We start from the raw sequence: 461,373 nt of genomic DNA, 5'->3' as shown, positions 1-461,373 counted from the left end.
GTCCAAATATCTAAGATAGTAGTTGAATTTAGCTTTTCTGAATTTCTACTATACATTTCAAGATTAATTCCCATATAATTTAAAAGTGCAAATTCATCACTTAATGAAATAACTTTAAAAGCGGTTTCTTTGCTCTTTCCATCTCCATAGTCAGCAATAGCTCTCATTAATATTTCAGCTTGATTTTTTAATAGTTTTAATCTTTCTTCATTTTCATTATTCTCATTATAACATATAATTAGATTTAAAATCACCGTAAGATTAACCGGATCATTTTTTAGTAATTCTTCTCCTAAAATAACTGCTTTAGTATATTTTTTAGCTGCTATTTGTTTCATGAATTTTAAGTAATTGTTTTTTCCTTCCAAAAACTTAGTATAATATGAAGAATATAGTTTACCATAATAAAGATAATACGATTTAACTTTCTCATTATGGAAGGCAGACGTATTATTTAAGAATTCAGATATTAATTGATCATAATAATAGGACGAATTCCTATCCGTTACATTATCTTTTATCGTTTCAAAATTTATTGATTGTGAAAATGACAAATTAAATACCAATAAGATTAAAATAGAATAGAAAGGTTTCATATAATTTGAGTATTAGTTAGTATAAAAATGAAATATAAATATAATAAGATTGTTACAAAGTTATTTTATAAGGATATAATGTTATTATTTAAAATGAACGGATACTTAAAATTCATACTAGTTAAATTATTTTTTATTAGTAAAAGAGCATATAAAATGGTAGCTTGTCGGCACTAACTGATGTTTGGTATTTAAAATAATAAATAATTTATATGGTAAGATCTTTCACATGTTTTAAATAGGTTTCTAATGAAATCATTATTAAAATCTTTAAATTGTTTTTATAATAGTTAGTTTAAATTTTATTTTTTCAATTTACTAAATAAAATTTAAATTTCAATTATATGAATTAAGATGTTGGCTTATGATATATGCTTCACTCCAACATGCTTGAAAATTAAATCCCCCCGTTAATGCATCAATATTTAAAACTTCACCCGCAAAATATAAATTAGGTATTAATTTAGATTGCATAGTGCGAAAATCAATTTCTTTTAAATCTACTCCTCCGGCTGTTACAAATTCATCTTTATGCGTATTTTTTCCATTAATGGATAATTGCGTATTGGTAAGTGATTCTGCTATTTTATTAATATCTTTTTTACTTAAATCGGCTAGATTTTTATCGTTAATTTGCAGATGTCCTAAAAGATTATTCCAAAATCGATGAGTTAAATGGTATAGTTTTACACTATAAATCGATTTTTTGGGATGATTTTCTTTTTCTTGAATTAATACCTCTTTTACCTTATCAAAAGTTTCAGAAATCCAATTTACCCGTACAACAAATTTATAATTAAGTGTATATAATTCCCGGGCACTCCATGCAGATAATTTTAATACGGCAGGTCCACTTATACCCCAATGCGTGATAAGTAAAGATCCAAATTCCTTAGATTTTAATAAAGGAATATGTATTTCTGCTTCTGGAAAAGTAATTCCTTGTAAATTGCGAATCAGTGGATCATCACATAAAAAGGTAAATAAGCTAGGGACAGGAGGAATGATGGTATGACCTAATTGATTTAGGATTTTCCACATTTTTAATGAACTTCCTGTTGCAACTACTAGGGCATCAGCATAATAAGTGGAATGGGTTGTAATTATTTCAAATTGATCATTTATTTTTTTTAGGTTAATTACCGTTGAATTGTAATTAATTACAATATTTTTTTTGCTTGCTTGCTCAATAAATGTATCTATAATGGTTTGAGAAGAATTAGATTCGGGAAATACTCTATTATCGTTTTCAATTTTTAAATTAACGCCTTTTTGAGCAAACCATTCAAAAGTATCAGATGGTTGAAAATGATTGAATACACTTAAAAGTTCTTTGGATCCTCTAGGATAGAATTTTACCAGTTTTTTAGGTATAAAACAAGCATTAGTAACATTACATCTTCCTCCTCCCGATATCTTTAATTTTTGAAGGGGACTTTTAGCTTGTTCTAATATAATTGTTTTCCATTTTTTGGAATTAATGTTGGATGCTAAAAAAAATCCGGAAGCTCCGCCTCCTATAATGATAAGCTTTTTCACTTACGATTAATTATGTTATATACGAAAATTTTGAGGTAGATATATTTATAATAAAGGTTGGAATATGTTCCAACCTTTTTGATAATTATTTTTTAAATAAACGTTTTATTCGAGTAAATAATGAATTGTCATAGTTTTCATCTTCTTCAAAATACCCGTATCCATACCCATATCCGTACCCGTAGCCATAACCATATCCTCTCGGATTAATATAATCATTGAAAATAATACCGATATGATTTACTTCATCATTATTGTATTTATCGTTAATACCTTTAAGTAGTTGTTTATATGTATAATTACATCTTGCTACATATATTCTTGCATCAGAAAGAGACATAAGATCATACGCATCGATAACTAAACCAACCGGTGGAGAGTCTATAATGATATAATCATACATAGTTCTTAATTTTTTAATCAGTCCTTCATTTTCCATACTAATTAATAATTCACCCGGATTTGGAGGTATAGGTCCTGCCGGAATAATGTCTAAATTTTCATATTCTGTTTTTTTAAGAATTTCATCTAAAGAATTGGTACCGGAAAGATAAGCTGATAATCCAATTTTATTACTAATATTAAAATCATCGAAAATTCTAGGTTTTCTTAAATCCATACCTACCAATACCGTTTTTTTACCGCTTAAAGCTAAAACAGACGCTAAATTAATTGCTATGAAGGTTTTTCCTTCACTACCTATTGAAGACGTTATTAAAATAACTTTTCCACCTTTAATCTCTTTTTCATTATATAAAAACCTTAAATTGGATCTAATAGCTCGAAAACTTTCAGATATGCTTGATTTTGGTCTTGCCAAAACAGCTAAATTATTCTCGGTATTTTTGGGTCCTATAGTACCAATAATTGGAATTTTAGTAACCGATTTCAAATCTGAAATTAATTTTATTTTGTTATCTAATAATTCAATAATAAAAAGCAAAATAAATGGAATAAATAATGATATTCCTATAAATTTATATTTATTCTGTTGAATGTTAGGAGTAATGGGGGCTTGTCCGGTATTTTTTGCTTTATCTAATACAGTAATATCTGAAATTGTAGTGGCTTTTCTCATTTCTGCCTCAGATAATTTATCCAAGAGTGTATTATAAATTCCATCATTTAGTAAATAACCTCTCTGAGCATTTATGAACATTCGTTCTTTTTCAGGTAAAGATTCAATATCAAGTTCTAAATTACTAATTTGACTAGTAACATTTTTTAATTTGCTATAAAGATCTTTAGATGAACTTTCAAGTATTTTTATTACATTATTCTTTGCATTATCAATTTTATAGTTTATTTCATTAATGGGTTCAGAATTTTCTCTATAAATTAATAATAAATCTCTCTTTTCAAGTTCTAAAGTTTGAACTTTATCAATTAGTCCATCTAAATTTGTATCCGATAATCCCAATATTTCACCGTTACTATAGAAATTTTTATTTAATATCGATTTTTTTAATTGATTAAAAGCATCAATTTTCGATTTTAATTCTTCTCTATTAAGATCTAATGCTTGGATTTTTGATAATAATACATTAGTACTTACATCACTATTAGAAAATATTTTATTATCAACCTGGACTTTTTGAAATATTACTGTCGCACTATCTAATTTCTTTTTAGTAATTATAAGTTGTTTTTTAATAAACTCAATGGTATTTAAATTAACTTTATTTTTATCTTCAAGTCTTCTTTTAATAATTTCTTCAACAGATTTATTTAAAAAATTAATAGTTCCATTAAGACTGAGACCTTTCTTAGTAATAATCATGATGGAAGGAAGATCTTGATCAAAATCTATGGAAACTAATGATTTTATTTTAGATACAGAAGAATTGATGGATGAAAGATAAAAATAATAACTAAGGTCTTTAAAATTATCACCGAATCTTCCTCCATAATCCTTGTTTTTTACGACTTTAAATTTTAAATTATTAGTTTTAACCCAAGTATTAATAGGAACTATAATTTCTTTAACGTATTTATCTTTACGTAAAAAATAACTTTCATTTGTGTAAAGGAAACAAGTATCATTTAGATTATCTGGAAAAGTTAGTTTGAATTTATTATTTGGAAGTATATCTACTTTAACATCATAATATAATGCTTGTGCATAACTTGTATCTACTGTAATTTTAAAAGGTACATCTACATAATCGATTTCAGTGGTTTTTATATTACCTTTCAAATAATAATTTATATATAGATTTAGCGACTTAACTAAATTTTCGTTATGTGTTCTAGAAGTCAATAATTTTTTATAGTATATACCCTGTGTAGCTCCGGAATTTCCTCCCCATATAAAATTTATGGATTGATTAGGAGCTAAAACGCTCGAAGTACCAGAAGATATGCTAACAGTTGTAGATGATTGATAAAATCTATCGGAAAAGCGATTGACTAAAAAAGCAATGGTCCACCCAATGATGAAGGCTACTAGAAACCAATACCAGTTTTTAATCAATCTTCGGATAAACCTTTCTAAACTAAAAAAATTTTTTTCTAAAAAATCAGAGCTTTTGTTTTTCTGATTATTATTTTGATGTTCAGAGGTATTCATAAATTTCAATTAGTAATTTATTATAAAGTTTTAAAAAATAAATATGTTGTAATTGCCTGAATACCTACAGATAGAAATTGGGTCACATCTCCAATAGTAGTACCACCACCTAATCCAGATATTTTTTCTTTTAATGGATCGATAATAATTTGATCTCCAGATTGCAAATAAAAATAGGGCGAATTGAGAATATCATCATGAGTTATATCAAGAACTATATTCTTTTTTCCCTCAGGATATTCTCTAATAATTCTTATATGTCTTCTATCAGCATATCTAGTTAAGTCGCCGGATTTAGCTATTGCTTGTAGTAAATCCACTCGGTTTGATAATTCTATTTTTTCACCTGGAGTATTTATTTCCCCTACCATATAATATTTGATAGCACCAATATTCATCCTTACTTCTGCTTTGCCTTCATTATAAAGCACTTTATTTAATTTATCTTGAACTAGATCTGTAATTTCTTTTAAAGTTAAACCATATACATAAAATTCACCTAAACCATATATTGATATGTAGCCATTGGCATCCACAATTAATCCACTCGATCTTAATCTACTATCTCCAGTGTTAGTTGCTCCTTTAAATACAGAAGTATTCTCTTCGGATAAAAACAAGGAAGCATTTTTATCGGAGGTAATAAGAGTCATTGCTAGTATATCATCTTTTTTTACCCTGTAGTTTTCATATATTACCGGAACCAATCCATATTCATTAAAACGTAAATTTTCACTTGGTTGGAGGTATTTTAAGTCTTTTACTCCAATACAAGAACATAAAAATAAAGCGAAAAAAATAAGAAAAATAATTTGATTTAATTTCATATAATAACTTAAGTTACAAAAATAATTATTTTTTTAATATTTGTATAAGATTTGATATTTCTGTTTTAATATTACTCGAATTATAATTATTTAAATCTATTTTTTTATAAATAGATATATCTTTTTCAATTTCTTCATAAGGTAAATATAATTCTTCCTCAAATTTTTCAAATTTAGGTATGATATTTAGATAAGATATTTCTGGTGTATAATTAAGCTGCAATTTTTGTAATAAATTGTATAAAAGTATAGTGATATTATAGGGATCTCCCATATCTAAGACATAAATACCAGAAATATTTTTAGAATCAGCAATTTCAATTAATCCTTTTGATGCTTGATATTTTGAAATAAAATATCGTTTCATGTTTTTATTAGTTATGGTGATAGGTAAATTGTTTTCAATTTGATATTTAAATATAGTAAAAACAGAGCCACTACTGTTAAAAACATTTCCAAAACGAATAATTTTAATTTTAACACGATTATTTATTTCATTTTGAAAAATATTTTTTAATAAATATAATTCTGCTAATCTTTTAGATATTCCCATATTATTAACGGGATTGACGGCTTTATCAGTTGAAATGAAAATAAATTGCTCAGAATTAGAATTTTTTAAAACAATTTCTAATAAATTTAATGTTGCGTTTAAATTTACAGATAATGATTCTTCACAATTATTCTCTAAGATGTCTATATGTTTGTATGCCGCTGTGTGATAAATAATTTGAATTGGGAATAATGTGAATATTTTTTTTAAAAGTGTTTTATTTCGAATATCTCCTAAAATTAGATACAAATTATTATTTTCTATCGCTTTTCTAAATTTTAATTTAAGTTTAAAAATAGCATATTCTGAATGATCTAATACTATAATTTTTTTTATATTTTGTTCGAGTAATCGCTCAATCAATATACTCCCTATGGATCCTCCTCCTCCTGTTATAAATATAATTTTATCATTTAAAAATGATGATTCTTTAAAAGAATAGTCAATTTTTTTATCAAATAAACTTTCAAATGAAATATCTTGATCTTGAATTTTGATTGTATCTTCTATTTTTGACATCTTAACTACTTAAAACCATTATTTATTAATTCTACAATTTTATCTAAGTCATTACTATTTAAATTATCACCAGATGGAAGACAAAGACCGTTTGAAAATAATTTATTTTCTAAATTTTTATTTCCATAATATAAAAAATTTTTAAAAGCTTTTTGTTTATTTAATGGATTCCAAACGTATCTGGATTCAATATTATTTTTACTTAGTAAATTTTTGATTTTTTTATTTATAGAAGGGGGGAAAATAAATACACTTAACCATCTATTAGTGAAATTATTTTTTAACTCTTTTTGATAATCAAAATTAATTTTATTTTCAAAATTTGAGAAGTAATAATTAAAAATTTCTCTTCTACGATTTACTTTTTTTTCCAATTTATCAAATTGTTTGCTACCCAAAGCTGCAAGAATATTACTTGTTGAATAGTTATATCCAATTTCATTGTGTTTATAATAATCAACTTTTTCCTTTGCTTGAAAAGCTAATTTTTCTGCATATTTATAACTTTTTTTATTGGGTAATATGAGAGCTCCTCCTTGTGAAGTAGTTATAATTTTATTTCCATTGAAAGATAAAATTCCATAGTTGCCAATCGAGCCTAAAGGCTTATTATGGTAAAATGAACCTAATGCCTCTGCTGCATCTTCTATAATAATGATGTTATTATTTTTACAGATATCAATAATATCTTTCATTTGTGCTGGCATTCCGTAAATATGAGCAATAATTAGAACTTTGGGTTTTATGCCTTTTCTTTTTAAATCATTTATTGCGGAGTGAAGAAATCCAGGAGAAATATTCCATGTTTCTTTTTCGGAACCGATAAACACAGGAAAAGCTTTTTCATATAAAATAGGAAAAGCTGTAGCGGCAAATGTGAAATTTGAACATAATACAAAATCCCCTTCTTGAACACCTGATAATTTCAGTGCTAAATGAATGGAAGATGTTCCACTATTTGTTAATAAAACACCTTTTTTAAAATATCGTGATAATTTATTTGAAAAATCTTTTACATAGGAGCCATATGGAGAAATCCAACCGCTATTTAAAGCATCTATAACACTATTTATTTCTGATTGATCTATATGTGGAGGAGATAAATATATTTTCGTATTATGAATCACTTTTTATAAGATTTATTTTTTTATATAATAATGGAAGAAATGAAAAGATAATACCTAAAGAAAGAATAATTGCAAGTAGTAAATTAACTTCAATATGCCTTAAAAAATATGCGACTAAGATAACAATAGCATTTTCAAATATCATTATAATTGAAACTTGTTTATGTGATAAACCCAAACGCAAATATCTGTGATGCATGTGATTTTTATCAGCTTTAAAAGGAGAATGACCTTTAAATAACCTAATTACAAATACACCTAAAGTATCAATAATAGGTATAATTAATATAGCAATTACAATTGCAGGAGCAGTTTGTATCCAATAAACAGGAGCACCATAAGGATATTGTAACAAAAAAAGATTAAGGAATTTAATTCCCATAAATGAAAGCAAAAATCCTATAATCATAGATCCTGTATCTCCCATAAATATCTTATACTTCTTTGAAAAATTAAATCGGATAAAAGCTAAAAGGCTTCCTATAATTGTTAAAGATAAAACTATCATAGGATGATTGATTGCACCTAATCTCCAAAAAGTTACTATAAATGCACCACATACTAATATTGCAATGCCCGAGGCTAAACCGTCTATTCCATCAATCAGATTAAAAGCATTAATTAGAAATATAAAGACTATAACTGTAAATAAAATACTAAACCAATAAGGAAGTAAATTTATACCAAAAATACCAAAAAAATGACCTATTCTAACATTAGAACCAACTGAAATCATCAGTGCCGTTACAATTTGAGCATAAAATTTTTTGTTCGGAGAAACGACTAGTATGTCGTCCATCAATCCTATAAAGAAAAGAACGATTATAGCAGAAAATAAAAATATATAGGAAGAAAATAGTTCGTAAGCACAGATGGATGACATAATGGTAACAGAATAGAAAATAGAAATTCCACCTAAATTGGGAGTTTTTATTATATGAGAGCTTCTTTCCTTTGGAGTAGCCATAAGATTTTTTTTATAAGAAACTCTTATAATTTTTGGGATTGACACATAAGTTAATAAGAAAGATCCTAAAAATCCTATAATACACTTTAGATAGAAACTGTCAATACCTAAAAAATCTTTAATACTTCTTATATCAAATCCTTCCATATTATTAAGTCATTTCGTGACTTACAAAATCGCGTAATTCTTAAAGTAAAAACAAAGATATATTTAAATAATTAATATATCGAAAGTTTTTAAATAGAATTTTATAGTTTTTTATTCCTAATCAAATTTATTATAATTTCCGACATATTTTATTTTAAAAATGAATTAAAAATATTTATATGATAACAATATAATTTAAATAATAAAGTTTAATTATTAATTATATATTTAAAACGTTTATTGTATGGTAATTGTGTAATAATTTTTATTAATAATATAAAATTTGTTAATAAAAATATTAATTTAAATATAAAATCAAAAATAAATAAAAATGTATATTTGTCAGAACAATATTAAATAATCAAGTAAAATGAGGAAAATTTATTGGCTTTTTATTTTTTTATTTTCAATAATGAAAGCCCAGGTCAAGGTAATTGATCTTAGTACAGGCCGTAATGACGACGGCTCTGTTATGCCAATTGAAATCGAAGATCCGGATTGGAAATGTATTCGTCCGGATGGATCAGAACACGTTGCTCGTACAAGGCATACCTATTCAGGTTGGTATTATCCGCAATTCAAAGATAATACTTATAATGAGCGATGGATTACGGGAGCTCCGGGAGATCCCGGCGAAGGGTATTTTATTTATAAAAGTAAATCTTTTGTGGTACCTAAAGGAAATAAAGCTGATTTAGAAGTTCGTTCATTAGCTTATATGAGGCAATGGACATATTTAGTTAAGGAAAATACTAATAGCACGGAAACAGAGACGTTACTAACTCAAACTACGTGGATGAATGATGGAGCTAAAGGGTGGTTTAATTCGAGAAGTCCATTAGCAGAGGCAGAATTAAAACCGGGAACATATCACATAAAAGTTAAAGTTTATGTCAACAGCAGTAGAGCAAGACAATCTCTAAACGTTGCCTCAAAAGTATATATATCTCCATCAAATGAAAAAGATTATACTTTGGCTCCAAACAGTTATATTTTCGATATCGACAAAGCGAATAAAGAAAATCTAGGTGGTCTTTCAATTCCTGTAAAAAAAGCTTTTGCAGTTTGGGAAAATAATAAGTTTTTAGATAAACCTATACCACAAGGAAAATTATTTGCAGATTTACAATGGCAGGATGTGTATGGATTAGTTGAAAAAATTGAAGTTATAAATTCATCAGATTCTGATAGGGAAAATGCAAAAATAAATGTTAATATAGATAAAAGGAAAGGAAAAGGAAATGCTATAGTAGCACTCCATGTTGGTCCTAATGGTAATAGTTCAGATCCTATATACTGGAGTTGGCATATTTGGGTAACAGACGATCCTACTAAAAATGCTCGCACTAATAATAATAATCCTAATGGACAAACAAGAATGGTTTCCACTTTTATGGACCGAAACTTAGGTGCATTATCCGCAAGCTTTTTAGGAAATGATTGGACACGTTCAGGGGGACTTATGTATCAATGGGGAAGAAAAGATCCATACCCGGTATTTTTATATTTAGATGGTTATGCTCCCGAAATACATTTAGGTGAAAAAGGTTTTGTAAATAGATGGAATTATGGTAATCATATGATAATGGAAAGGCCATATGAGACAGATGTTAATAAAAATATTCAAGCTAGTATTCATAATCCGATTAAATTTTTTTATCCATTGGAAAAAGAATACACTCAAAAATGGAACGAGAGAAACAAAAAATTTTTAACTACAAGAAGTAATGTTAGTTGGTTGTCCAATAACATTTCTGTTAGTAATAACGAATCTACCTTAGATTTATGGGGTGATAATTCAAAAGGTGCACGAAACTCAGCAGGTTGGGTGGTTGCTCAAGCTCAAAAAACACCATTTGATCCATGTCCATCCGGATGGAAAGTTCCGTCTTATGCTAGCCGTACTAGCTATGACAGATATAATTCAAGTCCATGGGGAAAATATCCAACTATTGGATATAGAAAAGATGGTACAAATAGATGGAATGAGCCTTTTGGTCAAAAATTAGACTTAATAAAATACAAATTTACTAATGGTTACGAGGATGATACGATGTTGCCCGTTGATAAGTATCCTGGAATTAAAATTTATCCCAGTTTAGGATATGACTTTAGTGATGTTCCGGGTAATGATATAGGTACATTTCCACTAGCAGGTCATTATGTAGGATATTATGGATATAATCCTGTTAGAGGTCTCGTATTCCAAGATCAAAACAGTGAAATAGCTCTTTGGGGGGCAACTTTAGAACAATATGGTTATGCAAAAAAATTTTCCTTAACAGCAAATGATTTTGAAAAGGGGACTGGACAATACTTACTTGATCCGGAAGGATCTGGAGGTGGAGCTACATATTTATTAAATGCTGTAAGATGTATTAAACAAGATAGGGCTGATACATTTTTGTTTGATACAGAATATCTTAAGGGAAAAACCTATTACAGTGAAGGGATGGATAATCCTAATACATTTTTGTTAACTCAATCAAATCGTATTCAAGAAATTAATATTCCTGTAAATAAAGCTTTCTCAATATATAATACCTATTTAACTGATGGTGAATGGCCTCAAGGCGAATTATCATCTAATGTATATTGGACTACTAATAAAGATTTAATAAAAACTATATCTTTATATAATACAACAGGAAATAAAGAAAATTCTCAAATAAAAGTCCAAATAAATCCTAATCAATCAGGAAATGCTATTATTTCAGTACATGCAGGAAACAATAGAAATTCCAAAGATCAAGTATTATGGAGTTGGCATATTTGGGTTACTAAAAATGAAGTAAAAATAAATACTTACACAACGGAAAAACGATTTAGTGATACTAAAGAAAAATTAATTGATTATAAAAGATTCTTAGTATATGAAACAACATCCGGTTATAAACCTTCAACTTCAGAATTTATGGATCGTGATTTGGGAGCATTAGATGCTAATATTACTAAAACGGATTTCGTGGGAATGCACTACCAATGGGGAAGAAAAGATCCAATTCCAAACTTTAAAAGAAATTCTAAAGAAAATTATACTCTTTATATAGGAAACACAGTAAACGGAAGACAAGATTATACTCCTATGACATCCGATCAATACGATAATAGTGATTATATAGGACGTAAAGAATTTGGTTCAACAAAAGAAGCATTGCTCTTTACAACCCGAAATCCTTTATCTTTTATCGTTGATTCTAAAAATACTTGGACTCCCTATGCTTTATTAAATAATGGAAATGAACTTTGGGGTAAAGCAAAAGAGAAATCTCCTTTTGATCCATGTCCTGGAGGATGGAGAGTTCCTGAAGGTGGAAATATACCACCTGCATCTCCTTGGTATAAAGAAGGTACTTATTATTTTATGTATGATGCTTTCTATGAGAAAGAATATAAAGAACTAGGAGGCAAAAATATTTCCTTATACATAGATAAAGAAAAAATAATAAACGGATCAGGTTTTATATTTGATAGACCGGATTATAAATTAGGAATGTATCCTGCAGCAGGTTTTAGAGTGGTTATAGATAATCGAAAATCATCAATTGAAAATTTTGGTATTGAATCCTCCTTGTGGACAGCATCCATAGCTAATTGGATACAATCCGCATATTCAAATGCACATCTTTTTTATGCTAATAATTCTAATTTAAATATATTAGGATTTAATAATATTGGTCAAGGTCGTTCTGTTCGTTGTGTAAAAGATACACGAAGTGTAAATACTTTTCATAAAGCAGTAAATAATGTTAATGAGATTTTTACTGTAAATGATAATGAAAACTTAGACGATTCTTACATTCAAATATATCCTAATCCAAATACAGGTTTATTTTCAATCAATTTGAAAGATATTGCTGAAGGAACAATACAAATACTAAACATTAATAATAGTGTTGTTTATTCTAAACAATTTAATTCATCAGATATTGAAGTAAATATTCAAGGACAACCTTCAGGAATATATATTGTAAAAATTCAATCAGGCTCAAAAATTATCACTAAAAAAATTATAAAAAATTAAAATTTCTTATTGCTAATAATAAACTCTCTAATATTTTATATTAGAGAGTTTTTTTATTGAAATTTTACGAAATTTGCTAAACCATCTTAATTGATCATTTTGAAATACTTGATATAAATCTTTTCTATTTTTAAATATATAAATAATAGAATATATTTTATATGATGATTGAAAATTTATATTAGTTTATATTTTTTTAAGCCATTTATAACCCAATGAGTTGTATAATATAGTGATTTATATAATGGTAATTTTAAAAACTTATAATAAACTAAAAATTGAAGTTTTAGCATTAGCCATTTATTTCTAGAATATGAATTTTGGCGTATTCTATAAATTACCAAAGGTAAGTTTAGAGCACGAAATTTACCTATGACTTTTGAAAGATTTAAAATCATAGCATAATCTTCTCTTTTATGAACATCAGGAAAATATATTTTACCTGTTTTATTTGAATCATAAATTAATGTTGATATAAATACCGGACAGTTAAATAATAAACGTTTATATGAGACCATATCTTCCGCGACAAAATCAGCAAGACAAGGGTTTAAATTTTCGTCAACTCTTTTATATGAAGTATATACAGCTTTTTCATTATTTTGTTTTAGAAAATTAATTCTTTTTTCAAGAGCATTAGGAAGCCATAAATCATCACTATCTATAAAAGCTATATATCTTCCGCATGCATTTTTTACACCGTAATTGCGAGCTATTGCAGCACCCTGATTTTTTTCTAAAACAATAAGTTTTATTCTACTATCAGTATATTTTTTAATTATTTCAACAGAATTATCAGTGCTACAATCATCAATAATTATCCACTCCCAATCAGTATAAGTTTGTTTTAAAACAGATTCAATCGTATCGCCAATAAAATTTGCCGAATTAAAATTAGCTGTAATTATAGATACAGAAGTAAGATTATTCATAATTTAAGGATTAACAGTTAATTGCATGCTTACAATTAATTTAAGATATAAGAAGCATTTTTTATAAATTAAAACATCCAATTAATAAATTAGGATTTTATATATTTTTTTAATATTATTTTTAATAATCATATTAATTATCATTAGCAAATTCTTGAGGTATAAACTTTTTAATATTTATATTTTCATTAAATATATTAGACATTTTATCAAAGCCTAAATGGACAGAATTAGGCCACATTCTCCAACTCATTAAATAAAAATAAAGTATAAAAAAGTAATAGTAAAAGTATTTGTAACTTTTATTACAATATTTAACAATCATAGCTATTAAAATAGACCAAAAATCACCATATGCCGCTGGAAGTCTTATTGAAAAAATTGAATTTTCACGTAAAGAATAATAAATAAAATAGTGAGTGATGATTAGATTTCTAATCATCATATAATTTTTATCGGAGGTAGTTTTGCATATATAATTGTCATTGAGTAAAAGTATGACTAAAAAAATAAGTTTTACAAAATCATTTAGCCCCCATCCGGTTCCTTCTAAACTTCTATAAGAATAGAAGCCCCCGGTTGCTTCTGAAATAATGTCAGAAGAGATATTTGAGAATAAGTTTTCAAAAATTAAATACGGTTTAAATGGCGATATAAGTACAGCGAAAACAATGATTAATATACAGTTAAATGTTGATAATTTAAATTTAGCAATCCAATAAGCAGGAATAAATATTAATGTAGTTTTATGAAAATAATATCCAATAAAAATACACAATAAAAATTTTACTAATTTTCTTTTTTCAATATATTGATAGGAAAATAAACACAATGCTATTGATGCAGCTTGTCTAATATGTCCACAATCACTAAAAAAGTAATTGGGCATAAAGAAATACATTAACGATAGCATCGGATAGGGAGAATATTTGTAATAGGTATACGTTTTTAATGAGATTGATATTAAAGCATATATAAATAATAATAAAAAAAATGGCATTTTAAAATATCCCAAAATTTTTGATATTAATGCATATGTTACTTCAATATCCGCATTAAAAATTTTATTCCATGTAATATATTTATTAATATTTAAATATATTCGATAATAGGGCCAATAGTCTGCACCTTGAGCCACACGTATTCCTGCAAGAAAAATAAGAAGTGAGCAAATAATTATATAAGGTACTTTAATCGTTGCCTTTAGGCCATTATTCGATATTTCTAAATATGAAAAAAATGTAATTATAAAGAGAATAATATAATATACAGGATGAAGCATTAATTCATAGTTTTATTAATTGTAATAAATAAAATACTATTTTTTTAAGGTTTAGTGAAAATAGATAATTTTTACCGAATCGTTTATATTGAAAAATTTGCCATTTAGATATGTTTTCAATTTTTAATATTTTTTTTAGTTTATCAAACATTTGTTTTTTAACACCATTATCATTTACAAATGCATAATAAGCTAAAAAAGAATAAAATCCTTGGAATATAATAAATTTTTTCCATTCATCTATATTTTTCTTATAATTGCTTTTAAAAAAATCCTGTTTAACCATTTCAATGGCATCCAACATATTAATTCCTTTAATTGTAAAATTTCTTGTTATAGAACCATTTCTAATAAGGTAATAATAGAAAAATTTATTAGTTTTTGCTACTGTTTTTGCTTTTAAAAATAAACGAGGTATCGTAGCAACATCTTCAAAATGCAAATTTGATGGAAAAGATATTTCATTAAATAATTCTCTTTTAAAAATCTTGTTGCATGCAAAACAAGACATTTCTCCAAAAATTGTGAAATCTTCTGAGAGGTCTATTTTTTCAGGCAATTGATGTGACTGAGGTAATTTTTTTATAATGTTCCCATATATATCTACATTTTGTAAACTGCATACAACTATTTCCGCAGAATGTTTAATTGCTAAATTATACATATCATTCATCATGTTTTCATCAATCCAATCATCGCTATCGACAAAGGCTATAAAATCACCTGAGGAATTTCTGATCCCATTATTTCTGGCTTCGCTTAATCCTTTATTTTTTTGAATTATTGATTTTATATTGTGATATTTTAATACATATTCATCAATAATTAATTGCGATTTATCGGTAGATCCATCATTAATAATAACGATTTCTATTTCTTTACATGTTTGATGAATTAATGAATCTAAGCATCTACGAAGATATGCTTCAACATTATAAACGGGAACAATTATAGATATTTTATAATTCATGAATTATCAAAAACGATCCAAAGGTAGTATATTTAAAATTATTATATAAAATAGATTTGGTCAAAAAAGGGTGTTATGATAGCATATTCATAAGTAAATATTACTTTATTCCATAATATTTCATATCATGCCAAAATTCCACATAAGACTTTTCAACTACATTTGGATATAATATTTCTATTGGAAATAATAGTTTAAGAGGAGCAAAACTCATAGCCATTCGGTGGTCATTGTATGTTTCAATTTTTTGATTTTCATTAAAAATATTGACTTTATGAAGCTTAAAAGAATTATCAGTAATTTCAACACTTCCTCCACATTTTTCGATTTCATTTTTAAGAGCGATTAATCGATCAGTTTCCTTTATTTTCAGAGTTTCAAGACCAGTTATTTTGATTGGTATTTGCAGTCCAAAAGCAGTTAATGCAACAGTTTGGGCAATATCCGGACAATCATTCATTTCTAATTCGATATATTTTGGATAATCAAAATGGTCGATTTTAAATAAGGTTATTTCATCGTTTGCAAATAAAGTTTTTATACCAAAATATTTTTGATAAATATCAACAATTCTTCGATCTGCTTGTAAAGAATCTTGAAATAAATATTTAATATTTATTCTAAAATTATTACTTAATGCACAAACTGCATAATGATATGAAGCGGATGACCAATCACTTTCAATTATAAAATCTTGTTTTTTAATTTCATTAATTGGGAGTATTGAAATTTTATTTTCATATAGAGTAGCAGAAATTCCTATTTTATTTAAAATCTGCAGAGTCATAGTTATATAAGGTTTAGAAGTAATTTTACCTTCTAAATTTATAATTAAACCGTTTTTAAGTTTTGCTCCAATTAAACATAAGGCAGTTATATATTGGCTGCTAATATTAGCAGGTAAATTAATAGTATCACATATAATTCTTTTTCCCATAATTCTTAAAGGAGGATATCCTTCATTTTCAAGATAGGAAATATGAGACCCTAAAAAATTTAATGCATCTACTAAAATCTTTATAGGTCTTTCTTTCATCCTGTCTGAACCGGTAAGTATAACGGTTTTATTTTTTTGAATTGCAAAATAAGCAGTTAAGAATCTCATTGCTGTACCCGCATGATGTATATCAATCAGTGGTTCTTTAGAAGCTAAAGCTTCTACCATCTTTTGGCTGTCTTGACTTTTAGATAAATTTTGTAAACGAAGTGGATCGTTGTATAATGAATTTAATAATAATACACGATTGGTGATACTTTTTGATCCAGATAGATTGATAGTTACTTCTTTCATTTTAATTTTTTATTATTAACATGTCTTTCACTATCACGACGAGTAGTTGCAACCAACTTTTTTTGAAAGGCATTTTCCAAATCAATTCCTGTTTGATTAGCTAAACAGGCTACAACGAAAATTACATCCGCTAACTCTTCACCTAAATCTTTATTTTTATCTGATTCTTTTTCTGATTGATCCCCATATCTTCTTGTTATAATTCTAGCAACTTCACCTACTTCCTCGGTTAATTGTGCCATATTTGTCAATTCACTAAAATATCTAACACCATATTTTTTTATCCATTCATCGACCTGTAATTGTATATCTTTTAAGCTCATTTTGATAAACTTATTAAAGTTAAGTTATTAATTATAAATAATATATATATCTTAAAAATTAAAATTATAAGTATTGGTATGTAATTAATAAATACATTGAATATTTAATTAATTATGTCTTTTATTTTAATAAAGTAAAGTATATAAAGATTAATAAACATTATATCTTTACCTTTGAATTAAGAGTTTTTAATTATTGATATTAAGTTTTTCTAAATCTTATTTCATTTAACTAAATTAGACAACTTTTTATTAAAACTTATTTATTATCCTATATAATATTGGTTTTATATCTAATGCAAACTTTTTTGAAAATTTTTCAGCTCCATTTGCATTTAGATGTAATGAATTAAAAAAATATTTTTTTTGGTAACTCATTGTATCATTTGAATAGTTAATAAATGGTATATTATATTTTTTGGAAATGTTTGTATATATTTCCATAACTTCAGCTCTGTTTTTAATGAATTTTTGTCCTTCAATATATTCAGGTGTGTATACAAATAATACATAAATATTTTTTTGAATTAACTCAGTAAGAATTTTTTCAAATAAATGTATCCCTTTTTTATTTATTGAAACTTCTAAATGTCCTTTAGAAAATAAAGCATTATCAAAATCACTATTCCAATTTAAATCACGGGGTAGATATCCTTTAATTCTTTTTTCGGGTTTTATAATATTTTCATTATTAATAATCCTAGATATTTCTTCATTTAATGAGTCAGAATTTTCAAACTTCTGCTGTGAAATATTTTGGATAAAAGATAGAAATTTAATACGCCCTAATTCTAAAGCCTTATTAGAATAAAATGAGTCAACATATCTCAATAATGGAATTTTATAATCAAAATAGCTAAAATGAGGAAATTTGTAAACAGAAAGTTGCTCTTCAATTTCTTTATGTTTAGGCCAAAACATATAGGGAGAAAATTGATCGGGTTGATATATACCTATTGGATCACTAAATAATAAATCATCTAAAGAATAAATAACTACTTTTGGTTTTTTGTTATATTTTAAAAACTCAATATGCCTTAAATTTTGTAGCCATATATGTTGTCCGGCCATTCCGAGATTATAAGCAGTTGTATGAAATTCGTCTTCTAAGATTACTGGATTAATATGATTAAGAGCTCTAGAAGAACCATAAATTACTATATCTGAATTAATCCTACCATTATAAATATCTTCCCATACTGAAAAGTCACCAGCACCAGATGCTCTAATTTTTTTTGATATAATAAAGTCACTTAAATAAGCCAAAAATATTATGGGTAGGAGGAAAGCTAAAATTCTATAAATAAACTTCTTCATGTATTTACTAAAACTGAAAATATATAAACTCTTGAGAATTTTTTTGACCAAAAACAAGCATTAAAATAATAAGAATGTAGTAAAAACTCCAACGAATACAAGTTTTTGATTTATAAAATAATTTTTCAATAGCATAATTATTTTCTCTTCCTTTCCATTCAACTAAAATTAAAAGTAAAAGTAGAGGAAATAAACTTAGATTAAAAATACTTAAATCAGGTAAATGAATTGAATTAAACATTTTGTTAATATAAGAAAATGCCTGACTTAAAGATTCTGATCTAAAGAAAATCCAAGCAAATGAAGCTAATAGAAATGTATAAACAATCTGAAAAAACTCCTTGAAATTAGGTAAAATTTTTCCTTTGGCTACAATATCCATATTATTTCTGTTAGTTTTAAAAATAATGGAAGGCAAAATAAAAAGAGCATTTAATCCTCCCCATAAAATGAAAGTCCAATTCGCTCCATGCCAAAAACCGCTCACTAAAAATATTATAAAAGTGTTTCTAATTCTCTTAATTGTTCCTCCTTTACTTCCACCTAGAGGAATATACAGATAATCTTTAAACCAAGAAGATAAGGATATATGCCAACGTCTCCAAAATTCAGCAATACTTCTAGAAAAATAAGGATAATTAAAATTTTTAATCAGTTTTATTCCCAAAAGTTTACCTGAGCCCAAAGCTATATCAGAATATCCTGAAAAATCTCCATAAATTTGAAAAGAAAATAGAATGGCACCTAAAAAAAGAGTCCCGCCCGATTGACTTTCATAGGAATTAAAAATTAAATTAACTGCTTTAGCACAATTGTCTGCAATTACTATCTTTTTAAATAACCCCCATAAAATTTGTTTTAAACCGCTTACCGCTAGTTCATAATTGAATTTTCTTGGTTTTTCAATTTGAGGAAGTAGATGAGTAGCCCTTTCAATAGGCCCGGCAACCAAGAGAGGAAAAAAGCTAACAAATAAAGCGTATTCAATCCAATTATGGGAAGGTTTGATTTTTTTATTATAAATATCAAATACATAAGACAAGCCATGAAAAGTATAAAAAGAAATGCCGACCGGTAGAATTATGTTTAAAGTTGAATAATGAGCAGTAAAACCCAATTTTTGAATTAAATCAGCAAAAGATTCAATAAAAAAGTTATAATATTTGAAAAAACCTAGAAAACCTAAATTTATGGATACACTTATAATTAACCAAATTTTTTTCTTTATCTGAGTATTAGAATTATATATTTTTAAACCACTTATATAATCAAGAATGGTTGAAAAGGCAAGTAAAAATAAAAATTTCCAATCCCAGCAAGAATAAAAAAAATAGCTTGAAATTAAAAGGAATAAATTTTGGAGTTTTAAATTTTTATTTAAAATAAGCCAATAAATAATAAAGATGATAGGTAGGAAAATTGCGTATTCAAATGAGTTGAAAAACATTTCTCAGTATTTATACCGACAAAAATACGAAAACATAATTAGACATTGGCAATAACGGCTTTTAATTAATTAGTAAGAATATTAATTGCCAAAATATTAAATTTGTATTAATGGAATGGAATCAAGAAATACATATTTTTCAAGAATATTTATTATTAGAAAAAGGCCTTTCTCAAAACACACAATTAGCTTATATAAGGGATATTAAAAAACTAATAAAATTTACCGAACATGATACGTCCATTACCCCATATACTATAGACAGATTTTTAATTCAAGATTTTATTTATGATTTTGCAAAAAAATCTTCCTCAGCAAAATCTCAAGCACGAGTAATATCATCATTAAAATCATTTTTTAAATTTTTACAAATTGAAGAAAAAAGGCAAGATAATCCGGCAGAATTGCTCGAAAGTCCTAAAATTGGCCTGTATCTTCCCGATGTGCTAAGTCATGAAGAAGTAGTAACTATAATACAGTCTATAGATTTATCCCAATCAGAAGGAGAGAGGAACCGTACCATTATTGAAACATTATATGGATGTGGCCTTCGTGTTTCAGAATTAATTAATTTACGACTCTCCGATTTATATTTGGATGAAAATTTTATTAGAGTTATCGGAAAAGGTAATAAACAAAGATTAGTTCCTGTATCGGATTGGACGATTAAATATATTAATCTTTATAAAGACTCAATTCGTATCCATTTAAACCCTAAACCTAAATGTGAAGATATACTTTTTTTAAATAGAAGAGGAGGACAGCTAACACGTGAAATGATTTTTATAATAATAAAAAATATTGCGGAAAAGGCTGGAATCAAAAAGAAAGTTTCCCCCCATACATTCAGGCATTCTTTTGCAACGGTGTTACTGAAAAATGGTGCCGATTTACGTTCAATTCAGCAAATGCTTGGACATGAAAGTATTACCACAACAGAAATATATACCCATCTAGATAGTCAACAACTAAGAGATACCATTGAAAAATATCATCCATTTTCAATTAAAAAGGGCTAATATTTTAAGTTAAATAATATATACACTTTAAAAGTATAATGAATTTAGATAAATATAAAAACGAAGCGTTAAAAAAAGCTTCAGAACACAAAAAATATTTAGAAAAACTAAAAAATAAGAAGCCTAAAAAATTGGATCAAGAATTAATCGAAATTCATGATAAAGTTTTCTCACATATAGATTGCCTACAATGTGCTAATTGTTGCAAAACAACAGGACCTTTGTTTTTGGAAAAAGACATTGAAAGAATATCTAAATATTTACGAATGAAACCGATTGATTTTATAGATCAATATTTATATAAAGATGAAGATAACGATTGGATTTTTAAACAATTGCCTTGCCCATTTTTGGACAGCTCCAATTATTGTTCCATCTATGAAGTACGTCCAAAAGCATGTAAAGAATACCCCCATACGGATCGTAAAAAATTCTATCAGATAAATAAATTAACCTTAAAAAATACAGTCATATGTCCTGCTGCTTACGAAGTAGTGGAGCTGTTGATGAAAACTATACGAATATAGAATTACTTGTTTTTTTGTGAATCAATTATTTTTTTATTTTGTAACCATTCCACTATTTTAGCCCCAAGCCATGAGAATGGAAAAAATATAAAAAACATACTTATTATATACCAGGTGGGATGTCCCTTAAATGTAAAAACAGAAATAATAGCTGTTAGTAAAAGTATAAATCCGATCAACATAGCATAAGCAGTTTTTGCTGTTTTTACTAATAAAGCGCAAACTATTCCACCTAATAGAGAACCAATCCCGGAAGAAATTAATAAAGCTATAAAAAATTCGCCTTTAGCAGTACGAACAATGGATCTCCAATATTCTATAGGAAGACCTTTATAATTGTAAGGTATCCAATAAGAATTTATCATAACAGAAAGAGTAATTACTGTAATGGCTACTAAAAGCCCGGATATAACTGCAAGAGTATTTCTTATCATTTCGTTTTATAATTCTGTAGCAATAACTGAAATTTCAATTAAAACATTTTTGGGTAAGGCTGAGACTTGTACACATTCACGGGCCGGATACGCATCGGAAAAATATGAAGCATATATTTCATTAACCGCGGCAAAATCAGATAAATTTTGAAGAAAGATGGTAGTTTTAACCAAATTATTCCAATTTAAATTAGCTTCATTAAGAATTGCTTCAATATTTTTCATAACCTGATGAGTTTGATCATTAATGGAAGTAGGAATTTCTCCGGTTTGCGGATTTACCGGTATTTGTCCGGAAACAAATAAAAAGTTATTAACCTTAATCGCTTGAGAATAAGATCCAATAGCTGCAGGAGCTTTTTTAGTATTAATTATTTTTTTAATCATGAATTAAATATACAAATTTTTTAAAAACTTGCATTGTCATTGAAATTTTTAGCCTCGTATTTTACCGCATCTTTTAATATGGCTGCTTTTACTCCTATATAAAAACTCCATGTCTTGTTATAACTTGAAGATATGGGAACCCAATTAAAATTAATATTAAAACTTCTCAAATCTCTCATAAATCCTAGTCGAGTGTATCCGAATTCTTTACTTTCCAAATCGTAATTAGTAGATGCAGTAATCTTCCAATACGGAGAAGGGGAGATTTCTCCCGAAAGATTTACCGTAGCAGAAACATTAGTATTTCTATTATATTCTTTCGTAGAAGCATAATTCAATCCTACGTCCAATTTCCAAGGCATATCGAAATGGGCGTAATTTTCATCATCAAAGTAGTATTTTTCATATCTAACTGTTCCTTGCTTCTTATATTTAATTACTTTTTTTTCACCGAATAATGATTTATCCAAAGAAAAATTCAATCCCATCGTGTAACTGGCAATAGTGAAATATCCAAACTTATCAATAGCATGACCTACTGTTGATTCGGGAGTATCAAATACTATTTTATAAGGATTTACCCTCATGGCATAATTAACACGTAATTTAGAATTAAATAAAGAGGAAGAACCCGAAGCATTAATAGGACTCCATTTCAAAGAATCTGCAGCAAAATTATAAGATGTATTGATATTTAAAGATTCGAATATTTTTATCTTTTTAAAACCGCTGGATTCTTTTTTATTTCTAACCTTCATTTCAAGATTGTTAGCAAGGGAAATATTTATGGCACTGTTTTCATAATTGGAAGGATTACCCATGACATTTCCTTCAAAATAAGAATATTTTACTTTTTTTCCATCTTTATCTGTGTACGTACCGTAATATCCCCAAGAATCTTTAGAGAAGTCAGGCATAAAACCATAGCTGACCGTAGGAGATATCATATGACGGATTGCCTGAATCATACTTCCTTTTTTAAAGTTGGCGATACCATACAAAGTCGTTGTTAAATTAAGGGACCCGTCAAAAGTTCGGAAAGTTTTAAATCCATCTTTATTAAACGTTTCAACCTTATCCGTAGAAGCATTATAGTCCCTTCTTATAGTCTTTGTAGTCCAGATTTCTCGATAATTACCATTGATACCTAATTGAAAATAATTAAAAAGCGTGGAAGTAGTACCAAAACTGGTGGAATTTTTCATTCCGTTATTAGAGTTTTTAAACATTTTTGACGTAAACATATCGTCAGTAGTCGTATTCAATGAATTTTGAAGATTCATTTTATAATCCATATAGATATTGTGCCAAATGGTTTTCTTAGGTCCTGATTTAGGTTTAAAAGGATAAATTTGAGGCATCGTAACCGTTACATTAGGAAGTACCATGGTTACATCGCCGGTTGAAATATTTTGCGAAGCGGAGGTATTAAGTGAAATAGTTAAGGGATTATTATTAAATCTTTTAACCAAAGAAATTGATGATGAAGTCTGATTGTTATTTACATTACCATGTAAAGCATTTTGATTATATATGCTGTTGTTGTAGTAATTCTGACTCATAAAATTTACCGATGCGTTAAAGGACAAATTTGGATTGGCTTTGGCATCTTGTAAATGAGACCAGGTAATACGATAATTTTCAATTTCTGAATAATCATCCAGTCCTTTGGTACTGTTTATATTTTTTTCATAAATAAAATTTAAATTACCTGAATATTTGTAACGATTCAAATACCTTAATCGATTATCGATCATCCAGCTTCCTTTAGTATAAAATCCAAAACGGCTTTCTAAGTCCAAATATTCACCAATGGGAACATAAATTCCCCATCTTTCCAAATAAAATCCTTTATTTTGCCGTTCACCGAACGTTCCGATTAAAATCCCAGCCTGTCGATTGCTGCCGGTAGAAGGCAAATATAAAAAGGGTAAAATGAATGGAGTCGGGACTTGCTCAATATACATCGTGGTAGGTCCTGCAATGATGGTTTTTTGATTTTTACCGGTAATAACTTTCATTTTATTAGTCGATAAACCATAATCAGGAATAGAATCTTTTTTTGCTTTAAAATATTCATCCGTAGTCATAAATCCCCCCCTCATATAATATTCTTCATCATTCATTCTTTTGGCTTTCTTAGCAATAATTGCCATTTCATCTTCTTCCGTTCGAATATTAAAAGCCGTACCCTGTTTGGTATTCATATTAAATTGGGCTTCTGTATATTCATACTCTTTTCCTCCCTGAATAAATTTTATATTATCAATAATTCTTCCTAAACTGTCCACTTTTCCACGAGCTAAAATGTCTCCGGTATTCCAATCCATAACAATATAATCTGCCTTAATGGTCATATCCTGATAGCTGACCTGTGCATTATGGATCAGATAGGTTAATTTTTTTGAGAAAACATTACGAATTTCATCCCCTTTAGTGTCCACAATATTTTCAAGCTTTTCTTTATTAACTGATATAGAATCAGTAGGGATTTTTACAGTGTCAGAAAGGGTTTTAACTCTTTTTTCCTGTGCTAAGAGAATGTTAAAAATTAGAAAAAATAAATAAAGTATATTATATTTGAAACTTGAATTGATCAAAGCATATAAATTCAGAAAAAATTTTGCTGTCAAAATTAATCAAAAAAAAGAATTAATGAGAGTTTTAACAATATTTAACTTAAAAAATATACTACTAATAACTTTAATTTTTTTCACCGGCTCTTTATCTTCTCAAAAAAAAGATTTTACCTTAGTTTTGGATGCAGGACATGGCGGGCATGATAATGGTGCCAGAGGAGCTTTTGCCAATGAAAAAGATGTTAATCTTTCATTGGTTTTAAAAGTTGGAGCCATGATTGAAAATAACAATAAAGATGTAGAAGTTATTTATACTCGAAAGACAGATGAATTTATTCCATTAATGACCCGCGCAGATATTGCCAATAAAGGAAAAGCCAACTTATTTATTTCCATCCACTGCAATTCAAGCCCTAAAAGTGCACCGTACGGTACGGAAACCTTTGTTCTGGGAGCTCATCGAAATAGAGATAATTTTGATGTTGCAAAAAGGGAAAATGAGGTTATTTATATGGAAAAAGATTATCAAACGACTTATGAAGGATTTAACCCCTCATCACCCGAATCGGTAATAGGCCTCACATTGATGCAAAACATATACTTAGAAAACAGTTTAAAAATGGCCAGCTATGTGGAAAATAATTTTAAAAAAGAAAATCGATTTTCCAGAGGAGTAAAACAAGCCGGTTTTTTGGTTTTAGTTCAAACAGCCATGCCTTCAGTATTAATTGAAACCGGTTTCATCTCTAACCCTCAAGAAGGACAATATTTAGCTTCAGAAGATGGACAAAATACTATAGCTAAAGATATATACGAAGCTTTTTTAAGCTATAAAAAAGAATACGATAAAAAATCAGAGAAAAAAGCGGAGGAAAAAATTCAACAAGTTGTTGAAAATCCAGTGGACAGTAACTTATCACTAAAGGTACAATTCTTAGCATCATTCAACAGATACAGTCCTAATTCCTTGCAACTTAGAGGTATGAAAAATGTTGAAATTGTTAAATCAAACGGTAAGTATATATATTATGCAGGAAGTACCAATTTACGTTCTGAAAGTGAAACGACATTAAAAATTGCTAAAGAAGCAGGGTTTACAGATGCTTCTATAGTTGAATTTAATGAAAAAGAAGTGCTAACCGGTCTATACTATACCATTGAATTATTTGTATCACCTAAAAAATACAGAGAAAGAGATGCTATTTTCAAAGGATTAAATAATGTAATAAGACAAAAAACGGATAACAATTTGTACATTTATACCAGCGGAAAAGTGAGCAATTACGATTCAGCCAAAAAATTATTGGAAATCTATAAAAAAATAGGATTTTCAGATGCTATCATTTCGAAAACTTTATCGTAATTTGAATTAGTATCTTAAATAAGATATAAATTTTTTAACTCATAAATTCATGACATGAGTTAAAAAATATCCATTATAAAAAATGTTTAAAGTTTTCCAATAGATTCTTCCGTTTATTGAGCTTATTGATAACTATTTAAATTTATAACTTTGATCAGGTTTCTTAAAAACCAAGACTTGTCAAATGGTTCATTCAACCCATTTTTTAAATAAAGCTCGGTTCCGATTATCCTTATTTTACTAATTGCACAATCAAAAAGATAGTATAAAGTATTTGAATCATTTGTTAAAATATTCATACGTATATTGTGTTTAAAACTAGTAAAATTAAGGGTCACTAAAACAGATAATTTATCGTCATGGTAATGATCTTAATTTTATTTTTTTGGATTATAAAATTCAATCCCATAAAAAAATTACTTTTGTAATATGAAAGTAAATCCTATTTTATCTATAGTTGTTCCGGTTTTTAATTCAGGAATATATTTGAAGGAAACTATTAAAAGTATTGAAGAGGTAAATTTTTCATGTCCTTATGAAGTAATATTAGTAAATGACGGATCAACAGATTCGGAGACTTTAAAAATATTGGAAGATTACAATGAAAAATATACAATTATAACTCAAGAAAATGGAGGAGTAGCCAGGGCAAGAAACAAGGGTATTGAAAATGCAAAAGGTCAATATATATTACCTTTCGATTCGGACGATATAATGAATGGCAATTATTATGATCAAGCCCTACACAAGATGGTTCAAGATCCAACTATTGACATTCTCTATGGAGATTATATAATTTTCGGAAGTGAAAACAGGTACAATAAATCAGGAAAATATAATCGTTTACGCTTAATAAATAGCGGATGTTTTTTACCCAATTCAAGTATCTATAAAAAAAAGGTATGGGAGGATAATGGAGGCTATGATGTAACTTTGTCGTATGCAGAAGATTGGGATTTCTGGTCAAGATCTGCAGTAAAAAATTATAGCTTTTATTATTTCAATCAACCCTTATACAAATATAGAAGAATTCATGACGGAAAATCATTAAGTCAAAGCAAAGTAACCAATTATAATGAAGCCATTGAAACTTTAAAAAGTAAAATTCCGGCTTCTGTATTTAATCAAGAAACCATAAGTGATTATGTGGTACAATCCGTTAGAGAAAATAGAAAATTAAAGATAAAACTCTTTTTACGCATTTTTTTTCCAAAAATATTTAATTATCTAAAAAAGAAAAACTTATTTCCAAATGGGATAGTAGTAGAATAGAATGGCTTTTATTATCAATAATAAAAGCCATGAAAGAGAAATTTTGACCTAAATAGCATCAGTATGCACCGTTTTTACGGCTCTACCTGATGGATCAGGGTTATTTTTAAATGCTTCATCCCATTCTAAAGCTACGGCAGAACTACAGGCTACAGAAGGTACAGAAGGAACCGTTTGTGCTGCTGCCTGAGAAGGGAAATGTTCTTCAAATATGCTTCTGAACCAATATTCTTCTTTTGACATTGGTGGATTAATTGGAAAGCGTTCGGATGCTCTTTCCATTTGTTTATCAGAAACTTTTTTATCAGCCGTTTCTTTTAATGTATCAATCCAGGAATAACCCACTCCGTCTGAAAATTGTTCTTTTTGTCTCCAAGCAACTTCTTCAGGTAAATAATCTTCAAATGCCTCTCTTAAAATATGCTTTTCAATTTTTCCGTTTCCGCACATTTTATCTTTAGGATTTAAAGTCATGGCAATATCCATGAACTCTCTGTCCAAGAAAGGAACCCGTCCTTCAACGCCCCAAGCCATTAAGGATTTATTGGCACGAAGACAGTCGTATAGGTGGAGTTTATCTAATTTTCTGACGGTTTCTTCATGAAATGCTTGAGCATCAGGTGCTTTGTGGAAATATAAATATCCGCCGAAAAGTTCATCGGATCCTTCTCCCGATAATACCATTTTTACTCCCATGGATTTTATATATCTGGCTAACAGATACATGGGGGTAGAAGCCCGAACCGTTGTAACATCGTAGGTTTCAATATGATAAATGACATCATTGATCGCATCTAAAGCTTCTTCAATGGTAAAATGAATTTCATGATGTACGGTGCCGATATGGTCTGCCACTTTTCTGGCTGCCAACAAATCCGGAGCACCTTTTAGTCCGACAGCAAAGGAATGCAGTTGAGGCCACCAAGCATCCGAATTATTGTTATCTTCCACTCGTTTACTTGCATATTTTTTTGCAATAGCTGAAATAATGGATGAGTCTAATCCACCGGATAGAAGAACACCGTAAGGAACATCAGACATCAACTGTCTGTGTACAGAATCTTCTAATCCTTTTCTTAATTTTTGAATGTCAGAAATGCTGTTTTTCACAGAATCAAAATTCATCCAATCTCTATGATACCAAGTTTTTATTTCTCCGTCCAGACTATATAAGTATTTTCCGGGTTCAAATTCTTTGATATCCGGACAAACTCCTTCCAACGATTTGAGTTCACTGGCTACATAAAATTGCCCTTTTTCATCATATCCCATATATAAAGGAATAATTCCCATATGATCCCTTCCAACTAAATAAGCATCTTTTTCTTGATCATATAAAACGAAGGCATAAATTCCTGTAATATCTTCAAATAATTTAACCCCTTTTTCTTTATATAAAGCTAAAATAACTTCACAGTCAGATAAAGTTTGGAAATCGTATTTTCCTTCAAATTTCTTTCTAATTTCTTTATGATTGTAAATTTCACCGTTTACGGCTAATATCAATTTTTTATCGCTGCTATATAAGGGTTGACCACCGGAAGCAATATCAACGATGGATAATCTTTCATGAGCAAGGATTGCATTTTTATCGCAATGGATTCCGGACCAATCCGGACCTCTATGACGAATTTTTTTTGCCATTTTTAAAGCCTGAGGTCTTAATGTTTCAACGGCTTCTTTTAAATCGAAAATTCCTACAAATCCACACATTTTTTTTGTTTATTAATTTTTGTAAAATTAAAGTAAATTAGCTTAAATGTAAATATAATTTGTAATTTTTATTTTTAAAATAAATTTATTTATTGGTTTTAATTTATTTTATAAACTTTTTGATGGTAAAACACAAAAATAAGTTTAGATTGAGAATGTGAAATGTTTGAAATAATAAACTGTAAAAATTTTTTTCAGAAAGATGTAAGAGGTTCTTATTTTTATCAACTATTTCAAAATAATACGCTCTCCTTGTTTAGGAAATATATAATTGATAGAATATGGATTATTGTCTACTAATTGTTCCTTAATTATTTGTTCATGATTTCCTTTGGGTTTGATATGGGTAACAATAATTGTAAGTTTTTTCATATTTTTTTTTCCTACTAATTGAGCTAATTTTTTCATTTCTTCATTTAGTAAGTTGGGCGTTAAATGACCAAACAATAATTCTTCAGGTTGAGAATTAGGAAAAGAAACTTCAATCAGAAAGGTTTTTAATTTTCCTGATTTAATTTTAGGAGACATAAGGTTCCATATCTTATTGAGTTTATCGGATTTTTCAATTCTGTCTGCTCCGGTATCGCCAAAATATAAAACTGCTTGGGTATTATTTTCCACTAAAATGGCGGAACTTTTAAGTGGTTTTACATGACTTAATTCATAAACCGTACCCGTTAAATGAGTATTAAGAATAGGGAATGCTTTTCCTATTTCTGTGTATACATATTGATATTTATTTAGAATTGGACTTTCGCCTTCATTGGCAAAATTGATCCAGGCAGCATTGGTAAAATATTTATTTTTTAAAACTTCTATGGTTTCCTTACTTGCATAAATTGGCTTGGAGGAATCTTCGGGAGAGTTAATCAACATTCCTGATAAATGGTCTAAATGGCCATGAGATATAAAATATCCTTTGATGTTATCTTTTAATACATTTTCAATTGTAGTATTGGTAAAGGTTCCTTTTTCAATTGCCTTATTAATACCACTATAAATAGTTCCGGCATCCAAAGCTAAATAATTGGTTGTTTTTTCTTCAGCAATTAGATAAGAAGAAAGATTACTTTCATTACTTCCTCCGTAAACTCCTAATGGAATGATCTCTAAATTCTGAGCCGAGGTAATTATAGATACCGCAAGACATATTTTTAGAAAATATTTTTTCATGATCCAACTTTTTTAAATCAAATTAAAATTGAAATATTTTTTCATAAGACTTGTGCATCTTTCCATTAATGTTAATATCAACGTATGTTAAGAAAATGAAATTCAGTAATTGCTTAAATTAAAGTAAAAAAATATATTGGATCATTTATATTTGGAAGTTAACTAATATAACTTTAAAAAATTGGTAAATCTTCGTAAAGCAATAGCTCTGTGACTTATCATATTTTTTTCTTTAGGTGAAAATTCTGCAAAACTTTTCAAATATCCGTCAGGAATGAATATCGGATCATATCCGAATCCACCGTCACCCTTGATTTCAGTAGTAATAGTTCCAAAAATTTTACCTTCAAAATATTTAACCTCTTCATTGTTTACCCAACAGATTACGCTTATAAAATAAGCTTTTCTATTGGTATTATTTTGCATACTTTTTAGCACTTTAGAAATATTATCATCAAAAGATCCGGTGCCTGCATAACGCGCAGAATAGATTCCGGGTTCTCCATTTAATGCTTCAACTACTAATCCGCTGTCATCAGCAAAACATGGTATATGAGTTAAATCATATCCGAATTTAGCTTTAATAAAAGCATTTTCACGGAAAGTGGTCCCTGTTTCTTCAATTTCGCCTTCAAAATTATAATCAGCAAAGGTTTTAAGTTGAAAATTTTCGGGTAAAATTTCAATTATTTCAGCTTTTTTATGTTCGTTTTGTGTAGCTAATAGGATTTCCATGATTGATTTTTTGTTAATTTCATATAAATGCATCCAAATATAGCTATTATAATAATACCAACAATGAACAGAGTAAAATTACTAAAACCAAATTCGGGTGATTCCAATGATTTATATCGTATAAAAAATATAAAACCTATCGTATTATTAATGCAATGAAGTAGTGTGCAGGTAAGTAGGGAACCTGTTTTATAGAAAGTAATTCCCAAGACAATTCCGGCTAAAATTCCACCAACTGCTTGCCAAGGAAATATATGGATTCCTCCAAAAATTAAGGCTGATATTAATATAGCTTTTTGTGGTTTAATTTGATTATTGAGCATTCCCTTTAAAATAAATCCCCTAAAAAATAATTCTTCAAAAATTGGAGCAACGATACATACCGATATAAAGGTAATTATAGGATAATTACCGGCATTACCCAATAAGGCATACGACATGGTTTTATACATTTTTTCGAATATTCCGCCTTGAGTAGGTATTAATCCGGTTAAAAATTCTGAAACTAGATATTGTCCAAAAAATAACAAAAGGGCAATTGGGAAGAGTTTACTATTCTTTAGAGAGTAACTTATTGTAAAACGTTCTTTTCTGGGTTTCAATCCCACAAAATAATAGACTAAATAAACAATTAGATAATTTCCAATAGTTAAAATCGGGGTAAAAACGTAGGGATTGGTATGTAGTTTTTTAGCTAGAATTGAAAATAGAGGACTTAGTACTAAAGCTCCCAAAAAAAATAAGATAAGAGCTAAAAGTATGTCGTACCATTTTAATTTAAGATAATTATTCATTGTGATAAGGTTTTCCTTGTAAAATACTGAAGCCGCGATATAATTGCTCAACAAAAAACAAACGCACCATCTGATGCGTAAATGTCATTTTGGATAAAGCTAGTTTTTGCGGATTTAGATTATAAATTTTGTCAGAAAATCCATAAGCTCCTCCGATACAAAAAACTAAATGTTTAACAGAATTATTCATTTGCTTTTCCAGAAATGAAGAAAATTCAGTCGAAGTAAACTCTTTGCCTTTTTCATCTAAAATTATGAGTGTATCTCCCGAATCCAAAAAAGAAAGAATGGACTCTGCTTCCGCATTTTTTAATTCATTTTCTGATAGATTTTTGGAATTTTTTACATCCGGCAATTCTTTACGTTCAAATTTTATGAAAGCGGGTAAGCGTTTTTCTAAATTTTCCATTAGAAATACTAATTCTTTAGAATTTGTTTTGCCAATCGATAATAATGTAATTTTCATGCCACATTAATAACTACAAAAATAGAAGATTATTTATAAATAAAGTCTTCATTTTGTTAAGCCTGTATTTAATAAAAAAATTTAGTAATAATATACTTACCCATTTCTAAATAATATAAGTTCTAAACATTTAAAATTAAATTTAGTTTATGAATACTCTTTTGTAATATATTTTTCTTGATTGAGATAATAACTTTCATTTTTAAATAGATTGCGTCCTTAATTTGGAAGAGTAAGCCAGTATTTTCCCCGTTTAGAGAATTTAGATATAAATCCCAATTGTAGTGGTTAATAGTTTTATAGAAGGTTCTTATATCAGTTTTATTAAAAAGTAATATTCTTTAAAGGTTTCTATATAACGTATTGAGTATTATTTTTTAATTACAAACTTATCCCATTCATTTTATAATAATTTTGAGAACTATACTCTCCTTATCATATAGTTTTTTATCTTTGTTAACATAATTAACATATAAACATTATAAAGATGAAAATTAATATTGTTGCGGGTATTCTTGCTGCCTCAATAATTTTGGGGTCTTGTGAATCAAAACATTCAGAGCAAACCGAAAAAATTAGTGAAGAAGATTTTAATTATAAAGTCGATCGTTTTGCCGATATTGAAGTTTTAAGATATCGAATACCTGAATGGGATAAGTTGTCTTTAAATGAAAAAAAATTGGTCTATTATCTTTCTCAAGCCGGATTAGCAGGTAGAGATATCCTTTGGGACCAAAACTATAAATATAATTTGAAAATAAGAAAAGCATTAGAATCCATCTATCAAAATTATAAAGGAGATAAAACCTCAAAAGATTGGAACAATTTTGAAGTATATTTAAAAAGGGTTTGGTTTTCAAATGGGATTCATCATCATTATTCTAATGATAAAATTATGCCTGAATTTACCCAAGCATATTTTGAGGAGCTAATGAAAGAAACTCAAACTTCATTGGATTCTCAGATCGTTTCCATTTTATTCAATGAAAAAGATTCTAAAAAAGTAAATCTAGATGAATCCAAAGGGTTAATTTCAGGATCTGCAGTAAATTTTTATGGAGAAGGAATTACCGAAAAGGAAGTGGAGAAATATTATTCAGCTAAAAAAAGTCCGGATGCTTCTCGTCCCTTATCTTTTGGTTTAAACTCCCAATTAGTTAAAGACAGTAAAGGTACTTTAGAAGAAAAGATTTGGAAAAGCGGGGGAATGTACGGTTCAGCTATTGATCAAATAATCTATTGGTTGGATAAGGCTGTTACCGTAGCTGAAAATAAAGAACAGGGAGATGCTTTAAAACTTTTAATTGAATATTACAAAACAGGAGATTTAAAAACTTGGGATGATTATAACATAGCATGGCTTAAAGCAACTAAAGGAAATATAGATTATATAAACGGATTTGTAGAGGTGTATAATGATCCGCTTGGTCACAAAGGATCCTATGAGAATATTGTTCAAATCAAAGATTTTGACATGTCGGCAAAAATGGAAGTTATATCCAAAAATGCACAATGGTTTGAAGATCATTCTCCTTTAATGACGGAACATAAAAAGAAAAATGTAGTAGGGATATCGTATAAAACAGTTAATGTAGCATCGGAAGCGGGAGATTCTTCACCCAGTACTCCGATTGGAGTAAATTTACCTAATGCGGATTGGATCCGTGCGGAATATGGCTCAAAGTCGGTTTCTTTAGGAAATATTATAGACGCTTATAATTTAGCCGGAGGAAGTGAAAAGTTAAAGGAATTTGCATACAGCCAAGAAGAAATAGAATTATCAGAAAAATACGGAGAATTAGCAGATAAACTGCATACAGCTTTACATGAAGTTGTGGGTCATGCTTCTGGACAAATTAATCAAGGAGTCGGAACCCCTAAAGAAACTTTAAAAAGTTATGCATCTACAATGGAAGAGGGAAGAGCAGATTTAGTAGGATTGTATTATTTATATGATCCGGAATTACAAAAGCTTGGATTAGTAGATGACTGGAAAAAAGTAGGAATGACAGCCTATAATGATTATATACGAAACGGATTAATGACTCAATTAGTTAGAATTGAACCGGGAAGAGATATAGAAGAAGCACATATGAGAAATCGTCAATGGGTAAGTGCGTGGGCGTATGAAAAAGGTAAAAAAGATAATGTAATTGAAAAAGTGGTTAAAGATGGTAAAACCTATTTTAAAATTAATGATTATGAAAAGCTTCACAATTTATTTGGAGAATTATTGAAAGAAACTCAAAGAATTAAATCTGAAGGAGATTATAATGCTGCAAAAAATTTAGTGGAAACGTATGGAGTAAAAGTGGATAAAGAATTACATGCAGAAGTTTTAAAAAGAAACTCTAAATTTAATACCGCAGCTTATAAAGGTTTCATCAATCCTATTTTAGTTCCTAAAACTAATGAACAAGGAGAAATAACTGATATTGAAGTTACTTATCCGGAATCATTTGCAGTAGAAATGTTGTTCTACTCTAAAAATTATGGATTCCTTCCTCTTGAAAACTAAAAATTAAAATATTTACAATATAAAACGACTTTACTTACAGTCTTTAAGTAAAGTCGTTTTATTTTATGGTAAACTTTATTTTATACACTTATTTATAAAATAGAAATCCTATTTAATCTTCAGGCAAATTATTTATAAAGTTTTTCAATTAATAAGTATAATATTCGGATTAGAGATAAAATATTTTTAAAATAATTTATCCTGAAATAAATCTCATTCTTAGATTTGCTAAATATATCTCTTTAAGTTCAATAAAAAACTCAGATAAATTGGTATTTATGAAACTTTGTAGAACACGATAAAATTAACAATTATTATATAATATAATGAAAACAGTTTTTTAATGACAAGTGTACTTTTGCTAGTATTGGCTTATGGTCAAAAAAAAGATGATAAGTTTGAAGAAAAGCCCATACTAATCAAAGAACAGGGGGAATTTTCTTCAGGAGGTAAAATTAGTAAGAGTGAAGGAGTATTTGATCCTAATAAGCCCTGGTTCGAGCCACAAGGAGGACAAACAAGACATTGTGATCATGCCGATGTATGGTATCAAATTCCTGTTCATCCTAAACATACGTCCATGGTTTTTCTACATGGGTATGGGCAATCCAGACGAAGCTGGCAAACGACAGCAGACGGGCGAGAGGGATTTTCCAATATATTTTTAAGAAAGGGGTATAGTATATACCTGGTAGATCAACCCGGAAGGGGAGAAGCAGGACAAACATGTAAGCCCCTAGCTATTTCAACAGCACCTGATGATCAAACCTGGTTTACACAATTTCGGATAGGAAAATATCCAAATTATTATGAGGGAGTAAAATTTCCAAAAGATAGTATATCAATCGATCAATTTTTTAGAATGATGACACCCAATACAGGCAGCATAGATGAGGAAACTCTTGTAAACTCATTATCAGAAGTATTGAATAAATCGGGAGATGCTATTCTTTTTACACATTCAGCCGGAGGATTGCCCGGATGGAAAACAGCTATACAGAATGAAAAGGTAAAATCAATTATTGCCATTGAACCGGGTGCGTTTAGTTTTCCCGAAGGGAAAGTTCCTGTAGGAAATAGGGGAGGGAGTATACCCATGGATCAATTTATGAAATTAACCCGTATACCTATACTCATATATTATGGAGATTTTATTCCCAAAGAAAAAACTACTACTTATTCGCAAAATTTTTGGAGAGAAGTACTGATTTCTGCTAAAGAATGGGCGAAATTAGTTAATGAAAACGGTGGAGATGTCACTGTTATTCATTTGCCGGACATTGGAATAAATGGAAATACCCATTTTATTATGTCAGACCTAAATAATATTGAAATTGCGGATCATATTCAAAAGTGGTTAAAAGAAAAAAAATTGAATTAATGCTTTGCTATAGTAATTAGTATAATAGGGTAGATATTCATGCAAACAACTCTTATAATAATTAAATTCTAAACAAAATAAGATCTTTAGAGATCTATATTAAGAGTCTTCATATATAAAATACTAATAAATAAAAAAGGAGATTAATAGGAATTAATATGAAAATTAAGTATAAATTTAGCGATCCGGACGGGACTCGAACCCGCGACCACCTGCGTGACAGGCAGGTATTCTAACCAACTGAACTACCGGATCAGGGTAGATTGCATAGTGTGCAATAAAAAAATAAAGAAATTTATGTTTCTTAGCGATCCGGACGGGACTCGAACCCGCGACCACCTGCGTGACAGGCAGGTATTCTAACCAACTGAACTACCGGATCTTTTCTGAAGACTTATTTTTAATAATTTCAGTGGTGCAAAGATAAACTCATTTTTCAATTTCACAAACTTTTTTGATTGAAAAATTCATATTTTTTGCTACAAATAACGATTTTTAAAGTAATTAATCTCATTTAATACTATTAAATCTATGAATTTCAATAAAATAATAAATGAAATAAACACTGATTTTATTAAAATTTTATTCTTTATCGATTAATAGATACTGAATCAATCATCTAATGTATCTAAATTAATTACGTATTGATTGTTTAATTGTGATTGATACTATTTTAGGTTTAACTTGTCGCAAACAAACTTAATTGTAAATAACAAGTATTATTTAGAAATAAAAATCATTAAATCAATTTCTGTCCAAGTTTTACCTTCATGCAGATCAAAACAAGCTCTATGCAAGCTGGTATATGCTCTTTCAGAATTAAAATCTTTTAATACGTCGATTGAACCATGAATCATCATCATTTTTTTGTCAAGTTTATATGAAAATTCTTTGGTTATTGTTTTTCCATTTAAAGTTAAGGAGATCTTCACCTTATTGTTTTCAAATTTCCCAAATGATCCATAAATTTCAGGAGAGGATAATCTTTTAAAAAAAAATAAAGTTAAGTTTCCATCTCTTGAAGTGTCACCGGTAGAAACCGTTGTTCCATCAATATAAAATTTTGCTCCTTCCAATGATTCATCCAACGGTTTATCTTCTTTCGTGTTGATTAAAGAAATATTTTTAAAACTACCACTTACAGGTACTTTTTTGGGAGTTTTATAAGCCGTCCATACTAATTCTTTTTTGAAACTGGATTCTTTTCCTTGAGGTTTAATTTGTTGTGTTGTAGTTTCAGTGCTTTTTACGTCAGAAGTCGAGGTAGATTTATTACTCTTATTATCTCCGCAAGAAAACAAAATTAGTGGAACGGATAAAATTAAACTAATATATTTATTATATAACATCTTAAAAGTTTTAATTGTTAGTAAAAAATTATTTAATAAATCAAATAATTAGTTTTAAATAATTAGTTACTTTTTTATAACTGTTTTCGTAGGATGCAATGAATCTTGGGTAAGATTTTTTTTCGTTAAGGAATCTTTTGTAGATTCACTTTTTAAAGAATCAATAACAATAGAAGATTTTTTTAGGATATCATTTGATTGAGATTGTGAATTTACATTTTGTTCAATATCGGCAGGAATAATATTTTTATTACCGCTTGAATATTTATCACATGAAATCAATCCACAAGTAAGGATTGCTATAACATAAAAATTTTTTTTCATAAACATTTAATTTTATCAAATATAAAAAAAATAGCAATTACGGTCTATTTTATTTATAAAAATAAAGAGTAGTATTCTGCGATATAATTTATAAACAATACCTGTAAAAACACTTTAAAAAAATATGTTTTTTTTTACATAAACTATATGATTGATTTTATAAAATAAAAATTTGAACTTTTAAATGATTACTTTTGTAAATAAAATAGTTAAATGAAAAAAATATATGTAGTACTATTCAGCCTTGCCTTACTAGTTTCCTGTAAAGAAAAAAATACTGGTAAAGAGCAGAGTTCAAAACAAACTCATGAAACTACTGTAGATCATTCCGAAATTGAAGTAAGTAATCAAGAAACTAAAATAATCAAGTCTGATTTTTCAAAAATTCAAAGTTTATTAAATACGAAGAGTGATACTATATATATTACCAATTACTGGGCAACGTGGTGTCCTCCATGTGTTAAAGAAATACCTGATTTTGTGGCTCTTCAAGAGAAATACGCCCATGAAAAAATAAAATTTATCTTTGTAAGCATCGATCAAATAGATACCCAAAGTACATTACAATCATTTGTACAAAAAAATAAAATGAAAAACGTATACAATATATCCTCTAAAGATATGAGAGACCATATTGGTACGATTAGTCCTGATCTAGAAGGGGGTATACCGGTAACAGTTATACAAAAAGGAAATAAAAAAGAAGGATTTTTAGGAAATCTTTCCAAAGAATTCATTTTAAGTAAAATTGAAGAATATTCAAAATAATTATAAGAATAAAAGAAAATATCTATGCCGTTAATTAAAAGTATATCCGGAATTCGAGGGACAATAGGGGGTAAAATAGGAGAAAATCTTACACCGATTGATACCGTAAAATTTGCTTCGGCTTATGGAACTTGGTTAAAAAGAAAAATAAATAAAGAAAAAATTAAAGTAGTACTTGGGAGAGATGCACGGATTTCCGGTCAAATGATCTCCGAGTTAGTTTCATCCACTTTACAGGGAGTGGGAATAGATGTTGTTGATTTAGGACTTTCGACAACTCCTACGGTGGAAATTATGGTTCCATATTTACAAGCAGACGGAGGAATTATTCTAACGGCAAGTCATAATCCTAAACAATGGAATGCGTTAAAACTATTGAATGCTAAAGGTGAATTTATATCCGATAAAGAAGGTAAAGAATTATTAAACATAGCTGATACGGAAGATTTTGATTTTGTTGAAGTAGATTATTTAGGATCGTATCTAAAAGAAGACAAAGCAATAGAGCATCATATAAACAAAATATTGGAACTGCCTTTAGTGAACGTTGATTTAATAAAAAAAGCAGGATTTAAGGTGGTGGTTGATGCCGTAAATTCTACAGGAGGTATATCGGTTCTTCCCTTATTAGAAAAATTAGGAGTTGAAGTAATCGAAATGTATTGTACACCCAACGGCCATTTTCCTCATAATCCTGAACCGTTGGAAGGTAATTTAGGCGAAATAATGAAAAGAGTTCCTAAAGAACAAGCAGATTTAGGAATAGTTGTGGATCCGGATGTAGATCGCTTAGCATTTATATGCGAAGATGGAACCATGTTTGGAGAAGAATATACATTAGTTGCTGTTGCAGATTATGTTTTAAGTAAAACTCCTTCAGCTACGGTTTCTAATTTATCATCCTCACGGGCATTACGAGATATTTCAGAAAAATACAATCAAGAATATCATGCTTCCGCAGTTGGAGAAGTTAATGTAGTAACAAAGATGAAGGATATCAACGCGCGTATCGGAGGCGAAGGTAATGGAGGTATTATATATCCGGAATTACACTATGGTCGTGATTCACTAGTTGGAATTGCCCTTTTTCTATCCTATCTTGCTGAAAGAAAGATTACAATAAAACAACTTAGAAATACGTATCCTTCCTATTTTATGGGAAAGAAAAAAATTGATTTAAGTCCGGAAATTAATACAGATGTTATTTTACAAAAATTAACCGAAAAATATAAAAATGAAGATATAAAAACTTATGATGGATTGAAAATCGATTTTTCCGATAATTGGGTACACTTAAGAAAATCAAATACAGAACCTATCATCCGTATATATACTGAAGCTCCTACGCAACAAGAAGCCGATCAATTGGCAGATAGGTTTATAGAAGAAATAAAGCAGGTATCTAACTAAAATAATTATTATACAGGTGATTAAAAATTATACTTGAAATCAATTTTTAAATAAAATAGACTAAACAGACTGTTTAATTTATTCTGATTTATATATTTTTTTAATCAATTAAAATCATTTAATCTGCTTTATTTGAGTATAGTAAAATATTTTTGATTCATAAAAATTAAATTTGATTGAAATGAAAGTTAGCTATCTTAATAAAAATTAGATAAAAAAAGATTCTATGAAAAAAATTTTTTTATTTTCGTTTACCATATTTTTATACTTTTTAGCTAACTTTTATACTTTTTATCATATATATTCCTTACTATCTGAACAATCAATTTTTGTAAAAAGCATTTTTTTCTTACTGGTATTTTTTCTTCCCTCATCTTTTATATTGTTTTTACTTTTCTCAAAAAAATTACCATTACCATCCGCAACGATTTTATATAAAATTTCTACTAGTTGGCCGGTTGTTCTTTTATACTCCTTTTTACTTTTTCTTGTTTATGATGGATTGCTATTATTAAATAATTTTGGTGAATTTATACCTGAAAATTTCTTTAATAACAATTATGGTATTATCTTGATTCTATGTTTAGTGGTTTGTATAGGTTTCTATGGATATAGAAATTACTTTAATAAAAAGAGAATTTATTTAAAATTAACAACCAATAAAAAGTTAATTAAACCTTTAAGAATTGTAATGATAAGCGACCTTCATTTGGGTTATGCCATTCAGGGAAATGAATTGAAAAGCTGGATTAATAAAATTAATAAAGAAAAACCTGACTTAGTTCTTATAGTAGGAGATATCATTGACACTAATGTTAAGCCTTTACAGCATTTTTTATTGGAAAAGCACTTTAAAAATATAAAATCCCGTTTAGGTATTTACAGTTGCTTAGGAAATCATGAATATATAAGTGGAATTACTGAAAGTATAGATTTTATTAAAAATGCCGGTATTCATTTACTAAGAGACTCTTCAATTTTAATTGAAAATAGTTTTTATATTGTGGGAAGAGATGATCGTACCAATAGCTTTAGAAAGCCTCTTAATGAATTAATTAAAGATTTTGATTCCTCTAAACCTATAATCGTTTTAGATCATCAGCCCTATCATCTGGAAGAATCCGAGCTTAATCAAGTAGACGTACAATTTTCAGGACATACCCATCAAGGACAAGTTTGGCCGATTTCTTTAATTACTAAATCCATATTCGAGAAATCTCACGGTTATCTAAAAAAGGGAAATACTCATATCTATGTAAGTGCAGGAATCGGAATTTGGGGAGGAAGATTCAGAATAGGAACCAATTCTGAATATGTGGTAGTAGATTTTTTACAAGATTCAACCCAAAATTAATTTTAAATTTAAGTGTTATTTTTAAAGTTTTAAACAATAGAACGTCCTTTTCCCGTTCATTATATTATTATTTATATAATGCTTTAAAATAACACACTTTAGTAAATCTCACTTGAACTAGTTAATTTTTAAAATATTTATTATGAATAAAAAAATAGCTGTTATTTGTTATGACCATCCCACAAGGAAAATACAAGAAGTATTGTTGCGATTAAAAGGGAAAGGATATCATGAAGTTGATGTATATGCAATACCATTTGTTCCCAGAAAACCTATACAAGCACTTATTACACATCGTCCCTCCGAATTACTTCTTACCCTGGAAAATGAACAGTTAGCTAAAAATTTAGACTATACTTATATAAAAAAAGAAATAGGAGAGTTGGATAACTGTTTTACAGAAAATTCGTATCATTCTATCTTAATAGCGGGAGCGGGTTTATTGCCCGAACAATTAGTTTCCAACCATAAAATTATAAATTCTCATCCGGGATACCTTCCCTTTGTTCGGGGTTTAGATGCTCTGAAATGGGCGGTATATGAAGATTTACCGATAGGAGTTACGGTTCATTATGTAAACAAAGAAGCAGATGCGGGGCTTTTAATTATTCAAGAAAAAATAGAAATAGCTACAGAAGATACGTTTCATACCCTATGCTTTAAACTTTGGAATTTAGAAATGCAACTGTTGGTTGATTCTATTGAAAAGGTCGATACCATTAAAGATTTTATTTCCTTACCAACGGATGTGACAGAGCCTCATCGAAGAATGCCTCGAGTTAAAGAAGAAAAATTATATTTAAAATTTGAAGAATATAAAGATAAAAATATAAAATAAGCAGGCTTAAAAAAGCCTGCATCACTAAATAGAATTTAACATGTTATTGAATTTAAATTAAATGAGTTTACAAATTTAATTGGTGAATTTATACATATACTTATAATTAGTCTTTAAATTTTCTGATTCTATTCTTTTTTATCTTATAATTCATTCATAATTAAAATTCTAAACCATTCAAAATATTCAATAATATTTTAATTAATTTTTATAGCAACAATCGCAGTAAATTACTGATTGTGATCTTGAAAAATATATATTTAGATTTCTAAAAAATATAAATCCGAATTCTTTTAAAAAATATCTTAGAAAGTTAGATAGATATACTAAGCTAGTTAATTTTACCATTGAAAATGGAATTATAAATGTGCTGAAAGTTACAATTGGCAATAAGTTAGAATGACTAATACTACTTTTTTCAGTTGAGAACAATATACTTTTAAAAAAATAAGCCAAATTATTTTTCATAATAGATTTATTTATGCTTTTATTAAACACTAATTTCGTGCCAAAATTTATATAATAATAAAGTAAATATTTAAAATATATTCCGAATACTGTATAAATAAATATTATATTTAAGTGGTAATGTGCGTTTTTGTAATACTATATAAAATAAAAAAACCTTCTGAATTATAATTCAGAAGGTTTTTTATATCTAAAGTTTCGTTTAAAAACTTATACTTTAATCTCTACTTCAACACCGCTAGGAAGCTCTAATTTCATTAATGCATCAACAGTTTTAGAAGAAGAACTGTAGATATCCATTAATCTTTTATGAGAGTTTAATTGGAATTGTTCACGAGATTTTTTGTTAACGTGTGGAGAACGCAATACGGTAAAAATTCTCTTATGAGTAGGTAATGGAATAGGACCATTAACTACAGCACCGGTTGCTTTCACGGTTTTTACGATTTTTTCAGCTGATTTATCAACTAAATTATAATCGTAAGATTTAAGTTTTATTCTTATTTTTTGACTCATTGTTTTAAAAATTAAACGTTTGTACCCTTAGCTTTAGCAATTACTTCATCAGCTATATTCTGAGGAGCTGCTTCATAGTGGTCAAATTCCATAGTTGAAGTAGCACGTCCTGAAGATAAAGTTCTTAAGGAAGTTACGTATCCGAACATTTCAGATAATGGAACAAATGCTTTAATAACTTTGGCATTATTTCTATCATCCATTCCGCTTACTGTTGCTCTACGACGGTTTAAGTCTCCTACAATGTCCCCCATATATTCTTCCGGAGTTAAAACTTCCAATTTCATAATAGGCTCCATAATAACCGGTTTTGCTTTCTTAGCTGCTTCTTTGAATCCAAGTTTAGCTGCCAATTCGAAAGATAACTGGTCAGAGTCAACCGCATGGTAAGATCCGTCTTTCAATGTGATCTTCATACCGTCAATCTCATATCCTGCTAAAGGACCATTTTTCATAGCTTCTTTGAAACCTTTTTCAACAGATGGTATAAATTCTCTAGGAATGTTACCACCTTTGATTTCGTTTACGAATTCTAATCCGGTTTTTCCTTCATCAGCAGGTCCGATTTGGAATACAATATCAGCAAATTTACCACGACCACCGGTTTGTTTTTTGTAAACTTCTCTGTGATCAGCAGATCCCATTAAAGCTTCTTTATACTCAACCTGAGGTTGTCCTTGGTTTACTTCAACTTTAAATTCTCTTCTTAAACGGTCTACAATGATGTCAAGGTGAAGCTCACCCATTCCTGAAATTACAGTTTGTCCTGAAGCTTCATCTGTTTTTACTTGGAAAGTTGGATCTTCTTCCGCTAATTTTGATAAAGCCATACCCAATTTATCAACATCCGCTTTAGTTTTAGGTTCTACAGCGATACCGATAACCGGATCAGGGAATACCATGCTTTCCAAAATAATCGGAGATTTTTCATCACAAAGTGTATCTCCTGTTTTAATATCTTTAAATCCAACTGCTGCACCAATATCTCCGGCTTCGATATATTCGATAGGATTTTGTTTATTGGCATGCATTTGATAGATTCTGGAAATTCTTTCTTTATCACCGGATCGAGTGTTTAATACATAAGATCCGGCATCTAAATGACCGGAATAAGCTCTAAAGAAAGCTAAACGACCAACATAAGGATCGGTAGCAATTTTAAACGCTAAAGCTGCAAACGGTTCTTTTGCATCCGGTTTTCTTGCAATCGGTTCATCAGTTTTAGGATCTGTACCTTCAATAGCTTCTTTATCCAGTGGAGAAGGAAGATAACGGCAAACAGCATCTAACATAAACTGAACCCCTTTATTTTTGAAAGATGATCCGCAAACCATAGGTATAATGCTGATATCTATAGTTGCTTTACGAAGCGCTTCGTGGATTTCTTCTTCCGAAATTGAATCCGGATCTTCAAAGAATTTTTCCATTAAAGTTTCATCGTATTCAGCAACTGCTTCGATAAGGTTTTGGCGATATTCCATTACCTCCTCTTTCATATCTTCAGGGATATCTACAATATCAAAAGTAGAACCGAAGTTATCATTATGCCATACAATAGCACGGTTTTTAACTAAGTCAACTACCCCTTTGAAATCTTCTTCAGATCCGATAGGTAATACGATAGGAACCGCATTAGATCCTAACATTTCTTTAACCTGACGGCACACATTAAGGAAGTCAGAACCTTGTCTGTCCATTTTGTTTACAAATCCCATTCTAGGAACTTTGTAATTATCCGCAAGTCTCCAGTTAGTTTCAGATTGAGGCTCAACACCGTCAACCGCACTAAATAAGAAAACTAATCCGTCTAATACCCTTAATGAACGGTTCACCTCAACAGTAAAGTCAACGTGTCCCGGAGTGTCGATAATATTAAAGTGGTAAGACTGTGTATCCGGTAGTTTTTTACCGTCATCAGTTAATGGGAAATTCCAATTACATGTAGTAGCTGCAGAAGTAATAGTGATTCCTCTTTCAGCTTCTTGAACCATCCAGTCCATCGTTGAAGCTCCGTCATGAACTTCTCCGATTTTATGGTTTACTCCGGTATAAAATAAAATTCTTTCCGTTGTAGTTGTCTTTCCTGCATCAATGTGAGCAGCAATACCTATATTACGTGTATATTTTAAATCTCTAGACATATTTTCTTTAGAATTTGAAATGTGAGAATGCTTTATTAGCTTCAGCCATACGATGCGTATCGGTTTTCTTTTTAACTGCAGCACCTTCCTCTTTAGCAGCGGCAATAATTTCAGCAGCTAACTTTTGAGACATGGACTTTTCATTTCTATCTCTTGAATATTTTATTAACCATTTCATCGCCATAGAAATTTTTCTATCCGGACGAATAGGCATTGGAATCTGGAAGTTAGCTCCCCCAACTCTTCTGCTACGTACTTCAACGTGAGGCATTACGTTTTCTAAAGCATCTTTCCAAATTTCCAGAGATGTTTTTTCCTGATTTTCTTTTTTAGTTTCTACGATTTCCAACGCATCGTAAAAAATTTTAAAAGCTATGCTTTTTTTACCGTCTTTCATTAAGTTATTAACGAAACGAGTTACTAACTGATCGTTAAACTTAGGATCCGGTAAAAGCGGACGTTTTTTTGCTTTCGTTTTTCTCATTTTACCTGAATAATTTCGTTATTACTTATTTTTTCTCTTTAGGTCGTTTAGCTCCGTATTTACTTCTTCTTTGTAAACGTCCTTGAACACCAGCTGTGTCTAAAGCACCTCTGACAATGTGATAACGAACACCAGGTAAATCTTTTACCCTTCCGCCTCTCACCAATACTATCGAGTGCTCTTGCAGATTATGTCCTTCTCCCGGGATGTACGCATTGACCTCTTTACCGTTAGTTAAACGAACTCTGGCTACTTTTCTAAGTGCTGAATTCGGTTTCTTAGGTGTAGTGGTATATACACGAGTACATACTCCACGTCTTTGTGGACAAGAATCTAAAGCAGCCGATTTACTCTTCTTGGTAAGTGTGGCTCTTCCTTTTCTTACTAATTGTTGAATAGTTGGCATTTATGCTCTTTTAATTTTTAAGTTTGCAAATGTAGTGCTTTTTATTTATAAATGCAAATAATAATACGCCCATAATCCACTGATTCATATGATTATTTATTTAAAAGTTTATCTTTTTAAATGATAATTGTTTAATCTAAATTTAAAAAAAATCATGAATTGAATGAATTTTTCGTCAAGTATCTGAATTTAAGTTTTTAACTTTGAAACTGCTTAAAATTATATAAATACAAATAAATGAACGTGAACTACTTAAAATCGCTATTTTTTGTGGCGTTTGCAGCAGCTTCTTATGGAGTATTGGCAACTTTTGTTCGTCTGTCTTATAACAACGGCTATACTACTGCGGAGGTTACCTTTTCTCAAGCGGTCCTCGGCTTGCTAGGTCTTATCATACTTCATGGTTTTAGTAAAAATAAACAGGTAAGTAAAGAAAAAAAATATACTTTAAAAGATAAAGTATATTTAGTTTTGTCTGGAACATCTTTTGGTCTTACCAGCACCTTTTATTATTTAGCTGTTCATTACGGAATCCCTGTATCCATATGCATAGTTTTACTTATGCAGGCGGTATGGATGGGTGCATTAGTGGATTTTATTGTAAATCGTAAGAAACCTACACTTGTTGAAATTGTAGCCATTATAACCATTCTTTTGGGTACTTTATTAGCAACCAATCTTATTAATGAATCTCACGTTCATTTGAATGCAACAGGTGTAATTTTTGGAATTTTAGCAGCACTATCCTATACTTTTTCTATGTTTACGTCCAATAAAGTAGCCTTATCTATGCCCTCTACTTTGCGGTCTGTTTATCTGCTAGTAGGAGCCACCCTTATGGTTTCATTAATTTGGGCTCATGCGCTGATAACTGAACCGTTCCATTTTTCAATATTCTATAAATGGGGTATTATATTAGCTGTTTTCGGAACTATTCTTCCTCCCTTTTTATTTACCAAAGGTATGCCGGTGGTGGGAATCGGAATAGGAAGTATAATTGCTTCCTTGGAACTTCCGGTTTCTGTTATGATGGCTAAATTTGTGCTTAGCGAAAAAGTAACTTCCCTGCAATGGGTGGGCATTGTACTTATCCTTATCGCTATTGTTTTACTTAATTTAACTTTTATACTTCCTAAAAGATTAAAAAAATAAAAAATTCAAAAAAAATACTAATAAGATAAAAATAAGGAACTTTTTAACTTACAATAATTTTCATGTAAAAAATATTTTTTATCGCTTGCTTTTCGCCTTTATGCGTCCCGGTAAATATTGTTTCTCATTGATATTTTAAATAACTTGCAAGACAATGAAACAGGATACATTAAAACATAAAGGAAAGAGAAATAAACTAATTAATTTACTTAAGCAAAAAGGAATAAATGATGAAATTGTATTAAATGCCCTAAATAAAATTCCTCGTCATCTCTTTATAGATTCAATATTTGAAGATCTGGCTTATGAAGACCGAGCTTTTCCAATATTATCCAATCAAACGATTTCCCATCCATTTACAGTAGCTTTTCAAACTCAATTATTACACGTTCAGAAAGGAGAAAAAGTTTTAGAAATCGGAACAGGTTCCGGATATCAAACTTCTGTTTTAGTAGCTCTAGGAGCACAAGTCTTTACCATTGAAAGACAAAAAGAATTATTTGAATTCTCCAAAAGAATCCTTAAAAAAATTAATTTCACTCCTAAACATCAAATTTTTGGCGATGGATATTTAGGTCTTCCTTCTTTTGCTCCTTTTGATAAAATTATAGTGACAGCGGGGGTTCCTACCATGCCTAAAAAGTTATTGGAGCAATTAGCAGTTGGAGGGGTCATGGTTATTCCTATAGGAGAAAAAGAGCAAAAAATGTATACCGTTCTAAAATTAGATGAAAATACATTTGAGACTATGGAGTTTGGAGATTATCAATTTGTTCCCATGTTAGAAAATAGAGTGATTGAATAAAAAATCGATTGGTTACTACTAATAATTTTAAACCGTATCTATTTTACTAAAAAGCATTATGTTTTAATAATTTAAAAAAATATCATCTACTTTAATTTTCTAATTAACAATTGATCTAAAAAAAATCATTTTCAAGATAATCACCAAGAAGTATAAATTTCATAAGAAACGTATAGATAACTTTAGATAGCTTGATTCTCTAAAATGTATTATACAAAAAAGAGTATCTTTGTTTTACTAAATTTCTAAATATGGTCCATTATTTATTAAGAGAACCTAAGTCAGCTACCGAGACGCCTTCATTAATACTTTTACTGCATGGGTATGGAAGTAATGAGCAAGATTTGTTCAGTTTTGCAGAAGAATTACCCGATGATGCCTACGTGATTAGTTTACGAGCCATACGAGAAATTAGCATGGGTGGATATGCCTGGTACGATTTAGATTTTACTTCAGGAGCCAAAATGATTAATTCCGACCAGGCCATTGAATCGCAAAAAATTATTATGAAATTTTTGGATCAAATCCAAACTAAATATCCTTTCGATACTAATTCCATAACCTTGTTAGGTTTTAGTCAAGGAGCAATCCTTTCCTTTTCATTAGCATTACATCATCCTAAAAGGTTTAAAAAAATAGCCTGTTTAAGTGGATATCCGGACCCGGAATTATTGAAAGACGTAAACATGGGGGATGATTTTTCACAATTGGAATTTTTCTTTTCACATGGAAAAGAAGATCCTATTATTCCCATTCAATGGTCTCGTCAATTCAAATCAATATGTGAAGAATTAGATTTAGATTATGAATATCATGAATACAATGAAGGTCATGGCATAAATTCTGAAAACTATTATGATCTTTTAAATTTTTTGCAATAAGATGAAAATTGGAATTGTTTGTTATCCTACGTTCGGTGGGAGCGGGATAGTTGCCACCCAATTAGGAATGGAGATGGCCGCATTAGGTAATGAAGCTCATTTTATAAGCTATAGCATTCCGGCAAAGCTGGATGTCACTTTGCCTAATGTATATTTTCATCAAGTTTGCGTTAAACAATATCCTTTATTTGAATATCAACCCTTTTCCTTAGCATTGTCTACAATCATTGTAAATGTTGCAGAAACTTACGGATTAGATTTGCTGCATGTGCATTATGCTATACCTCATGCCTATGCAGCCTATTTTGCCAAGCAAATTTTAAAAGAGAAGGGTGTTGACTTACCGGTAATCACTACCTTACACGGTACAGATATTACTTTGGTAGGAAGTCATCCCATTTATAAATCCGGTGTCGAATTTTCGATCAATAAATCCGATTATATAACCTCAGTTTCCCAAAGTTTAAAACAAGATACTTTTGAGGCATTTACTATTAAAAAAGACATTGAAGTAATTCCGAATTTTATTGATAATTCTGTTAAAATATCAAGCCCGTGTATCCGAAAGAATTTTGCTGCTGAAGATGAAAAATTACTTATCCATGTATCTAACTTGAGAAAAATTAAACGCATTGATGATGTAATGTCGATTTTCAATCTGGTACAAAAAGAAGTTAAATCGAAACTTTTGATTGTTGGAGAAGGACCGGAGACAGAAACCATTGAGCATTTAACTAAAGTGTATCATTTGGAGGATAAAATAAAAACGTTAGGTAAAATGGTAGATGTATCTTCAATTTTAAGTATTGCAGATCTATTTTTATTACCTTCTGAACAAGAAAGTTTCGGATTGGCAGCTTTAGAAGCTATGGCCTGTGGTATACCTGTTATTTCAAGTAATGCCGGGGGAATTACAGAAGTTAATAAAGACGGTTTTTCAGGATTTGTATCACCTGTTGGTGACGTTCCTTCCATGGCAAAGAATGCCATTAGGCTGCTGAAAGATGAAAAAATGCTTTCACTTTTCAAAAAACAAGCGAAAGACCAAGCTTTACTTTTTGATAATTCTAAGATAATTCCTATATATAAAGAATTGTATGACCGAGCATTGTGCAATCATAACTAAATAGTTAAATTTACATACTTATCAACCCAATCAGCTGAAAAAAATAACATTTATATTCGGGTCTTTAATCCATGAAGAATTCGCTAATTTATGTAAACAGATGAAACCTATAAAATAATTACCTGAAAGGCTGCTGTATTGTTCTTCGATGGACTCAAAATCATCAAAACCGGAAAATTGGTCGTGATATCTCACATAAACTTTATAAATTTTAGTATCTACTAATTGTAATTGTTTATTTAGATGAATATATTTTTTGTTTTCATATCTGTAATCATATGTTAAAGCTGAAATATCAGAAAGTACGGCAGATCCGGTGGGTTTATCTCCGGCACCTTTACCAATCATCAGTTGCTTTTCAGAAAAAGCACTTTCTAAAACCACTCCATTATATTCATAATTTACATGAGCTAATGTATTTTCTTTTTCTATAAAAGTAGGAGCACAAAAACCCGTAATTTCATTATTATTTTTATTGCATCTTGCTATTAACTTGATTGTTAAATTTCTTTGACGAGCAAATTCCAAGTCGAAATCACTAATTCTTGATATTCCAAAATTAAATATAGATTCCGGCTTAGTAATAAGTCCAAAAGCATGAAAAAGAATAATACACAATTTATATTTAGGATCAATTCCCTCAACATCTAAGGTAGGATCTGATTCTGCGAATCCTTTGTCTTGAGCTTCTTTTAAAACCACAGGATAAGAAAGTTTTTCATGGATCATTTTGGTTAAAATGAAATTGGTAGAACCATTAAAAATTCCCGAAACCGATGTTAACAAATCATTGTCATAATATTCTTCTAAATTTCTGATAATGGGAATACTGGCACAAACAGAGGCTTCATAGAGTAGGGGAACTTGGTATTCTTTTTCCAACTTTAGAAGTTCAGGTAAATGTTCGGCAATCATCTTTTTATTTGCCGAAACTACAGCTTTTCCGTTTTTCATGGCCTCTGAAACAATATCAAAAGCAGCATCAGCGTCATCTATTAATTCGACAATAACTTCAATTTCAGGGTCCGATAATAACTCGTATTTATCGGTAGTAAAATACTTTTTATCGATTGATCTCGGTTTATCGGGATGTTTAATACATATTTTTTTAATATTTGCATCTACACTTTCGGCTTCTTCTAACACTTTATACAATCCCGTTCCCACACATCCAAACCCAAAAATTCCTAATTTAAGTTTATTTCTTATCATTTAATTATTCAATTTATAAAATTAACCGTTAATCTAAAGCTTGTTTGATATCATTAATCAGGTCATCTACATTTTCAATTCCTACCGATAAACGAATTAAAGAATCTTGAATTCCTGTTTCTTTACGAACTTCAAGAGGGGTTGATTTATGGGTCATGGTGGCAGGATGGCTACCCAAACTCCTAACATCGCCTAAATTTTCAGCTAAAAGAAAAATTTTGGTACGTGTTAAAAAATCTTTTGCCGTTTCTAAAGTATCGTCTTTTAAACTAAAAGATACCATTCCGCCAAACCCTTTTTGTTGTTTGGCCGCAATATGATGATTGGGATGATTTTTTAATCCGGGATAATATACTTTATCTACTTTGAAATGTGTAGTTAAAAATTCAGCAATTTTTTGAGCATTTTGTGAATGTTTTTCCATACGCAGAGATAGAGTTTGAATTCCGCGTAAGGTTAACCAACTATCAAAAGGCGAGAGTACGCCCCCTGAGGTATTTTGTAAATATTTTAATTCTTCGGCTATTTTAGGATCTTTCACAACTATAAATCCGGATAAAACATCTCCATGTCCTGAAAGATATTTAGTTCCACTGTGTACAACAATATCTGCTCCTAAACGTATCGGTTGTTGTAAAGCAGGAGATAAAAAAGTATTATCTACAATTAATAGTGCTCCCACTTGCTTGGAAATTTTAGCGATTTCTTCAATGTCGGATATTTTTAAAGTAGGATTTGTAGGGGTTTCCAGCCAAATGAAGCGAGTTTTATTTGAAACTGCTTGTAAGACATTTTGAATATCAGTAGTATCAATAAATTTAGAGGTTACACCAAATTTATTATAAACTGTAGTAACTATTCGATAAGTACCTCCATAAACATCATTTACAGCAATAATTTCATCCCCTTGTTTTAATAACTTTAAAACACAATCCGTTGCAGCCAATCCCGATGAAAAAGCAAATCCGGCAATACCACCCTCTAATTCAGCAATGGCTTGTTCTACAACTTTACGTGTAGGATTAGCCGTTCTTGTATAAGCAAATCCTTTATTCACATCCGGTTCTTCCTGAACATAAGAAGAGGTTTGGTAAATAGGAGTAGAGATAGCTCCGGTAAGTACATCAGGAGTAGAAATATGTACTAATTTTGTTTCTAATTTCATGACTAGGTTGTTTTTTCTAATTAATAAATGCCTTAAAATTCATTAATCATCATAAAACAACTTATACAAGATTCCCATTTAATTTAAATTCTAAATTATGAATTAGCTTCTTTTTGTAGGTCGAAAGAAGCTCGTATTATTTGTATTTGTATGTAAGCTGTTTCGACTTATCTTTCCTTTACGGTTGGATGCAGCACCTACTCATATAAGAGGGTTGCTAAGGTATCATAGGGCCAATTCCCTCCACCTTTCTTGATAAGTAATTTTATTAATGATCGTTAAATATATTACAAAGATAAGTTTTATTTTTTAATTTCCAATAAAAAACGATTTTATTATAATATTTATAAAGGTATTGTATCTTTAATAATCATTATAATATAAGATATAAAGTATGCTAGATATAAATCAATTTACCTACAGAAGCATTTAAATAACCGTCGAAATTAATTCTAAGTTTAAAAAAATACATTTTTTTGCAATGGTAAATATTTTATACTAGGGCATGATTTATAGTAAGATCAATAATAATATTATACAATGTAAATGATATTTTAACAACCCATTCATTAGATACTGATTTTATTTATTGGTAAGCTTTTTTAATACATTTTCAATCATTTGCATTCGACTGTCTAATTTTTGTGACGCAGCATCTAATGTAAACCCTTCTTCCAATAATTCTTTTATTAGAATCATTTTTTTAATATTTTCATAATTGTATCTTCTGTTTTTTCCTTCCTGTTCTGTAAGACTTTTGATAATTCCTTTATCTTCCCAATACCTAATTTGTCGGGTAGGAATTCCGGTTATTTGAGAAACTTCGCCAATGCCCACAATTAATTGCTCTAAAAACTTAAAATCGAAAGATAAATGATTGGTTTCATTCATTTTGTAAATTATTTACATTATTTGAAGTAAATATACATAATAAAAGTTAAATTTGTAATTGTAAATAATTTGCATAAAATGTAAATATTTAACAATAAACTATAATTAAAATTTAAATATTATGCTCATAGACAAAAATGTTATTATAACCGGCGCTACAGAAGGAATAGGCTTGGGCATTGCTCGTGCTTTCGCTCAACAAAGAGCAAATCTTGTTCTAATTGCCAGAGATCCTCAAAAATTAAACAAAATCAAAGAAGAATTTTCGTCGTATCACGTAACTGTTTCTCTGATTTCTGCGGATTTAACGGAAATTGAAAAATTATTTTCAGTTGGTAAACTAATTTTAGAAAAAGTAAAGACAGTTGATGTGTTAATTAATAATGCAGGAATCGGTCGTTTTAATCCTTTTGAAGAAACATCTGAAGATTTATTAGATAAACACATTAATCTTAATATGAAAGCACCTTATATACTGACTCAAAATTTGTATCAATCTTTGAAAAAATCCAAAGGAAATATAATTAATATTTCATCTTATTTTTCACACAGAATGTTACCGGGAAGAGAATCTACTGCTTACTCCATGACTAAGGGCGGTATAGATTCATTTACTAAATCATTGGCTTTTGAGGCAGGAAAAGATGGAATTCGGGTTAATGCTATTGCTCCGGGAAGTATCGATACGCCGCTTCTACGATATAATTTAGAACAGCTAAGCGAAGAAGGGAAAACAAATTTTCATACAATGATTAAATCTATATATCCGATGGGTAGTATTGGAACGGTAGAAGATATTGGGGCGGCTGCTGTTTTCCTGGCATCCGATCAAGCCCAATGGATTACCGGAACGATCTTATCAGTTGATGGCGGGTTAACAACTAATTAGTTAATAAAAGATAGCATAAAGAAATATAAAAAAACCAATCCCAAAACGGATTGGTTTTTTCAAGTCTATTTATAGTACAATATTGACAATTCGTTTAGGCACTACAATAACCTTTTTTGGTTGTTTGCCGTCAAGATAATTCGGTGTTTTTTCATGAGCCATTACTGCTTCTTCAATTTCTTTAGGAGTAGCGGAAATAGGCATTTCAATTTTAAAACGTACTTTTCCATTAAAACTAACCGGATATTCATGTATTTCGGAAACAAGATATTCAGCGTTAAATTCAGGGAATGCTTGAAATTCAATGCTGTTTTCATGTCCTAATTTTTCCCATAGCTCTTCTGCTATATGTGGAGCATAAGGAGAGATTAAAATGCACAAAGATTCTAAAATTTCTCTTTTATAACATTTTATTTTTACCAAATCATTGGTAGCAATCATAAAAGAACTTATGGATGTATTGAAAGAAAAGTTATCCAAATCCTCTTTAACTTTTTTTATTAATTGATGAATTATTTTTTGTTCTTCTTTAGTAGGTTTTTCATCTGATACAAAGAAAGTTTCTCCTTCACCGGAATGATACAGTTTCCAGAATTTTTTTAAGAATCCATGAACTCCGCTAAGTCCTTGAGTATTCCAAGGTTTAGCCTGTTCAATAGGTCCTAAAAACATCTCATACATACGTAAGCTGTCTGCTCCGTATTCATCACAAACATCATCCGGATTAATAACATTGTAGTAAGATTTTGACATCTTTTCTACTTCTCTCCCGCATATAAATTTACCTTCTTCAAGAATAAACTCTGCATTTTTGAATTCATCTCTCCAATTTCTTAATTTTTCTAAATCAACTTCATCTGTAGCTCCTTTAAGAAGTTTTACATCAATATGCAGTGGAGTGGTATCTTGTGCTTCATGTAATAAATTGTAAGAGATGAAGTTATTAGTTCCGTTAATTCGGTATATATAAGCACTTTGACCTAAAATCATCCCTTGATTAATTAATTTTTGGAACGGTTCTTCTTCGGCACAGTATCCATAATCTTTTAAAAATTTATTCCAAAAACGTGAATACAATAAATGTCCCGTAGCATGTTCACTTCCTCCAATATATAAATTTACATTTTCCCAATAATTTATTTTTTTAGTATCCGCAAAGCAAGAATGGTTAGTTGGATCTGTGTATCTTAGAAAATACCAGGAACTTCCGGCCCAACCGGGCATTGTATTCAAATCTAAAGGAAAAATAGTGGTATGATTAATACGGTCGTTACTTACAACTTGTTCATTTTCAGTATCCCAAGCCCATTGTGTAGCACGTCCCAACGGAGGATCTCCGTCTTCAGTGGGCAAATATTTTTCAACCTCCGGAAGAAGTAAAGGTAATGCAGATTCCGGTAAAGCATAGGGAATATTATTTTTATAATATATAGGAATAGGTTCCCCCCAATATCGTTGACGAGAAAAAACGGCATCTCGTAATCGATAGTTGGTGGTTCCGTGCCCGATTTTCATTTTTTCAATTTCTGCAATAATTTTAGCTTGAGCATCTTTAATAGTCAATCCGTCTAAAATTTGGGAATTGATACAGATTCCTTCTTTAGAAGAAAAAGCTTCTTCTTGAACATCGGTTCCTCCTTTAATTACTTCAACAATCGGAAGTCCAAAATGTTTAGCAAATCGATGATCACGCTCATCATGAGCAGGAACAGCCATTATGGCACCTGTTCCGTATCCATATAATACGTAATCTGCAATATAAACAGGAATTTTTTTATGAGTAAAAGGATTTATAGCATAAGCTCCGGTAAATTGTCCTGAAACAGTTTTAGCATCTGCTATTCGCTCCCTTTCCGATCGTTTGGTGCTTTGATCTTTATATTGGTTTACGGCTTCGTAATAAGTTCCGGTAGTAATTTGATCTACAAGAGGATGTTCAGGAGCCATAACCATATAAGTTGCACCAAATATTGTATCCGGACGAGTGGTGAAAATTGTAACGGTTGCTTCGGAATCAGCAACAGCGAAATTGATTTCTGCTCCTAAAGATTTACCGATCCAATTACGTTGACTTTCTTTGATTGATTCGCTCCAATCGATAGTTTCCAATCCGGAAAGAAGTCTTTCAGCATAAGCCGTGATCCGCATGGACCATTGCATCATACTTTTTTGATAAACAGGATATCCTCCTCGTTCAGAAACTCCATTTACTACTTCATCATTTGCCAGAACCGTACCTAAGGCCGGACACCAGTTAACGGTTGTTTCTGCTCGATATGCCAATCGATAATTTAAAAGGATATGTTGTTTTTTTTCATCTGAAAAACGGTTCCATTCTTCAGCCGAAAATATTTCGATTGGTGAGGTACAGGCATTTATTTTAGCATTACCTTCTTTTGAAAAAATATCTACTAATTCAGTAATAGGACGAGCCTCTTGCGAAGCAGTATTGTAATATGAGTTAAAAAGTTGGATGAAAATCCATTGGGTCCATTTATAATAGCCGGGATCAGATGTTCTCACTTCACGATTCCAGTCAAAAGAAAATCCCAATTTTTTCAATTGATTGTTATATCCAGCAATAACATTGTCTTTATTATCTATACCCCCGTTAATATTAACTTCTGTGGTTATCGCCGGATGTTGGCCTGTTTGAATAGCATATTGTTCAGCAGGTAGCCCGAAACTGTCATAACCAATGGGATGAAGTACATTAAAACCCTGATGGCGTTTAAACCTTGCATAAATATCAGAGGCAATATAACCCAGTGGATGACCTACATGTAAACCTGCTCCCGAAGGATACGGAAACATATCCAACACATAAAACTTGGGTTTATCTGTATGGTTTGAAGCAGCAAAAGTTTGTTGCTCTTTCCATTTTTTTTGCCATTTTTTTTCGATTTCCTGAAAATTATATTGCATGGGTAAAATTGAATTAATTTTTTGCAAAGGTAATGATTTATTCAATTTTTAAAATTGAATTTCAGCTTAAAGCATGCGTATTATTTACAATAGTAAAAGAGGATATATGATATGAAATATATATAATAATTCTTACAAACTTACTTACGCTTCAATATTATAAAATTTCTTAGACTGTAAAATTTATCGGAACTGTCCCATGCAACTGTTTTCAATTTATTTTCCATTTCCGGCCATACTTCATTATTTTTTAAAGTTTCAATCATAATCTCTCGGCTGTTTACATTAGCATAATAGATGCGAAGCCAATATAAATCTTCCTCTAGATTTTCCTCTTGAATTTGTTCCTCTATGATTTTAAATAAATTCTCGGGAATATTGAAATCGCCTTTGCACCCAAAATTACCGATATATACTTTCCATTTTTTGCCTTTGATTTCCCATTCTTCAATTCCAATTTGATCATCATTAGTAATTTGCCAAAAAGCAGATAAAAACACATGAAATGAATTAGCTACAAAATTTTGAAAAGCATTTTGTATGGCACTAATTTTATTTTTACCAATACCTAAGTAGCTTTCCGAGATAGTTTTTTTACTGGCTAAAAGTAAGGTTATATCTAAACGTATACCGGCTCCGTTTTCATATTCTTTAAAATCAAATGTTTCAGCACGCATGGCAGGAAGTTGTTCATCAACCAAAAGCCAGTCTTTATATTCAATGCTGGGTAGGTCATGAGCAAGAAGCATATTAGCGAGAATTTCTTGAGGTGACATAGATTATTTTTCTTCAAAATTACATAATATCTTTTTTAGATTATTTAATCAGTTTTCTTTACGATAGTATGAATCAATATAATAATGTGAAGCATAATAAGATGTATGAAGAGTCAAAATTGTAATAATTTTTGAAGTGGATATCTTTAAGAAATGAATTGCAATGATATTTTAATTAACATTAATTATTATCCATGACCAATTATAACTATAAATAAATCAAATATTTCAATACATAAAAAAATAATTGTCAATTTACTATTTTTTATATTTAAATAATAGACAAGATTAGCATTTTAACAAAATAAAGGTATAATTAATAGTTATTTGTAAATATTAATCAATTTTTTTTTCAAATATTATACTTATTAGAAATAAAATAATACATTTGAAATGTAAACTTTTAATTAACAAACTATGAGGAAATTATACTTTTTATTAATTATTGGTATTAATTCAATGTTCACCTCAGCTCAAAATAATAAAGTTGTTGGGCCGGGAGGTGTACCTGGGGCTGTTTTATGGATGAAAACAGTCCCAGAAACCAGAAATTTAAATGGAAGATATCTTTGGAAAGATTTTTCGGGTGATTCTTTACGACTTAATTATTATGATACAGGAAATGAATACATTGTAGAATGGAATCCTTTTGGAAGGTCTTATAATTTTAACCCTTCTATACTTTTAATTAATCCTTCTTATAGTAAAGATGTTCAAATAAGGAGCGCCAATTTATCAACTGCTACGATTTTAGGAACTTTTGCAGAAAATAATATTTATGGTGAAAATTTTGAGCAGCCGAGTTATATTTTCGCTCTGAATGGAGTTGCAGGAAAGGGTATTGTTTTGAATAAAGATAAAATTATTCATAGCAATGAAAGTCAGAAAGGAATGTTAGATTATGGTTCGGAAAATGGGCATGATTTAATGTACCATCCACAAGAAAATGCGTTAGGGGGGATAACATCGTATAAGGAAAAATCGATGCGCTCGTTTACATATTTTCGTACAAATAAAAGGGCAACGAATGTTTGGGGGGAGAAAATGAATTCTAATTTATCTCTTGGTGAAAAATTTTATTGGTTTAATAAATTTAATAATTCAACATACGATACTAATTTATTTGATCCAAATACCGTTTATACAGCATATATTCCTGAATTAATAATTTATGACAGGGTACTTAATCCTTTAGAAAAAATTAAATCGGAAACCTATTTGGCTTTAAAATATGGTTTTATGTTAGAAAATTCCATGATAGGAAGCAATAATCAATTATTATGGGATAAAGATCAACAAAAAAAATTTAATCACAGGGTTACAGGTATCTATAGAGATGATCTAAGTGGGTTATATCAAAGAAAAAGTTCCACATCTTATGAAGAAAGTCCTTATTTAAGTTATAGCTTGGAAGGGGATTCTTTTGATGCAGCCAATAATTACAATCAGTCTAATAGAAATAAGCTGTTAGTAATTGAAAAATTTCCGGCTAATTCCATGGTTGATTCCGAATTCATGATTTGGGGAGATAATAACGAGGATTTAAAAACTTCAGAAATTGAAAGTTTTGCAGGTTTAAATATAATGAATCGTCGATGGTTAATGAAAACCAACATGGATAAAAGTGAGAATGATATTACTTGGCATGTTTCCGATAACTTAGAGGCTATTAAGGATAAATACAAATTTTCTCAGATAAAAATGATTAATTCTAATAATTCTCAACCTGAGATATTGTATAGTGAAAAACCATTATCGGGTTACGAAGGACATGCATCTTTTATCTTAGGTAATCCTTACGGAGGAATAATGTTAAAATTTGGAACTAAAAATATTACAGATCAACAAAATGAAAGTTCCGATTATGGATTATATATAGATCATAAAGGTGATGTATTTACCGTTATCAGAGGTATTGTTAAAGATAAAATAAAAGTTAAATTAAATGTAGGGGACCGGGTTCAAATTGATAAATCTAAAGATGATTTTATTATTCGATTTAATGGATATGCTCCACCTATTCCTGGTTTAATTTCACCGAATATACCTATAAATGAAGAAGATATTGAAAATGATTTTTATACTAGTGTAGTAATGTATCCATGGAAATATGAATCGCGAGTTAAAGATTTTAGAACTGGAGGTTTTATAAATAATGGCACTAAGATAGAATTAGGATATATAAAATATAGGGCTGAAGAATTTGAAGGATATAATGATGGTAAAACCTATCTTTTAATTGATAGATCAGGTAAAGGAGATTTTAAAATAGAAAATACTGATTTATATCAGTCGGATGATTTTGATCCATACAGAAAAAAAATAATTTTTAATAATGTATTTTTCGATACTGATTCAAACGGAAGTGATGTATTTACATTCGGTTACAGACCAAATAATATAATTGCAAATATAAATAAATCCAATCCGACCTGTGATGCGTCTTCAATTACTAAAAATGATGGAACTATTCAAGTTAATATATTGAGAGGAGATGAAGGATTTGAATATGAATTAGTCGATCAAAAAGATAATGAAATAAAAAAAGCAGGAGTTTTTTTTGGTAACGAATTAAATATAAATGAACTTTCATCCGGACAATATACTTTAAAATTAAAGGAATTGGGAGGTTTTAATTTGATTTCAGATTCTACTGCGGTGGAAGCAAAAGCATATAGTATTCAAAATATAGATTGGGATAGAGGCGGATTCTTTGAAACGATTTTGAAAGGAAATGATCAAAATTTTCAAATGGGATTATCATTACATCCAAGAGACAATGCTGTCGCTAATGTTAACATAAGAGCGGGCTTTGAAATTAATCAAGGGCGAATTTATATTATTAATGAACATACAAAAAGTAATACTCCGTTAGATAATATAATTGTTAAAGAAGGAGATAGAATTCAAATTTATAAAGATTTTAATGAAAAGGTGTCGCCATATAAAGTTTATTATAAAATAAATGGTCAAACTTTTTATACGCAATATCTTTCCTTTTATCATTTTTTTGCTTTTAAAGTCAATAATAATGATGGAAGAATATATAATATAAGAAATACAGACGGATTTACAGAATCTCTACCTACCTATTGGAATTTCCTAAGTGTCCATCCTTATCCTAAATCAGTCAATTTATCAAAAACGATACTCGAACATACTATCACTCTCGACGAAAATTGTTTAAATAAGCCAGAAAATAATCGAGTCTATCAAATAACATCCAATGTAGATGATGACAATCATGTTCAATTTTATTATAAAGATTTCAATAATAAATCAGAGATAACAGGAAAAATTAGTCTAAAAAATCCTTCTAAAATAATGATTTCTGTATTTGATTATAACGGAAACATGATTTATAATAAAAATAATAATGAAATTTCTAAGGAGCATATTGTAGATATCTCAGGTCTTCCAAAAGGAGTATATGTAGTAAAAATATTTACTGAAGAAGGAGAATTTACTAAACATATTTCAATCAACTAATTATCATACATAAATACATAATTAAAAATTTTGTACTATGAAATTAAATTCAAAGCAAGCCAGGTTTGTTTCATTAGTGTTACTTACCACCATGGCATTACAAAGCTTTTCCCCATATATCCCTATTTTAGAACATAAAAAATATAAAACCAGGGAAAAACGCGTTACTTACACAAAAAATATTAAAATTGATCAAATAAGTGCAGACTCTAACAAGTCTGAAGAGCACGAATTAAATTATTTAAAAATTCGCAAAGAAAATCAAATAGATAAATCTAATACTTCTCTTTCTACTCTTTATAGTTCGAAAACTAAAGAAGGGATAATTGGAATATTGGATGATAAAAATTTTGATAATCCTGAAGATAACATATTTACGGTCTATATAGATCAGAAACCATTACAAAATCAGAAGGCATACTTAATTTATGAATTATACGGGGTTTCCGATAAAAATGGAATTTCAAAGAGTATTAATGATCGAATAAGCAGAGGGGGATACTTGGTAAAAAAACATTATAATTGGACTAAGCAAAAAGAACCTATAAATTCTAACTGGTTACAACAAGGAGAAAATTATATTCAATTTTCAATACCTAAAGATGCTACTTATGGTTACAAAATTAAAAATTTAAAAATTGAAATTGAAAAACAGGGATCTATTTTAGAACCTCTCCAATGGGAAGCTATATACTATAAAGGAGGGGACACCTATGTAAAAGGATATTTTCCGGAAGAAAAAAATCGTAAAATACAGATCAATGGTGTTCAGACTACCACTTATCAAGGTGAATTTGAAGCAATTCTTTCTGGAAATGTAAATACCATAGAATTAGTATCTGAAGGTAAAACATATGTAAAAGAATCAACCATATTATCCGGTAAGCCAGATTTTACCAATTTATTACAATCAGCTTTGGATCAAAAACAAATTTGGTTTAAAAAAGATAAGGAAACTAATGAAATTAATCTTTTAGGAGCTGAATTACTGGCAAAAGGTATAAATCTTGATTCGGATAAAAAAATAAGTATTCAAGGCCTTCGCGATGTGGATATGCCGGCATTGGACATGGGCATGAAAAATGTCACTGCAAAAGCAGATGGATATAAATTTTTACCACACGGAGAACATTTTAAAGAAGGAGCTACCATCAAGTTAGCCTATGATCGAACCAAAATTCCAAACGGTTATACTGAAAAAGATATACACACATATTATTTTGACTTAGAGAGCCGTCATTGGGTCGCTTTAGAAAGAGACAGTGTAGATACTAAAAATCAGGTAATCATATCCCGAACTACTCATTTCACCGATATGATTAATGGAGTAATACAAGCGCCTGAATCTCCTGAAACAAACGGTTTTACCCCTACAACTATGAGCGATATCAAAGTTGCCGATCCCTTGTCAAAGGTGAATTTAATAAGTGCACCGAGTGCTAATAATCGTGGATCCGCAGCATTAAGTTATACCTTTGAAATGCCACCTGCTCGTAATGGAATGAGTCCATCCTTAGGTATCCAATATAATAGTGATGGAGGAAGCGGATGGTTAGGCGAAGGCTGGGATATGAATATTCCTAGTATAACAGTAGATACTCGTTGGGGAGTACCGAGATACGATACCTCAAAAGAAACCGAAACCTATACGATGGATGGGACCCAGTTGGTAACCCTAGGAGCCGATGGAAATACGTCCATAGCCCACAGAGGAGAAAAAATAGCCAGAAAATCAGACCGCTTATTTTATTCCAGAAAAGAAGGGAGCTTTGCTACCATTCAAAGGAAAGGAACTAATCCGGGAAATTATACCTGGGAAGTAACCAACAGAAAAGGGGTTAAATATACTTACGGAGGAAATGGAGGAATACTTAAAGGAACTGTTACCGATATATCAGGAAAGAGCAAAGACGTAATTACGGAATGGAAAGTTTCCAGAGTAGAAGAACTACACGGAGATTGGATTGAATATATTTATGAACAAGTGGAAGAACCGGTAAAAGGAGGTTTGAAATCCAAAGCTTTATATCTTAAAGAAGTACATGCCGGTAACAAAGGACAAAATCCGCATACAGTGGTTAAATTCACCTCTGCTAAAACTAAGCAAAAAGAAACAAACTCAGCTCGATATGGATTTTTTACCTCTTCTAATCGTTTACTTACCCATGTTGAGATAGACTTTGAAGACAGCAAATTAAGAGAATATGAATTAAAATATAAATCCGGAGCATTTTATACAGATCTTTTAGACCAGATAACGCACAAAGACGATAAAGGAAAAGAATTTACCTCCAATCGTTTTGATTATTATGATGATGTTAAATCACAAGAGGGGTACATACCTTTTAACCAGCAAGAAGAAGTTTGGGCAAGATCTGGCGAAAAGATAAATCAAAGTAAAACTACCTCTTATGGAGGATCTTTCTATACCGGAGTAGGAATTTTTAATGGAGATGCCATATTTAACAGTGGAACCTTGGGAGGCAGCTACAGTTATAGCAATAGTGTAACCGAAGGTAAATCGACTTTTATAGATATCAACGGTGATGGTTTAACGGATAAAGTATATCAAAAAAATGGAGTATTATATTATGAGCCTCATTTGTTAACACCTATAAAAGGGGAAAAATTTGGTAAGCCTATTGCTATAAAAGGTATAAATAAATTTTCTAAAACAAAGTCAACCAGTTCCAATGGAGGTGGCTCTGCCCGAGCAGGAATTGGTTTAGCCTCTGCAACTGTAGGTATCAGCGGAGGGACAACTAATACAACTACAACCGTCTATTTTGCAGACGTAAATAGTGATGGGTTAATTGATCTAGTATCCAACGGTAAGGTGTATTTCAATCATATTACCCGAGATAGTGATGGTAATTTGATTCCTTCCTTTACATTAGAAAGTTCATTAACTCCAAGCCCGATTATGGGAGGAGGAACTATAGATAGTTCCGACACTGCAGTAGATCCACAGGAACAAAAAGATCTTATTTATAATTCTCCACTTTATGATGTAGTAAAAGTATGGGAAGCACCTTTTGACGGCAAGATAAAAATTGAAGGAAATGTACAGCTTCAAGCGCCAACGGGAGATTATGACACCGAAGAATATGAAAAAGCCGATGGGGTAAGAGTTGCCATTCAGTATAAAGGAAAAGAAAAATGGAATAAGAGTATAAATAAAGGTGATTTTACTAATTATCCTGCCAATGTAAAATTATCCGAGACTGTAAAAAAAGGAGATAAAATCTATTTCAGAGTTCAATCAGGAAACCAGGAAATGTCTAATGGAAGCTTTGATCAAGTACAATGGAATCCCGTTATAACCTATGAACAAACTACCATTGTTGAAGCAGACTTAAACAGTATAAATCCTGACGGGCAAAAAATGTATCGTTTTCCATCCTCAGAATCCCACATAGCTTCACAGGATGTAGCAACCAGTGTCGGTGATTATAAAAAAGCCGTAATATTTGGAACTTTTGAAAAACCGATCACATCTGATGACGTTACGGTAAAAGTTATTCAAACCAATGACAGTCGTTCCGAGGAAATTATAGTTTATGAAAAAACATTTAATTGGAACGAAACTCATCAAGGAAATTTGGAAATACCTGTACCCGAAAACAAAAATTGGACAAACTTTTATTTTGCTTTGAGTTCACCCAGTCAAGTGAATTGGAAAAAAATTAGTTGGAAACCACAGATAAAATTAGATGACAGTCAAGAGGCAGATCCGGGAAGTGTTAATTATAGCATTTACCATCAAAAATGGGAAGGAAGTTACTATCCTTTAGTTTTTGAAAATGCCGGCCAAACTAAAAAAATATCACTTACATTTCAAGCGCTGGCAAATGATCCTATGAATTCTTATCTTTTGAATGGAGAACTGGCCATTACCATCAAGAAAAAAACAGGATTATTGGGAAGATATAAAATCAGAGTTGAGAATGGAATTGTCGTTACCCCACCTCTCATGGATTTGGAAGTAGCAGCCAATGAGTCTTTAACTGAAAATATTTGGGTGGAAGCTTTCACCAAAGATGCAACGATCATCAAAAATTTGAAAGCTTTAACTTTTACTTTGCAACCCGAAAACGGATTGTCGTCTAATGGATATGCAAATATTTTTGTAAAAGATTCAGACAAAGGTTTCGGACCAATGTATCGCGGTTGGGGGCAATTTATTTACAATGCCAATGCCGGACGTTATGCACGTCCTATAGATGAAAAGGAATTACAATTGCCGCAGAATGAAAATGCTGATATGGATCCTCGTACCATGATTTTTATTCCGATGGGATTAGATAATGAAACCAAGAGTTATTGGACAGGAGCCGATCGATATGTATATATAAAAGAAGGAATTCTAAGTGCTTCTCGTTTAGGAGAAAAAGAGGTTAAACTTACCAATCCATTGGAAGGATTAAGCAGTAAATCTCCATCTTCCGGTAGCTGTATACAGGGGTCTTCAGCATTGGGGGTCAAATTAACCAGCAAGTCAAAAAACACGACTAAACAAGCAGGAGCGTCATTTGGTATTGGAGTAAACTATAATGATTCCGAGGGTAGTGATGAGACAACAGTATCTTTTTCAGATATGAACGGAGACGGATATCCGGATATTATAACCAAAAATAAGATACAATTTACCAATACCCGTGGGGGATTTGACGGAGAAGTGATTGATTCACGTAACGGATTTGAAGGCAATCATCGTAGTACCAGTAGTAGTCAAGCAAATGTTTTCGGATCTATTCCGATTACAGCTTCTTCAATTGATACTAAACTAACTTTAGGCGCAAAGAAAAACTCTATAGATATTAAATCGGCTCAATTGGGTATAGGGTCTTTAAGTCTTTCCGTAGATAGTCCACCAAAAATGAAAGAAAAGGTTGAACATACTTTAATGGATATTAATGGAGACGGTTTGCCGGATAAAGTTTATAAGAATGGTAAAGTACGTTTTAATCTAGGTTATAGTTTCAGTCCGGAAGTTGATTGGGATATAAACGATATACAAACCGGAAAATCTGAAACATTCACTGGTGGTGCGGATATGCCTATAAAATCTTTTGATAAAGCTTCATCCAGTTTTTCAGGGGGAGTTAATGTAACAACTGTAACCAATACATCCAACTTTAAGTTAATGGATGTAAACAGTGACGGTTTAGTAGATAAAGTGCGCATTAACGAGGGAAAAACATGGGTATCACTAAATAAAGGAGCCTCTTTTGCTCCGGAACAAGAGTGGAAAGAGATGAATCGTATAAATAAAAATTCTTCCGTCAGTATTTCAACCAATGTTTCCTATACCGTGAATATAGTCATCCCACTATTTGTGGCTCCACCAATAAAGTTATCTTTAAATCCGGGAGTAAACTCTTCCAATTCCACCAGTCACACAACCTTCGAAATCAAAGATGTCGATGGGGATGGATATCCGGATATGGTATGGACAGATAATTCGGGAAGTATAAAAGTGAAGCGCTCAACCATTGGAAGAACCAATAAATTGAGCAAAGTATCCAATTCCATAGGGGGAAAATTCATGCTTGATTATAACCGTTCCGAAGCTACTTATGAACATCCGGGAGGAAAATGGGTGTTATCATCTGTAGAAATTGACGATGGAATTCATGATGATGGAGCCAATAACCGTATGGAATATCGTTATCTGGAAGGAAAACAAGACAGACATGAAAGAGAATTTTTAGGCTTTGGAAAAGTAGAAAAAATAAGTATAAATACCGAAAACAACAATCAAGTATATAGAAAAACCATTGATGAATATGATGTTACGAATTACTATACTTCAGGTAATTTATTAAAAACAACTATTACCGATGCTCAAGGGAAAAAATATGCCCAAACTGAAAACAAATATTATCAATACGAAGTAAAACAAAAGGATAGAAACAACTATAGCATTTCTTCCAACATAGTATGTTCTGATGATCAAGCGTCGTTTACTCCCCTACAATATACCCGCAATACAGTGTTTGAAGGTAAAGATCAAGGGATAGTAACCAATGAAACCTGGTATTCGTATGACTTGGCAGATCAATACGGAGAACTTTCCAACTACCGATACAGTGATAGCGGAAATTTAGGCGAAAACGGAGCAGGAAGCTATAACTATCAAACATCCGTTTCCTATACCTCTAATCCTAATAAGAACATTTTCGGATTACCGGTAAAAGTTCAAGTCAAAGGATCAGGCGGAAGTGTTCAAAGAGAAGTAACGGCAGAGTATGATCTAAACTATTCAAATCATCTTACCCGAGTTCGTCAAAAACTCAATGATAAAGAAGAATCGGTAACTGATATAACTTACGACAAGTACGGAAATATTACCCAAAAAACTTTACCAGCCAATACTAAAGGCCAAAGAATGTGGTATAAATATCGATACGATAAAGATTACCATATGTATGTAGAGCGTATTGATAATGCCTATGGATATACCAGTTTATTGGAAAATTATGATTATCGCTATGGAATACCATTATCCAGCAAAGATATCAACGGATATTTTACAGAAACCACAATAGATAATCTGGGAAGAATTGAGACCATAACCGGACCTAATGAATTGGAATTGGATTTACCTTATACTATAAAATATAAGTATAATCCGTCAGTAGTTTTAAATTCAGATGGAGACATTGAAAACCCTGCTTATGCAATAACTTATCATTACAATCCGCAACACCCAACAGAGGATATAAAAACGTTAAGTTTTGTTGACGGAGCAGGAAGAACCTTGCAGGTAAAAAAAGACGGAGTGATAACCAAGACCGATGCAAACGGAAGTAATCCTCAGGACGAAAAGGTACTTATAGTAAGTGGAAGAAATATCCTTGATCCATTCGGACGAGTAGTAAAAAGCTACTATCCGATTACCGAATCGCCGGAACATGCCATAGAATTTAATCGAAACTTCGATAAAGTAAACCCAAGTGTAAGCAACTATGACCTGTTAGACCGTACCGTAGCAAATATCCTTCCGGATTCCAGTACTCAAACCACCGAGTATACAATAAATCCGACTGAAAGACAGCAAGTAACCATCTTTACGGATGCTATGGGAGGAAAACAGAAAACCTATGCCAACGGATCGGGTCTTACCGTTAAGACCGAACAACTATCCGGCCCATCAGGAATAATTACTACCCGTTATACTTACGATGGCATCAATCAATTATTAGAAGTCATCGATACCGAGGGACAAATCACTCAATCGAAGTATGACTTAGCCGGAAGAAGAATTCATTTATCACATCCAAGTGCAGGAATTACCCAATTAAGTTATGATGCCTTAGGAAATGTAATAACTCGTCAGACTTCCAACTTAGAAAAAACAAATCAAAAAATAGAATACGAATATGATTATACCCGATTAAAATCAATACATTATCCGGAACATCCACAAAATAACGTTACCTATTACTATGGAGATAAAAATTCAAAATATAATCGTATAGGAAAAGTGATGTTGCAAGAAGATGCAACCGGAGCTCAGGAATTTAAATATGGAACCTTAGGAGAAATCACCGAAGTACGGCGTACGGTTATAATACCTAATCAAGCAATCGCTACCTACGTAACCCAAACCAAGTACGACAGCTGGAATAAACTAGAGCAGATCATCTATCCGGATCAAGAAAAAGTAGATTATATCTATAATACGGCAGGGTTGTTAACCGGAATAAAAGGAAGCAAAGCTTATAGCTATGACTATGTAAACAAAATAGGCTATGATAAATTCGAACAAAGAAATTATCTTAAATATTGCAACGGCTCAGAAACCACTTATACCTATGATCCGGAAAGAAGAAGACTTAGTGATTTACAAGTTTGGGTATCACCGAAAACGCAAGGTGGAGGTGTAAGAACTCAGATCATTAGTAACAAATATACGTATGACGCTGTTAGTAATGTATTAAGCGTATCCAACCAAGCCCCACTACCGCAGGACAACAAAAAGACTATGGGAGGACAAATGCAACATGAATATGCATATGACGGACTTTACCGCTTAGTACAAGCACAAGGGACCTACACAGGTGCGGATAACAAAACGGCCGCATATAGCTTGCAAATGGGCTACGATAACTTACATAATATCGTAAGCAAAAACCAACAAGTAAGTCAACAAGGCATAATGATTGAAGGCGGATTAAAAGCAGGTTATGACTTATCGTATACCTACGATTCAACGAAAAAGAATCAAATAAAAACCGTTCAAGACATAAATTACAGAGAAGAAGAAAGTCAAGAAGAAGAAAAACGCCAAGAGCACAAGAATTACCACTATGATTTAAACGGAAATCTAACCTATGTAAATGTAGAATTAGAGAAGAAGGATTTAAGAAAAACCAGCCAAACGCAAGAAAGGAAATTACGCTGGGATGAAGAAAACCGATTAATGTCCATAGATGATAATGGGTATGTAAGTAACTATGTGTACGATGCTTCAGGAGAACGAGTAATCAAAACAAGCGGCGAAAGCGAGCAAGTGTATATCAATTCCTTATTCTCAGGCGGCAATACCGAAACACAAGGATTCACGGCCTATATTAACCCTTATTTAGTAGTAAGTCCTAATGGAAAATATACCAAACATTACTACGCAGGAAGCCAACGAATAGTAAGTAAGTTGGGAGATATAGAAAGCTTTGGAGCAGATCCGAGAAGAATAGAGTATGCAGGATCAAGCGTACCCGGAGTAACGATCAACTGGAAAGCGAAATACCAAAGAAGCATTGAAGACTTAAAAGGGAACTATGCGTACTTTGAAGTACCGTATAACGGAAAAGACAATGACGATTACGTAAACGGGGAAGGCTTCTGTTGTTCTCAGAATACAGCCTTAAGAGCAGGGATAGGAATCGGCAATGTGAATTATGAGAAAATGCAGTATTATTATCACCCGGATCATTTGGGCAGCTCAAGTTATATCACTAACTTAGACGGCGAAATAGTACAGCATGTAGAATATGTACCGTTTGGAGAAGTATTTATAGAAGAAAGAAATAACAGCTGGAATACCCCATATTTGTTTAATGGAAAAGAGCTAGATGAAGAAACAGGACTGTATTATTATGGCGCAAGATACTATAATCCAAGGGAATCTGTTTGGTTAAGTGCGGATCCGTTAAGTGGATATAATCCGAATAATGAAACTGAGCATTATATAGATGGTCAGCATAATGGAGGAGTTTATAATTCATTTAACCTAAATACCAATATTTATTGTTATCATAATCCAGTTAAGTTAGTAGATCCTAATGGGAAGCAGACGGAATTTTGGGATACCCAAGAGCCGACCATGGCAGAATATATAGTAAGTTCGACAGTAGGCTTTATAGGAGATGCCAGAGCAGGAGTAATGAATTTAGCTTCGCGAATACTAGGGGTAGAAAGCCGATATAGAGGAGATGGCGGTATAGGAGTAGTAAAATTACCTGAGGGTTCCACTACCAGCATTGTAGAAGATATATTAGATGCAACAGTAGGAATAGTAACAGCCAGATTTGGAGTATCAGGAGGAGTATTAGCTCAGGAGGTAAAAGGAGGTGTAAACGAAGGTAAAAATATAGTAAAGGATATTTCTAAAACCAGTAGAGAAGCTAGGAGGGATGTTATGAGAAAAGAAGGGATACCAACCAGCCAACAGCCAGTGTCTCAATCTAAAAATTCAGCAGGAAGAGAATATACTTATGAAGTTTCAAAATCATATGGAGGTGTACAAAAAAAATCTGTACAACAGCAAACAATGGATAGAAGTCATCCAGGAGAAAAACATTGGGAAGGCGGATATGTTAAATTAGATTCAAGAACAGGTGAAATTCGAATGAATAATTATGGAAGACCTAAGTTGGATAGTAATAAATCTAAAGTTGATTATTAGCAAATGGAAGATAAAGAGACATTAGAACAGAAGAAAAGGAGAATTTATGGTCGACAGTATTTAAAATATTATTTGGAGGAATTAAGTAATATTTTAACTAGAAATATTGACTCAAAAGATCTGTTATCAATTATTGCTACCGATAAAATTGCTCAGCATAAAAGAGGTGAGTTAATAAATAAACATATAATTTCGTTTAGTAATAAAGAAAAATTAAGAAAAATATTAACTGAATATGTGAATAGTAAAAATTTTTATTTATTTATATCTCATAGTTTAGATTGCGGTACTCTTGAAATTAATTTATTTACAGATTTTAATTTTGATTTTAATTTTAAAGATTTAAGTTCTCAAATTATTACTTTGCTTAGTATTGATTTTAAGGAAGAAATTATTTTAGATTATTATGAAGAAGATAATATAAAATATTTAGAAGTGGAAATTTTTAAATCATGATGTTAAATTAATTGTTAAAAATCTTATATAGAAACAACCCCGCAACTTGCGGGGTTTTTAATATAAATTAAAATACCAGAAAGAAAATGAAGAAAATCTTTTAACAAAAAGATAAAAAAATATTTTATATCAAAAAAAAGTATTTTTATCATTATGATGATCATTAGAAAGAATCCCTATTATTCACTATTTCTGAGGAAGAATCACACGGCTTTAGACGAAGGAAACGCACGCAGAGCTGAGTTGGATGAGTATTATTATGGAGCAAGATACTATAATCCGCGAGAAAGCATCTTTTTAAGTGTAGATCCCTTATATGATAAAACAATGTTAATATATCAGTATACCTATCAGAACCCAATAAAGTATACAGATCCAACAGGAATGAAAACAGAAGGAGTAGATCCAGAGAATGAGACAGTATTACCAGAAATAGTAGTAGAAGGAAAAAGAAGACCGTCCAACAATGTAGTTACCAAGCAACAGCAGGAAAAAGAAAGACGCTCAAGAGAAGCCTATCAACGATATTTGGATGCCTATGGCGGAAAACCCTTAATGCATACAGATGATGTAAAGAACTGGACTTTAGGAGCATTATGCGTGATTTTCGGACCGGTTGCGGCTTATGAAGGCATAGCAGCAGGAGTCTTTAGTTTATCCGGAGGAGCAACAACTACAGCCGTTTTAGGTATAGTAGGCACAGATGCTGCCGTACAAACGACGGCAAACATGACTACAAACGGCGGAGATTTGACCAAAGCTATAGGAGATGTCAACCTTACCCAGAGTGGCTTAGCGGGCCTGGGAATGAATTATGTTGGAAATGCCTTGCTATCTTCAACAACACAAATAACTGTTGGAAACCCTACTAAAACAATATTCAATGGAACAGTGAGTAAAGGAGATTTTGTAACACAGGCAACCTTAGGCGTAATAGGAGGATCTGCAGCTACAGGAATCAGTGGTTCACAATTATTTAAAGGAACTGTAATCGGGACATACATGCAAACCAGCGTACGCTTTGGTCAAACAGCAGGAAGCAAGGCCGCAACCGTACTTATGAATGCCCCGGATTATGGAGTCAATGTAATTCAAAATAAATTGGATTAGAAAATAACCCTAATGAATAAGTTTATAGAAACTTTACGCTATTATTGGACTCGAGACTCAAAATGGAATTATTTATTTATTATAATACCTTTTATATTGCTGTATATGCATATAAGTTACAAACATAATCCTGTAGAATATGGCAATTACACGATAGGATATATAGATCGGATCTATTGGCCTATAGTAAATCATAAAAAAGTAAGTTATGAATATACCGTAAATGATAAAGTATATTCAAGTAGTAGTATATATAGGGATAGTGCAGATCCCAAGGTAGGACATTATTATTTGGTCCAATTTTCATTGGAGGATAATAGTTATTCAAAAATATACCAGGATATTCCTGTTCCGGATAGCATAAAGCAAGCTCCGCCGGGAGGCTGGAAAGAACGTCCCGAATGGGCAAAAGGTAAATAGAAATCAAAAACCTCGCATTATGCGAGGTTTTTTGATTAAATTATTAATTTTTCAAATTAACAAAAGATAGCTATATTAGTGGAAAATAATTAGATAAATAAACATATATTTACTAATATGAAGCAAAGTATTTTGATGTGATATAAAGAGTTTGGTTAAGTGCAGATCCATTAAGCGGATATAATCCGAATAATGAAACCGAGCATTATATAGACGGTCAGCATAATGGAGGAGTGTATAACTCGTTTAACCTTAATACGTATGGATATTGTTATCAAAATCCGGTTAAGCTGGTTGATCCTAATGGAAAGCAGGCAATAGCAGGAGCACTAATAGGAGCAATAGTAGATTATGGAGTTCAAGTAGGGGTAAATTATATAGAAGGAAAAAGAGGAATAGAAGCATGGACCGATATAGATTATAAATCCATAGCAGTATCCGCAGGAGCGGGGGCCTTAAGTGCAGGAATAGCTATAGCAGCAAAAGCCAAAAATGTAGGAAAAGTTGGAACAGCCATTATAGAATTAGCTACAGATACAGGAATAAGTGTTGCTAGTCAGGCTATTAATGAAGGTGAAGTTAGTGCAGGAGAAACAGTTGCAGATGTTGCAATCGGACAAGGAGTAGGAAAAGTAACAGGAAAATTATTAAAGAATACAAAAACAGCTAAATCTTTACAAGTTCAAGTAAATACTCAAAAGAATATTGCCAGAGGAAAATCTAATACAGTACCAAAATCTAAAGCAGATGTTAAAGGCGCACAAAAAAAGTTAGATAGATATATTAATAATAGAGCAATGGGAGCATCTACAGCGGCATCTGAATTAGGTAGTGAGATAATTAAACAATCTAATTCAAAAGATAAAGATAAGGTTAATAATTAATAAAAAAGTATTATACGAATTATGCGTTTTTTAGAGAATAACTTTACATATATAGTAATTACTGTTTGTTTTATTTTTTTACTTTTTGAATTACCAATAGAAAAATGGTATGTTATTTTGATAATGATAGCTGTTATTTTGTTTTTAGGTTGTTTATTTGCATTTATACAGGATTTTATTTATAAAATAATAAGATATTTTACCAAAAATAAAAAATAGATTTTTGTATTATTAAATATCGTAAAAAGTATACCATATTTACGGATAAATAGAACTACAAATAAATATCAAAGAAAAGTGGAACTTTTAAGTTCCGCTTTTTGTATTAAGGAGTATTATTTTGGTATATAACATTATATGAGGAAATCCATTTTTACGTAGTGGATAAGAGCAAGGTGATTGTAAAAGCATATATAATAATCAAGAAGTTGTTTTACGAGAACACCGGATGATTCATAGTCAAGATAAGAGAAGAATTAACAACATTACAGAGGTAATTTAGAAAAGAAAATTTTGTATGATATAAAAAGATAAATAATTTTTAAAAAATTAAGTATTAAAAGCTAATTTAGCTAACTGAGCTATTTAAAAAAATGTATTATTACGGAGCAAGATACTATAATCCAAGAGAGAGTATATGGTTAAGTGCGGACCCATTAAGCGGATATAATCCGAATAATGAAACCGAGCATTATATAGACGGTCAGCATAATGGAGGAGTTTATAATTCATTTAATCTAAATACCAATATTTATTGTTATCATAATCCGGTTAAGTTAGTAGATCCCAACGGAAAACAAGCATATTTCCAAGGAATGTTTAATCAATCGTATATGAATGCATTATCAGCGCAATCTCAGTATCAGCAATCACAGGGTAATAATAGTTCAACTTCAAAAGAAACATCTTCTTTGAGTTCTTCAATTCGTAATACAATTTTCACGAATACATCAAGTATTTCATATGAAAAAAGTCTTTTTTATGAAAATATTTTAATGTCAGCAACGATGAATACAACGACAACAAAAGGAAGTCCAGGAATTTTTAATTCAGATGTTAAATTTACAAGTGGAAAATCAACGTCATATGAAAACCAGGCAGATTTAGGAATACTTAAAAGTAATGTAGGATTTAGCAAAAGTGATATTTCTGCAAGTGTTGGTGTGTCATTGTTAGGAACTTATGATGTTTCTGTTGGGGTGAAATTAACACCAGATATATTAAATTCTGAAATTAATATTGGGATTTCAGAAAATATAAATAGAGATAATACCAGTACAGGATTAAATATAGGTATAAAACCTGCAGGAGCTCTCATATTAATAGGTACAGCCAGAAGTGGAAATTTAACTCCACCTCCAATTTTGCAACCAGCAGTAAATTAATTTAGGAGATTGTGAAAAATATAAATTTATTTAGAAAGGTTTTAAGAGGATTTATCTTATTGGGTTTAATTTATGTTGTTTATAGTTTTATATATTATTTTTGGTCTGCCAGCAAATTAGTTGATATGCACGATATTAAAATATACAAAATAGGTAAAATATTAAATATACCAGAAGATAGGATAAAGTACTTCAGTGAATATAATTTCAAGGATAAATTTTTTTCATCAGAAGGTATGGTAGATGATAAATATTATTTTATAGTAGTTAGGATAGGAAATTTAAAAGATAAATACAGGCCTATTTCTGATGTTATTCATATTTCATCTAAACCATTTTCTACAATTAATCAGGAAAATATCTTTACAAGAAATGATTTTATTAATAAACCTTCAAAAAGTATTCATAATCCTTATCTTTTATCTTTTAATACTCATACATTTCCAGTAGAGTTAGGTACTATATTGGTTTATACTAAACAGAATATGAAAGTATATAACAGTATAAATAATGATAATTTATTAGAATTAAATACTGATTCAAATGAAATTTCATTTAGTTTTAATAATACATTAGAGGAAGATATGACATTTAAGTCCTATAGAAATCAGAATGTCAATATATTGATATATAAGGATAATAATGATGTATATCTAATGATTTTATCTTCAAGAATTGATGTTATAGATGGAGAAATATTTCCAACATCACCTACTTTATCAACTATTTCGGAATTAACAAGTAAAAATTAAATTTAAATTTATTTTGGATAACAAAAAAGAGGAGCATTTGCTCCTCTTTTTTATTGAAGTTTACTTATTTCTCATATCCCATAATACCAGTTCATCGAGGGGATAAGAGCCAGGTGATTGTAAAAGCATAGAAACATATTTCAAAGTTTGTTTTTCGGAGCTATGAGGAAGATTCATAGCCAAGATAAAAAAAATTAGTAACGTTACAGAGGTAGTTTAGAGAAATGAGAATTTTGTATGATTCAAAAGATAAATTAATTTCAGAAATAATGATAAAAAAGCTAATTTAGCTAATTGAGTTATTTAAAAAAATGTATTATTACGGAGCAAGATACTATAATCCAAGAGAGAGTGTATGGTTAAGTGCGGACCCATTAAGCGGATATAATCCGAATAATGAAACCGAGCATTATATAGATGGTCAACATAATGGAGGAGTTTATAATTCATTTAACCTAAATACCAATATTTATTGTTATCATAATCCGGTTAAGTTAGTAGATCCCAATGGGAAGCAGGCTTCATCAGTTTATGGTTTAGATTCAGCGGAATTATTAAATTCATCAAATTTTAATACTTCTACTTCAAAAATGACAGGAGCTTTCTATGGATCGGGTAGAACGTTAAATTATTTAGGAAATAATAATGTTTCAACTAGAGCAAAATTGGGTGCAGCAGTAAAAGGAACTAATGTAACAATAGGTACTTCAAAAGCTTCATTATATTTTAGAGATAAGAGTTGGGCTAATAAACCTTCAGGAATTTCGGCTGCCACAGCAAAAAAAATTAATGAAATAGTAGGCTCTCCAATAACACATCATAAAATAGGGCCAGCGATGGGAAGACTCACTCCTGTGTTAGGAAGAGGATTAGTAGTAGGAGGAGTAGGAATGTCAATATATAATATTTCAATATCAGATAATAAACCAATTGCCACAATAAGAGAATCAGGAATTTGGGGCGGGGCTATAGCTGGAGCGGAATCAGGAGCAACTTTTGGTGGAGTTATTGGAGGTCCAATAGGAGCAGCTGCAGGTGGAATAGGAGGTGGAATATTAGGAGGAATATTAGGAGAGTCAGCTGTTAATAGTCTTCTCGAACCTATAACCCCATGTGGATCATGTATTAGGCCAAGTGATAATTATTTGGAAAGCGGAATGAGGATAGACGGGGGCTTACGAGCTATTCAAGATAGAATTAATCAAAATGAACAAATTTCACAGTAAATAATGTTTTTAAAATGGAACTTACATTATATAATTTAATAGAAGTTATATCTGCGGATTTATGTATCGAGACGAGAAAGATTAATAAAAATACTGTGATTTCAAAATATACTGATGGATATCCAGCTGAAGATTTATTAAATAAGATTGAAAAAGATTTTAATGTTTCATTTGAAAGTTTTGATTTTTATAAATATTTTCATAGTGAAATTGAAATAACAAAGAGTATATCTTTTTTAAATTTATTGAGATTAAGAAAGATTAGAGAGATTAAAAAATTAACAGTAGGAGAGTTATATGAATATATGAAGAATAATAAAAAACAAGAATAAATTGTAAAAAACCTGCAAATAGCGGGTTTTTTTAATTTTAACTATTAATCATATCCAAAAATACTAATTCGTCTTAGGAGAATAGAACCTGAATAATTACAAAAGTATTATAATATCCCAGAATTTTTTATTGAACCTTTTGGTGCTCTATTGTTAAATAATAGTAAATTTATCAAGGATACAAAAAAAGGTGAGAAAAAAAATAACATTGCAAGATAAAAAAGATAAATAAATTTTAAATTAAGTATTAAAAGCTAATTTAGCTAACTGAGTTATTTGAAAAAAAGTATTATTACGGAGCAAGATACTATAATCCAAGAGAAAGTGTATGGTTAAGTGCGGATCCGTTAAGTGGATATAATCCGAATAATGAAACCGAGCATTATATAGATGGTCAACATAATGGAGGAGTTTATAACTCGTTTAATCATAATGCCTATGGGTATTGTTATCAGAATCCTGTTCTATTAGTATATCCCAACGGAAAGCAAGCTATAGCAGGAGCAGTAATTGGAGCAATAGTAGATTATGGATTGCAAGTAGGGGTAAATTATATAGAAGGAAAAAGAGGAATAGAAGCATGGACCGATATAGATTATAAATCCATAGCAGTATCCGCAGGAGCGGGGGCCTTAAGTGCAGGAATAGCTATAGCAGCAAAAGCCAAAAATGTAGGAAAAGTTGGAACAGCCATTATAGAATTAGCTACAGATACAGGAATAAGTGTTGCTAGTCAGGCTATTAATGAAGGTGAAGTTAGTGCTGGAGAAACAGTTGTAGATGTTGCAATCGGACAAATAGCAGGGCAAGTAGCAGGAAAATTATTAAAGAAAACAAAAACAGCTAAATCTTTACAAATTGAAGTAAATACTCAAAAGAATATTGCCAGAGGAAAATCTAATACAGTACCAAAATCTAAAGCAGATGTTAAAGGCGCACAGAAAAAGTTAGATGTCTATGGAGCTAAAAGAACAACCTCAGCTTCAACAATAGCATCTGGAGTAGGTACTGAGACAATAAAACAAATGGAGAATAATAATGAGCATAAAAAAGAATAATTTTCGAAAAAAATTTGTAAAACTAGTGAAAAATAATCCTAGTACATTTATAACTATTATATTGTGGATAATTATAAGTATAAAATATATTTATGAGAACAAGTGGGAAATTCCAATTATATTATTTTTAGTAGGAATTATGTTAGGATGTGTTTATGGAGGATTATTTCGAATTTTATATTTTTTTAAAAATAAAAAATAGTTTTTATTAAAAAATAATTAAATAAAAAGAGGGGTATTTACTCCTCTTTTTTACTGAAGTTTACTTATTTCTCATATACTACAATTCCAGTTCATCGTGGGGATAAGAGCCAGGTGATTATAAAAGCATAGAAACGTGTTTCAAAATTTGTTTTTCGGAACTATGGGGAAGATTCATAGCCAAGATAAAAAAGAATTAGCAACATAAAAGAGGTAGTTTAGAGAAATGATAATTGTAAGTGATAAAAAAGATAAATAAATTTTAAAATTAAGTATTAAAAAGCTAATTTAGCTAACTGAGCAATTTGAAGAAAGAAAGTAATTTAATGAAACAAGATACTATAATCCAAGAGAAAGTGTATGGTTAAGTACTGATCCATTAAGCGGATATAATCCGATTATGGAAGTAGAACACTACATAGACGGGCAACACAACGAAGGAGTGTATAACTCGTTTAACCTTAATACGTATGGATATTGTTATCAAAGTCCAGTTATACTGATTGATCCAAATGGAAAACAAGTAGGGACAAGAATTTTACTAGTAACACCAGAGCCCACAATGGCAACTAAAGCAGCTGGAGTTGTAGTAGCAGTTCATGGAGCTGATGTAGCTAGTTCCGGATTAAAACAAGTTTGGACAGGAGAAGAAGAAAGTTCACTTACTAGTCAAGGCTTACAAGCCGCAGGAATGTCAAAGCAAAATGCAGAACTTGTAGATGCAAGTATTAGTATAGTAGGTTCAGCTGGTGCAGGTACTATTAGTAATGCTTCTAAAACGAGTGCAGTTTCAAAATCGTTATCTGGGACTAGTACGTCAGCTATTAGATTGAATCATATATTTGGAAAGGAAGAGCATGCTCTAGATGGAATTGTAAAGCAATATGGTTCTCAAGAAAAAGCTTATCATGCTGTGCAGAAAGCAGCTAATGAAGCATTAAAATCTGGTAAATTAACGCCAAATGCAAAAGGAGTTTTACCAACAGGAGATTCAGGAAATATAATACAGGTTGGAAAAACTAATGTAAGACTTATTGGGGGATTGGTAAAAGATGGTAAAGTAGTACTTTCATCCTTTAGTAGAAAAGGGCTTAAATAGTATTTAATTGATATGGAAAATTTGAATGAACTTGAAGTTTTAATTTTAAATAAACTATCATTGAGATATCCAGCTATTTCGTATCATATTCCTTTCTTGAGAGTATCTAGTAGGGAGTTTACAGGAGTAGGAATGTATGTTAATTTTTGTTATATTGAAACGAATCAGAATATACCAATTATTGAAATAGATAATGGTTCAATAAGTACAAATGAGCTTATAATGACTAAAGGATTAAAGAATGGATTGGGGTATGAAGTAGATATATTAGATGGTTTTATCAATTTTATAGAGTTTGTTTCTAATGGAGAGGAGTGGGATGGAAGTTTTAAAGAATACAGATTTGAACCTTTTTAAATAAAAGCTAATATGTAGTAAATAAAAACTTTTCTTTCACTTTTTTAGATTGCAACTAAAAAGTTATAAATATTAACTTAGATAAAAAAGCCTGATGTTGTATCAGGCTTTTTTTGTTTAAAGTTCTTTGTAATTAGGTCTAGCAGTTTCTATTCAGTTTCAGGATTGAGAGAACGCATAAGGTTAAGGATGTTAAAAATGTCCCACTTGAAGTGTTCCGAGATATTAGGATAAGAGATATCCATCATTAGGGCGGTTTGCGTTTGTTTACATAGTGATTTGAGAATAAAACCTAGTTCCTGATAAGATTCTAAAAAGGGGAGATTTTAAAGATAAGATAAAAACTCTTTAAGGTTTAGGTTTTCATTTGAAGACTTGTTTTATGTTGTCATGATAAAAAAGTGTTAATTTAACGAAAAAATCAGGTCGCTGACAAGGAATTCTACTAGGTAGAAAATTACAAGTTTGGGTATCACCGAAAACGCAAGGTGGAGGTGTAAGAAATCAGATCATTAATAACAAATATACCTATGATGCTGTTAGCAATGTATTGAGCGTATCCAACCAAGCCCCGCTACCTCAAGACAACCAAAAGACTATGGGGGGACAAATGCAGCATGACTATGCCTATGATGGACTTTACCGCTTAGTACAAGCACAAGGAAGTTACACAGGAGCGGATAATAAAACGGCCGCATATAGCTTGCAAATGGGCTACGATAACTTACATAATATCGTAAGCAAAAACCAACAAGTAAGTCAACAAGGCATAATGATTGAAAGCGGATTAAAAGCAGGTTATGACTTATCGTATACCTACAATTCAACGAAAAAGAATCAAATAAAAACCGTTCAAGACATAAATTACAGAGAAGAAGAAAGTAAAGAAGAAGAAAAACGCCAAGAGCACAAGAATTACCACTATGATTTAAACGGAAATCTAACCTATGTAAATGTAGAATTAGAGAAGAAAGATTTAAGAAAAACAAGCCAAACGCAGGAAAGGAAATTACGCTGGGATGAAGAAAACCGATTAATGTCCATAGATGATAATGGCTATGTAAGTAACTATGTGTACGATGCTTCAGGAGAACGAGTAATTAAAACAAGCGGCGAGAGCGAACAAGTGTATATCAATTCCTTATTCTCAGGCGGCAATACCGAAACACAAGGATTCACGGCCTATATTAACCCTTACTTAGTAGTAAGTTCTAATGGAAAATATACCAAACATTACTATGCAGGAAACCAACGAATAGTAAGTAAGCTGGGAGATATAGAAAGCTTTGGCGCAGATCCGAGAAGAATAGAATATGCGGGATCAAGCGTACCCGGAGTAACGATTAACTGGAAATCGAAATACCAAAGAAGCATTGAAGACTTAAAAGGGAACTATGCGTACTTTGAAGTACCGTATAACGGAAAAGACAATGATGATTACGTTAACGGGGAAGGCTTCTGTTGTTCTCAGAATACAGCCTTAAGAGCAGGTATAGGAATCGGAAATGTGAACTATGAGAAAATGCAGTATTATTATCACCCGGATCATTTGGGCAGCTCAAGTTATATCACTAACTTAGACGGCGAAATAGTACAGCATGTAGAATATGTACCGTTTGGAGAAGTATTTATAGAGGAGAGAAATAACAGTTGGAATACCCCTTACTTGTTCAATGGAAAAGAGTTGGATGAAGAAACAGGACTGTATTATTATGGAGCAAGATACTATAATCCTAGGGAAAGTATATGGTTAAGTGCGGATCCGTTAAGTGGATATAATCCGAATAATGAAACTGAGCATTATATAGATGGTCAGCATAATGGAGGAGTGTATAACTCGTTTAACCTTAATACGTATGGCTATTGTTATCAAAATCCGGTCCTATTAGTAGATCCTAATGGAAAGCAATCAGTAGGAGCCGCAGTAGGAAAAGTTGTAGGAAGAAAATTTTTAGGAGAAAAAGTAGGAGGAATAGTAGGAGGGATAGTAGATATTCCAACCACAGTATTAGGAGCAGTATTGCATTCAACAAGCTTAAATGAAGGTGAATCAAAATGGTTAGAGGAAAAAACTAAACGAGATTTAGAACAGCATGGAATTAGATTATTGTCGGAAGGAGATACTAAATCCGGAAATGATAAAGTAGAATCAAAAAATAATGAGTCTCAAAAAAATTCAACAAGAGGAAGTAATAATAGAAAACCAGCAGATGATGCAGAAGGAGATCATACTGTAATAAGTGAAAGAGGAAATACTACATATAAACGCAATGATAATAATCCAAATAAAAATTCTAAAGGAGTAGGTTTTGAGAAACAGAAAAGTGTTGACTATAAAGGTAAGCCACATAGAGATTCTAATGGAAATCAAATACCTACCCCTCATGTTCATGAAGGAAAGGATATAAGACCTGCTGTTCCTGGAAAAGATATGCCAAAGAAATTAAACCCCTAAAAATTATGGAAAAAGATATGTTAGTATGGTTAGAAGAATGGTATGCATCTCAATGTGATGGATATTGGGAGCATAATTATGGAGTTAAAATTGAAACTTTTGACAATCCAGGATGGGGATTGAAGATAGAGTTGGAAGATACAGGGATTAATATTGATGATAAATCTTGGGTTAAGATAGAGATTTCAGAAACTGAATGGATAGGTTATAAAATTGAAAATGGAATTTTTGACGCTTTTGGCGGAGCACATAAGCTAAATTTATTAATTAAAATATTTAAGTTGTTAGTAGATAATGGAGATATAGATGAGATGAAAGTTAGAGAGTATTTACAGGATAGTAAGCCAGATATTTTTAATTAATAGTAATATTAAAATAACCCAAACCCAGCTCCAAGCGGGGTTTGGGTTTTTATTTACTCTTTATTTAATAAATGGAGTAGTTCTAGTTCATCCTCAAGAATGAGCGTGCGCTTAAGTTGGAAGGGATTGTAAGTTAACCCAAACCAAGTACGACAGCTGGAATAAACTAGAGCAGATCATCTATCCGGATCAAGAAAAAGTAGATTATATCTATAATACGGCAGGGTTGTTAACCGTAATAAAAGGAAGCAAAGCTTATAGCTATGACTATGTAAATAAAATAGGCTATGATAAATTCGAACAAAGAAATTATCTAAAATATTGCAACGGCTCGGAAACCACTTATACGTATGATCCAGAAAGAAGAAGACTTAGCGATTTACAAGTTTGGGTATCACCGAAAACGCAAAGGTCAGGAGTAAGAACTCAGATTATTAATAACAAATATACCTATGACGCTGTTAGCAATGTACTAAGCGTATCCAACCAAGCCCCACTACCGCAGGACAACCAAAAGACTATGGGGGGACAAATGCAGCATGACTATGCCTACGACGGACTTTACCGCTTAGTACAAGCACAAGGAAGTTACACAGGAGCGGATAACAAAACGGCCGCATACAGCTTGCAAATGGGTTACGATAACTTACATAATATCGTAAGCAAAAACCAACAAGTAAGTCAACAAGGCATAATGATTGAAGGCGGATTAAAAGCAGGCTATAACTTATCGTATACCTATGATTCAACGAAAAAGAATCAAATAAAAACCGTTCAAGACATCAATTACAGAGAAGAAGAAAGCAAAGAAGAAGAAAAACGCCAAGAGCACAAGAATTACCACTATGATTTAAACGGAAATCTAACCTATGTAAATGTAGATTTAGAGAAGAAAGATTTAAGAAAAACCAGCCAAACCCAAGAAAGGAAATTACGCTGGGATGAAGAAAACCGATTAATGTCCATAGATGATAATGGATATGTAAGTAACTATGTATATGATGCTTCAGGAGAACGAGTAATTAAAACAAGCGGCGAGAGCGAACAAGTGTATATCAATTCCTTATTCTCAGGCGGCAATACCGAAACACAAGGATTCACGGCCTATATTAACCCTTACTTAGTAGTAAGTCCTAATGGAAAATATACCAAACATTACTATGCAGGAAGCCAACGAATAGTAAGTAAGTTGGGAGATATAGAAAGCTTAGGCGCAGATCCGAGAAGAATAGAGTATGCAGGATCAAGCGTACCCGGAGTAACGATCAACTGGAAAGCGAAATACCAAAGAAGCATTGAAGACTTAAAAGAGAACTATGCGTACTTTGAAGTACCGTATAATGGAAAGGACAATGAAGATTACGTTAACGGGGAAGGCTTCTGTTGTTCTCAGAATACAGCCTTAAGAGCAGGTATAGGAATCGGAAATGTGAACTATGAGAAAATGCAGTATTATTATCACCCGGATCATTTGGGCAGCTCAAGTTATATCACTAACTTAGACGGCGAAATAGTACAACATGTAGAATATGTACCGTTTGGAGAAGTGTTTATAGAGGAGAGAAACAACAGTTGGAATACCCCTTATTTGTTCAATGGAAAAGAGTTGGATGAAGAGACAGGACTGTATTATTATGGCGCAAGATACTATAATCCAAGAGAGAGTGTATGGTTAAGTGTAGATCCTTTGGCAGAAAAGTATCCGAATGTATCGCCGTATGCGTACACATTCCAGAACCCGATTAAGTATATAGATCCTCGAGGCTTAGAAGGAGAAGGAATTGATCCTGAGGATCCGACTGACCTACCTGAAGTTGTAATTACGGGAAAACGAAGTAATTGGTTTAATAGAAATATTTGGAAGCCATTAAATGGTATCTTAAGAAATATAGGTAGTAGTGGCTCTAGGAATGATTATATTTCAAGTACTAAATCACAATCTCAAATAATGTCAATACCAAAAAATATATTTTTATCTGCTTCTATAAATAATACAACAACATTTGGAAATTCAAAAGTGATAAATATAGATAATAAAGTGAATTTTAATATATCTGATAACACTAAAGAAATTTCGCAAGATTATCAGTTAGATTTAAATATAATAAAAGGTAATATAGAAGTTACAAAAAAAAGTTTAGGAGCAGGAGTTGGCGTTTCTCTTTTAGGTCGTTTAGATTTTAATATTGGAATTAATCTAAATGCAGATATTAAGAATAGTGAAATTTATTTCAGTGGAAGTGAGAATATAAATAAGGACAATAATTCCAATGGTTTTAGTGTAGGAATTAAACCAGTTAGTATAATTATAGGAACTATAAATAATGGTTTAAGAAGAATATTACCTCCTACCTTACTGGAACCTTCACTTTGTACTCCAATTTTTGGGCCTATTAATCAAGAACTCGAAATTCATTAATTTAAAATTTCTAATATATAAAGGATGATTACCCAAAGGACTTATATTAACATATTTAAGATAATAATCTTTTTAATAATAGTTTATATATTATATTTTTTTATCTCTGTATGTTTATCTAAAAGTAAGCTAATATCTAAAGAAAATCATGGAGAATTTAAACTATCATCTCTTTTAACTATAAAAGAAAATAGGATAGAGTATGAATCTTTATTATATAAAGAAGATAAATTTTTTGGAGCTAGAGGGGTAATAGATAGTTTTTACTACTTTTCTATAATAAAAATTGGAAAGGTAGATAATAAAGATTTAAATGATATAATAAAATTTAGAACTACCGAAATTCCTAGAAGAAATAAATGGTTTAATTATGATATTATATCACCAGATCCTACTAGTATAAACGTGAATTTTAATCCATTTTTTAATATTTATGTTTTACCTTTGGCTAATAAAGTTGATTTCATTGAGATATATGTAAATGGAAAGGTTTTAACGCATTATTTCAATAATAATTATATAGAATATCAAGTTAATTCATCTAATATAGATTTAACTTTTAACAATTTAGATAAAAATGATTTTGGTTATATTGGATTCAAAGAGTTATCTAGTATAGTATTTATAAAAGATCAATTGAATTTATATATAATGAATATATCACCAATTATTAAACTTGAAGAAGATGGGAGTTATAGATTTAAATCTCCTTATAAAAGTTTAAAAGAAATATTGCAAGAATAATTATATAATTATTTTAAAATTCTAACAAAAACCCACTACTATGTGGGTTTTTATTTTTAGATAATATTATTCTTACAGGTAAGCAGTCTAATAATTACAATAGTGCTTAAAGTGTCCCATTAATATTGCCCTATGAGTTCAGGATATAATTGTCAAAATAATAGAAGATTTAGCAAGATTACAAAAGGAGTTGAGAAAAAAGATATTCTTGTATGACAAAAAAGATAAATAAATTTTAAAATTAATTATAAATAAGTTAATTTAGTCATTAAAGCTATTTAAAAGAGAAAGTAATTTAATGACAATAGATACTAAATCCAAGAGAGTCAATCTTCTTAAGTGTAGATCCCTTATATGATAAAACAATGTTAATATATCAGTATACCTATCAGAACCCAATAAAGTATACAGATCCAACAGGAATGAAAACAGAAGGAGTAGATCCAGAAAATGAGACAGTATTACCAGAAATAGTAGTAGTAGGAAAAAGAAGACCGTCCAACAATAAAGTTACCAAGCAACAGCAGGAAAAAGAAAGACGCTCAAGAGAAGCCTATCAACGATATTTGGATGCCTATGGCGGAAAACCCTTAATGCATACAGATGATGTAAAAAACTGGAGGTTAGGAGCATTATGCGTGATTTTCGGACCGGTTGCGGCTTTTGAAGGCATAGCAGCATGAGTCTTTAGTTTATCCGGAGGAGCAACAACTACAGCCGTTTTGGGTAGAGTAGGCACAGATGCAGCTGTACAAACGGCGGCAAACATGACTACAAACGGAGGAGATTTGACTAAAGCTATAGGAGACGTCAACCTTACCCAGAGTGGATTAGCGGGATTGGGTATGAATTACGTTGGAAATGCCTTGCTTTCTTCAACAACACAAATAACTATTGGAAACCCTACTAAAACAATATTCAATGGAACAATGAGTAAAGGAGATTTTGTAACTCAGGCAACCTCAGGCGTAATAGGAGGAGCTGCAGCTACAGGAATCAGCGGTTCACAATTATTTAAAGGAACCGTAATTGGGACATATATGCAAACCAGCGTACGCTTTGGTCAAACAGCAGGAAGCAGAGCCGCAACTGTACTTATGAATGCCCCGGATTATGGAGTCAATGTAATTCAAAATAAATTGGATTAGAAAATAACCCTAATGAATAAGTTTATAGAAACTTTACGCTATTATTTAGTTGAAAAGGAATCAAAATGGAATTATTTACTTATTATAATACCTTTTATGGGAGTTTTAATATATAATCATATTAAAGTTAGTCCACTTAAATATGGCAATTACACGATAGGATATATAGATCGGATCTATTGGCCTATAGTAAACCATAAAAAAGTAAGCTATGAATATATCGTAAACGGTAAAGAATATTCTAAAAGTAGTATTTATAATAGTGACAAAAGACCTAAAAAAGGACATCGATATTTAGTTCAATTTTCATTGGAGGATAATAATGTATCAGATATATTCCAGGATATTCCTGTACCGGATAGCATAAAGCAAGCTCCGCCGGGAGGTTGGAAAGAACGTCCCGAATGGGCAAAAGGTAAATAAAAATCAAAAACCTCGCATTATGCGAGGTTTTTTGATTAAATTATTGATTTTTCAAATTAACAAAAGATAGCTATATTAGTGGAAAATAATTAGATAAATAAACATATATTTACTATTATGAAGCAAAGTATTTTGATGTGAGATAAAGTGTATGGTTAAGTGCGGATCCATTAAGCGGATATAATCCGAATAATGAAACCGAGCATTATATAGATGGTCAACATAATGGAGGAGTTTATAATTCATTTAACCTTAATACGTATGGATATTGTTATCAAAATCCGGTTCTATTAGTAGATCCTAATGGAAAGCAATCAGTAGGAGCCGCAGTAGGAAAAGTTGTAGGAAGAAAATTTTTAGGAGAAAAAGTAGGAGGAATAATAGGAGGAATAGTAGATATTCCAACCACAGTATTAGGAGCAGTGTTGCATTCAACAGCATTGAATCAGGGAGAACAAGAAGCATTAAACGAAATCCATGAACAAACTTTAAAAGAAAGAGGGATAACTCTTCTAAAAAGTGAGGATAAAGGAGAGAGTGATACAAGAAGTAGTGATTTAGGAAAGTTAAAAGAAGGATCAGAGGGACAGAAAACGGCGAAGAAATTACAGAAATATGGTGAAGATGGAAACTTACCTACGCCTAAAAAAGATGATGATCAGTTTAAAAGACAAAATGGAGAAGTAGTTCACAAAAAAACTGGAGCGATTTATCGCAGGTCTAATACAACTCATAGAGGAAAAGAAGGAGAGTTTAAAATATGGCCAAAAGGAACTAAAGATTTTGGTAATACAAGTAAGACTACTGGAAAGAGAGTTACAACGGATCAGAATGGTAAAATTATAGGACATTAAAAGCTAAATGATGATGAATAAGAAAAATAAAGAAATAGAAGAAAAATATTTTGAAGAGATTTTTTATCCTATTAAGAAGTTATGGAAAGAAAGTTATTATTTGCCCGACAATAAGAATACAGATAAATCTATAGAAGTAATTTGGAATGACTATGAAAAAGTTGAAATTATTGTAGATAACAAAGATAAAAGTAAATATACTGAATGGGAAGGAATGTTAACATTTACAATGTATAGAACTTTGAAGCGTATGGGCTTAAAAAATTTAAGAGAAGGCAAGGAATATCTAAATATAGAAGATATCGCGATAGAGGAGTTTGAGAGAGATTATTTAAGTAATTTGAAGGAAGAAGGTAATGAAGAGTATTTAGCGAAGTATAAAGGTTTAAAATCACGTTTGAATTAACGTAAAAATAGATCAACATTAACAAGACCCCGCAACTTGCGGGGTTTTACTTTTAAGTTTACATTTAATCTGACCCCATAACTCCAGTTCATTTTAGGAAAATAAGAGCTATCCTACTTAAAAAGATTGCAACTCTATCTCTTTAAAATAAAATTATTTAAAATAAAAACTTATTTACATTCTAAATAAAATTGTATATGTAAAAATACTAAAAATGAAGAGATATTTTTTACAAATATATCAATATAGGTGTATAATTAACATTTTAATTACAATTAAAGATTTATCTAAATCAATAAATTTTTCTTTGATGAAGAATTTAAATATATAGTAAGTTTAAATATGTTAAATACATTATAATAAAATTAGAATAGTTTTTATTCTATAATAAATAATTTAATTTGTAATTATTGTTATAATAAAATAATTAATATATTTGCTTATAATAAATTATTAATAAATTAAACATGTAATTATTATGTCTTCATTTTTAGCAAAATTGGATATGGATGGTGAAAAATATACCGTTTTAAAATGTTCGTATAAATTTAAAAAGCCAGTTGATACTATGACTAAGCCATCAGGGGAAGTAAAAGGGGGAAAAATCCATATGACTGTAGAAACCCGAGGAAATATGGAGCTACTTGAATGGATTATTGCTCCTGAAAAGGAAAAAAATGGAATGATAACTTTCTTTCGTAGAGATGCTCTAAGTCGCCTATTCGGGATAGAGTTTAAAAAAGCACAATGTATTAAATTTAAGGAAGAGTTTAATTCTACGGATGGAAAGCCAATGAACATAAATTTTACTATAGTTGCTAGAAGTTTAAAGTTCAATCATTTAGAATTTAATAATGATTGGACCATTTAAAATTTTATCATTTTCCATAATCAATTAATTTATGAAAAATAAAATAAACAATACATATTTCTATCGTAGAAGTGCATTTGGAAAATCTTCTAATCCCTTTGCTCTAGTTAGTATTAATGGATATGAAATTTCAAAAAAATATTCTATATCTGTGAAAATTCATCAAAAGATGCTGATGCATACAGAATATGTTCTTACAATACCTAGTGAAGCTTTTAATGATAAAAATAGTTATCCTATGGAAAATTCGCAAAAATTGTTGGGAACAGATATTACTATCAAAATACTTCAGCATGGAGAAACGATGTCATTATTTACGGGACAAGTAACAAGCATCGAATATAAAAGAGCCAATAAATATCCTCTCATTATTATATACGGAAAATCTTATACGATATTACTAGATGCTTTTCCAGGGAACCGAACATATCAGAATATGAATCTAGAATCTATTTTGAATGAAGTAAAGAAGGAATATACCGGGAATAAAATAGATTTTATTATTGCTCCTGAAAAACAGGAGATTATTCCTTATACCGTATCTTATAATGAAACAGCTTATGAATTTATGCAAAGACTGGCTAAAAGATACGGTGAATATTTTTTTTGGAATGGATCTCAATTAGTATTTGGTAGAGGGTTTCAATATTCTACACAATTGAAAGAGGGTAGAGATTTTTTAGAATATAGTATTAAAGCTTATACTCAGAAGCAATATTTAAGCTATAATAATTATTATCCTCAAATAGCGGATCAACAATCTTTAAAAAGCTCTGATGTAAATGAAGTGTCATTAAAGCATATTGTTAATCCTTTTCAAAATAATTCTGTAGAAGCTTCGCTAAATATTTTTCAGGAACCCGAGAATTCTTCTTATTTTGATGGTCTTTCAGAAGAAGAAAGTTACTTTCAATTACAAAAAATAAAAGCTCATCAAGATTCCCTTCAAAATTTAGTAACAGTTGAGGCTAAAACAACAAATCCCCGTTTGCGTTTAGGTGATATAGCTCAATTACTTGCAAGTATCAGAGATATAAACATAAAATCCTTTAAAGAAGAGGGAGTGCCTATTGAGAGCTACCTTATACAGGAAATAAACATTAACTATAGTGATAAAGGATATCGAAATAGTTTTAATGGAATACCAAGAGAACAAAAGACAGCTCCATATTGGGATATAAATGCTTTTCCAAATTCTCCTGATCAAATTGCTGTGGTTGTTGATAACAATGATCCCTTACAAATGAATCGTGTTAAATTGAAATTTCCATGGCAAAAAGTTGGAGAAACTACGCCATGGATTCGATTATTGCAGGGTTATTCTGGACCTGATAGAGGGATGCATATCATTCCAGAGCAAGGAGAAGAAGTAATGGTTAGTTTCCGAGGAGGGAATGCTGAAGTGCCTGTTGTTACAGGCTCGCTTTATAATGGTAAACATAAATCGGGTTACCACACATCTGATAATAGAATTAAAGCTTTTAAGACTCGAGACGGAGAAAAGTTGGAGATGGAAGGATTAAAAAATATTGTTCTTTCAGATATTAAAGGAAATAAATTTCATATTGATATTGAAAAAAATACGATTAATATAAAGGCCTTAGATATAATTAATTTAGAGGCTCAATACATAAATATGAAGGCTGAAAAAGATATTACAGTAAAAGTCGGTAATAATATGAAAACTAATGTTTATGGAAATTACGATTTAGATACTGGTAAAAATACGATTATTGCTAGTAATAATAATACTTATATTTCAGCCAGGAGAGATATGGATATTTATGGAGGTAAAAAAGTGATTGGGTTTTCAAGTGGAATAACAGAATGGGGTGCGGCTTCTCAAATGCACATACATGGGGCGAACTCCAAAATTACTGCACTCAATAAATTAGAATATAAGTCGCCTTATATAGATGAATTGCCTCAAACTGAGAATTTTTTATATAATAAAGAACCTCAAATTGTGGATATGTACTGGACTTATGGAGATGATTATAAACTTTTAGCTGATAAATCCAGATTTTATGTAGACATGAATTTACATGTGCAAACTAGAAATTATAGCGAAGGTGAAAAAATAGATGTTGTAATAAAAAATGAAGATGAAACACCTCTAACAGATAATTTACAAGAATTAACCCTATCCGGTATTGTTGACAACAATAATGAAGTTATTTTTAAAAATGTATTGGAACCATACACATTAAATTTAAATAATGAAGAGGATGATAATACTGCTGATTTAGAACAAGAACATGAAAAAAAAACAAAAGAAACTGAGTTTAGTAAATGGGAACAAGAACAGTGCGATAAATATCAAAAAAAACAAAACAGAAAAGGATTTTTAGGTTTTCTTTATGAATAATAAATTTATAATAATATAGTCATGGCAAATTTAATAGGTCAGGCAGGCAAATGCTCATCAACCCCTGTACAATGTAATAGACCCAAATGGGTTGATATGGAAACAAACTATCCTAAAAATGGAGTAGATACTGATAAACTATATATTAAAATAGGAGGAAATTTTTCTAAATTTAATAGTATAGATGAAATTAAAAAGAGTTACTTGGCTAATTCTTGTGCAATAAGAATGAGTAGAGGATTAAATCTTAGTGGCTTTAAATTACCCTCAAGCAATAAGGGATTTGGAGAAAAAGGAGGTGTAATGAAAGGGGGCGATGGATATTATTATTGGTTGAGAGTTAAAGAATTAAATAATTATTTAGCCCAAAAATTTGGTAAGCCTGAGTTCGATAAAACTCTTGCTCCTGTATCTATAGATAATATAGATAAAAAAGAAATTTGGAAGGACTCTGATGAATGGGTTAAAATAAAAGAAATGAAAGGAATAATATCTTTTGATGTTTCCGGTTGGGGTGATGCTTCCGGACATTTCACTCTTTGGGATGGTGATAAACTATTTTATGCAAGTAATGATCGTGGAAATTTAAAAAATTTAATAGATTGCTATTTTTGGATGCACTATGTAGATAAAAATAAAAATAAAATAATTCAAACAAATAGAATACGGATATGGGAATTAAAATAAAAATATTAATAATTGTTTTAACACTATCAAATGTATCATTTGGTCAAAATAAGAAAGAAATACACATTATTAAAAAATATGCCATGTATAAATGCTTAATGAATAATTATTCTCAAGCAGATTCAACATTTAAGAGTCATGATTATACCGCTTCGTACGTGTTTCAGATTGAGAGGGTTGATTATAATTTATTAGATAAAATAGATAAATATGTAATAGATAACACCTCCTCTTTTTATAAAGATGGTATTAGTGAAAATTTAGAAGATGAGAAAGCTAATTATATATGTTGGAAATGTATTGATTTTTTTGAATCTAAAAAGCTTGAAAAGTACATAAAAAAAATTACGAATTACAAATAAAACCTGATTATAGTAATATTATTATTGGAACTAAAGTAAAAAAATAAATATATAACTTTTTCTTTTGTTAGTTTCTACTATATCATTATTTTCTCAAAATAGGATTATTACAAATGCAATGAGTAGTTTGCCTTATCTTCATGTGTAAATAATAATGATATGAAAGTAGATAGTACTTTACGTTCGTTTGATGTATCTAATACATACCTTATGCAGAAAGATATTCTATTTATCTAAACATATAAAAAGTTTACAGAGTTTATTAATATAAATACCTCAATATATTATAAACAGTTAACCTATGGGAGTTATGATATTCCAAAAACAAATATGATTATTTATTTTGTTTGGAATTTTCTAATTCTAATAAATTAGAAAAATATTAATAAAATTATTAAAAGAAAAAGATTGAGAGGAAGTATTAAATTTAAAATTTTTAAAATAAAAATTCGAATAGATATTTAAAGATTAACATAATTTATCATAATATGTACGAACATCCTTGATAAGAATAAAATAAAGTGAATACCTATGAGCCATCCGATTGTACAAAATACCAAACTTAAATGCGATAAAGGCACAAAAGAAACGCCCTTTCAAATAACCAGCCAGACATTTTCTCAAATCAATGGTAAACTCATAGCTACTGAAGAAGATAAGCAGGCAAACACCAATATTATCCCTTTTGGGTTATGTAAATTAAAACCGACTTCGGGGGGATATTTACCTTGTATTCCGGCTTTAATTAAATGGCAGAATACCTCACCGTTTTCAATTGAAGGGAAAAAGAAACTTACAACCGATTCCTATTGCAAATGTTCAACGGGTGGTACAATAAAACCTATTAAAGATTTAAATAGTATGTTTGTTAAATTAATAAAAAAAACGGGAAACAATAAAACTCAAAATTATACTCCTGAAATACAAAAAAATTTAAAAAGTAAAATTGAACCAGGATATTATTATGAAAAAAATGGAAATTACTTAGGTTATCATTCTGGAAAAAATGATGATATAATACATGTAGCAAAATCAGTACAAAAGGATAAATCAAATAAAATTATCAGTGTTGAAAGTTCTGTAAATTTAACAGAAAAATATGCAATTACACATTCTCAGGTATTAGACAGGGCTAATTGGATCTACGCCGAAGGAGGATATAAAATTCCTGAGTTTTATGCATATTCTATTGAAAATGCCTATCAATCCGTACGCATCGCAAACAAACAAGAAGACAAGTTATATCATCAGCTTCTTAGAGATACAAGTGGTAGACTCAATAAAGATAATTACTTTTCCGGTAAGTATGCTAATAATATAGGTAAAAGATTTTGGGATAGTAGAAAAAATCCTTCAACGTTTGATCAAGATATGAAAAATACAATAGCATCCGTAATAAAATCAAAAATGCATCCGGAAAAAGATCCTACAGGAGGAACTAATGCTTGGTTAGGGTACAAAAATGGCAAGCACAAAGGTGAATATTTTATCTATTCTCTAGGACGACGTCATTTCTTTTTAAAATATGGAGAGAGTAAATTAACAGAGGATGAAAAAGAGTATGAAATAGAACCTTAATTAAGATCATAAGAAAAATAGATAAAATTTATGGAATGTTTAATCATTTTAGTTAGGATTCATCATACGCTAAAAGCATAATGTATGTGATCAAATGAAATAAAAGATCAATAAATATCAATACTATTAATAAACATTAAGTGTTCAGCAAATGATTGAAGTTCTGCAAAATATAGTAATTTATGTTTTTAATAGTAGGTTATAGAATATTATAAAAGGAATAAGTTATATTGATATAAATCTTTCAAATGCTTTAATTAATATATTTTAAGGATAAACTGATTTAAGAATTTTATTTGATTGGTAATATGGAAAATTAATTTAGGGAAAAATTAATTAGCTATAATATTAAATAGTAACCGGATAAAGTTTAATTAAGATTAAAAAATTGTATGGGACAAATTAATGTCATAAAAAAAGATTTATAGTAATTTATTAATAATAAAAATAAAGTAGTTATTAAAAGCATTTTTAAAAAATTTAATAAAGTTTAAATTTCAACGACCATTTTTAAATTTGCAAATTATACTATTTAATTAGATAAATTCATTTTATCCTTTAAAGCTTGTATTTCGTCTCTATATTGAGCAGCCGTTAAGAAATCTAAATTTTTAGCAGCTTTTTCCATTTCTTTTTGTTTTTTAGAGATAATTTTTTCTAAATCTTCTGATTTATATTGAGGTTCATCCTCTGCCACTTTTTTAATTTCATGTCTTGGAGCATACGATTTCACTTCATTATCCAAGTTATTGATGGAAATATTGGTTATTTTTTTATTTAATGGTTGAGGAGTAATATGATGTTCTAAATTATATTGATTTTGAATTTCCCTTCTTCTAGCTGTTTCATCGATCGTTTTTTTCATACTATCCGTCATTTTATCCGCATACATAATAACCTTACCGTGAATATTACGAGCGGCTCTACCCGCGGTTTGCGTTAGAGAACGATGCGATCGTAAAAACCCTTCTTTATCGGCGTCAAGTACAGCAACTAAAGAAACTTCGGGAAGATCTAATCCTTCACGTAATAAATTGACACCAACTAAAACATCGAATTTACCAATACGTAAATCCTGCATAATTTCAACACGTTCCAATGTATCAATATCTGAATGAATAAATCGAGTTCTAATCCCAAATTTCGTAAGATATTTAGTTAATTCCTCCGCCATACGTTTTGTTAGCGTAGTAACTAATATCCTTTCATCCTCTTCAATTCTTTTTTGAATTTCAGCCATCAGATCATCAATTTGATTTAAAGAAGGTCTCACTTCAATTACAGGGTCCAGTAATCCGGTCGGGCGAATAATTTGTTCAATGTATATACCTTCACTTTTCTGCAATTCATAATCAGCAGGAGTAGCGCTAACATAAATGACCTGATTCTGCATCATTTCAAATTCCTCAAATTTTAAAGGACGGTTGTCTAGTGCGGCAGGAAGTCTGAAACCATGTTCTACCAACGTTTCTTTTCTGCTTCGGTCTCCTCCGTACATGGCATGAACCTGAGGTAAAGTAACGTGACTTTCATCAATTACCATTAAATAATCTTCAGGAAAATAGTCTAATAAACAGAAAGGTCGGGTTCCGGGGAGACGACCATCGAGGTATCGAGAATAATTTTCTATTCCCGAACAATATCCTAACTCTTTAATCATTTCCAGGTCAAATTCAGTTCGTTCTTTTAAACGGTGAGCTTCCAGATTTTTACCTACTTCATTATAATAGTCGACCTGCTTACCTAAATCAATTTGTATGTTTCGTATAGCATTATTTAATGTTTCCGGAGAAGTCACAAATAGGTTAGCCGGATATATATTGATACTTTCAATAGAATCAATTACATTATTAGAAACATAATCAACATTTTCAATACGTTCAATCTCATTTCCGAAAAATTGAATTCGTATTCCTGTATCTGAATAAGCAGGAAAAACATCGATTACATCTCCTTTGACTCTAAAATTTCCTCTTCCAAAATTGATTTCAGAGCGAGAATATAAAGCATTCACTAAAGATTGCAGTAATTTTGTTTTTGAAATAGCTTGACCTACTTTTAATGATACCATGCTACTTTTAAATTCCACCGGATTTCCAATACCATATAGACAAGAAACAGAAGAAACCACCAATACATCTCGTCTGCCGGAAAGCAGGGCAGAAGTAGCGCTTAAACGTAATTTTTCAAGATTTTCATTAATGGACAAATCTTTCTCTATATACGTATTGGTAGTAGGCATAAATGCTTCAGGCTGATAATAATCGTAATATGAAACAAAATATTCTACTGCATTATTTGGAAAGAATTCTTTAAATTCCATATAAAGTTGGGCAGCCAACGTTTTATTATGCGCCAGGATGATAGTCGGACGTTGAATTTTTTCAACCACATTGGCAATAGTGAAGGTTTTACCCGAACCGGTTACTCCTAATAGAGTTTGAAACTTTTCATTTTTTAATATTCCTTTGGAAAGTGATTCAATAGCCTGAGGCTGATCGCCTGTAGGCTTAAATTGAGAAACTACTTGAAATTTCATATATTAAAAATATAAATGTAATAAAATATATATTGATAGTACTCTTTTTACTTAAAAGGTTTTTTTACTGTATAAAAACAAATATGTTCAGGCATTAATTATCATTTGAAACCTAGGTTTCAAAAAATATGTTACATTAAATTAAGTAATGTTTTATTTACTTAAATAAGGAAGATAATAAATTTAAAGTTTGAAACTTAAATTTATAAATAATAATCAATTAAATGATGTTAAAATATTATAAAATAATGATAACTTTAAACAAGTTGCGAGATAGTTTATTTTCGTTTAACGAGTTCATCTCTTAATTTCGCTGCAGTCTCATAATCTTCATTTTCTATAGCTTTAGAAATTAAATCATTAATCTCTGAATCGGTTAAATGGGCGAATGAATCTTCAATATCATTGATATTCAATTGATTTTCAATGGTATCTAACGCCTTTTCAAAAGTTGATTCAGTAGCTAATTCATCTTCATTCATTTCCGTATATACCCCTGCTTTTTCCAGGATTTCTTTAGTGGCATACACGGGAGCTTCAAAACGCACGGCTAACGCAATGGCATCAGAAGTGCGAGAATCTATTTCAATTTCCTCATCGGTATCTCTGTTTTGAAATAAAATATTGGAATAAAATACTCCTTCTTTCAATTTATATATAAAAACAGCTTTTACAACAATATGAAAACTTTTTGCAAAGGTAGTAAATAAATCATGTGTAATTGGTCGAGGAGGAGTAATATCTTTCTCTAATGCTAAAGCAATGGATTGTGCTTCAAAGCTTCCTATAATTACAGGAATTTTCCTTTTACCAAAATCTTCTTCTAAAATAAGAGCATAAGCTCCGGTTTGAGTTTGGCTGTATGAAATACCTCTAATATGTAGTCGAATTAAATCCATAAATTATATATTATTCAATGAAAACATAGTAAATACTGAAATAACAATGCAATTTACGATTTTTTTTTAGAATTTTTTAATAGATATTTATTTTAGGGGTATAAAGAAACTTTTATTTATATAAATTAATAAAATTTTTTTTTGTTGATAAATTAATTTCTAATAGTATTAAAAATATCAACAATTTTAAGATGTATGCAGCTTCCAAAAAATTTCTTTGCCAATTTAGAAAAAGTAGGCGTTAAATCGGAAACATAAAATTCATACAAAGGGTTTTTAAATTGTGAAGTCAATTTTTTATTTTCTAGGTCTTGTTTAATGTAATTGGCAACGATCAGTGGAGAATCAATAACCTGAATTTTATTTAAATAGAAATTTTTAACTTCATTAATAATGATAGGATAATGAGTACACCCTAAAATTAAAGAATCTATATTTTGTAGCTTTTTATTAGTTAAATACGTTTTAAGAACTATAGAAGATATTTCATGATTATTAAAACCTTCTTCAATTACCGGAACCAGCAGGGGAGCAGCTAGTTCATGAACATTTATATGTGGATTCAGTTTTTGAATGCTTTTTTTATAAATATGAGAAGATATGGTAGATTTGGTGGCTAATACACCTACATTTTGATTAAAAGTGAAGGCTACTTTTTCAGCTACGGGTGAAATAACATCATATACCGGCACATTTTTTTCATTTGCCAAAGCAATTACTTCTTTCAAAGCGTTGGCAGTGGCAGTATTACAAGCAATAACAATAGCTTTACAATTATTTTCGAGTAAAAATTTAGTTATTTTTATCGAATATTCGGTTATAACTTCTTTAGATTTATCTCCATAAGGCAAATGCTTTGAATCTCCGTAATAAATTAGACTTTCATGAGGTAACAATCGTTTTATTTCCTTCGCAATAGTAAGTCCTCCCATTCCGGAGTCAAAAATACCAATAGGTCGATCTTCTTCTTTCATTGATGCAAAAATAAGTGTTTATAAGTTATTAATCAATGAAAAAAAATTGGGCAATAATTCCATCCGTAAAAAATAAAGATTCCGGATGAATAGTTACTATTTGATTGGATATTCTTACTTTTTTAGTTGCTTCAAGTTTCTTTAGTTCTTTATAAAAGTGTTTCATCAAAGAAGATGAAAATTCTTTCTCCAATTCATCGATATTGATTCCCCAGAGGGTACGAAGTCCCAACATGATTTTTTCATTAAAACGATCTTTTTCACTAATTACCTCTTCCTCATAATTGAGTATATTCTTTTCGATTGCTTTAAGGTATTTTATATTATGGGAAATATTCCAGCTTCTTTTATCTTTTCCATTATAAGAGTGGGCGGAAGGCCCTATTCCCAAATAAGGTTTATTTTTCCAATAGGAAGTATTATGTTGAGAAAAAAACGTTTCTTTTCCAAAATTTGAAAATTCATATTGGATATACTTATGCTCAATTAATTTATTTCTAAGCATTTCAAATTGAATCGCTTGTTTTTCCTCATCAATAGGTGGAAGTTTATTTTTTCTGATTTGTGCGTCAAAAGCGGTTTTTGGTTCAACTGTAAGCGCATAGGATGAAATATGAGGAATTCCTAGAGAGATAGCTTTCTCAAGAGTATACATCCATCTTTCATGGGTAGTAGTTTGTGCTCCATAAATCAAATCTATCGTAATATTGTTAAAACCAATATCTTGAGCGGATCGAATAGATTGAATTGCTTCGTATGCATTGTGGTTTCGATTCATAAATTTGATATCCTCATCAATAAAAGATTGAATCCCTACACTTAGACGATTTACAAGAGTTTGATTTTTGAGGAAGTGAAGATATTCTACAGATAAATCATCCGGATTTGCTTCAAAAGTAATTTCCTTAGTTTCAGATATATTGTAATGTTCCTTGATTATAGTAAATAAGTATTCAAGTTCTTTATAATTAAGGATTGAAGGAGTTCCACCACCAAAATATATGGTCTTAATGGGGGTAATCAATTCATTCTTTCTTAAAATCAATTCTTTACCTATAGCTTGTATCAATTGTGATTTATAGTTGAATTGAGTTGAAAAATGAAAATTACAATAATTACATTTTTTTACACAAAAAGGAATATGAATATAAAGTCCCGACATAGTAAAATTATTGCAAAGATATTATAACTCAAGGAAATGTTGAATCATTTTAATTAATTTAACTTGGATTTATAAATGATTTTTAAGCGAATCATTACGTCCTAATACCTAATAAATAGTTTAATCTAGATTAAATTCAGTTGTAAAAAGTAGAAAGCTAAAAAAATGTGTATTATCAATGAATGAATTTTATTGATATCGTAAGCTAAAAAGGTAAATGTGCCTTACAAGTATTTTAATAGGGAATAAGTAACGCAAAGTCAATATGCAAGTAAGAACTAAAATAAAGTAAAAAAAAGCTCAAATTTAATTTTAAATTTGAGCTTTATATATTTTATAAATTTATTGTAAAAAATCATCCAAAGCTTTTGCCATTGATGGACTTTCTTTGGTTGGTGCAAAGAAGTTAACAGTTAATCCTGCTTCTTCAGCAGCTTGTTTGGTGGAATGACCAAATATACCGATACTTATCGAATCTTGTTTAAAATCTTTATAATTATCAAATAAGGATTTGATACCGGAAGGACTAAAAAATACTAAAGCATCGTAGTCTTTAATATCTTTAATTTGTGAAGCCACATCGCTACTTACTGTACGGAAAAGTATAGCTCGGGTATAATCTACTCCTGATTTGTCTAATGCATCAGGGATATCCTGGTTAAGCACATCAGAAGTTGGTAAAAGATATTTTTCATTAGGGTTCTTCTTCAAAAGAGGAATCATATCTTCCGCCTCTTTCTCTCCAAAATAGATTTTTCTTTTTCGGTATACAATATATCTTTGAAGATATAAAGCAATAGCCTCAGATTGACAAACATATTTCATGGAATCAGGTACCGTAAATCGCATTTCATCGGCCAGTCTAAAAAAATGATCGATCGCATTGCGGCTGGTAAATATGATTGCGGTAAAATTAGAAAAATCGATTTTTTGTAATCTAACATCTTTTGCATCAGCGCCTTGCACATGGATAAAAGGACAAAAATCAATTTTTATTTTATGCTTTTTTTCAATGTCAAAATATGGTGAACTATCGCCAGCGGGCTTTGATAGAGAGATTAAAACGGATTTTATTTTCATAATAAATTAAAATTTATCTCCTAAAAACACTAATTTTAAAACATATAGTGCCGGTAAGATTTCGAAAGCGCAAAGGTACAAAAATTCATAATAACCAGGAAGTTTTATTTGATTTTTAATGAAGAACATCAGCCAAATCCATTCTGTAACCAGTAAAAATGATAGCGTTCCTACCACAAGATAAGGGGCATATTGAACCGAAATATCTGTATAATATATTGTAAAACAAAGTAGTATTGTAATAAACAATTTGATAAACAAAAAGATAAATCGATTATTATAATTAATCTGATATTCTTTGTTTTTTCCTAATATCAAAAGAAAGCCGTTTCCTAACGTATAAGAAGATACTTGATATATGGTTAAAATTACAAATAATGAGATTAATTTTAAAGCTTCCGTATTATAAAAAGGAATTACTACCGTAAAAAAAGGAAGAAGAGTTAAAGCTAAAATAACCGTATAAACAAAACTACATATAGCAACATACAAAGTAAAATTTTCATTTTCGGTAGGTATAGACCTAAAACGGAAAATGGGTTCATCTTTAGGAATTAATAAAAATCTCGAAATAATCAATAATAGTAAAGATCCTAAGAGAATAAAATTTACCAGATTGTCCCCTAAAGGTATTTTTGTTATTTCCAAAATTTAGATGATTTACTCTATAAATTAATCTTCATCAATAAAACGTTTGGTAATAGGAGAATAAGAGTCAATACGACGATCTCTTAAAAAAGGCCAATGCACTCGGTAACTGTCAGATTGTTCGGTTTCAATTTCCACGACCATAACCTCTTCATTTTCATGAGAAGCTTGTTGTAAAATAGTGCCGAACGGATTAGAAACAAAAGATCCACCCCAAAATTTCATCGCGCCGTCTTGTTCATATCCCACACGATTAACACTTACTGTATGCACTCCGTTGGCAATTGCATGACTTCTCTGAATGGTCTGCCATGCATTATATTGTTCGATGTTGGTGTCTTCATCTTGAGTAGAAGCCCAACCAATAGCTGTAGGATAAAATAGAATTTCAGCACCCAATAAAGCCGTAATACGAGAAGCTTCGGGATACCATTGATCCCAACAAATTAATACTCCAATTTTAGCATATTTGGTTTGAAAAACCTTGTATCCTAAGTCACCCGGAGTAAAATAAAATTTTTCATAATATGCAGGATCATCAGGAATATGCATTTTGCGATATTTTCCCAAATATTGACCATCGGCATCAATAATTGCAGTAGTATTATGGTATAATCCTTTAGCTCTTTTCTCAAAAAGTGAAGCAACAATAACTACATTTAATTCAGCTGCTACTTTTCCCAATCGGTCCGTAGTGGGGCCGGGAATAGTTTCAGCTATTTTAAAATTATCGTAATTTTCAACATCACAAAAATACAGGGATGTAAATAACTCTTGAAGACAAACTATTTGAGCACCTTGTGAAGCTGCTTTTTTAATTCCTTCAATTGCTTTCTCTATGTTATTCTCAATATTATTGGAACAGCTGGATTGTACCAATCCGATTTTTACTTTTGCCATTACTTAAAAATATATTTTCAAGGTTTTTTCACTTACAAAAATAAGTTATATTTTATAAATTATAGTGCTCAAATGGCATCAATTTGAGAATTAAACTCGTTGGCAAAAGTTTTAACCTGTTTCCAATCTGTGTATTCAATTACGGTTGAAGAGTCAGTAGGACCTTTAGTCATTGTCATAATAAGCTGAATCATGAGCCTGTCGAAAGTTGAATAGGCAGGATAATTTAATAAGCCACCAAATAAACCTATAAGGTTTGGCTTCCATTTAATTTTATTTAAAAATTTTTTAGCGTATGGATTATTTTCAACCAATCTTCTTTCTTTATTTCTTGCTATTAAACTTATTGAGAAAAAAGCATTCGGCATTGAACTTAGTTCTTGAGAATGAGTATTGATATATTTTTTTACTTTATTTCTGTGGAATCCATACCGAATACTAGCCCCGATAATTACACCATTAAAGTTAGAAAGAGAGGGAATTGGATCATTAATTGATACTATAGTTACCGTCGCCTTTAAATTAGCAGCAATGAACTTGGAAATTTTAATGGTATGACCATCGGTAGTAGAATATATAATCAAAACTTTTTTTTCTTTTGATGACATATGACAATAAAGTTTTTAGTGACTGCAAAATTACTCATAATAAATGTAATAGCCGATATGTATGAATAAAGCTTTCATGAATAAGAAGTGTTAAAAATTACAAAATTAAATTTCAGATAAATATATTTAGTAACTTTGTTAAAAGTTAAAGGTAATGACTCAAATAGCCAGAGATAAACAAGAAATTTTAAATACTATTTCGCATGGAATGGGAATTGTATTGGGTATTGTCGGACTAATATTTCTATTAGTAAAAAATAATAATAGTAGTATATACAGTACCTTAAGCATTTGGACGTTTGGTCTTTCGCTCATCATCTTATATACCTCTTCAACCATCTATCATTTTTTTGTGAATGAAAATTGGAAAAAAAAAGCACGCGTTTTAGATCACATGAGCATATTTTTGCTGATTGCAGGAACGTATACACCGATTTGCCTGATCACATTGGAAAAAAGTTCGGGATGGACGCTTTTTACTATCGTTTGGACCATAGCAGCTTTAGGTATTATCATGAAAATTTTTTTGACCGGTAAGGTTGATAAGTTATCTTTACTTCTTTATTTGATTATGGGTTGGCTTTTGGTATTCGACATAAAGAATATCGCAAATTCTATGACTTCTCAGGCTTTGCTTTTTTTAGTTCTGGGAGGAGTTTTGTACACTCTGGGAACTATATTTTATGCAAGGGATAAGATGCCTTATGCTCATTTTATATGGCATTTATTTGTCTTGGGAGGAAGCGCTTCCCATTACGCCATGGTATACTATATTATATAAATTTTTAATGAAAATAGTTGGATTAACAGGAGGAATGGGGGTAGGAAAATCGACGGTAGCCAAAATATTTGAAGATTTTGGTTTTCCGGTGTTTAATTCCGATACAAGAGCAAAGGAACTAATGGTTGAAAACGATGAGCTCAAAAGGAATATAATTTCACTTTTAGGGCAAGAGGCTTATGAAGGTGACACTTTAAACCGAAAATATATAGCAAAAAAAATCTTTACCGATAAAGAACTTCTTAAAAAGCAGAATCTTTTAGTTCATACTGCTTTGCAACACGACTTTCAGTTATGGAAAAGTAAACAGAATGCCCTATTTGGAATCAAAGAAGCAGCCATTTTATTTGAAAGTGGTTCTTACAAGGATTGCGATTTTACGATAGCTGTTACTTCTCCCGATTCTCTACGGATGCAAAGAATACTATCCAGAGATCATTTATCCGAAACTGAAGTTAAAGAACGTATTCAACATCAATGGCCTCAGAGTAAAATTGTAAAATTATCCACCTTTCATATAAATAATGATTCGGATTATGAAAATTTAAAGAATCAGGTCATTCAAACCGTCAATATCTTAAAAATCAAATGCAAACAGACTAGCTAGTTCGCACGATTTTAGCCATATAAAACCCATCAAAACCACAAACGGATGGCATCAATTTTTTCTCTTCAATCAACTGATAATTGGAGTTTTCTTTCAAAAAGTTTTTTACTTGTAAAGAATTTTCAGATGGTAAAATGGAACAAGTTGCATAAACTAAGATTCCGTCTTTTCTAACAAGTTTGGAATGGTTTTGCAAGATTTGTCTTTGTTCCTCTCTAACACGGCTAATAAACTCTTCATTTAATTTCCATTTAGCATCCGGATTACGTCTCAACACACCCAAACCGGAACACGGAGCGTCAATGAGTACTCTATCTGCGCTATTTTCAAGTCTTTTTAATGTTTTAGAATCTTCAATAACTTTAGTTTGTATATTGTGAGCACCATTTCTGCGAGCTCTTTGTTTTAACGTTTGCAATTTCCATTCATGAATATCCATGGCAATAATTTGGCCTTTGTTTTCCATTAAAGCAGCAAGTTGTAATGTTTTACCACCGGCTCCTGCACATGAATCGATAACTCTCATCCCGGGTTTTACGTCAACAAATTCTCCAACTCTTTGTGAAGACGCATCTTGAATTTCAAATAAACCGTCTTTAAAAGCTTGTGTTTTAAAAATATTTTTCTTCTCTTCCATTATAAGAGCATTTTTGTATCCCCTGATAAAATCAACGGTTATATTTTCTTCACTCAAAACGTCTTTAAGTTCTTCAGCTGTGATTTTAAGAGTATTAGCTCTTAAGATGGTTTGTGCCGGAACATTTAAAGCTTTTATTTCTTGGCTCCATGAATCGCCCAATTCTGATTCCAACACTTTTTGCATCCATTCAGGAATAGAATATTTAATGGCTAGAGTGGGAAAGGGAAGTTTAAAACGATCCTTAATCTTTTTTATATATACTTTTTCGAATTCAGGAAAAGGTTGAAGCTCAATTTTACTACGGAGTAAATACGTGGCGATTATATTATCTATTGATTCGGGAGATAGCTTCTTATTTGCAAAAAATTCCAATTGGTTTTTCCAGCGTATTATCTCATAAAATGATTCAGAAACAAAGCCACGGTCTTTGCTGCCCCATTTTTTATTGAATTTCAGAGTTCTTTCCAGCACCTTGTCCGCGTATTTATTGGGCTCGAAAAAACTTTCTTCTAAGGCTTTATGTAAACCTATTATTAAATTTCTGTGTAACTTTATCTTTGGAATCATTTCGTATGAAAATATTTGCAAATATATAGGTTAATTATAACATGTATCAATAGTTAAGCTAATGCTTAGCACAATAAAAAATACATTTGTATTATAACAGTAATTACTTAACTACAAAATAAATAAAACTATGAAGGTATATTTCATTCCGGGATTAGGAGCAAAATGTCAATGTTTCAAGTTCATTAAGCTACCTGAAGGATTTGAAAAAATATATGTTGAATGGCATCTTCCTGAAAAAAATGATAGTTTATCTACTTATGTCCGAAAGATGTCAGAAAAAATAGATCAATCCGAACCTTTTATATTAGTCGGTTATTCTTTTGGAGGCGTCATTGTTCAAGAAATGAATAAGTTTATGAAACCGGAAAAAACCATACTGATAGCAAGTATGAAAGATAAAATCCAAATTCCTGAATTATTCAAAATCTTAAAGAAAATTAAATTCGCAAAATGGTTTCCCATGAAATTTTTTACCGGAAAGAAAATGCTTTCATATACATTTATGAGATCCGTCTATTTTAATACGATACCATTCAAAAAACAAAAAAGAAATCAAATTAAGTTAGACGAATTTATGGTAGATTTAAATTCAGAGTATTTTAAATGGTCCATTGATCAAATTGTAAATTGGTTACCCGAAAAAGAATGCAAAAAAATATATCAAATTCACGGAACAAATGATCTTATTTTTCCATTTAAGAAGATACATACCAGTTATGCTACCACCCAACAACCCCATCTTGAAATCGTAGAAAAAGGATCCCATCTTTTAGTATTGGAATTACCAAAAAAAGTGAATAAAGCATTAGAAAATATAATATTAAATGAATAAATAATAAAAATTGATGAAAAAAAATTTAAAACATTAGTAATACGTAAAATATTTCTTTTTTTAGTAAGTTTGTACAATATATAAATGTTTATTTAGATTCTAATTTAATAATTGCTAATGAGATCATTTCGACTTTTTTTATTTTTAATGCTATCATTTTTTCTAACTAAAGTAAAATTATATGGTCAACAAAGTATCCCTTTTGATCAACAATATCTTTTGTCGGATAAAGTGTTGATTAATCCGTCGTATACAGGATCTACTGATGATATTGTATTAAAAGCTACGTATCATCAACAATTTAGCAATTTTAATGAAAGTCCGAATACCCAAACCATCAGTACCCATTTCAATGCTTTTGACAGGGTAGGATTGGGAGCTTACTTTTTTAGGGACGAAAACGGTCCGATTACACTAACAGGAGCTAATATTTCTGGAGCCTATCATATTCCTTTAACAGATGAAGAGAACAGATCGGAAAGTCAGTTTTCATTCGGTACTTCGTTCAGTTTTTTTTCACAATCATTTGAATATTCCAAATTGAGACCCGAAGATGCGAATGATCCTCTATTATATGGTGATAAATCTGTATTTTTGCCTTACCTGAATTTAGGGATGTCTGTAGCCTATGAAGGTTTCTTTGCAGGAGTTTCTGTACAAGACATACCTTTAGGAAAAAACAAACCGGTGGTAAACTCCATTGAACCTTCACCTTCTTGGTATTATTTGAATTTAGGCTATAATTGGGAATTGGTGGAATCCTTTTTTTTAGAGCCCTCATTTATGATGAGCTTAAATACAAATTCCGAAAGAATGATGGATTTAAATTTGAAAGCTAAATATAAAGATGATTTCAATGCTTTTGCTTTAGGAGTTAGTTATAGAACAGCCAAAGATTCTCAAGTTAGCGGCGGTCTTTCCGTAACACCATTTTTACAAGCAGAATTAGGCAGATTAAATTTTACTTTTGGATATAATTTTGGAATTACAGACGTATTCAAAAAAGGAGGTGATGGATTAATGGTAGGTTTAGGATATAATATAGATAACTTTATAAATCCGCAAGGATTTCGTTACAGATAGAAGAATTTTTGAAAAGATGACAGAATACGTAGTTTTAGTGAATGAGAAAGATGAGATAGTAGGTGAAATGGAAAAGCAAGAAGCCCATATAAAAGGTGAATTGCATCGAGCATTTTCAATATTTATTTTCAATAAAAAAAAGGAACTTTTAATTCAACAAAGAGCAAAAATAAAATATCATTCCTCTTTGAAATGGACCAATACTTGTTGCAGCCATCCTAGAATTGGTGAAAGTTATATGGATGGAGCGCATCGGAGACTTAAAGAAGAATTAGGATTTGATTGTGAATTGCACAAAAAGTTCGATTTTATTTATAAAGCAGAGGTAGGGGACGGGCTTATTGAACATGAATATGATTATGTTTTCATAGGCCAATACGACGGAGAAATAGTTATCAATCCTTTGGAAGTAGAATCGATAAAGTGGATAAACTTAACCGATTTAAAAAAAGATATTGATTTACATCCCTCTAATTACACTGAATGGTTTAAGATTATATTCGACAAATATGAAAAATATATTGAACATTTCACCGGTTAATTTTTAAACATTAAATCCGATGGTATCTCAAATAGAAATTGTGCTGAAAGAACGAGCCAGAGGCTTTCATTTAATCACGAATGAAATAATCAATAAATTACCGCCCCTTCCTCTGGTCGGAATACTCCATCTTTTTATTAAGCATACATCTGCAGGCTTAGCCATCAATGAAAATGCCGATCCCGATGTCAGATTCGATTTAGAAAATATTTTTAATCATCTAGTTAAAGAAGGAGAACCTTACTATACCCATATTTATGAAGGGGAAGATGATATGCCTTCCCATGCTAAATCCATACTTTCAGGAACGAGTGTATCGATACCAATAACCAATGGAAAACTTAATCTAGGAACTTGGCAGGGTTTATATTTATGTGAATTTAGAAATAGAGGAGGAAATAGAAAACTAGTTGCTACTATACTAAGTTAATTCTGCCTTTTTTAACCCCTTTTTTAATTTTTAATTATTCAATACTTTACTGGATTTGGCTATTGCTTTTTAAAGAAAGATTAGCTTGATATAAATACATCAAATATAATCCAAAACTTAAAGGAAATAACAAGCTGATCCAGGACAAAATACAAGAATAATAAGGAATTGAACCTTTATCTAAATAAATGTAAAATCCCTGTATAAATAATAAACCTTCCGAAATAAAGAAGAAAAGTAAGAAAAAGAAAGTACCGATCTGTATAAGATTATTTCTGCAGTTAATCCATTGACTTTGTATCAAGAGTAAAACAACAGCTAAAGTTGTATACATTCCAAGAACTTCCAAATGAATAAATCCTATACGTAAATTTTTAATTTCATGAGATAATTGAGCCATTTCCGGTACTAAAAGAAACAGTTGGAGAACGTTTTTTGCAACAAAGGAAATTACAAAACAACCATATAAAAGAGATAGGATATAATCATTTGCCTTACTAATTTTTACAATAAAAGGATGAATATACTTTAGATACAATACTAAAGCGGCAATGTTACAAAGAATCCCTAAAGAGTATACAAAATAAATATAAATCGAATGAAAATACCACCTAAGAGGTAAGCCAAATGTTAAAAGTATACCTCCTAAAATCAAAATATAAAAATACCTGGCAATTTTAGGCGGAATCCTTAAAGATTTTATTGAAACCAAACGTAATAATAAAGCCAAAGAGCCCAATAAAAACCAACCGTTGATTTGGAAATGTAGATAAAATTGTATGCAAATAGAATACAATACAGAGTTCTTACCTAATGTTCCCATTGTAATCCCCAGTCCCCAAATTCCAAAAGAAGATATGAGCATACAAGTTAATGCAGATCTAAGAAAAATAGAATTCAAATCATTCTCAAGAGAAAGATTCTTAAAAGTTATAAAGCAGAAATAATAAGAACATAAAATATGTATAACGGAAAACAAAATAGAAAACAAGCCATAACCTTGAATCGGAAAGCTCAATAACATTCCCAAAATAGTTAATTGAGTAATCCAAAATAAGGAAGAATAGGAGGATAAATTTTTTTTATTTTGAGGGATAAAATACAAATAGATTAATACATAATATATTTGATACAATCCTCCCAACATAGCAATATGAGAATGAGTATGTAAAAAATTACTATACGGAAAACGTATCTCATAGTATTGAAATATCCTAAGTAAAAATCCCAGAACTCCGGCAACAAATACATTTAAAAAGCTTACAAAAATCCACTTTTTAATCATCGTTTCTATTCTCAGTTCAAAGAAGATTCCAATTGTATAGCTTTTGGAAACAAAATATTATTTTCCAAATGAATATGTTTGTGTAAATTTTGCTCAAATTCATCCAGCATAGCAAAAGATACACGATATGTATTGCAAGCCTCCATGGGAGGAGTATAATTTTGAGTTAATTCGCTAATTCTTTTAAATCGTTCACCTTCAATGTCATGATCGTGCTTCATCATCTCAATAGGATTTTGGACAGTACCAAAATGAGGAGTTACAAAGGGTAAATTTTTATTTTTAGCTTCATTCAATTGACGAATAAAAGGAAATAAAATTCTTTCCTCCTTTTGTATATGTGCTTGTAAATCGTTTACAGAGGCTTCAAATAAATGATAAACTTCCACTAATTCGGGATGCCTAAAACCATGAACTTTCTGTACTTTATTTAAAAACTTTAACAATGAGGGGCTTTTTTCACGAATATATTGATGATGGATTTTTTCAATATAATCTGCCAATAAATCCAGCGGCCAAGATTTAAAATCAATGTTTTCCTCGCGAACAGCTATTGCTTCATTGAGTTGATCGGTTAATTCTTTGATATCAATTGATTTTTTATCACAAGCTTGTTCGATGGTTCTGTCTCCTTTACAACAAAAATCGATACCGTATTTTGAGAAAACGGAAGCTGTTTGATAATTTTCAGCTACAATTTCTCCAATAGTTGCATTCCAATTATGTTCCATATTATAATTAATTTGTTATTTTTAAAAAAGTTAAACCGGAAATTACATCCGTAATCATATCTTCAATACTGATTGATTGGAGAGTATCCTGTAATTGATTCCGAATAGCCTTAAATTTATGGTGAGCAGGGCAAGGGTGATTCTCCGAGCATTTGGGTAATCCCAATGCACATCCCGTAAAAATTGAATCTCCATCAATAGCCGATACAATGTCGTATATTTTAATTTCCGATAAAGAATCAATAGGAATACTAAACCCACCCGAAGGTCCTTTATGGGAAATAATTATATGATGCCTAACTAAAGTTTGTAAGATTTTAGCGGTAAACGCCTCCGGAGAATTAATTTCTGCAGAAATATCTTTCAAACCCGGTTTATTTCCTTTAAAAGATTGGGCACCAACAAATATCGTCGCTCTAATTGCATATTCACAGCTCTTCGAAAACAATTTCAAGATATTTAAATTGTGCCAAAGGTATAAAAAAAATAATAAAGGACAAAAATATCTTTTATTGTATAGAAAATTATCAATATTTATATGGGATAAAAATGCTTGATTTACAGAATAATAAATTAAATTAAGGTAAATTTTTATATGTAAATTGTAAAATAAGTATAAAATATTAATACCTATATCTTAAAAAAACATAATAAAATTAAATGGTATATTAAGTTAAGAAATTGAAAATGAATCAGTTATTTATAATCTTTTTAAATATTGAAGATAATAGGATATAAAAGTCTTATTATAATTTTTAAATTTGTATATTTGTAGAAATAAAACTATGTTTAATTTCTGCATTAGAAAATAATGTTTTCAAAAACAAGTGAATACGCAATTAAAATTATGATATATCTAAGTGCTAACAGTACAATAGATAATTTGCGTCAAGTCAAAGAGGTAAGTGAAGCATTAGGCACTCCCGGGCCATTTACTGCTAAAATTTTGCAGCAATTGGTTAAAGCGGGTTTATTGTTTTCAATGAAAGGTAAAAATGGCGGGTTCACTTTAAGCAGAGAACTGGGGGAAATCAAGATTTCTGATATAGTTATAGCGGTAGACGGAGAAAAATCTATAAATCGATGCCTTTTAGGTTTAAAAGATTGTTCTTCAGAATACCCTTGTCCTTTACATCATAAATTTTATAAAATTAAGGACGATTTTAAAAAATATGTTTTGGATTCAACCTTAGAAGTCTAACAATTAACTATTATACAACTATTAACTATTATTAAACTACTTTATTAAATGAGCACTAAATTACTTCAATCTCACAAAATACTTTTTTTAAATACATTAGCCTTTACGGTTTGCTTTGCCTGTTGGACACTCAATGGTGTTTTAGTAACTTACTTAGTAGATAAAGGCATATTTGATTTTTCTGTGGTAGAAACGGGATGGCTGTTGGGAATTCCTGTTTTAACAGGGTCACTTTTACGACTACCTATCGGAATTTTAACGGATAAATTCGGCGGTAAATATGTATTTGCAGGTTTACTTTTGTTTTGTTCCATTCCTTTATTTTTACTGCCTATGGCCAAATCCTTTTGGGTATTTGCTTTATTAAGCTTTTTGTTTGGATTTGTAGGAACAAGCTTTGCTATAGGAGTAGGGTATACCTCTGTTTGGTATCCTAAAGAATGGCAAGGAAGAGCCCTGGGGATTTTTGGAATGGGAAATGCAGGAGCAGCTTTAACCACTTTTTTTGCACCGACTCTTTTAAACTATTTTTCAAAAAATGATCCCGATAACGGATGGAAAATGCTTCCGATAACTTATGCAACAGTGTTGTTGGTTATAGGAATTTTATTCCTACTATTTGCCAAAAATAAAAAACCGGCCGGAGATGCCAGAAATTTGAATCAAATGTTATCTCCATTAAAAAAAGGGAGAGTATGGCGTTTCGGTTTGTATTATTTATTAGTATTCGGTTTTTTTGTAGCTTATTCTCAATGGTTGGTTCCCAATTTCATGAACGTTTATGGAACGTCTCTAGTAGTAGCAGGAATGTTTGCTTCTTACTTTAGTCTTCCTTCAGGAGTAATAAGAGCCTTTGGGGGATATCTTTCAGATAAATTTGGAGCAAGGAAAGTTATGTATTGGGTATTAGGCTCTTCTGTCGCATTAAGTTTCTTATTAATGTTCCCTAAAATGGATATTTATACGGATGGACAAGGAGTTTCTGCAGCCAAAAAAGGAATAGTAACTAAAGTTACGGCAAATAGCGTAACTGTTGATACTAAAGAATATGTAATTAAAGAAAAAGAAGATAGAGCAGATAAGAAAAAAGATATATTTCCAACTAAAGAATCTTGGCAAGAAATTGTTGTAAAAGAAAACCAGCAGGTTAATAAAAAAGATTTATTAGCTAAAGGAATTACTGAAATCAGTTTTGATGCAAATATGTGGGTTTATTTAGTATTGGTAATATGTATAGGAATTTCTTGGGGAATAGGAAAAGCAGCTGTTTACAAACATATACCTGAATATTTTCCTAATGAAGTTGGAGTGGTAGGAGGCATGGTAGGCCTTATCGGTGGACTGGGAGGATTCATCGGACCAATTATTTTTGGATATTTTCTTAATTATACAGGATTGTGGACCAGTTCTTGGATATTAATATTTATTATTTCATTAACCTGTCTAATTTGTATGCACAGAGTTATATTAAAAATGACTCGTGAGAAAATGCCTGAAATTTATAATGATATAGAAAAAAAATAAAAGAATCAAATTATAACTTAAAATAAATTCAAATATGGGTACATGGCTAAAAGAATGGAAGCCTGAAGACAATAATTTTTGGGAATCTACAGGTAAGAAAATAGCTTGGAGAACATTGACAATAACTACAATATCCCTAACACTATCATTTATCGTATGGTATTTAATGAGTGGTATTGTAACTAAACTTCCGGGTATTGGTTTTAACTTTACTGAAAAAGAGCTATTCTGGTTAGCTTCACTTCCCGGATTAGCAGCCGGAACTTTACGTATTGTCCATACTTTCTTAATCCCAATTTACGGGACAAGACATACCGTTACATTTTCTACCTTAATAAAATTAATACCGGTAATCGGTATAGCTTTAGCAGTAATGAATCCCGAAACTCCATTTTGGGTATTTGCTGTATTGGCTTTTACAATGGGATTCGGAGGTGGAGACTTTTCATCTTTTATGCCTTCAACCAATATGTTTTTCCCGGCTCGTTTAAAAGGAACAGCTTTAGGAGTACAAGCAGGTATTGGTAATTTTGGAGTAAGTATCGTACAATTTTTAACTCCGGCTTTACTGGGAGTAGCCATTGTTGGAGCTCCGGAAATTTTAAAAACTACCGATCCAATTACTCATGAAGTAACGACTAAACCGATTTATCTACAAAGCCCGGCTTTAATATATGCACCAATACTAATAATAATGACTTTAGTTTGTTGGTTTGGCTTACGAAGCATCCCTTTAAAATCATCATTTAAAGAACAATTAGGGATTTTCAAAATCAAACATACTTGGTTTTGTACAATTACCTATTTTATGACATTCGGAACTTTCTCCGGACTTGCAGCAGCATTTCCGTTAATGATAAAATCATTATATGGAGACTTTCCGGGAGCTCCGGATCCGTTAAAATATGCATTTTATGGTCCATTAATCGGTTCTGCCAGTAGAGTAGCTTTTGGATTCGTTGCAGATAGAGTAGGAGGAGCCGTATTAACAACAATTACAGGTCTAGGATTTGCCGGTTGTATTGCAGTTATGATTACTATGGGATTGGTAGCACCGACTTCCATAGATCAATTTCCTTTATTCTTAGCTATGATGTTAACCATATTCTTTTTCTCTGGAATGGGAAATGCGGGAACTTTTAGACAATTTCCTATCATTTTCAAAGATAACCCGGTACATTCTGCAGGAGTAATAGGGTGGACAGCAGCTATCGCAGCCTACGGACCGTTTATATTTTCAATGATTATTGGAGCTGAATTACAATCATCTAAAGCTTCAGGATTGAAAAGTGTAAATTCTTTTTTTTGGGGAATACTTATATTTTCACTTTTAGCAACTGCTATAAATTGGTATTACTATCAAAGAAAAGGAGCTGAAAGACCAAGCTAAATAAATCATAAAAATTATGTTTAAATCATTTAGTACACTTAATAAACCGGCATTGTTAAAAGCAACTATTGCTACACTCTTAATTATTGCCTTAGTTTTTATAGGTTCGCGCAATCTTCAAAATTTTGACGCCGCATTAATAGCCTATTTATTTGGAGCTGTCTTTTGTGTATTTGGAGTAACCTATCGTTATTCCATTTGGTTACAACGTCCGCCAACTAAAATGTATTGGAGACGTTCTTGGCAGTTTTTTTTCAGTAAGCATTTTATCGCTTATGCAATAAGAGGGCTTAAATTATTTTGTCAAAATATACTTTTTCAAAAATTTATATACCCGAGAGGTCGAACCCGATGGATAGGACATTTTATGTTAGCCACCGGTTGTTTGATCGCATTTTGTATAACTTTTCCGCTAACTTTCGGTTGGATACATTTTACCTTAGAATCAGGTTCAATGTCCACCTATGAAGCTCATATGTTTGGTTTTAAAGTAATGGATTTTCAATTAGGATCTTTCTTTGCTTTTTTAGTATTTCATGCCTTGGTTTGGTGTTCAATTCTAGTTATCATCGGTTCAATTATGATGATGAAAAGAAGGCTTACAAACGGAGGCTTAATAGCTACGCAAACATTTGACGGAGATTGGTTACCGCTTCTTTTGTTGATAGCCATATCATTAACAGGAATAGGAATTGTTTTCGACTATACCTATTTGGACGGAAAAACCAATCAATTCATGTCAGTTTCTCACGCGGTTACTGTGATATTATTTTTAGTATGGATGCCGTTTGGAAAATTTTTCCACATATTTCAACGTCCGGCGCAACTAGGTGCCAATATATATAAAACAGAAGGTATAAGACAAGGTATGGCGGTGTGTCCTCACACCAAAGAGGAATTTGCTACCAAAATGCACGTTAATGACCTTAAAACTGTTACCAAAGAATTGGGATTTGACTTTACCTTAGAAGACGGTAGCAGTCATTTAGACTATAGCCCGGAAGGAAAACGATCAGCCCTTGCAATCGCTCACCTCAAAGCTAGAAAAGAATCCGGTAGTTTCTTCGGATAAAAAATAGAAACTATAGTAATTATAATGATAAAATAAAATTAATTATATGGCTAAATTACCTGTAGATGGAGATAAAATTATAGAGCAATTTGGACCTCATAAAAATTATACACCAAAAGAAGGTTTCAAAGGAATTTCAGATCCAGATAAACTTGTAAAAACACATTGTTGTTTTTGCGGAATGCAATGTGGTATTCAGCTAAAAGTAAAAGATAATAAAGTAATCGGATTCGAACCTTGGAAAGAGTTTCCTTTTAATGAAGGAAGACTTTGTCCGAAAGGAGTTCAGCGTTATCTACAAGATAATCATCCGGATCGATTACTTCATCCGATGCAAAGGGTTGAAAACGAAGGTTTTAAACCTATTTCTTGGGATGATTCATTTGACAAGATAATTTCAGAAATTCATAGAATTCAAGGGGAATATGGAAACAATGCCTTTGCTATGCTTTCAGGAGTTTCGCTAACCAATGAAAAGAGTTACATGATCGGTAAATTTGCTCGTGTAGCTTTAAAAACAGCTAATTTAGACTACAACGGAAGACTTTGTATGGTTAGTGCCGGTGCAGGAAATAAAAAAGCATTCGGAATGGACCGATCTTCCAACAGTTGGGCAGATTTGAAACATGCGGAAGTTATCATGGTAGCCGGAGCAAATGTGAGTGAAACGTTTCCTACTTTAACTTATCGACTTTGGGAAGCCAGAGATAACGGTGCAAAGTTAGTGGTAGTCGATCCAAGAGTCACCCCGTTTGCTAGAACTGCAGACTTACATTTAGATTTACGTCCGGGTACAGACTCTGCTTTATACGGAGCTATACTTAAAATCTTATTTGACAACGATTGGGTAGACCATGAATTTATAGAAAAACACACTTCAGGTTTAGAAGAAACTTTACAGTCAATTCAAGATCATACGGTAGAATGGGCTGAAGAGGTAACCGGTGTTTCAGCAGATAAAATACGCAAAGCAGCCGAAATATGGGGTAAAGCCAAAACCAGCTTCTTATTACATGCCAGAGGAATCGAGCAACATTCCAAAGGGGTAGATAATGTAGTTGGATGCATTAATTTAGTGTTGGCAACCGGAAGACTTGGAAAACCTTATTGTGGTTATGGTACCATAACAGGTCAAGGAAACGGACAAGGAGGTAGAGAGCACGGACACAAATGTGATCAACTTCCTGGAAACAGAGATATTGAAAATCCTGAAGACAGAAAAGTAGTTTCCGAAATATGGGGTATCGATGAAAAAGATTTACCGCACAAAGGATACAGTGCTTGGGAAATTATTGAGGCAATCCATAGAGGAGAAATCAAAGGACTTATATCCATTTGCTTTAATCCTTTAGTTTCTTTACCTAATAATAATTACGTACGTTCTGCCTTAGAAAAATTAGAATTCTATGTAGCCATAGACTTCTTTTTAAGTGAAACCGCACGTTATGCCGATTTAGTTTTGGCAGGATCCCTGCAGGAAGAAGAAGAAGGTACGGTTACCACAGCAGAAGGAAGGGTAGTTCGTGTGCGTCAATGTGTAACCCCTCCGGGAGATGCCAGAACCGATACCAGTATTATTTTGGAATTAGCCAGAAGGTTAGGAGTAGAATCTTATTTCCCGTATAAAAACAGCGAAGAAATTTTCAATGAATTGAGAATAGCTTCCAGAAACAGTAGAGCTGATTATTATGGAATAACTTACGATCGAATTGAAAAAGAAATGGGAGTTTTTTGGCCTTGTCCCGAAATAGGACATCCGGGTACTCCTAGGCTTTGGGAAGATTATAAATTTAAAACACCTGATGGAAAAGCACATTTCAATCCGGCCCCTTATCGCTTATCTTCAGAAATGACCGATGAAGAATATCCGATTATTTTAACTACAGGACGGGTTGTTTCTCAATATCTAAGCGGTACGCAAACCAGAAGGATCGGAAAATTGGTAGACCAATATCCTGAACCTTTATTAGAAATACATCCTAATCTTGCACAAAAATACGGTATACAAGATAGTGATTTAATTCGAGTAGTAACTCGAAGAGGAGAAATGATAGTTCCTGCCAATGTTGTAGAAACCATCAGAGAAGATACCGTATTTATACCGTATCACTGGGGAGGAAAACATTCGGTGAATCAATTAACAATATCAACTTTAGATGCTGTTTCCAAAATGCCCGAATTTAAAGTATGTGCATGTAAATTAATTAATACAGGTAAAAAATTATCAAAAGAAGAAGAATCCAAAGCATTCCAAAGTTCAATTGGATAAATTAGAAAATATGGTAAGTACAGAATATAATAAAAATGTAGGCTTTTTCGTGGACATGCAAAGGTGCATTGGATGTCATGCATGTGAAATGGCGTGTGCTGAGTGTGAAACTAACGGACAGGACAGTATGATCAATATCCATTATGTTGATCGTAAACATACCATACAAACCACTGTACAGGTTTGTATGCATTGCGATGATCCCGTTTGTGCTAATGTTTGTCCGGCTGATGCCATAACCAAAGATACTTTCGGTGTGGTACATTCAGCAAATACTTCCCGTTGTATCGGATGTTCTAACTGCGTAATGGCTTGTCCATTCGGAGTACCTAAAAAAATGGAAGAAGCAGAACTAATGATGAAATGTAATATGTGTTACGACCGTACCAGTGCAGGACTAAAACCTATGTGCGCTACGGTTTGTCCAAGTGGAGCACTATTCTATGGAACTTTAGAAGAAATAGAAGCAAAACGTCCGAACAGTACACCGGTGAATAAGTTTATTTTTGGTAAACAAGAAGTAGTTACCAAAGTAAATATTATGATGCCAAAAGGAAGTACCGAGTTAAAAGTTCACTAATAATATTGAAGAAAATGTCAAAAAAAGATAAAGAGAAACCCATTTGGAAAACAGATTTTCCTATAAAGCAGGATGAAGCAACGCATGTTTCAAGAAGAGAATTTGCAAAGTTTTTATGCCTACTATCCGGTGGATTGGCTATAGGAAACGGTGCAATAGCTGCTAAATCTTTATTATTTCCTAAAAAAAGGCTGGATGAAGAATATTTTGTTTGTAACTCAACAGAAGTTCCTATTGGAAAGATGAAAGCCTTTGTAATTAATGAAAACCATAAAGTATCCTATATACTTATACATTTAGGTGAAGATAAATGGAGATGTTTTGAACAAAAATGCACTCATTTATCTTGTGCGGTATTATATGATCACGATCAAAATAAAATCGTTTGTCCTTGTCATAAAGGGTTTTTTAATCCTGAAACAGGAGAAGTACTGCAAGGTCCGCCGCCAAGACCCTTACCACAACTGTCTGTTGTAATAAGAGATGGAAAAGTATACGTAACAGATAAAGATAAAGCCTAAGAATATGAATAATTTCAAAGAAGTTCAAAATTCAGCAAATTCTAATAAAATTAATACATTAATGTCTGCAATTATTGTTATATTAATATTAATTTTAACCTTGCAGGTATGGATGATGTATGGAGCATTGAACAATGCGTTAGATGATAACCAGGCGTTTGCATGGGCAACATTTGGAGGTTCGGTTTTTCTTTTCTTCTCGGCTGTCTTTTTACTAAGATATTTACCGGAACCACCTAAAAATCTAAAAAAAGATCCGAATAATAAATATGAATAAACTAGTTGATAGTTATAATCGAATTCATAATTATTTGAGAATTTCTCTTACAGACAGTTGTAATTTCCGTTGCATTTACTGCATGCCCAATGAAAAAATGCAGTGTTTGCCTTACGGAAAATTAATGAGTCCGGAAGAAATTTTCAGCATAGCTAAAACGTTTACTAATTATCAAATAAATAAAATACGTCTTACCGGAGGAGAACCTTTGGTAAGACGTGATTTTGAAGAAATAGTTAAAAGGTTGTCTACTTTACCGGTAGAATTGAATTTAACAACCAACGGGGTGCTTTTACATAAGTATGCGGATTTATTAAAAGAGATAGGATTGCATACAGTAAATATCAGCATTGACAGTTTACAAGAAGAAAAATTTAAATTCCTTACAAAGCGTAATGCATTCTCTCAAGTTTGGGATAACATTCTACTTTTCGTAAACCGAGGTTTTCAGGTTAAGCTCAACACGGTACTTATGAAAAATGTTAATGATGACGAAATAAAAGATTTCATCTCGTTAACCAAAAATTTTCCAATACAAGTTCGTTTTATAGAATTTATGCCCTTTAATGGAAATCAATGGGAAAAAAATAAGGTTATTACTATGGACGAAATGTTGGATGAAATAGATTCTCATTTTATTTATGAGAAAATTCAGGATCACAACCACGATACAACCAAAAAATTTAAAGTTAAAGGATATGAAGGAACTTTTGCCTTTATAACAACCATGAGTCAACCTTTTTGTCAAGGATGTAATAGAATGAGAATTACTGCTGACGGAAAGATGAAAAATTGTCTCTTTGGAAAAGATGAATTTGATATTTTAGGAACCTTACGAAAAGGTGAAGATATTGAACCGCTCATACAATCTTTTCTAAAAAACAAACATAAAAAGATGGGAGGTCAATTTGAAAATTTTATAAAATTAAATCCCGAATATCTTAAAAACAGGAGTATGATTAAAATTGGCGGTTAACTTTTCTTTTCGATATGCTAAAAAAAACCTATTGAAACATGAATGAATTTATAACAGTATCTGAGGCGAGAACCCTTATTTCCAATGAAATATCTACTCAGTGTCCCATTCGTGAGAAGAATTTGAGCGATTCTTTGCATTCGTATATAGCTAAACCGATATATGCACCCATAGACGTACCGAATTTTACCAATTCAGCGATGGACGGATACGCTTTTTGTTATCAAGATTGGGTGGATAAAGACGAAATAACGGTTAAATACGTCATACAAGCGGGACAAACTGAATTGCCAACTCTAAAAAGAGGAGAAGCAGCTCGAATATTTACCGGAGCAATGATTCCGATCGGTGCAGATATAGTAGTCATGCAAGAAAAAGCAACCGTTGAAAATAATAAATTAATAGTTCAAAAAGGAGAATTTCAAAAAGGAGATAATATACGCCCCCTAGGTTCTCAAACAAAAAAGGGGGAATTAGTGGCAGCAGAAAACACATTGATTACACCGGGTGTTATAGGTATGTTAGCAGGTTTTGGAATTGAAAAGGTACACGTTTTTTCTTCACCTAAAATTGGGATTATTGTTACAGGGAATGAATTAGTTACGGCAGGAACACCTTTAAAAAAAGGACAAATATATGAGAGTAACTCAATTACGCTGCAATCTGCTTTAAAAGAAATGGATATTTCAGTTGAATTTATAGTAAAAGTTTCTGATGATAAAGAAAAAACATTTCATGAAATCCAAACAAGAACAGCAGAAGTTGATGTATTATTGCTTACAGGAGGTATTTCTGTAGGAGATTATGACTATGTAAAAGAAAGCTTAGAAAGAGCAGAGATACACCAACTTTTTTATAAAATTCAGCAAAAACCGGGTAAACCTTTGTATTTTGGTAAAAAAAATCAACATTATGTATTTGCCTTACCCGGTAATCCCGCATCCGTTTTAACGTGTTTTTATCAATATGTTCGTCCTTTCATAAAAGGATTGAAAGGGGAAAATCATATTTTTAATTCCTATGAAGATGCCCAGTTGCTAAATGACTTTAACAAAAAAAATAAACTCACTAATTTTTTAAAAGGGCATTTAAAAAATGGAGAGGTAAACATAACATCCTCTCAAGAATCCTATAAAATGAACTCATTCAGTAGCGCGAATTGTATAGTAGAAATATCGGGAGAGGAAAGAATGATCCGTCAAGGGGAAAAAGTTACAGTATGGAGAATTTAAAAATAGAAGGATTTATTTGGTTAGAAACCACCCACGGCTTAAAAATAGGCAGGGGACGGGCCGAACTATTGAACAGTATTGAGGAAACCGGATCTATAGCCGCTGCGGCCAGAGAAATCGGTATACCTTATAGAAAAGCATGGGGAATGGTAAGAGAAATGAACGAATATTCCAATACACCACTGGTTTTTAAAAATCTGGGAGGTAAAAATGGGGGAGGTGCTTTCTTGACTAAAGAAGGGAAAAAAATTGTGGAAGAATATAAAAAAATAAACGGACAGTTTAATTTGTTTAAAACCAAAACTTTATAACAATGGAAGCTTATATCCTTGCAGGAGGAAAAAGTACTCGCATGGGAGAAGATAAAGGTTTGAAAAAACTAAACGGAATTCCTATAATACAATACAGCATTGAAGTTTTATCCCAATGTTTTCCATCGGTTAAAATTAATACGGATAAAGAAGAATATAAACAATTCGGTTTAAAATTGGTTGGAGATAAGATTAAAAATAAAGGACCATTGGGAGGAATTCATGCAGCATTAGATCACTCAAAAAAAGATGTATTTGTTGTAAGTTGTGATATGCCTTTTATTACCCCCGAAGCAATTAATTATCTAGTTAACAACCTCAGTACTAATTTAGCCACCATAGCAAGTTATAACGGAAGAATTCAACCATTGTTTGGAATATATACCTATGATGCACTACAATTTATAGAAGATAAACTAGCCCATAACCAATTAAAATTAAAGGAATTTATTATAGAATCCGAATCTAAAGTAATCGACCTAACTGAGATAATTAAAAAAGATATCTTTTCAAATATAAATACCCAAGAAGAATTTAAGAAAATCGAAAAAAATTTTAAAACAATATGAATATTAAAATTTTCGGGAAATTAACCGATATTTTTCAGAATGAAAAATATCAACTTAATGATAAAGTTAATACTGTTTCAGAACTTAAAGAAATATTGGAAACTTATTTTCCTGAATTAAAATCATTAAATTATTTGATTATTGTTAATAACCAAAATGCAAAAGAAACAGACCCGATACCGGAAGGTGCAGAAATAGCTTTACTTCCGCCATATTCCGGAGGATAAAAATTTAATTTAATCAATCGATGGATTTTAAAAGATATAACAGACAAATAATTTTGTCCGGATTTGGTGTGGAAGCCCAGATTAAACTTTGTAAGTCTCGTGTATTGGTGGTGGGAGCAGGAGGATTGGGTTGCCCCGTGCTTCAATATTTAGCTTCAGCCGGAGTTGGACAATTGGGAATTGTTGATTATGATACTGTTGAATTAACCAATTTACATAGACAAATTTTATTCAAAGAAGGCGATATAGGAAAGTTTAAATCGGAAGCAGCAAAAGAAAGGCTTGAAGAAATGAACTCAACTATTAAAATTATCTCTTTCAAGGAAAAGGTTACTTCAAAAAACGTATGTAAACTTATAGATTCCTATGAAATCGTTGTAGATTGTACAGATAATTTTCAGGTACGGTACCTTCTTAATGATATTTGTACCTTAAAAAATATTCCCTTAGTATATGGAGCCATTTATCAATATGAAGGTCAAGTTTCTGTATTCAATGTGGAAAAAGATAAAATGAAAACCAATTACAGAGATTTGTTTCCTGATCCACCCAAACCTTCAGAAGTTCCAACCTGCAATGAGACAGGAGTTTTGGGCACTCTGACGGGTATAATTGGCACTATTCAAGCCCAAGAAGTTATAAAATTAATTACAGGTATCGGAGAACCTTTAGTACATAAATTAATGATATTTAACATCTTGTATTATAGTACTCGAATTATTAATTTTGCCGAGTCGGAAAAAAATTCAACTCCAAAAAATGAAGATGAATTTAAAGCAATCGATTATGAATGTAGTTGTGGAATTTTTTCATCCGATAATGAAATTGAAAATCTTACCCGGTTGGAAGAAGTACTTTCCAATGAAAAATCGATACTGGTTGATGTAAGAAATGAAAATGAACTACCCAAAATTTCCGGTTTCGACCATATACAAATTCCGTTGTCTGTGATTGAAGAAAATATACCTATTCTTGAAAAATATGATACAATTGTATTTGTTTGTAAAACGGGAATACGCAGCAACCGAGCTGTCGAGATAGCCAAAGAATTGTTTCCCAATAAAGCTGTATGGCATATTCGAAACGGAATTGACACGATTTTTTAAATAGAAAATTATATGAAAAAAATGTATCCATTTTTAGAGGGAGCTATACCCGCAGAATTTATTTCTGAAAGTATTCAAAGCCATACTCATAAAAAAGATATTGGAGGACATAGTATTTTTTTAGGACAAGTTAGAGCAGATATAATTGAAGGAAAGGAAGTTGAAGGAATAGAATTTACCGCCTATCAAGAAATGGCCGTTGAAAAACTTTCACAACTACGGGAAGAAATATTTTCTAAATATGATTTGTTGTGCATGCATGTATATCATAGCCTCGGTTTGGTAAAAAAAGGCGGAATTTGTCTTTTTGTTTTTACATCATCTAAACATAGAAAACCTGCTATGCTGGCTTGTGACGAATTAGTTGAGAGAATAAAAAAAGAACTTCCCATTTGGGGTAAAGAAATATTTAGCGATAACAGCTACCAATGGAAAGAAAACAAACAATAAAACCATGAAAAAACCTTTAATTAGCTCTTTACATGCAGGTAAAATACAACGCTTGGCTAACACAGAATATCAAAGCGCCATTAACAAAAAAAAAGTTACCGACTCGCAAAAGGTATCCAAATTGGGATTAATTAATGATGAACAGAGTGATAAGATCAATCATGGAGGAGAAGAAAAAGCGGTACATCAATATGCCTTTGAAAATTATGAATATTGGAAAACGTCTTTGCCTGAACTTCCTTTATTAGAAAAATCAGGAGCATTCGGCGAAAATATTTCCTCATTAGGAATGACGGAAGAGACGGTCATGATCGGAGATATTTATAAAATCGGCAGCTGTGTGTTAGAAGTTAGTCAAGCCAGACAACCGTGTTGGAAATTAAACTATCATTTTCAATGCAGTGATATGTCGCTTAGAGTACAAGAAAGTTTAAAAACAGGATGGTATTATCGTGTATTGGAAGAAGGAAGTTTAAAAGAAGGAGATACTATTGAGCTAATAGATCGGCCATATCCCGAGTATAGTTTAACCTATTTATTAACTATTTTATATAAAAAAGAAAATTGTTTAGATAAGGAAATTTTAAACAAATTATTAAAGATAAAATCATTAGCACTAAGTTGGAAAAAAATATTTAGCAATCGTTTAGAAAATGGAACCATTGAAAATTGGGAAAAACGATTGTTTAAATAGAGAAAATTAATTATTAACTAAAATTAAATTTATGAAACACAAAAAAATTTGTTATTTGTTGTTTTTTAGTTTAGGGAGTTTAAGTCTCTTAACTGCACAGAAAATTAAAATTGACGGAGAACTGAGAACCAGAGGAGAATTAAGAAGTGGTTTTCGTAAGCCTTTGGCAGATTCTTTAGATGCTGCTTATGTGAATAATTTAAGGGTACGATTGGGTGCTACTTATTCTGAAAAAGATTATAAAGTTAAAATTACTTTACAAGATACGGAAACGTACGGATCAAATGGAATAAATAAAACCGGAAATAATTTAGGAGTATACGAAGCTTGGGCAGAATATTTCTTTACCCCTGAATTTTCAGGAGTTTTAGGACGTCAAATTTTAGAATATGACGACAAGCGTCTTTTTTCATCCGGTAATTGGAGCAATACCCCTAATGCACATGACCTTTTAAAATTAAAATACGAAACTTCTAAATTTAAAGCACATGTCGGAGGAGGTTGGAACAATGCGGCAGATGTCCTTTATGAATCTGTGTATGACAAAAGTTATAAATCATTATTCTATACTTGGTTATATAAACCAATTGGAAAATTTACAGCTTCTGCCATATGGGTTAATGAAGGATTCCAAAAAGGAGAAGTTCCTGAAGAAGTAAAAACTTCTATCTTTAGAAATACAGTAGGAGCTAACTTTGGATTAGATGATCGCAGCATTCCTTTTTCATTTTATGCAACCGGATATTACCAGTTTGGATATGATAGATCTGACAGTAAATTAGATGCTTCTTTATTAGCTTTGAAAACTAAGTATAGATTCTCCGATTTCATTTCAGCTAACGTAGGGGTTGATTATTATTCAGGTTCCAAATCCACGTTATCAAAATCTAAAGATCACACGTTTAATAAACTTTATGGAGCTAACCATTCTTTTAATGGATCTATGGAGTATTGGGCAACCTTACCTAAGCAAGGGTTACTTGATTTATACGGTGGAGTGTCTGTAAAAGCTAATTCAAAACTTAGTTTTGACGGAGGATTCCATACTTTTTCAACTGCTGAAAAAATGGATAACCGAAATAACAAAGGCATAGGATCTGAAATAGATTTATTGGCAGATTATACAGTTTCTCAAACATTATCTTTACAAGCAGGTTGGAGTACTTATATGAAAAACAAAGGAACAAGAATACTAAAAGATCAATTGGGGGTTGATACCAAGTTTCCACAATGGGCTTATATCATGATTACTTTCAAACCGGTATTCTTTTCAACCAAAGCAGAAAAATAATTTAAAAAAATAAAAAAGTGGTAAATATAACGCATAAAAGTAATTCTTTACGAAAAGCCATAGCTCAAGCGGTGGTTAAGGTGGGATCTCAACAAACTATTCAAACTATTAAGGATAACAAAGTTCCCAAAGGAAATATTTTTGAAATGGCAAAAGTTGCCGGATTATTTGCGGCAAAGAAAACAAGTGACATGATTCCTGATTGTCATCCGCTGCCCATAGAATATACTTCCATAACCTATGAAATGAAAGAGTTAGAGATTTATATTTATGCTGAAATACATACCATTTATAAGACAGGAGTTGAAGTGGAAGCTATGCATGCGGCATCGGTAGTTGCCCTAACGATGTATGATATGCTTAAACCCATTGATAAGAATGTCGAAATCCAACAAATTAAATTACTGGAAAAAAGAGGTGGAAAATCAGATAAAAGAAATTCATTTGATTTACCATTAACTGCATCCATATTGGTTTGTTCTGACAGCATTTCTAAGGGTGATAAAAAAGACCGTGCTGGTAAAGTAATTATGGAAAAACTTCAAACCATAGGAGTAGATGTTTCAGATTATGAAATTATTCCGGACGAAAAAGAGGATATACAAACCAAAATTAGAGAATATCACCGGAAAGGAGTAAATTTAATTTTAGTAACCGGCGGTACCGGATTATCTAAGAGGGATGTTACGCCTGAAGCGGTTCAACCTTTACTGGAAAGAGAAATTCCGGGAGTGGCTGAAGCGATAAGAAGCTATGGGCAAAATAGAACGCCTTTAGCCATGTTATCCAGAAGCATAGCCGGATTAATCGGAAATACCTTAGTAATTACTATGCCGGGTTCAACCAAAGGAGCAGAAGAATCTATGGATGCAGTTTTTCCTTCGATACTGCATATTTTCAAAATAATTGAAGGAGCACAACACTAAAAATTTTATATAATCATGAAACGTAAGCTAGTTTTTTTGCCGATATTACTATTTTTATTCGGCTTAATATCTTGTACAAAAGAACGTAAAGCTACTATTGCCGCTGCTGCTAATTTAAGATATGTACTGGAAGAAATTAAAGAACAATATCTTAAAGATTACCCGGGCGCAGATCTCCAAATTACTTATGGATCTTCAGGAACTCTAACCCAACAAATTATTAATGGAGCCCCTTTTGATCTCTTTATGTCTGCAGATACTAAATTTCCCGGCAAATTAGAAGATCGAGGGTTAACTTCTGCATCGGCAGTTAACTATTGTTACGGAAGAGTAGCCATGTGGAGTTCTACATTGAATTTATCGCAAGGATTGTCAGCCGTTTTGTTACCGGAAGTTAAAAAAATAGCCATTGCTAATCCGGACAATGCTCCCTATGGTTTAAATTCTGTTAATGCACTTAAAAAGGAGGATTTATACGATAAAATAAGTAAACGTATTGTATGGGGAGAAAATATTAATCAGACGGCTCAATATGCATTTTCAGGAAATGCAGAAATAGGGTTTATTGCTTTATCGCTGGCCTTAGCACCCGAAATGAAAAATAAGGGGCACTATTATGTATTACCGGAAGATATATGTCCACCGATAGCACAAGCTGCCGTACTTATAAACGGGTGGGAAAAAAACGGTGAAGCTTCTCGTTTCTTGGATTATATCATCAGTTCCAAATGTGACAATATTTGGAAAAAATACGGATACGGTTTAGCAAAAAAAGATTAATTAATTGAGCGAAGATTTTATAAACACTCTTTGGCTTACAGGTAAGTTGGCAACTCTATCAACCCTTTTCTTATTGTTTATAGGGTTGCCGGTTGCCTACCTGTTGGCATATACGCATTTCAAAATAAAACCCCTGGTAGAAGCTTTGATCTGTATGCCTTTAGTTCTTCCTCCCACGGTACTGGGTTATTATTTATTGGTAGCCTTTAGTCCTCAAAACATACCGGGCGCTTTTTTAGAGAAACATTTTAATACCAGATTAGCTTTTACTTTTGAAGGCATAATTATAGCAAGTATTATAGCAGGTTTGCCCTTTATGATACAATCACTTCAAAATGGATTTTCGTCTCTTCCTGTAAGTTACAGAGAAGCTGCCTATACTTTAGGAAAATCCAAAACAACTACATTTTTCAAAGTTTTATTACCTAATATAAAGCCTTCTCTTATCACCGGTGTAGCATTAACTTTTGCGCATTGCATAGGAGAATTTGGAATTGTGCTAATGGTTGGAGGAAATATCCCCGGAGAAACTCGTATAGCTTCTATTGCCATATACGATCAGGTACAAGCATTAGATTATAAGACCGCAAATCAATATTCATTTATTTTATTTTTAATTTCATTTATATTGCTTACTCTCATTTATAGCATTAATAAAGGTTTTAAAATTAAAACTATATAATTTTCTTAATGATATATATTGATATTGAATATAGAATTTTAACCTCGGAAGGAAGTCGTATTCTATCTGTGCAAACTGAACTTCCCGAAAACCAATTAATATGTATTTCCGGGCCTTCGGGAATAGGAAAAACTACACTTCTTAGAATGATTGCCGGTTTAACAAAACCCGATCGGGGAATAATTCAAGTAGGAGATTGCATTTTCTACGATTCTTTAAATAACATAAATTTAAGTCCGCAAAAAAGAAATATAGGTTTCATGTTTCAAGATTATGCTTTATTTCCCAATATGACGGTGGAAGAAAATATATCTTTTGCACAAAATAAAGTAAAAGATAAAGCATGGGTGGATACTCTAATTAAGTCTTATGGATTAGATGCTTTACGAAATCAGAAACCTGATAAACTTTCAGGAGGACAAAAACAAAGAACTGCTCTTGCTAGAACTTTGGCTAAAAAAGCGGATCTATTACTTCTGGATGAACCTTTGTCTTCTATAGATTCGACGATGAGGATAAAACTTCAAAATGAAATTTTAAAGACACATGCTGTTTTTGGTTCTACTACCTTAGTAGTTTCTCACGATCAGGACGAAGTTAACAAAATGGCTCAGTGTGTTTTATATATGGAATACGATCAAATTCGACTAATCAAGAATTCTTAGAATTATACTATATTTTATTTTATCTTATCTTTCTTGTATAAAATACATGTATTTTTATTAAAATTCGTATATTTTTTTAGAAATTTGTATCTTTGTGTGCACTAAATAAATTTTTCATAATATAATTGAAAAATTAAAACTAACTTCTAGATAAATGAAACTATTAATTTTTCTTTCTTCTTTGCCGGGATTTTTAACAATTACTTTTATCATTTTAAAACTTTTAAATATTATAGAATGGTCTTGGTTGATAGTTTTTTCGCCTTTATGGTTTACTTTTTTATCTAGTATGATTTTTATTTTATTATTAATTTTTCATGTAAAAATTTATAAAAGATATCTTGAAAATTTTTTTAAATTAAAATGATTATTAGGTAAAATAATATAACACTAAAAACGATTTATTAAACGTAAACAATTGTCTGTCTGTACTTAATAGAGGCAAAAAATATAGTACATTACCGGTATGGAAATAATTACTGATTGAAAAACAAAATTACTAGGTTTATAGTAAACCTGTTTTATTTTTTTTTCAAATAACTTCTTAAAATTCTTCTCGCATCTTTGTTATCCGATTTAGGCATAATAAACGTTAACGGATTTTTTCGAGATCTTTTCGGGCAGAATCCGAATCCTTTATAAATTCCGTTTTCAATTAAAACTAATCCCTTTTCATCCTTTGTTCTTCCCGGAAGTTTTAATAATACGGTTTCTTGTGGAAAAGAATTTTTTTCTAAATATTGATGCACACGCTTGTTATAATCATCTACGGGTTCTTCATTAACGCAGGCGCCTAAACACTCGTGTAGCGTATATTGGAAACATTGGGCCTTGGATTTATACAATCCGTTTATTTTTTGGCAAAGTTTATAAGTTTCCGTAATGCGGAATAAATCTTCTTTTCCTTGCTTTAAGCTCAAGTAAGAATTAATTTCCTGTGATCGGTTATCTATCTTTTTCAATTGTAAAGATATATACCCTTCTTGAGTTATTTCGGGATATAAACCATAATAAAAAATGCTGTGCCTTTGCGCTCTATTATAAATAGGTTTGTGGTGTTTTATTTCCTCAGATTCCATAAGCAGCGCAATTAATTCGCTTCCTGTAGGTTCATACCTGACTTTGGAAGCAAAGTTTTGTATTTTTACTGATTTACGGTCGGTACAAGTAAAATGTTGACTTAATCTTTTTTTGATATTATTGCTTTTTCCGATATAAATCAATCGTTCTTCATGGGTATAAATATAATATACTCCCGGAACGGTGGGTAAATCGGTAACCATCTTTTTTAAATCCTCACGCATATTCACTCTGTTTTTTATAAAATTATCATCGGATGATATTTAGCCGGATATTCCTTATACCTTAACTTGTATAAGTTCCCTCATATCGGTAGAGAAACGTTTAGAAAGTCGGGTCTGCTTCATCTTCCAAGTCCTTTTAATATCTTGACAACCCAATTTCAGTTTATCTTCATGGTATTTATGGTTCAACTTATCCATAATCTTCATAATAGGTTGGTGTTTCAGGTAATAATCCTCATCAAACAAAGAAATTTGTCTTTCCGATTCAGGGATTAGACCAGAAACAATAACTCCTGCTTTTTTGTATTGGTACCCCTTTTTATATATGGTTTCCAATGCCTTTTGAGCGCATTTACTTAACTCAATAGCTGAATTGTGGGGATTAGACAGCGTTAAAGTAACAGCGGGGTGATGTTGAATTAAATCGCCTCTATAGAAATTTGTATGCAGGAATACAGTCACATAATTACAACAACTTTGTTGTGCGCGTAATTTTTCTGAACATTTCACGGCAAAGGTAGCTACTCTTTCTTTTAAATCTTCTAGTTTGTCGGTCATGTAATCGAAGGTGCGGGTAGTGGCAATGGACTTTTTACGAGCCGGCAAATCTATATCCAGCTGAGGAATTCCTTTTAATTCATTAATCATGCGGATTCCTACTATTCCCATTTCTTTACGTATAAATGTTTCCGGAAGATTAACCAATTCATAGGCTTTACGAATACCTTTTGCCTGAAATCGTTTGTTTAATCTTCTTCCAATTCCCCATATATCTTCAATATGCAACCATTTGAGTGCTTTTTCAATTTTTTCGGGAGAATCAATAACATATACATTATGGGTTTGCTCAGGGTATTTTTTGGCTATCCTGTTAGCTACTTTGGCAAGTGTTTTAGTAGGAGCAATTCCTATGCTGGTGGGAATGCCTACACCTTTATGTATATATTTTCTTAAGTCTAAACAATGTTCCCGCAAATTTAATTGCATATAGCCGTTAAAGTTCATAAATGCTTCATCGATAGAATATATTTCAACTTCTTTGCAATAACGCCCGATGATATTCATTACACGGTTACTTAAATCACCATATAGGGGAAAATTGGCGGAATAGAGGAATATTTGATTTTCTTCAAATACTTTTTCATATTTAAATGCAGGAGCTCCCATAGGGATGCCGAGAGCCTTTGCCTCATTGGAACGGGCAATTACGCAGCCATCGTTATTTGAAAGCACACAAACAGGTTTACCTGTTAAAGAGGGATTACTCACTCTTTCGCAAGAAGCATAAAAGTTATTACAATCTAATAAAGCGTACATGCTATGAAAATTTTATAATAGTATGGGTAAGTATTCCCCAAATAATAAAATCTTGATCAGGAGTAACCCGGATCGGTTCGTATTCCTTGTTTTCCGGCAGGAGAATAATTTCTTTTACTATTCCTTTTTCCTTTACTACTTTTAGTCTTTTTAATGTAAATTCCCCGTCTATATAACATACGGCAATATTGCCGTTTTTAGGTTCCAATGCTTTATCCACGATAATAAGATCTCCGTTATAAATCCTCATATCTTTCATAGAATCCCCATTTACTCGTGCCAAGAAAGTGGTTTCGGGATCTCTTATTAATTCGTCGTTCAAATTAATTCGTTCCAAATGAAAATCATCTGCTGCCGAAGGAAATCCGGCTTTGATGTCTCCTGCAAACCATAAAGATAAATTATCTTTTCGCTTCATAAATGCAAATTTATTATGAATTATGTTGAAAAAGAAGCGATAAAATAGCAATTTGATTGATATTTAGATAATATCAATGATATATCCTTAATAAAATAAAGGCATATTTATGAGGTGCTAACTGTTTCAACCATCATTTATATACCGAAAGGATATAGGGATCGGATATTTACTGTTTAATTGATGGATTTCATGAATATATGCATTAAACTTTTATATGTAATTGAAAATAAATCAATTAGGTTGTAAAATATTTTTTAATAAATTTTACCGTACGATTTATATTAAGTTCCAATCCGAAAATAAAGTAAGTAAATGTAAAGTAGTTGCAGCTCCGGCATGTTGTCGAATCGATACCAATCTTTTATTTAAATAACTTTCACTGTTGGGATATACCTTTTCTGTCTTGAATTTAACTGAAATTTCAGGTACATTCATACCAACCGATAATAGGCGCACTAATTCCAGGTCGTTGTTTGTGAACTCAAATAATCCGCCTTTTTGAGATTTGTTGGAATACAGGTATATTTTATTTTCATAAACATCTTCTATAGCTTTCTTTAATTCTTTTGCACTTTCTGCGCTTTTCGTTATAAAAGCATCTATATTATATTTTTCAAAAAAAGAATTAATAATAGGCTGTCTGTCTTCAATGGAAAAAACAATAATTTTAAGATCGGGAAATTCCTCTTTGGCTACTTTAATAAGTTCTTCCCCTGATGTAATGGCATGTTCTTGATTAGGGTCAAATGTTAAGTCTGTAATTAATAGTCCATAAGGTAAATTATTAGAAAAAGACTTTCGAATTTTAGAAATGGCATCATCACAATAATTTGCTTGGTCAATATGAGGAATATTTAGTTCTTCAACTATCTTTTTAACAGCAAAATTATCGTTAGAGAAATTCTCTGCAATAAGAATCTTTTCAAACATAATAAAACTTTTTAGCGTTGTGTTGTTGTCTTTGTATTGCCTGCAAAAATAAGATTATTATTTTAAAATTCAGGGATAAAATTTTACACTTTTTTAGTAGAGATTAAAAACGAAATAAGGAAAAGGGTTTTGAGGATATCATAACAGTAATAGAAGTTAAGTCATGTTTTTTAAAGATTAAGTAACTTATATATAATTATCGGTGATTTTTTTCTAATTTTATTGAAATGATGTATATAAAAATGGCAAGGCTATAAAATAGTTTTTATATACTCTTGCCATTTATGAAATTTTTTTAAAGCTTCTGGTTATTTTACTAAGAAATTACTTATTTGGTCAATCAATTGAATATGAATATTTGCACGCTCATTCGTATCAAATTGACAAGTAGGAACTTGATCCGGTCTGTCTTTTTGAAATAGTTCAATTGCATTGTTTCTGCAGATAGCCATAAAACTGTAATGGGTAGCTTTATTCAAAGGTATGTGCTTAGTTGTTTTTGACGGTAAATATTTAGTTAAATAACCGGTTTCTAATTTTGCCGGTATTCTTTCTACAAATGGTCCGGCGGAATACACTAAAACCGGAATTTTTATTTCCGATAAGCTGGACGGAATAAACATGCGGCCAAATCCTATATCTAAAATTACAGCTTTTTTGATACGGGAATCCTTCATGTCCTTGTCTAATTTTAAAAAATCTGATGTTTCATCTAAGTCTTTCATTTGCTCATTAAAAACATCACATGCCAACATGATAGGATATTTACGGCATTCTTTTTTGAAAACTTTAGCAGAAGATTTACCACCAATAGCTTCTACTGCAGTCCATCCTCCATAAGAGTGCCCGATAATAGAGATATTATTAGCATCTATATGATCCGAAAATTGTTTAGTTTCCAATAAATAACTGATCGTACGGCGAATATCTTCCGGACGGGCTAACATATTTCGAGCAAGTTGCGGATCCATATCTTGCAAGGTAGTTCCGGGATGATTAGGCATTGCCACAATAAATCCCCTTTTACTTAAAGCTGCAGCTAACCAAACATGATTATCCCAAGACCCATTCAGTCCATGGGAAAAAATAACCAAAGGAAAGTTTTTATCGGATATTTTCGCATCATAAATTACACTTTCGCCAATGATATATTCATTGTCTCCAATTCTTGCCATGGGATGTTTTGCTGAAGTAGGATATACTAAAGCAATTTGAAGCGGTCGTGAATTATCATTTAAATTTAATTCACGAAATCCTGCATTATAACTATTATTATTATTTGAGATTGATTGGGCAGAAAAATTGATAATAATAAATAATAGACATAAGAAGCTTAAGGTAATTTTATTTTTCATTTTCATTTTTATATATTAAATTATATTTATTCAATAATATTTATCGTAATTATTTTAATCGTATCCGGTTAGTATAATATAATTACTCCTAACCAGGCAGTATAGTAATTATGCTTAATTATAAAAATTGGTTTTTATTAGAAAAAAAATCTATAAATAAGGTAATCCAAATTTTATCAGGTTAGATAAAATAAGTTTACTGATTAATTTATGAACATTCTTTTTTAAAGTCATAATCATTCATATAAATCATTTTAAAATTAAATTATTTATACACAATAATACTTATAAATTTTAAAATAATTTTTTAAAATTAATAAAAATATATAAGTTAAACTCCTGATAATTGTCATTTTTGTGTTTATTTATATATTATTGTTATTGTGTTTTTTGATTGAATCGGTACGAAATATTTTACTCGTATTCAGTAAATATTTTTTATTATTTAATTATAAAAAAAATAATTTTATTAAACTAAAAAATAAATTTTTATATTATAAATTCGAGTGAATAAGTGTAAATAACCATATTTTTATATTTTAAAATGTATAAATAACTTATATATATTGAAAAAATGTAAAACAAATAAAATATTGTATATTTATTTTCATATATTTGAAATGAAAAAATGAAACATTTTAATAAGTTAAAAAAAATAAAATGAATTACGAGAATAAACAGCATCTATTGGATGACATAAATAAAACTGCTAAGCTATTTATTGATGAATTCAGTGAATTATCCGAATCAGATAAAGATAAATTAATAGATGGAGTGGATCGAACTCCAAGTCAAATGATTGCTTATCAATTAGGATGGATGGATCTTGTCAAGTCTTGGGATGATCTTGAACTCGCTGGACAAACCCCAACATTACCAGCAGAAGGCTACAAATGGAATCAGTTAGGCACATTATATCAACACTTTTATAAGATTTATGAGGATTATTCATTACAAGAACTGATTAAATTATTTAATGAGAAACTTGTTATCTGGAATAATTGGATTAACTCATTAGATGATAGTACACTTTTCATAAAAGACTCGCGTAATTGGACTAAACCTTTTCCTCCAGCATGGACTGTTGCACGATTTATCCATATTAATTCTGTTGCACCATTTAAATCCTTTAGAACTAAAATTAGAAAATGGAAAAAATTAAATTCAAATCAGTAAAATCATAACATTTATTCCCAAAAAGATAAGGAACTGTATGGCTTTTTCAGAACAAGAAAAGAAACACCTTTTAGAACTAAAATAAGTTGGTGATAAAATCATAGAAAGATTACAACAGATGGGATTCGATTCATTTGAAAAGTTGCGTAGTACTACCTTAGATGAAATACTGAGTATTTATACTAATATAAAATATAATTTAATGATATTAATATCAAAAAGTAAGTATTTAAATTCTAAAAGAAAGGCATGTTAGCCGGTATAGGTTAATTCGATTAATTCAATTAAAAATTTAATCAAAAGCGTTGGCAATAATTATTTATAAATAAAAAGCATACATCAGGATAATAGAAATGATATATGATCAGTCATGAATTTAATATATCCTGCTTGAAATATGAAAAATTAAGTAAAACGATTATAATATTGATTTGCACATATCAGATAGAATATAGGTCATTTCAATAAGAATTATAAAAAATAGAAATTAAAATAGAAATTAAGTAGGTGCTAATCTTTTAAGAATAGATAATCCTAAATATAGGGAACGCAGTAGTGAATGAAACTAATTCATTTAAAAAAAAATAATTACGGAAAAATTTTCCTATTATTGACTAGGATTAGATTGAATGTGTTTTTATAGCAAAAAACTGGTTCGTTTGTTAATTCATATATGGCTTAAAATAAAAAAATGATACAATGATATGAGATAAAAAATAAATAATCAATAAGAGAATCTGCTAACCACTCGAAATTCAATCAAACTAAATTTAAACTATTAAAAAGTAATACTTAAGAATAAAACTCAAAAATTAGGTGAATTTTTGAAAGGATTGCTATACAAAATGATCATATTTGGGGCAACACCACAAATAGGTGAAAAATGGAATTCTTTATTTCCATTAGAGATAGTTGCGTATGTTGAAAAAGGAGTAAAGATATTTTCAAATAAATATTTTTTATTAATAAGAATGTAAAGAATTTATCGCTAAAAGATTCTAACATTTAAATAATAAAAAAATGAACCCAATAAAGCCTATTTCAAGACAAATAAAGGGAGTATATACACCAAAAAAATAAATGCCATCCATCTCTCAGTAAACGTAGATGCTACTAATCTCGTTGAGTATAGAAATAACAATACAAGAAAAAAAATTTCTTATACTGCTTATATGATATATATTGTATCAGAGGTATTAAAAAATTTTCCGGAACTAAATATAGCTGTCAAACGCTCCAAATTTTTTCCGAAAGTGGTACAATACGAAACCATAAATGCAAAATTTATGTTAGACAAAGAAATCAATGGGCAAAAGAAAAATATATCTTTTGTAATTAAAGATTCGGATGAAAAAAAACCTGAAGAAATTCAAGAAATTATAGATAAATGCAAATTTTCTGACTATAATACTTCCATCTTTTTTAAAGAAACCAGATTAATAGAAGCTCAACCCCAATATTTGAGACGCTTAATTTCATTTTTAATTTATAAAAATTTGGCTAAAAGACACCGCATCCAGGGAAGTTTTATGATCACTTCGCTAAAAGATAAAGATTTAATTACAGATGCCCTATTTTTGAATTCATCAATGAGTATAAGTTTAGATAAGTTAAAAAATATTCCGATTGTAAAAAATAATGAAAAGTTTTATAAAGTTATTATGAATTTAACCATGACATTTGAAGAACATGTACTTAATAGTACTTTAGCATCCAATTTTTTAAGTGAAATAAAAAATAAAATTGAAAATTTTAAATAACTTTTAATTAAACATTTGATCTACACGTCAACAAAAAAGAAAAAGTAACAAATTAGAGAAAAATTGTAATCAGGCTTAAAAATTATAGTTGTCTATTGGTAAACTATTTCTACAAATTTACTTGAAACTTTTTTCTTATAAAGAAAGATTCAAATTTAGACCTTACAATAAATCTAATAAGGAGTTGACTTAAACGATTTATTTAGACGCCGATCCATCCCTCATTAATAAATGAAAAACCGGTACTATAGAAGATTTCGTAATCTAAACGAATTAATCATATATCCAATATTGAATTTTAATCCGTAATGATGATATCATGAACTATATTTAACAAAAAAGAGTAAACAAGGAATAAATTAATGTTTAACGTTTATAATGAATATAAAATAAATACTTTTTAAGTATATCTTTTACAATAAACCGTTCATAATTGGAAACTATTTAAATTATTTATGAATGGTATTTTAATAAAAAATAAAATAAAAAATATTTTATTTGGTTTAAAAATATCTTTATATTTATCCTGTATATATATTTATATATCTATAAACAAACTAACTAAAACATTCCTGTCATGAATCCAATTATGCCGGATGAAGGAGAATCCTTCAAACTATTAACTCAAAAAGAAATAGAAGAAGCTAAACAACAAAAAGGAGTTATAGCTGCCTATGGAGGAAGTAAACAACAACTCTATGGAAATTCACATCTTGTTCATATAGAAGTACAAATAAACGGAAATCCGTTTTTTTCAAATACCTGTATACATTTGAAGCTAATTCAGAAAATCAATGTAGATCATGAATTTACTCTAACCGCTGATCCCGGAGAATTCGATGAATCCAATGCCTATTTGCTTCAGAATTCAAAAAAATATCTGGGAAGTCGCATAACTTTTAGTTTCATACAATTTGGAAAAATTGTCTCCGTATGGACAGGACTTATATCAAGCATATCCTCCAATAAAAAAGACGGGATAAAGAAGATTATCATTCGAGGAAAAACCCCGGCTTTTCTAATGGAAAATGGAATTCATTGCCGAAGTTTTGAAAATCAAACCTTAGAAGAGATTATACGAGAAGTTTCCCAAGACTATCCAAAAGATATAGTTTCGTTTGATTGCAATCCCAACCTTAAAAACAAATTACCCTATACCGTTCAATACAATCAAAATGATTTTCAATTTATAAAAAATCTCGCCGTAAGATATGGAGAATACTTTTATTATAACGGAGAAAAATTTCAATTTTCCTCGTGGGGCAGCCGCATAGTTGAATTGACCGAGGGCGAAGATATATATGACTATGAACTTAAACTGGAAACCAAACCTCAAAAATTCTCTTATGCCGTTTATGATCCCATACAAGGAAAAGATTACACGGTAAACTCTGAAAGAGAAAACCTCCAAAAGTCCACAAATCCCTTTCAACAATCAGCCTTTAACTCCAGTCAAAATTTGTTTACCAAAGCACCTACCGCACATTACCATCATAGTCTTTTACACAAAGGACAGGTTGAAATAGAAGAGGCGATTATCAAACAAAAGGTAAAACAACAAAATTTGGTTTATATAAAAGCAACTTCTAACAATCCCGAACTACGGATAGGAGATATTGCGAAAATAAATATTTGGATGCCCGGGCATGAGATTTTCAAAACGGGTAAAACCCCCATTGAATCCTACCGAATAACAGAAATAACTCACGAATTTTCAGATGGAGAAGGATATACCAATACCTTTATCGGGTTACCCAAAGAGGTAACCGTTCCTGCGTATTGTGATGAATACGAATATCCGAAAGCTCCCCTGCAACATGCCGTCGTTACAGATAATAAAGATCCCTTGCGAATGGGAAGAGTGCGCGTACAATTTGTTTGGCAGAAACCCGACAATCAGCAAACCCCTTGGATTCAAGTAATCCAACCCCATGCCGGATCAGGAAAAGGCTGTTTTATGAATCCCGAAATAGGAGAAACCGTATTGATAGCCTTTCAAGGCGGCAATGCCGAAGCGCCTATCGTAGTAGGAACAGCATACAACGGAGGAGAAATTGCGACCTATTACACAGCCGAAAATGACATTAAAGTCATACAAACAAGAAGCGGAACCCAAATACTGTTTAATGATGCAGAGGGTAGCATTTTAATAACCGATCCCGGAAAAAGCAGCTGGTTTATGGACGGAAAAGGAAATATTTCCGTAAATGCCCCTAATAATATGAATTTTAACGTAGGAAATGATTTTACGGTTACCATAGGGAATAATTTTCATGTACAAGTAGGAAATGACAATCATTTGGAAGTAGGGAATGAGCTCAAACATATTTCTCATTCTTATACACAAAGGGTATTCGAAAATAAAAAAATTACGGTTAACGGAGAATTAACCGAAACAACAGCTACTTCCACCTATAAAATAGTAGGAGGGGATCTTTGGATACAAAGTTCAGGAACAGCAACAATTTTAGGGGCCATTGATGCAAGAATAAATAAAGGATAAAAACAAGGTGATTCGAATAACAACAATATATAAATTCCTACTCATGCTTTCATTTATATTCAACAGCTGTCAGGATAAAAATAAAAAAACTATGAAAGAAGAATTTGATTGGAAGGAAACTGTTTCCTGTCCCTCAGGTTATCCTGTAGATGTGTTTATGGGGGGATTAGAATTAACAACAGGAGGCTATACTAGTTTATATTCGGGAGTGGTAGATAATGCAGAATGGGGGAATGCGGGAAGAAGTATGAGCAGCGGAGTAAAGCCGTTACCCAAACGTCTTAATGTAATATGGATCTCATTTGCCGAAAAAACCTTTTACCATGTAGATGCCGAGTTAGATTATGAAAAAATAGCCGGTCTTTTTAGAAAGGGATATTTAACTCCTTCATATAATAAAGAGCACCCACAACCCTATAAACGGACCTATGAAACGATCAATGTAGGCTTTGCTCCGGGAGGAGTAGCCGTGGTTTGGGTGGCAGGCATTGTAAGACAAATTGAAATTGGCAGATACCAGGGAATAAAAACAGAAATACCCAAAGAACAAGTCGAAAAATTAAAAGATGAACCGGAATACAGTATGCTTCGTCCGGAATATCAAGAATCCATAATGAAAAATCCGGGGATTATTCCTCAAGAAGTGCAAGAGGCTAATAAAAACAAACCCATTCCTTATGGGCTATGGGATACGTACAGGAAAAAATATAATTGGAAATTTAACTTTGATTTTCCAAATTCAGATGAAATAACCAATAGAGTTACCTGTTTTTATTTTAATGGGGAAATGGAAGTTTTATTTGGAGATTATCCGATAAAATCATATCAAATACCGGAAGAGTTGAGATGGAAAAAATCTGAAAAAAAAGCAATACCCAAGAAAATGTCATTTACGTGGATAAATAAAGATAAAATCATAAAATCGGGAGAAATAATATTTAACGAAGCCCAGATATTTAAGGCTTTTGAAGAACTAACTCAGGGAAATACGGAAGAATCAATACAATTAACCGTACGAATTATCCATACCGGAGATGATGCCTCGGTATGGTTGGAAGGAAACGGAAAAAGCATCGGATTGTATGAAAGTGAAGTAGATATATAATGGTAAACCATTTATATATAAATAATTAACAATGAAACAAAAAATAAAAAATTATTTCCTGGTGACCATGCTACAACTGCTTTCTGTGGTGGTAAGCTGTCAGGATAAAAACAAAAAAACTATGAAAGAAGAATTTGAATGGAAGGAATCTGTCTCCTGTCCTTTAGGTTATCCGGTAGACGTATTTATGGGAGGACTTGAATTAACTGATGGAGGATATGCCAGCCTCTTTTCTGGCTTACATACAGGACGAGAGGGTTGGGGGAGTTTAGGAAGAATTATGGGGAGTGGTATTAAACCTCTTCCCAAGCGGCTTAATGTGATATGGATTTCTTTTGCCGAGAAAACCTTTTACCATGTGGATGCCGAATTGGATTATGAAAAAATAGCCCGACTTTTTAGAAAAGGATACTATATTCCATCCTATAATAATGAACATCCTGAACCATTTAAAGAGAATTATAAGACCATTAATGTAGGCTTAGCCCCGGGAGGAGTAGCCGTAGTTTGGATAGCAGGTATAGTAAGGCAAATTGAAATTGGCAGATACCAGGGAGTTAAAACGGAGATTCCCAAAGAGCAAGTCGAAAAATTAAAAGATGAACCGGTCTATAGTATGCTACGTCCGGAATATCAAGAATCGGTAATAAAAAATCCGGGGATCATTCCCCAAGAAGTGCAAGATGCTAATAAAAACAAGCCCATTCCTTACGAGTTATGGGATACGTACAGGAAAAAATATAATTGGGAATTTAACTTTGATTTTCCGAATTCAGACGAAATAACCAATAGAGTAACCTGTTTTTATTTTAATGGGGAAATGGAAGTTTTATTTGGAGATTATCCGATAAAATTATATCAAATACCGGAAGAGTTGAGATGGAACAAATCAGAAAAAAAAGCAATACCTAAGAAAATGTCATTTACGTGGATAAATAAAGATAAAATCATAAAATCGGGAGAAATAATATTTAATGAAGCCCAGATATTTAAGGCTTTTGAAGAACTAACTCAGGGAAATACGGAAGAAACAATAAAATTAACCGTACGAATTATCCATACAGGAGATGATGCCTCGGTATGGTTGGAAGGAAACGGAAAAAGCATCGGATTGTATGAAAGTGAAGTAGATATATAATGGGAAAAACCTTTGTATTTAACAGTGGAGAGGCCCGATCTAGACCGGGAGAGCTTCAACTAACCTATGGATTGTTTTTTGACGGAACACTTAATAACCGAGAAAATACCCGAATATGGAAAAAAGTGCGGGGAATAGACGGATATGGAAATCCCACCGAGGAAGAAATACAAATATTTGAGCAAAATGCACAGGAAAAAAAATTTTTAAGCAGAAAACGAGTAGATAAAGAAAACACCAGTTATTTAAATGATTTTACCAATGTGGGTAGAAAATCCATGAGTTGTTATGATGATTATACCATTTATGTGGAAGGTATTGGAACGGAAGATAAAAAATCAGATACGTTAAGCGGATATGCCTATGGAAGAGGAGAAACGGGAATTCCTGGAAAGGTGATCAAAGGATGTGATTTCCTAGCTGAAAAAGTAAAGCTAATAAAAGATTCATATAAAGATCCTAGTAAAATATCTGAAATTTTAGTTACCGTAGATGTCTTTGGCTTTAGCCGAGGAGCTGCCGCCGCACGCTATTTTGCATACAACATTCAAAAATTAGCGTATTCAGCGAAAGTAAAAAACGGTAAATATTATGATCATGAAGGAAAAGAAGTGCCACAAGCTTGGGTAAAAAATGGAAAACTGCCTCGAATGGGTAATTTAGGAACAGCCTTATTAAAAATGGGATTTGGTCATGAACTGATCGACAATACCTTCATTCATTTGCGTTTTTTAGGAATCTACGATACAGTAGTTTCTTACGATCCGGATGCCTTGCTTTTACCGAATTTCAAAAGTAAAATACATAAATTACATTTAGATGAATTAGGAAGACCACAAAAAATCGTTCATTTTACCTCGTTGGACGAGCATCGGGAATATTTTCCACTTACCCGCATTAAGCCTGGGAACAATCGCATAGAACGCAATTTCCCGGGAGTTCACAGTGATATAGGAGGCAGCTATTCCAACTATACCGAAACCGGCAGCGAAAACCTGTTAATCGAAAAAAGGCCAAAATATGAATTGGAAAAGCTGATAGACTATCGAGCAGAACTGATCCAAGGCGGATGGTACACTCCGGAACAATTAAAAATAGAACCTAAAATGGTAACCAAGCACAGCCATTACAGCTTAAAAGGCGAACGGAACCTAAGGAAAGAATACAGCTATATCTTTCTACACCTGATGCGGGAAGAATCAGAACCCTATATGGGGAAGTATTATATGCCCGGCGAAATGGAGAAATACAGTCTTTCGGGAAACAAGATCCTGGAACAGGCCAAAGAGTATCTACAGCTTTATACCATGAAATGGAATGAAGACTGGGTATTGAAAAGCGAAAAAGAAGAAAAAAAACTCAACCAAGCCACTTCAACAAAAGAAATCAAGGAAAATCACTTGAATCAAGCAGACAAGAAGATACTAACAGAAGAAAAAACAGAAACTAACCACCAACCAATCGAAAAAGAATTAGAAGAAATATACGTCACCGATTCCGATCGATTGCTAAAGAAAATAAGAAACTACTACTTGCATTGGTCTTCCCGTTGGGGAGAATTGGGCAATACGCCCAATAAAAGCAGAAAAAGAGAATATTATAATGCCGATGGAACCGTTGACACCAATTGAAATAAAAATGCAGCCGGGAAAAACATACTACTACCGACTCACTACAAGTTTTATGGATCAAATGAATCATGGAAAAGGTAAGGAAAAACTTTGGACCAGAAATATCGGAGTCTTATTTACCGGAAAAACCCGTGAACACTTTCACTTTCAAATTCTGTGTTTTCGCACGGAAGTAAAGTTGGAAAAAGCCATACCCCAATATAATTTGCTTCGGGAAATCTCCTATCTTTTTAACGATATACGTATTTGTGTTAATGAGAAAGGAGAAGCCGTTAAGCTTAAAAATCTAAAAAAAATACAGGAACGTTGGAACACAGAGCGGAGAAAATTGGAAGCTTATCATAGTGGCTCTTCTATTGAATTGTACTTTGATTTTTTAAGCCGTTTACTTCAAGATGAATTAAGAATGATCGGCTACTTGTTAAGTTATGAAATGTACGGTATGTTTTTTAACGGAAGCCGTATCGGGAATTTAAAAAATGAAAATGATACGAAGTATCCAAGAAAAGTAAAACATCCACATTGGAATAAAGTTTTTGCGGAAGAATGGAATGAAGTGAAAAAAAGGGAAGGAGACATAAAAAAATGCTTCCACGTAAAAGGAAAACCATGGCAGACAGAAGAGACAAACACGACTTTATATGAAGGCAGCTATCTCTATTCTTCGGGGCTATTGCATGAGGGATCTTTGGATATAATTTATGAAAATCAACTTAAAAAATACAGAATAGTATGGATTGGTTAAAAAAACTCTTTTCGAACAATAAAGCAAACCATTTTCCCACACCACAAGATGCGTCTCGAAGTAGTAAAAAAGCTTGGGACAAGGAGTTTGAAAAACTTCCAATTATGGGAAAAACAGCTACTTCCGAGGATAAACAATGGAATGAAATTAGCCAAATGGAAGAAGAAAATGCCCGGATACTCGAATTAGATAATACAGAAAGAGAAAAAGAAAGGCAGAAAATATGGGATGAATTAATCGTTATTGATGGAGCAGAGCTGGAATGTCCGCTATGTACCAATCCCAAAGGAATACTTAAAGTAAATTTAGATACACCCACTACACAAGAAAAGAAAACAGCAACCATAGAAGAGAAAAGTTCCTTGAGTCTTGTTTTTCGGGGAAACTGTAAAAAAAGCCCGAACCGTTCTTTTCCTTGTCAAGTATCCATGATAACGGGAGATTGGAAAAACACAGGAAGTATGAAAGTCCAAGATCGGCCGCCTTTATTGCTCAAAAGCACGATTCCTTGCCATTATGGCGGAGTAGATATAAAAATTATCGACAGCGGTCAAATCAATAAACCCGAACTCAACATGGAAGGAGCCCCCATACCGATTCCCAAAAAGAAAATAAAAATAAAAGCCCTTCAAGATCAATATACAGTAGTGTTGAAAAAGGACGGAACTTTATTCGGCCCAAGATTTCCCAATCTGGAATTTGAAATTACCGACGGAGCACCCGGGGAACCAATTGATATTCAGGTGGCAAAGGTTGATCCTTCTTTATTAACAAATACGGTAGGAATATCCGACAGTTGGGATAAAAATAAATTATCTGTGGAAAGGATTTCTGTGAAAACGTTCAGCAGCTATTCTCATGAAGAAAACCCTTTGACTTTAGATGCTTCGGGTAAGGCTTATTACACAATGCCGTTAGAGTGGTGGAGAGATTTAGCCAGACAGCCGTTACACGAATTTTCAACCATGAAAATTTATTTTAAAGTTTTATCATTTTCAGACCCCTCAAAGGTAAATGAAGAAAGTATAGTTCATTTTGTGGAGGTTAGTAATAATTTAATTGAAATACGAACTATACAAAATGTTTATACAGAAAACGCTTTGGGTTTGCCTGTAAAAGATTTTTCGGCAGAATTTGTGGTTAAAGAAGCAGGTACCACCGAAATGTATACTTGGGTTCAAAGGAAAAAAGGTGGAATGGGAATATGGGATGTAAACAAACGGATGACCCGACCGATTATTGAAGAGCATGATCAAAAGCAAATATGCCATTATCCGGAATGGACTTTAGACAGAATTAATTTAAATCCGAGATATGCCGATGGGGTATATCCAATTTCAAACGGAGGAAAAACGGCAACTATAAAAAAACAATCATCTTCACAATCGGTAAATTCTAAGTTTCCTTGGGCATATACACATATTGATTTTGATACAAGAATCCATCTAAATTTTGATGTTCCTGATGCGATCAACGTTATTCGTTTGCCGGATAATACTATCAAAGGAGCGATTCCCACGCCGGAGCCGCTGCCATTAGCAAATATTTTTTGGAATGCCCGAATCTTACAAAGTTGGAATTCCGCTCAAGCTAAAACCATTGTTTCTCATCCTGCTGTATTTATTGGTCCTTAAGAGGATTAAATGTTGAAAAAACTAGTCTTTAAAAAGTACTATGCAGCTAATTTGAACGTTATTTTAAGAAACAATTTAACTAATTAACAAAAAAATGAGTCATCGAAAATCTGATAAAATTTCCATCATACTAAACAAGAAAGAAGATATATTTACCCAAATAGAAGCTATTAAACAATCGGAACAATCAGATTTTAAAAATTTTAATATAACTGAAAAAAAAATATTTAGAAGACAACCGGCTGCAATTCCTGAATTACTTAATTATGATTGAGTTGAATATTAATCTTCTTTAATCGAAAGTTTTAAAAATTCTAGGTTCGAACTTTTTGATTATAATATAGAAGACAACATTCTACGGTTTGTTCTTTGAATGAAGCGGCTAACCGATGGGTAAGTTGGAGTCGTGAAAGAGACAGTCGCATCGAGCAAAAATTGGAAATTATTGACAGTTAAATAAATTAAAACTCGAAAGTAGATTTTTAATCTACTTTCGAGTTTTTTTGATTTTGCATCTTAGTATTATAGATTCTATACAATTCTTTTTATTTTTTACGAGTCGTAATGATTTAATTTTAATTTTTTTATTTTTAATTTTTTTACAAAACTCTGAAAATGTAATTATTTCATTATTATGAATTACCGGAAATTCATAATTATTACACGTATATTTTCCAAAGTCTTCCATGGTTTTCGTTTGTTTTGAAACATCCAGTAATAATAATTCGAATTGATTTTCAGAAATTGAGGGAGCTGAAGTATTTTCTGTTTTAGTTTTGCTCTTTTTAGAAGAACTATCCATGGGTTGAAAGGGAATGGATTCTAAAAACTCTTCAAATGGATCTTTTTGGATTTTACCTGGAGGTAATGTATATACAATCTTATTTTTATTTTTAAAATTTTCTTTGTACGTTTTATACATTTCGGCGGTTAATTTTTTAGGTATCACGATAATATCTTTACTTGCAATATGCGTCATATCCCCGTTGATCACCAAGGTCAATCTTTTTTTTCCGGGTAAGCTATAACTGTATACAGGATACTCCTGTGTAGAGTCCATTTGACCTGATTCTCCAAATGACCATTCCCAAGAAAAAGCTTCTCCAATATATTCATAATAGATATCGAGGGGTTCATCTACTCTAACTACACTTGGAACAACAATTTTAGGAATTTTTAAGGAATCTGTGATCCTATCACCGGGATTAATTTCAATTGTTTTTTGCAATTTACAAGTGCCATTAACGTGTAAAGTCACAATGTAAGTTCCGGGATTCTCATAGGTATGCACGGGATATTGATCCTTTTTTTTCTCAGTATAATCTCCAAAATCCCAAACCCAATTTTTGGCACCGGGGGTAAGATCTTTAAATTTAATAGATTCACCAACTTGATTATTTACAGCTATAATTTCAAAATTAATTTGATTACATTCCTTTTGCTTAGAATATTTATAGTATAAAAGTAAGAGACCAATTAAAATACATGTTGAAAAAACTAAAAATATCCGTAAATCTACTTTATGTACATAATAAGTTACAGTATTTCTTAATTTATAATTCATAGTAGTTAAAAATAATAGTAAGTATTGCAGCGAACTAAGGTAAAATTAAATATATATATAAAATATAAATAAGTGTATTTAATAAATTATAAATATATATAATAAATTATTTTATGTCAAAAATAAAAAATAAAAATTTAAAATTATTTTCAACCCATGTAATTTTATAAAATAAAATTTAACTAATTGGATAAGAAGAAGAGTAACTCGATTTAATCGCGCTAAAATATATAAAGCAAATGTATGATATGAAATATAAATTTAATTTAGTTAAAATATAAAAAATATTAAATCGATTTTTCATTTTGTTTATAAATCTTAATCATCGTTATTATTTAAATTATAATTATAACTATGTTTTAAAATCTAATTTATTATTTTAATAATTAAATTTAATTAATAACTAAAAATAGTGTTTAAATTGATTTTTCTTTTATTGATTAGTGATTAAAGGTATGTGTAAATATTTCTACAATTTGAATTTGATCATCAATTTTTTCCATCTCAATTTTGAAAATAAACTTTACCAAAATTATCTTAAATAAATTAACTTTTTATCAGACTCTTAATTTATTATCTAATTATGTAAAATCAATTGAGGACAACAATAATTATACATAAATTAGTTCCCTGTTTAATTTAAGTTAAATTGTTCAGAGTGTGTAAAACCTTATATTAATCAAATAAAAAAGAGTCGGATGGTTTATTATTTTCTTTTTCATTTGAATCATCAAGATAAATATTGTTTTTTTTAGCATATTCTTTCCAAATTTCTTTTTCTTTTATTATCCATTCTTCCTTAGTATATTTTTTTCCTTCATAAATTTTATAGTTATTTTTTTCATTATAAGATTTGCTGACTTCTTTATCAATTTTATTTGAATCGATCTTCACTTCGCCGGTGTGTATACCTCTAAGGAGCATTTCTTTAGGTGAAAAAAATACTTCTTGTCCATATTTCCACTCATCAATTATTTCTTCTTGACAATATTCATTTAGAAAACAAACGCCATTTCCTATTTTTATCATAGGCTTTGTTTGATAGATATCTAACCCTAGACCATATTCACCCCATTCTTCAAAATAGGCGGGTGCTTGTTTATCATATTCATTTTCATCATAATCATGATCGATTTCATTTGGATCTCCATCAACTAATTTAACTAATTCCGGAATAAATTTATATCCGGTTTCTTTCCATAAATAAATACCTTTCATTGTGTTGGATGGTAAAGCTTCCCTTTCTTTTTTATTGGTTGGCGTATAAAATTCGGCATCAAGTATTTCAATGACGCAGTGTACTTTTTTTCCAATGTAGTTTTGAATAGGTATGCCGCGTCGTTCTTTAATAATATAAGACTTTCCCGATTCGGATATGGCAATAATCTGATGGGCAAATATTTTACCGTCTTTTTCTAAAGTAGGAATAGCTTTTTTAATAGTTAGGGCTAAAGTATTATATACGGGGGATTCGATACTCATTTTTTAATAATTAAATATCACTGGTTACATATTCGGCATCAGTTAAATGCAATCCTTTTAACTGATTCAAATAGAATAATTCAATTATTTGTTCGGTTATTAATACCGTATAGGGTAATTCAGGGATTCGAAATATGGGACAAGTTATTTTTTGTGGATCAATACAGAGAAAATCATATTCCATAATCTGACCGCCGGGTAGAGCAGTGTATTCTGAATTTTCTTTATCCAAGCAATCGGTAGTATGAATGATATTAAGCAAATAAAAATCGCTGTCGTCACTACGCAGTTTTAAAATTTCCACCGTTTCATCTAATAATGGTAAAAGGAGTTCATAAACTCGTTGGTTAACAATATAGACCCCTATATCCATGATATCATAAAAATCCATATCAATTTTAGGTTCTTTTTTTAAAACCATAAATTCTTCCCATTCTTCTTTTACAGATAGGAAATTGGTAATTTTTTCTTCGGCAAGGAGCAAGAATTTATCCTGCTCCTCTTGTAAAGGAAATTCTAATTGGGTTGCGTTATTTCCATCAATACTTAGCTCGTATATTATCATTTGTTTAAAAAATCATATAATATACTCTTAAAAGATTCCTTCATATTCTTCAATATTTATAAATTCAACACCGGTTGGATTTAGTTTTTTTATCTCATCAATTACTGATTTATGATATAAATAAATTCCTGGGTCTTCTAATAATCTCCATCCTAAACGTTTATTTAACGGTATTTTTTTTAAAACTTCTCTATCTAAGACATATCCATTTATATAGTACATATCGCATTCTTCATCGTATTCGTAATCAGATTTTTCTTTATCTAAGGCTTCGTAGGTATTATCATCAACGTATATGCAGTAATAATCTTCAATATAGCCACCTTTTTGGTCTGATAACTCTATAGGAACAATACGCACTCCTTCCATGTTCATAGCTAACATCACATCTGCTATTTTTTTAGTAACAAAATCTTTAGCGCCTGTTAAATAATCGGCTAATATAGGACGACGAGGCAAAGGATCACCTAATTGAGCTTCAATTATTTCACCATTTTCATCCAAAAGATCAATCATTGGATACGCTTGGTCTTCTTTGCTTTCCATAAAATAATATTCAAAATCTTTCATATTTTATTATTTTTCATCTTTTATAAATCCTTGAAATGGATCTATATTTTCTTTTTCTTGATAAAAATTACAGGTAGTAAGATTCCGATGATTATTTTTTTGTGAATCAATACAGAGAAAATTATATTCCATAATCTGACCGCCGGGTAGGGCAGTGTATTCTGAATTTTCTTTATCCAAGCAATCAGTAGAAAGGATGATATTAAGCAAATAATAATCGCTGTCGTCACTACATATTAAAATTTCCATCGTTTCATTTAATAATGGATAAGTTCATATATTCGTTGGTAAATAATATAGATACCTATATCCATGATATCATAAAAATCCATATCAACTTTAGGTTCTTTTTTTAAAACTATTCATTTATATAGTACATATTGCATTCTTCATCGTATTTATAATCTGATTTCTCTTTATCTAAGGCTTCATAGGTATTATCATCAACGTATATGCAGTAATAATCTTCAATATAGCCACCTTTTTGGTCTTATAACTCTATAGGAACTATACGTACACCTTCCATATTCATAACATACATCACATCTGCTATTTTATAGTAACAAAGGCCATAAACCTTTGTTATAAGATATATTTATTCATCAATGCTTAAATATGCCAATCTTCTACTTTAATAAATTTTAAGCCAGTTGGTTCAACAGACATTAATGCTTCAACAACTGACTTGTGATAAAGCATTAAAGTTTGATCTTCTTCCAATTTAAAAATTAATCTTTTTTCTAAAGGGATATTTCTTAAAATATTTAAATCAAGTTTAAAGTTATCTATAAAATAGCAATCATCTCCTTCTTCAAACTTAGAATTTAATTTATCCATTGATTTAATAATATTATAAATATGTATATAATAATAATCCTCATACATATCACCTTTATTACTTGTGATAATAGCTGGAATTATTTGTATCCCAAATATGTTCATTGAAGATAATATTTTTTTTAACTTATCTGATATCACTGATTCTGGTTGTGAAAAATAATCACCTATTAATGGTTTTTTAAAATATGGTTCACTAAATGTAAATTCCATTACTGCTGGTTTTGGAATTTTTTCATTTTCGTAATCATATATATATTCTTCCGTATGCTCCGAATCAGGATCACACATAATTAAAGGATATGAATGACTTGAATCACGTTCTAGTACATAATATTCGAATTTATCGTTGGTATTACTCATATTAGTTTATTCAATTTCTTTTAATGGCATTATATATTTTTCATCTCTTTCTTTGAAAAATTTAGTATTTACTGATAAAGGATTTTTATATTTTTTATGTTTACAGTCATATTTATATATTTCTTTAAGTTTATTTTTATTATTATACAATTTGGTCTCATTTTCTCGAATTGTCATATTTAATTCTGGATTTATTTTAAATAAATAGTTTCTTTTATATCTTTTTTTTGGTAAGGAGTTAGAATCTAAACAACCACATCTCCCTTTTTGATAATCAAATCCATCAGAAGTGAGTGTCCATTGAAAGGATCTTAAAAGTTTAAATATTTTTTGGCTTGCTTGATCCATGTTATTTATAAATTTTTTAGCTTCTTCTCTAAGTTTATTTATATTACATAAATTTTCAAATTTAACGCGTCGAATTACATTTACTAACATTTTTCTAGTACTATTTACATAATTGACATCCGTTAATTCTTGTTCTTTATCTGTGACTGATACAATTAGTTCATTTTTATCATCATTATTTAATACAAATGTGGCATTGTGGCTACCTTTATGTAATGGGACATTGAAAGAACACGCAACTTTCATTATTTTAGGTAGTAGAACTCCATTTTTAAAATGATTAATATTATATCCTAATAAGTAAACGTATTTTTGAATTCTTCTATCTTTAAAATTGGCAGAACAAATTAAATGATGAGCCTCAATGCCATATCTATTAGTTATATTATTTAATTTAACATCTAACATAGTTTTTGATACTATATTTTTATCTTTAGATTCTAAATCTGAAAGATAAAAAAAAGGATGTTCATAAAAGTGATCTTTTTTATAAACTTTTTTTATTATATTCCATCCTAAATCACTACCGCTACCATTATATATTCCTACTTTGTTTAATAATGCATGATTTTGGCTATTAAGATCTTTTTTACACTTAGGACATTTTAATGGTTCTTTTTGTATATTACTGTTCATACTATTGACCAGTTTTTTTTATAGTGATTCTTCCGAAACCTCTTGGACAAATAAGAAAGGAGCTTCCAATAACAACTTCTTTACCTTTTATCGTTTTTTTGGAATACGTACCTTTCCACGGTCCGTTTGGTACAAATGTGCAAAGACATCCCGGAGGAGGAACGGCTTTATAAGGTTTACAAGTACCAAATGTTGCAACCGGGGGTATCAAATTGGCATTCGTACAATCATATTCTGTGGCTGCACATTTGTTTTTTATCAATACGGTATTATTTGAAGTTACATTTAATTTAGCTGATACATCTCCCATAGAGCATTTTATAGTTGCTCCGTCTACAACAAATTCATCATTTTTTCCCATAATTTTAATGATTTTAGTTTTCTTTTATTTTTGAACCTTTGATCACGGCTTTGCTTTTACCTTCTACAAAAGCCTCTTTACTTGTCATCATGGTTTTCTTTTTACCGTTAATTTCTATATTATTATCTGACATCATTTGCACTTTCTTTTTTGCCTGTATATGAGCATTTCCTTGTGCATTTAGTTTCATGGATGAACTATTACCGGAAAATAGATCAAGATTTTTCCCACCTTTTGCTGAAAGGCACTTTCCTGCAATAAATTGGGTATCTTTAGCAGAGGATAGCACAGATGTTCCGGCAGAAAATAAAGTAGTAGTCACACCGGATTCCCCGGTAATCGTTGCTCCTGCGCTGAAGTTTATAGCTCGTTTTGCTAAAATATTGATATCGGTTGCCACTAAATTTATTGTGGAATTGGCCGAAACATTGATTGAGTTAGTAGCAGTATCAATCTCAAATATATTATTTTCTTTATCAAATATTTGTATTTTCTCTTTATCATCGGTATCGTCTACTTTTATGGTATTTCCTGATCGGGTTTTAAAAACTTTTAAATAGTTTTTGGGAGTATGTACCCCGCTCAATTGCTTTCCATTATATAAAGATCCGGTAACAATAGGCATTTCGGCATTATTGCCTCGAAATGATATTTGTACTTCATGTCCGATTTCAGGGATTACATGAAAACCTTGTTCATTCCCCCCATGTCCTTGTAATAAGCGGATCCATGGAGTTGTTTCATTATTGTATTTTTGCCAATAAAAACGAACTTTTATACGGTTTTGCTTTAAAGGATCATTGTTGTCTACCACTACCGCACTCTGATCTTCTGCCTGCGGATAAGCTTGGATGTCCCAATAGGGAGCAACTTGCTGTTCTATAGGGATACCTGTAAATTGATTTTTATATCCTTTGGCAGTGTAAATATGGTCAATTTGAGTAATTAAATAACTTTCTATAGGGGTTCCCGAATTTATTTGTTGCCCATATTCAGGAATATGTGCTAACATTTTGGCTATATCTCCCAAACGTAGTCGGGCATGGGTAGTATTGGCGGTCACCTGTACCAGATTTTCCAATGATTTTTGATGTGCTGTCAGTTTTTGTTCCTGGATTAGACTTTGTTCTTCCGATAGAGTATCATAATATACCGATGTAGGTATTTTCGTATAAACTCTATGTGCCTCATTTACGGCTTTTTCTTGTAAGAGATTTACATGAGAACTAGCCGATTTGCTTTGCTCGGATTGTACTTCTGCAGTTTGAGGATTGTAATTTTCATATATTAAATGTTGAGGAGCTACTCCTACTTCTATATTGTATTCCAAATAATCTCTTCCTTCTTTCAATTCAATCTTTTTTTGATTGCCACGACCGAAAACAAGTTGTGCTCCATTCCAGAATAAATATTCTCCATATCGTCTAGCCAGCCTTTGAATAAATTCATAAAGGGTTTCGTTGTAACTGATGGTATAAGGGATTATTTCTGTTTTATTGGGCTGGCAAATAAAATCTACTTTGGAGCCGGTATATTCTTTGAAAGCCTCCTGTAAAATGTCTTTAATTGTTTTATTATGATACGTACGACAAGCTTTTTGACTGTCAAGAAGTGCACTATAGGATTTTCCGCTTATAACGATAAAAGGATATTTATTATTTTTTCGATAATTTACATGGGTTATAAATCCTGAAAAAAGACTCTCATTTGCACCTTTTCTTCGAAATTGTATGGTTATCTCTTTTCCTAAAAGTTTGATAGAATTTTTAAGAGGATACGTAATTTTATCGCTAAAAGCTTCACTGGGGCAATGTAGCTCAAAAGTTGTATGCTCCAGCATCGATTGATGTATATGAATGGTAAGACCATGCTTTTTGGATATTTCTGTACCGTTAATAGTAACTAAGGCAAAAGTTGAGTTAGATTCTCCGTATCCGCTTCGATGATAAGTCGTCATTAATTTATGGTTTTAGTAATTAACTATAATATTATATAAAATAAAAATTTACATTGTCCAATCGTTTTGATATTCCAAGTGATTAAATGCAAGGGAACGGGCTACCAACGTAAAAGTGATACGCATGGGTTGATTATCATCAGCATTAAATTTTTCCTTAAATTTTATACAATACGCTTTTTTGAATTTTACTTCCATTAATTTACTTATGGCATCTCTACGAAAAAAAGTAATTGTACCATCTTTTTCTTTATCTGGAGCTATTATCCATTCTAAAAGTCCGGTATTACCACGGCTTTCAATGGTTAATTTAATTTTACCGCCGGTTACTTCTCCTGAAGGTTTAGTAGTAGAATCGGTTGGTTTTTTAAAGTCGTAATCGCACTTTAAAACGGTATATGTTTCACCGTCGAGAGTTAATTTTGCTAAAAATGAAGACATACTAAATGAATTATGATTTACTAATTTATCTGCAAATTAGTTATTTTTTTTCAATAATAATATCAAATATGATAAAATTTATGTTTTAAAATATATTATATATATATTTATATGTCTTTTAGATCTAAGATAAAAGTGTGTATTAAATTATATTTATTTGTTATAAATATGATGAATTCATTGTAATTAAAAATCTAATTTTATTTAAAAAAATAAAATTTTTATAAAATTTATTTAAAAAAATAATTTTATCCTGGATTGTTTTTATAAATTTATACTATATAAAATATTAACTAATTAAAATTAACTATTTATGGATTTATCTGTTGGAGCAAAATTAATTGGGACTTTTAAAGATCAAATATTAAATTTAGGTAACAATATAAAAGATGAATATCTTTTTATATATAAAAATGGACTTATAGATTATATAAATAATTTTTATGAAAAATATTCATCAATTAAAACATTTATTTATAGAGATGAAAAAGTTAATTTTTATGATATTTATTATCCGATAAAAATTCAAAATAAAAAGAATTCGATTGAGATAAACAATTTTAATGAAATATTTGAAAATTATCAATATTTAACAATAATAGGTAATGCCGGAAGCGGTAAAAGTATGTTAATAAAACATATTTTTCTATCATCTGTAGGAAATTGTAAACGTATACCGATAATTATAGAACTTCGAAATCTAAATAATTGTAATGAAACAATTGAAGAATATATTACTAGAATTATATCACAAAATAAAATATCTCCTAACTATAAAATTACAGAAAGAATTTTAAAAGAAGGTAATTTCATTTTTTTATTAGATGGTTATGATGAAATTTATTCAGAAAATAAAAATAAAATTACAACAGATATTGAAAATTTTGTAGACAGATATAATAAAAATGTATTTATCGTTACCTCAAGACCGGGGGCCAATGCAGAATCTCTAACAAGATTTGATAATTTTGAAGTACAATCTTTAAAAGGGGGAGACATACATGAATTTATAAAAATGCAACTAAGATTACAAGAAAATGATGAGTTAGAAAGAAAAATTATGTATGAAATTAATAAACATGAAAATGATGAGTATAGAGAATATTTATCCAGTCCTTTGTTATTATCAATGTTTATTTTCACATTTAATAATTATCCGGAACTCCCTAAACAAAAAAGTAAATTTTATTGGAATGTTTTTGATACGTTGTGTAGTAAGCATGATTCTTTTACTAAAGCAGGGGGATGGCAACATGAACGAAAGTCCGGTTTAAAAAATGATGAATTAGAAACAATTTTAAAGTGGTTTTCTTATGTTTCTTTATTTGAAGGAAAATATAATTTTGATGAAGAATATTTAAGTAATTTATTAAAAAAAATTAGTACTAAACTGAGTATACATATTGATTTTGATAATGTTCTGTACGATCTAACCACCTCTATTTCAATTTTAATACAAGATGGAATAGAATATACTTTTCCTCATAAATCTTTGCAAGAATATTTTGCAGCATCTTTAATAATATCTCTTAATAATGATCAAAAAATTAAAATATATAAAGAAAGATTCTCAAAATTTTTTGATTTTAGTAGTGGAGGTAATGAAAACTTTTATAAATTATGTTATGAATTAGATAAAATTAATTTTTTGAAATTTTTTTTAATACCTCAATTAAAATTAGCTTTTCCTGAAAATAAAAATGATAAAAATGAAATATTTAATATAATTTGTGATAAGATTTGTTTAGATTTTCTATTTATTAGAAACGAATATGAAAAAATTGAATCTGGATTAATCCATTTTTCATCTACAAAATATAGTGATTTATTTTGCATCACACCTGAAATTGATAAAATAATGTTAAAATTCCCCGATATATTACAAGAAAATTTCATAACATTTGTGAAAAGATATTCTCACAATGAGAAACAACTTAAATATTTTGAAAACAATGCTTTTAGTATAAAACTTGAAAATATTAATCACATGGATCAGCAAGTTGTTGACTTTATAAAATTACATGGAATTATAGATGTAATATATAATTGTTATAATGAAATTTGGATCTATATTAAAAAATTAGAATTAGAAATAGAAAAAGACGAAAAAGGAATTTCAGAATTACTTGACATTTTATAATATTTCATCTAAAAACATTTAAATTTTTTTAAATATATAAAAATAGAATAATTAAAAAGCCTTAGATAAAAAACTAATCAATGAATAATAAAACAAAAAAATCCTTACAATTTTGTAAGGATTTTAATTTTAAAGTGGTCCCACTTGGGCTCGAACCAAGGACCCTCTGATTATGAGTCAGATGCTCTAACCAACTGAGCTATGGGACCGCTGCTGCTTTGCGTTTGCAAATATAGTTATTTAATTTATTACTGCAAATTTTAAATACAAAAAATAAAGGCTATTTATACAATAAATAGCCTTTGTACTTTAGTATCAGGTAAATAAAAAATTATTTTCCTAAATAAGATTTTAAAATTTTACTTCTACTGGTATGTTTTAATCGGCGAATAGCTTTTTCTTTTATTTGTCTAACCCTTTCACGAGTCAGGTCAAAAGTTTCACCAATTTCTTCTAAGGTCATCGGATGTTGACCGCTTAAACCGAAATATAAACGGATTAAATCGGCTTCTCTTTGAGTTAAGGTAGAAAGAGATCTTTCAATTTCAATCTGAAGAGATTCCAACATCAATTCTTTATCAGGACTTGGAGATTCACCCGAACGTAAAACGTCGTATAAATTAGAATCTTCCCCTTCCACTAAAGGAGCATCCATAGATAAGTGGCGACCTGAATTTTTCATGGATTCTTTAATATCGTCCTCACTCATATCCAATACCTCACTTAATTCGGCAGCAGAGGGAGCCCTTTCATGCTCTTGTTCGAGATGGGCATATGCTTTATTAATCTTATTAATAGAACCGATTTTGTTTAAGGGCAGACGTACAATTCTGGATTGCTCTGCTAATGCTTGAAGTATGGATTGACGAATCCACCAAACAGCATAAGAAATGAATTTGAAACCTCGGGTTTCATCAAAGCGTTTAGCCGCTTTAATTAATCCTAAATTTCCTTCATTAATTAAGTCAGGTAAACTAAGTCCTTGATTTTGGTATTGCTTAGCCACAGAAACAACAAACCTCAGGTTTGCTTTAGTTAATTTTTCCAAAGCCACCCTGTCACCCGCTTTAATACGCTGTGCCAAATCAACTTCTTCATCAGCAGTAATTAGATCCACTTTTCCAATTTCTTGTAAATACTTGTCAAGAGAGGCTGTTTCTCTGTTCGTTACCTGCTTAGTAATCTTTAATTGTCTCATTTAATAGTAACTCTTTTTATCTTAAACAAAAGTAGATGAACTGTTTACTCACCTACAAATTATACTTACTTATTTATATATACGAAAATTACTTGTAAAAGGTTACAATACCTGCATTAATTTGTGAATATTTCGAATAATCTTGTTAAATTGCAAAGAATAATTTAACATTATCTTAAATGATAACCTTAATTCAACTGCAATATGTATTAACTGTTGCCGAATATAAAAATTTTACGATAGCAGCAGAAAAAGCTTTCGTAAGTCAGCCTACTTTGAGTATGCAAATACAAAAGCTTGAAAAAACGTTACGAGTTGAGCTTTTCGACAGAACAACTAATCCTATAAAAATAACTCCTATAGGAAAGAAAATTGTAGAACAGGCCAAAATAATTTTATCTGAAGCTAATAAATTATCACAAATTGTAGAAGAAGATAAAAAAAGTATGAACGGAACGGTTGTCATTGGTATTATACCAACAATAACCCCCACCTTAGTTCCACTTTTCTATAAAACTTTCAGGAGTAAATACCCGGAATCCGACTTGGTTATTAAAGAAATGAAAACTGAGGACATTTTAAAAGGCATCAAAGAAGGCTATTTGGATTTTGGAATTGCAAGTACACCTTTACATGACAATCAAATTATTGAAAAACCAATTTACAAAGAGCCATTAGTAGCTTACGTTTCTCCGCAAGATGCGAAAATGTATAAAGAAACAGTTTTAGATGTTGATAAATTAGACTTTAATTATCTTTTAATGTTGGAAGAAGGTCATTGCTTCCGAGATGTAGTGTTGGATCTTTGCAAGCATAGAGAAGCCATTAATTCTAATATAAAATTAGAAGGAGGAAGTTTTACTACACTGATTAACTTAGTAAATGAAGGTTTCGGATTTACCATTTTACCTTTATTAGAATCTGAAAATTTATCGGAAGAAGAAAAGAAAAATATAAGATATTTTTCATCTTCACCCTCCAGGGAAATATCATTAATTTATTCAACCAATCAAATTAGAACGACTTTTGCAGAGAAATTTGTGGATTTAATTAAAAGTATTTTAAGAGGGAAATTGTTTTTAGAAGATAAAATAGAACATAAGCCCCAATTAAAAGTAATTTAATATTTATTCGGAAATAAGTTATCTATAAGTTTCAGCATTATTTAAAAATGTTTTATCATTTAGAAGAAAAAAAATATAGAACTTATATTACTTAGAAGAAATAGATTTTAAATAAACCTTGTATACTTTATTATTATATAAAAATATTTAGTAAAAAATTATGATTGAAACAGATATTTTGATAATAGGAGCAGGTCCTACAGGACTTTTTGCTGTGTTTGAAGCGGGATTATTAAAATTAAGATGTCATATTATTGATGCGCTTCCAAACATTGGAGGGCAATTAACAGAACTCTATCCTAAAAAACCGATCTTTGATATTCCGGGATATCCTTCCATTCAGGCAGGAGAATTAGTTAAAAATTTACGTGAGCAAATCAAGCAATTTCAACCCGGTTTTACTCTCAATGAAACAGCTAAATCCATTGATAAACAAGCAGACGGAACTTTTATTGTTACTACAGATAAAGGTACCCGGCATCATGCTAAAGCTGTGGCGATTGCAGCCGGATTAGGGAGTTTTGAACCTAGAAAACCTTTGATAGATAATATTGCCGATTATGAAGAAAAAGGAGTTGAATACTTTGTAAAAGATCCCGAAAAATATAAGGATAAAAAAATAGTAATTGCAGGAGGAGGAGATTCGGCGTTGGATTGGACCATTGTTTTAGCAGATATCGCTAAAGAAGTTACATTAGTACATCGTAGAAATGAATTTAGAGGCGCTCTGGATTCCGTTGAGAAAGTTCAATCATTAAAAAATCAAGGAAAAGTAAATTTAATCACTCCTGCCGAAATTGTAGGAATCAAGGGGAACGGTAAGGTAGAATCCTTAGTTATTGAAAAGGAAGGGCAAACCTTTGATAAAGAAGTGGATTATTTTATTCCTTTATTTGGACTTATTCCTAAATTAGGACCTATTGCCGATTGGGGATTGGAAATTGAAAAAAATGCTATCAAGGTAAATAATGCGTTGGATTACCAAACCAATATTGAGGGGATTTATGCCATTGGAGATATCAACATATATCCGGGAAAATTAAAATTAATTCTTTGCGGTTTTCACGAGGCCACCTTGATGTGTCAAAGTATTTACAGTAAAATATATCCCGACAGAAAGTATGTTTTAAAATATACTACCGTTGGAGGTGTACAAGGATTTGACGGAACAGTAAAAGAAGCAGAAAAACCGGTTGTTAAATCAATTCAATAATTTTAACAAATTATATGTCAGAAGTAACCATCAATATCACCGATAGGGAAGGAAATAAGCATACGGTTTCAGCGCCGACGGATATGTCCATGAATATCATGGAATTAATACGAGCTTACGAATTAGTACCCGAAGGAACGATTGGAATTTGTGGAGGTATGGCGATGTGTGCATCATGCCAAATCTATATTTTAAGTAACAATATTCCTTTACCGGAAAAAGGAGATGAGGAAGAGGCTATGCTTTCAGAAGCATTTCATGTAAAAGAAAATAGCCGCTTAGGATGTCAAATTCCAATTACCAATGATCTAAATGGATTAGAAATTCAAATCGCTCCTTTTAGCTAATTTACATTATAAGGTAAATAATAAACGTGGAAAAAATTCTGAAATTGAAGCCCTTTTTAGATGAAAAGGTAGAACAATATAATACACTCAATTTTATTGAAACAGATCCCATTCAAATCCCTCATCAATTTAGTAAAAAAGAAGATATTGAAATTTCAGGTTTTCTAACAGCAATTATAGCTTGGGGAAACAGGAAGTCTATAATTAAAAATGCAGAAAAAATAATGCATTTTTTAGACCATGCACCCCATGATTTTATCTTAAATCATACTTTACAAGATTTAAAAAAGATTGAAGGAAGTATACACAGAACTTTTAATTCACACGATTTAGTGTTTTTTATCAAATCTCTGCAAAATATTTATAAAAATCACGGAGGACTTGAAAAAGTTTTTTCTGCAGAAAAAGAAGAAGAAGACACTTTCTTAGTAATAGAACGATTTAGAAAACGATTTTTCGAAATAGAACATTTACAGCGAACCCAAAAACATATAAGCAGTCCGGCCAAAAATTCATCAGCTAAGAGAATTAATATGTTTCTTCGATGGATGGTACGAAACGATCCCAATAAAGTTGATTTTGGATTATGGAATTCCATTTCTCCATCCCAATTGGTTTGTCCACTGGATGTACATTCCGGTAATGTGGCAAGATATTTAAACTTGTTGTCCAGAACTCAAAATGATTGGAAATCGGTTTCCCATCTCATGAAAAACCTAAAAATGCTGGATGCCGACGATCCCGTTAAATATGATTTTGCCTTATTCGGACTGGGAGTTTTCGAAAAATTTTCAAGTTAAGTGGATAAAGAAATTATTGTAATGGCTGCAAGCGCAAGTACCAATCCCAAATAATTAAGTTTATTCATTTTTTCCTTAAAAACTAATATTCCGACTAAGCTGCCCAATACAATTACTCCTAAATTCATCGAAGCAAAAACAAGAGAAGGATTATCTTTAAAAGTTTGATGAGCTTTTAAATAAAAATATACATTTCCGAAATTAAAAATACCTAAAGCAATTCCCCATAAAATTTCTTTAAAAGTAAACCGTATTTTTTGCGCGAAAGTAATAATACAACCAACTATAAAAGAACCAATGAATATAAAAAAGGTGGAAGTCGTAAACGAAAAATTTTGATTTACCGCTATTAACTTATATAAGATGTTAATAATTCCTAATCCGAAAAATATAAGAATAAGGAGATACAATTTAGTATAAGGAAAAGTTTGATCTCCTTTTTTAGCGTAAAATATAAAGAGTATTGAGATAAATCCAATCAATAATCCCAAGATTTTAAGAGAATTGATAGACTCATTAAAAAATAAAAAAGAAGCGCTCACTGTTAATAGTAAAGACATTCTTTGTGCTATGTCCGTTCGTGCAATTCCCGTATATTTAATAGATTCAGCAATCAATAAAAAAACTACAGGCATTAAAATACTCATCAGAAAATAAATGAACCACGGAGCCGATGAATAATTTAAAGAAGGTAGATCGGGTTTGAAAAGTATATAGCAAAAAATTGCTGAAAATAAATAATTGTACGTAATGACTAAAGAAACCCCTTTGGATTTCTTATTATATAGTTTTAATAGGATTGAAACAACTATATTGAAAAAAATACTAATTATAATTTCTTTCATAATTTTTTAAATAGTTAACAAAAATACAATTACAAATTCTAATTTTTTTGAGAAGCAAACTACAATTAATAAAATTTATTAGTAATCATGTAAACTTATCAAACATGAATAATGTACAACTAATATTTCGTATGGAAGAAAAACGAAAAAGCAAATTATTATATTTCATTCTCTTTTGTAGTTTTTTACAAAAAAACTTCTCATATAAGCATAAAAAATTCTCTTAAAATGCAAAATACTTTATGACATTTAATAAAAAAATTTTAGATTTACATACTTTTAGAAAACATATTTATGAGTTTACAAGATTTAGACCAGAATTGGATTAAACAATTCGAAAAGCCTTTAGTAATAGCAGGGCCGTGCAGTGCAGAAAGCGAAAAGCAAGTTATTGAAATAGCTGAGCGAATGGATCGGAATTATATGCAGGTGTTTCGTGCCGGTATTTGGAAACCTCGTACTAAACCCGGAAGCTTTGAAGGGGTAGGGGCTATAGGTCTTAATTGGCTTAAAAGGGTAAAAGATGAATTTAATATGCCTATAGCTACGGAAGTAGCGAATGCTTCTCATGCTAAATTAGCTTTGGAATTTGATGTGGATTACCTTTGGATCGGAGCTCGTTCAACCGTAAACCCTTTTACCATACAAGAAATAGCAGAATCTTTACGAGATACAGATAAAATCGTTTTAGTTAAAAATCCTGTTAATCCTGATTTAGATTTATGGATCGGGGCATTGGAAAGATTGGCAGCTCAAGGAATTAAAAATTTAGGGGTTATTCATAGAGGTTTTTCTTCACACAATAAATCAAAATATAGAAATAACCCTCAATGGCAGATAGCCTTAGAACTTAAAGACCGATTCCCCAATATTCCTATTTTAGGAGATCCCTCACATATAACAGGAAGAAGAGATTTAATTGCAGAAGTAGCTCAACAAGCTTTTAACTTAGAATATAACGGATTAATGGTTGAAGTCCATAATAATCCGGATGAAGCTTGGAGTGATGCCAAACAACAAATTACGCCTGAAGCCTTGAAGGATATTTTGGTAGATATTACTTTACGAAAAAAGAATGATAATTCAGATGATTTTTCAGCCAAATTAAACCGATATAGAGGAGAAATAGATGAGTTGGATAACCAATTGTTAGGATTATTAGCTGCCAGAATGGATGTTGCAAAAAAAATCGGAAATCTTAAAAAAGAACATAATGTGGCTATATTTCAACCCGATCGATGGAATGTGTTAAAAAACTTAGCCATTCGCAATGGAGAAAGAATGGGATTATCAGAAGATTTTTTAGAACATCTTTTAGTTTCCATTCATAAAGAATCCGTTGAATTGCAGAATAAAATTATGGAAGAATAATCATAAGTTTTAGATAGTAATAAAAATGCATCAATTTAGGATGCATTTTTTTATATTTTTGAGTTATGAATGAAGCAATCGTACTAAAATCTACAGGAAGTTGGTATTTGGTAAAAGACATAACAACGGGAAAAGTTTATAATGCTCGAATTCGCGGAAAATTCAAAAAAGATAAAATTAGAAATACTAATCCTTTAGCTGTAGGAGATCGCATACAATACGAATTAGAAGATCATGATATTGCTTGGATAACGAAAATTTATCCTCGAAAAAATTATATTATTCGCAAATCGGTTAATTTATCTAAAGAAACACATATTATAGCATCCAATATAGATTTGGCTTGTATAGTTTTTACCCTAAAACATCCTCAAACCTCTTTAGGTTTTCTAAACAGATGCTTAATCACTTGTGAAGCCTATCAGATTCCTGTTTTGATTGTGTTTAATAAAATCGATTTGTTATCCGAAACGGAGTTAGAAGAATTGCAAGAGATTGAAAATATATATCAAAATATTGGATATTCAACCTTACGAATTTCTGCTTTAACCAATTTTCATATAGAAGAGTTGAAAAATAAAATAAAAGATAAAACTTCTGTATTTATAGGACATTCAGGAAGTGGAAAATCTTCTACCATTAATGCTTTACAAGAAAATTTAAATTTAAAAGTAGCGACTATATCAAATTATAATGAAAAAGGGAAACATACCACCACATTTGCGCAAATGTATGAATGGGATTTTGGAGGCGCAATAATTGATATACCCGGTATTAAAGAATTTGAATTAGTAGACATTCATAAAGAAGAATTACAAGATTATTTTCCCGAAATTTTAAGCGAAAAGGTTTATTGCAAGTATAATAATTGCTTACATATCAATGAACCGCAATGTGCCGTTATTGAGGCAGTCAAGGAAGGTAGAATATCAGAAAAAAGATACTCACATTATTTAAAGTTAATGCATGAATTATAATAATACGTGTGTTTACATTTTAGTTAACTGGGAATTTATAACATAAAATAAAAAAGTCGGATTTTTATAAAATCCGACTTTTTTAATACATTACATCTTTGGTTTAGTTAACACCTCCACCTAAAGCTTTGTAAAGGTTAATTGAAGCTTGTAATTGTTGGAGTTTATCATTTACTTGACTTAGTCTTGCATTTAATAAGTCTCTTTCAGCATTTAAAACTTCTGTATAATTAGCATCGCTGTATATTAATAATTGTTTAGTATAATCAACAGATTTAACTAAAGAATTTATCTGTAAACTTCTGTCGTAGTCTTTACTTTTAGCTTTTTCATAAGCAAATAAAGCATTAGAAACTTCAACACTTGAATTTAAAACCGAATTTTTGAAATTAAGCAAGGCTTCTTCTTGTTGAGCTTGTCTTATTCTCAGTTGGCTTCTTAATTTTCCTTGATTAAAAATAGGTTGTGTTAAACCTCCTACCACACTTGCAAAAAGACTGGAGTGATCAAAGAAATTATCTAAATTCTTTAAGGTAGAATACCCTGCATTACCGGTAATTGTTAAAGAAGGATATAAAGATGCTTTCGCAACATTGGTATCTTCAAATGCAGCACGATACGCAAGTTCATACATCATTACATCAGGTCTTTTTGACAATAATTGAGCAGGCACTCCATAGTCAAATTGACTAGGAACTGTTTGTTGTGCCATTGAAGATCTTTGTATAGGTCCGGGAGTTCTTCCCAATAAATAACAGATGTTGTTTTCCAAAGCTTTGATATTATTTTCCAAATCAGGAACACTCACTTGAGTAGAGTATAATAAAGCTCTGCTTTGTTCAACAGCTGCACCGGTTACTATGTTAGCTTCTTTTAGATCTTCCATAGTTTTCACATTATCTTCTAATAATTTAATGGTGTTTAGCGTTATTTTCAATTGTTCATCTTGAGCAATTAGAGAATAATAATTATTTGCAATATTTGCCACTAAAGAAGTTTGAACTAAACGTCTATATGCATCACTTTGAAGATAAGAAGCCAAAGCTGATCTTTTGGCACTTGAAATTTTTCCCCAAATGTCAAGCTCCCAGCTTGCAGATGCTCCCAATTGGAAAACTTCTGAATGAGTTTTAACTCCGTTTCCTTGAACAGTATTTAATTTACTGTTAGAGTAAGAAGCGTCTGCAGACAAACTAGGTAAATAACCTAGTTTGGCAGAACGAAGCGCAGCTTCAGTTTGTTTTATTCTCGTAACAGCAATTTTTAAATCATAACTGTTTTGAATACCTTCATTAATCAAGCTTTGCAAATTTGGATCTTTGAAGTAATCACTCCAAGGAATATCTGCAATAGTAGTACTATCTTTAACAGGCATATCCCTGTACAATTGATTATCGGTTATCTGAGGTTTCTCATATTTAGCGGTAATACATGAACTAAGTACTACGGAAACTAATAATAGGGTTGTATATTGAATTGGTCGAATTTTCATTCTTAATTCTTTTATTTTGTTATACTTATTCATCATCATCATCATCGTTATCGTTTTGTTCTCTTAAAACCACTGAAGGTTTATGCGTTGCCTTTTCCTGTAAAGATTGGAATACAGCAAACAGCATAGGAGTAACTACTAATCCAATTACAGTACCAATTAACATACCACCAATAGCAGCTGTACCGATTGAACGGTTACCAACAGCCCCTGCACCGGTTGCTACCATTAACGGGAATAATCCGAAAATAAATGCAAAGGAGGTCATTAATATAGGTCTTAAACGGGCAACGGCACCTTCAACGGCAGCATCAATGATACTCATTCCATGCTCTCTACGTTGAACTGCATACTCTACGATCAAAATAGAGTTTTTCGCTAATAAACCGATAAGCATAATTAAACTGATCTGTAAATAAATATTGTTTGTAATTCCGAATAATTTAGCGAATAAGAAAGCCCCTGCTAAACCTATAGGTAAAGAAATGATAATAGCTAAAGGTAAAATGTAGCTTTCATATAAAGCTGATAATAAGAAATATACGAAAATCAAACACAATAAGAATATATAAACAGTTTGTGAACCACTGTTGTTCACTTGCTCTCTGGTCATTCCTGAATATTCGAAAGAATATCCTTGAGGAAGCGTTTGTTTAGCAACTTCTTCAATAGCTCTAACCGCATCACCGGCACTATATCCTGCATTGGGTTGTCCATTTACAGGTATGGATTGGTAAAGGTTAAATCTTTGTAGAGATTGCGGACCGTACACTCTAGTCAAGGTAATAAATCCGGCAATTGGTGCCATTTCACCACTATTGGTCCTTACATACATTCCATTAAGATCTTCCACATTTTTTCTGTATTTAGGATCTGCCTGGATCATAACCTTATATTGTTTACCGAATTCATTGTAATTAGAAGCATATACACCACCAATGTATCCTTGTAACGCACCTAAAATGTCTGTTACGGCTAAACCTGCTTGTTTAACTTTAGCAACATTTACATTAATTTGGTATTGCGGAAAGTTCGGGTTGAATGAAGTAGTTGCATACATGATTTCAGGTCGTTGATTTAACGCTCCTAAGAACTTACCGCTGATTTCAGAGAATTTACGGATATCACCTCCGGTTTTATCTTGAATTTGGAATTCAAATCCGTTACTGATACCGAAACCTTGAAGGGTAGGAGTTCCGAAGAAGATAATCTTACCACCTTGTATTCCTGCTGTTCTAATGAACAGTTGTTTTACTACATCGTTTATTTGGATTTTAGGACGCTCTTTCCACGGTTTTAATTTTACTAATATTACGGAGTAGTTTCCTCCCGCACCACTAATAAAGCTCATACCGTTAATTTGAGCAACATTGGATACTCCTTCAATTCCTTTCGCAACTTCAAATACTTGTTTAGCAATAGCTGTTGATTGCTCAAGTGTTGAAGCCGGAGGGAGACTTATATCCCCGATGATAAATCCACTATCTTCTTGAGGCACAAAGTCGGTAGGAGTTGTTTTCATCAGAAAATACAAAATTCCGCAGAAAACTATAATAATTGCAAATGCAGACCATTTAGCTTTAGACGTCCAAATTAAAACTTTTTTATATCTGTTGGTTAAACTTTCAAAAGCTCCGTTGAATCCGTCTTTTAATTTTTTAACAACAGAATTTTGTTTTTTGTCATCATGAGGTTTTAATAATAATGCACATAATGCAGGACTCAACGTAAGCGCATTGATCGCAGAAAGTACAATAGAAACCGCTAAGGTTAACCCGAATTGTTTATAGAAAACTCCTGAAGTTCCACCAATAAAACTAACCGGAATAAACACTGCAGACATTACCAATGTGATAGCTACAATTGCTCCCGCTATTTCGTCCATCGCATGTAAAGAAGCTTTTTTGGCATCTTTCATTCCGTCTTCCAATTTAGCATGGACGGCCTCGACGACCACAATCGCGTCATCCACCACGATACCAATTGCCAGAATTAAAGCGAATAAGGTTAAAATGTTAATGGTAAATCCAAATATTAACAAGAAAAAGAATGTACCTACGATAGCCACGATAACTGAAATTGCAGGAATCAAAGTAGATCGTAAATCTTGTAAGAATACCAAAACAACGATAAATACTAATACGAATGCTTCAAATAAGGTATGAATAACTTTTTCAATGGAAGCATTAAGGAAATCGTTCGCATTCATCATATATACAGTTTCTACTCCCGGAGGATAAGAACTTTTTGCATTATCTAAAACTTTTTCAACTTCGTTGATAATTTGTTGTGCATTAGAACCTGCAGTTTGCGCAATACTGATAATTACAGATGGATTTCCGTCGATGGTAGAAGTAATTTGATAGTTTTCAGAACCAACTTCCACTCTTGCAATATCTTTTAATCGTAAAACATCTCCATTTGGAAGAGATTTTAAAACCATATCACCGAATTGTTCAGTACTTACTAAACGACCGGTGTATTTTAACGTATAGGTAAATGTTTGTGCACTATTTTCACCTAATGCACCGGGAGCTGCTTCTAAGTTTTGCTCTGCTAATAAAGCATTTACGTCAGCAGGAGTAATACCGTACGTTGCCATTACGTCAGGTTTCAACCATATACGCATGGAATAGGTATTAGCACCTCTCGCTTGAGCATCACCCACTCCAGAGATTCTTTTTATCTGAGGTAATATGTTAATGTTGGCATAGTTTTGTAAAAATTTTTGATCGTAGTTTTTACTTTTACTAACTAAACCGATAAACAAGATATTACTACTTTGTGTTTTTTGTACAATCACCCCGTTTTTGGTTACTTCCGATGGAAGTAAACTGTTGGCACGAGCTGCCAAGTTTTGAACGTTAACGGCAGCAATATCAGGGTTCGCATCTTGTTTAAAATAGACTGTAATGGTAGCACTACCGTCATTGGTTGCACTCGATGTTATATAAGTCATGTTTTCAACTCCATTGATTTGTTCTTCCAATGGAATGATAACACTTTTCATGACCACGTCGGCATTTGCTCCCGGATAGTTTGTAGTTACCTGTACCGTTGGCGGAGCAATTTCGGGATATTGGGCAACCGGTAGAGAAACTACCCCTAAAATACCCAGAATCACAATTATAATGGATATAACTGTGGAAAGAACGGGTCTTTCTATGAATGTTTTAAGCATTGTTTTATTTCTTTTTTATTATTTAAAGTTATAATACTTCTTTTTACGTTAAGAAAATTAAAGTTGAGGTTTGATCTCCATTCCCTCTTTTAAATTCTGGATTCCGTTAACAACTATTTTATCGTTTTCGTTTAATCCTGAATTTACGATAAAGGATTGTCCATCCGGTGTTGGAGTAACTTTGATGGTTACTTGTTTCACTTTATTATCTTTTTGAACTACGAAAACAAAGGTTTGACCTTGAATTTCAAAAGTTGCTTTTTGCGGGATAACCAAAGCATTTTCAACAGTTGTACTGATTCGTATGGATCCGGTTGAACCACTTCTTAAAATACCTTGCGGATTAGGAAAACTAGATCTGAAATTTGCAGAACCTGTAGAAGTGTTTACAATACCGTTGATAGTTTCAATTTTACCTTTTTCATTGTATTCGGTACCGTCAGCTAAAATTAAAGTAACCGGTTCGGATTTTTTAATTTTTTCTGCTTGAGTTGCTCCCGGTGTATTTTTAAGGAAATCCAATAATTGTTTTTCGTTTAAAGAAAAATATACATATACATTGGAAGTATTCGCCACAGTGGTTAAGGTAGTGGTACTATTAACTAAACTACCTAAACGAAAAGGTATGGAACCTACAATTCCATTAACCGGACTGGTAAGAACGGTATAAGATAAATTGGTATTCGCAATAGCTAAAGCAGTTTGTGCTTGATTTAAAGCGGCACGTTTAGTCTGTAAAGCATATTGCGCGGATTCTAATTGATATTTACTTACAATACCTTTTTCAACCAAAGGGGTAATTTTAGTTACATCCATAACTGCATTGTCAACTTGGGCTTTTGCTGTTTTAATGGCAGCTTCTGCATTTAATACATTTTGTTTGTATTGTGGTGCATCCAATGTAAATAAAACTTGTCCTTTTTTAACTACAGAACCTTCGTCAACATTAATTGTTTTTATGAATCCTTCAACCATAGGTCGAATTTCAATATCTTCTTCCCCTTTTATAGTTGCCGGATAATCTGTTTCCAACACAGCAGTTTGTGGAGTAACAACTTTTACGGGGTAGGGTAGCACTTGATTGGCTTGCCCGCCCATAGCAGCCATACCTGCTGCATTTTTCTTATCACCGCCACAAGACACATACAATGTGGATGTTGCAGCAGTGAATAGCAAAGCTATAATTTGTATTTTTCTGAGTTTCATATTTATGATTTTTCTAAATTATTGATATTATTAAATTCGTATTCTTTACAACAAGTTTTTTTAATTTCATCAGTATAGATATCGTCATCTAAAAGAGTTACCAAATTTTGTTGAAATTGGTTTTGTTGATCTTTTAATGAACTAAAAAATGATGTATTGAATTTTTTTATAATCTTAGTTGCATCTTTAATAATTGATTTTCCATCTTCTGTTAATGAAATTAGTTTAGTTCTCGAATCTTTTTTGTTAAATTTTCTTTTAATCCATCCTTTCTTTTGTAATGTTCGTAAAACGGTAGAAGTAGTCATGGGATCAATACCTGCTTTATCTGAAAGGCCTTTTTGAGTTACTTCGGTCTGGTTAGTTTCTCCCCATAAAATAGATAAAAGCAAAACTAATTGGCTATGTGTCAAATCTAAGTGTTCAAAGTTTTTTTTAAATTCTCTTTGCCAAAGATTATTTACTTTCCAAAGCAGAAATCCTGTTTTGTCGCTATCTGTAATATTTAGGAGAAATCCCTTATAATTAGTTTGCATAATTTTTCTTTAACAAAAATTGAAAGTGCAAATATAATATGTATACTTACTAAAATACAAATTAATGTTTGTTAAATTTATAAGTTTCCATATAATAAGTGTGCTTATTAATCGTGTTTTACAATATCAAATACTAAGCCAAAATGTATTTGACCTAAATATTTGACGGTGCAAATATATAGTTATTTTAACAATATGAATAAATTTTTAACTTAAATTTTTAAAGACATTCGTAAAATTTTTCAAAATAATTAAGTTAGTTTAAAGGGAAGCTAGATTTTTAAAAAGCTAGTTTTAGCTATTAATTATCATTGGCCATATGCACGGTAAGCTGAGGGAATGGTATATTAATTTTGGCATGTGTAAATTTCTCATAAATGTTTTCATTGAGAAAGAAATAAACTGGCCAATAGTTGGATGATTCAACCCAAACCCTAATTACAAAGTCAATAGAACTGTCATTTAATTTTAATAATCCAATGAAAGGTTCAGGAGACTTTAATATGGAAGTATTAGATCTGATAATTTCATTAAGAATGTCTTTGACATCTTGAAGTGAAGTTCCATAATCGACCCCTATGGTTATATCTATTCTTCTTTGTGGTTGCGTAGAAAAATTAAGTATGGATCCTGTGGATAATGGTCCGTTAGGGATATAGATGGTTTTATTATCACCGGTCGTTAAAACTGTATATAATATACCAATGGATTGCACCACTCCTTCTTGATTTTGAGCTAAGATATGATCTCCAATTTTTATAGGTTTGTTAAAAAGAATCATGACTCCTCCGGCAAAATTTCCAAGATTGTCTTTCATTGCCATACCAATAGCCAAACCGGCAGAAGCAATTAATGCTGCAAAGGAGGTGGTTTGTATTCCTAAAATGCCAATTATGGACATAACCAACAAAATGGTTAATGTAATATTACATAAACTTCCCAAAAATGACTTTACGGAAGGATCTATTTTTCTCCTTTCTAAAAATTTATGAAATAATTTTTCAATCCATTTTATTAAAAACCTTCCCAGGTAATAAACCACTAAGCAGGTAACAATTTTTATTCCCAGATCATAAACCAAATCAAGTAATTTATTTAGCAATTTTTCAATAGCTGTGGGATTGATTATTTCGTTGGAAATTGATTGATGATTTAATTGGTACAAATTCATTTTTAATTTATTTATTATCTATTAATTATACATTATTATATATATAAGCAAAAATAATACTATTTTATAATTAAATCTTCGAGTTATTAAGATATTAGAAAAAATAGTTTATCCGTCTGAAATTTTTATTTGTTGAATGTTTCACTTTTTTTTGATAAATTATAATTTACTGGTTAATTTAATAGAACTTTATTTATTTTGGTAAATAATTACTAAAATACATATAATATATTATAAAAAATTGATACGTATAAAATAAAAATTAATAATTATAAATTAATATAAATTATAGATATAACGTAGTGAATATAAAGTAATTTGAAAAGTTAAATAGAAATAAGATTATAAAATTAAAATTTTTGCAGTACTTAAAATTATCTAAATTTGTAAAATAGTTATGGAAAGCAATAGACAAAAGAAAATAAATCAATTATTACAAAAAGAGTTAGCTGAAATTTTTAGAAAACAATCAGCGGAGATGAATTCTAAAATACTAATATCTGTTACCGAAGTAAAAGTGTCTTCAGATTTAGGAGTGGCTAAAGTCTATTTAAGTATTTATCCGCAAGAGTACAGAGAGGCCTTAATGAAGGAAATACAAATTCTTAATCCAAAAATTAGAAAAATTTTAGGTGATAGAATTGCTAAACAGGTAAGGCAAGTTCCCGAATTGATATTTTATCTTGATGTAACCTTAGATACAGTTGAAAAGATAGAGAAAGCTTTAAAAGGCAAAGATGAAAATCCTATTTTGTAATTTGTGAAAAATCTATCCTGGTACATAGCCTTCAGGTATTTTATATCCAAAAAGAGCACTCAAGCTGTAAGTATCATTATGTATACTTCTTTAACAGCCATAGCGATTGCTACCTGTGCAATGTTTGTTATCCTTTCGGTGTTTAGTGGATTAGAGAGTTTTAATATTAAACTTTTTAGTGATGTAAATCCCGATCTAAGAGTTTTACCTGCAACAGGTAAAACCTTGCCTGATGTTGAACGGGTTGAAAAAATTCTTTCTTCTCATTCAGAAGTTAAAGCATTTACGAAAGTCATAGAAGAGAAAGTATATGTTTTGTTTTATGAAAAGGATGAAATAGCATATCTTAAAGGGGTGGATGAAAATTTTTTGAAAGTTGTAAAAATCGATACTTGTTTTCAAGCGGGTAAATTTCCTAACACATCTTCCGATAATGAAGCAGCTTTTGGTAATGCTTTAGCCTATCGTCTGGGTGTTCCTATTGATAAAGAATATTACGCTTCTTTATATATGCCTAAGCCGGGGAAAAAATTGATATCTAATACGGATGATGCATTTAAAAAAGCAACGGTGCATATGACAGGGGTATTTGCTTTAAATGATCAATATGAAAATTATATTTTTGTACCCATACAGTTATCACGCAATCTTTTGAATTTACCTCCTAATAGTGCTTTTTCTATTGAATTAAAAGTTAAGAACAATGTAAAATCCTTGCAAAAGCAATTAAAAGACGAACTGGGAAAGAACTATATCATTCAAAATAGACAAGAGCAAGATGCTTCTTTTTTAAAAATGATGAAAGTGGAGCAATTGTTTATTTATTTGATATTTATTTTAGTAATTATAATTGCCTCATTTAATTTAGCGGGGGCTATTATTATTATTATATTGGATAAGAAATATCAATCCAAATCGCTGATTGCTCTGGGATATAGCATTTCAGGATTAAAAAAATTATTTTTTACCATTGGTATTATCATAACCATGTTTGGAGTTGTTATAGGTATAGTACTAGGAACCTTTTTGACCTGGTTACAATCTAATTTCGGACTAGTAATGGCAAATCCTTTTATGCCATTTCCGGTTAAATTCGATCTTACTAACTATCTTATTGTATTGATTACTGTATTATTTATAGGATTTTCTGTATCATTTTTATCGTCGAGAAAATTAAATTTTTAAAATGTTTTTTTATTTAAATAATTAATTTAATATTGTTCATTGAAAGAAATTGAAGTTCATTTTTTCTATATTTGTATAAAATAAAATATGAATTAACAAACATAAATAAATCATTTATATATTTTATTGAACTAGCTATTTTTAACCGTTATTTATAAAATTATGAAAAAAGTAAAAAAGGCCGTTATTCCGGCTGCTGGTTTAGGTACCAGGTTTTTACCAGCTACAAAAGCATTGGCTAAAGAAATGCTTCCTATTGTAGATAAACCTACTATCCAATTTATAGTAGAAGAGGCTATAAACTCCGGTATTGAAGATATCTTAATTGTAACCGGCAAAGGAAAACGACCTATAGAAGATCATTTTGATTCCAATCCTGAATTAGAAGCTAATCTTAGAGAAAAGCATAAAACGGAATTATTAAAACTCGTTGAAGAAACGACTGATATAAATTTACATTTTATTAGACAGTCTCATCCTAGAGGATTAGGACATGCTGTATTACAAGCAAAAGCATTTGTAGGTAATGAGCCTTTTGTGGTAATGTTAGGAGATGATATAATGGAAGATAAAATACCATTAACAAAGCAATTAATTATGGATTTTGAAAAAACCTATGCTTCTACCATTGCAGTAATGAAAGTTCCCCATGAGGAAACTTCAAAATATGGAATTATCGCTCCTGAAAGAGAAATTGAAAAAGGGTTGTATAATGTGCTCAACTTTGTAGAGAAACCCAAGCCGGAAGATGCTCCCAGTGATCTGGCAATTATCGGTAGATATTTATTGACCCCTGAGATATTTAGTATTTTGGAAAATCAAGCTCCCGGAGCCGGTGGTGAAATTCAATTAACAGACGCAATTGATACACTAAATAAAATTCAAAGAGTCTTTGCTCGTAATTTTTGCGGTACCCGTTATGATGTAGGAGATAAATTCGGTTTTATGAAAACTAATATTCAATATGGTTTAGTCCATCCACAAATAAAAGCTAGTTTACATGACTACATTATTGAATTGGGCAAAGAATTAGAAAAAAAACAAATTGCAGAAAAAGAAAAAATAGCTGTAGTCACTAAAAAATAATAAAATAAAAAATCTTTCAACTTCATGAAAGATTTTTTTTATTTATATTTGCATCCAAATAATTTATACAATCTAAAGTGAAATTTCTTCATTTCAATAAAATACGAATTATCTATCTTTTATTTTCGATAGTATTCGTATTTAAGATATTTTCTATACATGAATATATTCACTTAGAACAACATAAAATAAACAAAATTAGTCATGATCATTGCCAACAATGTCATACTATTTTTCATTTAGGAAAATATCAATTATTTGATGTAGCGGAAGATTCAATATTTGTACTACCTCATCACTCTGAAATAATTAATCACCCTGAAGATATTTATACCTTTATATTTTATAAAAATATAAATAAATCTAATTATTTCAACAAGCCACCTCCTAAATTTTCATAAAAATAATAATATGATGCGGATTTTTTAATAAAAATTAAAAAAAAAGATCCGTATTTATATCTTTTTTTAAAGGATATAACTTTTTTCAATTAAGTCATACCTTATATTATTTGTTTTATGAAAAAGACAATATACGTTTTTTTTACATTTTTTATTTTATTGAATATAAAATCGTATGCTCAATGTACCTTGCATATTAAAGGTAAACTTACCGATTTACATTCCACTCGTGGAATAAAAAACGGTTCTATTCAGCTCATAGCAACTAATGGAAAAGAATCCATAACAATAACTGATTTATCCGGAGAATATACTATTTCCAATGTTTGTCCAGGAGTGTATCGACTTATCTTTTCACATCCTGACTATACTACTCAAACGTTAGATATAACAGTAAAGAATAATTTAAATCAAGATATTTCATTAGAACATAATGAAAAAGAATTACAACAAATAGTAACTGTTGGAAAATCTTTAGGAAAAACTAAAACTTCAACAGAAAATAAATTAACCAAAAATCAAATTAATGAATTTTCGGATACTAACTTAGCTAGTGCATTAGCTTCGATTGCAGGAGTGAGTATATTAAAAACGGGAAATAATATAGCTAAACCAATTATTCATGGATTGCATAGCAGCCGAGTGCCCATATTTAATCATGCCATAAGACAGGAAGATCAACAATGGGGTGTTGAACATGCTCCGGATATTGACCTTAATGTTGCCAATTCCATTTCAATCATTAAAGGAGCGGGAGCATTACAATATGCGGGCGATGCTACTGGGGGTATCGTATTGGTTGAACCAAAAAAATTATATACAAAAGATACTCTTACGGGAAGTCTTATAACTTCCTATGTTTCCAACGGCAAAGGAGGAAATACTACAGCCCAAATTGAAAAAGGATGGAAAAAAGGATGGGCTATGCGCTTACAAGGTACTTATAAAAGATCCGGAGATCTATCAGCGCCTGATTATATTATGTCTAATACGGGGCTTAAAGAAAATGATTTTTCAATTCAAGTAGGTAAAAATCAAAGAAATTACGGCATTGAATTATTCTATAGTTATTTCGGTTCAGACACTGGGATTTTAAAAGCAGCGCATGTAGGTAACCTGGAAAATCTTTTAAATGCCATCAATAATAAACAACCCTTAGTTATTGATGATTTTACGATGAAAATTGATGCGCCCAAACAGAAAATTCAGCATAATTTATTTAAATTCAATACTCATTATAATTTTAATTTTGGTAAATTAAGTTTAGTGTACGGATATCAATTTAATAATCGGAAAGAATATGATATCAGAAGAAGCGAACTTGCCGACAAGGCGTCTCTCAATTTGGATTTAACTACACATACTCTCAATTTAGATTACGAATCGATTGCCCATACTAAGCTTAAAACAAAATTAGGAAGCGGCTATTCTTATCAAGAAAATTTTCCAAATACTGGTACCGGCGTAAGTCCATTAATCCCATTTTATGAAAAAAATAATTATTCCTTCTATTGGATTGAATATTTTAGTATTAGTAAAAAATTACTAATTGAAGGAGGAATACGATTTGATCATCAAAAAATAGATGCTTTAAAATTTTATAAAAAAAGCCGATGGGTATCTTTGGGTTACGATAAAAAATATTCAAAAAAAATACTTAAAGATACCGGTCTTAATTATTTGGTAAATCCGATTCTTACCTATAACGGTTTTGCATCTACTTTAGGCTTAAAATTAAAGTTGGGAAAGTTTGATGAAATTACATTCAATTATTCATTAAGCAGTCGAGCACCCAACCCAAGTGAATTATTTAGCGACGGATTGCATCATTCAGCCGCAGCTATTGAATTGGGAGACTTAGACTTAAAAAATGAGAAGTCTAATAAGTTCATGACAACCTATAAAGGGCTTGGATTGGATAATAAGCTAACTTTTGAATTAACGGCTTATTATAATTATATAAATGATTTTATAAACTCAATTCCTGTAAGTGCTGAATATACGATTAGAGGAGCATTTCCGGTTTGGCAATATAAACAAACCAATGCTAAAATTTACGGTATCGATGTAATGGCTGATTATCAAATATTGGGACCATTGAAATTTTCCACTAATTTTTCTTATTTGAGAGGAAATGATATAAAAAATAAAACGTCCTTAATTTCCATGCCTCCTTTGCAATGGATCAATTCAATAGAATATAAAAATAAAAAATGGAGAAATTATTTTGCAAAACTTACTTCCACTTCGGTGTTTAAGCAAACGCACTTTCCTAATTATAATTTTGAAATTGACATAGTGAAAAATGGAGCAGTGGTTTCGGAAACATTAGATATTAGTTCTCCTCCTGCTGCTTATCAGCTATTTGATTTTATTACCGGTTTTTCATTCGATATCACAACCATACACACGATGAATATTTCATTAGGTGTAAAAAATATTTTTGACACCGCATACAGAGATTATATGAATCGGTTGCGTTATTATACGGACGAAAGCGGAAGAAGCTTTTTATTAAAAATACAATTTAACTTTTAAAAATATACAATACATATATGAAAATTAAAAATTTAATTTTTTGGTTACCGTTAACTTTACTTTTAGTTACTATTTTTTCTTGTTCTTCCCATGACAGAGATGACATTTTAAATTCCCTACCGGAACACGATCACGATGAAATGTCAAAGGTGATATTGCAATTTAGAAATAGTTCAGACCCAAATTTAATTCGAGAATATGTTTACGAAGTACCGGAAGGAAGCACCGAAATACCGATTACGGATATTAGCTTACCCACAGGAACGTATAATGTTGAAATAAAATTTTATTCACAACATGAAAATCATTTACACGATTTGACCGATGAAATTTTTATTGAAGATGCCGATGATCATTTTGTATTATATCAGAAGGTTGATTCTAAAGGGTTAAGCATTACCTATGCTGATTATGATAATATTGATACATTAGGCAGAAAGTTAGGACATCATACAGTGTGGACCGTAGAAGATCAAGCTTTTTCAACGGTGTATATTTATTTACTGCATCAACCGGCAAAGAAAGATCCTGAAGCCACTTCTGCAGCATTATTAGGTGGTGAAATTGATTTAGAAGCTCATTTTAATGTTAATTTACAAAATAATTAATAAAAAATTGTATAATCTATAATAAAACTCATACAACTTTTGTTTATATTATAAATTAATCTTAATAAGTTAATCAAATTACTTATTAAGTATATTTTATATATACTATAAAATTATAGTAAATAGAAAAACTAACGTTGTATGAAAATTAACTGTTTATTATTGGCAATATCGTGTTTATCTATAAGTAAAATCAATGCACAAATTAATGCATGCTGGAAGTATATATCTGTAAAAAATTATTACAGTTTGGGTATACATTATAATGGATCTTTATGGGGCTGGGGAAAAAATGATAAACGACAATTAGGAGATGGCTCCGACCAAAATAAGTCTCTCCCAACCGAAGTGGATCTTTCCAAAAAATGGAAATTGGTGTATTCCGGTTACAATCATTCATTAGGTATAAAGTCAGATGGTTCCCTATGGGGATGGGGATTGAATGATAATGGTCAGTTAGGTCAAGGAACTAACTATACCAAAATTTATCCGGTTCAAATTGATCATTCCAATTGGAAAAGTGTTTCCGCTGGAGAATATCACTCATTAGCTATAAAAGAAAACGGTACTTTATGGGCATGGGGAAGCAATGAAGAAGGTCAGTTAGGAGATGGCACCACCGACGATAAAAATAAACCGATTAAAATAGGAAATGCAAGATGGAAATCTATAACGGCCGGTTTTAATTATAGTATGGGAATACAGGAAGACGGGACATTGTGGGGGTGGGGTAATAATGAAGACGGGCAGTTAGGGACTGACCAATTTAAATACTCGAATATTCCTGTTCGAATTGGTTACAGTAAATGGAAATACATTACGTCCGGATTTGACTATACTTTAGGAATTCAAGCAGATGGTAGCCTTTGGGCTTGGGGATACAATGAATTTGGCCAATTAGGTGATAAATCCAATCGGGATAAAGATTTTCCTGTTCGTATCGGTCATTCTAAATGGAAAATGGTTGCTGCAGGAGAATACCATTCCTTAGGCATACAAGAAGACGGTTCACTTTGGGGATGGGGAAAGAATAATAGCGGACAAGTAGGAGACGGAACCCAAGTTAATAAAAATCTCCCCGTATTATTGGATCATTCCCAATGGAAAACAGTTTCCGCCGGTTTTGAACATAGTATAGGCATCCAAGAAGATGGGAGCTTATGGGGATGGGGGAGGAATGATTACGGAGAACTTGGATTTGGAATTGAATTTAGCAGAAATATTCCTACGCAAATATCCACATGTGCTGTAAAACATTGATTAATAAAAATCTCTCACATATTCCAATACTTCTTGCATCTTCTCCTTTATTTCCCCGGATGGACCTTGGAAATTGTTATTCATAAAGCTAAAAATCAATACTTTTCCCGAATTGGTTTCTAAATATCCGCTCAGGTTTGATACTCCTTTCATTCCTCCTGTTTTTGCAAATATATACGGCGGATTCCCTTTATAATTATTTTTTAAAGTTCCACTAACTCCTCCTGCCGGAAATAAAGAAATTAATCTTTTATACGGGATTTCTTCATAGAGCTTAGTTAGAACATAAACCATATCTTTAGGAGTAAAATTATTATATCTGGAAAGTCCGGATCCATCAACCCATCTGGGTTTTTGTGGCAAATCTTTTAAGTAAGATGATAACATAAGATTTATTGCAGAGGAGCTGTTTAATTTATCTGAAATGGAAAGACTTCCCATCAGAAGAATTTGTTCAGCTAAAAAGTTATCACTTACAACCATCATTCTCCTGTATAAACTGTCGCCGGGTATGCTATATAAATAGGAAGGTTTTTCAATAGGAAATTTTTGGGTTAAGTAAACGGATTTATTTAGTTCTCTTTCCAGTAGTATTTTAGTTAACGAATCGGAAGTAATAAAGGGTATCTCCATTTTTTTATTATCGGAGTAATGAAACTTATTTTTTCTTAAATCTCTTACAATTTCTTTATAATCCAATTGTACATCATTTATAAAATAAGAGGGATATACTTGAGTTGGTGAAGAAATAGTTACTAAATTTCCGTACATAGGAAAAGAAGTGCGTTCGGGTGAAAAATATTCTTTATAATCTTCCCAAGACCAACCGGGGCCGTAAATAGTATCATCAAAATTTTTTGTAAATAAAGCTATAGTTTCTTTTCGATTTTTTAAAAATTCAATTACTTTATTTTGTTTAAAATAGGGTTCCAATAGGGTTGGATCTCCTGTTCCACAAATATAAAGCGTGTCATTTTTGGAAACATATTTTAGGGAAGGTATAGAATCAGAAATTAATTTCAATCCGGTATATAAGGTAAAAATTTTTACATTGGATGCCGGAATAAAATACTTATTACCATTATAATTAAAAATTTCCTTTTTTTGCACAGGATCATATAAATAAAAACCGGCCCACTGTTTTGTATAAAAATCAGAATCAAAATGTTTAATTAAAAATGTTTTTTGTGAATAAAGAGATATACTTATCAAAATATAATAAACTATAAAAAATATTTTTTTCATATGATAACTAATTTATAGCATTTCATTCAAATGTACTGCTATGAAATCTTATAATCTAATTTTTTATCTTAAATTTAAAATTTTTAAAATTTAAGCTAATCAATCTATGAATATCGAAGAATTTAGAGAATATTGTTTACAATTTTCAGATGTGGAAGAATGTTTGCCTTTTGATGAAAAAACTTTAGTTTTTAAAGTAAAGGGTAAGATGTTTGCATTGACAAATCTATATGATCCGGATTTTAAGATAATTTTAAAGTGTGAGGCAGAATATTCATTGGAGTTAAGAGAAAATTATTCGGAAATACAACCCGGATATCACATGAATAAAAAGTATTGGAATACAGTTTTTATGAATGGAAATTTAACGGATGATTTTATAAAAAATCTTATTAAACTATCTTATACAGAGGTGCTTAAAAAAATAACTAAAAAGAGATGAACAAAATTTTAAAATTTTGGTTACTCAAAAATCTTATTATATCTTAGCATAATGATAATTACCAATTATATTTCAAATGATGTATTAACTCTTTATGAAAATGACAGCGTTGGAAGAGCAGAGCAATTGATGATTGATCTGGGAGTTAGCCATTATCCTGTTATAAGTAAAGGAAGGGTAAAAGGAAATATAGGTTTAAATATCATTAGAGATTTAGATAAATCAGAATCATTAAAAGATCATCTTTTAGATTTAGAACAGTTCTATCTACTTGATAGTGCTATACTTTTTGATTCCTTACGAGTTTTTAGCGAAAATGAAACTAATATAATCCCAATCTTATCTTACCAAGAAAAATTTTTGGGAGTAGTATTAGAAGAAACAGTTATTGATGAATTGGCCTCCTTTCAGTTTACTACCGAATATGGAGTTTATATGATCATTACGACTCCTATAAAAAAATATTCTTCCAGTGAAATATCGAATATAGTAGAAAGCAATAATGGAAGAATATTAGGGATGTTATTAGTCAATACCGATGAAGACTCAACTCAAATAGTACTTAAGATTAGTGCAGAAAATATAAGTTCCATTGGTGATACTTTCGAGAGATTTGGATATCAAATTTCCAACAAATACTTTGAAGATTCCAAGCAAGAGCTTTTAAAAGAGAGATTTGATCAATTGCAAAAATTTATGGAAGTATAAATTAATTATAATTCAATGATAGTAGGTGTATATGGAAAAGTAGTTCACAAAGAAGATTATGAACTTTATTCGGCTTTTTTTCAACAATTAGAAAAAAAAGGTATAACCATTTATGTATATGAATCCTACGTAAAGGAATTAGAAGAAATGTTAGGATTAAAAAATCCCGGCTTTATTCCATTCACCAAAAAGAAAGGGCTTCCTAAAGAAACCAAATTATTATTTACTTTTGGCGGAGACGGAACTATTTTGTCTACTGTTGCTTATATTAAAGGATCTAATATTCCGATTGTGGGAATCAATACAGGAAGATTAGGATTTTTAGCCACATTTCAGAAAAATGAATTTTTAAAGGAATTGCCCCATATTTTAGATGGTAATTGCACTATAAGTGAACGTTCCGTATTAGAAGTGAAAAGTAATTTTCATAAATTTTTGCCTTATGCCATAAATGAAGCTGCGGTAATGCGTAAGGATACAACCTCAATGATAACCATCGATGCCTATGTAGATAATATATTTCTGAATACCTTTTGGGCAGATGGTTTAATTATATCCACACCTACCGGTTCAACGGGCTATTCTTTAAGTTGTGGAGGCCCCATCATTTATCCTAAAGCCGATATAGTAGTTATTACCCCAATTTGTCCGCACAATTTAAATGTAAGACCATTAATTTTAAAAGATGATGTAGAAATACGGTTGAAAGTTCATAGTAGATCGGAAAAATATTCTTTGTGTCTGGATTCACGATATAATACGGTAGGAATAGACGATGAAATAATCATAAAAAAAGCACCATTTAAAATAAAAATAGTCAAGTATAATAATTACTCTTATTTTAAAAATCTTCGGGAAAAATTAAAATGGGGAACTGATTCGAGGAATTAAAAAACTTGTTTTTTCAATTCAAAATAAAATTGTGTGTTTATAACTTCTTAATATCTTTTGAAATTCTCTTGGGTCAAATATGTTAAATATTTATAATTTTAAATACATAGTAAGTGCCTAAAACAAAAGAATTAATTAATTGAAAGAAAGTTAATTATAAAAATCATAAGATTATAAAATTTGAATATAAGAGTTTGTATATGTTAAAAATTATACACGAGACCGGCTCTTATAAAGAATTTTCTGTCTTTTAAAAATAAAGTAAAAATTATTAAAAAAAGAAAAATAAATTAAGGATTATGTCAATATTTGATAGAAGAATTAATTACAAGCCTTTTGAATACCCTGAAATTTTACAATTTACAGAGGCAATTAATCATGCCTATTGGGTACACTCAGAAGTAGATTTTACTGCCGATATACAGGATTTTCATTCGCATTTAGAAGACAGAGAGCGAAATTCAATCAAAAACAGTTTATTAGCAATTGCCCAAATTGAGGTCGCAGTTAAAAGTTTTTGGGGAAATATATATCAGCATTTTCCAAAGCCGGAATTCAATGGATTAGGAAGTACTTTTGCGGAATGTGAATTTAGACATTCAGAAGCTTACTCAAGATTGTTGGAGGTTTTGGGATATAATAATGAATTCGAAAAGTTGTTGGAAATTCCTGTTATCAGGGAAAGAGTGGAATACTTAGATAATGCATTAAAATATGCTAAATCCGATGACCGAAAAAAATACGTAGTATCACTTATTTTATTTACTATTCTTATCGAAAATGTATCTTTATTCAGTCAATTTGCCATAATCTTATCATTTACAAGATTTAAAGGTCTGATGAAAAATGTTAGCAATATCATTGGTTGGACTTCGGTAGATGAGCAAATTCATGCCAATGCGGGAATCTATTTAGTTAATAAAATTAAAGAAGAATATCCCGACTTTTTTGATGAAGATACCATTAAGCACATTCAAGATACCGTTAAGAATTCAATCATCATTGAAGGTAAAATATTAGATTGGATATTTGAGAAGGGAGAAGTAAACTCAATTGAAAAAGAAAATCTCCTAAACTTCATGAAATTCAGGGTAGATGAAAGCTTACAACAAATAGGAATGGAACGGTTATATCATGTTACGCCTGAGCAATACAAACCTATGGCATGGTTTGAAGAGGAAGTATTTGCCAATAGTTTGGACGACTTTTTTGCGAAAAGACCTACCGAATATACCAAATATGATAAAAGTATAACTGAAAACGATTTATTTTAAATGGGAGATTTTTATTTAATTAAAGCCAATTTTATATATCTTGATTTTAATGCAACCATCGAAAGAGAAATTGCTACCAAATTAGAAGACAGAGATCGTCATATAGAAATATGGGAGGAGTTAGTAGAAATAATTTCAGGATATCTTCGAACATTTTCTTTATCTGAAATATATGAAATGCCTTTTATTGATGAAGAAGGAAAAGATAACGGGTATTTTTTAAGAAGAATGGCAGTAAATAATGAAACCGGATTAAAAGGTAAATTAGAATTAATGGTTAAAAGATTAGATTAATATATATTATGAGCGAAAAACTTTGGTGGAAAAATTCGGAAAGTGAACAAATATTAAATAGGGGGTATCTTCTAAAGGGAGAGACGGTTGAAGGAGCAATTGATCGTATTACTTCCGCTGCCGCTCAACGATTATACAAACCTGAACTAAAAGAAGCTTTTCAGGAAATGATTGAAAGGGGCTGGATGAGTTTAAGCTCACCCATATGGGCAAATATGGGAACAGAAAGAGGATTGCCTATATCATGTTTCAATGTTCATATTCCTGACAGTATAGAAGGAATAACTCATAAATTAGGAGAAGTAATCATGCAGACCAAAATTGGCGGAGGTACTTCCGGTTATTTTGGAGCTTTAAGAGAAAGAGGATCAGCGGTTTCGGATAATGGCAAAAGTAGTGGAGCGGTAAGTTTTATGAAATTATTTGATACTGCCATGGATACCATATCTCAAGGGGGAGTGAGAAGGGGGGCTTTTGCAGCTTATTTGGATATTGATCATCCCGATATTGAAGAATTTTTATCCATACGCGATATAGGAAATCCGATTCAAAATTTATTTTTCGGTATATGCGTTCCTGATTATTGGATGCAGGAAATGATTGACGGAGATATTGATAAAAGAAAAATTTGGGCTAAAGTTTTAGAAAGTCGTCAACAAAAAGGTTTACCTTATATATTCTTTACTGATAATATTAATAAAAATAAACCACAGGTATACAAAGATAAAGGAATGGTTATTCATGCTTCTAATCTTTGTTCAGAAATTATGCTTCCTTCCACAGAAGAAGAATCTTTTATATGTTGTCTTTCATCCATGAACTTGGAATTATATGATGAATGGAAAGACACGGAAGCAGTAAAATTAGCCGTATTCTTTTTGGATGCCGTTTTACAGGAATTTATTGTAAAAACAGAAGGTAATTATTACTTGTCACCCGCAAATAAATTTGCTAAAAAGCACAGAGCACTAGGCTTGGGAGTTTTAGGATGGCATTCTTATTTGCAAAAAAACATGATTCCTTTTGAAGGAATGGTTGCTAAACAAAAAACCGTTGAGATTTTTAAATATCTGCAGGATAAATCCAATAAAGCAACTGAAGATTTAGCCAGAATTTACGGAGAACCAGAATTATTAAAAGGTTATGGAAGAAGAAATTCTACTTTATTGGCTATTGCGCCAACCACTTCATCTTCTGCGATCTTAGGTCAAACATCGCCGGGGATAGAGCCGTTTAGTTCCAATTATTACAAAGCGGGTCTTTCTAAAGGTAATTTCATGCGTAAAAATAAGTATTTGGATATGCTTCTTACGGAGAAAAATATTAATAATGAAGACACTTGGAGAAGTATTATGCTAAATGGTGGAAGTGTACAGCATTTAAAAGATTTATCATACGAAGAAAAACAAGTTTTCAAAACTTTTAAAGAGATCAGTCAATTGGAAATTGTTCAACAAGCCTCTATAAGACAAAAATATGTGGACCAATCCCAGTCTTTGAATTTAAATATACCTGCAGAACTTCCGGTAAAAGAGGTAAACCGATTATTAATAGAAGCTTGGAAATTAGGTATTAAAACTCTTTATTATCAAAGAAGTCAAAGTGTGGCTAAAGAGTTGGTGGTTAATTTGGTTAATTGCAGCAGCTGTGAATCGTAGTAATTATAACTATCTTATATCCTATAAAAAGACTATTTTTAAATAGTCTTTTTTCGTTTAAATGTTTATCAATCGGTGTAAATGTATTTTAAATAGCTTATATTTGTACCGAATGTTCTTTTTAATACTGGTTGTAGCCTAAAATAATGAAAGATTTTTATACTATATTAGAAGTCGATCCGACTGCATCGCGTAAGGAAATTAAAAAATCTTATAGAAGATTAGCTCTAAAATATCATCCTGACAGGAATTTAAATAATAAAGATAATGAAAAGCTTTTTATAGATATTAACGAAGCATATCATATTTTATCTAATGAAGAATTTCGTAAAAATTATGACGTAAGATACAGAAAAAAAATATCTTCTTATTCTCAACCCATTACACCTTATATTTTTTTAAAAAAGTTTCAGGATATTCGTAAATTTATTTATGATAGAGGCATTAATAAAATAAGTAAAAATGCGTTATATTCAGGATTGGAAAAATTATTGTCTGATGAAAATATTAACTTCTTACTTTTAAAAAGTGATAAAGAAGTTCGTAAGCAGATTATAATTGAAAATTTAAAATGTATAAAGTTTTTACCATCTTTAGATAAAGAAAAAATCATAATCAAGCTTTTAAAATTAGCCGATAATGATCATAGTCTTGTAGCTCTTATTAGTTTCACTACTAATCAGACGGAAAACAAGTATTTTTTTACCTCTATTTTTTCAAAGTTTACTTATAAAATAAAACAAATGTTTGTTCCATAAATTAATGGATTCAAACAATAGGCTAAAACAGACGTTATCGTTTGAAATTGTAATCTTAAAGCCAAAAAAATTAGATATATTGTAAGATACTAAAATAATTATAATGAAAAAAATTGTATTCGTTTTCACTCTACTAATGATTTTAAACAGCGGAGAGCTGTTTTCACAAAATAAAACCAATAGGATAACAACTACTAAATTAAAAAAGAAAAGCCTTATTTTAGGTCCCAAATCTGCGGCTAAAATTAAAGAATTATTTTTTACTGCTAAAGGATTTAAATTACCGCAAAAAATAGAGGCAATCAATACTATAGCTACTTATACGGGTGCAGAACCCATCGAAGGTTCAGGAAACATTTATACTTGGGATTTCACGAATGGTTTTCAAATTAGTGCAATATCAGAGGGTGGCGGGCGATTAGGAAGTAATGATAAAATTTCATTGGTTAGTTTTAATTATGGAGGAATCAATTCAGTGGAATTATCGAATTCAATTGTCTTACATCAATCTTCTCTAAGTTCCATTGAAAAAATATATGCTAAGCGTTTAATAAAATTTAAAAATACGAAACAACCTACATATAAAGTAGTGACAGATAAAATTTATACTACTTTTTACTTTAATGAAAAAAATATTTTAATAAGTTTATCTATCTCAAATTATGATTTAGAATTTTAAATATTTATTTCAAAAAATCGACAAAATTTATTGAGAATGAAATAATCAAGTAATATTAAACTTACTTGATTATTTATATAGATTATTGTTTAATTAAATATTCTTCGGTATCGTATTGACCTGTATTGTCAAGATAGTACAGTTTTTTTTCAAAAGCTTTAAATTTAAAACCAAACTTATCTAAAGCTATCGTTGAATTTTTTCTATCCCAATTGAAATTACCTTGTTCATAAATAATTGATCCTTTAGAATCTTCGTCAGTAAAAAGTTGAATTTTTAACTTATATGTATTACTCTGATCTAAAGTCAGAACCACAAATTCGCAATCATCACATGAAATACTTCCTTGATAAGTACCGATAAATTTCTTAGGTAAAGTATCCCTAATTGAAGAAGATACTGATAAAGAATCAGTTTGGTTAGAAGATTTTATTGTTTGTTTCTTATCGCAACTGCTCAAAAGGCAACTAAATATAATTAGCAGTATATAATATTGTATTGAATGAATGTTCACAAGCTACAATTAATTTTTTTAAATATATTTCAACTTTAAAATTTTGTATTAGGATCAAATTTTTCCAAATATTCAGAAACCTTTTTAGCAAAAGCACCTCCTAAAGCTCCATCTATGACCCTGTGATCATAGGTATGTGAGATAATCATCATATGGCGTATACCTATCATGTCTCCTTGTGGAGTTTCAATAACTGCCGGTTTTTTAACAATCGATCCAACAGCCATAATAGCAACTTGAGGTTGGTTGATGATCGGCGTTCCTGCAAGGTTTCCAAAACTTCCAATATTACTCAAAGTATACGTTCCACAATTGGTATCTTCCGGTTTTAGCTGATTATTTCTTGCACGATTTGCTAAATCATTTATTGATCTTGCAAGCCCGGATAAACTCAACTGATCTGCATTTTTTATAACTGGAACAATTAAATTGCCATTAGGAACAGCAGTTGCTATACCTATATTAATATTTTTCCTTTTTATAATTCTATCCCCATCTACGGAGATATTAATCATAGGAAAATCTTTTATTGCTTTAACAATTGCCTGAATAAACATAGGCATAAAAGTGAGCTTAACTCCTTCATTTTTGAAGAAAGAATCTTTATTTTTATTTCTCCAAAGCACTATATTGGTAACATCTGCTTCAACAAATGAAGTAACATGGGCTGAAATTTGTCTGCTTTGCAGCATATTTTTAGAAATAAGCTTACGCATACGGTCCATTTCTATGATTTCGTCACCATCCGATATGGAAGGAGAAGAATTTAATATAGAGGTTTCAGATGTATTTTCTGATACTTTAGGGCTATTATGAACCGGTTCCAGTATAGGTGATACTTTTATGGTAGCGGAAAGATTTCTACTTTTTAAATAGGAAAGGATATCTTCTTTTGTAATTCTACCGTTTAATCCCGTACCTTTTAGTAAATCTAATTCCGATTGAGAAATATTTTCTTTTTTACAAATAGATCTAATTAAGGGTGAATAATACGTACTTTTAGAAGCATTACTATTATGTAGTTCAGAGTTAGAAACCAAAGGTTTTTCTAATTCAGCTGTTATATTAGGTACATTTATAGATGTATTGATTGTTAGAGTATCATCCTGATTTAAAGATATTTCGGTTTTAGAAACAGCAGATGATTTTTCATCAATATCTTCAATTTCTAATATAGCAAAAGCTTCTCCAATTTTGCAAATGTCATTTACTTCTTTAAGCTTTTTTAGTAGTTTTCCCGAAATGGAGGAAGGAACATCTGAATCGACCTTATCTGTCGCAATTTCAACAATAGTTTCGTCTTCTTCTACATAATCTCCTTCATTTTTTGCCCATCCGGTAATAGTAGCTTCCATTATACCTTCTCCCATAGGAGGTAATATAAGTTTATATTCAGCCATAATTAATAATTAGAAAGACAAAACTAGGAAAAAAATATGGAATGAGATTAAATTTTTTAGGTTGTACTAAGATACACTATTAAATTATTAAAAAAACCAAATTTCATTGATTAAATTGATGAAAAATTGTATAGTTTTGAATTACTAACTATTCAATTCTTATTATGAATTATAAATTAAGTATAAAATTGCTATTGCTTAGATTATTATTCTTAATTTTTTGTTATCAGCTTTGTAGAACAATATTCTATCTATTCAATTTACATTGTTTTGAAAATATAGGATTATCGGAATTTTTAGGAGGCTTACGATTTGATCTAGCGGCAATTTTTTTAAGTAATATATTAATAATTGTATTAAGTACGATTCCGGGAAACTTCAAATATAAACTTATTTATCAAAAAAGTTTAAAAATACTATTTTTTTTAATCAATGCCTTTTTTATAGGTTTAAATTTCATTGATATAAAATATTATATATATACTAATAAAAGAAGTACCTATTCATTGATTACTGCTTCCGGTATGGAAGGAGACATACTCAGACTAATTCCTGTATTCCTAACTCAATATTGGTATATGTTTTTAGGATATTTATTGGCTATGTTTTGTTTTTGGAAATTTATTCCTGAAATTTCATATAGACAAGAAAAAGAAAACGGATGGAAAGGTATTTTCGTAAGCTCATTAGTTTTTTTATTATTTATCGGCTTAATTATATTATTAGGAAGAGGAGGAATCCAAAGAGCTCCAATTAAAACGGTTGATGCTATCAATTATACCGATTATCCCCAAAATACCGCAGTGGTATTAAACACAACTTTTACAATTTTTAAAACTTTAAATAAAAAAGATAATTTAAAAAAGAAGAATTATTTTACCCCTCTACAATTAAAAACTTTTTATCAACCAATTATAGATATCAATTCTTATGGAATTTTTAATAAAAAGAATTTAGTAATTCTTATTTTGGAAAGTTTTGGAAAAGAAAATATTAATCAACAATTCGAAGGAAGGAAATTAACTCCGTTTTTAGATTCTTTATTTACAGAGGGCAGGTATTATACCAATGCTTTTGCTAACGGATTAAAATCTATAGATGCTGTACCTTCAATAATTACATCTATACCTTGTCTTATGGAAGTTTCTTATATATCTTCACCATATTCCTTTAATCATATCGATGGTTTTAATGCTGTTTTAAAAAAAGAAGGATATAGTACTTCTTTTTTTCACGGTGCATTTAATGGAAGTCAAAATTTTAATGAATTCGCCCTTATTTCCGGCTATGATCATTATTATGGTAAAAATGAATACACGGAAAAAGGTGGATATGATGGAGTATGGGGGATTTTTGATGAAGAATTTTTACAGTTTGCATTAAAAAAATTTAATACATTTAAACAACCTTTCTTTTCAACTATTTTCACCATTTCATCACATTCTCCTTATACCATTCCTGAACAATATAAAAATAAATTTCCTAAAGGAAACAGAGATATACACGAAAGTATCGCTTATTCCGATTTTGCTTTAAGAAAATTTTTTGAGAATGCTAAAAAACAAGAATGGTATACTAACACGGTCTTTGTTATAACTCCCGATCATACAAGTAGAGGAGGGGCTAAACCTGAATACTTTTCAACAGAAATTGGTAATTATTCAATACCCATATTACTATTTGACCCTTCTAATTCTAAATTAAAGGGAAAAGAAAATAAATTAATGGGTCAAATTGATATTTATCCTGAAGTTTTGAGTTATCTGAATTATAAAGGACAAATTTTTTCATTTGGCAATCCCGTTGAAAGTGAAGATCGAGTGGTTGCCAATTTTAATGAGGGTGTTTATAGATTTTTAATCAATCAGTATTTTGTGGCTTTTGATGGTGAAAAGATTTTACGTGTATATGATTATACAAAAGACAGTTTATTACAACATTCAATTTCAAATTATCCTAAAGAAAACTTTGAATTTAAAATAAAATCGTATATTCAACAATATAATAACAGGCTGATAGATAATGAATTATCTTTACTTAACTCAAAGGATTAAATCGACTACAAATCCCTCATGATTTCTAACATTAAACACCATATTATTATCTAAAAGCAAATATTGACCTTTAACACCTTTTAGAATTCCTTCAAATTCAAAAACCTTTTTAAGGTTTACCGAATTTACTTTATGTGGGTATGAGATCACAGGATATTGAAAATTAAAAATTTCGTTATCCTCTAAAATATAATTTTCTAATTGATCGGGTATAAATGTTTTAAGCTCATTTTTCACAATTGATAAATCTATATAGGGAACTGATTCTCTCAACATTTTCCTATAATTGGTTTTATCTGAAACGTGCTTTTTAAGAATGGATTCAATGACTCCTGCTTCATATCTATTTTCAGTTTCTGCTAATTTTATGGCATACTCAGCACCTTGATCGATCCATCGATAAGGTAATTGTGATTTTCTAGTGACACCTACCTTAACTCCTCCGGAATTAGCTAAGTAAACTATATGAGGCTGAAGTTGAGCTTGAGATTCAACACTTAAATCTCTGTCTTCCTTTCCTAAATGGGCTTTTGATAACTCGGGCCTTAGGATCCAATCTCCTGCATAGGGAGACGTAAAATAACATTCCTTACAATATCCCATGACAAATATTTCTTTATCTAAACCACATCCCAGACATTTATAATGGTCAAATCGAATTTTTATTTTTTTATCTAATAGTTGATTTATAATAATAATTTCATCATTAAAATTTAGATAATATTGAATAGGAGAATTATATTCGGTTATCATTTTGGTTAGTTGTCCGGTTAGATGCATAAAGAATAATTTATTTACATTTAGTCAGTATTGTAATCTTGAATATTACAAATGTATTAAATATGCATTTATATAATAGTTTAATATTAGGTTTATATTAAAATATAATTTTTAAATATATGAGTTTAATTTACTTTAAGATAATAAATTAATAATAACAAACGTTATACGGCGTATAGGGAAAATTTATATTAGTTAAAAAAAAATCTAAAAAAATAGTTGTTATTGCAGGTTTTTTATATCTTTACCTAATATTTATTTTGCTCAAAAAGTTAATTAATCGTATAATACATACTTAAATATTATGAAAAAAAGTTTATTGAATTTTCATTTGATCTTCTTAGGGTTATTTCCATTATTTCTTATTACAAGTTGTGGAACATCAAAAAAAGCTATAGTTTATAATGATGAAGTTGAGATTAATCAACACGAAGATGTAATAGATAGTTTAGAAATAATTGAGAATGGTAATGAAGATAAAATAATTGAAGTTAAAGAAACATTAAATATTAGAAAACCTAAAGGTAAATTAGATAAAATTTTAGTCTATTTAGGCGATGAAAATGTTGTGAAATGGAGATTAGTAAGGTTGAATTCTCAAAATGTTGAAGATTTATATGAGAATGTTCCCTTGATGAGATTTGATGAACCTTGGAAACAAATTTACGGAACAACAGGTTGTAATAAATTTACAGCATATTATACTTGGGAAAATACTATTTTTAACATTTCAAGATTAACTTCTACTGAATTGCCTTGTGATTTTGATGAATCACAATTTCTAAATGCTATGCAAAGTATTGATGAAATAAGAGAAGAAGATTCTATTTTATCATTTTATAATGATGGTCAAGAAATTTTGGTTTTTGAAAGATATAATCAGTAAAATTTGATTAAAAAAATATTATAATAGCTTCGTGTTAAAATACATGAAGCTTTTTTTATATTTTCATTTTGTAAACAGAAACGTCTGTTGTTCTACGGTTAATTCGTGTTAAAACTTCTTTGAATTTTTTAAAATCTCTACAGGTAAAAACTACTTCATTACGTATTATTTTTTCTGTACTTAAAATAGATCCATTTAAGATTTGATTTTTTATTTCAAAATTAAATTTTAAAGGAAAATCATAATTGTTTTTAATTTTTAAATCTTTTGATTCGTATAAAACCAATGCTTCAGCACCTAATGGGTATATTCTTTGTTCTTTAGTGAAATGATCTACAGATGAAGGATGTCTCTCAAGTATTGCTAATCCACTTACTAGTGCTAGATGGTAAATAATACTGCTGTATATCTCGTATAGTAAGATTGAGTCAGAATTTTCTGAAATGTGAGCTGGATTTCCTAAAATTTTCCAAAAAGAAAATACCTGTTTGGGTTTTACTACTACATTAGACAATTTATTTTGTATCCATAAAATCTGACTAGCTAATTGTTCTACAGAAACAAAAAGATGATCTATAATCCTATATGATAAGAGAATTTTATAAGGATAAATATTTAAATCTTTTTTTTGTTGTTTTGCATAATTAATAATTGAAAAATATTCTTTAAAGATTTTAATTGGGTTTATCATAAAAGTTATTAATCATATAATTAGAAGTAAAAAGACATCACTAAATTTAATTAAAAATAATTAATGATTAAATTTGCAAAACTAAAAAATTATGAGAATAAATTATTCTACAAGAATATATATAATTTGTCCTGCAAATATCTCAACCGGAGGGCCTGAAGCATTACATCAATTAAGCCATAAATTAAGAACTGTTTTTAAATTAGATGCTAAAATGTATTATATACATAAAAAGTCTAATGAAAATCCCAAACCGCAAGTTTATAATATCTACGATACATCAGAGATTGAAACTATTGATGATCATCCTAATAATATTATTATCATTCCAGAATCTCTTACTAATTATATTTTTAAGTTTAAAAAAAGTAAGAAGATTATTTGGTGGTTGAGTGTTGATTTCTATTCAATTTGTATGAAGAATAGGCACAGAGGATTAAAATTTTATATTTCAAAATATTTTAAAGGTCAATTAGAAGAGCAGGAGTACCATTTGGAAAATCTTCCAGATGTGTATCATTGGGCGCAATCTTACCGATCCTATATATATCTTGTCGAAAACCATATACCAGAAAATAAGATATCTTTTGTATGTGATTATGTTAATCCACTTTTTTTAGCAGAAAGTAATCGAATTAAAAATTTAGTAAATAAAGAAAATATAATAATCTATAATCCTAAAAAAAATAATAAAGATTTAAAATCCATACAAAAGAAAAGCTCGAAGTATACATGGATAGCCATAAAGAATATGACACCCGATCAAGTGGTTGAAACCATGAAAAAAGCAAAAGTATATATAGATTTTGGATACAATCCCGGAAGAGACAAAATGTTAAGAGAATCATCTGTAATGAAATGTATTATTATTTCAGGTATGGGTGGATCTTCAAAATATCAACAAGATTTGAATATTTCAATTGGATATAAGTTTAAATATACAAAAAATGAACTTTCAAAAATTATTGATAAAATAGAATATTCTATAACCAATTATGAGCAAGCAATTTTGGAATTTAATGAGTACAGAAACGAAGTTCTAAATGAAGAATTAGAATTTGAAAATCAATTACAATTATTTTTTAATATAAATCCGGCTAAGAAATGATATCAGTTATAATTCCCATCTATAACGTAGAAAAATATTTAAGTAGATGTTTAGATTCTGTAATAAATCAAACGTATTCAGATTTGGAAATACTATTAATTAATGATGGATCTACAGATTCTAGCGGATTTATTTGTGATGAATATGCAAAAAATGATTCCAGAATTGTTGTTATTCATCAGGAAAATAAAGGTCCCTCACATGCAAGAAATAAAGGATTAGACAAAGCAAAAGGAGAATATATTAGTTTTATTGATCCTGATGATTTTATCTCTTTAAATTTTTTTGAAATATTACTTAATCAGTTAATTGAAACAGATAGCGATATTTGCATATGTAATTTCCAAAGTTTTTCTAATACAATACAATTTAAAAGTTCCGATTTAATAAATACATATAAAAAAGTATATAATGGGAGTATTTTTATTACTGAATTTAAATATACTAAAGATACTGTTCTTTATGTGGTATTGTGGAATAAACTATATAAAAAATGTTTATTCGATAATTTAAGAATGCCAGAAGATGTAAAAATTTGTGAGGATGAATATATATGGTATAAGTGTATGTATAATGCTGAAAAAATTTGCGAAATAGATACAATATTATATTATTATTATAAAAGAGAAAATAGCACAACCAATAGATTATATAAAGAATTTTCATTTAAAAAAGAAATAGCATTTTTAGAGGCCTTAGAAGATCGCATTAATTTTTGTGAAAAAGAGGGTTTAAATTATTTTATGAAAGATACAATTTTATACCGAAATAAAATTTTAAGAAAGATTTATATTTCTACTCCTAAAAATAATGTTCCAGAATATATTAAAATAGAATTAGAAAAAAATATAAGAAAAATTTCTTATCTGAAAAGAATTAAAATATATTTGAAGAAAATTTTTAGCTAATAACATGTTCACTTATTCAATCATAATTCCACATAAAAATATACCTCATTTACTAAAAAGATGTTTAGATTCTATACCATTTAGGAATGATATTCAAACCATTATAGTTGATGACAATAGTGATCCTACAATTGTTAACTTTGATAAATTTCCAGGATACGATAAAGATAATATTGAAATTTATTTAACTAAAGAAAATAAAGGAGCTGGTTATGCTAGAAATATAGGTTTATCCAAAGCGAAAGGAAAATGGATATTATTTGCTGATGCAGATGATTTTTTTAATACAAATTTTTTAACTGAAACAGATAAATATGTTGATACTGATAATGATTTAATATATTTTTTAGCTACTAGTGTCTATAGTGATACATTGAATAAAGCTTTTAGAAATAAATATTTGCTTTCCACTCGTAAAAAATATTATAAAAAACTTATCAAAAATGAGGTAGAAGCAAAGAATGAATTAGTATATAAAAATTGGGAAGCTTGGGCTAAAATGTTTAATCGAAGTTTTATTGAAAAAAATAAATTATTTTTTGAAGAAGAGAAAATAGGTGAAGATGCTTTATTTGTAATTAAAGCAGGTGAATTATCAAGAAAATATTATGTAAGTGATTTTCCAATTTATTGTATTACTTACAGAAAAGATAGTTTATGTTTTAAAATGATCTCTGAAGATGATTTTGATCATAATTTTTTAGCTAAAGTTCGTATAAATAAATATTTAGAAAGCGTAGATAAGAATTCGTTTAAAATAGATTTATATCATGATATTATATTGTCATATCGTTTTGGAAGGAGAAAAAAAATGATAAATATATATAAAATTGCGAAAGAAAATGGTAATAAAATCCGAATTAAAGCTATATTAAAATATTTTTTAATTTCACTAAAAAAAAAATTTTAATATAAAAAAAATCATAATAGTTATTTAATATAAAATATTTCATTTAGATATAATAATTGAAGTATTTCATATAAGTTCTTTTAATAAAATTTTGTTATGTTATTTAGTTTTTAAACATTTTGTTATAATATTAAATTAATATATTTTTTGCAATACTATTTTAACCAAATTTTAATTATATTTTATACTAGAATAAAGCATTTTTTAAATTTTTTACAAGCTATTTACATACAATTTGTTCTTTAAAAGTTAGAATATAAATATTTTATTAATTTATATTAACTTATTTAAGTTATATTAGCTTAATATTTTTTTAAAAAAATATTAAGCTGATATTTTTTAAATTATAACTTTTAAACACTATTGCTTAACTAATAACAAAATGATTTAGATAATTGATTTTTGGATAAAATAAGGATAAATAATTGATTTTCATTTTACAGCAAAAGTTATGCACTATAAAGTATATCTAATTAACATAATTATATTTAATATCGATAATAATTAAATGAATACTATCTTAATACATTTCAAAGTTTACTGTTTTTTAGGATTTATTCCATATATTTCATTATAATTAGCGGTGATATTTCCTTTAGTTATAGTAATTTTACAAGTATTTTGATCTATTCTAAATAATGAGACGTAATCATTCAAGTATTGTATATGCGCTATTTCACCTTTTCTATTTCCACCTATTGTAATTTTTTTATTCCAATAAATGGTAAATAATTTAATAATTAATTGAGTTGTTCCAGTAATCTCAACACTATCAACTAAATATACTTTTTCTTCCTCATCCCCGTATTCGCTTGCAAAATATCCTATTATATCGGTATGAGGTATAAGATTAAATTTAACTTTTAAATATTCGTTTTTAGAAGAAACAACAGGTATATATTTTTGACTTATATAATTTTCTTTAACTATGTAATCATTTGTGGGGGTTAAATTCATATAATCCTCTTGCAAAAAAAAGCTGAATTTAAAATTAATAAAATTATAGTCTATTCCTCTAAATAAGGTAAAAAATCTATTTTTTGACATACCATATAAAGATTGTCGAAATTTATCATATAATTTAGGAGTAGGTTCATTTTTTTTTAATTGAATTTTTAATAAACTATCTTTTTCTTTTTTTAATTTCTCTTCTTCCATGAATTTTATTTTTTGAATACTATCTTTAATTTTATAAATGCTATCTTGCTTTTTTTTCAATATTTGCTTTTTGATTTCATGGGCATTCCAAACACTATCTATAAATTGTTTTTCCTTTTTTAAACGTTTTTCATTTTTAGATTTTTCAATTTTATCTTGTCTGATTTGTTTAGCATATAATATTGGGAATAATATCAAACTTTTGATTTGTGCAGAAGTAAATAAAGGAATTAAAATTAATAATAAGGTAGGCAGTATTTTTATTTTCATAATTATTTTTTTTCAAATATATAAATATGAATAAAAATGCGATAAATATTAATTTTTATTTAGAAATTAATAATTTATATTTATTATTAAATTATGATAATAATTAGATTATTTTAATTTATAAACATGTTATATTTTATTATGTATGACATTAAAAATGTTATTTTTAAAAATATTCAATTATTCAAAATAATTAAAAAAAAAATATAAAATGCCATTATTAATTAAAATTGACAATTTATAAGCAAAATGTAAATAATATGATGAATATCTATAATAAAACAAAATAATAACAACCTAAATGAATTAGTTTTATTACTTAAAATTATATATGGTAAAATTTTGATTTACGAGTATTATAACTATTTAAAACTAAGAAAATGTATTTATTATTTGAGTTAATTTCTATAAATATTTAATTAATTTTTCAGTCAGAAATTTTCTATGAAAATTGGAAATTTTTGATGAGGGAACATGTACAGTATTGCTTTTCCAACTTTTAAATTCGGTTAAAATGAATTGTTTTAGATGATCGTGATCGTTATAAGTAAAATGTTTACCGGATTCGGTTTCAATTAAAATTTTCTCAACATCAGCATTTTGTGGTCCTATAGATAAAATGGTTTTACCTGTTGCTAAATATTCAAATAATTTACCCGGAATGATACCTTTGGATTTTACATTATTAAAATTGGTTAATAGCAATAAATTAGAATTATTCATTTCTTTAATCGATTCAACATGAGGTAAATATCCTATATTGACCCAATTATTTTTTAAAGCCGAATTATTTAACTCTTCTATAATTGAATCAGAAATTTTTCCCACTAATTTTAAACGGAATTGAGAGGCAAATGCTGGATTCTCTAAAATTAATTCTATTAATACTTTCCAAAAATTAGTGGGATTTCGCAGCGTCTCGAGCATCCCTACATACGAAATGGTGAATAAAGAAGTTGGTTCATCTGCTCTATTTACTTCTGAATCAAAACCATTAGTAATACATTCAACATTTTTAGCTCCTAATTTTTTAAAATTTTCTTTATCTGAATAACTGGTTGAAAGAATCAGATCGGCATTTTGAAAAACTTTTTTTTCCATTTCCTTATGTTTTTGATCTGATCTTTGAGTTAGTTTTAGTTGAGAGTAATAGGAAATTTGAGTCCAAGGATCTCTAAAATCAGCGATCCATTTGATTTTGTCTTTTTTTATTTGCTTTAATCCTAATCCTATTAAATGCATACTATGAGGAGGTCCGGTTGTTACTAAAGTATCTATATCGTACTCATTCATATATTTTTCAAGAAACTTAATAGATGGTTTAATCCAAAACATACGAGCATCGGGAATAAAAAAATTTCCTCTTATGAATACGGAAACCCTGGATAAAATGCCTTGTTTTTTAGAAGTTTCAAATTGACCGGCTTTAAAATCTTTATTTTTCTTGGTGAGTTTCTCAGCTAAACGGAACGGTTCCCATATAGGTTTTTTGATAATTTTTATTTTTGGATTTATTTCATTAACCAAGCTTGGGTCTAAAATAGGATAGGAGGGATTTTCGGGAATATAAACATGAGGTTCAATACCGAATTCCGGCAGATATTTTGTAAATTTTAACCATCTTTGTACCCCTGGGCCTCCGGCCGGAGGCCAATAATAGGAAATGATCAAGACCTTTTTACACATGTTTTACAAAGGTTTTGAAATCTCAGAGGGTTTACTTCTTTTTTTGTAGTCATAGATCAATAATATACTGCTTATGATTACAAAAAGAAGACAAGTGCCCAGAGTTATATATTTTCCTTTTTGAATTACGGGAGGATTAAAGGAAAAATTTATAGTATGTTTTCCAGCAGGTATTTTTAAGGCACGTAACGTATAATCAGCTCTATAAATAGGAACTTCTTTTCCATCAATTGAAGCCTTCCAACCATGTGGATAATAAATTTCCGAAAAAACTCCTAATTTTTCCTCTTTACTATTAGAAATATAGGTTAAATTATTTGGTAAATATTCTTTTAATTCTATAGAAGACAAACTATCAGAGGAAGATTGAATAGTAAGGTCTTTTTTATATTTTGAATTTATGACTGCTTTTCTTTTGTTATCAATCTTTCCCAATGCTAATAATTCCTCATCGGCATTGTTGGCAAAAACAATTTCACTTACAAACCAAGCATTTCCATTATTATTAGGATTAGGAATAGGTCTGATTATAGAATCGGCAGTGATGATGTACTTGGTATTTAGCATATCAAGTATAGGTAAATTTAAGCTGTCCGATAAATAAAAATCTATTAAATCTTGATATCTCCTTAATTTAGCTCCATGATATCCACCAATCGATTGATGAAAATAAGAGGTATTAGTTTCATTAAACGGACTTAATAACAAATTGAATACTCTGTAATGAGCATGATCGTTTTGTTTAATTATATCTAATGCATGGTTAATAGGTGCTGCATTGACAATACGAGCCAAGGTTGGATCGGTTTCGGCTTTTTCTAATTGACTTTCTGTTACTTGAGTAGGAAAAGGATTTTTATAAAATTGTTTGTCCACAAAATTATCATCATTTAAATAACGTTTATCCACTCCCCATAAATCAACTAAAGATAATGCGGCAATAGCTAAAACCGCATAACTTGATTTAAAGGACTTAATTTGCGCTGCCCAAAGAAGTACAGAACAAACTAAAACGAAGAAAAAAGTTCGTAAAATATCTGATTGGAAAAGGGCAAAACGATCTTTTCTAATAGCTTCAAGTATTTCAGATTTTATAGCATTACCTTCTAAAGAAGTATGAAAGCTAAATATTTGTAATCCTAATACATACAGAAGTAATAAAATAACCAATATAAAACCGGAACTTATATATAAAATTTTAGTTTTGTAAACTTGGGTAAGAGATTCATCCATAAAATATGAATACGTACCCAATAAAGCTAATAAAGGAATAGTAAATTCAGCAATCACGAGAGCGGAAGAAACAGCTCGAAATTTATTATATAATGGGAAATACTGAATCATAAAATCAGTAAAGATCCCAAAATTTTTACCCCAAGCTAAAAAGAAACTTAGAACGGTTGCTGCAACCAACCACCATTTATATCTGCCTTTATAATAAAATAAAGCTAAAAAGGCTAAAAATATGACTACAGATCCTTGATAAGCAGGGCCTACGGTACCCGGTTGCTCTCCCCAATAAGAGCCATTAAAAGCACGTTGAAATTGAGTATATTCTTCTTGTGATCTAATATTTTCCTGTAAAGATGATTCAAGATTAGAGGTTTTAAATCCTTTTTCATTGTTACCACCTCCCATAAAATTAGGAACAAATAAATTTGCCGTCTCTAAAATGCCGTAGCTCCAATGAGTAATATAATCTGTATCTAATCCCTGATTAGGGGAAACGTTATTTTTACTTATAGTTAAATCTGACTTTCCTCGCGTAGTTTCCTTTGAATATTCATAAGTTGATAGTAAACGGGTAGAATTCATTCCCAGCGCCAGTAAAATTGCCAGAATAAAAAAGCCAGAAGAAATACCAAAAGTTTTTAAAGTTTTCTTTTTAAAGCTGTTAATAAGTTCAATCAAACCAAAAATTTCTAAAGCTAAAAACAGATAATACGTCATTTGTGGATGATTGGCTGCAATTTGTAACGATAAAAATAAAGTGGTAAGAATAAATCCGGTAACATATTTTTTTTGATACAGTAAATATACACCTGCAATAAATGGCGCAAAATAGGCTATCGTATGAATTTTAGCATTATGTCCGGCTCCTATTATGATAAAAAAATAGGTTGAAAAAGAGAACATAATACTTCCCAGCAAAGCATATTTCCAATTTTTTAACCATACCATACCTAACAAGTAAAAACCGGATAACAATAAAAATAAATAACTGGCGGGAGTAGGAAAAGTTCTTAATAAACGATCGATACTCTTAATTATATCTGAAGGATAATTAGCTCCCATTTGGTAGGTGGGCATTCCCCCAAACATGGAATTGCTCCAATAAGTGTCTTCTCCATGAATAGATCGATACTCTTCTAATTCATGCGCGCCGCCTTTATAATGGATGATATCAGGTTGAGAAATATATTTACCTGATAATAATGGACTAAAATACATAAAGGAGAGGATGACAAAAAAAAGCAAACATCCTACAACCGGCAAAAAATAACTATTTTTTTTCATTGTCTTTAGTTTCTACTTCTTCGTAATCAACTGTTTCTGCATCCCATTTAATACTCTTATTCTGAGAAGAATTTTTTCTTTGGTTATTAAATTGATGGGGCTTGGACCTGGAATATTTCTTATTTGCACGGGTACCCGAGAAAATTTTATTTAAAATATTAAAAACAAAATAAGCAACTGTGGCAAAAAATATAAATTCAATTAATCTTCCCATCGATAAATATATAAAATAATTAGTAACCTATCAATTAATATACGTGTTATTTACAGATTTTTGCACCACCTTTTCAGTTTCATCACCTTTACTGGCTGATTTGGTTTCTGTAACAGTCATAGTAAAATTGGCATTGGAAATCCAACCGGATTTATTATTTATGATAATTTTTCCATTTTGAGTGCCCTTTACAGACAATTTATAAGTTATCCCTTCTACCACTTTAGAATCTGTTTTAGAAGGTAAAGTTCCCTGAATACGAACTTCAGTTAAACTGTCACCCACTTTTACTAACTGATTATACCCTTGGTCTTTCAATTCTGGATGAGTATTCCATTTCTCTCCAATTTTTAATCCTTTTGAAGGAAATTTCATAATGGATCCTTCAAATTGTGCTTTAAAAGTTTCAGGATTCAGACCCAATTTAAAAGCATTAATAAAATCTTCTAGTTCTTTTCCTTTCAATTCGGATTTTAAGGTTGATTTTGCTTTTTCATAAATGGCGTCCATACCCTTTATGTTTGAAGCATTTCCGTAAATATCCATCGTTAATGTAAAAGTAACATTGCTGATTGCTCTGTATATTTTCCACAATTTTGCTTGATCGGGATTTTCCGGTTTTTTACCGTTGGTATCAAATACCACTACTTTACCATCCGCTTTAGTAATAACTTTTTTGCCCCCCATGGATACTTGTAAGGTATATATACCATTTTTGATATCTAATACCGTAAAGCTTATTGGATCTATGGATTCTTGCGAAACAGATTGACTTTTATCTCTAAAAGATACTGTTTGCTTATTAATTTCTCTGGAATTAAAAGAATAGGTTTTACCTTTTTCAAGAATATATCTAAGATGATAAAGGCTATCCGCATCTTGATAGATACCGGTTATAATTTCAGGACTACTTTTTTCTTGTTTATTAGTATCATTACTCGGTAAAGTTGATTCCGCGTTCAAAGATATTCCTGAACGGTTTGTTTCATCTTTTTTTGAAATGGAAGTATCTGGTAATTGTTTGGATTTTTCTTCATTTTTGCATGATAAAAGACCACCACCCAATAAAATAGATATAAACAAATAAGATACGACTGACAATTTTTTCATTACGTCAAAATTTTCTGCAATTTACTAAAGATTATTAGTAAACAAATGATAAAGCTCGGAAAAACCTAAGTTTTTTCTCAGTTGTTTACAATAATTTTGAAAATTATATATTTTGAAAATTCTATCAGGCTAATTAATTTGTATTTTAGCGTTAAATATTATTTATTCGAGGATTTTTGAAAAATCGTTTAGAACTTAAGACATACAAAGACCAAGAGCTTTTAGATAAATATCGGGAAACTCTAAATATCGAATATTTTGGTGTATTATATAGCAGGTATATTCCTTTACAATATGGTCTTTGCCTTAAATATTTAAAAGATGATTATAAAGCCCAAGATGCAGTAATGCAACTGTTTGAAAATTTACTTCCTAAAATTTTAAATTATAAAATAGATTATTTCAGATCATGGTTGTATAAGGTGTCAAAAAATTATTGTTTACAACAATTAAGAAGAGAAGGTATAGAAATAAATATAGATCATGCTATGGAAAATGTGCAATCTGAGGATGTTTGGGACTTATTGGATGAAAATAATGATGATAAAAAATATCAAATGTTAGACGATTGTATATCTAGGCTACCTCAACCTCAAAAGACATCCATTGAAATGTTTTTTTTCAAAGATAAATCGTATATGGATATTTGTGATGCTACTCAATACAGCTTGAAAAGTGTTAAAAGTTATATACAGAACGGTAAAAGAAATTTAAAGCTTTGCTTAGAAAAAAATCCTAAATGAAAAAATTACTTAACTATATAGGAGGCAAAAAAAGAGGTAAAGATGCTAGAGATATTGAAAGGCAATCCATGAAGGATGACTTTTTAAGAGAAGCTTTAGAGGGTTATGAAGAAGTTCAAGGAGACCCAAATAAGGATATTAAAAAGCTTGAAAGAAAAATTATAGATAAAACGAATCCTCGAAAGAATATATTTCCAATTTATGTCGAAGCTGCCGGATTAGTTCTTCTAGTCAGTATAAGTATACTATATAAATTAACAAACGGTCAAAGAAAGGAAAGAAATTTAATCGCTTATGAAAAATCAGGAAGTAACGACAAGAATACGAATATTCCCTTTGCAATCAATGAATACAACAATAGTTCAAACAATGAAAAGAAGGATTTTTCCGATACTTTCAAAGTAAAATCACAAAATAAAAGTAAACCTTTGACTATCGTATCTAATCATACATTGAAACAAAAAATTGATCCTAAAGAATTTATTCGAAATATAGAACCGGAATCAATCGAAGAAGATACCGATACCTTTGAAAATAAATTTATTGCACACCGGGATATAAGCGCTGAACTCAGTCAAGAAAAAGTTGAGGAACCGTTATTATCTTTGAAAACAATGAATAGAGATTCCTCTCTTGAACCGGTAAAAAAACTCAACAAAACTGATCGAGAAATAAATCAGACTTATTTAAGAGATTCTTTAGTAAGTGACTCACAATCTAATGGTATTACCCATATAAGTTTAGAATCTGAGCCTACTATAGGAAGGGAAAATTTCAATGTCTATATCTATGAAAACCTGTCGGTTAAAAAAGAAAAATGCGATTCTAAAGAAGTTAAGATAGTTATTGGATTTACTGTAAGTAAAGAAGGCAGACCAAAGAAATTACACATTCTTCAATCCAATTGCGATAAATTAGCCAATAGAATCATTAAATTAATAAAATCGGGAAGCAATTGGACTGAAGGAGAAGGAATATATCGTTTTGTAAGATAACTTGATTATTTACTAAAATTAATTGGAGTTTCTAAATTTTTATAACTACTTAAATCGGCTTTTAAAGATCCAACGGCTAATTCAGCTTTAATTTGAATTGGAACATGATTTGAGTCATCGGTTACCCACATGGTTACACTTTCTTTCTCTTTAAAAACTCTTCCTGCAAGGACGTAGGGTCTGATTTTTAAACATTTTACTTTTCCAAAACTAGATGAGATTGTTTCTCTATTCAAAATTTTAAGTTTAAAATTTAAAGTTTCACCGTCCATAAATATATTAAGACTGATATAATCTCCCGCTGTATAATTATCGGTATTCATATGCCTTAAATAATAAAATGCCGATAACATATCGTGCATTTCTCCCGTATAATTATAGGTTTTGGAAGTATTGGATTTATTATTGGTATAAGTAATATTTTTATTCGTATGATCAATGACCATCGTTTGATCTCTTACATAAGAACCTTCGCGAATTTTACGGATAAATTTAGAAGAAAGCAAAGTGGATTTATCTATATAAGTTTCATATAGGTCTTCCACTTTAAAAAATAATTTTACCGCTCCGGTAGAATATCCTTTACCAACAACATGATAGTGAGTTTTCTCATTAAAAGTTACCACATTTGTGGTAAAAGTAGCATATCCGGCATTTAAAAAACCATAATGAATCCTGTACTTTAAATATTCCCCGTCTTTAAATTGAGTAGGAGAGGGCGTTGAATAATCCGCTGATATAAATATAAAAAAGAATAAGAACGTAACTACTATCGTAAATAATTTTTTCATTCCAAATTTTTGGTTATTAGTTATAGCTCATAACATTTATTAAATAAAAGTAATTAATATAAAAATAGATTAAAATATCATAATTCTATCAAACTTATTGCCAAAAATTAAATAACAAAAGAGCAGGATTAAACTTTTATTCGCTTATACTTATTACTTCTTCAATTTCGGGTACATGTTTTTTTATAGTTGATTCAATTCCTAATTTTAATGTACTTTGATTAATTGAACAATCAGAGCATGCGCCGGTAAAACTTACAAAAACCTTATTATCTTTGATTTCTATAAGTTTAACATCGCCGCCATCGGACATTAAAAAAGGACGAATTTCTTCTAATGCTTGATTTATTCTGTCTGTTAATGTATTCATTTGCATGTAAAATAATAAAATTAATTGTTGGAACATCCTGCCATTGTTGTAATTCTTACCGCTTCTGAAGGTGGTAAATCTTCATTTCTTTTAACCAGGCTGCTTATCATATTTTTAGCCAAGTTCATATAAATTCCGGATACCATTTCATATTCTTGTAATACGGCCGGCCTTCCGTAATCAGAAGCCTCTCTGATGGATTGTATGATAGGAATTTCACCGAGGAAAGGAAGGTCCATAGACTCAGCTAATTTTTTAACACCTTTTTTTCCGAAAATATAATATTTATTATTTGGTAATTCTTTTGGCGTAAAATAAGCCATATTCTCAATTAAACCCAGAACAGGTACATTAATTTCCGGCATTTGGAACATAGCAACCCCCTTTTTTACATCCGTCAGGGCCACATGTTGCGGTGTACTAACTATAACGGATCCGGTTACGGGAACTTCCTGAACGATCGATAGATGTATATCTCCGGTTCCCGGAGGAAGGTCTATAAGAAGGAAATCCAATTCGCCCCAATTGGCATCATGAAGTAATTGGTGGATCGCTTTGGAAGCCATAGCTCCTCTCCAAATAACCGCCTGGTTGGCTCCTGCAAAAAATCCTAAAGAAAGAAGCTTTACTCCGTAACTTTCCACAGGTATAATTTTATTATTATCTGATAAAGGCTTTTCATTGGTAACATCAAACATGGTAGGAACCGAAGGTCCGTATATATCAGCGTCCAATAAGCCCACTTTAAATCCCATTTTAACTAAGGCTGTTGCCAAGTTGGATGCAACGGTAGATTTTCCGACACCGCCTTTTCCTGAAGCAACTGCTATTATATTTTTAATACCCGGAATAGCATTTCCTCTGGAATCCTTTTTTTCCGGTACTTCTACTGAAATATTCAATTTAAGCTGTACATCTTTTCCAAACTTTTGTTCAAAAGCTGTATGCATAGCTGTTTCCATTCTTTTCTTTTCATGTAGGGCAGGTGAATGAGAAAGCATATCGATTATAACGGTATCACCCATTATTTGTACATTCCTGACTAAGTCATCAACCTCTATTTCCTTCAAAAAGTTTTTAATTTCTTCTTTACTTGCCATCTTGTATTTTCTTAAAATAAAAAAGTATAATTCCTTTTTATTGTCTGTACAAATGTATTAATCTTTATGGATTTATGTATACTTTTTACTAAAGAAAATCTATAGTTGAATAGTTTAAATGAATCAAAGTATATTAAATTTTTAAACTTGCCTGGTGAAGGGTATTCTGATTTAATTTGAGTTTAAGCTAAGATAAAAAACTTATGTTGAATGAAAATTTAATTTTTAATAAAAATTAATAGTTAGAAAAAAATGTAACTTTACCGAGGATAACCCATTCACTATGGAACTGAGAAGCGTACACGTTACAAGATACATTACCCCGTTGAGAGAAGGAGGTTCCTTACCTGCCTTGGCAGAAGCTGATGACGGTTTTAATTATGTAATTAAATTCAGGGGAGCAGGACACGGTACTAAGGCTTTAATATCTGAGTTAATTGGAGGGGAAATTGCAAGATTGTTAGGATTGAACATTCCTGAAATAGTATTTATTTACTTAGACGAAGCGTTTGGTCGCACGGAGGCTGATGAAGAAATACAAGATTTACTTAAAGCAAGTAGAGGTTTGAATTTAGGTTTACATTTTTTGTCAGGAGCGTTAACTTATGATCCGGTGGTTACAAAGGTTGATTCCTATCTAGCCTCAAAAATTGTATGGTTAGATGCGTTTTTAACTAATATTGACAGAACGATTAAAAATACGAATATGCTTATTTGGCATAAAGAATTATGGCTAATTGATATGGGAGCTTCCTTATATTTTCATCATTCTTGGATAAACTGGGAACGATTATCGGTTACACCTTTTTCCGAAATTAAAAACCATGTGTTATTACCTTTTGCTTCGCACCTTGAAGAAATAGATCAACAGTGCAAAGAACTAATAAGTTTAGAAAAAATCGGTGAAATAATAAATTTAATACCCGATGATTGGTTAGATTGGAGAAGTTCAGAAGAATCCATACGGGATATAAAAAATATTTATCAAGAATTCCTTTCTAACAGATTAAATAATTCACAACTATTTATAAAAGAAGCTAATAATGCAAGAAAAACGATTATATGAATATTCCGTCATACGATTGGTGCCGAAAGTTGAAAGAGAAGAATTTATAAATGTGGGAATTATTTTGTTTTCAAAAGAAGCTAAATTTATTAAAGTCGAATATAGAGTTGATCAAGAAAAAATAAAATGTTTTAGTAAAGATAATACTTTTGATATTGATTGTATCATAAATGCGTTGGAAGCATTTAAAAAAATTAGTATAGGAGATTCTACAGGACGAGGCATAGCTGCTATGGGAATTGCAGAAAGATTTCGTTGGCTAACTTCTGAAAGAAGTACTATGATTCAAACATCCAGACCACATCCCGGGTTTTCTTCGGATCTTAATCAAACATTTTTAAAATTATTTAATGAATTGGTATTATAATACAAATTACTTGTTAACACAAAGATCATTTTCATTTAAAATTATATGTAATTTTTACACTAAAATTTAGTAATCATAGTAAGATAATTAGTTCTAATACGAATAATTGTTCCTTAGCTTTTTTTATTGTATTATATAATATTATATCATATTATCAATTAAATTTATTATTACTTTATCCATGTATAAGATTTATTTTTTAAAAAATTATATAGAATCTTTATGGAATTTAGTAATTTAAGCATCTTTATTGTAATAAATTAAGATTAGATATTTTATAATTTGAAATAAAATCATATGAAATCGATTTTTTTATTTTTAAGTTTTTGGATAATTCAAATAGGTATGGCACAAGTTATCAATTATGATAAAGAATGGAAGGAAATTGATATAGAAATGAAGAATGGAGAGTTTAAATCTTTACTACCTAAAGTTAATCAACTATACATTCAGGCAAAAAAAGAAAATAATTCTTCGGAAATTATTAATTCCTTGATATATCAATATCGAATCTTATCTCAAACTCAAGAGGATAAAGATAATGATCCGTACAAACTTGTAATCCAAAATTTTGAAAAGGAAATGAATTCTTTTAAAGGGATTACTTTATCCTTAACAAAATCGATGTTAGCAAAAATTTATGAAGATTATTCAATTAGAACTCGTTGGGAAAGAAGAAATATTACAGAAACTGAATTTCATTCCAATGATATTAGCGATTGGTCCAAGCAACAACTCATGCAAAAGAGTTTTTCCTTGTATAAAGAATCCATTAAAAATGATCAATTACTTAAGAAAGAAAAAACATTACATTGGAAAAACATTTTAAATTCAGATGAAAATATAGAATTATATCCTACTTTATACGATATTTTAGTGTTTCGATATATCAATGCATTAGAAAAAAACGACTTACCAAGCGAGTTTATTGTAACGCAGAATACAAAAGATACCAAGGGGTCTTTGGATAAAAAGAATAAAGAAGAAGAAATTAACGATCTTTATAAAGATTTATACGAATTTCACAAAAATGATTTGGATAAATCAGCTTTTCTAAACGGTAAATTAAAACAAATTGAAAATACTATTCATTCTTCTGAAACTTTGGAGAAAAAAGCAGCTTTAGTAGAGAATTTAGCAAATTCTTATCCGACTCAAAAATTTTCCGCGTTTTTATATTACAAAGCTGCGAGTATGAATATGAATACAAACAAAGAAAAAGCATATTCAATTTGTAAAAATGTTACCTATTCTGAAAATAACCCGTGGTCTATAAATTGTAAAAATCTTATCGAAGAAATTCAAAAAATATCCCTCAATGCCTCATTGGATGAAGTTCAATTACCAAATGAAAACATCCCGTTGATAATAGAAGCTACTAATATCAATAAAGTTTATTATCGAATTTTTCAGCTAAATACGGATAATAATACGATGTTAAATTCGACTAATTCAGAATTTATATCCAATGGAATTTATTCCATGGTAAATAAAAAACAGATCAGAAATGGTGTGTTGGAATGGAAATCGTTTTCAGATTTTAAGACTCATTCTACGTTAATTAAATTGGAAGGTTTTTCCGATGGAAATTATATGTTGGAATTGTCAACTAATTCATCATTTATACCCAATAAAGAATTAAATTCAGAGTTCAATGGAACCTTATACTTTATGGTCCATGATTGGAGTATTGTTAAATTAGGAAGATACGCAAATCCATTATTTCAATTATTAAATCGTAAAACGGGAAAGGTCTATCCAACTAAATCTATAACCGTATACAAAAAACAAAATAATAATATAGATTCAAAAAATTTACTTGAGCCCTATACCATTACAACCAACTCACACGGACTTTTTGATTTATCTAAACTTAGCTCAAAATTTGGAGATACTTATATATATATTCCTTCTTCACATTCCTATATGAAACTTCCTTCAAGCATATACAATGATGAAAGTGATGTAATTAAAAATGATATTCAAAAGATGAGTGCTTTTTTTACGGACAGATCCATCTATAGACCCGGACAAAAAGTTTTTTTTAAAGTAATACTTTATACTAAAGATAAGGATAAAACCTTAGTAGTAAAACAGCAAAAAGTGACTCTATCATTAAATAATGCGAATGGACAAGAAATTTCAACATTAAATTTAACTACAAATGATTACGGAAGTATATTTGGAGAGTTTATTCTGCCTCAAGAAGGTTTGACAGGAAATTATTATATATCTTCCAATTTTAGTAATGATACTCATTATTTTTCAGTAGAAGAATACAAAAGACCTAAATTTGAAATCACATTTGATGATATTTCAGGAAATTATAAACTAGATGAACAGGTGGAAAGTAAAGGTAAAGCGTTATCATATAACGGATCGCCTGTTTCAGATGCAAAAGTTATTTACAGGGTTGAAAGAAAAGGTTTAGTACCTTTATATAGGATGTATTATCCCATGCCTTATACGGATCAATCCGAAATAATAGCACATGGAGAAGTAAGTACAGATAAAGAGGGAGCTTTTACAATTTCCTATCTCGCAAAGACTAAAGATGTTAAAAAGGATAATGAATATAGATATTATACCTATATTTTAACCGTAGATGTTACAGATAATACCGGAGATACCCAAACTAAAAAAACTAAAATTATATTGGGAGATATCCCTCTGCAACTATCCTTACATACACCGGATGTATCCACTCAAAAAGATTTTACAAAACTAATCATACAATCAACTAATTTAAATGAGGTAAAAGTATATGCTCAAGGGATTATTAACCTATATAAATTAGAAGGTCCATCCAGAATACTTCTTCCAAATAAATTAGCAATCGTTCCTGAATATCAATTATACGATAAAGAATCATTTGAACGTTATTTTCCACATTTACCTTATGCTAAAGATGAGCAGGATCCGTCGGCGTGGAAAAAAGAAAAAATAAATACCTATAAATTTGATACTCAAATATCAGATACTCTTAATCTTTCTTCTCGATTATCTAAAGGATTTTATTTAGTGGAAGCTAAAACTGTATTGGGTACTGATACCGTTAAAACACAAAGAATTATTGAAATAAAAGATGATAAAACATTAAAATCATCAGAACATGAATATTTTAGTGTGAATGCCTCTCAATCATCATATCAGGTAGGTGAAAAAATTGAACTCAACTTTTTTTCTGATTTAAAAAATTCAACAGCCGTTTTACATTTGGAAAGTAACGGGAAATGGATAATTCACAAAGAAATACCTTTAGTTAAAGGTAGGGGAACTTATTCCTTTATGGCAACTAAGGATTTTATTAGTAATGGGCTATTTGTTTTAACCTATTTGGTTAATGAGAATGGATATCAAGTAAAAAGCTTTCAAATCGAGGTTGTTGAAAAACCTAAAGACTTAAAAATTAAAACTGATGTATTTAGAAATAAGCTAATTCCTGGACAAAAAGAAACCTGGACTTTGACTATTAGCGGGAATGATAAAGATAAAATTGCTGCAGAAGTACTGGCTACAATGTACGACGAGTCTTTAGATCAATTTGCTCCAACTACTTACACATTCACTCCTTGGAAGTATTATACGTATGGGGTATTATATCAATCGGCTTCTACCATTGGTTATAATCTAATTTCAAATAGATTATCAGAAAAGTTACCTAATTTAATTTATAAAAATCCAAAAAAAGTTGATTTGAAGGATATATCCATAGGTACTTTATACGATGGGGAAGTGGTAGCTACTTCTGCAATTGCCATTCCTAAAAACGCTGATTATATGCAATCCGATTCAAATTTGGAAAATAAACTTATAGGAAGAAATAGTATACAAAAGATAATAAATCAAGATGCAGATTTAGAAAAGAATCTTTCTCAATTGAAATATCGTACAAATTTAGAAGAAACCGCATTCTTTTATCCTAATCTTTATACTGACGAGAAAGGTAATGTTACATTTTCATTTACCTCACCTGAGGCTTTAACTCAATGGAAACTTCTTATTTTAGCTCACACCAAAGATTTACATACGGGAACAGCCGAATTTCATACACAAACTCAAAAAGATCTCATGGTAGTGCCTAATCTTCCCAGATATTTAAGAGAAGGGGACGAACTAACGATACGTACAAAAATTAATAACTTAAGCGGAAAAAATATAACCGGAAATGCCCGGCTTTTTCTATTTGATGCATTTACTCAAAAATCGGTAGATGATATATTTAATAATTTATCCCCTGTTATACCTTTCAAAGCAGAACTTTCTAAAAATACCGAAGTAAGTTGGAAAATTAAAGTTCCAAAAAATATTCAAGCCGTCAGTTTACGCATAGTTGCAAATGCAGGTAATTTTTCAGATGGAGAAGAAAGTGTACTTCCCATACTTTCCGATAGGGTATTAATCACCGAATCTGTACCTATCAACATAAAAGAAAATGAAACAAAAGAATATCATTTAGATAAGCTTAGTACTCATTCTTCAAAGTCCTTATCTCCATTAAGTTTAAATCTGGAGGTTGCTAGTAACCCTGTATGGCTGGCTATATTTACCATTCCTTATTTAAAGGAATATCCCTATGAAAATTCGGAGCAAGTGTTTAGTCGTTTATATGGGAATGTATTGGCCTCTTTTATAGTAAATACCGTTCCGAATATTAAAAATGTATTAAATGATTGGAATTCTAAAGGGATCAACATATCCAATTTAGAAAAGAATCAAGAATTGAAAAATATACTATTAGAAGAAACCCCTTGGATACGTACCGGTGAAAATGAAACCGAAGAGAAAAAGAGAATCTCTTTGCTGTTTGATTTAAACCAAATGGCTCAAGAAAATGCGAAAGTTCTAGAGAAACTCAAAAACTTACAGAACCCTGATGGCGGTTTTGCTTGGTTTGAAGGAGGAAATTCCAATGCATATATAACTGATAATATTATTGCCGGAATAGGTCAACTCAGAAGAATGTTGGGCATTCAGTATTCAACGTATATACCGAATGATCTGGAACAGGTGATTAAAAAAGCTATTGCATATTCCGATCAAAACGCATTGGATTATATCCATAAAAATCAAATGGAAAAAACAGGAGAGGAGGGCGATTTACTACAGTATTATTATGTAAGAAGTTTTTGGAAAGATCGTTATCCATTACCGTTAGAAACAGAAAACTACAGTAAAGAGATTAACAGAAATTTTACAAAATATTTTAAAAAGTTAGATACACAAAATAAAGCGATGTTGGCCGTCACTTTGCATAGATTTGGATATACAACATCAGCGCAAACTGTGCTTCATAATTTGAAAGAAACATCGGTGAAATCAGAAACTACAGGTATGTATTGGAAAGATAATCTAGCCGGATGGTCCAGATACCAAACACCGATCGAATCTCAAACTAAAATTATAGAAGCCTTTGCAGAGGTGACTCCCCGAGATATTAATTCTGTAGAAGAAATGAAAATTTGGCTGCTAGGTAATAAACAGACTAATTCTTGGGGCTCTACGAAAGCTACAACTAATGCTTTGTATGCTTTATTGAATTTTGGAAAAGATTGGTCTGAAAGAGAAAAAAATGTGACCATTTTTAGCGGAAACAAGCAAATTTATCCATCAGTCGATGCTTCTTTAACTCAAACTACAGGATATTTTAAAAAAACATGGAATTCTGAGCAAATGAAATCGGAAATAGGAGATATAAAAATTGAAAAAACTTCTCCCGGTATAGCTTGGGGAGGATTATATTATCAATATATTGAAGATTTAGATAAAATAAATGATGCAGGAAATGCTATTAAAATTCAGAAAAAATTATTTAAAAAAACGGTATCTGATCAAGGTTTTATATTACAGGAAATTACGAGTAAAAATTATATATCCATTGGTGATGTAATTACTATAAGACTGATACTAAAAGCAGATCGTGATATGGATTTTATTCATATCAAAGATATGAGAGCATCAGGGTTTGAACCTGTGAATATTTTTTCTTCGTATAAATATCAAAACGGATTAAGTTATTATGAAAGTACCCGCGATTCATCTACTAATTTTTTCTTTGAACATATAAGAAAAGGAACATATGTGTTTGAATATGAGGTAAGAGCTACTAATAAAGGAGAATTTTCGAATGGGTTTACTTCAGTGCAATCCGTGTATGCGCCTGAAATGTCCGCTCATAGTGGTGTAGATTATATAACAATAAACTAATTTAAAATGATTGAATTTTAATTTAAACTTAAAAAAATATAAAAAACACATAAACCATTATGTGTTTTTTATATTTGTAACGAAAAATAGAATCTATGAAAAAGTATTTTAACCTAATCGTTATATATCAATTTTGTTTTGTTTTTTCACAAAGTTATAGTTCATTTACATTTGATTTAAAAGATGGAGATTTACTGTTTCAAGAATCCTATGCTAAAAATATGGATAGCGCGATTAAACAGGTTACTTCAGGAATAGATAATTATAATTTCACCCATGTTGGAATGGTATATAAAGATTCTATAACAAATTCATTTTATGTAATTGAAGCAACTCATCCCAAAGTAAAAATTACACCGCTGGAAGAATTTTTAATTTCAAAAAAATATGAAAATAAACCACCCATTTCTGTTGTTGGGAGATTGAAAGCACCCTATCAAAAGTTAATTCCACAAGCGATAAAAGAAGCTCAAAAATTAATAGGTAAAGAATACGATGATGCTTTTGATTTAACTAATGATCAATACTATTGTTCAGAGCTTATATATAAAATTTTGTATATATCCAATGGTAATAAAGAAGTATTTCCTTTAAATGTAATGACATTTAAATCCTCCGAGACAGGAAAATTTATTCCGTATTGGGAAAGTCATTTTCAAAAATTAGGAATTCCTATTCCGGAAGGAGAATTAGGAATTAATCCGGGAGCTATGTCTAAATCTGATGTCATTAATATCGTTTATTATTATAAGCCCTAGATATCAATATGATGTTTACATACATCATTTATAAGTTCTCATTTGTAAAAAATTAATTTAACAAATAAATTAAATTTCTCTTAAAATTATTTCAATTTCCTTTCTTCAGCTAAACTATTTATCATTCATACAGTTTTAAAAATCTTCATTTACCTTTGAGTAGTTTATTTAATTGGTATCAAAAATTTATAGATTTTTTGATTGTTTAATATATTATTAAAAAAATTATTTATATACTATCCAATATTCTCAATGTTCACCCAACTAAGATAGAATAAAATTTAAAAATCTAATCTAGTTTTTAAAATTTAGTAATATATTATAATAAGATATATAATTTTTTCCATATTAAATAATTCTTCACTTTCATTTCATGTATTTATGTTAATTTTTTTAATAGATATCTATATTTATTAATTAGTTAAACTATTTTACTTGTTTTATATAATATAACTTTCACAAAATTTACATAAATACTATATAAAAATATATTTTATTATTGTTTGTTTTTAGTGTTATAACAAATTATTTATAATATTTAAAATTAAATTTAAATAAAATAAATATAAATTAATAATTATTGTATATTTGTATAAATTATATAGTAATTATTGTATATAAATATAATTTATTTTTTATTTTATATATTTAAATGCTTTAATTATTTGTGAAATTTAATTTTATAGAATAATTAATTTATGAAACACTTTTTACACTTTATTATTTGTTTTCTAATTTTTCAAAACAATAGTATATCACAAACTTTAGATTATACCTCTACTAGCAATCAAATACCGGAAAAAGAATACCAGGCTTTGATAGATATCTATAATCAATTGAATGGCTCCAATTGGGATGGATTTGAAAATTGGAAAAGATGGAACATTACAGAGAATAATTTACATGAGATACCATGGAGTGGAGTAACGGTAGAGAATGGACATGTTACCAAACTTAGTTTAGAGTATTTTAATAATGTAAAAGGTAAGCTGCCGGTAAGTATAAAAAACTTGGAATATTTAAGTTTTTTAGATTTATCATTACATAATGATGAAAAAGATTTTTGGGGAACCGATTGGAATGTAATATCCGGATTAAAAAATTTAGATAGCTTAGACTTAAAAGGATGCAAAATAGAAGGTCCAATACCTGAAAGTTGGGGAGAATTAAAAAATTTAAAATATCTTAATATAATTAATTCTAATGTATCCCAATTAAATTCCACCATAGGAAATATGGAAAATTTAATTAAATTAGAATGTTATGGAAATCAAATACAAGAATTACCCCCATCAATTTCTAAAACTAAGTTGGAATATCTAGATCTTGCATCTAATCAATTAAAAAAAGTACCCAAAGAACTGGAAAAAATAAAAAGTTTAAAGACAGTACTATTATCTAACAATAGTATCTCAGAAGTAGAGGGCTTTTTACCAGACAGCTTAGAGTACTATGATTTAACAAATCAAACCGTTACCTTACCCTTATTAACATATAAAGGGGAAGATGTAGAAATAAGCTTACCCCAAATATTTTTATATAATAGATTAAAAAACGACTTCAGTCAAAAACCATTACTTCGTATTTATTCAAGAAGTAGTCAAATAGGAGAATACCTGCCGATATCAGAAAAAGGAGTAGTTACGATTCCTAAGAATTTATTATCCACTATTATTAAAAAAGGAGATGATCTATATTTATATCAAGAAACGTATACACAAAAAAATACCTATATGGGAGGCAATGATCTATGGTTTTCCCAATTAAATTTAGAATTACCGAAAGTACCAGAAAAAGAGTATCAAGCCTTAGTAGATATTTATAACCAATTGAACGGTTCCAATTGGGGTGGATACCAATGGAAAAAATGGAATATAGCAGAGAATAATTTACATGAGATAAAATGGGATGGAGTAACAGTAGAGAATGGTCATATAACTGAGTTAAGCTTATATTTTTTTTATAATATAAAAGGCAAATTACCGGAAAGTATAAAAAATTTAGAGTATTTAAAAATTTTAGACTTATCATCATATAGTTATCATTTAGAAAAAGATTTTCGGGGAACCGATTGGAATGTAATATCCGGATTAAAAAATTTAGATAGCTTAGACTTAACAGGATGCAAAATAGAAGGTCCAATACCTGAAAGTTGGGGAGAATTAAAAAAATTAAAATATCTTAATATAAGTTTTTCCAATGTATCCCAATTAAATTCCACCATAGGAAATATGGAAAATTTAATTGAATTAAAATGCTATAAAAATCAAATACAAGAATTACCCCCATCAATCTCTAAATGTAAGTTGGAATATTTAGATCTTTCATATAATAATTTCAAAAAAGTACCCAAAGAACTGGAAGAGATCAAAAGCTTAAAGACAGTAGAATTTTATAGTAATCAAATTTCAACCATAGAGGGTTTTTTACCTTATAGCATAACGGATTATAATTTAAGAAATCAAACCATTACTTTACCTCTAATCACATATAAAGGAGAAGATATAGAAATAAGCTTACCCCAACTATTTTTATATAACAGAACCAAAAACGATTTCAGTCAAAAACCTACCATGATACTCTATTTAAGAGGAGAAAGTGTAAGCGAAAATTTACCAATATCGCAAAAAGGAGTAGTTACGATTCCTAAGAATTTATTATCAACAATTAAAAAAGGAGACGACCTTTATTTGTACCAAGATATTTATTATCATAATAATACTTACATGGGAGGTAATTATCTACGCTTCACCCAAATAGATTTAGAATTACCGAAAGTACCGGAAAAAGAATACCAGGCCTTGGTAGATATTTATAACCAATTGAACGGTTCCAATTGGGATGGATACCAATGGAAAAAATGGAATATAGCAGAGAATAATTTACATGAGATAAAATGGGATGGGGTAACGGTAGAGAATGGTCATATAACTGAGTTAAGCTTCTTTTTTTTTAATAATGTAAAAGGCAAATTACCGGAAAGTATAAAAAATTTAGAGTATTTAAAAATTTTAAACTTATCATCATATAGATATTATATATATAGAGATTTCCGGGGAACCGATTGGAATGTAATATCCGAATTAAAAAATTTAAAATATCTTAATATAAGTTTTTCCAATGTATCCCAATTAATTTCCACCATAGGAAATTTGTCTAATTTGACAACCTTAGAAGTTGAAGGAAATCAAATACAAGACATACCAAAATCAATGATTCAAGATCATTTTGAAATTTCAAAAATAAATTTTAAAAATCAAACTATTAAAATTTCAGAATTAGAAACAGGCACAGATGAATTGATTATCAAACTTCCGCAAATTTGCGTTTTCTCCATAAGCAATGGATCTTCAAACCTTAATGGAAAATATATTTTTAATATATATATAAATGATGATAGAAAGGGTTCAACTTATTCTATAAACGGAATGTTATATTTTAAGGACATAGCTTCGTGGGGAGTAAAAAATGGAGATAAGGTAAGAATTGAACAAACGGAAGGATATGCACAAGGCACAAACATATATTATGACAAATTATCTTTCGGAAGACAGGTGGAAGCTACTGAATTTGAAATTTTAAAAAAGTTTCATTCTTCTACCTTAGGAGTTTTATGGAAAAATAAATGGGATGTGTCGAAAAATAATCTTCATTTAGAAAATTGGTATGGTGTAGGAATTAAAGACGGACATATAATATCCATTTCTTTACCGAATAATTTATTGAAGGGAACTATTCCTGAGGAAATTTCAGGATTGAAATATCTTGAGGTTCTAAATTTAAACTCTAATGAAATTGAAGGAGAATTACCCATATCTTTAGGTAATTTAAAAAAATTAAAGATTTTAAATGTTTTAAGTAATAAAATATCCGGAAACATACCCGCCTCATTGTCGGAATCTAAAGAACTAAAAAAATTGATTTTATCAAATAATAACTTCTCCGGGACTGTTCCATCTTTAGTGCTAAATGAATTAAAAGAATTAAATGAGCTTGATTTATCGAATAACTCTTTTACTAGTATTGATCAATCCTTAACTTTTAACAATGCAGATATAAGAAATCAAGAGAGCAGCAAAGATGAATATTTAGAATTAAAAGATGATAAAATTATAGTTAAATTAGATAAAATTAATTTATACGATACTAAAAATTCTGATTTCAAAGCTAAAAATACATTTTATCTACAGGCTAATAATTTAAATATATCCAAAAGCACAGCTAAAGATAGTTTGGTAGTTTTCTCAAATATAAATATATCAGAAATACCCGATAAGGCGTCCATTGCCATTTGGCAATCAGACGGTTCTGCATCAGGCTCACATAAACGATATAAAGGTATTCATCAACTGATCTTTGAAGAAGAATATCGTGCATTGGTGAAGCTATATCAAACAACAAATGGAAAGCAATGGAAAGAAAAATGGGATATTTCTACAAATAATTTACATATAAAATCTTGGAAAGGGATAATTCATAATGGAGGACATATCATTGAAATAAATCTTTCAGACAACAATTTAAACGGAATAATTCCGAAAGAAATAGCAGATTTACCTAAACTTAAATCGATAAATCTTTCTTCCAACTGTATAAGTGGTATTGAAAAAATAATTCCATCAAATGTAACAGTAATTTTGGATCATCAAAATATTGATTTGGGGAATTTACCATTATCTGATCAAACTGTGATAAAAGATACAAGCATAAATCGATACGATCATAAATCACAAAAATTTATTAGTCAAAGTTATTCGATCACTATTGGTGATTTCAGTAAGAATATTACTATACCAGAGAAAGGTATAAAATTAGTAGATTTAATACAACGATGGAATATTCCAAATAAAGAAGAGATAATTTTAAAACAGATAACAGGCACTACAAAATATAGTAATCTCATCTATTCATTGACTTTTAAAGATGGAGATTCAAATATGGATGGAGTAGTTAATGTTCTTGACATACAAACAATTTTAAATTATTTGCAATCTATTTCTCCTAAATATTTTAATTATTCAGCTTCTGATATAAATAAGGATTCTGAAATAAATTTACTGGATGTATTATTATTAGTAAAACAAATTCAGGACAATAATTTAGAGAAAAATCCTCAAGTTCAGAATGAAGTAACTTCTCGGACCTTGACTAATAATTTAAGTATTGAAAACAACATTTTATATTTGGAAAATTTAGATCAAACGGTTTCAGCTTTTGATATACGATTAAAAGGTGGATTAAATGAAAATATAATATCCTTACTAAATCCACAAGATTTTACTTTACATGTTTCTAAAAATCAAGAACTAATTAGTATACTAGGCTTTAGCAATAAAGATGGATTAAAAGTTGGAAAACATCCCATAGCTCAAATTCCTTTAGGTAGTAAAATAGTATCTGGACTACTGTCCAATGAAAAGGCCGAAGAAATTGTGTTCCAAATTAATGATAAATTATTAAATATTGAGGATACTAATGAAGCTAATGATTTATCGAATAAAGTAACTAATTCTCCTAATCCTTTTTCAGAGAAAACTTTTATAAAATATTATCTTCCGGATAAAGCAATAGATGTTCAATTAACTTTATATGATCTTCGAGGAAGGGTAGTAAAGGTTGTAAAAAATTTACCGGTAAATCAAGGAAATTGTGAGTATACTTTATATAAAGGCAACTTAACGCCGGGTATATATATCTATTTATTAGAACAAAAATTTAGAAATTATAAGAGAACATATAAAAGAAAAATCTTAGTAACCGATTAATAAAAATTATGATTATGAAACTAAAAACGCTATTTAAAATCGTTTTTACATTTTGCATAACTATGTTATCAGCTCAGAATAGTTTACAAATTCCGAGCATATCAGCAAGTATAGGTGAGAAAACGAAAATAAATATTGATTTAACTAATAGTGATTCTATCATTGGTGTAGAATTTACATTAGTAGTTCCGAAAGGTTTAATCGTATATGATAAAGAAAGTATTTTGAATCAAGATCGTAAAGAAGAAGATCATGTACTGTTTACTAATTTGGATAAAGATGGAAATTATCATTTCATGGTATTTTCCTATACTAATAAAGCCTTTAAAGGAAATAGAGGTACTCTTATTGAAATTCCTATTGAAATACCAATTACCTATAAAGACGGGCAATCTTTTGATATTTTAATAAAAAATGTTATAGTTAGCTCAACTAAAATGCAGAATGTAGGTTCTAACCATCAAGGAGGAAAATTGCTAATTAAAAAAGATTTTTCTCCCGATTTAGAAGTTTCTGAAGTTACAACTTTAGGGTCAGAAGCTGTACCCGATAAAACACTTACAGCTTCGTGGAAAGTTAGAAATATAGGAAAAAAAATTGCTGTAGGAGGTTGGACAGAACAAGTGTATCTTGTTTCGGAGATAACCGATCAAAAATATTTATTAGGTTCAATTTTTTATAAAAATGATTTAAATCAAAATGATAATATTATAAGGCAAGGAGAATTCAAATTACCTAAAATTATCGGTTTTGATGGAAATTGTAAATTAGAAGTAAATATTATAGCTGAATCATCTGTAAAAGAACCTGATTCAGATAAAGAAAACAATAAAGCACTTTCTGCTAATTCTATATTTTTAAATAAAGTATTATTTATTGAAACTGATAAAAATAAAATTATTGAAAATTCTGAAGATAAAATTAAAATATTGTTAAGCCGAAGCGGAGATATATCAAAAGATCAAACTTTTACTATTCAAAGCTCTATAGAAAATCAGTTTTTACTTCCACAATCCGTAACAATTAAAAATGGGGCATCTACAGCAGTTATCTATGCGAAACCAATTGATAATTCGAAGATTGACGGTGATAGAACAGTAAGGATTACATTTTCAGGGAATGATTATAAAGAGACTTTTTTTGATATAACAATTATAGATGATGAAATACCATCATTTAATATAACCGCTTCTTCTAATAATCTAAATCCGGGAGATAAAAGTAAAATTACCTTGCATTTCATGCAAGTTCCTTCTACTGATATTAAAATTAATTTAGAAACAGATTACAGTAAAAGATTAAAAATCCCCAATGAACTGCTTGTAAAAGCAGGGATAAAAGAAGTTACATTTGAAGTTGAAGCAATTGAAACCAAAGTTCCAGAAGCCGAACTTTCAGCTAAAATTACCGCGCGAGCTGTCGGCTATAAACAGGAGAGTATTGATATAAAATTAAATAAAGCTAACATTCCAACCTTTGAATTTATCATATCACCATCTACAATTTCTGAAGGAGACGGAAATAATGCAACAACAGCGATAATACGAAGATTAGATAATACGGAAAGTAATGTAACACTTCTGTTAAAAACGGATATTGCGGATGCTTTACTAATTCCTTCAAAAATAGTTTTTACACCCGGGCAAACTCAAAAAAAATTTTCTATAGGAGTAGTTGATAATTCTATTGTAGATAGTACAAGGGTAGTTACAGTTATTGCATCCCTATATTTTCCAGGTTGTGGATGTAGTGGTTCATCTAGTGGAATAGCGGGGACAGAATATAAAAGTAAAATAACAATTTTAGATAATGATGGCTTATCCTTACTAGTTAAAGTAAATCCGTCTACAGTAAAAGCAGGAATTAAAAAAGCGGCAAAAATTATTATATCTCGAAATACGTTTAGAAATGAAGATCTTATTAAATCTCTTTTAGTAAAACTTTCATCTGATTCGCCAACAATTTTGGAAATTCCTCCAGCGGTTGAAATACCTTCAGGAAAACAGTCTGTTGAAGTAACAATTAATTCTTTAATAGACCCATCGATTAAAGGAGATCAAACTATTAGGATTCAAGCAGAAGCACAGGATTACAATTCCGGATTCGGTTGGATACTCGTTACAGATCAAAATAAGCCCGATGCAATTATAAACTCAATTATTGCCCCGGAAACAGTAGAGGGAGGGCAAGTTACAGAGATTATAACAGAAATTAAAAATCAGGGATTTGCTTCTATCCCTAAAGGAATGAAAATAGAATATTATTTATCGAAGAGTTCAAATGTAAAAGACGTAAAACCTTTTGATGAAACGATAATTGCAGATGAGATTAAACCCGGTAAAAGTATAGATTTTAAACATACAATTCAATTACCGTATCGGGCAGGTTCATTTAACTTAGTGGTAGTTCTTAACTCGGATAAGAATATAGAAGAATTAACGTATACTAACAATGAATCCTATAAAGAAATAGAGCTAAAATCTTCTTACACGGCAGATATACAGGTAGATAAAAAAATTTATAAACCCGGAGAAATTATAACAATGAAAGGTTCGGCAAAATATATAAATGGAAGTTTAGCCGATAATAAGCCTGTTGAAATAAGCATAAATAACGGAGGTTTTGTAAGATCGTTTACTATAATAACCAATGCCACTGGAAATTTTGCCTATGATTTTGTTCCTCTTCAAGGAGAAAATGGATTTTATGAAATAGCCGCCGGCTATCCGGGAATGAAAGTAAAGCCACAAGATGAATTTAATTTGTTAGGAGTAGAGTGGGTTAATAAACCGTCGGACTATTTGAAATGGGAGGTCACCGAAGGACAAAGATTGGAAGGAGAATTTAAATTGAAAAATAATACTCGAACAACACTTACTAATATACAGGTGAAATTACCTGCTGATGCGGATTTTAAACTTGAAACTCAAACACTAAATTTAAATGCCGGTGAAGAGGGTGTTTTAAAATACACCCTAATTCCTAATGCAGCATCGTCTATAAGAAAATATTATGAAATAAGAGCGGACTTTATTTCAGATGAAGGTGCTAAAACTCTTTTTACTGCTTGGTATTATTGTCATGCAGAAAAAGCTAAGCTATTAGTTGATCCTATAAATATCAATACGAGTATGGTTAAGGGTAAATCAAGATTATATGAGGTTAAAGTTATAAATGTTGGTTCAACCGAAGCAAAAAATTTAAAAATAGATCTTCCTAAATTAGAATGGCTGAAATTAAAATCCCCGGATAAAATAGATAAATTAGGAGTTTCAGATACATTAAAAATAGTATTAGAGTTAAAACCAACAGATAAGCAACAAATTAATGTTCCGTTGACAGGATCAATCGCCCTAAACCTTTCTAATGGCTCGGGTAAGAACATACCTTTTAAAATTGAAACTGTTTCAGAAGATAAAGGATCTTTGCAAATAGATGTTGTTGATGAGTATACGTACAATACAGAAAAAGCACCGCATGTACAAGGAGCAAAAGTAATACTTCGTCATCCGTATACCGGAGTAATTGTTGCACAAGGAATTACCGATAGTACCGGAATATTTTCTGCTGAAAATATACCGGAAGGCTGGTATTCAATTACAGTTACAGCATATAAACATGATTCATATCAAAATAACTTTGAGATAGATCCCGGAAAAACGAATAGAAAATCGGTGTTTTTATCTTATCAAGCCGTATCGTATCAATGGAATGTAAAACCTACGGAAATAGAAGATCAATACGAGATGGATTTAGATGTTACTTTTGAAACCAATGTTCCAAAACCCGTTCTAGTTGTTGATATTGATCAATCTTTAATAAAATTGGAAAATGGTCAAAGTATGATGAGTTACGTAACTGTTACAAATCATGGATTAATCAATGCTTTAGATGCTAAAATATCAATTAGTCAAATTAATGGGTATAAGTTAACACCGCTTGTAGATAGATTAGATATTATACAAGCTAAAAGTTCAGTAATTATTCCGGTTTTAATTGAAAAAATTCCGGAATCTAAATTTTCTTTTCTTCCGTGTTTTGCTATTTTTGATATAATGGCTCTTTTCCCATGTGGTCCAAGTTTATTTGATATAGTTGCTTCAGGAAGTTTTAGAGTATTTGGAGATTGTGATTTCAAAAGTACTCCTGTTTTTCCTATTCGACCAGGAATTGATGTAACTGTTCCATCTTCATTACCTAATTATATTAGTAATCTACCTGATTTATGTAATTATACATGTTTAATAGGGATATTGAACACATATTTTTCATGTACTATAGGAAGATATGTTCCGATAGGTTGCGCAGTATCAATTGCAACTTCAAGTGATTTAATAGATTTAGCTGCTGCTATAGGTGGATGCGTAACTTCAGGTAAGATAAGTTGTGCAGTTGGAATATTATCGACATTAAAAGCATGCATTTATGAATTATTAAATAAAAATAAAACCTATAATTATTCCTATGATTTAGAAAAATTGACATTTTTTTATGAAGATTTTGAAGCTTTCGATAAAGCAAATAAAGCTCAGGATAAAAGAATAAAAGAAATATTTAATGAAGAAAATTGGCGAGAGAATTATGATTTTAATCAATTATTATTAGAAGTAGCTAATTTTATTGATAATGATAAGAAATTTAGTATTAATGATATTGCAAGAATTAAATCAAATCTAATTAATACATATTTTACAGATATTTATATAGATAAATTTTGTGATAGATGGAATTCTTCTATAGATGCTTGGAATATAGGAATTTTATCTCCAAATAAAGAGTATTCAAATATAATAAGTAAAGACAGTTTAGTTCAATATAAACATGAAATAGAAAATTTTAATAAATATGTAAACAACAGAGGTTATGATTCAGCAGAAAAAATGCTTCAAGATGACTTAGATTTTTTTGAAGAATTAAATAATGAATTACAAGAATCTAATAATTCATCAGTATGCGCAACAATCACTGTTCGTTTTTCACAAAAAATGACCATGACCCGAGAAGCATTTGAAGGTACTTTAGAAATAAATAACAGCTCTTCTAGAGAAATAAAAGGTATCAATTTAAATTTAGTTATCACCGATGAAAATAACAAAGATGTAACTCATTTATTCCAAATTAATAAGGACGAATTTTTAAACGGATCCGGAATAGTAGGAGCTAATTCAAATGGTATAGGAACAGTTATCTATATTCCGACCAAAGAAGCAGCACCTACCGTTTCAAAATCTTATTCGTTTGGTGGTACCTTATCTTATTTGGATCCGGAGACCGGAGAAAAAGTATCAGCAAAATTATTTCCGGTAACCTTAGAGGTAAATCCAAGTCCCGACTTAGTATTGCATTATTTTATGCAACGAGATATTATCGGAGACGATCCATTAACGGAAAAAGTAGAGCCAATGGTGCCGGCAGAAATGTCTTTATTAATTAAAAATGAAGGGAATGGAACCGCAAAAAATGTTCAAGTGCAATCCATGCAACCGGAAATAATCGAAAATAGAAAAGGTTTATTGATTGATTTTGAAATGATTGGTAATAGAATGAACAATCAACCGAAGCAATTAGGATTGTTAAATATCGATTTCGGTTCTATTGCACCGCAAAAAGTTATGGTTGGTCAATGGTGGTTTACCAGCACTTTATTAGGACATTTTGTAAAATATGATATTAAGGTAAAACATTTAAATAGTTATGGAAATAAAGATTTAAGTTTGATCAAGGAATATCATATACATGAATTAATTAAAAGCGTAAAAGCATACGGCAAAGGTCAAGATGATATTTCTGATTTCTTGGTAAATGATATTCCAGATTTAAATGATACGCCGGATATGATTTATTATTCTAACGGTGAAAGTGAGGAAGTATCTCAAGTTTCTGTCGCTAAAGTAACTAACGAAATATCACCATCGCAAGTTACTACACAGTTAAGCATTACACCTTCTTTCATAGGTTGGAATTATGGAAATATTACCGATCCGGGTAAAGATTTGTATAAGTTGATTAAAGTTATTCGTAATTCAGATAATTTAGAATTACCTATTGAAAATTTCTGGCAAACTTTTGTTACCTTAAGAGACGGAAAAGATCCTAAATATGAAAATAAGCTTCATTTCGTAGATAAAGTAGAGGGAACTACTACCTATACACTATATTATACGCCCATAGACACGAATGTTCCGAAAGTAGTGTCCTTTGCGAATATTCCTGAGCAAACCACTACACAACCCGTTGAGTATGTGGAAGTACATTTTAACAAACCTATACAGAAACAAACATTTACTTATCAGAATCTACGTCTAATACATCAAGGAGCAGAAATTAAATTATCACAAGATAATGTTAAAATAGGTATAACAAATGATTCTGTATTTGTTGTGGATTTAAAAGCATTAACTCGTTCTTCAGGATATTATGAATTAACGGTTCAATGTGCCGGAATTAAAGATCTTAAAGGAAATGAAGGAACAGAAGGAAAATCAGTTTCTTGGACTCAGGTCATCGGAGAATTGGGAATTATGCAGTTTACCTCAGATCAACTTAATTCACAACCTTTAAACAGTATAGAAATCATTTTCAATAAAAAAATAGCTTCGACGCAATTTAATAAAGAAAAAATTTCTTTAAATGGAAAATCTATGGAAAACATTACCATAACTAATGTAGCAGGAGGTATAAAATATAATATAAGCGGTTTGAATGAATATAATGTCGAAAACGGTAATTATGAATTAGAGGTAAATTTACCGGAAATGGTAGCAGAAGATGGATCAAAAGGTTTGATAGTACAAAAATTCTCATGGAAAGTAGATAAAAATCTTCCGGAAGTTGATCAATTTGAGCTTCAATATCAAGGTGCTGTACATGCGCAAAATGTAACGGATGTTCTTATAACCCTTAACAAACCGATCACTTCTGAATTTTTGCCTGAATGGGTTCAGTTAATTAAAGGTTCAGAAAATCAAAAAGCTTTAATTACGGTAACTAAACAAGATGAAATACATTATTTAATTTCAGGATTAGGTAATTATACTCAGTCAGAAGGATCTTATAAGCTACTAGTAAATCAAGAAGGATTTATAGATGAATTTGGAAATTATGGTACCGGTTCTGTAAATAAAAATTGGACGGTTCGTTTCGAAAAACCTCTGTCAGTAATTAATATGCACTTAACACCCGATAGAGGTATATCATCAATAGATAATATTACTTCCGGAGATGATGTTATGTTGCAGATGGAAACCGTTGAAGATCATAGAAAAGTTATTATATATATGGGTACTATATCCGATGAAACAATAATTAAAGAAATAGTTCAAGATAATAAAGGATTGATAGAGATACCCGTAGGTAACTTTAAAGGCAAAAATAAATTCAAAGCGATAGTTTACGACTCATATGGAAATGCTAGTAGTCCTGTAGTATTAGATACTTACATTGACGGAAAAGAATTATCAGCTAATTTCTTGCAAATTACTAAAAGATCGGATTCATGTACTGAGATAGAACATATCAAATTAAATTTTACAGAAGATATAGTGAAATCGGATTTAAATGTTGATGCTTTAGTGATTGTATCAGCAGGGATAAAAATATCAGGTAAAGATTTAAAAATAAATTCAATATCTGACAGAGAGTTTGAAATTTCGAATTTGGAAAGTCTAAAAAATAACGGTGATATAAGTTTAGGCGTTAATTTGAATTATCTCCATAAAAAAATTAGCGGATTGCAAGGAAACGGTATAGCTTCTATACAATTAGGTGAAATCCAATACTTTGAATCAGAAATTTCCGGTTCTGAAACCTCAACAGTTAATGCGGTTGAAAACTATGTAGCCGCTTCAGACATGAATTCATATAAATGGACAGTTACCGGAGGTGAGATTGTTAATGAAAATAAAAACGTACTATCAGTAAAATGGAAGGAAAAAGGAGATCAAACTATTACGTTGGAATATCAAACACCAACATTCTGCAACAAGTCAACATCAATAAAAGTAAAAGTAGATAATTCTTTATCCATTGATGAAATTGAAATAACTGATACTAAAACGTTAAAATTAGTACCGGTTCCTAACAAAGGAATTTTTACCTTGTTGATGAAAAGTAAAGAAGGAAATTTCAATTTGTCAATATATGATTTAAGCGGACGAAAAATTTATAGTGAAGAAAAAATAAAAGTAACTGATAACTTTAAGAAACTAATTAATATAAGTCCAATTCAGAGTGGAGTATATTATCTGATTTTACATAACAGTAAAGAAGCATATAAACTTAAATTTACAGTAGAATAATTGATTTAATCTCACAAAAAAGCCCTTTTTTTAAAAGGGCTTTTTTTATAGATTATAAATTATAAAAAAATTAAATATAGATAAAATTATGTGACATATAAAAATGTAAACTTATTGTAATGTTTAACATATTTTTTATAAATGTATTTCCAGTACAAATTTTGTATAATAAAACTATAACTTTACCGAATACAATGTATATATTGAGAGGTTTGTAAAATTATTTTGTGATTTACATAAAAAATGACAGAAAGAAAAGTTTCAAAATATTTACCATGGATAGCTGCAATGGCTATATTTATGCAATTTCTGGATTCAACCATATTAAATACAGCCCTTCCTTCCATAGCAAAAGACTTACATAAATCTCCCCTCGAAATGCAATCGGTATTGATAGCTTATGTATTAACGTTAGCATTACTAATTCCTTTAAGCGGTTGGCTTTCAGATAAATTCGGATCTAAAAATATATTTATTTTAGCTATTGCTGTTTTTACCATAGGATCTTTCTTATGTGTAGTTTCTGTATCTCTGAAAATGTTGGTTTGTATGAGAATTGTGCAAGCCATAGGAGGATCTATGATGGTTCCCGTTTCAAGATTAACGTTGATCTATTCCTATCCTAAACATCAACTTTTGAAAGTTATAAATTTTATTACTATTCCCGGATTAATAGGACCGGTTATTGGTCCAACTTTAGGAGGCTGGTTAGTTGAAATTGCTAGTTGGCATTGGATATTTTTAATTAATATCCCTATAGGTATCATAGGAATTTTAGTTGCCTGGAAAGCCTTTCCAAACTATAAAAAAAATACAGGCAAATTTGATTTTTTCGGATTTATTTTATTCAGTTTAGGTTTAGTATTGCTTTCGTTAAGTTTAGAATTTGCCGGAGAAGGAATGACCGATATAATTAATGTTCTGATTTTATTACTCATAGGTATTAGCTTATTAAGTGTATATGTGATATATTCAAAAAAAATAGTTCGGCCTATTATCGATTTAAACTTATTTAAAATTAGGACATTAAAAATAGGAATCATAGGAAATTTGATCACTCGATTAGGTATTGGAGGCGTTCCGTTGATGCTTCCACTTATGTTACAAGTCGGATTCGGTAAATCACCCACAGTATCAGGAATGATGCTTATATTTTCTGCTATTTCAACCATTTTTGCTAAATCTTGGGTAATCCCGTTGGTAAAGAAATTTGGATATAGAAATTTATTAATCTCGAATACGATAATTTTAGGTTTATCGATTTCATTATTTTCATTTCCGGATAAAAATACTTCATTGTTTTGGTTGATTCCTATTTTAGTTTTATATGGCTTTTTTAATTCCATTCAAATGACCTCAATGAATAGCATTTCTCTGGCTGATTTAACACCCGCTAATGCAAGTGGAGGTAATACGATACTTTCAGTTACACAACAGTTATCCGTGAGTTTTGGAATATCCTTAAGTTCTCTAATTTTAAGGGGATTCAATCAATCGGAAATATTTACCGAAGTAAGTTCAAGCTTTAAAGCAACCCTATTCATTTTGGGTGTTATAACCATACTTTCATCCTTCACATTTAAATATCTAAATCCCGAAGATGGAGCTGAGATGTCAGGTATAAAAAAATTTAAGTAATTGAACAGTAAAAATTAAAAAAAAACTTATTCATTTTATTTTTGATAGCATTATTTAATATTGTAATAAATTAATTAAATTTTATATTATTATTAATATATGTTAAATAAATATAATTCATGATAGGATTAATATTTAAATTTTTTTGATATTTATGGATGCAAATGTTTTATATACCCAACTTTTAGCTTAATTTGTTTTTTTTAAAAAAACCATGATTATATAAAAATTGGCATAAATATATAAGGTAAATTTGAGGTTATACATATTTGTGTATTTTTGCATTAATAAACATTTTTGTATGAAAAAAGTATTTTTAGGTGTAATGGTATGTATACCTATTTTTTTTATGGCACAAAAAAAAACAATTTATTCGCAAAGTGGAATGAGAGTTGAACCCTCTTTAGTTGATGAGAAAGTGGGAGATAGTGTTACTAAAATAAATACCGTTTTTCATTTCAAGAATGATACAAAAAATTACTTCATTAAAATTTTAAATCTAGACGGTAAAACATATGCACAGGGAATAAGTGAGTTTATTAAACTAGATTTTAACAGCAGAAAAGGGGGCGATTTACACCGTAAAGTACAAAAATTAACCAACATCAAGATTGAAGACGGTAATTTTATTTCAGATCAGGTCAAAGCAACTTTTATATTTTTAAAAGAAAAGGATAAATCTCACAACGAAGGTAATTCGAAAATTAAATTAATGGTTTGTACCAAAGATAAAATCGGAAACAGGAATTGTCGTATTAATGATGATGAAGTTATCTTAACCCCTCAAGAATTTCCCGGAAAATATCCGCAAACTGCTTTTACTCGTTTAGGTATTGAAGATTTAAAAGATAAAAAACCGAAAGAGTTGGAATTGATGAAAAATGAAATTTTTGCTAGATATGGATATCGTTTTTCAAATTCGGATGATGTAAAATATTTTTACAAACAAGATTGGTATGAACCGATTGTTGATAATAAAAATATTGAATTAAATGATTTGGAATCCGATAATGTAGCTATGATTGATTTATTCAAAAAATTAATTACTTATAAAGATATTAATAAGAAAGCGTACAGTCATATTATTCCCTTAGAAACTACCAGTAACACTTTATATGATCAAAAGGCTCTAAAAAGTATTCAATATATTGTTAAAGACAGTCTTTACGGTAAAAAATGTAAATTAACAGAATTCAATAAACAGGGTATTGCTTTGTTTCAGCACGATTGTGTGGACAAGAAAGATGTGTATGTAAATTATTTTTATAACGATTTTCTTATACAGCACATAGATGATTTAAATGATACCTTTTATTATTATAATGAAAATGGTTTACCTTATAAATCTGTGAAACTCGACTATGCTAATCAAACTACCGAAGAAGCCTATTTTGATTATGATGCAAATGAAAATATAACTAAAAAGAATATTTATCAAAATAATGATTTTAACAGCTCCGTTTTATATGAATACGATGAGGAAGGAAATCTTAAAAAAGAATATTATAAAGATGATGATGGATCAGAACATATGGTTACAGAATATATTTATGATGACGAAAATTTAATGACGGGATATATTAAGGATAAAGACCTTCATTGTGATTATACTTATAACAAATTTAATGATGTAATTGTCGAAACCAAATGTTATAAAATAGTTGATGATATAGAAAACATCAAACAACGAACGGATGTTAAGGTATTAGTGACTAACAGGGGCAAAGACAATCGATTGCTTTCGGTAATATTTAATGAAAAAGACAGCAGAAATTCATCATTAAATATGATTGAAGTTAAATATATCAACTAGCCGTTTACTGCTATTTAATTATAAGGTATAATTATACTATTAATTATATCTTATAATTGGCTTTATAAAAATAAAAAATATCTGATTATTAAACAGCTACTTCTGCTTTAATATGAGGATGAGGATCATAGCCATCTATGGAAAAATCTTCGTATTGAAAACTGAAAATATCCTTTCTATCAGGATTGAGATGCAATGTTGGAAGCGGTCGAGGTTCACGCGTTAATTGAAGATTTACCTGATCAATATGGTTATTATAAATGTGAACGTCTCCGAAGGTATGTATAAATTCTCCCACTTTTAAATTACATACTTGAGCCACCATATGTAACAGCAGACAATAAGAGGCAATATTAAAAGGAACGCCAAGAAAAACATCTGCACTTCTTTGATACAATTGTAAAGATAACTTTCCGTCAGCCACATAAAATTGAAAAAGTGCATGACAAGGTGCAAGGGCCATTTGAGGAATATCTGCTACATTCCATGCTGAGACAATAATTCTACGAGAATCCGGATTATTTTTAATTTGATCGATGATTTCCGAGATCTGGTCGATATGTTTTCCATTCGGAGCCCCCCAGCTTCTCCATTGATGCCCGTAAACAGGACCTAAATCACCATTTTTATCTGCCCACTCATTCCATATACGAACTTTATGATCGTTTAAATACTTAATATTGGTATCTCCTTTTAAAAACCAAAGTAATTCGTAAATGATGGATCGTAAATGGAGCTTTTTAGTCGTAACAAGAGGAAATCCTTTTTGTAAATCAAATCGCATTTGATATCCGAAAGTACTGATTGTACCCGTTCCAGTTCGATCTTGTTTACGAGTTCCTTTATTTAATATATGTTGTAAAAGTTCTAAATAAACCTGCATGGAAAATGAATTTAAATTATATTTTTTTTCTTAATCTTGCTACAGGAATATTGAGTTGATCTCTATATTTAGCAATAGTTCTTCTTGCTATATTATATCCTTTATCATTAAGTATTTTCATCAGGTTATCATCGGTTAGAGGTTTTTTAGTGTCCTCATTTTCAATGACTTCTTGTAAGATGGTTTTAATTTCCCGTGTGGAAACTTCATCGCCCTCTGAATTGGTAAGACTTTCAGAAAATAAATCTTTTATAAGCAAAGTTCCATACGGAGTATTCACATATTTACTGTTGGCAACCCTTGAGATAGTGGATATATCTAAACCGGTGATTTCGGCAATATCTTTCAAAATCATTGGTTTAATTTGTTCTTCATCTCCCGTCAAAAAATATTCCTTTTGATAATCCATAATTGATTTCATGGTAACATACAAGGTTTGTTGACGTTGTTTAACTGCATCGATAAACCATTTAGCAGAATCTAACTTTTGTTTAACAAACATTACCGCATCTTTTTGCTCTCTTGATTTGTGTTCGGTATTTTTATATGTATCCAACATTTCAGAATATTCTCTCGAAATTTTTAATTCAGGAGCATTCCTACCATTGAGCGTCAATTCCAAATCTCCGTTTACAATTCTAATTGTAAAATCAGGAATAATTTGTTCCGTATTTTTTGAATTGTTAGTAAAAGCCTTTCCCGGTTTAGGGTTCAAGCGTTCAATTTCATTAACCGCGCATTTAAGCTTTTCTTCAGAAATGGAAAATTTTTGCTGTATTTTGCTGTAATGCTTTTTTGTAAAAGCATCAAACATTTCATTAATAATCTTGTAAGCCAGTTCCGTGGATTCTGAAGGATTTTTTGCTCTGAGTTGCAATAACAGACATTCTCTGAGGTCTCTGGCTCCAATACCGGTAGGATCTAATCTTTGAATATAATTAGTTAACAGTTTTTCAATAGTCGGAACATCAGTATAAATTCCTTGGGTAAAAGCCAAATCATCCACGATGGATGATAAATCTCTTCGTAAATAGCCATCATCGTCTAGATTTCCGACAATAAAATCGGCTATTTCTTCTTCATTTTCCGTTAATCTAAATGTGTGTAATTGAGAGCATATATGTTCTTGAAATGATTCATATTGAGCATAGGGTAACTCTTTATCATCATCGTCATCGCTGTAATTATTGGATTGTACCCGATAGCTGGGAACTTCATCATCACTTAGATAATCATCGATATTTATATCCGGAGCTTCAATAATCTCATTGTCTGCGGAATCATCATATTCTTTTTCGGAATCAAAGGAATCAGCAGAATCATAATAATCTTCATTAGAATTATCTTCCAAGGCAGGATTTTCTTCGATTTCTTGTTTTACTACTTCCTCAAATGCAAGGGTGGGAAGCTGAACTAGTTTCATTAGCTGAATTTGCTGAGGAGATAGTTTTAAAAGTTGTTTTAGTCTTAAATCCTGTTTTAACATAAAATAGTTTCTTTATAAAAGTAGATTAAGTAAGGTTTATAAATTCAAATTTACATTATTAATATGTAAGATACAAATAAAGGCATAATTTTTGTAATGAATTTTTTTTTGCTAAAGTCTTAAATTTTTCAATTTATATTAAATTAAAACTTCAGAATATTTTTTTTGGTGATTTTATTTTTTTTAAAGCAATTTTTACTAGTTATTATATAGTAAACATATAATAAAAATATCATTATCTAAGAGGTGATTTAATTAAATTTTTTAGAAATTGCTTTTCATTTAATGGATTTTAGACTAGTAATGAATATATTTTATTCATCAATTCTATAAGAAAATAGTAGAAGAGTTGATAAAATATAAATTTTAAGATGGTAATAAATAATAATAAAAAAGATGCTTACATATATAAGCATCTTTAAAATAATTATTAATCAATTTTAAAATTCAGCGTTTTTAGGGGTTCTAGGAAAAGGTATAACGTCTCTAATATTACTCATACCTGTAACAAATAAAACGAGGCGTTCTAACCCAAGTCCAAATCCTGAATGAGGTACTGTACCGAATTTACGTGTATCTAAATACCACCATAATTCCTTTTCGTCAACATTCATATCTTTCATTTTTTGTTTTAAAATATCAATTCTTTCTTCTCTTTGTGATCCTCCAATAATTTCACCAATACCCGGAAAGAGAACGTCCATAGCACGTACGGTTTTATGATCGTCATTTAAACGCATGTAGAAAGCTTTTATTTTTGCCGGATAATCATATAACACTACCGGACTTTTAAAATGTTTTTCAACTAAATATCTTTCATGTTCAGATTGTAAATCTGCTCCCCATTCATCAATAAGATATTTGAATTTTTTCTTTTGATTCGGTTTCGAATGTTTAAGAATATCAATAGCTTCCGTATAGCTAAGTCTGATAAATTTATTATTTAATACGAAATCTAATTTTTCAAGTAAAGTTTGATCCGATTTTTCTTCTTTCGGTTTTTGTTTTTGTTCTTCTTCAAATCGTTTGTTTAGAAATTCCAAATCTTCTTTACAATTATCAACAGCATATTGGATGCAATATTTTAGAAAATCTTCTGCAAGATCCATATCTTGATCCAAATCATAAAAAGCAACTTCCGGTTCAACCATCCAAAATTCTGCTAAATGTCGAGTAGTATTTGAATTTTCAGCCCGAAAAGTAGGACCGAATGTATAAACTTTTCCTAGACCCATAGCAGCAGTTTCTGCTTCCAATTGTCCTGAAACGGTCAGATTTGTCTTTTTTCCAAAGAAATCTTGAGAAAAATCTGTGTTTCCCTCGTCATTTTTAGGAAGATTATCTAAATTGAAATTGGTAACGGTAAACATTTCTCCCGCGCCTTCAGCATCTGATCCGGTAATTATAGGAGTATTGATATAGCAAAATCCATTTTTATTAAAATATTGGTGAATGGCAAAACTTAAAGCATTTCTAACCCTCATTACCGCAGCAAAGGTATTGGTGCGAAAACGAAGATGTGCTTGCTCTCTCAATTTTTCCAATGAATGTCTTTTAGGCTGTAAGATAGTTTCCTGAACATCTTCAGGATTAGCATATCCGTAAATTTTTATTGTATTGGCTACAACTTCAATCTCTTGTCCCGCTCCTTTGCTTTCAGTAACTTTTCCTTCAACATAAAGAGAAGATGCTGTTGTAATTTGTTTTAAAGTTTCAGTATCAAAATCGTTGTAATTGATTATTATTTGAATATTATTTTGCCCCGAACCATCATTAAGAGCAATAAATTGATTGGAACGAAAAGATCGCACCCATCCTCTAATTACTACTTCTTCCTGTAAAGCTTTTTTTCCTTTAGCTAACAATTCTTTAATACTGTAATCGTTCATTTAATATATTTTAATCGGTAAGCAAATATAAATAAATTTCAACGTATTTTATGGTATTACTCTATCCAAATATACATAAGGTTGACTACTACACTGTTTAAAGATAAGTAAATTTAATCGTACTTATACTTATTCATATTTGGTAAAGGATAGTCGCCGAATAGAGGTGCTAATCGAATAGCCGAATAGATCATATTTGAATATTTATTTCCAATGGCTATAATAGTAACTTTCTCATCCACAAGATGAATAAATATGGCATTGCTTCCATGCCACCATCCGGTATGATAAATTAATTTTTTTCCGTTTTTAAATACCATTAATCGCATACCCAATCCGTAGTTTTTAATGTTCGGTATTTCATTACTGTACGGAGTGTACATTTGATCTAATAAGTCTTTACGTAAAAAGTTTGGAGCATACATGGCCTGACTTAATCGGAACAGATCTTCAGGAGTAGTATAAACGTTTTTATCTCCGTAAACTAAATCCAGGTGATTTAATTTATAGGGTCTGCCGTCAGGATAGTAGGATAGATTAGCTTTTTTTAAATCCTTTTCTTGAAGTATATACGAATGTTTCATTCCCAAAGGGGTAAATATCATTGTATTTATGACTTCCGGAAAAGACATGTTGGTTGTTTTCTCAACGATTAAGGCTAACAGAGCAAAATTAGAATTTGAGTATGAAAAATGAGTATTCGGTTTATATTGTAGTAATGGAGTATGAGTTGAAAATAAATCTAAAACATCTTCATTGGACATTTTCTTTCTTTTATCCCAAGTGTTAATCAAATCAACCAAATGAGTATATTCCGGAAGACCGCTTCGATGTGTCAATAAATCATGTATGGTTATATCCGAATAGGGGAAATCGGTAAGTATGGTATTTACTTTCTGATCTAAATTTATCTTGTGAGCTTCAACTAATTTCAATACAGCTAAAGAAGTTAAAATTTTGCTTACCGAAGCCACGTGCAGAGAGGTTTGGGCTGAAATTAATGTTTTATCTTCCCAATTGGAATATCCATTATATTTTTCTAACAGTATGGAGTTGCCTCTAGCGACTAAAATACCACCGCTTAAATTTTTTGATTTCCAGACATGAGTGAAATATTTATTCAACTGATATACAATGGTATCGTCTTCCGGAGAATAATTATCCTTTTTAGTAAATATAGAATCAAAATTTATATTGTAATATCCGGGAATTGAAGGTTTTTTATTCTGAACACTTTTATTTACTTCGTAATTTGATTTTTTGCAATTGGTAAAGGTTGTATTAAAAAGGCTTATTAATGATATAATATATATAATTTTTTTATACATTTTTTAATGAATGTTTGAATAATTAGTTCTTCTAAAATGATTTTGCAAGTTAAATTTAATAATCTTAATTATTTCTTAAATAAAATATAAAATGTTATAAAATTAAGTTATATTAAATTGGCAATCTAGATACTTTCTGCCAGCATGCAAATATTTCCTTGTAAAGAACGTGTAAAAATTAAATACTTAGTTCCGCCATCAACAAGCTTATATTTTTTCTTAATTTCTTCAGGTTTTAACGGATAATTTCTACTGATTATATTAAATTGTTTTTGAATAGTTTTTTTAGGATTAAAATTTTTGTCAATAAGTATGAAAGTACGTCCCGGAAAATTTTCAATTTTGTTTTCTGAAGTGTACATATGGGAATTGGAATGTAATTTATCAATAGTAAATTTAATACCTAATTGTTTAAAGGCTCCTGATTTTAATAGGGATGAATTGGGTATATATAGGTACGATTTCGGAATGGAATAGGAGGGAACTGGAGATATTTTTTCCTCTTGCCAAAAATAACAATAATCAGGCTGTCCTGATTCCAGATTGATACAATGTACATAAGGATTGGAGAGGTTTAACTTATCCTCAGGATTCAATTGCACTATTAATTCTTTGGTTTCATTTTTAACTGATACAATATAAATTTTTGAAATCGGTAATTGATCAATTGCTCTTTGAATATCTAGAAGAGGAGAAAGCTTAATAAAAATGGATTTTGAAAATTTGAATAATGTATCTTTTAGGTTTAAAATATTGGGGAATAGATCTTTTAAATCGATTTTTTTATTTTTATTTTCATCACGTCTGGATGGATCTAAATAAACAAAATCGAAATGTGTAGAATTAGTAGAAATAAATTCCTCGGCGGTTTTGTTAATAAAATTCACATTTTTTTTACCAAGTACTGTAAAATTATGTTTTACTATTTCAAGCAAATCAAGATTCGGCTCGACATAATAAAATTCATTAGTTTGTTCCGATAAAAAAAAACTATCAATACCCGTACCACCTGTTAAATCAATACCCTTTTTACCGTTTATAATTGATTGTTTGAATGAAGCCGTACTTTGAGATGAAGCTTGTTCAAGGTTAATATGCGGAGGGTATATGATCTCATTATTCTCATAAAGAAATGGAAATTTTTTTTGAGAAATTTTCTTTCCTTGAATTTGTTGAATTAATTCAAGAGAAGAGATCCCCGTAAAAGGAGATTTTTTTAACCTTAATTCCGATATATTAGAATTTAGGTGGTTAGTTATATATTCTTGAACTTCTTTATGTAGTAAATGAGTATTTATCACAATTCTTGAATGCTATATATTAGTTACAAAATTACATGATTGTAAATAATTTAAATATTGATTTATATAAAGTACTTTATTTAATTTTAAAATAGATTTTTTACCAAAAGATATTAATAGAATCTTTACAAGATTGAAAGTTTTTTAACTACAAATTTTTTGTAATGGCTTGTACAATTTTAAAACGGTTGAAGAAGCTTTTCATAACGACTCTTAATACCGTATAACCGGGAATTGCGAAAGTAACACCTATAGCACCAAATAAAATACCGAAGATTAGCATAACTAAAAAAATTTCCAATGGATGAGATTTGACACTTTTAGCATAAATTAAAGGTTGAAATATCGCATTATCAATTAATTGGGCAATTAAATATAAAATACTGATCCAAAATATGGTAGGTATAATTTGAGTATTAAAGTCCATACCTAAGGAAAACATACTGCTCATGCTGAGCAAATTGATAATAAAAAAACCAAGCAAAGGTCCTAAATAAGGTATAAGGTTACAAAACGCACAAAACATAGCTATTATTACCATATCTTTAATGTTAAAACCGCCCAAAATAGCTAAATAAAGTAAAAACATAGAACATATTTGTAAACACAATCCAAGAAAATACCTGGTTAATAAATCTTTAATATTAGAGAGCACCTGAATGACTTTTTTTATGTCATTGGTTGGAGCTGCACCAATGATCATTCTGTTAAATAAGTCTTTTTCTCTTAAAAAGAAAAAAGTAATAAATGTTACAGAAAATATGGAAATACCTAATTCTGCTAAAAGCGAAAATCCACTTTGCAGCGTATCCATATGTATTTTAAAATTAAACTTTGAAGTAAATAATTGTGCATAATTATCTTCAAATAAATAGATATGCTTGCTTCGTAAGGCTTCATCAATTAATTTTACTTGTTCTGTTATTGAATTTTGTAATTTATCTGTATCCAACAAAGATAAATTTCCGGCTTGTTCGATGGCTAAAGGAATTACAAAGCTTAAAAAAGTAAGAAGAGTACCCACCATAATTAATAGAGTGATACAAGCAGAAATGGTATTAGATATTCGAACTTTTTCACTTAGAAAATTCATTAAAGGTCTTCCCATTAAAGAAAAGGCAAATGCAACAAAAATATAACCTAAGACAAATCGAATTTTCCATAATAAAAAAAATAAAAGAACTGTGAGTGCAATAACGGATACAGCGCTAATTATACCTTTACTAATATCTTTGTAATTCATACATTATAAATATCTTTTACCTTATTAATCTTATTCTTACTATTTATATTATACTAAATTTTTTAATGATTATAAAAACATAAGTTGTTTTAAAGCTTATTAATTAAATTAATAAAGTTATAACGAAATAAATGTTAAAATATGCATTTTAAATGTATTTATTTTAAAAATCTAAAAAAATATGTAACTTTTTAATTAATGTAAGATTTAAGGGTTAGATTTTGGCGTTATAGAATCATCTTTCGTTACCATTATGAAAATATCTTCATTATTTTTTTTAAAAAAATAATTTTCTCGAGCATATTTTTCTCGAGCATCTTTATTATTTTTTAAATTTTTATACTGAATATTTTCAGAATCTAATTTACTTTTATAATATTCTTTTTCGTGTTTTAATTTGGAAATTTCATTATTTAATTCTTTATGAGTTAAATAAGAATTTGTATCAAAAAAAAGCATCCAAATAATAAATAAAATGGAAAGAATTAAGTAAATACTGGAATACCAATGTTTACCGAAGATAGATTTTTTATCTGACGATTTATTGCCTTTTTTTTCCATTCTTTAGTTAGAACGATTTTTTAAAGTATTTTGGATCACCGTACTTAATACATCAATTGCAACAGTATTTTTTTTCATTGTCGGAATTATAATGTCAGCATAAGCCATAGAAGGCTGTATAAATTCTTCATGCATAGGTTTTAAAGTTGATTGATACCTACTCAATACTTCTTCCAAATCTCTGCCTCTTTCTTGAATATCTCTTCTGATTCTTCTAATTAATCTTTCGTCAGAATCAACATTGACATATACTTTAACATCAAATTCTTTTCTTAATTCAGGATTTGTCAATACTAATATTCCTTCGACAATAAGGATTTCCTTAGGTTGAATAATCGTAACATCTTCCGTTCTGGAATGGGTTATAAAAGAATAAAGAGGCTCTTCAATAGCTTGCCCCGCTTTTAACTTTTTTACATGGTCGATTAATAAATCAAAATCAATAGCTCTCGGATGATCGTAATTTAACAGTTCACGCTCATCAAATGACAACTCAGGATTGTAATGATAATAATTGTCTTGAGTGAGTACATTTACACTGTTGGAATCCAATTGATTAAGGATGTTGTTTACAACGGTTGTTTTTCCGGAACCAGTTCCTCCGGCAATACCTATGGTTAACATTTATTTTATTATATTTTTGAGTTTATTTTTTTAAGCAGAAAATAGTGTACCAAAATTTAGCTAAAGTAAATATTAAAGTTCTTTAAGCATACCTTTAAAATCGGATAATGTAGCGTAATTTTTGGTTTTCATAATTTCTTTTAATTCAGAAGATAATTTAGAAAAAATTTTAGTATCGTCTTTCATTAACTGTGTACCAACCTGAACCATGGAAGCCCCGCATAAGATGTGTTCAAAAACATCTCTACCGGTTTCAACCCCTCCACATCCGATAATAGAAATATCTTTTCTTAATAATTTATAAAACATTCTAACATTAGCTAAAGCGGTAGGTTTTACATAAGCTCCTCCAATTCCTCCAAATCCTCCTTTAGGTTTTATAACAACGGATTCATCTTCAATATACAAGGCATTTCCGATACTATTGATGCAGGTTACGAATTGAATCGGGTATTTATTTAAAATTTCGGCAACCATTTCAAAATGTACCATATCAAAGTATGGAGGAAGCTTAACCCCTAAAGGTTTTGTATAAAATGAAAATACCTTATTCAAAACTTCTTCAGTTCTTTCAAAATCATAACCCGTTTGTGGTTTTCCCGGTATATTTGGGCAAGATAAATTTAATTCAACCAAACCTTGAAAATCAGACTTTTCAATTTGGTTCAACATTTCTATATTATCTTCTAACGTTAAACCGGCAACTGAAAAAAATAAGTTATCATTTCCTTCTTTGTGTTCATTAAGAACATAATCAAGATAAAATTCAAAACCTAAATTTGGTAATCCCATTGAATTAATGCTTCCTAATTTTAAATCAACATATCTAGGAGACGGGTTCCCTTCTCTAGGAGATAGGGTACAACTTTTAGTTATCCAAGTTCCTGATCCTGAGTTTTTCATGTTCGATAACTCTTCTAACGTCATACATTTTACACCCGATGCATTCATCAAACAGTTACTGAATTTTTTATTGGAAATGGTTGTTTCTAAAGATATCATTACTATATTTTTTGCAAATATCAGAATATTTATGGTGAATAGAAAGTTATTTACTATTCACTCTTTAAAAAAGTTATTAATTGCTTTATAATAGATGCTTAGAATATTTTATTTATAACTAATATAATCTTTATGATCATAATATAATTAATATAGTTTGTTTAAATTATTACTTTTAGATTATAAATTTATGATAAAAGGTATAATTTTTGTAATTATTGAGATTAATAAAAAATAATTTTTATTTTAATCATTTTTTTACTAAATATTGATTTACAAATAAGAATATATTTCATAAATTAATAAATATTTAAAATTATTGGTTTAATAAAAAATAAAAGATAAAAAAATTTTATTTATGGAAGATCAAAATTCAAATTTGCAATATGAAAATTCAGCTGCTTCGAAATTTCCAACTGACAAAAAAAACGATAGCTTGCCTAATAATCATATGGTATTAGCGGTTACTTCTACCATACTTAATATTTTTTCTTTTAGTTTAGTAGGAATTATATTTGGAGTTTTATCTATAATATTTGCTAATGAGGTAAAAACTATTTACTATTCCGGAGATCATTTCGGAGCAATGCTAAAATCAAAAGACACTCGAATTTTATCAATAGTTTCTTTAATTATCTTTTTTTTCAATGTATTAATATACATTTTACTTATTCTCTTTATTATATTTTTTGGAAATATATTTTATTACCAAGAATGGTTTAGGAATGGTTAATTTTTTCTTAAACCACTTATAATATTAAAAATAAATTGATAACTATTTCTGTAATTTATGTTAATCAAAATACTTCGAAATAGAGGTTTAGTGTGGTTTAGCTTACTAACTCTTATTACTTTCTTATGTACCTATTATTATGTTATAAATCCCAATAAAACAAATTTAGCGTTACCATGTCTTTTTAAATTATTAACCGGACTAAATTGTACGGGTTGTGGCGGGCAAAGAGCTTTTCATTTTTTATTACATGGAGAATTTTTACAAGCGTCACGTTATAATATTCTAATATATTTTCTACCTTTTCTTTTATATGTATTATTTGCATCAATTCAGATGTATATTTTTAATAGTAAAAAGTATGTTATCAAATTTATATTTTCAAATGAAATTGGAATACTGATTTTAGTGTTTCTAATTATTTTTACTGTTTTAAGAAATATCCCTTATGAACCATTTATATATTTAGCTCCTCCTAAATAAAGACAATTTAATATAATAGGATAAAAATATAAAAATAAGATAATCCTTTTTTAGTATTTTGTTACTTTGTACCTTTGTTAAAGATTGCATACTGCATTTTTTAAACAAAAAACATAATATTAAATGAGTAGATATACTATAACTACAGCACTTCCCTATGCAAATGGCCCTTTACATATAGGTCATTTAGCAGGAGTATATATACCTGCGGACGTGTATGCCCGATTTTTAAGAAGAAATGATCATGATGTTATATTAATAGGAGGGTCAGATGAACACGGAATTCCAATTACGATAAGAGCAAAAAAAGAAGGTGTTACTCCTCAAGATGTGGTAGATAGGTATCATGAATTAATGAAACAGACATTTACGGAATTGGGAATTTCGTATGATAACTATTCGCGTACAACGGCTCCTATACACATTAAAACAGCTCAAGAATTTTTTTTAAAATTATACGAGGATGGAAAATTCATTGAAGAAGAAACAGAACAATATTTTGATGAAAAAGCAAATGAATTTTTAGCAGATCGATATATTGTAGGAACCTGTCCTAAATGTGGTAATACAAACGCATATGGAGATCAATGCGAAAAATGTGGTTCCACATTAAGTCCGGATGAATTAATCAATCCCCATTCCATGTTAAGTGGTGAAAAGCCTATTTTAAAAAAGACGAAGCATTGGTATTTACCCCTTAACGAATATCAAGAATTTATTTCCGATTGGATATTAAAAGGTCATAAAAAAGATTGGAAACCCAATGTATACGGTCAAGTGAAATCATGGTTGGAAGAGGGACTTAAACCTCGTGCCATGACTCGAGATTTAGACTGGGGAGTACCCGTGCCTTTAGAAGGAGAAAAAGGTAAAGTTCTATATGTTTGGTTTGATGCACCGATAGGGTATATTTCATCTACCAAAGAATGGGCGGAAAGAACAGGAAAAGATTGGAAACCTTATTGGCAAGATAAAGAAACTAAGTTGGTTCATTTTATTGCAAAAGATAATATTGTTTTTCATTGCATAATTTTTCCGGCTATGTTGAAAGCTCATGGGGATTATATATTACCGGACAATGTACCGGCTAATGAGTTTTTAAATTTAGAAAACGATAAAATATCAACTTCAAGAAATTGGGCGGTTTGGGCGCATGAATATCTTGCCGATTTTCCGGGAAAACAAGATTCATTACGATATACTTTAATAGCAAATGCCCCTGAAACAAAAGATAATAATTTTACTTGGAAAGATTTTCAAACTAAAAATAATTCAGAATTAGTAGGAATTTTTGGTAATTTTATAAATAGGGTATCCGTCCTAATTAATAAATATTATGATGGAGAAATACCCGAAGTTGGAAATAACTTTCATTCCGAAGAATTAGAATATCTTTCTAAAATATCCAAAGAAATATCAACTTATTTATCTAACTACGAATTTAGGAACGGTTTAAGTTCTTTAATGAATTTAGCTCGTTTAGGTAATAAATTTTTACAAGAGCAAGAGCCGTGGAAAAAAATTAAAGATGAACCGGAAAAAGTAAAAGAAACTTTATACGTATCAGCTCAAATTGCTGCTTATCTAGGGGAATTATCTGAGCCATTTATACCTTTTTCTTCGCAAAAAATAATGAATGGATTAAATCTAACTTATCATTCATGGAAAGATCTTAAATCAAGTAAAATCTTGTTACCTTCCGGAAGTAAAATAAATCTTATACCCCTTCTTTTCGATAAAATTGAAGATAAACAAATTGATTATCAAATTGAAAAATTAGAAAATTCAAAAAAACAGAATGCTTCTCTAAATAATAACCGGGCCGAACCTCAAAAAGATAATATCACATTTGATGAATTTGAAAAGATTGATTTAAGAATAGGTACCATATTGGAAGCCAAAAAGGTTGAAAAAGCTGATAAATTATTGCAATTTAAAATAGATACAGGAATAGATGTTCGAAATATTGTATCGGGAATTTCAGAAAGCTTTACTCCTGAAGAATTAGTTGGTAAGCAGGTTACCGTACTTGTTAATTTAGCTCCTAGAAAAATACGCGGCATTGAAAGTCAAGGGATGTTACTTTTATCAAAGAATATAGATGGAAAATTTTCATTTATAACGCCTGATGATGCCATTGAAAATGGTGTATCTGTAAAATAATTTCCGAATATTTAAATAATATAAAAACCCCTTTGTTTTTGGGGTTTTTATTTTATTAATTTATATTATTTAAATATAATAAATAATATTTATTTTATTGTTAAAAAGGGCAGTGGTATAATTTTTGTATTTTTATTAAAAATTTTAACACTAAAAAATATGGAATGTTTATTTAATTCAATTTCTGAATTTATTAGTCCGGAAATTGTGTCCAATATTTCTAAAATTTTAAATGAAAAGGAATCAAACATTATTCAAGCCCTTCATACTACAACAGCAAGTTTACTTGAATTAATTTTAGAAAAAGGAGAGCAAAAAAAACTTGAATTTATATTTAAAGGTATAGGTACAATGAATATATTATTTAGTGTTTCAAATTTATTTTTGGATCCAACGAATTTAAAGAAGCATTGTGCAAGTTCTAAGTTTTTAATTTTTTTACTTAAAGATCGATTAGAAGAATATTATTCGTTAATTGCCTCTTCCTCTCAAATATCTATAGTAAATTCCAAAAATATAGTGAATAAATTAGGTTTATTAATATCCGCCTTCCTAGGTGAAAAAATAATTTCTAATATAAGTTATGTTACTATTTTAAATCAACTGCAAGATGAAAGGAATGACTTTCAGATATATATACCTTTTGAAATGTCAGAGATTTTAGATGAATTTAATGTTAAGGCTTATCTAGAACAAAAATTTTGGATATCGTTTTTTTGATGATAGCAATTAATTTAATAAACCAATTTTTTGACTTTTCTAAATAATCAATAAATTATATATATTAAATAAGTTTACATTATCTTACCGATTATTTATATTGCTAATTAAATAATACATTTGATATATAAAGAATATTTATGCATCATACCATTGCATTTTACAATGTTGAAAATTTATATGAATCCGGAAATAATAAAAATATTGGCGATTTACCTTTTCAAGGTAGTCGTTCCTGGAACATTTCAAGATATAAAAATAAATTAGCTAAAATAGCCAAAACCATTAGTCGTATAGGAGAAGAAGAAACTCAAAAGTTACCAACGTTTTTTGGTTTATGTGAAATTGAAAATAAAAAGGTGATAGATGAACTTCTTGAAGAATTTCCTTTTAAAGCTAATTATGGTTATGTTCATAAAGATTCATTGGATGAAAGAGGTATAGATACTGCTTTTTTTTACAATAAAGAATTCTTTACTATTGAAGATTCAGAATTTATAAGAATTCCAATATTTAATAGTGATGGTAGTAGAGATTATACAAGAGATATTACGTATGCAAAGGGAAAACTTGAAAATATAACCATTCATTTTTTTGTATTGCATTTACCCTCTAAACGAGAAAATAATATTAATGTATCTAAACGTATTCATATACTTCACGAATTAAGAAAAAAAATTAATGAAATTTTTGATAAGGATATCTTAGCAAATATTATTATAATGGGTGATTTTAATGAAGATCCAACCACCACCTATTTATATCAACAACTTTGGAATAAAAAAACGATACAAGAATTAAAAGAACGCGAATTGTATAATCCCTTTGAGAATTTATATAAAAGAGATTTATACAGTACTTTTCATGAAGGAAAAGGGATGCTTTTTGATCAAATTATTTTTTCCAAATCTTTTTTCGACGAAAACAGCAAGCTCAGATATTCAAATTCTAATGTATTCAATGCTCCATTTCTACAAAATCCGGATAGGGAAAAATTAGGTAAGCCTTGGCGGACCTATACAGGAAGTAGATATTTAGGGGGATATAGTGATCACTTTCCCGTATATGCTATTATTGAAAATATAAAATAAAAATAAGATTTTATATTTTATACTTTGAAATATTTCTTTTTCAACATATAGATAATATCTTTTTGAGTAATGAATATTTCATCAATAAGGGTATCTGACTCATTCATTACCGGTTTATCTTTAGGAAAATCATTCGAATCTAATAACATAGATCCATTACCTGTGAGCAGCCAAGTAGGATTTAATTCCGGAAACGTATGTAAAATTTTTTCAATAGTATCTGTATGTAAACCCGACTTGTTCCTTCTAGCCCTTCCGATAAGTCCAACAGATAAATTTGCTAACTTAGTTAGTTTGTTATCATTTAGGTTTTTATAAACCATAAAATCTAGTAATCTGTCAATAGTAGTTTTATGTTTATTTTCCATAATTTAACGAATAAAATAATGAATATATAAAAAATAAGGTATGTTTATTAATAGTACAAAATTAAAAAAAAAGTTTTATATTGATAATTTTCAAGATTAAATATTTATATTTACAATTAAAATAGTTGTGTAACTGCTTCAATATATGATACAAAAAGATTTTTTAGAGAACATTATCGCAATTTTTAAACAGAATGATAAATTTGAATATGTTGACTTTAAAGTTGATATAAATCAAAATACTATTAAAATTATATATCTAATAGAACCCAAATATTATATTTTATTTAAAGATGAAAATTATTTCATTGAAAAAAAAGATAACGAAAAATACACTATTTCAGGAAAAGCAGTTCCCGGCAGATTTTCAATGCATGAAGATTTCATTATAGATTCAATTGCTAACGTATATATAAAAATAGAAAAATGGTTGGAAGTTATTTGGAATGAAATTTCATTAGCTTCACCATTAGGTCTTTTGGCAGAAGAACAAGAACAAATAGATAAAATTTGTGAAAAATTTGATGAATATGATGATTATTTCAATACGGAAGAAATTATAAGAATTAAACAAAATCTTAAACTCCTTAGAAAAAAGCTTGAAGAAGAAATAACATCTATTGTTGATGACGAAGAGATTAGCAGATTGGAAATTCAAAAAATGAATAAGAATTTTGATACATTGGAACAAATACTACCTTCACTAAAAAAGAAAGGGTGGGTGAGAAGCTTGACCGGAAGAGTATTCCATAATATGAAAAGGTTATTGGATCTTAGACAAAAATTAATATTGGATTCCTACAATAAGCATAAAGAAGAATAGAAAGTTAACTTATCTATTAGTAATTTTTATAATGCTATTATAAATTTCTATATGGAAAAAAATCTATTAAATAAAGATTCAAGGATAAAATATATAGTTAAAATTTTCTAAAATTTTATGCATATAATTTTATAATAATTTTAACATTGCTCATTTTTTGTCTCTTTTTGTTGTATAATTGTCTAATAATCAAATAAATATTTTTTTTTCAGTATTGAAAATATATAGTTTTTTGTCAATAATTGATTAAATGAATTTAAGCGGTTTTGGATATTAGAAAAAAATCTATAACTTTGTAATCAAATAAATGAGGCTAAGGAAAATAAAGATTAATGTAAAGAAATTAAAAATTATTAAGTAGAATATAACATAATATAAAGATATAAACACTAAAAACTAAAAATTATTAATTTAACACTAAAGCTTAACACACTTTAACACTAATAACTTTATTAGAATTAATTAATTAACGCTTTTAACACTAAAATTATTAATTAACACTAAGACTTAACACACACACTTTAACACTAAAAGCTTAGAAGAATTATTAATTAATTAACACTAAAACTCAATTTTGAAATTGAAAGATCATAATTGATTGAGTATTTATTAGAAAAGTCATCTTTTTAAAACAAAAAGGTGACTTTTTGCTTTGCAATATACATATAATAAATTAAATGATATATATTTTTTTTTAAAATTTATAAAAAAACAGACTATTAAAATAGCCTGTTTAAATATATTATTAAGAATGAGATTAATACATTATATCATTATATATACTTCAATGTTTTAACTTATTTTTTAGCTCCCTTTTCTTCTGATTCTTTTTTCAGTATTTCATCAAACTTTTCTAAAGTAACAGTTTTTTCTTTTTTCTGAATTTTTGAATCAAAAATTTTGAATAATTCTTGTTGAATTAAGTTACCGGACGATTGACGAACATGTTCTTCATTTTTCATTGCATTCGCAACATATTTGTCTAACTCCGAATCAGGAATATCTACATATCCATACATTGCAAATTGTTGTTTCATTTGATTTTTAGTGAATTCAACCAAATCATTATATTGTACGCTTACCTGATTATCTGAAAGAATTTGACCTTCAATTAATTGATAACGTAAAGCTTTTGCAGATTTTTCATATTCTACATCCGCTTCTTCATCGGTCATTGGTTCTTTGGACTTGCTTTTAATGAATTTTTTCAAAAATTCTGTCGGTAAATCGAATTGTATAGTATCTAATAACCATTCAACAGAATCATTCATGAATTTAGTATCAGATTCCTTTTTATAATAATTTTCGATTTCTTCTTTAATTTTAGCTCTTAATTCTTCTTCGCTCTTAATTTTATCTTTACCGTAAACTTTATCAAAAAGATCTTGATTTAATTCCGCTTTTGTTCTAATAGAAGTTTTTTCAACAGTAATTTTTAAATTGGCATTAAAGTGATGAGCATCTTCATGGGAAAGCCCAAAGAAATGTTGAAGTTGATGTACATCATTAAATAAATCTTGAGCCTTGATAGTAATTAAATCACCCTTTTTCTTACCTAAAAAAGAATCTTTATTCTTTAAATCGTCTACCATAAAAGTTATAGTAGTATTTACACCACCTTCTACAGGATTTCCGTCAGCATCAATTTCTTCTACTTCTCCTACAAAATTTCCACCTTCTTCAATAGCGTCGGCGTCTACAACTTCTCCAAATTGAGTTTGCATTCTAGCAACAGTATCATCAATCTCTTTTTCAGTAGCCTCAATTTTATAATAAGGGATTTTAGCTTTAGAAAGATCAACTTTGAATTCAGGAGCTAATCCTAATTCAAATTCAAAGGTCATATCTTGAGCATTGGTATCCAATTCATTATTTTCTTTGGGCAAAGGTTGCCCTAAAATGGATAATTTATTTTCAGAAATGAAGTTACTTAAAGCATCATTTAAAACTTTGTTGATTTCTTCAAAAGTTACCGCACCTTCATATTGTTTTTTAACAATACTCATCGGAGCTTTTCCTTTTCTGAAGCCAGGCATATTCAGCTTTTTACGATAATCATTAAGTGATTTCTCAACGTTGGGTTTATAATCTTCCGGCTTAATGGTGATTTTAACAATAGTATTTAAATCATCTATTTTGTTTTGTGTAACGTTCATTTATATTCTAATTTATAAGCGGGCAAATTTACAAAAACTATTTAAAAAATGGAAATATTTTAATACTAAGGATAAAACAGAAATAATATTTAATTCTCAATAAATCTGTCATTTATCAAAATTATACTTCCTAGATTTTATGTATTTTTTTAAGTAATTAATAAAAAATGTTTAATATGTTATTGTTTACTATTGTATAAATAAATAATTCATCAAGATAAACATGAATATTAAATTATACAGTTTTATAAATGGTTTAAACAAAATTGATTTAGATAAATAAAAAAAATCTGATCAATCACTTAATTTTAAAAAAGAAAATATAGTTTTACTATCAAAATATACAATTAGTTAATTAAATACCGGTCCATAGACTAATTTCATAAAGTTTTTAATGTATATAAAAATTGTGTATGATGTTGATATGATTTATATTTGCTATTCATAATAATAATCAAGCTTTGAAAAAAAGTAAACGATTACATACCTCCAATCCATCATTATCTACTACAGTAAATTTTTTATTTGAAGATAAAAAAGCTTCTTATATTATAAATAATGAAAAAAAAATTATACATTATGAAAATTTAGTGAACCAAGTAGATAAAGAAACCCTAACACATAAACTCTTAAAAAATAATTTTTTTAATACCAAGTGTAATTTTTTAGACATTACACTATTAAATGACAAATTTACCCTTATTCCCAATGAATTTTTTGAAGAAAGAACTGCAGAAAAGTTTTTAAATCTTAATGTTCCGCATTTAGAAAATTTAGGAATACGATTTAATTTAATCCCCAATTTTGATTTAGTTTTAGTTTTTTATTATCCCGAAATAATTGAAATTCTTTTTACCTCTTATTCAGAAAAAATAAGAATTTCTCATACGGGATTTAAATTTTTATCAAAAATTAACAAAAACCTTTACAGTAATGGTTTTTTTATACACATTTACGATCATTATTTTGAGATATCCATCATAGAAAATCAAAAATTAATATTATATAATATATATCCATACAAAAAAGTTGAGGATATAGAATATTTTTTGAAACTTATTGCAAACACTTTATCCCAAGATCTTTCAACCCATATATTATATTATTACCATATACCGCACCATCTGAATGCAATAAAAAAATTAGAAAAGCTTTTTCAAAAGGTAGTACCCGGTGATGAAAACACTTTTAAAAGAGAAAATTATACACTATTAGATATATGATACGAATTATATCAGGAAAATTAAAGGGAAAGAAGATTTCAGCCCCCAAACATTTTGATGTTAGACCCACAACTGATTTTGCGAAAGAAGCATTATTTAGCATTATTTCCAACAGATATATGATATCGGATATTTCAATGCTCGATTTATTTTCCGGGATTGGTTCAATAGATTATGAATTTGCTTCGCGTGGTTGTAAAGATATAACCTCGGTAGAATTGAACGGAAAGCATGTTAAATTTATTCAAGATACCATTAAACTCTTAGGAATAAATGAAGTAAATGTGATAAAACAAAATGTTTTTAGTTTTTTAGAAAAACAAAGCTATAAAAAATATGATCTCATATTTGCAGATCCCCCTTTCGATTTAGAAGATAAACAATACGAAAATTTAATAAAATCTGTATTTGAGAATCATTTTTTATCCGATCAAGGAGAATTTATTTTAGAACATAATACAAGAAAAGATTTTTCCGAATTTCCAAATTTTACCGAATCCAGAAAATACGGTAATGTTCGATTTTCTTTTTTTAGTTTATCTCAAGAATAACCAGAGTAATACATGTTTATACGAATTATCTTAATTATAGAAGATATAAGTTTTATAATTAAAAATAATTTTAAAAATTCATAAAGGATAAATTTGTTTCAATTTCTTTTCTAATCATTTAAAATTTTAAAATGATCTCGTTCTTCTAAAAAATTATACTGAGATCTCAATTTCTTTATTTCATCTAGTGAAATAGTGTGACTATAAATTGCATTACGGTTATTTGTTAAATTTAACTTTTTACCAACGGGTGTGTAAATAGACGAATGACCAATATAATTGAGCCCGGTTGGTTCAGAACCGATTCTGTTTACTCCGCAAACATAACATAAATTTTCAATGGCACGAGCTTTCAATAATGTATCCCAAGTATCTATACGTGAATCCGGCCAATTAGCAACATTTATCAATAAATCATAATACTCCGTATTTCTGAACCAAACCGGAAAACGCAGATCAAAGCAAATTATTGGACAAATTTTCCATCCTCTATAGGAAAAAACAACGCGCTTATTTCCCGATGTATAAGATTGATTTTCTCCTCCGTATGAAAATAAATGTCGCTTATCATAATACGTTACTATTTTTCCTTCAGCAACAAAGATAAATCGGTTATAAAAATTGCCATTATCTTCAATTACTAGACTTCCGCAAATAGCGGTGTGTTTTTTTATAGAAATTTCAATCATCCACTCTATTGTTCTACCGTCCATTTTTTCAGCGATTGTAGTAGGATTAAGACTGAAACCGGAATTAAACATTTCAGGTAAAATAATAAGATCCGATGAAGTTAAATCTTCTAAAAGTAATGATAAAAAAGAAAGATTTTCAGAACAATTTTCCCACTGAGGAGAATATTCGATTAAATTGACAAATAAATCGTTCGTAATCATACTATAAATTTTACAAAAACGTATCTTTTTAAATACTAATAAATACTTTAACCCAATTTATAAAATATATTTAACATTAATATTTAAGAATCAAATTAGTAATATTAAAAAATAGTCTAAGCATAACCTAAAAAATTTATTGATCCTATATTCAATTACCGCGAAAATTTAATATCTAACTGCATGGATTTTTAGATTTTATTCTTTTATAATACAAATCTACGAATTTATTAATTTTTAAAGATAAATTTAAGTTGTAAGTTGTGAATTAAATTAATAACTTTGAATAAATTTTATTAGTATGAGCACAAAAATTGATTATATCCCTTATAAAGTAAAGGATATCTCACTGGCCGATTGGGGAAGAATGGAAATAGAATTAGCTGAAGCAGAAATGCCCGGATTAATGGCCTTACGTAAAGAATATAAAGACGAACAGCCTTTGAAAGGCGCAAGGATAGCCGGTTGTCTTCATATGACTATACAAACCGCTGTTTTAATTGAAACTTTGCAAGCATTAGGAGCTGAAGTTTCTTGGAGCTCATGTAATATTTTTTCTACTCAAGATCACGCAGCAGCTGCTATAGCAGCTAAAGGAACCTCTGTATATGCTTGGAAGGGAATGAATGAAGACGAGTTTAACTGGTGTATTGAACAAACTCTTTTCTTTGGTGAGGATAAAAAGCCGTTAAACATGATTTTAGATGATGGAGGAGATTTAACAAATATGGTTTTAGATAAATATACCGAGTTAGTACCGGGAATTAAAGGTTTATCAGAAGAAACTACTACAGGGGTACATCGTTTGCATGAAAGAGTAAAAAACGGTACGTTGTTATTACCGGCCATCAATATAAATGATTCCGTGACCAAGTCTAAATTTGATAATAAATACGGATGTAAAGAATCTGCTGTTGATGCAGTACGCAGGGCAACAGATTTAATGATTGCGGGAAAAGTAGTTGTAGTTGCAGGATATGGTGATGTAGGAAAAGGTTCAGCAGCTTCATTTAGAGGAGCAGGAGCCAGGGTTATAGTTACTGAAATCGACCCTATATGTGCCTTACAAGCCGCAATGGATGGTTATGAAGTTAAAAAGATGGATTATGCCATTACCAAAGCTGATATTGTAATTACTTGTACTGGAAATTGCGATATTATTCAAAGTAAGCATTTCGAGAAAATGAAAGATAAAACCGTAGTTTGTAATATAGGACATTTCGATAATGAAATTGATATGGCCTGGTTAAATGCCAACTATGGATCTACAAAGGTTACTATTAAGCCGCAAGTAGATAAATATACGATTAATGGTAAAGATATTATTGTTCTTGCCGAAGGTCGATTAGTAAATTTAGGTTGTGCAACCGGTCATCCAAGTTTTGTGATGAGTAATTCTTTTAGCAATCAAACGCTGGCTCAAATAGAATTATGGCACAATTCAAATAACTATGAAAATAAAGTTTATACCTTGCCTAAACATTTAGACGAAAAAGTTGCCATGCTTCACCTGGCTAAAATAGGGGTTGAATTGGATACTCTTTCAGAAAAACAGGCAAAATATATTGGAGTTCCTGTTAAAGGACCATTTAAATCGGATGAATATAGATATTAATAAATTCATTACTACACTAATTATGATCCGGAATTTTTCCGGATTTTTTTTTTGCTTTTACTAATTATGTTTAGGGTTTATTTAAAGCATTATTTTAAATTGAACAAGTGCTTATCAAGCATTAAAATTTGGATAAATATTAAATTCTTTAATAAGAATACTATTTAATTGGGTATTTAACATTTTTAATTAAACTTTTTAAATGAATCATCCTTTAGACATATCAATTAGAAATACTAACTTTTATGAAGTAAAAAGATTAAAATGAGATAAATAATAAAATTATTAATCTACAAGATTCATTTAATTTTTTGCATAAAAATTTAAAAGCTATACTTTTGCATTAAAAATTATAAGGATGTTAATATTAGTTATTAATGCAGGAAGTTCTTCTATTAAATATCAATTGCTTAACATGGATTCAAACTCCGTTATTGCTAAAGGATTGGTAGAAAGAATAGGTACGACTGGCGGAATTATTACACACAAATATCTGAAAAACGGCATTTCAGATAAAAAACAAATTCATCAAGAATTTCCTACACATGTTGAAGGAATGAAACTTATTGTTGAATTGTTAACAGCAAAAGATGTTGGAGTTATTAATGATCCATCAGAAATAAAAGGAGTAGGACACCGAATTGTACAAGGCGGGGGGAAATTTAACGTTCCGGTTTTAATTACTGATGAAGTAAAAAACGAAATTGATGAAATGAGTGCATTAGCACCCTTACATAATCCTGCTAACTTGTTAGGTATTGAAGTTGCGCAAAAATTTTTCCCAAATACCCCTCAAGTAGCTGTATTTGATACAGCATTCCATCTTACTATGCCACCTAAAGCATACAGATATGCAATTCCGAACCATTTTTACACAGATCACAAGATAAGATCTTACGGAGCGCATGGAACAAGTCATAAATACGTAAGAAGGCAGGCCGTAAATTACTTAAATAATCAAGAAGCTAAAATCATAACTATTCATTTAGGAAATGGATCAAGCATTACCGCTATTAATGAAAAAGGGGAGAGTATTGATACCTCAATGGGCTTTACCCCGCTTAATGGTTTAGTTATGGGTACTAGAAGTGGAGATATAGATCCATCCGTTCTTTTTTACATGGTTAGAGAATGCGGATTAAAATTCGAGGAATTGGATGATCTGCTAAATAAAAAATCTGGAATGTTAGGTCTTACCGGAAAAAGCGATGCAAGAGATGTTGACGAGATGTATTTAAACGGTGATCCAAACGCTATTTTGTGTTTAGACTTGTATTCTTATAGAGTTAAAAAATATATTGGAGCGTATATAGCCGCTTTAAATGGTGTGGATGCGATTGCTTTTACAGCCGGAATTGGTGAAAATGATGCGCAATTACGTTCATTAATTTGTAAAGACTTAGATTACTTAGGTATTAAATTGGATGAAAATAAGAATGTTGAATTGAGCGGTCCGGAAAAGGTAGAAGAAGTTCAGGCTTCCGATTCAAAGGTTAAAATAATGATAATACCTACTAATGAAGAATTAGAAATAGCTAATGAAACTTTGAACATTTTAAAGAAAATGTAACAGGTAATAGTAGATGTAAGATAAAAAATAAAAGCTGCAAATTATTGCAGCTTTTATTTTTTATTAAGTATAAATAACTTACCAATTTTGTATAAACAACTTCCACATTTTGTTGTTGAGGAAGAGTTATAGTAGAAATAGATATTATTTTATAAAGAAATATTGAAAATAATTACGTATTCTTGATACTTGTTTTTTTAACATTATATAAATTGTGAGTACGCAATTGAAAGAAATCAAAATTAAATGTATTTAAGATTTTATTCCTAATAATTGATTTTTCTTAGCTTTAAATTCCTCATTAGTGATAATACCTTTTTCTAGAAGTTCAGCAAATTTAGAAATTTCATCTGCGCCACTTTTAAATTCGTTTATTGGGTGGGATAAATTATTTTTGTTTTTAGCATTGTTCATTGCTGTATCAAAGATACCTATAAGTTTTGTTGCGACACTTGATTTATATGATACAAGTACTTCAATAGATTTAGTATTAGAATTTAGCTTGATTTTACTCCCAGTTAATCCATTAGAAAAACTATCTATCGAATCCAAATCTATCAAATTAAAACTTTCCATTCTTACATTAAAAAGAATTTTACTATATACAAAAACTCTTTTGTCAGTAAATACAAAAATACCTGGAAATCTTTTCTTTTTTGAACCTGTATATATTTTAGCATTTGTAGGAGCTATATATAATACAGTTTCATCGGAACGTAATTGCTCAACAGCTCTATTAATTTTTTTTTTGTTAAATAAAGTACTTATTCTGTACTCATTAATTATTTTTTCAACATCTTTTCTCATAAAGTTAGTTTTAATAATTTTTATGTTATATCATTGTAGATTCGTAATTAACACATCCAAATAAGTAAAATTATAACTTTAATTAGTATTTAAAGCATCAAAGATAGATATTTAAGAATGAGATATATTTTTTTAATTTTTTAATATAGAACAACCTTGAAGTTTGAATATTACTTTAAATTTTAGATTTAATAAAATAAAAAGCACTAAAATAACAACTTTAATTTCTGGAGAACATTTTATGTAGCCCACAAACTTATTTTAAATAAACAACTTCCACATTTTGTTGTTGAGGAAGAGTTTTAGATTTCACCTCATCAGGAGCTATCTGACCATTTATTTTACCTTTATTTTCTGCAATACCAAAAGTTAACCAATATGGAAGGATACATACTAAAAAAGTAAGACACCAAAAACCTATAAAGGCAATTAATAAAAATAAAATAAATCCAATAAACTTCACAAATGGCCAAGCACCTATATAAAGCAATGTTACCATAATACAATTATTATATATTGTTTTGCTCAAATGTAATAATTAATTTTAATCAAAACAAAAAATAATTCAGGTTATTATAGCTCAACTTATCAAAAAATTATTTTGAAAGATGAATTGCTCTGTTAGTATCAAGTATGGCCTTATTATTTTTATAATCAATCCATTTTTGCCCCTGTCTTTTTCTCATAAAATTATCGTAATTCCTTTTAATGAAAATATTCAATACAGCATTAGCAAAATTTGCAGGTCTTTTAGCCAAAGATCGTAAACTCATTGAAAAACTCGGAGTTAAATATTGCATATAGTGCCACCAACCCTCAGGCATGTATAGCATTTCACCATGAGATAAATGAGCCTTATATGGAGTTACGTATTTTAATCCGGGCCATTTATCAAAATCCGGATTATCAAAATCTATGTCTTCTCTGCAAATTGTAGCATATGGTATCTTATACATATACTTCGTATCTTGAGGCTTCATCAATATGCATTGTTTTTCACCTGCAAAATGAAAATGTAAAATATTGGCTAAATCTATATCAAAATGCATAAAAACATTGGAACCCGCACCTCCGAAAAACAACATAGGTAAATTTTTAAATAAATTTAGACCTAAATCCGGAAACTTAAAATCGTCTTGCATGGCCGGTACTTGTTTCAGTATATTAAATAAGAATATTCTTAAATCAGTCGGGCCTTTTTGAAGTAAATCAATATAGTCGGACATTTTCATTCTGGCATCCGGTTCATTTACTTTTTTATCAGCACTAACCGGATCATTATTATACAGAGGGACAATTTTATTACCTGCAACTTTTTTAATGTAGTCAAAATTCCATTTTTTATAAGCAGGCCAATCTTCAGTCAGTTTTTCAATTACTACCGGTTTTTGTGGTTTATAATATTGATTAAAAAAATCTTCTTTGGATATTTTTTCAACTCGGTCAATAGGTTTATAAGCAAACATAGGTTAAGGTTTATAGTTTTTTATAGTATCATGAATTCATAAGATCTTCTAATTCTTCAATTTCGATAGGTATATTTCTCATTAAATTGTGAGGATTTCCATTCGATTGAATCACTACATTATCTTCTATTCTAATCCCGAATCCTTCCTCCGGAATATAAATACCCGGTTCAACGGTAAACACCATATTAGGTACAAATGATTCCGTCAGTATACCATAATCGTGTGTATCAAGGCCCAAATGATGAGAATTTCCGTGCATAAAATATTTCTTATAAGCGGGCCATTTCGGGTCTTGATTTCTAACTTCTTCTGTTGTTAAAAGATTTAATTTTAACAATTCTTCCGTCATTATATTACCCACTTCTTCATGGTAACTGTACCAATTATTACCCGTAATTAAAAGCTTAGTAGATTCATTTTTAACATTTAGTACCGATTGGTATACTTCTTTTTGTCGGGGTGTAAATTTTCCGTTCACGGGAAGAGTACGTGTCATATCCGAAGAATAATTAGCATATTCGGCCCCTACGTCCAGCAAAACAACATCCCCGTCTTTACATTCTTTATTGTTTAATATATAATGCAAAACATTGCTGTTTTTTCCGGAAGCTATAATAGGTGTATAAGCCCAGCCTTTAGAACGGTTTTTAATAAACTCATAAATTAACTCCGCTTCAATTTCATATTCCCAAACTCCCGGTTTAATAAATGGAAGAATCCTTCTAAACCCTTTTTCCGTTATATCACAAGCTTGTTGAATAGCGTTTATTTCTTCAGGTTCTTTAATTGAGCGTAGATGTTGTAAGATGGGATTGCTTCGTAAATAACAATGACCTCTGTATTTATTTTGTAATTTTTTTATGAATCTGTCTTCTCGGGTTTCAACAACTTTTTCGGCTCTGTAATGTTCGTTAATATTTATATATATATTATCCATTTGAACAATAACCATTTCAAGAATTTTATCAAAATCTTGTAACCAGTACACATTTTTAATTCCTGAAACCTCTGTTGCTTGCTCTTTAGAATATTTTTCTCCTTCCCAAATGGCAATATGTTCATTAGTTTCCCGTAAAAAAAGCATTTCTCTATGTTCCTCTAAATAAGCATAGGGACATAATACTAAAATAGATTCTTCTTGATCTATTCCCGAAAGATAAAATAAATCTCGTTGCTGTTGAAAAGGAAGAGTACTGTCTGCACTGATAGGATAAATATCATTACTGTTGAATATTGCAACTGATTTTGGAGCCATTCTTTGGACAAATTTTTTTCTATTTTTGATAAATAAATCTTTGTCTAAAGCATTATATCTGGTATTCATTTAACTATTTTTTATTTATCAAAAATAACAATAATACTTCAACTCTTTATAATTTTAGAAAAGTTAAAAAAGCTTTTTTTGATAATTTACTTTATTGTTATATAGATAAATTTATTATTTCAAAAGAGCATATAAATGCATTATTAATAAAAACTGAAGGGCTATTTTTCTAAATAGTATCAATAATCATTGAATAACCTAATTGTTAATTATTAAAAGTTAAATTAGGTTTTTCTTTTTTACATGTATTTAAAGACAAAAATTGCAGGTTTTTTTTATAAAAAAAACGAAATTTGTTCAATAAAAATTCCTCTTAATAAGATAAGATATGAATAACAACACTATTAAGAAATTGAAACCCGAGTCTATATGGAATCATTTTGCAGATTTGAACTCCGTACCAAGACCTTCTAAAAAAGAAGAAAAAGTTATCAAATTTATTAAAGACTTTGGAGCATCTTTACATTTAGAAACTATTGAAGATACCTGTGGAAATGTAGTAATAAAAAAACCGGCAACCCTGGGATATGAAAATAGAAAAAAGGTGGTTTTACAATCCCATTTGGACATGGTTTGCCAAAAAAATAATGATGTTGATTTTGATTTTGAAACTCAAGGAATACAAATGAATTATGAAGGAGATTGGGTTCATGCATTAGGAACAACCTTAGGGGCAGACAACGGAATAGGTGTTGCTGCCATAATGAGTGTTTTATCTTCAAAAGATATTGAACATCCGGCTATAGAAGCTTTATTTACTATTGACGAAGAAACCGGTTTAACCGGAGCATTTGAATTAAGTAAAGATATATTATCAGGAGATATTTTGCTTAATTTGGATACAGAAGAAGATGATGAAATTGACATAGGTTGTGCGGGAGGAATTGATGTTACTGCTAAAGCAAATTATGAAGAAAAAGAAATCAATAAAAATTCTAAAACTTACCAAATTAATTTGTCCGGTTTACATGGAGGTCATTCCGGAATGGAAATTCATAAAGGTTTAGGTAATTCTAATAAGTTATTAAACCGTTTTTTTTATGATTTTTTAAAATTTAATATTCAATTGATTTCTTTTGATGGAGGAGGCTTGAGAAATGCTATACCCAGGGAAGCTTCTGCAATATTTTCAATATCCTCTGAATTTGAAAGCAAATTACAAGAACAATTTAATCATCTATATTCAGAGATCAAATCAGAATTTAGTAGTATAGATAGTAATCTGACTATTCATCTTTCTCAGATAGACCATGTAGAAAAAGGATTAAGCGTTGAAGACAGTAAAAAATTTATCTCAAGTCTACAAGCTGCTCCTAACGGAGTATTTCGAATGAGTCCGGATATCGAAGGATTAGTAGAAGCCTCAAATAATATTGCAAGAGTAAAATTGGAAAAAGGAAAGGCTGAAATACAATGTTTAACGCGATCATCAGTTGAAAGTTCTAAAATGTGGGTGGCAACGTCACTTGAAGCTGCATTACAGTTAGGAGGAATGAAAGTTGAATTAACCGGTTCATATCCCGGATGGAAGCCAAATCCCTCTTCAGAAATATTAAAACTGGCGGAAAGTATTTATGAAAAAAAATACGGGGAGAAACCTTCTGTTAAGGCTTGTCATGCAGGGTTGGAATGTGGAATTATTGGTGAAAAATATCCATCAATGGATATGATTTCATTCGGGCCAACTATTAAAGGTGCCCACTCTCCTAAAGAAAGAGTTAGTATATCATCGGTTCAAAAATTTTGGGATTTCTTACTGGAAATTCTTAAAAACATTCCGGTAAAATAAAATTTCTTTTATGAGTTTGTTAATAAGAAGAAGTGATTTTTTGCAGATTTACCATCATTAAATAAATTAATTTTAATAAACCCATATTTTAATATATGGTAATAAAATGTCAATTACTTTTTAAGTAAAATAGCAGCTATTAATAATAATCAATTAATTTTGCAAAAAGAGTTGCTTTTTTTAAGTAATTTCTATAAAATAATAAAACTATTATAAATTAAACTATATATGTCAACATATGTTGTTGTCGGCTTACAATGGGGCGACGAAGGAAAAGGAAAAATTACAGACGTTTTAGCGGAAAAATCAGATTATGTAGTACGCTATCAAGGAGGAAATAATGCAGGACATACAGTATACGTAGGAGAAGATAAATTTGTATTACATCTTTTGCCTTCCGGAGTTCTTCAATGTAAAGGAAAATGTATCATAGGAAATGGGGTGGTAGTAAATCCTGAAGCTTTTTTCAATGAAATAGAACAAATTGAAAAAAGAGGTTTAAATACCGATCATGTTTTTATCAGCAGCAGGGCTCATATCATTATGCCGTATCATATTTTACTTGATACCTATAGAGAAGAATTTGCAGGAAGTTCTCAAATTGGAACAACCAAAAGAGGGATAGGACCTTGTTATGAAGATAAAATTTCAAGAACAGGAATCAGAGCCATTGATTTATTAAATCCTGAAGTTTTAAAAACTAAAATAAAGGAAAATCTTAACGTTAAAAATGTTTTATTTGAAAAGCTGTTTAACAAAGAACCATTAAAATTTGATGATATTTACACAAAATATCTTGAATTTGGAAAAAAACTTAAAAATCGCATTATAGATTCAGAATACGAAATAAATCATGCAATAAAAGAAGATAAAAATGTTCTGTTTGAAGGTGCTCAGGCACTTATGTTAGATATAGATTTCGGAACCTATCCTTATGTAACTTCGTCGTCTCCAACTACCGGAGGTACAACCGTAGGAGCAGGGGTTCCACCAACCAGTTTAAAAAATTTAATAGGAGTATCTAAAGCTTATTGTACAAGAGTTGGTAACGGGGCTTTTCCTACAGAATTGGAAAACGAAACAGGAGAACTTATACGTAAAATAGGTAATGAATATGGGGCATCAACCGGACGCCCACGTCGTTGCGGTTGGTTAGACTTAGTAGCCTTACGCTATTCATGTATGATTAATGGGATTACGCATTTAGTAATAACCAAATTGGATGTATTAAGTGATTTTGATAAAATTAAAGTGGGAACCGCCTATAAAACGTCTGAAGGTACTATAACTGATATTTTTCCGTCTACTATTGAAGAATTAGCAAACTATGAAGTTATTTATCAAGATTTAGACGGTTGGAAAGAAGATATTTCAAAAGTTACTTCTTATGATGAATTACCTATTTTAGCTAAAAAATATTTAGAATTTATTGAAAATTTTCTTGGAGTTCAAATATATTTAGTTTCTGTAGGACCTGAAAGATCGCAAAATATAATTAAAACTAATTTAAAATAATTCTTATTTTTCAAGTACTCCGTTCAAGCCATTATAAATAAAATTTAAATAATATATTGAACATTGTATTTTATTGAAGAATTAATAATTGAATCATAAATATATTCACATAACATACTAAAAAGGAGAATGAAATCTAATATTATTGATATCATTCTCCTTTTTATATTATTTACTTATCTTATTTATATTGTTATTTATTCTATATCAAATATTATATTAAAAAAAGAATTATAGCAGTAAAAATCATTATTATATATTATAAAGTTTTATAAATGATTTTTTTTATATAAAAAATATAATTTGAATATTTATATATTCTTAATTTTTCATTTCAAAATGCTAACTATATGATAAATATTATTCTATTTTATGAAAATAAATTGCAATTTATGATAAATTATTGTTTATATTGCAAAGTATTTGAGAGAGTAATTCAGTATCCGTAGGGTTTACTATAAAACATTACTATTAAAAGCGAGTTTTTATATAAAATGTTTCGAACGGTTTATATTGCTTTTTAATGTAATATTGATTACTATTATGAAAAAAACTAATATTATATGCGCTTATGAGAGAAAAATTTTTACTTATTATTCTATTGATTTCTAATATTTATATTGCTCAAGAAACTGAAAATAACATTTCGATTGATTCAACCAATATAAAAAGTATAAATCAAGTAGAACGTTTAAAAAATTCAATACCGTCCTATAATTTATCAAAAATTGAAAATTTGATTTCAAAAATATCATCAATCAATGGTACTGAATCAAATGAATATAATGATAGGTACTTATCGGAAAAAGATTTTGATAAATTGACAATAAAAGAAAAATTTACCTATACTATGGTTTATCCCGAAATTAAATCTTCAAGCGAAGATATGGATTCCCTAGCGATCTATGAGGAAAATAAAATTTTCGGAAAGCTGCCTACTTCGGTTAATGATCCCAGATGGAGTGCAAGACAAAAAAAATTTTTAAAACAATATCGAAAAAATATTCAAGAATTTATACGTGAAACCTCTTTAAAAAATCAATATATGGGTCTCAACTTTAAAAAAGCTTTATTGGAAATTAATGCTATTGAGTCCATACCATTTCTTGTTGATTTTTATAATTCAACAGATAAAAATGATAAAGATTTATTAACGGTGTTAATGCTATTAGTTAAAAAAGGAAAATATTATCCATTTGTTCGATCCAATGTGTATCGCCAATTATATAATGACGATGTAAATTCTCAAGTCAGCTGCATAGACTATTCGGATATAAATGAGGAATATATATTAAAAACGGCCAATAATTTTTATTTACAAGCGCCAAAAATTAAATAGATTTAATTTTTATATAAAATAATAAAACAGGAAGTATATTCCTGTTTTTTTTATTTTAAAAGTTAAAAATTTATTCTACGATAAGTTTACCTCTCATTGTCGCACTATGCGCGGGAAATGTACATAAATATTCATAAGTTCCTTTTTCATTAATTGTAAAGGTTATCGTATCTTGTTCACCTCCTCCTAACAATTTGGTATGGGCAACAATTGAAGGATCATTTTTAGGAATATAATCATCAGCCGCATCCTTAGCTGCTCGATTTGCAAAATCATTAAAATTGGTACCCGGTTTTATAATTACTATATTATGTCCCATATCTTTAACACTAGCTTTGCCCACATGTTTAAGTGTAAGGGTAATGGGTTTTCCTGCTTTTGCTTTTAATTCGTGTATATTAAATTGCATTGCATCATCTCCCTCTACTATAAAAGTATTTTCAGGAAGATTAGCAATCTCTTCCTCTTTGGATTTTTGAATATCTTCTTTTGTCATAGAGGCAGCTGCAGATAAAGGATCAATTTTATGTGATGAATCCTTTTTATTACAAGAAGTATAAATATTTAATGAGGTTATTAAAAATAGTGCTAATAGAATAATCTTTTTTTTCATAAATTCTTAAAATTTTAGGGTTGACTAAAAGTGTTCAGATTTTAAGGATAAGTAAATGTAAAAGAGTATAAAATTAGTTTCTTCAAAATTAATAATTTTTTATTAGAATAAAATTAAAAATTAGCTATTTATAATTAAAATATCGATAAAAATCAATATTTATACAAAAATGATATAATAAATAAAATTAGTTGATTATTAATTGTTGCATGTATCCAATTATTTTAAAGTTTTATTTTTTTTTATATTGATATATTAATATGTAAGAATATTATAAAATAGTAATACATTTTTGTATATTTTTTGATATTATTAATAAACATTATTTTAAATTATAAAAAATCAAACATGAATCTACAAAATATACTGAAACGTTTACCGATTAAGATAACTAGTTATAAGCCTATTTCGGGCGGAGACACAAATAAATCATACGTTTTACAATCTGAGGAGGGAAATTTTTTTATGAAAACTAATAGTACAAAAGAATTTCCCGGAATGCTTAGAGAGGAAGCAAAAGGACTAAAATCTATAGAGGAAACCCATACGTTAAGAACCCCTAAGATTATTAAAATAGATGATAGTGGCAATGAGCAATATTTGATTCTAGAATTAATTTCCAAAGGGGAAGCCAATGAAGAAATATGGGAAAATTTTGGAAAATCTCTTGCATCGATGCATAAAATTCCTCAACCGTTTTTTGGATTCAGTAGCGATAATTATGTGGGACGTTTACCTCAAAAAAATACTAAAGCGTCTACATGGGGTGAATTCTATGCTCAATATCATTTACAACCCTTAATAAAAAAATTGACTGATATGAATGCTTTAACTAATCAAGAAGTACGAGCGGCAGAAAATTTTTATCAACAAATTGATGATATTTTTCCTAAAGAAACTCCTTCACTAGTCCATGGAGATTTATGGAGTGGCAACTTCTTAATATCAGATACTGGTAATCCGGTGGTTTTAGATCCGGCCGTTTATTATGGACATAGAGAAATGGATTTGGGCATGACCCGCCTGTTTGGAGGATTTTCCGTCGATTTTTATGAAGGTTACAATTCTAAATACCCATTAGAAAAAGGATGGGAAGAACGTATACCCTTTACCCAATTATACCCTTTGCTGGTTCATTCTATTTTATTCGGCAATTATTATTTAGATGAAGTTAAAAGTATTTTAAGTGATTTTTAGATTATTAGAATCTCAAATGCTAACAATATTGCGTAATTAAGAAGCTTCACTTTTATTTCTTTTGTAAACCAAAGAAGAAACCAATATACTGGCTTCATATAGTAAATATAAAGGACAAGAGGCTACGAGCATTGAAGGAATATCACCGGGGGTGATAAATCCGGCAATTATTAAAATAATAACCAAGGCATGTCTTCTGTATTTTTTTAAGAAATTTGGAGTTAAGATACCGATACTGGTAAGAACATATACAATAATAGGCAATAAAAAAATCAAGCCCATTCCTAAAACGGTTTGTAATAAAATTCGTATATAACTGGACAGATCAATGTTAACTTTTATGGTTTCGGAAATATTAAAAAAATAACCAAAGTGCATCGTCAGGGGAGTAACAAAAAAATAACCGAAACAACATCCGAGAATAAAGAGAAAATAAGTTGATATGAAAAAAGTCAAAGAATTTTTCTTTTCATTTGGTTTTAGTCCGGGAGAAATAAATTTCCATAATTCATAAATAACATAAGGAAATACCAATATAAAGCCTCCAACAATAGACACATAAAAGGCTGTATTTAATTGCTCAAAAATTTTACGCACTTGGATGGGAAATTCGTCGGGCATGTCAAATACATCACTAGAACCAAAGATCCGACCGAAAAAATTCATAAGTTTAAAAGTCAAAAAATTCTTATGAATCGGACCGAATATAATATGATCCATTACAAAATGAATTTTATATCCAACGAAACATGCCCCTAAACATATAGCCACTAAAGATCGTAAAATATGCTTTCTTAATACGCCAATATGAGCAAGAAACGGCATATTCGCATTATCATTCTCTTTTTTTTGAGCCATTGAATTTTTTTAGTTAAAAAAGATACTAATTTAAATAAAATTATTTAAATCCATTATCTAATAGAGTATGCAGGTCTATAATACCTACATAATTTTCTCCATCAAGTACAACTAATTGACCTATTTGATAATTTTTAAGCTCCTCAAAAGCAACACTGGCTAATTCATTTTTTTGAATGGTTTTAGGTGTAACAGACATTATATCTTTAGCTGTAATTTGGTTGTAATCCACATTTTTAGCTAATGTTCTTCTTACGTCTCCATCGGTAATTACTCCTTTAACCTTATGATCCTCAATAACAACAGTGATACCATAAGATGAATACGTTAAGGAATTGATAATTTCTTTAAGATGAGCAGATAGTTGAACTTCTGGCCTTCGGTCAGGTTTTACCAATTGTTCCACTTTTAGAAGCAGTTTTTTACCTAAAGCACCTCCCGGATGATATTTTGCAAAATCGGATGAAGTGAAATTTTTAGCCTGAAGTAAGGCGACTGCAAGAGCATCCCCCATAGCTAATTGTACTATAGTGGAAGTGGTGGGTGCCAGATTATTAGGATCGGCTTCTTTTTCCACTTGAGTATCTAAAACCACGTCAGCAAGTTCTGCCAATAAGCAATTTTTATTAGAGGTCATGGCTATTAATACCGAAGAATATTCTTTAAGAAAAGGAGCTACTTCTTGAATTTCTGAGGAAGTACCGCTGTTAGAAATGCAGATGACCACATCATTTTTAGAAATAATACCTAAATCGCCATGCTTTGCCTCGGCGGCGTGTAAAAATTGTGATGGTGTACCGGTAGAATTAAAGGTGGCTACTAATTTATTGGCTATATGTGCACTTTTTCCGACTCCGCACAAAACAAGTTTACCCTTAGAATCAAGTATATAACGTACCGCTTTAACAAAATCATCACCTAAACGATTATATAAGGATTGTAATTCGGTTGTTTCAAATAAAATAGTATCTTTGCCTGCTTTTAAAATCATTTGATCATCCAAAATAAATAATTTTTTTTGTTTAAGAAATTTGTTGTATATTTAATTTAATAAACAGCAAATTTAATAAAAAACTAAAGTTTAAGAATGAAATCTTTGGAAAAAGACTTGCCTAAATTATTAAAAAAATTTTTTGGTTTTAATTCATTTAAGGGGCCGCAAGAAGAAGTAATTACGAATTTGTTGAGCGGCAACGATGTATTTGTATTGATGCCTACAGGTGGCGGAAAGTCCTTGTGTTACCAGTTACCTGCCTTATTATTAGAGGGTACAGCGATTGTTGTCTCTCCCTTAATAGCCTTAATGAAAAATCAGGTTGACGCTGTCAGAGGTATATCCTCAAGTGAAGGAATAGCACATGTCCTTAATTCTTCATTAAATAAAACAGAAATAAAAAGAGTTAAAGATGATATATTATCAGGGACAACCAAATTGCTTTATGTAGCTCCCGAATCTTTAACCAAAGAAGAATATATAGAGTTCTTAAAAACTATAAAATTATCATTTTTTGCGATTGATGAAGCGCATTGTATTTCTGAATGGGGACATGATTTTCGTCCTGAATATAGAAATTTACGATTCATAATTGAAAAAATCGGTAAAACACCTATAATAGCCCTAACGGCTACAGCAACGCCAAAGGTTCAGGATGATATCCAAAAGACCTTAGGAATGACGGATGCTAAAATTTTCAAATCTTCTTTTAATAGGCCGAATTTATATTATGAAATCAGACCTAAAATAAATCCTGAAAAACAAATCATAAAATATATAAAAGACAATCCGGGTAAATCCGGAATTATCTATTGTTTAAGCAGAAAAAAGGTAGAAGAATTAGCTGAATTATTAAAAGTCAATGGAATAAACGCTTTGCCTTATCATGCCGGATTAGACAGTAAATCCAGAGCAGCCCATCAAGACAAATTCTTAATGGAAGAAACGGATGTAATTTGTGCAACCATAGCTTTCGGAATGGGTATTGATAAGCCGGACGTGCGTTTTGTGATTCATTATGATATACCCAAAAGTTTAGAAAGTTATTATCAAGAAACCGGAAGAGCAGGAAGGGATGGAGGAGAAGGTTATTGTCTTGCTTTCTACGATTATAAAGATGTTGAGAAATTAGAAAAGTTTCTAGCTTCAAAGCCTGTTTCCGAAAGAGAAGTAGGCTTACAACTTTTACAAGAAGTGGTAGGTTATGCGGAAACATCCATGTCCAGACGAAAATATTTACTTCATTATTTTGGAGAAGATTTTGACGAAAAAAATGGCTTGGGAGCAAAAATGGATGATAATTCCATGAATCCGAAAACAACGGTAAATGTTGCGGAAGAAATGAAACAAATCCTTACCGTAGTTGAAAAAACGAAAGAAAAATTAAAATTAAAAGATCTTGTCAATGTAGCTGTTGGAAAAGAAACAGCCATTACCAAATCCTATAAGTTGGGATTTGAAGATTATTTTGGTTTTGGTAAAAATAAATCGGATAATTTCTGGAAATCCATCATCAGACAGGCCATTGTACATAATTTTCTTACTAAAGATATAGAAACTTACGGATTATTAAAATTATCTGAATTAGGCAAAACATTTATTAATGATCCCAAAGAAATTTTAATAGCCGAGGATGTTGATTTTGAAAAGGAAATGGAAACTCCGATCGTCACCCCTCAAGCGGCGGGTAGCAATGCATTAGATAAAAAATTATTTGATGATTTAAAAGATATCAGAAAAAGAGTTGCCAAGAAAAATGCAATTCCTCCGTTTGCTGTTTTTCAAGATCCTAGCTTGGAAGATATGGCTTTACATTATCCGACCACCCTTTCAGAACTTTCCAATGTGTTTGGTGTAGGAGAGGGTAAAGCAAAGAAATTTGGAAAAGATTTCGTTGAATATATTGCCAAATATGTTGAAGAAAATGAAATTGAACGTCCTGATGATTTAGTCATTAAGCAAGTAGCCAATAAATCGTCCCATAAAGTATTCATAATTCAAAGTACGGATAGGAAATTGGATTTTGAAGATATTGCAAAAGCAAAAGATTTAACAATCAATGATTTACTTAATGAAATGGAAAGTATTGTTTATCAAGGAACTAAACTAAACATTGGTTACTATGTAGATGAATTATTGGATGAAGAGCAACAAGACGAAATAATAGATTTTTTGATGGAGTCTGAAAGTGATAAAATGTCCGTCTTGTTGGATGAATTTGGAGAAGATTATTCAGAAGATGAATTACGAATTATGAGGATTAAATTTATTAGCGAAGTTGCTAACTAAATTTAGTTGGATAAATAGTACAATTATTCACCCTATAAACTATAAATAGTAAATAATTTATTAAAATTATTTACTATTTTTTTTTAAATTTTAGAGAGTATAATTTTAATCGTATAAAGACGGAAATCTTTTAAAATAAACCGTGAATATTAGCCTCTACTTTATCAATAATTTTTCCTAAATCTTCCTTATTGTCAACAAAATCCATATTATCAACATCGATGATCAATAATTTTCCTTCAGTATAATTTGAAATCCACTCTTCATATTTTTCATTTAATCTTTGAAGATAATCAATGCTAATGGACGTTTCGTATTCTCTTCCTCTTTTTTGAATTTGATTTACTAAAGTAGGAACGGTGGCGCGAAGATAGATCAGAAGATCCGGAGCTTGGATATACTCTTTCATTAAATTAAAAAGATTCAAATAATTGTCATAATCTCGAGTTTGCATCAACCCCATTTCATGAAGATTTGAAGCAAAAATATATACATCTTCATAAATAGTTCTATCCTGGATTGTATTTTTCTTATTTTCTCTAATTTCTTTTATTTGTTTAAAACGAGAACTTAAGAAATAGATTTGCAAATTAAATGACCATTTTGCCATATCGTAATAAAAATCGTCTAGATATGGGTTTTGTTCGGTGTCTTCAAATTGTGCAATCCAGTTGTAATTATTTGATAATAATTTAGTTAATGTAGTTTTTCCTGCGCCGATATTTCCGGTTATAGCAATATGCATTCTTAATAAATTTATTTTTTAGTTTCTAATGTGTAAAGGTACATAACCTTAGATTTCCATAGAAATAAATGTTTATTTAAAATATAATATTTTTCACCTAAATTCGGCAAGGGTATTTGAACGGGTTTGTTTTCAAAATCATAGATATATAAATAACCTTTATGTATCCAATAAAAATTTTGTTCCATCCATCCATAGTCTTCCATTTCAGGTATTACATATGTATAAACATTTTGATTATTTTGCTTACAAATTATGTATTGATAAGCGTCGTTGGATTCGTTGTTACTTTTTAAAAGAAGAAATTTTGATTGTTTAGAACTGTAGATATCCTTTAGAACAAAATTATCTGAAAGTTCTTTAGACAAAGTATTTGAAAAAAGTATTGTATTTTTTGATCTGTAATCGTATTGAATAAAGCTTTGAGAGTTCAACTCATCAAAATATAATAAAGAATGATTGTCTTGAACATAAATTAAGTCAGGATTTATAAGTTGATCGCTTAAAATAGAAACATTATCCTGAGTATTGATCAGCTTATCGTCATAAAATTCAAGAACTTGGTTCATCTTATCAAAAGTTACTAAAAATAAAGGATTTACGATAAACAGCTTTTTGGATGTATTAAAATTTTTAAGTATAAATGTTTTTTGTGAAATTGGATCGTATTTTAATAAAGTGTTATCTTTTTGAGAAACGAAATATAATGAATTGAAGATATCTGCTTGTTGAAAATTAAACGATTCAGGAACTTCAATTTTAATACTATCTTGTAAAACCAATTGTTGTCCCAATGAAATGTTGATAGATAGTAGTAAAACCAGCAAATTGATGAATCGTGACATTGAAATTTCAATAAATATAAAGTAAAAGTAAAAAAATAATTTTACTTGTTTGATTCCAAAAAATCTTCTCAAAGAAAATAATTTTCAATAATTGGATAGGGATTTTCAGCTATAGATTATCAACCATTAACAAAGCGTAGCTATAATATATAACGTGGATGAATTTTATAGATCCTTAAGAAAATAAGCTATTAATTTTTTAAATTTGCGATACTTAAATGATTCCATGAAATATACAGAATACCATTTCAACGTAAAACCATTAGAACCTTGGAGAGACATTTTAATCGCGTTTTTATCAGAGTTGCCTTTTGAAAGTTTTGTAGAAACCGAACAGGGTTTTTTAACTTATATTAAGGTTGAAGAAGAAGATGAGCAATTAATTAAGGAATTACCTATTATGTCTTCTCCTGAAGTTGAAATATCTTACGAAAAAAAATTATCTCCCGATATCAATTGGAATGAAGAATGGGAAAAAAATTTTCCACCGGTAGTCATTGAAGATCAAATTTATTTACATGCAGATTTTCATCCTGTCAGAAACGATCTTCCTTTTTCCATTAAAATTGATCCGAAGATGTCTTTTGGTACGGGGCATCATGAAACCACTTATAACATGCTTCATGCAATGTTGACAATGAATTTTGAAGGTAAAGATGTTTTAGATATGGGCAGTGGAACCGGAGTGTTGGCAATTTTTGCAAAAAAGAGGGGAGCCCATTATGTTGAAGCAATAGATATTGATGAATGGTCATACGGTAATGCTCTGGAAAATTCTAAAAAAAATGAAGTAGATATAGATATTAAATTGGGAGATGCCGAATTATTAGGAAATCACTCATTTGATATAATTCTAGCCAATATCAATAAAAATATTTTATTGAAAGATATGTCAAAATACGTTGAAAATCTGCGTCCTAATGGATACGTTTTGGTAAGTGGTATCTTTGAACATGATTTTGATGACATTATTGCAGAAGCTACCGGGAATGGCTTAAAATTTGTTCAGAAATTAAGTAAAAATAATTGGATTTCAATATTATTAAACAAAATATGATTTACAATAATCAACCCCATTGGAAAGAGCAGGAGAGTGTTGATACGTTGGTAAAAGAAGCTGCTCCTCATGTAATTGTTTTGCATAACGATGATTTTAATACGTTTGACTATGTCATCGATTGCTTAATAGAGATATGTGAACATACTTTAGAACAAGCCCAACAATGTACTTTTTTAGTTCATTACAAAGGAAAATGTGAAGTTAAAACCGGATCTTTAGAAAAACTAACTCCGATCCATCAAGCATTATTGAAAAAAGGGCTTTCTTCACAAATTGTCTAAATTATATAAACATTCTTATATTTTTTTATTTTATTTACTTTAATTTCTTAGTAAAAGAAGTAAATAAATAAATAAAAATACTTTATTATTTTTACTTAATTTAGTTACAGGAAAAAATACGTTGATGAAAATATTAGTAGCTATAAGTAGCGTACCGGATACTACATCCAAAATTAATTTTACGAATGATCAAAAAGAATTCGATACTAATGGAATTCAATATATAATTAATCCTCAAGATGAATATTGCTTAAGCAAAGCATTATATTTTCAAGAAAAACAGGGAGCTGAAGTAACCATTATTACAGTTGGAGATACTACTGTTGAGCCGGTAATGCGTAAGGCCTTGGCAATCGGTGCTAATAATGCCATTCGGGTTAATATTCGACCTACGGACAGTGAATTAGTGGCTAAAGAAATTGCAGCCGTAGCAAAAGAGGGAGCTTATGATTTGGTACTTTTAGGTAAAGAATCGATTGATTATAACGGAGGATTGGTTCCGGGTTTAGTGGCCGCTGAATTAGATTACCCATTTGTTAATGCCGTTACCGGTTTGGAAGTTGAAGGAAAAACCATACAGGTGGTACGGGAAATTGATAATGGAAAAGAAACAATTTCAATTGAATTACCTGCTGCTTTAGCAGGTCAAGAAGGTTTTGTTCCTGAAAATCAATTAAAAATTCCTAATATAAGAGGTATTATGACTGCTAAAAATAAACCCTTTACGGTTGTTGAACCTAAATTTTCCGGAAATAAGGTTATCATTGCAGAATTTGAAAAGCCAAAGACTAGATCTCAAGTGGTTTATGTAGATAAAAATAACTTAGATGAATTGGTTCGCTTGCTTCATGAAGAAGCGAAAGTAATTTAAGTATAAACTTACAATCAATTTTGTAATACAAACGTTGAAATAAATGATTTACGCATATATAGAAAACTCTAAAGGAAAATATAAAAAAGAGGCCTACGAATTAATAACATACGCTAAAATTTTAGCAGATGAAATTGGAGATTCAGTAACGGCACTAACTATAAATTCTGAGGATTCTTCAGAACAATTATACAAATTTGGAGCAACTAAAGTTATAAATATTCAAGATGATTCTTTTCAATCTTTTAATCCAAAAGTGTACGCTTCGGTTTTATCAAAAATAATTGACGGTAACTATATTCTTTTTACACATACTAATGAAAGTGTATCTATAGCTCCTTATATTGTCAAAGAAAAATCTGCGGCTTATATTACACAAGCCATTTCGAAGCCGCTGTCCGTAACACCGTTTAAAGTTAAAAGATCTGTTTTTTCAGGAAAAGGAATTGCTATCGTTGAAACTCAAGAACCTACTATAGTTTTAACCCTTTCCGTTAATTCTGTGGGAGCAAAAGAAAATCCCGTTGCCGGTACAGAAGAAAAAATTACGGTAACTACGATTGCAGATCCAACATATCAAGTAAAACAACAAGAAGTAGCTACAGGGAAGTTAGATGTTAAAGTGGCTGAATTGGTAGTTGGAGCGGGTAGAGGATTGAAAGGACCGGAAAACTGGGGAATAATTGAAGATTTAGCAAATGTACTTGGAGCAGCTACAGCTTGTACTAAACCGGTAGCCGATTTAGGATGGAGACCTCATGCTGAACATGTAGGACAAACAGGGAAAACTATTTCTCCTAAACTATATATAGCAATCGGTATTTCGGGATCTATTCAACATGTCGCCGGGATTACTAAAAGTAAAACCATAGTCGTTATAAACAACGATCCTCAAGCACCTTTTTTTAAAACGGCCGATTATGGTATAGTTGGTGATTTATTCGAAGTTGTACCGGAATTGACCAAAAAATTGAAAGCTTTTAAAGATGCTCATTAATTGATCGTCTTTACTCTATACTATAATTATATAGAATCAGTTTAATTACAAAGCTGATTCTTTTTATTTATACTTATTTATCAGTGAGTTTTACTTTTTAATTTTGCTTTATAAAACTGACTGTCTGCTATATAGATTTTTTTCTCTAAATAACAATAAATTTGACCTTCTGAATTGGTAATGTTCATTTGCTTTTTTATAAATATTTCTTTATCATTTTTAACCATTTCTTTTATCTTTTCTATTTCTTCTTTTTGAAATTCAAATACAGCTATGGCTTTTTTATTAATCGGCCTTATGTAATCAACATAAGCAGATTTATCCCAAACGATATAATTAGTTCCCAGAATATGTATGAGCTGCAACATATAGATAGGATCCGTAGCTGAAAGTATGCTTCCGCCAAACATAGTTCCCGAATAGTTTCGGTTTTTGTACGTAAGAGGAATTTCGACTATTATTTTATGTACATCATCTGAAACATATTTGATATTTCCTGTTGTCCTAATGTAAAGAGGAGAAATGTTAAAAAAATATTTATAAATTGTTGAGGGTTTAAACAAAGTAGTAAGGAGCTTATATATTTTTTTGTACATACCAATTGATGTCTTTAACCCTATAAAAATAGAGTTAAAAAATTATTTATACAAATTGATTGAAAAAGGGTACATTATTGAGGAAAATAAGGCTTGCCAATTTTAGGTGTAATCTTTTTCTCGTTGTTTTTTCTTGATTTGTAGATAAGAATATTTTTATCGAAAATATTTAAAATCTGGAAGTAATTATTATGATCGTAATAAAACTTTAAATTATGATTTAAATAAGCATACAATATAAAATCATTGATTTCATTTTTTTTCAAACCTAATTCTACAAAGTAAGCATCTCCAAAATAGTCTCTAACATTTTTGATTATGGTTGACTGTTCTTCAAAAATTGATAAACGCTCTTTACGTTTACCCTCTCCGGATATAAAATCCAAAATACCTTCAATACCAAATTTCATGGAAGATAACTTTGCAGCTTCGGAATCAACATCCGTACTTCCATCCATTTTTTGTGATGGATTTAAACTGCCTAATTTTTTTAAAATCTCGTTGGTTTTATTCATCATTGGAATTCGTTTGACATCCAATTCAAGGCTTCCAAAAGTTTTAAAAGGAGTAACATAAATATCCTCTAATTGCTTTTCTTTAAGATCTAATTGAATTTTCATTTGCAAATGATCAAACATGTCTTGGGTAACCAAAATAGTTCTTTTTTCGATATTGAATGATTGAAAAGTAATGGCATCTCCAATAAGTGCAGGAATAGAAAAATTACCGGTTATATCGGTTAACGTTGTGTAATTGGTTGAAAGATTTTTAACATAAATACCGGAAACCATTTCATGATACTTATCAAGAATATATACTTTTCCTTTAATTTGTTTTCTATCTTGAGAAAAGATGATTATGGTAAATAAAAGTAAAAAATAAGTATAGAAAAGTTTCATGTATTAAAATTACCTAACAAAAATACATTAAATACAACAATTATCTATCAACTCATTAAAAATTAATTATTATTATTGAAAAAATTATATATTTTATTTTTTACCCGTCAAAAAAGATTTAATATTTGTAGATAGTATTTCTTTTATCGGAATAAATTTAAATACACTATTGGCAACGAAAAATATGCATAAAATGAGTAGGGGCTTAGTAATTAAATTAAATAAATTATTGGAAAAATCGGGTATATAATTTACAAGTAAAACACCCATTATTCCGGTTACTATTATATACGTATACTCTTTTGAAAACGGTTGTATGCCGAACTTACGGTAATTAAAGCCTAATTTTATTAAATTAAACAATGTTAAAGATAGGGCCGTTGCTAAAGCAATACCTTCGATTCCTAATTTGAAATACGAAATAAAAATAATATTTGAAATAATTGTAAAAATCGCTAAAAACAGCATTGCATAAATATTAAATCTAAAATACTTTGAATAAGAAATAATATTACTGTTAAAACCGGTTGCCAAATCAAATAAGGTGGCTGCTCCTAGAATGTAAATAATAACTTTTGCATCCGATAATTCTTTTCCGTTTTTCATGAATAAGAATAGATAGTCTATTCCGACTAAAATGCAAGACAACAAGACCGTACCAAATAAGAATAAAAATTTGGACACTTTTTTATAGAAATCATTTAGTTCATCTAATTTATTATTTTCCAGCTTTTCAACAATTATAGGACCCGATATGGTGAAAATACCCATCAATGGAACGGTAAGAAAACCCACAATAGACGTTAAAATAGAGTAGATACCGTTTTGTTTAAAATCCAAAAGTTCGGGAATCATCAGGTTGTCAATTTGTAGAGCCAATCTATTTCCAATACTTCCAAGAACTGAAAATATACAGAAATTTAATAAGTTAAGTCTAAAATTTTTTTCTTTCAATATATCTAATGATCCGCTCTTATGGTCTTTGTTTAATTTTACAAAATAATATACCAGTCCAATCATAGCAATCACAAAAAATGATACGAATATATAAAGAGCATTTTCTTGTGATAATCCTATATATACACAGGAGATAAAAGCCGTAAGAGCTCCCAGTTTAGGAAAAAAATTTTCAAAAATTCCGGGAACTGTTATTCTTTTTAAATTAGAAATATATTTTGAAAACAATTGAGTTAACGCAAGTGACAAAGCGACCGGCAAAACATACTGTTTCATTTTCCAGGAATCAGATTCTTGAATACTTGTAATCACTCGAGTCATTATCCAATATACTAATGAGATAAAAATAAAATTGAGACACACAAATTTAATTGAAGCATAAAGAAAGTCGACCTGTTGATTTTTTGCTTTAAGTTTTTGATGGAATTTTATGTTTGCATAACTAAGTCCAAAAAGGATGAAGGGACAGATCAGTTCAGCAGATGGCTGAATGAACCTTAATTTACCCAAAAATTCAGGATTGGAAGGATAGATAAAAATGGTTGAAAATGTACCCAGTAAAAAACTTAGATAACTAATTAGACTGTATTTTATCCCTTGACGTGCTACTATTCCCATTTAATATATGCTAAATAAGTTTTCCTTTTGTTGTTTACGATTCAATCGGATCTTTTTAGAGAAAAGCAAATGTATATAGTGAATCCCTAATTTATAAAATAATACGGATGTATTTTTAGTAGAGAGCATTTTAAAATAATATTTAGGTATTCCCAAAACATTAATAAAAGCTTCAAAATATGCTTTGTAAAGATTATTATTTGGATTTAAAAGTATACAATCCAATTTTATTTTTGATAATCTTTGTATTTTACTAAAATCTGTTGTTTTACCTCTATCATGATTAGCTTTAGCTGTAGTAACAATTCCTATTTTTAAGCCGAAATAAATAACTCGATTACAATAATTTTTATCTTCTCCGTAATGGGTGAAATAAGGATTAAAAACTCCCGTCTTTTCCAAGCATTTTTCACTAATTAACCAAAAAGCGGCATTAACGAAATTAGTTTCTAAAATAACTTGATTTTTCTTTTTACTTTTCGCTAAATATTCCTTAAAATTAAAATCCATTTCAGAGAAATCATGATTATAATGTATGGGACTTAGTATACCATACTTTGGATTTTTAATGGAAACATCAGCTAAATATTGTAGACAATTTTTGTCTATCCAAGCATCTTGATTGATAAGAAAATAATGGGTATAGTTTTTTTCTTTATATAGTTTTTTTAAAAGGATATTGTTAGCTTGTCCAAACCCTACATTACGGCCACTTTCCATATAAGTTACAGCGGGATAATTTTCGACAATTTTTAAAGTACTATCGGTCGATCCATTGTCTATAAGGTAAATATCTGTGTGTATGCTAGATGCCAATAAAGAATCCAAACATTTTTTTATCCATTTTTCCCCATTATATGTAACAATTACACTTACAATGTTGTACATTTACATGATATAAAACCTATTACAAATATATAAATAATAAAATAGTAGAAACCTTATGATTACTAGAGTTGATGTTTTAAATTATTTAATAAAAGTTTATGATGTTAAAAACTATTTGGAAATCGGTGTAAACAGAGGAAAATGTTTTTTTAATATCAAAGGAGCAAAACAAAGAATTGCAGTGGATCCTTATTTTAATTTTAGCTTTATCAAAAAAATCAGATATTTAGTTAAAAATCCGCATAATTTTAAAAACAAATATTTTGAGATGACCAGTGATCGTTTCTTTGACATGCATCATAAATTTCTTAAAAATAATCCGATAAATCTAACCTTTATCGATGGATTACATACTTTCAGTCAATCTCTCAAAGATACGCTAAATTCGCTTAAGTATTTGTCTGATCAAGGAATTATTATCTTACATGATTGTAATCCTCAAGATAAAATTGCAGCCTTTCCTGCGAGTAATATTGAAGATGCAAGAATTAAATTTTCATCTCATAAAAGTTGGAAAAATATTTGGAACGGCGATGTATGGAAAACGATCGTTTTTCTTAGAAAAAATCATCCTGAATTAACAGTAAGTGTTTTAGATACCGATCATGGATTAGGAGTAGTCAAAAAAATTCCGACACAAGAAGTTTTACCTACTGTTTTTGATTCAATATCAAATGAAGATATTCCACAATTGGAATACTCTTTTTTGGCTTCACATAGAAAAGAACTTTTAAATCTAGTACCCATTGAAATTTTTTTAGGAAAGGAATAATAATTTTTCATATAAAATAGTATAAAAGGAAAGTTGAAAAGTTTACCTTTTGAATTTTTTAATCATTTCATTCCATCGAAATTTGCGAATGAAATTCATTTCTTCTTGAGTGATCACTCGTTCTTTTTTTTCTTTTTCTAAAGAAATAAAAGTTTTAAATGAAATTATAAAATGTCGTAAAGATTTTTCTTTCCATGAAGATTTTGAACAGGATATAAAGGCTAATTTTTTGGATAGTCCGATATTGTAAAAATATTCACCCAATTTTCGAGATTTAGTTTCTTGATAAACGTGTGCAGTTGGTTTTAAGTGTTTTACGAAAAGATTCTTTAAGACTTTAACTTCCCAATGATGCATACGGGCAAGTAATATATCCAGATTGTCCCAACCCAATGTCATACGAAGGCCACCAATATCACTAAAACATTCTTTTCTATAAGTTTTTATAGGACCGCGTACGTGATTTTTATTTGAAATATTTTCATAAACCCATTGATTCCCTTTTTTTATGTAAACCAATCCACCGATAATGCCAATTTTTGGATTGTTATGTAATTCATTTACAATGAGTTCAAAATAATTATCAGGGAGAATTATATCGGCGTCCAGTTTAACTAAAACATCATACTGTTTCCAATTAGCTGAATTTAATCCGGCATAAAACGTTTTAACGACTTTTGCACCTGGAATATGTTCAGAGCTATTAATTAAATTAATAAGGCGGAAAGTAGGTTTATCTTTAATAAATTCTTCAATAATTTCCTTTGAATTATCCGTTGAAGAATCATTGACTAAAATCCAATCAATATTTTTATAGGATTGTTCATAGAAAGATTGTAAACATTTCAATATATGTTTAGACTCATTAAATACCGGTATTACAACTAAAATTTTCAAATAGTATGTTCTTTTAATATGATTTTAATTTACTATAACATTTTCATTCTAACTTTTCAAAACATATTTTTCAAGTTTATCGGCAATAGCTCGATCATTAGACAAACGAGGAAGTTTATTTTGACCTCCTAACTTACCGATTTCTTTCATATACTCATTAAATCCTCCTTTTTTGATAGTTGAAATTTTTAAAGGTCTTAAGATAGCACCCGTAATAAGATCATTATAGTAGGAATTTCTTTTTCTAAGAGCCTGATCTAAATTTGATTCAAATTCATTAATGTTGATGGGCGGTTTTTCAAATTCTATGAACCATTCATGATAGGGCAGTCCTTCTGCTGGATTTACCTGAGGTGCAAGAGTAAATTCTTGAACAATACATCCCGTTACTTCCATAGTTTCTTTAATTGCTTCTTCTACTTCGAAAGAAATGACATGTTCACCAAATGCAGAAGTAAAATGTTTAGTTCTTCCGGTGACAAGAATTTTATACGGATCTTTACTGATAAATCGGACTAAATCACCTATTTCATAAGCCCACAATCCGGCATTCGTTGTCAATAGTATAGCATAATCCGTATTCAATTCCACCTGTTCCAGAGTAAGACGTCTCGGATTATTTTTACCAATATCTTCTGAAGGAATAAATTCATAAAAAATACCATGATTCAACATAAGCAATAATCCTTCATGGTCTACATCATCCTGAAAGGCTATAAATCCTTCCGAAGCCGGATAGGTTTGGATAATATCCAACTTTTTACCAATTAATTCATTTATTTTATCTTCATACGGCTTATAATTTACACCCCCCGTTACTAAAAGCTGTAAATTGGGAAAAATTTTACTTATGGATTTACCCGATTTTGCAATCAATCTTTCAAAATACATAACCAGCCATGGAGGAATGCCGCTGATTAAAGTCATATTCTTATCAACAGTTTCCTCTACAATTTTATCAACTTTAGTTTCCCAATCTTCAATGCAATTGGTTTTCCATGAAGGCATACGATTGTATTGAAGATATTTCGGAACAAAATGGGCGGAAATTCCTGACAGCCTTCCCGTCATGATCCCATTATTATTTTCCAAAACAGGACTTCCTTGTAAAAAAATCATTTTACCATTGATAAAATTGGGATTTTTTCTTTTATATATATAGTGAAGTAAAGCACTTTTAGCTCCTTCTATATGAAAGGGCATGGATTCTTTAGTAATAGGAATGTATTTAGTGCCTGAGGTGGTACCTGAGGTTTTTGCAAAATAAAGGGGCTTATTAGGCCATAAAATATTATCTTGTCCCGATTTAATTTTTTCTATATAAGGTTTTAACGTTTCATAATTCTGAACAGGAACATTTTTTTGAAAATCTGAAATAGAACTTATTTTAGAAAAAGAGTAATCAACGCCAAAATTTGTATTTTGAGATTCTTTAATGAGTTTTTCAAACCAATAGTTTTGTGTTTCCACCGGATTGTCAATCCATTTTTGCTCTTTTTTATGGTGAAGGGATGCCCACCCTTGTGCCAGTTTCTTTTTTAAAAAACCCATGGTAACTAGTAAGAATTTATCACGTAACAAATATCGTAATTTAATTTTAGTATGTTAAAATCTAAAGAATAATAAAACTTATAATTTTTTATAAATAACTTTCTAACAATTAATATAAAAAGAGAATAAAATATAAAATGAAAACTTTTAAAATTAATATTATTAGTATATTCGCAAACAAGAATTAAGGTAAAATGAAGTTAAATTACAATAAATTGAATAACCTTACCGGATGGGGTGTTTTTATTATAGCAGCAATAACTTATTTATTAACTATTGAACCCAATTTCAGTTTTTGGGATTGTGGTGAATATATATCTTCAGCGGTTAAGCTGGAAGTTACTCATTCACCGGGAGCCGTATTTTTTCAAATATTGGGTGCCGTTTGGGCGATCTTGGCCTTTGGCGATCCCACCAAATATTCCATAGTTATAAATGCTATGTCTGCTATTATGAGTGCATTTGCCATATTATTTTTATTCTGGACAATTACTCATATGGTTCGTAAAACTCTGTTTTTACATACCGAACCCAAAGAATTTACTTCCTATCAGATCGCTACCATCTTATTAAGCGGGGCAGTAGGGGCGTTAACTTTTACTTTTACCGATACTTTTTGGTTTTCAGCAGTTGAAGGAGAAGTTTATGCGGCGGCTTCCTGTTTTACCGCTTTGCTGTTGTGGCTTATGTGCAAGTGGGAAAATGATTTATCTGATTCCCGATCCAATAAGTGGCTTATTTTAATTTCTCTACTTATCGGTCTGTCTGTTGGAATCCATTTAATGGTAATACTAGTGGTTCCTACGTTAGGATATATTTATTATGCAAAAAAATATACCTTTACTTGGAAAAGTTTTATATGGGCCAATATTGCTATTGGCGGTGTATTTTTAGCCGTTTTTAAAATTATATTTCCTTTTACGATGTCTTTCTTCGGAAAATGTGAAATATTTTTTGTAAATAATCTTCAAATGCCATTTAATACAGGTTCAATAGTGGCATTCATACTTTTAATTGTTGCTTTTTATTTTGCCTTACGATATACATCCAATCATGGATATAAAACAGGAAATACCATTATTTTATCGATTTTGTTTATGCTTATCGGTTTTTCAAGTTGGGTGGTACTTCCCATACGTGCTAAAGCAAATCCTCCAATAAATTTAAATGATCCCGACAATGCAATAGGTATGTTGGATTATTATAACAGGGCTCAATACGGTGATTGGCCGGTGTTTTACGGAGCTAATTATACTGCATATTTAGATCCTAACGGAATTATTGGAACCGAGGATAATGGTCCTATTTATGAAAAGGATGAAAATTCAGGAAGGTATATTGAAACAGGCAGAAGAATTAATTATAAGTATAATCCGGAGCAAGTCAGTATATTTCCCCGAATGTATAATCCGGATCCTAGTGTTATTGAAAATTACGGATTAATGGAAGGATACCCCGATTTTACTTTAAATTCGAAATATATTGGTAATCCTGAAGCACAAAAGGTTTTTGATGAGTTAGTGAGGAAAAAGAAATCCGGAGAAATATCTGTTCGTGATTATCAAATGGCTAAACAAAATGAACTAATTAATGTTAAAAAACCAACTTTAGGCCAAAACTTGGATTTTATGATGACCTATCAAATGGGATATATGTTTATACGATATTTTCTATGGAATTTTGCCGGTCGTCAAAATGATTTACAAGGTAATTATGAATCCACCAAAGGAAATTGGATCAGCGGTATTAAATTTTTAGATAATTTACGTTTGGGAGACCAAGACAAATTACCTCAAGCATATGTGAACAAAGCTACCAATAAATATTATTTTTTACCATTATTGTTAGGTTTAGTAGGATTCTTTTTTCAACTAAACAGAGATCCGGGTAGAAACTTTTCTTTAATAGCTTTATTTTTATTAGCCAGCGTGGGTATTATCTTATACACCAGCATAAAAGCATTTGAACCCAGGGAACGTGATTATGCGTTAGTGACTTCCTTTTACACTTTTGCTATTTGGATAGGGATGGGAGTGACAGCAATTATGTTTTTATTAAATAAACTTAAACAAAGGCAAATAGGACTTATTATTGGTTTTCTTTCCTTAGGAGTTCCTGTTTTAGTTGGATTCCAAAATTGGGACGATCATGATAGAAGCAGGAGATATACGGCTTATGATTTTTCAAAAAGCTATTTACAAAGTTTAGATGCAAATCATCCTATACTTTTTGTATATGGAGATAACGATACGTATCCTTTATGGGCATTACAAGAAACCGAAGAATTTAGATCAGATGCCAAAGTGGTTAATTTTACTTTGTTGGGTACGGCATGGTATATTGATCAGGTACAGCGAAGAACTTATAAAGCACCCGGTATTCCTTCTTCTTTATCTCATGAAGAATTCAGAGATGGCGTTAATGATCAGGTTATATTATTAAATAGAGATTTTTGGAAGCAAATTTTTGATAATCTTCCGGCAGACAGTATACCTGCGGATATTCTTCCATTTAAGAAATATGCAATTTCAGATACTATATCTGCTAAAGAGGCCATTAATTTTCTTAGAAACAAAAAAGAACAATCTGCAATTAAAGATTTATATACATATGTAACCGAAAGGGATTATAGAGGAACAGATGTTGGATTTATTCCTGTTAACAAAATATCTTTGCCTGTAAACAAGGAGAATGCGTTAAAATATGGAATAGTTAAACCCGAAGATTCTAAATTGATGGTAAACAAGGTAGTACTATCAATAAATAAACAAGCTTTATATAAAGACGGTTTAGCTATGTTGGATTTACTTGCCAATTACAATTGGGATCGTTCCATTTATTTTAGTTCAGGGGGAACCTATTCTCAATCTAATATCATGTTTGCACAAAATTACTTGGAGTATCAAGGTTTAATTTCAAAATTAGTACCTATATACACTCCCGAAACCAATAACGGGGAACAAGGAAGAATAAATCCTAATACGATTTATAACTTAGTTATGAATTATAAATTTGGAAATTTAAAAGATCCGAAAGCTTATTTTGATGAAACTTGTAGAAGTAATATTTTAAATTATAGAATGTCTTGTGGAAGAGCTGCTATCGCTTTAGCTAAAAGTGGAGATAAAAAAAGAGCTAATGATATTTTAGAGTTAATCAATAAAGAGATTCCAATATCTATGTATCCGGCTACGCCTTCTTATAATTCTATCATATCCGGTTATTTTCTTATTGGAAAAGAAAAAGAAGGGTTAAAACTAGCAGAAGCATATAAAAATCAAATTTTTAAGGAATTAAATTATTATTTATCATTACCACTAAACGATCAAATGTTTGCTACCGATGATATGAGTAAACTATCCAGTTATTATACGCTTATTGTTGATAATATTGTAAATACTTATCTGGAATTAAATCAAAGAGATAAAGCTATAGCTTATATCACAGAATCAATGAAACCTTTAGATAAAAGATTAAAAACTTTTGAAATGCTAGGTAAAAATAATGCGAAAGATCAAAAAGTATCTCTTCAGAATTTGATGTATTCCTACGGACAGATGCTTCAAGTTTTGCATCCTATTGATTCTGTATATGAAAAAGAAAAAGCAGAAGAAATTTCAAATATTATTATGAAGTTAGACTAAATTATTAGTATACTTGCAGAAAATATTTTCGGCTACGTAGTTCAACTGGATAGAATATCAGATTTCGGCTCTGAGGGTTGGGGGTTCGAATCCCTCCGTGGTCACAAAATAAGAAAAAAATAACACTAAAATTCAAGTAACCTACTGAAATAATAGGGTATAAGTAAAAATTCGTTTAGTTATATATTGGCTTTTTTTTAAATTTTTAGAACAGAATATAGAACAAGAATTTTTTTTGTTCTAAATAATAAAAAGTAAAATGTCAGATCCATACGAAAAAATATTAAATGCAATCCCAGAAGAAAATTTGAAAAAAATATTGAAAAAAATGGGATATGTTAAAGTAAAAGATAAGGAAGAAAAAAAATTAAAACCTAAGCCTATGTCGGAAAAACAAAAGATTATGGAAGAATATAGGCAACTACTTTTAAAAAATTATTTTAAATCAAGAAATCCTAAGTAGTAAGAATTAATTAAATTTTTATAAAATGCTCATTTATTAAAAAAGAGAATGTACTAAGAAAATTTAACTAGTCAATACAATTTTAAATCTTATGCTCTTTTCAATATAAACAATATTTTCAAAAGAATTTTGTATAGCAAAAAATCGAATAGGTATTATTTAAAAAGAAATTTTTAGGTAATTGAATTTAATATTTATAATATTTCTTGTAGAAGTTTTTTTAAGAATATAATTATTTTTTTACATCTAAATACCTCGGATAGGTTACTTACTTTTCTTAATAAAAGATTAAATAATCTTAAATCTTAAAACAATTTTAATTTTCCTAAAACATTAAATTTCATTTTTAATTACAATCAATTTAATCATTATATATTCAGTTATTAATTAAAAAATACTTAAAAAACTATTTATCTTTTATAAATATTTATTTTGAAAATTAAATAAAATCCTGAGCATTTGCTCAGGATTATTTAAAGACAAATCAGACAGTTTTTGCAAGTGATTAATTAGTTTAAAAAATAATTTTTTTAATTAAATTATTATTTGCTTTTTTATGAAGTTAAAAATAAATAAAATGGTTGCATTACGGAAATCCGTAAAATAAAAAACAATATTAAATAATCTTAAATTATATCATTTTCAAATATCAAATTAAATATAAGAGTGACTATTTATAGAATTTATAAAATTAAGTATTATTTTGTCTTAATATAAATAATATTTAATTATAAATATTTAAATAACTGTAAATTATTTTATCAATTTAATATTTATAATTTTTTTTAACGGAATTAAATTTACTTTTAGCATGATTTTAGTATAAAAAATATTGTTTTATTTTTTATATTTTTTTATATATAAGATAAATAATATAACATTATAAATTATATGAATTAGTATTAATATTATACATTAATACTAAAATCGTATTTTATAATATTTATACATGATAAATATTATATTTATATAAATAGAATAATTTTATATATTTGTAGTATTAAAATAACAGATAGTTAATTTATTTTAATTTTTATATAATTGAATTTAGTATAAACCTTAAACACTAAACTTTATGAAGCATATTAGACCCTCTATTTCATTACTCACCTTAATTTATTTTATAGCAATGATTTGTGCTGTATATGTTAGTATACGTATTTTAATTAGATAATAAAATAATTATAGATTAATTTTATTTTTTGAGTTTTGTATTATAGCCTCCTATTATAGGAGGCTCTTTTAATTTGTTAAAAAAGGAATTAATTATTCAACATTTATTTTTTTAATTTTAAAAGCAAACTATTACTAACCACACTAACGCTGCTTAAAGCCATGGCAGCACCGGCAACCATTGGATTTAATAAAAAGCCATTGATAGGATATAATATACCCGCAGCGATAGGAATACCTATTATATTATAAATAAATGCCCAAAATAAATTTTGTTTAATAGTTTTAACCGTTTGCTTGGAAAGTTTAATTGCCTCAGGTATTTTTTGAAGATCTCCTGAAATTATAGTCATTTTAGCAACATCAATGGCAATATCAGATCCACGACCCATTGCGATACTAACATCCGCTTGGGCGAGGGCAGCACTATCATTAATACCATCACCAACCATAGCCACAATTTTATTGTTAGGCGAAGCTTGAAGTTTTTTCACATAATCAATTTTATCCTGTGGTGAAACCTCGGCTTTAAATTTGTTAATTCCTGTTTCCTTAGCTACATAGTTAGCAGTAGTAGGATTATCACCCGTTAGCATATGAACCTCAATTCCTAACATTTTAATCTGCTTAATAGCAGTTAGGGAAGTTGGTTTAATCTTATCTGAAATAGATATTCCTGCAAGTATAGTATTTTCATTGGCAAATAAAATAGTAGTAGTAGCTTGTTTAAATTTATTATCCAGCCAATTTTTAACTTCATTATCAATGGGAACTGAATGTATAGATAACAAAGAAAGATTTCCAATAAAATATTTTTGATTATTGTAAATACCAATAATTCCTTGCCCTGATACATTAGTAATTTCCATATCAGGAATAAAAGTTATGCTTTTATCATTCAAATAACTAACAATAGCTCCGGCTAAAGGATGTTCAGAGGTACGTTCTATACTATATAAAATATTTTTTTCAAGATAATGCATTGAAGTAAACCACTTGAAATCTTCAACCTGAGGTTTACCTTTTGTAATCGTACCAGTTTTATCCAAAACTATCGCATTTATATTTTTTGTATTTTCCAAACTTTCTGCATCTTTAATTAAAATGCCTTCTTCCGCACCTTTACCGATACCTACCATAATGGCTGTTGGAGTAGCTAATCCTAAAGCACACGGACAAGCAATAACCAATACGGTTACAAAGCTTTGAAAGCCATAAATTATCCCTTGTTTACCGCCGAAAATAATCCAAATAATCAACGATAAACAAGCAATAATAAAAACTGCGGGAACAAAAATACCGGCAATTTTATCAACCAATTTTTGAACAGGAGCTTTACTGCCTTGGGCTTCTTGCACCGTCTGAATAATTTGAGATAAAAGAGTATCTTTACCCACTTTATCTGCATGAAATTGAAAACTTCCTTTCTGATTAATCGTTCCTGCAAATACTTTTGAACCTTTCACTTTTTCAATTGGAATGGGCTCACCACTAATCATACTTTCATTAACATACGAATTACCCGAAAGAACAGTTCCATCCACCGCAATCTTTTCACCCGGTTTTACTAAAATGGTCATTCCAATAGAAACTGACTTAATGGGAATTTCATTTTGCTCATTTCCTTGAATTATAGTAACTGTTTTAGGTTGTAAACCTATTAACTTCTTGATGGCATATGAAGTATTTCCTTTTGCTTTTTCTTCTAATATTTTACCTAATAAAACAAATGCAATAACTACAGCCGAAGCTTCAAAATATACATGCGGTTGCAATCCGCGTTTAATCCAAAACGAAGGAATTAATGTATTAAAAACACTAAAAATATATGCAGTTCCCGTACTTACCGCTACCAGGGTATCCATATTGGCGGATCTATGTTTTGCTTGTTTATAAGCTCCCTTAAAAAATTGTTTTCCAAAAATAAAAACAACCGGAGTAGCTAATATCCACATGATGTAATTTGCCCAATGTTGATGCATGAGTGACGGTGTCATTCCTATAATTAGTAAAGGAATAGAAAAAATCATGGCACCGATGGTTTTCCTTTTTAGAGCTTTGTAATGATTTTTTTGTATTTCTTCCAATGAATTTTGCGAATCATCATTTTCTTTGATAATCAAATCATAACCGGCTTCTTGGAGAGAGTCTTTCAATTTTTGCGGGGTTATCATTGAAGGTATGTATTCAATGTATGCCATTTCATTTGCATAATTTACCGAGGCGTTTATCACGCCCGGTTGCATTCTAAGAATATTTTGACTGCTATTGGCACAAGATGCACAACTTAAGTTGAGTAAAGGAAAGTTGTTTTTAGTAACCGGAACTCTAACTTGTAAGCCTGTGAGAATCGGAACAGCCTTGGCTATGGCTTCATCAGGGTATTTACTGGTTATACGGATCCTTTGATTATTTAATTCTAAATTGCATGTATCAATTTCTTTTATAGATTGTAAAGCATGGGTAATCTTGGAAACATCAGATTCGTTAATGTCATTTTTGAAAGGTATGTAATAATATACCGCATTATTTTTTTTAGAAGAATTCATAATTTTATTTCAGACTGAATATAAATTTAACTATCTATTTACCTATACAAAAGTAGGTTGAAAAGTATTGGAATATGTTATACAATTATGGAATAAATTTATAGTACAAAATTTCCATAGTTTTTCATATTTTTGCAAAAGATTTTAAAAAAGGCCTCATAGTTCAATGGATAGAACAAAAGTTTCCTAAACTTTAGATGTGAGTTCGATCCTCGCTGGGGCTACTATGAAAAAGACTTAATCTATTGTTTGCAGTATTTTGAGTCTTTTTTTATGTAATTGACCTTCACCATTATAATTTATCTATACTACAAACTAATTGAATAAAGAGCAACTTACATATTTCATAAAAGAAAAAGCCAAAGAATATTCTTTTATAGGATGTGGGATCTCTCGTTCAAGATTTTTGGAAGAAGAAGCTCCAAAATTAGAAAAATGGCTTAAAGAAGGTTATCATGGAAACATGAAATATTTAGAAAATAACTTTGATAAAAGGCTTAATCCCGGATTACTTGTAGACGGTGCAAAATCAGTTATTTCCTTCTTATATAATTATTACCCGCAAGAAAAACAAAATACGGAAAATTACCATATTGCTAAATATGCATATGGAGAAGATTATCATATAGTAATACGTAAAAAATTACAAAAATTTGTAGAAGAAATCCAAAATAAAGTTGGTCAATTTTCCTATAGAGTATTCACAGATTCGGCTCCTGTGATGGAAAGAACATGGGCGCAAAAATCCGGCTTAGGTTGGATCGGAAAAAACTCACTCTTATTATCCAAACAAAAAGGTTCATTTTTTTTTCTTGCTGAAATCATTTGCGACCTCGAATTGAACTATGATGAAGCTTTTCCAACCAATCATTGCGGAAGCTGTACCCGTTGCATGGATGCTTGTCCCACCCAAGCCATCATATCCGAAAGGGTCATAGATTCCACAAAATGTATATCCTATTTAACCATAGAATTAAAAGATCAGATCGGAGAGGAGTTTAATGGAAAATTGAAAGATTGGATTTTTGGATGCGATATTTGTCAGGATGTTTGTCCGTGGAATAGATTTTCTACACCGCATACAGAAGATAAATTTAATCCGCATCCCGATTTGTTATCCTATACTAAAAATGATTGGAATGATATTAATGAAGAAGCCTTTAAAATACTATTTAAAAATTCAGCTGTTAAACGAACCAAATTTTCAGGTTTTCAAAGAAATATTCTCTTTAACAAAAAAACATAACCATATCTACTTAATTATTCTTATATGCGTGTTTAAAATAAAAAACTGTAAATATTAAATACTGTATATTTGTTATTAAAAAATATATCAATTGGAGTTTGCAAACGTAATTATTCCACTTTCAGTAGAGGGTGTTTTTACCTATCATATACCCAAAGAATTACAAAACCACATTCAAATCGGGCAACGGGTGGTTGTTTCATTTGGAGAAAAAAAATTATATACGGCTATAGTGGAAAGTCTCCATAATAAGAAGCCGGAACTATATAAAACCAAAGAAATATATACCATCCTTGAAGATTACCCCTTAGCAACTCCAAAATTAATTGAATTTTGGAAATGGATTGCTGATTATTATATGTGCTCTTTAGGGGATGTATATAGAAATGCTTTTCCTTCAGCTTTAAAATTGGAAAGTGAAACATTTATCCGAAAAACATCTCAAAATATAATTTGGGAAGAGTTGGACGAAAAGGAAACGTTCATTATGCAGAATCTCGAAATTAAAACTGCAATTAATTTAAAAGAAATAGAAGCTTTTTTAGCGAAAAAATACATCATTCCTACCATAAAATCTTTATATGATAAAAAATTAATTGAATTAGATGAGCAAATCATTGATAAATATAAACCCAAGAAACTAACTTATATTAAATTAAATCCTTTATTTGAAGATTCAGAACTATTTCAAAAAGCATTGGTCGATATTAATAGGGCGGAAAAACAAAGAGAAGCGTTACTATTATTTATTAAAATGCAACAACAGAGAGCAACATTCATACAAAAAAGAGAGCTGATAGAAATATCATCACCCTCTGTCGTTAAATCTCTGATTGAAAAAAAATATTTAGAAGAATTTCAACTCCAAAAAGATCGTATAGAAGAATATGATGATCATATCGAGGATTCTTATAAACTTTCAAACTCTCAAGATATAGCATTAAGAGAGATTGAAAAGCAATTTCAAAAATTTTCGACGATTTTATTGCATGGCGTAACTTCTTCCGGAAAAACCGAATTATATTTTCAATTGATTGAAAAACAAATTTCTAATTCTCGTAATTCCCTTTTTTTATTACCGGAAATATCCATTACAACGCAACTGGTGAGTAAAATAAAAAAACGTTTTGGCGATGAAGTGGGGGTTTATCATTCTAAACTCAGTCAAAATGAACGTGTGGAAGTTTGGAAAAATACTTTAAAAAATAAATATAAAGTAATTATCGGAGCTCGTTCGTCTATTTTTTTACCATTATCTAACATCGGATTAATTATTGTTGATGAAGAGCATGACAGCTCGTATAAACAAACGGACACAAAACCCTTTTATCAAGCAAGAGATTGTGTACAAATTTTAGCGCAACAAAATAATTCAAAAGTTCTATTAGGATCTGCTACCCCCTCGATGGAAAGTTTTTATAATCATGAGCAGGGAAAATTCGGTTTAGTAGAGCTTAAGGAAAGGTTTGGCAATGTAAAACTTCCTGAAATAGAAATGGTTTCTTTATGTAAACCCACAGTAACCCCCAATATATCGTATCGGTTGCAAGAAGAAATCCATCAATGTTTAATTCAGAAAAAACAAGTTATTCTTTTTCATAACCGACGTGGATTTTCACCTATTTTGGAATGTAATGACTGCGGACATTCACCGTCGTGTCCTAATTGTGATGTTACCCTTACGTATCATAAAGTAAGCTCAACCCTTCGTTGTCATTATTGCGGATATACCATGGCATTTCCCCAATCATGTCCAACCTGTCATTCCCATGCTTTAGAAACGAAAGGAATAGGAACCCAGCAAATCGAAGAAGAGGTAAAACAGCTTTTTCCCGATGCTAACATTGCCCGTATGGATGTTGATACTATGAAACGCAAACATGCCTATGAAATATTATTTGATAATATGGCTCTTAAAGAAATTGATATCCTTATCGGCACACAAATGGTAACCAAAGGACTTGATTTTGATGACGTTCAGTTGGTAGGAATCATACGTTCGGACTCTTTATTAAATCTGCCCAATTTCAGAGCAGAAGAAAAAGCGTTGCAACTCTTGACTCAGGTAAGTGGTAGAGCCGGAAGAAGAAAAGAAGGTAAAGTTTTAATTCAAACTTTTGATCCGGAAAATCCGTTTTATTTATTTATTAAAGAGAATAACTATAATTTGGCAAAAGAAGGTATTTTAAGAGAACGTAAGGAATATTTATATCCTCCTTACTTTAGATTGATTGAATTGACTTTCAAGCATAAAAATAATGAAAAGGTTAAAAAAGCAGCTGCAATGGTAGGAGATTATCTGAAAAATTTCATTCATGAACCGTTCATTTTAGGACCGGAAGAAGGATTGATACCGAGGATAAATAATCAGTTTATATATAAAATTCTTTTAAAAATACAATCTTCAAAATCTACTAAAAATAGTAAAAAGTTCATAAAAGAAGCAATTTCAAAATTGCAAAACCTCTCGTCGTTTCGTTCGGTAAAAATTGATGTAGACGTTGATCCTTCTTAATCGATTTGTATATCCTATTTTTAAATTACAATTATAGGGTAAAACTGCAACAAATAGTTGGGGGGATTCTAATTATGTGAAAGTAGGAATAGTTAAAATTAGAATTATGGAGCATACCTTTGGATAATCCAATCCATATCTTGCAATGTATAAACAATCCGATCGTGTAGGCGATTAGGTCTGCCCTGCCAAAATTCAATTTGATATGGTTTAACTAAATATCCTCCCCAATTTTCGGGTCTTTTGATTTCATCCTTAGTTTTAGTAGAAAGTTCCAATTCCCTTAATTTATTTTCCAAATAATCTCGGTTAGGTATTACTTCACTTTGAGGAGATACAATTGCACCTAACTGACTACCCAAAGGTCGGGAATGAAAATACCCATCAGATAAATTAGGAGCCAATTTTTCAGCTATTCCATTAATGGTAACTTGTTTTTCAAGATTTTCCCAATAAAAATTCAGGCAAACATTCGGGTTTTTACTTATTGCTCTGCCTTTCCTACTGTGGTAATTAGTATAAAAAATAAATCCTTCCCAAGTATATTGTTTTAATAAAACCCTGCGGGTTCGGGGAATTAAATTATCTTCAACGGTTGAAAGAGCCATAGCATTGACTTCAGAAACTTGATCGCTTTGTTCAGCCAGTAAATACCATTCTCTGAATAGTTCCATCGGATTGTCTGTTATATCCGATTCGTTTAGCGAACCTTGTTTGTAAATTTTTCTGCGATCAGATAAGTCTTCCATTAGTAAAAAATATGTAATTTTATGTCTCTAAGTTATAAAAGAAGATAAAAATGGATTACAAAGGTAAATTTTTAATTTCAAAACCTATCAGCTATGATTCTTTTTTTACTAAAAGTGTAATTTTTATTACTGATTATGATATGTTAAAAGGTTCTATAGGTTTCACTCTTACAAAAATATCTCATCAAAAACTATCGGAGTTAGTCCCTGATATTGATATAGATATGGATGTTTATGTGGGAGGACCGGTTGATTCAGATCATCTTTTTGTTATCCATTCTCGACCTGATGTAATTGGGGACAGTATCTCAATTAACGATAAATACTATTGGTCCGGAAATTTTGAAGACATTAAAACAGCTTTAAAAGAAAAGCTTATAAAACCGGATGAAATTCGTTTTTTTATCGGATATTCCGGTTGGAAAGCTAATCAATTAGAAAATGAAATTAAAAATGATGATTGGTTGATAAGTGATAATAAAGAGTTAAATGTATTAAAATGGGAAGATCATTTATGGAAAAACCAACTGATAAAAGTAGATAAAAAGAATATTATTTGGATAAATTCTCCTAAAAATCCAAAATTAAATTAATATACTTTAATATAAATATTTTTTTATAAAACAATGATATGATATAATAATCAAAAATTATTTGTTTAATTTTTGATTTTTCACCATAAAACCTTGCTAAAATGAAATTTATAATAAAATTGTGAATTTTAACAATTTTTTTAATATTTTTGCAGATAAGTTAATATTATCTTATTTAGCTAACCAATATTATCATGAAAATTCACAATTTATTATTAATTTTAATATTGATAATTTTTGCCGGTTTTAATAGAATAAATTATTTCAATGGGCAAACTACTATTGGTAAGTCATATTCTAATCTTTACTCCAATAATTTACATCAAAATAAGAAATCAACAGATTTAAAAATTCATATTGAAAATTTTGTTTCAACAACCTCAAAAAAATTAGCAAGGAATTACGGAATTAAAGATATTTTTCTAAGCTGTTTCAGCGATTTATATAATCAAAATATATTCAACACTTCATCTACCAATAAAGGCATTACAACCCGTGCTTTTAAAGTAAACCTATTCAAAACTCAAATCGTAACTAACTATAAATTATATATAATTGATGTCTTTGAATTATCAGAGACCCACTTTGTTTATTTTTCCAAAATATCATAAACTATTTAAAACCATTGATATCATACAATGGAAATAACAAAGAATGTAAAAGGAGCTATTTTTGTAGCTCCTTTTTAAATTTATATTACAAATATTTAAAACTTTGATTATTTTTTATTGCTTTTAAAGCATTATAAATCATAAGAATAGTGTTTTCAATATCTTTTTTATGCACCATTTCAACAGTTGTGTGCATATAACGCAAAGGAAGAGAGATCAATGCAGAAGGAATACCGCCGTTCGAATAAGCAAAAGCATCTGTATCGGTTCCGGTTACTCTACTGGAAGCTTGTCTCTGAAAAGGAATATTATTTTTTTCTGCACTATCAATTATTAATTCCCTTAAATTATTTTGTACGGCCGGCGCATAGGAAATTACCGGACCTTTACCACATTTTATTTCTCCGTGCTTCATCTTATTTATCATGGGAGTAGTAGTGTCATGAGTAACATCCGTAACAATAGCTACATCAGGTTTAATGGTTTGCGTGATCATTTCAGCTCCTCGCAATCCAACTTCTTCCTGAACAGCATTAGTAATATATAAACCATAATCGAGCGTATCTTTATTCTTCTTAATAAGCTTAGCTACTTCTGCAATCATAAATCCGCCAACACGGTTGTCTAGAGCTCTTCCGACAAAGTACGTATCATTTAATATAAAAAATTCATCCGGATATGTGATGATGCATCCCACGTGAATCCCTAATTTTTCAACTTCTTCTTTAGTGGTGGCGCCACAATCAACCCATATAGTTTCAACTTTAGGCGGTTCTTCAACTCCGGTATAATTTCTAGTATGAATTGCCGGCCAACCAAATACACCGCTTACGATACCTTTTTTAGTATGTATATGAACTTTTTTAGAAGGAGCAATCATATGATCGGATCCCCCATTACGAATAACATAAATTAAGCCGTCATCAGTAATATAATTTACAAACCATGATATTTCATCTGCATGAGCTTCAATTACTACCTTATACTTTGATTCGGGGTTAATAATTCCGTAAGCAGTTCCGTAATTATCGGTTCGGACTTCGTCCACATAAGGAGTAATATAATCCATCCATAATTTTTGTCCTTTACTTTCGGCTCCGGTGGGTGAAGGAGTATTAATATATTTTTCTAAAAATTTCAATGAATTTTCATTTATAATTGAATTTTTCATATTAACCTGTTTTTTTACAAATGTACTAAATTTGGGAATAGTTTTTGACGGGATAAATTTTATGATCACAAGAATTTTTACTCTTTTACTTATCTTGATTTTCAACATCGTTCTATGTCAAAAAACAGATTCATTAGAAACTACTATTTATTTTAATTCTGATTCAGTAATGCGTAATGAATCATCCCAATATAGCATTACGGAAGACAGTGTATTAATTGACTTAAAAACAATACAAGTAGAAGGTATGCCTAAGTTTAACAACAACTTAGATAAGAATCAGTACAACTGGCTTAAAAAAAGAGTTTTTAGAGTATATCCCTATTTTCTTATAGCACTCAAACAATATAATAATTTACATGATTCCTTAAATTTGAATTTAAATAATGCTGCTTTTCGTAAATATTTAAAAAAAAGGCAAAAGCAACTGTCCGAAGAATATGAAGGTAAACTAAAAGGATTAACGAAAACAGAAGGCAAAATATTTTCCAAATTAATGTATCGTTACACCGGTAAAACCGTTTATGAAATTATTAAAGAATTAAGGAACGGTTGGTCGGCTTTTTGGTGGAATGCAAAAGCGGGAGCTTTCGATATTGATTTAAAAGAACCTTTTGATCCTTATCATATCCGTGATGATGCCTTTGTAGAATCGATACTTCAAAGAGCTTTCCAACGAGGAGAGTTGATTCCGCCCAATGAATCACATGATTAAAAAATTAAAAAAAATCATGTTTTAACTATTTATTTTATAAACATTTTGATGAAGAGGTAAGTTGATGTATTTTTGGGAGTTTATATAAAATAATATAAAAAAACCAATGAAGAAAATTCTTGACTTGTTGTTTTCTACTAAAACAACAGCGATTATGTTGGTCATTTATGCCCTCTCTATGGCATGGGCAACTTTTGTAGAAAATGATTACGGTACTTCAGTTGCCAAGGCATTAATATACAATTCGAAATGGTTTGAACTGATCATGCTCATTTTAATCTTAAATTTCATAGGAAATATTAAAAAATATAAGCTTTGGTCTTTAAAAAAATGGCCCATTTTAACTTTTCATTTATCTTTTATCTTTATTTTTTTAGGAGGTGCAATCACAAGATATATTAGCTATGAAGGACAAATGCATATTAGAGAAGGAGAGACAAGTAATGAAATTATATCAGATGCAACCTACTTTAAAGTACAAATTTCAAATTTTCAAGGAGAAACCAGAGCATATAAAGATATCCCTTTTACTTTAACCTCAGAAAATATTCCTCTTTTACTTAAGCCGTTTCAAAAGAAATTTTCTGCCAATTACGATTTTTTAGGTCAAAAGGTAAAATTAGAATCTGTAAAATTTATTCCAAGAGCTCAAGATTCATTACAAATAACACCTTCAGGTAAAAAAATATTGAAAGTAATTTGTTCAGGATCAAAGGGAAGAGAAACTATTTATATTGAAGAAGGAAGTGCACGACAAGTTCAAAATTCAACCCTAAGTTTCAATAATTATCTTCAAGGAGCCATAAATATTACCATAGAAAATGAAGAAATCTATATTTCTTCGCCCATGATGGGAAGGCGTATGATCATGACAACACAGGAAGAACTTCCGGTAGAAGGAAGCGATAAAAAACAAAAATTACATTTTGCCAGTCTCTATCAATTTCCCAATGTAAGTTTTGTGATACCGATTACTCCTCAATCGGGTAAAATTATTTATTATGAAGGGGATAAAAATAAAAATTCTGAAGATCCCGATCTTATTTACATGAAAGCCTCAACCAATCAACAATCTAAAGAATTTTTATTTTATGGAAAAAAAGGGTTAACCGGGGTTCAAAAACAAGTAGCCCTAGATAATTTGCTCATTTCAATAGGTTATGGTTCTAAAATCTATATTACTTCTCCATTTTCGTTAAAACTGAATAAATTCATTACGGAACATTATCCGGGAAGTAACAGTCCATCTTCATATGAATCCGATATATCCATTTTAGATAATGGAGAAGAAACACCTTTTAAAATTTATATGAATCACATACTCAATTACAAAGGATACCGATTTTTTCAATCCAGTTTTGATTCAGATTTAAAAGGAACCGTCCTTTCCGTTAATCACGATTTCTGGGGGACAACTTTTACTTATGCAGGATATACATTATTAATAGTGGGAATGTTTATGACTTTATTTTGGAAGGGGACAAGATTTTCTAAACTTAATGTTCAACTTAAAAAAATAGCTGCTCATAAAAAATCATTTCTTATATTATTTCTTTTATTCAGTCAATATGCTTTTAGTCAAAATCTGGAGAAGAACGATCCGGACAACTTACCAAAATCTACAGTCCATAAATCGGAAATTCATGAGCATACCCATAGTAAAAATACAACGTATTCAAAAGTAGTAGACGGGGAATCTTTTAGTAAAAGTATACACATTCCAAAATCACATTCAGATAAATTTGGGGCACTTTTGGTTCAATCATCTGAGGGACGAATAGAACCGGTGAATACATTGGCTTTAGAAATTTTAAGAAAATTACATAAAAGCGAAAAATTCTATGAGTTGGACGCTAATCAATTTTTTATTTCCATATCCACCAATCCTATTCTTTGGTCAAATGTTCCTTTACTCAAAATAGGAAATAAGGGAGGGGACCAATTAAAAAAAATTACTCAAGCAAATACAGAAGGTTATACCTCCTTAATGAATTTATTTACTACCCAACCGGATGGATCTCCCGATTTTATTTTAGAAAATGATTTTAAAAAAGCTTTTAGAAAAAAGCCGGCAGAAAGATCAAATTATGATAAAGAAATAATTGAGTTAAATGATAAACTCCAAGTAATGCAAGGATTAATCAGCGGGTACTATTTAAAATTTATTCCGATACCCAACGATAAAAATCATACCTGGACTTCCTGGATTTTACCCGACATGAAAACTGATAGCATTGCTTTGAACTTGTTGGGAGGATATTTTAGAGCGATAGTTATCGCCGAAAATAATAATAATTGGAATCAAGCGGATGAAGCCCTGAAAAATATATCCGATTATCAACTCAAATGGGGGAAAGAAATTATACCTTCTCAAGCTAAGATCAATTGGGAATTAAGATACAATAATTGGGATGTATTTTTTAAAATAATGATAGTATATGCCGTATTGGGATTTGTATTACTAATATTGGCATTTACCAAGCTATTTACTGAAAACTATAAGCTTTATTCTTGGTTAGAGGGTATTTTGTTAAGCTTAATTATACTAACTGCTCTTATACATGGAATGGGATTAGGGATTCGATGGTATGTTTCGGGGCATGAACCCTGGTCCAACGGATATGAAGCGGTACTGTTCATAAGTTGGATAAGTGTATTGGCCGGTTTTCTCTTATTTCGAAACAGAAATGGATTTATTCCTGCGGCGGGTTGTTTAGTTGCAGTTATCTTAATGGGATTTGCGCATGGAGGAGATCAGATGAATCCACAAATTACGCCCTTAGTTCCTGTATTGAAATCGTATTGGTTAATGATCCATGTTGCGGTAATTACATCCAGCTATGGTTTTTTTGGGTTGAGTGCCTTAATAGGAACGGTAGTTTTATTTTTGTTTATAATAAACCGTAAAGATATTTCTTATAAAGTTGAAAATTCAATTAAAGAATTAACTATTGTAAATGAACTATCATTGACGATTGGTATTTTTTTATTAACCATCGGAACAGTTTTGGGCGGTATCTGGGCAAATGAAAGCTGGGGGCGGTACTGGAGTTGGGATCCTAAAGAAACTTGGGCATTTATCTCCGTAATAGTTTATGCGGTTGTCTTACATCTGCGATTAGTTCCTAATTGGAGGGGTAAATATCTGTTTAATTTTTTATCTTTAGTAGCTTTTTCGACCATTGTAATGACATATTTTGGTGTAAATTATTATTTATCGGGATTACACTCTTACGCACAAGGAGATCCGGTTCCTATACCTTTATGGGTATATATTATACTATTATTGGTTGCTATATTAGGATTAACTTCATATATAGCCCAAAAAAGAAAATTCAATTCCTAAAAAAGTTTAATAAATAAACAAAATATAAAATATAGTTATAAATATTCTAAAAAGATAAATTAATAGAGAATCAAGCTTGTTAAAATCAATTACACTCCTAGATAACCTTATTAATTGCATAAAAATAAAATTATTTACATCAATTAATTATTTATTAATGAAAAAAAAATAACTATATGATAAATAAATACTAAATAAAAGGAAAATATCAAGAATTATGATTACATTTGCAACCTACAAATAGTAGATTTATAATTTACTAAAACTTTTGTTCCTTTTAAAAAAAATTTCCGATGACATTATTTATAAGTCGCATAAATGTTTATGATTTAGTCAGGAGTTTACAGTTTACTATATAATTAAAACAAAAATATACTTTATAAGACTAAAGTATAAGCTAAATAAATAGAGACTCAGAAATTTTATGACAAAAATTTCTTTAGGGCAATTTGTTTATGTTAATGTAAATTACACGGTCATATATATAAACCATTAGCTTACCTAATAGGTCGGAAAAAAGGAGTCTTTTCTACAGTAAATTTTACACAAAATAATATTTGTATTATTAATTTTAAAATTAAAATATGGAGTATAATACTCAAAGAAAAAAATTAATTATCCCGGAATATGGAAGACATGTTCAACAATTAGTTGATCATTGTATGACGATCGAGGACGATGATGAAAGAAATAAATTTGCCAAATCAATCATTGATGTTATGGGAGATTTAAATCCTCATTTAAGAGACGTGCCGGATTTTCAACATAAGCTATGGGATCAACTTTTTATAATGGCCAATTTTGATTTAAAAGTAGATTCACCTTACCCGATTCCTACCAAGGCAGAAATGAATACGGCTCCCAAAAAAATGGCTTATCCTTCCAATGAATCTAAATACAGATATTATGGAACGAATGTGAAAAAAATGATTGAAATAGCAAAATCATGGGAAGAAGGTGATAAGAAAGAAGGATTGAAATATGTGATCGCTAATCAAATGAAAAAAAATTACCTGAAATGGAACAAAGATCAGGTAGAAGATGAAGTAATATTTAATCATTTAGAAGAATTATCTAACGGTTCCTTAAAATTGAGTTCAAAAGAAGCTTTAATGAATGTGCCGGTTCAGACTAATTCAAATACTTCTTATAAAAACAAGAATAGAAACAACAATAGTAACTATAGAAATCAAAAGAAAAATAATTTTTCTAAAAACAAAAATAAATAATGAATACTTTTCAGATTTGCGGTGGAAAGCCTCTTCATGGTGAATTCTTTCCGCAAGGTGCCAAAAACGAAGCTCTTCAAGTTATCTGTGCAACCCTTTTAACATCAAAATCAGTTAGGATAAAAAATATACCCGAAATTCAAGATGTTTTAATACTAATTGAAATATTAAAAACTGTGGGTGTAAAAGTTACCCGAAACGTTAAGGGAGATTATACCTTTTGTTCTGAAGAAATTGATTTTGAATTTTTGAAAAGTAAAGAATTTAGAAAAAACGGAGCTCAGCTAAGAGGTTCCATTATGCTATTAGGTCCTCTTTTAAGTCGATTCGGAGAAGCTTATATTCCCGTTCCCGGCGGTGACAAAATCGGTAGAAGAAGATTAGATACTCACTTTAAAGGATTTATTGATTTAGGAGCTCAATTTGAATATGACGAAGAAGAGAAATTTTATTCCGTAAAAGCTAAAAAGTTAAATGGTAATTATTTACTTTTAGAAGAAGCTTCCGTAACAGGTACTGCAAACATCATTATGGCTGCAGTTTTGGCTGAAGGAAAAACTCAAATATATAACGCAGCTTGTGAACCCTATATCCAGCAATTATGTAAGATGTTAATTAAAATGGGCGCAAAGATTGAAGGAATTGGCTCTAATTTTTTAACTATTTATGGCGTTTCCGAACTTAACGGTGCCGAACACACTGTACTCCCCGATATGATTGAGATTGGAAGTATCATTGGCTTGGCTGCCATGACTAAATCGGAAATTACCATCAAAGAGGTTAGCTGGGAAAATTTAGGTAATATACCGGATACCTTTAGAAGATTGGGTATTCAAATCGAAAAAAGAGGTGAAGACTTATATATTCCTTCACAAGAACATTATAAAATTCAAAATTTTATAGACGGATCTATATTAACGATTTCCGATGCTCCTTGGCCGGGATTCACTCCCGATTTATTAAGTATTATTTTAGTAGTTGCCACGCAAGCTAAAGGAAGTGTTTTAATACATCAAAAAATGTTTGAAAGCAGACTGTTTTTTGTTGATAAACTCATTGACATGGGGGCTCAAATAATTCTTTGTGATCCGCACAGAGCAACAGTTATCGGATTAAATCATGAAATTCCTTTACGAGGAACAGTAATGACTTCTCCGGATATCAGAGCAGGCATATCTTTACTAATTGCCGCCATGTCAGCAAAAGGAACCAGCCGAATACATAATATTTATCAAATCGATAGAGGATATGAAAACATCGATGAGAGATTAAGGGCCTTGGGCGCCGATATTGTTCGGATGGATCTATAATCAATAAAACAAAACTATGCATGGAGATTTACATTTAAAAATTTCAATTATTATAGCAGTCTATAATAGAAAAGATGAACTACAGGAATTACTGTTTAGTTTAATTAATCAAACGGATAAAAATTTTGAAATTGTTATTGTAGACGATGGATCTCAAGAAAAGTTAGAACCTATAGTCTCCACATATGCAGAAGTATTGGATATTAAATATTATTACAAATCGAATTCCGGAGCAGGATTATCAAGAAATTACGGAGCGGAACACGCTTCAGGAAATTATTATATTTTCTTAGATTCAGATTGTATTGCTCCGGTTCATTATATAGAAAATGTTCGTAAAGAATTAAGATTTAATTATGTGGACGCTTTTGGAGGAGCTGATTCGGCCGATAAAAATTTTAATGATTTACAAAAAGCAATTTCATATTCCATGACTTCTTTATTAACCACGGGAGGAATTCGTGGCAATAAAAAAGCGATAAATAAATTCCAGCCTAGAAGTTTTAATATGGGTATATCCAAAGAAGCATTTAAAAGTGTTGGCGGATTTTCGGAATTGAGGGTAGGAGAAGACCCCGATTTAAGTCTTACTCTTTGGGAAAAAGGGTTTAAAACCCGATTTTTTCCTGAATGCAAGGTTTTTCATAAAAGAAGAACTTCCCTTAAGAAATTTGCTAATCAAGTATATCATTTTGGAATTGCCCGTCCCATATTGAACCAAAGACATCCTAACTTTTCAAAAATTACTTTTTGGTTTCCTTCTCTTTTTTTGATATTCACTGTTTTGTCCTTAGTTTTATCGATAGTTAATTATAGATGTATCTTTCCTTTGCTTTTTTATTGTTTTGCTATTTTCCTTGATTCAAGCTATAAAAACAGGAGCATCAAAATCGGTCTCATATCTTTACTTACAACATTTATTCAATTTTTTTCCTATGGATTTGGCTTTTTACAATCCTATATAAAATTAAATATCTTAAATAGGGAACCTAAAGAGGCATTTCCATCACACTTTTATTAGTTTTATTTAAATGAAGCATGATTACTTGTTTTAAGTAATCTTCCTTCTCCTATAATTTCTTTTTTACCGTCAAAATAATAGGTATTATAGTATAAAATGTTTTTTTCAATTTTAACAGTCTTTACTTTTATCCCTCCATTTTTATTGATAAATCTTTTAAAACCGTCCTTTTTAGCGTCTCGATTAGAGAAAAATAATATATAATCACAATCATTTAACCATTCAATCCTTTTAAAAGATTCAACTCCGTTGGTAACTTCCAACTGTTTATTGCCATTTCTCACAATAAGGGAACTTAAATTGGAATTTTCGCTAATATTTCTGAATTCACCCCGATTAAAGTCAAGACAGGTAAGGTTCTTTTCCTGAGCATAGCAGATAAAAGAAGTATATAAAAATAAAAGTACTGATAGTTTTTTCATGTCTCAAATATAGTAAAATAATGTCTCCAAATTTAAGTCCCTGTTAATAACTTTACTACCTAAATGCTGATCTTTTAAAATGTGATTATTTATTATTTTGACTTATTTATTTTTTTAGACGATTCGATCAATAATTGATATTTTTCTATAAATTTTAGTAATAATATCATAAGAAATAATTATGTTGAAAATTAAATTCTTAAATAAAAAAAGCTAAGTAAAAATAAAATTATCTTTGTACTAACATATGAAGCTTTATCGAATACATGACCAATAATAGGAAAAAATCCTGTATTCTTACTACCTTAAATTATTGAATATTCAATAATTACGTTACAATTATTAGTATTCCAAGTTTCATATATAACCCTGTATTTGGCGACAATTAAATTTTATGTCTCCAAGTATAAGGTTTTCATCTTACATAAAGTGCAATAGATAAAGTAAACATAAAATGATTCAGACAGTTATTAAAAGAGATGGACGCATTGTCGAGTTTAATAAAAATAAGATTTTTAATGCGATCAGCAAAGCTATGCAAAATACGGAAAATGGAGTGGATTCTTTTTTAATACAAAAAATTACTGAAGATATATCTCAGACAGGCAATGTAGAAATGACGGTTGAAGCCATTCAAGACATGGTAGAGATGGAATTAATGAACAGTCCCCGTAAAGAAGTTGCAAAAAAATATATCTCCTATAGAGATCAAAGAAATGTTGCAAGAAAGGCTAAAACTTGCAATATGTTTTTAGAGATTATTGAAACCAAATCCAATGAAGTTACAAGGGAAAACGCAAACATGAATGCAGACACCCCTGCAGGAATGATGATGAAATTTGCCAGTGAAACTACCAAACCCTTTGTGGATGATTATCTTTTAAGTCCTGAAGCCAAAGAAGCGGTCCTTTCCAACTATATACACATTCACGATAAAGACTATTACCCGACTAAAAGTCTAACTTGTGTACAACATCCATTAAATAAAATTTTAGAAAACGGTCTTTTTGCAGGACATGGAGAATCAAGACCGGCAAAAAGAATTGAAACCGCCAGCATGTTGGCTTGTATTTCGTTAGAAACCGCTCAAAATGAAATGCACGGAGGACAGGCAATTCCGGCATTTGACTTTTATTTAGCGCCGTTTGTTAGAAAAAGCTATATTGAGGAAATAAAAATACTGGAAAATATAAACGGTCAAAATTATGAACACCTATATGACTACCAGATTAAAGATTATGTTAAGGAAGAACTTGGTCATAAACAAGGTGATGAAAGAATCGTACAACATGCCATCAATAGAACCGTAAGCAGAGTTCATCAATCCATGGAAGCATTTATCCACAACATGAATACGATCCATTCCAGGGGAGGAAATCAAGTAGTATTCAGTTCCATTAATTATGGTACGGATACTTCTCCGGAAGGAAGATGTGTGATAAGAGAACTTTTAACAAGTACGGATGAAGGTGTTGGAAACGGTGGAACTGCGATTTTTCCTATCCAAATATGGAAGAAAAAGCGAGGAGTAAGTTATTTACCTGAGGATCCAAATTATGACCTATATAAATTAGCATGCAAAGTTAGCGCCCGACGTTTTTTTCCAAACTTTTTGAACTTAGATGCTACGTTTAATCATCATGAAAAATGGAATGCACAAGATCCTAAAAGATATCAATACGAAACAGCTACTATGGGATGTCGTACGCGTGTGTTTGAAAACAGATTTGGAGAGAAAACATCCATAGGTAGAGGTAATCTATCTTTTACAACAATCAATTTAGTCAGATTGGCATTAGAAACCCGCGAAATAAAGGATGAAACTGAAAGAAAACGTCAATTTTTCCAAAAGTTGGATCATACGTTAGAAATAGCTGCCGAACAACTGCATCAACGTTTTGAATTTCAAAAAACAGCAGCTCCCAAACAATTTCCTTTATTGATGTCGACATTATGGAATGGATCCGAAGAACTAAAGTCTGAAGAGACAGTAGAAAAAGTAATCAACCAAGGTACTTTGGGAATCGGATTTATAGGACTTGCCGAAGCTTTAGTAGCTTTAATAGGAAAGCATCATGCAGAAGATGAGGAGGCCCAAAAATTAGGACTGGAAATAGTTACATTTATGAGGGACAAATCTTTAACTTTTTCAGAAAATTATAAACATAACTATAGTATTCTAGCCACACCGGCAGAGGGCATAGCAGGTAGGTTTACCAGAAAAGATAAAAAAGACTTTGGAAGCATTAAAGGTATCACGGACAGAGAATATTATACTAATTCTAATCATGTACCGGTATATTATAAATGCAGCGCTCACTTAAAAGCTAAAATTGAAGCACCTTATCATGATTTAACTCGCGGTGGACATATTTTCTATGTTGAAATAGATGGAGATGCTACTCATAATCCCGAATCAATCATGACTGTAGTGGATATGATGGATAAATATAACATCGGCTATTCTTCTGTGAATCATACTCGAAACAGATGTTTACCCTGCGGGTATGAAAATGCTTCTGCGCATTTAGACGAATGCCCAAAATGTGGAAGCACCCATATTGACCGTTTGCAACGAATTACGGGATATTTAGTAGGGACAACCGATAGATGGAATTATGCTAAGTTAGCGGAATTAAACGACCGAATTATTCATGACTAAACTATCTATACTAGATATAATACAGGATACTACGGTGGACGGTCCCGGCTTTAGGACTTCAATTTATGCGGCAGGTTGCATTCATAAATGTGTAGAATGCCACAATCCGGAATCTTGGGATATTGATAATGGAAAACCCTATACGATTAATGAGCTTATTGAGATTATAAAACAATCAGAATTTTCAAATGTAACTTTTACGGGCGGTGACCCGTTAATACAAGTAAAACAATTTACCGAACTAGCCAAAGAAATTAAAGCTACTTCGCATAAAAATATTTGGTGTTACACCGGATTTACCTTTGAGCAAATACATAAATCCAAAAAATTATCACAAATTTTACCTTATATAGACGTACTTGTAGACGGTAAATACGTGAATACTTTATACGAAGAAGGATTACCATTTAGAGGAAGTACCAATCAAAGAATAATTGATGTCCAAAAAACACTTTTGCATAAAAGCATAGTAATCAGAGAGAACCAATTTATATAAAAATTTAATAAGTAAATATTTCATTGAGATAAATTCATTTGAATTCAAATTGATATATAAATACGAACCATAATCGCACAAAATCCTTAAAAGGCATGTCTAATTGCGTGTTCGATAAAAATTCATTATCTTTACGGTCTTATATACTAAAGAAAAAATAAACAAGTACACTTATGATAGGAGAAGGGGAAAAATTAATTCCTATTAATATTGAAGATGAAATGAAATCATCTTACATTGATTATTCAATGTCTGTGATAGTTTCCAGGGCTCTACCCGATGTAAGAGATGGTTTGAAACCCGTACATAGAAGGGTTTTATATGGGATGTATGAATTGGGAGTTACTGCCAACAGTTCTTACAAAAAATCTGCAAGAATCGTTGGGGAGGTTATGGGTAAATACCATCCTCATGGAGACTCGTCAGTATATGACACTATGGTAAGGCTTGCTCAGGAATGGTCTATGAGGTATCAGCTGGTAGACGGTCAAGGTAACTACGGTTCCGTAGACGGCGACCCGCCTGCAGCGATGAGGTATACTGAAGCCCGACTAAAAAAGATTTCCGAAGAAATATTATCGGATATAGATAAAGATACGGTTGATACTCAACTTAACTTTGACGATACGTTAGAAGAGCCTAAAGTAATGCCTACCCGTATTCCTATTCTGTTAGTTAACGGTGCATCAGGAATCGCTGTTGGTATGGCTACCAATATGGCTCCTCATAATCTTACTGAATCTATTAGTGCCATTTGTGCGTATATTGATAACAGAAATATTACTATTGATGAATTAATGCAGCACATTAAAGCTCCCGATTTTCCTACCGGTGGTATCATATACGGTTATGAAGGGGTAAAATCTGCGTTTGAAACAGGAAGGGGAAGAATCATTTTACGAGGAAAAGCCAATTTCGAAGAGGTACACGGCAGAGAAGCCATCGTAGTAACAGAAATTCCATATCAAGTAAATAAAGCCGATATGATTGCTCGTACGGCCGAGTTAATCAAAGAAGATAAACTACAAGGTATTTCTGAAATCAGAGATGAGTCTGACAGAAATGGAATGAGAGTAGTTTATGAGCTTAAACATGATGCCATCCCGAATGTAGTTTTAAATCTTTTATACAAATATACAGCATTACAAACCTCATTTAGTGTCAATAACATTGCACTAGTAAACGGAAGACCCGTTCAGCTTAATTTAAAAGATATCATTCATCATTTTGTTGAGCACAGACATGACGTAGTAGTAAGACGTACTCAATACCTTCTTAAGAAAGCTCAAGAGCGAGCCCATATCTTGGAAGGATTTATGAAAGTGATTGCTACTCAAGATACTTTGGATTTAGCCATCAAAATAATCCGTGAAAGTTCTAGTCCAAGCGAAGCAAAAACGGGCTTAATTCAAGAATTTGAATTAACGGAAATACAAGCTCAAGCGATCCTGGATCTTAGATTGGCTCGTTTAACCGGAATGGAGTTGGATAAAATCCGAGATGAGTACAATGCCATTATGAAAGAGATCGAATATCTTAAGACTATTTTAAATGACGAAGGACTAAGATATTCTATCATTAAAGAGGAATTAGAAGAAATCAAGCAAAAATACGGTGACGAGCGTAAGACCGAAATCAATTTTGCGGGTGGTGAAATGAGTATTGAAGATATTATTCCTGATGAAAAAGTTGTTTTAACTATTTCTAAAATGGGATATATCAAAAGAACTTCTCTTTCAGAATATAAGACCCAATCAAGAGGTGGCGTTGGAAACCGTGCAGCATCTACCAGAGATGAAGATTTCCTTGAATATGTTGTTTCCGCTACTGCACATCAGTACATGCTTTTCTTCACAGAAAAAGGTAAATGTTTCTGGTTACGAGTATTTGAAGTTCCTGAAGGTTCCAAAATAGCTAAAGGACGACCTATTCAGAATTTAATTAATATCGAATCAGACGATAAAATCAAAGCTTATATTTTAACTCATGACTTAAAAAATGAGGAATATATAAATAATACGTTTTTAGTAATGGTTACCCAAAAAGGAACCATTAAAAAAACAACATTGGAAGCTTATTCCAGACCACGTGCCAACGGAATTAATGCTATTAATGTTAGGGAAGGAGATACTTTGGTAAGCGCAAGTTTAACTTCCGGTAACGATGAAATAATGATTGCTACCAAATATGGAAAAGCTATTCGCTTCCCTCAAGAAAAATTAAGACCTATCGGTAGAAATGCTTCAGGTGTACGAGGTATTACTTTGGGCGATGAGGATGACGAAGTAATTGGAATGGTTATTATTTCAGATCCTGAAAATGACACTATTTTAGTTGTATCAGAACAAGGATATGGAAAACGAACTCACGCCGATGCATATCGTATTACTAACAGAGGAGGAAAAGGAGTCATAACTTTAAATATAACTGATAAGACCGGTAATCTGATCGCTATCCAAAAAGTTACCGATGATAACGATTTAATGATCATTAATAAATCCGGTGTAGCCATCAGAATGTCTGTGGAACAACTTAGAGTTATGAGCAGGAATACACAAGGAGTTAAATTAATTAATCTTAAAAAGAACGATGAAATTGCTGCCATAACTAAAATTGAAAAAGAAGAAGGGGTTGATGAAGAAGAATATGATGAAAATGGAAATACTATTAATGGTGAAACCTCGCTTAACGTTACAGAAATAAATGAAAAATTAAATGATTCTGACGATTCAGAAAATGATTTAAATGAATCAAACGAAGAAAATAATTCAGAATCAGAGGATTAAAAATCATCATATGAAAAAAATATCAGTTTCTCTATTTATATTAGTTAGTTTTTTGTCTTTTGGCCAAGAGAAAGAAATAAAAGATGCTTTTAATGCATTAGAGAAAGGAAATAAAACTCAGGCAGAGTCATTAATACAGCAAGTAGAACCAACGGTTAGTTCTAATATATCCGGAATCAATCCCGACGTATATGCTAAATATTTATATATAAAAGGAAATTCTTTATTGGAACAAGGAAAAACTCTTGAATCTGCTAAAATATTTTCCAAATTAGCCCTTTATGAAAAAGGCCCTATTTATTCTTTAAAAAATAAAAATACTAAAGAAAAGGCTTTTGTTCTTACTAAAGAAGAAGCAGAAAAACTTAAATCAGAAGGTTTTACAGGCTTAAAAGAAACTAAATCAGGTACAAACTATATTCAAAAAATAATTCCGATTTTAGAACAAAAAAGACAAGAATTATCCGGCAGGGCAACTTCTGAATATAATGCGAAACAATTTTCGAAAGCGGCTGATGATTTTTTAGAATCCTTTTATTTAACTCAAGCAGCTGGAAATGCGGATGAAGTTTTCAAATATTATGCAGCAATTTCTTATCATGCAGCCAATAATAATAAAAAAGCTCTTGAACTGTACTTAGAATTACTAAATGAAGGCTATACAGGTAAGACAACCACGTATACAGCGTTACAAAACGGTAAAAGAGTCGGTTTAAGCGAAGAACAATACAATTTATTCAAATCGGCACCCAATTCCGGATTTTCAGACTTTAAAAAAGAGGAATCACCATCCGTTGAAGCAGATTTATACAATTATGCAATTTCCTTATTAGTTGCAGATAAAAGGTATAATGAAGCTATGACTTTAGCTGAAAAAGGATTGAAAAAATTTCCGAATGATACTAATTTAAATTCTCAAATAGGAGAATTATACTATCAAACCGGTCAAACAGATAAATACATTGCTAAATTAAGAGAAGCTATTGTAAAAAAACCTAATGATTATGTTTCTTATTATAATCTAGGAGTATTATACAGCAAAGATCCTAAAACAGCTGAATTAGCTAAAGAATATTATAATAAGGCTTTACTTATTAAACCGGATTATCCGGCAGCATATCTGAATTTGGCAGCTTTATTATTAGCTCCTGATAAAGAAATTGTAGAAAAGATGAAAGCTTTAGGATCTTCTAGAGCTGATCAAGAAAAATATGATGCTTTAGTCGAAAAAAGAAAAGCAATGTTCAAACAGGCCTTACCTTACATGGAGAAAGCATACAGTTATGATCAAAAAGATAAAGGTATTATTCAAGCGTTAATAGAAGCGTATAGAGTTTTACAGATGAAGGATAAAATGGAAGAAATGAAAAAAGCAGAATCTGCTTTATAAAGAAAATAATATATTACAACATATTGTAAGGGAAGTAGTTGAAAACTTCCCTTACTTTTTAGGAATAATATTTGATATTGGATAATATAATTAATTAATCGTAAATATAAATTTAAGTAAAAATTATGAAAAAAGGATGTTTAATCGGAGGTGGTATTATAGGATTAATCGCTATAATTGTAATCGGAGTATTTATGTGGGGGGTAAGCATTAATAATAATATGATTGAACTAAATAACGATGTAAATTTAAAATGGAGTGCTGTAGAAAGTTCATATCAAAGAAGATCAGACTTAGTACCCGGTTTAGTAGCAACCGTTAATAAAGCAACTAATTATGAGAAAGAAACTCTTACTTCTGTAATTGAAGCCAGAGCAAAAGCATCTTCAGTACAGATTGATCCTTCAAATTTATCTCCTGAAAAATTAGCTGAATATCAAAAAGCGCAATCCGGATTAGGTTCTGCTTTAGGCAGATTATTAGTTACTATTGAAAAATATCCTGATTTAAAAGCCAATCAAAATATTTTAGGACTTCAAAATCAATTGGAAGGAACTGAAAATAGAATTAAAATCGATAGAGATAACTTCAATCAATCTGTTACAACCTATAACAATTATATACAAAAGTTCCCCGCAAGTATTGTTGCTAATTTTAGAAATTTTAAAGAAAAAGGAACATTTAAAGCAGATGCAGGTGCTGAAAAAGCCCCAAATGTTGATCAATTGTTAAACGGTAAATAATTTAAAAAAACTACTTTTAGAATGTTATTTTCACCCCGGGACGAAGAAGATATTATTGAAGCCATTAGACAAGCCGAAGCGATGTCTACAGGGGAAATTAGGGTACATATAGACCAAAACCTAACGGGGGATGCGTTAGCCACGGCGCAATGCCTTTTTACCAAATTGGGTATGGAAAAAACAAAAGATAGAAATGGTGTCTTATTTTATGTATCCGAAAATAAGAAAAAAATTGCTGTAATTGGAGATGTCAACATTCATAAATATGTGCATCAAAATTTTTGGGATGGACTTTTAAAGGAAATTACATTTTCATTTAAAAAAGATAATTATAAAGAAGGTTTTATCAACGCAATTTTAAAAACCGGAACTAAATTGAAAAAATTTTTTCCAAGAGATGGAAAAAATATAGAAAATGAATTACCCAATGAAATATCCCGTTAAAATTATTTTAGTCCTTTTTGGCTTATTATTTTTAAATAACTTTATTTACAGCCAAACGGAATTTAAAATCCCGGAAAAACCAAAGATAATTTATCCCGTTAATGATTATGCTAATATTCTTACGGAAGAGCAACAAAATAAATTAAATAATAAGCTAATATCTTATAGCGATTCAACCTCCACGGAAATAATTGTTTGTATTGTTAAAACATTAAATGGTGACGATATCAATTATGTGGGAGCCAAATGGGGTGAAAAATGGCAAATCGGACAAAAATATAAAAATAATGGTATTTTATTATTAATAGCTTCCGATGATCATAAATTAGCTATACAGAATGGGCGAGGAGTGGAAGATGCCATGACTGACTATACTTCCAGTACTATTATTCATCAATATATGATTCCTTATCTTCAGCAAAATGATTATTATGGTGCTATAAACTCCGGTACGGATCAAATCATAAAGGTTCTTCAAGGGAAATTTAAAGCAGATAACCCAGAGGATACTGATGATACTACTTCAGGGATCATAGTTGCCGTATTTATATTTTTCATTATACTGTTGTATATATTAATGCATAAAAACAATAGAAACAACACATATTATGACCGAAACGGTAAGAGAAGGAATAATGATGATGATTTTTGGGGTGGTTTAGGTGGATTTATCGGCGGAAGTATATTTGGCGGAAGTGGGGGCAGTAGTTCCCGAGGTGGTGGTTTTGGAGGTTTTGGCGGCGGAGGAAGCTTTGGTGGAGGCGGTGCCAGTGGTAGTTGGTAATATTAAAAAAATATTACTATTACCTACCGATTATTTTCCTCATTCTTTATTCGTGTTTATATGGAAATGAATAGGAATATAATAATACTATATAATCGCCGGCCAGACTTTTCTAATTAAAAATTGTCATACTTATTAGACGATTGAAATAACTGATTTACTTAATAATAATTTAGTTTTATCTAAGCATTTTTTGAGCTAAACACATCCCATCAATTAATTGATCAATATCTTCCTTAGTTGTATAGATGGCAAATGATGCTCGTATTGTACCTTTTATTCCCAAGCGTTGCATAATGGGTTGAGCGCAATGATGTCCGGTCCTTACTGCTATCCCTTGTTTATCTAAAATAAATCCGACATCTGACGAATGAATATTTTCGATATCTAAATTAAAAGAAAGTGCTCCGGAAGTATGTTTTGCATTTTGAGCATAGATGATTATATTATCTAGTTGCGAAAGTTTATTTTTAGCATACTTCATAATTTCGTCTTCATGTTTACTAATATTTTTAAAACCTATAGTTTGCACAAAATCTATTGCATTTTTTAAGACAATATTACCGGAAATATTCGGAGTACCTGCTTCAAATTTAAAAGGCAAATCTGCATAGGTCGTCTTTTCAAAAGTAACTTCTTTAATCATTTCTCCACCTCCCTGGTAGGGTTTCATGGATTCTAATATATTTTCTTTACCGTATAAAATACCCACACCGGTAGGACCATAAAGCTTATGTGAAGAGAATACATAAAAATCGGCATCTAAATTTTGTACGTCAACCTTTCGGTGGGATACGGCTTGTGCTCCGTCTATAAGCACATATGAACCCATTTTATGGGCTTTAGAAATTATTTCTTCAATTGGATTGACTACTCCCAATGCATTGGAAATATGATTTACAGCTACTATTTTAGTTTTTTCCGAAAGGAGTCGATCATATTCATCCATCATCAAATCTCCGTTGTCATCCACAGGAATAACTTTAATTTTTAGATTTTTTCGTTCGGCTAATAATTGCCAAGGAACGATATTCGAATGATGTTCTAAATTGGATATAATAATTTCATCGCCTTCGTTAAGTAAGGGTTCTATTCCTGTTGCTACTAAGTTGATACTGTCGGTCGTTCCTTTAGTAAAAATAATTTCGTAATCCTTTTTTGCATTTAAAAATTGTTGCACAGACTTTCGGGATTCTTCCATTTCCACGGTAGCCAATTGACTAAGGGTATGAATTCCTCTATGAACATTAGAGTTTATAGTTTTATAATATTTTTCTTCTGCCTCTATTACGGAAATCGGCTTTTGAGTAGTTGCAGCATTATCAAGATAGACTAAAGGTTTGCCATTTACTAACTGATTTAGTATAGGAAAAATATTTTTTATATCTTTTAAATCTTCGTTCATGGTAAGAAAGTTAAACTTCAAAATTAAATGATTAAATTGAATTAAAAATTATTTTTTTGTTATTATTTAATAAAAGAAGATTTTTCTACAAATGGAATATCCGGATCAGCAATTTCTAAGATCAATCGGGAAACTTCCTCAAATAAAATAGTAGCTTGAGATTCGTTTAGACTTTCAGAAGAATCAATTTTTAAAATCTCCAATCCTCGAAAAGGTTTTTTAAAACTCCAAATTCCCACCTTTACCGATTCTGAAAGTTTTTCATGTAAAATCATATAAGCATAGAAAACAAGCTGAATATAAAATTTAAAATTTTTATCTTCTTGAATTTGATCAAATCTATCTGACTTAAACATAAGAGTATCTATAGATGTTGTTTTATAATCTATAATTCGGTCCTGGCCATTAAAACTATCCCAGCGGTCTACAAATCCTTTCAAAAATAAGGTGCCTATTTCAGGTAAATTAATAGTGGAACTAAGTTCTTTTTCAATTTCTTTTAAGAAAATGATATTACCGTTTTTTAGGTCGGTTAAATCTCTTAACAATATTTTTTCAATGGTTTTTTCCGCTAGCAGTTTTTGTAAGTAATTTTGCCCTTTTTTAAATAAGTCGGGATTTAATTCTTTTTCAATATATTTATTTAAATAAACAGAATAATTTTTTAAAGCTGCAAGTAAATCCTTTTCCGTTAGTTTATTTCCTTGCCATGGGGAATAAATAGATTCTAAAGTATGATGAATCAAATTTCCGTAATTTAAAGCAGAAATTTCCTCTTCCATCTCTTGTTGTTCATTAATCTTTAAAATCTTTTGTAAATAGAAATTGATTGGATTGTAATGATAATTGGTTAAATGAGTAGGAGAAATAGGATTTTTTAGCCAATCTTGAATTGAATTCAATACAGCAGGTGATTTTTCAATGATTAGTTCCTTCGATTGTTTTAAATTTCCTCCATAGGTGGCTACAGATTCTATTATGGTATGTTTAGACTCAAATTCTAATTGATTAATAAATCTGCTTTTTTCTCCGGAGTTAATACCTTCAGTATAATTATTATAAACTAAGGTAATGTTTTGTGCGTGTTGTATTAATCTATAAAAATGATACGCATAGATGGCATCACTTTCAAGAAAAGTATTGATTCCGTAATTTTTCTTAACATCAAAAGGAATAAAAGAATTATCATTTTTTCCACCCGGCAAAATTCCTTCATTAACTCCGGTCATTAGTATATTTTTAAAGCTTAGCAAACGAGTTTCCAAAACTCCCATAATTTGAAGTCCCTCTACCGGTTCGCCAATAAAATCAATAGTTTCATTATTGATTACATGCTGATAAAATGTGTAAACAAGAGAAAAACTTTGAATGGAAATATCTTGCGATAATTGTGTATGTAAAATGGAGAAAAGATTTTTAAATTTTAAATAATTTTCTTTTAACACCTGATGATCAGAATCTGTTTTCCAAAATTGTTCAGTACAAAATTCATAAAGTTTATGTATCAAATCGATAGGATTTGCATATTCTTTAAATATAAAATAATAGTAAGAACTACCTAAACGTTTGTATATGAGAGAATCAGTTAAATAGATAAGATTATTCCTTTTTATTTCAGATATAAATTCAATAACAGATATAGTATTATGTAGTAATGGATTCTGAAGAAGGGATAAGATATCGTTATAGTAATATCCTTTGGATGAATTTTTTTCTCTAAATATGTGTAATTTAAAAATTTGCTTAAATAATGAGGCTAAAAATGAATTTTTAAGAGGAAATCCCATAGTTATATTAACTCGGGATATATTTTTAGGTATGCTTTCCAATATTGCCGGAAGAATTGATTCATCGCTTAATACTAATGCGGTATTGTGTAACTCTTCTTCAGGAAGGGTAGATAAGATTGAACTGATATATTTGGCTTGAGCTACGTCTTGAGAAGCACTCACTACATGTATATTTTTTTTTTGGTTGAAATCATCAGTTATCCATTTGAAATCTCGAGTTGCATAATAATTCCAATTTTTATATTTCCTTAAAAAATCTCCGGCTTCTTGATTACTATTGTTTAAATAGTATTTATCGGCATCCCAATATAAATATGTTTCGGCATGTGATATATAATGTTTAATCAGCTTTTCTTCTTTGGGTGTTAAGGCATTTAATCCGACAAAAGCATACTTTTCATTTGCAGGAATATGAATAGCTGTTAATTGGCTTAACACATGGTTTAGAATCATTCCATACGTGCCCAATCCTTTAGTTTCCAAAGAATCCTTTAATTTATTATATAAAATTATATTATTTTCCCAGAATTTTACATTTTTATAATATAATTTTTTTTCACTGGTGGTATCCAGCTTATTCACCCAATTTTCTATTCTTTCAATGGAAGCCATATGCTCTAAAACCCTATGAGGATTATCAGAGAAAATTTCTATATCGTTAAAATCTTTAAGAAGAGTAGGTATCCATTTTAAAAATTCATCAAGAGTTTCCTCTGCATTTACGAATTTTTTCTGTATTTGAAAAGCTTCCAACCAAAGAGGAATATTTTCAATTTTAACTAAATGGGAATGTTTATATATAAAATCTTCAATGGTATAGAAAGTAGGCAAAAATCCGTTATAACCTTTTTTTATAAGATATCTTTTAAAAAATATGATAGGTCTTCTTCCGGGAATAATAATAGTAAATTTAGATAAATCATTATTTTTTTCCAATAACTCATCAATTACTTTTTCTATAAAATTTGTATGCATAAATATATAAAAAGCGCTTGTTAAAGAATTAATTTATTTAAAAAAATAATAATAGTAATAGGCAAAAAATTCTCTTATTAATGACATATAATGATGCCTTTTACTATAGTGATGAGAACTTGCAGAACCTAAATTATAAAAGCCTAGCTTATAATACATCAGCTTAATACGTGAAATATGATAATATTGTGATATAATAATTAATTTTCTGTAATTATTATCTTTCATTATTTTTAATGAGTTCTCAACATTTTCTTCAGTATTTAAGGCTTTATTATCTAAAATAATATCAGATAAAAGCACGCCGTGTTCCAATAAATATTCCTGCATGAGATCAGCTTCACAAAAGTTTTTATTAGCTAAACCTCCGGAAACAATTAATTTTTGAACTTGACCTTCGTTATATAATTTTAAACCAATATTTAGCCTCCGTATTAAAGACATAGGCATAGAACCGTCTGTTTTATTTTTTGTTCCAAAAATAACTCCTACGTCTGCATCCCTGGTATCTTCTTGGTTCCCATCAATAATAATAGCAACGGTATGAAGAATAAACCACAAGAATAAAAGTATAATTCCTGTAATAATATATTTTATTAATTTTCTGTAATAAGACATATTACAATAAACAATTCCGAAAAATAAAACTTATATATATAATTTTATTAAATTTATTATTTTTTTATAAAAAAAGTTTAAAATTAAATACAAATTTTAGTTAAAAAAAGCTTAATTAATAAATTTTATATTTTATAATAATAAAAGACTGCATCCTCTTATATCTGAATTATCCATTCTTCCTAAAATTTTAAAACCTTTCTTACCTTCATCTTTACCAATATCTTGGGTAGATATAAATGAACAACTATGAACATTTGCCAAGTCTATGATGTTGACACCTCCTGATCTGTTTGTTTCAACATATTCAAAAGGATCATCCACATCTCGAATTAAAATCTTCATCCACGGAGGACATTTATAAACATTATTAGATAAGGAATAAGCTTGAGACAATAATTCCGTCATACTGTATTCCGAATAAATTTTATCGGTTTGAAAAGAATTTTTTAATTCTGTTAACAACTCATCTTTTGTCATTTCTTTTTTTCTTCCCTTCATTCCTCCTGTTTCTATAATTATAGTATTTTTCAGTTGTTGAGGATGAGAATTTGCAAAATCTAACAAAGCATAGGAAACACCAAAAAGAATAACTTTCTTATTCTCTTTTTCCAGTCGATTTATTATAACATGTAAATCATTAAAATTATGTAGATAATAACCATTTTCCACCTTTCCCGATTGCTCCATTAAATAATTTACCATATATATAAGTGAAGAATTATTTCTCTCCAAATAAGAAGGAAGCAAACCTAAATATATGTATTCGGAAGGGTCACCGAAAAAAATTGAAAATGAATGTAAAATACTTTGTTTATAAATATCTTCATTTGCTATATAATGCTTGGATAGGTTTTCGGAAGTAGTACCGCTACTTTGAAAATATAAATTCGGTGAGAAATTTTTATCAACAATTGTATTGGTTTTGAAAAATTCAATCGGTAAAAAAGGTATTTGCCGATAATTAAGAATTTTATTACAATCTATAGATAATAAATCAACAAAGGTTTTATAGGGTATATTATTTTTATATTGATACAAAAAAATTTGGATGGCGAGTGAATTAAATTCTTCCTCCGATTTGATTGAAAAAATATCAAAACTTTTCAACATTTGAATATATTTACTTTATATGCAAATTTAATAAGAAGTATTTAAATAATTTTTTAAAAATAGGTCGATTTGACAGCATTTTTACTATGGCAATAAAATTGATAAATATCAGTAACCAATAAAGAATTTAACCATGTCAATTCAAAGTGATAACGAAGAAAACGAATTAATTGAAGAAAATAACAATCAAGAAAATTTAAAGGATACTGAAAATATGTCAGAACCCAACAATAATTCTGACTTAACTGAAAAACTTGAAAAAGAAAAAGACAGATATATCCGTTTATTTGCTGAATTTGATAACTATAAAAAACGTGTAATTAAAGAGAGACAGGATCTTCTTAAATACTCGGATAAAGATATTTTAGAATCATTACTTCCGGTATTGGATGATTTTGATCGCGCAATTACCGAACTTGAAAAAAAGGAGGATGATCTTTCTGTTTTAGAGGGAGTGAAACTTATTTATAATAAGTTGTTTAATACCTTGAAAGATAGAGGATTGACTGTTATTGATGTAAAGGCCGGTGATGATTTTAACATTGATTATCATGAAGCAATTACCCAAGTCCCGTCTCCTGATGAAAGTCTAAAAGGTAAAATTATAGATGTGGTTCAAAAAGGGTACTTATTGCATGAAAAAGTAATTAGATACGCAAAAGTAGTTATTGGAAATTAAGAACTCAAAGAGGTTTATATAAAAAATTATGTCTAAAAGAGATTATTACGAAGTATTGGAGGTTTCTAAGAGTGTAACTGAAGTAGAGTTAAAAAAGGCCTATAGGAAAAAAGCACTCAAATATCATCCGGATAAAAACCCCGGTGATAAAGAAGCTGAAGAAAAATTCAAAGAAGCTGCTGAAGCTTATGAAGTTTTAAGTGATCCTCAAAAAAGAGCAAGGTATGATCAATACGGTCATGCCGGAGTAGGAGGGGCTGCCGGTGGTGGCTTTGGAGGGGGAATGAATATGGAAGATATTTTTTCCCATTTTGGTGATATTTTCGGTAGTGCCTTCGGAGGCGGTTTTGGCGGCTTTTCTTCAAGACCTCAACAAGTTCAAGGCTCCAATTTACGTATCCGTTTATCATTAACTCTTAAAGAAATTATTAACGGTGTTGAAAAGACCGTTAAAGTAAAAAGATTTAAATTAGCTCCGGGAGCTACCTCAAAAAATTGTCCTACCTGTAACGGGACCGGTCAAACGAGAAGAATTATGAATACTCCGTTTGGACAAATGCAAACTCAATCAGTATGTAATACTTGTGGAGGTACCGGTAAAGTTGCGGATCATATACCGCCGGGTGCTAATAATCATGGATTAATTAAAGTTGAAGAAGAAGTATCCATTAAAATTCCTGCCGGTGTTAGAGAAGGAGTTCAACTGCAAGTTAGAGGTAAAGGAAATGATGCACCATTTGGAGGAATACCCGGAGATTTAATCGTTGTGATTGAAGAAATTGAGGATGAAAATTTGAAAAGGGAAGGGGATAATCTTCATTATGAACTATATATTTCTGTACCTGAAGCTATTTTAGGTACGAAAAAAGAAATTCCTACGATTACGGGAAAAGTAAAAATTACAGTAGATTCCGGAACTCAATCAGGGAAAATTCTACGATTGAAAGATAAAGGATTGCCTCAAGTTCAAGGATATGGATACGGAGATTTATTTATTCATATCAATGTTTGGACACCTAATCCGAATAAATTAACTAAAGAGCAGAGAGAATTTTTTGAATCTATGTTAGATAATGAACATTTTCATCCTAAACCATCAAAAAATGATAAAACATTTTTTGAAAAGATCAAAGATATGTTCATGTAAAAAGTTATCCGGAATTTATATATAGAAAAAATCTTTGAGTATCATTATACTCAAAGATTTTTTTATAGTTTATATTCAAAAAGGTACCAACTTTACATTGATACCTTTTCATTAATAATATTTAAAATTATTTATACTATTCAGCTTTTTTCTTAGCAGGTGTTTTTTTCGTAGATTTTTTAGTTACACCGGCTTCATCTTTTGTATCATCATTTGATATCTCATTAGTAGCTGTTTTTTGTGAAATGTTACAATCTTCTGAATTTTCTTTTTGGCTATCATCCGAAGCTTTAGCTAGATTGTCTTCATAGGCTTTTACGCTTTCTTCAGTTATGATACCATTTTTAACCAATATATTATACCAAGTAAAAAGCTTTTTAAGATCTGAATTATATACTCTGTCTTCTGCATAATCCGGTTGAGCATCTTTCATTAAAGATCTTAACGTATTGGTATCATTTTTATCAAATTCAATTTCTTTAAATTGATGTTTTTTGGAAATTGAAACTAAAACTGAAATTAATGATACTTCAGAATCTTGAGTATAAATTGAAATGTTTTGCAGTAAACTTACTTGACTATTTGCATTAATAGACAATTTCTTTTGAGCAACTAAATCTTTAACAATGAAACCTCCTTTAGTTTGAGATAATAATTCAAATAAACCGGATTTCCCTGTAATTGCAATGATTTTAGTAAGATCCATATCAATATTGTAATTATATTTTTAATTAATTTATTTTAAAATTTAATGAGACGGAAATTTCATTCGGTATTCAGTCTCCACCTTTCCTTTACTAATATTGGCAAGTTTACCTTTAAGTAATTTTTTCTTAAGTGGAGATAATAAGTCTGTAAACAGAATTCCTTCAATATGATCGTATTCATGCTGAATAATGCGCGCACGAACATCACCAAAATTTTCAGTTTTTTTATTCCAATTTTGATCAAAATATTCAATTGTAATATTTTCCAATCTTTTAATATCTTCTCGAATATCAGGAATACTTAAACATCCCTCGTTAAACTTCCAAAGTTCACCATCTCTTTTAGTTATTTTCGGATTTATGAAAACTTTCTTACAAAGGGCTAACTCGTCTTTTATGTCGACATAATCCTCATCTTCTGCCAATGGAGAAGCATCAATTACAAATAAACGTATGTTCAATCCTACTTGTGGGGCTGCTAAACCAATTCCATGTGCTTTATACATGGTTTCATACATATTTTCAATTAATTGATCTAAATCGGGATAATATTTACCGATTTCTACTGTTTTTTTTCTTAAAACAGGTTCTCCATAGCCATAAATAGGTAAAATCATAATTTTATTTTTTCTCTAAATAGGTTTGTAAAATTAAAGTAGCACTTACTTCATCCAATAAATGCTTATTTTCTCTATTTTTTTTATTTTTTCCACTCAAACTTATAAAGTGAGAAGCAATTTTTGAAGTAAATCTCTCATCCACTCTTTCAACCGGAATATTTGGAAAAAGAGAAGTAATCTTCTTGATTAATTTTTGAATTGAAATTTCAACATCTGAAAGTTTTCCGTTTAATCGAACAGGTAAACCAATAATTATTTTTTCGACAGAATTTTCAGCTATATATTTTTCAAGAAATGGAATCAGATTAGAAGTCATAATTCCGGCCAACCCACTGGCAATAATTTGCATATCATCCGTTTCTGCTAATCCGGATCTTTTTTCACCATAATCGATGGCCAGTATTTTTGACATGAAAATAAATGTTAGTTTACAGATTAAAAGCTTCTTTAATTTGATCTAAATAATCTAATTTTTCCCAAGTAAATAATTCTACTTCGATTTCTTTTATTTCTGTCTTTCCATTCTCACGATTTCTTACAAATTTTTTTGTAACAATTTCGTTCTTTCTTCCCATGTGGCCATAGGCTGCTGTCTCCGTATATATTGGATTTCTTAATTTCAATCTTTTTTCTATAGCATAAGGTCTTAGATCGAATAATTTTTCAACTTTTAATGCTATATCTCCATCGGACAGGTTAACTTTTGAGCTGCCAAAAGTATTAATATAAACACCGCACGGTTCAGTAATACCAATAGCATAAGAAACTTGTACTAAAACTTCATCAGCAACCCCTGCCGCTACTAAATTTTTAGCTATGTGTCTTGTAGCATAGGCAGCAGAACGATCCACCTTAGAAGGATCTTTTCCGGAAAATGCGCCTCCGCCATGAGCTCCTTTACCACCATAAGTATCAACAATTATTTTTCTTCCGGTTAATCCGGTGTCTCCATGAGGTCCTCCGATTTCAAATTTTCCGGTTGGATTTATATGGTAAGTGATATTATCATCAAATAATGCTTTTATTTCATCTTTTGATTCTGCCTTAACTTCAGGAATAACTATTGAAATAATGTCCTTGGCAATTTTGTCCAATACAACCTTTTCATCCTCATTGAACATATCATGTTGTGTAGAAAGAACTATCGTGTCAATACGTATCGGCTTATTATTATCGTCGTATTCAATAGTTACTTGAGATTTTGCATCCGGACGAAGATAGGTCATAATTTGACCTTCTTTTCTTATTCGTGCTAACACACGTAAGATGCTATGTGAAATATCTAAAGCCAAAGGCATATAATTATCCGTTTCATTGGTGGCATAGCCGAACATCATCCCTTGGTCACCTGCACCCTGTTCTTCTTTATTCTGTTTATCCACTCCGCGGTTTATATCCTGCGATTGTTCATGCAAAGCGGATAAAATACCGCAAGATTCGGCTTCAAATTTATATTCACTTTTCGTATAGCCTATTTTTTTTATAATATCTCTAGTAATATGCTGAACATCAATATACGTGTTGGATTTAATTTCACCGGCTAATACTACCTGACCGGTGGTAACTAAAGTTTCACAAGCTACCTTAGAATCGGGATCAAATGCTAAAAAATTATCTAATATCGAATCTGAAATCTGATCAGCAACTTTATCTGGATGGCCTTCCGAAACCGATTCGGATGTGAATAAGTAAGGCATATTTTTTGCTTTTATTTTATTATAATCATTGCAAATTTAAGAACATTAATTAATAAATTTACTATATTTCAAAAATTATTATAGAGTTTATGAATTCAAAAAAATGCTTATTATTTTCGCTAGTATCTTTATTAACAGTAGCATGTGCAACTAATCCGTTAACCGGAAGAAAATCGTTAAATTTTGTATCCAATTCTCAATTATTGCCATCTTCATTTCAGCAATATCAAGAAGTTTTATCTTCCAATAAAATTATTACAGGAACTCCTCAAGCAAGGCAAGTGGAAGAAGTGGGTAACAGAATAAAAAAAGCCGCAGAAGATTATTATAGATCTATTGGGAAGTCTTCAGCTTTAAACGGTTATCAATGGCAATTTGTATTAATTGATGATCCCAAAACGGTTAATGCATGGTGTATGCCCGGAGGAAAAGTGGCTGTATATTCAGGAATTTTACCTATTTGTAAAGACGATACAGGACTAGCTGTTGTCTTGGGACATGAAATTGCCCATGCTCTGGCAGGTCACGGAGCTGAAAAAATTTCACAATCATATATTTCAGAAATCGGTGGACAGGTATTAGGAGGGGTTACCAATAACCAAGCTTTGCGTTCAGCAATTAATCAATATTACCCCGTAGCCAGTGGCATCACTCTTTTACGTTATGGTCGTAAACAAGAATCTGATGCAGATGAAATGGGTTTATATATTATGGCAATGGCAGGATATGATCCCAGACAAGCCCCTTTATTTTGGCAAAGAATGATTGACGCTACAGGAAGTACCGATACACCTGAATTTCTTTCCACGCACCCGAATCCTCAAAATAGAATTGCAGATATAAATAAAATAATGCCCAAAGCATTACAATATTATCAAGCTTATAAAGCTAATTAATTTGAATTAGTCTTTATGGCATGTAATTTGGCATAGACTAATGACTTTTAATTTGAAGAGAAGAAACAGATATATTCGAATTGATTACCATATAACCAAAATTTGAACCTAATTCTTTATTTTTGGATATGGTTGTCAATATTTTACCATTCAAAAGGAATTGAATAGAACTTTTGTCTGTTACGATTGAAAAACTATTCTTTTCCTTTTTATTATATTTTTGAATTTTTTGTTTGAAATAAATTTGTGATTTTCCCTCTCTTTTGCTCTCGTAAGATATAACTACTTCGTTTTCTGCATTAATTCCAAATAGGAGATAATTTTCAGGATATTTCCGATCATCAGCATATAAAATTATACCCGCAACTCCCTTAGGGTCATAAAAATTATTAATTTGTAATGAAGTAGTATAGGTAATATTTCGATCGGATATTGGAAGGGAGAGCAAAGAATAATTTAAAACATTTTTCAAATCAGCCTTCATTAATAAATTTCCTTCTTCAAGTTTAGTATATAGTGCATCTGTTGATATCGTATCCCAATGATTGGTATTGGTATGAAAATCATCGTTAAACAATAGCGACTCTTTTTTACAGGAATTAAAAATTAATAAACTTAAAATAAATAGTAAGCTTTTTTTATAAAAGTTATTACCAATCATAATCTTACATTTTATATCTAGCGGTAGCTATAGTTTTAAGATCAGAAAATTTATTATGTTCATATTTAATGCTTCCAACCACGGCAATCATGGCTGCATTGTCTGTTGTGTATTCAAATTTGGGGATAAAAGTTTTACAATTTTTTTCTAATTCTAACTTTTTTATCTCTCTTCTTAACTCCGAATTCGCCGAAACACCACCGGCAATTGCTACATTTTTAATTCCCGTAATTTGAATAGCCAACTTTAATTTATCTAACAATGAAGATAGGATTGTTTTTTGGACGGATGCACATATATCTTCAAGATTCTCTTTTATAAAGTCCGGGTTTTTCTGTACTTCTTTTTGTATGAAATAAAGCACGGAAGTCTTTATGCCACTAAAAGAAAATTTGATTCCTTCCAATTTTGGTAAAGGAAATTTAAATTTATCTTTGTCTCCATTTTGAGAAAGTTTATCAATTGTAGGTCCTGCCGGATATTCAAGTCCCAAAATTTTACCTATCTTATCAAAAGCTTCGCCCGCCGCATCATCCAAAGTTTCTCCCAACACTTCCATATTAAAATAATCATTTACCTGAACAATTTGGGTATGTCCACCACTTACCGTAAGACATAAAAATGGAAATGATATATTTTCTTTAGAATCATCCTCAATAAAATGTGCAAATATATGCCCCTGCATGTGATTAACTTCAATAAGAGGAACGTTCAATGACATAGATAATGATTTAGCAAAACTGGTACCTACTAATAAGGAACCTAATAAACCCGGGCCACGGGTAAAAGATATCGCATCAATTGCTTTTTTATTTATATTTGCTAATTGAATTGCTTGATGTACAACGGGTATAATATTTTGTAAATGAGCACGAGAGGCTAATTCCGGAACTACACCGCCATAATTTTGGTGTATTTTTTGGGTAGATACTACATTAGATAGTATTTTTTTACCTTGTATTACAGCTGCTGATGTATCATCACATGACGATTCTATTCCTAAAATAATGGGTGTTTTCATTTATGACAAAGTTACTAATTAAAAAAATATTTTTTAAATCATCCAAGGCAATTCTCTATGCTTTTTGCATTTTATTTTTATTACTTCTATCTTTAATTATTGTTATAAATTTACCTTCTGTAAAAGATAAAATAGCAAAAGAGGCACTTTCTTATTTAAACAAAGAATTTAAAACTTCGATTTCTGCTCAAAGAATTGAAGTTGATTATTTTGGAAATCTTACTTTACATGATGTAGTTATTAAAGATCATCATCAGAATAATTTACTAACCGTAAAAGAATTAAAAGGATATTTAAATACCATATCTTTAATTGAAAATTTGGTAATTAAGCATATTGATGATATCAAAATTGATCAATTGCGTTTACAAAATCCTGTCATCAAGGTAATTACTTATAAAAATGAAAATCGTGATAATTTTTCTATTTTCATAGATAATTTTAACTCAGATAAACCTTCTCAAAAAAAAGATTTTAAATTAAACGGAAGGGTAGATATAATCAATGGTCGATTTTCAATTGTAAATCAAAATTTACCATTAGAAGATCAAGTCTGGTTAGATACTTCTGAATTAAATTTAAAAGCATCTACCGTTGATGTTTTCAATTCGGATGTAAGGGTTTTAGTTGAGCAATTTAATTTCAAAGCTAAAAGACATAAGGAAAATTATACGGTTTACCAATTTTCATCCGATATTCACTATTCAGAAACAGAACTTTCTTTCAAAGACCTTCTTTTTGAATCAGATACCTCATTGTTATTAGGTTCTTTATTTTTTAATCATACCAAAGAAAATGGATGGAGCAACTTTTCGGATCAGGTAGCTTGGAATATGGATGTTACCAAAGGAAGTAAAGTATCAGGTAAAGACATACGATATTTTGTAAAAAACTGGGATACTAGTTCTATACTTAACATTTCTTCGAAAGTTAATGGTACACTTAATAATTTAACATTAACTAATCCAATCTTATCGGTTAACGGTACTTTTTATTCTTCCCCTAGATTAGTGTTGAAAAATTTAGTTACTACTGATCCTTCCCAATCTTTTAATATAGAAACCAAAGAAACGCATCTTCAATCTTCATATGCCTCTCTTAATTCATGGTTACCGAAATTTATTTCTAAGGAAATACCCAAAATAGTTTCAGAATTTGGAACTATGAATTATATGGGTTCATTTTTAATTGATAAAAAAGACCTTAGTATAAATGGTAAAATGATTAGCTCTTTAGGTACATTAAAAGCGGATGCTCAATTAAAAGATTACGCTTCCCAAAAACCTAGATATAAAGGAAAATTAGAAACATACCAATTAAATTTAGCTTCTTTTATTAAAACAACAACACTAGGTCCCATATCCGCTAAAATTCAATTTGACGGCAGCGGATTTAATCTGGACCATATGGATACTAAATTTGATGCAAAACTGAATAGTTTAGTTATTAATGGTAAAGCGATTAATGATATTTCAGCTGTGGGTAATTTAAGAGATAAAATTTTTGAAGGTAAAATTATTTCCGATGACAAATACGCTAATTTTGACTTTAATGGTACAATAAATTTTGCTCAAAAATATATTAAAACCAACTTTGATGCAGATATCCAATCATTAAATTTAGGCTATTTTATTTCTCAAGCCGATAAAAATAAATCATTTAAAGGAATAGTCAAAGCAGATATTGAATTCAGCTCCATTGATGATTTAATTGGACAAATCAACATAAATTCAATTTCTATTGAAGATAATGGTAAAACTACTAATTATAATGATATACAAATAAAAACAAGTTTCGAGGAAGGAAATCGAAATTTAGATATTTTTTCTCCGAACATGATTACTGCCAATATTTATGGTAAATACAAATTAGAAGATATTCCTGATATGTTACAGAAAGGAATTGGGAACCTGGTAGCTAATTTTAAAACTAAAAAACGATTTGACAATCAAGAGTTTTCATTTATTTTGGATATACAAAAGGATTTATTTGATTTATTAATGATGGATGTTAACTTATCCCCGGGAACGACTATTACCGGAAGGTATGTTGGCAATGGAAATAAGTTACAGGCACAAATGATTTCAGAATATATATATTATAAAAATATCAAACTAACCAATCCGAATATATTTTTAAATACAGAAGATACCTTACGACAATTTATGGGGTCTTTATCTTATCTAAATATAGACAATACGAATATTGAAAAAATCAATTTTTCCGGATATAATAAAAATGATTCCCTTTTTGTTTCCACGAATTTTTATCATGGAAAATATAAAGAAAAACAAACTAATTTTGATTTAAATTTATATCAAACTCAAAAAAATAATGATATTATTATTGGGTTTAAACCTTCTAATATTAATTTGGCACAAGCAAAATGGAAACTGAATCCTAATTTTAAATCGGATGAAGCCATTGCGAAATATAATTTATTAACTAACAAATTAGTTTTACAAAAAATTGAATTAACATCTGAAAATTCTGAAATTTTATTGTCCGGAGAATATACCACCAAAAACGAATATACTTTTGATCTGAATTTAAAAGATGTTAAATTAGAAAAAATATTACCTCACAGCTTACTTAAAGATATGTCTTTTGAGGGTGTTGCCAATGGATCTGCCAAAGTACTTAAAAATTCAAGTGAACTTAAACCGCTTGTGGATCTTTATATCGATCAATTGAAATTTAATGGTCAAAATTTAGGGAATTTGGCCATGAGAGCAATCTACGATGCTAAAACCAACCGATATTTACTACAAAGTAAATTAGAAGATTCCGGACAAGATCGTTTTTTAGCTGACGGATATATAGCCAATCAAAATGGTAAGCCTTCTCAATTGAATATAGATTTACAAGCCAATCAAATGAACATTGCTCCTATAGGGACTTTTTTACAAAGTATCTTCTCAAATTTCAGAGGAACTGCCACAGGAAATGTTCAAATTTCAGGAGATATAACTTCGCCTAAATATCAAGGAACCCTTACAATGTCTAAAGTTGGATTTAAAGTTAACTTTTTAGGGGTTGATTATCAACTTACTAAAGATCAAGACTTACAAATATCTGACGGTATATTTTTATTTGATAATATTGAGTTGATGGATACTCAAAGAAAAACTAAGGGAGTAGTTTTTGGACCTTTAATGACAAAAAATTTTTCCGAATGGGGAATGAACTTAGACTTTACTTCGGATAAACTTTTAGTGTTGAATACTACCATGAAAGAAAATGATCTTTTTTATGGAACTATTTATGCTTCAGGTAATTTTTCCATAACAGGAACTACGGATAAAGGTATTGATATTTCAGCAACTGCCATGGCTCTTGAGGGAAGCAGCCTCACAATAAACAGCAGTAGTACAACTAATGCTACCGACATTCAATATATCAAATTCATTCCTGAACAACATAAAGAAGGAGATGAAAAAGAAACTAAACCACCTATGGGATTATCCATACGTGCAGACGTTACAGCAGACAATAAATCTGTAGTAAATCTAATTATTAGTCAAGAAACCGGAGATAAAATAGTGGTTCGGGGAGATGCAAAACATCTAAAATTTGATATGTCCAAAGCAGGAGTTATTTCTATGGACGGTACTTACACAATAACCGGTGATAGTAAATATTATTATAATATGTTTGTTAATAAGGATTTTACTATCGTTCCCGGAAGTACTATCCGATGGGAAAATCGTGGTCCTACTGAAGCCGATTTAAATATTCGCGCTTCCTATACCAGATTAGTAAGTAATATTGGCGATTATTTGGGTATATCTACAGTTCCCGCTTCTAATGTAACAGTTTCGGCTTTATTAACCGGATATTTATCTAAACCAAGTTTAACTTTTGATATACAAGCAGATGCTTCTTCTTCGGTTCGTGATCAACTCAATACTAAACTAAATAATAATGAAGGGGAAAAATACAATCAAGTAGCCGGAATTGTTGTTTTTGGAAGCTTTTTATCCGATAAGATGGGAGGTAGCAGTTATGCTTCTTCTGCTTATGATGTAGTATTGAAACAATTAACTTCTGCAATAAATAACATAAGTGGTGTATTTTCTCTAGATGCTAATTTTAATGCCGGTTCAAGAGTCGATGATACTAGTGACCGGATCTCTTTAGACCCTACATTTAAAGTAAATCAAAGGTTATCCATAGTTGGATCAGTTAATATGCCACTGGAACAAAAAAGTGCTGCCGACGTGTGGACCTATGGTGCAAAAATTAATTATGATATATCAAAAAACAATGATAAATCGCTAATTATCAATGGTTTTTCAAAACCATCCACTTTTGGGTTGGAAACATCGGTATTATCCACTACAGGGGCAAATAATCAATCGTATGGCGGGGGAATTGTTTACAAAAAATCTTTTAATAAATTCAGTGATTTGTTTAGTAAAAAGAAAAAGAAAAAAGAAATTATAAAGGATAAAAAGGATTCAATTAGTGCAAAAACCATTGGTTCTCAGAAATAAAATAGAGTTAGTTATTATGATTTATTAAAACCATCCTTTGCGATTTTTAACATAAGTATTATAAAATTCTTTATCTGATTGAGTAATATAAATAATTCCTTCTATCATGCCTATAGTGCTCATAATTATAGCTCCTATGCCACAACAAAAAAATGAAATAATAAGTGTAATTATACCCTGTCTAATATATCCTAAATAAAATTTATGAATACCTAGACTTCCCAAAAGAATGGCAAAAATTCCGGCTATTAATTTTTTAATATTAGATATTCTAATTTGATCTTTCGATAATTCATAGTCATCATTATTAATATTATTAATTTGATTTGTCTCTTGCATAATTAGTATATTTATGTTTTTATATTAAATACTGATAAAAAAGTAAACTTATAAATTTTTTTTAATTATAATCAAATATTATGCATTTTTTTGGTTTATATATATAAATCTTCTTTTTGGAAAAAAAATAGTATTTTTGTCAACAAAATAATCTGTACCATGAATTATGATATTATAGTTATAGGTAGCGGGCCCGGTGGATATGTTGCTGCTATTAGAGCCGCTCAATTAGGTTTTAAAACAGCTGTAGTAGAGCGAGAAAATCTAGGAGGAATTTGTTTAAACTGGGGATGTATACCAACTAAAGCTCTTATTAAAAGTGCTCACGTATATGAAGAAATAAATCATGCTGAAGAATTTGGATTGAATAAAACCGAATCATCTTTTGATTTTTCTAATGTTATTAAACGTAGTAGGGGGGTAGCCGATAAAATGAATAAAGGGGTTGGCTTCCTTATGAAAAAAAATAAAATTGATGTAATTAACGGAAATGCCAAAGTTAAGCCCGGAAAAAAAATAGAGGTTACTGATAAAGAGGGTAAAGTAACAGAATATTCAGCATCTCACATTATTATTGCTACCGGTGCAAGATCAAGAGTATTACCTAATTTACCTCAAGATGGTAAAAAAATAATCGGTTATAGAGAAGCCCTTACTCTTCCAACTATGCCTAAATCTATGATTGTAGTTGGTTCGGGAGCTATAGGTATTGAATTTGCATATTTTTATGCAACCATGGGAGCTAAAGTAACCGTAGTTGAATTTTTACCTTATATTGTCCCTGTCGAAGACGAAGAAGTTTCCAAACATGTTGAAAAATCTATTAAAAAACATGGTATAGAAGTTATGGTTAATTCTTCAGTTGAAAGAGTTGAAACTCAGGGAGACGGAGTTAAAGCTTTTGTTAAAACAGCGAACGGGGAAATAACTTTAGAAGCAGATATTATTTTATCTGCAGTAGGTATTACCGCAAATATCGAAAATATAGGATTAGAAGAGGTAGGAATATCAACAGATAAAGGAAGAATCCTTGTTGACAGTTTTTACAATACAAACATTCCGGGCTATTATGCCATTGGTGATGTTATTCCCGGCCCTGCTTTAGCCCACGTAGCTTCTGCAGAAGGAATTCTTTGTGTTGAAAAAATTAAAGGTATGAATGTTGAACCTATTGATTATGGAAACATTCCGGGATGTACTTATTGTTCTCCTGAAATCGCTTCTGTGGGAATGACAGAGAAAAAAGCCAAAGAAGCAGGTTATGATATTAAAGTGGGTAAATTTCCTTTTGTAGCATCCGGTAAAGCAACTGCTAACGGTGATACTGATGGTTTTATAAAAGTTATTTATGATGCTAAATACGGTGAGTTATTAGGTTGTCATATGGTTGGTAACGGAGTTACTGATATGATTGCGGAAGCTGTAGCCGTCAGAAGATTAGAAGCTACTTCACATGAAATTTTAACTACTGTGCATCCACATCCTACTATTTCAGAAGCATTTAAAGGTGCAACAGAGGCGGCATATGGAGAAGCAATCGATTTATAATATTGTTTTTTAGTTATATAGTTCTGTTTAAATAGTATGAATTTTAATCTATTTAAATAAATATATAATGGATACAAAATATAATTTTAAAATAAAAGACTATCTATTTGTAAGATAGTCTTTTATTTTTTAACTTATTAATTATCGAATTAAAACCATATGAATACATTTAAAATTATTTTAGCTTCTCAATCTCCACGAAGACAAGAACTTTTAAAAAGTTTAAATTATAAATTTGAGACCCTACATTTAAATATAGATGAAAGTTACTCTCCCTTATTAAAAGAAAATCAAATTACCGAATATTTAGCAGAGCAAAAATCGAAACGTTATGGAGAAGTAGATGATCACACGGTTGTGATCACAGCGGATACCATTGTTTGGATGAATGATCATGCATTGGAAAAACCTGAAAATTTCGAACAAGCAAAAAAAATGTTATTTGAATTATCAGGAAATTCACATAAAGTATATACTTCTGTAGGATTTTCAACCAAAAACGATTTTAAGGTTTTTACGGATTGTACAGAAGTTCATTTTTTACCTATGAATGAAAAAGAAATTGAATTTTATATATCTCATTTCAAACCTTATGATAAATCGGGTTCTTATGGAATTCAAGACTGGATTGGATTGGCTAAAATAGATAAAATAAAAGGTTCATTTTTTACTATTATGGGATTACCAACACATATTGTATATGAATATCTTGAAAATCTTACCTTTTAACTTATACCTTTGTTAGTATAAAATACTAAAATAATTATAATCAAATTATTTCATTGTCTAAATACTTAAAAATATTTTCAGAGTCCTAATTCTTTATATATTTTTGTGTCATATAAAATAAGTAAAAGTGAAAAAATCCATAAGTGTTTGTTTATATTTTTTTACCTGTATTGTATTTTCTCAATCGGTTTTAATGACCATAAATAATGAAAAAATTGATACCGATAATTTTGAAAATAATTACCTAAAAAGTTTAGAACTACTGGGAACGGATAAGACTATAGATAATTATATAGACTTTAATCTTCTTAAACAATATGCACTTACAAAAAATTTAGAAAATTCGATAGGTTTTAAGACAGAATTAGCAAAAGGTGCAAACCAATTAAAAGACAGCTTATTCTATCCTTCTGATTTACTCGAACCGATGCTGCAAGATTATTATAAAAAAATCGTTGTTGAAAAAAAATTGCAATTGTTAGTTTTTAAAAATGAATATTTAACCAATAAAAACGAAACCTATAAAAACAAATTTTTAAAGTCAATTATTGATAGTATCGATAACGATCCCTTACGCTTTGAAAAAGCCATATCAAAGTATTCTATACTTACGGATTTTAAAAAACCTTCTTATTTAAATATATTCGCATTAAATAAAAATGTAGTGGATGCAATATATAATGCACCACTAAATCAGTTAACTACGTATGTAGATGAAAATGATAATATATATCTTATTTTGGTTTCCAATGAAAGAAAATACTTAGGTGAAGTATCTTTAGGTCAAATATATATTCCGGATACTTCTCGATTAGGTAAAATTAAGATCGATAAAGTTTATAAAGAACTTAAACAAGGAGAAAGCTTTTCTAAAATTAAAGATAAAGTTTTTAAAAATTATAATGTTTTAAATAAAAATAATATCCTTTCGAATGAAGAAGTATACACATATGTGGTTAATCAAATTAAATCCGAACCTAATAATATCCCCGATTATTCTCACCCCATTAATTTAGAAGGTGGTTATGTTATTTGTGAATATTTTTTTAATGATAATTATAATTCATATTCGATCGCTAGAAAAAAAATATATAACCGATTAAAAAAATCTGAAGAAATCAACCGATTAAACGATTTATTAGTTTTAAGATTAAAAAAACAACCTTTTTATAAAGAAAATTTTATCCACCTTAGTAATTTTATTTCTTCTTTACCTCAATCTTACAATCAATTTACTGATTTTACTATTCCAAATAATGAGACAATTATTACTATTGGTGATTCCTATACACTTACCTTCAATGATATACTGGTATACCTTAAAAAATATTTAAAATCTGAAAATTATTCTGAAAGAAATCATTTGATATATGATTATTTAAATAAATGGGAAAAAGAGTATATTTTAGAGTTTTATACGGCACACTTTTTCGAATTGAACACAACTAAAGAGGATTATGAAAATTTAAAAAATCAACTTCTTATTAAATATGCGCTTAATTTAATTGCTTACGAAGCTCAAAATGATAAAATCGGTCAAAAAAAATTTTTACATGATGAATCTGCTCGATTGACCTGGAAGGAAAGAATTGAAGGTACTTTTTATTATTGTCTCAATTCAGATATAGAAACTAAAGTCCTTAACTGGTTAAAAAATAAAAAGTCAGTAAACTTTATAAAAAATCAATTTGAAGATAATCGTGAAGAATTAATAATTGAAGAAGGTAAAAAGACTCGAGAATCTCTTAATTTGCCTGCAAATATAAAATTAAACAGAGGATTATATGTCGTTGATAGTAAAAATAGAAGATTGATAATTAATATTAAAAAAATTATTAAAAATGATAAAATGAGTTTAGAAGATCTTCAAAAATATTATTTAAATGAATATATTGATTATAAAACGACACAAACAATTAATTTATTGAAAGAGAAAGCTGTTGTCACAATAGATTCAAATCAAGTAAAAAGATTAAAAGAGATTTATAATTGATAACATTAAAAACTAATATAAACACTAATTACTCATAAAAGAATTTTAAATTTGCAGAATATAAAAATTAAAATGAATAGATTATTTATAGTTGTAACCTTTTTTATGGCTACCTTCATTTTTGCCCAAGAAACAAAAATTGATGGAATTGTAGCTGTCGTGGGAAATGAAATTATTACAGAAACTGATGTTAAAGAAGGTGAAAATTACGCTCGATCTGAAGGACAAACCGCAACTGATCGATGCAGCTTTATAGAAAATATGATGAAAGAAAAAATTATTTTATATAAAGCTAAACAAGATACTCTAATAACTGTTAATAAAGATGAAGTAGCAAGAGAGGCTGAATCACGAATTGAAGGATATAGAAATTATTTTGGTTCAGATGCTAATATTCTAACCAATTTCAAATTTAAAACTATGGGTGAACTAAGAAGTTTACTCGAAACAATGATTAAAAATCAAATGTATACCCAAAGAAAAATGGCTGACATAACCAAAAATGTAGACGTTTCTCCAGAATATTTAAAAGATTTTTACAAAGCTCATGAATCAGAATTTCCTACTTTAAATGAAGAAATCGAATATGGGCAAATCTATATGTATCCTAAATTAACAGAAAGTCATAAACAAGAATTGATTGATCAATTAAAATCTATAAAAAAACAAATTGAAGAAGGAGCCAGTTTTGCTGACATGGCTAAAAAATATTCACAAGATCCAGGTTCAGCCGCTAATGGTGGGCAAATTTTAAATGTTAGAAGAGAGCAAATGGTAAAAGAGTTCGATGCCGTTGCTTTTGGATTGGAAGAAGGACAAATATCCGAACCATTTGAAACTGAATATGGATTCCATATTGTTTATCTTGAAAAAAAGAAAGGTCAAGTTATAGATTTAAGACATATATTATTAATGTCTGTTCCTAATCAAGAAGAAATTAAAACAGCTATAAAAAAACTGGAAGATATCAGGGAAGATATTAAATCAGAAAAAATTACGTTCAATCAAGCTGCTTTAAAATATTCAGACGATAAATATACCAAATATAACGGTGGTTTATTATCAAATTCTCAAACCGGTGATAACAGATTTGAAAAAATTAAACTACCTACTAAAGTGCTTTATAACCTTTCAGGACTTGGAAAAGGAGATTTATCCGAAGTATTTGAAGATAAAGAAAATAACCGAACGGTAGTGAAACTATTGAAAATAACCGATGTTATACCGGCTCACAAAATGAATTTAGAAATTGACTATAACAGAATCAAAGGCTTTGCTCAGAAAACTAAAGAAAACGAAGTAATTGAAAAATGGGTAGAAGCGCAAATTCCTTCAACCTTTATAACAGTTCAAGATGAATATAAAAAATGTAACTTTTCAATCGATTGGTTACAAAATAAAAATAGATAATTAGTAAACTATTAGTTAAAAAGCCCTGTAGTACAGGGCTTTACTTTTTTTCAATTGATTTTCAATTGTTACTTCATTAGTATATGCGAATGTTTTTTATAATTTATCTGTAATCAATAACTATTGATTGAATAATTATTTCGGTTCAATTAATAATTTTACTCAATTATCAATTTCTAGAAAAAGTAATCCTATATTTGAAAAATATTTTAAGAATCTATAAAATCTTAAAAAAATATTTTAAATAAAATTTAATATATTCCTATTAACACATTTAACTTCATTTTAATTGAAATATTATAATGTTTGCTAATAACGATTCCTTTACGATGCAAGCCAAAACCTTTTATGGCTTAGAAGATGTGCTTGTACAAGAACTAAAACAATTAGGTGCTTCTCAAATTGTTAAAAAAAACAGAGCGGTTGAATTCCTTGGAGATTTAGGATTTTTATACAAAGTGAATTATTCGTTAAGAACAGCCCTGAAAATTTTGGTGCCCATACACCATTTTAAAGCTAAAAATGAAACTATTTTTGAAAAGGAAATAAATAAAATTCCTTGGGAAAATTATTTTTTCAATTCGCAATCTTTTGCAATTGATACAACGGTATATTCCGATTATTTTAAACATTCTCAATACATTATGTTAAAAATGAAAGATGGAATCGTTGATCGTTTCAGAAAAAAATTTGGCAAAAGACCCGACATTGAAAGATACAATCCGGATATAAAATTTCATTTACATATCAGTAACCAAGAAGTAACTATATCTTTAGACAGCAGTGGATATCCACTCTTTAAAAGAGGTTACAGAAAATCTCATTTTGCAGCTCCCATAAATGAAGTATTAGCTGCCGGATTATTGAATTTAGCAGGATGGGACGGGAAAGGAAATTTTCTTGATCCAATGTGCGGTTCGGGCACTTTGTTAGTAGAAGCCGCCATGATCGCTTTAAATATGCCTCCGCAATTACATCGGAAACAATTTGGGTTTATGAATTGGAAAAATTTTGATTTGGAGTTGTTTAACAAAATAAAAGATACTCGAATTAACAGGATTAAAGATTTTTCAGGTAAAATAGTCGGATATGATATTTCTGACAAAGCTTTAATTTCAGCAAAAAATAATATTGAGGCAGCAGATTTATCAGAATTTATAGAATTAAAAAATCAGGATTTTTTTACTTCACAAAAAGAACAATTTCCCTTATTAGTTGTTTTTAATCCTCCTTACGATGAAAGACTATCGATTACTACAGATCATTTTTATAAAAATATCGGTGATACTTTAAAAAATAATTATAAAAACACATTAGCTTGGTTCATTACTTCATATCTTGATGCCTATAAAAAAATTGGCTTACGTCCCTCAAGAAAAATTAAAATTTATAATGGCAAATTGGAATGTCGTTTTTTTCAATACGATATTTATGAAGGAAGTAAAAAAAATAAGATAATTAGTTAAAATTTGTAAAAATTGTTGATTATAATATAATAGTTTAGTTTATACAGTTAAATTTGCAATATATTAATAACAACGGTTATATAATAACAGTAAATTATGAAAATCGCTTTAATATCTTTAGATTATTATAGATATGATAAATATATTATCTCTGCAATGAAAGAACTAGATATAGAAGCAATTCATATTGATATTTATGCAAACAGATATAGGTATCCCAATTTATGGGTTCGATTAAAAAATTTAATTAATAAATCATTTTTTAATACTAATATCAAAAGAACCCATCTGGAAAAATTAATTAAAAATGCTTTATCTAAAAACGATAAATTTGATAAGATCGTTATTATTCATGCAGAATGGTTATCTCCTGAAACTTTAAAATTTTGTAAACATACAAGTAATGAAATGATTGCCTACCATTACGATGGTATTAAGCGTATGCCTTCTATTACAGATACTTTTAAATATTTTGATAAAATTTACAGTTATGATAGAAATGATGCTGAAAAATATAATTTAAAATTTATACCCAATTATATTTATGAGCAAATGGAAGATAGAAATCTTAATGAGCAAAAAATAGCTTTCAATATTTCATCATTAGATAATAGAACTCCCATATTAGAAAAAATTGCAAAAATTTTAGAAAATAAAAATTATCCCTATGAATTTCTGGTTGTAAATCGTAACCATTTTAATTTTTACACTCAAAAATTCAAAACCAAGATTAAATATTTAAATAAAATGGTTTCCAGAGATAAAGTCCTTGAAAAAATTAAAAGATCTAATCTTATGGTTGACATACAAAGGCCTGAACAAATAGGCTTGACATTTCGTGTATTTGAAGCTTTAGGACATCATAAAAAATTGATAACTACCAATAAAGACATTATCAATTACGATTTTTATAATCCTGCGAACATTTTAATTATAGACCCTGAAAATATTGAAATTCCGGATGAATTTTTATATTCAAAATACGAGATAGTTCCGGATCATATACTTAATAAATACCATGTTAAAACATGGGTTAAACAAATTTTAGAATTAAATTGATCAAAATACTATTTGATTGTAATCAATCCTATACATTTCATAAAAATATAAATAAATTTGCCTTATTAAAAATAACAGCGAATGCGAACAAAATCTGTTGGGAAAAAAAAAATTAACGTTATAACTTTAGGCTGTTCTAAAAATATTTACGATTCTGAAGTTCTCATCAATCAATTAAAAGCCAATAACAAAGAGGTTGTTCATGAACAAAATGGAGACATTGTAGTGATTAATACATGCGGATTTATAGATAATGCCAAAGAAGAAAGTATTAATACTATTTTAGAATGTGTCAAACAAAAAGAAGAAGGAACAATTGAAAAAATATTTGTTACCGGATGCCTTTCGGAAAGATATAAACCCGATTTAAAAAAAGAAATTCCTAATGTCGATCAATATTTCGGTACTCGTGAATTGCCCTTATTACTAAAAGCTTTAGGTGCTGATTATAAACATGAATTGGTAGGAGAAAAATTAATTACCACTCCCAGACATTATGCCTATTTAAAAATTTCGGAAGGTTGCGATCGACCATGTAGTTTTTGTGCAATTCCTTTAATCCGTGGAAAGCATATTTCAACTCCCATTGAAGAATTGGTAAAAGAAGCTCAATCGTTGGCTCGAGGTGGAACCAAAGAATTAATTTTAATTGCTCAAGATTTAACTTATTACGGTTTAGACTTATACAAAAAAAGAGCTCTCGCAGATTTATTAAAAGAGCTTATTAAAGTGGAAGGTATTGAGTGGATTCGTCTGCATTATGCTTTCCCTACAGGATTTCCTATGGACGTTCTGGAACTTATGAAAAACGAACCTAAAATTTGCAATTATATTGATATTCCTCTCCAACATATTTCAAGCGATATATTAAAATCCATGAAAAGAGGAACTACCAAAGAAAAAACCAACCGATTGTTGACTGATTTCCGTTCGAAAGTTCCCGACATGGCAATTAGGACAACCTTAATTGTAGGCTATCCGGGAGAAACTCAAGAACATTTTGAAGAATTAAAAAATTGGGTTATAGAACAACGATTTGATCGTTTAGGTTGTTTCTCTTATTCTCATGAGGAAAACACGTCCGCTTATTCATTAGAAGATTCTCTTTCTGAAGAAGAAAAAATGAATCGAGTAAACAAAATCATGGAAATTCAATCTCAAATTTCGTGGGAATTAAATCAAGAAAAGATCGGTAAAACCTATAAGTGTATTATAGATAGAAAAGAAGGAGATTATTATATTGCGCGTACAGAATACGATTCACCGGATGTGGACAATGAAGTTTTAATTTCAGCCCATGATGTATATTTATCCGTAGGAAGTTTTGTATCTGTTAAAATTAATCGTGCAGAAGATTTTGACCTTTATGGCGAATTAGTTTAGTAATCCTATTTATTTAAAATTTTGCCGGCTATCAATAATCGTTTTTATCATCGATTCATTTGATTAAAAAAATTCTTATTTACGCATTTGCTTTTACATATTGGTAAACAATATAAAAATGGGACTGATATATAATTTATATCAGTCCCTTATATAAAGTTACAATTACTTAAATTATATGACAATCAACGGTTGTCAAAAATAAGCAAAAAAAAAATAATATAATTGATTGATTTTCGGCGTTTATTAACTCATATAAAATTGTTTAGCAATCTTAACTCATTAAAAACCCTATCCAACTATAATTCTTTTAATTCTTATCAATCATTTTATTAAGATTTTCCGGATATCGATCTCCAACAATATTAATTTTAGACAATCCTTCATTGATTCGATTTAAAACTTCAGGACTTAATTTTAGAGAAGTTGCTTCTATGTTTTCTTTCAAACGATTTAATTTAGTAGTACCCGGTATTGGAACAATCCACGGCTTTTGAGCTAATAACCAAGCGATAGCAACTTGGGCTGGTGTTGCATTAAGTTCTGTACCGATAGATTTTATAAAATCAATTAATACAAAATTTTTTTTCCTGTTTTCAGCCGATAAACGGGGAACTATATTCCTAAAATCATTTTTGTCAAACCGGGTATTTTCATTAATGGTTCCGGTTAAGAAACCTTTGCCAAGTGGACTAAATGTAACAAATCCTATCTCTAATTCTTCCAGTGTAGGAATAATCTCTTTTTCAGGATCTCTGTAAAATAAGGAATATTCACTTTGCAGAGCAGTAACCGGTTGAACGGCATGGGCTTTTCTTATCGTTTGAGGACCTGCTTCCGATAATCCCCAATGTTTAATTTTGCCTTCTTTCATTAAATCTTTTATTGTTCCTGCCACCTCTTCAATCGGTACATTTTTATCAACTCGGTGTTGATAATACAAATCAATATAATCGGTTTTTAATCTTTTAAGCGAGCCTTCCAAAGCTTTTCTGATACTTTCGGGTCTACTGTCGGGAGGATTGGCAGAATTTCCATCTTTAAATCCAAATTTGGAGGCTATTTTTATTTTACTTCTAAATTCTTTTACCGCTTCTCCTAAAAGTTCTTCATTCGTAAAGGGACCATACACTTCAGCTGTATCAAAAAAAGTTATTCCGGAATCGTAAGCAGTTTGTATTACTTTTATTGCTTCTTTTTTTTCAGTGGATGGACCTAAACCAAAACTTAATCCCATACAACCCAAACCTAATTCGGAAACTTCAAGTCCATTTGTTCCTAATATTCTTGTTTTCATTTAAAAATATTTAATAGTAAATTTATATCAACAAAGATACTTTTATAAGATAGCTTTAATTTTATATAATTTACTGAAATTGTTATCAATTTTACTGATTATTAATTTCTTATACGAGTAAAAACATGATTTATGTAAATTTGAATGAATCTAATGATCATCTAAAATGGAAAAAATTATTTCTATAGATAGTGTTAAAACCTATAATACCATGCGAGGAGTTGAAACCACTCATCCATTAGTTAACGTACTTGATTTATCAAAAACTAAACCGATAACAGCTCAAACATTCAATTACGGTTTATATGCCATATTTTTAAAAGAATTAAAATGCGGAGAATTAAAATATGGAAGAAATACGTATGATTTCCAAGAAGGCTCTCTCGTTTTTATTTCACCCGGACAAATTATGAAAGTGGAGCCCAATGTAACCACCTTTGCACCTAAAGGATGGGGATTATTGTTCCATCCCGACCTATTACTTGGAACTCAATTAGGTAAAGACATAAAAAAATACTCATTTTTTTCTTATGACAGTAACGAAGCTTTACATCTATCCGACAAAGAAAAACAAATGGTTTTAGAATGTTTTAAGAATATTCAATATGAAATTGAACAACCTATTGATAAACACAGTAATACACTGATCACGACCAATATTGAATTACTATTAAATTATAGTTCTCGTTTTTTTGATCGTCAATTCGATACAAGAAAAGATATTAATAAAGGAATTTTAGAAAAATTTGAAAAACTACTTTATGAATATTTTTCTTCTGATAATTCAAAAAATTTGGGTTTACCTTCGGTAGCCTTTTGCGCTTCACAATTAAATTTATCATCCAACTATTTTGGAGATTTAGTTAAAAAAGAAACCGGAAAATCAGCACAAGAATATATCCAAGAAAAAATTATTTATTTAGCTAAAGAAAAAATTTTAGATCTGAATAAAAATATTTCTGAAATCGCTTATGAACTTGGATTTAAATACCCTCAACATTTTACCCGATTTTTTAAAAATCAATTAGGTATTACTCCTAATGAATATAGGAATATCAATTAAAAATTTTTATAAGTATTGGGTATTCAGAATTTTTTATCAAATAATTATTAAGATTTTATATTCTCATAAAGCAAATTTAAATTACACTTTCAGATTTTAATTTGATCATTTTAGGTTATTAAATCTTTATAAACGTATTAATTAAAATAAATAGATGATTAGTTAGTGTAAAAATATTTTATTAATTTTTAGTATTTTATTATCAATTTTGTATTTAAAATATTCGTCATTATTTTCAATTAATTTAACATTGCCATAATGCATTTGTCTGTGATGATTAGCACATATTGTAATTAAATTACTTATACTTAAAACTCCTTTTTTGCGTGTTGATACTTGTTCAACATGATGAGTTTCAATATAAGTTTTTCCATTTGATTTAATAAAAGAATTAGTTTTATTTCCTAAAGCCTCACAAACAGAACATTTAAAAATATTTAATTCTTTTACTTTATTTGAAATAGCCCCCCTTTCTATATATTTTGAAACCCGATCTTTTTCTTCTGGTTGTTTATTTTTCATCCATTCTTCAAGTTTTATAATATCTTGAATTGTATCTGCTAAATTAGGAATGATAATGTTTGATAATTTATTTTCAAGAATTTGATTTTCTTCTAATAAATTTTCTTGAAATAAAAAATTATATAAAAAAATATTTAATTTAATATCATTAAAGTTATATTCACTAACAAATTTTATAATATTATGAACATTATCAGAAGTAAGATAATTAAATCTTCTAGCTAATTTTTTATCTTTAGGTAATAAATTTTTTTCTGCCGCTATTTTATTTGTTATTGGAACTGAATTTTGAAAATAATAAATATTGTCAGGTAAAGCCTTAATATTGCCCTCACTATATTTTTCAAATTTTTTTTCATTTATCGTTCGTTTATATTTTTCTCCATACAAAGGATAAACATATAAACCAATAATTTTTTTAAGATTCGAATCTTTGTAATCTCTGCTTGCAAAAAAACTATTTGTACATTTTTCTTAAGTTTATCTAAAAAAGAAGGAGCATAGCCAATATAATAACCATCTTTTTCTGCTTTGAATTTTTCATGACCAAAATTTAAACTTTCGTTCATAAATCTTTTTTTAATTACATATCCAAAATTGGATTTTAATATATCTTCATCGGTTGGATTATCAGACCATTGATTACTATTCCAAGATATGTTGGCAAGTATACCAAGATATTCTGTAGTTGTTTTCTCGATTTTCATGAAGTTTCAATTTTAAAATAATATTATAATTCTTAGCTAAGATAAATAAAATACGTAAAAATCATTTAATTTATACCATGATAATATATATTAATAAATTATTACCATAAATATAAATTTGAAATAAATTATTATTATAATTAATTGATTTCTAAAAATGTTTAACTATCATAAAAAAATCTAAATATTAAATAAAGCCAATAAATTATGCAGTATTAATTGGGTTTATTTATAAAATAATTAAAATGAACAACTCCAAATTTAAAAACAAAAAAACTCCGGTTAACAATAACCAGAGTTTATAATTAAAATTTTTTTAAGCAATGAAATTACAATATTTCATAATTAACTTTTATGACTCCTGCATTTAAGCTTGTTAATTCTGCAAAAGCAGCTTTACTTAAATCAAATTCTCTTTTAGGTACAAATGGTCCACGATCAGTAATTCGTACAATAACTTCTTTACCATTTTTTGGATTTATAATTTTAACTTTCGTCCCAAATGGTAATGTTTTATGTGCAGCAGTAAAATCATTCATGTTATATCTTTCTCCGCTTGAAGTCAATCGACCTTGAAACTTTCCTCCATACCAAGAAACACGCCCGGAAAGAGTGGATTTTTCATTACTATCTACCTCTTCTTTGGAAACGTTACTTGTCAAACTGTCATTTTGGTAATTTACTTTAATAGTGTCACCGGATACATGAGAAAGGGAAGGAGCTTTTACCAATTCTTCACTGTGAAAAAATGTAAATGATAAAGACACTAATAAAATAATCATCAATGCTAAAGTTAATTTCTTCATATTTTAGTTTTACTCTTTTGTGCTGCAAAATTACAATCTCATTATCTAAAATATTCTTAAATGCATTTCACATATGGTAAGCATACATATGAAAACTTCTATATTTATTTTAAATAAAGGGTTTCAATGAGATAGTTAAAAAAATGTTAAATTATATTGATTTTGTTAATTTTTTTCACTTTTAATCATAAATGAAATTCACTTTACTAAAAACAAATGTTTTATTGATAAATAAATATAAATTAATAGTATTATTTTTGACAACTAAACGTAATTATATAATGAAAAAAATTGTTTCTTATTTTCTTTTATGCCTCATCTTACTATCGTGTACTTCAATTGAGAAAAAGAAAAATATAAAAAATGTAGAAGAATTTTATAAAATATATGCTCAAAGAAAAGACACTAAACAACTTATGAGCTTTTATACGGACAACAATCCTAAATGGGTAAATGCCGTTTCGCAATCTTTATTGGAAGGCAAAAATATAATTTTGGATATGTATGAGAACAGTTGGAATGACAAAAATTTTAAAAAACATCAAGATTATCCCGAAAGCATAACAATTAAAGAAATAATTTCGAATGATAGCATCGTAGCAGTTAGTGGGCAATATAATCCCTATTATTATAAGGATAAATTAATACATTCCATGAAATTCACTTCATGGTTCTATTTTGATAAAGAGGGAAAGATTAAAAAACAAATCGAGTGGATGCAATACACCATGAATGATTTAAAGGATATCATAAATTTTAAACAAAACGCAGAAATAAATTAATTTTTTTTAACGAAATTTTAAAATTCTTATTTTTGTAGCTCCAAAAACCAAGTAGTAAAAATGACTTCTAAAGAAATACGAAAAACTTTTCTGGATTTTTTTAAATCTAAACAACATAGTATAGTTCCGTCTGCTCCGATTGTTTTAAAAGATGATCCTACACTCATGTTTTCCAATTCTGGAATGACACAGTTTAAGGATTATTTTTTAGGCTATAAAGAACCTAAAAATAAGCGTACGGCCGACACTCAAAAATGTTTACGGGTTTCAGGAAAACATAATGATTTGGATGATGTAGGTAAAGATACCTATCATCACACCATGTTTGAAATGCTTGGAAACTGGAGTTTTGGAGACTATTTTAAAAAAGAAGCTATTGAATGGGCTTGGGAATTGTTAACTGATGTATTTCAAATTTCAAAAGACAGGCTCTATGTTACCATATTTGAAGGAGATGCAGAAGAAGGCTTAGAAAAAGATATGGAAGCCTACAACTTTTGGAAAGAACATATTTCAGAAGATCGAATACTTCTAGGTAACAAAAAAGATAACTTTTGGGAAATGGGCGAAACAGGACCTTGTGGGCCTTGTTCCGAAATACACGTTGATATCCGTTCGGATGAAGAAAGAAAAAAAATTGATGGTAAAGATTTAGTTAATCATGACCATCCGCAAGTCATTGAAGTTTGGAACCTGGTTTTTATGGAATTTCTCCGTAAAGCAGACGGCAGTTTAGAAAAACTACCTAAAAAAAATGTAGATACGGGAATGGGATTTGAAAGGCTCTGTATGGTATTACAAGGCAAAATTTCTAATTACGATACAGATGTATTTACTCCCTTAATAAAAAAAATAGAAGAAATATCCGAACTAAAATACGGCGAAAACACAAACGTTGATATAGCCATGCGAGTTTTGGCAGATCACGTACGAGCCATCACATTCTCTATAGCCGACGGACAGTTACCTTCTAATTCCGGAGCAGGATATGTAATACGAAGAATTTTAAGACGGGCCATTGGTTATGCATATCGAGTATTGCATATCAAAGAACCTATTTTATACAAGCTGGTTCCGATTTTAAATACTCAAATGGGAGAGTTTTTTCCCGAAATTTCTAAACAAGAAAGCCTTATATCAGAAATTATAAAAGAAGAAGAAATTGGATTTTTAAGAACGCTGGATCAAGGATTGGTACGATTGGCTAATTTTATGGAAAACAATCCTAAATTAGAAATCATTCCCGGCGATGTTGTTTTTGAATTATACGATACCTATGGTTTTCCTTCAGATTTATCTCGAATAATTGCAGAAGATCATGGAAAAACCATTGATGAAAATGGATTTAATGAAGAAATGAGCAAACAAAAAGCTCGTTCCAAATCTGCTTCCACTTTTAAAAATTATGATTGGGTTATCTTACAAGAAGATGATGTAGAAGAATTTGTAGGTTACGATTTTTTGGAAACTCATGTTAAAATAACAAGATATCGTAAGGTAGAAAATAAAGAAGGAGAATTTTATCAATTAGTATTTCAAATTACCCCGTTTTATGCCGAAAGTGGAGGACAAGTAGGGGATATAGGGTATATTGAAAATTTAAATGAAAAAATAGAAATTCTAAATACTAAAAAGGAAAATAATTTAATTATCCATACAGTAAAAGAATTTCCAAAATACCCTGAATTTCCATTTAATGCAAAGGTAGACAGCAAAAGAAGAGAGGCAATTACCAAAAACCACTCGGCTACCCACCTTTTACATGAAGCATTGCGGGAAGTACTTGGTAAACATGTTGAACAAAAAGGTTCTTATGTAGGACCGGACTATTTACGTTTTGACTTTTCCCATTTCAGCAAAATGAGTCCGGAAGAAATACAAAAAGTTGAAATGTTGGTCAACACCAAAATATATGAAAGAATCGAATTAGACGAAAATAGGGCAGTCCCATTTAAAAAAGCTATTGATATGGGAGCTATGGCTCTTTTTGGTGAAAAATATGGCGATTTAGTACGGGTAATTAAATTTGGAAATTCGGTTGAATTATGTGGAGGAACCCATGTAAAAAATACGCATGAAATCATATTTTTTAAAATTATGAGTGAATCTTCCAGTTCCGCAGGAGTACGAAGAATTGAAGCGATTACCGGCGAAACAGGCATAGCGTTTCTTAAAGATCAATTCAGTCAATATGATCGTTTAAAAAGCTTTTTAAAACAGTCGGATGATCCTATTAAGTCCATTGAGAAATTATATTCGGAAAATGATCAACTAAAAAAACAAGTTGAGCAACTCAACAAAGAAAAAGCAAATCATGAAAAAATACTTTGGAAAAATTCAATTACTCAAGTGAATGGAGTATATTACCTTGGATTACAGACCGACTTAAGTAATGCATCGGTAAAAGATTTAATTTTTCAACTAAAGAATGAAATTTCCAATTTGTTTATTATCATAGGTACTCATACAGATCAAAAACCTACACTTTCCATAGGAATTTCTGAAGATTTAGTTAAAACTAAAAATTTACATGCGGGAACGATCGTAAAAGCTTTATCCAAAGAAATAAAAGGCGGCGGTGGAGGACAACCCTCTTTTGCCACAGCAGGAGGAAGCGATTTATCAGGACTGGAAATTGCTATTAAAAAGTCTTTAGACTATTTACAATAAATTAATAAATAAATAATAATAATTTGTGTTGTGCTCAATTATAATAAATTATAATTGAGCACAAACTTTTTATATGAAAAGATTACGACTTCGTTTAAACTTTTATCTATTATATACGTTATTCTTAGAACTATAATAAAGAATCTAAAGCACTATCTAAATCGGGATATTTAAAAGTAAATCCGGCTGTGCGAATTTTCTCAGATGAAATTCTGCTGCCATCCAATAAAAGTGTAGAAACTTCACCAAATAACCAGCGCAATATAAAACCTGGCACATTAGGTAAAAATAGAGGTTTATTTAACTTTTTGGCAATGGCAACAGTTAAATCTTTATTAGTTGTGTAGGAAGGAGCTACCGCATTGTAAGTACCCTGTAAACCTTCATTTACTAAAACATATTTATAAATTGAACATAAATCATCAATATGTATCCATGGAATATACTGTTTTCCAGAACCGAGACAGGCGCCTACATAATAATTTACCATTTTTTTAATTTTATATAAAACGCCTTTTTTATTTTTAGATAAGGATATACCTGTCCTTATTTTTACAACTCTGTCGGCTACGCCTTCCGATAAAAATTCATCAGCTGCTGATTCCCATTGAAAACATACCTCACTTAAAAAATCATTACCTTTGGAATCTGATTCTTTAAATATCTTATCCGATGTGGTATTGCCATAATAGCCCGAAGCAGAACCACTGATAAAGGTGAGTATTTTTTGATTCCTATCCTTTAGAGTTTTTAAAATAAGTTTGGCCGAATCTACACGGCTGGAAAGTATAACTTTTTTTCTTTCATCCGACCATCTTTCATCGGCAATACCTGCACCGGCTAGATGAATAATATGTTTAACTCCCTCCAAAGCGTTGGTATCCAAATATTGCTTTTCAATATCCCATTCATATTCATTCGGTTTGGTTTTTTTTCTGGTAAGATAACGGAGAGAGTAATTTTTTAAGAGTGTCGATAATTGATTGGCAACCGCTCCGTGGGCTCCGGTTATTAGTATAATTTCTTTTTCTTCCATTTTTTAGTATTTAACGGTAATCGTTGTAATTGCGATAACAAAATTATATGCTGCTAGTTATCAAACTATTATATCAAATAACAGGCCGTTGGTTTAATCCCATAATTTATTTTATATATTTAAAAATAAAATCTAATTTTTTGAAATAACATTCCTTTAATAAAAAATATTTTTATTATAATGCATGAAATTATTAACTGAAATTAAACTTTTCTAATTTCTTATTGTCTAAATAATAAGAAATAAAAATGGACGAAACAGAACTTTTACTTCTTTTAGAAAAAGATGTTAACAACGGATTCAGGCTGCTGGTAAAAAGGTATAGTCAACCCATATATTGGCATATACGTAAAATTGTCTATACTCATGCAGATGCAGACGATATAACTCAAAATGTATTTATCAAAGTTTTTCAAAATTTATCCGGATTTAAAAGAAATTCAAGTCTTAAAACCTGGATATACAAAATAGCAACTAATGAATCGCTGAATTTTATTAATAGTGCTGCTCAGAAAAAAAATATAAGAAGCGATGAATTAGTCATTCAGTTGTCTTCTCAACTCAAAGATGATAATTTTTTTGATGGAGATGAAATTCAATTCAAATTGCAACAAGCCATAGCCGAATTACCCGAAAAACAACGAATTGTATTTAATATGAAGTATTTTGACGATATAAAATATGAAGATATGTCGGAAATTCTGGAAACATCTGTAGGGGCTTTGAAGTCTTCCTATCATCATGCTTCTAAAAAAGTTGAACAATTTCTTTTAGCTAATATTGAAAAATAGTTTATTTAAAACCTTATATGAATAACATCAATAAATATAAATCTACTCCTTTCCAAACTCCTGAAAATTATTTTGCTCAGTTGGAGAATCGTATTGTTTCCAAATCGTTAATTAATAAAACTTCAAAATCACCCTACAAAATTCCAAATAACTATTTTGAAAATTTAGACAAGAAAATTCTATCAAATACAATTGAAAAAATAAATCCTGATAAGCCAAAAATTTTCACTTTATTTTCTAAAAAAATATATTGGATTCCGGCTGCAGCCTGTTTATTTTTCGCTGTAATGGTGGGAATATATAGTACTAAAAATCAATACACTACTGATTCTTCGATAACAAGTGCTAACTTAGAAAATCAAAACCATTTAGCTCTAACAGATAATTTATATGCACCTAAACCGTCGGATTCGTTTATATCAACTTCCGGTTCAACGACCAATATCCATAAAACCACTAATAATATTTCTAAAAGTTCACCTAAAAGAATTCCAAAAAAAATGGAAACTAATAAAGATAAAATGATTGAACAAGAGATGATTTCTTCTTCAAATGTTATCTATGATTTGTATTTTACCAATGAAGAAACTACCAATTTATACGATGAAGAAACATCACAGGATAGTTTTGCTTTATTTTAGAAAAAGTAAAGTTGTTATTTTTTCAATAATTAATGAATTAATGATGGGTATATTCGAAAAAAGCTTCTTCCAAACTTAAATATTTACCTTTAAAATCCTCAATGCTTCTATCTTGAATAATAGATCCTTTATTTAAAAGTATGACTCTTGAACATAAGACTTCAACCTCTTGCATAATGTGAGTAGACAAAATAACAGTTTTCTTTTTACCTAATTCCTGAATTAATTGCCTGATTTCAATAATTTGATTGGGATCCAAGCCATTAGTCGGCTCATCTAAAATTAAAATCTCAGGATCAAAGAGAATTGCTTGAGCCAGTCCCACTCGTTGTTTATATCCTTTAGATAATTGACTGATTTTCTTATTTTGTTCCTTTTGTAGGCCCACCTTTTCAATAATGTCGGAGATCTCGCTTTTGGGAGTATGATGAATATCCGAAACAAAGCTTAAATACTCCTTAACATACATATCTAAATATAATGGATTATTTTCCGGAAGATAACCAATTAACGATTTGGTTTTATATGGAAACTCTTGATTATCCATACCATTGATCCAAATATTTCCCCGGTCAAAAGATAACGATCCTGTAATTGACCGCATCATGGTTGTCTTACCTGCTCCATTTGGACCTAATAAGCCGACAATCTCACCTTTTTTTATTTCCAGAGAAATAGCATGTAAAGCAATTTGTCCTTTATAATGTTTAGTTAGATTTTGTATTTTTACAGACATTTTATTTCTAGCTTGAACAAATCTGTTCCATTAAATTTATGTAAATATAATTAATAAAAATAAAAAAAATTGAGTGTTTAGTACCATTAATTTATGAAGTCAATATCAATACAAGGAATTAAAGGATCGTTTCATCATGAAGCCGTAAACCGTTTTTTTCAAAATGAAAAAGTGGAAATAATTGATAGTCCTACATTTAAAACCGTAGTAAGGGATGTAATTAATGGGAAAGCAAACTATGGAATGATGGCCATAGAAAATTCTATAGCGGGAGCTATTTTACCCAATTATAGTTTAATTACCAAAAACGGGTTACACATAGTCGGTGAGGTGGTCTTACCGATTAAACATCATTTATTAGCACTGCCGGGAGAAACATTAGATTCAATTTCTGAAGTTAGAACCCATCCTATGGCTTTATTACAATGTGAAAATTTTCTTGAAAAATATCCTGATTGGAAATTATTATCTAAAGACGATACCGCAACTTGTGCATACAACATTCATAGTAAGAAAATGAAAGGTATTGCGACTATTGGCTCAAAATTGGCAGCAGAAATGTATCAATTACAAGTATTGGCTGAAAATATTCATGATGTTTCTGATAATTACACCCGTTTTTATTTATTATCTCCTAAAACGGAAAAAGTTGAAAATTTTACGAAAGCATCCTTATACTTCACTACAGATCATACAATGGGTAGTTTAGCAAAAGTTTTAAATATTCTTGCAAACCATCAAATGAACATCACTAAAATACAATCTGTGCCTTTATCAGGATCGGTTTTCCAATATTCTTTTCATGCGGATATTATTACTCCCGGAGGAAATGATGACAATTACCGCAGGGCGTTGGAAGAGATAAAAAATAATACCAATTTTTTACATATCTTAGGGGAGTATAAGGAAGATAAAATTTAAAAATGAACTATGAATATATTTTATTGGGAGGCACTCTAATCGGTGCAATTATAGGATATATTAAAGGTTTTCTAAAACAAATTTCTTCAATCGCAGGACTCACGGTCGGATATTTATTTTCTTCTCTGTTTTTATCTCAAATGCATCACATTTTATTACAAAATAAAATAATTTCAGAAGAAACATCGACATGGGTTAGCTATGTCTGCGTTTTCATCATTTTATTTATAAGTATTCTATTTTTATCCCGAATTATTGAAAAAATTTTAAAAAAATTAGGTTTAGGTTTCACTAACCAACTAGCAGGAATGGCATTGGGTGCTTTAAAATATTTCTTACTAATAATGATGATTTATTGTTTTTTATACTATTTAAATATATTAACTGAAGAAAATTGTTCTATTAATTTATTAAATTTTGTATCTTTATTCAAAACTGTTGTTTTTAAATATATATAATGAAAATTAATTTGTTTAGTAAACAATTATGTTTAGCCAATTTTTTTAATTTTTTACTGGTAATTTTTTTAGGGATTAAATATTTAAAATATACCGAAAATTTAAGCGGATTCATTACATATTTTTATATGTTTTCTTCACTTATTACACATTTTTTTATTCTTAATTGTTTTCCACTGTTACTGAGTCTTTTATTCTCATTTTTTACCAAATCAAAATTACTATCTAAACTTATTTTTAGCTTTCTTTCTATTCTTATTATATTATATCTGCAAATAGATTTACTGGTATTTAGCCAATTTAGGTATCATTTATCCCCTATAGTATTTAAATTAGTCTTTGGAAAAAGAGCTACAGATATTTTTCATTTTTCAACTATAAATACTACCATTGCAATACTTTACCTAATTGGACTTATTTTACTTGAGATACTAATACTATATTTTTCTTCCAAACTATCCAAAAAATTACCTAATTTAAAAATTAAGCTAATCTTAGTGATTGCAGGATTTTTATTAGTTTGTACAAACTTTATATATGCTTGGGCTGATGCGAGTCGATACAGGCCTATTGCTCAAATGAAAAATATATATCCTGTCTTCTATCCGTTAACCTCTGAATCACTTTTTCGCAAACTTAATTTAATTAATAAACAAGAAATTGAAAAAAATACTTTACTTAGTCGCTCGTACTCAAAATCATTGATCAATTATCCTTTAAAGCCCATTCTATCTGAAAATAGCCAAAAAAAGAATATAATTTTTATTGTTATAGACTCTTGGAGATTTAATTGCATGACCGAAAATATAACTCCGCATATTTTTGAGTTGTCCAAAAAATCACAAGTATTTCAAAACCATAAAAGCGGATCAAATATGACCACAGGAGGTATATTTTCGTTATTTTATGCCATACCTGCTACTTATTATGATAATTTTACAGGATTACAAGTATCTCCGGTTTTTTTCAATGAAATACTCAAGCAAGGCTATACATTATCAATTTTGTCAAGCTCAACGCTTGAAAATCCCCCTTTTAATAAAAATGTATTTTCAGGAATTCAAAATTTGAGACTGGAATCGAATGGAAATTCACCTTCAGAAAGAGATAAGGACATTTATAATGAATGGATAAAATTTATAAATGACTATGATTCAAAAGAAAATACTCCCTTTTTTAGCTTCCTATTTTTTGATTCTGCTCATGGCTTTGATTACCCTTCAGATTTTCCTGTTAAGTTTAAACCGACGTTAGATGAAGTAAATTATATAGCTTTAAATGATGATTACAATCCAATCCCTTTTTATAACAGATATAAAAATTCATTAAATTATATTGATGGTCTCATCGGTAACATATTGAAAAAATTAGAAGAGAAAAAGCTCTTAGACTCTTCAATTGTAGTCATTACAGGAGATCATGGACAAGAATTTAATGACAATAAAAAAGGATATTGGCAACACGGAGGAAATTTTTCAGATTATCAAATTGGCACACCTCTAATTGTATTTGATGCTTCCAGACCGGCAAAAACTTATACTCATTTAACTTTACATTATGATATTATTCCAACGCTTATGAATACCGTTTTGGGGGGTACAAATCACTATTACGATTATAGCGTAGGCCAAAATTTATATGATTGCAAGAATAGAAAATGGTTTATCTGCGGGTATAATCAAAAATATGCTATCATTGAAAAAAATATGATAATTAATGTTTATTCCTCGGGAATGTATGATGTAGTCGATAAAAAATTAAATCCAATAAATGAAAATACCGTTGATTTTAGTGTAATTAAAGATGCGGTAATTGAAAATTCACGTTTTTACCATACATCCAAAAAATAGTAGTTTTAAGTTGCTAAATAAAGGAAATCTATACTTCAAATAACAGAAAATTAAACAAAAAAATATATTCAGAATAATTAATAATACGACTGAACTTCCAATCTAATCGACTTTTAAAGTATTAATAATTTTAATTACTTACTTATTACTTTCAAAAATAATTTTAAAAAAAATATATATAAAAGCAAGAAGCTGAAAATATTCTATCAAAGTTGTACATTTGCAAACTTAAACCATCAGTATATATGTCAGATTTAGTATCAAAATTAGAGGCTATAAAACAAAGATTTGATGAAGTATCAGATTTAATAATTCAACCGGATGTTATCTCAGACCAAAAAAGATATGCTCAACTAAACAAAGAATATAAAGACTTAAACAAAATAGTAGAAATCTATCATCAATACAAATCCTTACTAAATACAGTTTCAGATGCCGATGAAATTATTAAAGAGGGCATTGATCCTGATATGGTTGAATTGGCAAAAGAAGAAAAAAATGATGCCTTAGCCAAAATTCCTGAAATGGAAGAAAACATAAAATATATGTTAATTCCAAAAGATCCTGAAGACGACAAAAATATCACCGTTGAATTAAGAGCCGGAACGGGTGGTGATGAATCGGCTATTTTTGTGGAAGACATTTTCCGAATGTATACCATGTATTGGAGACAAAAGGGTTGGAACTTTGAAGTAGTAGACGCTACGGAAGGTAGCGTTAAAGGATATAAGGAAATGATTATTAATGTTAGTGGAGAAGGAGCTTACGGAACCATGAAATTTGAATCGGGAGTACACCGAGTTCAAAGGGTTCCCGAAACTGAATCACAAGGAAGAGTACATACTTCAGCCATAACCGTAGCCGTTTTACCCGAAGCTGAAGAAGTAGATGTTGAAATTAATCCGGCAGATTTAGAATATCAAACCGCTCGATCTAGTGGAGCAGGAGGACAGAACGTTAATAAAGTAGAAACCAAAGTTCAGCTTACGCATAAGCCCACCGGAATAATGATTCAATGTCAGGTAGCACGTTCACAACATGCCAATAGAGAGATGGCGTTACAAATGCTTCGTAACAAATTATACGATATGAAGTTGCAAGAGCATCTTGATAAAATTTCGGCACACAGAAAAACGATGGTATCCACCGGAGACCGTTCGGCTAAAATTCGTACTTATAATTACCCGCAAGGTCGTGTAACGGATCATCGTATTAATAAATCCATCTATAATTTAGATAACTTTATGAATGGAGATATTGATGAAATGATTGAAGCGGTAAAAATTGCCGAAAATGCAGAAAAACTAAAAGGTCAAGAAGACTAAATTCTTACATAATAAGCTTTATATAATTCGTTATTAACTACCATTTTATCTTAATGAATTATATAAAGTTTATTATTTATAAATTATTTTTAAAAGATCCTATACTACTCTATAAAGTTTTATTTATCTGTTAAATAAATCCTTTACGTGTTAAAATCACTATCGGTATAAATCATTGATATTTTAGAATTCTTCAGGATTAACTACTTTAAAATCAATATAAACATTTTTTCAATTAATATCTTAAGGTTTTTCTTTTTACATTTTGCAACAAGTGTTAACTTCAAATATCTTATATTTGAAAATAAAAACACAGATAACCCTAAAGAATGACCAGTCAAGATTGCGATAAAAAACTATTTCTGATTGATGCCTATGCTCTTATATTCAGAGCTTATTATGCCTTTATAAAAAACCCAAGAATCAATTCAAAAGGGTTAAATACTTCCGCTATTTTCGGATTTACCAATACGCTTTTCGATTTAATGAAAAAAGAAAAGCCATCACATCTGGCAGTAGTTTTTGATGTGGGAGAAACGTTCCGTCATCAGGTCTATAAAGAATACAAAGCCAATCGGCAAGAAACACCGGAGGCTATACGCATAGCTGTTCCTTATATCCATAAACTAATGGAAGCATTACATATTCCTTGTCTTTGGAAAGAAGGGTACGAGGCCGATGATGTGATAGGAACTTTAGCAAAAAAAGCGGAAAAGGAGGGATATACAACCTATATGATGACATCGGATAAAGACTATGCGCAATTAGTTTCCGAAAATATCTTTGTTTTTAAACCGGCATCCAGAGGAAACGATATTGAAATTTGGGATGTAGAATCTGTTAAAGAAAAATTCGAAGTTAAAAATCCGTCTCAAGTTATTGACCTTTTGGGCATGATGGGAGACAGTGTAGACAATATACCCGGAATACCCGGTGTAGGCGAAAAAACGGCTAGACAATTTATTAAAGAATACGGAAGCATTGAAAACTTATTTGCTCATTCTTCTGAATTAAAAGGAAAAATGAGAGAAAAAGTGGAAGCAAATGAGGAACTAGGCCTTTTATCAAAAAAATTGGCAACCATTGATACTCATGTTCCTATCGAATTTAATTATGAAAGTTTAACGGTGGATCAGCCGAATGTTGATGAGGTCATTAAAATTTTTGAAGAATTAGAGTTTAGAAATATGATTACAAATTTTCACAAAACGTATCATATTATCTCTGAAAGCGAATCTAATTTAGAAAAAAATTCTTCCGGTAAAGCTCCGGTAAATGGACAAAGATCGTTGTTTGATACAACCGATCAGGACATTGAAATGAAAGAAAGTGCCAACTGGAAAACTATTGAAAATACAGATCATCTCTATCAACTGACAGAAACGCCTATGGCAGTAAAATTGTTGGTAGATAAGCTTTTAAAGCAAAAAATTGTATGCTTTGATACGGAAACTACTTCAACTGATTCCATGATCGCGGAATTAGTCGGTATTTCATTTTCATATGAAAAGGCAAAAGGGTACTATGTACCTTTTAGTACTAAGGACAAAGAAAAAACACAAGAATTTATAGAACTGCTCCGGCCGGTTTTCGAAGATGAAAATATAGTTAAAGTAGGCCAAAACTTGAAATACGATTGCAAAGTTTTAAGAAAATATAAGGTTGAAGTTAAAGGGGTACTTTTTGATACCATGATTGCGCATTACTTAATCAACCCCGATGCAAGGCATAATATGGACCTATTGGCTGAAACAGAGCTTAATTACAAGCCTGTTCCCATAGAATCTTTAATCGGAAAAAAAGGAAAAAATCAAAAATTATTTTCTTCCGTACCTATTGAATTACAAAAAGAATATGCGGTTGAAGATTCTGATATTACCTTACAGCTTAAAGACAAATTTGAACCTCAACTCAAACATGATAATCTTAAAAAGCTTTTTGATGACATAGAAATGCCCTTAATGAAGGTATTGGAAGACATGGAATGGGAAGGTATCAATTTAGATATCAAAGCATTAGGCGAAATGTCTAAAGAATTAGTTGAAGACCTTTCAAAGTTGGAAAAAGAAATATATTCTCTAGCCGGAGAAGAATTTAATATCAGTTCACCCAAACAATTAGGAGATATTATTTTTGATAAATTAAAATTAGGTACTAAGCCCAGAAAAACCAAAACAGGTCAATATGCAACCGGCGAAGATGTTTTATTAAAGCTGGCGCATAAACATAAAATTATAGATTTATTATTAGAATACAGACAGCTGCAAAAATTAAAATCAACCTATGTTGATGCCCTGCCCAATGAAGTAAATCCACTAACAGGAAGAGTACACACAACCTTTGCACAAACTGTAGCAGCTACCGGTCGTTTAGCTTCTAATAATCCCAATCTTCAAAATATTCCTATTAGAACCGAAAGAGGGCAAGAAGTACGTAAAGCCTTTATAGCAAAGGATTCTAAACATAAAATAATTTCTGCCGATTATTCCCAAATTGAATTGAGAATCATTGCAGCCATGAGTAAAGATCCCTCCATGATCACTTCCTTTAAAAACGGTGAGGACTTCCATAGGGCTACCGCATCAAAAGTATTTCATGTACCTATGGATCAAGTGACTAAAGAGCAGCGCTCTCAAGCGAAAACGGTTAACTTTGGTATCATTTACGGAGTATCTGCATTCGGATTAAGTGAACAAACCGGATTATCTAGATCCGAATCTAAAAGTTTGATTGATGCTTATTATCAGGCTTATCCCGTTTTAAAAGAATACATTTCGGAACAAGTACAGATAGCACGAAAAAACGGATATGTAGAAACCTTATTGGGAAGAAGAAGATATTTGCCGGACATCCATTCCGGAAACAGCGTAGTGCGTTCTCATGCAGAAAGGAATGCTGTAAATGCGCCTATTCAGGGAACAGCAGCAGATGTAATTAAAATAGCCATGATACATATTCATGAACTGTTGCAGGAAAGAAAACTTCAAACCAAACTTTTGTTACAAGTGCACGATGAATTGGTTTTCGACGCTCCTGATGAAGAAATTAAGGAAATATCGACACTGATTAAAAATACAATGGAAAACTCCATAAAAATGGAAGTTCCTTTAATAGTAGATGTTGGAGTGGGTCCCAATTGGCTGGAAGCCCATTAAGAATTTATATAGAACACTCTAGAATTGATGAGTTTATAAATATTCTCTTTTAACTATATGAATCTCCTGACATTTGATAATTTATCTGCATACAGAGAATTAACCCATTTTACAACTACAATCGAAGGAGGAGTAAGTGTCGGGAAGTATGCATCATTCAATTTAGGAACTACTTCCGGGGATGATCCGAAAAATGTGATTGAAAACAGAAAAAGACTCTGTAATGAGATAGGTATTTCAACCCATAATTTATATATACCTGTTCAAACTCACAGCAATCACGTGTTACTTATTGATCGAAATTTTTTAGATTTAACAAGTGATAAACAATCTGAAATTCTTCAAAATAAAGATGCTTTACTGACTCAAGAAAAGGGAATTTGCATAGGAATAACTACAGCCGATTGTGTACCTATAATACTTTATGATCCTTTAACCCACACTTTGGCAGCCATTCATGCAGGATGGAGAGGAACCGCTAGCAAAATTGCTTTAAAAACTCTGTCGGAAATGGTACATAATTTTAATTGCAAACCTGAAAATATCAGAGTAGGAATTGGTCCGTGCATTTGCGCGAATTGTTTTGAAGTAGGAGATCATGTCATTGAAGATTTTATTAAAGAAGGATTTGATAGTAATCTAATTAGTTTTAAAAATAAAGAAACCCGAAAATATCATATTGATCTTAGAAAAGCAAATCAGTTGCTACTGAAACAAGCAGGTTGCCTCGCTCAACATATAGAAATAAAAAATTTATGTACGGTTACTCAACCTAATTTATTTTTTTCGGCAAGAAGGCAAACCATAAATTCCGGTAGAATGATAACCGGTGGTATTTTACGTTAATTTTTTATGAATTTATTAAAATATTATATAATTTTGTTAATAAATTTATAAAATGGATAAAAATATATCAGATAAACAAAATATAGGAAATACTATTGATAATATCGATAAAAAAGATAATGACCAAAAGAAGAAAAAAAATTCAGGATCTTTAAAGTATTTTTTAGTTACCCTATTAGTGTTAGTCTTAGTAGGTTTAGGATTTTATTACCATATTATCCAAGAGATATTTTACAGCTTTCTTTCAATAATTTTTATTGTAATTGTTTTGGCTCTGGGCTTGGGATGGGAATATTGGGTGTACACTCATTTCACTACCGATGAATTTACGCTCATTAATAAAGAACAAAACAATACTTCTGATTCTTGGAAAAACATGGAAGAAGAATTTAAATTATGGATAGCAAGTTCTGAACAAAAAATAAAGCAAGTAAGACAATTATCATTGCTTAACTATATGACAGCTATTGGATTGTTTATAATTTCCGTCCTTGTTTTATTAGTTAATTGGATCTATGATGAAAATCCATCACCTTCCGCCTATCAACAATTTAATCCCGCGCTTGCATTGGCTATTATTTTACTTATTTTTTCAATACTATTTATGCTTCTTCATTGTATCAATCAAAAAGATAGTATAAAAAAACAAGAAAAGCTGGATCATACCATCCAATGGATTCTATCACTTAAAACAGCCCATACTATAGGTAAAGAGCATATGTTAGAAATTATTAACTCAAATAACCTTAAATCTTAAAATTTTGATATATAACTACTTACATTTTATTTCAAATTTTAGTTAATAAAAAAATTTACAAACTATTTTACAATCTATTTAAAGGAAATGCATACATAACTATAATTAATTAGAAAGTATATAAGTATTTATATAGTTTATTACATGACGATTATACTAAAATATCTGTAATTTTCCCATTAATAGCATCATTTACATTGATGCCTACAAAAAACTAAAGAATTTTATTAAATAAAAATATAAAATAATTTAGTTTTAAATTTGTACCTTACCATTGAGCTTTTTTGTTAGTATAACTCATGAAATTTAAGCTGCTCTATATTTATATAATTATTTTACCCATTTTGCTTCATGGCCAAGTAGAAAAAAATTTCATTAAGATATATAATAATCAAAAACTTTGGTTTTCAAAAACCTATTCAGAAAATAAAGTAGGTTCAATTTTGGATTCTTTAGTAGATCTAGGTTTTTATACCTTAAAACTGGATTCTTTAAAAAAAGATAAAAAAGAAACCTTAGTTTATATTAACAGAGGAAAATTTTACAAAAAAGTATGGGTACAATTAGACTCTCTTTCACAAGCGGCAATTACTAACAAAAATTATTTTCAAACAGATAATATTGATTCTTTAGCAGGAGTAATCCATTATTATTATATAAAAAAAGGATATGCATTTAACCAAGTCCACACAAAATTATCCCTTGCAAATGAACCATTAGAAGCATCCATACATGTTGAACTTCATAAAAAAAGACTCATCAATTCATTTGTTTTAAACGGATATACCAAAATCCCTCGAGGAATAATAAAAGAATTAGAATATGGATTTCTTGGTAAAACCTATACAGACGAGCGACTTAAAGAAATTTCAGCTATGTTACAAGGAACAGCATTTATAACTGAAGAAAAAAATCCGCAAGTATTATTCACTCCCGATTCCACCAAGATTTATTTATATTTGAAAAAAAGAAAAGCCAGTTCATTGGACGGCATGGTAGGCTTTGGAAATGACGAAAAAGGTAAATTCAAAGTCAACGGTCAATTGCAACTTTCTTTAGGCAATGTATTGAATTCATTTGAAACCATTAACTTAAATTGGCTATCCACACCGGATAAATCTCAAAACTTTGAAGTTCAAGTCAACGTGCCCTATCTTTTTAAATCTAAATTCGGATCAGAAACATCGTTAACTATATTTAAACAAGACAGCACCTATGCAACCATTCGCCTAAATGAACATATATATTATCAATACACCGTAAATCAACGGTTAGGTATAGAAGGATTATATGAAAACTCACGATATGTATCGGAATTAGATAATAATAACAACTTTTCCAAAACAGGATTAGGCATAAGTTATCAATACAAAGAAAGAAATGAAAACGAAATTTTAGGTCCTAAAAATTTATACTCCATAAAAGGAATTGCATATAGGAATATACCGGAAGATCGAAAAAATTTAACTGAATATAATGTAAGTGCTTCCATTGAAAAATTAATAAAATTATCTGCTTCTCATTATCTAAAACCGAAAATAAATGCTTCAACCTTACTTTCGGATACGTTGACAGTAAATGAATTATTTAAAATCGGTGGTTTGAAAACTATTCGCGGTTTCAATGAACAATCCATTTATGCCAATGCGTATATCATAGGAAGTTTAGAATACAGATACGTTCCGTTTGAAGAACTGTATTTAAGTTTATTTACAGATGTTGCATGTGTTGAGAATAAAAATCAAAATACAAGACCCTTTTTATTGGGAACCGGATTAGGAATTAGCTTTTTAACACGTTTCGGGATTTTTTCATTGAACTATGCCGTTGGCAAATACGATTCTGAACCTGTAAATTTTTCAGATTCTAAAATTCATATTGGAATACAAGCTACTTTTTGACAAAAAAGAATCGAATTTTTGTTTACCTTTGTATTAATCTCAAGGTAGCATGAAATCATTAAAAAAAATACTAAAAAAATTTGCCTCTCCCTACAGAAAAGAATTTATATTAGGAATTCTATTTAACGTTCTATATTCTTTATTTTCAATAGTTTCCGTTTTTTCCATTATGCCCATTTTGGAAATGCTTTTAGGAGGAAAAAATCAAATTTTAATTGAACAAACAAAAAAAGAAATGCAAGCCTCAACGGGTATGATGGCTGAGCTGAAATATAAATTTTATGTATTTTTAGATCATTCCCTAGAAGGAACCAATCCTAAAACGATTTTAGCTTATCTTTGTGTTACTGTTATAGTTTTATTTTTATTTAGAAATATTTTCAGATATTTAGCTCAATATTTTATTGTACTGTTACGAAGCGGAGTTTCCAAAGATTTGCGGGTTGCTATGTATGATAAAATCCTTACGCTTCCGGTTTCATATTTCACTGATCGAAAAAAAGGGGATATTATGATACGACTTTCCGGAGATGTAGGAGAGGTGGAAGGCAATATTTTAACTTCTATTTTAGAGCTTTGGAGAACGCCTTTTTCCATTCTTTTTACTCTTATTGCTTTGATCACCATCAGCCCTTCGTTAACTTTAATAGCATTTATTGTTCTGCCTTTTATGGCGTGGATTATTTCCGCAATTGGAAAAAGTTTGAAAAAAGATGCTAAAAAGGGATTAGCCGAATCGGGTAATGTACTTTCAGTAATTGATGAAACGCTAAACGGAACTAAAATAATCAAAATTTTCAATGCCGAAGAATCCATGAAAAACAGATTTATGAATAGCGTTCTTAATCTCAGAAGGCTATCCATAAATATGATGAAAAAATATGAACTTGCTTCGCCTTCTTCAGAATTTTTAGGTTCTGTTGCCATGATTTTTATTACCTGGTACGGCGGAGTTCTTATTTTAGACGGTGAAGGTTTAAATCTTCCTTCCTTTTTAGTCTATATAGCTCTATTTTTTCAATTATTGGAACCGGCCAAAACCTTATCAACTTCCATCACGAATTTACATAAAGGTACGGCCTCTACAGATCGCTTGGTGGAAACATTAGAAACCAGCATACAGATTTACGAACCGGAACATGCCATAGAATTATCCGAAATAAAAGAAGGAATTCAACTGAAAAATATTAATTTCCAATATGTTGACGGACATCCCATTCTTCAAGATGTAAATTTATTTATACCTAAAGGCAAAACAATAGCAGTAGTGGGACAGAGCGGTAGCGGTAAAACTACTTTAGCCAATTTAATTGCACGGTTTTATGACGTAGACAGCGGCGTGATCTATGTGGATGGTCATGATTTAAGAGATTTAAATTTAAAAGTTTACCGTAAATTACTGGGCATGGTTACCCAAGAATCCATATTATTCAATGATACCATTGCCAATAATATTAAATTAAGCAATCCAAATGCATCGATGCATGAAGTTATAGAAGCTGCTAAAGTTGCCAATGCACTGGAATTCATTGAGCAAATGCCGGAAGGTTTCGAAACAACCATTGGTGAAGGAGGCGGAAAATTATCGGGTGGACAAAAACAAAGAATTGCTATCGCCAGAGCTATATTGAAAAATCCACCTATCATGATTTTAGATGAAGCAACCTCTGCCTTAGATACTCAAAGTGAACGATTGGTACAAGATGCTTTAGATAATCTTATGTCTAACAGAACATCCCTGGTTATTGCTCATAGATTATCAACCATTGTCAATGCAGATATGATTGTGGTGATGGATAAAGGAAAAATAATGGAACAAGGAACTCATGCTGAATTATTGGAGAAAAATGGTATTTATAAAAAATTAATTGACATGCAAAATTTTTCTTAACTTTTTGATAATAATATTTATACTATAAAATTAAAAAGAGCTTCTATTAGATAGAAGCTCTTTTTAATTGAAATAAGAATTGTATTATATACTATTTTCTCAAGGAATGAAATTTATTACCCTGTTTATGTAAATGCTTTTTATTATGCATATCCTCTTTAATTTTCTTAAGCTTTTGTCTTTGTTCTTCAGTAAAAACTTTATTTATTTCAGATTTTTTATCTTCCTTTAATTGATGAATTTGTTGACGCAATTCTTCTGACTTTTTCCTCAACTCATCTTCACGGCTTTTATATTTATCCTCAATTAAATTAATCTTTTTAATTTGATCTTCCGTTAAATTAAGTTCTTTAGCCATCCTATCCCTCATCTCTTTCACTTTTTCTTCTTTTTTAACATGATCCTTAGGATCCTCACATTTAGATTGTGTAAAAGCAAAAGTAGAGGAAAATACTAATGCTCCTACAAAAATTATTTTTTTCATATAACTTTAGATTTACAACTTTATTGACAAAGCATATTTTAAAAGGTTTAATTTAAAGTTATATATTCTAAACTATTTTTTTAATATATAATAAAGAGCAACCTTTTTTACTTGTAATACTTTTGCGATGAATGTTTAAAACCAAATAAAATTAAAATAAAGTTCAAAGTAAAATAATTAAATTAGAGAGAAAAAACAGCATAATAATACAAAAAAAATAGTCAATAACCTGCTATAAATCCCTCTAATGTTGATAATTTTTTCTGAATATACCGTTTAAAAATTGTATTTTTACAGCTTGAAATTTTATTATACTGATGGGAAAAATTATTGCTATAGCTAATCAAAAAGGAGGAGTTGGAAAGACCACCACAGCCGTAAATTTGGCTGCGGCCATAGGGGTGCTTGAAAAAAAAGTTTTACTCATCGATGCAGACCCTCAGGCAAATGCCAGTTCCGGATTAGGTATTAATATCGAAGAAGTAGAATATGGTACCTATGAAGTGTTGGAACACAGTGCTTCTGCCAAAGATGCCATACAACCTTCTACTTCCCCAAATGTGGAATTAATACCGGCTCATATAGATCTTGTTGCTGCCGAAATTGAATTGGTTGACAAGGTTAATAGAGAATACATGTTAAAAGAAGCTTTAAAAGATATAAAAGATGAATATGACTTCATAATCATTGATTGTGCCCCGTCATTAGGATTAATTACTTTAAATGCTTTAACTGCTGCCGATTCTGTGATAATTCCCATCCAATGTGAATATTTCGCCTTAGAAGGTTTAGGAAAACTACTTAATACGATAAACAGCGTGCAAAAACTGCACAATCCGGATCTAACTATTGAAGGGTTATTATTAACTATGTATGATGCCCGTTTACGTTTATCGAACCAAGTGGTAGAAGAAGTCAAAACTCATTTTCCGGATATGGTGTTTGACAGTCTCATACAAAGAAATGTGCGATTAAGTGAGGCTCCGAGTTTTGGCGAATCCATATTAAAATATGATGCAGAAAGCAAAGGTGCTATAAACTATATCTTACTTGCTGAAGAAGTATTAAATAAAAACAAGGCTGAAGTTAAATAAATTATGGCTATAGACAAAAAAAGAGCTATGGGTAGAGGTCTATCCGCAATCTTAAGTGAGAATTCTAAAAAAGTTAATTCTGCCGAAGAAAAAGGAGCAGAAGAATTAGTAGGTAACATTTTGGAGATTTCACTTGATGATATCATAACCAATCCCAATCAACCTAGAACTAATTTTGATCAAAAAGCATTAGATGAATTATCTATTTCTATTAAACAGTTAGGATTAATACAACCAATAACCGTTCGTAAAAATGGAGACAAATTCGATTTAATTTCGGGAGAAAGGAGATATCGCGCTTCCAAACAGGCCGGTTTAAAAAAATTACCTGCTTTTGTTCGATTAGCTAATGATCAGGAACTTTTAGAAATGGCTTTAGTTGAAAATATTCAACGAAAAGATCTGGATCCTATCGAAATTGCCTTAAGCTTTGAAAAATTAATTGAAGAAATCAATATAACTCAAGAAAACTTGAGTAACAGAGTAGGGAAGGACAGAAGCACCATAACCAATTATTTAAGACTTTTAAAACTTTCTCCGATTATCCAAACTGGAATCCGAGACGGGATAATTTCCATGGGACATGGAAGAGCGCTCATATCCTTGGAAGAGCAAGAGAAACAATTATTTGTATATGAAAAAATTGTACGAGAACAATTATCCGTAAGACAAACCGAAAGTTTCATTCGAACCTTTAAAAATCCTAAAAGCAAAAAAGTTTCCAAAGAAAAAGAATTACCCAATCATTTAAAAAAGGGTTTGAAAAATTTTGAGGATTATTTCGAAACAACTATTGAAATAAAGGCTACAGAAAAAGGAAAAGGAAAAATTATCATTAATTTTGATTCCACGGAAGAATTTGAAAGAATTCAGAAATTATTAGAATGATACGAAAGAAAATATTGGTTATACTTTCATTATTTCTTACTTGTTTTATTTTAGCGCAAAATCAAGAAACAAACCATGCCACCATTAGTGATGATGGCGTTATAATACGCAATATTAATCATACAGATTCTCTAACTCAAACGATGTTAAGAAGCCCTCTGAAAGCTTCTTTATACTCTGCCATACTTCCCGGTTTAGGACAATTGTACAATAAAAAATATATTAAAGCTCCTATTGTGCTAGGGGTTATTGGTGCGGGGATTGGTTTTATAAAATATTACGACAATCGATATAATAAATATCACAAAGCCTATTTAGCGGAACTTAGCGGACAAAAGCATCGATTTTCAGATGTAGCTGGGATTAGTCCTAAAGTTTTAGCTAACGCTCAAGATTCGGAAAGGAGAAACAGGGATTATGCGATTGTGCTGACTTCTCTGGCTTATCTTTTAAATATTGTTGATGCCACTGTTGATGCTCATCTTTCAATATTCGACAAAGATAAAGATCTTGCCGTACGACCCGTTATTATGGAAGACGCCGATACCTGGTATACTAATCAAAAAGTAGGACTTTCATTTTGCTTGTCTTTTTAAAATGATTAATGTTTATAAAAAATAATATATATTCTTATGAAAATAGCTTTAGTAGGTTATGGTAAAATGGGTAAGGCCATTGAAGAAATAGCTAAAAATCATAATCACGAAATTGTAGCCCGATTAGAAGAAAAACCAACTCAAAAAAATTTAAATGGTGCGGATGTAGCTATTGAATTTTCAACTCCTTCTACTGCTTATGAAAATGTAATTGCTTGTTTAGAATTGGGTATACCTGTTGTTTGTGGAACAACTGCCTGGTTAGATAAGCTTCCTCAAGTAAAAGAATATTGCGCAAAGCATAACGGGGGATTTATTTATTCTTCCAATTACAGTTTAGGCGTTAATTTATTTTTCGAAATAAATAAAAGAGCGGCTGAAATTATGCAGAAGTTCCGGGAATATACAGTTCACATTGAAGAAATTCATCATACAGAAAAAAAAGACGCACCCAGTGGTACTGCCATAACGCTTGCCGATGAAATCATACCGATTTATGGTTTTGACGGATGGAATTTATCCTATAAAACCAATAATAATTTATTGGGAATTGAAGCTAAGAGAGTTCATGATGTTCCCGGAACACATACTGTGATTTATAATTCGCCTATAGACGATATCGAACTGAAACATGTAGCCCATTCTAGAAAAGGATTTGCTATGGGAGCATTAATTGCAGCCCAATGGCTTATCGGAAAAAAAGGGGTATTCACCATGAAAGATGTATTAGGCTTTTAGATAAAAACTATTTTATTTTAGTCTACTAAATAACTAAATATTAAAAAGATTTAAAGATTATCTCATGCATTATTTAACTTATTATTTACTATTCGCTTTACTTTCAAATATATTTTATTTCCTGACTGCTTGGAAATTATTTCAAAAAGCAGGTAGAAAAGCATGGGAATCCTTAGTTCCTTTTTATAATATTTTAGTTACTTTAAAAATTATTCATCGACCTTGGTGGTGGTTTATTATAGTATTTATCCCGATTGTCGGTCCAATTATGGGAGCCATTATATTAGTAGATTTTATAAGACATTACAATCGTCGTTCATACTTAGATGCCGTTTTAGTTTTATTCTTCTCATTTATTTTTTTAGCATATATAAACTATTCACCTGAAACACAATACAGTGGTAAACAAGAACGAAAAGAAACATTTATATCTGCCGTATTGTTTGCCGTTATATTTGCCACAGTCATCCATGCTTTTGTCATTCAACCGTTTACCATTCCAACAGCTTCAATGGAAAGAACCTTGCTGGTAGGAGATTTCCTTTTTGTCAGTAAGTTGAATTACGGAATAAGAATTCCGATGACTCCGGTAGCGTTGCCTTTTTTACAAAATAAAATTCCGTTGGGAAACAATCAACAGCCTCAAAATCAAATAAATTCTTATGTGGATAAAATTCGTTTGCCGTATATGAGACTTCCCGGTTGGACTAAGGTTAACAGATATGATATTGTTGTTTTTAATTATCCTACAGATTCTTTGCATACTGCCATAGATAGGAAAGATCCTTATGTTAAGCGCTGTGTGGGTTTACCGGGAGATAAAATTCAATTGATTGATGGAAATTTATTTATCAATGGAAAACCCGAAGAAATAAAAAAAGATGAAGAACAACAAAGAGACTATTTAGTATATACAACCCAAGCCGGAATCAGTCAAAGAAAAATTGAAGATCTATTGGGTTATGCCACGTATCAAGAAGGAATGAACGAACAGGGTAATACTATTTATTATTTCAAAGGGCTTACCCAAGAAAATGCAAACAAAATAAAAAATTTTGATACTGTAGATTCTATTCAGATTTTATATGCAAATAAAGGAGAGGAGGGCATCCATTATAGAGATATAGCAAAAACAAAAATTGATACAACTAATTCCATTTTTCCCCTTCATAGTGGTTGGAACGGCTCTCAATATGGACCTATCATGATACCTAAAAAAGGGGATGTTATTACGTTGACCCGTCAAAATATAAATCAATATAGAAGAATCATTAAAAATTATGAATATAATGATTTAAAGGAAAAGGAGGGCAAATTTTACATTAATGGTAAGGAAACCAACACCTATACCATCCAACAAAATTATTATTGGATGATGGGGGACAACCGAGATAATTCTTTGGATAGCCGATATTTCGGATACGTACCGGAAGATCACATTATAGGAACTCCTATTTTTACCTGGTTAAGCATTCAAGGTCTATTTGAAAACGATCCTTTCGGACATCCTGCCAAATTCAAAATAAGATGGGATAGAATGTTTCGTACCGTTAACACAAATGTTCCGCTTAAAGATAAAACTAATTATATACCTGTATTTATCTTATTGTTAGGAGGATATTTTGCATACGATTACTTTAACAAAAAGAAAAAGAAAGCAAACGATAAAAAATAATTATCAAATTATGAAGAAAACCATCTTTTTTGTAATGGCATTATGGATCTTACCTTCAATAAGTTATGCTCAAGATGATTTAATCAATAAAATTAAAGATAATAAGACAACCCATACCGATTTTCAGTTTACCATCATAAAACAGCTGGATAATACTTCCGTAAAAAATCAAGGATCCTCAGGGACTTGCTGGAGTTATGCAGGAAATTCTTTTTTAGAATCTGAAATATATAAAAAACATCATCGGGTATTAGATATAGCAGAAATATACACTGCGAGAAAAACCTATGAGGATAAAGCCAAAAATTATATTTTAATGGACGGTTACGTTAATTATGGTGATGGGGGTTCTTTACATGATGTTATTAATATGTACAAAAAATATGGAATGGTTCCTCAAGAAGCGTATACCGGACTAATTAATGGTGCAATAAAGAATAATTTCAGTAAAATGCAGCAAGAACTTAAAGAGTATTTAGATACGGTAAAATCTCAAAAAGCACCTATTAATACCCAATGGACGCAAAATTTTTCATCTATTTTAGATAAATACATTGGAAAAGTTCCTGAAACATTTATTTATAAGGGTAAAGAATATACACCTAAAACATTTGCAGAAGAAATTGTTGATTTAGATCCAAAGGATTATATAGAAATTTCATCTTTTAAAGATTACGAATATTATACACTATTTTATCCGCCATTACCTGATAATTGGAGTGGAGACAAAATGTACAATGTTCCCATGAAGGAATTGACTGAAATTATAGATCATGCTTTATCAACGGGATATACGATTGGATGGGCCAGCGATGTTAGCGAGCCGTATTTCAGTTGGAAAAATGGTATCGCTTATGTTCCCGATACGAATATTTATTCCATTTCTTCCGAAGAAAAAGCAAATTTATTCAATTATCCCAAGCCGGAAAAGGTTATCACTGAAGAATTGCGTCAGGAAGCCTTTAACAATAAAACTACAACAGATGATCATGCCATGCATATAGTGGGCTTGGCTAAAGACCAAAACGGAAAGGAATATTATTTAGTTAAAAATTCTTGGGGAATTAGTAATGATTATCAAGGATATTTATACGTCACAAAAAATTACGTACAATTCAAATCCACCGCAATTTTAGTAAACAAAAAAGCCATTCCTAAAAAAATTTATAAAAAACTAAACCTTAAGAATTAATACAATGAATTTTTCAATTCAACCCAATTTAGAAAATGATTATGTACAAATATTACCCTTAGAAATCAACGATTTTGAAGGTTTGTATCAGGTAGCAAAAGATAAAAAAATCTGGGAACAACATCCTTATCGGATATACTTTTATAGCAGTGAAATACTGGGGAACAGGTATAAATTCTTCAATTAAAAAATTGATGATTGATTATATTTTCCAATATGTTGACAAAATTTATTTTCATATAGGTTCTACAAACTTTAGATCACAAAAAGCTATAGCTAAAATAAATGCAATCAAAACGTCTAAGGAAATCACAGTTATCGATGGAAACAGTTCCTATATTAATTATTTGTATGAACTAAAAAAAGAAAATTGGAGATAGAATCGATAAACTTAAATAACAGTATTAAATATTCTATTTAACATAATATAAATTATAGGACAATATATGCAACCGCACTTTGCCAACGCTTATTTGTAACCGTTACTTTTGAAGTGGGATAACATCGTTTAAATATCCTCAAAGACAATTTCATTATATAATTATATTTATTTATGTTTGCAAATAGTTGGCTTTTAAAAACAGGAAGATAGCCTGTAAACACCACTATTTTATGAATATTATCATGACAAAAGAAGACATCAATCAATATTTAAGCATGCTTGAGGATGAATTGTTGAACAATTCAGAGCAAATTCCTATTAAATTAAGCAGATCATGGGCTGGTCAGTTTCCTGATGAAGCTGCAGTATATATTTTCAGGGAAGATGATATGTTTTGTTATGTTGGCGAAACTGGTAGTTTGAGAGGCAGGATGAATGATATTCTGAATACAAAAAATCATACTGTCAGAAGAAATTTAGGAAGCTCACATTTTGCAGAACATCCCAACTTTGAAAAAGCAAGCTCCCGCAAAAGTTTTCCTGATGATATTGAAGTTCTTTTAAATGAATTTATCACAAAACATTTGAAGCTATCATACATCTTAGTTGATTTAGGAAGAAAGGAATTGGAAGAAAAACTTTATGACAAATTTCAGCCCTGTTATAACTTAAAAGGAAAAAGAGGGAGTAAAAAAACTTATACCAAAGCAGAGAAGCAACAGGCTCATAAAAACGCTTATGAACGTTGATCAACAGAAGATGACGAAAATCTACTGCTCATTAAAACAGTATTATGCGGCTTCGACGCTAATCAAAGAACTCAAGCCCACCCACCATCCAAATATTTGTTTGAGTTATATTCTATTTTGCTGGTTAAGGCACATTGTGGCGCACACTTTCCGCTACTATCCCTCACGCATTGCCACCGCACAAAAGGCAAAATTTTAAAGGGCGTCTATTGTAACATAATGTAAACATTATAGGAAATTTAAATATTTCAAAATTAAAGATTCATTCATACCATTTAAAAAACTTTCAGCTTTTATAATATATATTGCTGGGAAAAAAGCATTGTATGAATTTGTTTAAGATTAATTTTTTGTAAATAAAAGTCTGATATTTTTTATATCAGACTTAAAATTAATTTTTAAATTTTTAACTGAAATTATTTAAATAAAATTTATAAAACTATAATCATTTTTTTTGTATTTTAATTAATATTATAATTTAATCCTATCATTTACATCAATTCGCTTCCATCTGTATAAACAATTTTGTTAACTGTAAAATTGAATATTAAATCGTCAAAATTTGAATTAACCAATTTCAGGTCATTAATATCATTTTCTGCATTAAAACTCATCGTTCCTTTATATGTCCCATAAGGCTTAATTCTTTTATCAGTAAAACTTTTCATATAGCCATCTCCAATTTCATCTCCTAAAGCATTGTAAATATGAAAACCGAATTTGATAGCTTTAATTTCTTTATCCGAATTGTTATGTATAGTATATTTAAATATATGATAAGAATTAAATTGATAATCATTAATATTAGCAGGTTTATGATTATAATCATTAATAGATATATTTAAAGCTTTATTTACTTTATCTTCTTCATTTTCATCATCGTTATTAATTTTATCTTGTAAAAACTGTTCATCCATTTCAGCAAATTTTTTAGCATCTTCTAAAATTTGATGATATGTTTTACCTGTTAAATCATGTTTTAAATTTGAATTCCTTAACCATTCCTTAAGAATATTTTTATCCTCTTGGTTCATATTCTCAATCTTTTCGATAGCAATTATATCTCTATCTAAATTTATTGCATTATATTCTCTTTCCAAAGGATTCGAGCAAGAAATTAATGCAAATGAAAATAAAAAAATTGTAAAATTTTTATTCATAGTATTAAATTTTATATTATCTTGCAAATATAACAAAAATCTAAATATTTTATCTAATATTTAAATTCCACAGAAATTATTTAATCATATTTTCAAAAAAATTATATTGATATAAAAAATAATATATAATTAAATCTATCAATATTAAATTGACGGCTATTTTAGAATTAAATGATTACAATTTTATACTCATTGCATTAAAAATATACCCGTTATCAAAAATTAAAAATTTCAATTACATAAACTTGATAAATATATTTCGTTTCTAAAGTTGAGCCTTACAGAATATTAAAATGAACCGTACAACAAAATAAAAAAAGAAATCCCATTATATTTTTACTTGAAAATAATAAATATCATTCAAACCATACAATTATATCATTAATAAGGTTGAAATAATGATTTTATTAACACCATCAATCCTCAACGAATGAAAAAAATAATCCTATTACTGGCAATGAACCTAGATATTTGGGCAGCAGGTCAGCAAAATAAACATCAAGTAGAAATGAATCAGACAAAACAAACCGAACATTACACATTTTCGTTAAGCGATAGGGTCACAAGACAGAAAGTTAAATTTAAAAATCGCTACGGAATTACTCTTATCGGAGATTTATATATCTCTAAAAAACACATTAACACCCCCCTACCCGCACTTGCTGTGTGTGGACCTTTTGGAGCCGTTAAAGAACAAGCTTCGGGATTGTATGCCAATCAAATGGCAGAACGAGGTTTTATTGCTTTGGCTTTTGATCCTTCTTATACAGGAGAAAGCGGCGGGGAACCTCGCAATGTAGCATCTCCCGATATTAATACTGAAGATTTTAGTGCAGCCGTTGATTTTCTGGGAATTCAAAAAATTGTAGATAAAAATAAAATTGGAATTATTGGTATTTGCGGATGGGCAGGATTTGCCCTAAACGCTGTGGCGGTGGACAAACGGGTAAAAGCAGTTGCCACAACAAGTATGTATGATATGTCCCGGGTGATGTCCAAAGGATATTTTGATAAAATGACTTTAGAAGAACGAACCAACATTTTAAAGCAATTGAGTGAGCAACGATGGAAGGATGCAGAAGATGGCATATTTCATGCAGGCCCATTATTAAATCCTGTAAAATTAAATGGGGATGAACCGCAATTTGTAAAAGATTATTACGATTACTATCGAACACCCAGAGGCTTTCATGAACGTTCTTTGAATTCAACGGGAGCTTGGAATGCTACCAATCCCCTCTCCTTTATGAATATGCCTATCTTAACCTATATTAAAGAAATATCTCCCCGACCAATATTATTAATTGCCGGAGAAAATGCACATTCACGATATTTCAGTGAAGATGCCTATCAATCGGCTTCAGAACCTAAAGAATTACTACTAATTCCAAATGCTGTTCATGTGGATATATATGATAACGTAACAATCATTCCTTTTGATACATTGGAACGATTTTTTAAAGAGCATTTAAAATAATGCTAAATAAAATTTTTTGTTATTGTAAGATTTTTAACAAATAGTAAAAAATACCTCTGTACTAACCCTAATATTTTATTAATTCGTCATATCTTCATAACTTAGTAACAGAATAAATAATTATTTAAATTTTAAAAATAGAAAATATGGATTTTTTGGAATTAGCAAAAACCAGGTATACTACTAAATTATACGATCCCACTAAAAAAGTTTCTGAAGAAAATATTCAAAAATTAAAAGAAATCTTGAGGCTTAGTCCCTCTTCCATCGACAGCCAACCTTGGAAATTTTATTTTATATCAGATCCGTCACTTAAAGATCAATTAGCGGGAGCTTCTGAATTTAATTCACAAAAAATAAAAGATTGCAGCCATATCATAGTGTTTACTGCTCTGGATAATGTCAAAAAATTTGAAGAGGAAATGCCTAATTATTTGCCTGAAGGCAGCATGGCTTATTACAATCAAGTACTGAAACCGCAATCAGAATTTGAAATAAAATCTTGGTTTCAAAAACAAATATATCTATCCTTAGGATTCTTTTTAAGTGCCTGTGCCGCCTTAGGTATTGACAGTACTCCCATGGAAGGAATTGAACCTAAAAAATATAATGAAATATTGAAACTCAACGATTATACAACCCTTTTTGCTGTAGCCATTGGATATAGAAATCCGGATGACAATAATCAACCTTCTAAAACTCCAAAATCCAGATTGGAAATGGACAAGATTATAAAATCAATATAGTAGAATAAAAAGTTTAAAAAAAATACTATTTAATGTTTAAATAGTATTTTTTTTGTTTATATGCTTCAACGTATTTAATTCAAGCTATTTTTTAAATAAATGATACTTGATCAAATACGTATATTAAAATTCCAATTTCATCATAAGATCCGTTTGCTTATCTTCTCCTAATACAAAAAAATGCGTATCAAAAACCTTGAGTCCATTTTTCTGATAAAATTTTATAGCCTTAGTGTTTTTCTCCCAAACTCCTAACCAAACATAGGTGCATTTTCTTTCTTTAGCTATGGCAATGGCTTGATTAAATAATTGTTGTCCAATAAATTGTTTTTGAAAATCCCTAAGAACATATATCCGTTCAATTTCCATTCCCTCATTTTCTTTAATTTCCGTTTGAGCTTCTCCAAAATTAATTTTAAAATAACCTACAGGATTTTGATCGATTTCGGCAAAATAAAATTCAGAATTGGAATCAGCTAACTCGGATTTCAATTGATCTGAATTTACATGTTCCTCCAAATAACGATCCATATTTTCCTGGGTATTTGAACTTCCAAAAGTTTCAACAAACGTTTTATAACTTATATGAACCAGTGATTCTATATCTCTTTCACTTATTTTTCGTATCTCTAGCATTTTACCTGAATTCTATTAAATTCAAAATTAAACTAAAATTACTTTTCATACACGATCGTATAGATTTTTTATCAATTGAAACAATTCCTTATAATAATTTCAAACTATGTGTAAGTAAAATCTATTCCTTACAATAAAAAATTACTAATTTCGTAATTGTATATATAAAGCAACACCATGGATTTGCAAGATCAGCTTAAGAAACTATTTCAGAATCATCAGTTTGAAGAACCTGAAGAATCATCTTCCACCCCTGAAATAGAATTATTTATGCAGGATGAACCTATTATTTGTAAATATGAAAAAAAAGGGAGAAATGGAAAGCCCGTTACTATCTTGGAGAATTATAATGGAGCAGATGAAGATTTAAAACAACTTGCTAAAGAACTAAAATCCCAATTAGGTGTGGGCGGATCTGCCAAAGACGGAATTATTGTTATTCAGGGAAATTATCGAGATAAAATAATGGATATTTTAAAAGAAAAAGGATTTTCCGTAAAACGAGTGGGCGGATAAATTAAAGATATCAAATTTAAAAAAATTAGCTTTACAAACAATGGCTTCTAAATTATCAAATTCAGAATTAGTATTAAATCCCGACGGGAGTATTTATCATTGCAATATCAAACCCGAAGAGCTGGCAGATACCATTATACTGGTTGGAGATCCGGAACGTGTACCTAAAGTGTCTCAATATTTCGATTCCGTTGAAGTTACGTCTCAAAAACGAGAAATTGTTACTCACACGGGAACACTTAACGGAAAAAGGCTTACTGTAATATCCACAGGTATGGGTACCGATAATATTGATATCGTTTTGAATGAGTTGGATGCTCTTGCCAATATTGACTTAGTTAATAAGAAAATTAAATCTACCCCTACCCGACTTACTTTTGTTCGATTAGGAACCTCCGGTTCTTTACAGTCCGATATTCCGGTAGATACGATGGTTGCCTCATCTAAAGGATTAGGATTTGACGGTTTAATGAGCTTTTACGCAAATACTGAAAATTTTTACACCAATGAAATTGCAGAAGCGTTTACATCGCAAACCCACTGGAATAAAAAAAGAGCAGTTCCTTATGTTGTAGACGGCTCTCAAGAATTACTGGACCTTATGTGTGAAAATTCAGCCGTCATAGCCGGTATTACTGCAACCGCTATTGGTTTTTACGGTCCTCAGGGAAGAATTTTACGTTTGGACTTAGATGATGAAAAGATGAACGAAAAACTTAATCGATTCAAATATAAAAATCACAGAATCACCAATTTTGAAATGGAAACTTCAGCCATTTACGGTTTATCTCAATTGATGGGTCATCGTGCTTTATCATTAAACACTATTGTAGCTAACCGTTATGCAGGTACTTTTAGTAAAGATCCTTATTCCTCTGTAGATAAAATGATACAATATGCTTTAGAAAAGCTTACAAGTTCTAATTAATTTAAAAAAATTAATTAGAACCCAAATCTATTTTCTTAATCATTGTATGGTTGAAAATATAATAACCCACTAAATTAAGCTGTAAATTCTCCAGAGAAAATAGGCTAAAAATATAATTAATAAGATCCATTTATATTTAGGAAATCTATAGCAGAAATACAGTACAAACAACCATACAGGAATCAGCTCAATAGATAATTCCATACCGGTAAACCACATAATGGGTAAAATTCCAACTAAGAAAATCAAACAAATAATATTTCCCAGCGGAAACCATAAAGAAGGAAATTTAGTTTTAAACACTCCTTCTTTATTTTTACTTCTTTTAAAATAAAAATGGGTTAAACTGATGATTATCCAATTGATGATTAAAGAAGAAACTACTAACGACATTAAATAATTGAGAGCTTCTTTCGGCATTACTTTGTTTACAATAACACAAACAGCAGCAAATAAGGCGGAAACCAATATAGCCATTACCGGTACATGATTGGCATTCAGTTTCGATAAAAATTTAGGAGCATTTCCTTGTACGGACAAACCATATAACATTCTACTGTTACTGTACACGCTGCTATTATAAACAGATAGGGCTGCAGTTAAAACCACTACATTCAGAACATTTGCAATAATGCTTGTAAAATAGAAAGTATGACCTAATAATGTAAAACTAAAACCGTTAAGGGTATCAAAAACAGTTACAAACGGACTACTACCAGTTGTTATTTCTCTCCAAGGAGAAAGTGAAAATAAGATCAGTAAAGCTCCGGTATAAAAAATAAGGATTCTGTATATTACCTGATTCGTTGCTTTAGGGATAGTTACTTCAGGATTTTCTGCTTCCGAAGCAGTGATCCCGATCAGCTCCAACCCTCCGAAAGAAAACATAATGAAAGCCATTGCGGCAAGTAATCCTTGATAACCTCCTGCTCCATCTGAATTAAATAAGCCTTTAGGAAAAAATCCACCGTCATTCCATAAATTAGTTATGGATGCTTTAGGGCCTCCCGAACCACTTATCAAAAGATAGCTTCCAAAAACAATCATAGCAATGATTGCAATAACTTTTATGATTGAAAACCAAAATTCTGCTTCTCCGTAAATCTTTACATTAGCCAGGTTAATTAAATTAATAACCACAAAAAAGAATAAACTAGATACCCATAGTGGAATTTCAGGCCACCAAAAATGTACATACGTTCCTATGGCGGTTAATTCCGTCATGCTTACTAACGTGTATAACAACCAATAGTTCCAACCGGAAGCAAAACCTGCAAAAGGCCCCCAATATTTGTTGGCAAAATGGCTAAAACTTCCCGATACCGGTTCTTCAACCACCATTTCTCCCAATTGCCTCATAATCATAAATGCTATAAATCCGGCAATGGTATAACCTAAAATAACGGATGGTCCTGCCATGACAGCAGCCGGTCCGATTCCTAAAAATAAACCGGTACCTATGGAGCCGCCTAAAGCGATAAGTTGTATATGTCGATTAGATAATCCTCTTTTTAATTCTTTCTTTGTTCTATCAGACTTTAAATTCTTCAAAATTAATTCTTTACAGTTAGTAATTTAGTATTAGTATAAAAAATTGTAATTATTTTTGCTCTATTTTCAAATAATATATAATTTCAGATAAAATTTATCTTATTTTATACGGAATTTAATAAATTTTACAAATATAATGAAATTCGAAAAATAACTGTTTTTTTAATTATATATATCTGTTAAAATCTTACATTTTCGATAAATCTATTCCTAAATTAACAATGATTTTTTACCAAATCACAACTAAAACTAAAGATTCAACACTAAAAAATGTAAATTATATACTTTGCTGTATAAAATAAACCAATTGATACATTTTTTTAACGCTTGAAACTATAAATCAATACTGCAATTGATCCATTCTGCATCAAATTTTGCATTATACTTTTTATAAAATTCTATCGCCGTTTCGTTCCATTCCAATACCTGCCATACCATCCCGTTTAATTGTTTATCTTTAGTTTCTTTGATCACAGCCTCAAAAAGTTGACTTCCTATTCCCTTTCCTCTCCAATCAGGGCATACATAAAGATCTTCAAGATACAGGCGTTGCCCCTTCCATGTCGAATATCTCACATAGTATAATGCAAAACCTATAAGGGTTTTAGATTTCTCATCTTCAGCTACCAACGCCCACCAAACGGGATGATCTCCAAATCCGCTTTCTTCAAAATGGGATAGATTTACGGTAACTTCCTCCGGTGCTTTTTCAAAATCGGCTAATTCTTGTACTAATTCCATTAATCTTTTACAATCTCCTTTAACTGCTTTTCTTATCATTTTATTTACATTTAAAATTAAGTTTATAAAAATTTTAATTTAAACTATTAAAGATAAAAAATTAAAATAAATTTATCTTATTTTAGAAAATAAAAAATTGGATAGTATATAGTAAATTCATTTGTGAATACATTTTTAAATAATGGAAATAAAAATTATCTATTGCTAATCCGCCTTTTACCTTTGTTTCCCGTCATTTTGTCATAAGATTTTCATTGGTACTTTTTTTGACTTTTAAAAATTAATTTTCATTAATAAATCGAAAAAAAATAAAAAAAATATATGGCAAAAGGAAATATTAATGTATCGGTTGAAAATATTTTTCCACTGATTAAAAAGTTTTTATATAACGATCACGAAATATTTTTACGTGAGCTGGTATCTAATGCTACCGATGCTACTTTAAAACTTAAACATTTATCGAATATTGGAGAAGCTAATGTTGAATACGGCAGTCCAATTATTGAAATTAAAATAAACAAAGAAGATAAAACCCTTCATATTATCGATCAAGGGATCGGTATGACAGAAGAAGAAGTACAGAAATATATTAATGAAGTAGCGTTTTCAGGAGCTGAAGACTTTATTTCTAAACACAAAGATGCTGAAAAAGAAGGCATTATAGGTCATTTCGGTTTAGGCTTCTATTCTGCTTTTATGGTTGCCGATAAAGTGGAAATCATAACTAAATCTTATACAGATGCTCCGGCCGTGCAATGGGTTTGCGACGGAAGTCCTCAATTCGATTTAGGTCCTGCAGATAAAAAAGATCGCGGTACTGAAATTATTTTACACATTGCCGAAGATTCTTCTGAATTTTTAGAAGACTACAAAATTCGCGAGCTGCTATTAAAATACAATCGATTCATGCCTATTCCGATTAAATTCGGAACTAAGGAAGAAATGTTACCGCTACCTGAGGGTGCTGATAAAGATGCCAAACCTGAAAAAGTAATTGTTGATGATATCATCAATAATCCTAATCCGGCATGGACAAAGTCTCCTTCTGAATTGAAAGATGAGGATTACAAAGCATTTTACCATGAGCTGTATCCGATGCAATTTGATGAACCTTTATTTTACATTCATTTGAATGTAGATTATCCGTTTCATTTAACCGGAATTTTATTCTTTCCTAAATTAGCCAATAACCTGAATTTAGATAAAGATAAAATCCAATTATACCAAAATCAAGTTTTTGTTACCGATGAGGTTAAAGGCATTGTTCCCGATTTCTTAATGTTATTGAGAGGGGTTATTGATTCTCCCGATATTCCGTTAAACGTTTCTCGTTCTTATTTACAAGCTGACGGCGCCGTTAAGAAAATTTCTTCTTACATCACCAAAAAAGTGGCTGATAAGATGGTTTCTTTAATTAATGAAAACCGCGAGGATTTTGAAAAGAAATGGAATGATATTAAAATAGTAATAGAATACGGAATGATTTCCGAAGAAAAATTCTATGAAAAATCAGATAAATTCGCGCTTTATCCTACGGTAGATTATGTATATTATACGTTCGACGAGTTAAAAGATAAGATTAAAGATCACCAAACCGACAAAGATGGTAAATTAGTGATCTTATATGCTACCAATTTAGATGAGCAAGATCAATACATTCAAACGGCTAAACAAAAAGGCTATGAAGTTTTATTATTGGATTCTCCAATAGTTCCTCATTTAATTCAAAAATTGGAAACTTCTAAAGAAAATATTTCTTTTGTACGAGTAGATGCAGATCATATTAACAATCTTATCAAGAAGGACGAAAACACCGTATCTGTTTTAACCGATGAAGAAAAAGAGACTCTTAAAAAAGAAATTGAGGAAAATGTAGATTCTAAAACGTATACTATTTCGTTAGAAAATTTAAGTAAGGATGACGCTCCTTTTATTTTGACTCAGCCGGAATTTATGAGAAGAATGAAAGATATGCAACAAGTGGGCGGTGGAATGTACGGCATGATGGGTAATTTCCCTGAATCTTATAATCTTGTCGTTAATACCAATAATCCTATTGCTTCCGAAATCTTAAAGAAGGAAAACAAAGACGAAAAAGCTTCCATTATTAAACAAGCTTTAGACTTAGCTAAACTTTCTCAAAATATATTAAAAGGTAAAGATCTTACTGATTTTATTAAGAGAAGTTACGAAATGATAAAGTAATAAATTATCTTTGATACATTAAAAGCCATTCTAATCAGAATGGCTTTTTTTAATTTTATTTTAATAAAACTTATTTTAGTTATCTAATCCTTTATTTTAACCATTTCTTTACTTTTTTCCGAATGACTAAAATTAAGTGATAGATACTGTTTAATTCAAAAATAGCTTTCTTATTAGCTTATTTAACTAACGATTTAATAAGATCTGTAGAAAGATTGGAATTTTTTACTTCATATTCTTCTGCTACTTGAAAAAATCCATTAACAATTTGACTAGTTGCGTACTTTGCAATCGAATTAGCTCCGTTTTCAGTTGTTGAAGCAGGGTTTCCCGTAATCATGGCTAAGGCATTTTGAATTGTTTTGTTGTTTAATGCAGAATTAACCAATGCGGTTACTCCACTGCTGTTTAATTCATTTTCAACCTCGGGTTGTATTGCTTCAAAAAGTTTCGCTTCCGTTTTCTTTTTCAAAAATTGAGTGGCTGCTCCCTTTCCTCCTGCAATAATTTTAGCAGCTTCTAAAGGCGTGATGTCTTTAATTGCAGAATTAATGATAGGCTTAAATAAATTAACCGAAGATTGAGCTGCTTTTCCGATGTTTTGCTTTTCACTTTCAACGATACTGGATAAGCCTAAGGTTTCGAGTTTCGTATTAATATCCTTAAGTTCATCTGGTAAGGCTTCTTCCATTTTTGTATTGATCAGAAATGAACCTGTATCTTTTAGTACGGAAAAACTTTCATTGGTACTTGCAGTTAGAATTTTTTTAACGGCATGTAAGGCGGCTAAATGATTGGTTGATCTTTTTTGACAGATACATAGTTGAAAACTCAATATAAAAATAAAAAGCAATCCAATTTTTGAATAAAATGTATAATTCATAAATTTTTATAATTAAAAATAACAAGCAAAAATACTATTATCTTTTAATTATAGTAACGATTTTATCCGATTAACTTTTTTATCGAGTTTTAGAAGTTTTGAAAATCTTATTTATCCGTTTTAAAATAATTTACGATTATTGAAGTTCTTTTATCACCAATAAGCTTTTGAATTTCATCTTCGCTAGCCTGTCTTATGGCTGATACGGATTTAAAGTGATTTAAGAGTATCTCAATGGTTTTTTTTCCAATTCCGGGTATTGTTTCCAGTTCAGTCGTGAATGTTTTTTTACTTCTTTTATTTCTGTGCCTGGTTATTCCATACCTGTGCGCCTCATCCCGAACTTTTTGCAACACTTTTAAGGTTTCTGAAGTTTTATCCAAGTATAAAGGGATGGAATCATGGGGAAAATAGAGTTCTTCCAACCTTTTGGCGATCCCGATAATAGGTATTTTTCCCGCCAATCCCAGTAATTCCAATGATTTATAGGCAGAGCTTAACTGACCTTTTCCTCCGTCAATTAGTATAAGTTGAGGTAATTCGTTATTTTCTTCTAATTGCCTTTTGTATCTGCGATATATTACCTCCTCCATAGTAGCAAAGTCATTAGGTCCTTCTACTGTTTTAACATTAAAAATACGATACTCTTTTTTACTCGGTCTGCCGTTGCGGAAGACAACACAGGCAGAAACCGGATTGGTTCCTTGTATATTGGAATTATCAAAACCTTCAATTAATCGTGGTTCTTCCGGTAAATGTAAAAGCGTTTTCATTTCAGCCATAATTCGGTTGGAATGTCGTTCGGGATCAACAATTTTAACCTGTTTTAGCATTTCTAACCTATACTCTTTGGCATTTCTTTCAGATAAATCTAAAATTTTCTTTTTATCCCCTATTTTAGGAATATATAATTTTACATCCGGTATTTTTATATCTACAGGAAAAGGAATATAAATGATTTTAGATACTGAATTGAATTTTTCTCGTATTTCAATTATACTTTTTTGTAGTATTTCTTCATCGGATTCATCCAACTGTTTTTTTATTTCAGTTGTATAGGATTGAATGATTCTACCTTTTACAATTTTAAAATAATTAACATAAGCAGCCGATTCATCGGAAGTTATTCCGAATACATCCACATTGGATATAGTGGGTGAAATAACAGTTGATTTCGCTTGATATTTTTCTAAAATATCTAATTTTTCTTTTATTTGCTGTGCTTTTTCGTATTCCAATTTATCAGAATACTGCATCATTTTTTTTCGTAAGGATGCTAATGGTTCGGATATATTACCTTTGATAATATCCCGTATTTCTTTGATATTTTCTAAATAATCTTCAAGCGTTTGATATTCCTCACAAGGACCTAAACAATTATGGATATGATATTCCAGACAAACGGAAAATTTATGTGATTCAATTTTTTCTTGAGTTAAATCTAAATTACAACTTCGTAAGGGATAGATACTTTTTATTAATTCTAACAGTGCTTTGGCAACTACTACGGAACTATAGGGACCATAGTATTCAGAACCGTCTTTTATTAATTTTCTGGTTAAAAAAACTCTTGGAAAGGGTTCATTTTTAATGCAAATACAAGGATAGGTTTTATCATCTTTTAAACGAATATTATATCGCGGCTGAAATTCTTTAATCAGATTATTTTCCAACAATAAGGCATCGTATTCAGTATCAACAATCGTAATTTTTAAATTTTTAATTTTTGAAACTAAAACTTTAGTTTTACCTACATGTTCTTTGTTGAAATAGGATGAAACCCTTTTTTTTAAGTTTTTAGCTTTTCCAACATATAAAATTTTCTGGTTTTCATCAAAAAACTGATAAATTCCCGGTTTGTTAGGTAATGTTTTTAACTGAAGTTCTAATGACATATCTGTTACTGAAATTTCCTATACAAAAATACGTATAACTAAATTAATTAATGATTCAAAAATAGAGACGAAATAAGATTCTTATCTTAGTTGCAGCTATTGAATGGAAATGTTAGAAAAATTAAAATTGGACTAAAAGGGAGATTTATTCTATTTTTACTACATCTTTTATATCACTGAATTTTAGTCAATTCTGTGATCATATTAAAAATTGTATTTATCCATCCACAAATTTTTAAGATAATCTCTGAGTTTGTTTTCTCTCGGATTATTACCGGGTTGATAAAAACTTTGATGAGAAGCTTGATCGGGTAAAAATTCTTGATATACAAAATTTCCCGGATAATCATGGGCATATTTATATCCTGAACCGTAATTCAGCTCTTTCATTAATTGAGTGGGTGCATTTCTTATTGATAGAGGAACGGGCAAATTTCCTGTTTCTTTAACGTATGCTAAAGCTGAATTTATTGCTAAATAGGAAGCATTTGATTTAGGAGAGGTTGCTAAATAGATGGCACACTGACTTAATAAAATTCTTGCTTCGGGATTTCCAATAACATTTACCGCTTGAAAGGTATTATTTGCTAATATTAAAGCTGTAGGATTGGCCATACCTATATCTTCTGAAGCGGAAATAACCATCCTTCGGGCTATAAATTTAATGTCTTCTCCCCCATCCAGCATTCGAGCTAACCAATATACGGCTGCATTGGGATCTGAACCTCGAATCGACTTTATAAAGGCGGAAATGATATCGTAATGTTGTTCTCCTCCTTTATCATACAAAGCCATATTTTGTTGAATGACTTTTTTTATTTCTTCATTATTGATATGGATTTCCTCCTGATCACTGAATTGTTGTACAACTAAATCCAAGCTGTTTAACAGTTTTCTGGCATCGCCTCCTGAATATTGTAATAAGGCCTCTTCTTCATCTATGATTATCTTCTTTTGGGACAAAATTTCATCTTCTGTTATAGCTCTGTGCAATAAATTGGACAACGCTTTTTTATCTAAGTGATAAAGGGTATATACCTGACACCTGGATAATAGTGCTGATACAACTTCAAAACTGGGATTTTCCGTGGTTGCTCCGATTAATACGACCCATCCTTTCTCAACGGCTTGTAATAAACTATCTTGCTGCGATTTATTGAATCGGTGGATTTCATCAATAAATAAAATAGGACTTTTTCCGGTAAATAAATTATGATTTTTAGCCTTTTCTATTACTTCTCTTACTTCTTTAACTCCGGAGCTTACCGCACTAAGTGTATAATAGTCTCTTTGAGATTCATGGGCTATTATTTCTGCGAGAGTTGTTTTTCCTGTTCCCGGAGGACCCCAAAAAATCATGGAAGCCAGATTTCCACTTTCCACCATTCGTTTAATGGGACCGTCTTTTCCAATTAAATGATTTTGATATTGATAGTCCTCAAGGGTTTTCGGACGCATTCTTTCTGCTAAAGGTGACTGGATCATCCTCTTATTTATTAATACTGTTTCTAAATGTAATTATTTATTTTCAAATTTAATTGATCAAAGGCAATAAATTTTCACATTTTCTAATATATATATGCTTTATAGATTTGAACTTAAAACTTTTAAAAATATCCTACTTTTTAAAAATAGAGTTACCCAAAGTTTCTGTAGTTTTACCATATAATTTTTCGTAAACTAGTATAATATTGAATAGAAATCCTTATTAGTTATTTTTGTAAAGCGTTTTGCCGTCTTTTTCTAATTCATAGATATCATTAATTTTTTTTACTACCCAATTTCCATTTTTCCATTCAGTATCATTTATCTTTTGTGCGATCACTGAACCGGGTATTTCAGATGAAAATATTTCTATACGATCTTTATCTACAAGTATATAAGCTGCTTGAGTAGAGGTTGTGGAAACTGGTTTTAATTTAATTCCTACATTAAACGGTTGAACGCAATCTCTTTTAATTTGCGACCATTGAGAACCGGTAGATCTTTTACACCCGTGTTCGTCTGGATCATTTCCTACAATGACCGAATGGGTGTTATTTTTAGATGAACAGGCAAGTAAGCTTAGAGTAGTTCCTAAAATTAAAAAAAATTGTTTCATTATTAAAGTTTTTAGATTATTTATGGTTTAAGTTCAGCAATGAATCCAAATATTCCCTGTCATTAGCTAAACGGGGTATTTTATTTTGACCACCCAATTTACCTCTTTGCTTCATCCAGTCATAGAAAAGATGAGGTCTTGCTGAATGTACTTTGGGCATTGTTAATGTCATATTATTATATCTTTTGGCTTCGTAATCGGAATTTAATTTCTGCAATTCATTATCTAAAATTTCCGTAAATTTTTCCAAAGAATTCGGTTGTCGTGCAAATTCTATAATCCACTCATGCGAACCTTTTTCTTTTCCTTTCATAAATATCGGCCCGGCCGTATATTCGGATATTATCGCTTGGGTTTCTTTTTCCGCCTCTTTTAAGGCTTTTTCAGCATTTTCAACCATCAATTCTTCACCAAATGCATTAATATAAAATTTGGTTCTTCCAGTAACTCTTATTCGATACGGATTTTTAGAAACAAACTTTACCGTATCTCCTATAATGTATCTCCACAATCCGCCATTAGTTGTTATAACCAATGCATAATTGGTATCTAACTTTACATCTTCAATGGATAAAACTGTCGGATTATCCGAATAAAACTCATCCATAGGTATAAACTCATAAAATATACCATAATCGAGCATTAAGAGCATATCTTTACTTTCATTGGTATCTTGCATGGCAAAATACCCTTCGGAAGCATTATAAATTTCATAATAATTAATCGGTTTGGAAAATATGGATGCATACTGCTCAACATAAGGAGTAAAACTTATTCCTCCATGAAAGAAACATTCAACATTCGGCCATACTTCATCAATGTATTTTTTATCAGTGGCTTCTAATACTTTTCGTAATAATACCATCATCCAGGAAGGAACTCCGGTAAAACTTCCCACATCTTGCGTAATGACTTGTTCCACAATTGCAGGTAATTTGATTTCCCAATCTTTTAAAAGAGATACTTCTTTATTTGGAGTGCTTTTCCATTCTGCCCAAAAGGGTAGATTATCTATTAAAACGGCAGATAAATCTCCATATTTCGAATCAAAACCGGCGTAATTTTCTCGGGTTCCTCCCAACCTTAAATTTTTACATTGAAAAATTTTTGTATTTGGATTATGGAAAGCATACATTGAAAATAAATCTTTTCCTGCCTTATAATGACATTCTTGTAAGCTATCTTCTGTAATTGGAATAAATTTACTTTTAGCATTGGTTGTACCGGATGATTTGGCAAACCATTGAATTATTCCGGGCCATATAACATTTTTTTCGCCTTTTCTTGCTCTCGTTATATAAGGTTCGAAATCTTCATAATGTACTAATGGAACTTGATTTTTGAAATCCTTATATGAAGTTATTTGATTAAACTTATATTTTTTCCCGTATTCGGTATCTTTTGCCTTATATAAAAGAGCTGTTAATACGGCATTTTGGGTATCTTCAGGATTATTAATGAACACTTCCATTTGCTTAACCCTTTTCTTTACATACCACTGGATAAAGGTATTTACAATTCCTGATACCATTTCTTTACTAATTTTAGGATATAAAAGTACATATATTACTAAATCTAGCCAAAAATTAACTAATTTTTGAAATAATTAACATACCTTAATTTCATAAGAATTATATTATTCTTAACTTTACATTTCGAGATTTAGGCTTATCTTATTCTAAATTTCGATAAAAAAAATTATATATGAATTTTTCGCAAATCATACTTGATAATAAAGTATTATCTTCTAAAGTAGCCTTAAATTTTAAAGAAAATCATGAATGGAAATCGTATACTTGGTTAGAGTTTACAAATTTAGTTAAACAAACAGCCAATGCTCTAAAGTCTTTAGGTGCTAAACCTGATGACAAGATTGCCATATATGCTGATAATATGCCGCAATGGATGATTTTAGATTTAGCGATTCTTACTATTGGTGCTGTTACTGTACCGATTTTTGCTACTCTAACTTCTGAACAAGCTGAATACATCATAGATGATGCTAATGTAAAAATTATTCTTGCCGGAAATGAAAAACAATATACGAATTGTTTAAAGATCTATTCTAAAGGAACTTCTCTTGAACATATTTTAGTTGCTAAGAATTTTATTGAATTACAAAGTAAATATTCCTATCATTTTTATGATTTGATTAAAGATCAGTCAACAGACTGTGAAGTGGTTTCTAAAGATAAAGACGATATCGCTTCTATAATATATACTTCCGGAACAACCGGAGAACCTAAAGGCGTAATGCTTTCTCACGGAAATTTTATCGAAGCTTGTAAAGCTCATGAAAGTTTCTTTGGTTTTACTCCTAAAAATGAAAATTCATTAGTGTTTTTACCATTAAGTCATGTATTCGAGAAATGTTGGAGCTCTTTTGTACTGTCAAGTGGTGGGCAGCTTAGCTTTTGTGAAAATCCGAAAGAAATATCACAATTTCTTTTAGAAGTGAAACCAACAACCATGTGTTCGGTTCCTCGCCTTTTCCAAAAGATTTATATTTCTGTTAATGAAAAAATCCAAAGCAGTCCCAAATTTTTAAAGAAATTATTTACATCCTCTTTGAAAATTGGTCAAAAATACTCCAATCTAAAAAGAAACGACAAAAAAATCCCTTGGTTTTTAGCCCTTAAGTATAAAATCGTTGATACACTGTTTTTCAAAAAAGTTAAGAAACAATTGGGAGGTAATCTTAGATTTATTCCTGTGGGAGGAGCTTCGATTAGTCCTGAAATAACAGAATTTTTGGATTGTATTGGAATTCATTTATGCGTGGGATATGGCTTAACTGAAACCACTGCGACTGTGGCAGCTTTTCCGTTGAAAAACTATGAGTATAATTCGGTTGGTAAACCCATGACAGGAGTACAAATACGTATAGGAGATGAGAATGAAATTTTAATTAAAGGATACGGGGTTTTTAAAGGTTATTATAAGAAGGAAAAAGAGACTAAAGATGCATTTACTGCCGATGGATGGTTCAAAACCGGTGATGCAGGAAAATTTGACGAAAAAGGTAATTTAATTATTATTGATCGCATTAAAGATTTAATGAAAACGTCTAACGGTAAATATATTTGTCCGCAGCCGATTGAAAATCTTTTAACCAATGATAATTATATTGAGAAAGCTGTGGTTGTGGGTGATAATAAACCGTATGTAACTGCCTTATTAGTACCTAATTTTGAAGCGTTGAAACATTTTGCAGAAAATTTAAATATTCATTTTAATTCTTTTGAGGAGCTTATATCTCATCAAAAAATAAAAGATTTGTTCACTGCGAGAATTAATCATATTCAGCAACATTTAGCAGGATTTGAAAAAATTAAAAAATTTCAATTGCTTCCTATGGATTTTAACATGGATTCAGGTGAGATCACTCCTACTTTAAAAGTTAGACGTAAAATTGTATTGGAAAAATTTAAATTTCTAATCGATGATATGTATAGTTAATAGTAAATAAATTCTTATTATTATAAAAAAACAACTAAGATAATCTTAGTTGTTTTTTTATTTTATAATTAGTGTAATCAGAAAAAGAGTTTTAATACAATTTGAGTTATATATCTATATTATTAATTGCTTATTTAAATATAAATTTAAACGTTCTTCCCGTTAAAATTTAATTTTAATAAAGATTATATTATAGTTGGTTCAATCTAAAAATATTTCTATATTTGCGCTCTACTAAACAGAGAGGTGCTCGAGTGGTTGAAGAGGCTACCCTGGAAAGGTAGTATACGGGTAACCGTATCGTGGGTTCGAATCCCATCCTCTCTGCTAATAAACCCGCATAAATAGCGGGTTTTCTTGTGTTTACGCGGTTTATAGCCCTTTTTTACATTTTTTCACCTGTGCCATATTCTGCCATATTCTGCCAATTTTTTGATACCTTTTTTAAAAAAAGTATCAAATTTTTTGATACCTTTAATCAAATTTATAATTACATGGATAGCTTATCATTACGCTTTATATTCGACAGGAAAAATGAAATTAAGAATAAAGGTAAAGAAACAGGGCTATTACACATTGAAGTCAGGCAGAACAAAACCATAAACCGTATATTTATATCTACAGGCATTAGATTAAAACCATCTGAATTTACATCCAAAAACGGATTTACTTGTAAAAACCATCCTAATGCATCTGCCATAACCGCTAAGGCTCATAAGATCCCATTATTTCGGTAATTCAAATTTTTAAACTTATATTTTACTATTTTTCCCATAATTAACATAAAAATAGATTTTAAAAATACCCATTCGGGATGAAAAAAATTGAATTTTCTTAAGGGCTTGGATGAGATAACATTAGAATAGTATATATATGATTTATAATCATCAATAAGCGTTGCTTTTTATGTATATTTGTACTCTTTATCTAATTAACTAGTAACAGAACAGATAAATTACTAACTATCTGTAATTAACAGAATAGGGAATAAAATATATCATTTTGGCATATACATTTATATATGATTAAAGAAATAGAAATAGAGAAAAAATTAATTAAACAACTTTCAGAGTTAAAATATAATTATCGCCCGGATATTGTTGATAGAAAAACGCTTGAGGAAAACTTTAAAGCCAAATTTGAAGAGCTTAACCGTGTTCATCTTTCAGAGAGTGAGTTTTCTCGACTTCGGGAAGAAATAATTAATTCCGATGTATTTACTACATCCAAAATGTTGCGTGAAAAACAATACTTTCAGCGTGAAGATGGAACTCCTCTACACTATACTTTAGTAAACATCAAAGATTGGTGTAAAAATAATTATGAAGTTATACATCAATTACGCATTAATACTGAAAATAGTAATCAACGTTATGATGTTATTCTTTTAATCAATGGTTTGCCTGTGGTGCAGATTGAATTAAAGAAGTATGATATATCGCCGCGAAAATCCATGCAGCAAATAGTGCATTATAAAAACGAACCGGGCAACGGTTACAGAAATTCTCTACTTTGCTTTATGCAGTTATTTATAGTGAGTAATGTAAGCAGAACCTTATACTTTGCGAATAATAAAAATGAGCATTTTGCATTTAATGCAGATGAACAATTTCTTCCGGTTTATGAATTAGCTGACATCAATAATAACAAGATTAATAATCTTTATGATTTTGCTGATAAATTCCTCAAAAAATGCACACTTGGAGAAATGATTAGCAAATATATGGTACTGGTGGAAAGCGAACAAAAATTGATTGTGATGCGTCCGTATCAGATTTATGCAGTAGAGGCTATTATTAACTCTATTGAACAAAACTTAGGAAACGGTTATATTTGGCATACCACAGGAAGTGGTAAAACCCTAACTTCTTTCAAAGCTTCTACTTTTATGAAAGACATGCCTGATATTGAAAAATGTTTGTTTGTGGTTGACCGGAAAGATCTCGATAGACAAACCCGTGAGGAATTCAATAGATTTCAAGAAGGGAGTGTAGAAGAAAATACCAATACAGAAACATTGGTAAGGCGTTTGCTTTCTACCGACTATGCAGACAAGCAGACAAAGTAATTGTTACTACCATCCAAAAATTGGGTTTGGCTTTAGCTGAGGAAGATAGTAAGCATAACAAAGCAAAGGAAAAAAACGGTAAAGAAATTTATAAAAAGAGGTTAGAACCTTTGAAAGATAAACGTATGGTTTTCATTTTTGACGAATGCCATCGTTCTCAATTTGGAAATTATAATACAGCGATAAAAGCGTTTTTTCCCAATGCAAAGCTATTTGGTTTTACAGGTACACCCATTTTTGAAGATAATGCGACTAATGTTATAAGAGAAGATGGAAAAGCAACATACAAAGTGACAGAAGATATATTTGATCAAGTGTTGCATAAATATACCATCACTCATGCTATTGATGATAGAAATGTATTGCGTTTCCACATAGATTTTTTTAAAGGCAAAAATTCCGCTAAATTAAATCAGGGAGAGACGGTTAAACGACAGGCTGTTGTGGAGTCCATTTTGGAGAAGCATAATGGAGCAACCAACAACAGAAAATTTAATGCTATTTTGGCTACTGCTTCTATCGATAATGCTATTGAATACTATCAGTTATTCAAAGAAGTTCAGAAAAAGAAACAAAGCGAAAATCCTGATTATCTGCCGTTGAATATTGCTTGTGTATTTTCACCACCCGCACAGTTAATTGCTAAGGATGGAGACCGTCAAAGCCAAAAGAATGCAGCAGATATCAAGCAACTTCAGGAAGATTTAGTTCAGGAAAGAGAAGACAATACACAAAACCCTGAAGAAAAGAAAAGAGCTTTAACGGTAATTATTACCGATTACAATATACAATACGGTACGAATCATAGCATCCATGAGTTTGATTTATACTATCAGGACGTACAAAAACGCATTAAAGATCAAAAATATAGTAATAAAGATTATCCACATAAAAATAAAATTGATATTACCATAGTAGTGGATATGTTGCTCACAGGTTTTGACAGCAAATACCTGAATACTTTGTACGTAGACAAAAACCTAAAATATCACGGACTGATTCAGGCATTTTCACGAACCAATCGGGTGCTCAATGATTCCAAGCCTTACGGCAATATCTTAGATTTCCGTTCGCAGCAGGATGCCGTAAATCAAGCTATCGCTCTTTTTTCGGGAGAAGACAGTGGGCAGTCCAGAAAAATTTGGCTGGTTGATCCTGCTCCGGTAATTATTGAAAAATATAAAGAAGCCGTAGATAAATTGGGAGAATTTATGCAACAACAAAACCTTGTTAATGAACCGCAAGAAGTATACGGATTGAGAGGAGATGCTGCAAGGATTACCTTTGTGAAAAACTTTAAAGAGGTACAACGGCTTAAAACCCAACTTGATCAATATACAGACTTGGATGAAGATCAAAAAACTACCATCGAAACCATTTTACCTAACGAAACTTTACAAGGATTTAGAAGTTCGTATTTGGAAACAGCGAAGCGACTAAGAGAAATCCAGCAAAAAGGAGGCGATGAAGTACCGCCCGAAATTCAACAACTGGATTTTGAATTAGTATTGTTTGCCTCTGCAGATATAGATTATGATTATATCATGAAACTGATTGCAGACAATACGCAAAAGAAACCTACAAAGCATAAAATGACTAAAGAACAGGTAATTAGTTTGCTGAAATCCAATTCCAATTTAATGGAAGAAGAAGAAGATTTAACCGATTATATCAACAGTTTGGATTGGAACAGCGGACAGGATGTAAAGGCGCTTTACCAAGGATACAATACATTTAAAGTTCAAAAATACAACAAAGAATTGGCTGCCGTAGCTCACAAGTACGGATTAGAAACAGCAGAACTGAAAGCTTTTGTAGAAGAGATCATGAGCCGGATGATTTTTGACGGGGAAAAGCTTACGGATTTATTAAAACCCTTAAGCTTAGGCTGGAAAGAACGCAGGGTTAAAGAATTAGCATTGATGGAAGACCTAGTACCCCAATTAAATAAATTAGCCCAAGGACGTGAAATATCAGGATTAGATGCTTATGAGTAAGAAAAAAGAATTAATACCCAAATTGCGTTTTCCTGAGTTTGTGGATGAAGGGGAATGGGAGGAGAAAAAATTGGGCAAAATTGCAAAATATGAAAATGGTAAAGCCCATGAGCAAAATATAGTAAAACAAGGAAACTATATTGCTGTAAATTCTAAGTTTATTTCTACAGATGGAAAAGTGAAGAAATATACTAATACCGCAAATTGTTTAGCGAGTAAAGGTGAAATCTTAATGGTTCTTAGTGATCTGCCAAATGGCAAAGCACTAGCTAAATGTTTTTATGTTGACATAAATAATAACTATTCAGTAAATCAAAGGATTTGTAAAATAACACCAATTAATGCTGAAAATAAAATACTATACTATCTTTTGAACAGGAATTCTTATTTTCTATCGTTTGATGATGGAGTAAAACAAACTAATCTTCGAAATGAAGATGTATTAAAATGTCCTATAATCCTTCCAAAGATCCAAAAAGAACAACAAAAAATAGCTTCCTGCCTTTCCTCTTTAGATGAGATGATAGCAGCTCAAGGCCAAAAGCTGGATCTGCTTAAAGACCACAAAAAAGGATTAATGCAAAAGCTTTTTCCTCAAGAAGGGGAAAAAGTACCTAAATATAGGTTTAAGGAATTTGAGAAAGATGGAGAGTGGGTGGAAAAGAAAATAATTGAGACAACAGATAAAAAAATCAAATGGAGTTTTACTGGTGGGCCTTTTGGTTCAAACCTAAAAGCTAGTGATTATACAACAGAAGGAATTCGAATTATTCAACTCCAAAATATTGGTGATGGAGAATTTAATAATGAATACAAAATCTATACTTCAAAAGAGAAAGCCGATAAATTGTTAAGCTGCAATATCTACTCGGATGAAATAATCTTATCAAAGATGGGTGATCCTGTTGGTCGAGCTTGTATTATACCATCTTACCTAAATAGATGTGTTATGGCTTCTGATGGCATAAGATTAGTTGTAGACGAGAAAAAATACTCGAAATATTTTATTTATTCAATAATAAATTCAAAACAAATAAGAGAAGCTATTGAGAAAAAATCAACAGGTTCAACCAGAAAAAGAATTGGTTTAGATGAACTAAAAGGAATTGAGTTAATGATACCTAAAACTATCAAAGAACAACAAAAAATCGCCTCTTGCCTATCATCCTTAGATGCTTTAATCACAGCCCAGACAGAAAAGATAGAACAATTAAAACTACATAAGAAAGGATTGATGCAGGGATTGTTTCCTAAAATAAACGACTAGAATATGAATACAATAATTAATTTTACAAACCTTGCAGAGGTAGCCAAGCATCTCCGAAAAGACTTAATAGGAGATAATCGTAAAATGAAAAATTTGGTATTATTATTTGCTCATAATGGTAGTGGTAAAACCCGGCTTTCGATGGAATTTAAACAGGCCGGAAAAAAGGTTGATGTTGATGGTAATGTATCCAGTCGGGATACTTTATATTTCAATGCGTTTACTGAAGATTTATTCTTCTGGAATAATGACCTTGAAAATGATACCAACCGAGTACTTAAATTAAATCCTGACTCTGTATTTTTTGACGGATTACATGAGTTGGATTTGGATGTCAAAATTGAATCATTTTTAAATAATTATGTAGATTTAAAGTTCGATATCGATTATGATACCTCCACTGTAGCTTTTTCACGAAGCATGATTGTTGACGGAAATGAACAAACTGCAGAGAATATTAAAATCTCAAGAGGAGAAGAAACCTTATTTATATGGTGTTTTTTTCTTGCCATTTGTCAGTTAGCTATTGATAAAGACCCTGCATACAGTTGGGCGAAGTATATTTACATTGATGATCCCATATCCTCTCTTGATGAAAATAATGCTATTGCGGTTGCTTGTGATTTATGTAATTTAATTTCCTCAAAAGGTAACATGATTAAAACGGTAATTTCAACGCATCACAGCTTGTTCTTTAACGTACTTTTCAATGAATTTGGTAGAAAAAAACTGCAGTATAAACGTTATTTTTTACATTGTAAAGGAACTGATGGTTATGCTTTACAAAATACCAAAGATACCCCTTTTTTTCATCATATAGCCATACTGAGCGAATTAAAAAAAGTCTGTGAATCAAATAAAATTTATACCTATCATTTTAATTCCTTGAGAAGTATTTTAGAAAAAACGGCAACTTTTTTTGGATATGATAAAATTGATAAATGTATTGTCGGTTTAGAAGATGAAGTGCTTTTTGAACGGGCATTACAATTATTCAGCCATGGTAAATATTCAATATTCGACCCCGTAGAAATGGGAGATGAAAACAAAGAACTTTTCAAAAGAATTTTTACCGGTTTTACAGAAAAGTACGAATTTCATTTTCCAGAAATATTTAACTAAAAACTTAAAACAGAAACAGTATGACACAACAAGATAAAAATAAATTAGGGGATACACTTTGGGTTATAGCAGATCAATTGCGAGGAGCCATGAATGCGGATGACTTTCGTGATTATATGCTTTCGTTTCTCTTTCTCCGGTATCTGTCTTTTAACTATGAAGAAGCAGCCAAAAAGGAATTAGGAAAAGATTATCCCGAAAGTTCTTCTAAAGATAACCGAGATGATTTTATTGTACCTCTCCCTTTACAATTCTGGTACGACAAAAACCAAGAGGATATAGAAAATTTTGAAATGCAGATGCGTAGAAAAGTTCACTATGTTATCAAACCGAAATATTTATGGAGTAATGTTACCGAACTAGCTCGTACTCAAGATAATGATTTATTGGAAACACTCCAAAAAGGGTTTCGTTACATTGAAAACGAATCGTTTGAAACCACATTTAAAGGTTTGTTTTCTGAAATCAACCTGAACTCGGAAAAACTCGGAAAAACTTCCAAAGAAAGAAATGATAAGCTTTGTAAGATAATTACAAAAATAGCCGAAGGCATTGCTGATTTTTCTACAGATACCGATACTCTTGGAGATGCTTATGAATATTTGATTGGTAAATTTGCAGCCGGTTCAGGAAAAAAGGCAGGAGAGTTTTATACACCACAACAAATTTCAACCATTCTTTCCAGAATTGTTATCTTAGATACTCAAGATCCTGTAAGAGGTCCAAAATCTAAATTAGACAAAGTATTGGATTTTGCCTGTGGTTCGGGTTCGTTACTATTAAATGTAAGAACCAAATTAAGGGAAAATGGCGGTACTATAGGGAAAATATACGGGCAGGAAAAAAACGTGACGACTTACAATCTGGCACGTATGAATATGCTTCTACACGGCATGAAAGACACCGAGTTTGAAATTTTCCATGGAGACACTTTGCTCAACCAATGGGATATATTGAACGAAATGAATCCTTCTAAAAAGATCGAATTTGATGCTATAGTAGCTAATCCGCCTTTTAGTTTACGTTGGGAGCCGAACGATACTCTGGCAGAAGATTTTCGTTTTAAAAGCCATGGGTTATCGCCAAAATCAGCAGCTGACTTTGCTTTTTTGTTACACGGATTTCACTTTTTAGCTAAAGAAGGAACTATGGCTATTATATTGCCTCGTGGTGTTTTATTTCGTGGAGGAGCAGAGGAGCGAATACGAACTAAGCTATTAAAAGATCATAATATTGACACGGTTATTGGTTTACCTTCCAATTTATTCTACTCAACAGGTATTCCGGTTTGTATTCTGGTTTTGAAAAAATATAAAAAAGAGGATGATATTTTGTTTATTAATGCCGGTGAACATTATGAAAAAGGTAAAAGGCAAAATTCATTAGAAGATAAATACATAGATAAAATTGTCGAAACATATCAGCACCGATATGAAATAGAACGATATTCTCGTAAAGTTTCGATGGAAGAAATTGTGAAAAATGGGTATAACCTAAATATTTCGAGATATGTAGATATATCAGAAGATGAAGTACCAATTGATTTAAAAGAGGTAAATAAAAAATTGATATCAATAAACAAAAGCATAAAAACAAATACGGATAAACATAATAAATTTCTAAAAGAGCTGGGATTACCTCCTATTAACTAATAGGAAGAGTTATAAATTTAGTGCAAGGCGCAAATATCTATATTTAGATACTTGCGAAAAACTTGAATAAAACTACACTGAACGTAGAATAATTTACATCGGTATAATCAATGTTTAATTAAAGTTTTTCTTTTTTAGGAGTATTATCAAACCGTTACCGTAATAAATAAATAAAAAAATAATATCTTATGGAACAATGTTAAGATATTTTAGACAGAGACCATCCTCTCTACTAATAAACTCTCTTATATAGCGGGTTTCCTTGTTTTTAAACGGATTATGATGCATTTTTACGTTTTTTTAACTGTGCCATATTCTGCTAATTTTTTGATACCTTTAGTCAAATTTATAATTACATGGATAGCTTAACATCACGCTTTTTATTCGACAAGAAAAATGAAATTAAGCATAAAGGGAAAGAAACCGGGCTATTCACATTGAAGTCAGACAAGATAAATCTACGAAACGAATATTAATACCAACGGGTATCAAATTAAAATCTTCAGAATTTACACCCAAAAACGGATTTACTTGTAAAAACCATCCTAATGCATCTGCTATAACCGCTAAGGCTCATCGGATATTTAGGGATATTTAAGATTTCAATTATTTTGGATAGGGGTATTTGATATTTATCCCATTTAAAAATTATTAAACATTTATTTTGTAAAAGTCTCATACATTAATCCAATCCTTATTTTAAATCATCTACTCATAAAGAAAATTTTTTAACTTTTTTTGACATAAAAAAGAATTATTACCAAGTTTATTAAAAACTATGGATCTCAAATACTACTATTTTAAAAGTATTATCTTCAAATGGCATTTTTTCTAAAATCGCCTATAACATCGGGTTTAATTATTTTACATCTTACGTCGCATGTTATCAATTAATTATTGCGAAAATCATATATATTACTTATGAATCAATTTTGTTAAACCACATCATTGCTGGTTCACAACTGGCATCAAGTATTATATAATTTCCAATATTTAATTTTTTTTATTCTACCTTATATATATTGTCTAGCATGTGTAGTTATTAACATATTTCTTTAATAATTAATTCTTTTTATAATTTTATTTTTTTAAAACTTCTTTCTTCGTAAACATTCTGAAAGTTCCTTCATCATCAAATCCGTAATATTTATCAGGCTCAATGATTACATTTAAAATCTTCCCTCCTACTTTTGATTTATGTAAATCTATAAAATATCCATCCTTGTCATATTCAGCTATAACAACAAATCCGTTTTTTGCCTTAAACTTAGATCTATAACCTAATGCAAATGCTATAGTGTTTTTACCTTTCGTTGTGCATAGGGAGTTATACCCCATAGCCACGCTAAATGCATCATCTCCTTCGGTGTGGCTTTTTGAGTTACCTCCAAAAGCCATACTGTGTGAATAATTCCTTTGAGTTATGCTTTTTGAGTAATCCTCTAAGGTTAAGCTAAATGACTGAGGCCCTTTAGTTTTACTTTTTGATTTTTTACCTAGGGTTATACTATGTGAATTCCAACCATCTGTTTTGCTTTTTGATTTTTTGCCTAAAGTTACACTATTAGATTTCCAACCATCTATTTTACTTTTTGATTTTTTGCCTAAGGTTACACTATGTGAAAAACTATCTTTAGTTTTGTTTTTAGTATCATCCCATAATGTTATACTATATACTTGATATCTTTTTGTGATACGTATTTTACCAATATTAAATAGTTTTTTTAGTTTTTTGATAATTTTATTAAAAAAATTCCCTTTTTTCATGATTTAATTTTTAATATTTATAAAATATTTTTTGCTTAAAAATTAAAATTTCTTTTTTTGTTTCTTACTTTTATTTTTTTTAATAATTATATACCTGATAAGAAACTTAAAAACGAACCTGTAAATAAACCTGTAAAAAAATTTTTAAAGGTTCGTGTCAATGCCGAATAATATCAAAAAAATACCGCTAAAGTATTTGGGAATACTAAATAATCAAAAAAGTAAATACCCCCTTATATAATTGGAATATATGGACTTAAAAATGAACTTTCAAATTTATTTATTAAAATATTAGCACAAGATAACCATTCTAATTTTTTAAAAAATATTTTATAGAGCACTTATCATTTGTTAACATTTGATTATTACATAGTTAGCTCTAAAATTTTATATGAATAGTTTGATATATGATATTTAACATATGGATGTTGTATCGTTTTTTTTTATAAATTGCGTTTACACTAAGAACTTAAAAAAAATGAATGAAAAGGAACTGCTTAAGATCATGTTATACCTTAATAAAAAAGGCCTAATATCTAATGAAAAATTTAACTGGTTAAAAAACAATAATACAGTAATCTTAGAACTATTAATTTTTTCTATAGGTTATTTTGAAAAGGTACTATCTAAAAATCAAAATTTCAACTTTTACGATTGGAAACAAGTTGATACCTCTAAAATGTGTTGTTATTTTTTAAAAAATAGCTTTAACAACCTTATTTAATACTTTTTGATACCAGTAACTATAAGTTGTTGGTATTCAATTAATGTTCGAATCCCATCTTCTCTGCTAATAAACCCGCTATTTAAGCGGGTTTTCTTTTGTTTACACGGTTTATAGCCCTTTTTTACCCTTTTTTACCTGTACCATATTCTGCCAATTTTTTTGTAACATAATTTAAATTTGTAACAAAATTTTTGTTACAATTTTTAGTATGATCAATATTAGGATAAGATTTTATAAATACATAGATAATTAAATATACCTGAAGTTAAAGCTATATGTAGTTTATAATAAACACATATATGAAATTAAAGATATTTGATATATATTTAATAAAACTATAATAAATTTAAATTTATTCAATCTAATGTTTTTAAATATTTATCAAATTACCTAGCAAAACTTAACTTTTTTATAAATACAAAATGAAAATAATTACTTAAGCTAAATATTCTTTATCAATATTTTCAAAGTACTTGTATAATTAATTGATTTTCAACTAATTTTTAAAACTTCCATTTTCATTTAAGATTTCAATTTATTTTACAAAAATAAATTTTAGATTATTTAAATTTATAAAGTATTTATAAGAGTTTAACAAAATAGATATTCTATACTAATAAGTATTATTAATTAATAAAAAATTAATATAAATATAATACTAAAAATAATATAAAATAAACATAATTTTATTTAAAAATTTAATTTAAACACCAAATCAATTATTTTGGAAAATTATATTTTTGGAATTTATTTATAGTTAAGCTTAATATAGTTTAAATTAAAATCACTACTTAAAAAACTACAAATTACTAATATTAATAATTAGTTAATAAGTTAAAAAAAGTAAAAATATGATACCGCAAGATTCGATGTATTATGAGACTTATACCATTTCCCATGTTTTGAATATCCATTATTATCTTTATAAATATCATTTAATCCAAAATTATACCTAAGCCCCACTTCATGCTTTCTTAAAAAGCTTACGCCTCCACCTAGACCTGCAGAAATATCAAATTTTGAAGCCCCTCCATACCATCTTTTATCCCTTCCTTTATTTTTTTCTTTAATTAAATACCCCAATTGAGGACCTACTTCGATAAATAATTCGTGAGTTTCTTTTCCTCTACAACATGGAGGAAATATAAAGTCACCAAAATAATATTTTACCATTAATGGAACATTTATATATGTTTGAAAAAATTTAGTATTCATTTCTTTTCCGTCTTTTTCCCCTTGTTCAGAGTAAACTATTTCAGGTTTAAAAAACCAAGCATCATTAAAATCATTAAAAGGGATTTGTGCAAATAAGCCAATAGCAGGGGCAAAAATACGTGTTTCGGAGTGTCTATGGATATTTCTAACATTAGTAAATTGCAAGCTTCCCTTAACACCATATTGAACTTGTGATTTTAAAATAGAAAAATTTAATAACAAAATAGTTATATAAATAAATGGTATATTTCTTATCATACAGTTTTTTATTATTTTTTTATTAATACTTATAAATCTTATAAAAATATATTCTTAAATTTAATATTCTCAATTTTTTTGCCAAAGGTAATAATTAGTTTCTGAAAATAAAACTGAAAATAAAAATGGAATTTTATTTACTTGACCACAATTATAATATGATATATAATATTTAATTTTTTAAATTTTAAGCCATTTATATTTTCAAATAATATAAATATATATGAATATTCAACTTACTACAATTATTTGATTTAATCTTAAATATTTTAAATTCCTTATTTTTTTAGGGTATTATTAAAAAATTGATTTTAAAATAATTTTCATATTATAATTAAATTTATAAAATATTTTTTTATTATAAAAATATTATTTTAAAATATTTTTTATATAATTTATTTTAAATATATATTTATTTTATGAGAAAATTATTGTTTATAAATAAATATATACATCAAAATTATTATTATTAATATTGTTAAATTTTAAATATAATTTATATTAAAATTGAGTGATATATTTTTTTACAATTCCTAATAAAAATAGATATTCTCAATCTAAAAAAGAGTTGAACTTATATTTTAATTATGTAAAAATTTATATATTTGCAGAAATTAACACTAAGAAAAGCATACGCCATGAAATTTAAACGGTTTATTTCATTACTTAATTTGGAAAATTCTTTATTATTTGTAGCTTTAACTTTATTTTATTGCTTTGTTAAAATGCTTAAATTTGTTACTTCCTATTAATTTAAAATATATTAATATATTCACAATTTATTTATATTTTTAAGTTATTTCACCGGATAAATTTTCCTCAAACTGTTTTTTGAGTATTTTACCTTTTAAATTTTGTCCGAGTAAATGCATTAGCTTAGTTGTGGCAGCTTCTACTGTTATATCATATCCACATATTACGCCTAAATATTTAAATATGAGGCTATTATGATATTTCCCAAAATTTACATTTCCTCTTACACACTGTGTAATAACTATAATTTCTTTTCCTAACTCCTTGGCTTTATGTAAGGCTCTTAAGGTTTCTTTGTCGGAAGGTATATTTCCCGAACCGAAGGTTCTTAAGATAATGCCCTCTAAATCACTGTCTGAAACTATTCGATCTAATAAATACTTATTTTTTCCCGGAAAAAATGTGAATATATCAATTTTATTAACCAGATTTTTATTTACCTTAAAATCTGTATGACTAGGTTTTAAAAGATATTCTTTAAAAACTCCAAGATTGACGCCGGACTCTCCTAACTTAGGATAATTGGGGGAAATATAAGCATCAAAATGTTCTGCTGAGAATTTGGTTGTTCTGTTTGCTCTATATAATTTATATTCAAAATAAATACACACTTCGTTGATAACAGGCTTATCATTCTCATATAAAGAAGCGTAATAAATTGAAGTTATCAAATTTTCTTTGGCATCTGTTCGCAATTCACCAATTGGCAATTGAGATCCCGTAAATACTACAGGTTTTTTCAATCCTTGTAACATAAAACTCATCATAGAAGCAGTATAGGACATCGTATCCGTACCGTGCAATATTACAAATCCGTCATATTTGAAATAAGAATTTTCAAGTATATTGCCTAATATAATCCAATCATGAATATCTATGTCTGAAGAATCAATAGGTTTTTCAAATACGTTGATATCTATATCTGCATCAATTAGTTCTATCTCGGGTATATGCTTTAATAGCGCATTAAAATCAAAAGGTTTTAATGTACCTGTGCTATACTCTTTGATCATTCCTATAGTTCCTCCTGTATAAATTAATAAAATCTTACGTTTCATTTATATTTCTCGGTTTTAAATTGCAATTTATGAAAATATTAACAGCTTTAATTGTTATTTTTGAAACATGATTTCAAAAGAATTTTTGAATAATTTGGATTTATATAACTATTTAACAGATTTTATATCAAAAGAAAAATTTGAAAAAATAGAAAATTTAGTTAATTACAGATCAAATTATGTACTTCCCATACTTGAAGATCTGTATCAATATCGTAATGCCGGTGCCATAGTTAGAAGTATGGAAGCTTTTGGGTTTCAATCATTAATAGCCCTGGAAAACAGAAATGAATTTAAGCCGGAAAGTACTGTTGCAAGAGGAGCCGATAAATGGATTGATATATCTTATAAGTCTTCAAATCTGGAATCTTTAAAAGAGATTAAAGAAAATGGGTATCAATTGGTAGCAGTTTCTCCTGAAAAAAATGCTATAGATATTTATGATTTTCAACTAACTCAGCCAACAGCTTTAATTTTCGGTACTGAATTTAAAGGTATAAATGAAGAAACTTTAAATTATGCTGATGCGTGTATTAAAATTCCAATGTTAGGTTTTACAGAAAGTCTTAATGTTTCTGTAGCAGCCGGAATATGTTTTTATGAAATGAGAAAGAAATTGGAAGATAGTCATTTAAATTGGCAGTTAACTGAAATTCAAAAACTTAATTTAAAAATAAAATGGGCTATAAAATCAGTAAGTTCGGGTGAGGAAATTGCAGCCCATTATCTTAAATCTTTAAAACGATGAATAAAACACCTATTATACTTTTAAGTTTTATCTGTGCTTTTGCACATTCTCAAACTATTGAAGAATCTTCATATACAGAAAAAAACAAGATTATGGAATCCTTAAGTTTTACATTACCAATTTGTAATAAGGAAGTCCTAGTAAATACTTGGAAGAATTTTATCAAAAAACAAGGAGGTAAAGTGAAAGGTGGAATTGTTAATAAAGTGTATGGTTCGGATATTAAATTTTCAACAAATGGTGAAAGCTGGTTAGGAAATTTTGCATATGAATATAATGATGATAAAAGTATGACAATATTCACTTCTTTTCATAATTTATCCAATATTTTCATCAATTCAAATACTACTGAAAAAGAATTAGCAATCCCAATTCTTGAAGATTTTAAGTTAGACATTCAAAAATCTTGTGCAATTGATGATTTAACGAATGCGAAAAGTTTTACCATAAAGCTTACTAAAGAAAAAGTTCGTAATTCCGATAGAATTTTATATTTAGAAAAAATTATTCGTGACGATTACAATAAAATTGACTTAAAAGCCAACTCCAAAATTTCCGACAAAGAACAAGATAATCTAACTAAAATTAAAGAAAGGATAATTTTAAATGAAGCGGAGTTACAAACTTTAAAAAACCGTAATAAAGACATTGATCAAGAATTAAATTCTCAAACATTGGTCATTCAAGGTTTCCAAAACAAATTAGACACTCTTGAAGGAAAAGTTTCTATTGATGATCAGAGTGAAAATAATATTTCAACTGAAAGTGAACCGAATACTAATTATATTAATTCTACAACCATTAGTACTGATAACAATGAAAATTTAAATACAACTGATCAAGAAAAAGATTATCATTCTTCAGATTATTTTGATAATCATTAATATATTTGATTATTTTGAAATAAATTATATTCAATTTTTTAATAAAAGTATTTACTCTCAATTTTAAATAAAATTCCATAAATTAATATGAAACTTGAAAAATTAAATCTTTTAGATCAAAATGAAATTACATTTGTCGAAAATAATTATATAAAATCTTTTCCTGTTGAAGAAAGGAGGCCTACGGATCAAATGTTTAAACTTTATGAAGATTATAAAGATAAATTTAAAATCTTATTATGTATAAAAGACAACGAAAGAATCGGTTTCATTACTTACTGGAAATTAAATACTTTTACATTTATTGAACATTTTGCGATTTCTTCTGTTTATAGACAGAAAGGATATGGAAGCAAGATTATGCAACTATTCATAGAAAAAATTTCACAACCTATTGTACTTGAAGTGGAACCTCCAACTTCACATTGGGATATACGTCGAATTAATTTTTATGAACGGTTAGGTTTCAAATTATGGAATGAAATTGAATATAAACAACCATCCTATCATCAGGATGACAAAAGTTACCCAATGAAATTAATGTCTCTTCGTGAAATACAACTAGATAAAAAAGAAATAAATGTTATAAAGTTAATTCATTCTGAAGTGTATCAAGTTTAAATTAAATCTCATCAATAAAAAAAGCCTATTTAATAAAAATAGGCTTTTTTATTATATATAAATGTTAAAATATTTTAAGCATCAATATTTGCATAAACAGCATTTTTTTCAATAAATTCTCTACGAGGCGGTACATCATCTCCCATTAACATGGAGAATATACGATCTGCCTCAGATGCATTATTGATAGTAACTTGTCTCAACGTTCTTTTTTCAGGATTCATAGTCGTATCCCAAAGCTGTTCAGCATTCATTTCTCCTAAACCTTTATACCTTTGAACGGTAAAACCTTTACCTTGAGCATTACCTAATTGTGAAGCTATTTCCTCTCTATGTTTATCATCCCAGGCATAATATTCTTTATTTCCTTTTTTCAATAAATATAAAGGAGGGGTTGCAATATAAATATATCCTTTTTCAATCATTTCTTTCATGTAACGGAAGAAAAAGGTTAATATTAAAGTTGTAATGTGAGAACCGTCTACATCCGCATCGGTCATAATTACCACTTTATGATATCTTAGCTTAGAAAGGTTTAATTCTTTGGAATCTTCTTCTGTACCAACAGATACCCCTAAGGCGGTATAAATATTTTTTATTTCATCACTTTCAAATACTTTATAGCTAACAGCTTTTTCTACATTAAGTATTTTACCTCTCAATGGAAGGATGGCTTGGAAGTTTCTGTCTCTACCTTGTTTGGCTGTTCCCCCTGCTGAATCTCCTTCGACTAGGAATAACTCACTTTCCTCTGCTTTACGTGAAGAACAATCAGCTAATTTTCCCGGCAATCCGCTTCCTCCTAATGGAGATTTTCTTTGTACGAGTTCTCTTGCTTTTTTAGCCGCTTGTCGCGCTTTTGCTGCAAGAAGAACTTTTTGAACAATTTGTTTTGCTTCATTAGGATGTTCTTCCAGATAATTAGTTAACATTTCTGCAACTATTTTATCTACAGCAGAACTAACTTCCGAATTACCTAATTTAGTTTTAGTTTGTCCTTCAAACTGAGGTTCCATGACTTTAACGGAAACAACAGCAGTCAAACCTTCACGAAAATCGTCACCGGTAATTTCAACCTTTTCTTTAGCCAAATTAATATTTTCATCGGCATATTTTTTCAAGGTTCTGGTTAACGCCCTTCTAAACCCGGTTAAATGCGTTCCCCCTTCATGTGTGTTGATATTATTTACATATGAATGAATATTTTCCGTATAGGAAGTATTGTATCTCATCGCAACTTCAACCGGTATTTCATCAATCTCTCCCTCCATATGGATGATTTCATCCATTAAGGGTTCTCTGTTCTCATCTATAAATTCGACAAATTCTTCTAATCCTCTTTCAGAATAAAATTCTTCCGATCTAATGTTGCCTTCTTCATCTACTTCACGTTCATCTGATAAAGTAATAGTAATTCCTTTGTTCAAAAATGAAAGTTCACGAAGACGAGTGGCTAATGTATCGTAATTATAAATAGTTTCGGTAAAAATTGAACTGTCGGGAATAAATGTTACTGTAGTTCCTGTATGGGTGGAAACCCCAACAATTTCAACAGAAGATAATGCAACCCCTTTAGAGTATTTTTGCTGGTATTGTTTACCGTCTCTGTTAACGGTAGCAATCAATTCAGTAGATAATGCATTTACACAGGACACTCCCACTCCATGCAATCCTCCGGAAACTTTATATGAATCTTTATCAAATTTCCCTCCTGCTCCAATTTTAGTCATAACCAATTCTAAAGCAGACAATCCCGTCTGCTTATTGGTATCTACAGGAATACCTCGACCGTTATCTTTTACCGTTATAGAATTATCTTTTCCTATACTTACATTAATAGTATCGCAATACCCGGCTAAAGCCTCATCAATGGAATTGTCAACTACCTCATATACTAAATGATGTAATCCTCTAACTCCCACATCCCCAATATACATGGAGGGACGCATACGTACATGTTCAATTCCTTCAAGCGCTTGAATACTATCTGCAGTATATTTTTGTTCACTCATTTTTTAATCGTTAATTTATTTCAAGAAATGCTTACAAATATACGTAAAAATATTGATATTTACTAGTATTTAGGGTATTTCATACTCATTAAAACCAAATAAAAAAACAGATTCAAATAACTGAATCTGTTTTTCTAAAACTTATTTTATAATGTAATTAAATTTCTTTGTACGTATTGATTAATGATCCAAAATCTTTTACATTTAAAGAAGCCCCTCCGATTAATCCACCGTCAACATCCGGTTTTGAGAAAATTTCTTTAGCATTATCCGGTTTCACACTTCCTCCATATAGAATGGATACTGAATCAGCTACTTCTTTTCCATATTTATCAGCAATTAATGAACGGATATATGCATGTATTTCTTGCGCTTGTTCCGGTGTAGCTGTTTCGCCGGTACCAATAGCCCAAACCGGTTCATAGGCAATTACTACTTTAACGATTTCTTCAGCTGATAAGTTAAATAAAGCAATTTCGGTTTGTCTTTTAACTACTTCAAAATGTTTACCTGCTTTTCTTTCTTCTAATAATTCTCCATTACAAAAAATAGGGGTTAAACCATTATCTAAAGCTATTTTAACTTTAGCTCCTATTTGTTCATCTGTTTCTTTATGATATTGTCTTCTTTCAGAATGGCCAATGATTGAACCGTCTACCTGAATAGAGGTAAGCATTTCTGCGGAAATTTCTCCTGTATATGCTCCCGACTTGTGTTCGGAAATATCTTCAGAAAAAACTTGTACATTTTTATGATTAGCTTTGGCATTTTCTAAATATATAAATGGTATACCTACAACAACTTCACATTTAGGTGAATTAGATTGAATAAATGAGTCAATTTCTGCTAATAAAGCTTTAGCTTCAGGCAATGTTTTATTCATTTTCCAATTTCCGGCTACAATTTTTTTTCTCATATGTATGTTTATTAAGTTTATAATTTTTCTATTTCATTCACGGTTGGAAAATCATTGCCATTGTATTTGGCAACAACTATTCCTCTTTTTAATATTAATACCCCGGGATTGCTTCTATTAATTGTTTTTAATGTTGTTTGATCTGTAATGCATGAAGATAAAGGATTCAAATATTGTGGATCATTCGTTAAAATAACAAAATTAAGTTTTTTCTCCTTAAATTGAAAAGTGATTTTTCTCAATTTAGCTCGTTCAATAATACTAAGTCTTTTTGCAAATGGCACAGTAATTATTACTATTTTTTCTTGATCCAAAATATCTTGCGTTATATCATTTCCTAAACATTCTACTGTAAAATCATGAACAGAAGGCAATTTTGCCTCTTTTAAAATTTTAACCGAAGTATCGTTGATCTTCCACGTAAGGGTGTCTTTCCAAATTCCGGAACTGATATATTCCTCGGAATTCATTTTTTTAATCTCATTATTGGATGTATTCTTGAGTGTATATATAATTATATTTTGCTCCGGTTCACCGTCATTCATACCTGCTTTAAGATTTTTTCCCACAGCATAAGGTCTAAAATCAATTATGGGTAAATGGGCAATCCCTTGATAAACAGCCCATAAGCAGATAGCAAAAGAAACACTTATGATTATCCAATTAATTTTTACAGAAAATACAGAACGGATGTATTTTGAACCGAAAACTAAGATTAAAATCATTACGAAAAGGACAATATCTTTTCCAAATGAAGTCCACGGCGTTAATTTAAGCGCATCTCCAAAACAACCGCAATCAGTTACTTTGTGGAAATATGCAGAATAAAAAGTTAAAAATGAAAAAAAAATTATTAATAATAACAAAGAAGAAAGTGTAAATTTTTTCCAAATTCCCAATAAAAGAAATACACCCAACATGACTTCAAAAACCACAAAAAAAATAGACAACGGAAGTGCTAAATGATGTAAGCTCGGCATATTAAACACACTTTCTCCAAAATATTCTTCCAATTTATATGAAAATCCAATGGGATCATTAGTTTTAACATAACCGGAAATTATGAAAACTACTCCAACAAGTATTCTAAAAAATTGAGTTAAAAATTTCATGTAACAACAATTAATTAATTTCCTGATGAAGAATTAAAGCAAAAACAGAATAATTTAGAATATCAAAATAATTGGCGTCTAAACCTTCGGAAACTAATGTTTTGCCATCATTGTTTTCAATTTGTTTTATACGCAATAATTTTTGCAAAATTAAATCTGTAATAGAACTTATTCTCAGATCTCTCCAAGCTTCTCCATAGTCATGGTTCTTACGCATCATTAAGTTTTTAGCCTGGCTAACCTTTTCATCGTAAAGCTGTACAGCCTCTTCTAAATTTAAATCAGGATTTTCTGCAATTCCTTTTTCCAATTGAATCAATGCCATAATAGAATAATTAACTATCGCTAAAAATTCTTCGTCGATTCCTTCTGAAATTTTTTGATTTCCTTTTTCCTGAATAGTTCTAATTCGATTGGCTTTGATATATATCTGATCTGTTAAGGAAGGCAATCGTAATATTCTCCAAGCCGATCCGTAATCAATCATTTTTTTTATAAATAATTCCTTACAAACTGAAATTACTGAATCAAATTGTTCTGATGTTTTTTCCATTATTCCATTAATACCTACAAATGTACTATTTAACTATATATTTTCCTAAAGGTATCTTGTCTAAAGTATATAATATGATAATAGATATTAGTAAAGTGAGTAAGGTAGTAATCGGAATAGAAAATAAAGGATTAAAAGAAAATGCGCTTAGTCCCAATTGTTCAACTAAGGCCATAACTAACACATGTATTAAGTATATTCCGTAACTGTATTTACTTATAAAAGATAATATTTTACTTTTTTTATTGAACACCGGAACTAAGAAGAAAAGTAGAAAAACAGAAAGAGCTTGAAATAAATCCCACGGCTTATATTGTTCTATATAAAAATTGTTCATTTTTGACGTTATATAGGTATCAAAGCAAATACCAAAATAAGACAATAAATAAATAGTTAAACATACATAAACATAATATTTAACATTATATTCATATTTTCTTCTTATTAAATAATATCCTAAAACTAAATATCCCAAGAATTCGGAATATAGTTTTATATAGTTAACTAAATAAACGGTACTAAAGAACGTATAGAAAATTAAAAATATTAAAAAACAAACAACTATAAAATATAATTGTTGTTTTGGATTACTATCTAAAATCCATTGATTGATAATCGGATATAATAGATAAATTCTTATAATCATATAAATATACCACATATGGTAACTCGCTCCCGAAACCAATTCTAGATAGGTATAATCTATAACAAATCTAAATCCCAGATCCACATGATCTTTGTAATGAAAACCTAGTAATTTAAATAAAATATATATTAGACTCCAAAATAAAAAAGGTATTAATATTCTCGATAATTTTTTGGTAAAATGTTTAAATGTGTATTGCTTTCCCAAAGATAATAAACCGGTCATCATAACAAAAACCGGTACACCAAACCGGGCTATATTAATATAAAAGTTTGATATCCACCAACTTTTATTTGGAATACTTCCATACTGATGGCACATTCTGGCTGCCACATGCAATAAAATAATTCCTATTGCCGAAACAGCCCTAAGATTATCAATCCATATGATATTATTTTTATTCACAGATTTTTTCATTTAATCCTAGTTTTAAGAGCGCAAAAATAAATTAATTTTACTTACTATATCTTTTTATTCATAGATGTTTATTAATTGACTATAATATTAGTTACATGACAGGTAAAAATTAGATACATTCTTTCTCTTTATTTTAAGATTAAATCTTGGAAATTTATTGGTCTAACAATTCAATAAATTGTTACAATATAATTTATTACACTCATTGAATTGTTATAAAAATCATTTTTCATCAACAAAATTATATGTATGATAAAAAATTCTATATTATATAAATTTTGAAATATAAAAATATAAATAATATAAAAACAAAGAATAGTAGAAAGTTAATTCTGTAGCATTTTTATTTTAAACAATTTTAAAACATTTCTGAAAATATAATTTTCAACTAAATTTCATTAATATAAAACCAGATGCTATTAAACTGTGTAACTATATTTACTTTAAACTTTATTTATTTTTTTAAATTTACAGCTTCAAATGCGATATATGACAATTAATATTAATGGTGATTTGGTCGATTGTAATGAACCTAAAGTAGCAGGAATAATAAACGTTACTCCGGATTCTTTCTTTGATGGTGGTAGGTATTCCACTATTGATAAAGCTTTAAAACAAACAGAAAAATTAATAGATGAAGGCGCTGATTTCATTGATATTGGCGGACAATCCACTCGTCCGGATTCCGATTTTTTATCTGATGAAACAGAACTAAGCATAGTAATTCCTGTAATTAAAGCTATTAAAAAAGAATTTCCTCGGGTAAAATTATCGATCGATACCTTTTGGTCTAAAGTTGCCATTGAAAGTGTCAATGAAGGAGTGGGAATGATAAATGATATTTCGGGAGGTACTTTAGATAATAAAATGTTTGAAACTATGGGAAAACTCAACGTTCCTTATGTTTTAATGCATATGAGAGGAACTCCTCAAACTATGGGAAATTATACAGATTATGAAAATCTAATCACCGATATAAATTATTACTTTTCTAAAAAAATTAGTGAATTACGAAAATTTGGAGTCAATGATATTTTATTAGATCCGGGATTTGGATTCAGTAAGACTTTACAACAAAATTACGATTTGCTGAAAAATATAGATAAATTCAAAATATTTAATCTTCCCTTATATATAGGAATTTCCAGAAAGAGTATGATTTATAAATGTTTAGAAACTTCTGCTGAAGATGCATTGATAGGTACGTCCGCATTAAATTTTTACGCCTTACAAAAAGGTGCTCAGATTTTGCGTGTTCATGATGTGAAAGAAGCAAAACAAATGATTAAACTGTGGAAAATGTTAAATTAATAATTAAATGATTTAAAAAAATTAATTTTCACATGAAAAATTCATCAGAAATAATTTTAGTCAGCATATCAGGAGTTGATAAACCGGGAATAACAACAGCAATCACTCATATCTTAGGAAAATATAATGCAAAAATACTTGATATTGGTCAAGCCAATATACATCATTCTTTATCTTTAGCTATTATTTTCATGTCTGAAAACGGAAGTTCCGGAAACATTTTAAAAGAAATTTTATTTAAAGCCAATTCATTAGAAATTAATGTTAGATTTTCAGCCTTAACCAAAGAAGAATACTGCAATTGGGTTAAAGTTCAGGGTAAAAACAGATACATAATAAATATTTTAGGTAAAGAAATCAGTGCTAACCAAATTTCTGAAGTTTCTAAAGTTTTATTGGATTTTAAACTTAATATCGAACGGATCATACGTTTAACTCAACGCATACCATTAGATCGAAATATTGATCGAACTTGCTTTGAATTTGCTGTAAGAGGTAATCTATCTAACCTAAAAGAAATACAAAATAAATTCTTATCCTTATCATCCGATTTAAATATTGATATTGCCTTACAGGAAGAAAACAGGTACCGAAGAATGAGACGCTTGATCTGCTTTGATATGGATTCAACCTTAATTCAAACTGAAGTTATCGATGAACTTGCAGAAAAAGCCGGAGTTGGAAATGAAGTTAGAACCATCACTGAGTCTGCCATGAACGGAAAAATAGATTTTTCCGAAAGTTTTAAAAGAAGAATAAAGTTATTAAAAGGCTTGAATGAAAACGTTTTAAAAGAGATAGCAGAAAATTTACCTATTACTGAAGGTCTCGAACGATTAATGGGAGTTCTAAGGAAAAGTGGATTTAAAACAGCAATTATATCCGGAGGATTTACCTATTTCGGAGACTACCTCAAAGAAAAATTCGGTTTTGATTATGTATTTGCCAATAAATTGGAAATTATTGATGGAAAGTTAACAGGTAATTACATTGGAGATATTGTGGATGGCAAAAAGAAAGCCGAATATTTAAAATTAATTTCAACTTTTGAAAATATAGATATACAACAAACTGTTGCGGTTGGCGATGGGGCAAATGATTTACCTATGTTATCCATAGCCGGACTCGGAATTGCATTTCATGCGAAGCCAACGGTCAAACAAAATGCGAATCATTCCTTATCTACCATCGGATTAGATGGAATTTTATATTTCTTAGGATATAAAGATTCATCCGAAGATATAGAAATGACTTCTATTTCTTAACATTTGAGTGTAAAGTTAAATAAACGTAATCCATTGGTTGATGTGTACTAATTTTAATACTTAGATTAGTAAGCTGCAATGGTAGATCTTACCAGCACATTTCCAAAAGAATCAAGTTTTTCCAGGTAAACTTCTTCTAATTGATTAATAAATTTAGGATTATAAGGTTGACTAACGCGTACATAATTTTCAGTATATCCGTACATCATCCCATTTTTGTTCTCATGCTCCCAAAGAACCGTTTTAACTTTGCCTAATTGAGATTCATAAAATGCATGGCGTTTTTTTTCAGACAGGATTTTTAACATTTTATTCCTTTTCTTACGCTCAGAATAAGGTACCCTGTCTTCCATATGAATAGCTTCTGTATTATCCCTCTCCGAATAAGTGAAAACATGTAAATAACTAATCGGCAGATTTTGTAAAAAATTATACGTTTCTAAGAATTTTTCTTCCGTTTCTCCTGGAAAACCTACAATTACATCAACTCCTATGCAAGCATCTTTGATTACAGAATGTATCTTATGGATTCTCTCGTCGTATAAATGAGTCAGATATCTTCTCTTCATTTTCTTCAATAAATCATCGCAGCCGGATTGTAAAGGAATATGGAAATGAGGAACGAAAATTTTCGAATCAGCAACATAATCAATAATCTCATCCTTAAGCAAATTTGGTTCAATTGAAGATATTCGTATGCGTTCTATGGCTTCTACCCTATCTAAATTCTGTATTAATTCTAAAAAAGTATGTTGATGTTTTTTATTTCCAAACTCGCCTTTTCCATAATCGCCAATATTCACGCCTGTAAGTACAATTTCTTTAATACCTTTTTCAGAAATTTCTTCGGCTTGTTTAATAATGGTTTCAAGCTCTGCAGAACGTGAAATTCCTCTTGCTAAAGGAATAGTACAATACGTACATTTATAATCACAACCATCCTGTACTTTTAAAAAAGCACGTGTTCTGTCTCCAATTGAATAGGAACCTACAAAAAAATCAGCTTGATCAACCTCACAAGAATGAACTTTTACTTCAGAATCTTTTTTAAGATCCATAATATACTTGTGGATATTAAACTTTTCTTTTGCACCCAAAACTAAATCTACCCCGTCAATCTTACTGATTTCATGCGGTTTTAATTGAGCATAACATCCAATAATACAAATCAGAGCATCAGGATTTAAATGTAACGCTCTTTTAACGATAGTTTTACACTCTTTATCGGCATTATCGGTTACCGAACATGTGTTAATAATATAAACATCTGCTGTTTCTTCAAAAGATACCTTTACAAATCCTTCTTCTATTAATTGTCGGGCAATTGTAGAAGATTCAGCAAAATTTAATTTACATCCTATGGTATGAAAAGCTACGGATTTCCTGATTTCGTTTAGCATAGTGCAAAATTACGTATTTAATTTATTTACTGAAATTAATATAATTAGTATTAAATAATTTTTATGATTTTATTAAAATTCCCTGATTATTAAAAGTATAATCAGGGAATTTAAGATATGACTATATTTTTTTAATTATTAAATATTTTTCTACCGTTTAAAGGTTGAAGAGGTCTGTTATTTGATTTTGGTAAATGATATTTTATTTCATCAATTTCTTCTTCGCTCATAGTTATTGGATTTTTAAATACGATCCAAGTTACATTTTCTGCACAAGGAGGGGTAGTCAAAGATCCTAAATAAGTGTAATAGGATTTATCTTTTGGATATAAATTTTCAGGGTTGAATTTTATAACTGTATTAATTTTTCCTAACCCTTTTAGTGTTTTAAAAATTTCGAGTTTTTCAAAATAAGAATTTAAATTGCCCTCTTTTACCATAACACCAATTACCAATACTGAACCATCTTCTGCTTTATGAACAAAATGTAATTCTAACGGGTATCTCACTCTATCAATGGTATGTTCAGATTCTTCATGAGCATGGAATTGAACTAAGGTATAAACTTTTTTGTTGTACGTTATAGTGCTTCCCGATTTAAAATCAAATTGAAGAGAATGCCCATTGTCTTCGATATCCTCGATTTCTCCCGATCCGTAATTAAATTGTATAGGCGATAAATCTTTTTTATAGTTAGATTTTGAAATGTTAATTGGCGATTGAAATTTACCTGTACCACATTGTTTTCCTTCTTCCAATTCTCCCCAATGTTCCGGAGAAGATTCTCCTTCATATCCCCAATGATGATTTTGAGAATAGCTCATACTTGCAGCAAGTATACTTAAAAATAAAAATACTTTTTTCATTGTTTTATCTATTATAATTTAGCACAAAATTATAGAACCATGAAACAATATAAATGTTAAATTTTTGTTAATTAGTTTAATTTAAAACAAAATCTCCTCATTTAAGAGCTTTACATAATATTTTATGATTTTACAAACTTGCGAATTAAATTTGCAGCTAATATTCAAAAAAAAACAAAATTTCATTCATGACTAACGCTATTGATTCGAAGCCTAACAATCTATCACCCAAAAGAATCCGTTTGGGGGTATTTGCTTTTTACTTTTCACAAGGAATCTGTTTTTCCAGCTGGGCCAGCAGAATTCCTGACATTAAAAACTTTTTGAAATTAGGGGATGCTTCCTGGGGAACTATTTTATTAATGCTGCCGGTTGGTCAAATTTTAGGGATGACCCTATCGGGGTTTTTAATATCTAAAATGGGAAGTAAAAAAATATTGATAGCTTCTCTGCCTTGCTATGCCTTAAGTTTATTATTAATAGGATGTTCACAAACCGAATTAATGTTAATTCTTACTTTAATTTTGTTTGGCTTTTTTGGTAATTTTTGTAATATTTCCGTTAATACTCAAGGAATACTTGTTGAAAATCTATACAAAAAATCCATCATGTCTTCTTTTCATGGAGGCTGGAGCATAGCCGGATTTACCGGTTCTTTAATAGGTTTAGTAATGGTAAACTTAGGATTATCGCCTTTTCAACATTATTTGTTTATTCTTTTTACAGTAGGGGTACTTATTTTGTTTAATTTCAAATATCTACAAATAGACGCAAAAAATATTTCTGATAAAAATTCAGAAACAAAAAGTTCAAAAGGGAAGCAAAAACCTGAAAAATTTTTATTTCTCTTGGGAATTACTGCTTTTTGTGGTATGGCTTCCGAAGGTGCCATGTTTGATTGGAGTGGAATATATTTTGAAGAAATCGTTAAAGCTTCCAAAAATTGGGCTCCTTTAGGTTTCACCTCGTTTATGATTATGATGGCAAGCGGTCGTTTTATTGCTGATCAGGCCATACAAAAATGGGGAAGAAAACGTGTAGTTCAAATAAGTGGTATACTGATATCATTGGGCTTATTTATTTCTGTTGCCTTTCCTAACCTAATTATCACCACTTTGTCTTTTATGATTATCGGTTTAGGGGTATCCAGCATAATACCCACTATTTACAGCTTATCAGGACAGAAAACTAAAATTCCAACCGGCATGGCATTGACTATAGTTTCCAGCATAGGATTTATAGGTTTTTTATTAGGTCCTCCGGTCATAGGTTACATATCTGAAGCTCTAAATCTTAGATTTTCATTTGCTTTAATAGGTATTTTTGGAATTTGTATTTTTATTCTTTCTTCTAATTTAAAAGTTTTTAAAGATTAAAATAAGTAACTTTCCATAAAAAAACAATGCTCATAAATTTATTCAAATTTATGAGCATTATTTTATAAATATTGTATTATTTTTTTCTTTGCATGCTAAATATTAATAAAGCTAAATAATATCTTATTTTTAATCCGAACAATAGGAAAATATACATTACAAAAGGCTTTTTAAAATATTTTCTTACAAAAATTTCCATAGCATTATAGAAATTTTTGTAATACGATTTATCTATTTTAGTTGCTGCTCCTTTATAATGTATTATAGAAGTTTTCCCGTAATAATAATTTTGATAACCGGCTTTTAAAATAGTATAACTTAAATCGATATCTTCACCGTACATAAAATAAGATTCATCGAAACCTCCTACTTCAGTATATATTTTTTTAGTGGTAAAGAAAAAGCATCCTGTTAAAATTTCTACTTTTCCAATATCATATTCACCCAATTCCGTATTATAATAGCCTTTAGATTTTTTTGATTTACTGAAAAATAATTGGCTGAATAACTTATCAAATGTATTTTTAGGATTCGGATAATTTCTTTTTGATTCCGGTCGATAATGGTTGTTTTCATCGGTAATTCGAACCCCTAAGGCTCCAAATTGTTTTGCATGTTCGGCAAAAGGTATAATTTTTTCAAAAACATCCGGCTTAACGATAGTATCGGGATTGAGAATTAGTAAATAGTGTCCCTTTGAATACGAAACACCAATATTATTTGCTTTAGAAAAACCTAAATTTGCCGAGTTTTGAATCCATTTAACTTGAGGAAATACTCGCGTTATAAATTCTTTGCTTCCGTCATTGGAATTATTGTCTACAATAATAATTTCAGCATCAATATTTTTTATTGCCTGTAAACAGCTTTGAATGCAATTTTTTAAAAGATCTTTTACATTATAATTAACAATAATAATTGAAAGTTGTTTCAAATTCATTAATTATTTTTTAATTACTATAAGAACTACTTAATTCCTTGTTTATAAGGTACTCTATTTTGTATGGAACGTATTAAAGTTAACTCATCTGTATATTCAAGTTCATCACCGACTCCTATTCCCCTTGCTATTGCCGTGAATTTTATATGAGAATCATTCAATACTTTATACAAATAAAACATGGTTGTGTCTCCTTCTATAGTAGCACTTAATGCAAATATAATTTCCTCTGTTCCCTGTTCTTTAACTCTTTCAATTAGCGGATTGATACACAAATCGGTTGCGCTGACTCCTTCCATAGGGGAAATTCTTCCCCCCAATACATGATATTTCCCATTGAACTGTTGGGTACTTTCTATTGCCATTACATCTCTTACATCTTCAACCACACAGATAATTTTTTCATTTCGATATGGATTTGCACAGATGGTACAGATCTCAGTATCCGATAGATTGTTACACAGTTTACAGTGCTTTATTTCATGTACTAACTGACTAATTGATTTTGATAAATTATCTGCCTGAATTTCAGGTATATCCAATAAATGCAAGGCTAGACGTAAGGCCGTCCTCCTACCAATACCCGGAAGTTGTGAAATTTCTTCAACTGCTTTTTCTAATATTTTGCTGGGATAATTCATACAATCATCAAGACCTGCTTAAAATTAATGATGATCTAGGGACGATACATATTTTTCTGCATCCAAAGCGGCCATACAACCTGCTCCTGCGGCAGTAATAGCTTGTCTATATTTTTTATCGGCAACATCACCCGCCGCAAAAACTCCCGGAATATTTGTTTCTGTACTAAATGGCTTAACATGTAAATATCCGGTTTCGTCCATTTCCAATTTACCTTTAAATATCTCGGTATTGGGTTTATGTCCGATAGCAATAAATATTCCGTCTACATCCAATACTTTTTCTTCGTTGTTTAAATTATCAATAACCACGGCTTGAGAAACCAAGTTATTATCGCCTTTTAAATCTTGCAATTCGGTATTATACATAAGTACAATATTAGTGGTGAGGTCTACACGTTCTTGCATAATTTTAGAAGCTTTTAAATAATCTTTACGTACAAGCATATAAACAGTCTTACATATTTTTGCTAAGTACGTTGCTTCTTCTGCTGCCGTATCTCCGCCTCCTACAACTACCACATTTTTACCTCTGTAAAAAAACCCGTCACAAGTGGCACAAGCAGAAACTCCGCCTCCTCTATAGGTTTTTTCAAAATCTTTACCTAAATATTTTGCACTTGCACCCGTTGAAATGATAATAGTTTTAGTTTTAAATTCTTTTCCCGATATAGTTTTTACAATATGTATGTCTCCTATATTTTTTCCTAATTCAACCTCTGATACGGTATCGATGATAACTTGTGTACCGAATTTTTCGGCTTGTTTTTGTAACTGAATCATCATTTCAGGACCGGTAATCCCGTCGGGATATCCGGGAAAATTTTCAACTTCGGTGGTAGTCGTTAGCTGTCCTCCTAATTCTAAACCGGTGATCATAAGAGGATTCATTTCGGCTCTGGCAGCATAAATTGCAGCCGTAAATCCTGCAGGGCCGGAACCTATAATAATTGTTTCTAATATATCTGTGTTTTCTGTCATCTTTATCATATATAATTAACCGAGCAAAGTTACTAAATTTATCTTTGAGACTGTGTGTAAGCCTATGTAAACTCTATATAATACTATTATGATTTACTATCTAAAAGGCCGGTAAATGTATTATTTAAAGTATTAAGCATTTTTTTTCGCTAATATTAAAAATAAATTATCATGTTTGAATATAATGTTAAGTAACTACTAAACAAATGAATCCAATTTTTTTCCATTTACAATAATCCACTCATCTAATTTAAAATCAGCCAAGACGCCTATTTTAGGATACTGTATAGTAGAGTCATCGAAAACGATACATCTTTCTTCTGCATCAATTTCTTCATGTCCATACATGAATGAAAGGTCTCCAATATCTTCTATCTTGGCAATAAATGAAAGTTCATTTTCTCCCTTAGTAATCTTTTCCACATATTGTATACCAATATCAACTGTTTCTTTTTTATCTTCACGTATGCGTACATTTCTATATATAATATCAAAAAATGATAAAGAATTATTAGGTATTTCATTATATAATTCATACCCCTTTTGCCATTCATCCTTAACAGAAGCATAATATAGAGCTGTAATCAACGATAATGTAAAATATCGTCTGGTTTTTTGACGATAATAATCTTTGGGAAAATGTCCGCCTTCAAACAGTATAGTAGGAATCCCTAATTTTTGAAAATTATCACCGACTGATCTTGGATAAAATTCATCGGTAAACCTTGATATCTTATTAGGTAGAAGTTTTGAAATTTCTTTATATATATCAGCTATTAATCCCATTGATTTTTTTCGGGTTTCAGTCACCTTTCTATCAACCGATTCCGATGGCGATAAAAAAGCCAAGGTGGCCGGTTCTTTTTTTCCTTCTACTCCGAATATAGTTCTTTGATCGTGCAGATTGAACGCTAAATCATATTTTTTTTCACTTGCAGTTTTTTTTAATACTTGCATTTCTATTGATGAAGCGGCTAAAAAATCCCGATTAATATCAATTCCTAAACGATTTCTTCGTGTCCAAATTTCAGCTCCATCCGGATTTAACATGAAGATAATATCGAGAGTAAACTTGCTGAGAATTTCATGTGAGCAATTATTTTCATTTTCAAAAAATTTAAGCAAATCTAGACAACTTAAGGTTCCCGTTGTTTCGTTCCCGTGCATTTGGGTCCATAGTAATATATTTTTAGGTCCTTTTCCTAAGGTCAATTTATATATAGGTTTATCAAGTTCCGATCTTCCAATTTCTGTAAGTAAGCTTTTATAATTTTTTATTAAAAAATCGGAAAGCTCCGAAGGGTTTACATATCTATTTTTAAAATTTTCTTCGATACTTAAATTTTCATTTAAATCAAAGATTTTAAACTCTGCAGACATAATTATATTTTTTACAAAGATATTCAATTATACACAGTTTTCTTGATTTACATTTGTAATTTACATTTGTAAAACAATGTTATTTTATAATTTATTAGTTATGATATTGTGTCATATAATTTTAAGTTATTTTATTTAATTTTTTATTAAAAAAAATATAAATATATATTTACCAGTATTTTATATATATTTATTTAATGTTTTTATTGAAGTTAACTTTAAGTTATTTTTTGACAGAATCAATGGTATTTTTAGTAACTTTGTATTTATTACTCTATTTCACATATGTAAATAGTTAACATTTGTAAATCATGGAAATTGATAAAAGAATAGCTACACTCATAGAAATATTAGGTTTAACATCAGGAGAATTTGCAGATAAAATAAATGTCCAACGATCAAGCATTTCGCATATCACTTCTGCTCGAAATAAACCTTCATTAGATTTTTTAGAAAGAACTCTATCTGTTTTTCCTGAAATAAATTCTGAATGGCTTATTTTAGGAAAAGGAAAACCTTTGAAATCTCAATTGGAAAATAATAAAAAGGAAAGTTTAGATTTAGAAAATAAAACAGTTCAGGAACAACCATCCCCTACACTCTTTTCTTTAGATGAAATGGATCAAAAACAAAAAGATTCTTCACACTCTAATAATGATAATACTATTCAAGCGCCTGAGAATCGCGTAAAAGAAAATTCTCAGACAGAAGATCAAATAATTAAAAATTCAATCCTGCAGAAATCGAAAAATAACAAGAAAAAAATAGAAAAAATCTTATTTATATACGAAGATCATACATTTGAAGTATTCGAAAATTAATTTTTAAAAGGAAAGTAATAACCAAAAAAAAGAGGAAAATTTAAATTTTCCTCTTTTATTTTAAAATAAATGCTAAAAGTAATATTATTTAACTCTAGCATCTTTAATTCTTGCTTTTTTACCGCGTAGATCTCTAAAATAGTAAATTCTTGCTCTACGTACTTTTCCTCTTCTGTTAACTTCAATATTTTGAAGCGCTGGCATATTAATAGGAAAAACTCTTTCAACCCCTACATCACCGCTCATTTTTCTGATAGTGAATGTTTTGGTTGCTCCGGTTCCTTTAACCTGAATAACTACCCCTTTAAAATACTGGGTTCTTGTTTTATTACCTTCTTTAATTTCGTAATAAACAGTTAGGGTATCCCCGGCTCCAAATTTTGGAAATTCTTTTTTTGCGATGTACTTATCCTGTACGTACTTAATTAATGGTTCCATTTAAAAAATATAACAGTTATAAAATTGAATAACATTCACGTCTTTCGTCAGAGGTTAATCAATTGGGTGCAAAATTAATAATTCTTATTTAATTGCACAAATACTATACGTAAATTTAAAATTCTTTTGAATACTAAAAAGTTTTATAACAAATAGCTGAATAATTTTATAATGTATTCAAATACAAATTCCTTTATTTATAATCTATGCTAAATAAAGGAGACGTGTTTTAAAAATATAGTTAAAACTAAACTATTGACATTAAAATAGCTTAAACATTAAATCGGAAATGAATAATATCTCCATCGTTAACGATATACTCTTTACCTTCAACTGATAATTTTCCGGCTTCTTTAACCTTAGCTTCCGATCCGTAAGTTACAAAATCTTGATAGGAAATAACTTCAGCTCTAATAAATCCTTTTTCAAAATCAGAATGTATTACTCCGGCAGCTTGAGGAGCTGTCCATCCTTTTTCAATTGTCCAAGCTCTAACTTCTTTAACTCCGGCAGTAAAATAAGTTTGTAAATTTAAGAGTTTGTATGCTTGGCGAATCAAGCGATTTACTCCCGGTTCTTCTAAATTTAATTCTTCTAAAAATATTTTACGCTCTTCATAGGTTTCTAATTCAGAAATGTCTGCCTCAATTTGAGCCGCTAATACGATCACTTCCGCCTTTTCGTTTTTTACCTTTTCTTTTACTTTTTCAACAAATTCATTGCCCTCTTTTGCTGATTTTTCATCTACATTACACACATACATGATAGGTTTAAAGGTCAAGAGTTGTAATTCTGCAATAATCGGCTCTGAAATCGAATCTGTTTCGAATTCTCGTGCATTTTTACCTTCTTCAATAAAAGCTCTCAACTTTTCCAACACAGACACAATTTGCTGCTCTTCTTTATTTCCTGCTTTAGCTGCTCTTTTGGATTTATCCAATTTTTTTTCAATGGTTTCCAAATCTTTAAGTTGCAGCTCAATATCAATAATTTCTTTATCTCTAACCGGATCTATAGTTCCTTCAACATGGGTAATATTATCATTTTGAAAACAACGCAACACATGGATTATTGCATGGGTTTCTCTGATATTAGCTAAAAATTGATTTCCCAAACCTTCTCCTTTACTGGCACCTTTAACTAAACCGGCAATATCTACTATTTCCACTACGGCAGGCACTACCCTTTCCGGCACTACTAATTCTTCAAGTTTATTTAACCTTAAATCAGGCACAGAAACTGTACCTACATTCGGTTCGATGGTACAGAACGGATAATTAGCCGATTGTGCTTTTGCATTAGATAAACAATTAAATAAAGTAGATTTCCCTACATTGGGTAGACCAACAATTCCACATTTCATACTCGAAAAATTTGTGACAAATATATAAAATTATAATTTAGCCTAAGAACTGGCTATTTAAATCAAAATATGTGTATACGAAAAAACTAGTATCCCACTAAAACAATGATGCAATGAGTATTTTTATTATATAAAAAGAATAAAATTAGACATGATCTTGTGCCAAATAAAAAAAATAAAGATTTGTAATAACTTATGTAAAGAATACTATAGATTTTCTAAAAAATTAAACATTTTTACTGTAAAATCTTTTCCAACAATTCTTCTGAAATGGTTCGGCCTTTATCCTTATTATAGAATCCTTGAATATCCTTTGCAAAATCATCATGGGTATAGTTTTCAGGATCTGTTTTATATTTTTTTAGGAAAGGAGCACAAGGTTTAGGTCTGGGCCCCCAATGAGCAATTTCTGCGGAAGTTTCCGCATCAATAAAAATTACAATGGGAATTGCCTTTCCTCCATTAGTTAGATATTGATTAATCAATAATTCATCTTGATCTCTAAAAAAAATTCTCATGTCCAGCCTCTCGGACGATTCGCAAATTTTATTGACTACCGGCACTATTTGCGCTGCATCTCCACACCATCCTTCGGATATGACTAATATATGAATTTTACGACTAATTTTCTTCAAGCCTGAACTCACTGATTCATCCAATACGAGCGTTTTATCATTCCTATGAATTCGGCTCAAATTTAAACGGGTGTATTCAGCAAGTTTTTTAATGTCTTCATTTTTAGAAAGTAAACCTTCTTTTGCTTGAATCTCTATAATATCTTTATATTCAGCGTAAGACACTCCTTTGTCCCAATAGTTTTCTAATTTTATTGAATCCATCGTATATTTATTAGCTGTTACCATTATAAAGTTTGGTAATCTTTATTAATTATAAAATTACATGTTTTCAAATACATAATTTTATATATTCTTTATTTAACCGATAAATTTAAAATATAGTTATGTATATTCTTGGTTAGTTAAACGAAAGATATCTTCAAATAGTATTTCAATCGGTAAAGGATAGTTACTGCCAATTGTATGGAAAGGTTTATTTTAAAGATATAAAATTAAATTTTTCTAACTTTATTCATCAACCAAAAGTCAGCCAAAATAAAAGCTGCAATAGCTTCTACAATAGGAACCGCCCTGGGAACCACACAAGGATCATGTCTTCCCTTCCCTTTAATTGAACATACATTTCCGTTTTCATCTATCGTTTGTTGCTCTTTCATAATGGTAGCAACCGGCTTAAAGGCAACTTTAAAAACAATATCCATACCGTTGGATATTCCCCCTTGTATACCTCCCGAATTATTCGTCAGTGTTTTTCCTCCTTGAGTAAAAATATCATTATGTTCGGAACCTTTTAACCGAGTACCTGCAAAGCCGCTGCCAATTTCAAAACCTTTAGCTGCATTTATACTCATCATTCCTTGAGCCAATCTGGCAGATATTTTATCAAAAATCGGTTCGCCTAAACCCGTTGGAACATTTTTAATCATACAGGTTATGACTCCGCCAATAGTATCTCCATCCTTTTTAATTTCAGCTATTTTCTGAATCATTTGTTCAGCAGTTTCCCAATCAGGACATCGGACTATATTAGATTCCGTTTGGCTTAAATCCAGTTCATGGATATTCTTTTTCAAAGTAATTTCCCCTACTGAAGAAACAAATGCATGGATAGATATTGAGGATAGTAATTGTTTAGCTAAAGCTCCGGCAACAACCCAGTTAGCTGTTTCCCTTGCTGAGGTTCTCCCCCCGCCTCGATGGTCTCTGATTCCATATTTTTGAAAATAAGTGAAGTCTGCATGTGAAGGTCTGAAAATACCGGTATTATGATCGTAATCATTGGATTTTTGATTGTTATTTTTAATAACAAATCCAATCGCTTGTCCTGTTGTTTTTCCTTCAAAAATGCCGGAAAGAAATTCTACCTTATCGTCTTCTTTTCGTTGAGTTACAATTTTCGATTGTCCGGGTTTTCTTCGATCCAATTCTTTTTGTATTTCATCAAAATTAACGGATAATCCAGCTGGAAAACCATCAATTACGCCTCCCAATGCTGGTCCATGACTTTCACCAAAGGTAGTAAGCTTAATAAATTTACCGAATTCGTTGAACATATGCTTACAAATGTAAGAAATAAAGTAAATGTATACCTAGCGTTAATTATAAAAACAGAAAATCTAAATTAGATTTTCTGTTTCATTAAGATATTCGGTTGCTTATCCTTTAAATTAAGGATTTTATATGTTTAATATTGCTTTGAATTGTGTCAACCACTTCTTTAATATTTCCTCCAAGCATCATTTTAGTCATGGAAGTTGTCATACCTTTAATTTGGCTCCATTCAATTTTAGGCGGTAAAGCAAGTGAATTGGGATCGGTCATGACATTAACTAAAACCGGCCCTTCCGTTGAAAATGCTTCTTTTACAGCTCCTTCAACCTCTTCAGGCTTATTAACATTTATTCCTTTAAAGCCCATAGCCATTGCTATCATGGCAAAATCAGGATTTACCATATCGGTTTCATTGTCAGGAATACCATCCACTTCCATTTCAAGTTTTACCATTCCTAATGATCGATTATTAAACACAAATAATTTGACAGGCAATTTATATTGATATATAGTGGCTAAATCCCCTAAAAGCATTGAAATACCACCATCTCCGCAAAAAGCTATAATTTGTCTGTCAGGATGAGATAACGATGCTCCTATGGACATCGGCATGGCATTGGCCATCGTACCGTGACTGAAAGAACCTAACATTTTTCTTTCTCCTGTGGCATGAATATATCGCGCTCCCCATACACAGCACATACCGGTATCTACGGTAAATATGGCATCTTTAGCTGCTAGATTATTAATAACTGAGGCTACATATTCGGGATGAATTAAATTTTCTTTTCCCGGATCTTTAACATATACATCTAAATCTTCTTTAACTTTATCGTATTTTTTCAGCTGTTTTCTAAGAAAAGAATCATCTTGTTTATCTTCAATCAAAGGCAATAATACAGATAAAGTATCTTCAATTTTTCCGCACAATCCCATATCTACTTTAGCTCTTCTGCCTAAACGGTCTGCCCTTTCGTCAATCTGAATTATTTTTTTATTGGAAGGCATAAAATTCGCATACGGAAAATCTGTACCCAAAAGTAGTACTACATCCGCTTCGTGCATACTTTGGAATGCAGAAGGCAACCCTAACAATCCGGTCATGCCCACTTCATAAGGATTATCATATTGTATGCCCATTTTACCTCTAAAAGAATATCCTACAGGAGCTTTCAATTTACCTGCAAGTTTTACCAAGTCTTCGTGAGCTTTAGAAGCACCGATACCGCAATAAATGGTAACTTTATCATGTTCATTAAGAACATCTGCCAACTCTTGTAGTTCTTTATCGGATGGTCTTAAAATGGGTTCGTTTTGATAAACTTTTAAAGAACTCAAAATATCTTCCGCCGGTTTTGATTCTAAATCACCGGGTAACCCGAAAACGGCTACGCCTTTTTTAGATATAGCATTTTGAATTGCTCTTTGTAACATTCTAGGGGCTTGTTCCGGTAATGTTGCAATTTGGTTGTATACACTGCAATCATCAAATAGTTTGGTTATATTAGTTTCTTGAAAATAATCTGTACCAAATTCTCTTGTTCCACACGTGGAGGCAATAGCAATAACGGGTACGTTTGCCCTGTTTGCTTCATACAATCCATTAATTAAATGTACATGCCCGGGTCCGGAACTACCGGCACAACAAGCAATGCCTTCCAATTCAGCTTCGGCTGCGGCAGCAAAGGCTCCGGCTTCTTCATTCCTAACATGGATCCATTGTATTTTTCCGTTTTTTTTAATGGCCCTGTTAAGCTCATTTAAACTATCGCCTGTTACAGCATAAATCCTTTTTATACCGGCATCAACTAGTATTTCAACTAATTGATCTGCTACTTTTTTTTCCATAATAATTTTTAAATTTATAAAGTATATTTAGATACTAAATGCTCAAAATTTGTTCCAGGTAAATATACTTTATTAATAAATTTAAAAATTATTATTTATATGATACATCTACAAATAGTTATAAATTTAGCTTAATTTAAAATTCATATTTAAATTGCTGTAGCATTCGTATATCATTTTCTGTAAACATACGAATGTCGCCAATCTGATACATCAGCATGACAATTCTTTCGATACCCATACCAAATGCAAAACCGCTGTATTTTTCAGGATTTATATTAACATTTTTTAGAACATTAGGATCAACCATTCCGCATCCTAGAATTTCCAACCAACCCGTTCCTTTAGTGATGCGATAATCGGTTTCAGTTTCCAATCCCCAATATACATCTACTTCTGCACTGGGTTCTGTAAAGGGAAAATATGAAGGTCTCATTCTAATTTCGGATTTACCGAATAATTCTGAAGTAAAATATTGTAAGGTTTGTTTTAAATCTGCAAAAGATACGTCCGTATCAATATATAACCCCTCTATTTGGTGGAACATACAATGAGATCGAGACGATATATCTTCATTCCTGTAAACTCGTCCGGGAGACAATATACGAATGGGAGGTTCATTTTGCTCCATATACCGTATTTGTACAGAAGAAGTGTGAGTTCTCAATACTCTATCCGGATTTTTCTCTATGAAAAAAGTATCTTGCATATCTCTGGCAGGGTGATACTCAGACATGTTTAAGGCGGTGAAATTATGCCAATCGTCTTCAATTTCAGGGCCATCAGCCACTGAAAAACCTATTTTTTTAAATATGTTTATGATTTTATGCTTAACAATGTTAATGGGATGTCTGCTGCCTAAATTCAAGGCTAGTCCCGGACGGGTTAAATCTTCTTGCAAACCGGCATTTGCAGACTCGCCGACATTCTCTTTTAACGTATTTATTTTTTGAGCAACCGATTGTTTTAAATTATTGATCAATTGTCCAAATTCTTTTTTATTTTCATTAGGTACTTCTTTAAATTTTTGAAACAGATCATTCAAAATTCCTTTCTTACCTAAATACTTGATTCTAAACTGTTCAACATCCTCAGTTTTTTGAGAAGTAAAAGATTCTACTTCTTCTAAATATTTTTTGATAGTATTAATCATTAGTTATCTTTAAAATTTTCTATTTTATAAAGATTTTTATCTTCTTGCAAAAATAATAAAACAAAAATACTATTATTAATTTAAATAAAAGATATCATAAATAATTTTAGATCAATTAAACAGAAAGTAAATTCAATAAAAAAGCCTCCTTTTACAGAGGCCAAGGTTTTTAAAGAAATAAAAACTAAATAAACATTAAAATAATGCCTTTTTTAATATAAACTATTTTAGTGTGTTTGTAATCACTGTACTAATAAACAAACACCATACCATTTATCTGGTTTTATCCTATTTTATTATTTTTAATTTTTAAAAATTATTTAATTAAAATATCAATTATATCAATATTACTATAAATTTATGACAATAAAGTAATTTTATATTATTATATTTCTATTTTCATATAGCAAAATGTTTATTTTTCTAAACAATTTGTTTTTTTACAGTCAATGACTACATAGAAATTTAACTTATCTATATTGTTTTTCAATTACTTTATGTGTTTAATTGATCGAAAAAAAATATCGTATAAAATAAAATTTGTTAATATAGCCGTTCATATAAATAAATAATGTATTGAATTCATACATATGGCTGAAGAATTTCCGTTCCTATCAACTTTAAAATATAAGATACTAATTAATTTAGTAAATTTGAATTTTCTAAATAACAGTATACGTAAGATACATAAAATCGTACTATATTGTTTATTAATACTAACCTTTATAAATTGTAAAACATTGGAAATAGACAAACAAACGTATGACGGGCTGCAAAGCGGTTTATATGCAAATATTAAAACCAATAAAGGAGATATGTTGGTTAAATTTTTTGATTATGAATCTCCGGTAACTGTCGCTAACTTTATAGGATTGGCAGAAGGTAAAATTCCTAATGATGCCAAAAAACCGGGAGAACCCTTCTATGACGGAATTATATTTCACAGAGTCATTAAAGATTTTATGATTCAAACCGGAGATCCTCAGGGAACAGGAATGGGAGGCCCGGGATACAGATTTGAAGATGAGAAAAATGATTTAAAACATACCGGAACAGGAATTTTATCAATGGCTAATTCCGGCCCTAATACCAACGGAAGCCAGTTTTTTATAACAGAAGTCCCAACCCCGTGGCTGGATGGACGACATACTATTTTTGGAGAAGTTATTAAAGGTTTAGAAACCGTTAACGTTATTGCTAGTGTTAAAACCGGAGCTCAAGATAAACCGATTGATCCTGTAATTATGGAAAAAGTTTCTATAATTACCAAAGGGGACGAATATAAAAATTATGATGCTGCACAATTTTTTAAAGACAATAAAGATTTGATTTCCGAAAGAAATAAAAAATATCTGGAGGAAAAACAAAAACAGATTGCAGCCAAGTTGGATGAATTAAAAGCCGATATGACTGAAACGCCTAGTGGATTATTTTATAAAATTAATGAAAAAGGCTCAGGAGCAAAAGCAAAATCGGGTGATACTGTTTCCGTACATTATGAAGGATCTTTAACTAATGGAAGTGTATTTGATTCTTCCTTTGCAAGAAATGAACCTATTGAATTTCCTTTGGGCAAAGGAATGGTAATTAAAGGTTGGGAAGAAGGTATTTCATTATTAAATGAAGGCGATAAAGCTACTTTTTTAATTCCACCTTCTTTAGGTTATGGAGCTCAAGGTGCCGGTGGTGGAGTTATTCCTCCGAATGCTTGGCTTATTTTCAAAGTTGAACTTGTGAAAGCTAAATAAAAAAATCTTTTTTTATAAATCAATCCGGTTAGATCGTAACCGGATTTTTTATTTAAATTGAGTATTCTTTTTTCTTGAATTTTTTATATATACACCAAACTTGATTCCATAAAGTTCTTCCTTTAGTTATTGAAACCTGGTAAGGATTAAATATTTCTTCCTAAGTATCACAACCATTACCTTTAAGTAATTAAAAAAATAGTATATAAAAAATCGTTACCACAGATTTCATAAATCAGATACTTTTATTACTCTCTCAAATTATTAATAATGCGAAACCATAAACATTCGTTTACTTTAAAAATTTCGTATCATCAGATATAAAAAAAAGAATATAAAATTTTCAAGTCCTTTATTATACTCATTTTTTTCAGGAAGGATATCATGTTTAAATAAAAGAATAAAATTATTTAAATATTTATTATTACCATAAATACATACTATAATTATATTTTTTACAAATATTTAAAATTAGATTATTTAAATAAATAATAGTAATTTTAAATAGATATATAACACTGATTATCAATCATATATATTAATAATAATAAAATAATATAAAATTTTAATTACAAAGATATAATAATATAAAATAAATTTTTTACATTTGACATTATTCCTACCTGTTAAGTAGGAAATATTTTTAGTGTAGTAATTATTTTAATTTTTCATGAAAAAAAAATTAACCAGTAAGACTTTGGTAGCGGTTATTAGTATCTTTTATTCGTTTCTATCTGCGCAAACCCTTGTTAAAGGAACGGTACAAAATGATAAAAAAGAAAAAATAAAAGGAGCACAAATTAATGTGGAAGAAATAGGTATGGAAACATCAACTGATGATCATGGAAGGTATGAAATCACCCTACCGAATGGTAAATATAAATTTATTATTACCACGCCCGAACACGATGAAATTTCGGAAATAATACCTATCAGTAATGAAAAACAAAAAATTGTAGATTTTACCATAAAAACATTTACGATTGAGAATGTTGTGGTAACGGGTACACGCTCTAAACCTAGAACATTATTGGAATCCCCTACTCCTGTGGACATTATTGATGTTAAAAAAATAGCAGAAACCGGAGCACAAGTCAGTGTCAATCAAATATTAAATTATGTAGCACCTTCATTTACCTCTACCACTCAATCGTTAGGTGGCGGAACGGATATGACAGATCCCATATCCTTACGAGGTTTAACCCCTGATCAGGTATTAGTTTTAGTAAACGGCAAACGTAGATATAATTCTGCTTTATTAAATGTCAACGGAACTTTTGGTAAGGGTACAGTCGGTACAGACTTAAATTCAATTCCCGTTTCATCAATTGATCGAATCGAAATATTGAGAGACGCAGCTGCTGCTCAATACGGGAGTGATGCCGTAGCGGGAGTAATTAATATTATCTTAAAAACTTCCATTAATAAATTTAGTGCAACAATTACAGGCGGAGAATATATAAGTAAAAATAGCGCTCAAGGTAAAACTTCCAAAGATGGAGAAGCCGTACAGGTGGGTTTAAATTATGGTATTCCATTGAGTGAAAAAGGAGGTTATATCAACTTTTCGGCAACATTCGACCGAAGAAACCCGACAAACAGAGGCGGAAAGTATCAAGGTAGTATTTATAAAGAGTATACATCGGGTGCACCTGTAGATAAAACCGATGAATTTTTAGAAACTACGCATACCAATCGTCGCGATTATAGTTTAATTATCGGCCAATCTAAAGCATTAAACGGGCAAGTTGCTTATAATGCTTCTTTACCCTTAAATACTCAAACGGAAGTATATTCTTTTGGAATTTTCGGATATAGAAACAGCACTGCTTCTCAATTTTACAGATATCCAAATTCTGAAAATAATGTACCTTCCATATACCCCTTAGGTTTTAGACCCCAAGCAGAAGTAAGCATTTATGACAGATCTGCCACTCTCGGGGTAAAAGGAATGTTCATAGGATGGAAAATGGAAGTAAGCAATACTTTCGGACAAAACACATTTACTAATAAAGCGAAAAACACGTTAAATGCTTCTTTAGGCGAACAGTCTCCAACCTCCTTCCGTGGGGGAAAATTACAATTTACACAAAACGTGGTCAATGTAGATATGTCTAAAAAATTTAATTGGCTTTCCGAAGTAGGAATAGCATGGGGAGGTGAATACAGATATGAAAGATACCAAATTATTGCCGGCGAAGAAGCTTCTTATGCCAATTATGCTATGGGCAGAGAAATAGTCAATCCCGATGGCAGTATTTCCCTCGTACCCGATATTAATGGTACTATACCTATGAAGTTCGGACCGGACGGTAAAACACCGATACCGGGAGGAGCACAAGGAAATACAGGATTTTCTCCGCAAAATGAAACGGACTCTCAAAGAAACTCTCTAGCCGCTTATACAGATGTTGAAATCAATTTTAACCAATCTTTCCTGGTGGACTTGGCCGGAAGATATGAATATTACAATGATTTCGGATCGACCGTTAACGGTAAAATAGCTCTTCGTTACAAAATTTCCAATTCTTTTAATTTTAGAGGTTCGGGAAGTACCGGATTTCGTGCTCCTTCCTTACAACAACGTTACTATTCCAGTACGGGGACTTCATATGTCAACGGAAATATGTATGAGGTAGGAACTTTTACGAATGACAGTAAAGTAGCCCAACTTCTGGGTATACCCAAACTCAAACCGGAAAAATCCAAGAGTTTGAGTGTGGGACTTTCGGCTAAGGTTGGAAGATTCCATTTCAGCCTTGACGGCTATTTTACTCGAATTAATGATAAAATTGTATATACTGATTTGTTTAGCGGAGATCCCAACGGTTCCTCTTCAGAAAAAGAAATCTATCAAATATTGCAACAAGCAGGAGCTCAAAAAGCTCGATTTTTTGCCAATGCTGTTGACACGGAAACTAAAGGTATAGATGCTGTCCTCTCCTATAATACTCTTTTAGGAAATGGAAAACTGTTTATAGATTTAGCCGGAACGATCTCCTATACACAACAAGTGGGTTCGATTCATACTTCCCGTTTATTAAAAGATAAAAAAGATATATATTTCAGCAACTCAAGTAAAGTGTATTTAGAAAATGTAATTCCTAACCAGAAATTTAACATCTCACTTACTTATGCTATCCAAAAATGGAGCTTATTTTTACGAAATAATTATTTTGGAGGCGTAACGGAACCCTCTAATACACTTTCAAATCAACAATATTATAATCCAAGATGGATTACGGATGTTTCTATAGCCTATAAATTAACAGATTTTTTAAAACTTACCGTAGGAGCAAATAATTTGTTTAATTGCTACCCCGAAAAAGTAGCCAAAAAAGCCAACAGTAACCAAGGACAATTCGTTTATTCTCGATATGTCAGTCAATTTGGTTTTAATGGTCGTTATATTTTTACTCGATTAAATTTTAATCTATAATTATAATAAAACCATGAAAAAAATTATTTTAACCATTAACTTACTTTTCGGATGGTATATATCCGCACAAGTGAATTCGGTTTTAGAACCCAAAGATTTTTTACAAAAATTAGAAAATTCAAATAGTATATTGATTGATGTCCGCACACCTGAAGAATTTGAAACCGGACATATCAAAAATGCTATCGACTTAGATTACAGAAATGCTTCTTTTAGTGATAAAATTCGTAAGCTGGATCCTTCTAAGACATACATGATCTATTGTAGATCAGGAAAACGTTCCGCTTCTACGGTTGACTCTCTAAAAAACTTAGGGTTTACTCATCTATACGACCTTAAAGGGGGAATCAATGCTTGGAAAACTGAAAATCTACCGGTGGTGGGTGAAGCCGAAGACAAAATATCTAAAGAAGAATTTAAAAAAATGATTTCTTCTGATCGCATAGTTTTAATTGATTTTTATGCTCCGTGGTGCGGACCTTGTTTGAAAATGGAACCTATGTTTAAAAATTTAGCTGAAAAATATAAAAACAAAGTGAAAATTATCAAAATTAACAGCGATGAAAATAAAAATTTAGCTAAACCCTATATTAAAGATGGTTTTCCAAAATTAATAGCTTATAAAAACCAAAAAACGCAATGGGAAAAAGTAGGATTGATCGATGAAGAAGATCTTATACAAAGTATTGAAAAATTAATAAATTAAAATCTTACCTATGAAAGAATATTTTCTTATAACTATTTTAATTTTTTCAATGGCAATAGGATCCGGCTGTACTACTGCCGTGATATCCGGTAAAGCCACTCCTGACGGAAGACCTTTATTATATAAAAATAGGGACACGACCACCCTACATAGTCGAATGGTTTATTCCAATCGTGGAAAATATTCTTTTATAGGAATGACTAACCCCGAGGATAAAGACAATAAAAATATACTGAACGGACATAATAGTGCGGGATTTGCCATCATGAATTCTGACAGCTATAACCTCAATTATCCTGAATTGAAAGAGGATCAAAGACAAGATGGAGAAATAATGAGACTTGCACTGGAAACTTGTTCCACTCTTGAAGACTTTGAAAACTTACTTTCTCATCTTCCAAAGCCTTTGCGCTTAAGTTCAAATTTCGGAGTTATTGATGCACACGGTGGTGCAGCTTATTATGAAACAGGAAATCAGGGATTTGTTAAATACGACGCTAATAATCCTGATGTGGCACCCTTTGGATATCTGATACGTACGAATTATTCTTTTTCAGGCAAACCTGAAGATGGTAAAGGATATAGTAGATTCCTTCGCGCACAGGAATTGTTATATTCGGCTTCTCTTACTAATTCTCTTACTCCAAAATACTTTTTACAAAATGTTTCCAGATCTTTAGTTCATGGTTTGACCAAAGTTGACTTGACCAAATATCCTGAGCAATTTTCAGCTTTCAGAGATTTTATACCTCGTTATTATACTGCATCCGTGGTAGTTATTCAAGGAGTTAAACCTAACGAAACGCCTTTACTTACTACTGCCTGGACTATTTTAGGTTCTTCGCTGGGCTCTGTTAGCATTCCTTTATGGATAAATTCCAATCAAATATTTCCCAAAGTTTTAACTGCTGATTCAAACAATTCGACATCAATGGATGAATGGGCCACAACAATAAAAAAGAAATTATTTCCCATACAAAAAGGAGAAGGATCAGATTATATTCATGTTCCTACTTTAGTATCGGTTTATCCTAAACTTATATCGATTGAAAATGATATATTGGAACAATCGGGCGTACTTCTTAATGAATGGAGAAATGAGGGTAAAATTAATACTAAAGAATTAATTAATTTTTACTCTTGGATTGATAAATACATCCATGATAAATATTATCCGTTAACACGATAAAAACCACTTTTTTTCAATCCGGCTGATTATTTTTTATTACACCTGTTTAAATTTTAAAAAATTTCATTGAAAAAGTTTCTGCAGGTGTATATTTTTTATTCTTTGGAATCTAATCGATTTATAAGCATAAATAAAGGATATTTTTTCGATTATTGCAAAAAACGTTAAATTTGCTTTCATATCGATATGAAAAATAAACCTACGCATTACGGATTATTATTGGCAGCAATTACTCTTATTTTATTTTTTGCTGTATATTTTTACTTTATAGGATTTAATTATTATATAATTAGTATTCAGGTAAATTTTTTTGTTCTTCCTGCTCTTTATACGTTAGCATCGATACTATTGCTATATAAACTGACTAATTATGAAAAACTTTCTTTTCTAACGTGTTTACAATATTCATTTACGACGATGTTTATAGGAGGTACTCTTTCCTTCCTTTTTATAGCTTTATTTTTCAATTATATAGATCAAGATGCGCAACAACTTTTGCAAAATCAAGGATTAAATAAAATGTTGGAAAATCTTACTTCCGAATATGCATCCATTGAACACCCAACAGAAGCAATTACGTTAAAATATAAGGAATACGTAAACAATATTCAAACAAGAATAACTGAAAAGGAATCTTTTTTCACGTTTAAAAATTCCTGCATTATTTTAAGTGTGCTATACTTTTTTTACTTTATAATATCCGTACTTTTGTCAATATTTTTTAGAACCAGAAAACCTAATGCAACTATCTATAGTCATTCCCCTGCTCAATGAAGCAGAATCATTGCAAGAATTATTGAATCGCATACAAACCGTATGTGAAAAAGAAAACTATACTTATGAAATCATTTTCGTAGATGATGGAAGCACCGACCTATCCTGGAAAATCATTTCAAAATTCAGCCAACAATATGCGGAAGTAAAAGGTATTAAATTTGCTAAAAATTATGGAAAATCTCAAGCTTTAAATGCTGCTTTTAAAGTAGTGAAAGGAGAAGTAATCATAACTATGGATGCCGATTTACAAGATTTTCCCGAAGAAATTCCTGCACTTAGGAAAATGATAGTTGAAGATGGTTTTGACCTGGTTTCCGGTTGGAAGAAGAAAAGATACGACAATGTTCTAACAAAAAATCTTCCTTCTAAATTATTTAATAAAGCCGCTCAAATAACTTCAGGGGTCAGATTGCATGATTTTAATAATGGGTTAAAAGCTTATAGAAATGAAGTAGCTAAAGCCATCGACGTACACGGCGATATGCATCGTTACATACCTGTATTGGCAAAAAATGAAGGATTTACTAAAATAACTGAAAAGGAAGTACCTCATCAAGCGCGACTATATGGAAAATCAAAATTTGGTGCCAATCGATTCGTACGCGGATTTTTAGATTTAATTACCGTTTGGTTTATGTCCACCTTTGGAACAAGACCTATGCATTTTTTTGGTTTTATTGGTACTTTAATGTTTATCATCGGTTTTATATCCTCCGCTTGGATAGGCATCAATAAATTGATAAAAGTATGGAAAAAAATTCCTGCTCAACTGGTTACTAATGATCCTTTGTTTTACATAGCTTTAACTATGATGATTTTAGGTACTTTGTTATTTATTGCCGGATTTTTAGGAGAATTAATCGTACAATTAAAACGAGGAAAAAAAGATGATTATACGGTTTCACAATATCTAAATATTAATTAACATGAAAAAATTAGTACATTATAGCATTTTATGTATACTATCTATCGTTTTACTTTCTTGTTCTCGTTCTATTAAAGGAGAAGGAGAAGTAACTACCAAAGAACTTAAAATTAGTCCTGTAAAAGAAATTTTAGCCAATGGCTCCTATAGATTGATCTATTTATATGACAGCAATAATCCGAGAATTGTAATAGAATCTTATAAGAACTTGATCGATAACTTAAAAATTGATGATTCCAACGGAAAATTAACTATCTCTGAAATTGATAACGTTAAAGATCCTGATCTCTATAATGTATATGTTTACAATCCTCAGATCGAAACATTTGACATTCATGATCTTGTTAATGTTGACATAAACTCTCAATTACGAGTTTCAAAATTATCCATTAATTTAAATGATGTTTCTAAACTTATAGCCAACACAGTGATTACCGATGAATTGAATGTAAATGTGAGCGATGTTTCCAAGATAAATTTAAAAGGGACGAGTAATACATTACATTTAACTGCCAGTGATACAAGTGACTTTACTGCGCCGTTTTTAGAAGTATCTGAAGCAAATGTTGAGCTTTCCGATGTTGCCACTGCAGAAATAAATGTAAAAAGCAAATTGGTTGGAAGAATATCCGACAATACGAAAATAACCGTAATTGGTAATCCCGCTAAGAACATTCAACAAAAAGATCTCGCGGTTATCAATTTTAAATAATTATAAAATTAACATTATTATTATATGAATTCATTAGAAATTGCAAAAACATGGTTACAACCTCCTTTTGATGAAGAAACTCAAAAGGCTGTACAAAACTTAATTAATTCTAATCCAAAAGAATTGGATGATGCTTTTTATAAAAACCTCGAATTTGGAACGGGAGGAATGCGTGGAATTATGGGTATAGGTACAAATCGGTTGAATAAATATACCTATGGTCAAGCAACCCAAGGTTTGGCTAACTACCTGCATCAGCAATTTCCTGATAAAAAAATTACAGTAGCCATAGCTTTTGACGTGAGACATAACAGCGACACGTTTGCTAAATTGGTAGCTGATGTTCTTACTGCCAATGGTATATATGTTTACTTATATAAAGAATTTCGTCCCACACCGGAACTGTCCTTCACCGTGCGTAATTTAAAATGCGATGCAGGGATTGTATTGACAGCTTCTCATAATCCACCGGAATATAACGGTTATAAAGTATATTGGAATGATGGAGCTCAAATTGTTCCTCCTCATGATTCTGCTATTATAAAAGAAGTTCGTTCGGTTGATTTTGCCGATATTAAATTTGACGGTGATGATTCCAAAATTACCTATTTAGGGGAAGAAGAAGATCAAAAATTTATCCATGCCGCGGTTGAAAATACTTCCTATTTAAAAGGTAAAAAAGACTTAAAAATTGTTTATACTTCCTTACACGGAACTTCCATAAAAATATTGCCTGATGCTTTGGCCGAAGCAGGTTTTGAAAATGTATTTATTGTACCGGAACAAAAAAATCCCGATGGAGATTTTCCTACTGTAAAATCCCCAAATCCGGAAGAACCGGAAGCTTTATCGTTAGCTTTAAAATATGCCGAAGAACAAAATGCAGATATCGTATTCGGTACCGACCCCGATGCAGACCGTTTAGGAGTAGCCGTACGCGGTTTAGACGGTAAATTAGTACTTTTAAACGGGAATCAAACCAACACGGTTATTACTGATTATATTTTAGGAAAATGGAAAGAAAACGGTAAAATAGACGGTAACCAATTTATCGGTTCAACTATTGTTACTTCTGACATATTTTTTCCTTTAGCTAAATATTATGGTGTAGAATGTAAAGTAGGTTTAACCGGTTTTAAATGGATTGCCGATTTGATTAGAAAAGCTGAAGGTAAAGAAAAATTTATTTGCGGCGGTGAGGAAAGTTTCGGTTTTATGCCAAGTGACTATGTTCGTGATAAAGATTCCATTTCATCAATTTTAGTTGCTTGTGAAGCGGCTCAGGAAGCTAAAAATGAAGGTAAAACTTTATTTGATAAATTGATTGAAATATACACCAAAGTAGGATACTATTATGAAGAATTGGTTTCAATCGTTAAAAAAGGTAAAGATGGAGCAGAACAAATCGCGAAAATGATGGAAGAATTTAGAAGTAATCCTCCTAAAGAATTAGTAGGTGAAAAAATTGTTAAACTAGATGATTATCAATCTTCCACCTCTTTAAATTTGATTACGGGAGAAAAAACACCAATCGATATTCCCAAATCAAATGTATTAATTTTCTTTACAGATAAAGGAACTAAATTAGCTTGTCGACCTTCAGGAACTGAACCGAAAATTAAATTCTATTTCTCCGTGCAAGATACGTTATCTTCTAAAGATGAATTTGAAAGCAAACTGAGCCATGCTCAAAATAAAATTCAAAAGATTAAAGAATTTTTAGAAAAATAAAAAATTTAAATAAAAATTCCGATAAGTATTTATCGGAATTTTTTTTGCATTTATATTTTTGATTAAAAGGTTTTAAAATAAACCTTCAACAGAAAAATATCTTTCTCCGGTATCGTAATTGAATGTTAAAATTTTAGCATTTGAAGGAAGATTCAATTCTTGTATTTTTTTAGCAACAGCAGCCAAAGAAGCTCCGGTGGATATACCACCTAAAATTCCTTCTTTTTTAGCTAAAAGCTTTGCATAATTAAACGCTTCATCTTTTGTAATTTGTATGGAACCGTCAAGAATTTTTGTATCTAAAGTTTCCGGTATAAATCCTGCACCAATTCCTTGAATTGCATGAGGTCCCGGATTTCCTCCTGCAATAACAGGAGATTCAGTGGGTTCTACTGCAAAGATTTTTACAGAAGGAAATTTTTGTTTTAATACTTCGCCTACTCCGGTAATATGTCCTCCTGTTCCCACTCCGGTAATTAGAACATCTATTCCATCCGGAAAATCCTGAACAATTTCTTTAGCGGTTGTATGTGCATGTATTTTAGGATTGGCTTGATTTTTAAATTGCTGAGGAACAAATGAATTTGGAGTATTTTTTTGTAACTCTTCCGCTTTTTCAATAGCTCCTTTCATTCCTTTTTCTCTGGGAGTCAATACCAATTCAGCACCATAAGCGGCTGCAAGTCTTCTGCGTTCAATAGACATGGATTCCGGCATAACTAATATAACCTTATACCCTTTAACCGTTCCAACCCATGCTAATCCCACTCCTGTATTTCCCGAAGTCGGTTCTATAATGGTTCCACCGGGTTTAAGAATTCCTCTTTTTTCAGCATCTTCTATCATTGCTAAAGCAATTCTGTCCTTGATACTCCCTCCGGGGTTTTGTTTTTCTAGTTTAATGTATACTTCATGATCGGGAAATATTTTGGGTAATCTCACATGGGGAGTATTTCCTATGGCTTCTAAAATACTATTTATTTTCATGACGATTTGCTTTTGAAATTTTATGGTTATTATAAGTTTTAAATTACATAATTAATAGGTTCTTTGAAATCCTTCACGGTTTTAATTTTCATTTCTGAAGAATAATACACCAATGTGTAAGGAAGTATGGATTTTGTTATCCATACATTACCTCCAATAATTGAATCATGGCCTATAACTGTATCTCCTCCTAAAATGGTAGCTCCTGCATAAATCACAACATTATCTTCAACGGTAGGATGTCTTTTAACTTTAGACAGATTCTTGGTTACATACAAAGCTCCTAAAGTTACTCCTTGATATATTTTAACATTGTTTCCGATAATGGTTGTTTCTCCAATGACTGTTCCCGTACCGTGATCTAAAAAAAAACTCTCTCCTATTTGTGCTCCGGGATGTATATCTATACCTACTTTTGCATGTGCATATTCAGAAAAAATACGAGGTATTATAGGAACCTCCAACCTATGAAATTCATGGGCAATACGATAAGCTGCCAACGCAAAAAAACCGGGATATGCCAATACGACTTCTTCCAATGAATCTGCTGCGGGATCATTCTTATAAAAGGCATTTGCATCCTTATATAATGCTTCCTGAATCGAAGGAATTTTATCAAAAAAAGTATTTACTATTGATTCTGCGGCCTTAGTATTGATAATTTTGGAAATATTTTCCAATAAGATATTATAAACGGATGTAAGTTCTTGCTCTATTTTACGTCGATTTTTTCTCTCACAGACCGGAAACATTTTGGAAAATAGTATTTTTACTACCTGCTCTAATTCTTTTTTATTTATAGGTAAACAGATTGGATGAAGTTCTAATCGATCAATAAGTTCATTTATTTTCTTTTTCATGACTATTTTTGGATTATAGTTGATTTATGAAAGAGAATCTTAAATAAATCTTTGCTATCCTATTATTGCGATAAACAAATCTATAAAAATATTTTAAAACCTATTTTATTTTTTTTATAATATTTAATTATTGTCAAATAGTAGACCAATATATTTTATAAATAAAATATAAAATAAGATTTAATGTATAAATATTTACTATTTTATGTTTAAATATTATTTTCTTTACATTTTAATCTCTTTCAATTAAAACTTTATCTAAAATAAAAAAAGGCCTATTTCAATTGAAATAGGCCTTTTTATTTAAAAGATATTGGTATCTTATTTTAATAAGTCTTTCATTTTTTGTTGTTCTTCTCCTGCTAAATATTCATCTACAAGAATCTTTCCGCTGTGTTCATCCAAAATAATTTTTTTTCTGGAAGCAATTTCAACTTGTTTTTGAGGAGGAACGGTAAAGAATGATCCTACCACAGCACCACGATCAATGCTGGTTATAGCTAAACCGTTTTTAGAACTTTTTCTAATACGACGATAGCTATTTAATAATCTTTCGTCAATTTTAGAAGCAAATTCTTCCGATTTTTCCAATAAGAAATTTTCTTCTTTTTCAGTTTCTTTTATCAAATTGGACAATTCGGAATTTTTAAATTTAAGATGTTCTTGGAAATTAGATAATTTGGTACGTTGTTCTTCTATCTGAGTTTTTTTAAACTCAATTTTAGCATTGATTTCTTTTATTTTTTTATTTTGTAATTGAATTTCCAATTCTTGATACTCAATTTCTTTTGTTAATGCTTCAAATTCACGATTGTTACGTACATTATCTTGCTGTACTTTATATTTTTTTATTTGAGCTTCTGAATTTTTGTTTAATTCATTTTTTACTTTAATCTCATTATTCAGATGAACTACTTCATCTTCCATTTTCCCTATTCGTTTCTCCAATCCGGCTATATCGTTTTCTAAATCTTCCACTTCAATAGGTAATTCTCCTCTTAAGTTTCTCAATTCATCCAGGCGGGAATCTATGATTTGTAAATCATATAATGCTCTCAACTTTTCTTCAACAGTAGTATTATCTGCTTTTTTCTTTATCATAGGGTTGATTATAATTATTTTTGGAATTTATGTTTTTATATCTTATTAAAGTTTACAAAGTTACTAAATTTTATAATATGTTTCAATAGCATGAGGTATTTGCTTAACGAACATTCATTGGTTAGTTAAATTATTAATTTATTATTTAATATAGTTTCTTTATATTAAAAATATGCTTAAGGAAAAAAATTAGTCTTTTAGCATCTATTATTTACAATATAGTTGATTAATCTTGTAATATCATATTTTATGATAGATCTAAATTAATTGTCATAATTTTATAAAAAGGAGTTTTAAAACTCAACTATTATTTAAAGTAATAGTTTATCGGATTTGTATTTATTTCAGAGAGTAAAATATCGATATTATTTAATTTTTCACGTAAATAATTATGCAATAAATTTTTAGTGAACTGCTCGCTTTCATAATGTCCGATATCTGCCAGAAGAATTTTTCCTTCTGCTTGGAAAAATTCATGATATTTTATATCTGCCGTCACAAAAACATCTGCTCCGGCATTTAACGCGTTTTTTATTGCAAAGCTACCTGCTCCCCCTAGAACTGCTACCTTTTTGACTTGTTTATTTTTTAAATTGGTATGGCGAATACATGAGGTAGGCAAATTTTCTTTAAGATATGATAAGAATTGTTCTTGAGATAATGAGGTTTCCAATTCTCCTATTCTACCCATACCTAATTCTTGATTTACATTATCTAAAGTGAAAATTTCATAAGCAATTTCTTCGTAAGGATGAGATCTTCGTAATGCTTCTAAAACGGTTGCTTGTTTAAAATCCTCAAATATTACACTAATCAATACCTCTTGTACTTCTTCAATTACGTTTTTTTTGCCAATAAAAGGATTAGAATTTTCTGTTGGTAAAAATGTGCCGGTTCCTTCAACTCTAAAACTGCAATTTTTATAATTCCCTACTTCTCCTGCCCCGGCTTTAAATAATGCATGTTGTACTTGGGTAAAATGCGTCAAAGGAACAAATGTTTGCAGCTTTTTAATGCTTCTAATTTTAGGAATTAACGGTTTACTGTTTTTAATATGCAAACGCTTACATATTTCATAATTAACACCTTCTTTAGCTATATCTAAATTCGTATGAATGGCATAGATTGCTATATCATTTTTGATGGCTTTAATAACTGCTTTTTCAACGTAATTTTTACCGGTAATTGATTTCATACCCGAAAAAATTATGGGATGAAAGGTAACAATCATATTGCAATTTTTTTGAATTGCTTCGTCTACTACTTCATCTAAACAATCCAGGGTTATTAAAATGCTTGATATTTCAGCTTGAAGGTCTCCAACTAATAAACCAACATTATCAAAGTTTTCTGCATTGGACTCAGGCGCCAGTTGTTTTAAAAGTTCTGCAACATCTGCTACTTTCATATTTTAAATAATTTTTCTTATCAAAGATAAGATAAGAAATAAAATAAGCCAAGAATTTAAGCAATAAAAAAACTGTCAGTTAAACTGACAGTTTTTTGTATTGTATTTACTTTTTACAAGTATATTATTCTTCTGCAGCAATTCCATCGGAAACTACATCAAAGGAATAGTCATATTCAACGGTTCTGTGTAAACGAATTTTTGCTGTATATTTTCCTAATCTTTTAATAGTATTTCCAGGAATTTTAATGTATTTTTTATCTACATTAACTCCGGCTTTTGCTAATGCTTCTGCTAGGTCTGAATTGTTAATAGAACCGAACAATTTATCGCCGGCACCTACTTTTGCAGGAATAGAAACTACTACTTCTTTTAATTTTGCAACGATATCGTTAGCTGCTTTAACTTGAGCTGCTTCTTCTGCTTCTCTTTCTTTTAAAGTAGCTTCTAATGCTGCTTTATTTTTAGGAGTTGCTAATAAAGCAAATCCTTTTGGTATTAAAAAGTTACGAGCATAACCCGGTTTTACGCTAACCACGTCAAACTCTAGTCCTAAATTTTCAACGTCTTGTTTAAGAATTACTTCCATGATCTCTTTTTTTCTTTAAATTAAGGTTTTAATTGATCTCCAACATATGGCAATAATGCTAAATGTCTTGCTCTTTTAATTGCTTGAGATACTTTTCTTTGAAATTTTAAAGATGTTCCGGTAAGTCTTCTTGGAAGGATTTTACCTTGCTCATTTACAAATTTCAATAAGAAATCAGGATCTTTATAATCAACGTATTTTATACCGTATTTTTTAAAACGGCAATATTTTTTTTCTGTCTTAGTCTCAATATCTAATTGACTTAAGAATTTTACTTCACTGACATTTCCTCCTGCTGCCTGTTTTGCTAATTCATCAATTGCCATGTCTTATTTTTTTAATGATTTAACTTTTTCTTCTCTTTTTCTAGCCCATTCTACCCCGTGCTTGTCTAATTTCACAGTTAAGAATCTTAATACTCTTTCATCTCTCTTGAATGCTAATTCTAATGTATTAACAATTTCTCCGGGAGCTTGAAACTCAATCAGATTGTAAAATCCATTTCTTTTAAGTTGAATTGGATATGCTAATTTTTTTAATCCCCAGTTTTCCTGGTTTACAATAGTTGCATTGTTTTCTTTGAGTAAAGCCTCAAATGATTTAACTGCTTCCTCTACCTGAGAATCAGACAGAACGGGAGTTAAAATGAAAACAGTTTCGTAATGATTCATAGATCAAAATTTTTTTAATTATTTTTTTCGAAGTGCAAATATATAGATTTTTATTGGTTTTGCAAAATGAAATCTACATATACATATATAGATTGATTGAAAAAAATGATACCTATTAGAGTTAGCTAATTATATTTTCTCAAATGGTTAATTAAACCATATTCAACCTTCTTACTCTATATATAAATAAATTGCCTCTTTAATATGTTCTTTTTCCACAGAAATATCATAAACTGCTTGTCCTATTTTTTCCAACAAAACAAATTTAATTTCCCGGTTCACATTTTTTTTATCGTTTTGCATGAATGAAAAAATATCATCAAAATAGTCTTTCTTCAGAATTAATTTAGGATACAAGGAGGAAATATATAGATTAATCTCTTCATATTCGGGATAAGAAAGAAAGCCTTTTTTCATGGAAATATAACTTTCTACAATCATTCCCATGGCTACCCCTTCTCCATGCAAAATAGGGGTGTTATTTTCTAAAAAGAAACTTTCTACTGCATGACCTACGGTATGACCAAAATTTAATATTTTCCTTAATCCTGATTCGGTAAAATCATTTGAAACTACTTTCTTTTTAATTTCAATACTGGTTTTTATCAATGGTTCTAAATAATTCGGATTTCGATCATCTAAACGAATTATTTCTTCCCAGTATTTTTTATCTGCAATTAGTCCGTGCTTAATAATTTCTGCAAAACCGCTTAAAATTTGCTCGGTAGGAAGCGTAGTAAGGAAACCAACATCTACGTGGACTAATTGAGGTAAAACAAAGTTACCTATTTGATTTTTATGACTGCCTAAATCAACGCCCGTTTTTCCTCCAATGGAAGCATCCACCATTGCTAAAAGTGTGGTTGGAATATTTATGAAAGGAATTCCTCTCTTGTAACAGTTTGCTACAAATCCTCCCATATCCGTAAGTACTCCCCCTCCAACATTTATCAGTAAGGCTCTTCTATCTATTTTGAGTTCTGTTAAAGCTTCCCATAAATTTATACATATATATAAATTTTTATTATGTTCTCCTGAATCAATTTCCAAAATTTCAATTTCAGCAGAACTTTCAATTTCAGTAATAATTTTCGGGTAGCATAGCTCATGCGTATTTTCATCCACCAAAAAAACTATTTTGGAAGGATGATAACTTTGGATATACTTATTGATTTCTTTGATTCCTTCAACTCCGTAATATATAGGATTTATAAAATTCATAACTCGTTATGATTGGCTTATTAGTTAGATTAGTTAGTCATTTCTTCGATTATTTCCTAAAAATATCATGACGAAATAAATTAATTGAGCTAAAGACCCAACAGCTGATACTAAATAAGTTCTTGCTGCCCATTTCAAAGCATCTTTACATTCATCATATTCACCGGGTTGAACGACATGATTATTTTCTAACCATTTCAATGCTCTGTTACTGGCATCATATTCTACCGGTAAGGTGATAAATGCAAAAAGGGTAGTTATGGCAAATAAGCCAATCCCTATTCCTAATATAAGCGTATTTCCGGAAAATGCCATAATAGCTAACCCTGCTAATAACACCCATTGTAGAAATTTAGAACTAATACTTACTATGGGAACTAATTGGGAACGTAATTGTAACATGGAATATCCAACGGCATGCTGTACGGCATGTCCGCATTCATGAGCAGCAACCGCTGCTGCGGCTGTAGACCGCTGGTTATAAACGCCTTCAGATAAATTGACGGTTTTATTTACCGGATTGTAATGATCTGTTAACATTCCGGGAGTTGATGTAACTTTAACATCGGTTATTCCATTATCTCGTAACATCTTTTCTGCAATTTCTTTTCCGCTCAATCCATTAGATAACCTTGTTTTGGAGTATTTTTCAAATTTTGATTTTAATTGTCCTTGGACAATCGTACTTACTATGAAAATAATTGCTGTTATTAATAAATAAATGGGATCGTTTACCATATTTGTTTAAATTCTTTATAGACTTATTATTCTTGTAAATTTTAAAATTAATTTATACTAAGTATATTTGCTAAAATTATAACTTTTTAGTTGTAAAACCAAAAAGACTTGTAAATCTAACAGTACATGAACAAAATTAGTATTAACGAGGTTATCACGAAATCAGATTTAAAAAATTTTGTAACATTTCCAACTAAACTCTATAAGAATAATCCTTATTATGTACCGGCGCTAATTTCTGAAGAAATGGCAATTTTCGACGAAACTAAAAATCCTGTTTTTGAATTTTCAACATGTAAAAAATTTCTTGCCTACAGGGATAATGAAATCGTTGGAAGAATTGCTTTGATTATCAATAAAAATGAGGAAAAATTTTCCGGTATAAAGAAACTACGATTCGGTTGGTTTGATGTTATAGATGATCTTGAAGTTACCAAAAGACTTTTAGATAAAGCTTATGAAATGGCTGAGGAAAAGGGTATTCAACGAGTTGAAGGACCGGTTGGTTTTACTAATCTTGATAAGGCGGGATTTTTAAGTAAAGGATATGATAAATTAGCAACTATGATTGGTATTTATAATTTTCCTTATTATCATGATCATTTTAAAAAATTAGGTTTTACTGAAGCTAATGAATGGGTTGAATTTTACATTGAAGTTGTTAAAGAATTACCGGATAAAGTTATTCGGTTCTCCGACTTATTAAAGCAAAAATATAAACTAAAATCTTTACAGTTTAAAACGAAAGATGAATTAATTGAGCGAGCGGATGAAATTTTTAAATTGTTAGAAGATACCTACAAGATTTTACCTACTTATGTTCCCTTTTCAGATAAGCAAATACAATATTATAAGGAAAAATACATTCCATTTATAAATAAGGATTATGTCATCTGTATTGCGGATGAAAGTAATAATTTAGTGGGTTTTGCCATAACCATGCCTTCCTATTCAGTAGCCTTACAAAAAGCGAAAGGGAAATTATTTCCATTCGGATGGTATCATTTACTAAGAGCTTCCAAAAATAATGAATGGGCTAATTTTTATTTGATAGGCATCCATCCCGATTATCAAAAGAAAGGAATTACTGCCATTGTTTTGAAAGAATTCTTTGATTTATTTAACAATAAAGGTGTTAAATATTTGGAAACTAATCCTGAATTAGCAGATAATAAAAGTATTCAATTGTTATGGAAGGATTATAATCCTATCAATCATAAAAGAAGGAAAACTTATTATAAGGAAATATAATATTTTGAATTCATTTGAAATTTTACCAAAGGTAATTCTGAATTATAATAATTATGAAAGATTATTAACGTTTACGGATCAATTAAGCTCGTAATATATCTTTATCTTTTTTGGGATAAATAGTTTTCGGATTATATACTGATACAAAATATTAATATAGTAGATGAGATTATAAAATAAAAAAACAGTTCGAAACGTACGCTTCGAACTGTAAATTATACTTAAAAATATTTGACAATTATTCTGCCTTAATATCATTTACAATACTGGCATGTAGAAATTCTCTGTTCATTCTGGCTATATTTTCAAGAGAAATTCCTTTAGGACACTCAACCTCACAAGCTCCTGTATTGGTACAGTTACCAAATCCTTCTTCATCCATTTTTCTAACCATATTTAATACCCTGCGGGTAGCTTCTATTTTACCTTGAGGTAATAATGCATATTGAGAAACTTTAGCAGAAACAAACAACATGGCTGATCCATTTTTACAAGTAGCCACACAAGCTCCACAACCAATGCAAGCGGCTGCAGCAAATGCTTTATCTGCTTTTTCTTTTTCAATTGGTATCGCATTAGCATCAATTGTATTTCCTGAAGTATTCACAGAAACAAATCCTCCGGCATGTTGAATTCTGTCAAATGCAGTTCTATCAACAATTAAATCTTTAATTACAGGAAAAGCTGCTGATCTCCAAGGTTCAATAACAATAGTGTCACCATCATTAAACATTCTCATGTGTAATTGACAAGTGGTTATTCCTCGATCCGGACCATGAGCCCTTCCATTTATATATAGTGAACACATTCCGCATATTCCTTCACGACAATCATGATCGAATGCAACGGGTTCTTTATCTTGTTCCACTAATTGCTCATTTAGCATATCTAACATTTCTAAAAATGAACTTTCAGTAGATACTCCTTCTAATTTATATTCTTCAAATTTTCCTTTTTGTCCCCTACCTGCTTGTTTCCAAACTTTTAGTGTTAGGTTTAATAATTTTCCTGCCATTTTTTTATTTTTATTTACAGGTTATTTATAATTTCTTGCTGCTATTTTAATGTATTTGTAATTTAGATCTTCCTTATGCAGAATTTCTTTATTTAAATCTTCACCATTATACTCCCAAACGGCTACATAAGAATATTCTTCATCATTACGCAGCGTTTCACCGTCTTCTGTTTGGTATTCAATTCGGAAATGTCCTCCGCATGATTCATTTCTATTTAATGCATCCATGGCCATTAATTGACCTAATTCTAGGAAATCTGCCACTCTACCCGCTTTTTCAAGTTCCATATTAATTGTATTATCGGAACCCGGTACTTTAACATCTCTCCAAAATTCTTTTCTGATTTCTTCTATTTCAGAGATTGCTTCTTTTAATCCTTTTTCATCCCGAGCCATACCTACTTTGTTCCACATGACACGACCTAATTTTTTATGGAAATAATCAACGGTTTTAGTTCCTTTATTGGTTAGAAAATGTTGAATTCTATCTTTGACTTGTTTTTCAGCTTCTACGAATTCCGGTAAGTCTGTTGATATCGGTCCGGTACGTATATCATCGGCCAAATAGTCAGCAATAGTATACGGCAAAACAAAATACCCATCGGCTAACCCTTGCATTAAGGCTGACGCTCCTAAGCGGTTAGCTCCATGATCAGAGAAATTAGCTTCACCCGTTACAAAACAACCCGGAATGGTACTCATTAGGTTATAATCGACCCAAATTCCTCCCATAGTATAGTGCACTGCAGGATATATTTTCATTGGAGTTTCGTATGGATTATCACCTGTAATTTTTTCATACATGGTAAATAAGTTTCCATATTTTTCTTCAACTACTTTTTTTCCTAATTTAATAATTTCTTCTTGTGATGGATTGTGAATATCCAGCTCATTTGCTTTTTCTTTACCGTATTTTACAAAAGATGAAGAAAAATCCAAATAAACTCCTTCTCCGGTAGCATTATTTTCGATTCCGTATCCTGCATCACATCGTTCTTTTGCTGCACGTGAAGCCACATCTCTTGGAACTAAATTTCCAAAAGCCGGATATCTTCTTTCCAAATAGTAATCCCTGTCTTCTTCAGCTATTTCAGTAGGTTTCAATTTTCCTGCACGTATAGCTTGTGAATCTTCAATTTTTTTAGGTACCCAAATTCGCCCGTCATTTCTTAAAGATTCTGACATTAGGGTTAATTTGGATTGTTGATCTCCATGAACCGGAATACAAGTCGGGTGAATTTGTGTAAAACAAGGATTACCAAAGGCTGCCCCTTTTTTATGTATTTTCCAAACTGCTGTTCCATTCGATCCCATCGCGTTGGTTGATAAGAAAAATACATTTCCATATCCTCCTGAACCAATAACAACCGCATGAGCAGAGTGTCTTTGTATTTCTCCGGTTACCAGATCTCTGGCTATAATTCCACGAGCTTTTCCATCAACCACAACCAGATCGAGCATTTCATGTCTATTAAACATTTGTAAACGCCCTTTACCTATTTGTCTGTTCATTGCGGAATATGCACCTAGTAATAATTGTTGTCCGGTTTGTCCTGCTGCATAAAAGGTTCTTTGTACCTGTGTACCTCCGAATGATCGGTTATCTAATAATCCTCCGTATTCTCTTGCAAAAGGTACTCCTTGTGCCACACATTGGTCTATGATTGAATTGGAAACTTCAGCTAGTCTGTATACGTTTGCTTCTCTCGCTCTGTAATCTCCTCCTTTAATTGTATCATAAAATAATCTGTAAACGCTGTCGCCATCATTTTGATAATTTTTAGCTGCATTGATCCCTCCTTGAGCTGCAATGGAGTGCGCTCGTCGCGGGGAATCTTGATAACAGAAAGCTTTTACATTATACCCCATCTCTGCTAACGATGCTGCTGCTGCACCTCCCGCTAATCCTGTACCTATTACAATTATATCTATTTTTCCTCGGTTATTGGGCGCAACCAAACGCATATGATCTTTATGATTTTTCCATTTTTCATGGATATCTCCTTCCGGTATTTTTGATTCTAATTTTATACCCATAATAGTATTTTCTTAAAATAATTTAAATTAAACCATTGCCTTTGAAGTAAAAATAAATTGCAATTGCGGCAAATCCAACTGCGATAAATATAAAATATGCTTTTCCCAGTATTTTAATAACAGGAGTATAAATTTTATGATTAAATCCAACTGACTGGAAAGAAGATGCAAATCCGTGACTTAAATGCAATCCTAAAAATATAAAAGCCAAGACGTATATTAAGGTATATACTGGACTTTTAAATAATTCTGTCACTAATAAATAATCATCTCCTACCGTACCGAATTTAATGGGAACAAAATAATTATAAAGGTGTAATAATAAAAATATTAAAATTAACAACCCTGTATAAATCATAGTTCTTGAATTAAAAGGAGTGTTTGCTGAAAACTGATTTACGGCATAACGTTCTTTTCCTCTTGCTTTTTGATTTCTGGAGGTTAATATAATACCTAAGAAGATGTGATAGATAAAGCCAAAAGCCAGTACATATTGCATGATCTGGATTAAGGGATTAGTTGCCATAAAATGTGACGCCTGATTAAAAATCACTTCTTCTTTAGGCAATAGTTTTCCTTCATTATCTGTATTACCTGCAAATAGAGTTAAATTTATTCCTAAATGCACCAGTAAAAAAATCATGAGAAAAAAGCCTGTTAAAGCCATCATAAACTTTCTTCCTATGGAGGAAGAGTAAAATCTTGTCATAATACTTTAATGTTTAATTTTGGAATACAAATTTAAAAAACGTCTAACCCTGTGTGTTATGACTTATATCACCTTTCGTTCTTTTAGAATGCATCTAAATAATTTATTTCATCCGTATATAATTGTATATAAAAACAAAAAAACTATCTCTTTCTAAAAGAGATAGTTTTACTATTATTGTAAAT

The 461,373-nt window shown here is 30.2% G+C and carries 388 protein-coding genes, 6 tRNA genes and 1 riboswitch (1 of these 395 only partly in view); of the genes, 220 read left to right on the top strand and 174 right to left on the bottom strand.

Annotated features, from left to right (window positions below):
• From GFV00_RS02695 to GFV00_RS02665, 7 genes are all read right to left on the bottom strand, one after another.
• Positions 1 to 596, bottom strand: partial view of a DUF4919 domain-containing protein gene (locus GFV00_RS02695; protein WP_160556295.1) — the 5' portion only. Its footprint begins 76 nt before the window's first position; only the first 596 of its 672 coding nucleotides appear in the window; its start codon is at positions 594 to 596; its stop codon lies off the left edge, out of view.
• A 336-nt stretch (positions 597 to 932) separates the two neighbouring features.
• On the bottom strand, positions 933 to 2,135 hold the full coding sequence (locus GFV00_RS02690; protein ID WP_160556298.1) for an NAD(P)/FAD-dependent oxidoreductase: 1,203 nt from the start codon (positions 2,133 to 2,135) through the stop codon (positions 933 to 935).
• A gap of 85 nt (positions 2,136 to 2,220) precedes the next feature.
• Entirely contained in the window at positions 2,221 to 4,704 is a 2,484-nt protein-coding gene (locus tag GFV00_RS02685; protein WP_160556300.1) for an exopolysaccharide transport family protein, read from the bottom strand.
• 20 nt (positions 4,705 to 4,724) lie between these two features.
• Positions 4,725 to 5,531 (bottom strand): polysaccharide biosynthesis/export family protein, encoded by an 807-nt coding sequence (locus GFV00_RS02680; RefSeq protein WP_160562684.1) that lies wholly within the window; start codon positions 5,529 to 5,531, stop codon positions 4,725 to 4,727.
• 25 nt (positions 5,532 to 5,556) lie between these two features.
• Positions 5,557 to 6,603, bottom strand: coding sequence for an SDR family NAD(P)-dependent oxidoreductase (locus GFV00_RS02675; protein WP_160556303.1), 1,047 nt, complete (start codon positions 6,601 to 6,603; stop codon positions 5,557 to 5,559).
• Between the two features lie 5 nt (positions 6,604 to 6,608).
• Complete coding sequence (locus GFV00_RS02670) at positions 6,609 to 7,730, bottom strand: DegT/DnrJ/EryC1/StrS family aminotransferase (protein ID WP_160556305.1); 1,122 nt, start codon at positions 7,728 to 7,730, stop codon at positions 6,609 to 6,611.
• Positions 7,720 to 8,844, bottom strand: a complete 1,125-nt coding sequence (locus tag GFV00_RS02665) for a glycosyltransferase family 4 protein (RefSeq protein ID WP_185149974.1) — start codon at positions 8,842 to 8,844, stop codon at positions 7,720 to 7,722. The genes GFV00_RS02670 and GFV00_RS02665 overlap by 11 nt, the downstream gene beginning before the upstream one ends.
• Before the next feature lie 412 nt (positions 8,845 to 9,256).
• Here GFV00_RS02665 and GFV00_RS02660 point away from each other — a divergent pair, with 412 nt between their 5' ends.
• On the top strand, positions 9,257 to 12,868 hold the full coding sequence (locus tag GFV00_RS02660; RefSeq protein ID WP_160556307.1) for a T9SS type A sorting domain-containing protein: 3,612 nt from the start codon (positions 9,257 to 9,259) through the stop codon (positions 12,866 to 12,868).
• A 176-nt stretch (positions 12,869 to 13,044) separates the two neighbouring features.
• Here GFV00_RS02660 and GFV00_RS02655 read toward each other — a convergent pair whose 3' ends face one another.
• The 7 genes from GFV00_RS02655 to GFV00_RS02625 form a co-directional block, all read right to left on the bottom strand.
• Positions 13,045 to 13,800: a glycosyltransferase gene (locus GFV00_RS02655; RefSeq protein WP_160556309.1), complete on the bottom strand. Its 756-nt coding sequence runs from the start codon at positions 13,798 to 13,800 to the stop codon at positions 13,045 to 13,047.
• A 133-nt stretch (positions 13,801 to 13,933) separates the two neighbouring features.
• Positions 13,934 to 15,082 (bottom strand): EpsG family protein, encoded by a 1,149-nt coding sequence (locus tag GFV00_RS02650; protein ID WP_160556311.1) that lies wholly within the window; start codon positions 15,080 to 15,082, stop codon positions 13,934 to 13,936.
• A 4-nt stretch (positions 15,083 to 15,086) separates the two neighbouring features.
• On the bottom strand, positions 15,087 to 16,052 hold the full coding sequence (locus GFV00_RS02645) for a glycosyltransferase family 2 protein (RefSeq protein WP_160556314.1): 966 nt from the start codon (positions 16,050 to 16,052) through the stop codon (positions 15,087 to 15,089).
• A gap of 100 nt (positions 16,053 to 16,152) precedes the next feature.
• Positions 16,153 to 17,343, bottom strand: coding sequence for a 3-phosphoshikimate 1-carboxyvinyltransferase (locus GFV00_RS02640; RefSeq protein ID WP_160556316.1), 1,191 nt, complete (start codon positions 17,341 to 17,343; stop codon positions 16,153 to 16,155).
• On the bottom strand, positions 17,340 to 17,666 hold the full coding sequence (locus GFV00_RS02635; RefSeq protein WP_160556318.1) for a nucleotide pyrophosphohydrolase: 327 nt from the start codon (positions 17,664 to 17,666) through the stop codon (positions 17,340 to 17,342). The genes GFV00_RS02640 and GFV00_RS02635 overlap by 4 nt, the downstream gene beginning before the upstream one ends.
• A 252-nt stretch (positions 17,667 to 17,918) precedes the next feature.
• A complete protein-coding gene (locus GFV00_RS02630) occupies positions 17,919 to 18,983 on the bottom strand; it encodes a hypothetical protein (RefSeq protein ID WP_160556321.1) in 1,065 nt (354 codons plus the stop codon).
• 7 nt (positions 18,984 to 18,990) lie between these two features.
• Entirely contained in the window at positions 18,991 to 20,430 is a 1,440-nt protein-coding gene (locus tag GFV00_RS02625) for an MBOAT family protein (RefSeq protein ID WP_160556323.1), read from the bottom strand.
• A 110-nt stretch (positions 20,431 to 20,540) separates the two neighbouring features.
• On the opposite strand from GFV00_RS02625, the gene xerD reads away from it, so the two are divergent.
• Positions 20,541 to 21,449, top strand: a complete 909-nt coding sequence (gene xerD, locus GFV00_RS02620) for a site-specific tyrosine recombinase XerD (RefSeq protein ID WP_160556325.1) — start codon at positions 20,541 to 20,543, stop codon at positions 21,447 to 21,449.
• A gap of 38 nt (positions 21,450 to 21,487) precedes the next feature.
• Positions 21,488 to 21,976, top strand: coding sequence for a YkgJ family cysteine cluster protein (locus GFV00_RS02615; RefSeq protein ID WP_160556327.1), 489 nt, complete (start codon positions 21,488 to 21,490; stop codon positions 21,974 to 21,976).
• Positions 21,977 to 21,978: 2 nt separating this feature from the next.
• Here GFV00_RS02615 and GFV00_RS02610 read toward each other — a convergent pair whose 3' ends face one another.
• Genes GFV00_RS02610 through GFV00_RS02600 form a run of 3 tightly spaced genes read right to left on the bottom strand, consistent with a single transcriptional unit; the run spans position 21,979 to position 25,430 of the window.
• Positions 21,979 to 22,410 carry a hypothetical protein gene (locus GFV00_RS02610; RefSeq protein ID WP_160556329.1) on the bottom strand — a complete coding sequence of 144 codons (432 nt, stop codon included), beginning with the start codon at positions 22,408 to 22,410 and terminating at the stop codon, positions 21,979 to 21,981.
• 6 nt (positions 22,411 to 22,416) lie between these two features.
• Positions 22,417 to 22,794 (bottom strand): RidA family protein, encoded by a 378-nt coding sequence (locus tag GFV00_RS02605; protein ID WP_185150366.1) that lies wholly within the window; start codon positions 22,792 to 22,794, stop codon positions 22,417 to 22,419.
• A 23-nt stretch (positions 22,795 to 22,817) separates the two neighbouring features.
• Positions 22,818 to 25,430: a putative LPS assembly protein LptD gene (locus tag GFV00_RS02600; protein ID WP_160556332.1), complete on the bottom strand. Its 2,613-nt coding sequence runs from the start codon at positions 25,428 to 25,430 to the stop codon at positions 22,818 to 22,820.
• A gap of 22 nt (positions 25,431 to 25,452) precedes the next feature.
• On the opposite strand from GFV00_RS02600, the gene GFV00_RS02595 reads away from it, so the two are divergent.
• Both GFV00_RS02595 and GFV00_RS02590 read left to right on the top strand, forming a co-directional pair.
• Positions 25,453 to 26,739 carry an N-acetylmuramoyl-L-alanine amidase gene (locus GFV00_RS02595; protein ID WP_160556334.1) on the top strand — a complete coding sequence of 429 codons (1,287 nt, stop codon included), beginning with the start codon at positions 25,453 to 25,455 and terminating at the stop codon, positions 26,737 to 26,739.
• 429 nt (positions 26,740 to 27,168) lie between these two features.
• Positions 27,169 to 28,011: a glycosyltransferase gene (locus GFV00_RS02590; protein WP_160556336.1), complete on the top strand. Its 843-nt coding sequence runs from the start codon at positions 27,169 to 27,171 to the stop codon at positions 28,009 to 28,011.
• A 48-nt stretch (positions 28,012 to 28,059) separates the two neighbouring features.
• Here the strand turns inward: GFV00_RS02590 and asnB are convergent, their stop codons facing one another.
• The 5 genes from asnB to rlmH form a co-directional block, all read right to left on the bottom strand.
• Positions 28,060 to 29,724, bottom strand: a complete 1,665-nt coding sequence (gene asnB, locus GFV00_RS02585) for an asparagine synthase B (protein ID WP_160556338.1) — start codon at positions 29,722 to 29,724, stop codon at positions 28,060 to 28,062.
• A gap of 228 nt (positions 29,725 to 29,952) precedes the next feature.
• Positions 29,953 to 30,897 (bottom strand): MBL fold metallo-hydrolase, encoded by a 945-nt coding sequence (locus GFV00_RS02580; RefSeq protein ID WP_160556340.1) that lies wholly within the window; start codon positions 30,895 to 30,897, stop codon positions 29,953 to 29,955.
• A 162-nt stretch (positions 30,898 to 31,059) separates the two neighbouring features.
• A complete protein-coding gene (rdgB, locus tag GFV00_RS02575; protein WP_160556342.1) occupies positions 31,060 to 31,632 on the bottom strand; it encodes an RdgB/HAM1 family non-canonical purine NTP pyrophosphatase in 573 nt (190 codons plus the stop codon).
• Complete coding sequence (locus tag GFV00_RS02570) at positions 31,617 to 32,426, bottom strand: CPBP family intramembrane glutamic endopeptidase (RefSeq protein ID WP_160556345.1); 810 nt, start codon at positions 32,424 to 32,426, stop codon at positions 31,617 to 31,619. The genes rdgB and GFV00_RS02570 overlap by 16 nt, the downstream gene beginning before the upstream one ends.
• Positions 32,419 to 32,892, bottom strand: a complete 474-nt coding sequence (gene rlmH, locus GFV00_RS02565) for a 23S rRNA (pseudouridine(1915)-N(3))-methyltransferase RlmH (protein ID WP_160556348.1) — start codon at positions 32,890 to 32,892, stop codon at positions 32,419 to 32,421. Before rlmH ends, GFV00_RS02570 begins: the two co-directional genes overlap by 8 nt.
• A gap of 487 nt (positions 32,893 to 33,379) precedes the next feature.
• Here rlmH and GFV00_RS02560 point away from each other — a divergent pair, with 487 nt between their 5' ends.
• On the top strand, positions 33,380 to 35,410 hold the full coding sequence (locus GFV00_RS02560) for a dihydrofolate reductase (protein WP_160556350.1): 2,031 nt from the start codon (positions 33,380 to 33,382) through the stop codon (positions 35,408 to 35,410).
• A gap of 343 nt (positions 35,411 to 35,753) precedes the next feature.
• The gene (locus tag GFV00_RS02555; protein WP_160556352.1) at positions 35,754 to 36,791 is read left to right on the top strand and encodes an alpha/beta fold hydrolase; all 1,038 of its coding nucleotides are present in this window, start codon (positions 35,754 to 35,756) and stop codon (positions 36,789 to 36,791) included.
• 181 nt (positions 36,792 to 36,972) lie between these two features.
• Here the strand turns inward: GFV00_RS02555 and GFV00_RS02550 are convergent.
• The 4 genes from GFV00_RS02550 to GFV00_RS02535 all read right to left on the bottom strand — a co-directional run bounded on the left by GFV00_RS02550 (position 36,973) and on the right by GFV00_RS02535 (position 38,464).
• Positions 36,973 to 37,046: transfer RNA gene (locus GFV00_RS02550), tRNA-Asp, on the bottom strand.
• A gap of 53 nt (positions 37,047 to 37,099) precedes the next feature.
• Positions 37,100 to 37,173: transfer RNA gene (locus tag GFV00_RS02545), tRNA-Asp, on the bottom strand.
• 337 nt (positions 37,174 to 37,510) lie between these two features.
• A complete protein-coding gene (locus GFV00_RS02540; protein WP_160556354.1) occupies positions 37,511 to 38,140 on the bottom strand; it encodes a YceI family protein in 630 nt (209 codons plus the stop codon).
• A 66-nt stretch (positions 38,141 to 38,206) separates the two neighbouring features.
• Positions 38,207 to 38,464 (bottom strand): hypothetical protein, encoded by a 258-nt coding sequence (locus tag GFV00_RS02535; RefSeq protein WP_160556355.1) that lies wholly within the window; start codon positions 38,462 to 38,464, stop codon positions 38,207 to 38,209.
• A gap of 213 nt (positions 38,465 to 38,677) precedes the next feature.
• Here GFV00_RS02535 and GFV00_RS02530 point away from each other — a divergent pair, with 213 nt between their 5' ends.
• The 4 genes from GFV00_RS02530 to GFV00_RS02515 all read left to right on the top strand — a co-directional run bounded on the left by GFV00_RS02530 (position 38,678) and on the right by GFV00_RS02515 (position 42,834).
• Positions 38,678 to 39,232 carry a TlpA disulfide reductase family protein gene (locus GFV00_RS02530; protein ID WP_160556356.1) on the top strand — a complete coding sequence of 185 codons (555 nt, stop codon included), beginning with the start codon at positions 38,678 to 38,680 and terminating at the stop codon, positions 39,230 to 39,232.
• A gap of 24 nt (positions 39,233 to 39,256) precedes the next feature.
• Complete coding sequence (gene glmM / locus GFV00_RS02525; RefSeq protein ID WP_160556358.1) at positions 39,257 to 40,642, top strand: phosphoglucosamine mutase; 1,386 nt, start codon at positions 39,257 to 39,259, stop codon at positions 40,640 to 40,642.
• 226 nt (positions 40,643 to 40,868) lie between these two features.
• Positions 40,869 to 41,996 carry a metallophosphoesterase gene (locus GFV00_RS02520; RefSeq protein ID WP_160556359.1) on the top strand — a complete coding sequence of 376 codons (1,128 nt, stop codon included), beginning with the start codon at positions 40,869 to 40,871 and terminating at the stop codon, positions 41,994 to 41,996.
• 142 nt (positions 41,997 to 42,138) lie between these two features.
• On the top strand, positions 42,139 to 42,834 hold the full coding sequence (locus GFV00_RS02515) for a formyltransferase family protein (protein ID WP_160556361.1): 696 nt from the start codon (positions 42,139 to 42,141) through the stop codon (positions 42,832 to 42,834).
• A 678-nt stretch (positions 42,835 to 43,512) separates the two neighbouring features.
• On the opposite strand, the gene rpsJ is transcribed toward GFV00_RS02515, so the two are convergent.
• From rpsJ to rpsL, 4 genes are read right to left on the bottom strand one after another with little or no spacing between them, the layout of a single operon-like run.
• Positions 43,513 to 43,818, bottom strand: coding sequence for a 30S ribosomal protein S10 (gene rpsJ / locus GFV00_RS02510; RefSeq protein WP_055425679.1), 306 nt, complete (start codon positions 43,816 to 43,818; stop codon positions 43,513 to 43,515).
• An 11-nt stretch (positions 43,819 to 43,829) separates the two neighbouring features.
• Positions 43,830 to 45,959: an elongation factor G gene (gene fusA / locus GFV00_RS02505; RefSeq protein ID WP_105297011.1), complete on the bottom strand. Its 2,130-nt coding sequence runs from the start codon at positions 45,957 to 45,959 to the stop codon at positions 43,830 to 43,832.
• Positions 45,960 to 45,966: 7 nt separating this feature from the next.
• Positions 45,967 to 46,443, bottom strand: a complete 477-nt coding sequence (gene rpsG, locus GFV00_RS02500) for a 30S ribosomal protein S7 (RefSeq protein WP_055425681.1) — start codon at positions 46,441 to 46,443, stop codon at positions 45,967 to 45,969.
• A gap of 25 nt (positions 46,444 to 46,468) precedes the next feature.
• Positions 46,469 to 46,849, bottom strand: coding sequence for a 30S ribosomal protein S12 (rpsL, locus tag GFV00_RS02495; RefSeq protein ID WP_055425682.1), 381 nt, complete (start codon positions 46,847 to 46,849; stop codon positions 46,469 to 46,471).
• Positions 46,850 to 47,086: 237 nt separating this feature from the next.
• Between rpsL and GFV00_RS02490 the strand changes: the two genes are divergently transcribed.
• The 4 genes from GFV00_RS02490 (at position 47,087) to bshA (ending at position 50,813) form a co-directional block, all read left to right on the top strand.
• A complete protein-coding gene (locus GFV00_RS02490; protein WP_160556364.1) occupies positions 47,087 to 48,001 on the top strand; it encodes a DMT family transporter in 915 nt (304 codons plus the stop codon).
• 154 nt (positions 48,002 to 48,155) lie between these two features.
• Positions 48,156 to 48,806: a protein-L-isoaspartate(D-aspartate) O-methyltransferase gene (locus GFV00_RS02485; protein ID WP_105297009.1), complete on the top strand. Its 651-nt coding sequence runs from the start codon at positions 48,156 to 48,158 to the stop codon at positions 48,804 to 48,806.
• A 251-nt stretch (positions 48,807 to 49,057) separates the two neighbouring features.
• Complete coding sequence (locus GFV00_RS02480) at positions 49,058 to 49,687, top strand: alpha/beta hydrolase (protein WP_105297008.1); 630 nt, start codon at positions 49,058 to 49,060, stop codon at positions 49,685 to 49,687.
• Position 49,688: 1 nt separating this feature from the next.
• On the top strand, positions 49,689 to 50,813 hold the full coding sequence (gene bshA / locus GFV00_RS02475; protein ID WP_160556366.1) for an N-acetyl-alpha-D-glucosaminyl L-malate synthase BshA: 1,125 nt from the start codon (positions 49,689 to 49,691) through the stop codon (positions 50,811 to 50,813).
• Between the two features lie 30 nt (positions 50,814 to 50,843).
• Here bshA and GFV00_RS02470 read toward each other — a convergent pair whose 3' ends face one another.
• The 3 genes from GFV00_RS02470 to GFV00_RS02460 all read right to left on the bottom strand — a co-directional run bounded on the left by GFV00_RS02470 (position 50,844) and on the right by GFV00_RS02460 (position 54,081).
• A complete protein-coding gene (locus GFV00_RS02470) occupies positions 50,844 to 52,025 on the bottom strand; it encodes a homoserine dehydrogenase (RefSeq protein WP_185149973.1) in 1,182 nt (393 codons plus the stop codon).
• A gap of 28 nt (positions 52,026 to 52,053) precedes the next feature.
• A complete protein-coding gene (locus tag GFV00_RS02465; RefSeq protein ID WP_160556368.1) occupies positions 52,054 to 53,190 on the bottom strand; it encodes a PLP-dependent aspartate aminotransferase family protein in 1,137 nt (378 codons plus the stop codon).
• A gap of 164 nt (positions 53,191 to 53,354) precedes the next feature.
• A riboswitch (SAM riboswitch) is annotated at positions 53,355 to 53,452 on the bottom strand.
• A gap of 320 nt (positions 53,453 to 53,772) precedes the next feature.
• The gene (locus GFV00_RS02460) at positions 53,773 to 54,081 is read right to left on the bottom strand and encodes a MerR family transcriptional regulator (RefSeq protein ID WP_160556370.1); all 309 of its coding nucleotides are present in this window, start codon (positions 54,079 to 54,081) and stop codon (positions 53,773 to 53,775) included.
• 121 nt (positions 54,082 to 54,202) lie between these two features.
• On the opposite strand from GFV00_RS02460, the gene GFV00_RS02455 reads away from it, so the two are divergent.
• Positions 54,203 to 54,970 (top strand): SDR family NAD(P)-dependent oxidoreductase, encoded by a 768-nt coding sequence (locus tag GFV00_RS02455; RefSeq protein ID WP_160556372.1) that lies wholly within the window; start codon positions 54,203 to 54,205, stop codon positions 54,968 to 54,970.
• A 69-nt stretch (positions 54,971 to 55,039) separates the two neighbouring features.
• Here GFV00_RS02455 and leuS read toward each other — a convergent pair whose 3' ends face one another.
• Together leuS and GFV00_RS02445 are read right to left on the bottom strand one after the other, a co-directional pair.
• On the bottom strand, positions 55,040 to 57,895 hold the full coding sequence (gene leuS, locus GFV00_RS02450; RefSeq protein ID WP_160556834.1) for a leucine--tRNA ligase: 2,856 nt from the start codon (positions 57,893 to 57,895) through the stop codon (positions 55,040 to 55,042).
• A 140-nt stretch (positions 57,896 to 58,035) separates the two neighbouring features.
• Entirely contained in the window at positions 58,036 to 58,671 is a 636-nt protein-coding gene (locus tag GFV00_RS02445) for a DUF6348 family protein (protein ID WP_160556374.1), read from the bottom strand.
• 417 nt (positions 58,672 to 59,088) lie between these two features.
• Between GFV00_RS02445 and GFV00_RS09755 the strand changes: the two genes are divergently transcribed.
• The 20 genes from GFV00_RS09755 (at position 59,089) to GFV00_RS02345 (ending at position 88,904) form a co-directional block, all read left to right on the top strand.
• Positions 59,089 to 62,160, top strand: a complete 3,072-nt coding sequence (locus GFV00_RS09755) for a T9SS type A sorting domain-containing protein (RefSeq protein WP_255448744.1) — start codon at positions 59,089 to 59,091, stop codon at positions 62,158 to 62,160.
• A 37-nt stretch (positions 62,161 to 62,197) separates the two neighbouring features.
• Complete coding sequence (locus GFV00_RS02435; RefSeq protein ID WP_160556376.1) at positions 62,198 to 72,073, top strand: toxin TcdB middle/N-terminal domain-containing protein; 9,876 nt, start codon at positions 62,198 to 62,200, stop codon at positions 72,071 to 72,073.
• A 3-nt stretch (positions 72,074 to 72,076) separates the two neighbouring features.
• Positions 72,077 to 72,529 carry a hypothetical protein gene (locus tag GFV00_RS02430; protein WP_160556378.1) on the top strand — a complete coding sequence of 151 codons (453 nt, stop codon included), beginning with the start codon at positions 72,077 to 72,079 and terminating at the stop codon, positions 72,527 to 72,529.
• 153 nt (positions 72,530 to 72,682) lie between these two features.
• On the top strand, positions 72,683 to 73,639 hold the full coding sequence (locus GFV00_RS02425; protein WP_160556380.1) for an RHS repeat-associated core domain-containing protein: 957 nt from the start codon (positions 72,683 to 72,685) through the stop codon (positions 73,637 to 73,639).
• A gap of 12 nt (positions 73,640 to 73,651) precedes the next feature.
• The gene (locus GFV00_RS02420; RefSeq protein WP_160556382.1) at positions 73,652 to 74,059 is read left to right on the top strand and encodes a hypothetical protein; all 408 of its coding nucleotides are present in this window, start codon (positions 73,652 to 73,654) and stop codon (positions 74,057 to 74,059) included.
• Between the two features lie 233 nt (positions 74,060 to 74,292).
• Positions 74,293 to 74,943, top strand: coding sequence for a hypothetical protein (locus tag GFV00_RS02415; protein ID WP_160556384.1), 651 nt, complete (start codon positions 74,293 to 74,295; stop codon positions 74,941 to 74,943).
• 593 nt (positions 74,944 to 75,536) lie between these two features.
• Positions 75,537 to 76,328: a hypothetical protein gene (locus GFV00_RS02410; RefSeq protein WP_160556386.1), complete on the top strand. Its 792-nt coding sequence runs from the start codon at positions 75,537 to 75,539 to the stop codon at positions 76,326 to 76,328.
• Between the two features lie 11 nt (positions 76,329 to 76,339).
• The gene (locus GFV00_RS02405) at positions 76,340 to 77,080 is read left to right on the top strand and encodes a hypothetical protein (RefSeq protein WP_160556388.1); all 741 of its coding nucleotides are present in this window, start codon (positions 76,340 to 76,342) and stop codon (positions 77,078 to 77,080) included.
• A 311-nt stretch (positions 77,081 to 77,391) separates the two neighbouring features.
• The gene (locus GFV00_RS02400) at positions 77,392 to 78,306 is read left to right on the top strand and encodes a hypothetical protein (RefSeq protein WP_160556390.1); all 915 of its coding nucleotides are present in this window, start codon (positions 77,392 to 77,394) and stop codon (positions 78,304 to 78,306) included.
• Positions 78,307 to 78,320: 14 nt separating this feature from the next.
• Positions 78,321 to 78,638, top strand: coding sequence for a DUF1493 family protein (locus GFV00_RS02395; RefSeq protein ID WP_160556392.1), 318 nt, complete (start codon positions 78,321 to 78,323; stop codon positions 78,636 to 78,638).
• A 533-nt stretch (positions 78,639 to 79,171) separates the two neighbouring features.
• Positions 79,172 to 79,696 carry a hypothetical protein gene (locus GFV00_RS02390; RefSeq protein WP_160556394.1) on the top strand — a complete coding sequence of 175 codons (525 nt, stop codon included), beginning with the start codon at positions 79,172 to 79,174 and terminating at the stop codon, positions 79,694 to 79,696.
• A gap of 601 nt (positions 79,697 to 80,297) precedes the next feature.
• Entirely contained in the window at positions 80,298 to 80,996 is a 699-nt protein-coding gene (locus tag GFV00_RS02385) for a hypothetical protein (protein WP_160562683.1), read from the top strand.
• A 12-nt stretch (positions 80,997 to 81,008) separates the two neighbouring features.
• Entirely contained in the window at positions 81,009 to 81,353 is a 345-nt protein-coding gene (locus tag GFV00_RS02380) for a hypothetical protein (RefSeq protein ID WP_160556398.1), read from the top strand.
• A 550-nt stretch (positions 81,354 to 81,903) separates the two neighbouring features.
• Entirely contained in the window at positions 81,904 to 83,808 is a 1,905-nt protein-coding gene (locus GFV00_RS09750; RefSeq protein WP_255448745.1) for an RHS repeat domain-containing protein, read from the top strand.
• 17 nt (positions 83,809 to 83,825) lie between these two features.
• Positions 83,826 to 84,170: an immunity 53 family protein gene (locus GFV00_RS02370; protein ID WP_221411021.1), complete on the top strand. Its 345-nt coding sequence runs from the start codon at positions 83,826 to 83,828 to the stop codon at positions 84,168 to 84,170.
• Between the two features lie 226 nt (positions 84,171 to 84,396).
• Positions 84,397 to 86,589, top strand: coding sequence for an RHS repeat domain-containing protein (locus GFV00_RS09745; RefSeq protein ID WP_185149972.1), 2,193 nt, complete (start codon positions 84,397 to 84,399; stop codon positions 86,587 to 86,589).
• A 24-nt stretch (positions 86,590 to 86,613) separates the two neighbouring features.
• Positions 86,614 to 87,333, top strand: a complete 720-nt coding sequence (locus GFV00_RS02360) for a hypothetical protein (protein ID WP_160556401.1) — start codon at positions 86,614 to 86,616, stop codon at positions 87,331 to 87,333.
• 365 nt (positions 87,334 to 87,698) lie between these two features.
• Entirely contained in the window at positions 87,699 to 88,016 is a 318-nt protein-coding gene (locus GFV00_RS02355; protein ID WP_160556403.1) for a hypothetical protein, read from the top strand.
• Between the two features lie 39 nt (positions 88,017 to 88,055).
• Positions 88,056 to 88,481 carry a hypothetical protein gene (locus GFV00_RS02350; protein ID WP_160556405.1) on the top strand — a complete coding sequence of 142 codons (426 nt, stop codon included), beginning with the start codon at positions 88,056 to 88,058 and terminating at the stop codon, positions 88,479 to 88,481.
• Between the two features lie 12 nt (positions 88,482 to 88,493).
• Complete coding sequence (locus GFV00_RS02345; protein WP_160556407.1) at positions 88,494 to 88,904, top strand: hypothetical protein; 411 nt, start codon at positions 88,494 to 88,496, stop codon at positions 88,902 to 88,904.
• Between the two features lie 274 nt (positions 88,905 to 89,178).
• On the opposite strand, the gene GFV00_RS09740 is transcribed toward GFV00_RS02345, so the two are convergent.
• Positions 89,179 to 89,313, bottom strand: a complete 135-nt coding sequence (locus GFV00_RS09740) for a hypothetical protein (RefSeq protein ID WP_255448746.1) — start codon at positions 89,311 to 89,313, stop codon at positions 89,179 to 89,181.
• A 13-nt stretch (positions 89,314 to 89,326) separates the two neighbouring features.
• On the opposite strand from GFV00_RS09740, the gene GFV00_RS02340 reads away from it, so the two are divergent.
• The 7 genes from GFV00_RS02340 to GFV00_RS09855 all read left to right on the top strand — a co-directional run bounded on the left by GFV00_RS02340 (position 89,327) and on the right by GFV00_RS09855 (position 96,030).
• Positions 89,327 to 89,758: a hypothetical protein gene (locus tag GFV00_RS02340; protein WP_160556409.1), complete on the top strand. Its 432-nt coding sequence runs from the start codon at positions 89,327 to 89,329 to the stop codon at positions 89,756 to 89,758.
• Between the two features lie 7 nt (positions 89,759 to 89,765).
• The gene (locus GFV00_RS02335; protein WP_160556411.1) at positions 89,766 to 90,164 is read left to right on the top strand and encodes a hypothetical protein; all 399 of its coding nucleotides are present in this window, start codon (positions 89,766 to 89,768) and stop codon (positions 90,162 to 90,164) included.
• Positions 90,165 to 90,642: 478 nt separating this feature from the next.
• Positions 90,643 to 91,035, top strand: a complete 393-nt coding sequence (gene tssD / locus GFV00_RS02330; RefSeq protein WP_160556413.1) for a type VI secretion system tube protein TssD — start codon at positions 90,643 to 90,645, stop codon at positions 91,033 to 91,035.
• A 31-nt stretch (positions 91,036 to 91,066) separates the two neighbouring features.
• On the top strand, positions 91,067 to 93,403 hold the full coding sequence (locus GFV00_RS02325; protein WP_160556415.1) for a type VI secretion system Vgr family protein: 2,337 nt from the start codon (positions 91,067 to 91,069) through the stop codon (positions 93,401 to 93,403).
• Positions 93,404 to 93,424: 21 nt separating this feature from the next.
• A complete protein-coding gene (locus tag GFV00_RS02320) occupies positions 93,425 to 94,090 on the top strand; it encodes a T6SS effector amidase Tae4 family protein (RefSeq protein ID WP_160556416.1) in 666 nt (221 codons plus the stop codon).
• The gene (locus GFV00_RS02315) at positions 94,075 to 94,452 is read left to right on the top strand and encodes a hypothetical protein (protein WP_160556418.1); all 378 of its coding nucleotides are present in this window, start codon (positions 94,075 to 94,077) and stop codon (positions 94,450 to 94,452) included. The genes GFV00_RS02320 and GFV00_RS02315 overlap by 16 nt, the downstream gene beginning before the upstream one ends.
• A gap of 531 nt (positions 94,453 to 94,983) precedes the next feature.
• A complete protein-coding gene (locus tag GFV00_RS09855) occupies positions 94,984 to 96,030 on the top strand; it encodes a DUF4280 domain-containing protein (RefSeq protein ID WP_160556420.1) in 1,047 nt (348 codons plus the stop codon).
• A 532-nt stretch (positions 96,031 to 96,562) separates the two neighbouring features.
• Here the strand turns inward: GFV00_RS09855 and uvrB are convergent.
• The 8 genes from uvrB to hemG form a co-directional block, all read right to left on the bottom strand.
• Complete coding sequence (uvrB, locus tag GFV00_RS02305) at positions 96,563 to 98,569, bottom strand: excinuclease ABC subunit UvrB (protein ID WP_160556422.1); 2,007 nt, start codon at positions 98,567 to 98,569, stop codon at positions 96,563 to 96,565.
• A gap of 278 nt (positions 98,570 to 98,847) precedes the next feature.
• Positions 98,848 to 99,468, bottom strand: a complete 621-nt coding sequence (locus GFV00_RS02300; RefSeq protein ID WP_160556423.1) for a bifunctional nuclease family protein — start codon at positions 99,466 to 99,468, stop codon at positions 98,848 to 98,850.
• Positions 99,469 to 99,620: 152 nt separating this feature from the next.
• Complete coding sequence (gene murI / locus GFV00_RS02295; protein ID WP_160556425.1) at positions 99,621 to 100,442, bottom strand: glutamate racemase; 822 nt, start codon at positions 100,440 to 100,442, stop codon at positions 99,621 to 99,623.
• Between the two features lie 28 nt (positions 100,443 to 100,470).
• Positions 100,471 to 101,604 (bottom strand): radical SAM family heme chaperone HemW, encoded by a 1,134-nt coding sequence (gene hemW / locus GFV00_RS02290; protein ID WP_160556427.1) that lies wholly within the window; start codon positions 101,602 to 101,604, stop codon positions 100,471 to 100,473.
• A gap of 342 nt (positions 101,605 to 101,946) precedes the next feature.
• Complete coding sequence (locus tag GFV00_RS02285) at positions 101,947 to 102,684, bottom strand: uroporphyrinogen-III synthase (protein WP_160556429.1); 738 nt, start codon at positions 102,682 to 102,684, stop codon at positions 101,947 to 101,949.
• A gap of 6 nt (positions 102,685 to 102,690) precedes the next feature.
• Entirely contained in the window at positions 102,691 to 103,332 is a 642-nt protein-coding gene (locus GFV00_RS02280; RefSeq protein WP_158254223.1) for a DUF4271 domain-containing protein, read from the bottom strand.
• Between the two features lie 24 nt (positions 103,333 to 103,356).
• Positions 103,357 to 104,232 (bottom strand): carbon-nitrogen hydrolase, encoded by an 876-nt coding sequence (locus tag GFV00_RS02275; RefSeq protein WP_160542307.1) that lies wholly within the window; start codon positions 104,230 to 104,232, stop codon positions 103,357 to 103,359.
• A 68-nt stretch (positions 104,233 to 104,300) separates the two neighbouring features.
• Positions 104,301 to 104,840 carry a menaquinone-dependent protoporphyrinogen IX dehydrogenase gene (hemG, locus tag GFV00_RS02270; protein ID WP_160556431.1) on the bottom strand — a complete coding sequence of 180 codons (540 nt, stop codon included), beginning with the start codon at positions 104,838 to 104,840 and terminating at the stop codon, positions 104,301 to 104,303.
• A gap of 154 nt (positions 104,841 to 104,994) precedes the next feature.
• Here hemG and GFV00_RS02265 point away from each other — a divergent pair, with 154 nt between their 5' ends.
• Both GFV00_RS02265 and coaE read left to right on the top strand, forming a co-directional pair.
• On the top strand, positions 104,995 to 105,621 hold the full coding sequence (locus GFV00_RS02265; RefSeq protein ID WP_160556433.1) for a hemolysin III family protein: 627 nt from the start codon (positions 104,995 to 104,997) through the stop codon (positions 105,619 to 105,621).
• Entirely contained in the window at positions 105,545 to 106,228 is a 684-nt protein-coding gene (gene coaE, locus GFV00_RS02260) for a dephospho-CoA kinase (RefSeq protein WP_255448747.1), read from the top strand. Before GFV00_RS02265 ends, coaE begins: the two co-directional genes overlap by 77 nt.
• Here coaE and GFV00_RS02255 read toward each other — a convergent pair.
• On the bottom strand, positions 106,221 to 107,435 hold the full coding sequence (locus GFV00_RS02255) for an RsmB/NOP family class I SAM-dependent RNA methyltransferase (RefSeq protein WP_160556435.1): 1,215 nt from the start codon (positions 107,433 to 107,435) through the stop codon (positions 106,221 to 106,223). The genes coaE and GFV00_RS02255 overlap by 8 nt on opposite strands.
• 130 nt (positions 107,436 to 107,565) lie before the next feature.
• Between GFV00_RS02255 and GFV00_RS02250 the strand changes: the two genes are divergently transcribed.
• The 4 genes from GFV00_RS02250 to GFV00_RS02235 all read left to right on the top strand — a co-directional run bounded on the left by GFV00_RS02250 (position 107,566) and on the right by GFV00_RS02235 (position 110,324).
• Positions 107,566 to 108,270: an alpha/beta hydrolase gene (locus tag GFV00_RS02250; protein WP_160556437.1), complete on the top strand. Its 705-nt coding sequence runs from the start codon at positions 107,566 to 107,568 to the stop codon at positions 108,268 to 108,270.
• 117 nt (positions 108,271 to 108,387) lie between these two features.
• Complete coding sequence (locus tag GFV00_RS02245) at positions 108,388 to 109,353, top strand: PorP/SprF family type IX secretion system membrane protein (RefSeq protein WP_160556439.1); 966 nt, start codon at positions 108,388 to 108,390, stop codon at positions 109,351 to 109,353.
• A gap of 16 nt (positions 109,354 to 109,369) precedes the next feature.
• Positions 109,370 to 109,894, top strand: coding sequence for an isopentenyl-diphosphate Delta-isomerase (gene idi / locus GFV00_RS02240; protein ID WP_160556441.1), 525 nt, complete (start codon positions 109,370 to 109,372; stop codon positions 109,892 to 109,894).
• A gap of 19 nt (positions 109,895 to 109,913) precedes the next feature.
• Positions 109,914 to 110,324, top strand: coding sequence for a secondary thiamine-phosphate synthase enzyme YjbQ (locus GFV00_RS02235; protein ID WP_160556443.1), 411 nt, complete (start codon positions 109,914 to 109,916; stop codon positions 110,322 to 110,324).
• Positions 110,325 to 110,370: 46 nt separating this feature from the next.
• On the opposite strand, the gene GFV00_RS02230 is transcribed toward GFV00_RS02235, so the two are convergent.
• The 3 genes from GFV00_RS02230 to GFV00_RS02220 are packed head-to-tail and all read right to left on the bottom strand — an operon-like array spanning position 110,371 to position 112,788.
• Entirely contained in the window at positions 110,371 to 111,609 is a 1,239-nt protein-coding gene (locus GFV00_RS02230) for a hypothetical protein (protein ID WP_160556445.1), read from the bottom strand.
• 11 nt (positions 111,610 to 111,620) lie between these two features.
• Complete coding sequence (gene ric, locus GFV00_RS02225; RefSeq protein WP_160556447.1) at positions 111,621 to 112,340, bottom strand: iron-sulfur cluster repair di-iron protein; 720 nt, start codon at positions 112,338 to 112,340, stop codon at positions 111,621 to 111,623.
• 7 nt (positions 112,341 to 112,347) lie between these two features.
• Positions 112,348 to 112,788 (bottom strand): Rrf2 family transcriptional regulator, encoded by a 441-nt coding sequence (locus tag GFV00_RS02220; protein WP_160556449.1) that lies wholly within the window; start codon positions 112,786 to 112,788, stop codon positions 112,348 to 112,350.
• A 363-nt stretch (positions 112,789 to 113,151) separates the two neighbouring features.
• On the opposite strand from GFV00_RS02220, the gene GFV00_RS02215 reads away from it, so the two are divergent.
• From GFV00_RS02215 to GFV00_RS09875, 22 genes are all read left to right on the top strand, one after another.
• Complete coding sequence (locus tag GFV00_RS02215; protein WP_160562682.1) at positions 113,152 to 113,541, top strand: Rrf2 family transcriptional regulator; 390 nt, start codon at positions 113,152 to 113,154, stop codon at positions 113,539 to 113,541.
• Positions 113,542 to 113,589: 48 nt separating this feature from the next.
• Positions 113,590 to 115,065 (top strand): nitrate/nitrite transporter, encoded by a 1,476-nt coding sequence (locus GFV00_RS02210; protein ID WP_160556453.1) that lies wholly within the window; start codon positions 113,590 to 113,592, stop codon positions 115,063 to 115,065.
• Between the two features lie 34 nt (positions 115,066 to 115,099).
• On the top strand, positions 115,100 to 116,455 hold the full coding sequence (locus GFV00_RS02205) for an MFS transporter (protein ID WP_160542294.1): 1,356 nt from the start codon (positions 115,100 to 115,102) through the stop codon (positions 116,453 to 116,455).
• A 16-nt stretch (positions 116,456 to 116,471) separates the two neighbouring features.
• Positions 116,472 to 117,527, top strand: a complete 1,056-nt coding sequence (locus tag GFV00_RS02200) for a respiratory nitrate reductase subunit gamma (RefSeq protein ID WP_160542293.1) — start codon at positions 116,472 to 116,474, stop codon at positions 117,525 to 117,527.
• Between the two features lie 46 nt (positions 117,528 to 117,573).
• Positions 117,574 to 119,796, top strand: coding sequence for a molybdopterin oxidoreductase family protein (locus GFV00_RS02195; protein WP_160556454.1), 2,223 nt, complete (start codon positions 117,574 to 117,576; stop codon positions 119,794 to 119,796).
• 10 nt (positions 119,797 to 119,806) lie between these two features.
• Positions 119,807 to 120,376 (top strand): 4Fe-4S dicluster domain-containing protein, encoded by a 570-nt coding sequence (locus GFV00_RS02190; RefSeq protein WP_105297390.1) that lies wholly within the window; start codon positions 119,807 to 119,809, stop codon positions 120,374 to 120,376.
• Positions 120,377 to 120,390: 14 nt separating this feature from the next.
• The gene (locus GFV00_RS02185; RefSeq protein ID WP_160556455.1) at positions 120,391 to 120,897 is read left to right on the top strand and encodes a Rieske (2Fe-2S) protein; all 507 of its coding nucleotides are present in this window, start codon (positions 120,391 to 120,393) and stop codon (positions 120,895 to 120,897) included.
• Between the two features lie 4 nt (positions 120,898 to 120,901).
• Positions 120,902 to 121,174: a DUF6755 family protein gene (locus tag GFV00_RS02180; protein ID WP_105297392.1), complete on the top strand. Its 273-nt coding sequence runs from the start codon at positions 120,902 to 120,904 to the stop codon at positions 121,172 to 121,174.
• Positions 121,167 to 122,150, top strand: coding sequence for a GTP 3',8-cyclase MoaA (moaA, locus tag GFV00_RS02175; protein ID WP_160556456.1), 984 nt, complete (start codon positions 121,167 to 121,169; stop codon positions 122,148 to 122,150). Before GFV00_RS02180 ends, moaA begins: the two co-directional genes overlap by 8 nt.
• A 38-nt stretch (positions 122,151 to 122,188) precedes the next feature.
• Positions 122,189 to 123,382 (top strand): molybdopterin molybdotransferase MoeA, encoded by a 1,194-nt coding sequence (locus GFV00_RS02170; RefSeq protein WP_160556458.1) that lies wholly within the window; start codon positions 122,189 to 122,191, stop codon positions 123,380 to 123,382.
• Positions 123,370 to 123,693 carry a winged helix-turn-helix domain-containing protein gene (locus GFV00_RS02165; protein WP_160542289.1) on the top strand — a complete coding sequence of 108 codons (324 nt, stop codon included), beginning with the start codon at positions 123,370 to 123,372 and terminating at the stop codon, positions 123,691 to 123,693. The genes GFV00_RS02170 and GFV00_RS02165 overlap by 13 nt, the downstream gene beginning before the upstream one ends.
• A gap of 2 nt (positions 123,694 to 123,695) precedes the next feature.
• Entirely contained in the window at positions 123,696 to 124,262 is a 567-nt protein-coding gene (locus tag GFV00_RS02160) for a molybdenum cofactor guanylyltransferase (RefSeq protein WP_160556460.1), read from the top strand.
• Positions 124,259 to 124,489 (top strand): MoaD/ThiS family protein, encoded by a 231-nt coding sequence (locus GFV00_RS02155; protein ID WP_160556462.1) that lies wholly within the window; start codon positions 124,259 to 124,261, stop codon positions 124,487 to 124,489. The genes GFV00_RS02160 and GFV00_RS02155 overlap by 4 nt, the downstream gene beginning before the upstream one ends.
• A gap of 20 nt (positions 124,490 to 124,509) precedes the next feature.
• The gene (gene moeB / locus GFV00_RS02150) at positions 124,510 to 125,595 is read left to right on the top strand and encodes a HesA/MoeB/ThiF family protein (RefSeq protein ID WP_160556464.1); all 1,086 of its coding nucleotides are present in this window, start codon (positions 124,510 to 124,512) and stop codon (positions 125,593 to 125,595) included.
• 12 nt (positions 125,596 to 125,607) lie between these two features.
• On the top strand, positions 125,608 to 126,045 hold the full coding sequence (locus GFV00_RS02145) for a molybdenum cofactor biosynthesis protein MoaE (protein WP_160556466.1): 438 nt from the start codon (positions 125,608 to 125,610) through the stop codon (positions 126,043 to 126,045).
• 4 nt (positions 126,046 to 126,049) lie between these two features.
• Positions 126,050 to 126,739, top strand: a complete 690-nt coding sequence (locus tag GFV00_RS02140) for an MOSC domain-containing protein (protein ID WP_160542285.1) — start codon at positions 126,050 to 126,052, stop codon at positions 126,737 to 126,739.
• 31 nt (positions 126,740 to 126,770) lie between these two features.
• On the top strand, positions 126,771 to 128,030 hold the full coding sequence (locus GFV00_RS02135) for an alginate export family protein (protein WP_160556468.1): 1,260 nt from the start codon (positions 126,771 to 126,773) through the stop codon (positions 128,028 to 128,030).
• A gap of 17 nt (positions 128,031 to 128,047) precedes the next feature.
• Positions 128,048 to 128,956: a bifunctional molybdenum cofactor biosynthesis protein MoaC/MoaB gene (moaCB, locus tag GFV00_RS02130; RefSeq protein WP_160556470.1), complete on the top strand. Its 909-nt coding sequence runs from the start codon at positions 128,048 to 128,050 to the stop codon at positions 128,954 to 128,956.
• Positions 128,957 to 128,971: 15 nt separating this feature from the next.
• On the top strand, positions 128,972 to 129,736 hold the full coding sequence (gene modA, locus GFV00_RS02125) for a molybdate ABC transporter substrate-binding protein (protein ID WP_105297402.1): 765 nt from the start codon (positions 128,972 to 128,974) through the stop codon (positions 129,734 to 129,736).
• Positions 129,737 to 129,740: 4 nt separating this feature from the next.
• Positions 129,741 to 130,418 carry a molybdate ABC transporter permease subunit gene (gene modB, locus GFV00_RS02120; protein WP_160542282.1) on the top strand — a complete coding sequence of 226 codons (678 nt, stop codon included), beginning with the start codon at positions 129,741 to 129,743 and terminating at the stop codon, positions 130,416 to 130,418.
• 8 nt (positions 130,419 to 130,426) lie between these two features.
• Positions 130,427 to 131,083 carry an ATP-binding cassette domain-containing protein gene (locus GFV00_RS02115; protein WP_160556472.1) on the top strand — a complete coding sequence of 219 codons (657 nt, stop codon included), beginning with the start codon at positions 130,427 to 130,429 and terminating at the stop codon, positions 131,081 to 131,083.
• 154 nt (positions 131,084 to 131,237) lie between these two features.
• Positions 131,238 to 131,450: a hypothetical protein gene (locus GFV00_RS09875; RefSeq protein WP_160556474.1), complete on the top strand. Its 213-nt coding sequence runs from the start codon at positions 131,238 to 131,240 to the stop codon at positions 131,448 to 131,450.
• Between the two features lie 154 nt (positions 131,451 to 131,604).
• On the opposite strand, the gene GFV00_RS02105 is transcribed toward GFV00_RS09875, so the two are convergent.
• The 5 genes from GFV00_RS02105 to GFV00_RS02085 form a co-directional block, all read right to left on the bottom strand.
• Entirely contained in the window at positions 131,605 to 132,387 is a 783-nt protein-coding gene (locus GFV00_RS02105) for a GIY-YIG nuclease family protein (protein ID WP_160556476.1), read from the bottom strand.
• 54 nt (positions 132,388 to 132,441) lie between these two features.
• Positions 132,442 to 133,704, bottom strand: a complete 1,263-nt coding sequence (locus GFV00_RS02100; protein ID WP_160556478.1) for a Y-family DNA polymerase — start codon at positions 133,702 to 133,704, stop codon at positions 132,442 to 132,444.
• 1 nt (position 133,705) lies between these two features.
• Positions 133,706 to 134,122, bottom strand: a complete 417-nt coding sequence (locus GFV00_RS02095) for a LexA family transcriptional regulator (protein WP_105297408.1) — start codon at positions 134,120 to 134,122, stop codon at positions 133,706 to 133,708.
• Between the two features lie 279 nt (positions 134,123 to 134,401).
• A complete protein-coding gene (locus GFV00_RS02090; RefSeq protein ID WP_160556480.1) occupies positions 134,402 to 135,055 on the bottom strand; it encodes a response regulator in 654 nt (217 codons plus the stop codon).
• Positions 135,056 to 135,363: 308 nt separating this feature from the next.
• Positions 135,364 to 136,410, bottom strand: a complete 1,047-nt coding sequence (locus GFV00_RS02085; RefSeq protein WP_160556483.1) for an alpha/beta fold hydrolase — start codon at positions 136,408 to 136,410, stop codon at positions 135,364 to 135,366.
• A gap of 660 nt (positions 136,411 to 137,070) precedes the next feature.
• Between GFV00_RS02085 and GFV00_RS02080 the strand changes: the two genes are divergently transcribed.
• From GFV00_RS02080 to GFV00_RS02035, 10 genes are all read left to right on the top strand, one after another.
• Positions 137,071 to 137,586 (top strand): ClbS/DfsB family four-helix bundle protein, encoded by a 516-nt coding sequence (locus GFV00_RS02080; protein ID WP_160556484.1) that lies wholly within the window; start codon positions 137,071 to 137,073, stop codon positions 137,584 to 137,586.
• An 824-nt stretch (positions 137,587 to 138,410) separates the two neighbouring features.
• Positions 138,411 to 138,563, top strand: a complete 153-nt coding sequence (locus GFV00_RS02075; protein WP_160556486.1) for a hypothetical protein — start codon at positions 138,411 to 138,413, stop codon at positions 138,561 to 138,563.
• A gap of 84 nt (positions 138,564 to 138,647) precedes the next feature.
• Positions 138,648 to 139,346, top strand: coding sequence for a 2-oxo acid dehydrogenase subunit E2 (locus GFV00_RS02070; protein ID WP_160556839.1), 699 nt, complete (start codon positions 138,648 to 138,650; stop codon positions 139,344 to 139,346).
• 577 nt (positions 139,347 to 139,923) lie between these two features.
• Entirely contained in the window at positions 139,924 to 141,849 is a 1,926-nt protein-coding gene (locus GFV00_RS02065) for a type VI secretion system Vgr family protein (protein WP_160556488.1), read from the top strand.
• A gap of 43 nt (positions 141,850 to 141,892) precedes the next feature.
• Positions 141,893 to 142,954, top strand: a complete 1,062-nt coding sequence (locus GFV00_RS02060; protein ID WP_160556490.1) for a DUF2931 family protein — start codon at positions 141,893 to 141,895, stop codon at positions 142,952 to 142,954.
• 31 nt (positions 142,955 to 142,985) lie between these two features.
• Positions 142,986 to 144,092, top strand: coding sequence for a DUF2931 family protein (locus tag GFV00_RS02055; protein WP_160556491.1), 1,107 nt, complete (start codon positions 142,986 to 142,988; stop codon positions 144,090 to 144,092).
• Positions 144,092 to 145,723 carry a phospholipase effector Tle1 domain-containing protein gene (locus tag GFV00_RS02050; RefSeq protein WP_160556493.1) on the top strand — a complete coding sequence of 544 codons (1,632 nt, stop codon included), beginning with the start codon at positions 144,092 to 144,094 and terminating at the stop codon, positions 145,721 to 145,723. Before GFV00_RS02055 ends, GFV00_RS02050 begins: the two co-directional genes overlap by 1 nt.
• Complete coding sequence (locus tag GFV00_RS02045) at positions 145,701 to 146,468, top strand: hypothetical protein (RefSeq protein WP_160556495.1); 768 nt, start codon at positions 145,701 to 145,703, stop codon at positions 146,466 to 146,468. Before GFV00_RS02050 ends, GFV00_RS02045 begins: the two co-directional genes overlap by 23 nt.
• Complete coding sequence (locus GFV00_RS02040; RefSeq protein ID WP_160556497.1) at positions 146,456 to 148,102, top strand: DUF4280 domain-containing protein; 1,647 nt, start codon at positions 146,456 to 146,458, stop codon at positions 148,100 to 148,102. Before GFV00_RS02045 ends, GFV00_RS02040 begins: the two co-directional genes overlap by 13 nt.
• Positions 148,103 to 148,196: 94 nt before the next feature.
• Positions 148,197 to 148,376, top strand: coding sequence for a hypothetical protein (locus tag GFV00_RS02035; RefSeq protein ID WP_160556499.1), 180 nt, complete (start codon positions 148,197 to 148,199; stop codon positions 148,374 to 148,376).
• Between the two features lie 213 nt (positions 148,377 to 148,589).
• On the opposite strand, the gene GFV00_RS02030 is transcribed toward GFV00_RS02035, so the two are convergent.
• The 10 genes from GFV00_RS02030 to tssD (GFV00_RS01985) all read right to left on the bottom strand — a co-directional run bounded on the left by GFV00_RS02030 (position 148,590) and on the right by tssD (GFV00_RS01985) (position 157,226).
• Complete coding sequence (locus GFV00_RS02030; protein WP_160556500.1) at positions 148,590 to 149,666, bottom strand: PKD domain-containing protein; 1,077 nt, start codon at positions 149,664 to 149,666, stop codon at positions 148,590 to 148,592.
• Positions 149,667 to 150,341: 675 nt separating this feature from the next.
• Positions 150,342 to 151,148, bottom strand: coding sequence for a hypothetical protein (locus GFV00_RS02025; protein ID WP_160556501.1), 807 nt, complete (start codon positions 151,146 to 151,148; stop codon positions 150,342 to 150,344).
• Positions 151,149 to 151,158: 10 nt separating this feature from the next.
• On the bottom strand, positions 151,159 to 151,713 hold the full coding sequence (locus GFV00_RS02020) for an imm11 family protein (protein WP_160556502.1): 555 nt from the start codon (positions 151,711 to 151,713) through the stop codon (positions 151,159 to 151,161).
• A 27-nt stretch (positions 151,714 to 151,740) separates the two neighbouring features.
• The gene (locus GFV00_RS02015) at positions 151,741 to 152,229 is read right to left on the bottom strand and encodes an imm11 family protein (RefSeq protein WP_160556503.1); all 489 of its coding nucleotides are present in this window, start codon (positions 152,227 to 152,229) and stop codon (positions 151,741 to 151,743) included.
• Positions 152,230 to 152,289: 60 nt separating this feature from the next.
• A complete protein-coding gene (locus tag GFV00_RS02010; protein WP_160556504.1) occupies positions 152,290 to 152,532 on the bottom strand; it encodes a hypothetical protein in 243 nt (80 codons plus the stop codon).
• 360 nt (positions 152,533 to 152,892) lie between these two features.
• The gene (locus GFV00_RS02005) at positions 152,893 to 153,483 is read right to left on the bottom strand and encodes an imm11 family protein (RefSeq protein ID WP_160556505.1); all 591 of its coding nucleotides are present in this window, start codon (positions 153,481 to 153,483) and stop codon (positions 152,893 to 152,895) included.
• Between the two features lie 6 nt (positions 153,484 to 153,489).
• Complete coding sequence (locus tag GFV00_RS02000) at positions 153,490 to 154,467, bottom strand: AHH domain-containing protein (RefSeq protein WP_160556506.1); 978 nt, start codon at positions 154,465 to 154,467, stop codon at positions 153,490 to 153,492.
• A gap of 1 nt (position 154,468) precedes the next feature.
• Complete coding sequence (locus GFV00_RS01995) at positions 154,469 to 154,828, bottom strand: DUF4280 domain-containing protein (protein WP_160556507.1); 360 nt, start codon at positions 154,826 to 154,828, stop codon at positions 154,469 to 154,471.
• Positions 154,829 to 154,841: 13 nt separating this feature from the next.
• Entirely contained in the window at positions 154,842 to 156,785 is a 1,944-nt protein-coding gene (locus tag GFV00_RS01990; RefSeq protein ID WP_160556508.1) for a type VI secretion system Vgr family protein, read from the bottom strand.
• Between the two features lie 48 nt (positions 156,786 to 156,833).
• Positions 156,834 to 157,226, bottom strand: coding sequence for a type VI secretion system tube protein TssD (gene tssD / locus GFV00_RS01985; protein ID WP_160556509.1), 393 nt, complete (start codon positions 157,224 to 157,226; stop codon positions 156,834 to 156,836).
• Between the two features lie 313 nt (positions 157,227 to 157,539).
• Between tssD (GFV00_RS01985) and GFV00_RS01980 the strand changes: the two genes are divergently transcribed.
• A complete protein-coding gene (locus GFV00_RS01980) occupies positions 157,540 to 159,366 on the top strand; it encodes an NACHT domain-containing NTPase (RefSeq protein ID WP_160556510.1) in 1,827 nt (608 codons plus the stop codon).
• A gap of 135 nt (positions 159,367 to 159,501) precedes the next feature.
• Here GFV00_RS01980 and GFV00_RS01975 read toward each other — a convergent pair.
• Together GFV00_RS01975 and GFV00_RS01970 are read right to left on the bottom strand one after the other, a co-directional pair.
• Positions 159,502 to 159,575 (bottom strand) — tRNA-Ile (locus tag GFV00_RS01975).
• A 122-nt stretch (positions 159,576 to 159,697) separates the two neighbouring features.
• The gene (locus GFV00_RS01970) at positions 159,698 to 160,564 is read right to left on the bottom strand and encodes an RNA polymerase sigma factor RpoD/SigA (RefSeq protein ID WP_055425808.1); all 867 of its coding nucleotides are present in this window, start codon (positions 160,562 to 160,564) and stop codon (positions 159,698 to 159,700) included.
• A gap of 179 nt (positions 160,565 to 160,743) precedes the next feature.
• On the opposite strand from GFV00_RS01970, the gene GFV00_RS01965 reads away from it, so the two are divergent.
• From GFV00_RS01965 to GFV00_RS01950, 4 genes are all read left to right on the top strand, one after another.
• Entirely contained in the window at positions 160,744 to 161,688 is a 945-nt protein-coding gene (locus tag GFV00_RS01965) for a LysR substrate-binding domain-containing protein (protein ID WP_185149971.1), read from the top strand.
• Between the two features lie 160 nt (positions 161,689 to 161,848).
• Complete coding sequence (locus GFV00_RS01960) at positions 161,849 to 162,901, top strand: NAD(P)/FAD-dependent oxidoreductase (RefSeq protein WP_160556511.1); 1,053 nt, start codon at positions 161,849 to 161,851, stop codon at positions 162,899 to 162,901.
• A 14-nt stretch (positions 162,902 to 162,915) separates the two neighbouring features.
• Positions 162,916 to 163,248: a 2Fe-2S iron-sulfur cluster-binding protein gene (locus GFV00_RS01955; protein WP_160556512.1), complete on the top strand. Its 333-nt coding sequence runs from the start codon at positions 162,916 to 162,918 to the stop codon at positions 163,246 to 163,248.
• Between the two features lie 17 nt (positions 163,249 to 163,265).
• A complete protein-coding gene (locus GFV00_RS01950) occupies positions 163,266 to 164,048 on the top strand; it encodes a TIGR02757 family protein (RefSeq protein ID WP_160556840.1) in 783 nt (260 codons plus the stop codon).
• On the opposite strand, the gene GFV00_RS01945 is transcribed toward GFV00_RS01950, so the two are convergent.
• Entirely contained in the window at positions 164,045 to 164,893 is an 849-nt protein-coding gene (locus GFV00_RS01945) for a DMT family transporter (protein WP_160542261.1), read from the bottom strand. The genes GFV00_RS01950 and GFV00_RS01945 overlap by 4 nt on opposite strands.
• A gap of 294 nt (positions 164,894 to 165,187) precedes the next feature.
• On the opposite strand from GFV00_RS01945, the gene GFV00_RS01940 reads away from it, so the two are divergent.
• A complete protein-coding gene (locus GFV00_RS01940; RefSeq protein ID WP_160556513.1) occupies positions 165,188 to 166,264 on the top strand; it encodes a bifunctional 3-deoxy-7-phosphoheptulonate synthase/chorismate mutase type II in 1,077 nt (358 codons plus the stop codon).
• A gap of 65 nt (positions 166,265 to 166,329) precedes the next feature.
• On the top strand, positions 166,330 to 167,241 hold the full coding sequence (gene rsgA / locus GFV00_RS01935) for a ribosome small subunit-dependent GTPase A (RefSeq protein WP_160556514.1): 912 nt from the start codon (positions 166,330 to 166,332) through the stop codon (positions 167,239 to 167,241).
• Between the two features lie 103 nt (positions 167,242 to 167,344).
• On the opposite strand, the gene GFV00_RS01930 is transcribed toward rsgA, so the two are convergent.
• The 5 genes from GFV00_RS01930 to GFV00_RS01910 all read right to left on the bottom strand — a co-directional run bounded on the left by GFV00_RS01930 (position 167,345) and on the right by GFV00_RS01910 (position 174,827).
• Positions 167,345 to 168,733 carry an efflux transporter outer membrane subunit gene (locus GFV00_RS01930; RefSeq protein ID WP_160542401.1) on the bottom strand — a complete coding sequence of 463 codons (1,389 nt, stop codon included), beginning with the start codon at positions 168,731 to 168,733 and terminating at the stop codon, positions 167,345 to 167,347.
• Positions 168,734 to 168,758: 25 nt separating this feature from the next.
• Positions 168,759 to 171,914, bottom strand: coding sequence for an efflux RND transporter permease subunit (locus GFV00_RS01925; protein ID WP_160556515.1), 3,156 nt, complete (start codon positions 171,912 to 171,914; stop codon positions 168,759 to 168,761).
• A gap of 57 nt (positions 171,915 to 171,971) precedes the next feature.
• Positions 171,972 to 173,120 (bottom strand): efflux RND transporter periplasmic adaptor subunit, encoded by a 1,149-nt coding sequence (locus GFV00_RS01920; RefSeq protein WP_160556516.1) that lies wholly within the window; start codon positions 173,118 to 173,120, stop codon positions 171,972 to 171,974.
• 2 nt (positions 173,121 to 173,122) lie between these two features.
• Entirely contained in the window at positions 173,123 to 173,656 is a 534-nt protein-coding gene (locus GFV00_RS01915) for a MarR family winged helix-turn-helix transcriptional regulator (protein ID WP_160556517.1), read from the bottom strand.
• A 301-nt stretch (positions 173,657 to 173,957) separates the two neighbouring features.
• A complete protein-coding gene (locus GFV00_RS01910) occupies positions 173,958 to 174,827 on the bottom strand; it encodes a mechanosensitive ion channel family protein (protein ID WP_160556518.1) in 870 nt (289 codons plus the stop codon).
• A 397-nt stretch (positions 174,828 to 175,224) separates the two neighbouring features.
• On the opposite strand from GFV00_RS01910, the gene rbfA reads away from it, so the two are divergent.
• The 6 genes from rbfA (at position 175,225) to GFV00_RS01880 (ending at position 182,662) form a co-directional block, all read left to right on the top strand.
• Entirely contained in the window at positions 175,225 to 175,584 is a 360-nt protein-coding gene (gene rbfA / locus GFV00_RS01905) for a 30S ribosome-binding factor RbfA (protein ID WP_160556519.1), read from the top strand.
• A 3-nt stretch (positions 175,585 to 175,587) separates the two neighbouring features.
• Positions 175,588 to 176,769, top strand: a complete 1,182-nt coding sequence (locus tag GFV00_RS01900; protein ID WP_160556520.1) for an ABC transporter permease — start codon at positions 175,588 to 175,590, stop codon at positions 176,767 to 176,769.
• Positions 176,770 to 176,931: 162 nt separating this feature from the next.
• Positions 176,932 to 177,855 carry a UTP--glucose-1-phosphate uridylyltransferase GalU gene (gene galU, locus GFV00_RS01895; RefSeq protein WP_160556521.1) on the top strand — a complete coding sequence of 308 codons (924 nt, stop codon included), beginning with the start codon at positions 176,932 to 176,934 and terminating at the stop codon, positions 177,853 to 177,855.
• A gap of 518 nt (positions 177,856 to 178,373) precedes the next feature.
• A complete protein-coding gene (locus tag GFV00_RS01890; protein WP_160556522.1) occupies positions 178,374 to 180,794 on the top strand; it encodes a TonB-dependent receptor domain-containing protein in 2,421 nt (806 codons plus the stop codon).
• A 17-nt stretch (positions 180,795 to 180,811) separates the two neighbouring features.
• Entirely contained in the window at positions 180,812 to 181,402 is a 591-nt protein-coding gene (locus GFV00_RS01885; RefSeq protein WP_160556523.1) for a hypothetical protein, read from the top strand.
• 141 nt (positions 181,403 to 181,543) lie between these two features.
• The gene (locus GFV00_RS01880) at positions 181,544 to 182,662 is read left to right on the top strand and encodes a hypothetical protein (protein ID WP_160556524.1); all 1,119 of its coding nucleotides are present in this window, start codon (positions 181,544 to 181,546) and stop codon (positions 182,660 to 182,662) included.
• Here the strand turns inward: GFV00_RS01880 and GFV00_RS01875 are convergent, their stop codons facing one another.
• On the bottom strand, positions 182,663 to 183,907 hold the full coding sequence (locus GFV00_RS01875; RefSeq protein WP_160556525.1) for a D-alanyl-D-alanine carboxypeptidase: 1,245 nt from the start codon (positions 183,905 to 183,907) through the stop codon (positions 182,663 to 182,665). It lies immediately after the preceding gene.
• A 106-nt stretch (positions 183,908 to 184,013) separates the two neighbouring features.
• Between GFV00_RS01875 and GFV00_RS01870 the strand changes: the two genes are divergently transcribed.
• From GFV00_RS01870 to GFV00_RS01835, 8 genes are all read left to right on the top strand, one after another.
• Entirely contained in the window at positions 184,014 to 184,349 is a 336-nt protein-coding gene (locus GFV00_RS01870) for an MmcQ/YjbR family DNA-binding protein (RefSeq protein WP_160556526.1), read from the top strand.
• Positions 184,350 to 184,400: 51 nt separating this feature from the next.
• The gene (locus GFV00_RS01865; RefSeq protein ID WP_160556527.1) at positions 184,401 to 185,057 is read left to right on the top strand and encodes a CBS domain-containing protein; all 657 of its coding nucleotides are present in this window, start codon (positions 184,401 to 184,403) and stop codon (positions 185,055 to 185,057) included.
• 15 nt (positions 185,058 to 185,072) lie between these two features.
• Entirely contained in the window at positions 185,073 to 185,948 is an 876-nt protein-coding gene (locus GFV00_RS01860) for an NAD kinase (RefSeq protein WP_160556528.1), read from the top strand.
• Between the two features lie 299 nt (positions 185,949 to 186,247).
• The gene (locus GFV00_RS01855; protein ID WP_160542246.1) at positions 186,248 to 187,222 is read left to right on the top strand and encodes a ribonucleotide-diphosphate reductase subunit beta; all 975 of its coding nucleotides are present in this window, start codon (positions 186,248 to 186,250) and stop codon (positions 187,220 to 187,222) included.
• On the top strand, positions 187,223 to 187,516 hold the full coding sequence (locus GFV00_RS01850; protein WP_160556529.1) for a hypothetical protein: 294 nt from the start codon (positions 187,223 to 187,225) through the stop codon (positions 187,514 to 187,516).
• Between the two features lie 8 nt (positions 187,517 to 187,524).
• Positions 187,525 to 189,174 carry a ribonucleoside-diphosphate reductase subunit alpha gene (locus GFV00_RS01845; protein WP_105297435.1) on the top strand — a complete coding sequence of 550 codons (1,650 nt, stop codon included), beginning with the start codon at positions 187,525 to 187,527 and terminating at the stop codon, positions 189,172 to 189,174.
• Between the two features lie 146 nt (positions 189,175 to 189,320).
• Positions 189,321 to 189,932 (top strand): J domain-containing protein, encoded by a 612-nt coding sequence (locus GFV00_RS01840; protein WP_160556530.1) that lies wholly within the window; start codon positions 189,321 to 189,323, stop codon positions 189,930 to 189,932.
• Positions 189,933 to 190,035: 103 nt separating this feature from the next.
• Entirely contained in the window at positions 190,036 to 190,611 is a 576-nt protein-coding gene (locus GFV00_RS01835) for a hypothetical protein (protein ID WP_160556531.1), read from the top strand.
• An 82-nt stretch (positions 190,612 to 190,693) separates the two neighbouring features.
• On the opposite strand, the gene GFV00_RS01830 is transcribed toward GFV00_RS01835, so the two are convergent.
• Together GFV00_RS01830 and GFV00_RS01825 are read right to left on the bottom strand one after the other, a co-directional pair.
• Entirely contained in the window at positions 190,694 to 191,071 is a 378-nt protein-coding gene (locus GFV00_RS01830; RefSeq protein WP_160556532.1) for a copper resistance protein NlpE N-terminal domain-containing protein, read from the bottom strand.
• Between the two features lie 89 nt (positions 191,072 to 191,160).
• Complete coding sequence (locus GFV00_RS01825; RefSeq protein ID WP_160556533.1) at positions 191,161 to 192,525, bottom strand: dihydrolipoamide acetyltransferase family protein; 1,365 nt, start codon at positions 192,523 to 192,525, stop codon at positions 191,161 to 191,163.
• A gap of 164 nt (positions 192,526 to 192,689) precedes the next feature.
• On the opposite strand from GFV00_RS01825, the gene GFV00_RS01820 reads away from it, so the two are divergent.
• The gene (locus GFV00_RS01820; RefSeq protein WP_160556534.1) at positions 192,690 to 194,579 is read left to right on the top strand and encodes an LTA synthase family protein; all 1,890 of its coding nucleotides are present in this window, start codon (positions 192,690 to 192,692) and stop codon (positions 194,577 to 194,579) included.
• Here the strand turns inward: GFV00_RS01820 and GFV00_RS01815 are convergent.
• Positions 194,568 to 195,359 carry a DUF2797 domain-containing protein gene (locus GFV00_RS01815; protein WP_160556535.1) on the bottom strand — a complete coding sequence of 264 codons (792 nt, stop codon included), beginning with the start codon at positions 195,357 to 195,359 and terminating at the stop codon, positions 194,568 to 194,570. The genes GFV00_RS01820 and GFV00_RS01815 overlap by 12 nt on opposite strands.
• A gap of 304 nt (positions 195,360 to 195,663) precedes the next feature.
• Between GFV00_RS01815 and GFV00_RS01810 the strand changes: the two genes are divergently transcribed.
• Positions 195,664 to 196,245 (top strand): META domain-containing protein, encoded by a 582-nt coding sequence (locus GFV00_RS01810; RefSeq protein WP_160556536.1) that lies wholly within the window; start codon positions 195,664 to 195,666, stop codon positions 196,243 to 196,245.
• 55 nt (positions 196,246 to 196,300) lie between these two features.
• On the opposite strand, the gene GFV00_RS01805 is transcribed toward GFV00_RS01810, so the two are convergent.
• Positions 196,301 to 196,936 (bottom strand): VanW family protein, encoded by a 636-nt coding sequence (locus GFV00_RS01805; RefSeq protein WP_160556537.1) that lies wholly within the window; start codon positions 196,934 to 196,936, stop codon positions 196,301 to 196,303.
• A gap of 91 nt (positions 196,937 to 197,027) precedes the next feature.
• Between GFV00_RS01805 and GFV00_RS01800 the strand changes: the two genes are divergently transcribed.
• Genes GFV00_RS01800 through GFV00_RS01790 form a run of 3 tightly spaced genes read left to right on the top strand, consistent with a single transcriptional unit; the run spans position 197,028 to position 199,862 of the window.
• Positions 197,028 to 198,044, top strand: a complete 1,017-nt coding sequence (locus tag GFV00_RS01800; protein ID WP_160556538.1) for a hypothetical protein — start codon at positions 197,028 to 197,030, stop codon at positions 198,042 to 198,044.
• A complete protein-coding gene (locus GFV00_RS01795) occupies positions 198,041 to 198,952 on the top strand; it encodes a glycosyltransferase (RefSeq protein ID WP_160556539.1) in 912 nt (303 codons plus the stop codon). The genes GFV00_RS01800 and GFV00_RS01795 overlap by 4 nt, the downstream gene beginning before the upstream one ends.
• 4 nt (positions 198,953 to 198,956) lie before the next feature.
• The gene (locus tag GFV00_RS01790) at positions 198,957 to 199,862 is read left to right on the top strand and encodes a glycosyltransferase family A protein (RefSeq protein WP_160556540.1); all 906 of its coding nucleotides are present in this window, start codon (positions 198,957 to 198,959) and stop codon (positions 199,860 to 199,862) included.
• Positions 199,863 to 200,399: 537 nt separating this feature from the next.
• Here GFV00_RS01790 and GFV00_RS01785 read toward each other — a convergent pair.
• The 5 genes from GFV00_RS01785 to GFV00_RS01765 all read right to left on the bottom strand — a co-directional run bounded on the left by GFV00_RS01785 (position 200,400) and on the right by GFV00_RS01765 (position 206,817).
• Positions 200,400 to 201,290 (bottom strand): hypothetical protein, encoded by an 891-nt coding sequence (locus GFV00_RS01785; RefSeq protein ID WP_160556541.1) that lies wholly within the window; start codon positions 201,288 to 201,290, stop codon positions 200,400 to 200,402.
• A gap of 405 nt (positions 201,291 to 201,695) precedes the next feature.
• Positions 201,696 to 202,976 carry a glycosyltransferase family 4 protein gene (locus GFV00_RS01780; protein WP_160556542.1) on the bottom strand — a complete coding sequence of 427 codons (1,281 nt, stop codon included), beginning with the start codon at positions 202,974 to 202,976 and terminating at the stop codon, positions 201,696 to 201,698.
• A gap of 3 nt (positions 202,977 to 202,979) precedes the next feature.
• Positions 202,980 to 205,493: a YfhO family protein gene (locus GFV00_RS01775; RefSeq protein ID WP_160556543.1), complete on the bottom strand. Its 2,514-nt coding sequence runs from the start codon at positions 205,491 to 205,493 to the stop codon at positions 202,980 to 202,982.
• On the bottom strand, positions 205,480 to 205,707 hold the full coding sequence (locus GFV00_RS01770; RefSeq protein ID WP_160556544.1) for a hypothetical protein: 228 nt from the start codon (positions 205,705 to 205,707) through the stop codon (positions 205,480 to 205,482). The genes GFV00_RS01775 and GFV00_RS01770 overlap by 14 nt, the downstream gene beginning before the upstream one ends.
• A 30-nt stretch (positions 205,708 to 205,737) precedes the next feature.
• Positions 205,738 to 206,817 carry a DUF6263 family protein gene (locus GFV00_RS01765; protein WP_160556545.1) on the bottom strand — a complete coding sequence of 360 codons (1,080 nt, stop codon included), beginning with the start codon at positions 206,815 to 206,817 and terminating at the stop codon, positions 205,738 to 205,740.
• Between the two features lie 176 nt (positions 206,818 to 206,993).
• On the opposite strand from GFV00_RS01765, the gene GFV00_RS01760 reads away from it, so the two are divergent.
• Together GFV00_RS01760 and GFV00_RS01755 are read left to right on the top strand one after the other, a co-directional pair.
• Complete coding sequence (locus GFV00_RS01760; protein ID WP_160556546.1) at positions 206,994 to 207,560, top strand: RNA polymerase sigma factor; 567 nt, start codon at positions 206,994 to 206,996, stop codon at positions 207,558 to 207,560.
• Positions 207,557 to 208,555, top strand: a complete 999-nt coding sequence (locus GFV00_RS01755; RefSeq protein ID WP_160556547.1) for a hypothetical protein — start codon at positions 207,557 to 207,559, stop codon at positions 208,553 to 208,555. The genes GFV00_RS01760 and GFV00_RS01755 overlap by 4 nt, the downstream gene beginning before the upstream one ends.
• Positions 208,556 to 208,560: 5 nt before the next feature.
• Here GFV00_RS01755 and GFV00_RS01750 read toward each other — a convergent pair whose 3' ends face one another.
• The 3 genes from GFV00_RS01750 to GFV00_RS01740 form a co-directional block, all read right to left on the bottom strand.
• Positions 208,561 to 209,346, bottom strand: a complete 786-nt coding sequence (locus tag GFV00_RS01750) for a DUF3108 domain-containing protein (protein WP_160556548.1) — start codon at positions 209,344 to 209,346, stop codon at positions 208,561 to 208,563.
• Positions 209,347 to 209,482: 136 nt separating this feature from the next.
• Positions 209,483 to 209,722 (bottom strand): NifU family protein, encoded by a 240-nt coding sequence (locus GFV00_RS01745; RefSeq protein ID WP_105298136.1) that lies wholly within the window; start codon positions 209,720 to 209,722, stop codon positions 209,483 to 209,485.
• Between the two features lie 14 nt (positions 209,723 to 209,736).
• A complete protein-coding gene (locus GFV00_RS01740) occupies positions 209,737 to 210,816 on the bottom strand; it encodes an Mrp/NBP35 family ATP-binding protein (RefSeq protein WP_160556549.1) in 1,080 nt (359 codons plus the stop codon).
• A gap of 283 nt (positions 210,817 to 211,099) precedes the next feature.
• Here GFV00_RS01740 and GFV00_RS01735 point away from each other — a divergent pair, with 283 nt between their 5' ends.
• The 8 genes from GFV00_RS01735 (at position 211,100) to GFV00_RS01700 (ending at position 236,727) form a co-directional block, all read left to right on the top strand.
• Positions 211,100 to 211,882 (top strand): HipA family kinase, encoded by a 783-nt coding sequence (locus tag GFV00_RS01735; RefSeq protein WP_160556550.1) that lies wholly within the window; start codon positions 211,100 to 211,102, stop codon positions 211,880 to 211,882.
• On the top strand, positions 211,860 to 212,249 hold the full coding sequence (locus GFV00_RS01730) for a DUF3037 domain-containing protein (protein ID WP_160556551.1): 390 nt from the start codon (positions 211,860 to 211,862) through the stop codon (positions 212,247 to 212,249). The genes GFV00_RS01735 and GFV00_RS01730 overlap by 23 nt, the downstream gene beginning before the upstream one ends.
• Before the next feature lie 297 nt (positions 212,250 to 212,546).
• Complete coding sequence (locus tag GFV00_RS01725) at positions 212,547 to 218,456, top strand: alpha-2-macroglobulin (protein ID WP_160556552.1); 5,910 nt, start codon at positions 212,547 to 212,549, stop codon at positions 218,454 to 218,456.
• 95 nt (positions 218,457 to 218,551) lie between these two features.
• Positions 218,552 to 219,214 carry a YiiX/YebB-like N1pC/P60 family cysteine hydrolase gene (locus GFV00_RS01720; RefSeq protein WP_160556553.1) on the top strand — a complete coding sequence of 221 codons (663 nt, stop codon included), beginning with the start codon at positions 218,552 to 218,554 and terminating at the stop codon, positions 219,212 to 219,214.
• A 698-nt stretch (positions 219,215 to 219,912) separates the two neighbouring features.
• Positions 219,913 to 224,979, top strand: coding sequence for a dockerin type I domain-containing protein (locus GFV00_RS01715; protein ID WP_160556554.1), 5,067 nt, complete (start codon positions 219,913 to 219,915; stop codon positions 224,977 to 224,979).
• 14 nt (positions 224,980 to 224,993) lie between these two features.
• Positions 224,994 to 233,276, top strand: a complete 8,283-nt coding sequence (locus GFV00_RS01710; protein ID WP_160556555.1) for a CARDB domain-containing protein — start codon at positions 224,994 to 224,996, stop codon at positions 233,274 to 233,276.
• A 243-nt stretch (positions 233,277 to 233,519) separates the two neighbouring features.
• On the top strand, positions 233,520 to 234,914 hold the full coding sequence (locus GFV00_RS01705) for a DHA2 family efflux MFS transporter permease subunit (protein WP_160556556.1): 1,395 nt from the start codon (positions 233,520 to 233,522) through the stop codon (positions 234,912 to 234,914).
• Between the two features lie 301 nt (positions 234,915 to 235,215).
• Entirely contained in the window at positions 235,216 to 236,727 is a 1,512-nt protein-coding gene (locus tag GFV00_RS01700; protein WP_160556557.1) for a YARHG domain-containing protein, read from the top strand.
• Between the two features lie 88 nt (positions 236,728 to 236,815).
• On the opposite strand, the gene GFV00_RS01695 is transcribed toward GFV00_RS01700, so the two are convergent.
• The 9 genes from GFV00_RS01695 to GFV00_RS01655 form a co-directional block, all read right to left on the bottom strand.
• Positions 236,816 to 237,610: a thymidylate synthase gene (locus tag GFV00_RS01695; protein WP_160556558.1), complete on the bottom strand. Its 795-nt coding sequence runs from the start codon at positions 237,608 to 237,610 to the stop codon at positions 236,816 to 236,818.
• A 16-nt stretch (positions 237,611 to 237,626) separates the two neighbouring features.
• Positions 237,627 to 239,096, bottom strand: coding sequence for an RNA polymerase factor sigma-54 (rpoN, locus tag GFV00_RS01690; RefSeq protein WP_160542191.1), 1,470 nt, complete (start codon positions 239,094 to 239,096; stop codon positions 237,627 to 237,629).
• 440 nt (positions 239,097 to 239,536) lie between these two features.
• Positions 239,537 to 240,985 (bottom strand): asparagine--tRNA ligase, encoded by a 1,449-nt coding sequence (asnS, locus tag GFV00_RS01685; RefSeq protein ID WP_160556559.1) that lies wholly within the window; start codon positions 240,983 to 240,985, stop codon positions 239,537 to 239,539.
• Between the two features lie 113 nt (positions 240,986 to 241,098).
• The gene (locus GFV00_RS01680; protein ID WP_160556560.1) at positions 241,099 to 242,313 is read right to left on the bottom strand and encodes a serine hydrolase; all 1,215 of its coding nucleotides are present in this window, start codon (positions 242,311 to 242,313) and stop codon (positions 241,099 to 241,101) included.
• 125 nt (positions 242,314 to 242,438) lie between these two features.
• Positions 242,439 to 243,614 (bottom strand): class I SAM-dependent methyltransferase, encoded by a 1,176-nt coding sequence (locus tag GFV00_RS09870; RefSeq protein ID WP_160556561.1) that lies wholly within the window; start codon positions 243,612 to 243,614, stop codon positions 242,439 to 242,441.
• A 148-nt stretch (positions 243,615 to 243,762) separates the two neighbouring features.
• The gene (locus GFV00_RS01670; protein ID WP_160556562.1) at positions 243,763 to 244,857 is read right to left on the bottom strand and encodes an AI-2E family transporter; all 1,095 of its coding nucleotides are present in this window, start codon (positions 244,855 to 244,857) and stop codon (positions 243,763 to 243,765) included.
• Between the two features lie 207 nt (positions 244,858 to 245,064).
• Positions 245,065 to 245,418 (bottom strand): septum formation initiator family protein, encoded by a 354-nt coding sequence (locus GFV00_RS01665; protein WP_160556563.1) that lies wholly within the window; start codon positions 245,416 to 245,418, stop codon positions 245,065 to 245,067.
• A gap of 3 nt (positions 245,419 to 245,421) precedes the next feature.
• On the bottom strand, positions 245,422 to 246,042 hold the full coding sequence (gene udk, locus GFV00_RS01660) for a uridine kinase (RefSeq protein ID WP_160542185.1): 621 nt from the start codon (positions 246,040 to 246,042) through the stop codon (positions 245,422 to 245,424).
• Between the two features lie 72 nt (positions 246,043 to 246,114).
• Positions 246,115 to 247,044, bottom strand: coding sequence for a dihydroorotate oxidase (locus GFV00_RS01655; RefSeq protein WP_160556564.1), 930 nt, complete (start codon positions 247,042 to 247,044; stop codon positions 246,115 to 246,117).
• Positions 247,045 to 247,402: 358 nt separating this feature from the next.
• On the opposite strand from GFV00_RS01655, the gene GFV00_RS01650 reads away from it, so the two are divergent.
• The 5 genes from GFV00_RS01650 to GFV00_RS01630 all read left to right on the top strand — a co-directional run bounded on the left by GFV00_RS01650 (position 247,403) and on the right by GFV00_RS01630 (position 252,234).
• Positions 247,403 to 247,777: a CD225/dispanin family protein gene (locus GFV00_RS01650; RefSeq protein ID WP_160556565.1), complete on the top strand. Its 375-nt coding sequence runs from the start codon at positions 247,403 to 247,405 to the stop codon at positions 247,775 to 247,777.
• 57 nt (positions 247,778 to 247,834) lie between these two features.
• Positions 247,835 to 248,260 (top strand): DUF2752 domain-containing protein, encoded by a 426-nt coding sequence (locus GFV00_RS01645; RefSeq protein WP_160556566.1) that lies wholly within the window; start codon positions 247,835 to 247,837, stop codon positions 248,258 to 248,260.
• Positions 248,261 to 248,383: 123 nt separating this feature from the next.
• Positions 248,384 to 250,423, top strand: a complete 2,040-nt coding sequence (metG, locus tag GFV00_RS01640) for a methionine--tRNA ligase (RefSeq protein ID WP_160556567.1) — start codon at positions 248,384 to 248,386, stop codon at positions 250,421 to 250,423.
• A gap of 159 nt (positions 250,424 to 250,582) precedes the next feature.
• Positions 250,583 to 251,143, top strand: a complete 561-nt coding sequence (locus GFV00_RS01635) for a hypothetical protein (protein WP_160556568.1) — start codon at positions 250,583 to 250,585, stop codon at positions 251,141 to 251,143.
• Between the two features lie 140 nt (positions 251,144 to 251,283).
• A complete protein-coding gene (locus GFV00_RS01630; RefSeq protein WP_160556569.1) occupies positions 251,284 to 252,234 on the top strand; it encodes an endonuclease in 951 nt (316 codons plus the stop codon).
• A 17-nt stretch (positions 252,235 to 252,251) separates the two neighbouring features.
• Here GFV00_RS01630 and GFV00_RS01625 read toward each other — a convergent pair whose 3' ends face one another.
• Complete coding sequence (locus GFV00_RS01625; RefSeq protein WP_160556570.1) at positions 252,252 to 252,602, bottom strand: hypothetical protein; 351 nt, start codon at positions 252,600 to 252,602, stop codon at positions 252,252 to 252,254.
• A 145-nt stretch (positions 252,603 to 252,747) separates the two neighbouring features.
• Between GFV00_RS01625 and GFV00_RS01620 the strand changes: the two genes are divergently transcribed.
• A complete protein-coding gene (locus tag GFV00_RS01620) occupies positions 252,748 to 253,425 on the top strand; it encodes a hypothetical protein (RefSeq protein WP_160556571.1) in 678 nt (225 codons plus the stop codon).
• 797 nt (positions 253,426 to 254,222) lie between these two features.
• Here the strand turns inward: GFV00_RS01620 and tig are convergent.
• Positions 254,223 to 255,581, bottom strand: a complete 1,359-nt coding sequence (tig, locus tag GFV00_RS01615) for a trigger factor (protein WP_160556572.1) — start codon at positions 255,579 to 255,581, stop codon at positions 254,223 to 254,225.
• Between the two features lie 461 nt (positions 255,582 to 256,042).
• Between tig and GFV00_RS01610 the strand changes: the two genes are divergently transcribed.
• Both GFV00_RS01610 and GFV00_RS01605 read left to right on the top strand, forming a co-directional pair.
• On the top strand, positions 256,043 to 256,804 hold the full coding sequence (locus tag GFV00_RS01610; RefSeq protein ID WP_160556573.1) for a DUF3822 family protein: 762 nt from the start codon (positions 256,043 to 256,045) through the stop codon (positions 256,802 to 256,804).
• Positions 256,801 to 257,355 (top strand): RsmD family RNA methyltransferase, encoded by a 555-nt coding sequence (locus tag GFV00_RS01605; protein ID WP_160556574.1) that lies wholly within the window; start codon positions 256,801 to 256,803, stop codon positions 257,353 to 257,355. The genes GFV00_RS01610 and GFV00_RS01605 overlap by 4 nt, the downstream gene beginning before the upstream one ends.
• 110 nt (positions 257,356 to 257,465) lie before the next feature.
• On the opposite strand, the gene GFV00_RS01600 is transcribed toward GFV00_RS01605, so the two are convergent.
• The gene (locus GFV00_RS01600) at positions 257,466 to 258,248 is read right to left on the bottom strand and encodes a nitrilase-related carbon-nitrogen hydrolase (protein ID WP_160556575.1); all 783 of its coding nucleotides are present in this window, start codon (positions 258,246 to 258,248) and stop codon (positions 257,466 to 257,468) included.
• A 301-nt stretch (positions 258,249 to 258,549) separates the two neighbouring features.
• Here GFV00_RS01600 and ahcY point away from each other — a divergent pair, with 301 nt between their 5' ends.
• Positions 258,550 to 259,863, top strand: a complete 1,314-nt coding sequence (gene ahcY / locus GFV00_RS01595; protein ID WP_160556576.1) for an adenosylhomocysteinase — start codon at positions 258,550 to 258,552, stop codon at positions 259,861 to 259,863.
• A gap of 358 nt (positions 259,864 to 260,221) precedes the next feature.
• Positions 260,222 to 261,433 carry an acetate/propionate family kinase gene (locus GFV00_RS01590; RefSeq protein ID WP_160556577.1) on the top strand — a complete coding sequence of 404 codons (1,212 nt, stop codon included), beginning with the start codon at positions 260,222 to 260,224 and terminating at the stop codon, positions 261,431 to 261,433.
• Positions 261,434 to 261,685: 252 nt separating this feature from the next.
• On the opposite strand, the gene GFV00_RS09720 is transcribed toward GFV00_RS01590, so the two are convergent.
• From GFV00_RS09720 to GFV00_RS01570, 4 genes are all read right to left on the bottom strand, one after another.
• Entirely contained in the window at positions 261,686 to 262,240 is a 555-nt protein-coding gene (locus GFV00_RS09720; protein ID WP_255448754.1) for a PH domain-containing protein, read from the bottom strand.
• Positions 262,241 to 262,496: 256 nt separating this feature from the next.
• Positions 262,497 to 262,739 carry a hypothetical protein gene (locus tag GFV00_RS01580; RefSeq protein WP_160556578.1) on the bottom strand — a complete coding sequence of 81 codons (243 nt, stop codon included), beginning with the start codon at positions 262,737 to 262,739 and terminating at the stop codon, positions 262,497 to 262,499.
• A 97-nt stretch (positions 262,740 to 262,836) separates the two neighbouring features.
• Positions 262,837 to 263,706 (bottom strand): cupin-like domain-containing protein, encoded by an 870-nt coding sequence (locus tag GFV00_RS01575; RefSeq protein ID WP_160556579.1) that lies wholly within the window; start codon positions 263,704 to 263,706, stop codon positions 262,837 to 262,839.
• A gap of 28 nt (positions 263,707 to 263,734) precedes the next feature.
• A complete protein-coding gene (locus GFV00_RS01570) occupies positions 263,735 to 265,033 on the bottom strand; it encodes an aminopeptidase P family protein (RefSeq protein WP_105297512.1) in 1,299 nt (432 codons plus the stop codon).
• Between the two features lie 328 nt (positions 265,034 to 265,361).
• Between GFV00_RS01570 and GFV00_RS01565 the strand changes: the two genes are divergently transcribed.
• From GFV00_RS01565 to GFV00_RS01555, 3 genes are all read left to right on the top strand, one after another.
• The gene (locus GFV00_RS01565) at positions 265,362 to 266,822 is read left to right on the top strand and encodes an aminoacyl-histidine dipeptidase (RefSeq protein WP_160556580.1); all 1,461 of its coding nucleotides are present in this window, start codon (positions 265,362 to 265,364) and stop codon (positions 266,820 to 266,822) included.
• Between the two features lie 228 nt (positions 266,823 to 267,050).
• Positions 267,051 to 268,337, top strand: a complete 1,287-nt coding sequence (locus tag GFV00_RS01560; RefSeq protein WP_160556581.1) for an adenylosuccinate synthase — start codon at positions 267,051 to 267,053, stop codon at positions 268,335 to 268,337.
• A 571-nt stretch (positions 268,338 to 268,908) separates the two neighbouring features.
• A complete protein-coding gene (locus tag GFV00_RS01555) occupies positions 268,909 to 269,676 on the top strand; it encodes a hypothetical protein (protein ID WP_160556582.1) in 768 nt (255 codons plus the stop codon).
• Between the two features lie 70 nt (positions 269,677 to 269,746).
• Here GFV00_RS01555 and GFV00_RS01550 read toward each other — a convergent pair whose 3' ends face one another.
• Positions 269,747 to 270,289, bottom strand: coding sequence for a plastocyanin/azurin family copper-binding protein (locus GFV00_RS01550; RefSeq protein ID WP_160556583.1), 543 nt, complete (start codon positions 270,287 to 270,289; stop codon positions 269,747 to 269,749).
• A gap of 348 nt (positions 270,290 to 270,637) precedes the next feature.
• On the opposite strand from GFV00_RS01550, the gene GFV00_RS01545 reads away from it, so the two are divergent.
• Positions 270,638 to 271,486, top strand: a complete 849-nt coding sequence (locus tag GFV00_RS01545) for a fructosamine kinase family protein (RefSeq protein ID WP_160556584.1) — start codon at positions 270,638 to 270,640, stop codon at positions 271,484 to 271,486.
• Between the two features lie 36 nt (positions 271,487 to 271,522).
• Here GFV00_RS01545 and tatC read toward each other — a convergent pair whose 3' ends face one another.
• Complete coding sequence (tatC, locus tag GFV00_RS01540; protein WP_160556585.1) at positions 271,523 to 272,344, bottom strand: twin-arginine translocase subunit TatC; 822 nt, start codon at positions 272,342 to 272,344, stop codon at positions 271,523 to 271,525.
• Positions 272,345 to 272,384: 40 nt separating this feature from the next.
• Positions 272,385 to 273,347 carry an SIS domain-containing protein gene (locus tag GFV00_RS01535; RefSeq protein ID WP_370456626.1) on the bottom strand — a complete coding sequence of 321 codons (963 nt, stop codon included), beginning with the start codon at positions 273,345 to 273,347 and terminating at the stop codon, positions 272,385 to 272,387.
• Positions 273,348 to 273,431: 84 nt separating this feature from the next.
• On the opposite strand from GFV00_RS01535, the gene recQ reads away from it, so the two are divergent.
• Positions 273,432 to 275,627 carry a DNA helicase RecQ gene (recQ, locus tag GFV00_RS01530; RefSeq protein WP_160542162.1) on the top strand — a complete coding sequence of 732 codons (2,196 nt, stop codon included), beginning with the start codon at positions 273,432 to 273,434 and terminating at the stop codon, positions 275,625 to 275,627.
• Between the two features lie 130 nt (positions 275,628 to 275,757).
• Here the strand turns inward: recQ and GFV00_RS01525 are convergent, their stop codons facing one another.
• Together GFV00_RS01525 and GFV00_RS01520 are read right to left on the bottom strand one after the other, a co-directional pair.
• Entirely contained in the window at positions 275,758 to 276,372 is a 615-nt protein-coding gene (locus GFV00_RS01525; RefSeq protein ID WP_105297521.1) for a deoxynucleoside kinase, read from the bottom strand.
• An 11-nt stretch (positions 276,373 to 276,383) separates the two neighbouring features.
• The gene (locus tag GFV00_RS01520; protein ID WP_160556586.1) at positions 276,384 to 277,217 is read right to left on the bottom strand and encodes a hypothetical protein; all 834 of its coding nucleotides are present in this window, start codon (positions 277,215 to 277,217) and stop codon (positions 276,384 to 276,386) included.
• Positions 277,218 to 277,443: 226 nt separating this feature from the next.
• On the opposite strand from GFV00_RS01520, the gene prmA reads away from it, so the two are divergent.
• The 4 genes from prmA to GFV00_RS01500 all read left to right on the top strand — a co-directional run bounded on the left by prmA (position 277,444) and on the right by GFV00_RS01500 (position 280,426).
• The gene (gene prmA / locus GFV00_RS01515; RefSeq protein ID WP_160556587.1) at positions 277,444 to 278,274 is read left to right on the top strand and encodes a 50S ribosomal protein L11 methyltransferase; all 831 of its coding nucleotides are present in this window, start codon (positions 277,444 to 277,446) and stop codon (positions 278,272 to 278,274) included.
• Complete coding sequence (locus tag GFV00_RS01510) at positions 278,271 to 278,558, top strand: ATP-dependent Clp protease adaptor ClpS (protein WP_105298139.1); 288 nt, start codon at positions 278,271 to 278,273, stop codon at positions 278,556 to 278,558. The genes prmA and GFV00_RS01510 overlap by 4 nt, the downstream gene beginning before the upstream one ends.
• Positions 278,559 to 278,682: 124 nt before the next feature.
• Positions 278,683 to 279,429 carry an electron transfer flavoprotein subunit beta/FixA family protein gene (locus GFV00_RS01505; RefSeq protein ID WP_160556588.1) on the top strand — a complete coding sequence of 249 codons (747 nt, stop codon included), beginning with the start codon at positions 278,683 to 278,685 and terminating at the stop codon, positions 279,427 to 279,429.
• A 43-nt stretch (positions 279,430 to 279,472) separates the two neighbouring features.
• A complete protein-coding gene (locus GFV00_RS01500; RefSeq protein ID WP_160556589.1) occupies positions 279,473 to 280,426 on the top strand; it encodes an electron transfer flavoprotein subunit alpha/FixB family protein in 954 nt (317 codons plus the stop codon).
• 80 nt (positions 280,427 to 280,506) lie between these two features.
• Here the strand turns inward: GFV00_RS01500 and GFV00_RS01495 are convergent, their stop codons facing one another.
• The 4 genes from GFV00_RS01495 to GFV00_RS01480 form a co-directional block, all read right to left on the bottom strand.
• Entirely contained in the window at positions 280,507 to 281,022 is a 516-nt protein-coding gene (locus GFV00_RS01495; protein WP_160556590.1) for a PaaI family thioesterase, read from the bottom strand.
• Between the two features lie 74 nt (positions 281,023 to 281,096).
• Positions 281,097 to 281,921, bottom strand: coding sequence for a hypothetical protein (locus GFV00_RS01490; RefSeq protein ID WP_160556591.1), 825 nt, complete (start codon positions 281,919 to 281,921; stop codon positions 281,097 to 281,099).
• Between the two features lie 93 nt (positions 281,922 to 282,014).
• Positions 282,015 to 283,496, bottom strand: a complete 1,482-nt coding sequence (locus GFV00_RS01485; RefSeq protein WP_160556592.1) for a lipopolysaccharide biosynthesis protein — start codon at positions 283,494 to 283,496, stop codon at positions 282,015 to 282,017.
• Complete coding sequence (locus GFV00_RS01480) at positions 283,497 to 284,384, bottom strand: glycosyltransferase (protein ID WP_160556593.1); 888 nt, start codon at positions 284,382 to 284,384, stop codon at positions 283,497 to 283,499.
• 55 nt (positions 284,385 to 284,439) lie between these two features.
• Here GFV00_RS01480 and GFV00_RS01475 point away from each other — a divergent pair, with 55 nt between their 5' ends.
• Positions 284,440 to 285,156: a class I SAM-dependent methyltransferase gene (locus GFV00_RS01475; protein WP_160556594.1), complete on the top strand. Its 717-nt coding sequence runs from the start codon at positions 284,440 to 284,442 to the stop codon at positions 285,154 to 285,156.
• A 42-nt stretch (positions 285,157 to 285,198) separates the two neighbouring features.
• On the opposite strand, the gene GFV00_RS01470 is transcribed toward GFV00_RS01475, so the two are convergent.
• Both GFV00_RS01470 and GFV00_RS01465 read right to left on the bottom strand, forming a co-directional pair.
• Entirely contained in the window at positions 285,199 to 286,053 is an 855-nt protein-coding gene (locus tag GFV00_RS01470) for a glycosyltransferase family A protein (RefSeq protein WP_160556595.1), read from the bottom strand.
• Between the two features lie 48 nt (positions 286,054 to 286,101).
• On the bottom strand, positions 286,102 to 287,604 hold the full coding sequence (locus GFV00_RS01465; protein WP_160556843.1) for a GH3 auxin-responsive promoter family protein: 1,503 nt from the start codon (positions 287,602 to 287,604) through the stop codon (positions 286,102 to 286,104).
• Between the two features lie 194 nt (positions 287,605 to 287,798).
• On the opposite strand from GFV00_RS01465, the gene GFV00_RS01460 reads away from it, so the two are divergent.
• The 3 genes from GFV00_RS01460 to GFV00_RS01450 all read left to right on the top strand — a co-directional run bounded on the left by GFV00_RS01460 (position 287,799) and on the right by GFV00_RS01450 (position 291,711).
• Complete coding sequence (locus tag GFV00_RS01460; protein WP_160556596.1) at positions 287,799 to 291,248, top strand: DUF2723 domain-containing protein; 3,450 nt, start codon at positions 287,799 to 287,801, stop codon at positions 291,246 to 291,248.
• A 30-nt stretch (positions 291,249 to 291,278) separates the two neighbouring features.
• Positions 291,279 to 291,352 (top strand) — tRNA-Arg (locus tag GFV00_RS01455).
• 155 nt (positions 291,353 to 291,507) lie between these two features.
• Positions 291,508 to 291,711, top strand: coding sequence for a hypothetical protein (locus GFV00_RS01450; RefSeq protein WP_160556597.1), 204 nt, complete (start codon positions 291,508 to 291,510; stop codon positions 291,709 to 291,711).
• A 1,277-nt stretch (positions 291,712 to 292,988) separates the two neighbouring features.
• Here GFV00_RS01450 and GFV00_RS01445 read toward each other — a convergent pair.
• The gene (locus tag GFV00_RS01445; protein WP_160556598.1) at positions 292,989 to 295,433 is read right to left on the bottom strand and encodes a cation-translocating P-type ATPase; all 2,445 of its coding nucleotides are present in this window, start codon (positions 295,431 to 295,433) and stop codon (positions 292,989 to 292,991) included.
• A gap of 152 nt (positions 295,434 to 295,585) precedes the next feature.
• On the opposite strand from GFV00_RS01445, the gene GFV00_RS01440 reads away from it, so the two are divergent.
• From GFV00_RS01440 to priA, 3 genes are all read left to right on the top strand, one after another.
• Positions 295,586 to 295,657, top strand: a tRNA-Arg gene (locus GFV00_RS01440).
• Between the two features lie 95 nt (positions 295,658 to 295,752).
• A complete protein-coding gene (gene queG / locus GFV00_RS01435; RefSeq protein ID WP_160556599.1) occupies positions 295,753 to 296,679 on the top strand; it encodes a tRNA epoxyqueuosine(34) reductase QueG in 927 nt (308 codons plus the stop codon).
• A 91-nt stretch (positions 296,680 to 296,770) separates the two neighbouring features.
• A complete protein-coding gene (gene priA, locus GFV00_RS01430) occupies positions 296,771 to 299,194 on the top strand; it encodes a primosomal protein N' (protein ID WP_185149970.1) in 2,424 nt (807 codons plus the stop codon).
• A gap of 104 nt (positions 299,195 to 299,298) precedes the next feature.
• Here priA and pdxH read toward each other — a convergent pair whose 3' ends face one another.
• Entirely contained in the window at positions 299,299 to 299,943 is a 645-nt protein-coding gene (gene pdxH, locus GFV00_RS01425; RefSeq protein WP_160556600.1) for a pyridoxamine 5'-phosphate oxidase, read from the bottom strand.
• 50 nt (positions 299,944 to 299,993) lie between these two features.
• Between pdxH and GFV00_RS01420 the strand changes: the two genes are divergently transcribed.
• Together GFV00_RS01420 and GFV00_RS01415 are read left to right on the top strand one after the other, a co-directional pair.
• On the top strand, positions 299,994 to 300,536 hold the full coding sequence (locus tag GFV00_RS01420; RefSeq protein ID WP_160556601.1) for a YqgE/AlgH family protein: 543 nt from the start codon (positions 299,994 to 299,996) through the stop codon (positions 300,534 to 300,536).
• Between the two features lie 194 nt (positions 300,537 to 300,730).
• Positions 300,731 to 301,147: a hypothetical protein gene (locus GFV00_RS01415; RefSeq protein WP_160556602.1), complete on the top strand. Its 417-nt coding sequence runs from the start codon at positions 300,731 to 300,733 to the stop codon at positions 301,145 to 301,147.
• Positions 301,148 to 301,232: 85 nt separating this feature from the next.
• Here the strand turns inward: GFV00_RS01415 and GFV00_RS01410 are convergent, their stop codons facing one another.
• Positions 301,233 to 302,318: a M42 family metallopeptidase gene (locus GFV00_RS01410; RefSeq protein ID WP_160556603.1), complete on the bottom strand. Its 1,086-nt coding sequence runs from the start codon at positions 302,316 to 302,318 to the stop codon at positions 301,233 to 301,235.
• A 61-nt stretch (positions 302,319 to 302,379) separates the two neighbouring features.
• Here GFV00_RS01410 and GFV00_RS01405 point away from each other — a divergent pair, with 61 nt between their 5' ends.
• The 5 genes from GFV00_RS01405 to GFV00_RS01385 all read left to right on the top strand — a co-directional run bounded on the left by GFV00_RS01405 (position 302,380) and on the right by GFV00_RS01385 (position 309,939).
• Positions 302,380 to 303,033: a DUF4294 domain-containing protein gene (locus GFV00_RS01405; protein WP_160556604.1), complete on the top strand. Its 654-nt coding sequence runs from the start codon at positions 302,380 to 302,382 to the stop codon at positions 303,031 to 303,033.
• A gap of 106 nt (positions 303,034 to 303,139) precedes the next feature.
• Positions 303,140 to 306,379 (top strand): c-type cytochrome biogenesis protein CcsB, encoded by a 3,240-nt coding sequence (gene ccsB / locus GFV00_RS01400; protein ID WP_185149969.1) that lies wholly within the window; start codon positions 303,140 to 303,142, stop codon positions 306,377 to 306,379.
• A gap of 584 nt (positions 306,380 to 306,963) precedes the next feature.
• Positions 306,964 to 307,608, top strand: coding sequence for a DUF4290 domain-containing protein (locus GFV00_RS01395; RefSeq protein WP_105297547.1), 645 nt, complete (start codon positions 306,964 to 306,966; stop codon positions 307,606 to 307,608).
• Complete coding sequence (gene murA, locus GFV00_RS01390) at positions 307,605 to 308,918, top strand: UDP-N-acetylglucosamine 1-carboxyvinyltransferase (RefSeq protein ID WP_105297548.1); 1,314 nt, start codon at positions 307,605 to 307,607, stop codon at positions 308,916 to 308,918. The genes GFV00_RS01395 and murA overlap by 4 nt, the downstream gene beginning before the upstream one ends.
• Positions 308,919 to 308,934: 16 nt before the next feature.
• On the top strand, positions 308,935 to 309,939 hold the full coding sequence (locus GFV00_RS01385) for a glycosyltransferase family 2 protein (RefSeq protein WP_160556605.1): 1,005 nt from the start codon (positions 308,935 to 308,937) through the stop codon (positions 309,937 to 309,939).
• A gap of 2 nt (positions 309,940 to 309,941) precedes the next feature.
• Here GFV00_RS01385 and GFV00_RS01380 read toward each other — a convergent pair whose 3' ends face one another.
• On the bottom strand, positions 309,942 to 310,361 hold the full coding sequence (locus GFV00_RS01380) for a hypothetical protein (protein ID WP_160556606.1): 420 nt from the start codon (positions 310,359 to 310,361) through the stop codon (positions 309,942 to 309,944).
• A 454-nt stretch (positions 310,362 to 310,815) separates the two neighbouring features.
• Here GFV00_RS01380 and GFV00_RS01375 point away from each other — a divergent pair, with 454 nt between their 5' ends.
• From GFV00_RS01375 to GFV00_RS01345, 7 genes are all read left to right on the top strand, one after another.
• Positions 310,816 to 313,023: an anaerobic ribonucleoside triphosphate reductase gene (locus GFV00_RS01375; RefSeq protein WP_160556607.1), complete on the top strand. Its 2,208-nt coding sequence runs from the start codon at positions 310,816 to 310,818 to the stop codon at positions 313,021 to 313,023.
• Positions 313,016 to 313,519, top strand: coding sequence for an anaerobic ribonucleoside-triphosphate reductase activating protein (gene nrdG, locus GFV00_RS01370; RefSeq protein ID WP_160556608.1), 504 nt, complete (start codon positions 313,016 to 313,018; stop codon positions 313,517 to 313,519). The genes GFV00_RS01375 and nrdG overlap by 8 nt, the downstream gene beginning before the upstream one ends.
• Positions 313,520 to 313,692: 173 nt before the next feature.
• The gene (gene gyrA, locus GFV00_RS01365; protein WP_160556609.1) at positions 313,693 to 316,305 is read left to right on the top strand and encodes a DNA gyrase subunit A; all 2,613 of its coding nucleotides are present in this window, start codon (positions 313,693 to 313,695) and stop codon (positions 316,303 to 316,305) included.
• Positions 316,306 to 316,315: 10 nt separating this feature from the next.
• On the top strand, positions 316,316 to 317,695 hold the full coding sequence (locus GFV00_RS01360) for a tetratricopeptide repeat protein (protein ID WP_160556610.1): 1,380 nt from the start codon (positions 316,316 to 316,318) through the stop codon (positions 317,693 to 317,695).
• Between the two features lie 125 nt (positions 317,696 to 317,820).
• Positions 317,821 to 318,438: a LemA family protein gene (locus GFV00_RS01355; RefSeq protein WP_160556611.1), complete on the top strand. Its 618-nt coding sequence runs from the start codon at positions 317,821 to 317,823 to the stop codon at positions 318,436 to 318,438.
• A 21-nt stretch (positions 318,439 to 318,459) separates the two neighbouring features.
• Positions 318,460 to 318,882, top strand: coding sequence for a TPM domain-containing protein (locus tag GFV00_RS01350; RefSeq protein ID WP_160556612.1), 423 nt, complete (start codon positions 318,460 to 318,462; stop codon positions 318,880 to 318,882).
• Entirely contained in the window at positions 318,854 to 319,666 is an 813-nt protein-coding gene (locus GFV00_RS01345; RefSeq protein WP_160556613.1) for a YgcG family protein, read from the top strand. Before GFV00_RS01350 ends, GFV00_RS01345 begins: the two co-directional genes overlap by 29 nt.
• Before the next feature lie 178 nt (positions 319,667 to 319,844).
• Here GFV00_RS01345 and GFV00_RS01340 read toward each other — a convergent pair whose 3' ends face one another.
• The 4 genes from GFV00_RS01340 to GFV00_RS01325 form a co-directional block, all read right to left on the bottom strand.
• Positions 319,845 to 321,071: an aminotransferase class V-fold PLP-dependent enzyme gene (locus tag GFV00_RS01340; protein WP_160556614.1), complete on the bottom strand. Its 1,227-nt coding sequence runs from the start codon at positions 321,069 to 321,071 to the stop codon at positions 319,845 to 319,847.
• A gap of 62 nt (positions 321,072 to 321,133) precedes the next feature.
• Positions 321,134 to 323,836 (bottom strand): PD-(D/E)XK nuclease family protein, encoded by a 2,703-nt coding sequence (locus GFV00_RS01335; protein ID WP_160556615.1) that lies wholly within the window; start codon positions 323,834 to 323,836, stop codon positions 321,134 to 321,136.
• Between the two features lie 33 nt (positions 323,837 to 323,869).
• The gene (locus tag GFV00_RS01330) at positions 323,870 to 324,454 is read right to left on the bottom strand and encodes a YdcF family protein (protein WP_160556616.1); all 585 of its coding nucleotides are present in this window, start codon (positions 324,452 to 324,454) and stop codon (positions 323,870 to 323,872) included.
• Between the two features lie 132 nt (positions 324,455 to 324,586).
• Entirely contained in the window at positions 324,587 to 325,567 is a 981-nt protein-coding gene (locus GFV00_RS01325) for an acyl transferase (protein ID WP_160556617.1), read from the bottom strand.
• Positions 325,568 to 325,700: 133 nt separating this feature from the next.
• Between GFV00_RS01325 and GFV00_RS01320 the strand changes: the two genes are divergently transcribed.
• Both GFV00_RS01320 and dnaJ read left to right on the top strand, forming a co-directional pair.
• Positions 325,701 to 326,246 carry a nucleotide exchange factor GrpE gene (locus tag GFV00_RS01320; protein ID WP_160542128.1) on the top strand — a complete coding sequence of 182 codons (546 nt, stop codon included), beginning with the start codon at positions 325,701 to 325,703 and terminating at the stop codon, positions 326,244 to 326,246.
• Positions 326,247 to 326,274: 28 nt separating this feature from the next.
• Entirely contained in the window at positions 326,275 to 327,393 is a 1,119-nt protein-coding gene (gene dnaJ / locus GFV00_RS01315; RefSeq protein WP_160542127.1) for a molecular chaperone DnaJ, read from the top strand.
• Between the two features lie 136 nt (positions 327,394 to 327,529).
• Here dnaJ and GFV00_RS01310 read toward each other — a convergent pair whose 3' ends face one another.
• Genes GFV00_RS01310 through metK form a run of 4 tightly spaced genes read right to left on the bottom strand, consistent with a single transcriptional unit; the run spans position 327,530 to position 330,417 of the window.
• Positions 327,530 to 328,099 (bottom strand): DUF5606 domain-containing protein, encoded by a 570-nt coding sequence (locus GFV00_RS01310; protein WP_160556618.1) that lies wholly within the window; start codon positions 328,097 to 328,099, stop codon positions 327,530 to 327,532.
• A 42-nt stretch (positions 328,100 to 328,141) separates the two neighbouring features.
• Positions 328,142 to 328,717, bottom strand: coding sequence for a peptide deformylase (gene def, locus GFV00_RS01305; RefSeq protein WP_160556619.1), 576 nt, complete (start codon positions 328,715 to 328,717; stop codon positions 328,142 to 328,144).
• Positions 328,718 to 328,721: 4 nt separating this feature from the next.
• A complete protein-coding gene (ruvX, locus tag GFV00_RS01300; RefSeq protein ID WP_160556620.1) occupies positions 328,722 to 329,132 on the bottom strand; it encodes a Holliday junction resolvase RuvX in 411 nt (136 codons plus the stop codon).
• A 16-nt stretch (positions 329,133 to 329,148) separates the two neighbouring features.
• Positions 329,149 to 330,417, bottom strand: a complete 1,269-nt coding sequence (gene metK, locus GFV00_RS01295; protein WP_160556621.1) for a methionine adenosyltransferase — start codon at positions 330,415 to 330,417, stop codon at positions 329,149 to 329,151.
• A gap of 89 nt (positions 330,418 to 330,506) precedes the next feature.
• On the opposite strand from metK, the gene GFV00_RS01290 reads away from it, so the two are divergent.
• Complete coding sequence (locus tag GFV00_RS01290) at positions 330,507 to 331,313, top strand: M48 family metallopeptidase (RefSeq protein ID WP_160556622.1); 807 nt, start codon at positions 330,507 to 330,509, stop codon at positions 331,311 to 331,313.
• A 37-nt stretch (positions 331,314 to 331,350) separates the two neighbouring features.
• Here the strand turns inward: GFV00_RS01290 and GFV00_RS01285 are convergent, their stop codons facing one another.
• Together GFV00_RS01285 and tsaD are read right to left on the bottom strand one after the other, a co-directional pair.
• Entirely contained in the window at positions 331,351 to 331,974 is a 624-nt protein-coding gene (locus tag GFV00_RS01285) for a hypothetical protein (protein ID WP_160556623.1), read from the bottom strand.
• 4 nt (positions 331,975 to 331,978) lie between these two features.
• The gene (gene tsaD / locus GFV00_RS01280) at positions 331,979 to 332,995 is read right to left on the bottom strand and encodes a tRNA (adenosine(37)-N6)-threonylcarbamoyltransferase complex transferase subunit TsaD (RefSeq protein WP_160556624.1); all 1,017 of its coding nucleotides are present in this window, start codon (positions 332,993 to 332,995) and stop codon (positions 331,979 to 331,981) included.
• 2 nt (positions 332,996 to 332,997) lie between these two features.
• Here tsaD and GFV00_RS01275 point away from each other — a divergent pair, with 2 nt between their 5' ends.
• Complete coding sequence (locus GFV00_RS01275; protein ID WP_160556625.1) at positions 332,998 to 337,491, top strand: hypothetical protein; 4,494 nt, start codon at positions 332,998 to 333,000, stop codon at positions 337,489 to 337,491.
• 24 nt (positions 337,492 to 337,515) lie between these two features.
• Here GFV00_RS01275 and GFV00_RS01270 read toward each other — a convergent pair whose 3' ends face one another.
• Positions 337,516 to 337,830 carry a TM2 domain-containing protein gene (locus GFV00_RS01270; protein ID WP_160556626.1) on the bottom strand — a complete coding sequence of 105 codons (315 nt, stop codon included), beginning with the start codon at positions 337,828 to 337,830 and terminating at the stop codon, positions 337,516 to 337,518.
• Positions 337,831 to 337,989: 159 nt separating this feature from the next.
• Between GFV00_RS01270 and lpdA the strand changes: the two genes are divergently transcribed.
• The 7 genes from lpdA to rimO all read left to right on the top strand — a co-directional run bounded on the left by lpdA (position 337,990) and on the right by rimO (position 347,418).
• Positions 337,990 to 339,378 (top strand): dihydrolipoyl dehydrogenase, encoded by a 1,389-nt coding sequence (lpdA, locus tag GFV00_RS01265; protein ID WP_160556627.1) that lies wholly within the window; start codon positions 337,990 to 337,992, stop codon positions 339,376 to 339,378.
• 159 nt (positions 339,379 to 339,537) lie between these two features.
• The gene (locus tag GFV00_RS01260; protein ID WP_160556628.1) at positions 339,538 to 340,107 is read left to right on the top strand and encodes a Maf family nucleotide pyrophosphatase; all 570 of its coding nucleotides are present in this window, start codon (positions 339,538 to 339,540) and stop codon (positions 340,105 to 340,107) included.
• A gap of 127 nt (positions 340,108 to 340,234) precedes the next feature.
• Complete coding sequence (locus GFV00_RS01255; RefSeq protein ID WP_160556629.1) at positions 340,235 to 342,100, top strand: hypothetical protein; 1,866 nt, start codon at positions 340,235 to 340,237, stop codon at positions 342,098 to 342,100.
• Between the two features lie 72 nt (positions 342,101 to 342,172).
• A complete protein-coding gene (locus tag GFV00_RS01250; RefSeq protein WP_160556630.1) occupies positions 342,173 to 343,510 on the top strand; it encodes a peptidylprolyl isomerase in 1,338 nt (445 codons plus the stop codon).
• A 302-nt stretch (positions 343,511 to 343,812) separates the two neighbouring features.
• On the top strand, positions 343,813 to 344,976 hold the full coding sequence (locus GFV00_RS01245) for a class I SAM-dependent RNA methyltransferase (protein ID WP_160556631.1): 1,164 nt from the start codon (positions 343,813 to 343,815) through the stop codon (positions 344,974 to 344,976).
• 96 nt (positions 344,977 to 345,072) lie between these two features.
• Entirely contained in the window at positions 345,073 to 346,035 is a 963-nt protein-coding gene (locus GFV00_RS01240; RefSeq protein WP_160556632.1) for a hypothetical protein, read from the top strand.
• 81 nt (positions 346,036 to 346,116) lie between these two features.
• Positions 346,117 to 347,418, top strand: a complete 1,302-nt coding sequence (gene rimO / locus GFV00_RS01235) for a 30S ribosomal protein S12 methylthiotransferase RimO (RefSeq protein ID WP_160556633.1) — start codon at positions 346,117 to 346,119, stop codon at positions 347,416 to 347,418.
• Between the two features lie 310 nt (positions 347,419 to 347,728).
• Here the strand turns inward: rimO and GFV00_RS01230 are convergent, their stop codons facing one another.
• On the bottom strand, positions 347,729 to 348,715 hold the full coding sequence (locus tag GFV00_RS01230; protein WP_160556634.1) for an aldo/keto reductase: 987 nt from the start codon (positions 348,713 to 348,715) through the stop codon (positions 347,729 to 347,731).
• Between the two features lie 166 nt (positions 348,716 to 348,881).
• Between GFV00_RS01230 and GFV00_RS01225 the strand changes: the two genes are divergently transcribed.
• Positions 348,882 to 349,778, top strand: coding sequence for an AraC family transcriptional regulator (locus tag GFV00_RS01225; protein ID WP_160556635.1), 897 nt, complete (start codon positions 348,882 to 348,884; stop codon positions 349,776 to 349,778).
• 162 nt (positions 349,779 to 349,940) lie between these two features.
• Here the strand turns inward: GFV00_RS01225 and GFV00_RS01220 are convergent, their stop codons facing one another.
• The 3 genes from GFV00_RS01220 to GFV00_RS01210 all read right to left on the bottom strand — a co-directional run bounded on the left by GFV00_RS01220 (position 349,941) and on the right by GFV00_RS01210 (position 351,813).
• A complete protein-coding gene (locus GFV00_RS01220) occupies positions 349,941 to 350,690 on the bottom strand; it encodes an HNH endonuclease (RefSeq protein ID WP_160556636.1) in 750 nt (249 codons plus the stop codon).
• Positions 350,660 to 351,007: a hypothetical protein gene (locus GFV00_RS01215; RefSeq protein WP_160556637.1), complete on the bottom strand. Its 348-nt coding sequence runs from the start codon at positions 351,005 to 351,007 to the stop codon at positions 350,660 to 350,662. The genes GFV00_RS01220 and GFV00_RS01215 overlap by 31 nt, the downstream gene beginning before the upstream one ends.
• Positions 351,008 to 351,336: 329 nt before the next feature.
• Complete coding sequence (locus GFV00_RS01210) at positions 351,337 to 351,813, bottom strand: septal ring lytic transglycosylase RlpA family protein (protein WP_221411022.1); 477 nt, start codon at positions 351,811 to 351,813, stop codon at positions 351,337 to 351,339.
• 281 nt (positions 351,814 to 352,094) lie between these two features.
• Between GFV00_RS01210 and GFV00_RS01205 the strand changes: the two genes are divergently transcribed.
• Together GFV00_RS01205 and alaS are read left to right on the top strand one after the other, a co-directional pair.
• Positions 352,095 to 352,595, top strand: a complete 501-nt coding sequence (locus GFV00_RS01205) for a hypothetical protein (protein WP_160556638.1) — start codon at positions 352,095 to 352,097, stop codon at positions 352,593 to 352,595.
• Positions 352,596 to 352,655: 60 nt separating this feature from the next.
• A complete protein-coding gene (gene alaS, locus GFV00_RS01200; RefSeq protein ID WP_160556639.1) occupies positions 352,656 to 355,265 on the top strand; it encodes an alanine--tRNA ligase in 2,610 nt (869 codons plus the stop codon).
• Between the two features lie 130 nt (positions 355,266 to 355,395).
• On the opposite strand, the gene GFV00_RS01195 is transcribed toward alaS, so the two are convergent.
• Positions 355,396 to 356,301 carry a TIGR01777 family oxidoreductase gene (locus tag GFV00_RS01195; RefSeq protein WP_160556640.1) on the bottom strand — a complete coding sequence of 302 codons (906 nt, stop codon included), beginning with the start codon at positions 356,299 to 356,301 and terminating at the stop codon, positions 355,396 to 355,398.
• A 248-nt stretch (positions 356,302 to 356,549) separates the two neighbouring features.
• Between GFV00_RS01195 and GFV00_RS01190 the strand changes: the two genes are divergently transcribed.
• Both GFV00_RS01190 and GFV00_RS01185 read left to right on the top strand, forming a co-directional pair.
• Positions 356,550 to 357,092, top strand: coding sequence for an RNA polymerase sigma factor (locus tag GFV00_RS01190; protein WP_160556641.1), 543 nt, complete (start codon positions 356,550 to 356,552; stop codon positions 357,090 to 357,092).
• A gap of 17 nt (positions 357,093 to 357,109) precedes the next feature.
• Positions 357,110 to 357,733 carry a hypothetical protein gene (locus GFV00_RS01185; protein ID WP_160556642.1) on the top strand — a complete coding sequence of 208 codons (624 nt, stop codon included), beginning with the start codon at positions 357,110 to 357,112 and terminating at the stop codon, positions 357,731 to 357,733.
• A 37-nt stretch (positions 357,734 to 357,770) separates the two neighbouring features.
• Here the strand turns inward: GFV00_RS01185 and GFV00_RS01180 are convergent, their stop codons facing one another.
• Positions 357,771 to 358,469, bottom strand: a complete 699-nt coding sequence (locus tag GFV00_RS01180) for an ABC transporter ATP-binding protein (protein WP_160556643.1) — start codon at positions 358,467 to 358,469, stop codon at positions 357,771 to 357,773.
• 93 nt (positions 358,470 to 358,562) lie between these two features.
• On the opposite strand from GFV00_RS01180, the gene GFV00_RS01175 reads away from it, so the two are divergent.
• From GFV00_RS01175 to GFV00_RS01135, 9 genes are all read left to right on the top strand, one after another.
• Positions 358,563 to 359,390 carry a prephenate dehydratase gene (locus GFV00_RS01175; RefSeq protein WP_160556644.1) on the top strand — a complete coding sequence of 276 codons (828 nt, stop codon included), beginning with the start codon at positions 358,563 to 358,565 and terminating at the stop codon, positions 359,388 to 359,390.
• A gap of 2 nt (positions 359,391 to 359,392) precedes the next feature.
• Complete coding sequence (locus GFV00_RS01170; RefSeq protein ID WP_160542103.1) at positions 359,393 to 359,848, top strand: CvpA family protein; 456 nt, start codon at positions 359,393 to 359,395, stop codon at positions 359,846 to 359,848.
• Complete coding sequence (locus GFV00_RS01165; RefSeq protein WP_160556645.1) at positions 359,848 to 361,698, top strand: DUF3413 domain-containing protein; 1,851 nt, start codon at positions 359,848 to 359,850, stop codon at positions 361,696 to 361,698. The genes GFV00_RS01170 and GFV00_RS01165 overlap by 1 nt, the downstream gene beginning before the upstream one ends.
• Before the next feature lie 245 nt (positions 361,699 to 361,943).
• Positions 361,944 to 363,023 carry a peptide chain release factor 1 gene (gene prfA / locus GFV00_RS01160; RefSeq protein ID WP_105297590.1) on the top strand — a complete coding sequence of 360 codons (1,080 nt, stop codon included), beginning with the start codon at positions 361,944 to 361,946 and terminating at the stop codon, positions 363,021 to 363,023.
• 329 nt (positions 363,024 to 363,352) lie between these two features.
• Entirely contained in the window at positions 363,353 to 366,178 is a 2,826-nt protein-coding gene (polA, locus tag GFV00_RS01155) for a DNA polymerase I (RefSeq protein ID WP_160556646.1), read from the top strand.
• Between the two features lie 57 nt (positions 366,179 to 366,235).
• Positions 366,236 to 367,024, top strand: coding sequence for a peptidoglycan editing factor PgeF (gene pgeF, locus GFV00_RS01150; protein ID WP_160556647.1), 789 nt, complete (start codon positions 366,236 to 366,238; stop codon positions 367,022 to 367,024).
• Positions 367,025 to 367,076: 52 nt separating this feature from the next.
• Positions 367,077 to 367,781 (top strand): hypothetical protein, encoded by a 705-nt coding sequence (locus GFV00_RS01145; protein WP_160556648.1) that lies wholly within the window; start codon positions 367,077 to 367,079, stop codon positions 367,779 to 367,781.
• Positions 367,782 to 368,080: 299 nt separating this feature from the next.
• Positions 368,081 to 369,682 (top strand): BamA/TamA family outer membrane protein, encoded by a 1,602-nt coding sequence (locus GFV00_RS01140; protein ID WP_160556649.1) that lies wholly within the window; start codon positions 368,081 to 368,083, stop codon positions 369,680 to 369,682.
• Between the two features lie 49 nt (positions 369,683 to 369,731).
• On the top strand, positions 369,732 to 371,573 hold the full coding sequence (locus GFV00_RS01135; protein ID WP_160542097.1) for an ABC transporter ATP-binding protein: 1,842 nt from the start codon (positions 369,732 to 369,734) through the stop codon (positions 371,571 to 371,573).
• 91 nt (positions 371,574 to 371,664) lie between these two features.
• Here the strand turns inward: GFV00_RS01135 and GFV00_RS01130 are convergent, their stop codons facing one another.
• On the bottom strand, positions 371,665 to 372,057 hold the full coding sequence (locus GFV00_RS01130; RefSeq protein WP_160556650.1) for a Spy/CpxP family protein refolding chaperone: 393 nt from the start codon (positions 372,055 to 372,057) through the stop codon (positions 371,665 to 371,667).
• Positions 372,058 to 372,374: 317 nt separating this feature from the next.
• On the opposite strand from GFV00_RS01130, the gene GFV00_RS01125 reads away from it, so the two are divergent.
• From GFV00_RS01125 to GFV00_RS01090, 9 genes are all read left to right on the top strand, one after another.
• Positions 372,375 to 373,151, top strand: a complete 777-nt coding sequence (locus GFV00_RS01125) for a ParA family protein (RefSeq protein ID WP_160542095.1) — start codon at positions 372,375 to 372,377, stop codon at positions 373,149 to 373,151.
• Between the two features lie 3 nt (positions 373,152 to 373,154).
• Positions 373,155 to 374,039 (top strand): ParB/RepB/Spo0J family partition protein, encoded by an 885-nt coding sequence (locus tag GFV00_RS01120; protein WP_105297598.1) that lies wholly within the window; start codon positions 373,155 to 373,157, stop codon positions 374,037 to 374,039.
• Entirely contained in the window at positions 374,036 to 374,635 is a 600-nt protein-coding gene (locus GFV00_RS01115) for a DUF5683 domain-containing protein (protein WP_160556651.1), read from the top strand. The genes GFV00_RS01120 and GFV00_RS01115 overlap by 4 nt, the downstream gene beginning before the upstream one ends.
• A gap of 36 nt (positions 374,636 to 374,671) precedes the next feature.
• The gene (dapB, locus tag GFV00_RS01110; protein WP_160556652.1) at positions 374,672 to 375,373 is read left to right on the top strand and encodes a 4-hydroxy-tetrahydrodipicolinate reductase; all 702 of its coding nucleotides are present in this window, start codon (positions 374,672 to 374,674) and stop codon (positions 375,371 to 375,373) included.
• Positions 375,374 to 375,437: 64 nt separating this feature from the next.
• Entirely contained in the window at positions 375,438 to 377,048 is a 1,611-nt protein-coding gene (lepB, locus tag GFV00_RS01105) for a signal peptidase I (protein WP_160556653.1), read from the top strand.
• 10 nt (positions 377,049 to 377,058) lie between these two features.
• Positions 377,059 to 378,240, top strand: a complete 1,182-nt coding sequence (locus GFV00_RS01100) for an aminopeptidase C (protein ID WP_160556654.1) — start codon at positions 377,059 to 377,061, stop codon at positions 378,238 to 378,240.
• Between the two features lie 4 nt (positions 378,241 to 378,244).
• Positions 378,245 to 378,427 carry a hypothetical protein gene (locus GFV00_RS09850; protein WP_306433998.1) on the top strand — a complete coding sequence of 61 codons (183 nt, stop codon included), beginning with the start codon at positions 378,245 to 378,247 and terminating at the stop codon, positions 378,425 to 378,427.
• A 7-nt stretch (positions 378,428 to 378,434) separates the two neighbouring features.
• Complete coding sequence (locus GFV00_RS09845) at positions 378,435 to 378,620, top strand: hypothetical protein (protein WP_306433999.1); 186 nt, start codon at positions 378,435 to 378,437, stop codon at positions 378,618 to 378,620.
• A gap of 244 nt (positions 378,621 to 378,864) precedes the next feature.
• Entirely contained in the window at positions 378,865 to 379,371 is a 507-nt protein-coding gene (locus tag GFV00_RS01090) for a GIY-YIG nuclease family protein (RefSeq protein WP_160556655.1), read from the top strand.
• A gap of 491 nt (positions 379,372 to 379,862) precedes the next feature.
• Here GFV00_RS01090 and GFV00_RS01085 read toward each other — a convergent pair whose 3' ends face one another.
• Positions 379,863 to 380,531: a hypothetical protein gene (locus tag GFV00_RS01085; RefSeq protein WP_160556656.1), complete on the bottom strand. Its 669-nt coding sequence runs from the start codon at positions 380,529 to 380,531 to the stop codon at positions 379,863 to 379,865.
• 430 nt (positions 380,532 to 380,961) lie between these two features.
• Between GFV00_RS01085 and GFV00_RS01080 the strand changes: the two genes are divergently transcribed.
• The gene (locus GFV00_RS01080) at positions 380,962 to 382,008 is read left to right on the top strand and encodes an alpha/beta hydrolase (protein WP_160556657.1); all 1,047 of its coding nucleotides are present in this window, start codon (positions 380,962 to 380,964) and stop codon (positions 382,006 to 382,008) included.
• A gap of 146 nt (positions 382,009 to 382,154) precedes the next feature.
• A complete protein-coding gene (locus GFV00_RS01075) occupies positions 382,155 to 382,754 on the top strand; it encodes a nitroreductase family protein (RefSeq protein ID WP_160556658.1) in 600 nt (199 codons plus the stop codon).
• Positions 382,755 to 382,877: 123 nt separating this feature from the next.
• On the opposite strand, the gene GFV00_RS01070 is transcribed toward GFV00_RS01075, so the two are convergent.
• The gene (locus tag GFV00_RS01070) at positions 382,878 to 383,390 is read right to left on the bottom strand and encodes a GNAT family N-acetyltransferase (RefSeq protein WP_160556659.1); all 513 of its coding nucleotides are present in this window, start codon (positions 383,388 to 383,390) and stop codon (positions 382,878 to 382,880) included.
• Between the two features lie 177 nt (positions 383,391 to 383,567).
• Here GFV00_RS01070 and GFV00_RS01065 point away from each other — a divergent pair, with 177 nt between their 5' ends.
• On the top strand, positions 383,568 to 383,906 hold the full coding sequence (locus tag GFV00_RS01065; RefSeq protein WP_160556660.1) for a translation initiation factor: 339 nt from the start codon (positions 383,568 to 383,570) through the stop codon (positions 383,904 to 383,906).
• A 40-nt stretch (positions 383,907 to 383,946) separates the two neighbouring features.
• Positions 383,947 to 384,834, top strand: a complete 888-nt coding sequence (locus GFV00_RS01060; RefSeq protein ID WP_160556661.1) for a nucleoside phosphorylase — start codon at positions 383,947 to 383,949, stop codon at positions 384,832 to 384,834.
• Between the two features lie 69 nt (positions 384,835 to 384,903).
• Here the strand turns inward: GFV00_RS01060 and GFV00_RS01055 are convergent, their stop codons facing one another.
• Positions 384,904 to 386,385, bottom strand: a complete 1,482-nt coding sequence (locus GFV00_RS01055) for an amino acid permease (protein WP_160556662.1) — start codon at positions 386,383 to 386,385, stop codon at positions 384,904 to 384,906.
• 333 nt (positions 386,386 to 386,718) lie between these two features.
• A complete protein-coding gene (locus GFV00_RS01050) occupies positions 386,719 to 387,165 on the bottom strand; it encodes a GNAT family N-acetyltransferase (RefSeq protein WP_160556663.1) in 447 nt (148 codons plus the stop codon).
• A 282-nt stretch (positions 387,166 to 387,447) separates the two neighbouring features.
• Here GFV00_RS01050 and htpG point away from each other — a divergent pair, with 282 nt between their 5' ends.
• Positions 387,448 to 389,331 (top strand): molecular chaperone HtpG, encoded by a 1,884-nt coding sequence (htpG, locus tag GFV00_RS01045; RefSeq protein ID WP_160556664.1) that lies wholly within the window; start codon positions 387,448 to 387,450, stop codon positions 389,329 to 389,331.
• Between the two features lie 178 nt (positions 389,332 to 389,509).
• Here htpG and GFV00_RS01040 read toward each other — a convergent pair whose 3' ends face one another.
• The 5 genes from GFV00_RS01040 to GFV00_RS01020 form a co-directional block, all read right to left on the bottom strand.
• On the bottom strand, positions 389,510 to 390,214 hold the full coding sequence (locus tag GFV00_RS01040) for a DUF4197 family protein (protein ID WP_160556665.1): 705 nt from the start codon (positions 390,212 to 390,214) through the stop codon (positions 389,510 to 389,512).
• Between the two features lie 107 nt (positions 390,215 to 390,321).
• Positions 390,322 to 392,109, bottom strand: coding sequence for an excinuclease ABC subunit UvrC (uvrC, locus tag GFV00_RS01035; RefSeq protein WP_160556666.1), 1,788 nt, complete (start codon positions 392,107 to 392,109; stop codon positions 390,322 to 390,324).
• A gap of 204 nt (positions 392,110 to 392,313) precedes the next feature.
• Positions 392,314 to 393,591 (bottom strand): replication-associated recombination protein A, encoded by a 1,278-nt coding sequence (locus GFV00_RS01030; protein WP_160556847.1) that lies wholly within the window; start codon positions 393,589 to 393,591, stop codon positions 392,314 to 392,316.
• Between the two features lie 226 nt (positions 393,592 to 393,817).
• Positions 393,818 to 394,210, bottom strand: coding sequence for a hypothetical protein (locus GFV00_RS01025; RefSeq protein ID WP_160556667.1), 393 nt, complete (start codon positions 394,208 to 394,210; stop codon positions 393,818 to 393,820).
• A gap of 16 nt (positions 394,211 to 394,226) precedes the next feature.
• The gene (locus GFV00_RS01020) at positions 394,227 to 395,741 is read right to left on the bottom strand and encodes a GH3 auxin-responsive promoter family protein (RefSeq protein ID WP_160556668.1); all 1,515 of its coding nucleotides are present in this window, start codon (positions 395,739 to 395,741) and stop codon (positions 394,227 to 394,229) included.
• A gap of 173 nt (positions 395,742 to 395,914) precedes the next feature.
• On the opposite strand from GFV00_RS01020, the gene GFV00_RS01015 reads away from it, so the two are divergent.
• The 8 genes from GFV00_RS01015 (at position 395,915) to GFV00_RS00985 (ending at position 405,775) form a co-directional block, all read left to right on the top strand.
• The gene (locus GFV00_RS01015) at positions 395,915 to 397,669 is read left to right on the top strand and encodes a long-chain fatty acid--CoA ligase (protein ID WP_160556669.1); all 1,755 of its coding nucleotides are present in this window, start codon (positions 395,915 to 395,917) and stop codon (positions 397,667 to 397,669) included.
• 240 nt (positions 397,670 to 397,909) lie between these two features.
• Positions 397,910 to 397,996 (top strand) — tRNA-Ser (locus tag GFV00_RS01010).
• A 167-nt stretch (positions 397,997 to 398,163) separates the two neighbouring features.
• Positions 398,164 to 398,406 (top strand): Arm DNA-binding domain-containing protein, encoded by a 243-nt coding sequence (locus tag GFV00_RS01005; protein ID WP_160556670.1) that lies wholly within the window; start codon positions 398,164 to 398,166, stop codon positions 398,404 to 398,406.
• 284 nt (positions 398,407 to 398,690) lie between these two features.
• Positions 398,691 to 399,737: a type I restriction endonuclease gene (locus GFV00_RS09715; protein ID WP_255448757.1), complete on the top strand. Its 1,047-nt coding sequence runs from the start codon at positions 398,691 to 398,693 to the stop codon at positions 399,735 to 399,737.
• Positions 399,738 to 399,763: 26 nt separating this feature from the next.
• Complete coding sequence (locus GFV00_RS09710) at positions 399,764 to 401,734, top strand: DEAD/DEAH box helicase family protein (protein WP_255448759.1); 1,971 nt, start codon at positions 399,764 to 399,766, stop codon at positions 401,732 to 401,734.
• Positions 401,727 to 403,001 (top strand): restriction endonuclease subunit S, encoded by a 1,275-nt coding sequence (locus GFV00_RS00995; protein WP_160556671.1) that lies wholly within the window; start codon positions 401,727 to 401,729, stop codon positions 402,999 to 403,001. Before GFV00_RS09710 ends, GFV00_RS00995 begins: the two co-directional genes overlap by 8 nt.
• 3 nt (positions 403,002 to 403,004) lie before the next feature.
• The gene (locus tag GFV00_RS00990; protein WP_160556672.1) at positions 403,005 to 404,123 is read left to right on the top strand and encodes an AAA family ATPase; all 1,119 of its coding nucleotides are present in this window, start codon (positions 403,005 to 403,007) and stop codon (positions 404,121 to 404,123) included.
• A 20-nt stretch (positions 404,124 to 404,143) separates the two neighbouring features.
• Positions 404,144 to 405,775 (top strand): type I restriction-modification system subunit M, encoded by a 1,632-nt coding sequence (locus tag GFV00_RS00985; protein WP_160556673.1) that lies wholly within the window; start codon positions 404,144 to 404,146, stop codon positions 405,773 to 405,775.
• A 1,080-nt stretch (positions 405,776 to 406,855) separates the two neighbouring features.
• On the opposite strand, the gene GFV00_RS00980 is transcribed toward GFV00_RS00985, so the two are convergent.
• From GFV00_RS00980 to GFV00_RS00965, 3 genes are all read right to left on the bottom strand, one after another.
• Entirely contained in the window at positions 406,856 to 407,542 is a 687-nt protein-coding gene (locus GFV00_RS00980) for a hypothetical protein (RefSeq protein WP_160556674.1), read from the bottom strand.
• A gap of 1,561 nt (positions 407,543 to 409,103) precedes the next feature.
• Positions 409,104 to 409,742: a porin family protein gene (locus GFV00_RS00970; protein ID WP_160556675.1), complete on the bottom strand. Its 639-nt coding sequence runs from the start codon at positions 409,740 to 409,742 to the stop codon at positions 409,104 to 409,106.
• Between the two features lie 791 nt (positions 409,743 to 410,533).
• On the bottom strand, positions 410,534 to 411,553 hold the full coding sequence (locus GFV00_RS00965) for an asparaginase (RefSeq protein ID WP_160556676.1): 1,020 nt from the start codon (positions 411,551 to 411,553) through the stop codon (positions 410,534 to 410,536).
• Between the two features lie 67 nt (positions 411,554 to 411,620).
• On the opposite strand from GFV00_RS00965, the gene GFV00_RS00960 reads away from it, so the two are divergent.
• The 3 genes from GFV00_RS00960 to GFV00_RS00950 all read left to right on the top strand — a co-directional run bounded on the left by GFV00_RS00960 (position 411,621) and on the right by GFV00_RS00950 (position 413,806).
• Complete coding sequence (locus tag GFV00_RS00960) at positions 411,621 to 412,301, top strand: RNA methyltransferase (RefSeq protein ID WP_160556677.1); 681 nt, start codon at positions 411,621 to 411,623, stop codon at positions 412,299 to 412,301.
• Positions 412,298 to 413,185, top strand: a complete 888-nt coding sequence (locus GFV00_RS00955) for a hypothetical protein (protein WP_160556678.1) — start codon at positions 412,298 to 412,300, stop codon at positions 413,183 to 413,185. Before GFV00_RS00960 ends, GFV00_RS00955 begins: the two co-directional genes overlap by 4 nt.
• A gap of 87 nt (positions 413,186 to 413,272) precedes the next feature.
• Positions 413,273 to 413,806, top strand: a complete 534-nt coding sequence (locus tag GFV00_RS00950) for a GNAT family N-acetyltransferase (protein WP_160556679.1) — start codon at positions 413,273 to 413,275, stop codon at positions 413,804 to 413,806.
• Between the two features lie 74 nt (positions 413,807 to 413,880).
• Here the strand turns inward: GFV00_RS00950 and gyrB are convergent, their stop codons facing one another.
• The 5 genes from gyrB to GFV00_RS00925 form a co-directional block, all read right to left on the bottom strand.
• Positions 413,881 to 415,818: a DNA topoisomerase (ATP-hydrolyzing) subunit B gene (gene gyrB / locus GFV00_RS00945; RefSeq protein WP_160556680.1), complete on the bottom strand. Its 1,938-nt coding sequence runs from the start codon at positions 415,816 to 415,818 to the stop codon at positions 413,881 to 413,883.
• Between the two features lie 157 nt (positions 415,819 to 415,975).
• A complete protein-coding gene (gene tpiA / locus GFV00_RS00940; protein ID WP_160556681.1) occupies positions 415,976 to 416,734 on the bottom strand; it encodes a triose-phosphate isomerase in 759 nt (252 codons plus the stop codon).
• A 17-nt stretch (positions 416,735 to 416,751) separates the two neighbouring features.
• Positions 416,752 to 417,846: a BT_3928 family protein gene (locus GFV00_RS00935; RefSeq protein ID WP_160556682.1), complete on the bottom strand. Its 1,095-nt coding sequence runs from the start codon at positions 417,844 to 417,846 to the stop codon at positions 416,752 to 416,754.
• A 10-nt stretch (positions 417,847 to 417,856) separates the two neighbouring features.
• The gene (locus GFV00_RS00930) at positions 417,857 to 418,399 is read right to left on the bottom strand and encodes a DUF1599 domain-containing protein (RefSeq protein ID WP_160556683.1); all 543 of its coding nucleotides are present in this window, start codon (positions 418,397 to 418,399) and stop codon (positions 417,857 to 417,859) included.
• A gap of 25 nt (positions 418,400 to 418,424) precedes the next feature.
• Complete coding sequence (locus GFV00_RS00925) at positions 418,425 to 419,462, bottom strand: acyltransferase (RefSeq protein WP_160556684.1); 1,038 nt, start codon at positions 419,460 to 419,462, stop codon at positions 418,425 to 418,427.
• A 489-nt stretch (positions 419,463 to 419,951) separates the two neighbouring features.
• On the opposite strand from GFV00_RS00925, the gene folP reads away from it, so the two are divergent.
• Both folP and serB read left to right on the top strand, forming a co-directional pair.
• Positions 419,952 to 420,773 (top strand): dihydropteroate synthase, encoded by an 822-nt coding sequence (gene folP, locus GFV00_RS00920; protein WP_160556685.1) that lies wholly within the window; start codon positions 419,952 to 419,954, stop codon positions 420,771 to 420,773.
• 32 nt (positions 420,774 to 420,805) lie between these two features.
• Positions 420,806 to 422,038, top strand: coding sequence for a phosphoserine phosphatase SerB (serB, locus tag GFV00_RS00915; RefSeq protein ID WP_160556686.1), 1,233 nt, complete (start codon positions 420,806 to 420,808; stop codon positions 422,036 to 422,038).
• Positions 422,039 to 422,103: 65 nt separating this feature from the next.
• On the opposite strand, the gene mtaB is transcribed toward serB, so the two are convergent.
• Both mtaB and GFV00_RS00905 read right to left on the bottom strand, forming a co-directional pair.
• Positions 422,104 to 423,438 carry a tRNA (N(6)-L-threonylcarbamoyladenosine(37)-C(2))-methylthiotransferase MtaB gene (gene mtaB / locus GFV00_RS00910; RefSeq protein ID WP_160556687.1) on the bottom strand — a complete coding sequence of 445 codons (1,335 nt, stop codon included), beginning with the start codon at positions 423,436 to 423,438 and terminating at the stop codon, positions 422,104 to 422,106.
• A 131-nt stretch (positions 423,439 to 423,569) separates the two neighbouring features.
• Positions 423,570 to 424,304 carry a carbonic anhydrase gene (locus GFV00_RS00905; RefSeq protein ID WP_160543249.1) on the bottom strand — a complete coding sequence of 245 codons (735 nt, stop codon included), beginning with the start codon at positions 424,302 to 424,304 and terminating at the stop codon, positions 423,570 to 423,572.
• 188 nt (positions 424,305 to 424,492) lie between these two features.
• Between GFV00_RS00905 and GFV00_RS00900 the strand changes: the two genes are divergently transcribed.
• A complete protein-coding gene (locus GFV00_RS00900) occupies positions 424,493 to 425,680 on the top strand; it encodes an MFS transporter (RefSeq protein ID WP_160556688.1) in 1,188 nt (395 codons plus the stop codon).
• Positions 425,681 to 425,756: 76 nt separating this feature from the next.
• On the opposite strand, the gene GFV00_RS00895 is transcribed toward GFV00_RS00900, so the two are convergent.
• From GFV00_RS00895 to GFV00_RS00880, 4 genes are all read right to left on the bottom strand, one after another.
• Positions 425,757 to 426,620: a glycosyltransferase family 2 protein gene (locus GFV00_RS00895; protein WP_160556689.1), complete on the bottom strand. Its 864-nt coding sequence runs from the start codon at positions 426,618 to 426,620 to the stop codon at positions 425,757 to 425,759.
• Between the two features lie 26 nt (positions 426,621 to 426,646).
• Positions 426,647 to 427,261, bottom strand: a complete 615-nt coding sequence (gene recR, locus GFV00_RS00890) for a recombination mediator RecR (RefSeq protein WP_160556690.1) — start codon at positions 427,259 to 427,261, stop codon at positions 426,647 to 426,649.
• Between the two features lie 24 nt (positions 427,262 to 427,285).
• Positions 427,286 to 428,242: a thioredoxin-disulfide reductase gene (trxB, locus tag GFV00_RS00885; RefSeq protein ID WP_160556691.1), complete on the bottom strand. Its 957-nt coding sequence runs from the start codon at positions 428,240 to 428,242 to the stop codon at positions 427,286 to 427,288.
• A gap of 198 nt (positions 428,243 to 428,440) precedes the next feature.
• Positions 428,441 to 429,622 carry a M14 family zinc carboxypeptidase gene (locus GFV00_RS00880; protein ID WP_160556692.1) on the bottom strand — a complete coding sequence of 394 codons (1,182 nt, stop codon included), beginning with the start codon at positions 429,620 to 429,622 and terminating at the stop codon, positions 428,441 to 428,443.
• 311 nt (positions 429,623 to 429,933) lie between these two features.
• Between GFV00_RS00880 and GFV00_RS00875 the strand changes: the two genes are divergently transcribed.
• The gene (locus GFV00_RS00875) at positions 429,934 to 430,443 is read left to right on the top strand and encodes a helix-turn-helix domain-containing protein (RefSeq protein ID WP_160556693.1); all 510 of its coding nucleotides are present in this window, start codon (positions 429,934 to 429,936) and stop codon (positions 430,441 to 430,443) included.
• Positions 430,444 to 430,527: 84 nt separating this feature from the next.
• Here the strand turns inward: GFV00_RS00875 and rplS are convergent, their stop codons facing one another.
• The 6 genes from rplS to pheS all read right to left on the bottom strand — a co-directional run bounded on the left by rplS (position 430,528) and on the right by pheS (position 437,374).
• Positions 430,528 to 430,881 carry a 50S ribosomal protein L19 gene (gene rplS, locus GFV00_RS00870; protein ID WP_105297718.1) on the bottom strand — a complete coding sequence of 118 codons (354 nt, stop codon included), beginning with the start codon at positions 430,879 to 430,881 and terminating at the stop codon, positions 430,528 to 430,530.
• A 271-nt stretch (positions 430,882 to 431,152) separates the two neighbouring features.
• A complete protein-coding gene (gene ychF / locus GFV00_RS00865) occupies positions 431,153 to 432,244 on the bottom strand; it encodes a redox-regulated ATPase YchF (protein WP_160543242.1) in 1,092 nt (363 codons plus the stop codon).
• A gap of 236 nt (positions 432,245 to 432,480) precedes the next feature.
• Positions 432,481 to 433,083 (bottom strand): thioredoxin family protein, encoded by a 603-nt coding sequence (locus GFV00_RS00860; protein ID WP_160556694.1) that lies wholly within the window; start codon positions 433,081 to 433,083, stop codon positions 432,481 to 432,483.
• A gap of 230 nt (positions 433,084 to 433,313) precedes the next feature.
• Positions 433,314 to 434,375, bottom strand: coding sequence for a chorismate synthase (aroC, locus tag GFV00_RS00855; protein WP_160556695.1), 1,062 nt, complete (start codon positions 434,373 to 434,375; stop codon positions 433,314 to 433,316).
• A gap of 109 nt (positions 434,376 to 434,484) precedes the next feature.
• A complete protein-coding gene (locus GFV00_RS00850; protein WP_160556696.1) occupies positions 434,485 to 436,221 on the bottom strand; it encodes a thiamine pyrophosphate-dependent enzyme in 1,737 nt (578 codons plus the stop codon).
• A gap of 136 nt (positions 436,222 to 436,357) precedes the next feature.
• Complete coding sequence (gene pheS / locus GFV00_RS00845; protein WP_160543238.1) at positions 436,358 to 437,374, bottom strand: phenylalanine--tRNA ligase subunit alpha; 1,017 nt, start codon at positions 437,372 to 437,374, stop codon at positions 436,358 to 436,360.
• A gap of 740 nt (positions 437,375 to 438,114) precedes the next feature.
• On the opposite strand from pheS, the gene GFV00_RS00840 reads away from it, so the two are divergent.
• The 8 genes from GFV00_RS00840 (at position 438,115) to GFV00_RS00805 (ending at position 448,601) form a co-directional block, all read left to right on the top strand.
• Positions 438,115 to 439,122, top strand: coding sequence for a peptidylprolyl isomerase (locus GFV00_RS00840; protein ID WP_255448760.1), 1,008 nt, complete (start codon positions 438,115 to 438,117; stop codon positions 439,120 to 439,122).
• 670 nt (positions 439,123 to 439,792) lie between these two features.
• Positions 439,793 to 442,561, top strand: a complete 2,769-nt coding sequence (locus GFV00_RS00835; RefSeq protein WP_160556697.1) for a TonB-dependent receptor — start codon at positions 439,793 to 439,795, stop codon at positions 442,559 to 442,561.
• Between the two features lie 13 nt (positions 442,562 to 442,574).
• Entirely contained in the window at positions 442,575 to 443,267 is a 693-nt protein-coding gene (locus GFV00_RS00830) for a thioredoxin domain-containing protein (protein WP_160556698.1), read from the top strand.
• Positions 443,268 to 443,277: 10 nt separating this feature from the next.
• Positions 443,278 to 444,456 (top strand): carcinine hydrolase/isopenicillin-N N-acyltransferase family protein, encoded by a 1,179-nt coding sequence (locus GFV00_RS00825; protein ID WP_160556699.1) that lies wholly within the window; start codon positions 443,278 to 443,280, stop codon positions 444,454 to 444,456.
• 186 nt (positions 444,457 to 444,642) lie between these two features.
• Complete coding sequence (locus GFV00_RS00820) at positions 444,643 to 445,230, top strand: DUF4199 family protein (protein ID WP_160556700.1); 588 nt, start codon at positions 444,643 to 444,645, stop codon at positions 445,228 to 445,230.
• Positions 445,196 to 446,158, top strand: a complete 963-nt coding sequence (locus GFV00_RS00815; RefSeq protein WP_160556701.1) for a glycosyltransferase family 2 protein — start codon at positions 445,196 to 445,198, stop codon at positions 446,156 to 446,158. The genes GFV00_RS00820 and GFV00_RS00815 overlap by 35 nt, the downstream gene beginning before the upstream one ends.
• A 1-nt stretch (position 446,159) precedes the next feature.
• A complete protein-coding gene (locus tag GFV00_RS00810; protein WP_160556702.1) occupies positions 446,160 to 446,870 on the top strand; it encodes a GIN domain-containing protein in 711 nt (236 codons plus the stop codon).
• 24 nt (positions 446,871 to 446,894) lie between these two features.
• Entirely contained in the window at positions 446,895 to 448,601 is a 1,707-nt protein-coding gene (locus GFV00_RS00805; RefSeq protein ID WP_160556703.1) for a phospho-sugar mutase, read from the top strand.
• A 72-nt stretch (positions 448,602 to 448,673) separates the two neighbouring features.
• Here the strand turns inward: GFV00_RS00805 and cysK are convergent, their stop codons facing one another.
• From cysK to GFV00_RS00760, 9 genes are all read right to left on the bottom strand, one after another.
• Positions 448,674 to 449,588 (bottom strand): cysteine synthase A, encoded by a 915-nt coding sequence (gene cysK / locus GFV00_RS00800; RefSeq protein WP_160556704.1) that lies wholly within the window; start codon positions 449,586 to 449,588, stop codon positions 448,674 to 448,676.
• Between the two features lie 38 nt (positions 449,589 to 449,626).
• Positions 449,627 to 450,448, bottom strand: a complete 822-nt coding sequence (gene epsC / locus GFV00_RS00795; protein ID WP_160543229.1) for a serine O-acetyltransferase EpsC — start codon at positions 450,446 to 450,448, stop codon at positions 449,627 to 449,629.
• Positions 450,449 to 450,769: 321 nt separating this feature from the next.
• Positions 450,770 to 451,546 carry a zinc ribbon domain-containing protein gene (locus GFV00_RS00790; protein ID WP_105298147.1) on the bottom strand — a complete coding sequence of 259 codons (777 nt, stop codon included), beginning with the start codon at positions 451,544 to 451,546 and terminating at the stop codon, positions 450,770 to 450,772.
• 310 nt (positions 451,547 to 451,856) lie between these two features.
• Positions 451,857 to 452,957, bottom strand: coding sequence for a Nif3-like dinuclear metal center hexameric protein (locus tag GFV00_RS00785; protein ID WP_160556705.1), 1,101 nt, complete (start codon positions 452,955 to 452,957; stop codon positions 451,857 to 451,859).
• 124 nt (positions 452,958 to 453,081) lie between these two features.
• Positions 453,082 to 453,546 (bottom strand): 50S ribosomal protein L9, encoded by a 465-nt coding sequence (gene rplI, locus GFV00_RS00780; RefSeq protein WP_160556706.1) that lies wholly within the window; start codon positions 453,544 to 453,546, stop codon positions 453,082 to 453,084.
• 20 nt (positions 453,547 to 453,566) lie between these two features.
• On the bottom strand, positions 453,567 to 453,872 hold the full coding sequence (gene rpsR, locus GFV00_RS00775) for a 30S ribosomal protein S18 (RefSeq protein ID WP_055425972.1): 306 nt from the start codon (positions 453,870 to 453,872) through the stop codon (positions 453,567 to 453,569).
• Positions 453,873 to 453,875: 3 nt separating this feature from the next.
• Positions 453,876 to 454,217, bottom strand: coding sequence for a 30S ribosomal protein S6 (rpsF, locus tag GFV00_RS00770; RefSeq protein WP_105297735.1), 342 nt, complete (start codon positions 454,215 to 454,217; stop codon positions 453,876 to 453,878).
• Positions 454,218 to 454,388: 171 nt separating this feature from the next.
• Positions 454,389 to 455,438 carry a 3-dehydroquinate synthase gene (gene aroB / locus GFV00_RS00765; protein WP_160556707.1) on the bottom strand — a complete coding sequence of 350 codons (1,050 nt, stop codon included), beginning with the start codon at positions 455,436 to 455,438 and terminating at the stop codon, positions 454,389 to 454,391.
• A 33-nt stretch (positions 455,439 to 455,471) separates the two neighbouring features.
• Positions 455,472 to 456,176, bottom strand: coding sequence for a zinc metallopeptidase (locus tag GFV00_RS00760; protein WP_160556708.1), 705 nt, complete (start codon positions 456,174 to 456,176; stop codon positions 455,472 to 455,474).
• Positions 456,177 to 456,302: 126 nt separating this feature from the next.
• Between GFV00_RS00760 and GFV00_RS00755 the strand changes: the two genes are divergently transcribed.
• Entirely contained in the window at positions 456,303 to 457,427 is a 1,125-nt protein-coding gene (locus tag GFV00_RS00755) for a GNAT family N-acetyltransferase (protein ID WP_160556709.1), read from the top strand.
• 238 nt (positions 457,428 to 457,665) lie between these two features.
• Here GFV00_RS00755 and GFV00_RS00750 read toward each other — a convergent pair whose 3' ends face one another.
• The 3 genes from GFV00_RS00750 to GFV00_RS00740 are packed head-to-tail and all read right to left on the bottom strand — an operon-like array spanning position 457,666 to position 461,188.
• On the bottom strand, positions 457,666 to 458,442 hold the full coding sequence (locus GFV00_RS00750; protein WP_105297739.1) for a succinate dehydrogenase/fumarate reductase iron-sulfur subunit: 777 nt from the start codon (positions 458,440 to 458,442) through the stop codon (positions 457,666 to 457,668).
• Between the two features lie 21 nt (positions 458,443 to 458,463).
• The gene (locus GFV00_RS00745) at positions 458,464 to 460,479 is read right to left on the bottom strand and encodes a fumarate reductase/succinate dehydrogenase flavoprotein subunit (protein ID WP_160543225.1); all 2,016 of its coding nucleotides are present in this window, start codon (positions 460,477 to 460,479) and stop codon (positions 458,464 to 458,466) included.
• Between the two features lie 22 nt (positions 460,480 to 460,501).
• Positions 460,502 to 461,188 (bottom strand): succinate dehydrogenase cytochrome b subunit, encoded by a 687-nt coding sequence (locus tag GFV00_RS00740; protein ID WP_160543224.1) that lies wholly within the window; start codon positions 461,186 to 461,188, stop codon positions 460,502 to 460,504.
• Positions 461,189 to 461,373 lie beyond the last annotated feature (185 nt).

The sequence above is a fragment of the Apibacter sp. B3935 genome (assembly GCF_009827705.1).
In the GTDB taxonomy this organism is placed as follows: Bacteria; Bacteroidota; Bacteroidia; order Flavobacteriales; family Weeksellaceae; genus Apibacter.
This window is presented reverse-complemented; position numbering and strand designations above follow the sequence as displayed.

Coding starts and splice junctions, on each gene's coding strand:
- GFV00_RS01510 (WP_105298139.1), top strand. CDS start 278,271: ATGATTTACAATAATCAACCCCATTGGAAAGAGCAGGAGAGTGTTGAT.
- GFV00_RS02210 (WP_160556453.1), top strand. CDS start 113,590: ATGAGCACTAAATTACTTCAATCTCACAAAATACTTTTTTTAAATACA.
- GFV00_RS02030 (WP_160556500.1), bottom strand. CDS start 149,666: ATGAATTATAAATTAAGAAATACTGTAACTTATTATGTACATAAAGTA.
- GFV00_RS01665 (WP_160556563.1), bottom strand. CDS start 245,418: ATGGAAAAAAAAGGCAATAAATCGTCAGATAAAAAATCTATCTTCGGT.
- GFV00_RS01565 (WP_160556580.1), top strand. CDS start 265,362: ATGAATAACAACACTATTAAGAAATTGAAACCCGAGTCTATATGGAAT.
- GFV00_RS01775 (WP_160556543.1), bottom strand. CDS start 205,493: ATGAAAAAAAATAGTTATTTTTTGCCGGTTGTAGGATGTTTGCTTTTT.
- nrdG (WP_160556608.1), top strand. CDS start 313,016: ATGACTAAACTATCTATACTAGATATAATACAGGATACTACGGTGGAC.
- GFV00_RS02385 (WP_160562683.1), top strand. CDS start 80,298: ATGGAAGTAGAACACTACATAGACGGGCAACACAACGAAGGAGTGTAT.
- GFV00_RS02035 (WP_160556499.1), top strand. CDS start 148,197: ATGAGTCATCGAAAATCTGATAAAATTTCCATCATACTAAACAAGAAA.
- xerD (WP_160556325.1), top strand. CDS start 20,541: ATGGAATGGAATCAAGAAATACATATTTTTCAAGAATATTTATTATTA.
- GFV00_RS01170 (WP_160542103.1), top strand. CDS start 359,393: ATGAACTATGAATATATTTTATTGGGAGGCACTCTAATCGGTGCAATT.
- tpiA (WP_160556681.1), bottom strand. CDS start 416,734: ATGAGAAAAAAAATTGTAGCCGGAAATTGGAAAATGAATAAAACATTG.
- GFV00_RS02200 (WP_160542293.1), top strand. CDS start 116,472: ATGTTTAAATCATTTAGTACACTTAATAAACCGGCATTGTTAAAAGCA.
- idi (WP_160556441.1), top strand. CDS start 109,370: ATGACAGAATACGTAGTTTTAGTGAATGAGAAAGATGAGATAGTAGGT.
- GFV00_RS01545 (WP_160556584.1), top strand. CDS start 270,638: ATGAATCTACAAAATATACTGAAACGTTTACCGATTAAGATAACTAGT.
- GFV00_RS00880 (WP_160556692.1), bottom strand. CDS start 429,622: ATGTCTGCAGAGTTTAAAATCTTTGATTTAAATGAAAATTTAAGTATC.
- GFV00_RS02180 (WP_105297392.1), top strand. CDS start 120,902: ATGAATAATTTCAAAGAAGTTCAAAATTCAGCAAATTCTAATAAAATT.
- GFV00_RS00955 (WP_160556678.1), top strand. CDS start 412,298: ATGAATAAAACACCTATTATACTTTTAAGTTTTATCTGTGCTTTTGCA.
- epsC (WP_160543229.1), bottom strand. CDS start 450,448: ATGAAAAAGAAAATAAATGAACTTATTGATCGATTAGAACTTCATCCA.
- GFV00_RS01140 (WP_160556649.1), top strand. CDS start 368,081: ATGAAATTTAAGCTGCTCTATATTTATATAATTATTTTACCCATTTTG.
- coaE (WP_255448747.1), top strand. CDS start 105,545: ATGCTCATTTTATATGGCATTTATTTGTCTTGGGAGGAAGCGCTTCCC.
- GFV00_RS01120 (WP_105297598.1), top strand. CDS start 373,155: ATGGCTATAGACAAAAAAAGAGCTATGGGTAGAGGTCTATCCGCAATC.
- GFV00_RS01125 (WP_160542095.1), top strand. CDS start 372,375: ATGGGAAAAATTATTGCTATAGCTAATCAAAAAGGAGGAGTTGGAAAG.
- GFV00_RS01785 (WP_160556541.1), bottom strand. CDS start 201,290: ATGAAAATAAAAATACTGCCTACCTTATTATTAATTTTAATTCCTTTA.
- GFV00_RS02650 (WP_160556311.1), bottom strand. CDS start 15,082: ATGCTTCATCCTGTATATTATATTATTCTCTTTATAATTACATTTTTT.
- GFV00_RS01310 (WP_160556618.1), bottom strand. CDS start 328,099: ATGGATCTTACTAAAATCATTGCAATTACAGGGAAATCCGGTTTATTT.
- tssD (WP_160556509.1), bottom strand. CDS start 157,226: ATGTCTTCATTTTTAGCAAAATTAACTCTCGACGGTGAAACATATACC.
- rpoN (WP_160542191.1), bottom strand. CDS start 239,096: ATGTTAAAACAGGATTTAAGACTAAAACAACTTTTAAAACTATCTCCT.
- moeB (WP_160556464.1), top strand. CDS start 124,510: ATGGATTTTAAAAGATATAACAGACAAATAATTTTGTCCGGATTTGGT.
- htpG (WP_160556664.1), top strand. CDS start 387,448: ATGGCAAAAGGAAATATTAATGTATCGGTTGAAAATATTTTTCCACTG.
- GFV00_RS02275 (WP_160542307.1), bottom strand. CDS start 104,232: ATGGCAAAAGTAAAAATCGGATTGGTACAATCCAGCTGTTCCAATAAT.
- GFV00_RS09850 (WP_306433998.1), top strand. CDS start 378,245: ATGAATTTTTCAATTCAACCCAATTTAGAAAATGATTATGTACAAATA.
- GFV00_RS01820 (WP_160556534.1), top strand. CDS start 192,690: ATGAATTATAAATTAAGTATAAAATTGCTATTGCTTAGATTATTATTC.
- GFV00_RS01070 (WP_160556659.1), bottom strand. CDS start 383,390: ATGCTAGAGATACGAAAAATAAGTGAAAGAGATATAGAATCACTGGTT.
- GFV00_RS01835 (WP_160556531.1), top strand. CDS start 190,036: ATGAAAAAAATTGTATTCGTTTTCACTCTACTAATGATTTTAAACAGC.
- GFV00_RS02590 (WP_160556336.1), top strand. CDS start 27,169: ATGAAAGTAAATCCTATTTTATCTATAGTTGTTCCGGTTTTTAATTCA.
- GFV00_RS00740 (WP_160543224.1), bottom strand. CDS start 461,188: ATGACAAGATTTTACTCTTCCTCCATAGGAAGAAAGTTTATGATGGCT.
- def (WP_160556619.1), bottom strand. CDS start 328,717: ATGATTTTACCTATTTATGGCTATGGAGAACCTGTTTTAAGAAAAAAA.
- GFV00_RS01810 (WP_160556536.1), top strand. CDS start 195,664: ATGAAAAAAAGTTTATTGAATTTTCATTTGATCTTCTTAGGGTTATTT.
- GFV00_RS00835 (WP_160556697.1), top strand. CDS start 439,793: ATGAAAAAAAAATTAACCAGTAAGACTTTGGTAGCGGTTATTAGTATC.
- GFV00_RS02370 (WP_221411021.1), top strand. CDS start 83,826: ATGTTAGTATGGTTAGAAGAATGGTATGCATCTCAATGTGATGGATAT.
- GFV00_RS01245 (WP_160556631.1), top strand. CDS start 343,813: ATGTTTGCTAATAACGATTCCTTTACGATGCAAGCCAAAACCTTTTAT.
- GFV00_RS09720 (WP_255448754.1), bottom strand. CDS start 262,240: ATGAGAAAAGATGTTGAAAAAATAATTAATGAGTACAGAATAAGTACT.
- GFV00_RS01960 (WP_160556511.1), top strand. CDS start 161,849: ATGATTGAAACAGATATTTTGATAATAGGAGCAGGTCCTACAGGACTT.
- GFV00_RS01730 (WP_160556551.1), top strand. CDS start 211,860: ATGCAAGAAAAACGATTATATGAATATTCCGTCATACGATTGGTGCCG.
- rpsF (WP_105297735.1), bottom strand. CDS start 454,217: ATGAATCATTACGAAACTGTTTTCATTTTAACTCCCGTTCTGTCTGAT.
- GFV00_RS00760 (WP_160556708.1), bottom strand. CDS start 456,176: ATGGTAAACGATCCCATTTATTTATTAATAACAGCAATTATTTTCATA.
- GFV00_RS01600 (WP_160556575.1), bottom strand. CDS start 258,248: ATGATTACGAACGATTTATTTGTCAATTTAATCGAATATTCTCCTCAG.
- GFV00_RS02655 (WP_160556309.1), bottom strand. CDS start 13,800: ATGAATAATCTTACTTCTGTATCTATAATTACAGCTAATTTTAATTCG.
- GFV00_RS02190 (WP_105297390.1), top strand. CDS start 119,807: ATGGTAAGTACAGAATATAATAAAAATGTAGGCTTTTTCGTGGACATG.
- GFV00_RS01005 (WP_160556670.1), top strand. CDS start 398,164: ATGGATAGCTTATCATTACGCTTTATATTCGACAGGAAAAATGAAATT.
- GFV00_RS00995 (WP_160556671.1), top strand. CDS start 401,727: ATGAGTAAGAAAAAAGAATTAATACCCAAATTGCGTTTTCCTGAGTTT.
- GFV00_RS01275 (WP_160556625.1), top strand. CDS start 332,998: ATGACAAAGTTACTAATTAAAAAAATATTTTTTAAATCATCCAAGGCA.
- GFV00_RS00965 (WP_160556676.1), bottom strand. CDS start 411,553: ATGAAACGTAAGATTTTATTAATTTATACAGGAGGAACTATAGGAATG.
- rimO (WP_160556633.1), top strand. CDS start 346,117: ATGCGAACAAAATCTGTTGGGAAAAAAAAAATTAACGTTATAACTTTA.
- cysK (WP_160556704.1), bottom strand. CDS start 449,588: ATGAAAATAAATAGTATTTTAGAAGCCATAGGAAATACTCCCCATGTG.
- GFV00_RS01325 (WP_160556617.1), bottom strand. CDS start 325,567: ATGTTGAAAAGTTTTGATATTTTTTCAATCAAATCGGAGGAAGAATTT.
- GFV00_RS01525 (WP_105297521.1), bottom strand. CDS start 276,372: ATGCATATTGCTATAACCGGAAATATCGGCGCAGGAAAAACTACATTA.
- GFV00_RS01560 (WP_160556581.1), top strand. CDS start 267,051: ATGTCAACATATGTTGTTGTCGGCTTACAATGGGGCGACGAAGGAAAA.
- uvrC (WP_160556666.1), bottom strand. CDS start 392,109: ATGTCATTAGAACTTCAGTTAAAAACATTACCTAACAAACCGGGAATT.
- GFV00_RS02320 (WP_160556416.1), top strand. CDS start 93,425: ATGGCAAATTTAATAGGTCAGGCAGGCAAATGCTCATCAACCCCTGTA.
- GFV00_RS09755 (WP_255448744.1), top strand. CDS start 59,089: ATGAGGAAATTATACTTTTTATTAATTATTGGTATTAATTCAATGTTC.
- GFV00_RS01085 (WP_160556656.1), bottom strand. CDS start 380,531: ATGAATAAAAATTTTACAATTTTTTTATTTTCATTTGCATTAATTTCT.
- GFV00_RS02640 (WP_160556316.1), bottom strand. CDS start 17,343: ATGAAAGAAGTAACTATCAATCTATCTGGATCAAAAAGTATCACCAAT.
- GFV00_RS01210 (WP_221411022.1), bottom strand. CDS start 351,813: ATGAAGAAATTAACTTTAGCATTGATGATTATTTTATTAGTGTCTTTA.
- pgeF (WP_160556647.1), top strand. CDS start 366,236: ATGAATCTCCTGACATTTGATAATTTATCTGCATACAGAGAATTAACC.
- lpdA (WP_160556627.1), top strand. CDS start 337,990: ATGAATTATGATATTATAGTTATAGGTAGCGGGCCCGGTGGATATGTT.
- GFV00_RS01980 (WP_160556510.1), top strand. CDS start 157,540: ATGGATTTATCTGTTGGAGCAAAATTAATTGGGACTTTTAAAGATCAA.
- GFV00_RS01715 (WP_160556554.1), top strand. CDS start 219,913: ATGAAACACTTTTTACACTTTATTATTTGTTTTCTAATTTTTCAAAAC.
- GFV00_RS01450 (WP_160556597.1), top strand. CDS start 291,508: ATGTCAGATCCATACGAAAAAATATTAAATGCAATCCCAGAAGAAAAT.
- GFV00_RS01130 (WP_160556650.1), bottom strand. CDS start 372,057: ATGAAAAAAATAATTTTTGTAGGAGCATTAGTATTTTCCTCTACTTTT.
- GFV00_RS00950 (WP_160556679.1), top strand. CDS start 413,273: ATGAAACTTGAAAAATTAAATCTTTTAGATCAAAATGAAATTACATTT.
- GFV00_RS01555 (WP_160556582.1), top strand. CDS start 268,909: ATGAGAGAAAAATTTTTACTTATTATTCTATTGATTTCTAATATTTAT.
- ahcY (WP_160556576.1), top strand. CDS start 258,550: ATGAGCACAAAAATTGATTATATCCCTTATAAAGTAAAGGATATCTCA.
- GFV00_RS02015 (WP_160556503.1), bottom strand. CDS start 152,229: ATGATTGATCTTTTGGATGAAAATGGTGAAATAATTGAAGCTCAATTA.
- GFV00_RS01875 (WP_160556525.1), bottom strand. CDS start 183,907: ATGAAAAAAATATTTTTTATAGTTTATTATATTTTGATAAGTATATCT.
- GFV00_RS01720 (WP_160556553.1), top strand. CDS start 218,552: ATGAAAAAGTATTTTAACCTAATCGTTATATATCAATTTTGTTTTGTT.
- GFV00_RS01165 (WP_160556645.1), top strand. CDS start 359,848: ATGAAAATTAATTTGTTTAGTAAACAATTATGTTTAGCCAATTTTTTT.
- GFV00_RS01505 (WP_160556588.1), top strand. CDS start 278,683: ATGAAAATATTAGTAGCTATAAGTAGCGTACCGGATACTACATCCAAA.
- GFV00_RS02160 (WP_160556460.1), top strand. CDS start 123,696: ATGGAAGCTTATATCCTTGCAGGAGGAAAAAGTACTCGCATGGGAGAA.
- GFV00_RS02285 (WP_160556429.1), bottom strand. CDS start 102,684: ATGAAAATAAAATCCGTTTTAATCTCTCTATCAAAGCCCGCTGGCGAT.
- GFV00_RS01650 (WP_160556565.1), top strand. CDS start 247,403: ATGGAAGATCAAAATTCAAATTTGCAATATGAAAATTCAGCTGCTTCG.
- gyrB (WP_160556680.1), bottom strand. CDS start 415,818: ATGAGTGAACAAAAATATACTGCAGATAGTATTCAAGCGCTTGAAGGA.
- GFV00_RS02100 (WP_160556478.1), bottom strand. CDS start 133,704: ATGTACGCTTTATTAGATTGTAATAACTTTTATGCTTCTTGCGAAAGA.
- GFV00_RS00960 (WP_160556677.1), top strand. CDS start 411,621: ATGATTTCAAAAGAATTTTTGAATAATTTGGATTTATATAACTATTTA.
- GFV00_RS01330 (WP_160556616.1), bottom strand. CDS start 324,454: ATGTCTTATTACAGAAAATTAATAAAATATATTATTACAGGAATTATA.
- GFV00_RS02155 (WP_160556462.1), top strand. CDS start 124,259: ATGAATATTAAAATTTTCGGGAAATTAACCGATATTTTTCAGAATGAA.
- GFV00_RS01080 (WP_160556657.1), top strand. CDS start 380,962: ATGAAAAAAATAATCCTATTACTGGCAATGAACCTAGATATTTGGGCA.
- GFV00_RS00935 (WP_160556682.1), bottom strand. CDS start 417,846: ATGAAATTTTTAACTCAATTTTTTAGAATACTTGTTGGAGTAGTTTTC.
- GFV00_RS02020 (WP_160556502.1), bottom strand. CDS start 151,713: ATGATAATATACGAGCTAAGTATTGATGGAAATAACGCAACCCAATTA.
- GFV00_RS01260 (WP_160556628.1), top strand. CDS start 339,538: ATGAATACATTTAAAATTATTTTAGCTTCTCAATCTCCACGAAGACAA.
- GFV00_RS01995 (WP_160556507.1), bottom strand. CDS start 154,828: ATGGGAAAAAATGATGAATTTGTTGTAGACGGAGCAACTATAAAATGC.
- tssD (WP_160556413.1), top strand. CDS start 90,643: ATGTCTTCATTTTTAGCAAAATTGGATATGGATGGTGAAAAATATACC.
- GFV00_RS01825 (WP_160556533.1), bottom strand. CDS start 192,525: ATGGCTGAATATAAACTTATATTACCTCCTATGGGAGAAGGTATAATG.
- GFV00_RS02675 (WP_160556303.1), bottom strand. CDS start 6,603: ATGTCAAAAATAGAAGATACAATCAAAATTCAAGATCAAGATATTTCA.
- GFV00_RS01415 (WP_160556602.1), top strand. CDS start 300,731: ATGAAAATTCACAATTTATTATTAATTTTAATATTGATAATTTTTGCC.
- GFV00_RS00825 (WP_160556699.1), top strand. CDS start 443,278: ATGAAAGAATATTTTCTTATAACTATTTTAATTTTTTCAATGGCAATA.
- GFV00_RS01465 (WP_160556843.1), bottom strand. CDS start 287,604: ATGGGTTTTTTAAAAAAGAAACTGGCACAAGGGTGGGCATCCCTTCAC.
- GFV00_RS02010 (WP_160556504.1), bottom strand. CDS start 152,532: ATGGAAATTTTAATATGTAGTGACGACAGCGATTATTATTTGCTTAAT.
- GFV00_RS02255 (WP_160556435.1), bottom strand. CDS start 107,435: ATGATTCCAAAGATAAAGTTACACAGAAATTTAATAATAGGTTTACAT.
- rpsL (WP_055425682.1), bottom strand. CDS start 46,849: ATGCCAACTATTCAACAATTAGTAAGAAAAGGAAGAGCCACACTTACC.
- GFV00_RS01385 (WP_160556605.1), top strand. CDS start 308,935: ATGCATGGAGATTTACATTTAAAAATTTCAATTATTATAGCAGTCTAT.
- metG (WP_160556567.1), top strand. CDS start 248,384: ATGAGTAGATATACTATAACTACAGCACTTCCCTATGCAAATGGCCCT.
- GFV00_RS01090 (WP_160556655.1), top strand. CDS start 378,865: ATGACAAAAGAAGACATCAATCAATATTTAAGCATGCTTGAGGATGAA.
- ychF (WP_160543242.1), bottom strand. CDS start 432,244: ATGAAATGTGGAATTGTTGGTCTACCCAATGTAGGGAAATCTACTTTA.
- GFV00_RS01135 (WP_160542097.1), top strand. CDS start 369,732: ATGAAATCATTAAAAAAAATACTAAAAAAATTTGCCTCTCCCTACAGA.
- GFV00_RS09845 (WP_306433999.1), top strand. CDS start 378,435: ATGATTGATTATATTTTCCAATATGTTGACAAAATTTATTTTCATATA.
- prfA (WP_105297590.1), top strand. CDS start 361,944: ATGTCAGATTTAGTATCAAAATTAGAGGCTATAAAACAAAGATTTGAT.
- GFV00_RS02060 (WP_160556490.1), top strand. CDS start 141,893: ATGCTTTCATTTATATTCAACAGCTGTCAGGATAAAAATAAAAAAACT.
- GFV00_RS02445 (WP_160556374.1), bottom strand. CDS start 58,671: ATGTCACCTCAAGAAATTCTCGCTAATATGCTTCTTGCTCATGACCTA.
- GFV00_RS00750 (WP_105297739.1), bottom strand. CDS start 458,442: ATGGCAGGAAAATTATTAAACCTAACACTAAAAGTTTGGAAACAAGCA.
- GFV00_RS01625 (WP_160556570.1), bottom strand. CDS start 252,602: ATGGAAAATAAACATAAAACTACTATTGACAGATTACTAGATTTTATG.
- GFV00_RS01475 (WP_160556594.1), top strand. CDS start 284,440: ATGATTACTAGAGTTGATGTTTTAAATTATTTAATAAAAGTTTATGAT.
- GFV00_RS01040 (WP_160556665.1), bottom strand. CDS start 390,214: ATGAATTATACATTTTATTCAAAAATTGGATTGCTTTTTATTTTTATA.
- ruvX (WP_160556620.1), bottom strand. CDS start 329,132: ATGTCAAAAATACTGGCCATCGATTATGGTGAAAAAAGATCCGGATTA.
- GFV00_RS02580 (WP_160556340.1), bottom strand. CDS start 30,897: ATGAAAAAATATTTTCTAAAAATATGTCTTGCGGTATCTATAATTACC.
- GFV00_RS01115 (WP_160556651.1), top strand. CDS start 374,036: ATGATACGAAAGAAAATATTGGTTATACTTTCATTATTTCTTACTTGT.
- GFV00_RS01485 (WP_160556592.1), bottom strand. CDS start 283,496: ATGGGAATAGTAGCACGTCAAGGGATAAAATACAGTCTAATTAGTTAT.
- GFV00_RS01695 (WP_160556558.1), bottom strand. CDS start 237,610: ATGCAGGTTTATTTAGAACTTTTACAACATATATTAAATAAAGGAACT.
- GFV00_RS01100 (WP_160556654.1), top strand. CDS start 377,059: ATGAAGAAAACCATCTTTTTTGTAATGGCATTATGGATCTTACCTTCA.
- tatC (WP_160556585.1), bottom strand. CDS start 272,344: ATGGCTCAAAAAAAAGAGAATGATAATGCGAATATGCCGTTTCTTGCT.
- GFV00_RS02215 (WP_160562682.1), top strand. CDS start 113,152: ATGTTTTCAAAAACAAGTGAATACGCAATTAAAATTATGATATATCTA.
- GFV00_RS01770 (WP_160556544.1), bottom strand. CDS start 205,707: ATGGGAAGATTAATTGAATTTATATTTTTTGCCACAGTTGCTTATTTT.
- GFV00_RS00820 (WP_160556700.1), top strand. CDS start 444,643: ATGAAAAATAAACCTACGCATTACGGATTATTATTGGCAGCAATTACT.
- GFV00_RS02170 (WP_160556458.1), top strand. CDS start 122,189: ATGAATGAATTTATAACAGTATCTGAGGCGAGAACCCTTATTTCCAAT.
- GFV00_RS02185 (WP_160556455.1), top strand. CDS start 120,391: ATGTCAAAAAAAGATAAAGAGAAACCCATTTGGAAAACAGATTTTCCT.
- galU (WP_160556521.1), top strand. CDS start 176,932: ATGAAAAAAGTAAAAAAGGCCGTTATTCCGGCTGCTGGTTTAGGTACC.
- GFV00_RS02420 (WP_160556382.1), top strand. CDS start 73,652: ATGAATAAGTTTATAGAAACTTTACGCTATTATTGGACTCGAGACTCA.
- GFV00_RS02025 (WP_160556501.1), bottom strand. CDS start 151,148: ATGAGTATCGAATCCCCCGTATATAATACTTTAGCCCTAACTATTAAA.
- GFV00_RS01915 (WP_160556517.1), bottom strand. CDS start 173,656: ATGCAAACTAATTATAAGGGATTTCTCCTAAATATTACAGATAGCGAC.
- GFV00_RS01725 (WP_160556552.1), top strand. CDS start 212,547: ATGAAATCGATTTTTTTATTTTTAAGTTTTTGGATAATTCAAATAGGT.
- GFV00_RS01550 (WP_160556583.1), bottom strand. CDS start 270,289: ATGAAAAAAAAGATTATTCTATTAGCACTATTTTTAATAACCTCATTA.
- GFV00_RS00895 (WP_160556689.1), bottom strand. CDS start 426,620: ATGAATTTGAAACAACTTTCAATTATTATTGTTAATTATAATGTAAAA.
- GFV00_RS00925 (WP_160556684.1), bottom strand. CDS start 419,462: ATGAAAAAATCTGTGAATAAAAATAATATCATATGGATTGATAATCTT.
- GFV00_RS02250 (WP_160556437.1), top strand. CDS start 107,566: ATGAAGGTATATTTCATTCCGGGATTAGGAGCAAAATGTCAATGTTTC.
- GFV00_RS02535 (WP_160556355.1), bottom strand. CDS start 38,464: ATGAAAAAAAATTTTTATGTTATAGCAATCCTTACTTGTGGATTGATT.
- GFV00_RS01065 (WP_160556660.1), top strand. CDS start 383,568: ATGGATTTGCAAGATCAGCTTAAGAAACTATTTCAGAATCATCAGTTT.
- GFV00_RS02360 (WP_160556401.1), top strand. CDS start 86,614: ATGATTACCCAAAGGACTTATATTAACATATTTAAGATAATAATCTTT.
- GFV00_RS02660 (WP_160556307.1), top strand. CDS start 9,257: ATGAAAGCCCAGGTCAAGGTAATTGATCTTAGTACAGGCCGTAATGAC.
- GFV00_RS00805 (WP_160556703.1), top strand. CDS start 446,895: ATGAATTCATTAGAAATTGCAAAAACATGGTTACAACCTCCTTTTGAT.
- GFV00_RS02400 (WP_160556390.1), top strand. CDS start 77,392: ATGTATTATTACGGAGCAAGATACTATAATCCAAGAGAGAGTGTATGG.
- GFV00_RS01420 (WP_160556601.1), top strand. CDS start 299,994: ATGGATTACAAAGGTAAATTTTTAATTTCAAAACCTATCAGCTATGAT.
- GFV00_RS02520 (WP_160556359.1), top strand. CDS start 40,869: ATGAAAAAAATTTTTTTATTTTCGTTTACCATATTTTTATACTTTTTA.
- GFV00_RS02425 (WP_160556380.1), top strand. CDS start 72,683: ATGATGATCATTAGAAAGAATCCCTATTATTCACTATTTCTGAGGAAG.
- GFV00_RS01075 (WP_160556658.1), top strand. CDS start 382,155: ATGGATTTTTTGGAATTAGCAAAAACCAGGTATACTACTAAATTATAC.
- GFV00_RS02435 (WP_160556376.1), top strand. CDS start 62,198: ATGAAATTAAATTCAAAGCAAGCCAGGTTTGTTTCATTAGTGTTACTT.
- GFV00_RS01800 (WP_160556538.1), top strand. CDS start 197,028: ATGAGAATAAATTATTCTACAAGAATATATATAATTTGTCCTGCAAAT.
- GFV00_RS00815 (WP_160556701.1), top strand. CDS start 445,196: ATGCAACTATCTATAGTCATTCCCCTGCTCAATGAAGCAGAATCATTG.
- GFV00_RS02455 (WP_160556372.1), top strand. CDS start 54,203: ATGCTCATAGACAAAAATGTTATTATAACCGGCGCTACAGAAGGAATA.
- GFV00_RS02485 (WP_105297009.1), top strand. CDS start 48,156: ATGAAACAGGATACATTAAAACATAAAGGAAAGAGAAATAAACTAATT.
- GFV00_RS01765 (WP_160556545.1), bottom strand. CDS start 206,817: ATGAAAAAATTGTCAGTCGTATCTTATTTGTTTATATCTATTTTATTG.
- GFV00_RS02105 (WP_160556476.1), bottom strand. CDS start 132,387: ATGCGTGAGGATTTAAAAAAGATGGTTACCGATTTACCCACCGTTCCG.
- GFV00_RS02555 (WP_160556352.1), top strand. CDS start 35,754: ATGACAAGTGTACTTTTGCTAGTATTGGCTTATGGTCAAAAAAAAGAT.
- GFV00_RS01925 (WP_160556515.1), bottom strand. CDS start 171,914: ATGCTTAAAACATTCATAGAAAGACCCGTTCTTTCCACAGTTATATCC.
- GFV00_RS01175 (WP_160556644.1), top strand. CDS start 358,563: ATGAAGTCAATATCAATACAAGGAATTAAAGGATCGTTTCATCATGAA.
- GFV00_RS01620 (WP_160556571.1), top strand. CDS start 252,748: ATGATACAAAAAGATTTTTTAGAGAACATTATCGCAATTTTTAAACAG.
- bshA (WP_160556366.1), top strand. CDS start 49,689: ATGAAAATTGGAATTGTTTGTTATCCTACGTTCGGTGGGAGCGGGATA.
- GFV00_RS02140 (WP_160542285.1), top strand. CDS start 126,050: ATGAAAAAACCTTTAATTAGCTCTTTACATGCAGGTAAAATACAACGC.
- GFV00_RS01345 (WP_160556613.1), top strand. CDS start 318,854: ATGAATTACCCAATGAAATATCCCGTTAAAATTATTTTAGTCCTTTTT.
- GFV00_RS01970 (WP_055425808.1), bottom strand. CDS start 160,564: ATGAGACAATTAAAGATTACTAAGCAGGTAACGAACAGAGAAACAGCC.
- GFV00_RS01185 (WP_160556642.1), top strand. CDS start 357,110: ATGAATAACATCAATAAATATAAATCTACTCCTTTCCAAACTCCTGAA.
- aroC (WP_160556695.1), bottom strand. CDS start 434,375: ATGTTCAACGAATTCGGTAAATTTATTAAGCTTACTACCTTTGGTGAA.
- asnS (WP_160556559.1), bottom strand. CDS start 240,985: ATGAACGATTACAGTATTAAAGAATTGTTAGCTAAAGGAAAAAAAGCT.
- GFV00_RS01880 (WP_160556524.1), top strand. CDS start 181,544: ATGAAAATTAACTGTTTATTATTGGCAATATCGTGTTTATCTATAAGT.
- GFV00_RS02325 (WP_160556415.1), top strand. CDS start 91,067: ATGAAAAATAAAATAAACAATACATATTTCTATCGTAGAAGTGCATTT.
- GFV00_RS01865 (WP_160556527.1), top strand. CDS start 184,401: ATGATAATTACCAATTATATTTCAAATGATGTATTAACTCTTTATGAA.
- GFV00_RS01285 (WP_160556623.1), bottom strand. CDS start 331,974: ATGATTGGTAATAACTTTTATAAAAAAAGCTTACTATTTATTTTAAGT.
- GFV00_RS02265 (WP_160556433.1), top strand. CDS start 104,995: ATGACTCAAATAGCCAGAGATAAACAAGAAATTTTAAATACTATTTCG.
- GFV00_RS02135 (WP_160556468.1), top strand. CDS start 126,771: ATGAAACACAAAAAAATTTGTTATTTGTTGTTTTTTAGTTTAGGGAGT.
- GFV00_RS01815 (WP_160556535.1), bottom strand. CDS start 195,359: ATGCATCTAACCGGACAACTAACCAAAATGATAACCGAATATAATTCT.
- GFV00_RS02635 (WP_160556318.1), bottom strand. CDS start 17,666: ATGAGCTTAAAAGATATACAATTACAGGTCGATGAATGGATAAAAAAA.
- GFV00_RS02000 (WP_160556506.1), bottom strand. CDS start 154,467: ATGAACAGTAATATACAAAAAGAACCATTAAAATGTCCTAAGTGTAAA.
- murI (WP_160556425.1), bottom strand. CDS start 100,442: ATGAAAGAAGAAGATCGACCTATTGGTATTTTTGACTCCGGAATGGGA.
- ric (WP_160556447.1), bottom strand. CDS start 112,340: ATGGAACATAATTGGAATGCAACTATTGGAGAAATTGTAGCTGAAAAT.
- GFV00_RS01050 (WP_160556663.1), bottom strand. CDS start 387,165: ATGATAAGAAAAGCAGTTAAAGGAGATTGTAAAAGATTAATGGAATTA.
- GFV00_RS01490 (WP_160556591.1), bottom strand. CDS start 281,921: ATGAAACTTTTCTATACTTATTTTTTACTTTTATTTACCATAATCATC.
- rplI (WP_160556706.1), bottom strand. CDS start 453,546: ATGGAAGTAATTCTTAAACAAGACGTTGAAAATTTAGGACTAGAGTTT.
- GFV00_RS01870 (WP_160556526.1), top strand. CDS start 184,014: ATGAATATCGAAGAATTTAGAGAATATTGTTTACAATTTTCAGATGTG.
- polA (WP_160556646.1), top strand. CDS start 363,353: ATGACCAGTCAAGATTGCGATAAAAAACTATTTCTGATTGATGCCTAT.
- GFV00_RS01945 (WP_160542261.1), bottom strand. CDS start 164,893: ATGAAAGAAATTATAATTAGTATTTTTTTCAATATAGTTGTTTCAATC.
- GFV00_RS02515 (WP_160556361.1), top strand. CDS start 42,139: ATGAATAAAAAAATAGCTGTTATTTGTTATGACCATCCCACAAGGAAA.
- GFV00_RS01445 (WP_160556598.1), bottom strand. CDS start 295,433: ATGAATTCTTCTAAAAAAAATAATGCGGTATATTATTACATACCTTTC.
- trxB (WP_160556691.1), bottom strand. CDS start 428,242: ATGACAGAAAACACAGATATATTAGAAACAATTATTATAGGTTCCGGC.
- GFV00_RS02430 (WP_160556378.1), top strand. CDS start 72,077: ATGGAAGATAAAGAGACATTAGAACAGAAGAAAAGGAGAATTTATGGT.
- GFV00_RS00900 (WP_160556688.1), top strand. CDS start 424,493: ATGACTAACGCTATTGATTCGAAGCCTAACAATCTATCACCCAAAAGA.
- gyrA (WP_160556609.1), top strand. CDS start 313,693: ATGATAGGAGAAGGGGAAAAATTAATTCCTATTAATATTGAAGATGAA.
- GFV00_RS02145 (WP_160556466.1), top strand. CDS start 125,608: ATGAAAAAAATGTATCCATTTTTAGAGGGAGCTATACCCGCAGAATTT.
- GFV00_RS01355 (WP_160556611.1), top strand. CDS start 317,821: ATGAAAAAAGGATGTTTAATCGGAGGTGGTATTATAGGATTAATCGCT.
- GFV00_RS01395 (WP_105297547.1), top strand. CDS start 306,964: ATGGAGTATAATACTCAAAGAAAAAAATTAATTATCCCGGAATATGGA.
- GFV00_RS00810 (WP_160556702.1), top strand. CDS start 446,160: ATGAAAAAATTAGTACATTATAGCATTTTATGTATACTATCTATCGTT.
- GFV00_RS02470 (WP_185149973.1), bottom strand. CDS start 52,025: ATGATAAGAAATAAACTTAAATTAGGAATTTTTGGGTTTGGATGTGTG.
- GFV00_RS00990 (WP_160556672.1), top strand. CDS start 403,005: ATGAATACAATAATTAATTTTACAAACCTTGCAGAGGTAGCCAAGCAT.
- GFV00_RS01190 (WP_160556641.1), top strand. CDS start 356,550: ATGGACGAAACAGAACTTTTACTTCTTTTAGAAAAAGATGTTAACAAC.
- GFV00_RS01850 (WP_160556529.1), top strand. CDS start 187,223: ATGGGAGATTTTTATTTAATTAAAGCCAATTTTATATATCTTGATTTT.
- GFV00_RS02625 (WP_160556323.1), bottom strand. CDS start 20,430: ATGTTTTTCAACTCATTTGAATACGCAATTTTCCTACCTATCATCTTT.
- GFV00_RS01340 (WP_160556614.1), bottom strand. CDS start 321,071: ATGAACGAAGATTTAAAAGATATAAAAAATATTTTTCCTATACTAAAT.
- GFV00_RS02645 (WP_160556314.1), bottom strand. CDS start 16,052: ATGAATTATAAAATATCTATAATTGTTCCCGTTTATAATGTTGAAGCA.
- hemW (WP_160556427.1), bottom strand. CDS start 101,604: ATGTCGGGACTTTATATTCATATTCCTTTTTGTGTAAAAAAATGTAAT.
- GFV00_RS02050 (WP_160556493.1), top strand. CDS start 144,092: ATGGGAAAAACCTTTGTATTTAACAGTGGAGAGGCCCGATCTAGACCG.
- leuS (WP_160556834.1), bottom strand. CDS start 57,895: ATGCAATATAATTTTCAGGAAATCGAAAAAAAATGGCAAAAAAAATGG.
- GFV00_RS01320 (WP_160542128.1), top strand. CDS start 325,701: ATGTCAATTCAAAGTGATAACGAAGAAAACGAATTAATTGAAGAAAAT.
- GFV00_RS01580 (WP_160556578.1), bottom strand. CDS start 262,739: ATGGTAACATTGCTTTATATAGGTGCTTGGCCATTTGTGAAGTTTATT.
- GFV00_RS01795 (WP_160556539.1), top strand. CDS start 198,041: ATGATATCAGTTATAATTCCCATCTATAACGTAGAAAAATATTTAAGT.
- GFV00_RS01225 (WP_160556635.1), top strand. CDS start 348,882: ATGGAAAAAATTATTTCTATAGATAGTGTTAAAACCTATAATACCATG.
- GFV00_RS02315 (WP_160556418.1), top strand. CDS start 94,075: ATGGGAATTAAAATAAAAATATTAATAATTGTTTTAACACTATCAAAT.
- tsaD (WP_160556624.1), bottom strand. CDS start 332,995: ATGAAAACACCCATTATTTTAGGAATAGAATCGTCATGTGATGATACA.
- GFV00_RS01205 (WP_160556638.1), top strand. CDS start 352,095: ATGAAAAAAATTGTTTCTTATTTTCTTTTATGCCTCATCTTACTATCG.
- rsgA (WP_160556514.1), top strand. CDS start 166,330: ATGAATGAAGCAATCGTACTAAAATCTACAGGAAGTTGGTATTTGGTA.
- tig (WP_160556572.1), bottom strand. CDS start 255,581: ATGAACGTTACACAAAACAAAATAGATGATTTAAATACTATTGTTAAA.
- GFV00_RS01060 (WP_160556661.1), top strand. CDS start 383,947: ATGGCTTCTAAATTATCAAATTCAGAATTAGTATTAAATCCCGACGGG.
- GFV00_RS01745 (WP_105298136.1), bottom strand. CDS start 209,722: ATGCAAATGAATACATTAACAGACAGAATAAATCAAGCATTAGAAGAA.
- rplS (WP_105297718.1), bottom strand. CDS start 430,881: ATGGAACCATTAATTAAGTACGTACAGGATAAGTACATCGCAAAAAAA.
- GFV00_RS02235 (WP_160556443.1), top strand. CDS start 109,914: ATGGTATCTCAAATAGAAATTGTGCTGAAAGAACGAGCCAGAGGCTTT.
- GFV00_RS02230 (WP_160556445.1), bottom strand. CDS start 111,609: ATGATTAAAAAGTGGATTTTTGTAAGCTTTTTAAATGTATTTGTTGCC.
- GFV00_RS01520 (WP_160556586.1), bottom strand. CDS start 277,217: ATGTCACGATTCATCAATTTGCTGGTTTTACTACTATCTATCAACATT.
- GFV00_RS02460 (WP_160556370.1), bottom strand. CDS start 54,081: ATGAATGAAACCAATCATTTATCTTTCGATTTTAAGTTTTTAGAGCAA.
- GFV00_RS01920 (WP_160556516.1), bottom strand. CDS start 173,120: ATGAAACTCAGAAAAATACAAATTATAGCTTTGCTATTCACTGCTGCA.
- asnB (WP_160556338.1), bottom strand. CDS start 29,724: ATGTGTGGATTTGTAGGAATTTTCGATTTAAAAGAAGCCGTTGAAACA.
- GFV00_RS00970 (WP_160556675.1), bottom strand. CDS start 409,742: ATGATAAGAAATATACCATTTATTTATATAACTATTTTGTTATTAAAT.
- fusA (WP_105297011.1), bottom strand. CDS start 45,959: ATGTCTAGAGATTTAAAATATACACGTAATATAGGTATTGCTGCTCAC.
- GFV00_RS01335 (WP_160556615.1), bottom strand. CDS start 323,836: ATGCATACAAATTTTATAGAAAAAGTAATTGATGAGTTATTGGAAAAA.
- GFV00_RS01195 (WP_160556640.1), bottom strand. CDS start 356,301: ATGGAAGAAAAAGAAATTATACTAATAACCGGAGCCCACGGAGCGGTT.
- GFV00_RS02195 (WP_160556454.1), top strand. CDS start 117,574: ATGGCTAAATTACCTGTAGATGGAGATAAAATTATAGAGCAATTTGGA.
- GFV00_RS01605 (WP_160556574.1), top strand. CDS start 256,801: ATGATACGAATTATATCAGGAAAATTAAAGGGAAAGAAGATTTCAGCC.
- GFV00_RS01710 (WP_160556555.1), top strand. CDS start 224,994: ATGAAACTAAAAACGCTATTTAAAATCGTTTTTACATTTTGCATAACT.
- GFV00_RS01500 (WP_160556589.1), top strand. CDS start 279,473: ATGATTTACGCATATATAGAAAACTCTAAAGGAAAATATAAAAAAGAG.
- GFV00_RS00860 (WP_160556694.1), bottom strand. CDS start 433,083: ATGGATTCAATAAAATTAGAAAACTATTGGGACAAAGGAGTGTCTTAC.
- pdxH (WP_160556600.1), bottom strand. CDS start 299,943: ATGGAAGACTTATCTGATCGCAGAAAAATTTACAAACAAGGTTCGCTA.
- rpsR (WP_055425972.1), bottom strand. CDS start 453,872: ATGGCAATTGATGAATTAGCAAAACAGGCAGCAGGAGGAAATGTCAGT.
- GFV00_RS02465 (WP_160556368.1), bottom strand. CDS start 53,190: ATGAAATTAGAAACAAAATTAGTACATATTTCTACTCCTGATGTACTT.
- GFV00_RS01735 (WP_160556550.1), top strand. CDS start 211,100: ATGGAACTGAGAAGCGTACACGTTACAAGATACATTACCCCGTTGAGA.
- glmM (WP_160556358.1), top strand. CDS start 39,257: ATGCCGTTAATTAAAAGTATATCCGGAATTCGAGGGACAATAGGGGGT.
- GFV00_RS01230 (WP_160556634.1), bottom strand. CDS start 348,715: ATGAAAACAAGAATATTAGGAACAAATGGACTTGAAGTTTCCGAATTA.
- GFV00_RS01670 (WP_160556562.1), bottom strand. CDS start 244,857: ATGAATTACAAAGATATTAGTAAAGGTATAATTAGCGCTGTATCCGTT.
- GFV00_RS01145 (WP_160556648.1), top strand. CDS start 367,077: ATGGATAAAAATATATCAGATAAACAAAATATAGGAAATACTATTGAT.
- rdgB (WP_160556342.1), bottom strand. CDS start 31,632: ATGGAAATCCTATTAGCTACACAAAACGAACATAAAAAAGCTGAAATA.
- GFV00_RS02680 (WP_160562684.1), bottom strand. CDS start 5,531: ATGAAATTAAATCAAATTATTTTTCTTATTTTTTTCGCTTTATTTTTA.
- GFV00_RS01885 (WP_160556523.1), top strand. CDS start 180,812: ATGAAAATTAAAAATTTAATTTTTTGGTTACCGTTAACTTTACTTTTA.
- GFV00_RS01630 (WP_160556569.1), top strand. CDS start 251,284: ATGCATCATACCATTGCATTTTACAATGTTGAAAATTTATATGAATCC.
- GFV00_RS02380 (WP_160556398.1), top strand. CDS start 81,009: ATGGAAAATTTGAATGAACTTGAAGTTTTAATTTTAAATAAACTATCA.
- GFV00_RS01655 (WP_160556564.1), bottom strand. CDS start 247,044: ATGATATCTTTAGAAACAACCATTTCCAATAAAAAATTCAGTAACTGT.
- GFV00_RS00755 (WP_160556709.1), top strand. CDS start 456,303: ATGAACAAAATTAGTATTAACGAGGTTATCACGAAATCAGATTTAAAA.
- GFV00_RS02045 (WP_160556495.1), top strand. CDS start 145,701: ATGGAACCGTTGACACCAATTGAAATAAAAATGCAGCCGGGAAAAACA.
- GFV00_RS01025 (WP_160556667.1), bottom strand. CDS start 394,210: ATGAAACAATTTTTTTTAATTTTAGGAACTACTCTAAGCTTACTTGCC.
- GFV00_RS01680 (WP_160556560.1), bottom strand. CDS start 242,313: ATGTATAAAAAAATTATATATATTATATCATTAATAAGCCTTTTTAAT.
- GFV00_RS02115 (WP_160556472.1), top strand. CDS start 130,427: ATGATATATATTGATATTGAATATAGAATTTTAACCTCGGAAGGAAGT.
- GFV00_RS01575 (WP_160556579.1), bottom strand. CDS start 263,706: ATGTTTGCTTATAAACCTATTGACCGAGTTGAAAAAATATCCAAAGAA.
- moaA (WP_160556456.1), top strand. CDS start 121,167: ATGAATAAACTAGTTGATAGTTATAATCGAATTCATAATTATTTGAGA.
- GFV00_RS02615 (WP_160556327.1), top strand. CDS start 21,488: ATGAATTTAGATAAATATAAAAACGAAGCGTTAAAAAAAGCTTCAGAA.
- rpsJ (WP_055425679.1), bottom strand. CDS start 43,818: ATGAGTCAAAAAATAAGAATAAAACTTAAATCTTACGATTATAATTTA.
- GFV00_RS01910 (WP_160556518.1), bottom strand. CDS start 174,827: ATGAATTTGTACCAATTAAATCATCAATCAATTTCCAACGAAATAATC.
- GFV00_RS01790 (WP_160556540.1), top strand. CDS start 198,957: ATGTTCACTTATTCAATCATAATTCCACATAAAAATATACCTCATTTA.
- GFV00_RS01270 (WP_160556626.1), bottom strand. CDS start 337,830: ATGCAAGAGACAAATCAAATTAATAATATTAATAATGATGACTATGAA.
- GFV00_RS00830 (WP_160556698.1), top strand. CDS start 442,575: ATGAAAAAAATTATTTTAACCATTAACTTACTTTTCGGATGGTATATA.
- GFV00_RS02335 (WP_160556411.1), top strand. CDS start 89,766: ATGATGATGAATAAGAAAAATAAAGAAATAGAAGAAAAATATTTTGAA.
- udk (WP_160542185.1), bottom strand. CDS start 246,042: ATGTTAACCATAGGTATTGCCGGAGGAACTGGTTCCGGAAAAACAACC.
- GFV00_RS09715 (WP_255448757.1), top strand. CDS start 398,691: ATGATTAAAGAAATAGAAATAGAGAAAAAATTAATTAAACAACTTTCA.
- GFV00_RS01940 (WP_160556513.1), top strand. CDS start 165,188: ATGAGTTTACAAGATTTAGACCAGAATTGGATTAAACAATTCGAAAAG.
- metK (WP_160556621.1), bottom strand. CDS start 330,417: ATGCCTTACTTATTCACATCCGAATCGGTTTCGGAAGGCCATCCAGAT.
- GFV00_RS02665 (WP_185149974.1), bottom strand. CDS start 8,844: ATGGAAGGATTTGATATAAGAAGTATTAAAGATTTTTTAGGTATTGAC.
- GFV00_RS02610 (WP_160556329.1), bottom strand. CDS start 22,410: ATGATAAGAAATACTCTTGCAGTTATATCCGGGCTTTTAGTAGCCATT.
- GFV00_RS01350 (WP_160556612.1), top strand. CDS start 318,460: ATGTTATTTTCACCCCGGGACGAAGAAGATATTATTGAAGCCATTAGA.
- prmA (WP_160556587.1), top strand. CDS start 277,444: ATGAAATATACAGAATACCATTTCAACGTAAAACCATTAGAACCTTGG.
- GFV00_RS00875 (WP_160556693.1), top strand. CDS start 429,934: ATGGAAATTGATAAAAGAATAGCTACACTCATAGAAATATTAGGTTTA.
- GFV00_RS01860 (WP_160556528.1), top strand. CDS start 185,073: ATGATAGTAGGTGTATATGGAAAAGTAGTTCACAAAGAAGATTATGAA.
- GFV00_RS01375 (WP_160556607.1), top strand. CDS start 310,816: ATGATTCAGACAGTTATTAAAAGAGATGGACGCATTGTCGAGTTTAAT.
- GFV00_RS09855 (WP_160556420.1), top strand. CDS start 94,984: ATGAGCCATCCGATTGTACAAAATACCAAACTTAAATGCGATAAAGGC.
- GFV00_RS01700 (WP_160556557.1), top strand. CDS start 235,216: ATGAAAAAAGTATTTTTAGGTGTAATGGTATGTATACCTATTTTTTTT.
- rbfA (WP_160556519.1), top strand. CDS start 175,225: ATGGAAAGCAATAGACAAAAGAAAATAAATCAATTATTACAAAAAGAG.
- GFV00_RS02090 (WP_160556480.1), bottom strand. CDS start 135,055: ATGTTTGAAAAGATTCTTATTGCAGAGAATTTCTCTAACGATAATTTT.
- dnaJ (WP_160542127.1), top strand. CDS start 326,275: ATGTCTAAAAGAGATTATTACGAAGTATTGGAGGTTTCTAAGAGTGTA.
- ccsB (WP_185149969.1), top strand. CDS start 303,140: ATGAAGAAAATTCTTGACTTGTTGTTTTCTACTAAAACAACAGCGATT.
- GFV00_RS02570 (WP_160556345.1), bottom strand. CDS start 32,426: ATGAATAATTATCTTAAATTAAAATGGTACGACATACTTTTAGCTCTT.
- GFV00_RS09875 (WP_160556474.1), top strand. CDS start 131,238: ATGAAACTATTAATTTTTCTTTCTTCTTTGCCGGGATTTTTAACAATT.
- recR (WP_160556690.1), bottom strand. CDS start 427,261: ATGAATTATCCCAGCAAAATATTAGAAAAAGCAGTTGAAGAAATTTCA.
- GFV00_RS01635 (WP_160556568.1), top strand. CDS start 250,583: ATGGAATGTTTATTTAATTCAATTTCTGAATTTATTAGTCCGGAAATT.
- GFV00_RS00980 (WP_160556674.1), bottom strand. CDS start 407,542: ATGAAAAAAGGGAATTTTTTTAATAAAATTATCAAAAAACTAAAAAAA.
- alaS (WP_160556639.1), top strand. CDS start 352,656: ATGACTTCTAAAGAAATACGAAAAACTTTTCTGGATTTTTTTAAATCT.
- GFV00_RS01250 (WP_160556630.1), top strand. CDS start 342,173: ATGAATAGATTATTTATAGTTGTAACCTTTTTTATGGCTACCTTCATT.
- GFV00_RS01570 (WP_105297512.1), bottom strand. CDS start 265,033: ATGAATACCAGATATAATGCTTTAGACAAAGATTTATTTATCAAAAAT.
- GFV00_RS01360 (WP_160556610.1), top strand. CDS start 316,316: ATGAAAAAAATATCAGTTTCTCTATTTATATTAGTTAGTTTTTTGTCT.
- GFV00_RS00850 (WP_160556696.1), bottom strand. CDS start 436,221: ATGGAAAAAAAAGTAGCAGATCAATTAGTTGAAATACTAGTTGATGCC.
- GFV00_RS02245 (WP_160556439.1), top strand. CDS start 108,388: ATGAGATCATTTCGACTTTTTTTATTTTTAATGCTATCATTTTTTCTA.
- GFV00_RS02395 (WP_160556392.1), top strand. CDS start 78,321: ATGGAACTTACATTATATAATTTAATAGAAGTTATATCTGCGGATTTA.
- GFV00_RS02630 (WP_160556321.1), bottom strand. CDS start 18,983: ATGAAGAAGTTTATTTATAGAATTTTAGCTTTCCTCCTACCCATAATA.
- folP (WP_160556685.1), top strand. CDS start 419,952: ATGACAATTAATATTAATGGTGATTTGGTCGATTGTAATGAACCTAAA.
- GFV00_RS02490 (WP_160556364.1), top strand. CDS start 47,087: ATGAACGTGAACTACTTAAAATCGCTATTTTTTGTGGCGTTTGCAGCA.
- GFV00_RS01180 (WP_160556643.1), bottom strand. CDS start 358,469: ATGTCTGTAAAAATACAAAATCTAACTAAACATTATAAAGGACAAATT.
- GFV00_RS01015 (WP_160556669.1), top strand. CDS start 395,915: ATGAATTTTTCGCAAATCATACTTGATAATAAAGTATTATCTTCTAAA.
- GFV00_RS01805 (WP_160556537.1), bottom strand. CDS start 196,936: ATGATAAACCCAATTAAAATCTTTAAAGAATATTTTTCAATTATTAAT.
- GFV00_RS01840 (WP_160556530.1), top strand. CDS start 189,321: ATGAAAGATTTTTATACTATATTAGAAGTCGATCCGACTGCATCGCGT.
- GFV00_RS02595 (WP_160556334.1), top strand. CDS start 25,453: ATGAGAGTTTTAACAATATTTAACTTAAAAAATATACTACTAATAACT.
- GFV00_RS02055 (WP_160556491.1), top strand. CDS start 142,986: ATGAAACAAAAAATAAAAAATTATTTCCTGGTGACCATGCTACAACTG.
- GFV00_RS00985 (WP_160556673.1), top strand. CDS start 404,144: ATGACACAACAAGATAAAAATAAATTAGGGGATACACTTTGGGTTATA.
- GFV00_RS02345 (WP_160556407.1), top strand. CDS start 88,494: ATGAATAAGTTTATAGAAACTTTACGCTATTATTTAGTTGAAAAGGAA.
- GFV00_RS00905 (WP_160543249.1), bottom strand. CDS start 424,304: ATGAAAAAAGTATTTTTATTTTTAAGTATACTTGCTGCAAGTATGAGC.
- GFV00_RS01750 (WP_160556548.1), bottom strand. CDS start 209,346: ATGAAAAAATTATTTACGATAGTAGTTACGTTCTTATTCTTTTTTATA.
- GFV00_RS01480 (WP_160556593.1), bottom strand. CDS start 284,384: ATGTACAACATTGTAAGTGTAATTGTTACATATAATGGGGAAAAATGG.
- rlmH (WP_160556348.1), bottom strand. CDS start 32,892: ATGAAAATTACATTATTATCGATTGGCAAAACAAATTCTAAAGAATTA.
- GFV00_RS00930 (WP_160556683.1), bottom strand. CDS start 418,399: ATGGAAAAAACATCAGAACAATTTGATTCAGTAATTTCAGTTTGTAAG.
- GFV00_RS01930 (WP_160542401.1), bottom strand. CDS start 168,733: ATGAAAATTCGACCAATTCAATATACAACCCTATTATTAGTTTCCGTA.
- GFV00_RS02005 (WP_160556505.1), bottom strand. CDS start 153,483: ATGAGTAATACCAACGATAAATTCGAATATTATGTACTAGAACGTGAT.
- lepB (WP_160556653.1), top strand. CDS start 375,438: ATGCATTATTTAACTTATTATTTACTATTCGCTTTACTTTCAAATATA.
- GFV00_RS02205 (WP_160542294.1), top strand. CDS start 115,100: ATGGGTACATGGCTAAAAGAATGGAAGCCTGAAGACAATAATTTTTGG.
- GFV00_RS02480 (WP_105297008.1), top strand. CDS start 49,058: ATGGTCCATTATTTATTAAGAGAACCTAAGTCAGCTACCGAGACGCCT.
- GFV00_RS01845 (WP_105297435.1), top strand. CDS start 187,525: ATGAGCGAAAAACTTTGGTGGAAAAATTCGGAAAGTGAACAAATATTA.
- GFV00_RS01890 (WP_160556522.1), top strand. CDS start 178,374: ATGAAAAAGACAATATACGTTTTTTTTACATTTTTTATTTTATTGAAT.
- GFV00_RS02410 (WP_160556386.1), top strand. CDS start 75,537: ATGTATTATTACGGAGCAAGATACTATAATCCAAGAGAGAGTATATGG.
- GFV00_RS02530 (WP_160556356.1), top strand. CDS start 38,678: ATGAAAAAAATATATGTAGTACTATTCAGCCTTGCCTTACTAGTTTCC.
- GFV00_RS01495 (WP_160556590.1), bottom strand. CDS start 281,022: ATGTACAAAAAAATATATAAGCTCCTTACTACTTTGTTTAAACCCTCA.
- aroB (WP_160556707.1), bottom strand. CDS start 455,438: ATGAATTTTATAAATCCTATATATTACGGAGTTGAAGGAATCAAAGAA.
- GFV00_RS01460 (WP_160556596.1), top strand. CDS start 287,799: ATGAAGTTAAATTACAATAAATTGAATAACCTTACCGGATGGGGTGTT.
- modA (WP_105297402.1), top strand. CDS start 128,972: ATGAAACGTAAGCTAGTTTTTTTGCCGATATTACTATTTTTATTCGGC.
- GFV00_RS01780 (WP_160556542.1), bottom strand. CDS start 202,976: ATGTGTAAAAAGGTCTTGATCATTTCCTATTATTGGCCTCCGGCCGGA.
- GFV00_RS02560 (WP_160556350.1), top strand. CDS start 33,380: ATGAAAATTAATATTGTTGCGGGTATTCTTGCTGCCTCAATAATTTTG.
- GFV00_RS02065 (WP_160556488.1), top strand. CDS start 139,924: ATGAATCCAATTATGCCGGATGAAGGAGAATCCTTCAAACTATTAACT.
- GFV00_RS02165 (WP_160542289.1), top strand. CDS start 123,370: ATGGAGAATTTAAAAATAGAAGGATTTATTTGGTTAGAAACCACCCAC.
- GFV00_RS01590 (WP_160556577.1), top strand. CDS start 260,222: ATGTTAATATTAGTTATTAATGCAGGAAGTTCTTCTATTAAATATCAA.
- GFV00_RS02095 (WP_105297408.1), bottom strand. CDS start 134,122: ATGAAGCGAAAAGATAATTTATCTTTATGGTTTGCAGGAGACATCAAA.
- GFV00_RS02355 (WP_160556403.1), top strand. CDS start 87,699: ATGTTAATATATCAGTATACCTATCAGAACCCAATAAAGTATACAGAT.
- GFV00_RS01855 (WP_160542246.1), top strand. CDS start 186,248: ATGTCAATATTTGATAGAAGAATTAATTACAAGCCTTTTGAATACCCT.
- GFV00_RS00785 (WP_160556705.1), bottom strand. CDS start 452,957: ATGAAAGTAGCAGATGTTGCAGAACTTTTAAAACAACTGGCGCCTGAG.
- rpsG (WP_055425681.1), bottom strand. CDS start 46,443: ATGAGAAAAACGAAAGCAAAAAAACGTCCGCTTTTACCGGATCCTAAG.
- recQ (WP_160542162.1), top strand. CDS start 273,432: ATGAAATCTTTGGAAAAAGACTTGCCTAAATTATTAAAAAAATTTTTT.
- GFV00_RS02080 (WP_160556484.1), top strand. CDS start 137,071: ATGAATTACGAGAATAAACAGCATCTATTGGATGACATAAATAAAACT.
- GFV00_RS01215 (WP_160556637.1), bottom strand. CDS start 351,007: ATGAAAATCGAGAAAACAACTACAGAATATCTTGGTATACTTGCCAAC.
- GFV00_RS02540 (WP_160556354.1), bottom strand. CDS start 38,140: ATGTTATATAATAAATATATTAGTTTAATTTTATCCGTTCCACTAATT.
- GFV00_RS02685 (WP_160556300.1), bottom strand. CDS start 4,704: ATGAATACCTCTGAACATCAAAATAATAATCAGAAAAACAAAAGCTCT.
- pheS (WP_160543238.1), bottom strand. CDS start 437,374: ATGATTAATACTATCAAAAAATATTTAGAAGAAGTAGAATCTTTTACT.
- uvrB (WP_160556422.1), bottom strand. CDS start 98,569: ATGAAATTTCAAGTAGTTTCTCAATTTAAGCCTACAGGCGATCAGCCT.
- GFV00_RS01755 (WP_160556547.1), top strand. CDS start 207,557: ATGAAAAAATTACTTAACTATATAGGAGGCAAAAAAAGAGGTAAAGAT.
- GFV00_RS01380 (WP_160556606.1), bottom strand. CDS start 310,361: ATGAAAAAACTATCAGTACTTTTATTTTTATATACTTCTTTTATCTGC.
- GFV00_RS01240 (WP_160556632.1), top strand. CDS start 345,073: ATGAAAATCGCTTTAATATCTTTAGATTATTATAGATATGATAAATAT.
- GFV00_RS01645 (WP_160556566.1), top strand. CDS start 247,835: ATGTTAATCAAAATACTTCGAAATAGAGGTTTAGTGTGGTTTAGCTTA.
- GFV00_RS01740 (WP_160556549.1), bottom strand. CDS start 210,816: ATGGCAAGTAAAGAAGAAATTAAAAACTTTTTGAAGGAAATAGAGGTT.
- GFV00_RS02040 (WP_160556497.1), top strand. CDS start 146,456: ATGGATTGGTTAAAAAAACTCTTTTCGAACAATAAAGCAAACCATTTT.
- GFV00_RS01955 (WP_160556512.1), top strand. CDS start 162,916: ATGTCAGAAGTAACCATCAATATCACCGATAGGGAAGGAAATAAGCAT.
- hemG (WP_160556431.1), bottom strand. CDS start 104,840: ATGTCATCAAAAGAAAAAAAAGTTTTGATTATATATTCTACTACCGAT.
- GFV00_RS01020 (WP_160556668.1), bottom strand. CDS start 395,741: ATGGTATCAGGAATTGTAAATACCTTTATCCAGTGGTATGTAAAGAAA.
- serB (WP_160556686.1), top strand. CDS start 420,806: ATGAAAAATTCATCAGAAATAATTTTAGTCAGCATATCAGGAGTTGAT.
- GFV00_RS02085 (WP_160556483.1), bottom strand. CDS start 136,410: ATGAAAAATAAAATTACCTTAAGCTTCTTATGTCTATTATTTATTATT.
- GFV00_RS01410 (WP_160556603.1), bottom strand. CDS start 302,318: ATGAAAAATTCAATTATAAATGAAAATTCATTGAAATTTTTAGAAAAA.
- GFV00_RS01290 (WP_160556622.1), top strand. CDS start 330,507: ATGAATTCAAAAAAATGCTTATTATTTTCGCTAGTATCTTTATTAACA.
- dapB (WP_160556652.1), top strand. CDS start 374,672: ATGAAAATAGCTTTAGTAGGTTATGGTAAAATGGGTAAGGCCATTGAA.
- mtaB (WP_160556687.1), bottom strand. CDS start 423,438: ATGCTAAACGAAATCAGGAAATCCGTAGCTTTTCATACCATAGGATGT.
- GFV00_RS01705 (WP_160556556.1), top strand. CDS start 233,520: ATGACAGAAAGAAAAGTTTCAAAATATTTACCATGGATAGCTGCAATG.
- GFV00_RS01990 (WP_160556508.1), bottom strand. CDS start 156,785: ATGACGACTTATCATCGAAGCGGATACGGAGAATCTAACTCAACTTTT.
- GFV00_RS00745 (WP_160543225.1), bottom strand. CDS start 460,479: ATGGGTATAAAATTAGAATCAAAAATACCGGAAGGAGATATCCATGAA.
- GFV00_RS02300 (WP_160556423.1), bottom strand. CDS start 99,468: ATGGATTTAATTCGACTACATATTAGAGGTATTTCATACAGCCAAACT.
- GFV00_RS01965 (WP_185149971.1), top strand. CDS start 160,744: ATGATAACCTTAATTCAACTGCAATATGTATTAACTGTTGCCGAATAT.
- GFV00_RS01405 (WP_160556604.1), top strand. CDS start 302,380: ATGATCACAAGAATTTTTACTCTTTTACTTATCTTGATTTTCAACATC.